The sequence below is a fragment of the Thermomonas beijingensis genome, assembly GCF_020034655.1.
Taxonomy (GTDB): domain Bacteria; phylum Pseudomonadota; class Gammaproteobacteria; order Xanthomonadales; family Xanthomonadaceae; genus Thermomonas; species Thermomonas beijingensis.
Genome location: NZ_JAIQDJ010000001.1, coordinates 115343 through 572991 on the forward strand (window position 1 = coordinate 115343; position 457649 = coordinate 572991).

420 protein-coding genes, 8 tRNA genes, 3 rRNA genes, 1 other RNA gene, 4 pseudogenes and 3 riboswitches (2 of these 439 running past the window's edge) are annotated in these 457649 nt (G+C 61.4%); of the genes and pseudogenes, 268 read left to right on the forward strand and 168 right to left on the reverse strand.

All coding sequences use genetic code 11. The annotated features are described in order from the left end of the window. The 12 genes from purH to K7B09_RS00530 form a co-directional block, all read right to left on the reverse strand. Nucleotides 1–1085 carry the 5' portion of a bifunctional phosphoribosylaminoimidazolecarboxamide formyltransferase/IMP cyclohydrolase gene (gene purH, locus K7B09_RS00475; protein WP_223625458.1) on the reverse strand. It extends 517 nt beyond the left edge of the window, so only the first 1085 of its 1602 coding nucleotides appear in the window; its start codon is at nucleotides 1083–1085; its stop codon lies off the left edge, out of view. 53 nt (nucleotides 1086–1138) lie between these two features. Continuing rightward, a complete protein-coding gene (fis, locus tag K7B09_RS00480; RefSeq protein ID WP_223625461.1) occupies nucleotides 1139–1402 on the reverse strand; it encodes a DNA-binding transcriptional regulator Fis in 264 nt (87 codons plus the stop codon). Between the two features lie 183 nt (nucleotides 1403–1585). Then, nucleotides 1586–2098, reverse strand: coding sequence for a DUF3426 domain-containing protein (locus K7B09_RS00485; RefSeq protein WP_223625464.1), 513 nt, complete (start codon nucleotides 2096–2098; stop codon nucleotides 1586–1588). Next, on the reverse strand, nucleotides 2095–3024 hold the full coding sequence (prmA, locus tag K7B09_RS00490; RefSeq protein WP_223625465.1) for a 50S ribosomal protein L11 methyltransferase: 930 nt from the start codon (nucleotides 3022–3024) through the stop codon (nucleotides 2095–2097). The genes K7B09_RS00485 and prmA overlap by 4 nt, the downstream gene beginning before the upstream one ends. A 60-nt stretch (nucleotides 3025–3084) precedes the next feature. Further along, nucleotides 3085–4395, reverse strand: a complete 1311-nt coding sequence (locus tag K7B09_RS00495; RefSeq protein WP_223625470.1) for a hypothetical protein — start codon at nucleotides 4393–4395, stop codon at nucleotides 3085–3087. A gap of 70 nt (nucleotides 4396–4465) precedes the next feature. Next, nucleotides 4466–5833 (reverse strand): acetyl-CoA carboxylase biotin carboxylase subunit, encoded by a 1368-nt coding sequence (gene accC, locus K7B09_RS00500; protein WP_223625473.1) that lies wholly within the window; start codon nucleotides 5831–5833, stop codon nucleotides 4466–4468. A gap of 93 nt (nucleotides 5834–5926) precedes the next feature. After that, complete coding sequence (accB, locus tag K7B09_RS00505; RefSeq protein ID WP_223625476.1) at nucleotides 5927–6397, reverse strand: acetyl-CoA carboxylase biotin carboxyl carrier protein; 471 nt, start codon at nucleotides 6395–6397, stop codon at nucleotides 5927–5929. Nucleotides 6398–6417: 20 nt separating this feature from the next. Then, nucleotides 6418–6858, reverse strand: coding sequence for a type II 3-dehydroquinate dehydratase (gene aroQ, locus K7B09_RS00510; protein WP_223625479.1), 441 nt, complete (start codon nucleotides 6856–6858; stop codon nucleotides 6418–6420). A 204-nt stretch (nucleotides 6859–7062) separates the two neighbouring features. Continuing rightward, nucleotides 7063–7689: a TlpA family protein disulfide reductase gene (locus tag K7B09_RS00515; protein WP_223625482.1), complete on the reverse strand. Its 627-nt coding sequence runs from the start codon at nucleotides 7687–7689 to the stop codon at nucleotides 7063–7065. Beyond that, complete coding sequence (locus K7B09_RS00520; RefSeq protein ID WP_223625485.1) at nucleotides 7689–9983, reverse strand: protein-disulfide reductase DsbD family protein; 2295 nt, start codon at nucleotides 9981–9983, stop codon at nucleotides 7689–7691. Before K7B09_RS00520 ends, K7B09_RS00515 begins: the two co-directional genes overlap by 1 nt. Before the next feature lie 4 nt (nucleotides 9984–9987). After that, nucleotides 9988–10317, reverse strand: a complete 330-nt coding sequence (gene cutA / locus K7B09_RS00525; RefSeq protein ID WP_223625488.1) for a divalent-cation tolerance protein CutA — start codon at nucleotides 10315–10317, stop codon at nucleotides 9988–9990. A 2-nt stretch (nucleotides 10318–10319) separates the two neighbouring features. Continuing rightward, the gene (locus K7B09_RS00530; protein WP_223625490.1) at nucleotides 10320–11735 is read right to left on the reverse strand and encodes a TIGR00341 family protein; all 1416 of its coding nucleotides are present in this window, start codon (nucleotides 11733–11735) and stop codon (nucleotides 10320–10322) included. 349 nt (nucleotides 11736–12084) lie between these two features. Here K7B09_RS00530 and groES point away from each other — a divergent pair, with 349 nt between their 5' ends. Next, the gene (groES, locus tag K7B09_RS00535; RefSeq protein WP_223625493.1) at nucleotides 12085–12375 is read left to right on the forward strand and encodes a co-chaperone GroES; all 291 of its coding nucleotides are present in this window, start codon (nucleotides 12085–12087) and stop codon (nucleotides 12373–12375) included. Between the two features lie 98 nt (nucleotides 12376–12473). After that, nucleotides 12474–14114 carry a chaperonin GroEL gene (groL, locus tag K7B09_RS00540; protein ID WP_223625496.1) on the forward strand — a complete coding sequence of 547 codons (1641 nt, stop codon included), beginning with the start codon at nucleotides 12474–12476 and terminating at the stop codon, nucleotides 14112–14114. Between the two features lie 123 nt (nucleotides 14115–14237). Here the strand turns inward: groL and K7B09_RS00545 are convergent, their stop codons facing one another. Together K7B09_RS00545 and hemL are read right to left on the reverse strand one after the other, a co-directional pair. Next, complete coding sequence (locus K7B09_RS00545; RefSeq protein ID WP_223625499.1) at nucleotides 14238–15128, reverse strand: ion transporter; 891 nt, start codon at nucleotides 15126–15128, stop codon at nucleotides 14238–14240. A 10-nt stretch (nucleotides 15129–15138) separates the two neighbouring features. After that, entirely contained in the window at nucleotides 15139–16422 is a 1284-nt protein-coding gene (gene hemL / locus K7B09_RS00550; protein WP_223625501.1) for a glutamate-1-semialdehyde 2,1-aminomutase, read from the reverse strand. A gap of 92 nt (nucleotides 16423–16514) precedes the next feature. On the opposite strand from hemL, the gene K7B09_RS00555 reads away from it, so the two are divergent. Further along, nucleotides 16515–16706, forward strand: a complete 192-nt coding sequence (locus tag K7B09_RS00555) for a rubredoxin (RefSeq protein WP_223625504.1) — start codon at nucleotides 16515–16517, stop codon at nucleotides 16704–16706. A 4-nt stretch (nucleotides 16707–16710) separates the two neighbouring features. Here K7B09_RS00555 and K7B09_RS00560 read toward each other — a convergent pair whose 3' ends face one another. Further along, complete coding sequence (locus K7B09_RS00560; RefSeq protein ID WP_223625507.1) at nucleotides 16711–17157, reverse strand: DUF192 domain-containing protein; 447 nt, start codon at nucleotides 17155–17157, stop codon at nucleotides 16711–16713. A gap of 557 nt (nucleotides 17158–17714) precedes the next feature. Here K7B09_RS00560 and K7B09_RS00565 point away from each other — a divergent pair. The 5 genes from K7B09_RS00565 to rrf all read left to right on the forward strand — a co-directional run bounded on the left by K7B09_RS00565 (nucleotide 17715) and on the right by rrf (nucleotide 22919). Then, a 16S ribosomal RNA gene (locus K7B09_RS00565) occupies nucleotides 17715–19259 on the forward strand. 103 nt (nucleotides 19260–19362) lie between these two features. Beyond that, nucleotides 19363–19438, forward strand: a tRNA-Ala gene (locus K7B09_RS00570). A 16-nt stretch (nucleotides 19439–19454) separates the two neighbouring features. Then, nucleotides 19455–19531: transfer RNA gene (locus K7B09_RS00575), tRNA-Ile, on the forward strand. Between the two features lie 223 nt (nucleotides 19532–19754). Beyond that, a 23S ribosomal RNA gene (locus K7B09_RS00580) occupies nucleotides 19755–22616 on the forward strand. Between the two features lie 189 nt (nucleotides 22617–22805). Then, nucleotides 22806–22919, forward strand: a 5S ribosomal RNA gene (gene rrf / locus K7B09_RS00585). Together the 16S, 23S and 5S rRNA genes with 2 tRNA genes alongside form the textbook arrangement of a ribosomal RNA operon. 93 nt (nucleotides 22920–23012) lie before the next feature. On the opposite strand, the gene K7B09_RS00590 is transcribed toward rrf, so the two are convergent. From K7B09_RS00590 to K7B09_RS00600, 3 genes are all read right to left on the reverse strand, one after another. Then, nucleotides 23013–23405, reverse strand: coding sequence for an MAPEG family protein (locus tag K7B09_RS00590; protein WP_223625509.1), 393 nt, complete (start codon nucleotides 23403–23405; stop codon nucleotides 23013–23015). 86 nt (nucleotides 23406–23491) lie between these two features. After that, nucleotides 23492–25213 carry a M28 family metallopeptidase gene (locus K7B09_RS00595; protein ID WP_223625512.1) on the reverse strand — a complete coding sequence of 574 codons (1722 nt, stop codon included), beginning with the start codon at nucleotides 25211–25213 and terminating at the stop codon, nucleotides 23492–23494. Between the two features lie 62 nt (nucleotides 25214–25275). Further along, nucleotides 25276–25977, reverse strand: a complete 702-nt coding sequence (locus K7B09_RS00600; protein ID WP_223625514.1) for a DUF4097 family beta strand repeat-containing protein — start codon at nucleotides 25975–25977, stop codon at nucleotides 25276–25278. A gap of 108 nt (nucleotides 25978–26085) precedes the next feature. Here K7B09_RS00600 and gpmI point away from each other — a divergent pair, with 108 nt between their 5' ends. The 3 genes from gpmI (at nucleotide 26086) to K7B09_RS00615 (ending at nucleotide 30353) form a co-directional block, all read left to right on the forward strand. After that, a complete protein-coding gene (gpmI, locus tag K7B09_RS00605) occupies nucleotides 26086–27630 on the forward strand; it encodes a 2,3-bisphosphoglycerate-independent phosphoglycerate mutase (RefSeq protein WP_223625517.1) in 1545 nt (514 codons plus the stop codon). Further along, nucleotides 27630–28841: a murein hydrolase activator EnvC family protein gene (locus K7B09_RS00610; RefSeq protein ID WP_223625520.1), complete on the forward strand. Its 1212-nt coding sequence runs from the start codon at nucleotides 27630–27632 to the stop codon at nucleotides 28839–28841. Before gpmI ends, K7B09_RS00610 begins: the two co-directional genes overlap by 1 nt. Nucleotides 28842–28949: 108 nt before the next feature. Then, nucleotides 28950–30353 carry a S41 family peptidase gene (locus tag K7B09_RS00615; RefSeq protein WP_223625523.1) on the forward strand — a complete coding sequence of 468 codons (1404 nt, stop codon included), beginning with the start codon at nucleotides 28950–28952 and terminating at the stop codon, nucleotides 30351–30353. Here K7B09_RS00615 and K7B09_RS00620 read toward each other — a convergent pair. Continuing rightward, nucleotides 30350–31042, reverse strand: a complete 693-nt coding sequence (locus K7B09_RS00620) for a rhomboid family intramembrane serine protease (protein ID WP_223625526.1) — start codon at nucleotides 31040–31042, stop codon at nucleotides 30350–30352. The two genes, K7B09_RS00615 and K7B09_RS00620, sit on opposite strands and share 4 nt — an antisense overlap. A 200-nt stretch (nucleotides 31043–31242) precedes the next feature. Here K7B09_RS00620 and K7B09_RS00625 point away from each other — a divergent pair, with 200 nt between their 5' ends. Next, entirely contained in the window at nucleotides 31243–32604 is a 1362-nt protein-coding gene (locus K7B09_RS00625) for an OmpP1/FadL family transporter (RefSeq protein ID WP_223625531.1), read from the forward strand. A gap of 186 nt (nucleotides 32605–32790) precedes the next feature. Here the strand turns inward: K7B09_RS00625 and putA are convergent, their stop codons facing one another. Beyond that, nucleotides 32791–36006: a bifunctional proline dehydrogenase/L-glutamate gamma-semialdehyde dehydrogenase PutA gene (putA, locus tag K7B09_RS00630; protein ID WP_223625535.1), complete on the reverse strand. Its 3216-nt coding sequence runs from the start codon at nucleotides 36004–36006 to the stop codon at nucleotides 32791–32793. Between the two features lie 222 nt (nucleotides 36007–36228). Between putA and coxB the strand changes: the two genes are divergently transcribed. The 5 genes from coxB to K7B09_RS00655 are packed head-to-tail and all read left to right on the forward strand — an operon-like array spanning nucleotide 36229 to nucleotide 40500. After that, complete coding sequence (gene coxB, locus K7B09_RS00635) at nucleotides 36229–37203, forward strand: cytochrome c oxidase subunit II (protein ID WP_223625538.1); 975 nt, start codon at nucleotides 36229–36231, stop codon at nucleotides 37201–37203. 30 nt (nucleotides 37204–37233) lie between these two features. Then, nucleotides 37234–38853, forward strand: coding sequence for a cytochrome c oxidase subunit I (gene ctaD, locus K7B09_RS00640; RefSeq protein WP_223625541.1), 1620 nt, complete (start codon nucleotides 37234–37236; stop codon nucleotides 38851–38853). Further along, a complete protein-coding gene (locus tag K7B09_RS00645; protein ID WP_223625544.1) occupies nucleotides 38840–39004 on the forward strand; it encodes a hypothetical protein in 165 nt (54 codons plus the stop codon). Before ctaD ends, K7B09_RS00645 begins: the two co-directional genes overlap by 14 nt. A 2-nt stretch (nucleotides 39005–39006) precedes the next feature. Further along, on the forward strand, nucleotides 39007–39582 hold the full coding sequence (locus K7B09_RS00650) for a cytochrome c oxidase assembly protein (RefSeq protein ID WP_223625547.1): 576 nt from the start codon (nucleotides 39007–39009) through the stop codon (nucleotides 39580–39582). A 27-nt stretch (nucleotides 39583–39609) separates the two neighbouring features. After that, a complete protein-coding gene (locus K7B09_RS00655) occupies nucleotides 39610–40500 on the forward strand; it encodes a cytochrome c oxidase subunit 3 (protein WP_223625550.1) in 891 nt (296 codons plus the stop codon). An 86-nt stretch (nucleotides 40501–40586) separates the two neighbouring features. On the opposite strand, the gene K7B09_RS00660 is transcribed toward K7B09_RS00655, so the two are convergent. Then, a complete protein-coding gene (locus tag K7B09_RS00660) occupies nucleotides 40587–40814 on the reverse strand; it encodes a twin transmembrane helix small protein (RefSeq protein WP_223625553.1) in 228 nt (75 codons plus the stop codon). A gap of 63 nt (nucleotides 40815–40877) precedes the next feature. Between K7B09_RS00660 and K7B09_RS00665 the strand changes: the two genes are divergently transcribed. From K7B09_RS00665 to ada, 6 genes are read left to right on the forward strand one after another with little or no spacing between them, the layout of a single operon-like run. Beyond that, entirely contained in the window at nucleotides 40878–41633 is a 756-nt protein-coding gene (locus tag K7B09_RS00665; protein WP_263296559.1) for an SURF1 family protein, read from the forward strand. Beyond that, on the forward strand, nucleotides 41630–42217 hold the full coding sequence (locus K7B09_RS00670) for a thioredoxin domain-containing protein (protein WP_223625557.1): 588 nt from the start codon (nucleotides 41630–41632) through the stop codon (nucleotides 42215–42217). The genes K7B09_RS00665 and K7B09_RS00670 overlap by 4 nt, the downstream gene beginning before the upstream one ends. 31 nt (nucleotides 42218–42248) lie before the next feature. Beyond that, nucleotides 42249–43397: a COX15/CtaA family protein gene (locus K7B09_RS00675; protein ID WP_223625561.1), complete on the forward strand. Its 1149-nt coding sequence runs from the start codon at nucleotides 42249–42251 to the stop codon at nucleotides 43395–43397. 2 nt (nucleotides 43398–43399) lie between these two features. Beyond that, nucleotides 43400–44329 (forward strand): heme o synthase, encoded by a 930-nt coding sequence (gene cyoE, locus K7B09_RS00680; RefSeq protein WP_223625565.1) that lies wholly within the window; start codon nucleotides 43400–43402, stop codon nucleotides 44327–44329. Next, on the forward strand, nucleotides 44326–44970 hold the full coding sequence (gene alkB, locus K7B09_RS00685; RefSeq protein ID WP_223625568.1) for a DNA oxidative demethylase AlkB: 645 nt from the start codon (nucleotides 44326–44328) through the stop codon (nucleotides 44968–44970). The genes cyoE and alkB overlap by 4 nt, the downstream gene beginning before the upstream one ends. A gap of 49 nt (nucleotides 44971–45019) precedes the next feature. Continuing rightward, nucleotides 45020–45883: a bifunctional DNA-binding transcriptional regulator/O6-methylguanine-DNA methyltransferase Ada gene (gene ada / locus K7B09_RS00690; RefSeq protein ID WP_223625571.1), complete on the forward strand. Its 864-nt coding sequence runs from the start codon at nucleotides 45020–45022 to the stop codon at nucleotides 45881–45883. 3 nt (nucleotides 45884–45886) lie between these two features. On the opposite strand, the gene dnaG is transcribed toward ada, so the two are convergent. The 4 genes from dnaG to rpsU form a co-directional block, all read right to left on the reverse strand. Next, entirely contained in the window at nucleotides 45887–47611 is a 1725-nt protein-coding gene (gene dnaG, locus K7B09_RS00695; RefSeq protein ID WP_223625576.1) for a DNA primase, read from the reverse strand. A gap of 18 nt (nucleotides 47612–47629) precedes the next feature. After that, a complete protein-coding gene (locus K7B09_RS00700) occupies nucleotides 47630–48127 on the reverse strand; it encodes a GNAT family N-acetyltransferase (RefSeq protein WP_223625580.1) in 498 nt (165 codons plus the stop codon). A gap of 15 nt (nucleotides 48128–48142) precedes the next feature. After that, on the reverse strand, nucleotides 48143–48586 hold the full coding sequence (locus K7B09_RS00705; protein ID WP_223625583.1) for a GatB/YqeY domain-containing protein: 444 nt from the start codon (nucleotides 48584–48586) through the stop codon (nucleotides 48143–48145). A gap of 88 nt (nucleotides 48587–48674) precedes the next feature. Beyond that, a complete protein-coding gene (gene rpsU / locus K7B09_RS00710; RefSeq protein ID WP_115647413.1) occupies nucleotides 48675–48890 on the reverse strand; it encodes a 30S ribosomal protein S21 in 216 nt (71 codons plus the stop codon). Between the two features lie 89 nt (nucleotides 48891–48979). Between rpsU and tsaD the strand changes: the two genes are divergently transcribed. The 7 genes from tsaD to K7B09_RS00745 all read left to right on the forward strand — a co-directional run bounded on the left by tsaD (nucleotide 48980) and on the right by K7B09_RS00745 (nucleotide 54343). After that, entirely contained in the window at nucleotides 48980–50005 is a 1026-nt protein-coding gene (gene tsaD / locus K7B09_RS00715; protein WP_223625588.1) for a tRNA (adenosine(37)-N6)-threonylcarbamoyltransferase complex transferase subunit TsaD, read from the forward strand. Nucleotides 50006–50126: 121 nt separating this feature from the next. Next, the gene (gene folB, locus K7B09_RS00720; protein WP_223625591.1) at nucleotides 50127–50486 is read left to right on the forward strand and encodes a dihydroneopterin aldolase; all 360 of its coding nucleotides are present in this window, start codon (nucleotides 50127–50129) and stop codon (nucleotides 50484–50486) included. Further along, complete coding sequence (locus K7B09_RS00725) at nucleotides 50483–51187, forward strand: SDR family oxidoreductase (protein ID WP_223625594.1); 705 nt, start codon at nucleotides 50483–50485, stop codon at nucleotides 51185–51187. Before folB ends, K7B09_RS00725 begins: the two co-directional genes overlap by 4 nt. Continuing rightward, entirely contained in the window at nucleotides 51184–51678 is a 495-nt protein-coding gene (locus tag K7B09_RS00730) for a 6-pyruvoyl trahydropterin synthase family protein (protein ID WP_223625597.1), read from the forward strand. The genes K7B09_RS00725 and K7B09_RS00730 overlap by 4 nt, the downstream gene beginning before the upstream one ends. Next, nucleotides 51675–52859, forward strand: coding sequence for a class I SAM-dependent methyltransferase (locus K7B09_RS00735; protein WP_223625600.1), 1185 nt, complete (start codon nucleotides 51675–51677; stop codon nucleotides 52857–52859). The genes K7B09_RS00730 and K7B09_RS00735 overlap by 4 nt, the downstream gene beginning before the upstream one ends. Next, nucleotides 52856–53278 carry a VanZ family protein gene (locus K7B09_RS00740; RefSeq protein WP_223625603.1) on the forward strand — a complete coding sequence of 141 codons (423 nt, stop codon included), beginning with the start codon at nucleotides 52856–52858 and terminating at the stop codon, nucleotides 53276–53278. The genes K7B09_RS00735 and K7B09_RS00740 overlap by 4 nt, the downstream gene beginning before the upstream one ends. 15 nt (nucleotides 53279–53293) lie before the next feature. Further along, the gene (locus K7B09_RS00745; protein ID WP_223625607.1) at nucleotides 53294–54343 is read left to right on the forward strand and encodes an acyltransferase family protein; all 1050 of its coding nucleotides are present in this window, start codon (nucleotides 53294–53296) and stop codon (nucleotides 54341–54343) included. On the opposite strand, the gene K7B09_RS00750 is transcribed toward K7B09_RS00745, so the two are convergent. From K7B09_RS00750 to K7B09_RS00780, 7 genes are all read right to left on the reverse strand, one after another. Further along, the gene (locus K7B09_RS00750) at nucleotides 54333–55577 is read right to left on the reverse strand and encodes a multifunctional CCA addition/repair protein (RefSeq protein WP_223625610.1); all 1245 of its coding nucleotides are present in this window, start codon (nucleotides 55575–55577) and stop codon (nucleotides 54333–54335) included. The genes K7B09_RS00745 and K7B09_RS00750 overlap by 11 nt on opposite strands. Nucleotides 55578–55583: 6 nt before the next feature. Then, nucleotides 55584–57659, reverse strand: coding sequence for a lytic transglycosylase domain-containing protein (locus tag K7B09_RS00755; RefSeq protein ID WP_223625613.1), 2076 nt, complete (start codon nucleotides 57657–57659; stop codon nucleotides 55584–55586). Between the two features lie 276 nt (nucleotides 57660–57935). Then, nucleotides 57936–59558, reverse strand: coding sequence for an electron transfer flavoprotein-ubiquinone oxidoreductase (locus tag K7B09_RS00760; RefSeq protein ID WP_223625618.1), 1623 nt, complete (start codon nucleotides 59556–59558; stop codon nucleotides 57936–57938). A 76-nt stretch (nucleotides 59559–59634) separates the two neighbouring features. Beyond that, nucleotides 59635–60285: an ABC-type transport auxiliary lipoprotein family protein gene (locus K7B09_RS00765; protein ID WP_223625621.1), complete on the reverse strand. Its 651-nt coding sequence runs from the start codon at nucleotides 60283–60285 to the stop codon at nucleotides 59635–59637. After that, a complete protein-coding gene (locus K7B09_RS00770) occupies nucleotides 60282–61208 on the reverse strand; it encodes an MlaD family protein (protein ID WP_223625625.1) in 927 nt (308 codons plus the stop codon). The genes K7B09_RS00765 and K7B09_RS00770 overlap by 4 nt, the downstream gene beginning before the upstream one ends. Continuing rightward, a complete protein-coding gene (locus K7B09_RS00775; RefSeq protein WP_223625629.1) occupies nucleotides 61208–62023 on the reverse strand; it encodes an ABC transporter ATP-binding protein in 816 nt (271 codons plus the stop codon). Before K7B09_RS00775 ends, K7B09_RS00770 begins: the two co-directional genes overlap by 1 nt. 2 nt (nucleotides 62024–62025) lie before the next feature. Next, a complete protein-coding gene (locus K7B09_RS00780) occupies nucleotides 62026–63147 on the reverse strand; it encodes an MlaE family ABC transporter permease (RefSeq protein WP_223625632.1) in 1122 nt (373 codons plus the stop codon). 69 nt (nucleotides 63148–63216) lie between these two features. Between K7B09_RS00780 and K7B09_RS00785 the strand changes: the two genes are divergently transcribed. Further along, complete coding sequence (locus K7B09_RS00785; protein WP_223625635.1) at nucleotides 63217–64479, forward strand: threonine/serine exporter family protein; 1263 nt, start codon at nucleotides 63217–63219, stop codon at nucleotides 64477–64479. 74 nt (nucleotides 64480–64553) lie between these two features. On the opposite strand, the gene K7B09_RS00790 is transcribed toward K7B09_RS00785, so the two are convergent. The 4 genes from K7B09_RS00790 to K7B09_RS00805 all read right to left on the reverse strand — a co-directional run bounded on the left by K7B09_RS00790 (nucleotide 64554) and on the right by K7B09_RS00805 (nucleotide 67494). Further along, a complete protein-coding gene (locus tag K7B09_RS00790) occupies nucleotides 64554–64931 on the reverse strand; it encodes an H-NS histone family protein (RefSeq protein ID WP_223625639.1) in 378 nt (125 codons plus the stop codon). A 124-nt stretch (nucleotides 64932–65055) separates the two neighbouring features. After that, nucleotides 65056–66765 (reverse strand): proline--tRNA ligase, encoded by a 1710-nt coding sequence (locus K7B09_RS00795; protein WP_223625643.1) that lies wholly within the window; start codon nucleotides 66763–66765, stop codon nucleotides 65056–65058. 70 nt (nucleotides 66766–66835) lie between these two features. Further along, a complete protein-coding gene (locus K7B09_RS00800) occupies nucleotides 66836–67108 on the reverse strand; it encodes a DUF4124 domain-containing protein (RefSeq protein WP_223625649.1) in 273 nt (90 codons plus the stop codon). After that, complete coding sequence (locus K7B09_RS00805; RefSeq protein WP_223625652.1) at nucleotides 67105–67494, reverse strand: DUF4124 domain-containing protein; 390 nt, start codon at nucleotides 67492–67494, stop codon at nucleotides 67105–67107. The genes K7B09_RS00800 and K7B09_RS00805 overlap by 4 nt, the downstream gene beginning before the upstream one ends. A gap of 73 nt (nucleotides 67495–67567) precedes the next feature. On the opposite strand from K7B09_RS00805, the gene pssA reads away from it, so the two are divergent. From pssA to rimI, 3 genes are read left to right on the forward strand one after another with little or no spacing between them, the layout of a single operon-like run. Then, nucleotides 67568–68350 carry a CDP-diacylglycerol--serine O-phosphatidyltransferase gene (gene pssA / locus K7B09_RS00810; protein WP_223625655.1) on the forward strand — a complete coding sequence of 261 codons (783 nt, stop codon included), beginning with the start codon at nucleotides 67568–67570 and terminating at the stop codon, nucleotides 68348–68350. After that, nucleotides 68347–68625 (forward strand): hypothetical protein, encoded by a 279-nt coding sequence (locus K7B09_RS00815; RefSeq protein WP_223625658.1) that lies wholly within the window; start codon nucleotides 68347–68349, stop codon nucleotides 68623–68625. Before pssA ends, K7B09_RS00815 begins: the two co-directional genes overlap by 4 nt. Beyond that, entirely contained in the window at nucleotides 68622–69107 is a 486-nt protein-coding gene (gene rimI / locus K7B09_RS00820) for a ribosomal protein S18-alanine N-acetyltransferase (protein WP_223625662.1), read from the forward strand. The genes K7B09_RS00815 and rimI overlap by 4 nt, the downstream gene beginning before the upstream one ends. Nucleotides 69108–69141: 34 nt before the next feature. Here the strand turns inward: rimI and K7B09_RS00825 are convergent, their stop codons facing one another. The 4 genes from K7B09_RS00825 to K7B09_RS00840 all read right to left on the reverse strand — a co-directional run bounded on the left by K7B09_RS00825 (nucleotide 69142) and on the right by K7B09_RS00840 (nucleotide 75294). Next, on the reverse strand, nucleotides 69142–70476 hold the full coding sequence (locus K7B09_RS00825; RefSeq protein WP_223625666.1) for a sensor domain-containing diguanylate cyclase: 1335 nt from the start codon (nucleotides 70474–70476) through the stop codon (nucleotides 69142–69144). Nucleotides 70477–70548: 72 nt separating this feature from the next. Further along, complete coding sequence (locus K7B09_RS00830) at nucleotides 70549–73377, reverse strand: valine--tRNA ligase (RefSeq protein WP_223625670.1); 2829 nt, start codon at nucleotides 73375–73377, stop codon at nucleotides 70549–70551. A 7-nt stretch (nucleotides 73378–73384) separates the two neighbouring features. Further along, a complete protein-coding gene (locus tag K7B09_RS00835) occupies nucleotides 73385–73810 on the reverse strand; it encodes a DNA polymerase III subunit chi (protein WP_223625673.1) in 426 nt (141 codons plus the stop codon). Then, nucleotides 73810–75294: a leucyl aminopeptidase gene (locus tag K7B09_RS00840; RefSeq protein WP_223625676.1), complete on the reverse strand. Its 1485-nt coding sequence runs from the start codon at nucleotides 75292–75294 to the stop codon at nucleotides 73810–73812. The genes K7B09_RS00835 and K7B09_RS00840 overlap by 1 nt, the downstream gene beginning before the upstream one ends. A gap of 154 nt (nucleotides 75295–75448) precedes the next feature. Here K7B09_RS00840 and lptF point away from each other — a divergent pair, with 154 nt between their 5' ends. Beyond that, complete coding sequence (lptF, locus tag K7B09_RS00845) at nucleotides 75449–76528, forward strand: LPS export ABC transporter permease LptF (RefSeq protein ID WP_223625680.1); 1080 nt, start codon at nucleotides 75449–75451, stop codon at nucleotides 76526–76528. Beyond that, nucleotides 76525–77622, forward strand: coding sequence for an LPS export ABC transporter permease LptG (gene lptG / locus K7B09_RS00850; RefSeq protein ID WP_223625684.1), 1098 nt, complete (start codon nucleotides 76525–76527; stop codon nucleotides 77620–77622). The genes lptF and lptG overlap by 4 nt, the downstream gene beginning before the upstream one ends. A 3-nt stretch (nucleotides 77623–77625) precedes the next feature. Here the strand turns inward: lptG and K7B09_RS00855 are convergent, their stop codons facing one another. Beyond that, nucleotides 77626–78057, reverse strand: a complete 432-nt coding sequence (locus tag K7B09_RS00855) for an RDD family protein (RefSeq protein ID WP_223625688.1) — start codon at nucleotides 78055–78057, stop codon at nucleotides 77626–77628. Between the two features lie 44 nt (nucleotides 78058–78101). Here K7B09_RS00855 and xerD point away from each other — a divergent pair, with 44 nt between their 5' ends. The 3 genes from xerD (at nucleotide 78102) to purL (ending at nucleotide 83909) form a co-directional block, all read left to right on the forward strand. Continuing rightward, a complete protein-coding gene (gene xerD / locus K7B09_RS00860; protein ID WP_223625691.1) occupies nucleotides 78102–79049 on the forward strand; it encodes a site-specific tyrosine recombinase XerD in 948 nt (315 codons plus the stop codon). A 103-nt stretch (nucleotides 79050–79152) separates the two neighbouring features. After that, complete coding sequence (locus K7B09_RS00865) at nucleotides 79153–79959, forward strand: DsbC family protein (protein WP_223625694.1); 807 nt, start codon at nucleotides 79153–79155, stop codon at nucleotides 79957–79959. A gap of 68 nt (nucleotides 79960–80027) precedes the next feature. Beyond that, nucleotides 80028–83909 (forward strand): phosphoribosylformylglycinamidine synthase, encoded by a 3882-nt coding sequence (gene purL / locus K7B09_RS00870; protein ID WP_223625698.1) that lies wholly within the window; start codon nucleotides 80028–80030, stop codon nucleotides 83907–83909. Nucleotides 83910–84024: 115 nt separating this feature from the next. Here the strand turns inward: purL and K7B09_RS00875 are convergent, their stop codons facing one another. From K7B09_RS00875 to K7B09_RS00900, 6 genes are all read right to left on the reverse strand, one after another. Continuing rightward, nucleotides 84025–84780 (reverse strand): hypothetical protein, encoded by a 756-nt coding sequence (locus K7B09_RS00875; RefSeq protein WP_223625701.1) that lies wholly within the window; start codon nucleotides 84778–84780, stop codon nucleotides 84025–84027. 145 nt (nucleotides 84781–84925) lie between these two features. Then, entirely contained in the window at nucleotides 84926–85804 is an 879-nt protein-coding gene (locus tag K7B09_RS00880; protein WP_223625705.1) for a hypothetical protein, read from the reverse strand. Nucleotides 85805–85964: 160 nt separating this feature from the next. Beyond that, a complete protein-coding gene (locus K7B09_RS00885; RefSeq protein ID WP_223625708.1) occupies nucleotides 85965–86903 on the reverse strand; it encodes a hypothetical protein in 939 nt (312 codons plus the stop codon). 163 nt (nucleotides 86904–87066) lie between these two features. Then, entirely contained in the window at nucleotides 87067–87849 is a 783-nt protein-coding gene (locus K7B09_RS00890; protein WP_223625712.1) for a hypothetical protein, read from the reverse strand. Between the two features lie 70 nt (nucleotides 87850–87919). Further along, nucleotides 87920–89779 (reverse strand): M4 family metallopeptidase, encoded by a 1860-nt coding sequence (locus K7B09_RS00895; RefSeq protein WP_223625716.1) that lies wholly within the window; start codon nucleotides 89777–89779, stop codon nucleotides 87920–87922. Nucleotides 89780–89919: 140 nt separating this feature from the next. Then, nucleotides 89920–90786: a hypothetical protein gene (locus K7B09_RS00900; RefSeq protein ID WP_223625719.1), complete on the reverse strand. Its 867-nt coding sequence runs from the start codon at nucleotides 90784–90786 to the stop codon at nucleotides 89920–89922. A 177-nt stretch (nucleotides 90787–90963) separates the two neighbouring features. On the opposite strand from K7B09_RS00900, the gene gspE reads away from it, so the two are divergent. From gspE to K7B09_RS00965, 13 genes are all read left to right on the forward strand, one after another. Continuing rightward, complete coding sequence (gspE, locus tag K7B09_RS00905; RefSeq protein ID WP_223625723.1) at nucleotides 90964–92670, forward strand: type II secretion system ATPase GspE; 1707 nt, start codon at nucleotides 90964–90966, stop codon at nucleotides 92668–92670. A gap of 4 nt (nucleotides 92671–92674) precedes the next feature. After that, nucleotides 92675–93892, forward strand: coding sequence for a type II secretion system protein XpsF (gene xpsF, locus K7B09_RS00910; protein ID WP_223625726.1), 1218 nt, complete (start codon nucleotides 92675–92677; stop codon nucleotides 93890–93892). Between the two features lie 81 nt (nucleotides 93893–93973). Next, nucleotides 93974–94405, forward strand: a complete 432-nt coding sequence (gene gspG / locus K7B09_RS00915) for a type II secretion system major pseudopilin GspG (RefSeq protein WP_223625729.1) — start codon at nucleotides 93974–93976, stop codon at nucleotides 94403–94405. Nucleotides 94406–94433: 28 nt separating this feature from the next. Continuing rightward, complete coding sequence (xpsH, locus tag K7B09_RS00920; protein WP_223625733.1) at nucleotides 94434–94913, forward strand: type II secretion system protein XpsH; 480 nt, start codon at nucleotides 94434–94436, stop codon at nucleotides 94911–94913. After that, nucleotides 94913–95335 (forward strand): type II secretion system protein XpsI, encoded by a 423-nt coding sequence (gene xpsI, locus K7B09_RS00925; protein ID WP_223627676.1) that lies wholly within the window; start codon nucleotides 94913–94915, stop codon nucleotides 95333–95335. Before xpsH ends, xpsI begins: the two co-directional genes overlap by 1 nt. Then, nucleotides 95332–95970: a prepilin-type N-terminal cleavage/methylation domain-containing protein gene (locus K7B09_RS00930; protein WP_223625738.1), complete on the forward strand. Its 639-nt coding sequence runs from the start codon at nucleotides 95332–95334 to the stop codon at nucleotides 95968–95970. The genes xpsI and K7B09_RS00930 overlap by 4 nt, the downstream gene beginning before the upstream one ends. Next, nucleotides 95970–96806, forward strand: a complete 837-nt coding sequence (locus K7B09_RS00935) for a type II secretion system minor pseudopilin (RefSeq protein ID WP_223625741.1) — start codon at nucleotides 95970–95972, stop codon at nucleotides 96804–96806. Before K7B09_RS00930 ends, K7B09_RS00935 begins: the two co-directional genes overlap by 1 nt. After that, nucleotides 96803–97948, forward strand: coding sequence for a PilN domain-containing protein (locus tag K7B09_RS13225; protein WP_223625744.1), 1146 nt, complete (start codon nucleotides 96803–96805; stop codon nucleotides 97946–97948). Before K7B09_RS00935 ends, K7B09_RS13225 begins: the two co-directional genes overlap by 4 nt. Further along, nucleotides 97945–98562: a type II secretion system protein GspM gene (gspM, locus tag K7B09_RS00945; protein WP_223625747.1), complete on the forward strand. Its 618-nt coding sequence runs from the start codon at nucleotides 97945–97947 to the stop codon at nucleotides 98560–98562. Before K7B09_RS13225 ends, gspM begins: the two co-directional genes overlap by 4 nt. Further along, on the forward strand, nucleotides 98552–99340 hold the full coding sequence (locus K7B09_RS00950) for a hypothetical protein (protein WP_223625751.1): 789 nt from the start codon (nucleotides 98552–98554) through the stop codon (nucleotides 99338–99340). Before gspM ends, K7B09_RS00950 begins: the two co-directional genes overlap by 11 nt. A gap of 35 nt (nucleotides 99341–99375) precedes the next feature. Further along, a complete protein-coding gene (gene gspD / locus K7B09_RS00955) occupies nucleotides 99376–101544 on the forward strand; it encodes a type II secretion system secretin GspD (protein WP_223627678.1) in 2169 nt (722 codons plus the stop codon). Beyond that, nucleotides 101541–102392, forward strand: a complete 852-nt coding sequence (locus K7B09_RS00960) for a glycosyltransferase family 2 protein (protein ID WP_223625755.1) — start codon at nucleotides 101541–101543, stop codon at nucleotides 102390–102392. Before gspD ends, K7B09_RS00960 begins: the two co-directional genes overlap by 4 nt. After that, nucleotides 102389–103234, forward strand: a complete 846-nt coding sequence (locus K7B09_RS00965) for a glycosyltransferase family 2 protein (RefSeq protein WP_223625759.1) — start codon at nucleotides 102389–102391, stop codon at nucleotides 103232–103234. Before K7B09_RS00960 ends, K7B09_RS00965 begins: the two co-directional genes overlap by 4 nt. A gap of 77 nt (nucleotides 103235–103311) precedes the next feature. Here the strand turns inward: K7B09_RS00965 and pyrF are convergent, their stop codons facing one another. The 3 genes from pyrF to K7B09_RS00980 all read right to left on the reverse strand — a co-directional run bounded on the left by pyrF (nucleotide 103312) and on the right by K7B09_RS00980 (nucleotide 107008). Next, on the reverse strand, nucleotides 103312–104127 hold the full coding sequence (gene pyrF, locus K7B09_RS00970) for an orotidine-5'-phosphate decarboxylase (RefSeq protein WP_223625763.1): 816 nt from the start codon (nucleotides 104125–104127) through the stop codon (nucleotides 103312–103314). 53 nt (nucleotides 104128–104180) lie between these two features. Continuing rightward, nucleotides 104181–105845 carry an energy-dependent translational throttle protein EttA gene (gene ettA / locus K7B09_RS00975; protein WP_223625766.1) on the reverse strand — a complete coding sequence of 555 codons (1665 nt, stop codon included), beginning with the start codon at nucleotides 105843–105845 and terminating at the stop codon, nucleotides 104181–104183. A gap of 131 nt (nucleotides 105846–105976) precedes the next feature. Then, nucleotides 105977–107008, reverse strand: coding sequence for a YeiH family protein (locus tag K7B09_RS00980; protein WP_223625770.1), 1032 nt, complete (start codon nucleotides 107006–107008; stop codon nucleotides 105977–105979). Between the two features lie 91 nt (nucleotides 107009–107099). On the opposite strand from K7B09_RS00980, the gene K7B09_RS00985 reads away from it, so the two are divergent. From K7B09_RS00985 to ribD, 4 genes are all read left to right on the forward strand, one after another. Then, complete coding sequence (locus tag K7B09_RS00985; protein ID WP_223625773.1) at nucleotides 107100–108005, forward strand: LysR family transcriptional regulator; 906 nt, start codon at nucleotides 107100–107102, stop codon at nucleotides 108003–108005. A 71-nt stretch (nucleotides 108006–108076) separates the two neighbouring features. Beyond that, nucleotides 108077–109345, forward strand: a complete 1269-nt coding sequence (glyA, locus tag K7B09_RS00990) for a serine hydroxymethyltransferase (protein ID WP_223625778.1) — start codon at nucleotides 108077–108079, stop codon at nucleotides 109343–109345. A 3-nt stretch (nucleotides 109346–109348) separates the two neighbouring features. Next, a complete protein-coding gene (gene nrdR, locus K7B09_RS00995; RefSeq protein WP_223625783.1) occupies nucleotides 109349–109867 on the forward strand; it encodes a transcriptional regulator NrdR in 519 nt (172 codons plus the stop codon). After that, nucleotides 109864–110973 (forward strand): bifunctional diaminohydroxyphosphoribosylaminopyrimidine deaminase/5-amino-6-(5-phosphoribosylamino)uracil reductase RibD, encoded by a 1110-nt coding sequence (gene ribD / locus K7B09_RS01000; protein ID WP_223625786.1) that lies wholly within the window; start codon nucleotides 109864–109866, stop codon nucleotides 110971–110973. The genes nrdR and ribD overlap by 4 nt, the downstream gene beginning before the upstream one ends. A 6-nt stretch (nucleotides 110974–110979) precedes the next feature. Here the strand turns inward: ribD and K7B09_RS01005 are convergent, their stop codons facing one another. Then, nucleotides 110980–112176, reverse strand: coding sequence for a hypothetical protein (locus K7B09_RS01005; protein ID WP_223625789.1), 1197 nt, complete (start codon nucleotides 112174–112176; stop codon nucleotides 110980–110982). A gap of 87 nt (nucleotides 112177–112263) precedes the next feature. Continuing rightward, nucleotides 112264–112416, forward strand: a riboswitch (FMN riboswitch). 71 nt (nucleotides 112417–112487) lie between these two features. On the opposite strand from K7B09_RS01005, the gene K7B09_RS01010 reads away from it, so the two are divergent. The 5 genes and pseudogenes from K7B09_RS01010 to thiL all read left to right on the forward strand — a co-directional run bounded on the left by K7B09_RS01010 (nucleotide 112488) and on the right by thiL (nucleotide 116111). Continuing rightward, the gene (locus K7B09_RS01010; protein ID WP_223625792.1) at nucleotides 112488–113090 is read left to right on the forward strand and encodes a riboflavin synthase; all 603 of its coding nucleotides are present in this window, start codon (nucleotides 112488–112490) and stop codon (nucleotides 113088–113090) included. Continuing rightward, nucleotides 113087–114224 (forward strand): annotated as a pseudogene (gene ribB, locus K7B09_RS01015) (3,4-dihydroxy-2-butanone-4-phosphate synthase); the annotation flags it as partial. The gene K7B09_RS01010 and the pseudogene ribB, both read left to right, overlap by 4 nt. Further along, complete coding sequence (gene ribH, locus K7B09_RS01020) at nucleotides 114224–114700, forward strand: 6,7-dimethyl-8-ribityllumazine synthase (RefSeq protein ID WP_223625799.1); 477 nt, start codon at nucleotides 114224–114226, stop codon at nucleotides 114698–114700. The pseudogene ribB and the gene ribH, both read left to right, overlap by 1 nt. Then, entirely contained in the window at nucleotides 114697–115155 is a 459-nt protein-coding gene (gene nusB / locus K7B09_RS01025; RefSeq protein WP_223625803.1) for a transcription antitermination factor NusB, read from the forward strand. Before ribH ends, nusB begins: the two co-directional genes overlap by 4 nt. A gap of 23 nt (nucleotides 115156–115178) precedes the next feature. Then, entirely contained in the window at nucleotides 115179–116111 is a 933-nt protein-coding gene (gene thiL, locus K7B09_RS01030; protein WP_223625805.1) for a thiamine-phosphate kinase, read from the forward strand. On the opposite strand, the gene K7B09_RS01035 is transcribed toward thiL, so the two are convergent. The 3 genes from K7B09_RS01035 to K7B09_RS01045 are packed head-to-tail and all read right to left on the reverse strand — an operon-like array spanning nucleotide 116096 to nucleotide 119209. Beyond that, nucleotides 116096–117487 carry an FAD-binding oxidoreductase gene (locus tag K7B09_RS01035; protein ID WP_263296565.1) on the reverse strand — a complete coding sequence of 464 codons (1392 nt, stop codon included), beginning with the start codon at nucleotides 117485–117487 and terminating at the stop codon, nucleotides 116096–116098. The genes thiL and K7B09_RS01035 overlap by 16 nt on opposite strands. A gap of 5 nt (nucleotides 117488–117492) precedes the next feature. Beyond that, nucleotides 117493–117876 carry a YraN family protein gene (locus K7B09_RS01040; protein WP_223625808.1) on the reverse strand — a complete coding sequence of 128 codons (384 nt, stop codon included), beginning with the start codon at nucleotides 117874–117876 and terminating at the stop codon, nucleotides 117493–117495. Further along, nucleotides 117866–119209, reverse strand: a complete 1344-nt coding sequence (locus K7B09_RS01045) for a penicillin-binding protein activator (protein ID WP_223625811.1) — start codon at nucleotides 119207–119209, stop codon at nucleotides 117866–117868. The genes K7B09_RS01040 and K7B09_RS01045 overlap by 11 nt, the downstream gene beginning before the upstream one ends. 68 nt (nucleotides 119210–119277) lie before the next feature. Between K7B09_RS01045 and rsmI the strand changes: the two genes are divergently transcribed. Together rsmI and K7B09_RS01055 are read left to right on the forward strand one after the other, a co-directional pair. Then, on the forward strand, nucleotides 119278–120102 hold the full coding sequence (gene rsmI, locus K7B09_RS01050) for a 16S rRNA (cytidine(1402)-2'-O)-methyltransferase (protein WP_223625814.1): 825 nt from the start codon (nucleotides 119278–119280) through the stop codon (nucleotides 120100–120102). Between the two features lie 111 nt (nucleotides 120103–120213). Continuing rightward, entirely contained in the window at nucleotides 120214–120831 is a 618-nt protein-coding gene (locus tag K7B09_RS01055) for a DUF4126 domain-containing protein (protein WP_223625817.1), read from the forward strand. 56 nt (nucleotides 120832–120887) lie between these two features. On the opposite strand, the gene rnpB is transcribed toward K7B09_RS01055, so the two are convergent. Both rnpB and K7B09_RS01065 read right to left on the reverse strand, forming a co-directional pair. After that, nucleotides 120888–121256, reverse strand: an RNA gene (gene rnpB / locus K7B09_RS01060) — RNase P RNA component class A. A 13-nt stretch (nucleotides 121257–121269) separates the two neighbouring features. Further along, nucleotides 121270–122043: an NRDE family protein gene (locus K7B09_RS01065; protein WP_223625820.1), complete on the reverse strand. Its 774-nt coding sequence runs from the start codon at nucleotides 122041–122043 to the stop codon at nucleotides 121270–121272. A gap of 313 nt (nucleotides 122044–122356) precedes the next feature. Here K7B09_RS01065 and mraZ point away from each other — a divergent pair, with 313 nt between their 5' ends. From mraZ to lpxC, 15 genes and pseudogenes are all read left to right on the forward strand, one after another. Further along, entirely contained in the window at nucleotides 122357–122803 is a 447-nt protein-coding gene (gene mraZ / locus K7B09_RS01070; protein WP_223625823.1) for a division/cell wall cluster transcriptional repressor MraZ, read from the forward strand. Then, nucleotides 122800–123732, forward strand: a pseudogene (rsmH, locus tag K7B09_RS01075) (16S rRNA (cytosine(1402)-N(4))-methyltransferase RsmH); the annotation flags it as partial. The gene mraZ and the pseudogene rsmH, both read left to right, overlap by 4 nt. An 11-nt stretch (nucleotides 123733–123743) precedes the next feature. After that, nucleotides 123744–124010: a cell division protein FtsL gene (ftsL, locus tag K7B09_RS01080; RefSeq protein ID WP_263296568.1), complete on the forward strand. Its 267-nt coding sequence runs from the start codon at nucleotides 123744–123746 to the stop codon at nucleotides 124008–124010. After that, nucleotides 124007–125854 (forward strand): peptidoglycan D,D-transpeptidase FtsI family protein, encoded by a 1848-nt coding sequence (locus K7B09_RS01085; RefSeq protein WP_317851742.1) that lies wholly within the window; start codon nucleotides 124007–124009, stop codon nucleotides 125852–125854. Before ftsL ends, K7B09_RS01085 begins: the two co-directional genes overlap by 4 nt. Nucleotides 125855–125862: 8 nt before the next feature. Continuing rightward, complete coding sequence (locus tag K7B09_RS01090; RefSeq protein WP_223627684.1) at nucleotides 125863–127338, forward strand: UDP-N-acetylmuramoyl-L-alanyl-D-glutamate--2,6-diaminopimelate ligase; 1476 nt, start codon at nucleotides 125863–125865, stop codon at nucleotides 127336–127338. Next, nucleotides 127335–128723 carry a UDP-N-acetylmuramoyl-tripeptide--D-alanyl-D-alanine ligase gene (locus K7B09_RS01095; protein ID WP_223625826.1) on the forward strand — a complete coding sequence of 463 codons (1389 nt, stop codon included), beginning with the start codon at nucleotides 127335–127337 and terminating at the stop codon, nucleotides 128721–128723. Before K7B09_RS01090 ends, K7B09_RS01095 begins: the two co-directional genes overlap by 4 nt. Then, a complete protein-coding gene (gene mraY / locus K7B09_RS01100) occupies nucleotides 128713–129798 on the forward strand; it encodes a phospho-N-acetylmuramoyl-pentapeptide-transferase (RefSeq protein ID WP_223625829.1) in 1086 nt (361 codons plus the stop codon). The genes K7B09_RS01095 and mraY overlap by 11 nt, the downstream gene beginning before the upstream one ends. Then, complete coding sequence (ftsW, locus tag K7B09_RS01105) at nucleotides 129798–131141, forward strand: putative lipid II flippase FtsW (RefSeq protein WP_223625833.1); 1344 nt, start codon at nucleotides 129798–129800, stop codon at nucleotides 131139–131141. Before mraY ends, ftsW begins: the two co-directional genes overlap by 1 nt. A 26-nt stretch (nucleotides 131142–131167) precedes the next feature. Next, a complete protein-coding gene (murG, locus tag K7B09_RS01110; protein ID WP_223627687.1) occupies nucleotides 131168–132220 on the forward strand; it encodes an undecaprenyldiphospho-muramoylpentapeptide beta-N-acetylglucosaminyltransferase in 1053 nt (350 codons plus the stop codon). Further along, nucleotides 132220–133662 carry a UDP-N-acetylmuramate--L-alanine ligase gene (murC, locus tag K7B09_RS01115; protein WP_223625836.1) on the forward strand — a complete coding sequence of 481 codons (1443 nt, stop codon included), beginning with the start codon at nucleotides 132220–132222 and terminating at the stop codon, nucleotides 133660–133662. The genes murG and murC overlap by 1 nt, the downstream gene beginning before the upstream one ends. Beyond that, nucleotides 133659–134609 (forward strand): D-alanine--D-alanine ligase, encoded by a 951-nt coding sequence (locus K7B09_RS01120; RefSeq protein WP_223625839.1) that lies wholly within the window; start codon nucleotides 133659–133661, stop codon nucleotides 134607–134609. Before murC ends, K7B09_RS01120 begins: the two co-directional genes overlap by 4 nt. Continuing rightward, nucleotides 134606–135394 (forward strand): cell division protein FtsQ/DivIB, encoded by a 789-nt coding sequence (locus K7B09_RS01125; RefSeq protein WP_223625842.1) that lies wholly within the window; start codon nucleotides 134606–134608, stop codon nucleotides 135392–135394. Before K7B09_RS01120 ends, K7B09_RS01125 begins: the two co-directional genes overlap by 4 nt. After that, nucleotides 135391–136626, forward strand: coding sequence for a cell division protein FtsA (gene ftsA / locus K7B09_RS01130; protein ID WP_223625845.1), 1236 nt, complete (start codon nucleotides 135391–135393; stop codon nucleotides 136624–136626). The genes K7B09_RS01125 and ftsA overlap by 4 nt, the downstream gene beginning before the upstream one ends. Before the next feature lie 100 nt (nucleotides 136627–136726). Continuing rightward, nucleotides 136727–137977: a cell division protein FtsZ gene (gene ftsZ / locus K7B09_RS01135; protein WP_223625848.1), complete on the forward strand. Its 1251-nt coding sequence runs from the start codon at nucleotides 136727–136729 to the stop codon at nucleotides 137975–137977. A gap of 217 nt (nucleotides 137978–138194) precedes the next feature. Beyond that, nucleotides 138195–139109 (forward strand): UDP-3-O-acyl-N-acetylglucosamine deacetylase, encoded by a 915-nt coding sequence (gene lpxC / locus K7B09_RS01140; protein WP_223625851.1) that lies wholly within the window; start codon nucleotides 138195–138197, stop codon nucleotides 139107–139109. 99 nt (nucleotides 139110–139208) lie between these two features. On the opposite strand, the gene K7B09_RS01145 is transcribed toward lpxC, so the two are convergent. Continuing rightward, nucleotides 139209–139697, reverse strand: coding sequence for a DciA family protein (locus tag K7B09_RS01145; protein ID WP_223625854.1), 489 nt, complete (start codon nucleotides 139695–139697; stop codon nucleotides 139209–139211). Nucleotides 139698–139717: 20 nt separating this feature from the next. Here K7B09_RS01145 and K7B09_RS01150 point away from each other — a divergent pair, with 20 nt between their 5' ends. The 3 genes from K7B09_RS01150 to K7B09_RS01160 all read left to right on the forward strand — a co-directional run bounded on the left by K7B09_RS01150 (nucleotide 139718) and on the right by K7B09_RS01160 (nucleotide 143927). Beyond that, nucleotides 139718–140650 carry a peptidoglycan DD-metalloendopeptidase family protein gene (locus K7B09_RS01150; protein ID WP_425507832.1) on the forward strand — a complete coding sequence of 311 codons (933 nt, stop codon included), beginning with the start codon at nucleotides 139718–139720 and terminating at the stop codon, nucleotides 140648–140650. A gap of 142 nt (nucleotides 140651–140792) precedes the next feature. Then, nucleotides 140793–143504, forward strand: a complete 2712-nt coding sequence (gene secA / locus K7B09_RS01155; protein WP_223627689.1) for a preprotein translocase subunit SecA — start codon at nucleotides 140793–140795, stop codon at nucleotides 143502–143504. A gap of 36 nt (nucleotides 143505–143540) precedes the next feature. Continuing rightward, the gene (locus tag K7B09_RS01160; protein WP_223625860.1) at nucleotides 143541–143927 is read left to right on the forward strand and encodes an NUDIX domain-containing protein; all 387 of its coding nucleotides are present in this window, start codon (nucleotides 143541–143543) and stop codon (nucleotides 143925–143927) included. Nucleotides 143928–143931: 4 nt separating this feature from the next. Here K7B09_RS01160 and coaE read toward each other — a convergent pair whose 3' ends face one another. The 25 genes and pseudogenes from coaE to K7B09_RS01285 form a co-directional block, all read right to left on the reverse strand. Continuing rightward, complete coding sequence (gene coaE, locus K7B09_RS01165; protein ID WP_223625863.1) at nucleotides 143932–144543, reverse strand: dephospho-CoA kinase; 612 nt, start codon at nucleotides 144541–144543, stop codon at nucleotides 143932–143934. 118 nt (nucleotides 144544–144661) lie between these two features. Then, on the reverse strand, nucleotides 144662–145525 hold the full coding sequence (locus K7B09_RS01170) for a prepilin peptidase (protein WP_223625866.1): 864 nt from the start codon (nucleotides 145523–145525) through the stop codon (nucleotides 144662–144664). Nucleotides 145526–145540: 15 nt separating this feature from the next. After that, entirely contained in the window at nucleotides 145541–146809 is a 1269-nt protein-coding gene (locus K7B09_RS01175) for a type II secretion system F family protein (protein WP_223625867.1), read from the reverse strand. Nucleotides 146810–146820: 11 nt separating this feature from the next. Beyond that, the gene (pilB, locus tag K7B09_RS01180; protein WP_223625872.1) at nucleotides 146821–148545 is read right to left on the reverse strand and encodes a type IV-A pilus assembly ATPase PilB; all 1725 of its coding nucleotides are present in this window, start codon (nucleotides 148543–148545) and stop codon (nucleotides 146821–146823) included. A gap of 64 nt (nucleotides 148546–148609) precedes the next feature. Beyond that, nucleotides 148610–150508: a hypothetical protein gene (locus tag K7B09_RS01185; protein ID WP_223625875.1), complete on the reverse strand. Its 1899-nt coding sequence runs from the start codon at nucleotides 150506–150508 to the stop codon at nucleotides 148610–148612. Nucleotides 150509–150540: 32 nt separating this feature from the next. Then, nucleotides 150541–152463, reverse strand: a complete 1923-nt coding sequence (locus K7B09_RS01190) for a hypothetical protein (RefSeq protein WP_223625880.1) — start codon at nucleotides 152461–152463, stop codon at nucleotides 150541–150543. A gap of 110 nt (nucleotides 152464–152573) precedes the next feature. Then, nucleotides 152574–153503, reverse strand: a complete 930-nt coding sequence (locus K7B09_RS01195) for a glycosyltransferase family 2 protein (RefSeq protein WP_223625884.1) — start codon at nucleotides 153501–153503, stop codon at nucleotides 152574–152576. After that, entirely contained in the window at nucleotides 153500–153904 is a 405-nt protein-coding gene (locus K7B09_RS01200) for a GtrA family protein (protein WP_223625888.1), read from the reverse strand. The genes K7B09_RS01195 and K7B09_RS01200 overlap by 4 nt, the downstream gene beginning before the upstream one ends. Then, complete coding sequence (locus tag K7B09_RS01205; RefSeq protein WP_223625892.1) at nucleotides 153901–154878, reverse strand: NAD-dependent epimerase/dehydratase family protein; 978 nt, start codon at nucleotides 154876–154878, stop codon at nucleotides 153901–153903. The genes K7B09_RS01200 and K7B09_RS01205 overlap by 4 nt, the downstream gene beginning before the upstream one ends. A 28-nt stretch (nucleotides 154879–154906) precedes the next feature. Further along, a complete protein-coding gene (locus K7B09_RS01210; RefSeq protein WP_223625895.1) occupies nucleotides 154907–155710 on the reverse strand; it encodes an aldolase/citrate lyase family protein in 804 nt (267 codons plus the stop codon). Next, a complete protein-coding gene (locus tag K7B09_RS01215) occupies nucleotides 155707–157491 on the reverse strand; it encodes a thiamine pyrophosphate-binding protein (RefSeq protein WP_223625898.1) in 1785 nt (594 codons plus the stop codon). Before K7B09_RS01215 ends, K7B09_RS01210 begins: the two co-directional genes overlap by 4 nt. Beyond that, a complete protein-coding gene (locus K7B09_RS01220) occupies nucleotides 157481–158575 on the reverse strand; it encodes a 3-dehydroquinate synthase (protein WP_223625900.1) in 1095 nt (364 codons plus the stop codon). Before K7B09_RS01220 ends, K7B09_RS01215 begins: the two co-directional genes overlap by 11 nt. After that, complete coding sequence (locus tag K7B09_RS01225) at nucleotides 158559–159275, reverse strand: SDR family NAD(P)-dependent oxidoreductase (RefSeq protein ID WP_223625902.1); 717 nt, start codon at nucleotides 159273–159275, stop codon at nucleotides 158559–158561. Before K7B09_RS01225 ends, K7B09_RS01220 begins: the two co-directional genes overlap by 17 nt. 8 nt (nucleotides 159276–159283) lie before the next feature. Continuing rightward, nucleotides 159284–160633: a lipopolysaccharide biosynthesis protein RfbH gene (gene rfbH / locus K7B09_RS01230; RefSeq protein WP_223625904.1), complete on the reverse strand. Its 1350-nt coding sequence runs from the start codon at nucleotides 160631–160633 to the stop codon at nucleotides 159284–159286. Further along, entirely contained in the window at nucleotides 160630–161700 is a 1071-nt protein-coding gene (gene rfbG / locus K7B09_RS01235) for a CDP-glucose 4,6-dehydratase (RefSeq protein ID WP_223625907.1), read from the reverse strand. Before rfbG ends, rfbH begins: the two co-directional genes overlap by 4 nt. After that, on the reverse strand, nucleotides 161700–162473 hold the full coding sequence (gene rfbF, locus K7B09_RS01240; protein ID WP_223625910.1) for a glucose-1-phosphate cytidylyltransferase: 774 nt from the start codon (nucleotides 162471–162473) through the stop codon (nucleotides 161700–161702). The genes rfbG and rfbF overlap by 1 nt, the downstream gene beginning before the upstream one ends. Before the next feature lies 1 nt (nucleotide 162474). After that, nucleotides 162475–163488, reverse strand: coding sequence for a 2Fe-2S iron-sulfur cluster-binding protein (locus tag K7B09_RS01245; RefSeq protein ID WP_223625912.1), 1014 nt, complete (start codon nucleotides 163486–163488; stop codon nucleotides 162475–162477). 10 nt (nucleotides 163489–163498) lie between these two features. Beyond that, nucleotides 163499–164983, reverse strand: coding sequence for a hypothetical protein (locus K7B09_RS01250; protein WP_223625914.1), 1485 nt, complete (start codon nucleotides 164981–164983; stop codon nucleotides 163499–163501). Further along, entirely contained in the window at nucleotides 164984–166540 is a 1557-nt protein-coding gene (locus tag K7B09_RS01255; protein WP_223625917.1) for an NAD(P)/FAD-dependent oxidoreductase, read from the reverse strand. Next, nucleotides 166537–166980, reverse strand: a complete 444-nt coding sequence (locus K7B09_RS01260) for a GtrA family protein (protein ID WP_223625919.1) — start codon at nucleotides 166978–166980, stop codon at nucleotides 166537–166539. Before K7B09_RS01260 ends, K7B09_RS01255 begins: the two co-directional genes overlap by 4 nt. Beyond that, nucleotides 166964–168832 carry a hypothetical protein gene (locus tag K7B09_RS01265; RefSeq protein WP_223625921.1) on the reverse strand — a complete coding sequence of 623 codons (1869 nt, stop codon included), beginning with the start codon at nucleotides 168830–168832 and terminating at the stop codon, nucleotides 166964–166966. The genes K7B09_RS01260 and K7B09_RS01265 overlap by 17 nt, the downstream gene beginning before the upstream one ends. Before the next feature lie 171 nt (nucleotides 168833–169003). Then, nucleotides 169004–169336 carry a prepilin-type N-terminal cleavage/methylation domain-containing protein gene (locus K7B09_RS13230; RefSeq protein WP_317851743.1) on the reverse strand — a complete coding sequence of 111 codons (333 nt, stop codon included), beginning with the start codon at nucleotides 169334–169336 and terminating at the stop codon, nucleotides 169004–169006. Nucleotides 169337–169710: 374 nt separating this feature from the next. After that, a pseudogene (locus tag K7B09_RS01275) lies at nucleotides 169711–169809 on the reverse strand (prepilin-type N-terminal cleavage/methylation domain-containing protein); the annotation flags it as partial. 410 nt (nucleotides 169810–170219) lie between these two features. After that, entirely contained in the window at nucleotides 170220–171641 is a 1422-nt protein-coding gene (locus K7B09_RS01280; RefSeq protein ID WP_223625923.1) for a sigma-54-dependent transcriptional regulator, read from the reverse strand. 74 nt (nucleotides 171642–171715) lie between these two features. After that, nucleotides 171716–173323: a sensor histidine kinase gene (locus tag K7B09_RS01285; protein WP_223625925.1), complete on the reverse strand. Its 1608-nt coding sequence runs from the start codon at nucleotides 173321–173323 to the stop codon at nucleotides 171716–171718. 129 nt (nucleotides 173324–173452) lie between these two features. On the opposite strand from K7B09_RS01285, the gene sucC reads away from it, so the two are divergent. Next, nucleotides 173453–174619: an ADP-forming succinate--CoA ligase subunit beta gene (gene sucC, locus K7B09_RS01290; RefSeq protein WP_223625927.1), complete on the forward strand. Its 1167-nt coding sequence runs from the start codon at nucleotides 173453–173455 to the stop codon at nucleotides 174617–174619. 12 nt (nucleotides 174620–174631) lie between these two features. Continuing rightward, a complete protein-coding gene (sucD, locus tag K7B09_RS01295; RefSeq protein ID WP_223625930.1) occupies nucleotides 174632–175507 on the forward strand; it encodes a succinate--CoA ligase subunit alpha in 876 nt (291 codons plus the stop codon). Nucleotides 175508–175580: 73 nt separating this feature from the next. On the opposite strand, the gene K7B09_RS01300 is transcribed toward sucD, so the two are convergent. After that, nucleotides 175581–177785, reverse strand: a complete 2205-nt coding sequence (locus K7B09_RS01300) for a sodium-translocating pyrophosphatase (protein ID WP_223625933.1) — start codon at nucleotides 177783–177785, stop codon at nucleotides 175581–175583. 169 nt (nucleotides 177786–177954) lie between these two features. Between K7B09_RS01300 and K7B09_RS01305 the strand changes: the two genes are divergently transcribed. After that, on the forward strand, nucleotides 177955–178470 hold the full coding sequence (locus K7B09_RS01305) for a hypothetical protein (protein ID WP_223625935.1): 516 nt from the start codon (nucleotides 177955–177957) through the stop codon (nucleotides 178468–178470). An 8-nt stretch (nucleotides 178471–178478) separates the two neighbouring features. Here the strand turns inward: K7B09_RS01305 and K7B09_RS01310 are convergent, their stop codons facing one another. From K7B09_RS01310 to K7B09_RS01320, 3 genes are all read right to left on the reverse strand, one after another. After that, nucleotides 178479–178703, reverse strand: a complete 225-nt coding sequence (locus tag K7B09_RS01310; protein ID WP_223625938.1) for a DUF167 domain-containing protein — start codon at nucleotides 178701–178703, stop codon at nucleotides 178479–178481. Nucleotides 178704–178790: 87 nt separating this feature from the next. Further along, nucleotides 178791–179600, reverse strand: coding sequence for a CsgG/HfaB family protein (locus K7B09_RS01315; protein ID WP_223625941.1), 810 nt, complete (start codon nucleotides 179598–179600; stop codon nucleotides 178791–178793). Nucleotides 179601–179662: 62 nt separating this feature from the next. Continuing rightward, nucleotides 179663–180919, reverse strand: coding sequence for a 6-phosphofructokinase (locus K7B09_RS01320; RefSeq protein ID WP_223625943.1), 1257 nt, complete (start codon nucleotides 180917–180919; stop codon nucleotides 179663–179665). 123 nt (nucleotides 180920–181042) lie between these two features. Here K7B09_RS01320 and K7B09_RS01325 point away from each other — a divergent pair, with 123 nt between their 5' ends. After that, on the forward strand, nucleotides 181043–181621 hold the full coding sequence (locus tag K7B09_RS01325; protein ID WP_223625945.1) for an adenylate kinase: 579 nt from the start codon (nucleotides 181043–181045) through the stop codon (nucleotides 181619–181621). Between the two features lie 89 nt (nucleotides 181622–181710). Next, nucleotides 181711–183075 (forward strand): UDP-N-acetylmuramate:L-alanyl-gamma-D-glutamyl-meso-diaminopimelate ligase, encoded by a 1365-nt coding sequence (gene mpl / locus K7B09_RS01330; RefSeq protein ID WP_223625948.1) that lies wholly within the window; start codon nucleotides 181711–181713, stop codon nucleotides 183073–183075. 15 nt (nucleotides 183076–183090) lie between these two features. On the opposite strand, the gene K7B09_RS01335 is transcribed toward mpl, so the two are convergent. Then, nucleotides 183091–185010 (reverse strand): bifunctional DedA family/phosphatase PAP2 family protein, encoded by a 1920-nt coding sequence (locus K7B09_RS01335; RefSeq protein WP_223625950.1) that lies wholly within the window; start codon nucleotides 185008–185010, stop codon nucleotides 183091–183093. Between the two features lie 58 nt (nucleotides 185011–185068). Between K7B09_RS01335 and K7B09_RS01340 the strand changes: the two genes are divergently transcribed. The 4 genes from K7B09_RS01340 (at nucleotide 185069) to K7B09_RS01355 (ending at nucleotide 188469) form a co-directional block, all read left to right on the forward strand. Then, nucleotides 185069–185890, forward strand: a complete 822-nt coding sequence (locus K7B09_RS01340; protein ID WP_223625953.1) for an SDR family oxidoreductase — start codon at nucleotides 185069–185071, stop codon at nucleotides 185888–185890. Nucleotides 185891–185915: 25 nt separating this feature from the next. Then, entirely contained in the window at nucleotides 185916–186335 is a 420-nt protein-coding gene (locus K7B09_RS01345; protein ID WP_223625955.1) for a VOC family protein, read from the forward strand. A 1-nt stretch (nucleotide 186336) separates the two neighbouring features. Next, nucleotides 186337–187569, forward strand: coding sequence for an acetylornithine transaminase (locus tag K7B09_RS01350; protein ID WP_223625958.1), 1233 nt, complete (start codon nucleotides 186337–186339; stop codon nucleotides 187567–187569). 96 nt (nucleotides 187570–187665) lie between these two features. Continuing rightward, a complete protein-coding gene (locus tag K7B09_RS01355; RefSeq protein WP_223625960.1) occupies nucleotides 187666–188469 on the forward strand; it encodes a sulfite exporter TauE/SafE family protein in 804 nt (267 codons plus the stop codon). Here the strand turns inward: K7B09_RS01355 and K7B09_RS01360 are convergent. From K7B09_RS01360 to K7B09_RS01375, 4 genes and pseudogenes are all read right to left on the reverse strand, one after another. After that, nucleotides 188466–189203, reverse strand: coding sequence for an endonuclease/exonuclease/phosphatase family protein (locus tag K7B09_RS01360; RefSeq protein ID WP_223627691.1), 738 nt, complete (start codon nucleotides 189201–189203; stop codon nucleotides 188466–188468). The two genes, K7B09_RS01355 and K7B09_RS01360, sit on opposite strands and share 4 nt — an antisense overlap. 104 nt (nucleotides 189204–189307) lie before the next feature. Continuing rightward, nucleotides 189308–190090, reverse strand: a pseudogene (locus K7B09_RS01365) (thiol:disulfide interchange protein DsbA/DsbL); the annotation flags it as partial. A 40-nt stretch (nucleotides 190091–190130) separates the two neighbouring features. Beyond that, nucleotides 190131–190859: a thiol:disulfide interchange protein DsbA/DsbL gene (locus K7B09_RS01370; protein WP_223625962.1), complete on the reverse strand. Its 729-nt coding sequence runs from the start codon at nucleotides 190857–190859 to the stop codon at nucleotides 190131–190133. 79 nt (nucleotides 190860–190938) lie between these two features. Next, nucleotides 190939–191706 (reverse strand): c-type cytochrome, encoded by a 768-nt coding sequence (locus tag K7B09_RS01375; protein ID WP_223625964.1) that lies wholly within the window; start codon nucleotides 191704–191706, stop codon nucleotides 190939–190941. A gap of 123 nt (nucleotides 191707–191829) precedes the next feature. Between K7B09_RS01375 and yihA the strand changes: the two genes are divergently transcribed. From yihA to fghA, 5 genes are all read left to right on the forward strand, one after another. After that, entirely contained in the window at nucleotides 191830–192441 is a 612-nt protein-coding gene (gene yihA / locus K7B09_RS01380) for a ribosome biogenesis GTP-binding protein YihA/YsxC (protein WP_223625967.1), read from the forward strand. 102 nt (nucleotides 192442–192543) lie between these two features. After that, the gene (locus K7B09_RS01385) at nucleotides 192544–193923 is read left to right on the forward strand and encodes a glutamate--cysteine ligase (protein WP_223625969.1); all 1380 of its coding nucleotides are present in this window, start codon (nucleotides 192544–192546) and stop codon (nucleotides 193921–193923) included. Between the two features lie 58 nt (nucleotides 193924–193981). Then, a complete protein-coding gene (ppc, locus tag K7B09_RS01390; RefSeq protein ID WP_223625972.1) occupies nucleotides 193982–196690 on the forward strand; it encodes a phosphoenolpyruvate carboxylase in 2709 nt (902 codons plus the stop codon). A gap of 53 nt (nucleotides 196691–196743) precedes the next feature. Beyond that, on the forward strand, nucleotides 196744–197853 hold the full coding sequence (locus tag K7B09_RS01395; protein WP_223625974.1) for an S-(hydroxymethyl)glutathione dehydrogenase/class III alcohol dehydrogenase: 1110 nt from the start codon (nucleotides 196744–196746) through the stop codon (nucleotides 197851–197853). Further along, complete coding sequence (gene fghA / locus K7B09_RS01400; RefSeq protein ID WP_223625976.1) at nucleotides 197853–198686, forward strand: S-formylglutathione hydrolase; 834 nt, start codon at nucleotides 197853–197855, stop codon at nucleotides 198684–198686. Before K7B09_RS01395 ends, fghA begins: the two co-directional genes overlap by 1 nt. Here the strand turns inward: fghA and K7B09_RS01405 are convergent. The 3 genes from K7B09_RS01405 to K7B09_RS01415 are packed head-to-tail and all read right to left on the reverse strand — an operon-like array spanning nucleotide 198659 to nucleotide 200695. Beyond that, entirely contained in the window at nucleotides 198659–199333 is a 675-nt protein-coding gene (locus K7B09_RS01405) for a Dph6-related ATP pyrophosphatase (protein ID WP_223625979.1), read from the reverse strand. The genes fghA and K7B09_RS01405 overlap by 28 nt on opposite strands. A gap of 18 nt (nucleotides 199334–199351) precedes the next feature. Beyond that, a complete protein-coding gene (locus K7B09_RS01410) occupies nucleotides 199352–199696 on the reverse strand; it encodes a hypothetical protein (RefSeq protein WP_223625981.1) in 345 nt (114 codons plus the stop codon). A 57-nt stretch (nucleotides 199697–199753) separates the two neighbouring features. Further along, nucleotides 199754–200695 carry a DegV family protein gene (locus K7B09_RS01415; protein ID WP_223625983.1) on the reverse strand — a complete coding sequence of 314 codons (942 nt, stop codon included), beginning with the start codon at nucleotides 200693–200695 and terminating at the stop codon, nucleotides 199754–199756. A gap of 218 nt (nucleotides 200696–200913) precedes the next feature. Between K7B09_RS01415 and K7B09_RS01420 the strand changes: the two genes are divergently transcribed. Together K7B09_RS01420 and K7B09_RS01425 are read left to right on the forward strand one after the other, a co-directional pair. Next, the gene (locus tag K7B09_RS01420) at nucleotides 200914–201690 is read left to right on the forward strand and encodes an AMP nucleosidase (RefSeq protein WP_223625986.1); all 777 of its coding nucleotides are present in this window, start codon (nucleotides 200914–200916) and stop codon (nucleotides 201688–201690) included. An 8-nt stretch (nucleotides 201691–201698) separates the two neighbouring features. After that, a complete protein-coding gene (locus tag K7B09_RS01425) occupies nucleotides 201699–202229 on the forward strand; it encodes a DUF924 family protein (protein WP_223625988.1) in 531 nt (176 codons plus the stop codon). On the opposite strand, the gene grxD is transcribed toward K7B09_RS01425, so the two are convergent. From grxD to K7B09_RS01440, 3 genes are all read right to left on the reverse strand, one after another. Beyond that, the gene (gene grxD, locus K7B09_RS01430; RefSeq protein ID WP_223625990.1) at nucleotides 202230–203153 is read right to left on the reverse strand and encodes a Grx4 family monothiol glutaredoxin; all 924 of its coding nucleotides are present in this window, start codon (nucleotides 203151–203153) and stop codon (nucleotides 202230–202232) included. It abuts the gene before it with no gap. Nucleotides 203154–203225: 72 nt separating this feature from the next. Next, nucleotides 203226–203846 (reverse strand): SGNH/GDSL hydrolase family protein, encoded by a 621-nt coding sequence (locus K7B09_RS01435; RefSeq protein WP_223625992.1) that lies wholly within the window; start codon nucleotides 203844–203846, stop codon nucleotides 203226–203228. Beyond that, nucleotides 203846–205105, reverse strand: a complete 1260-nt coding sequence (locus K7B09_RS01440; protein WP_223625995.1) for an aminotransferase class I/II-fold pyridoxal phosphate-dependent enzyme — start codon at nucleotides 205103–205105, stop codon at nucleotides 203846–203848. The genes K7B09_RS01435 and K7B09_RS01440 overlap by 1 nt, the downstream gene beginning before the upstream one ends. A 144-nt stretch (nucleotides 205106–205249) precedes the next feature. Between K7B09_RS01440 and rsgA the strand changes: the two genes are divergently transcribed. The 5 genes from rsgA (at nucleotide 205250) to K7B09_RS01465 (ending at nucleotide 211155) form a co-directional block, all read left to right on the forward strand. Then, nucleotides 205250–206350: a ribosome small subunit-dependent GTPase A gene (gene rsgA / locus K7B09_RS01445; RefSeq protein ID WP_425507833.1), complete on the forward strand. Its 1101-nt coding sequence runs from the start codon at nucleotides 205250–205252 to the stop codon at nucleotides 206348–206350. Next, the gene (locus K7B09_RS01450) at nucleotides 206337–207593 is read left to right on the forward strand and encodes a flavohemoglobin expression-modulating QEGLA motif protein (RefSeq protein WP_223625997.1); all 1257 of its coding nucleotides are present in this window, start codon (nucleotides 206337–206339) and stop codon (nucleotides 207591–207593) included. Before rsgA ends, K7B09_RS01450 begins: the two co-directional genes overlap by 14 nt. A gap of 450 nt (nucleotides 207594–208043) precedes the next feature. Continuing rightward, complete coding sequence (locus K7B09_RS01455) at nucleotides 208044–208685, forward strand: ankyrin repeat domain-containing protein (RefSeq protein ID WP_223625999.1); 642 nt, start codon at nucleotides 208044–208046, stop codon at nucleotides 208683–208685. Nucleotides 208686–208774: 89 nt separating this feature from the next. Next, nucleotides 208775–209017 (forward strand): hypothetical protein, encoded by a 243-nt coding sequence (locus tag K7B09_RS01460; RefSeq protein WP_223626001.1) that lies wholly within the window; start codon nucleotides 208775–208777, stop codon nucleotides 209015–209017. Nucleotides 209018–209121: 104 nt separating this feature from the next. Beyond that, on the forward strand, nucleotides 209122–211155 hold the full coding sequence (locus K7B09_RS01465; RefSeq protein WP_223626003.1) for a hypothetical protein: 2034 nt from the start codon (nucleotides 209122–209124) through the stop codon (nucleotides 211153–211155). Nucleotides 211156–211164: 9 nt separating this feature from the next. On the opposite strand, the gene K7B09_RS01470 is transcribed toward K7B09_RS01465, so the two are convergent. Genes K7B09_RS01470 through gltS form a run of 3 tightly spaced genes read right to left on the reverse strand, consistent with a single transcriptional unit; the run spans nucleotide 211165 to nucleotide 214939 of the window. Beyond that, entirely contained in the window at nucleotides 211165–212499 is a 1335-nt protein-coding gene (locus K7B09_RS01470; protein WP_223626005.1) for a hypothetical protein, read from the reverse strand. Next, a complete protein-coding gene (locus K7B09_RS01475) occupies nucleotides 212496–213740 on the reverse strand; it encodes an FAD-dependent oxidoreductase (RefSeq protein ID WP_223626007.1) in 1245 nt (414 codons plus the stop codon). The genes K7B09_RS01470 and K7B09_RS01475 overlap by 4 nt, the downstream gene beginning before the upstream one ends. 2 nt (nucleotides 213741–213742) lie before the next feature. Next, nucleotides 213743–214939, reverse strand: a complete 1197-nt coding sequence (gene gltS, locus K7B09_RS01480; protein WP_223626010.1) for a sodium/glutamate symporter — start codon at nucleotides 214937–214939, stop codon at nucleotides 213743–213745. Between the two features lie 77 nt (nucleotides 214940–215016). Here gltS and K7B09_RS01485 point away from each other — a divergent pair, with 77 nt between their 5' ends. From K7B09_RS01485 to K7B09_RS01505, 5 genes are all read left to right on the forward strand, one after another. Continuing rightward, nucleotides 215017–217311, forward strand: a complete 2295-nt coding sequence (locus tag K7B09_RS01485) for an NADP-dependent malic enzyme (RefSeq protein WP_223626012.1) — start codon at nucleotides 215017–215019, stop codon at nucleotides 217309–217311. A 63-nt stretch (nucleotides 217312–217374) separates the two neighbouring features. Next, entirely contained in the window at nucleotides 217375–218286 is a 912-nt protein-coding gene (gene rimK, locus K7B09_RS01490) for a 30S ribosomal protein S6--L-glutamate ligase (RefSeq protein ID WP_223626014.1), read from the forward strand. 215 nt (nucleotides 218287–218501) lie between these two features. Next, the gene (locus K7B09_RS01495) at nucleotides 218502–219185 is read left to right on the forward strand and encodes a response regulator transcription factor (protein ID WP_223626016.1); all 684 of its coding nucleotides are present in this window, start codon (nucleotides 218502–218504) and stop codon (nucleotides 219183–219185) included. After that, nucleotides 219178–220512, forward strand: coding sequence for a sensor histidine kinase (locus tag K7B09_RS01500; protein WP_223626018.1), 1335 nt, complete (start codon nucleotides 219178–219180; stop codon nucleotides 220510–220512). The genes K7B09_RS01495 and K7B09_RS01500 overlap by 8 nt, the downstream gene beginning before the upstream one ends. 37 nt (nucleotides 220513–220549) lie before the next feature. Then, a complete protein-coding gene (locus tag K7B09_RS01505; protein WP_223626021.1) occupies nucleotides 220550–221650 on the forward strand; it encodes a branched-chain amino acid aminotransferase in 1101 nt (366 codons plus the stop codon). A gap of 39 nt (nucleotides 221651–221689) precedes the next feature. Here the strand turns inward: K7B09_RS01505 and K7B09_RS01510 are convergent, their stop codons facing one another. Continuing rightward, nucleotides 221690–222259, reverse strand: a complete 570-nt coding sequence (locus tag K7B09_RS01510) for a hypothetical protein (protein ID WP_223626023.1) — start codon at nucleotides 222257–222259, stop codon at nucleotides 221690–221692. A gap of 51 nt (nucleotides 222260–222310) precedes the next feature. After that, nucleotides 222311–223135, reverse strand: a complete 825-nt coding sequence (gene metF, locus K7B09_RS01515; protein ID WP_223627694.1) for a methylenetetrahydrofolate reductase [NAD(P)H] — start codon at nucleotides 223133–223135, stop codon at nucleotides 222311–222313. 147 nt (nucleotides 223136–223282) lie between these two features. Here metF and K7B09_RS01520 point away from each other — a divergent pair, with 147 nt between their 5' ends. The 5 genes from K7B09_RS01520 (at nucleotide 223283) to K7B09_RS01540 (ending at nucleotide 227756) form a co-directional block, all read left to right on the forward strand. Beyond that, entirely contained in the window at nucleotides 223283–223939 is a 657-nt protein-coding gene (locus K7B09_RS01520; RefSeq protein WP_223626025.1) for a DUF3348 family protein, read from the forward strand. Next, nucleotides 223936–225990 (forward strand): coiled-coil domain-containing protein, encoded by a 2055-nt coding sequence (locus tag K7B09_RS01525; RefSeq protein ID WP_223626028.1) that lies wholly within the window; start codon nucleotides 223936–223938, stop codon nucleotides 225988–225990. Before K7B09_RS01520 ends, K7B09_RS01525 begins: the two co-directional genes overlap by 4 nt. After that, on the forward strand, nucleotides 225987–226625 hold the full coding sequence (locus K7B09_RS01530) for an OmpA family protein (RefSeq protein WP_223626030.1): 639 nt from the start codon (nucleotides 225987–225989) through the stop codon (nucleotides 226623–226625). The genes K7B09_RS01525 and K7B09_RS01530 overlap by 4 nt, the downstream gene beginning before the upstream one ends. After that, complete coding sequence (locus K7B09_RS01535; RefSeq protein ID WP_223626033.1) at nucleotides 226618–227181, forward strand: DUF2894 domain-containing protein; 564 nt, start codon at nucleotides 226618–226620, stop codon at nucleotides 227179–227181. Before K7B09_RS01530 ends, K7B09_RS01535 begins: the two co-directional genes overlap by 8 nt. Nucleotides 227182–227249: 68 nt before the next feature. After that, on the forward strand, nucleotides 227250–227756 hold the full coding sequence (locus K7B09_RS01540; RefSeq protein WP_223626035.1) for an SRPBCC domain-containing protein: 507 nt from the start codon (nucleotides 227250–227252) through the stop codon (nucleotides 227754–227756). A 58-nt stretch (nucleotides 227757–227814) separates the two neighbouring features. On the opposite strand, the gene ahcY is transcribed toward K7B09_RS01540, so the two are convergent. Further along, nucleotides 227815–229263, reverse strand: coding sequence for an adenosylhomocysteinase (gene ahcY / locus K7B09_RS01545; protein WP_223626038.1), 1449 nt, complete (start codon nucleotides 229261–229263; stop codon nucleotides 227815–227817). A gap of 25 nt (nucleotides 229264–229288) precedes the next feature. Further along, nucleotides 229289–229378: riboswitch (S-adenosyl-L-homocysteine riboswitch) on the reverse strand. 19 nt (nucleotides 229379–229397) lie between these two features. Further along, the gene (locus K7B09_RS01550) at nucleotides 229398–231263 is read right to left on the reverse strand and encodes an ATP-binding cassette domain-containing protein (protein WP_223626041.1); all 1866 of its coding nucleotides are present in this window, start codon (nucleotides 231261–231263) and stop codon (nucleotides 229398–229400) included. 70 nt (nucleotides 231264–231333) lie between these two features. Here K7B09_RS01550 and K7B09_RS01555 point away from each other — a divergent pair, with 70 nt between their 5' ends. Then, on the forward strand, nucleotides 231334–231855 hold the full coding sequence (locus tag K7B09_RS01555) for a redoxin domain-containing protein (RefSeq protein WP_223626042.1): 522 nt from the start codon (nucleotides 231334–231336) through the stop codon (nucleotides 231853–231855). Between the two features lie 155 nt (nucleotides 231856–232010). On the opposite strand, the gene K7B09_RS01560 is transcribed toward K7B09_RS01555, so the two are convergent. Then, nucleotides 232011–233585: an SDR family NAD(P)-dependent oxidoreductase gene (locus tag K7B09_RS01560; RefSeq protein ID WP_223626045.1), complete on the reverse strand. Its 1575-nt coding sequence runs from the start codon at nucleotides 233583–233585 to the stop codon at nucleotides 232011–232013. A 128-nt stretch (nucleotides 233586–233713) separates the two neighbouring features. Continuing rightward, entirely contained in the window at nucleotides 233714–234922 is a 1209-nt protein-coding gene (gene metK / locus K7B09_RS01565; protein ID WP_223626046.1) for a methionine adenosyltransferase, read from the reverse strand. A gap of 126 nt (nucleotides 234923–235048) precedes the next feature. On the opposite strand from metK, the gene K7B09_RS01570 reads away from it, so the two are divergent. After that, entirely contained in the window at nucleotides 235049–236110 is a 1062-nt protein-coding gene (locus K7B09_RS01570; protein WP_223626048.1) for a metal-dependent hydrolase, read from the forward strand. Here K7B09_RS01570 and dusB read toward each other — a convergent pair. The 4 genes from dusB to K7B09_RS01590 all read right to left on the reverse strand — a co-directional run bounded on the left by dusB (nucleotide 236056) and on the right by K7B09_RS01590 (nucleotide 240551). Further along, nucleotides 236056–237054, reverse strand: a complete 999-nt coding sequence (gene dusB, locus K7B09_RS01575) for a tRNA dihydrouridine synthase DusB (protein WP_223626050.1) — start codon at nucleotides 237052–237054, stop codon at nucleotides 236056–236058. The genes K7B09_RS01570 and dusB overlap by 55 nt on opposite strands. A 23-nt stretch (nucleotides 237055–237077) precedes the next feature. Further along, nucleotides 237078–238025: a ribokinase gene (locus tag K7B09_RS01580; RefSeq protein WP_223626053.1), complete on the reverse strand. Its 948-nt coding sequence runs from the start codon at nucleotides 238023–238025 to the stop codon at nucleotides 237078–237080. After that, complete coding sequence (locus tag K7B09_RS01585) at nucleotides 238025–239305, reverse strand: nucleoside permease (protein ID WP_223626055.1); 1281 nt, start codon at nucleotides 239303–239305, stop codon at nucleotides 238025–238027. Before K7B09_RS01585 ends, K7B09_RS01580 begins: the two co-directional genes overlap by 1 nt. Nucleotides 239306–239411: 106 nt before the next feature. Then, on the reverse strand, nucleotides 239412–240551 hold the full coding sequence (locus tag K7B09_RS01590) for a GGDEF domain-containing protein (RefSeq protein WP_223626057.1): 1140 nt from the start codon (nucleotides 240549–240551) through the stop codon (nucleotides 239412–239414). Nucleotides 240552–240664: 113 nt separating this feature from the next. Here K7B09_RS01590 and K7B09_RS01595 point away from each other — a divergent pair, with 113 nt between their 5' ends. The 5 genes from K7B09_RS01595 to K7B09_RS01615 all read left to right on the forward strand — a co-directional run bounded on the left by K7B09_RS01595 (nucleotide 240665) and on the right by K7B09_RS01615 (nucleotide 244952). Beyond that, entirely contained in the window at nucleotides 240665–241609 is a 945-nt protein-coding gene (locus K7B09_RS01595) for an SPFH domain-containing protein (RefSeq protein WP_223626059.1), read from the forward strand. A 3-nt stretch (nucleotides 241610–241612) separates the two neighbouring features. Further along, a complete protein-coding gene (locus K7B09_RS01600) occupies nucleotides 241613–242044 on the forward strand; it encodes an NfeD family protein (protein WP_223626062.1) in 432 nt (143 codons plus the stop codon). Between the two features lie 78 nt (nucleotides 242045–242122). Next, nucleotides 242123–243238, forward strand: coding sequence for a glycine cleavage system aminomethyltransferase GcvT (gcvT, locus tag K7B09_RS01605; RefSeq protein WP_223626065.1), 1116 nt, complete (start codon nucleotides 242123–242125; stop codon nucleotides 243236–243238). Nucleotides 243239–243306: 68 nt separating this feature from the next. Continuing rightward, nucleotides 243307–243702 (forward strand): glycine cleavage system protein GcvH, encoded by a 396-nt coding sequence (gcvH, locus tag K7B09_RS01610; protein WP_223626067.1) that lies wholly within the window; start codon nucleotides 243307–243309, stop codon nucleotides 243700–243702. An 839-nt stretch (nucleotides 243703–244541) separates the two neighbouring features. Further along, the gene (locus K7B09_RS01615; RefSeq protein WP_223626069.1) at nucleotides 244542–244952 is read left to right on the forward strand and encodes a histone H1-like repetitive region-containing protein; all 411 of its coding nucleotides are present in this window, start codon (nucleotides 244542–244544) and stop codon (nucleotides 244950–244952) included. Nucleotides 244953–245084: 132 nt separating this feature from the next. Here the strand turns inward: K7B09_RS01615 and K7B09_RS01620 are convergent, their stop codons facing one another. Beyond that, nucleotides 245085–246452, reverse strand: a complete 1368-nt coding sequence (locus K7B09_RS01620) for a serine hydrolase domain-containing protein (protein ID WP_223626072.1) — start codon at nucleotides 246450–246452, stop codon at nucleotides 245085–245087. Between the two features lie 82 nt (nucleotides 246453–246534). On the opposite strand from K7B09_RS01620, the gene K7B09_RS01625 reads away from it, so the two are divergent. Both K7B09_RS01625 and K7B09_RS01630 read left to right on the forward strand, forming a co-directional pair. Beyond that, complete coding sequence (locus K7B09_RS01625) at nucleotides 246535–247131, forward strand: LemA family protein (protein ID WP_223626074.1); 597 nt, start codon at nucleotides 246535–246537, stop codon at nucleotides 247129–247131. Between the two features lie 20 nt (nucleotides 247132–247151). Continuing rightward, nucleotides 247152–249038, forward strand: a complete 1887-nt coding sequence (locus K7B09_RS01630) for a M48 family metallopeptidase (RefSeq protein ID WP_223626076.1) — start codon at nucleotides 247152–247154, stop codon at nucleotides 249036–249038. 21 nt (nucleotides 249039–249059) lie between these two features. On the opposite strand, the gene K7B09_RS01635 is transcribed toward K7B09_RS01630, so the two are convergent. Continuing rightward, complete coding sequence (locus K7B09_RS01635; protein WP_223626079.1) at nucleotides 249060–250649, reverse strand: GMC family oxidoreductase; 1590 nt, start codon at nucleotides 250647–250649, stop codon at nucleotides 249060–249062. A gap of 123 nt (nucleotides 250650–250772) precedes the next feature. Between K7B09_RS01635 and K7B09_RS01640 the strand changes: the two genes are divergently transcribed. After that, nucleotides 250773–252110: an NTP/NDP exchange transporter gene (locus K7B09_RS01640; RefSeq protein ID WP_223626081.1), complete on the forward strand. Its 1338-nt coding sequence runs from the start codon at nucleotides 250773–250775 to the stop codon at nucleotides 252108–252110. Between the two features lie 53 nt (nucleotides 252111–252163). On the opposite strand, the gene K7B09_RS01645 is transcribed toward K7B09_RS01640, so the two are convergent. Beyond that, nucleotides 252164–254638: an acyl-CoA dehydrogenase gene (locus tag K7B09_RS01645; RefSeq protein ID WP_223626083.1), complete on the reverse strand. Its 2475-nt coding sequence runs from the start codon at nucleotides 254636–254638 to the stop codon at nucleotides 252164–252166. 167 nt (nucleotides 254639–254805) lie between these two features. On the opposite strand from K7B09_RS01645, the gene K7B09_RS01650 reads away from it, so the two are divergent. The 6 genes from K7B09_RS01650 (at nucleotide 254806) to K7B09_RS01675 (ending at nucleotide 262729) form a co-directional block, all read left to right on the forward strand. Then, nucleotides 254806–255381: a TetR/AcrR family transcriptional regulator gene (locus K7B09_RS01650; RefSeq protein WP_223626086.1), complete on the forward strand. Its 576-nt coding sequence runs from the start codon at nucleotides 254806–254808 to the stop codon at nucleotides 255379–255381. 95 nt (nucleotides 255382–255476) lie between these two features. Then, entirely contained in the window at nucleotides 255477–257228 is a 1752-nt protein-coding gene (locus tag K7B09_RS01655; RefSeq protein WP_223626088.1) for a phosphoenolpyruvate carboxykinase (GTP), read from the forward strand. Nucleotides 257229–257493: 265 nt separating this feature from the next. Beyond that, entirely contained in the window at nucleotides 257494–260592 is a 3099-nt protein-coding gene (locus tag K7B09_RS01660; RefSeq protein ID WP_223626090.1) for a TonB-dependent receptor, read from the forward strand. A gap of 124 nt (nucleotides 260593–260716) precedes the next feature. Next, the gene (locus K7B09_RS01665; RefSeq protein WP_374348092.1) at nucleotides 260717–261292 is read left to right on the forward strand and encodes an RNA polymerase sigma factor; all 576 of its coding nucleotides are present in this window, start codon (nucleotides 260717–260719) and stop codon (nucleotides 261290–261292) included. Continuing rightward, the gene (locus tag K7B09_RS01670; protein ID WP_223626094.1) at nucleotides 261289–261825 is read left to right on the forward strand and encodes a hypothetical protein; all 537 of its coding nucleotides are present in this window, start codon (nucleotides 261289–261291) and stop codon (nucleotides 261823–261825) included. Before K7B09_RS01665 ends, K7B09_RS01670 begins: the two co-directional genes overlap by 4 nt. 13 nt (nucleotides 261826–261838) lie before the next feature. Continuing rightward, the gene (locus tag K7B09_RS01675) at nucleotides 261839–262729 is read left to right on the forward strand and encodes a DUF4097 family beta strand repeat-containing protein (protein WP_223626096.1); all 891 of its coding nucleotides are present in this window, start codon (nucleotides 261839–261841) and stop codon (nucleotides 262727–262729) included. Nucleotides 262730–262835: 106 nt separating this feature from the next. Here K7B09_RS01675 and K7B09_RS01680 read toward each other — a convergent pair whose 3' ends face one another. Both K7B09_RS01680 and hslO read right to left on the reverse strand, forming a co-directional pair. Further along, nucleotides 262836–263702 carry an XOO1806 family protein gene (locus K7B09_RS01680; RefSeq protein ID WP_223626099.1) on the reverse strand — a complete coding sequence of 289 codons (867 nt, stop codon included), beginning with the start codon at nucleotides 263700–263702 and terminating at the stop codon, nucleotides 262836–262838. Between the two features lie 119 nt (nucleotides 263703–263821). Then, on the reverse strand, nucleotides 263822–264721 hold the full coding sequence (gene hslO, locus K7B09_RS01685; RefSeq protein WP_317851744.1) for an Hsp33 family molecular chaperone HslO: 900 nt from the start codon (nucleotides 264719–264721) through the stop codon (nucleotides 263822–263824). Nucleotides 264722–264867: 146 nt separating this feature from the next. Between hslO and mtgA the strand changes: the two genes are divergently transcribed. Beyond that, nucleotides 264868–265623: a monofunctional biosynthetic peptidoglycan transglycosylase gene (gene mtgA / locus K7B09_RS01690; protein ID WP_223626101.1), complete on the forward strand. Its 756-nt coding sequence runs from the start codon at nucleotides 264868–264870 to the stop codon at nucleotides 265621–265623. 76 nt (nucleotides 265624–265699) lie between these two features. Then, nucleotides 265700–266128, forward strand: a complete 429-nt coding sequence (locus K7B09_RS01695; protein WP_223626103.1) for a CBS domain-containing protein — start codon at nucleotides 265700–265702, stop codon at nucleotides 266126–266128. Nucleotides 266129–266206: 78 nt separating this feature from the next. On the opposite strand, the gene K7B09_RS01700 is transcribed toward K7B09_RS01695, so the two are convergent. After that, nucleotides 266207–267808, reverse strand: coding sequence for a peptide chain release factor 3 (locus K7B09_RS01700; protein ID WP_223626105.1), 1602 nt, complete (start codon nucleotides 267806–267808; stop codon nucleotides 266207–266209). Nucleotides 267809–267863: 55 nt separating this feature from the next. Between K7B09_RS01700 and K7B09_RS01705 the strand changes: the two genes are divergently transcribed. After that, nucleotides 267864–270287: a serine/threonine-protein kinase gene (locus K7B09_RS01705; RefSeq protein WP_223626108.1), complete on the forward strand. Its 2424-nt coding sequence runs from the start codon at nucleotides 267864–267866 to the stop codon at nucleotides 270285–270287. A gap of 14 nt (nucleotides 270288–270301) precedes the next feature. Here the strand turns inward: K7B09_RS01705 and K7B09_RS01710 are convergent, their stop codons facing one another. After that, nucleotides 270302–271120 carry a M23 family metallopeptidase gene (locus K7B09_RS01710; RefSeq protein ID WP_223626110.1) on the reverse strand — a complete coding sequence of 273 codons (819 nt, stop codon included), beginning with the start codon at nucleotides 271118–271120 and terminating at the stop codon, nucleotides 270302–270304. Nucleotides 271121–271223: 103 nt separating this feature from the next. After that, nucleotides 271224–271345: riboswitch (SAM riboswitch) on the forward strand. A gap of 155 nt (nucleotides 271346–271500) precedes the next feature. Here K7B09_RS01710 and metX point away from each other — a divergent pair. From metX to K7B09_RS01725, 3 genes are read left to right on the forward strand one after another with little or no spacing between them, the layout of a single operon-like run. Then, nucleotides 271501–272514, forward strand: coding sequence for a homoserine O-succinyltransferase MetX (metX, locus tag K7B09_RS01715; RefSeq protein WP_223626112.1), 1014 nt, complete (start codon nucleotides 271501–271503; stop codon nucleotides 272512–272514). Continuing rightward, a complete protein-coding gene (gene metB / locus K7B09_RS01720) occupies nucleotides 272511–273722 on the forward strand; it encodes a cystathionine gamma-synthase (RefSeq protein WP_223626114.1) in 1212 nt (403 codons plus the stop codon). The genes metX and metB overlap by 4 nt, the downstream gene beginning before the upstream one ends. Continuing rightward, nucleotides 273719–274864, forward strand: coding sequence for a homoserine dehydrogenase family protein (locus K7B09_RS01725; RefSeq protein WP_223626116.1), 1146 nt, complete (start codon nucleotides 273719–273721; stop codon nucleotides 274862–274864). Before metB ends, K7B09_RS01725 begins: the two co-directional genes overlap by 4 nt. Here K7B09_RS01725 and K7B09_RS01730 read toward each other — a convergent pair. Then, on the reverse strand, nucleotides 274792–276972 hold the full coding sequence (locus K7B09_RS01730) for a putative bifunctional diguanylate cyclase/phosphodiesterase (RefSeq protein WP_223626118.1): 2181 nt from the start codon (nucleotides 276970–276972) through the stop codon (nucleotides 274792–274794). The genes K7B09_RS01725 and K7B09_RS01730 overlap by 73 nt on opposite strands. Before the next feature lie 203 nt (nucleotides 276973–277175). Next, on the reverse strand, nucleotides 277176–278573 hold the full coding sequence (locus tag K7B09_RS01735) for an L-serine ammonia-lyase (RefSeq protein ID WP_223626121.1): 1398 nt from the start codon (nucleotides 278571–278573) through the stop codon (nucleotides 277176–277178). Nucleotides 278574–278639: 66 nt separating this feature from the next. Between K7B09_RS01735 and K7B09_RS01740 the strand changes: the two genes are divergently transcribed. Then, nucleotides 278640–278870 (forward strand): glutaredoxin family protein, encoded by a 231-nt coding sequence (locus K7B09_RS01740; RefSeq protein ID WP_223626123.1) that lies wholly within the window; start codon nucleotides 278640–278642, stop codon nucleotides 278868–278870. A 6-nt stretch (nucleotides 278871–278876) separates the two neighbouring features. Here the strand turns inward: K7B09_RS01740 and K7B09_RS01745 are convergent, their stop codons facing one another. From K7B09_RS01745 to K7B09_RS01755, 3 genes are read right to left on the reverse strand one after another with little or no spacing between them, the layout of a single operon-like run. Further along, complete coding sequence (locus K7B09_RS01745) at nucleotides 278877–279434, reverse strand: YceI family protein (protein ID WP_223626125.1); 558 nt, start codon at nucleotides 279432–279434, stop codon at nucleotides 278877–278879. After that, complete coding sequence (locus K7B09_RS01750) at nucleotides 279427–280005, reverse strand: cytochrome b (protein ID WP_223626127.1); 579 nt, start codon at nucleotides 280003–280005, stop codon at nucleotides 279427–279429. Before K7B09_RS01750 ends, K7B09_RS01745 begins: the two co-directional genes overlap by 8 nt. Then, a complete protein-coding gene (locus K7B09_RS01755; RefSeq protein ID WP_223626129.1) occupies nucleotides 280005–280694 on the reverse strand; it encodes a YceI family protein in 690 nt (229 codons plus the stop codon). The genes K7B09_RS01750 and K7B09_RS01755 overlap by 1 nt, the downstream gene beginning before the upstream one ends. 97 nt (nucleotides 280695–280791) lie before the next feature. On the opposite strand from K7B09_RS01755, the gene K7B09_RS01760 reads away from it, so the two are divergent. Continuing rightward, nucleotides 280792–284304 (forward strand): sensor histidine kinase, encoded by a 3513-nt coding sequence (locus tag K7B09_RS01760; protein ID WP_223626132.1) that lies wholly within the window; start codon nucleotides 280792–280794, stop codon nucleotides 284302–284304. A 143-nt stretch (nucleotides 284305–284447) separates the two neighbouring features. On the opposite strand, the gene hemE is transcribed toward K7B09_RS01760, so the two are convergent. Both hemE and K7B09_RS01770 read right to left on the reverse strand, forming a co-directional pair. Beyond that, a complete protein-coding gene (hemE, locus tag K7B09_RS01765) occupies nucleotides 284448–285512 on the reverse strand; it encodes a uroporphyrinogen decarboxylase (RefSeq protein WP_223627696.1) in 1065 nt (354 codons plus the stop codon). A gap of 68 nt (nucleotides 285513–285580) precedes the next feature. Further along, the gene (locus K7B09_RS01770; protein ID WP_223626134.1) at nucleotides 285581–285835 is read right to left on the reverse strand and encodes a WGR domain-containing protein; all 255 of its coding nucleotides are present in this window, start codon (nucleotides 285833–285835) and stop codon (nucleotides 285581–285583) included. 83 nt (nucleotides 285836–285918) lie between these two features. Here K7B09_RS01770 and K7B09_RS01775 point away from each other — a divergent pair, with 83 nt between their 5' ends. Together K7B09_RS01775 and K7B09_RS01780 are read left to right on the forward strand one after the other, a co-directional pair. Further along, nucleotides 285919–286779: an ABC transporter ATP-binding protein gene (locus tag K7B09_RS01775; RefSeq protein ID WP_223626136.1), complete on the forward strand. Its 861-nt coding sequence runs from the start codon at nucleotides 285919–285921 to the stop codon at nucleotides 286777–286779. After that, on the forward strand, nucleotides 286776–288563 hold the full coding sequence (locus K7B09_RS01780; protein WP_223626138.1) for a putative ABC exporter domain-containing protein: 1788 nt from the start codon (nucleotides 286776–286778) through the stop codon (nucleotides 288561–288563). Before K7B09_RS01775 ends, K7B09_RS01780 begins: the two co-directional genes overlap by 4 nt. Nucleotides 288564–288607: 44 nt before the next feature. Here K7B09_RS01780 and K7B09_RS01785 read toward each other — a convergent pair whose 3' ends face one another. Next, nucleotides 288608–289813 carry a serine hydrolase domain-containing protein gene (locus K7B09_RS01785; protein ID WP_223626140.1) on the reverse strand — a complete coding sequence of 402 codons (1206 nt, stop codon included), beginning with the start codon at nucleotides 289811–289813 and terminating at the stop codon, nucleotides 288608–288610. A gap of 149 nt (nucleotides 289814–289962) precedes the next feature. Between K7B09_RS01785 and K7B09_RS01790 the strand changes: the two genes are divergently transcribed. Together K7B09_RS01790 and K7B09_RS01795 are read left to right on the forward strand one after the other, a co-directional pair. Continuing rightward, nucleotides 289963–290154 carry a hypothetical protein gene (locus tag K7B09_RS01790; protein ID WP_223626142.1) on the forward strand — a complete coding sequence of 64 codons (192 nt, stop codon included), beginning with the start codon at nucleotides 289963–289965 and terminating at the stop codon, nucleotides 290152–290154. 70 nt (nucleotides 290155–290224) lie between these two features. Beyond that, nucleotides 290225–290566 (forward strand): PDZ domain-containing protein, encoded by a 342-nt coding sequence (locus K7B09_RS01795; protein ID WP_223626144.1) that lies wholly within the window; start codon nucleotides 290225–290227, stop codon nucleotides 290564–290566. Nucleotides 290567–290607: 41 nt separating this feature from the next. On the opposite strand, the gene K7B09_RS01800 is transcribed toward K7B09_RS01795, so the two are convergent. Together K7B09_RS01800 and K7B09_RS01805 are read right to left on the reverse strand one after the other, a co-directional pair. Further along, entirely contained in the window at nucleotides 290608–291381 is a 774-nt protein-coding gene (locus K7B09_RS01800; RefSeq protein WP_223626146.1) for a LytR/AlgR family response regulator transcription factor, read from the reverse strand. After that, nucleotides 291374–292621: a sensor histidine kinase gene (locus tag K7B09_RS01805; RefSeq protein ID WP_223626148.1), complete on the reverse strand. Its 1248-nt coding sequence runs from the start codon at nucleotides 292619–292621 to the stop codon at nucleotides 291374–291376. The genes K7B09_RS01800 and K7B09_RS01805 overlap by 8 nt, the downstream gene beginning before the upstream one ends. A gap of 206 nt (nucleotides 292622–292827) precedes the next feature. Between K7B09_RS01805 and K7B09_RS01810 the strand changes: the two genes are divergently transcribed. Continuing rightward, on the forward strand, nucleotides 292828–293223 hold the full coding sequence (locus K7B09_RS01810) for a VOC family protein (RefSeq protein ID WP_223626150.1): 396 nt from the start codon (nucleotides 292828–292830) through the stop codon (nucleotides 293221–293223). A 58-nt stretch (nucleotides 293224–293281) separates the two neighbouring features. On the opposite strand, the gene K7B09_RS01815 is transcribed toward K7B09_RS01810, so the two are convergent. The 3 genes from K7B09_RS01815 to K7B09_RS01825 all read right to left on the reverse strand — a co-directional run bounded on the left by K7B09_RS01815 (nucleotide 293282) and on the right by K7B09_RS01825 (nucleotide 294550). Further along, nucleotides 293282–293833 carry a DUF3016 domain-containing protein gene (locus K7B09_RS01815; RefSeq protein WP_223626152.1) on the reverse strand — a complete coding sequence of 184 codons (552 nt, stop codon included), beginning with the start codon at nucleotides 293831–293833 and terminating at the stop codon, nucleotides 293282–293284. Nucleotides 293834–293905: 72 nt separating this feature from the next. Continuing rightward, entirely contained in the window at nucleotides 293906–294178 is a 273-nt protein-coding gene (locus tag K7B09_RS01820) for a DUF3297 family protein (protein WP_223626154.1), read from the reverse strand. A gap of 45 nt (nucleotides 294179–294223) precedes the next feature. Beyond that, entirely contained in the window at nucleotides 294224–294550 is a 327-nt protein-coding gene (locus tag K7B09_RS01825) for a hypothetical protein (protein ID WP_223626156.1), read from the reverse strand. Between the two features lie 142 nt (nucleotides 294551–294692). Here K7B09_RS01825 and K7B09_RS01830 point away from each other — a divergent pair, with 142 nt between their 5' ends. From K7B09_RS01830 to K7B09_RS01845, 4 genes are all read left to right on the forward strand, one after another. Beyond that, nucleotides 294693–295259 carry an RNA polymerase sigma factor gene (locus tag K7B09_RS01830; protein WP_223626158.1) on the forward strand — a complete coding sequence of 189 codons (567 nt, stop codon included), beginning with the start codon at nucleotides 294693–294695 and terminating at the stop codon, nucleotides 295257–295259. After that, complete coding sequence (locus K7B09_RS01835) at nucleotides 295256–295699, forward strand: hypothetical protein (RefSeq protein ID WP_223626159.1); 444 nt, start codon at nucleotides 295256–295258, stop codon at nucleotides 295697–295699. The genes K7B09_RS01830 and K7B09_RS01835 overlap by 4 nt, the downstream gene beginning before the upstream one ends. Before the next feature lie 79 nt (nucleotides 295700–295778). Beyond that, nucleotides 295779–296831: a class I SAM-dependent methyltransferase gene (locus K7B09_RS01840; protein WP_223626160.1), complete on the forward strand. Its 1053-nt coding sequence runs from the start codon at nucleotides 295779–295781 to the stop codon at nucleotides 296829–296831. Further along, the gene (locus K7B09_RS01845; RefSeq protein ID WP_223626162.1) at nucleotides 296828–297526 is read left to right on the forward strand and encodes a pseudouridine synthase; all 699 of its coding nucleotides are present in this window, start codon (nucleotides 296828–296830) and stop codon (nucleotides 297524–297526) included. The genes K7B09_RS01840 and K7B09_RS01845 overlap by 4 nt, the downstream gene beginning before the upstream one ends. On the opposite strand, the gene K7B09_RS01850 is transcribed toward K7B09_RS01845, so the two are convergent. Then, nucleotides 297515–298066, reverse strand: coding sequence for a DUF1415 domain-containing protein (locus K7B09_RS01850; protein ID WP_374348137.1), 552 nt, complete (start codon nucleotides 298064–298066; stop codon nucleotides 297515–297517). The genes K7B09_RS01845 and K7B09_RS01850 overlap by 12 nt on opposite strands. An 8-nt stretch (nucleotides 298067–298074) precedes the next feature. Continuing rightward, nucleotides 298075–298557, reverse strand: coding sequence for a YajQ family cyclic di-GMP-binding protein (locus K7B09_RS01855; RefSeq protein ID WP_223626166.1), 483 nt, complete (start codon nucleotides 298555–298557; stop codon nucleotides 298075–298077). A 49-nt stretch (nucleotides 298558–298606) separates the two neighbouring features. Between K7B09_RS01855 and K7B09_RS01860 the strand changes: the two genes are divergently transcribed. From K7B09_RS01860 to K7B09_RS01920, 13 genes are all read left to right on the forward strand, one after another. Next, on the forward strand, nucleotides 298607–299500 hold the full coding sequence (locus K7B09_RS01860; protein WP_223626168.1) for a DMT family transporter: 894 nt from the start codon (nucleotides 298607–298609) through the stop codon (nucleotides 299498–299500). A 172-nt stretch (nucleotides 299501–299672) separates the two neighbouring features. Further along, on the forward strand, nucleotides 299673–301061 hold the full coding sequence (gene aceF / locus K7B09_RS01865; protein ID WP_374348046.1) for a dihydrolipoyllysine-residue acetyltransferase: 1389 nt from the start codon (nucleotides 299673–299675) through the stop codon (nucleotides 301059–301061). Nucleotides 301062–301072: 11 nt separating this feature from the next. Then, complete coding sequence (gene lpdA, locus K7B09_RS01870) at nucleotides 301073–302851, forward strand: dihydrolipoyl dehydrogenase (RefSeq protein WP_223626172.1); 1779 nt, start codon at nucleotides 301073–301075, stop codon at nucleotides 302849–302851. A gap of 247 nt (nucleotides 302852–303098) precedes the next feature. After that, complete coding sequence (locus K7B09_RS01875; protein ID WP_223626175.1) at nucleotides 303099–303494, forward strand: hypothetical protein; 396 nt, start codon at nucleotides 303099–303101, stop codon at nucleotides 303492–303494. Nucleotides 303495–303505: 11 nt separating this feature from the next. Continuing rightward, nucleotides 303506–304345: a F0F1 ATP synthase subunit A gene (atpB, locus tag K7B09_RS01880; protein WP_223627698.1), complete on the forward strand. Its 840-nt coding sequence runs from the start codon at nucleotides 303506–303508 to the stop codon at nucleotides 304343–304345. 98 nt (nucleotides 304346–304443) lie between these two features. Beyond that, on the forward strand, nucleotides 304444–304722 hold the full coding sequence (gene atpE, locus K7B09_RS01885) for a F0F1 ATP synthase subunit C (protein ID WP_223626177.1): 279 nt from the start codon (nucleotides 304444–304446) through the stop codon (nucleotides 304720–304722). Nucleotides 304723–304851: 129 nt separating this feature from the next. Continuing rightward, nucleotides 304852–305322, forward strand: coding sequence for a F0F1 ATP synthase subunit B (locus K7B09_RS01890; protein ID WP_223626179.1), 471 nt, complete (start codon nucleotides 304852–304854; stop codon nucleotides 305320–305322). A gap of 10 nt (nucleotides 305323–305332) precedes the next feature. Beyond that, nucleotides 305333–305860, forward strand: a complete 528-nt coding sequence (locus K7B09_RS01895; protein ID WP_223626181.1) for a F0F1 ATP synthase subunit delta — start codon at nucleotides 305333–305335, stop codon at nucleotides 305858–305860. A gap of 63 nt (nucleotides 305861–305923) precedes the next feature. Beyond that, nucleotides 305924–307474: a F0F1 ATP synthase subunit alpha gene (gene atpA, locus K7B09_RS01900; protein WP_223626183.1), complete on the forward strand. Its 1551-nt coding sequence runs from the start codon at nucleotides 305924–305926 to the stop codon at nucleotides 307472–307474. Nucleotides 307475–307546: 72 nt separating this feature from the next. Continuing rightward, the gene (atpG, locus tag K7B09_RS01905) at nucleotides 307547–308410 is read left to right on the forward strand and encodes a F0F1 ATP synthase subunit gamma (RefSeq protein ID WP_223626185.1); all 864 of its coding nucleotides are present in this window, start codon (nucleotides 307547–307549) and stop codon (nucleotides 308408–308410) included. Between the two features lie 92 nt (nucleotides 308411–308502). After that, complete coding sequence (gene atpD / locus K7B09_RS01910; protein ID WP_223626187.1) at nucleotides 308503–309909, forward strand: F0F1 ATP synthase subunit beta; 1407 nt, start codon at nucleotides 308503–308505, stop codon at nucleotides 309907–309909. Between the two features lie 9 nt (nucleotides 309910–309918). Then, the gene (locus K7B09_RS01915; RefSeq protein WP_223626189.1) at nucleotides 309919–310344 is read left to right on the forward strand and encodes a F0F1 ATP synthase subunit epsilon; all 426 of its coding nucleotides are present in this window, start codon (nucleotides 309919–309921) and stop codon (nucleotides 310342–310344) included. A gap of 140 nt (nucleotides 310345–310484) precedes the next feature. Then, complete coding sequence (locus K7B09_RS01920; RefSeq protein WP_223626191.1) at nucleotides 310485–311069, forward strand: DUF4136 domain-containing protein; 585 nt, start codon at nucleotides 310485–310487, stop codon at nucleotides 311067–311069. Between the two features lie 75 nt (nucleotides 311070–311144). On the opposite strand, the gene ppa is transcribed toward K7B09_RS01920, so the two are convergent. Further along, nucleotides 311145–311693, reverse strand: coding sequence for an inorganic diphosphatase (gene ppa / locus K7B09_RS01925; RefSeq protein ID WP_223627700.1), 549 nt, complete (start codon nucleotides 311691–311693; stop codon nucleotides 311145–311147). A 172-nt stretch (nucleotides 311694–311865) separates the two neighbouring features. Between ppa and K7B09_RS01930 the strand changes: the two genes are divergently transcribed. Genes K7B09_RS01930 through K7B09_RS01940 form a run of 3 tightly spaced genes read left to right on the forward strand, consistent with a single transcriptional unit; the run spans nucleotide 311866 to nucleotide 314092 of the window. Then, nucleotides 311866–312144, forward strand: a complete 279-nt coding sequence (locus K7B09_RS01930; protein WP_223626193.1) for a type II toxin-antitoxin system CcdA family antitoxin — start codon at nucleotides 311866–311868, stop codon at nucleotides 312142–312144. Continuing rightward, a complete protein-coding gene (locus K7B09_RS01935) occupies nucleotides 312141–312455 on the forward strand; it encodes a CcdB family protein (protein WP_223626195.1) in 315 nt (104 codons plus the stop codon). The genes K7B09_RS01930 and K7B09_RS01935 overlap by 4 nt, the downstream gene beginning before the upstream one ends. Then, complete coding sequence (locus K7B09_RS01940) at nucleotides 312452–314092, forward strand: NAD+ synthase (RefSeq protein WP_223626197.1); 1641 nt, start codon at nucleotides 312452–312454, stop codon at nucleotides 314090–314092. The genes K7B09_RS01935 and K7B09_RS01940 overlap by 4 nt, the downstream gene beginning before the upstream one ends. Nucleotides 314093–314153: 61 nt before the next feature. Here K7B09_RS01940 and K7B09_RS01945 read toward each other — a convergent pair whose 3' ends face one another. After that, a complete protein-coding gene (locus K7B09_RS01945) occupies nucleotides 314154–314996 on the reverse strand; it encodes an outer membrane protein assembly factor BamD (protein ID WP_223626199.1) in 843 nt (280 codons plus the stop codon). Nucleotides 314997–315099: 103 nt separating this feature from the next. On the opposite strand from K7B09_RS01945, the gene rluD reads away from it, so the two are divergent. Further along, entirely contained in the window at nucleotides 315100–316080 is a 981-nt protein-coding gene (rluD, locus tag K7B09_RS01950; protein ID WP_223626201.1) for a 23S rRNA pseudouridine(1911/1915/1917) synthase RluD, read from the forward strand. Beyond that, the gene (pgeF, locus tag K7B09_RS01955; RefSeq protein ID WP_223626203.1) at nucleotides 316077–316811 is read left to right on the forward strand and encodes a peptidoglycan editing factor PgeF; all 735 of its coding nucleotides are present in this window, start codon (nucleotides 316077–316079) and stop codon (nucleotides 316809–316811) included. Before rluD ends, pgeF begins: the two co-directional genes overlap by 4 nt. A gap of 6 nt (nucleotides 316812–316817) precedes the next feature. Here pgeF and K7B09_RS01960 read toward each other — a convergent pair whose 3' ends face one another. After that, the gene (locus tag K7B09_RS01960) at nucleotides 316818–318128 is read right to left on the reverse strand and encodes a M20/M25/M40 family metallo-hydrolase (RefSeq protein ID WP_223626206.1); all 1311 of its coding nucleotides are present in this window, start codon (nucleotides 318126–318128) and stop codon (nucleotides 316818–316820) included. A 131-nt stretch (nucleotides 318129–318259) separates the two neighbouring features. On the opposite strand from K7B09_RS01960, the gene clpB reads away from it, so the two are divergent. Next, complete coding sequence (clpB, locus tag K7B09_RS01965; protein ID WP_223626208.1) at nucleotides 318260–320842, forward strand: ATP-dependent chaperone ClpB; 2583 nt, start codon at nucleotides 318260–318262, stop codon at nucleotides 320840–320842. A 42-nt stretch (nucleotides 320843–320884) separates the two neighbouring features. Here clpB and K7B09_RS01970 read toward each other — a convergent pair whose 3' ends face one another. Continuing rightward, complete coding sequence (locus K7B09_RS01970; protein WP_223626211.1) at nucleotides 320885–321481, reverse strand: hypothetical protein; 597 nt, start codon at nucleotides 321479–321481, stop codon at nucleotides 320885–320887. A gap of 128 nt (nucleotides 321482–321609) precedes the next feature. Here K7B09_RS01970 and K7B09_RS01975 point away from each other — a divergent pair, with 128 nt between their 5' ends. Then, a complete protein-coding gene (locus tag K7B09_RS01975) occupies nucleotides 321610–322479 on the forward strand; it encodes an ABC transporter substrate-binding protein (RefSeq protein WP_223626213.1) in 870 nt (289 codons plus the stop codon). Here the strand turns inward: K7B09_RS01975 and K7B09_RS01980 are convergent, their stop codons facing one another. Then, nucleotides 322480–324129: an alpha/beta hydrolase gene (locus tag K7B09_RS01980; RefSeq protein WP_223626215.1), complete on the reverse strand. Its 1650-nt coding sequence runs from the start codon at nucleotides 324127–324129 to the stop codon at nucleotides 322480–322482. A gap of 172 nt (nucleotides 324130–324301) precedes the next feature. Here K7B09_RS01980 and K7B09_RS01985 point away from each other — a divergent pair, with 172 nt between their 5' ends. Both K7B09_RS01985 and K7B09_RS01990 read left to right on the forward strand, forming a co-directional pair. Beyond that, entirely contained in the window at nucleotides 324302–325051 is a 750-nt protein-coding gene (locus K7B09_RS01985) for a polysaccharide deacetylase family protein (RefSeq protein WP_223626217.1), read from the forward strand. Further along, nucleotides 325048–326166: a glycosyltransferase family 4 protein gene (locus K7B09_RS01990; protein ID WP_223626219.1), complete on the forward strand. Its 1119-nt coding sequence runs from the start codon at nucleotides 325048–325050 to the stop codon at nucleotides 326164–326166. Before K7B09_RS01985 ends, K7B09_RS01990 begins: the two co-directional genes overlap by 4 nt. On the opposite strand, the gene ybaL is transcribed toward K7B09_RS01990, so the two are convergent. Continuing rightward, nucleotides 326163–327842 carry a YbaL family putative K(+) efflux transporter gene (gene ybaL, locus K7B09_RS01995; protein WP_223626221.1) on the reverse strand — a complete coding sequence of 560 codons (1680 nt, stop codon included), beginning with the start codon at nucleotides 327840–327842 and terminating at the stop codon, nucleotides 326163–326165. The two genes, K7B09_RS01990 and ybaL, sit on opposite strands and share 4 nt — an antisense overlap. 111 nt (nucleotides 327843–327953) lie before the next feature. Beyond that, the gene (locus K7B09_RS02000) at nucleotides 327954–330344 is read right to left on the reverse strand and encodes a TonB-dependent receptor plug domain-containing protein (protein ID WP_223626223.1); all 2391 of its coding nucleotides are present in this window, start codon (nucleotides 330342–330344) and stop codon (nucleotides 327954–327956) included. A gap of 150 nt (nucleotides 330345–330494) precedes the next feature. On the opposite strand from K7B09_RS02000, the gene K7B09_RS02005 reads away from it, so the two are divergent. The 20 genes from K7B09_RS02005 (at nucleotide 330495) to K7B09_RS02100 (ending at nucleotide 347722) form a co-directional block, all read left to right on the forward strand. After that, complete coding sequence (locus K7B09_RS02005) at nucleotides 330495–332351, forward strand: ABC-F family ATP-binding cassette domain-containing protein (RefSeq protein WP_223626225.1); 1857 nt, start codon at nucleotides 330495–330497, stop codon at nucleotides 332349–332351. Nucleotides 332352–332416: 65 nt separating this feature from the next. Continuing rightward, the gene (locus K7B09_RS02010; protein ID WP_223626227.1) at nucleotides 332417–332740 is read left to right on the forward strand and encodes an FmdB family zinc ribbon protein; all 324 of its coding nucleotides are present in this window, start codon (nucleotides 332417–332419) and stop codon (nucleotides 332738–332740) included. A gap of 58 nt (nucleotides 332741–332798) precedes the next feature. Next, on the forward strand, nucleotides 332799–334565 hold the full coding sequence (gene aspS, locus K7B09_RS02015; protein ID WP_223626229.1) for an aspartate--tRNA ligase: 1767 nt from the start codon (nucleotides 332799–332801) through the stop codon (nucleotides 334563–334565). 121 nt (nucleotides 334566–334686) lie between these two features. Then, complete coding sequence (locus tag K7B09_RS02020) at nucleotides 334687–335208, forward strand: GNAT family N-acetyltransferase (protein ID WP_223626231.1); 522 nt, start codon at nucleotides 334687–334689, stop codon at nucleotides 335206–335208. 2 nt (nucleotides 335209–335210) lie between these two features. Then, entirely contained in the window at nucleotides 335211–335858 is a 648-nt protein-coding gene (locus K7B09_RS02025; protein ID WP_223626233.1) for an esterase/lipase family protein, read from the forward strand. Between the two features lie 34 nt (nucleotides 335859–335892). Beyond that, a complete protein-coding gene (locus K7B09_RS02030; RefSeq protein WP_223626235.1) occupies nucleotides 335893–336618 on the forward strand; it encodes a YebC/PmpR family DNA-binding transcriptional regulator in 726 nt (241 codons plus the stop codon). Between the two features lie 24 nt (nucleotides 336619–336642). Further along, nucleotides 336643–337179 carry a crossover junction endodeoxyribonuclease RuvC gene (gene ruvC, locus K7B09_RS02035; RefSeq protein WP_223626237.1) on the forward strand — a complete coding sequence of 179 codons (537 nt, stop codon included), beginning with the start codon at nucleotides 336643–336645 and terminating at the stop codon, nucleotides 337177–337179. After that, entirely contained in the window at nucleotides 337176–337763 is a 588-nt protein-coding gene (gene ruvA, locus K7B09_RS02040) for a Holliday junction branch migration protein RuvA (RefSeq protein WP_223626239.1), read from the forward strand. The genes ruvC and ruvA overlap by 4 nt, the downstream gene beginning before the upstream one ends. 41 nt (nucleotides 337764–337804) lie before the next feature. Then, nucleotides 337805–339733 carry a potassium transporter Kup gene (locus tag K7B09_RS02045; protein WP_223626241.1) on the forward strand — a complete coding sequence of 643 codons (1929 nt, stop codon included), beginning with the start codon at nucleotides 337805–337807 and terminating at the stop codon, nucleotides 339731–339733. A 96-nt stretch (nucleotides 339734–339829) separates the two neighbouring features. After that, on the forward strand, nucleotides 339830–340855 hold the full coding sequence (gene ruvB / locus K7B09_RS02050) for a Holliday junction branch migration DNA helicase RuvB (protein ID WP_223626243.1): 1026 nt from the start codon (nucleotides 339830–339832) through the stop codon (nucleotides 340853–340855). Continuing rightward, nucleotides 340830–341264 carry a tol-pal system-associated acyl-CoA thioesterase gene (gene ybgC / locus K7B09_RS02055; protein WP_374348001.1) on the forward strand — a complete coding sequence of 145 codons (435 nt, stop codon included), beginning with the start codon at nucleotides 340830–340832 and terminating at the stop codon, nucleotides 341262–341264. Before ruvB ends, ybgC begins: the two co-directional genes overlap by 26 nt. Further along, a complete protein-coding gene (tolQ, locus tag K7B09_RS02060; RefSeq protein ID WP_374347998.1) occupies nucleotides 341264–342055 on the forward strand; it encodes a protein TolQ in 792 nt (263 codons plus the stop codon). The genes ybgC and tolQ overlap by 1 nt, the downstream gene beginning before the upstream one ends. 4 nt (nucleotides 342056–342059) lie before the next feature. Beyond that, nucleotides 342060–342518 (forward strand): protein TolR, encoded by a 459-nt coding sequence (gene tolR, locus K7B09_RS02065; RefSeq protein WP_223626247.1) that lies wholly within the window; start codon nucleotides 342060–342062, stop codon nucleotides 342516–342518. Nucleotides 342519–342528: 10 nt separating this feature from the next. After that, on the forward strand, nucleotides 342529–343413 hold the full coding sequence (locus tag K7B09_RS02070) for a cell envelope integrity TolA family protein (protein WP_223626249.1): 885 nt from the start codon (nucleotides 342529–342531) through the stop codon (nucleotides 343411–343413). A 95-nt stretch (nucleotides 343414–343508) separates the two neighbouring features. Then, on the forward strand, nucleotides 343509–344813 hold the full coding sequence (gene tolB / locus K7B09_RS02075) for a Tol-Pal system beta propeller repeat protein TolB (protein ID WP_223626251.1): 1305 nt from the start codon (nucleotides 343509–343511) through the stop codon (nucleotides 344811–344813). Nucleotides 344814–344916: 103 nt separating this feature from the next. Next, nucleotides 344917–345438 (forward strand): peptidoglycan-associated lipoprotein Pal, encoded by a 522-nt coding sequence (pal, locus tag K7B09_RS02080; RefSeq protein WP_223627719.1) that lies wholly within the window; start codon nucleotides 344917–344919, stop codon nucleotides 345436–345438. Then, entirely contained in the window at nucleotides 345438–346217 is a 780-nt protein-coding gene (gene ybgF / locus K7B09_RS02085; protein WP_223626254.1) for a tol-pal system protein YbgF, read from the forward strand. Before pal ends, ybgF begins: the two co-directional genes overlap by 1 nt. Before the next feature lie 9 nt (nucleotides 346218–346226). Beyond that, nucleotides 346227–346913 (forward strand): 7-carboxy-7-deazaguanine synthase QueE, encoded by a 687-nt coding sequence (gene queE / locus K7B09_RS02090; protein ID WP_223626255.1) that lies wholly within the window; start codon nucleotides 346227–346229, stop codon nucleotides 346911–346913. Beyond that, nucleotides 346910–347605: a 7-cyano-7-deazaguanine synthase QueC gene (queC, locus tag K7B09_RS02095; RefSeq protein WP_223626257.1), complete on the forward strand. Its 696-nt coding sequence runs from the start codon at nucleotides 346910–346912 to the stop codon at nucleotides 347603–347605. Before queE ends, queC begins: the two co-directional genes overlap by 4 nt. A gap of 41 nt (nucleotides 347606–347646) precedes the next feature. After that, nucleotides 347647–347722: transfer RNA gene (locus K7B09_RS02100), tRNA-Lys, on the forward strand. A 288-nt stretch (nucleotides 347723–348010) separates the two neighbouring features. Here the strand turns inward: K7B09_RS02100 and recQ are convergent. Both recQ and K7B09_RS02110 read right to left on the reverse strand, forming a co-directional pair. Continuing rightward, entirely contained in the window at nucleotides 348011–349816 is a 1806-nt protein-coding gene (gene recQ, locus K7B09_RS02105; protein ID WP_223626259.1) for a DNA helicase RecQ, read from the reverse strand. A gap of 84 nt (nucleotides 349817–349900) precedes the next feature. After that, complete coding sequence (locus K7B09_RS02110; RefSeq protein ID WP_223626261.1) at nucleotides 349901–350452, reverse strand: Dps family protein; 552 nt, start codon at nucleotides 350450–350452, stop codon at nucleotides 349901–349903. Nucleotides 350453–350546: 94 nt separating this feature from the next. Between K7B09_RS02110 and hrpA the strand changes: the two genes are divergently transcribed. Continuing rightward, entirely contained in the window at nucleotides 350547–354584 is a 4038-nt protein-coding gene (gene hrpA, locus K7B09_RS02115) for an ATP-dependent RNA helicase HrpA (RefSeq protein WP_223626263.1), read from the forward strand. A 10-nt stretch (nucleotides 354585–354594) separates the two neighbouring features. On the opposite strand, the gene K7B09_RS02120 is transcribed toward hrpA, so the two are convergent. Then, nucleotides 354595–356361 carry a chloride channel protein gene (locus K7B09_RS02120; protein WP_223626265.1) on the reverse strand — a complete coding sequence of 589 codons (1767 nt, stop codon included), beginning with the start codon at nucleotides 356359–356361 and terminating at the stop codon, nucleotides 354595–354597. A gap of 146 nt (nucleotides 356362–356507) precedes the next feature. Between K7B09_RS02120 and K7B09_RS02125 the strand changes: the two genes are divergently transcribed. Together K7B09_RS02125 and K7B09_RS02130 are read left to right on the forward strand one after the other, a co-directional pair. Further along, nucleotides 356508–358667: a RelA/SpoT family protein gene (locus K7B09_RS02125; RefSeq protein WP_223626267.1), complete on the forward strand. Its 2160-nt coding sequence runs from the start codon at nucleotides 356508–356510 to the stop codon at nucleotides 358665–358667. Continuing rightward, nucleotides 358664–360181 (forward strand): hypothetical protein, encoded by a 1518-nt coding sequence (locus K7B09_RS02130; protein WP_223626269.1) that lies wholly within the window; start codon nucleotides 358664–358666, stop codon nucleotides 360179–360181. The genes K7B09_RS02125 and K7B09_RS02130 overlap by 4 nt, the downstream gene beginning before the upstream one ends. Nucleotides 360182–360200: 19 nt before the next feature. Here the strand turns inward: K7B09_RS02130 and K7B09_RS02135 are convergent, their stop codons facing one another. After that, nucleotides 360201–362291, reverse strand: coding sequence for a glycosyltransferase (locus K7B09_RS02135; RefSeq protein WP_223626271.1), 2091 nt, complete (start codon nucleotides 362289–362291; stop codon nucleotides 360201–360203). Between the two features lie 106 nt (nucleotides 362292–362397). Between K7B09_RS02135 and mrcB the strand changes: the two genes are divergently transcribed. After that, the gene (gene mrcB, locus K7B09_RS02140) at nucleotides 362398–364863 is read left to right on the forward strand and encodes a penicillin-binding protein 1B (RefSeq protein ID WP_223626273.1); all 2466 of its coding nucleotides are present in this window, start codon (nucleotides 362398–362400) and stop codon (nucleotides 364861–364863) included. After that, nucleotides 364860–366887 carry a DNA repair helicase YoaA gene (gene yoaA, locus K7B09_RS02145; protein ID WP_223626275.1) on the forward strand — a complete coding sequence of 676 codons (2028 nt, stop codon included), beginning with the start codon at nucleotides 364860–364862 and terminating at the stop codon, nucleotides 366885–366887. The genes mrcB and yoaA overlap by 4 nt, the downstream gene beginning before the upstream one ends. Here yoaA and K7B09_RS02150 read toward each other — a convergent pair. The 3 genes from K7B09_RS02150 to K7B09_RS02160 all read right to left on the reverse strand — a co-directional run bounded on the left by K7B09_RS02150 (nucleotide 366884) and on the right by K7B09_RS02160 (nucleotide 369218). Continuing rightward, nucleotides 366884–367426, reverse strand: a complete 543-nt coding sequence (locus K7B09_RS02150; protein ID WP_223626277.1) for an NUDIX hydrolase — start codon at nucleotides 367424–367426, stop codon at nucleotides 366884–366886. The genes yoaA and K7B09_RS02150 overlap by 4 nt on opposite strands. Nucleotides 367427–367634: 208 nt before the next feature. Next, the gene (locus K7B09_RS02155) at nucleotides 367635–368522 is read right to left on the reverse strand and encodes a 5'-3' exonuclease (protein ID WP_223626280.1); all 888 of its coding nucleotides are present in this window, start codon (nucleotides 368520–368522) and stop codon (nucleotides 367635–367637) included. A 99-nt stretch (nucleotides 368523–368621) separates the two neighbouring features. After that, complete coding sequence (locus K7B09_RS02160; protein WP_223626282.1) at nucleotides 368622–369218, reverse strand: nitroreductase family protein; 597 nt, start codon at nucleotides 369216–369218, stop codon at nucleotides 368622–368624. 74 nt (nucleotides 369219–369292) lie between these two features. Here K7B09_RS02160 and K7B09_RS02165 point away from each other — a divergent pair, with 74 nt between their 5' ends. Further along, nucleotides 369293–370396: an NAD(P) transhydrogenase subunit alpha gene (locus tag K7B09_RS02165; protein ID WP_223626284.1), complete on the forward strand. Its 1104-nt coding sequence runs from the start codon at nucleotides 369293–369295 to the stop codon at nucleotides 370394–370396. Between the two features lie 90 nt (nucleotides 370397–370486). Here the strand turns inward: K7B09_RS02165 and K7B09_RS02170 are convergent, their stop codons facing one another. Genes K7B09_RS02170 through K7B09_RS02180 form a run of 3 tightly spaced genes read right to left on the reverse strand, consistent with a single transcriptional unit; the run spans nucleotide 370487 to nucleotide 371907 of the window. Further along, entirely contained in the window at nucleotides 370487–370948 is a 462-nt protein-coding gene (locus tag K7B09_RS02170) for a DUF3106 domain-containing protein (RefSeq protein WP_223626286.1), read from the reverse strand. Between the two features lie 3 nt (nucleotides 370949–370951). Further along, complete coding sequence (locus K7B09_RS02175; RefSeq protein WP_223626288.1) at nucleotides 370952–371332, reverse strand: hypothetical protein; 381 nt, start codon at nucleotides 371330–371332, stop codon at nucleotides 370952–370954. Then, the gene (locus K7B09_RS02180) at nucleotides 371329–371907 is read right to left on the reverse strand and encodes an RNA polymerase sigma factor (protein WP_223627721.1); all 579 of its coding nucleotides are present in this window, start codon (nucleotides 371905–371907) and stop codon (nucleotides 371329–371331) included. Before K7B09_RS02180 ends, K7B09_RS02175 begins: the two co-directional genes overlap by 4 nt. Nucleotides 371908–372039: 132 nt before the next feature. Between K7B09_RS02180 and K7B09_RS02185 the strand changes: the two genes are divergently transcribed. Both K7B09_RS02185 and K7B09_RS02190 read left to right on the forward strand, forming a co-directional pair. Further along, a complete protein-coding gene (locus tag K7B09_RS02185; protein WP_223626290.1) occupies nucleotides 372040–372336 on the forward strand; it encodes an NAD(P) transhydrogenase subunit alpha part 2 in 297 nt (98 codons plus the stop codon). Then, on the forward strand, nucleotides 372333–373730 hold the full coding sequence (locus K7B09_RS02190) for an NAD(P)(+) transhydrogenase (Re/Si-specific) subunit beta (protein ID WP_223626292.1): 1398 nt from the start codon (nucleotides 372333–372335) through the stop codon (nucleotides 373728–373730). Before K7B09_RS02185 ends, K7B09_RS02190 begins: the two co-directional genes overlap by 4 nt. Here the strand turns inward: K7B09_RS02190 and K7B09_RS02195 are convergent. Further along, complete coding sequence (locus tag K7B09_RS02195; RefSeq protein ID WP_223626294.1) at nucleotides 373696–374142, reverse strand: hypothetical protein; 447 nt, start codon at nucleotides 374140–374142, stop codon at nucleotides 373696–373698. The two genes, K7B09_RS02190 and K7B09_RS02195, sit on opposite strands and share 35 nt — an antisense overlap. 109 nt (nucleotides 374143–374251) lie before the next feature. On the opposite strand from K7B09_RS02195, the gene sufT reads away from it, so the two are divergent. From sufT to K7B09_RS02210, 3 genes are all read left to right on the forward strand, one after another. Next, complete coding sequence (gene sufT, locus K7B09_RS02200; RefSeq protein WP_223626296.1) at nucleotides 374252–374803, forward strand: putative Fe-S cluster assembly protein SufT; 552 nt, start codon at nucleotides 374252–374254, stop codon at nucleotides 374801–374803. A 416-nt stretch (nucleotides 374804–375219) separates the two neighbouring features. Further along, nucleotides 375220–376788 (forward strand): M4 family metallopeptidase, encoded by a 1569-nt coding sequence (locus K7B09_RS02205; RefSeq protein WP_223626299.1) that lies wholly within the window; start codon nucleotides 375220–375222, stop codon nucleotides 376786–376788. 593 nt (nucleotides 376789–377381) lie between these two features. Continuing rightward, nucleotides 377382–379583 carry a M4 family metallopeptidase gene (locus K7B09_RS02210; RefSeq protein ID WP_263296661.1) on the forward strand — a complete coding sequence of 734 codons (2202 nt, stop codon included), beginning with the start codon at nucleotides 377382–377384 and terminating at the stop codon, nucleotides 379581–379583. 129 nt (nucleotides 379584–379712) lie between these two features. Here K7B09_RS02210 and K7B09_RS02215 read toward each other — a convergent pair whose 3' ends face one another. The 4 genes from K7B09_RS02215 to wrbA are packed head-to-tail and all read right to left on the reverse strand — an operon-like array spanning nucleotide 379713 to nucleotide 382736. Next, nucleotides 379713–380201 (reverse strand): asparaginase domain-containing protein, encoded by a 489-nt coding sequence (locus K7B09_RS02215; RefSeq protein WP_223626304.1) that lies wholly within the window; start codon nucleotides 380199–380201, stop codon nucleotides 379713–379715. A gap of 29 nt (nucleotides 380202–380230) precedes the next feature. Further along, nucleotides 380231–381814 carry a tetratricopeptide repeat-containing sulfotransferase family protein gene (locus K7B09_RS02220; RefSeq protein ID WP_223626307.1) on the reverse strand — a complete coding sequence of 528 codons (1584 nt, stop codon included), beginning with the start codon at nucleotides 381812–381814 and terminating at the stop codon, nucleotides 380231–380233. Then, the gene (locus K7B09_RS02225) at nucleotides 381811–382146 is read right to left on the reverse strand and encodes a DUF2069 domain-containing protein (RefSeq protein ID WP_223626309.1); all 336 of its coding nucleotides are present in this window, start codon (nucleotides 382144–382146) and stop codon (nucleotides 381811–381813) included. Before K7B09_RS02225 ends, K7B09_RS02220 begins: the two co-directional genes overlap by 4 nt. Next, a complete protein-coding gene (gene wrbA, locus K7B09_RS02230) occupies nucleotides 382143–382736 on the reverse strand; it encodes an NAD(P)H:quinone oxidoreductase (RefSeq protein WP_223626312.1) in 594 nt (197 codons plus the stop codon). Before wrbA ends, K7B09_RS02225 begins: the two co-directional genes overlap by 4 nt. A gap of 75 nt (nucleotides 382737–382811) precedes the next feature. On the opposite strand from wrbA, the gene K7B09_RS02235 reads away from it, so the two are divergent. The 3 genes from K7B09_RS02235 to K7B09_RS02245 all read left to right on the forward strand — a co-directional run bounded on the left by K7B09_RS02235 (nucleotide 382812) and on the right by K7B09_RS02245 (nucleotide 386577). After that, on the forward strand, nucleotides 382812–384083 hold the full coding sequence (locus K7B09_RS02235; RefSeq protein ID WP_223626314.1) for a YihY family inner membrane protein: 1272 nt from the start codon (nucleotides 382812–382814) through the stop codon (nucleotides 384081–384083). Beyond that, the gene (locus K7B09_RS02240) at nucleotides 384080–384658 is read left to right on the forward strand and encodes a TlpA family protein disulfide reductase (protein ID WP_223626316.1); all 579 of its coding nucleotides are present in this window, start codon (nucleotides 384080–384082) and stop codon (nucleotides 384656–384658) included. The genes K7B09_RS02235 and K7B09_RS02240 overlap by 4 nt, the downstream gene beginning before the upstream one ends. Before the next feature lie 134 nt (nucleotides 384659–384792). Beyond that, entirely contained in the window at nucleotides 384793–386577 is a 1785-nt protein-coding gene (locus K7B09_RS02245; RefSeq protein WP_223626318.1) for a tetratricopeptide repeat protein, read from the forward strand. Here K7B09_RS02245 and ppk2 read toward each other — a convergent pair. From ppk2 to hemA, 5 genes are all read right to left on the reverse strand, one after another. After that, nucleotides 386567–387343 carry a polyphosphate kinase 2 gene (gene ppk2 / locus K7B09_RS02250; RefSeq protein ID WP_223626320.1) on the reverse strand — a complete coding sequence of 259 codons (777 nt, stop codon included), beginning with the start codon at nucleotides 387341–387343 and terminating at the stop codon, nucleotides 386567–386569. The two genes, K7B09_RS02245 and ppk2, sit on opposite strands and share 11 nt — an antisense overlap. Continuing rightward, nucleotides 387340–387711, reverse strand: a complete 372-nt coding sequence (locus tag K7B09_RS02255; protein WP_223626323.1) for a helix-turn-helix domain-containing protein — start codon at nucleotides 387709–387711, stop codon at nucleotides 387340–387342. The genes ppk2 and K7B09_RS02255 overlap by 4 nt, the downstream gene beginning before the upstream one ends. A gap of 77 nt (nucleotides 387712–387788) precedes the next feature. Continuing rightward, on the reverse strand, nucleotides 387789–388250 hold the full coding sequence (locus K7B09_RS02260; protein WP_223626325.1) for a GNAT family N-acetyltransferase: 462 nt from the start codon (nucleotides 388248–388250) through the stop codon (nucleotides 387789–387791). 24 nt (nucleotides 388251–388274) lie between these two features. Next, the gene (gene prfA / locus K7B09_RS02265) at nucleotides 388275–389363 is read right to left on the reverse strand and encodes a peptide chain release factor 1 (RefSeq protein WP_223626328.1); all 1089 of its coding nucleotides are present in this window, start codon (nucleotides 389361–389363) and stop codon (nucleotides 388275–388277) included. Continuing rightward, on the reverse strand, nucleotides 389360–390625 hold the full coding sequence (gene hemA / locus K7B09_RS02270; RefSeq protein ID WP_223626330.1) for a glutamyl-tRNA reductase: 1266 nt from the start codon (nucleotides 390623–390625) through the stop codon (nucleotides 389360–389362). The genes prfA and hemA overlap by 4 nt, the downstream gene beginning before the upstream one ends. Nucleotides 390626–390723: 98 nt before the next feature. Here hemA and K7B09_RS02275 point away from each other — a divergent pair, with 98 nt between their 5' ends. The 25 genes from K7B09_RS02275 to tuf (K7B09_RS02395) all read left to right on the forward strand — a co-directional run bounded on the left by K7B09_RS02275 (nucleotide 390724) and on the right by tuf (K7B09_RS02395) (nucleotide 416695). Next, nucleotides 390724–392403, forward strand: a complete 1680-nt coding sequence (locus K7B09_RS02275) for a tetratricopeptide repeat protein (RefSeq protein WP_223626332.1) — start codon at nucleotides 390724–390726, stop codon at nucleotides 392401–392403. Beyond that, nucleotides 392400–393047 (forward strand): lipoprotein insertase outer membrane protein LolB, encoded by a 648-nt coding sequence (lolB, locus tag K7B09_RS02280; protein ID WP_223626335.1) that lies wholly within the window; start codon nucleotides 392400–392402, stop codon nucleotides 393045–393047. Before K7B09_RS02275 ends, lolB begins: the two co-directional genes overlap by 4 nt. Next, complete coding sequence (gene ispE, locus K7B09_RS02285; protein ID WP_223626337.1) at nucleotides 393044–393916, forward strand: 4-(cytidine 5'-diphospho)-2-C-methyl-D-erythritol kinase; 873 nt, start codon at nucleotides 393044–393046, stop codon at nucleotides 393914–393916. The genes lolB and ispE overlap by 4 nt, the downstream gene beginning before the upstream one ends. Next, nucleotides 393915–393990: transfer RNA gene (locus K7B09_RS02290), tRNA-Gln, on the forward strand. The genes ispE and K7B09_RS02290 overlap by 2 nt, the downstream gene beginning before the upstream one ends. A gap of 30 nt (nucleotides 393991–394020) precedes the next feature. Then, nucleotides 394021–394980, forward strand: coding sequence for a ribose-phosphate diphosphokinase (locus K7B09_RS02295; protein ID WP_223626339.1), 960 nt, complete (start codon nucleotides 394021–394023; stop codon nucleotides 394978–394980). Between the two features lie 118 nt (nucleotides 394981–395098). Next, nucleotides 395099–395755, forward strand: a complete 657-nt coding sequence (locus K7B09_RS02300; RefSeq protein WP_374348127.1) for a 50S ribosomal protein L25/general stress protein Ctc — start codon at nucleotides 395099–395101, stop codon at nucleotides 395753–395755. Nucleotides 395756–395815: 60 nt separating this feature from the next. After that, nucleotides 395816–396400: an aminoacyl-tRNA hydrolase gene (gene pth, locus K7B09_RS02305; RefSeq protein ID WP_223626343.1), complete on the forward strand. Its 585-nt coding sequence runs from the start codon at nucleotides 395816–395818 to the stop codon at nucleotides 396398–396400. 53 nt (nucleotides 396401–396453) lie between these two features. After that, entirely contained in the window at nucleotides 396454–397545 is a 1092-nt protein-coding gene (gene ychF, locus K7B09_RS02310) for a redox-regulated ATPase YchF (RefSeq protein WP_223626345.1), read from the forward strand. A gap of 167 nt (nucleotides 397546–397712) precedes the next feature. Beyond that, nucleotides 397713–397798 (forward strand) — tRNA-Tyr (locus K7B09_RS02315). A gap of 61 nt (nucleotides 397799–397859) precedes the next feature. After that, a tRNA-Gly gene (locus K7B09_RS02320) sits at nucleotides 397860–397933 on the forward strand. A gap of 37 nt (nucleotides 397934–397970) precedes the next feature. Further along, nucleotides 397971–398046 (forward strand) — tRNA-Thr (locus K7B09_RS02325). A 52-nt stretch (nucleotides 398047–398098) separates the two neighbouring features. Beyond that, nucleotides 398099–399289: an elongation factor Tu gene (gene tuf, locus K7B09_RS02330; RefSeq protein WP_223626348.1), complete on the forward strand. Its 1191-nt coding sequence runs from the start codon at nucleotides 398099–398101 to the stop codon at nucleotides 399287–399289. A 209-nt stretch (nucleotides 399290–399498) separates the two neighbouring features. Then, nucleotides 399499–399574, forward strand: a tRNA-Trp gene (locus K7B09_RS02335). A 42-nt stretch (nucleotides 399575–399616) separates the two neighbouring features. Further along, nucleotides 399617–399997, forward strand: a complete 381-nt coding sequence (gene secE / locus K7B09_RS02340; RefSeq protein WP_223626350.1) for a preprotein translocase subunit SecE — start codon at nucleotides 399617–399619, stop codon at nucleotides 399995–399997. Between the two features lie 11 nt (nucleotides 399998–400008). Beyond that, entirely contained in the window at nucleotides 400009–400584 is a 576-nt protein-coding gene (gene nusG / locus K7B09_RS02345; protein ID WP_223626352.1) for a transcription termination/antitermination protein NusG, read from the forward strand. A gap of 194 nt (nucleotides 400585–400778) precedes the next feature. Next, a complete protein-coding gene (rplK, locus tag K7B09_RS02350) occupies nucleotides 400779–401207 on the forward strand; it encodes a 50S ribosomal protein L11 (RefSeq protein WP_223626354.1) in 429 nt (142 codons plus the stop codon). 4 nt (nucleotides 401208–401211) lie between these two features. Continuing rightward, nucleotides 401212–401910, forward strand: a complete 699-nt coding sequence (rplA, locus tag K7B09_RS02355) for a 50S ribosomal protein L1 (RefSeq protein WP_223626356.1) — start codon at nucleotides 401212–401214, stop codon at nucleotides 401908–401910. A 354-nt stretch (nucleotides 401911–402264) separates the two neighbouring features. Next, nucleotides 402265–402804 (forward strand): 50S ribosomal protein L10, encoded by a 540-nt coding sequence (gene rplJ / locus K7B09_RS02360; protein ID WP_223627723.1) that lies wholly within the window; start codon nucleotides 402265–402267, stop codon nucleotides 402802–402804. 59 nt (nucleotides 402805–402863) lie between these two features. After that, nucleotides 402864–403232: a 50S ribosomal protein L7/L12 gene (gene rplL, locus K7B09_RS02365; RefSeq protein WP_223626358.1), complete on the forward strand. Its 369-nt coding sequence runs from the start codon at nucleotides 402864–402866 to the stop codon at nucleotides 403230–403232. Nucleotides 403233–403475: 243 nt separating this feature from the next. Then, complete coding sequence (gene rpoB / locus K7B09_RS02370; protein ID WP_223626360.1) at nucleotides 403476–407636, forward strand: DNA-directed RNA polymerase subunit beta; 4161 nt, start codon at nucleotides 403476–403478, stop codon at nucleotides 407634–407636. A 70-nt stretch (nucleotides 407637–407706) separates the two neighbouring features. Beyond that, on the forward strand, nucleotides 407707–411900 hold the full coding sequence (gene rpoC, locus K7B09_RS02375; protein WP_223626362.1) for a DNA-directed RNA polymerase subunit beta': 4194 nt from the start codon (nucleotides 407707–407709) through the stop codon (nucleotides 411898–411900). Nucleotides 411901–412244: 344 nt separating this feature from the next. Beyond that, nucleotides 412245–412619, forward strand: a complete 375-nt coding sequence (gene rpsL, locus K7B09_RS02380) for a 30S ribosomal protein S12 (protein WP_223626364.1) — start codon at nucleotides 412245–412247, stop codon at nucleotides 412617–412619. Between the two features lie 68 nt (nucleotides 412620–412687). Next, entirely contained in the window at nucleotides 412688–413155 is a 468-nt protein-coding gene (gene rpsG / locus K7B09_RS02385) for a 30S ribosomal protein S7 (protein WP_223626366.1), read from the forward strand. Nucleotides 413156–413295: 140 nt separating this feature from the next. Further along, the gene (gene fusA / locus K7B09_RS02390; protein WP_223626368.1) at nucleotides 413296–415419 is read left to right on the forward strand and encodes an elongation factor G; all 2124 of its coding nucleotides are present in this window, start codon (nucleotides 413296–413298) and stop codon (nucleotides 415417–415419) included. An 85-nt stretch (nucleotides 415420–415504) separates the two neighbouring features. After that, nucleotides 415505–416695, forward strand: coding sequence for an elongation factor Tu (gene tuf, locus K7B09_RS02395; protein ID WP_223626348.1), 1191 nt, complete (start codon nucleotides 415505–415507; stop codon nucleotides 416693–416695). A gap of 27 nt (nucleotides 416696–416722) precedes the next feature. On the opposite strand, the gene K7B09_RS02400 is transcribed toward tuf (K7B09_RS02395), so the two are convergent. Further along, nucleotides 416723–417040 (reverse strand): hypothetical protein, encoded by a 318-nt coding sequence (locus tag K7B09_RS02400; protein ID WP_223626370.1) that lies wholly within the window; start codon nucleotides 417038–417040, stop codon nucleotides 416723–416725. Nucleotides 417041–417155: 115 nt separating this feature from the next. Here K7B09_RS02400 and rpsJ point away from each other — a divergent pair, with 115 nt between their 5' ends. From rpsJ to K7B09_RS02545, 29 genes are all read left to right on the forward strand, one after another. After that, nucleotides 417156–417467: a 30S ribosomal protein S10 gene (gene rpsJ, locus K7B09_RS02405; RefSeq protein WP_223626372.1), complete on the forward strand. Its 312-nt coding sequence runs from the start codon at nucleotides 417156–417158 to the stop codon at nucleotides 417465–417467. Nucleotides 417468–417478: 11 nt separating this feature from the next. Then, nucleotides 417479–418135, forward strand: coding sequence for a 50S ribosomal protein L3 (rplC, locus tag K7B09_RS02410; protein ID WP_223626374.1), 657 nt, complete (start codon nucleotides 417479–417481; stop codon nucleotides 418133–418135). A gap of 2 nt (nucleotides 418136–418137) precedes the next feature. After that, entirely contained in the window at nucleotides 418138–418743 is a 606-nt protein-coding gene (gene rplD, locus K7B09_RS02415; protein ID WP_223626376.1) for a 50S ribosomal protein L4, read from the forward strand. After that, the gene (gene rplW / locus K7B09_RS02420; RefSeq protein ID WP_223626379.1) at nucleotides 418740–419039 is read left to right on the forward strand and encodes a 50S ribosomal protein L23; all 300 of its coding nucleotides are present in this window, start codon (nucleotides 418740–418742) and stop codon (nucleotides 419037–419039) included. The genes rplD and rplW overlap by 4 nt, the downstream gene beginning before the upstream one ends. 11 nt (nucleotides 419040–419050) lie before the next feature. Next, complete coding sequence (gene rplB, locus K7B09_RS02425; protein WP_223626381.1) at nucleotides 419051–419878, forward strand: 50S ribosomal protein L2; 828 nt, start codon at nucleotides 419051–419053, stop codon at nucleotides 419876–419878. Between the two features lie 6 nt (nucleotides 419879–419884). Next, the gene (gene rpsS, locus K7B09_RS02430; protein ID WP_223626383.1) at nucleotides 419885–420154 is read left to right on the forward strand and encodes a 30S ribosomal protein S19; all 270 of its coding nucleotides are present in this window, start codon (nucleotides 419885–419887) and stop codon (nucleotides 420152–420154) included. A 10-nt stretch (nucleotides 420155–420164) separates the two neighbouring features. Then, entirely contained in the window at nucleotides 420165–420500 is a 336-nt protein-coding gene (rplV, locus tag K7B09_RS02435) for a 50S ribosomal protein L22 (RefSeq protein ID WP_223626385.1), read from the forward strand. Nucleotides 420501–420502: 2 nt separating this feature from the next. After that, nucleotides 420503–421261, forward strand: coding sequence for a 30S ribosomal protein S3 (gene rpsC, locus K7B09_RS02440; RefSeq protein ID WP_223626387.1), 759 nt, complete (start codon nucleotides 420503–420505; stop codon nucleotides 421259–421261). 3 nt (nucleotides 421262–421264) lie between these two features. After that, entirely contained in the window at nucleotides 421265–421678 is a 414-nt protein-coding gene (gene rplP, locus K7B09_RS02445) for a 50S ribosomal protein L16 (protein ID WP_223626390.1), read from the forward strand. Beyond that, nucleotides 421678–421869, forward strand: a complete 192-nt coding sequence (rpmC, locus tag K7B09_RS02450) for a 50S ribosomal protein L29 (protein WP_223626392.1) — start codon at nucleotides 421678–421680, stop codon at nucleotides 421867–421869. Before rplP ends, rpmC begins: the two co-directional genes overlap by 1 nt. Nucleotides 421870–421881: 12 nt before the next feature. Beyond that, on the forward strand, nucleotides 421882–422145 hold the full coding sequence (gene rpsQ / locus K7B09_RS02455; RefSeq protein WP_223626394.1) for a 30S ribosomal protein S17: 264 nt from the start codon (nucleotides 421882–421884) through the stop codon (nucleotides 422143–422145). A gap of 15 nt (nucleotides 422146–422160) precedes the next feature. Beyond that, nucleotides 422161–422529, forward strand: a complete 369-nt coding sequence (gene rplN / locus K7B09_RS02460) for a 50S ribosomal protein L14 (RefSeq protein ID WP_028839560.1) — start codon at nucleotides 422161–422163, stop codon at nucleotides 422527–422529. An 18-nt stretch (nucleotides 422530–422547) separates the two neighbouring features. Further along, nucleotides 422548–422862, forward strand: a complete 315-nt coding sequence (rplX, locus tag K7B09_RS02465; RefSeq protein WP_223626396.1) for a 50S ribosomal protein L24 — start codon at nucleotides 422548–422550, stop codon at nucleotides 422860–422862. After that, nucleotides 422863–423405, forward strand: coding sequence for a 50S ribosomal protein L5 (gene rplE, locus K7B09_RS02470; RefSeq protein ID WP_190281751.1), 543 nt, complete (start codon nucleotides 422863–422865; stop codon nucleotides 423403–423405). It abuts the gene before it with no gap. A gap of 9 nt (nucleotides 423406–423414) precedes the next feature. Beyond that, entirely contained in the window at nucleotides 423415–423720 is a 306-nt protein-coding gene (gene rpsN, locus K7B09_RS02475) for a 30S ribosomal protein S14 (protein ID WP_223626398.1), read from the forward strand. Nucleotides 423721–423897: 177 nt separating this feature from the next. After that, nucleotides 423898–424293, forward strand: coding sequence for a 30S ribosomal protein S8 (gene rpsH / locus K7B09_RS02480; protein ID WP_223626401.1), 396 nt, complete (start codon nucleotides 423898–423900; stop codon nucleotides 424291–424293). Nucleotides 424294–424306: 13 nt separating this feature from the next. Next, nucleotides 424307–424834 (forward strand): 50S ribosomal protein L6, encoded by a 528-nt coding sequence (gene rplF, locus K7B09_RS02485; RefSeq protein WP_223626403.1) that lies wholly within the window; start codon nucleotides 424307–424309, stop codon nucleotides 424832–424834. Between the two features lie 84 nt (nucleotides 424835–424918). Further along, nucleotides 424919–425272, forward strand: a complete 354-nt coding sequence (gene rplR, locus K7B09_RS02490; RefSeq protein ID WP_223626405.1) for a 50S ribosomal protein L18 — start codon at nucleotides 424919–424921, stop codon at nucleotides 425270–425272. 156 nt (nucleotides 425273–425428) lie between these two features. Beyond that, nucleotides 425429–425968 carry a 30S ribosomal protein S5 gene (rpsE, locus tag K7B09_RS02495; protein ID WP_223626407.1) on the forward strand — a complete coding sequence of 180 codons (540 nt, stop codon included), beginning with the start codon at nucleotides 425429–425431 and terminating at the stop codon, nucleotides 425966–425968. Then, entirely contained in the window at nucleotides 425961–426149 is a 189-nt protein-coding gene (gene rpmD / locus K7B09_RS02500) for a 50S ribosomal protein L30 (protein WP_223626409.1), read from the forward strand. Before rpsE ends, rpmD begins: the two co-directional genes overlap by 8 nt. Nucleotides 426150–426153: 4 nt before the next feature. Then, entirely contained in the window at nucleotides 426154–426591 is a 438-nt protein-coding gene (gene rplO, locus K7B09_RS02505) for a 50S ribosomal protein L15 (protein WP_223626411.1), read from the forward strand. 28 nt (nucleotides 426592–426619) lie between these two features. Further along, nucleotides 426620–427948, forward strand: a complete 1329-nt coding sequence (secY, locus tag K7B09_RS02510) for a preprotein translocase subunit SecY (RefSeq protein WP_223627725.1) — start codon at nucleotides 426620–426622, stop codon at nucleotides 427946–427948. 341 nt (nucleotides 427949–428289) lie between these two features. Continuing rightward, nucleotides 428290–428646, forward strand: coding sequence for a 30S ribosomal protein S13 (gene rpsM, locus K7B09_RS02515; protein WP_223626414.1), 357 nt, complete (start codon nucleotides 428290–428292; stop codon nucleotides 428644–428646). Nucleotides 428647–428658: 12 nt separating this feature from the next. After that, nucleotides 428659–429051 (forward strand): 30S ribosomal protein S11, encoded by a 393-nt coding sequence (gene rpsK, locus K7B09_RS02520; RefSeq protein WP_223626417.1) that lies wholly within the window; start codon nucleotides 428659–428661, stop codon nucleotides 429049–429051. A 19-nt stretch (nucleotides 429052–429070) separates the two neighbouring features. Continuing rightward, nucleotides 429071–429700 carry a 30S ribosomal protein S4 gene (gene rpsD, locus K7B09_RS02525; protein ID WP_223626419.1) on the forward strand — a complete coding sequence of 210 codons (630 nt, stop codon included), beginning with the start codon at nucleotides 429071–429073 and terminating at the stop codon, nucleotides 429698–429700. A 52-nt stretch (nucleotides 429701–429752) separates the two neighbouring features. Then, complete coding sequence (locus K7B09_RS02530; RefSeq protein WP_223626421.1) at nucleotides 429753–430751, forward strand: DNA-directed RNA polymerase subunit alpha; 999 nt, start codon at nucleotides 429753–429755, stop codon at nucleotides 430749–430751. 286 nt (nucleotides 430752–431037) lie between these two features. Further along, nucleotides 431038–431409 carry a 50S ribosomal protein L17 gene (gene rplQ / locus K7B09_RS02535; protein ID WP_223626423.1) on the forward strand — a complete coding sequence of 124 codons (372 nt, stop codon included), beginning with the start codon at nucleotides 431038–431040 and terminating at the stop codon, nucleotides 431407–431409. 102 nt (nucleotides 431410–431511) lie between these two features. After that, nucleotides 431512–432030 carry a disulfide bond formation protein B gene (locus K7B09_RS02540; RefSeq protein ID WP_223626425.1) on the forward strand — a complete coding sequence of 173 codons (519 nt, stop codon included), beginning with the start codon at nucleotides 431512–431514 and terminating at the stop codon, nucleotides 432028–432030. Nucleotides 432031–432091: 61 nt separating this feature from the next. Beyond that, nucleotides 432092–433492: a class II 3-deoxy-7-phosphoheptulonate synthase gene (locus K7B09_RS02545; protein ID WP_223626427.1), complete on the forward strand. Its 1401-nt coding sequence runs from the start codon at nucleotides 432092–432094 to the stop codon at nucleotides 433490–433492. 15 nt (nucleotides 433493–433507) lie between these two features. Here the strand turns inward: K7B09_RS02545 and K7B09_RS02550 are convergent, their stop codons facing one another. The 3 genes from K7B09_RS02550 to typA form a co-directional block, all read right to left on the reverse strand. Further along, entirely contained in the window at nucleotides 433508–435121 is a 1614-nt protein-coding gene (locus K7B09_RS02550) for an amidase (RefSeq protein WP_263296589.1), read from the reverse strand. Between the two features lie 78 nt (nucleotides 435122–435199). After that, the gene (locus K7B09_RS02555; RefSeq protein ID WP_223626431.1) at nucleotides 435200–435670 is read right to left on the reverse strand and encodes a DUF2127 domain-containing protein; all 471 of its coding nucleotides are present in this window, start codon (nucleotides 435668–435670) and stop codon (nucleotides 435200–435202) included. 99 nt (nucleotides 435671–435769) lie between these two features. Beyond that, nucleotides 435770–437599 (reverse strand): translational GTPase TypA, encoded by a 1830-nt coding sequence (typA, locus tag K7B09_RS02560; protein ID WP_223626434.1) that lies wholly within the window; start codon nucleotides 437597–437599, stop codon nucleotides 435770–435772. Between the two features lie 124 nt (nucleotides 437600–437723). On the opposite strand from typA, the gene K7B09_RS02565 reads away from it, so the two are divergent. The 9 genes from K7B09_RS02565 to prpC all read left to right on the forward strand — a co-directional run bounded on the left by K7B09_RS02565 (nucleotide 437724) and on the right by prpC (nucleotide 448285). Continuing rightward, a complete protein-coding gene (locus K7B09_RS02565; protein WP_223626436.1) occupies nucleotides 437724–438218 on the forward strand; it encodes a peptidylprolyl isomerase in 495 nt (164 codons plus the stop codon). 174 nt (nucleotides 438219–438392) lie between these two features. Further along, on the forward strand, nucleotides 438393–439592 hold the full coding sequence (locus tag K7B09_RS02570; RefSeq protein ID WP_223626439.1) for a pyridoxal phosphate-dependent aminotransferase: 1200 nt from the start codon (nucleotides 438393–438395) through the stop codon (nucleotides 439590–439592). Nucleotides 439593–439652: 60 nt separating this feature from the next. Further along, nucleotides 439653–440636: a malate dehydrogenase gene (locus K7B09_RS02575; protein WP_223626442.1), complete on the forward strand. Its 984-nt coding sequence runs from the start codon at nucleotides 439653–439655 to the stop codon at nucleotides 440634–440636. Between the two features lie 217 nt (nucleotides 440637–440853). Beyond that, nucleotides 440854–442665, forward strand: coding sequence for a tetratricopeptide repeat protein (locus K7B09_RS02580; RefSeq protein WP_223626444.1), 1812 nt, complete (start codon nucleotides 440854–440856; stop codon nucleotides 442663–442665). Next, the gene (locus K7B09_RS13235) at nucleotides 442662–444503 is read left to right on the forward strand and encodes a tetratricopeptide repeat protein (RefSeq protein ID WP_223626447.1); all 1842 of its coding nucleotides are present in this window, start codon (nucleotides 442662–442664) and stop codon (nucleotides 444501–444503) included. The genes K7B09_RS02580 and K7B09_RS13235 overlap by 4 nt, the downstream gene beginning before the upstream one ends. Then, nucleotides 444500–445504 (forward strand): cupin-like domain-containing protein, encoded by a 1005-nt coding sequence (locus tag K7B09_RS02590; RefSeq protein WP_223626450.1) that lies wholly within the window; start codon nucleotides 444500–444502, stop codon nucleotides 445502–445504. Before K7B09_RS13235 ends, K7B09_RS02590 begins: the two co-directional genes overlap by 4 nt. Before the next feature lie 53 nt (nucleotides 445505–445557). Continuing rightward, complete coding sequence (prpB, locus tag K7B09_RS02595) at nucleotides 445558–446445, forward strand: methylisocitrate lyase (protein WP_223626453.1); 888 nt, start codon at nucleotides 445558–445560, stop codon at nucleotides 446443–446445. A 71-nt stretch (nucleotides 446446–446516) separates the two neighbouring features. Continuing rightward, entirely contained in the window at nucleotides 446517–447137 is a 621-nt protein-coding gene (locus tag K7B09_RS02600) for a DUF1003 domain-containing protein (RefSeq protein WP_223626455.1), read from the forward strand. Further along, the gene (gene prpC / locus K7B09_RS02605) at nucleotides 447134–448285 is read left to right on the forward strand and encodes a bifunctional 2-methylcitrate synthase/citrate synthase (protein WP_223626457.1); all 1152 of its coding nucleotides are present in this window, start codon (nucleotides 447134–447136) and stop codon (nucleotides 448283–448285) included. Before K7B09_RS02600 ends, prpC begins: the two co-directional genes overlap by 4 nt. A gap of 75 nt (nucleotides 448286–448360) precedes the next feature. Here prpC and K7B09_RS02610 read toward each other — a convergent pair whose 3' ends face one another. The 3 genes from K7B09_RS02610 to K7B09_RS02620 all read right to left on the reverse strand — a co-directional run bounded on the left by K7B09_RS02610 (nucleotide 448361) and on the right by K7B09_RS02620 (nucleotide 451849). After that, the gene (locus tag K7B09_RS02610) at nucleotides 448361–448972 is read right to left on the reverse strand and encodes a glutathione S-transferase family protein (RefSeq protein ID WP_223626459.1); all 612 of its coding nucleotides are present in this window, start codon (nucleotides 448970–448972) and stop codon (nucleotides 448361–448363) included. 106 nt (nucleotides 448973–449078) lie between these two features. Beyond that, complete coding sequence (locus K7B09_RS02615; protein ID WP_223626462.1) at nucleotides 449079–449540, reverse strand: cell wall hydrolase; 462 nt, start codon at nucleotides 449538–449540, stop codon at nucleotides 449079–449081. A gap of 290 nt (nucleotides 449541–449830) precedes the next feature. Continuing rightward, the gene (locus tag K7B09_RS02620) at nucleotides 449831–451849 is read right to left on the reverse strand and encodes an NADPH-dependent 2,4-dienoyl-CoA reductase (protein WP_223626464.1); all 2019 of its coding nucleotides are present in this window, start codon (nucleotides 451847–451849) and stop codon (nucleotides 449831–449833) included. Between the two features lie 224 nt (nucleotides 451850–452073). Between K7B09_RS02620 and K7B09_RS02625 the strand changes: the two genes are divergently transcribed. From K7B09_RS02625 to K7B09_RS02635, 3 genes are all read left to right on the forward strand, one after another. Next, nucleotides 452074–453159: an OmpA family protein gene (locus K7B09_RS02625; RefSeq protein ID WP_223626466.1), complete on the forward strand. Its 1086-nt coding sequence runs from the start codon at nucleotides 452074–452076 to the stop codon at nucleotides 453157–453159. A gap of 188 nt (nucleotides 453160–453347) precedes the next feature. Then, nucleotides 453348–453818: a hypothetical protein gene (locus K7B09_RS02630; protein ID WP_223627726.1), complete on the forward strand. Its 471-nt coding sequence runs from the start codon at nucleotides 453348–453350 to the stop codon at nucleotides 453816–453818. Nucleotides 453819–453820: 2 nt separating this feature from the next. Beyond that, a complete protein-coding gene (locus K7B09_RS02635) occupies nucleotides 453821–454567 on the forward strand; it encodes a pseudouridine synthase (protein ID WP_223626468.1) in 747 nt (248 codons plus the stop codon). A 4-nt stretch (nucleotides 454568–454571) separates the two neighbouring features. Here K7B09_RS02635 and kbl read toward each other — a convergent pair whose 3' ends face one another. Further along, a complete protein-coding gene (gene kbl, locus K7B09_RS02640) occupies nucleotides 454572–455765 on the reverse strand; it encodes a glycine C-acetyltransferase (protein WP_223626470.1) in 1194 nt (397 codons plus the stop codon). 137 nt (nucleotides 455766–455902) lie between these two features. Further along, nucleotides 455903–456925, reverse strand: a complete 1023-nt coding sequence (gene tdh / locus K7B09_RS02645) for an L-threonine 3-dehydrogenase (RefSeq protein WP_425507838.1) — start codon at nucleotides 456923–456925, stop codon at nucleotides 455903–455905. Nucleotides 456926–457071: 146 nt separating this feature from the next. On the opposite strand from tdh, the gene K7B09_RS02650 reads away from it, so the two are divergent. Beyond that, nucleotides 457072–457649: the 5' portion of a S46 family peptidase gene (locus K7B09_RS02650; RefSeq protein WP_223626474.1), read on the forward strand. 1573 nt of this gene lie beyond the right edge of the window; only the first 578 of its 2151 coding nucleotides appear in the window; it begins with the start codon at nucleotides 457072–457074; the stop codon falls past the right edge of the window.

Below are 457649 nucleotides of genomic sequence, written 5' to 3' on the forward strand. Positions count from 1 at the left end.
TTTTTCGCATAGGCCAGTGCGGCGTCGTCATAGTCGGGCGCAATCAACACTTCAACGAATTGGCGATCCAGAATGGTCTTGCAGGTGGCACCATCGAGCTTGGTATTGAAGGCGAGGATGCCGCCGAATGCGCTGGTGGGGTCGGTGGCGTAAGCGGCTTCGTAGCTGTCACCGCAGCCGCTGCCCACCGCCACGCCGCAGGGGTTGGCGTGCTTGACGATGACGCAGGCCGGCGCATCGAACTGGCGCACGCATTCCCACGCCGCATCGCTATCGGCAATGTTGTTGTAGCTCAGTTCCTTGCCCTGCAATTGGGTGAAGGTCGCCAGCGAACCGGGCGCGGGGGACAGGTCGCGGTAGAACGCGGCTTGTTGGTGCGGGTTTTCGCCATAGCGCAGATCCATCACCTTGATGAAGCTGCCATTGGCTTGTTGCGGGAAGGCGCTGCGCTGCGGCACCGCTTGCGCGGCATCGGTGATGGCGGAGAGATAGCTGCTGATCGCCGCGTCGTATTGCGCCACGCGATTGAACGCGGCCACCGACCATGCAAAGCGCGTCTGCGCGGACAATGCGCCGTCGTGTTCGCTCAGTTCAGCCAGCAACGCCGCGTATTGCGAAGGATCGGTGACGACCGCCACGCGGGCAAAATTCTTGGCGGCACTGCGCAGCATCGCCGGGCCGCCGATGTCGATGTTTTCCACCGCATCGGCCAGTGTGCAATCGGCGCGCGCGGTTACCGCTTCAAACGGATACAGGTTGAGCACCAGCAAGTCGATTTTGCCGATCCCGTGTGCGGCCATCACCGCGTCGTCCAGGCCTGCACGGCCCAGCAAGCCGCCGTGCACCAGCGGGTGCAGGGTCTTGACCCGGCCGTCCATCATTTCCGGAAAACCGGTCACGTCGCTGACGTCTTGCACGGCAAGTCCGGCATCGCGGATGGCGTTGGCGGTGCCGCCGGTGGACAGCAATTCCACGCCGCGCTGCGCCAGCGCCCTGGCGAGTTCGATCAGGCCGGTTTTATCGGAAACGGAGAGCAGGGCGCGGCGCACGGGCACGGCCGAGCCGTCGAAACGGGGGGCAGTCATGGGCAGGCACAACAGTGGGGAAGCCGCAATTATAGCGGGCTGCGGCGCTGGCCTCAGACGGACAGACCGTAGTCCTTGAGTTTCTTGCGCAAGGTGGCGCGGTGCAGGCCGAGCATGGCCGCAGCGCGGCTTTGGTTGCCATCGCAATGCTTCAATACCTCCGCAAACAGCGGAATTTCCAGCTCGCGCAGGGCGATGGTGTACAGATCATCGGTGTCGCAGCCATCCAGATCGCGCAGATAGCGGCGCACGGATGTGGCGACATGCTCGCGCAAGGGTGCGCGGCCGGTGTCCTGGCGTTGGTCTTGAAGGTTCAACGAAACTCCCTCGGTACTGCGCGCATCGGTAACTGGCAGCCGTTGCGGCGGAGGGGAAGTCTAACGCGATGTGCGGGGTGACGGTGTGTGCTGCTGCGCATTCAGTGAAAATAATTTTTGCCGATGCGGTGTCTGCATACGATTGCAGGGATCGCATGCTTGAAATGCCAATGGCAATGCAACTCAATCAAAGCGGAAATCGAAGGCCACCACATCGGGTGCGGGTTCAACAATATCGAATGCGATTTGGCTGGCTTGATTGGGCGCAAGCTGTGCCACATGCGGTGTCTTGCCCAAGTATTCGGTCGGCAGAAAGCGACGGCTGCCCAAGCTGCGGCCATTGACATCGGTCAGACTCAACACCAGGGCTGGCCATGCTTGCGGCCACGCCGCGTCGTTGCGAAAGCTGGCCTGCACGCGCAGCACTCGCGGGTGCTCCGGAAGTGCGATCACATCGCGCGACAGCATGCTGAACGCGGCCGGTTCATGCCAGGCGGGGAGCTGGCAATGCAAGAGCCTGCAAGTTGCTTCCAGCGTCGGCCGCAGGCCAGCATTGGCCGCCAACACATCGCGTTGCAGCCAGCCCAATTGCAGCAGCAAGCCCAATGCCAGTGCGCCCAGCCACAGCCACTCACTGCGTCGCCGCGGGGGTGTCTTCGGGGCATTCCCCAACACGAAACTCGGGGCGTGGTTCATGCGATCACCGGCGTGGAGTTGCGGACACCGTCGATGCGCACCCAGTCGTCATCACGTGCGACGTGCAGGCGATCAAACCACGGCGCAAAGCGCAGCAGCAGCTCATCTTCTTGCCCACTCAAAATGCCCGACATGGCGATGCGGCCGCCGTTGGCGACGCGTGCCGCCAAGGTTTCGGCCAAGGCATCCAATGCAGTGGCGAGGATATTGGCGACGACGATGGGATAGCGCGCAATCGGTTCGTCTTGTGGCAAAAACACATCAATCTGCACGCCGTTGCGCTGTGCATTGTCGCTGGTGGCGATGATGGCCTGGGGGTCGTTGTCCACACCGACGGCACGCGCCGCACCCAGTTTCAGTGCGGCCAAGGCAAGGATGCCGCTGCCGCAACCAAAGTCGAGTACCGGTTGTGCTTGCAATACGCCGCTGGTCGCCAAATCATCCAGCCAGCGCAGGCACAGCGCGGTGGTGGGGTGCGTCCCCGAACCGAATGCCAGGCCGGGATCGAGGCGGATGATGGCGGCGTCGGCGGCGTCTGCACCCTCGGGGAGTGCGTGATTCCACGGCACGATGAAGGTGCGCTGGCCAAACTGCATCGGGTGAAAGGTGTCCAGCCATGCGCGTTCCCAATCCTGATCCGGGATGATTTCAAAGCGCGCCTGCGACCAGTCCAGTTCGGGGTCGAAAGCTTCCAGCGCGGCCAGCAGCAGCAGCGGGTCAACATCGACGGGAAACAGTGCGGTCAGGGTCATGTCATCCCATAGCGGCAACTCGCCCACGCCGGGCTCGAAAATGGCCTGCTCGTCGGCAGCATCCAGATGCGCGTCCTGCAAGGTCACGGCGAGTGCCCCCACATCTTCCAGCGCGCGATCCACGCGCGGGTGCAGGGCTTCGGTACAGGGCAGCGAGAGTTGCAGATAAGGCATGGAAAAATGGGGCGGTGATGGCCGCCCCATTCTCGCAGCTTCAGTGGCCCGCGGGCGAACTCAACCGCCCAAAATGCCTTTCAGCAGGCCTTTCATCCCCGGCCGCTTCTGCGGCTGTTGTGGCTGCTGGCCGTCACCTTGATCTTCCTGCATCTGTTGGCCGCCGAAATTCATCCCCAGCATGGAAAAGGCGGTGGATTTGGCGCGCAGGCGCACGCTCCATTCCGGATTCCATGGCTGTTTGGGGTCGGCCGGCTTGGGCGGATAGGTGATCCAGCTTTCCGGGCCGTAGGCGGTCATCATCAAGATACTGGGAACCGGCTGGCCGCCACCTTGGCTGGCAAAGATGCCTTTGGGAATGGTGCAGTTGGTGGCTGCGGCCGACATCAGGACTTTCTGTTTCTGCCATTTTTCGATCTGGCTGCCGCTGAGATAGGCATGCAGCTCGCTGCCGGCACCGGGCACGTCGGCGCTGCTCCAGATCACCATTTCGATAGAGCTTTGACTCTTCATGTTGGTGTGCACGCCGGTGATGAAATACCCGCGTGCGCGGCTGACCGACGGCCAGCTGAGGTCGATCGCATCGGTCAATTCGCCTTGCGAGCGCAGCATCAACTTGGGCATGAAATCGGCGTCTTGCTGCACCTGGAATTTCATCGACGCCGGAATGCCATCGCCGGTGATTTGGTGATCGCCGGCCAAGCGCGCACCGCTGGGCACTTGCTTGCCGTATTGGCGGTTGGGCCAATACACGTAGCCGGGCTGCAGGTCGATGTCGCGATCGGGCACATACAAGCCCTTGGACAGACTGCCGCTGCTTTGAACTTCAATCCCCTGCATGCCGGCCATGCCAGCCCGCGGGTCGACCGTCTTGTTGCCACCTTTGACCTTGAACGTGGCTACTTTGGGTTGGCCCGGACGCACCGTGGCACTGCAGCCCCAGTATTCGGAAATCTTGACCTCGATATCGGGCACCTTGCCGGGGGTGCTTTCCCCCTTTTCAGAGTGGCTGGGTTCGACTGGAATCAAGGTCAGCGATTTGCCGAGATTCAGGCCGGATGGAATCAGGTCCTGTGCTTCCACCCCCGGTTTGAGCGTGTTGTGCAGGGCGATATCGAGGTATTGCCCGGTCAGGCCTGCATGCCGCGCGGTGGGGTAGGTGGGCTTGCTGGTATCGGCCCCGCCCATGCGGCGCGCCATGAAGCCGCCCAGGCCGCCCAGCATCCCGCCCATGTCCGGCATCCCGGCCATATTGTGGGTGGCCACATCAATGAAGAGATTGGTCGGCGGCGTCTTGCCCTGTTGGCTGGCCGCTGGTAACGCCAGCAGAGTGCAGGACAGGGCTAGGTACAGGGTGTGGCGACGACGCATGACAAACTCCGATCCGGGGACTGATCTTCACTGTAGCGAAAATCAGCCCGCAAACCGGCCATGCTTGCATTTACAGGATCGACAGCGCCTTTTCCTTGCGTTCGGCCAGCCGCTTTTCCAGATAGTGGATGTTCTGCCCGCCTTGGCAGAAGCCGCCATCGGCGAGGATGCGCTGTTGCAGCGGGATATTGGTCTTGATGCCGTCCACCACCATCTCGCTCAGCGCCACCCGCATCCGCGCAATCGCTTGTTCGCGGGTCGCGCCATGCACGATGAGCTTGCCGATCATCGAATCGTAGTTCGGTGGAACCCGGTAGCCTTCGTAAATATGCGAATCCACCCGCACGCCGGGGCCGCCCGGGGCGTGGAAATGCTCGATCAGGCCGGGGCTGGGGAAGAAGGTGTCCGGGTCTTCGGCATTGATCCGGCATTCAATGGCATGGCCGCGCAGCACCACATCCGACTGCCTGATCGACAGCTTGTGGCCGGCGGCAATCAACAGTTGTTCGCGCACCAGATCCATTCCGGTCACCAGCTCGGTCACCGGGTGTTCCACCTGGATGCGGGTGTTCATTTCGATGAAATAAAAGCGCCCGTTTTCGAACAGGAATTCAAATGTGCCCGCGCCGCGATAGCCGATGCGGATGCAGGCCTCCACACAGACCTTGCCGATTTCGGCGCGCTGCGCGTCGGTGATGCCGGGAGCGGGGGCTTCTTCCACCACTTTCTGATGGCGGCGCTGCATCGAACAATCGCGTTCGCCCAGGTGGATGGCGTTGCCTTGACCGTCGGCCAGCACCTGGATTTCCACATGGCGCGGGTTTTCCAGGAATTTTTCCATATAGACCATGTCGTTGCCGAACGCGGCCTTGGCTTCTTGCTTGGTGGTGGCAATGGCGTTCACCAGTGCGGCTTCGGTATGCACCACGCGCATGCCACGACCGCCGCCGCCGCCGGCGGCTTTGACGATCACCGGGTAGCCGATCTCTGCCGCAATTTTCACATTGGTGGCGGCATCGTCGCCCAATGGGCCGCCGCTGCCGGGCACGCAGGGCACGCCGGCGGCTTTCATCGCGCGGATCGCTTCCACCTTGTCGCCCATCAGACGAATGGTGTCGGCCTTGGGGCCAATGAAGATGAAGCCGGATTGCTCCACGCGCTCGGCAAAATTGGCGTTCTCGGAGAGAAAGCCGTAGCCAGGGTGGATGGCTTGGGCGTCGGTGACCTCGGCGGCGGCAATGATCGCCGGCATATTGAGGTAGCTATCGGCCGACGCTGCCGGGCCTATGCACACCGACTCATCGGCCATCGCGACGTGCTTGAGATTGCGGTCGGCGGTGGAATGCACGGCCACGGTGCGGATACCCAGCGCATGGCAAGCGCGCAGGATGCGCAGCGCGATTTCGCCACGGTTGGCGATGACTACTTTTTCGAGCATGGTCGTTGTCTCAGTTTCCAGTCCGTCCGGCCCACCGGCAGGCATGCCGGCGGGCGTTCACAGGCGAGTGCCTGCGGCGCTCGAATCCCCTGCTCACCCAATCACAAACAGCGGCTGGTCAAATTCCACCGGCTGGCCACTTTCGCACTGGATGGCGAGCACGGTACCGGAGACATCGGCCTCGATCGGGTTGAACATTTTCATCGCTTCGATAATGCCCAGCGTTTCGCCGGCCTTGACCGCTTGACCCACGCTGACGAACGCCGGCTTGTCGGGGGCGGGGCTGGTGTAGAACGTGCCTACCATCGGCGCGCGCACCACATGACCGGGCGGCAATTCCGGGCCGGCGGGTTTGTGGCTGCCGCCAGTCGCCGCCTGCACGGGGGATTGCATGGGCATGACGGGTGCGGCCGCGTGCTGCATTACCGGCGCGGGTGCGGCAACTGGGCCGCCTTTGGGCAGCCGCGCCAGGCGCACGGATTCCTCGCCTTCCTTGATTTCGATTTCGGCGAGGTTCGACTCTTCCAGCAGGTCGATCAGTTTTTTGATTTTGCGAAGGTCCATACAGAGAAGTCCTGTTGAAATTAGGCGGCCAGACGCTGCAGGGCAGCATCCAGCGCATAGCGGTAGGAGTCGGCCCCGAAGCCGCAAATCACACCGACCGCTTGGTCACTGAAATAGCTGTGCTGGCGGAAGGGTTCGCGGCGGTGTGGGTTGGACAGGTGAATTTCGATAAAGGGAATGGCCACAGCGGCCAGCGCATCGCGCAGCGCCACCGAGGTATGGGTGAAGGCGGCCGGGTTGATCAGGATAAACGCGGTGCCGTCCACGCGGGCGGCTTGCACGCGGTCCACCAGCACGTGTTCGGCATTGGACTGCAACGCCTCCAGCGCATGCCCGGCGGCCTGTGCACGGGCGGCCAGATCGGCATTGATATCGGCCAGCGTGGTGTGTCCATAGACCTCCGGCTCGCGCGTGCCGAGCAAGTTGAGGTTGGGGCCGTGCAGGAGCAGCAGCTTGGCCATGGGCGTCCTTCCAAAAGCGGCGTGCAGTGTCGCGCAGATGAGCAATGCTGTCCAGTTCGGCGAACTTTTGCCGGATAGCGCAATTTTAAACGGATATTGGAGTGACGGCTCTAAAATGGCATGCCCCTTTGTATTGCCCAGCCTTGAGGGCCGCATCCAGTCATCCACGGCTAAGGTCGCGGGCGCGGGTCATCCATGGCCCGCTCAGCGCAGACCCCGCGTCTCCCAGGGCTGCACCCAGTTTGCAATAGCGGCTTGGTTGGCAAATGGACCGATATGGGTCTTCAGCACGCGACCATCGGCCGCAACCAGTACCGAATAGGGCAACACGCCCGCCGGGTTGCCCAGCCGCACGCCGGCATCGGTGGGGCCGGGGGGATCGACCAAGTTGGGATAGGTGACCCCCAGCCGCGTCAGCAGGGTGCGCGCAGAGGCCACGTCATCCAGCGCAATACCTACCACTTGCACACCGGTAGTGGCGTGTTGTGCGGAGAACGCTTGTAGATCCGGCATTTCTTTCAGGCAAGGCGCGCACCAGCTGGCCCACAGATTGACCAAGGTGGGCGTGCCTGCCCAGGCCTGTGGCACCTCAGCGGGCAGGCCATCGAGCGTGTGCAAGGTGATGGCTGGCACGATGCCGCCACGCTCGGCGATCTTCAGCCCGGCAGGCGGCGCAGGCGCATTGGCGGCCAGCAGATGGCCCAGTGCGCGCTGGCCAAGTTCGGTGCCAGCCAGTTTGTAGGCAACGGTGGGCTGGACATACAGGCTGGCAACCGCACCGGCAACCGCCGCCAGCATGGCTGCCGCGACCACCGTCTTGTTGGATGGCATCAGCGTGCCGCCTCGCGCAGGGCGTCTTCGACAATGCCGGGGGTCAGCAGCACCGGCAGCACCTTGCCCTCGCCGCCGCCACGTGGATAGACCACATACAGCGGCAGGCCCACGGCACCATAGCGGTGCAGGTAGGCGGTGATGGCGGGGTCGATATTGGTGTGATCGCCGATCATGTAGGCGGCATCGGCCGCTTTGAGTGCGGCGCGGAAACGATCGCGGGCGAATACCGCCTTCTCATTGGCTTTGCAGCTGACGCACCAGTCCGCGGTGATATTCACGAACACCACCCGGCCTTGCGTCCGCAGTTCGGCCAGCCGGGGCTCTGTATAGGCAACCGCAAGCTCGCCCTGCACGTGCGTGCTCATCGGTTTGGGCAGGGTGCCGATGGTGTACAGCGGCCATGCGGTCGTCGCCAGTGCCAGTACCGCCAGGACCAATGGCCAGCGCCGGGCATGTTGCCGGGCATGGGTCCACGCCCATGCCGCCAATGCCAACAAAATGGCGGCGCCCATCCAAAGGCCGGCCGCGTCGGCACCGCGCTGTTGCGCCAGCACCCACACCAGCCACGCGGCGGTGGCGTACATCGGGAAGGCCAGCAGTTGTTTCAGGGTTTCCATCCATGCGCCCGGTTTGGGCAACAGGCGGGCGAGGGCGGGGACGAAGGCGATCAACAGGAACGGCAGTGCCAGCCCCAGCCCCAATGTCAAAAACACCAGCATCGCCGCAAGCGTCGGGGCCACGAAGGCATAGGCCAGTGCCGCACCCATGAACGGTGCCGTGCAGGGTGTGGACAGCACCACGGCCAGCACGCCGGTGAAGAAATCGGCGCGCACGCCGCTGCCTTGCGCCAGTGCGCCGGCACGACCGCTGATACGGATACTGGCGTACCACATGCCCGACAAGCTCAGGCCCAGCATGAACATCAGCAGCCCCAGCACCGCGACCATGCGTGGGAACTGCAACTGGAAGCCCCAGCTGATCCAGTTTTCGATACCGCCGCTGCGCAGTGCCAGAATCAGCCCGCCCAAGGCGGCGAAGCTGGCCAGCACACCGGCGGTATAGGCCAGCGCATGCCGTCGCGCGGTCTGCCTGCTTGCCCCGCTTTGTGCCAGCGAGAGCACCTTCAGCGACAGCACCGGCAGCACGCAGGGCATCAAATTGAGGATCAAGCCGCCCAGCAGGGCCAGCAGCAGGGCGGGCAGCAGACTGGGAATGGGGTGTTGCGGGGGGGCGCTGCGGGCGGCATCGGCGGTGGCGAGTGTGGGGGCAATCACGCCCCCTTTCCTGCTGGTGGGGGGCACGGCTGGGGGGAGGGGGGCGGCTGGCGCGGTGTCTCCGGCAAGCGCCTTCGGCACACTGTCCTTCTTCCGCAGAGGAGGATTGATCTCGCCCGCCGGTACATGTACCGCCAGCGTCCGCGTCATCGGCGCATAGCAAATGCCCTCGGTCTGGCAACCTTGCAAGCCGACGATCAGGTTGCCGTTGGCCGCACGCGGGGTGCTGCGGTTGACGACAAGCGGAATTTCGACCTGCGTGAAATACACCTGCACCTGGCCAAAGTGCTCATCCTTGAACGCGCTGGCCTTGGGCATCTGCGCGTGCGCGGGCAGCGCGGCGGATAACCCGTCGGCTGCCACCAAGTTGGCCGAGAGCTTGTCGCGATACAGGTAATAGCCATTGGCGGGCGTGAGCCGCAGCAGCAGGGTGTTGCCATCCAGCGCGATCACTTCGCTGCCGAAGGCCTGCTCCGGCGGCAGCGGCGCGGCGTTCACTGCGCCGGCAGGATCGCCCAGCCCGAACAAGCCGCCGGACTTCTTGGCAAAACCCAAACCGGGTGCAGCGTCATCGGCAGCCGGCAAGGCCACCGTCAGCGTGCGCGTTTGCGGCGGGTAGCACACCCCGGCATCGGCACAGCCTTGATATTTCACGGTCAAGCGCACCGATGTCGCGGTTGCGGCCGGTTGGCCGCTCAGCGTGCCGATCAGTTGCCCGCGGTAGGTTTCGACATCGCCGAAAAACTCGTCGCGGTGCTTGTCGCCGCTTGGCAGCGCCAGCGTTGCGTTGGCAAACCCCGGATCGGTCTTCACCGATGTGCGGTGCCGGTACAGGTAATAGCCCTTGGCGATCTGCCAGCGCACGTCCACGCGATCGTGCGCGGTGGCGCTGGCTGACAGCACGAAGACCTGATCGACCGGCGGCAGATCAACATCGGCGGTGGCAGCGGCCGGCAGGGCCGCCGCCAGGGCCAGTGCGGCCAGCCAGCGGCACGGGCGAAAAGACAGTCGGGTCATCGGATCATTCTACTGGACGGGTCATGTCGGCCACCCAGCGTAGATACGCAGGCAGGCCGTCATTGGATTCGACCGCGACCAGCTCCGGCAGTTCATGCGGATGCAATTGCGGCAGCCTTGCCTGCAGGGCCGGGTAGCGCGCCCGCGTGGTCTTGATCAGCAGCAGCACTTCCCCTGCGTGTTCCACCGCGCCCTGCCAGCGATATACCGAGTGCAGGCCGGGAACGATGTTGACGCAGGCGGCCAGGCGTTCCTCGACCAGCGCCGTGGCGATGCGCTCGGCGCAGGCTGCGTCCGGGCAGGTGGCAAGGCAGAGCAGGATCGCCCCGGCCATGGTCAGCGCTTGCGCTTGCCGCTGGCTTTGGCGGGTGCCGCCACCTCCGGCGTCTGGATGTTGAAGACCACGGCATCGGCCTTGGTGCGGATCTTGAACCAGTCCGCGATCCGTTGCTGTTCGGCCGCAGACAGGTCGGAACGGATGGTGGCATTGAGATACACCACCTGTTGGCGGCTGCCGTCTTCGGCAATCGTCACCCCGTCGCCCACCGTGATCTGGTCCAGGCTCGGGTACAGCTGGCGCAGCTCGCTGGAAATGTCGCCGGTCTGGTTCAGCAGTGCGTTGCGCTTCGCCAGCTCCGCCCTGAGCTTCTGCAGCTGCGATTCGCGCTGCTTGACGGTGTCCTGGCTTTCTCTCAAGAGATCAGACAGCAGCGTTGATTTGAGCGCGGTCACGTCAATCTGGTGGTCGCCGCTCTGGTGCAGGAAGATCTGGGTGCCGGCCAGATTGGCGATGGCCAGATGGGCCTTGATGGTTTCTTGCATGTCCGTGCTGAGCGGCTCGCCGATCAGGGAAATGTCGATGGTGCGTTTGGCCGGGTCGATCTTGGCATCCACGACCTGGCTGTTGCGGAACACGAACTCGCGATTCACGAACTCGCGCGCCGTGGCCCGGTACACCTCCTGGCGCACCAGGTTGATGGCCAGGTAAATGCTGGGCAATGCGGTGGCCAAGGCCAGCGTCCACAGCGCGATCTTGACCCGCCTGGCGATGGCCGGGCTGGCGAAACCGTGCCGTTTGAGCCGCAGCGCGCGGATGCCCAGGATCGTGGCCAGCGTAATGAACACGCAGTTGATCGTGTACAGGTACAGCGCGCCGCCAAAAAAGCTCCATTGCCCGGTGGCAAGCCCGTAGCCTGCCGTGCACACCGGCGGCATCAGCGCGGTGGCGATGGCCACGCCGGGGATGACATTGGACTTCTCCTTGCGGGTCATGCCGATGATGCCGGCAAGCCCGCCAAACAGGGCGATCAGCACGTCCCACAAGGTGGGGCTGGTGCGCGCCAGCAGCTCCGACTGCGCCTGGTGCAGCGGGGTCAGCGAGAAATACGTCCACGACACGACCAGGCTGATCAGCGTGGCGATCAGCAGGTTGGTCAGCGAGCGCTTGACCAGCGCGAAGTCGTACACCGCAACGCCGAAACCGGCGCCCATGATCGGTGCCATCAGTGGCGAGATCAGCATCGCGCCGATGATGACGGCGGTGGAATTGACGTTCAGGCCCACCGACGCCACCAGGATGGCGAACACCAGGATCCACGGCGTCGCCCCGCGCAGTTCGACCGCGTCGCGGATGCGCGCCTCGATTTCCTCGTCGTCGGCCTTGTCGTCGCGCAGGTTGAAGCGTTCGCCGGCAACCTGGCGAAGGCGTTTTCCAAGGGCGGCCTGGGGCTGCGATGTATCGGTCGTCGCCACGTCAGGGGTTCCGCGTCGGGGTTGGTGAGCCGCGCAGCCGCCACGCGCACGGCCATCACGGCGCTGGCGGTGGTGTGGCACGGGGTTGAAGGGGTGGAGTCGCGTCGATTGTGGCATAGGCTGTCGGCGACGTGTTGGGTCACGCGCCAGTCAGCGGCCGGCACGCAGGGCGCCCGCGGGCAGCTTGCCCGATTTCCTCATCGCGGCCCTTGAAAGCCCGCACGGGCGCCCCATCTTCCGACCATCCCGGTTGCGGGACGTTTTCGTCCCAGGATTTGGCACTCGCATGGCGAGACTGCTAAAATCGCCGGGTTTTTCCCCTGTAATCAACCATTTATCGAGGTTGCTCATGTCCAATATCAAGCCGCTGCACGACCGCGTGGTTATCAAGCGTATGGAAGAAGAGAAGTTGTCCGCTGGTGGGATCGTGATCCCGGATTCGGCCACTGAAAAGCCGATCAAGGGTGAAGTCATCGCCGTGGGCACCGGCAAAATGCTGGAAAACGGCCAAGTGCGCGCGCCGCAGGTCAAGGTGGGCGACAAGGTGCTGTTCGGCAAGTACAGCGGCACCGAAGTGAAGCTGGATGGCGTGGAACTGCTGGTGGTCAAGGAAGACGACCTGTTCGCCGTCCTCGGCTGATCCGCGGGCGCGCCCTGCGCGTGACATCAACGATCCAAGGTTGCGGCCAGGGGCCGCTCCTACCGTAGACACATCACAACGATTTCGAGGAACTACTCATGACTGCAAAAGATATCCGTTTTGGTGAAGACGCTCGTTCGCGCATGGTGCGCGGCGTGAACGTGCTCGCCAATGCCGTCAAGGCCACGCTCGGTCCGAAGGGCCGCAACGTCGTGCTGCAAAAGAGCTTCGGTGCTCCCACCATCACCAAGGACGGCGTCTCCGTCGCCAAGGAAATCGAGCTGGCCGACGCCTTCGAGAACATGGGCGCGCAGATGGTCAAGGAAGTCGCCTCCAAGACCTCCGACAACGCCGGTGACGGCACCACCACCGCCACCGTGCTGGCGCAGGCGTTCATCCGCGAAGGCATGAAGGCGGTCGCCGCCGGCATGAACCCGATGGATCTGAAGCGCGGCATCGACCAGGCCGTGAAGGCCGCCGTGGGCGAGCTGAAGGCGCTGTCCAAGCCGTCCTCGACCAGCAAGGAAATTGCCCAGGTCGGCACCATTTCTGCCAACTCCGATGCCAACATCGGTGACCTGATCGCGCAGGCGATGGACAAGGTCGGCAAGGAAGGCGTCATCACCGTTGAAGACGGTTCGGGCCTGGACAATGAACTCGACGTGGTCGAGGGCATGCAGTTCGACCGTGGCTACCTGAGCCCGTACTTCGTCAACAACCAGCAGTCGATGCAGGCTGAATTGGATGACCCGTACATCCTGCTGCATGACAAGAAGATCTCCAACGTGCGTGACCTGCTGCCGGTGCTGGAAGGCGCTGCCAAGGCCGGCAAGCCGCTGCTGATCGTCGCCGAAGAAGTGGAAGGCGAAGCGCTGGCCACCTTGGTGGTCAACACCATCCGTGGCATCGTCAAGGTCTGCGCGGTGAAGGCACCTGGCTTCGGCGATCGTCGCAAGGCGATGCTGGAAGACATGGCCATCCTCACCGGCGGCACCGTGATTTCCGAAGAAGTGGGCTTGTCGCTGGAGAAGGCCACCATCAAGGATCTGGGTCGTGCCAAGAAGATCCAGGTGTCGAAGGAAAACACCACGATTATTGACGGCGCCGGCGAAGGCGCAGGCATCGAAGCCCGCATCAAGCAGATCAAGGCACAGATCGAGGAAACCTCTTCCGACTATGACCGCGAGAAGCTGCAGGAACGCGTGGCCAAGCTGGCCGGTGGCGTGGCGGTGATCAAGGTCGGTGCGGCGACCGAAGTGGAAATGAAGGAAAAGAAGGCACGCGTGGAAGACGCCCTGCACGCCACCCGCGCCGCGGTGGAAGAAGGCATTGTCCCCGGCGGCGGCGTGGCGTTGATTCGCGCCAAGGCTGCGATCAAGGACCTGAAGGGTGCCAACGAAGACCAGAACCACGGTATCGCAATTGCATTGCGTGCGATGGAAGCCCCGCTGCGCGAAATCGTCACCAATGCCGGTGAAGAGCCCAGCGTGGTGCTGAACCGCGTTGCCGAAGGCAAGGGTGCGTTCGGCTACAACGCCGCCAACGGCGAGTTCGGCGACATGATCGAGTTCGGCATCCTGGACCCGACCAAGGTCACCCGCACCGCGCTGCAGAACGCGGCGTCGATCGCCGGCCTGATGATCACCACCGAAGCGATGGTGGCGGATGCACCGAAGAAAGACGAACCGGCCATGCCTGCCGGTGGTGGTATGGGCGGCATGGGCGGCATGGATTTCTGAGCCCTGCCAGTTGCCATCTTCAAGCTTGACCACGAAACCCGGCCCTGCGCCGGGTTTCGTGTTTTTTGGCGTCAAAAATGTGAAGACTGCTGCGGGGCAACTAAATCGGAACTTCGGTGCAACTCAGGCATTGTTGTCCACATGCGGCAGTGCCTCGCCACATTTGCGGCAAAACCAGGCGTCGTCGTCGTGCTCGCCCAAGCTGCACTGCGGGCAGCGCAGCTGCACGCGGCCGCGCGAACGCATCGTGCGCGCCAGTTCGGCGGTGTAGATGCCGGTGGGCACCACGATGATGCTGTAGCCGATGATGATCAGCATGGAGGTCAGGAAGCGCCCCAGCCCGGTGGCAGGCGACAGGTCGCCATAGCCCACCGTCGCCATCGTCACCACCGCCCAGTACATGCCGGTGGGGATGCTGACGAAGCCGTGCTGCGGGCCTTCGACCACGTACATCAGTGCGCCGAAGATCACCGCGATGGTAAGCAGGGTCAGCACGAAGATCAGGATCTTGCGCCGACTGCGGATCAGAGCGTGGGTCAGCAGGCCTGCCTCGTCGGAATACTTCACCAGCTTGAGGATCCGGAAGATCCGTAGCAGGCGGAGGATGCGCACCACCGTCAGCGATGCGCTGGCCGGGAACAGCAGTGACAGGAAGGTCGGCAGGATCGCCAGCAGGTCGACGCTGCCGAGGAAGCTGCGCGCATAGCGCAACGGTTCGCGCACCACCCAGATCCGCAGCGAGTACTCCAGCGCGAACAACAGGGTAAACACCCATTCCGCCAGGTACAGCTGGAAGTGCCAGCGCGCCTTCACCTCCGGGTCGCTATCCAGCAGCACCACCAGTACGCTGGCGACGATGATGGCGATCAGTGCAAGGTCGAAATTGCGCTCGCTGCGGCTTTCGTGGTGGAACATCAGGCGATACAACCGGTAGCGCAAGCCTTCCCGGTTGGCGGGTTGCAGGACGGGGGCGAAGAATTCGCCGCCGCCATCGTTGCCCCGCGTCGGCTTCACATCACCCATGTCAGAGCACTTGGAATGCCGCGCGCGCCGCAGCGATGGTGTCAATAATCACCTCGTCAGTGTGCGCAATGGACATAAATCCAGCCTCGAACGCGGAAGGGGCAAGATACACGCCACGCTCACGCATGGCATGGAAGAAGCGGTTGAATGCGGCGTTGTCGCAGGCCATCGCCTGTGCGTAGGTATCCACTCGCTCACTGCTGAAGAACATGCCGAACATGCCGCCTACGCGTTGGGTGGTGAAGGCGACGCCCGCATCGTGTGCGGCGGCTTCCAAGCCATCACACAGTGCATGCGTTTTTGCTTCCAATGCGTCGTAGAAACCCGGCGCTTGGATGAGCGCCAGCATCGCAAGCCCAGCCGCCATTGCCACCGGATTGCCACTCAGTGTGCCGGCCTGGTAGATCGGGCCGCGCGGTGCGATTTGTTGCATCAAATCGCGGCGCCCGCCGTATGCACCTACCGGCATGCCGCCACCGATGATCTTGCCGAAGGTGGACAGATCCGGCACCACCCCATAGCGCGCCTGCGCGCCGCCGAGTGCAACGCGGAAGCCGGTCATCACTTCGTCGAAGATCAGCAGCGCGCCATGCTGCGTGCACAGTGCGCGCAGGTGTTGCAAGTAGCCATCGCGCGGCGGCAGGCAATTGGCATTACCCACCACCGGTTCGATGATGAGTGCGGCGATGTCGCTGCCGCAGTCGTCAAACAGGTGGGTTGCAGCATCAAAATCGTTGTAGGGCAGCGTCAAGGTCAAGTCGGCCAAGGCCTTGGGGACGCCCGGTGAAGTGGGCACGCCGAAGGTCAATGCACCGCTGCCGGCCTTGACCAAAAACGAATCGCCATGACCGTGATAGCAGCCTTCGAATTTGACGATTTTCATGCGCCCGGTTGCACCACGCGCCAGCCGAATTGCCGACAGTGTGGCCTCGGTACCGGAGTTGACCATGCGCACCATTTCGCAACTGGGAATCAGCTGGGTGATGGTTTCGGCCATCGTCACTTCCAGCGGATTGGGTGTACCAAAGCTCAGGCCATTGCGTGCCGTGTCAATCACCGATTGCAGCACCTTCGGATGATTGTGGCCCACGATCATCGGCCCCCACGAGCCCACGTAATCGATATAGCGATTGCCGTCGACATCGAACAAATACGGCCCCTCCGCGCGCTGCACAAAAAACGGTTCGCCACCTACCGATTTGAACGCGCGCACTGGCGAATTGACGCCCCCCGGCAGCAAGGTTTGGGCGCGAGTGAACAGGGCGTGCGAGTGGTCTAAGTTCATGTGAGTCTGCGGTGACGAAGCGGCTAGAAAAGTGTGCGAAGGCTGCGCGAGGGTGGGACAATCCTCGCAACTATCTTTGGATTATCGCGCCAATGTCTGCTCCCGTCTCCGATGCCCCCTTTCGCAGTTACATGTGCGTGGTTTGCGGTCATGTTTATGACGAGGCGCAAGGGGCACCCGAGGACGGCATTGCCCCCGGGACACGCTGGGAGGATATCCCCGACACGTGGACGTGCCCGGACTGTGGCGTGGGCAAGGACGACTACGAATTGATCGTGGACTGAGCGGTCACTTGGCTTGCGGGATGCCGGGGCCAAATTTCAGCAGGGCACCATCTTGCAGCTTGAGCTTCTCGGCCTGCCCGGCGTTGAGTTCCAGTACATAGCGCGCGGGTGCATTGCTGGGGTAGGGGGGGCAGGCGTCACCCAACGAACAGGGCGGCACGTCGCGCTGTTGTGATACCAGCTTGTGGTCGTTATCGAAGTACAAAATATCCAGCGCAATCTTGGTGTTCTTCATCCAGTACGCTTGGGGTTCTTGCGTGTCGTGGATAAACAGCATGCCGCGGTCGGCGTCCATCGCATCGCGAAACATCAGGCCGCGCGCGCGCGCGGCATCGTCCTGGGCAAGCTCAACGACATAGCGATGTCCGCCGAGTTCTACCCAAGGCTGGCGTGCACCCGCGCAGGCAGACAGTGAGCAGGCAGCAACAAGAAAAAGCAGGTAGCGTCGCATCCAAGTGTCCCGAGGCGTAATCAACAAGCGCGCACCATGCGCGTGATGCCGGCATTTCGTCAACACGTCAAGACTGTTCAAGCATGGAAATCGCAGGCAAGATGCGCCCCCTTGCAGCTGTCCACGAAAGTGCACACGGCAACGTGTGAAGATCTTCGCGGGAAGGTGTTGACTGCAAGGAAAAAGCCGGCATAATGTGCGGCTCGCTTCGGCAAAAGCCTTCGGGTGGTGGTTGAGGCGGTTGGGTCAAGATTCTCGGTGACGGGGTGTTGACAAAGTGGAAAAGCCCGGCATAATGGGCGGCTCACTCGGGGGCTACGGCGCTTGGGTGGAACAGGAGAGGCGCTGAGGCCGATTCTGGAGATCTTTGACAGTGTGCGCAGGTGACTTGTGCGGGCGTCTGGTGATGGATGATTTGTCCATAGCAGACGTTCGATCAACACCATCAATTCAAAAGTATTCATAGGCATCAGCAATGATGTTTAAACGTACAGCGAGTAATGGAGTTGGGCGGACTTTGCATTTTTAAGCATTAGAGGCTTCGGCCTCGAACACTTTAAGTGAAGAGTTTGATCCTGGCTCAGAGTGAACGCTGGCGGCAGGCCTAATACATGCAAGTCGAACGGCAGCACAGTGGAGCTTGCTCCATGGGTGGCGAGTGGCGGACGGGTGAGGAATACATGGGAATCTGCCCAGTCGTGGGGGATAACGTATGGAAACGTACGCTAATACCGCATGCGCCCTTCGGGGGAAAGTCGGGGACCGCAAGGCCTGACGCGATTGGATGAGCCCATGTTCGATTAGCTAGTTGGCGGGGTAACGGCCCACCAAGGCGACGATCGATAGCTGGTCTGAGAGGATGATCAGCCACACTGGAACTGAGACACGGTCCAGACTCCTACGGGAGGCAGCAGTAGGGAATATTGGACAATGGGCGCAAGCCTGATCCAGCCATGCCGCGTGAGTGAAGAAGGCCCTCGGGTTGTAAAGCTCTTTTGTTGGGGAAGAAAAGCAGTTGGTTAATACCCGATTGTTCTGACGGTACCCAAAGAATAAGCACCGGCTAACTTCGTGCCAGCAGCCGCGGTAATACGAAGGGTGCAAGCGTTACTCGGAATTACTGGGCGTAAAGCGTGCGTAGGTGGTTGTTTAAGTCTGATGTGAAAGCCCTGGGCTCAACCTGGGAATGGCATTGGATACTGGATAGCTAGAGTGCGGTAGAGGGTAGTGGAATTCCCGGTGTAGCAGTGAAATGCGTAGAGATCGGGAGGAACATCCGTGGCGAAGGCGACTACCTGGGCCAGCACTGACACTGAGGCACGAAAGCGTGGGGAGCAAACAGGATTAGATACCCTGGTAGTCCACGCCCTAAACGATGCGAACTGGATGTTGGGCTCAACTTGGAGCTCAGTATCGAAGCTAACGCGTTAAGTTCGCCGCCTGGGGAGTACGGTCGCAAGACTGAAACTCAAAGGAATTGACGGGGGCCCGCACAAGCGGTGGAGTATGTGGTTTAATTCGATGCAACGCGAAGAACCTTACCTGGCCTTGACATGCACGGAATCCTTTAGAGATAGAGGAGTGCCTTCGGGAACCGTGACACAGGTGCTGCATGGCTGTCGTCAGCTCGTGTCGTGAGATGTTGGGTTAAGTCCCGCAACGAGCGCAACCCTTGTCCTTAGTTGCCAGCACGTAATGGTGGGAACTCTAAGGAGACCGCCGGTGACAAACCGGAGGAAGGTGGGGATGACGTCAAGTCATCATGGCCCTTACGGCCAGGGCTACACACGTACTACAATGGTGGGGACAGAGGGCTGCAAGCGCGCGAGCGTGAGCCAATCCCAGAAACCCCATCTCAGTCCGGATTGGAGTCTGCAACTCGACTCCATGAAGTCGGAATCGCTAGTAATCGCAGATCAGCATTGCTGCGGTGAATACGTTCCCGGGCCTTGTACACACCGCCCGTCACACCATGGGAGTTTGTTGCACCAGAAGCAGGTAGCTTAACCTTCGGGGGGGCGCTTGCCACGGTGTGGCCGATGACTGGGGTGAAGTCGTAACAAGGTAGCCGTATCGGAAGGTGCGGCTGGATCACCTCCTTTTGAGACATGGCAACAGAAGTTGCCAGGCGTCCGCACAAGTGACCTGCATTCAGAGAACGGCGACCCGCAAGGGGCCGTGTCCCTTAATCTTTTAAGCATTAATGGGGCCTTAGCTCAGCTGGGAGAGCACCTGCTTTGCAAGCAGGGGGTCGTCGGTTCGATCCCGACAGGCTCCACCACTAAGCGCGACACATTGGGTCTGTAGCTCAGGTGGTTAGAGCGCGCCCCTGATAAGGGCGAGGCCGGTGGTTCGAGTCCTCCCAGACCCACCACGATGTAACTCTGAATGATCTGCGCACACACACTTTGAAATGGCTAGGCATTGTGGCCTGGTCATGTTCTTTGAAAATCGGGAAGAAGAGTCAAACGAGCGTTTGAGACGTAAGTCTTACAACGTGTCGAGGCTGAGGCGAGATGGCGTAAGCCATCTTTATCAAGTGATAGTCGTACCATTCGCTGGTATGCGTATCGCCCTGAGGCAACTTGGGGTGATATGGTCAAGCGAATAAGCGCACACGGTGGATGCCTTGGCAGTCAGAGGCGATGAAGGACGTGACAGCCTGCGAAAAGTATCGGGGAGCTGGCAATAAGCTTTGATCCGGTAATGTCCGAATGGGGAAACCCACCCGCAAGGGTATTGCATGGTGAATACATAGCCATGCAAGGCGAACGCGGTGAACTGAAATATCTAAGTAACCGTAGGAAAAGAAATCAACCGAGATTCCGTCAGTAGCGACGAGCGAACGCGGACAAGCCCAAAAGTCGATCTTGTTTTAGCAAAACACTCTGGAAAGGGTGGCCATAGCGGGTGACAGCCCCGTATGCGAAAGGGCCTGATCGATGAAATTGAGTAGGGCGGGGCACGTGAAACCCTGTCTGAACATGGGGGGACCATCCTCCAAGGCTAAATACTCCTGACTGACCGATAGTGAACCAGTACCGTGAGGGAAAGGCGAAAAGAACCCTGGTGAAGGGAGTGAAATAGACCCTGAAACCGTGTGCGTACAAGCAGTCGGAGCCCTTCGGGGTGACGGCGTACCTTTTGTATAATGGGTCAGCGACTTACTGTTCGTGGCGAGCTTAACCGTATAGGGGAGGCGAAGGGAAACCGAGTCTGATAAGGGCGCATAGTCGCGGGCAGTAGACCCGAAACCGGGTGATCTAGTCATGCCCAGGGTGAAGGTACCGTAACAGGTACTGGAGGCCCGAACCCACGCCCGTTGCAAAGGTCGGGGATGAGGTGTGATTAGGAGTGAAAAGCTAATCGAACCCGGAGATAGCTGGTTCTCCTCGAAAGCTATTTAGGTAGCGCCTCATATGAATCCTCTCGGGGGTAGAGCACTGTTATGGCTAGGGGGTCATCGCGACTTACCAAACCATTGCAAACTCCGAATACCGAGACGGACTGTATGGGAGACACACGGCGGGTGCTAACGTTCGTCGTGAAAAGGGAAACAACCCAGACCCACAGCTAAGGTCCCAAATTACTGCTAAGTGGAAAACGATGTGGAAAGGCATAGACAGCCAGGAGGTTGGCTTAGAAGCAGCCATCCTTTAAAGAAAGCGTAATAGCTCACTGGTCGAGTCGGTCTGCGCGGAAGATTTAACGGGGCTAAGCAGTAAACCGAAGCTTGGGGTGTGCATCTTTGATGCACGCGGTAGAGGAGCGTTCCGTAGGCCTGCGAAGGTGGATTGAGAAGTCTGCTGGAGGTATCGGAAGTGCGAATGCTGACATGAGTAACGATAATGCGGGTGAAAAGCCCGCACGCCGAAAGCCCAAGGTTTCCTTGCGCAACGTTAATCGACGCAGGGTGAGTCGGCCCCTAAGGCGAGGCAGAAATGCGTAGTCGATGGGAAGCAGGTTAATATTCCTGCACCTCGCGTAAGTGCGATGGAGGGACGGAGAAGGTTAGGCAGGCCGGGCGTTGGTTGTCCCGGTGAGAGGACTGAGGTGGTGCCCTTAGGTAAATCCGGGGGTGCAACATTGAGGTCAAGGACGAGTCCATTAGGACAGAGCTGCCGATATCACGCTTCCAGGAAAAGCTCCTAAGCTTCAGCTTACGCAGACCGTACCGTAAACCGACACAGGTGGGTAGGATGAGAATTCTCAGGCGCTTGAGAGAACTCGGGTGAAGGAACTAGGCAAAATAGCACCGTAACTTCGGGAGAAGGTGCGCCAACCATGGTTAATAGCTAAGGTTGGCCGAAGTAACCAGGCCGCTGCGACTGTTTATCAAAAACACAGCACTCTGCAAACACGAAAGTGGACGTATAGGGTGTGACGCCTGCCCGGTGCTGGAAGGTTAATTGATGGGGTCAGCCGCAAGGCGAAGCTCTTGATCGAAGCCCCAGTAAACGGCGGCCGTAACTATAACGGTCCTAAGGTAGCGAAATTCCTTGTCGGGTAAGTTCCGACCTGCACGAATGGCGTAACGACAGCGGCGCTGTCTCCACCCGAGACTCAGTGAAATTGAAATCGCTGTGAAGATGCAGCGTTCCCGCGGCAAGACGGAAAGACCCCGTGAACCTTTACTATAGCTTTACACTGAACGTTGAGTTCATCTGTGTAGGATAGGTGGGAGGCTGTGAAGTGTCGGCGCTAGCTGGCATGGAGCCAACCTTGAAATACCACCCTGATGTGCTTGACGTTCTAACCTGGGCCCGTAATCCGGGTCGGGGACCGTGTATGGTGGGTAGTTTGACTGGGGCGGTCTCCTCCCAAAGAGTAACGGAGGAGCTCGAAGGTACGCTCAGCGCGGTCGGACATCGCGCACTGTGTGCAAAGGCATAAGCGTGCTTGACTGCAAGATCGACGGATCAAGCAGGTAGGAAACTAGGACTTAGTGATCCGGTGGTTCTGTATGGAAGGGCCATCGCTCAACGGATAAAAGGTACTCCGGGGATAACAGGCTGATACCGCCCAAGAGTTCATATCGACGGCGGTGTTTGGCACCTCGATGTCGGCTCATCACATCCTGGGGCTGTAGTCGGTCCCAAGGGTATGGCTGTTCGCCATTTAAAGTGGTACGCGAGCTGGGTTCAGAACGTCGTGAGACAGTTCGGTCCCTATCTGTCGTGGGCGTTGGAGATTTGAGAGGGGCTGCTCCTAGTACGAGAGGACCGGAGTGGACGAACCCCTGGTGTTCCGGTTGTCACGCCAGTGGCATTGCCGGGTAGCTATGTTCGGAAGCGATAACCGCTGAAAGCATCTAAGCGGGAAGCGCGCCTCAAGATGAGATCTCCCGGGGCACAAGCCCCCTAAAGGAACCATCAAGACCAGGTGGTTGATAGGCAGGGTGTGTAAGCGCAGTAATGTGTTGAGCTTACCTGTACTAATGATCCGTGTGGCTTGACCATATCACCTCAAGTTGCTTCGTACGCCGAAGCAACCCTTGGCCTCAATACGTTGATGGCTTACCGCAAATGCTCGTTCACTCTTCTTCCCCCCCTTGAGAGCGTGGCGCTACTTGTTGTGCGCATCCCTGCGCAAGAGCCTACACATCCTTGTGCAGACTTCCAAACAAGCAAGCGACCCTCCACCCTCTCCCTGGTGACAACAGCGCTGTGGTCCCACCCGATCCCATCCCGAACTCGGAAGTGAAACACAGCTGCGCCGATGGTAGTGTGGCTTTGCCATGCGAGAGTAGGTCATCGCCAGGGCCTTATCCCAAACCCCGCAGATATCCTCTGCGGGGTTTTTCTTTGGCGAGGCTTGGGATTCTTCTTCAACTGTCGTGCAGAAGAATTGAAACTTCAGCCCCCAACTTTGAACGCGGCGGAAAGCATCAAGGCGATGACGCAGGCAAAGCCGCCCAGCCACGACAGGCTGCGCAATGCCTGTTGCACGCTGAGATAAAAAACCCCATGCAGAATGCGAAATACAATGAAGGCCATCGCCAGCCATGCGACGTGCTGAGGGTTGACTTGTGCAAACTGGGCCATCATGACCGCGGCTGCGAATGCTGGAAACGCTTCAAATGCATTCAAATGGGCGCTATAGGCATTGCGGACGCGGTAGCTTTCCTGCTTGGCGACCCAACCACGTGGATCTTTGTTGTTGTAGCCGGGGGCGCTGGATTTGGCGAGCACTGCCCACACATAGGGCAAGCAGGCAGCAATGACGATGCAGCAGTAAGCAATGAACATGGAGAACTCCGGGCGGTAGGTGCTGGGAGTCTAGCCCGAACCTCGTGGCTCCGGGCTGGCGGCATGTTTTTGCTACTGTAGTGCGGCTATTTCGTGGCGGTGGGTTGCTGTGAAGGGCGCATCGCATCGCGAGCGGCCTTGAAGGGATTGCCTGGATACCAGTTCGGCCATTGGCCGCTATTGGCCAGAAGGTCGCCAACCGAATAGACCGCATCCAGATCCTGCACGATGCCATCCACGTTCCAGGTTGCAGCATCGTACTCATCGCCGGGTTTGTGATAGCGATGGTCGGTGTAGTCTTTGGTGGCTGCATCTCCCGCAGCGTGACCACCGTCCAGCAAATCCGTTCCGCTGGCGATATACAGTGCCGGTACGCCAGCTTTGGCGAAGTTGAAATGATCGGAACGGAAGTAGTAGCCGGCTGCGGTGTTAGACTCATCGACCATGCGTCGCTGCTGTTTGTTCAGCACAACCTTCAACAGATCTTCTAGTTGTGAACTGCCCTTGCCGACAACCGTGAGGTCACGCGCTTTCCCGATCGGTGACAGCGCATCTAAATTGATTACGGCCACTGTACTGTCCAGTGGGATTACCGGATGTGCGACGTAGTATTTGGAGCCGAGCAGGCCGGATTCTTCCAACGTCACAGCAAGAAACAGGATTGAGCGCTTGGGACGGGTGCTGGCTTTGCGAAAGGCTTCGGCGAGTTCCAATATCCCGGCCACCCCGGTGGCGTTATCCACTGCACCGTTATAGGTGTTGTCGCCGGGCTCACCCGCATGTGTGCCCAGGTGATCCCAGTGCGCCATATACACGATGGCTTGGTCGGGGGCTTCGCTGCCGGGTAACAGGCCTAGGACGTTGTGTGAGCGTTTTTCGGTGGTCTTGCTGCTTAAGGTCAAGGCGGCGGTGGCATTGATGGGGACTGCCTTGAATTCGGGTCTATTCGCTGCATCGCGCAGTTTGGCCAAATTCAGGCCACTTGCGTTGAACAACGTGTCTGCTGCCTCACCAGTTAGCCAACCCTGCACCGGCAAACGCGGGGTGGGATCATCCTTTGCGGGCAAGTCGTACTGTGGGCCGGACCACGAATTTTTCACCACATCCCAGCCGTAAGACGCACCGGCAGTATCGTGAATGATCAATGCTGCGGCCGCACCGTGGCGCGCGGCTTCTTCGAATTTGTAGGTCCAGCGCCCGTAATAGCTCATGCGCTTGCCATCGAACAGGCGGGCATCATTGCTATGAAAGCCTGGGTCATTGACCAGCATCACCACGGTTTTGCCCGTGACGTCGATGCCGGCGTAGTCGTTCCAGTTGCGCTCTGGCGCATCGACGCCATAACCCACGAAGACCATTGGGCTGTCTTTCAGGTTGATCTGCGTTTGGCCGGTGCGGGTGCCCACGACCATGTCGCGGCCAAAGATCAAGTCTTGCTGGGTACCTGCCACGTTGAGGTGCAGCACGGCGGACTCATCGGCGGTGGTTTCCATCATGGGCACAGTTTGTAGCCAGCGGTTGCCATTACCTGGTTGCAGGCCGATACGAGAAAATTGCGATTGGATGTAGTCGATGGCTTTGTCTTCGCCGGGCGAGCCTGGGCCACGCCCAGAAAATGCGTCGGAAGATAGGGTGCGCACATGCGCGATGAAGTCCGCGGCATTGATCGTCGGTTGGAACGCGTGATCACCCACGTTGATTGCGGTGCGTGTTGCAGCGGTGGTGACGGGGCCCGATGCCGGCCCCGTTTCGTGCGGACTACAGGCACACAAGAACAACACGGCGACGGATAGCATGGCGATGTGCATCGCGAAACTCCACTCGGGATTCTCGCGATTCTATCCTTCAAAGCTGATGCTCAAATGCGTCGTTACTCTTTCGGTGGCGTGGCACCGTCATACCGCACTGCGGTGGCACCGCTGAGGCTGCCGATGCGCGCGCGCGCATGCACGTACAGCCTCACCTCGCGTTCGAACACCAGTGGGCCTTCGACGACAGCATTGGGGCCAATCACGATGCGTGGAATCTTCGGCTTGCCAAACCAGCCGCCAAGATTGCCATGCTGTTTTTCAACCTTGATACCACCCTTCACGTGCGAGTCTGCGCCAACACTGATATCACCATTTACCGTTTCGATACGGCCGCCGACGTCGGTGCCCACCATGCCGATGCCGCCATTGACAGTACTGATGCCGCCGCGTACCAGACTGCCGCGATCCGTGAAAATGCCGCCGTTTACGGTTTCTAACTTGCCGTCGATGCGTGCCTGTCGGCCAAAGCGAATGCCACCATTGACGGTGGAGACATCGCCGCTATTGACCTCATCGGCTGCCTCAATGCCGCCGTTCACCGTTTCCACGTCTCTGCTATGCGCACCGCGACCGAGTGTGATGCCACCGTTGACGGTGCTGAGATCGCCATAGATTTGACCGGCTTCGGCGGTAATGCCGCCATTGACCTTGTCGATACTGGGTGCGCGCCCCGCCGCATCTTGCGGGCCGGCAGAAGCCGCTAGGCTGGTTGCCAGCACACCTGCCATCAGCAAAGTCGTGCCCATGTGTAAACGCTTCATCCTGGCCTCCCGGCCGTGTGGGGTTAGCAGCTAGGATGCAGAATGCAGGCGCAGGGTTTAGTCGCCGTTACAATCAATGCACTCCCACGCAAATTTCCAGGAATACCCGTGTCCACGTCCATCTTGCCGTCACCCAAGCCCGTTGTCTTGTTGATTCTGGATGGCTGGGGGCATCGCGAGGAAACCGCAGACAATGCGCTGGCCTTGGCTAACTTGCCGAACTGGCACAGCTTGCTTGCGACCTGCCCGCACACGTTGATCCATACCGAAGGTCGCTTTGTGGGCCTGCCGGATGGGCAAATGGGCAATTCCGAAGTGGGGCATATGAATTTGGGAGCCGGCCGTATCGTGTATCAGGATCTGACCCGGGTGGATACCGCGATCGAGGACGGCAGCTTTTTTTCTAATGTGGAATTGGTTGCCGCTTGCGACGCTGCCAAGGCCAGTGGCGGGTGTTTGCACCTGATGGGCTTGCTTTCGCCGGGGGGTGTGCATAGCCATGAACACCATATCTTTGCGATGTTGGAGCTGGCACAGCGGGTGGGCGTGAGCAAGGTGGTTGTGCATGCATTTCTGGATGGACGCGACACGCCACCGCAATCGGCCGAAGCAAGTTTGCGTGCGCTGCAGATGCATTGCGCCGCGTTGGGTAATGCCAGCATCGGCAGCGTATGCGGGCGCTATTACGCGATGGATCGCGACAAACGCTGGGAGCGGTTGTTGCGTGCATGGAATGCCATTGTCGATGCCGATGGTGAGCAGATCGCTCCTGATGCCATGACCGCGTTGCAGATGGCGTATGCACGTGGCGAGAACGATGAATTTGTGGCACCCACCGTGCTGGAAGGCGCTGTCCCGATGCAGGATGGTGATGCCGTGGTGTTCATGAATTTTCGTGCCGACCGCGCCCGCCAGCTCACCGCGGCGTTTGTCGATCCGGCGTTTGACGGCTTCAGCGCACAGCGTCCTCAGCTATCGCGCTTTGTCTGCCTGACCCAATACGATGCCAGCTTGCCGGCTCGGGTGGCGTTTGCGCCCGATGATTTGCGGCAAACCTATGGTCAAGTCCTGGCCGAGGCTGGCAAGACCCAGTTGCGTATCGCGGAAACCGAAAAATACGCGCACGTCACCTTCTTTTTCAGCGGTGGCCGCGAGGCGCTGTTTCCCGGCGAGAAGCGCATCCTGATTCCCAGCCCGCAAGTGGCCACGTATGACTTGCAGCCAGAAATGAGCTGTCCTGAGCTCACCGAAAAACTAGTGGCGGCGATCATCGGGCAACAGTTTGATGCCATCGTCTGCAACATCGCCAACCCGGATATGGTGGGTCACAGCGGCATTCTTGAGGCCGCGATTTTGGCTGCCGAAGCGGTGGATGTGGCAATCGGCAAGATCAGTACTGCGGTACGCAGCGTGGGGGGCTGCATGTTGATTACGGCTGACCACGGAAACCTGGAAATGATGCGTGACCCGGAGACCGGGCAGCCACATACCGCGCATACGGTCGGGCCGGTACCGTTGCTGTATGTGGGGGAGCGCAGCACCAGCTTGCGCAGGGAAGGCGCATTGCGCGATGTGGCCCCAACGTTGCTGGAACTGCTCGATCTGCCGCAGCCGGCAGAGATGAGTGGGCAGAGCTTGTTGCAGCCGACCTGATGCGCGCAAGGATCGCCCTTGTCGTGTGCCTGCTGACGGTGTTGGCAGGTGTGCATGCGCAAGATGCCAAGGATGCCGAGCAGCGTTTGCAAAAAGTGCGCAGTGAATTGCGCGACGTGGCTACGCAGCGCCGCCAATTGGAAGGTCAGCGCGGCGACGCCAGTCGCAAGCTGCGCCAGGCCGATGAACAGGTAGGTGGGTCGCAGCGATCCTTGCAGCAGACTCAAGAGCAACTGCAGCAAAGCGCGGCCGAATTGGCGCGTCTGCAGGCTGAGCGGGCCCGTCACGCGGGAAATTTGCAGACCCGAAAAGCCGAATTGGCGAGCTTGTTGCGGGCCGCCCAGGCGGAAGGAGACGCCCCGGCACTCAAGGCATTGCTGGCGCAAGATCGTGTTGAGGATGCGACGCGTGCGGTGACCTTGGCCAGCTATTTGCAGCGCGCACAAGTGCAACGCATCCGTGCGCTGTCTGCCGAGATCGAACGCATTGAAGCGTTGGAGACCGGCATGACGCAGCAGCAAGCGGCGCTGGATGCTGCCCGCAAGCAACAGGCCACCCAGCTCGCCCAATTGCAGCAAGCCCGGCAGCAGCGTGCCAGCGTGTTGGCCGGAATCGACCAGCAGTATCAAGATCGCAGTGCCCGCGAAAAAGCGCTGGGGCAGGATGCCAAGGCGCTGCAGAATTTGTTGGCGCAGCTGCGGGCTGCAGCTGCGCGTGCCGAGCGTGAAGCAGCACGTGCCAAGGCTGAGACTGAACGGCTGGCCAAGGCGCCAGGCAAGCACACGCCAGCCCGCACGCGCACGCCGCCGGCGGTCGCATCACTGCAGCGCGTGGGTGGCATGAGCTGGCCGGTTGCGGGCAACTTGCTGGCCAGTTTTGGTGGGCGACTGCCGGATGGGCGACGCAGTGATGGGGTGTTGATTGCCGCCGCTGCAGGCACCCCCGTCAAAGCCGTGGCCGATGGCACGGTGGTGTATGCCGACTGGATGACCGGGTACGGCAATATCCTGATTGTCGATCATGGTCAGGGTTACATGAGTCTGTACGCGCACAACGATGGCTTGCTGCGCGAAGCGGGCGACCATGTGCAGCGTGGTCAGTCGGTGGCCACGGTGGGCAGCTCCGGCGGGCAGGACAGCCCGGGCCTGTATTTCGAGCTGCGCCGCAATGGTGCGCCGGTCAATCCGGCCGATTGGTTGAAGCGGCAATAAACCAGTCTTTTGCGGTGCGGGCAATCACAGGCATGATGGTGGCAACTTAAGCCGTGGCTGTCGGTCACACTGCAACCGAGCCCAATACTCGGTTTTCTCGGAGCAAGCATGCGCGTCAAACTTCTTTCGCTTCTTCTGTTGTTAGTGGTGCAGCCGAGCTTGGCCTTGGCGCAGAGTCAGCCAGGACCAGATGCACCGGCGGCGGGTCCGGACGATCTTGCACAGCAAGAGGCTCCACAGGATGAAGACCCCGATGCAATGGATACGGCCTCGGCAAAAGTACCGTTGGATGAAATCCGCCGTTATGTCACCGTCTATAACGCCATCAAACAAGCCTATGTGGATCCGGTGGATGACCACAAGCTGATGCAGTCGGCGGTGCGCGGATTGTTGCTGGATCTGGATCCGCACAGCGCTTATCTGGAAAAAGCCGAGGCCGAAGATTTCGACGAGCAAACGCGCGGCACCTACGATGGCGTTGGCGTGCAATTGCAGCAGTTGCCCGATGGCGCATTGCGGGTGGTGGCACCACTGGATGACAGTCCGGCAGAAAAAGCCGGGTTGCGCAGTGGCGATCGCATCATTGCGATTGATGGCAAGTTGCTGGGCAAAGGCCAAGCCGATGCATCCGCGCCTTTACGCGGCAAGGTGGGCAGCAAAGTCGTGGTCAAAGTGGTGCGTCAGGGCGTGAAAGCACCCTTCGACCTGACCCTCGTGCGCGACACCATCCGTGCCGCCAGCGTGCGCTCGAAACTGTTGGAGCCGGGGTTTGGTTACATTCGCATCAGCAGTTTCCAGGCGTCCACCGCGGCCGATTTCGTCAAGCAACTGGATGCGTTACAAAAAGCTGCGCCGTTGCGCGGCTTGTTGCTCGATCTGCGCAGTAACCCCGGTGGGCTGCTGGTCGGGGCTGTGCAAATTGCCGATGAGTTGCTGGACAAGGGCGAGATTGTCAGCACCAAGGGCCGTGAGTCGATAGGCAATAGCCGTTATGAAGCCACGCCGGGTGACCGTCTGCATGGCGCGCCCTTGATTGTGTTGGTGGATGCCGGGTCTGCCAGTGCGGCCGAAGTGTTGGCGGGCGCTTTGCACGACAACAAGCGTGCACTGGTGTTGGGTAGTCGCACGTTCGGCAAGGGCTCCGTGCAGACCCTGCTGCCGCTGGAAAATGGAGATTCGGTCAAATTGACCACGGCGCGCTACTACACACCGAGCGGGCATTCGATTCAGGCCTTGGGGATCGAGCCGGATGTGGTGCTGCATCCGCAAGCAGGCCAACGGCGACTCACCCCAATCAGTGAGGCCGAATTACCCGGCCATCTCGCCGCTGAACCCGGAGCGATGGAAGGCGACAACGCGGGTGAAGTGCTGCCGGGAACGCAGCCCATCGATGTGGCGTTGCTGGAGTTGAAAAAGCGTGCGGGCGTGAATGTGGAGGTCATTAAACCTGCCAACGCGAAGCCGGCTGCCGCGAAGTCTGCAGCGACGGCAAAGCCGGCCGGGAAGCGTTAATACCCGCGATTGTGGCGCAAGCGCCGCGCAATCGCCGCGCGGGTGAGCAATGCGAACACCACGCCAAACAGGAAGCCGGCAATATGCGCCGGCCACGCCACCGCACCCAATGCCGGCCCGCTGTAGGCAAACAGCAATTGCAGCAGCGCCCACAAGCCAATCAATAGGAATGCCGGCACCCGTACGAATTGCAAAAACAGGCCCAGTGGCAGCACCACGCCCAAGCGAGCACTTGGAAACAGCGCCAAGTAGGCACCTATGACCGATGACACCGCGCCACTGGCGCCGATCACGACACGATCTGGAGCGCCAATCGCGAGTACCGCCGCCAGATTGGAGAATGCGCCACCAAGCAAGAACAACAGCAAAAACCGACGCCCGCCCATGCTGCGCTCTGCGGGCAGTCCAAAGATCAACAAGAACACCAGGTTGCCCAGCAGGTGCAGCCAGTCAGCGTGCAGGAACAGGCCCGAGAACAGGCGCAGCACGCTGCCGTCCGATAGCGCATTGCGCCACGCTTGCACACTGTCCAAACCGCCGGTCAGCACCCCCCAATCCAAGGTGGCGGCGATGCGCCCAGCCGGGGCCACGAGTGCTGCTGCGACGTACGCCACCCAAAGGGTCGCGAACAACAATGGAGTGGCCCACAGCAGACGGCGGTGTTGGCGGGGGGGGATACCGACAAACATGACCAAGCTTCAATTTGCGATTGTGAATGTTAGCGTGTAGTTAAAATTGAGGTATAGTGACATACGGCGACGTATGTGGTGGGGAGCCTGCACTCTTGCAGCAGGAAAATCAGATACGCGCAAGCGCGACCCGTGGTCGGTATCGTTTGCCGGCCTCGAACCAAAACAATTAACGTAGCTCTGTGACCGGAGAACCATCGATGCGCAACACACTCACTCTTCGTACCTCGGCCCTTGCTCTGGCCGTTGTGGGCACTTTGTTCGTGGGCCAGGCGGCCGCTTCCGGCTTCCAGCTGCGCGAGCAGAGCGTCAAGAACCTCGGCAAGTCCAGCGCCGGCAGCATGGTGGGCAAAGATGCCGCCGTTGTTTCGCTGAATCCGGCCGCCATGGTCAATCTGGACAAGAATACCTTCCAGACCGATCTCACCATGATTGATTTGAACGCGAAGTTCACCGGTGGTGGTTCGATCCTTGGCAACCCCGGCGCGCCACTCAGCGGTGGCAACGGTGGTGATCCGGGGGATCCGACGCTGGTGCCGAACATGGCCGCCGTATTCCCGATGCATGGTGGGCTGGAGGGGTTGACCTTGGGTTTTGCGGTTGGTGCACCGTTTGGTCTGGCAACCGATTACGACAAGAACTGGGTAGGCCGATATCGTGCGCTGGAATCCGACGTCAAAACCGTCGATTTGACCCTGTCTGCGGCACTGAAATTGAGTGATGGTGTCTCGATCGGTGCCGGCGTGATCTATGAGCGCGCCACGGCCACCTTGAGCAAGGCGATTGATTTTGGTACCGCGATTTGCGCCGGTTCGGGCAACCCGATGAATTGCTTCAATCCCGCCTATCCGTTCAAGCCGCAAACCATTGATGGCGGCTTCACCGTGAAGGGTAGCAACAACGCCGTTGGCTATGTGGTGGGTATGCAACTTGCGCCAAACGACAAGTTGGCAATTGGTTTCAGCTACCGTTCGGAAATCAATCATGAACTCTCGGGTACGCTGGACTTCGAAGGTGTGCCGGCGCTGCTGGGTGCAGACCCACGCTTCAAGGACGGTGATGGAGGGGCGCGCCTGGTGACCCCGAGTGTGGCCACGGTGAGCATCAAGTACGGTTTCACCGACAACTTCCGCGTGTTGGCGGACTTCCAGCGGACTGGCTGGAGCTCATTGCAGGATGTGACCATCAAGCGCGCCAGCGGTACCGTGGTGGGTAGCGAGCCCTTCCATTGGGGCAATACCAACTTCATGTCGCTGGGTGCCGAATATGACATCTCGCCGGCGTTTACCTTGCGTGGCGGTATCGGCAAGGACAAGACGCCGACCAATGACGTGACCCGTACCCCGCGCTTGCCGGACAACGATCGCACGCTGTATTCGGTCGGTGCCAGCTGGAACGTGAGCGATAGCCTGACGCTGGATGCCGGGTTCCAGCGCATCACCATCAAGAGCCCCACCATCAATCTGCCGGTGGATATCGCTTCGGGCAACACGTCAACCTTGGTCGGTACGTACGCTGGTCATGCCAATCTGTTTGGCGTGTCGATGCAATACCGCTACTGAGCCACGCAACATCGCGCCAACAAAAAGCCCCGCCTTGTGCGGGGTTTTTTGTCGTTGGGCGGTATGCGAGGAGCTCGCTACGTCGCTCGACATGCGGCTGCACCAAGTCACCGGGCAGGGCGGGGATTCACTACGCCGCTCGACATGCGGCTACGCGAATCCCTGCCCTTCCCGGCGGCTTGCGGCTCAGTCGCCCAGCGTCAGCAACGAAGCATTGCCGCCTGCAGCGGTGGTGTTGATGGTGACGGTTTTTTCGGTGGCAAAGCGCGGCAGGTAGTGCGGGCCGCCGGCCTTGGGGCCGGTGCCGGACAGACCTTGGCCGCCGAAAGGTTGCACGCCGACCACCGCGCCAATCTGGTTGCGGTTGACGTAGATATTGCCGACTTTGGCGCGCGACACGATGCGCTGGATGGTGGCATCGATGCGCGAATGGATGCCCAGTGTCAGGCCGTAGCCGGTGGCGTTGATGGTGTCGATCACGGTATCGAGTTCGTCGGCTTTCCAGCGCACCACATGCAGGGCCGGGCCGAATTTTTCGCGATCCAATTGGGCGATGGCGTGTAGTTCCCAGGCAGCCGGCGCGAAGAAGGTGCCGTGCTCGCATGCCTCACCCAGCGTGGCTTTGGCGATAGGCTTGGCCTCCACATCCATGCGCTTGGCGTGCTCCACCAGAATGGCTTTGGCATCCTCGTCGATCACCGGGCCCACATCGGTGGACGGCAGGCCGGGGTCGCCGATGGACAGTTCGGCCATCGCGCCGGCCAACATGCCAATGACCTTGTCGGCGATATCGTCTTGCACCAGCAGCACGCGCGCGGCCGAGCAGCGTTGACCGGCGGAGGTGAAGGCCGAGCCCAGGGCGTCTTTCACCACCTGCTCCGGCAGCGAGGAGCTATCGGCAATCATCGCGTTCTGGCCGCCGGTTTCGGCAATCAGCGTGGCAATCGGGCCGGCATCGCGGCTGGCCAAGGCGCGGTTGATCAGGCGTGCGGTTTCAGTCGAGCCGGTGAAGCAGACACCGGCCACGCGCGGATCGCGGGTCAAGGCCGCGCCCACGCTGGCGCCATCGCCGGGCAGGTACTGCAGCACATCCTGCGGAATGCCGGCTTCGTGCAACAGCTTCACTGCGGCATAGCCAATCAAATTGGTCTGTTCGGCAGGCTTGGCGATCACGCTATTACCAGCGGCCAAGGCGGCCGCGATTTGGCCGAGGAAGATCGCCAGTGGGAAGTTCCACGGACTGATGCAGACAAACACGCCGCGCCCGGCCAATTGCAGCGAATTGGCTTCGCCAGTGGGGCCGGGCAGGGCCATCGGGGCGAAATGCTCGCGTGCTTGCAGGGCGTAGTAGCGCAGGAAATCCACCGCCTCGCGCACTTCGGCGATACCGTCGCTCAAGGTCTTGCCGGCTTCCTTGGTGCACATCGCCATGTAGGCGGGCATGCGCGCTTCCAGCAGGCTGGCGGCATGTTCCAGCAGGGCCGCTCGGGAGGCGGCCGGGGTGGCATCCCAGGCGGGCTGTGCGGCCACCGCATTGGCCAGCGCCTTTTCGACGGTGGCGGCATCGCTGGCCTGCCAGTGGCCCACCACTTCACGGCGGTCGGCTGGATTTGTGACCGCGATTTTTTCGCCCGTGGCCGGTGCGCCCGGCACCAGTGGCGTAGCGGTCCAGCTGCCGGCACCGGCGGTATTGAGGGCAGCGGCAAGGTCACGCAGCTGGTCGTCGTTGGCGAGATTGATACCCATGGAATTGTCTCGATCTTGGTGTTGGCTGCGGTACAGATTGACCGGCAGCGGGATGCGGGGATGGGCGATGTGTTCCAGCGAAGACACGAATTCAACCGGATCGCGCACGAGCTCTTCCACCGGGATGGTTTCGTCGGTGATGCGGTTGACGAAGCTGGAATTGGCACCGTTTTCCAGCAGGCGGCGCACCAGATACGGCAGCAGGTCTTCGTGGCTGCCCACCGGCGCGTACACCCGGCAAGGCACGTCGAGGCGGTTTTCCGGGATCACTTCGGCATACAGGTCATCGCCCATGCCATGCAGTTTTTGGAATTCAAAATCGCGGCGGCTGCGCATCGCCCGCGCCATCCGGTGCACGCTGGCAATCGTTTGCGCATTGTGGGTGGCAAACATCGGGTAGATTGCGTTGCCGTGATCGAGCAGGCGCCGCGCATTGGCCAGGTAGCTGACATCGGTGTTTTGTTTGCGGGTGAACAGCGGATAGCCAGCTTGTCCGTCCATTTGCGCACGTTTGATTTCGGCATCCCAATACGCGCCCTTGACCAGCCGCACGGGGATGCGCCGGTTCAATTGCGCGGCCATCTGCGCGATGTGGTCGATGACGAACGGGGCGCGCTTCTGATAGGCCTGCACCACGATGCCAAAGCCGTTCCAGCCGCTCAGCGAACGCTCGGCCATGACCTGAAAAATCAAGTCCAGCGAGAGCTCCAGCCGGTCGGTTTCTTCGGCATCGATGGTCAGACCGATGCCGTAGCGGCGCGCCAATTGCGTCAGCTCCAGCAGGCGGCCACCCAGCTCGTCGAGTACGCGCGCGCGCTTGGCGTGCTCGTAGCGCGGATGCAGGGCGGAGAGTTTGACCGAGATGCTGGGCGCGGCAAACACATCGCTGCCGGCAAAACTGCCATTGGGGCCGGTCTGGCCGATGGCGTGGATGGCGGACAGGTATGCCTGCTGATAGCGCAGCGCATCTTGCGTGGTCAGTGCGCCTTCGCCGAGCATGTCGAAGGAATAGCGGTAATTGGCGAAGTCGCCCTTGCGCGAACGCGCCAAGGCCTCGTCAATCGTGCGGCCCAGCACGAATTGATGGCCCATGATCTTCATCGCCTGGCGCACCGCCAGCCGGATCATGGGCTCACCGGCGCGTCCCACCAAGCGCTGGAACGCGCCATGCACATCGCGCTTGGTGTCATCGGCCAGATCAACCAGTTTGCCGGTCAGCATCAAGCCCCAGGTAGAGGCATTGACCAGCACCGAATCGGACTGGCCCAGATGTTTCTTCCAGTTGGCATCGGCCAATTTGTCGCGAATCAGCGCGTCGGCGGTGGCTTGGTCGGGAATGCGCAGCAGCGCTTCGGCCACGCACATCAGCAGCACGCCTTCCTCACTGCCGAGGTCGTACTGGCGCATGAAGGCTTCAACCACGCCTTGATTGTTGGCACGCACGCGGACCCGGCGCACCAGATCGGCGGCCACGGCTTGTGCGGCATTGCGGTCGGCGTCGGGCAGGGTGGCCTGCACCAACAATTCGCGCACATGTGCGGCTTCGTCGCGGATCCAGCCGGCAGTAATGGCGGCGCGTGGGGCAGACGCGGGCGGGTTCAGCTCCGGTGCCAGAATCGGCACGGGCGAGGCAGATGGGCTGGCAGGGGTATTCATTGCGCGGGAAAACCGGCATTCCTGAGGGGTAAGCCGCCTAGTTTAGTGCCTGCGGGCAGCGCCGGCATCCAGATAAACCGGGCGTTGTGGCGGTTTTTTGCATGTCCACGGTTGCCGCCTGCGGGCTGCGCCATTACCATCGTATCGGTTAGGTGAGGTTGACTTGGGTCAATTGACGATCTGGGGGCCGCACCGTCATTCAGGCAACGGGGCGCAATAGTGATGACATTCGGTCGTTTCAAACAGCGGGCATTGGCGGCCTTGGCGCTGACCTGCCTGCCGCTGCTGGCAACTGCGCATGCACATTTCTCTGGATCGACCGATCCGCACCCTTGGCAGTTGAACATGCGGGAAGGGGTGACCCCCACCGCGCATGCCGCCTACGACGCCCACATGATCGTGTTGTGGATTTGCGTGGTGATCGGCATCTTGGTGTTCGGCGCGATGGCGGTAGCCATCTTCAAATTCCGCAAGTCCAAGGGCGCGGTACCGGATACCACTTTCGTGCATAGCACCAAGCTGGAAGCCATTTGGACGGCTATCCCCATTCTGATCTTGGTGGGTCTGGCGTTCCCCGCCACCAGCGGTCTGCTGCGCATGTACGATGTGCGCGACGCCGCGATGACGGTCAAGGTGACCGGCTACCAGTGGATGTGGAAATACGACTATCTGGGTGAAGACGTCGGCTTCAGCAGCCGTTTGAACCGCAAACATGACCAGCTGCGCCAGAGTGGCAAAGTGGTCACGGCTGCGGATGACCCGCATTACTTGCTGGATGTGGACAACGTGCTGGTACTGCCGGTGGGCACCAAGATCCGCTTCGTGATTACTGCTGACGACGTGATCCACTCGTGGTGGGTGCCGGATCTGGGCTGGAAGCAGGATGCCGTGCCGGGGATCGTGAATGAGGCATGGGCGCAGATCGACCAGCCCGGTATTTATCGCGGCCAGTGCGCCGAGCTGTGCGGCAAGGATCATGGCTTCATGCCGATCGTGGTCAAGGCCGTGGGCAAGGACGAGTTCGCCAGCTGGCTGGCATCGGAAAAGGCCAAGCATGCACCCCCGGCCGCGCCTGCACCGGCGGCGCCTGCCCCCGCTGCGCCGGCGGCTGAAGACAAGCCTGCTGGCGCTGCTACGGCCACCACCACTTCGCAGACCACCCCGCCTGACGCAGCCACTGCTGCGCAGGCCGGTTGATCCACGTCCGCATTCACGAAGGTCAAATCCATGTCTGCTACGCAACACGACGCCGTCGATCACCACGACGCACACGGTCACCAGCAGGGCTTCATTGAACGCTGGTTGTTCTCCACCAACCACAAAGACATCGGCACCTTGTACTTGGTGTTCGCCTTCGTGATGGTGATTGTGGGGGCCGCGCTGTCAGTGGGCATTCGTACCGAGCTGATGCAGCCGGGCCTGCAGTTCGTCAAACCGGAGTTCTTCAACCAGTTGACCACCATGCACGCGCTGGTGATGATTTTCGGCGCGATCATGCCGGCCTTCGTGGGCTTGGCGAACTGGATGATCCCGTTGCAGATCGGCGCGCCGGACATGGCGTTGCCGCGCATGAACAACTGGTCGTTCTGGATCATGCCGTTCGCGTTCGCGCTGCTGCTGCTGACCTTCTTCCTCCCGGGCGGCGCGCCCGGCGGCGGCTGGACCATGTACCCGCCGCTGTCGCTGCAGGGCGGCAGCAACCTGGCGTTTGCGATCTTCGCCATCCACATGATGGGCATCAGCTCGATCATGGGCGCCATCAACATCATTGCCACGGTGCTCAACATGCGCGCGCCGGGCATGGATCTGCTGAAAATGCCGATCTTCTGCTGGACCTGGCTGATCACCGCGTTCCTGTTGATCGCCGTGATGCCGGTGCTGGCAGGTGCGGTCACCATGCTGCTGACCGATCGCTTCTTTGCCACCAGCTTCTTCAATGCCGCCGGTGGCGGTGACCCGGTGATGTACCAGCACATCTTCTGGTTCTTCGGGCATCCCGAGGTGTACATCATGATTTTGCCGGCGTTCGGCATCGTCAGTGAAATCATCCCCACCTTCAGCCGCAAGCCGCTGTTTGGTTATCAGGCGATGGTGTATGCCACCGCAGCGATTGCCTTCCTGTCGTTCATCGTGTGGGCGCACCACATGTTCGTGGTAGGTATGCCGCTGGGTGGCGAGTTGTACTTCATGTTCGCCACCATGCTGATCTCGATCCCCACCGGGGTGAAGGTATTCAACTGGGTCACCACCATGTGGCGCGGTTCACTCACCTTCGAAACCCCGATGTTGTGGGCGATTTCCTTCGTGGTGCTATTCACGATTGGTGGTTTTTCCGGCTTGATGCTGGCCATCGTGCCGGCCGACTTCCAGTACCACGACACCTATTTCGTGGTGGCGCATTTCCACTACGTGCTCGTCACCGGCGCGCTGTTTGCGATCATCGCCGCGATCTATTACTGGTGGCCGAAGTGGACTGGCCGCATGTACAGCGAAACGCTTGGCAAGATCCATTTCTGGTGGACCATGGTGTTCGTCAATGTGCTGTTCTTCCCGCAGCACTTCCTGGGCCTGGCCGGCATGCCGCGCCGCATCCCGGATTACAACGTGGTGTTTGCGGATTGGAACCTGGTCAGCTCGATCGGTGCGTTTGGCATGTTCGTCACCCCGTTCTTCATGGCCTTCCTGCTGCTGCATTCGAAGAAGCATGGTGCCAAGGCTGAAGCGCGTGCGTGGGAAGGTGCCAAGGGCCTGGAATGGACGGTGCCGTCGCCGGCCCCGCATCACACCTTTGAAAAGCCGCCGGTGATCCGCGACGGCGATCTGGCGCATGGCGATGTCCACCACTGAGACGGCCAGTCTGATGTCACGCGAATCTGCCGCAGCCGACCCCGTCATCGAGGCGCGCCGCAAGCGCGCCAAGCGCACCGCGTTGCTGCTGGGCGGGATTGCACTGCTGGTGTATGTCGGCTTCATCGTGCTGACCGGGATGGGGCGCTGAGCATGGCGGGCATCCGCGAGTTGGGGGTGTGGAAGATGATCGGCGTCGTGCTGCTCGCCTTCGGCTTCACCTTCTCGCTGGTGCCGCTGTACCGCATCGCCTGCGAAAAAGTGTTTGGCATCCGGCTGGAGCAAGGGCCGGTGGCCGCCACCCGTGATCAGGCCGACCCCCATGCACGGTGGGTGACGGTGCAGTTCGATGGCGGCGTGAACTCCAAGCTGCCGTGGAAATTTGCTCCCGAGCAGCGTTCGATGCAGGTGCAAGTGGGGCGGCAGTACCAAGCTCTGTACTTTGCTAGGAACGCAGCCGATCGCGCCATTGTTGGCAGCGCGGTGCCATCCGTGGCGCCGGCGCGGGCATCGGGTTATTTCAACAAGACCGAGTGTTTCTGCTTTACCGCGCAGACCTTGGCGGCCGGTGAATCGCGCGACATGCCAGTACGCTTTATCGTGGATCCATCGTTGCCGGCTGGCGTGAAAACCATCACCTTGTCGTACACCTTCTATAAAAACGAGGCGATGACCGCTGCACTTGCATCGGCACATAGCCAAACCGGAGCGGTTCGCGCCGCGCCCTGACCCTTTTTGAACTTTCGGAAAACCACCATGGCCAATGCACACGCCGCGCACGGCAGCCACGACCAGGACATCTACTTCGTTCCGCACGGCAGCAAATGGCCGGTGTTTGCCTCGGTGGCGTTGTTCACCACCATGGTCGGTTTTGCGTGCTGGTTGAACGAAGTCAGCTGGGGCCGCACGGTGTTCTTCATCGGCATTGCCAGTCTGTTGGCGATTTTGTTCAAGTGGTTTGGCGACGTGATTCGTGAATCACTGGCCGGGCATTACAACAAGCAGGTGGATGTCTCATTCCGGATGGGGATGGTGTGGTTCATCTTTTCGGAAGTGATGTTCTTTGCAGCCTTCTTCGGCGCGTTGTTCTACGCACGTCAGTTTGCGATGCCGTGGCTCAATGGCGAAGGTCACGGGGTTGTCACCCATGAACTGCTGTGGCCGGGCTTTTCCGCCGGTTGGCCCAGCAACGGCCCGGCCGATATCGGCGGGGCTTACCAGACCGTGCCGGCGTGGGGCTTGCCGCTGCTGAACACGCTGATCCTGCTGACATCCGGCGTGACGGTGACGATTGCCCACCATGCACTGAAAGAAGCCAAGCGCGGCGCATTGATGTTGTTCCTGGGGCTGACCGTGCTGCTGGGTTGCCTGTTCCTGTACTTCCAGGCCACCGAATACATCCACGCCTATCACACCCTGAACTTGACCTTGGGCTCGGGGATCTACGGATCCACGTTCTTCATGCTCACCGGTTTCCACGGCGCACACGTGACCTTGGGCACGATCATGTTGGCAGTGATGTGGCTGCGCTGTGCCAAGGGTCATTTCAGCAAGGACAACCACTTTGCGTTTGAAGCGGTGGCCTGGTATTGGCACTTCGTCGACGTGGTCTGGCTGGGCCTGTTCCTGTTCGTTTACGTGCTGTGATCTTCCTGCTCTCCGCGACGCGGGGAGAGGGCGGCACAAAAAGAGGCCGGCGATGCCGGCCTTTGTGCGTCAAGTGATATCAGGGTTCAGCCCGGCGCACGGCCCACGCCATGTGGGGTGATCCAGCCCAGTTTGATGGCCAACACCACAAACAGGATCAGCCCGATACTCAGGGCAATCCGTTTGGTCAGCGAATTGACCGTGCGCTTGGTCTGGCCTTTATCCACCAGCATGTAATACAGGCCAGCACCCAAGTTCCACAGGATGAGGATCAAGAAACCCACGATGAGCAGAATTTTCAGCGATTCGTTCACATCTCTCTCCAAAGCCGGGCAGCCGCGGGCAAGCCGCATTGATGCGGTGGATGATACGGTGCAATGAGCGCAATCATGCGGCGATTGTTGGTGTGGTGGTGGCTGGCACTGCTGCTGGCGGCCGGGTTTGCGTGGTTGGGGCGCTGGCAACTGGCGCGCATGCACGAAAAACAGACAATGCTGGCGCAGGCGCAACAAGCCTTGGATCACAGCCATCCGCAGCCGCTGCTGCTGGCATCGGATTCCAAACGCGCCTCCAATTACGACTGGTCAAGCGGGCAGGGGCGGATTGCCAACGTCACCGTGTGGCTGGACAACCAGCAGCACGCAGGGCGCGCAGGTGTGCGCATGTATTGCGTATTGCTGCCCGATATCGGCAGTCAAGCGGTGTTGCTGGATGCCGGTTGGTGGCCACTGAATGGCACACGCACGCTGCCTGTATTTGGCTGCCCGGCCCACGCGGAGCAAGCGGTGCGTGGTCTATTGGCCGCGCCGCCGGCCGAAGGCTTGCAGTATGGTCAAGCGCTGGCCAGCTTGGGTGAACATCGCTGGTTGGCGGCGCGCATGGATGTGCCTGCGCTGGCCAGGGCATTGCACCTGCCCACCGGCATTGCACCCCGCGTCCTGCGACTGGATCCTGCACATGCACACGGCGATGCCGGCGTGATGTTGGCACCGGGCGAGCGTGATCTGGACATCCTGCCCAACACCCTGACCCCCGAGCGTCATTTAGGCTATGCAGTGCAATGGTTCGGGCTGGCGATCACGGTGTTGGTGGTGGCCTTGGTGCTGACGTTCAAACGAAAGAAGACATCATGAGTGACGCAACTCCCGCAACGTCGGCACTACACCACAATCGCAAGACCTTGCTGATTGTGCTGTTGCTGTTTTTTGGCGTCATGTTGACCGCCGGCGCACTGCGCTTTGCCGGCTGGCGGCCGCACGGAATGAAGAACAAAGGCGAGATGCTGCAACCCTATGGCGATCTGCGCAGTTATTCGCCGACCTTGGCCGATGGCAAGTCCTACCGCTGGCAAGACAGCCCGCGCACGTGGCGCATGGTGACGATGCCGCGTGATTGCGAGGGTGCCCGTCGCGCTGCCTGCCAACACCTGCTGGAAAATCTGGACAAGGTGTGGCGGTTGATGGGGCGCGAGGCTGACCGCGTGCATGTGCTGTGGGCCGGCGCGGCTCCAGTGCCGCTGGATGGGCTGCGCGAGGTGTATCTGCTGCGTGCCGATGCCGGCCTGCGCGCAGGCCTGACGCAGGCAGACGTGGCCACTGGCGATAGCGACCCGGTGTGGCTGGTAGATCCCAACGGATTTGTGGTGCTGCGCTATGCACCCGGCTTCGACCCCGGGGATTTGCGCACCGATCTGGCGCGCTTGCTTAAAATCAATTGAAGCGCTTGCCTAAAACAAAAAGATGATGCTGATGTCTTCCTCCCCGCGTTCCGTGCTGTATCGCCATTTCCACCGCATCGCCTGGCTGGCGGTGGCACTGGCGGCGTGTGTCATCGTGTTTGGCGCGTTTGTGCGGCTGTCCAATGCCGGCCTGAGCTGCCCCGATTGGCCGACCTGCTACGGCCAGGTGGCATGGCCCACCAATGCTGCGCAAGTGACCGACCACGCCGCCACCGCGATCCGCCCGGTGGTGCCGCACAAGGCGTGGCGCGAGCAGTTCCATCGCATGATTGCAGGCTCGCTGGGGGTGCTGGTGCTGGTATTGGCGTTGCTGGCCACGCGCAAGCGCCCGCAGGGCTGGCAGCACGTGATCGGTGCCGCGTTGGCGGTAGCGCTGGCGATTCCGTTGTATATGCGCGGGCAACATGGCGCGGCCTCGGCCCTTGCGGTGTTGGGCGAAGCGTTGCTGTTGCTGGGCGTGGTGCGCTGGTCGAATGTGGATCTGGCGCGCTCGGCCACACTGACGCTGGCCGTCATCATCTTCCAGGCGTTGCTGGGAATGTGGACGGTCACCTGGCTGCTCAAGCCCATTGTGGTGATGGGGCATCTATTGGGCGGCCTGACCACCTTTGCTCTGCTCAGTTGGATGGCATGGCGCGCCACCGACATCCCGCTGATCAGCGGCGACGCGTGCAAGCTGCGGCGCTTGCTGTTGATCGGGCTGGGATTGCTGATGGTGCAAATCGCACTGGGCGGCTGGACATCGGCCAATTACGCAGCATTGGCCTGTGGTGCTGAATTTCCCAAATGTGCCGGCGCGTGGTGGCCGCAACATGATTTCGCCGAAGGCTTTGTGCTGTGGCGCGGGATTGGCGTGGATTATGAAGGCGGGGTGCTGGACAACACTGCGCGGGTGGCGATCCAGTTGGCGCATCGGCTGATGGCGGTGTTGGTGTTCGGTCATTTGCTGGCCGTCGCGGCGCGCCTGCTGCGCAGTCCCGGTTTGCGCGGCTGGGGCGTGTTGCTGGGGCTGCTGCTGTGCACGCAGGTGGGGCTTGGTATTGCCAATGTGATGTTGTCGCTGCCATTGCACATCGCGGTATTGCACAACGCTGGCGCAACCGCATTGCTGTTCGTGCTGGTGACCTTGCTGGCGCGCCTGCGTCCACCGGAGGCTTGAGCATGCGTGGTTCGCTGGCATCGCAATATTGGACGTTGACCAAACCGCGCGTGGTGGCGCTGATCGTGTTCACCGCGATTATCGGCATGCTGCTGGCGATCGGGCCCGGCGATGTGTGGCCGTGGCCGCGCCTGCTGGCCGGGACGTTCGGGATTTGGCTGGCGGCGGCCAGTGCGGCGGCCATCAATCATCTGCTGGATCAACGCATCGACAAGGTGATGGCGCGTACCGCCGAGCGCCCGTTGGCCACCGGCGCGCTGACACCCATGCAGGTGCTGGTGTTCGCCATCGTGCTGGGCGTCGCCTCCATGAGCATCCTGCTGCTGTGGGTCGATGTGGTGTGCGCGGCGCTGACGTTTGCCTCGCTGATTGGCTACGCCATCGTCTATACCGGTTTTCTCAAGCGTGCCACCCCGCAGAACATCGTGATTGGTGGCTTGGCCGGCGCCGCACCGCCGCTGTTGGGCTGGTCGGCTGTCACCGGCATGCAGCAAGCGCACGACTGGGAATACGCGCTGCTATTGGTGCTGATCATCTTCGTGTGGACGCCGCCGCATTTCTGGGCCTTGGCCATTTTCCGCCGCGCCGACTATGCGCGTGCGCTGGTGCCGATGTTGCCGGTCACGCATGGCGTCACCTACACACGCTGGCAGATCCTGCTGTACACAGTGCTGTTGGTGGTGGTGACGGTGCTGCCGTGGGCGGCACGCATGAGCGGCCTGTTTTATCTGGGTGGCGCGCTGGTGCTGGGCGCGGTGTTCTTGTGGTATGCGTGGAAATTGCTGGATCCACCGGATGAGTTTTTTGCGATGCGTACCTTCAAATATTCCATCGTGTACCTGATGGCGTTGTTTGCATTCTTGCTGGCCGATCACTGGCTGCTGCCGTTGTTGCAACCGGCCGCCGCACTGGAGTTTGCACCGGCCTCGTGAGCGATTTATTCGCCGCAGACACCGTCGGCACGCGCACCGAGTTGGCCGCGCAAGCTTGCGTGCTGCATGGGTTTGCATTGGCGTTCAAGGACGCATTGCTGGCGGGTATCGAGACCATCACCGGCAACGCGCCGTTTCGGCATCTGGTGACGCCTGGCGGGCATGTAATGCAAGTGGCAATGACCAATTGCGGGCATTTTGGCTGGGTCAGTGATCGTCGCGGCTATCGCTACGAGGGGCATGATCCGCAAACAGGTCTGCCGTGGCCCGCGTTGCCCGAGGCGTTCCTGCAATTGGCGAACGCAGCAGCGGCGGCGGCCGGTTTTGCGAATTACCGGCCCGATGCCTGCCTGATCAATCGCTATGTGGCGGGCACCCGTCTGTCCCTGCATCAGGACCGTGACGAAGATGACCGCGTGGCGCCGATTGTGTCGGTATCACTGGGGCTGCCTGCCACGTTTCTATTCGGTGGGTTTGCGCGCGGTGATAAAACCGTGCGGGTGCCGCTGCTGCATGGTGATGTGGTGGTGTGGGGCGGCGTAGACCGCATGCGCTTTCATGGCGTGTTGCCGATCCAGCCAGGCCGGCACGCGGTGCTGGGTGAGCAACGCATCAACCTGACCTTTCGTAAGGTGCGCTGATCGCAAGAATCGGAGTGTGCGCCGCGGCGTGCATCGCTAAAGTAAGCCTATGCAAAGTCCCGCTGCCTCACCTGCTGCACTCCATGCCGCCTCCGTGGCGGCGGCCTGTCGTCAAATCGAGACTGCCAGCACGCCGCCTTCGCTGGCGGAGCTGGCAGCGCAAGCGGGCCTCAGTCCCCATCATTTTCATCGGGTGTTCAAGGCGATCACCGGGGTGACGCCCAAGGTCTATGCCTCTGCACAGCGTGCGGCTGCGCTGCGCACGGTGCTTTCCGCGACGCAGACGCGGATCACCGATGCCATGTTGGATGCCGGCTTCAATACCAATAGCCGCTTCTATGCGCAGGCCGATGCCATGCTGGGCATGAAGCCGACGCAATACCGCGATGGTGGCCGTGCGGCACGCATCGAGTTCGCCTTGGCGCAATGTGCCTTGGGTGCGCTGCTGGTGGCGCGCAGTGGCCGCGGGGTGTGCGCCATTGCATTGGGCGATGCACCGGAGCCGCTGCTGCATGAATTGCAGGATCGCTTTCCACACGCCGAACTGGTGGGCGGCGATGCCGCGTTCGAGCAACTGGTAGCGCAGGTGGTGGGGTTTATCGAAGCACCCAATCTTGGTCTGGATTTGCCGTTGGATATCCGCGGCACCGCATTCCAGCAACGGGTGTGGGATGCATTGCGCAAAATTCCGGCGGGCCAAACCGTGAGTTATGCGCAACTGGCGCAACACATTGGAATGCCATCCGCCAGCCGCGCGGTGGCACGCGCTTGCGCCGCCAATACGCTGGCGGTGGCGATCCCCTGCCATCGCGTGGTGCGCAGCGATGGTGCGCTATCTGGCTATCGATGGGGGGTGGAGCGCAAGCGTGCGTTGTTGCAACGTGAGGCCAAGCCACAGGGCGAGGCGCGCTGAGTATCAACGTTGCAGCATCGCCTGCAGCAGCGCACGCAGCTCCTGCTTGCCTGCGTCGCCAAGCGCACCGTCGCGCTGCAGCTGCTGCAGTTCCTCACGGCGCTGTCCAAGGGCTTCAGCATCCAGTCGTTCAATGTTGTCGATAAACACTTGGCGAAGGACATCGTCCTCGCCCGGCAGTTCCAGCACGGCCAGCTTCTGCAGCGCGACGGCTTCCTCACGCTCGGCGAAGTGCTCCAGCAGCAGGCCGGTGGTGATATCCGGGCGCGCGTGCACCAGCAGCACCAGCTCCGAGAGCAACTCGATGCCGGGCTGCCGCAGCGCGGCGAAGCGATAGGGCGGGGTCAGCGCCAGCGCGAAGCCCGGGCGATGCAGCAAATGGGTGATTGCACTGCGGATGAGGCTGGGTTTTTGCGATGGGTTGGCAGGTGCGTGGCGCTGCATGCGCGGCGGCGGTGGCGTGCTGCCGCTGCGCACGCCGATGCCGGTCAGCGTGGTCAGCCGTTGTTGCATCAAATCACCGAAGGCCCCCTCGGGAATCTGTGCCAGCAGCGGTTTGCAGCGTTCGGCCAAGCGCGCCTTGCCGTCCAGGCTGCCCAGATTCACATCGACGGATAGCGATGCATAGAAAAATTCGGAAAGCGGGGTGGCCTGCCGCAGGCGCGCATCAAACCCTGCCACACCTTCTTTGCGCACCAGTGAATCCGGATCTTCGCCATCGGGCAAAAACAGGAACAGCGCCTGCCGGCCGTCTTTCATCCGCGGCAGCACCGACTCCAGTGCCTTCCACGCGGCGGCGCGGCCGGCGCGGTCGCCATCGAAACAGAAAAACACATCCGGTGCGTTGCGAAACAGCAGCTCGGCGTGGTCGGGTGTGGTGGCCGTGCCCAACGTGGCCACGGCCTGCGAGACCCCGTATTGCGCCAGCGCCACCACGTCCATATAGCCTTCCACCACGATCAGGCGGTCGAGTTTCTGGTTGGCTTGCCTGGCTTGCCACAAGCCATACAGTTCGCGGCCTTTGTGGAACAGCGCGGTTTCCGGCGAGTTGAGGTATTTGGGCGAATCCTCGGGGTCGATCACGCGGCCGCCGAAAGCGATCACGCGGCCGCGGCGGTCGTGGATCGGGAACATCAGGCGGTCGCGGAACTTGTCGTACACGTGGCCTTTGTCATTCTTCGAAAACAGCCCGTCGCGTTCCAGCAATTGCATGCGCTGCGGGGAGCTGCCAAGCGCATCGCGCAGCGCATTGAAGCCATCCGGTGCATAGCCAATCGCGTAGCGTTCAAGGATGTCGGCGGCGATACCGCGCTGGGCAACATAGGTCCGCGCTTTGTCGCTGCGCGCCAGTTGCTGGCGGAAAAAATCGGCAGCGTCTGCCATCGCGCCGTAGAGGTCACGGGTTTCCGGATTGGCATTGCGCTGGGCGGTATCGCGCGGCACCTCCATGCCCACCCGGCGCGCCAGTTCTTCCACTGCGTCCAGGAATTCAAGACGGTCGTACTGCATCAAAAACGACAGTGCGGTGCCGTGTGCGCCACAGCCGAAGCAGTGATAAAACTGCTTGGTTTGCGAGACGGTGAAGCTGGCACTGCGCTCGTCGTGGAAGGGGCAGCGCGCTGCGTATTCCTTGCCTTGCCGCTTCAGCGGGACGCGCGCACCGACGATCTCGACGATATCCGAGCGCGCCAAGAGTTCATCGATGAATGCGTCGGGAATGCGGGCCATGCGTTGGGATTATGCGGCTTACAACTCGTCGCGTGCGGCCAGTGCGTGCAGCGCATCACCCTGCAGTCGTTGCACGGTCCATTCGTCCATACCCACCGCGCCGATGCTGCGGTAAAAGCCAATCGACGGCGTGTTCCAGTCCAGCACACTCCATTCAAAACGCCCGCAGCCACGCTGCACCGCCAGCCGCGCCAAGGTGGCCATCAGGCGTTTGCCAAGGCCAGCACCGCGAAATTGCGGGCGCACGAACAGGTCTTCCAGATACAAGCCGCGCTGGCCCAGAAATGTGCTGAAGTTGTGGAAGAACAGCGCAAAGCCGGCCGGTTGCCCATCCACTTCGCCAAGCAAGACTTCTGCCACCGGCTGCGCGCCGAACAGTTGTTCGCGCAACGCCGCATCGGTGGCCACGGCGGCATCGCGCATGCGTTCGTATTCGGCCAATTCCACGATCAGTTGCCGAATCAGCGGCACGTCGTCCGGCGTGGCGGGACGGATGGCGATGAGGGTATCAGTCATGGCGGGACTCGCGGATCAGGACAGTTTCTGCTTCACCAGCTTGCTGACCAAGCCCATGTCGGCTTGCCCGGCAAGCGCCGGCTTCAGTACGCCCATCAGCTTGCCCATGTCGGCGGCAGACGCTGCGCCGGTGACGGCAATGGCCTTGTCGATTTCAGCCACAATCGCGGCTTCGTCGAGCTTCGCCGGCAGATAAGCTTCGATCACGCCCAGCTCAAAGCGCTCGATCGCGGCCAAATCTTCGCGGGCGGCGGCTTCGAACTGGGTGATCGAGTCCTTGCGCTGCTTGACCATTTTTTCGAGCACGGCCAGCACCAGCGGGTCGGTCATGTCGATGCGCTCGTCGACTTCTTTTTGCTTGATCGCGGCGTTGATCAGGCGGATGACGCCCAGGCGGTCTTTCTCGCCAGCTTTCATCGCGGTTTTCATGTCGTTGGTCAGTTGCTGTTTCAGGCTCATGGTGGCCTCCAGTTCAATAATCAAATTGCAGAAACGCGAAAAGCCGGCCACGCTTGCACGTGCCGGCTTTCGCAGACGCCAACCGCGCTTAGTACATGCGCTGGCGCTTGGTGACGTCGCGTGAGCTGCGGCGCGCCTGACGCTTCACGGCGGCAGCGGCTTTACGCTTGCGTTCCTGGGTCGGCTTTTCGTAGAACTCGCGCTTGCGGGTTTCGGCCAGCACGCCTGCCTTTTCGCAGGTGCGCTTGAAGCGGCGCAGGGCAAATTCAAAGGGTTCGTTTTCGCGGACTTTGACGCTGGGCATCGGGGAAATCTCGATTCTGGGAAACCGCCCGTCTGGTGGGCGAGCCGCGCATGATAGCAGTCAAATCATTTCCGGCGCAAGATAGGAGGATGAAAGTCCTTGGCATCGAATCTTCCTGCGACGAAACCGGCGTTGCCGTGTATGACACCCATATTGGCGGCGCGGCGGGCCTGCGCGCGCATGCGGTGTACAGCCAGATCGCCCTGCACGCCGAATACGGCGGGGTGGTGCCGGAGCTGGCCAGCCGCGACCATGTGCGCAAATTGCTGCCGCTGATCCGGCAAACCTTGGCCGAAGCGGGCTTGGGGATGGGCGATATCGACGGTGTGGCCTACACCGCCGGCCCCGGGCTGGTGGGCGCCTTGCTGGTGGGCGCCGGGGTGGCGCGTTCGCTGGCGTGGGCGCTGGACGTGCCCGCCATCGGCGTGCATCACATGGAAGGGCATTTGTTGGCGCCACTGATCGAGGATGACGCGCCGCAGCCGCCGTTCGTGGCCTTGCTGGTCTCGGGCGGGCACACTCAGCTGGTGGCGGTGGACGCCATCGGTCAATACCGGCTGCTGGGCGAAACGCTGGACGATGCCGCCGGCGAGGCCTTCGACAAAACCGCAAAAATGATGGGCCTGCCGTACCCGGGCGGCCCGCAGCTGGCCAAATTGGCCGAATCCGGCACGCCGGGAGTGTTCAAGTTTTCGCGCCCGATGACCGACCGCCCCGGCTTGGATTTTTCCTTCAGCGGCTTGAAAACGCAGGTCTTGCTGGCATGGAAAGGCAGCGACCAGAGCGCGCAAACCCGTGCGGACATTGCGCGCGGGTTTGAGGATGCGGTGGTCGATACGCTGGCGATCAAGTGCGCGCGCGCGCTGGATGCGGCCGGGTGCGGCACGCTGATCGTGGCGGGTGGGGTGGGGGCGAACAAGCGCCTGCGCGCCAAATTGACCGAAATGTGCGAACGCCGCGGCGGCCGCGCCTGCTTCCCACGCCCGGCGTTGTGTACCGACAATGGCGCGATGATTGCGTATGCCGGCGCGCTGCGGCTGGTCGCCGGCCAGCACGAGGACGCCACCATTCGCGCCGTGCCGCGCTGGGATATGGCAGAACTGCCGCTGGTGTGAGCCGGGCAGTGGCAGTCGTCGCGAGATAGCCGGGTATTCGCTGCGCGGCTTGAAATGCCGCTACGCGATTCACCGAACGGTCTCGCCGCCACGGGCAGGGTTCAGCCGGTATCCTGTTTCCATGACCGACATCGTTTTTATCGAAGGCCTGCGCATCGACGCCCTGATTGGGGTGCATGCCCGCGAGCGCCACACGCCGCAGCCGCTGCTATTTGACATCCACATGCGCTTTGACAACCGCATCGCGGCCACTAGTGACACGCTGGCCGATGCGTTGGATTACGAAGCGGTGAGTGCGCGGTTGGCTGGCTACATCGCGCAGACCGATTTCATGCTGGTGGAAACGCTGGCCGAATGCTGCGCCGATTTGATCCTGACCGAGTTCGGGGCCAAGGGTGTGCGCCTGAAACTTGCCAAGCCCGATGCGCTGGCCAATGCGGCGGCGGTGGGCGTGCAGATCGAGCGCGGGAGTTTTTCGTGAGCGTGGTGCTGGTCACCGGCGCGTCGCGCGGGATTGGTCGCGCCATGGTGGCGCGCTTCGCACGCGAAGGCTGCACGGTGATTGCCTGCGCACGCGGGGAAGCCGGCTTGGCGGCATTGCGCGTGGACGTTGCCGGCATTGAAACGCATGCCTGCGATATGCGCGATGCGGCATCGGTCGATGCGTTGGCGAAAGCCGTGTTGGCCCGGCATGGCGCGGTGGATTTGCTGGTCAACAATGCCGGCGCATATCGGCCGGGGCAGATCAGCAATGAAGACGACGATGCCTTGCTGGACATGTTGCAAGCCAATCTGTTTGGCGCGTATCGGCTGAGCAAACGACTGTTGCCGGCGATGATCGAACGGCGCCGCGGAATGGTGCTGAACGTGTGCAGTACCGCGTCGATTGCGGCGTATCCCAATGGAGGTGCCTACAGCATTGCCAAGCACGCGTTGTATGGGTTTTCGCGCAATCTGCGTGAAGAAATGAAGCCGCATGGCGTGCGCGTGGTGGCGCTGTTGCCGGGTGCCACCTTGACCGATTCCTGGGCGGGGGTGCCACTGCCGGACGCGCGTCTGATGCCGGCAGATGATGTCGCTGAGGCGGCGTGGATGGCGTGGGTGATGTCCGCGCGCACGGTGATCGAGGACATCGTGATGCGTCCGCAGTTGGGTGATATCAGCGACAAGGATTTTGCATGAACGAGACGGTGACCATTCGCCTTGCCAAGCAGGCGATGAAATTTTCGGCCGCGCACTTCACCATTTTTTCTGCCAGCGAGCGTGAGCGCCTGCACGGCCACAATTTCCGCGTGGAAGTGGACATCGAAGCGCACATGCTGGGCAATGGCATGTGCTTTGATTATGGCATCTACAAAGACACCGTGATTGCGCTGTGCCGTGAATTGAACGAATGGATGATCCTGCCCACACGCTCGCCATACCTGCAGATTGAGGAGCAGGGCGAGCATGTGATCGCGGTGTTCAATGGCCAGCGCATTCCGTTTTTGCGCGCCGATGTACTGCTGTTGCCGATCGAGAATGTCACGTTGGAAGAATTTGCCGCACATTTTTTGACGCGGCTGACGGCCGATCGCGACGAGCTGCGCCAGCACCGCATTCGTGCGATTGAAGTGCGGGTGTTTTCCGGCCCCGGGCAAAGCGCGGGCCGTCGCCTGCGGGTAGACCCATGAGTCCGCTGGGCGCGCCTTCTGCCGATGCGCAAGCACATAGCGCGCATCTGCGCGAGGTGATCCAGGAGCAGATCATCGCCGCCGGCGGCAGCATCCCATTCTGGAAGTACATGGAGCTGGCGTTGTACACGCCGGGTTTGGGCTATTACAGCGCCGGGGCACATAAATTCGGCAAGGGCGGGGACTTCATTACCGCGCCGGAGCGCTCGCCTTTGTTTTCGGCTGGCGTGGCCACCGCGATTGCCCCTGCCTTGCGGCAGGCAGGCAAAGGCGCGGTGTTCATGGAGTTGGGCGGCGGTAGCGGTGCGTTTGCCGAAAGTTGCCTGCTGGCCTTGCAAGACATCGGCGTGCTGCCAGCGCGCTATGTGATGTTGGAACCCAGCGCCGACCTGCGCCAGCGCCAGCGCGAGCGCTTGCAGGCGCAGCTTCCTGCTGAATTGTTTGCGCGTGTGGAATGGTTGGATGGGCCGATTGCAGAGATTTGGAATGGCGTGTTGTTTGCCAATGAAGTCATAGACGCACTGCCGGTGCCGCGCTTTGTGATTCGCGCGGGCGAGGTCATGGAAGAACACGTCGCGCTGGATGGCGAAGGGCGCTTTGTGCGTACTGAAAAACCCGCCGATGCAATGTTGATTGGCGCGGTGCGCAATATCGAACGCCGCTTGCCAGAACCTCTGCCAGAAGGCTATCGCAGCGAAGCCTTGGCGCAATTGCCGTACTGGATGCAGGCGGTGGTGGGGGGGCTGCAAAACGGCGCGCTGCTGTTGATCGACTACGGTTATGCACGCAGCGAGTTCTACCAGCCCGAACGCAGTGATGGCACCTTGCGCGCCTTCCGCCAGCAGCATGTGACCAACGACGTATTCGCATGGCCGGGCCTGCAGGACATCACCGCGTCGGTGGATTTCACTGCGGTGGCGGAAGCTTGCGTGGGGGCGGGCTTCGAGTTCAGTGGCTATTGCTCGCAATCCAGTTTCTTGCTGGGCAATGGCCTGGAGCGACATCTGCAGGCGGCAGAAGCGCAGGCCGCCGATGAGGTGGCGCGCCACAATCTGCGTCAGCAGGTCAAACACCTGACCTTGCCCAGTGAAATGGGCGAGCGCTTCCAGGCGATTGGCTTCCAGCGCGGTGTGGAGCTGGATGCGGCGTTCTTGCTGGGTGACTTGAGCCACCACTTATGACAACACCGCCGCGCCACTTTGGGCACTCACTCAAGCCTTTCCATTACCCACGTGCATGGATGGTGCTGTGGATATTGGCCATCGCGATTGTGGTTGCCGGTGAGTTGTTGCCGGGCAAGGATTTGCCGTCGCTGTCGATGAGCGACAAAAGCGAGCACTTCATTGCGTATGCGTTGCTGTCGGCCACTGCGGTGCAGTTATTTGCTCGGCGCTTGTCGTGGGCATTTGTGTGCTTGCTGCTCGTGTTGATGGGCATTGCGCTGGAGTTTTTGCAGGGGGCCATGGGGTTGGGCCGCAGCATGGATCGCTATGACGCACTGGCCAATACCATCGGGGTGTTGATCGGTCTTGCTACCGCATTCACGCCGCTGCGGGATCTGTTGCTGTGGGTGGATCGACGCTTGTCATCCAGGAACTGAAAGGAAAGCATCACGATGCAGATAGTGGCCAACACCGCGCCACGGCGTTTTGTTTCGGTGGATGTGCTGCGCGGCTGGGCGGTGGTGGCGATGCTGTTGGTCAACTATCCCGGAAGTTGGGATCATGTCTTTGCACCGCTGGAGCATTCCGAATGGAATGGCTTCACACCCACCGATTTGATCTTTCCCCATTTTCTGTTTGTGGTGGGCGTCTCGATTGCGCTGGGCCTGCGCCCGGGGGGATCGCTATCCAAGCTGTGGTTGCGCGCATTGCGGTTGGTGGTAGTGGGCATGGGTCTGTATCTGGTGGCCATGTGGGGCTACGACAAAGCGCACTTCCGCGTCTGGGGTGTCTTGCAGCGCATCGGCCTGTGCTACGGCGTGGCCGCTACGCTGGCGTTGACGCTGCACCCACGCATGCAATGGGCGGTTATCGGCGGCATTCTGCTGGGCTATTGGGTGCTGCTCGCATGCAATGGCGGCTATGTGCCGTGGGACAACCTGGCCAGCCGCATCGACACTTGGTTGGCGGGCGTGCACAACTATCAATTCGATGCCGCCACCGGCAAAGCGCATGACCCCGAAGGCCTGCTGAGTACCTTGCCCGCGATTGCCACCACCCTGCTTGGCGTGCGCGCAGGTAGCTGGTTGCGTGAGTATGTCGGCAGCCGTTTGTTGCTTGCGGGGCTGGTGATGCTGGCCATCGGCTGGCTGTGGCATCTGCTGATGCCGATCAACAAGAATCTCTGGACGTCGTCATATGTGGTGTACGCCGCCGGCTGGTCGCTATTGCTGCTGGCACTGTTTCATTGGTTGTTTGATCTGCGCGGCGCGTACCCCTTGGGGCGCAGTATGGGCATCAATGCCATCACCGCGTATGCCGGTTCGTGGTTGATGGCCTGTGTCTTCGAAAAGCTGGGCGTATTTGCAGCGGCCTATGCGCAGGCTGCGGCGTTGCTGGATGCAGGCAAACTCGCGTCATTGACCGTGGCGGTGGTGTTCGTCGCGTTTTGGTGGCTGTTGATGTGGGCGATGGAAAAGAAAGGTTGGCGGATCACGATTTAGCCGCCGCAATCGCGGCGCTACGCGCCTTGCGCAACGCCTCGCCAAATGCGGGGCCGCGGATGCCTTGTGCTGCGATGGCATCACTGCGTACCGCCAGCGCCGCCGCATGCAACCGACGCAAGGTGTTGGCCTGCGGGTACGCGGTTTCAGCATGACCCAACCGCCCACGCGCATCGGCTTCGCACACCGTGGCTAGCTGGTCGATGCGAGCCGGTTTGCGAAAGCCATCGCAACGGGCGATCAAGTCGTGCACGGTGCTGGGTTTGAGTTCGTCGATGCGATGCACATTGAGGTGCTCGCGGCAGCACAGCATCGCCAGCTCGCGATATTCGGCGGGCACTTTCAAGCGCTCACTCAAGGCCTGTGCGGGCGCGACGCCGCGATGCTCATGCAGCAAATGGCGTGGCCATTCTGCGGCCGGTGTCAGGGCTTTGCCCAAGTCATGGCAGAGCGCGGCGTAGCCAATGGCATCCTCGCCCGGAGCCAGCTGCGCAGCCATGTCGCAAACCAGTTCCAGATGCGTGCCGGTATCCACTTCCGGGTGATAGTCCACGCGCTGCGGTACGCCGTAGAGGGCGTCCACTTCAGGCAGCACCGCATGCAGGGCATTGACTTGCCGCAGCGTGTGCAAAAATGCCGAAGGCTTGGTGCTGCGCAGGGCTTTGCCCAATTCTTGCCATACGCGCTCCGGCACCAGTGCGTCTAATTCGCCGCTCGCGGCCATTTGCTGCATCAGCGCCAAGGTTTCGGGGGCGATGGTGAAGCCCAGCGACGCAAACCGCGCCAGCAGCCGTGCCGCGCGCAGGATCCGCAATGGGTCCTCGGTGAACGCTTCGCTGACATGGCGCAACACCCGCGCCTGCACGTCGGCCACACCGCCAAATGGATCCACCAAATGGCCATCATCGGCACGCGCAATTGCGTTGATGGTGAAATCACGGCGACGTAAATCGTCATCCAAACACACCGATGGGTCGGCATGCACCACAAACCCGGTATAGCCGCGCCCGGATTTGCGCTCGGTACGCGCCAGCGCGTGTTCCTCACCGGTGTCGGGGTGCAAAAACACGGGGAAATCCCGGCCCACCTGCTTGAAGCCGGCATCCAACATCTGCTGCACGGTTGCGCCCACCACCACATAGTCGCGGTCGCCGGGCGTCAGCCCCAACAAGGCATCGCGCACGGCGCCGCCGACGAGATAGGTTTGGGTGGTGGCTGGAAGTGGCGTGGGCATGTGGGTTTATCGGCGCTTTTGCGGTTTGTTGGCAGGTGGCGATACTGTAGGCGGCGCTGCGGTTTTTACCGCGTCAGGGACTGGGCATTCAAAGCCCTTGCGCGGGCCGGTGGTGATGCCCAAAAGGCGGTCGGACAGGCGCAGGGCATCGCCGTTGAGACGCCAGTCGTAGACGGTGCTGAAGCTGAGCACGCGGGCGACGTATTCGCGGGTTTCCTTGTAGCCGATGGTTTCGATCCAGAGGTCGGGATCGATATCCGGACGTTGACTCACCCAGCGGTTCAGCGGTGCCGGGCCGGCGTTGTAGCCGGCGATGACTTGATAGGGCTTGCCGCCATAGCGGTCCATCAATTGCCGCAGATAGGCACTGCCCAGGGTGATATTGGTGTCGGCATCAAACAGGCTGTCGCCGCCACCCCAGGCCTGCCCAAGTTTGGCGGCCACGCTGGCGCCGGTGCCGGGCAGGACTTGCATCAGGCCACGCGCATCGGCGGCCGAGCGCGCATTGGAATCAAACACCGACTCTGCGCGGATTTCAGCGGCCACCCACGCGGGGTCCAGATGGTTGCGTGTGGCCTCGCGGCGGATGCTGGCCTCGTGATGCAGCGGAAAACGCAGCTGATACAGGCGTTGTTCGTCCGGATAGCGTTTACCGCCCACATTGACCAGCGCGAACACGCCACGGTCGAACCAGCCATTGTCCTGCGCCACTTCCACTGCCAACCGGCGCTGCTCATCGGTAAAGCCGGACAGCGCGTCGTTCCATTCGCGCACTGCCCAGCCTTTACGGTCCAGCATGTACAACTGCAAGGCGCGCACCATGGCCGGACTGCGTGCCACGATGGCTTTGGCGGCGGCGCTGGCATCCAGCTGCCACGGGCAAAGGGCATAGGGCTGGTTCAAACGGTCGGCGGCCAGAAAGCCGTAAAAATCGGTCTTGCGTGCCGCTTGCGCATACAACGCCTTTGCGCTTGCGCTATCACCACCGAGTTCGCTGGTGCGGGCGGCAAAATACAGCCAGCGTGAATCGTTGCGCTGGGCATCGGGCATCTTGCGGATGGCGGCCAGGGCGGCAGGCCAATCGCTGCGGGTCAGTGCCTCACGCACGCGCCATTCGCGCAGGTTGTCATCGAAGGCCGATTCGGGCACCGCGGCCAACCGACGTGCGGACTCCGGCAGATACGAGGCCACTGTCCATAGCGCGATTTGCGCCAGCACGCGGCCATTATCCGGCTCGCCAAACGCCAATGTTTTTGCGGCCGATGGCAGCAACGCTTCGGCGCGATCCGGCGCACTTTTGGCAAGGCGTGCCAACGCCATGGAGGCCACCAAGCGGCTGCGCGGTGTTTTTGGCCAAGTGTCCACCGCGGCATCGGGTTTATCGAAAAACGCCGCATACGCATTGGCCTGCGCGGCATCAGCGGCAGGCAGGCCGCGTGCAATGCTGCGCATCACGGCGGGTTGTGCGTCGCTGACCGCCAAATCAAAACGCTGCCAGCGCAGCGCATCACTCAATTCGCCACGCGCTGCGAGCAGCGCAAACGGGGCATCGCAACTGCCGGGCAGGGATTTGCCGCTGCTGCGCCACAGTGCTTGCGCATCATTCGTCCACGTCTTGTCGATGCGGTTGCTGGCAGCCAAGGCGGTGAGGCGCTGGCAACGCAGGCCGGCATCGTCGATGCTGGCATCCCACAAATTCAAAAAGGTTGGCCACTCATTGCGCTTGGCAATCGCGTTCAGCCATTCGTTGCGAAAGGCATCACCCACGGCCTCGCCTTTATGCGCCGCCAGGAACGCATTGCCGCGCACCAGCGGCAAGCTGTCCAGTTGTTTGCGCAACGAGGCGTACTCCAGCCACGCCGCCAATGGCTGGCTGCTGAAACCGGCCAACGCCAGGTCATTCAAACCGCCACGCGATGCGGCATCAAACGCCGCTTTCAATGCCGGGTCGGGTGCGGCAATCCTGATGGGTGAGCGCTGCAGTAGCGGGCTGGGACGCGGGTTGGCGGTTTGTGCCGCAGCCGTCACACCGCACAGCGCCATTGCCAATATGGCCACCATGGCCGAGGTGAACTTGTGCATGACGTGACTATAGCTGGAGCGCAGCGTTGCGGGGCAGTGGGTATTTAGTGCCATCCAGCAAACCGCAGAGCTGAGCTTGCCCCAAGCCAGGCTGTTTGGACGGGCGTTCGTGGAATGGGGGCAGGATCAATGGGGTTCCCCTTGCCTGCATGACGGCAGCTTGGAGGGTCAGCTCTCGGTTCCGGTGCGGAAATGGAGTGTCCACTGGCGCATAGGCAACTCAGAAAAGCTCACGGTATCGGCTGTTTTGCGCCTGATGTGACGTCATGCAGGGGCTCAAAGATTCTGATAATTCGGCCCGCTGCCGCCTTCCGGGGTGACCCAGTTGATGTTTTCGTAGGGGTCTTTGATGTCGCAGGTTTTGCAATGCACGCAATTGGCGGCGTTGACCTGGAGGCGTTTGCCGGTGGCATCTTCCACCATTTCATAGACACCTGCAGGGCAGAAGCGGGTGCATGGGTTGGCGTATTCTTTGGCGCATTGGCTGACGCAGACGTCGGTGTTGAGCACATGCAGGTGCACCGGCTGGTCTTCGTCGTGCGAGGTGGCGGCGTAATAGACGCTTTGCAGGCGATCACGCGGAATCAGCGTGCGCTCCACATAGTCGCGCTTTGGAGCTTCGAACTGGCCGAGCTTGTGCAGTGATGACCAGTCCGCTTTGTTCTTCAAGGTCCACGGTGAATAACCATTGGTGACGGTTTCCCAAGCGGCGTTGAGCATGCCAAACCACAACCCTTTCTTGAACGCGGGTTTGATATTGCGGACAGTTTTCAATTCCGCCATGGCGTCGGAGGCACGCAACTTGGCGTCAAAGCCGTCTGCTTGTAATGCGCTGCTCACCAAATGTTCGGCGGCCAACATGCCGCTGCGAATGGCCTGGTGAGTGCCTTTGACCTTGGGCACGTTGAGCAACCCTGCGGTATCGCCAATGAGCAATGCGCCGGGCATGTCGCACCTGGGCAAGGATTGATAACCGCCGGTGACAATCGCACGCGCGCCGGCCGACAGGATGTTGCCGCCGTCCAGCAAAGGTTTGACCATCGGGTGATTTTTCCATTGCTGGAATGCTTCCCATGGCTTGTAGTTGGGGTCGGTGTAATCCAGCCCGCTGACATAGCCCAGCGCAATTCGGCCTTGGTCGAGGTGATACAGGAAACTGCCGCCATAGGTGTGGCTATCGGCCGGCCAGCCAAAACTGTGCACGATTTTGCCGGGTGTCACGCGTTCTTCCGCGACCTGCCATAGCTCTTTGATGCCAATCGAATAGCCTTGCGGGTCGCAATCGGCATCCAGTTGGAAGCGTTTGATCAGACGCTTGGTCAAGTGGCCACGTGCGCCTTCGGCCAGCACGGTGACTTTGGCGTGGATATCAATGCCGGCGGTGAAGCCGGGTTTGTGCGCGCCGTCCTTGGCCACACCCATATCGCCGATGCGCACGCCGATGACCTTGCCGGATGCGTCATGCAGGGTTTCGGCTGCCGCAAAGCCGGGGTAGATTTCCACGCCCAATGCTTCTGCCTGCGGTGCCAGCCATGCACACATGGCACCCAAGCTGATGATGACATTGCCGTGATTGGCCATACCTGGCGGCGTTGGCAATTTGTGGCCGCCGGTTTTGGTGAGCAACCAGAACTCATCATGCTTGGCATCGATGCAAATCGGCGGTGGATTGCTGCGCCAATTGGGCAGCAGCGCATCCAGCGGGCCGGTTTCGATCACTGCACCGGACAGGATGTGCGCGCCGATGTTGCTGGCCTTTTCGATCACGCACACGGTGATTTCGGGATTGAGTTGCTTGAGTCGAATGGCAAACGACAGCCCGGCAGGGCCGCCACCAACTGTGACGACGTCGTATTCCATCACGTCGCGTTCGATGGACGCGGTAGCAGGCTGGTTCATGCGGATCTCCTTGGACTCACTGCAATTGTCCGGGCTTTGATTCGAGCCGGCAATCCAGAACCGCAATTTGCACGCATCAGCGCCGCGTTGCGGGGCGATGCGCCGCCTGCTCGTGCGCCTGCCCAGTGGTCAAAGCCCAGCCGGCAATTTGCCCTGCCAAGCGATCCAATGCTTGCCCGAACGCGCTGACCACGCTGGCAACCTCGGTATCGCTGGCAGGTTGCGTCAGTTGAAAATTGCGGCTGCCGACAATCGACAGGTCGTTGGCATACAGGAGTTTGGCATTGATATCGAGACGGGCTGCCGGCACTGCATTGCCGGTGTAGTCGGCGCGAAACTCGCGGACTTCCAGCAGCAAGCGGTAGTCGGCATCCATCCCGCTGTTTTGGCGCGCCACCGCGGCAATCTTGCCGGAAGCCTCCAAGGTGTGCAGCACGCTGTCTTCCACCAACTCACTTGGGCTACGCGCCCACAGTGCGCCTCGATACACCTGCAATTCACCCGGCGTGGGGCTGACCAGGATGCCGGGGCCTTCCAGAATTGGCATGCTGGCACTGCGCGAGGTGGCCAATGACCACACCACTTGCGGCCATGCCGCATTGGCCTGTGGATGCAGCACCGGCGCATAGAGCTTGGGGGTCTCCTTGGGGCCGCCGATCAGGCTGCTGCAGGCGGGGAGCAGACTGATCGCCAGCAGGACGGCGACAAGGCGGGGCAGGCGGCTCATTTGGGATCAAACTCCTTGGGCGTCTCGCGGCCCAGAATGTAGCGTGCGGGGTTGCCTTGCAGGCGGCCACTGAGGGCACGCAAGTCGCGGATCAAGCCGCGCAATTCGACCAGGGTGGGTTCCACTTGCGGTAACCCGTTGCGAGTGAAGTTTTTGATCGCCGGACGATTTTCAGCAAGCAATGCATCGGCATTGCCGGCGGTAGATTCCAGCTTGGTGGCGGCCGCATCCAACTTATCCAGCAAAGCCGGCAGGCGTTGCACCAGATTTTGATCGAGCCCTTGCAGGGTGCCGTTGGCAGTATCCAAGGTGGTCTTCATGCTGGCGGCGGCATCGCGCGCATTGACGATCAATTTGCCAATGTCCTCACGTTGGTTGGCCAGGGTATTGGTGGTTTTTTCCAGGTTATCCAGCGTCGCCGTGATGCGCCGGATGTTGTCATCGCTGAGCAACTGATCGAGGCGTGCCACCAAACGATTGGCGGTATCGGAAATATTTTGCAGGGCCGATGGTTCGGTGCGAATGATGGGCAGGTCTTGTCCCGGCGCAGCCTCCAGTCTGGCTGCGTTGGGGCTGCCGCCGCTGAGCAGGATGAACGGTACACCGGTGATGCCTTGTTGCGAGAGCTTGGCTCGCGTGTCCACCTTGACCGGGGTATTGGATTTCAGTTTGAGAATGGCGATGACTTGGCGAGCGTCGGTATCATTGAGCGCCAGGTTTTCCACGGTACCCACCGCCAGTCCGTTGTATTGCACACTGCCACCTTCAGTCAGGCCAGTGACCGGCTCGCTAAACACCACTTGGTATTGCCGAAAATTGCGCGACGATGAGAAATTGCTGGCCCACAAGGCAAATAGCAGCGCCAGCACCAAGGTGGCCAAGCTGAAGGCACCGATCAGCACGTAATTGGCACGGGTTTCCATCAGGGGTTTCCTTCTGTTACCACCCGCGCAGCACGCCCGCGTGGCCCATTGAAATAGTCTTGCACCCACGGATGGTCGAGCTGTTCCAGCGCGGCCACCGGGGCAGTGGCAATGACCTTGCGGTCAGCCAATACCGCCACACGGTCGCAGATCGTGTACAGGGTGTCGAGGTCGTGGGTGATCAAGAACACGGTAAGGCCCAGCGCATTGCGCAGGGTCAGGATCAACTGGTCGAATGCGGCAGCCCCAATGGGGTCGAGCCCGGCGGTAGGTTCATCCAGGAACAACAGCGGTGGGTCCAAGGCCAGCGCGCGCGACAGGCCGGCGCGCTTGCGCATACCGCCAGACAGTTGTGACGGCAGTTTGTCGATGGCATTGGCGGGAAGCCCGGCCAGCTTGATTTTCAGCAGCGCCAATTCATAACGCAGCGAGCGCGGCAGATCAGGGTAGTACTCCTTCAGCGGCACTTGCACGTTTTCACCTACGGTCAGTGAGGAAAACAGCGCGCCATCCTGAAACAGTACCCCCGTATTGCGCTCGATGTGATGACGCACCGCAGGGTCTTCCGAGGTGGCATCCACACCCAGTAATTGGATGCGCGCAGCATTGGGTTTGCGCAGACCCAGAATCGAGCGCATCAGGACCGATTTGCCTGAACCCGAGCCGCCCACCACGCCAAGAATTTCGCCGCGCTGTACATCCAGATCCACACCATCGTGCACGAGCTGTTCGCCAAAGCGATTGACCAGCCCGCGCACGCGAATCAGTGGGGCCTCACCCAAGACCACGCCGTCAATGGTGTTCGATTGCGGCATCGTCAGTAATCCATCTGCATGAACCACAACGCGGCGAAGGCATCGATGATGATCACCATCGAAATCGCCTGCACCACGCTGGAAGTAGTGCGCTCCCCCAGTGACTGTGCCGTGCCTTCAACTTGCAGGCCTTCCAGGCAGCCAATCAAAGCGATGATCATGGCGAAAAATGGTGCTTTCACCATGCCGACCACGAAATGCCGCAAGTGCAGGGTTTCGTGCATGCGGGCGATGTACGCAGTGGCAGGGATATCGAGGTTGAACGCACCCACCGCCATGCCGCCCAGGATGCCGGCAACCATTGCGATAAATGTCAACAGCGGCAGCATCGCCAACAAGGCCAGCAAGCGCGGAATGACCAACAGATCCACCGGATCCAGGCCCAGCACCCGAATCGCGTCCACTTCCTCGCGGTTGACCATCATGCCGATCTGCGCGGTAAACGCACTTGCAGTGCGCCCCGCCAGCAAAATGGCGGTGAGCAGGACACCAAACTCGCGCAGGAACGCCGCATTGACCAACTCGACGATGTAGATGGTGGCACCAAAATCCTGCAGCACCATCGCACCCAGGAACGCAATCACCGCACCGACCATGAACGACAGCAGTGCTACCAACGGAACGGCATCTAGGCCGACCTGTTCCATGTGGTGCACGGTGGAGGTAAGCCGCAATCGCCACGGTTGCTTGATCAGACGCAAAAGCTTGACCTGCACCTCGCCCATGAAGCTGACCAGGGCAACGATTTCACGGGTGTTGTTGACCAAACCCAGGCCGACACGGCCCAACATCGCCTGCACCCCATATTCTTTCTTGCGTTGCGGGCGATCGTCGTGCACATCTTCGATGGCCGCTACCAGCGCCTGCTGGTCTTCGCGAAACTGCAGGGTGTCAAACGTCATCTTGCGATGTTCAGCAAAGCGCAACAGTTGCAACACGCCCAATGTGTCCAGCCGCTCGCAGCCGCGCGCATCAATCGTGTGCAAATTGTCAGGCACGCATGCCAGGGCCTCGGTGACCTGACTGGCAAAGCGCAAGGTCCAACGGCCACCCAGCCGCAAGGTGCCGGCATCATCATCTGCAAGCCTGGCAACGGGAGGGGAATGTCGGGGGACTTGGCTCATATCCGGGCCAAGCTTACAAAATGCAGACGGGCAGGTGTGAATTGAGTGTCTGCATGCGATCCTGATCGGATGTCAGCCATAGCTCCCGTCAATTTCGCCAATGGTGCCACCACCTATACCGAACGCATCGCGTTTGTGGTGGATTTGGCCTACCACCTGCATGCCTATGGCACCACCTCGCAGCGCCTGGAGGCAGCCATTGAGCTGGTGGCCAAGCGACTGGGATTGGCGTGTGAGCCTTGGTCCAACCCTACCGGGATTATTTTGGCGTTTAGCGACCCAACCCGCCCGGCCGGTGAATCGGATACCACGCGTTTACTGCGCCCGGGGCTGGGCGAGACCAATCTTTACAAATTATGCGAGGCCGACCGTATCGCCGAAGACGTGATCAATGGGCGCATGGATGTGCCGGTTGGTCGTGCTGCACTGCGTGCATTGGACCAGCCATCGGGACTGCGCGGACGAGTCATGCAGGCGCTCGGATTTGCACTCGCCTCTGGCGCAGTGGCCGGGCTGCTGCGACTGCCGTGGTTGGATATTGGCACCGCCACCGTGATTGGTGGATTGATCGGGTTATTGGTATTGGGTGCACAACGGCACCCGCGTCTGCGCGAGGGATTCGAGGCGCTGGCGGGCTTGTTGGCGGGTACGGTTGCGATCCTGGTCAGTATTTTCATTGGCCAATTGAATCTCAATACGGTGATGATCGCTTCGTTGATTGTGTTGCTACCGGGGATGAGCTTGGCGCTGGCCACCAATGAGCTGGCCAGTCGGCATCTGGTCTCCGGCACCGCGCGGTTTGCCGGGGCGCTGATGACCGTAGTCAATTTGACGATTGGTACGGCGATTGCACTAACCTGCGCTCAATTACTCGGGATCGAACCCCACGTCCGCGCTTGGCGACCACAGCCGGATTGGGTGGTGTGGGGTGCGGTGGCAGTGGCGGCATACGCATTTGCGGTACTGTTCCAAGCGCACCGCCGTGATTATGGATTGGTGATGGCGGCGGCGATCAGTGGCTATTTGATTTCCCGCTATGGTGGAGAATGGTTGGACGCACAGGCAGGGGTGTTTCTGGCAGCTTTGGCTACCACAGCCGCTGGGAATGCCTATGCGCGCTGGGCTAACCGGCCTGGGGCGTTGATTCGCCTGCCGGGAATCATCATGCTGGTGCCAGGTAGCGTGGCGCTGCGTGGAGTCATTTCATTGGTGCAGGCGCAAAGCCTGAATGCCGGGCAAGAAGCGGCGATGGCTGCGCTGAATACCTTGATGGCGCTGCTCGCTGGCTTGCTGTTTGGTAACTTGCTGGTCAGTGCACGCCGCAATCTTTGAAACGTGCCAACGGCAAGCCCAATAAAGACGCCGGCAATCGCCGGCGTCTTCAAAGCTGTCCCAATGCGCCTGGATTACTTCCGGATCAGGAACTCGTCCTGCTTGTGACCTGCGGCGATGGCCGAGGACATCCACAGCGGAGCACGCCCGCGACCGCTCCAGGTTTCTTTTTCATTGGCCGGGTTGCAATACTTCGGGGCAACCTTGACGCCCTTGTTCTTGCTGGGGCCACGCGCCTTGCGGGTTTTCTTACCGGCTGGAGCCGGAGTTGCCGCATTGGGTTTGCCAAACAGTTCGTCGAAAGTCCAGCCGGTGGCTTTCAGCGCCTTGGCCACGGCGGCCTTGGCTTGTGCGGCTGGCTTGCGCTTGGCCAGCACCTTCTTGCGTTTGTTGGCGCGAGCGATCAGGGCGGCCAGCTCTTGCGGGCTCAAGCTATCGATATTCATGCTCATGGGTATTGTTCTTCTTGAGAATGGGGATTGATTGAAATCATGATTATCCAATCCGTGGACTACCGGATAATAGCCCCGCACTTTTTGCAAGGCAATGGGGGTAGCTGCGAATGGTTAGGGGAATTCAATCCGAAAGCCGTCGCAACAGTGCGCCATGATCCAGATTTTCCGATTCAGCTGCACGCCGTGCCCGATATTCGAAAGTGCCGGCTTCCAGGCCACGCGCCGACACCACTACCCGGTGTGGAATGCCGATCAATTCGATATCGGCAAACATGGAGCCCGGGCGCAGGCCGCGGTCATCCAGCACGCAGTCATGGCCAGCCGCATTCAATTCCAGATACAAGGCTTCGGCGGCGGTGACCACGGCAGGGTCGTTTTTGGGGTTGATCACGCACACCGCCACTTGCCACGGAGCCATTGCGGGCGGCCAGCAAATGCCGTTGTCGTCATGGTTTTGTTCAATCGCCGCGGCGGCAATGCGCGATACCCCAATGCCATAACAACCCATCGCCGGCGCTACCGCTTTGCCGGCGGCATCCAGCACGCTGGTTTTCATGGCTTCAGAATATTTGCGGCCGAGTGCAAACACGTGGCCTACTTCAATGCCGCGTGCAATCTTCAAATGGCCTTGGCCATCCGGTGCCAGGTCGCCTTCCAATACATTGCGGATATCGGCGATTTCTGGTTCGGGCAGATCGCGCCCCCAGTTCACGCCGGCAATATGAAAGCCGGGCTTGTTGGCGCCCACCACAAAATCGCTCATTGCCGCCACGCTGCGGTCGGCAATGATGCGGATGGGCTTGGCAGCATTGAGCGGGCCGAGGAAGCCGGGTTCACTGCCCAAGTATTCGGCAATTTCCACTTCAGTAGCCAAACGATAGTCGGCCAAGCCCGGCAGTTTTGATAATTTGATTTCATTGACCACATGGTCGCCACGCACCAGCGCCAATACAAATTGAGGTGCATGCTCGGCATCCACACCCATGATGGCCACCGATTTGGCGGTGCGCTGCAACCCAATGCCCAGCAGTTCGGCCACCGCCTCGCAGGTTTTCTGGGTGGGTGTGATCACTTCACGCAGGGCTTCACTGGCGGCGGCGCGTGAACCGGGCGATACCGCTTCGGCCAATTCCACGTTGGCAGCAAAATCGGACGTATCGCAATAGGCCAGCGCGTCTTCGCCGGAATCGGCCAATACATGGAACTCATGCGAAGCGCTGCCGCCAATCGCACCCGTATCGGCAGCGACGGCGCGGAACTTCAGTCCGAGGCGGGTGAAGATGCGGCTGTAGGTCTGATACATGTTGCGATATTCGGCATGCAGCGAATCTTCATCGACATGGAAGGAATAAGCGTCCTTCATGATGAATTCACGCGCCCGCATCACCCCGAAGCGCGGGCGGATCTCATCACGGAATTTGCTGGTGATTTGATAGAAATTGAGCGGCAGCTGCTTGTAGCTGGCCACTTCCTGACGGAAGAAATCGGTGACAGCTTCCTCGGCGGTAGGAGTAAAGCAGTAGTCCTGATCTTTGCGGTCACGGATTTTCAGTAATTGCGGGCCGAACTTGGCCCAACGCCCGGTTTCTTCCCACAGTTCCTTGGGCTGAATCGATGGCATTGCCATCTCGATCGCGCCGGCGCGGTTCATTTCTTCGCGCACCACGGCTTCGATTTTGCGCAGCACGCGCAGCCCCAGCGGTGACCAGGTGTATAACCCTGCGGCCAATTTGCGAACCATGCCGGACTTGAGCATCAGCTTGTGGCTGATGATTTCGGCATCGGCGGGGGTTTCTTTTTCAGTGCGAAGGTGAAATTGCGAAAGGCGCATGGCGTTTGGGCGTGGGGAAAGCCCACATTCTGCCACGCCCGGCGGTCACCCCTGCAGCGATGCTTCAGGATTACGGGCGATCACCATGCACTTGCATGCCCTCTTTCGGGGTACGGCTGATACGTTCGAATTTGCGGCCTTTGGGTGGGTCTTGGGTCACTTGCAGAGTGCCGGCGTCATCGCGCCAGCGGTACAGTGCATTGGCGCGCTGCGCCTGCACGGCCGCCATTTCAGCGGCGACCTGCCGCGCGTGCTGGCGGCGCGGCATTTCCTCGGTAAACCACCACCATGCCGCCACAGCGGCGGCAATGGCGAACAACAGCATGCCGACCTGCTTCATCATTTGGCCGGTGTGCAGAAGGCTTTGACACCGGCTTCGTTCAGCGTCACTTGCGATTTGCGCTCGGCATCGGTCAGGTTGCGGTCGGGCTTGCCATCACCATTGGTGTCAATGCCAACGGCGTTACTGCTTTGCAGGCGAGCCAAGTTGTTGCGGGCATTGGTGCATTGCTCGCTCTCTTCACTTTTGGCTACGGTGGCCCCGGCAGTGGTGCCGGTGCGCACGTCGATATCGCGGGTTTTATGGCTTTCCTTGGGTGCGGTATCGGTGTAGTGGGTCACCCCGCTGCTGTCTTTCCATTGGTAGACGCGTTGCTGCTGCTGAGCCAGCACCGGGACTGCGAGCAGGGTCAGCAGCAGGGTGCAGGTAAGGGAACTGACGATGCGCATGGGCGGCTCCGGGGGGATAGAGTGTTGATTGCAGCACTGCGACGGCTTTGCTGCAACCCCGTACACTGCGCATATGGATCAGAACGAACAACTTCCGCCCCCCCGCCCGCGCTCGCGCAGCATTTATTTGCTGCCCAACCTGTTCACCACCGGGGGGCTGTTTGGCGGTTTTTTCGCCATTATTGCGGCTTCGCAAGGCCGATTTGAGGCCGCATGCATCGCCATTTTCGTGGCGGCGATCTTGGATGGGTTGGATGGTCGGGTGGCGCGGCTGACCAATACGCAAAGCGAGTTTGGCGTGCAGTACGACTCGCTGGCCGACCTCATCAGTTTCGGCATGGCCCCGGCGATGGTGATGTATCACTGGGCGCTGCTGGAGCTGAAGCAAGACAGCCTGACCTTGGGCAAGATCGGGTGGTTAGGTGCGTTTTTATACGCAGCTTGTGCCGCTTTGCGCCTGGCGCGGTTCAATAGTCAGGTCGGGACAGTGGACAAGCGCTGGTTCATTGGCTTGGCCAGCCCGGCAGCGGCAGGTCTGATGGCCAGTTTCGTGTGGGTCTGCCAGGAGTTTGGTTGGTCCGGTGAAGAACTGCGCTACGCTGCCTTGGCGCTCACTGTGGTTGCCGGGTTGTTGATGGTCAGCCGGATTCGTTACAACAGCTTCAAGGGTAGTGGGCATGGGCCGAAGGCAGATCGGGTGCCGTTTTTCACCTTGGTGATTGCGGTGGCCGTGTTGATTGCACTGTGGATCGCGCCTGCGGTGACCCTGCTGACGGCGACCACCGCCTATGCGTTGTCAGGGCCGTTGTTGTGGTTTCGGCGTCGGCACACGCCAGTCCAGGACACCCACGTTTGAGCTGGGATGCCTACCAGCGTGTTGTGCTGCGGGAGTTGGGGCTGGATGTGTATGCCTTGCCGCGCACATCGGCAGCGGCATCCGTCGAGATTGCGCAGCCAATGGCAGGGGATACCGATATGCTGGCACGCATCGCGAAGGCCGCCGGTCTGCAGCCACAGGCGCTGTTGGCACAACTTGATTTGCACACGGTCCTGCCGACGCTGCGTGATAATGCGGCTGCCAAGCGTGCACTGTGGCCACGCTTGCGCACGCTGCGGTGCGCAGCACGATGAGTCAAGTGCGCGCCTGCGATGACGTCACCTCGATCTGCCTGCGGCCAATGCGGGAGTCGGATTTGGATGCGGTGATGGACATCGAACTGCGCGCATATCCGTTTCCGTGGTCGCGCGGCATTTTTCGCGACTGTCTGCATTCGAACTATGCACTGTGGCTGCAAGAACGGGCCGATGGCGCAATTCTCGGCTATGGCGTGCTCAGCATCGCCGCAGACGAAGCGCATGTGCTGAATCTATGCACCACGCCGGGAAGTGAAGGGCGCGGGCTGGGCCAACGGATGTTGCAGGCATTGTTGAAAATTGCGCGGGGCCACGCTGTGCAGCGGGTATTCCTGGAAGTACGACCGTCCAACACCCGTGCCATCGCCTTGTACGAGCGCAGTGGTTTCAACGAAATTGGCCGGCGGCCCCGCTATTACCCCGCCGCCAACAATGGCCGCGAAGATGCCATCGTGATGGCGATGGAACTGCTGAACTGAACACCTGAACTGAACACCGATGGCAACCGAAAATCTATGGGTTGGCCATGCGCACGGGGGCCGGCGAGCCATCCATATGCTGATGACAGCAGCGGTTGCGGCCTTGTTGCTTGGCGGTGTACAGGGCGTGGTCGGCACGCGAGAACAGGATGTCGAAACTGGGCGTGCGCTCTTCCAGTGCGGCAATCCCGAAACTGGCGGTGATGGCCAACTCCGGGTGTTCCGGGCATGGGCGGCAGGCCGCAGTGGCCAAGCGAATACGTTCGGCAATCGCTACCGCGTGCTTCAGATCGGTCTCTGGCAACAAAATGCAAAACTCCTCACCACCGGTTCTGGCGCAGACATCTTCTTCGCGCAGGGCGTGCGCAGCGCATCCGGCAAAATCGCGCAAGACCCGATCGCCCATCGGATGTCCGTAGCGGTCGTTGATGCGCTTGAAATGATCGATGTCGATGGCGATCAGGCTCAGCGGCAAGCGGTGCCGGCGGCTGCGGGCGAATTCGCTTTCCGCATGCTCGAAGAAGCTGCGCCGATTGGCGATGCCGGTCAGGCTATCGGTGCGGATTTGCCGCTGCAGTTCCTCCTGCAATTGATGCAGCTCGGTGATGTCGGTCACCAGCCCGATCAAGGCCGGCATCCCGCCAGCGCCGGCCCACGGCACCACCACGCTCCAGTAGTGACGCTGGCGGCCCTGGTTATCAACCAATGACTCTTCGCCGGTGTAGCGCTGGCCGGTCGCCAGGATGTGTTGATCTTTTTCCCAGAACGCATCGGCCACATCCTTGGGCATCAACTCGCTATCCAGCCTGCCAATGATGTGTTCGATCGGCTGTCCGAACACTTCGGCCAGGTGCCGGTTGGCATACAGGAAGCGGCGGTTGGCCCCTTTCATGTACACCAGCGCATCCACATTGTCGAGCACGACATCCAGCAATTCCTTTTGTTGGCGGAGCTTGTCTTCCAGTCGCTTTTTTTCGGTGATGTCATGGGAGATGCCGATCAGCCCAACGATATTGCCGTCGTTGTCACGCAACGGTTTCTTGACCGACCAGTAGGTGCGGGTTTCGCCGGTGGCGTGGATATGGTTGTCCTCCTCGCGGGCGATGGTTTCGCCATCACGCAGGACGCGTCGATCGGTTTCACGCAGTTTGTCGTCCCCGCCAATATCCACAAAATCGGTGAACGACTTGCCGTATACATCTTCCAGCCGCAGGTTGGGGCCAAGCAGATCCAGCACCAACTGGTTGGCGTAGGTAAACCGACCCTCGCTATCCGTGGTGTAGACAAACGCACCCACCTCATCGAGCAGGAGTCGATAGGGGTCGACAGCAGGCAGCGGCACTTGTGGAACGAGGCCTACATCAATCATTTGCGAAAACTCCCCCTGTGGAGTTTGCGGCAGGTACGGCGAGCCCGCGTAGAACGCAGGCCGTGGATCAGCTTACGCCAAACGGCTGCGTTGTGTGGTCAGGGCGGCGAGCTTGGCGCTCCAGTCAGTCAGACGCGCTTGCTCCTGCTCCACCACTGCCGCGGGGACGCCAGCGCCAAACCTGGCCAGCTTGGTTTCGCTTTTTTCTTTCTCGGCACTGATCCTGGCGATTTCCTTGTCCAGGCGCACGCGCTCGGCGTCGAGGTCGACCAGGCCTTCCAGCGGCACGAACAGCTGCAGCTCGCCCACCACTGCCGGCGCGGCGGCCGGCGGCTCACCCGCCAAGGTCTCGATGCGGTCGAGCCTGCACAGGAAGCGCAGCTGCGCGTCGAAGCGGGCGATGCGTGCGGCATCGTCGGCATTGCCGCCGCGCAGCAGCAGCGAGATGTGTTTGGAGGGTGAAACGCCCAACTCGCTACGGATGCGGCGTACTGCACTGATCATGGCTTTGAGCCATTCGATATCGATATCGGCCTGCGCAAATGCGGTGGTGTCAATGGCGCTGGCCTGCGGGTAAGGCTGCAACATCAGGCTGCCGGTCTTGCCCAGCTTGGGTGCCACCGCTTGCCAGAGTTCTTCGGTGATGAACGGGATGAGTGGATGCAGCAAACGCAGCAGCGCGTCCAGCACGTACAGCAGGGTGTGGCGGGTGCTAGTGGCAGCGGCGGCATCGTCACCGCCCAGCGCCGGTTTGGCCAATTCCACGAACCAGTCGCACACCTGGTTCCAGGTGAACTCGTACAGGCATTGCGCCAGCAGGTCGAAGCGGTAATTGGCGAAGTGCTCGGCCGCTTCCGCGCTGGTGCGCTCGAGCTGGGCGAGGATCCATTGTTCGGCGTCGGTCTTCGCTTGCGGCGCGCCTTCGAAGCGGGCGTCGCCGACGTTCATCAGTGCGAAGCGGGTCGCGTTCCACAACTTGTTGCAGAAATTCTTGTAGCCCTCGGCGCGCGCCAGATCGAACTTGATATCGCGGCCGGGGCCGGCCAGTGCGGCCATGGTGAAGCGCAGCGCGTCGGCGCCGTGGGCATTGATGCCGTTCGGGTAATCCTTGCGGGTCTCTTTTTCGATCTTTTCCGCCATTTTCGGCTGCATCAGGCCGTAGGTGCGTTTGGCAACCAGATCATCGATGCTGATGCCGTCGATGATGTCCAACGGATCGAGCACGTTGCCCTTCGACTTCGACATTTTCTGGCCGTTCTTGTCGCGCACCAGACCAGTCATGTACACGTCGTGGAACGGCACCATGCCGGTGAAGTGGTCGGTCATCATCACCATCCGCGCCACCCAGAAGAAGATGATGTCAAAGCCCGTCACCAGTACGCTGGACGGGATGGTGTGCGCAAAGCCGCGCTCGGCCATCGCGGCCTCCTCCGGCCAACCCTGCGTGGAAAACGGGAACATGGCCGAGGAGAACCAGGTTTCCAGCACGTCGGAATCCTGCCGTAGTGGCACATCGCCCAGGCCGTGCTTGGCGCGCACCTCGGCTTCATCGCGGCCCACGTAGATTTTGCCGGCGTCATCAAACCACGCCGGGATACGGTGGCCCCACCAGAGCTGGCGGCTGATGCACCAGTCCTGGATGTTTTCCATCCAGTGCCGATAGGTGTTGACCCAGTTCGGTGGCACGAATTTGACTGAGCCGTTTTCGACGAGTTCCAGCCCGCGCTGGCCCAGCGTGTCCATTTTCACGAACCACTGATCAGTGAGGTAAGGCTCGATCACCTGCCCGCTGCGGTCGCCGCGCGGCACCATCAATTTGTGCGGTTTGATTTCCACCAATAGGCCGGCGGCGTCGAGGTCGGCGATGATGGCTTTGCGTGCATCGAAGCGGTCCAGGCCGCGGTACTGTGCGGGGATGTCATCGCGATTTTCAATGATCTTTGCGGTACTGCTGAAGATATTGATCAGCGGCAGGTTGTGCCGCTGGCCCACCGCGTAGTCATTGAAATCATGTGCCGGGGTCACCTTCACCACGCCGGTGCCAAAGGCGCGATCCACATAGTCGTCGGTGATGATCGGGATGCGCCGGCCGGTCAGCGGCAAGTCCACACACTTGCCGTGCAGCGCGAGGTAGCGCGGATCGTCCGGGTGCACCATCGCCGCGGTATCGCCGAGCATGGTCTCCGGGCGGGTGGTGGCCACCACCAAATAGTTGCGGGTTTCGCGCAGGGTTTCCACGCCGTCGGCATCGACTTCCACGTGCTCGTAAGACGCGCCATCGGCCAGTGGATAGCGCAGCGACCACAGCGCGCCGTGTTCCTCCTCGCTGACCACTTCGAGGTCCGAAATCGCGGTTTTCAGCACCGGATCCCAATTGACCAGGCGCTGGCCGCGATAGATCAGGCCTTCTTCATGCAGCCGCACGAAGGCTTCGATGATGGCCTTCGATGGCATCGGGTCCATCGTGAACACACTGCGTGACCAGTCGCCGCTGGCGCCCAGCCGGCGCATCTGCCGCTCGATGGTATCGCCGCTGTGCTGCTTCCACTCCCAGACCTTTTCGATGAACTTGTCGCGGCCCAGCGAGTCGCGGGTCTCGCCCTTGCCCTCGATGGCGAGGTTGCGGCCCACCACCATTTCGGTGGCGATGCCGGCGTGGTCGGTGCCCATCTGCCACAAGGTGCGATAGCCGCGCATGCGGTGATAGCGCACCAATGCATCCATCAGCGTGTGCTGGAACGCGTGCCCCATGTGTAAGGTGCCGGTGACATTCGGCGGCGGCAGCAAAATGGTGTAGGCCGGACCGTTTCCGGTGGGCGCAAACGCGCCGCTGCTTTCCCATTGCGCGTACAGACGGGTTTCGAAGGATTGCGGGTTGAAGCCGGAATCGAGGGTGGTCATGGCAGCATCACATGTCGAATTTTTTGAGCTCGAAACCGAGCGTTTGGTAATGCTTCCAGCGCGCACGCAGCGGCTCGCGGGCGGCGGGGTCGGCTGGCACCACTTCCAGCACGCGCTCGAAAGCACCTTGCGGGGCGGCATCGCGCAAGTTGATCAGCAATGGGCGCAGCGGCACATCGGTGTCGGGTGATGCAATCAACACCGGCGCTTCGTCTTCATCGGCATCCATGCCGGCAATTTGGTGCGGCAGGTATTCGTCGGGATCGAACGCCCACAACAGGTCGTCGAGTGCTTCGGCCTGCGCCGGATCGCGCGCCAGAATCAGCGTGGGTACGTTGGCGGCGTAGGCTTTCTTCGCCAGTTCGCAGACCAGCAGCAAGGGCTGCTCGCGAAAGCGCGGCTTGTCGATCAGGTAGAAGTGGGCTTTGGGCATTACGCCGCCGAACGATCCAGTAACCACTGCGACAACATGCCCACCGGGCGGCCGGTGGCCATGCCCAGCTTGCCGTCGTCGCTGGCGGAACCTGCGATATCCAGATGCACCCAGCGCTGGCCGTCGGTGAAGCGCGACAGGAAACAGCCGGCGGTAATTGCACCAGCCCAGCGGCCGCCGATGTTGTAGACATCGGCAAATGCGGAATCCAGCATCGGTTGGTATTCGTCCCACAGCGGCAACTGCCAGCCGCGGTCGAATACCATTTCGCCGGCATCCAGCAATTCGCGCGCAAGGTCGTGGCTGCGCTTGGTCATCACGCCGGTGGCGTATTTGCCCAGCGCCACCATGCAGGCACCGGTGAGGGTGGCCACATCGACCAGCGCGGCCGGCTCAAACCGCTGCGCATAGGTCAGCGCGTCGCACAAAATCAGGCGGCCTTCGGCATCGGTGTTGCCCACTTCGATGGTCTTGCCGGACATCGACGTGATCACATCGGACGGACGATAGGCATCGCCATCGATGGCGTTTTCCACCGCAGCGGCAATGCACACCAGATTGACCGGAAGTTGCATCTTGACCGCCGCCACGAAGGTGCCCAGCACGCTGCCGGCACCGCACATGTCGTACTTCATTTCCTCGATGCCGCCCTGCGTTTTCAGGTTGACGCCACCGGTATCGAAGGTGATGCCCTTGCCGACCAGCACATAGGGTTTGGCATCGCCGCCCTGGCTCCACTTCAGCACGATCAGGCGCGGCCGCTGCGCGCTGCCGCGTGCCACCGCCAGCAGCGAGCCCATGCCCAGCGCTTCCATCGCGGCATCGTCCAGTACCTCGCAGTCGACACCCGTGTGCTGCGCGGCGAAGTCTTGCGCCTGCTGGGCCAGATACGCCGGGTTGCAGATATTCGGCGGCAGGTTGCCCACTTCGCGGGTGAACTGGACGCCTTGCGCAATCGCGATGCCTTGCGCCAGCGCAGTGGTGTCGCTGCCGCTGATTTCGAACCGCACCAGTCCCTTTTCTTCGCGCTTGCTGTTTTTCGCACCCAACGTGGCGGTGTAGCGGTAGCCGGTGTGGTCGGCGGCGATCACGGCTTGGCGGATGTTCCATGCCGCATCGCGATCCTGCACGGCTACGTCGCTCAGAGTGAACAGTACGGAGCCGACCGGGCCGGTCTTCAGCGTGCGCACCGCATCGGCCACGGCCTTCAGGTACTGCGGCACGCCAAACTTGCCGGCGTCGCCCAAGCCAATGACCAGCACGCGCGGTGCGGCGATGCCGGGCAGGTCGTGCAGCAGGGTGGTTTTGCCGGTCTTGCCGGACACATCGCCGCGTGCAACCAGGCTTTGCAGGCGCCCGGCACTGGCGCTGTCCAGCACGCTGGCGGCAGGCGCCAGGGTGCCATCGGCGAACACGCCTACCACGACGCAATCTACGGTGGCAGTGGTGGGGGAAGTCTGGTTCAGGTGGAATTCGAGACTCATCGAACAAGGTATCCAGGCAAAAGTGCAGCGGATCTGCAGGCGCTTGCAGGCAGGGACCTTCGGGCATGCAGGCGGACGTGGCTTACAATACGCGGCTGCGCTTGGCGCAGGCCGTGACCGCAATCAACCCCTAATTCTAAAGCAAGCAGGCCCGATGCCGAAGCTGGACCGCTACCTCGCCGCTGAATTCACCCGCGCCATCGTGGCGTCGTTGGTGATCCTGGGCATGGTCAGCATGGGCGGCGTGTTTGCCGATCTGGTCGGTGAAATGGCACGCGGCAAGCTGCCGCCGGCGTTGTTGTTATCGCAATTGGGCCTGCGCTTGCTTAGTTATTTGCCACTGATTTTGCCGCTGGCGTTGTTATTGGGCTTGCTGTTGGCTACCGGGCGGCTGTACCGCGATTCGGAAATGTATGTGCTGCATGCCATCGGGATTGGTCCGCGTCGGCTACTGCGGCCATTGCTATTGGTGGCGTTGCCGGTGGTGGTGTTGGTGGGGCTGTGTTCATTGCAATTGGGCCCATGGGCCAACCGTCTGGCGCGCGGGATGGTGATCGAAGCCAACAAGAATTTGCTGGTGGCCGGGCTGGAGCCGGGTCGGTTTACCCCGATGGCCAATGGCGGGGTGGCCTATGTGGGCACGATGTCCAACGATGGCACCAAGATTGCGCGGGTATTCATTTATCGCGAACGTGGCGACCGCATGGACGTGGCCACCGCGCAGACCGGGGAGATGTATCGCGACCACGGCGAGCGCGTGCTGGCGTTGCTGGATGGGTTTCGGGTGGAGGGTCCAGCGAGTGGTGCCGATCTGGACTATCGCTTGATGCGCTATGCACGCAACGAACTGCAACTTCCAGCACCGGATGATCCGCGCAATTTGGAAACCCCGGAATACCAGCTTACCCCCGTGCTGCTGCGTAACCCGGCGGCCCCGGCACGCGCCGAATTACATTGGCGCATCGCGCCGCCACTATTGGCACTGGCATTTGCGCTGATGGCCATTCCGCTGGGTCGCAGCTCGCCACGGCAGGCACGTTATGGCTCGGTGTTGTTGGCATTTCTGGCTTATCTGGTCGGCATCTTCCTGATGATGCTGGGCACCAAATGGATTGCGGAAGGCCGCCTGCCCACGACGGCAGGATTGTGGTGGTTGTTGCTGCCGATGCTGGGTCTGGGGATGTGGCTGTACATGCGGGATGGTCGCGTAGCGCGCGCATGGTGGCGGCGATGAAACATTGGCCACGCCTGCATGACAGCTATATCGCGCGCTCGGTCGTCACCAGCGTGTTGCTGGTGTGGGGCGTTGTATTGGGTTTGGATGTAGTACAGGCACTCGCTGGTGAGATGAGCGATGTCGGCAAAGGTGCGTACACCATCAATCACGCGATTGCCGCCACCGGCTTGACCATCCCCAGTCGCGCCTACACCTTGTTTCCCACCGCCGCCGTGATTGGCGTGTTGCTGGGGCTGGGGCAATTGGCGGCCACCTCCGAGCTCACTGTGCTGCGCGCGCTGGGCCTATCACGCAAGCGCTTGAGTGTGTCGGTAGCGTTTTCGCTGCTGCTGCTGACGGCACTCATGGTGGTCAATGGCGAAACCTTGGCACCGTGGGGCGACGAACGTGCGCAGATGATTCGCTCGGTGCGTCACAGTGACATGGTGGTGTCCAAATACAGCGGGCTGTGGGCGCGCGAAGGCGATATGTTCCTCAATGCGCGCACTGGCGAACAGAAGCAACGTGGCAGCGAGCGCTGGCTGGAGTTGCGCGGTGTGCGGCTGTTCGAATTCGCCGCCGATGGCCGCCTGCGCTCGATTTCCAATGTTGAAATTGCCGAACATCGCGCCGGCCAGTGGTTGTTGCGCGGCATTGAACGCACGCGCTTCGATGCCAAGACTGTGCAGCGCAGCAAGGTGATTGAAGAACATTGGAACTCAAAATTGGATGAATCGGCCTTGGCATCCGGCGTGACCAAGCCTGGCAATATGGCCAGCAGTGATCTGAGCACCAGCATTGACTATCGCAAGCGCAACGGTCTGGATTCGAGTGATTTCGAGAACGTGTACTGGAGCCGCTGGTTCTATCCGTTCAACGTGCTGGCACTGTGTCTGGCAGCAATGCCGTTTGCATTTGGCTCGCTGCGCAGTGGTGGTTACGGCAAGCGCGTGTTTATCGGCATTGTGTTTGCGCTGGGGTTCTGGGTTGCCCAGATGATTTTTTCCAGGCTGGCCGGCATCTACCATTTCGATTACCGCATCGCCTACGCCATGCCGCCGCTGTTGATGCTGGGCATTTCCTATCTGATGTTCCGCCGGCGCAGCAGTTGAAGCTCAAGCTTTGGGCAAACGGGTCATGCGGGTGTTGCTGAAGCGATCGTGCAGAGTCAAACCCTCGCGATCCAGCCACGCCCACCAGACCCCCAATCCGAGCGCCAACAACGACACACTACCGATCGCAAAGCGTAGCCAGAGTGCTCGCGTGTGTGCCGGCTGGCCGGCGACATCGCTCACGCGCAGTCGCCATGCCCGCATCCCGATGGTCTGCCCGCCGCGCCGCCAGCTGAGCACCGCATACAAACCGGCAATCAGCCACAGCACCACAAATTCCAGCCAACCTAGCCAACCGCCGCGCACCGCATCGCCATGCGCCAAGGTGAAGATGCCCGCCGCGATAAACCACAGTGCCAGCACCGGGAAAAAATCGTAGAGCAGGGCGAGCAGTCGCCAGCCGATGCGGGTAGGGAAGCGTTGCGGTGAGGTCATCCGCACAGGATACAGGCGCACCCGCTTGCTCTAACCTTGGCCCCATGCCAACCCCCGCTGACCGTCGTCAATTCATTCGCAACCTGCCGCCCTTGGCAGATGCCGATGGTGTGGCGATTGAGCGTTTCCTGGATGCGATCTGGGCCGAGTATGGCTTGGCGCAGGCCACGCTGGCGGCCTATCGCAGCGATTTGCAGGCGTTGGCGCGGCAGCATCCGGGCGTGCTGCTGCTGTCGCGGGAAACCCTGTTTGCGCATCTGGCGCAACGCACGCAGCAAGGCTACAGCCCACGCAGCACGGCCCGCTTGTTGTCGTGCCTGCATGCGTTCTATGCGCATGCCGTGCGCGGTGGCTTGCGCAGCGAAGATCCCAGCGCGTTGCTGCAATCGCCCACGCTGCCACGACTGCTGCCCAAGGCTCTGTCTGAAACCCAGATTGCGGCACTACTGGAAGCACCAGAAACCAGCACGGCCAATGGCTTGCGTGACCGCGCCATGTTGGAGCTGATGTACGCCTGCGGCTTGCGGGTCAGCGAATTGGTGGGGCTTCCCGGCACGGCGGTCAATCTGCGGCAGGGTGTGTTACGGGTGCGCGGCAAGGGCAACAAAGAGCGGCTGGTGCCGTTGGGCGAAGAATCCGGCCATTGGCTAAGCCAGTACCTGAAAGCGGCGCGCCCAATGTTGTTGACGGCGGCGCGCAACCCCGGCGCGGTCACCGCGTTGTTTGTCACCCCCGGCGGTGATGCGTTGAGCCGGCAAGCGTTCTGGGTCTTGGTCAAGCGCTATGCGGTGCTGGCGGGTGTTGCCCCTGCGCAAGTCAGCCCGCACGGCTTGCGCCACAGTTTTGCCACCCATTTGCTCAACCACGGCGCTGACTTGCGCGCCTTGCAAATGCTGTTGGGGCATAGCGCATTGTCAACCACCCAGATCTACACCCTGGTCGCGCGCGAGCGTTTGCAGAGCTTGCATGCCCGCCACCATCCGCGTGGCTGAACGCGCTGCTGGCGCTTGCCGATCGGATGCTGCATCCATGCGACACTAGCGAACTTGTGTCCGCTTCCACGGTCGAAGCGGTGTTGGCTTATTCGGAGTTGTGATGAAGCGTCTGTTGCTTGCCACCTTGTTCGGTTTCAGTTTGTCTGCCTGCGCGCAACCCGCGGAGGCCCCGCAAAAAGTGTCGCCCGGTACCGAGGCTGCACCGCTGAAGGAGCCTTCCTTCGCCGCAGGCACACCAGAGGCTCGCGTGCGCGAGGCACTGACTCGGATCAATCCCAAGATTCAGGTGGAATCAATCAGCCCGGCCCCCATTCCCGGCTTCCGCGAGGTCATCGCCACCGGCCAGGTGGTGTATGTCAGCGATGACGGCAAATACCTGTTCCAGGGCGGTCTGCTGGACATCGTCAATCGCAAGGACATGGGCGAGGTGGCGATGGCCAAAGTGCGCAAACAGGTGCTGGCAACCTTGCCGCAAGCCGACCGCATCGTGTTTGCCCCAACCGGCACGACCAAGCACACCGTAGTGGTGCTGACCGATGTGGAGTGTGGCTATTGCCGCAAGTTCCACACCGATATCGCGCAATACAACAAGCTGGGGATCCGGGTGGAATATCTGGCCTTCCCGCGCGCCGGTTTGGGCAGCCCGGACTACCAGAAGATGGTGGCGGTGTGGTGCGCAGCGGATCGCAAGAAAGCACTGACCGATGCCAAGAACGATCGCCCGGTCGCGCAAGGCCCGTGTGCCAGTACTCCGGTGGATCGCGAATACCGCGCCGGTCAGCGGATGGGCCTGGAAGGCACGCCCATGATCCTGACCGATGATGGCAGGCTGCTGGGCGGTTATCTCCCACCCGATGCCCTGTTGCAGCGATTGGACGCACTGGACAAGAATCCGGACGCCAGCTGAGGCCGGCTCCGGCTTGAGGTCGCGGGCTCGGCTACAATGGCCGGCCCGTTCCTACGGTTGTATCGGACATGATCGTCCTCGAGGGCGCACCCGCCCTGTCGCCGTTTCGTCGCGACCGCTTGCAAACCCGTCTGCAAACCTGCGCCCCCGGCCTGCGCCTGATCGGTGCATGGCATGGCTACTGGATCGATCCCGAGCCCGGCAGCCAGCCCGATGTCACCGCGCTGTGCCGTATCCTGCAAGCTGAAAATGGCTACGCACCGGCCGAAGCCGGTAGCGTCAGCCGCTTTGTGGTGCCGCGTCTGGGCACGTTGTCGCCGTGGGCCAGCAAGGCCACCGAGCTGCTGCGGGGTGCCGGCTTGCCGATCAGGCGGGTAGAACGTGGCACCCGCCTGGACGTGGTCGGCTGGCCGGCCGATGTCGCCACGCAGGCGGCCTTGGCCAAGCTGCTGCATGACCCGATGACGCAATCGCTGCTGGACTCGCGTGAGGCCGGTGCAGCGCTGTTCCCGGCGCAACCGGCGGGCGTCGTGGAGGTGATCCCGCTGGCGCAGTTGGAGGCGGCCAACAAGCGGCTGGGGCTGGCCCTGGCCGAGGATGAAATCGACTACCTGCGTGCGCGCTACGGCGCACTGGGGCGCGACCCGCACGATGTGGAATTGATGATGTTCGCGCAGGCCAATTCCGAGCACTGCCGGCATAAGATTTTCAATGCGTCGTGGACAATTGATGGCCGTGAGCAGCCGCTATCGCTGTTCAAGATGATCAAGCACACCCACGCCAGCACGCCGCAGCACACGCTGTCGGCGTATAGCGATAACGCGGCGGTGGTGGAAGGTTATGCGGCGGCGCGCTGGCGGCCAGACCCGCACACCCGCCAATACCGCAGCGAGCCGGTGACCGAGTCCGCGTTTTGCATCAAGGTGGAAACCCATAACCACCCCACCGCGATTGCGCCGTTCCCCGGCGCATCCACGGGCGCCGGCGGCGAAATCCGTGACGAAGGGGCCACCGGCCGCGGTGGCCGGCCCAAGGCGGGGATGTGCGGGTTCTCGGTGTCGCATCTGCGCATTCCGACGCTGCCACAGCCGTGGGAAGGCCAGCGCAGCCTCAACCCGCGCATGGCCAGCGCGTTTGAAATCATGCGCGACGGGCCGTTGGGTGCCGCCGCGTTCAACAACGAATTCGGCCGGCCCAATCTCACCGGCTATTTCCGCAGTTTTGAACTGTTCGAGGCCGACGGCCTGACCCGCGCCTATGACAAACCCATTATGTTGGCCGGTGGTCTGGGCGCGATGGATCGCACGCAGGTGGAAAAGCTGCGGCTCTCCCCCGGCGATGCGGTGATTGTGCTGGGGGGGCCGGCGATGTTGATCGGGCTGGGCGGCGGCGCGGCATCGTCGGTGGCCTCGGGTGATTCGGCGGAAGACCTCGATTTTGCCTCGGTGCAGCGCGACAACCCGGAAATGGAACGGCGCGCACAGGAAGTCATCGACTGCTGCGTGGCGCTGGGGGCAGACAACCCTATCCTGAGTGCCCACGACGTGGGTGCGGGTGGACTATCCAACGCCATTCCCGAACTGCTGCACGACTCCGGTGTGGGCGGCGTGATCGACTTGGGCAAGATTCCGAAAGACGACCCGTCGCTGTCACCGATGCAGTTGTGGTGCAACGAATCGCAGGAACGCTACGTGCTGGGCATCGCACCATCACGGGTGGCCGAGTTCGAAGCCCTGTGCCTGCGCGAACGCTGCCCGTTTTCGGTGGTGGGTGTGGCCACGGCAGAACAACATCTGCGCGTGGGGTATGCCGGCCAGCCGCCGGCCATCGACCTGCCGATGGATGTGCTGTTTGGCAAAGCGCCGAAAATGCACCGCGACACCGCGCATCCGGCGCCGCCCAAATGGCCGGAAACCGACACAGATACTCTGGATCTACACGAGGCCGGGCTGCGCGTGTTGGCGCACCCGGCGGTGGCCTCCAAATCCTTCCTGATCACCATCGGCGACCGCACGGTCGGCGGTTTGACTGCCCGCGACCAAATGGTGGGGCCGTGGCAAATGCCGGTGGCCGATTGCGCCATCACCTTGTCGGGGTTTGAAGGCTATACCGGCGAAGCGATGGCGGTGGGCGAGCGCACGCCGTTGGCGTTGCTGGATGCCGCTGCCTCCGCACGCATGGCGGTAGGCGAGGCGATTACCAATGTGATGGCCGCACCCGTGGAGACCTTCAGCCGCATCAAATTGTCGGCCAACTGGATGGCCGCCGCCGGCCATGCGGGGGAAGATGCGCGGCTGTTCGATGCGGTCAAAGCGGTGGGCATGGAGCTATGTCCGGAGCTGGAATTGAGTATTCCGGTCGGCAAGGATTCGCTCTCGATGCAGGCGCAGTATCAGGCCGATGGCACAACCCAGAAATCGGTCTCGCCGGTCTCGCTGGTGGTGTCGGCGTTCGCGCCGGTGCTGGATGTGCGCGGCCAGCTCACCCCGCTGTTGCAGCGCGAGGTGGACTCCGAATTGTGGTTGATTGGCTTGGGCGGCGGCCGCCAGCGCATGGGCGGTTCGATCTTGGCGCAGGTGTATCCGAAGGTCGATGGCGGCGCGCTGCCCGCGTTTGGTGGCGATGTGCCGGATCTGGATGACCCGCAACGTCTGCGCGGCTTGTTCGAGTTGGTGCGCGATGCGCGTGAGGCGGGCCTGTTGCTGGCCTATCACGACCGCTCCGATGGTGGTGTGTTTGCCGCGTTGTGCGAAATGGCGTTCACCTCGCATCTGGGGCTGGATATCCGCCTCGACGGCTGGGGCGATGGTCGCACCGGCGACCCGCTGCGGGTGTTGTTCAACGAAGAACTGGGTGCCGTGGTGCAGGTGCCCGTCGACGAACGTGCCGCGTTTGCCGATCTGGTGGCGCAGCACGGTCTGATCGAATGTGCCCAGCGCATAGCCAAGCCCACGACGGCACCCACGGTTCGCATCAGCGATGGCGATGAAGAATTGGTGCAATGGCGTTGGGACGAATTGTTCGATGCATGGTGGGCGGTCACCCATGCGATGCAACAACTGCGCGACCACCCGGATTGTGCCGACAGTGAGCGCGACAGCGTGCGCCGCTTCGATGCGCCGGGCTTGCAGCCGGTGTTGCACTTCGATGCCAGCGAGGATGTGGCCTCACCGTTCATCAATACCGGCGCACGCCCGAAGGTGGCGGTCCTGCGTGAGCAGGGCGTCAACAGCCAGATCGAAACCGCGTATGCCTTCGATCGCGCCGGCTTTGACAGCTTTGATGTGCACATGAGTGACCTGATTGCCGGCCGCGTTGATCTGGCCGATTTCCACGGCTTGGTAGCTTGTGGCGGGTTCAGCTACGGCGACGTGCTGGGTGCGGGGCGCGGCTGGGCCACCTCCATTCTGGAGCGCAGCACGCTGCGCGACATGTTCGGCGCCTTCTTCGCCCGCGACAACAGCTTCTCGCTGGGGATCTGCAACGGTTGCCAAATGCTGGCGCAGTTGCGCGACATCATCCCGGGTGCCGAGCATTGGCCCAGCTTCCAGCGCAATACCAGCGAGCAATACGAAGCGCGGCTGGCACTGCTGGAAGTGGCGCAATCGCCGTCGATTTTCTTGCGCGGCATGGACGGGTCGCGGATCCCGGTGGCAGTGGCGCATGGCGAAGGCCGCGCCGTGTTCGCCAATGGTCTTGACCAGTCCGCCGTGGATGTGGCGTTGCGCTTTGTCGAAGGCGGCCAGACCGCGTTGCATTACCCAGCCAACCCCAACGGCTCGCCGGATGGTATTGCCGGTGTCACCAGCCGCGACGGCCGCGCCACGCTGATGATGCCGCACCCCGAACGGACCCTGCGGCGTGCCAACTTCAGTTGGGCACCGGCCAACTGGCCGGAAGAGTCGCCCTGGCAACGCATGTTCCGCAATGCGCGGGTATTTTTGCGGTAAGCACCCACCAACAAGCTTTGCCATCCCTCGCCAAGCGAAGGATCTGCTTCTCCGCATCCCGACAACAAAGCCGGCTTGCGCCGGCTTTGTTGTGTAACTGCGTGGCTATTCCCGCTTAGACCGGTGGCGGGTTGCCGCCCGCCGCGCAATACGGCAGCTGGCGGTACTGGCGGATCCAGCGATGGATCCAATCATCCAGCGCCTTGCCGGTCAGCCCGCTTTCGCAGATTTTCACGCACCATAGCAGCTGGGTACCGCTGTAGCCGGAGCTGGCGCAGGTGGTGGTGGGGCCGGTATCAATGCCGAATTCAGCGAAAATGAGTCCGTTTGAACTCGATGTCGTAACAGTAATCGACGAGATCGATTCGCCAGCGGTGCTATAGAAGGCGACGCCATTGGCGCTGTCAGGTCCGCCTAGTGCATTGGGGCTTACCGAAATGGGGCCGGAATTGGTGCCTGAATCACTGGTGGCCGTAAAGGTGGATGTGCCCCAAGCGTTAACCAATGTATAAAAGTAAAACGCATGGGTGTTGGGTGGCAATGTGAGTGTGCTGGTGCTGGCCGTTGCATATATCGGCCCGCTGTAGCCTTGCCCCCAAGTTGCACCTAAGGCACTGAAAGGGTATTTGGTGGCTTGTGGGTTGATCCCCAGCACGCCCGCGCCTGGGTTGCCGGGAATAGTGGATATGTTGGAGAAGTCGGGGATTGCATTCTGCGGTGCCAGACTAAACGGCGTCAGCGTGTATCCACCGATGCTGGTGGGGGGCGCAGCCGTCCCTAAGTTCTGGAATACCACCGCAGCATTGGCGCTGAAGCTGGCCGCAGCCAGTGCCAAGGCGCTGAGCGCAAACGTTATTTTGTGTAGTTTCATGGCATTCCCTCACGGATCCGGCACCCCCTGTGGGTACGCTTGGGGTAGCATAGCGCAAACCGAGTCACATAATGAAGCTGTCTATGGGCATACAACAACGCCGGCTTGCGCCGGCGTTGTTGTTGGACTGCGTGGCTATTCCCGCTTAGACCGGTGGCGGGTTGCCGCCCGCCGCGCAATACGGCAGCTGGCGGTACTGGCGGATCCAGCGATGGATCCAATCATCCAGCGCCTTGCCGGTCAGCCCGCTTTCGCAGATTTTCACGCACCATAGCAGCTGGGTACCGCTGTAGCCGGAGCTGGCGCAGGTGGTGGTGGGGCCGCCACCTGCAGCTAAGGCGATTGCATTGACCATGAAGGCATAAATTCCTGGCTGAGCCGGATTGCCGGTACCTGATCCACCAGGGATGTACCAACTCCAAGGGAGTGGGGCGTAGATCACTCTCCCGCTACCATGGCTGTACATCAACGATACGGCTTGGCCAGGATCATCGGTAGTGGTGAGTACTTGAACGCCGTTCGGAACTGACGCAGTAGCTAGAGAGCCGTGAGCGGAGCAGTTGCCGCCATCCATGGAGCCATTGTTTAACGCGCCACCTGGACCATTTGCTGCGGGTGAGCCGAGCGGAAAGTCGATTTGTGAAATGCACCCATAACTGGTGTAGGAAATGGCTGGCGCGCCGGGGAGTTGTGCACCTGTTCCGGTACCGGGTTGCCAGTCTGAAATAACAAGGCCCATACCCGCGTTCACCGCGTTATTGATATCGGCATTAGCGGTATATGCGTTGCATGTTTCTACGACGAGTGCTGAAAGATTTGCCAGAGCAGCAGGCGTGATCGTGCCAACTGCGACAGGGGTATGGCCTGCGGCAGTGATAGCGCTTGTCTTGTCCCCCCCACCACTACAGGTTTGACCCGGGATATACCCCACATTTCCCGCCTGACTGGCAGATGGCATCGCCATCGCCCCCAGCCCGCCCAAGACCGCCAAGGTCAGTGTTGCCATTTGCGTTTTCATGTTCACTTTTGCCCCTGTGCTTGATTCCGCACCCCCTATCGGGCGCGTGTCTTTCAGGATAGCGCTAAATCCGTCACAAAACGAGTGTTTGCTGGCTATGACACAGCAAAGCCGGCTTGCGCCGACTTTGTTGTGTCTGGGTGATCAATACACCTGCGCAGCTGAGTTAGCCCTCCCCTCCCGGCGGCGGCGGTGGCGGGTTGCCATTCACCGCGCAATACGGCAGCTGGCGGAACTGGCGGATCCAGCGATGGATCCAGTCATCCAGTGCCTTGCCGGTCAGCCCGCTTTCGCAAATCTTGACGCACCACAACAACTGCGTACCGGTATAGCCGGAGCTGGCGCAGGTGGTGGCGGGGCCGCTGGCCCAAGAAAGCAAGTTTTTGAAGTAGGTCACCATGCCCGGGATAAACGATTCGCTATTGCCAGCTGCGTACGAGCCAGGCAGTGCAAATGAACTTTGGGTTTCGGTATGGATGACACGCCCAGACCCCACACTCCACGCAAATGCACCCACATGATCGGTGTTGCCAGTGGTAAGCAGAATGACGGCACCTGCCGGCAGTGCGCTGCTTGGGTAGTAATGGGTCATGTTGTAGAGTCCGCCAGAACCTGCCGGGATGCGGTCGAGGCTTGTCGCAGTCAGTGTGCCACCGGGGCCGGTAGTAATCGGTGATCCTGCCGGGATTTCAATGTCATCGGCTTCGGGATATGCCGCTGCAGATGTTGGCGAGTAGTTCGGTGCGCCAGGCAAGTTGAGGCTATTGATGAACGAAGACGAGGCCTCGGCGCTGCAGCCACTCTCCACGATCAACGTCATGCCGTTTTGCACGGCCGTATTCAATGCCGCATTCGGGGCGGAGAGCAGGGGTTGACCTCCGCAAGAGGTCAGCACCAAGGCTTTCAACCCTGTGAGTGAAGCGGTATCCAATGTTGAAATGGGCACCGGCGTGTGGCCCAGCGCGGTAATGGCTGCCGGTACACCAGCCGAATAACCACTTGCATCGTAATAGCCGATATTGGCCGCTGCACTTGCGCCCGGTGCCAACATTGCCCCCACCCCCCCCAGTACCGCCAATGTCAGTGTTGCCATTTGTGTCTTCATCGTGCCCCCATCATTGCTATCCGCACCCCCAGTGGGCGCGCCTGGTTCAATACAACGAAGAATCAGTTACAGAACGGACACTGAGTCTGCGGCCTTGCCACAACAAAGCCGGCTTGCGCCGGCTTTGTCGTGGCTGGGTGATCCCAACACCTGCGCGGCTGAGTTAACCCTCCCCTCCCTGTGGCGGTGGGTTGCCGCCACCCGGCAGAGCACAGTAGGGCAACTGACGGAATTGACGGATCCAACGGTGGATCCAGTCATCGAGTGCCTTGCCGGTCAATCCGCTTTCGCAGATCTTCACGCACCACAACAACTGCGTGCCGGTGTAGCCGGAGCTGGCACAGGTGGTGGTGGGCTTTAGACCGGTGTCCACACCAAATTCAGCCACCGCAAAACCGCCTGCCGCGGGAGCACTGATAGTGATGGTGGCCAAGGTTTCACCAGCGGTGGCGTTGAAGGCAAAGCCTACGGAGCCATCAACTTCCGGGTCGGTCAGCACCGACACCGGACCGGAGCTGGCCCCCGAATCGGTGGTGGCGGTAAAGGTGTTGGTGCCGTAATAATTTCCCTGCGTATAAAAATAAAACGCATGCGTATTGGCTGGCAAAGTCAGCGTGATTTGCTGCTGATTGCTGTAAAAGATGGGGCCGGCATAGCCATGTGCCCACGGACTGCCCCAAGTATCCCCGACGGTGAATTTTTGCACGCCAGGGTTGACACCCAACGTGCCCGGAATGGGGCTGCCTGGGATATTGATGATGCCGGAAGTGAAGTCATCAATTGCCGCTTGCGGCGTGGTATCAAATGCGGTCATCACATACGGGCCCACGGTTGCGGGCGGTGCTGCGGTACCAAGATTGGTGAAGGTAATGCCGGCATTGGCGGCAAAACTGGCGGCAGCCAGTGCAAGCGCACTGATGACCAGCGATAAACGACGTGTTTGCATGGTGTTCCCCTTGTGTAGATCAATTGGAAGCGGAGTCAGAGCAGTGGGCGGGCGCGCCACCCCCAAGCACTTAGTTGGTGGACCACGTCAAGGTAACACCTGAATACGCCGCGTACGCGTTGACTTTGACGTAGTAAGTGGTAGGCGCAGCCGGTTTGAAGGTGCAGACCTCGTTATTGCCGGTCAAATACGGTCGGCAGTTGAACAGGCTCAGGGTAGGGTCACTACCGGCGCGCACATACAAGTCCGCATCGCCGCTACCGCCACTGATGGTGATGGTGACGCGTTTGTTGGTGGCTACGGCGATGGCATAGCTGGATGACCAGGCATTCTGGGCGACGTCGGGCAACAGCATGCTGCCATCGGTCAGGCTACCTGCTGCGGGGCAAGCAACATGGGTACCTGCAAACGCGGCGGTGACATCGGCCTTGCTAAAGCCCAAATCCTGCGCGGCGGTCTCTACGCCGCATGCCCCCTGATTGAATGTGCTGGATGCGGTCCAGTAATCGCGGTTGGCGCGGGCAAAGGCTTTGAACGCCTTGACCACACCCCAGCCTGGGGTTTGCGCAAGGTTGCAGAATGCCTTGTTGTACACACCCGAGCTGTAGTGCACATTCATGCTGGCGGTGTAGTTGTTGGCATTGTCGATCGAGCGCCCATCCAGCGGTGGATTGCACATGTAGCGCAGTGCCCCTGCGGCTTTGAAGATTTCCGCACCCACCAGCCAATCATTGCTGCCACGGTCATAGAACTCTGCCGCTTCGCCGGCCATGTCGGAGTAGGCCTCGTTCATGCCACCGGATTGGCCGAAATACAGCAGGCCGGAATTGTTTTCGGTAAAGCCGTGCGAAATTTCGTGGCTGCTGACATCCAGGCTGACCAAGGGATAGAACGTGCTGGCACCATCGCCAAAGGTCATCGCGGTGCCGTCCCAGAAGGCGTTTTCGTAGTTGGTGCTGTAATGCACCTTCATCACCATTTGGTAATTGAAGGGCCGCATCATGCCCAGGTAATCCTTGTACATGTTGAAAATCACGCGCCCGAAATGATGCGCGTCATTCATCGGCGCATAAGCACCATTGACGGAACGGGTGGTGTTGCGTGGGCAGGTGTAGCTGAATGGTGTGGTACTGGCATTGCTATTGGAGAAGTTCAGGTCCACGGTGCGCACATTGCCGCTGTTCATGGTGCAGGTGCTGCCACTGACTTTGACATCCAGGAACGGCCGGCCACCGCTGCCGTATTCGTACTGCCCGGTCTTGAGATTGCCGCCTGGGCCGGTACCCACCAAGGTGTGTTGCAGGTTTTCCCATTGCTGGATTACCGCGCCGGACTGCGCATCCACGATCACCATCGGCCGTGTCGGGTGACCGCCGGCGGCGGAGTCGGCAAAAAAGCTCACCGCATACGCCAAATGACCACGCCCCCCGTCATCCATGTACACCACCAAATCCGATGACTCGTTGCGGGTGATGCGGCTGATGGCGCTGCGCCCGATGGTGGCTTGTTTGGCGGCAATCAGTGCGGCAGCGCGGTTGAGTTTGGGGGTGGTGGAGGTGATGTCGCGCTCCAGACCACTTATCTGGGTGCCAAACATGGTGCGTACATTGCCCTTGGCATCCTCACTGAGCGCAAGGCCCTGGCCGAAGATCGGGATGCCGCGCCAAGCCTGGTCATAACGATAGTTGTGGACGTCGGGATCTTGCTGGCTGCGGCGCATCAATAAAGTGGAGTCCGCGCCGAGCGCCAAGAACAGTGCATGCCGGCGATTGGTCATGCTGGGCGTGCCGCGGCTGGTCACGATGGTTTGATATTGCGCGCGTAGTTGCTGCACGTCACGCTGATGCAGGTCAGTACGGTCGGCGGCGTGCGCCGTGGTGGCAAGCAGAGCCAGACCGCACAATGGCAGGAGTGAATGAGACGGCTTCATGATGGATCTCCCCAGGTTCGCGACATGCGAATTGTTCAGATGCTGTAACGTGGGGCATGGGAAATGACGGCCAATCGATACTCAATACAACAAAGCCGGCTTGCGCCGGCTTTGTTGTGTGACTGCGTGGCTATTCCCGCTTAGACCGGTGGCGGGTTGCCGCCCGCCGCGCAATACGGCAGCTGGCGGTACTGGCGGATCCAGCGATGGATCCAGTCATCCAGTGCCTTGCCGGTCAGACCGCTTTCGCAGATCTTGACGCACCACAACAATTGCGTGCCGGTGTAGCCGGAGCTGGCGCAGGTGGTGACCATGCCGCCAGGGATGGCCCAAGCGATCAGATTGGTGGCGTAGGCTTGCATGCCGGGACTCGCGGCATTCCCGGAGCAAGGGCCAGCGGCGAAGTAACAGGTGAGTGGAATTGTGGAGAACACCACTTTGCCGGCACCGGTGTTGTAGGCAAAGGTGGTGACATAGCTTGCGGTGTCCTGTGTCGCCAGGATTTGCGAGCCAGCGGGCAGAGACCCTGCATCGACATAGCCGTGATTGGATGAGCTGCCATTATCCAGCGAGGCATTGTTGATCGCGCCACCAGGGCCTGCGGTGATTGGGGAGCCTGACGGGAAATCGATCTGGTATCGATTTCCACCGTTATATGAGTAGGGTACGGTCTGCCCGCCAGGCAAGGATTTGCTGCCTTGGCCGCCCCAGTTGGGGTCATGCCAGATCAGTACCATGCCGCTGTTTACGGCGCTGTCCACCGCCGCATTGGTTGCGAAATAGCAGCCGTTGATGAACAAGCCTTGTAGCCCCGCCAGCGAGGGCGCATCCAGGGATGCGACGGCAACTGGCGTATGGCCAGCCGCGGTGATGATGGAGGCGGGATTGACGTTGTAGCAATTGTCCCCGTAGTACCCCACATTTCCCGCATGGCTGACGGCCGGCATCGCCATTGCCCCCAACCCCCCCAGTACCGCCAACGCCAGTGTTGTCATTTGCGTTTTCATTGTTGGCATCTCTCACTTGGTTAGGCACCCGCATTGGGTGCATCTGTTGTGTAACAGCGCAAAACGGGGAACAAAGCGGACACCGGGATTGGATGTCCGTCCGATGCCCGTGCCCATCGCGTCTCGGCGGTCGCCCTGTTACGCTCTTGCTTGCCGTCCGCTAGCCACCAAGCCCGCATGAATGCTGTTCTGTCCGATCCTACGCCATCTGCCGACGAGCGCGTTGTGGCGCTGCTGTTGCAGCGCGGCAAACTGAAAGACACCGATCTGGCCAGTGCGCGCAAGCTGCAAGACCAAGACGGTGGCGATTTGCTGGTGCTGCTGGGGCGGCTGGGGTTGGTGTCCGAGCGCGACCATGCCGAGGCCTGCGCCGCTGAGCTGGTGCTGCCGCTGCGCAGTGCAAAAGAGGTGCCCGAGTTGCCACCCGAGGAGGTGACGCTGGGCTTCAAGTTCATGAAGCAATTTCATGCAGTGGCGGTGGCTGCCGATGCCGCCGGCGTGGATGTGCTGCTGGCCGACCCGCAAGATGCGTATGTGCAGGACGCGCTGCGTTTGGCGCTGGGGCGGCCACTGCGCCCGGCGGTGGCGTTGCGTTCGGAAATTGATGAGCTGATCGAGCGCTGGTACGGGCAAGGCCGCAGTGCGATGGAAGGCATCGTCGAGCGTGCCGAAGGTGAGGAACATTTCGATGATGTTGAACACCTGCGCGATCTGGCTTCGGAAGCACCGGTCATTCGGTTGGTGAATCTGATCATCCAGCGGGCGGTGGAAATGCGCGCATCCGACATCCATATCGAGCCCTTCGAGACGCGCTTGAAAGTGCGTTACCGCATCGACGGGGTGCTGGAAGAAGGCGAAAGCCCGCCGCTGAACCTGACCGCCGCCATCATCAGCCGCATCAAGATCATGGCCAAGCTCAACATTGCCGAGCGCCGGCTGCCGCAGGACGGGCGCATCATGGCGCGGGTGCAGGGCAAGGAATTGGATCTGCGTGTGTCCAGCATTCCCACTGCGCATGGCGAATCGGTGGTGATGCGGTTGCTGGATCGCGAAACCGTGGTGCTGGATTTTGCCAAACTGGGGTTTGGCGAACACTTCATGCCGCGCTTCCAGAAAGTGCTGGAACAGCCGCACGGCATCTTGCTGGTCACCGGTCCCACGGGTTCCGGCAAAACCACCACGCTGTACACCGCGCTGTCCAAACTCAATACACCCAAGGTCAAAATCATTACGGTCGAAGACCCGGTGGAATACCAGATCGACGGTATCAATCAAATTCAAGCCAAGCCCGCCATTGGACTGGATTTTGCCAACGCTCTGCGCAGCATCGTGCGGCAAGACCCCGATATCATCATGATCGGTGAAATGCGTGATCTGGAAACCGCACGCATCGCCATCCAGTCCGCCCTGACCGGGCATTTGGTGCTGTCCACCTTGCACACCAACAACGCCGCCGGCGGCATCACGCGATTGCTGGATATGGGTGTGGAAGACTATCTGTTGACCTCCACCGTCAACGGCATTCTGGCGCAACGCCTGGTGCGCAGGCTTGAGCCCACCCATGCCGAAAAATATCCGGCATCGCCCGAGGAAATCGAAAAATTCGGCTTGCGCCGATTCCAGCCGCAAGGCGATATTTTCCTGTATCGCGCGGTGCCCTCGCCACTGTCCCCCACTGGCTATCTGGGCCGCACCACCATCATGGAATTGCTGGTGATGGACGACGAAGTGCGGCGTGCGGTGATGCGGCATGCCGGCATGGATGAAATCGAGCGTCTGGCGCGGCAAGGCGGCATGAGCACGATGTACGAAGTGGGCATCGCCAAAGCCCTGCGCGGCGAAACCACCATCGAAGATGTGCTGCGTGTGACTGAGGACGCGTAAGGTCATGGCCCTGTACCGCTACAAAGCCTTCAACGTGCGCGGTGAACTGCTGGATGGCCAGATGGAGGCCGCCAGTGATGCCGAGGTGGCGGCACGCCTGCAAGAGCAGGGCCATCTGCCGGTGGAGGCCGCGCTGGCCAGTGGCAGCGGGGGGGCGTCGGCGTGGCGTGGGTTGTTCAAACCTGCACCATTTGCGGGGCAAAAACTGGTGCAATTCACGCAGCAGTTGGCCACCTTGCTGGGCGCCGGGCAGCCGCTGGATCGGGCTTTGGCAATTTTGCTGGAGCTGCCGGAGGATGCCGCCGCCAAACGTACGATTACCGATATTCGTGATGCGGTGCGCGGTGGCGCATCGTTGTCGGCGGCGCTGGAGCGGCAGCACGGCACGTTTGGGCGGTTGTACGTGAATATGGTGCGTGCAGGCGAAGCCGGTGGCAGTTTGCACGACACCTTGCAGCGCTTGGCCGACTATCTGGAGCGTGCCAGTGCGCTGCGCGGACGGGTGATCAATGCCTTGGTGTATCCGGCCATTTTGTTGTTGATGGTGGGGCTGTCGCTGCTGTTTTTGCTGGGCTATGTGGTGCCGCAATTTGCCGCGATGTATGAAAGCCTGGATGCCAAGTTGCCGTGGTTTTCGCAGGCGGTGCTGGGCTTGGGCATGCTGGTGCGGCATTGGTGGGTGGTGATTTTGGCGCTACCACTGCTCATGCTGTTGTGGCTGGATCGCAAGCGCCGTGATCCGGCATTCATGCTCAAGTGTGATGGTTGGCTGCTGCGGCAAAAATTGGCCGGGCCGTTGGTGGCCAAGCTGGACACCGCACGCTTGGCGCGCACATTGGGCACCTTGTTGCGCAATGGTGTCCCGCTGTTGGCGGCATTGGGCATTGCCCGCAACGTGTTGGACAATCGCGTGCTGGCGGCGGATGTGGATGCAGCGGCGGCTGAGGTCAAAAACGGCATTGGATTGTCGGCAGCACTGAGCAAGGGCAAGCGGTTTCCGCGGTTGGCGCTGCAGATGATGCAAGTGGGCGAAGAGTCCGGCGCGCTGGACAGCATGCTGCTCAAAACCGCAGATACGTTCGAACAGGAAACGTCGGTGGCGATGGATCGTCTGCTGGCGGCTTTGGTGCCGGCAGTGACCTTGGTGTTGGCGGTGGTGGTGGGCGTGGTGATCTTGTCGGTGCTGACGCCCATCTACGATCTCACCAATGTGGTGGGCTGAGGCCGCTAAACTTCAAATTCGTTCGGCATCCATGTCGGATGCTGCTTGGTTACGCAACTTCACATTTCGCGGATTGTTACTATGCGCAAGCGTCAATTTTCAGGATCGATGTCGAAAGCCGCACAGCGCGGATTTTCGCTCATCGAAATCATCGTGGTGGTGGTGCTGATTGGCGGCATCGTGGCGTTTGCCGCCTCACGCATCTTGGGGGGTGGTGATCGTGCCAAGGTCAAATTGACCCAGGCACAATTGCAAACCTTGGCCGAGAAAATTGACCAGTACAAAATGGATACCGGCGCACTGCCGCCCACGCTGGATGCGTTGGTAACCGCACCGGGTGGCACCCAGGGCTGGTTGGGGCCGTATGCCAAAACTGCAGATTTGAACGATGCCTGGATGCATCCGATGCTGTACAAGGTGCCGGGGGAAGGTAGGCCGTTTGATTTGGTCAGCTATGGCGCCGACGGCAAGCCGGGCGGCGATAGCGTGAACGCCGACCTCAAGTTCAACTAAGTCTGCCTGCGCAAGTATGCGAGTGAGCATGCGCCCGCAATTGCCCGTGCCCGGCTTTTCATTGCTGGAAATGCTGCTGGTGCTGGTATTGATTGCCGCTGCCACGCTGCTGGCAATGGCAGCATTCAGTGGCGGCCTGCGCGGTATCGAGTTGCGTTCGGCGGCCAAGGAGGTGGCCGCGCAGATGCGGTTTTCACGTGCCTTGGCGATTGCCAGCGGCCAACCACAGGATGTGATCATCGACCCAACCGCCCGCACCTGGCGCGCGGCCAAGGGCCGGCACGGACAACTGCCCAGTGGCGGCGAGGTCGTATTCACCGGCGCGCGCGCCGCGCAATTGGGGATCACGGACAACCCTGCCGCACCACTCGGTGCGGTGCGGTTTTTTCCGGATGGTGCGGCTACCGGCGGCCGCTTGCGCTTGCAGGCCAACGGCGCAGGCTGGGATGTCGATGTGCGTTGGTTGACCGGCGAAGTGCAGTTGCAACGGGTGGGGTCTGCGCCATGATGCGGCGCGCTCAAACGGGGTTTACCTTGATCGAAATTTTGGTGGCGTTTGCGGTGTTGGCGCTGGGCCTGACGTTGCTATTAGGCACCTTGTCGGGGGCCAGCCGGCAAGTACGTCAAGGTGGCGATGCAGGGCGTGCGGGATTACTGGCGCAGTCGTTGCTGGAGGAGCGGCTGGTGTTGTTGCAGGCGCCACTGCAGCAGCAAGGGGAATTGGAAAACGGGCGCTACCACTGGCAGTTGGCCGTGACCCCTTGGCAAGACCCGCAACCGCGCCCGCGCGCTACCCCGCAAGATCCGTTCGCAGCGCGTTTGCTGCATGTGCAACTGGATATGCAATGGGGTGATGGCGGGCCGCAGCAGCAGCTGCATGTAGCGTCGTTGCGGCTGGTGTTGCCGCCCAAGTTGGAGCCTGGCCAGTGAGCCGGCACGCACATGGCTTTACCTTGCTGGAAGTCCTGCTGGCGGTGACTTTGCTGGCTGCCGCATTGGCCTTGGGGTTTGGTGTGGTGCGCGCCGCCGGGGCGACGGTGGCGCGTGGCGAACTGGTCAGCCAACGCAATGAACGCATGCGTGCGGTGTCCGAGTTCTTGCGGCAGCGCATCGGTGGTGCGCAGGGCATCGTGTTTGCATTCGATCAGCAAAGCGGGCGTTCGCTGCGGTTTGTGGGCGAGGCCAAGGCGGTGCGGTTTGTCGCGGATCTGCCGGATTATTTGGGCCGTGGCGGGCCGCATCTGCACGACTTGCAACTGCGCGATACAGGTAACGGCACGCAAGCATTGGAGGTGCTGTTCCGGTTGGTGCAAGCCGCGCAAGCGCGAGCGCCCACGCGCCCGCCCGAAGCACTGGTCGATGGCCTGACCCGGGTCGAATTTGCCTACAGAAGCTTGGGTGACGATGGCAAGCTGGGGCCGTGGCAGCCACAATGGGAAAACCCGGAAGCACTACCGATGCAGGTGCGTGTGCGGCTTGCTGATGTGCAAGGCGATTGGCCCGAGCTGGTGGTGTCGCTGCCGCAGGCTGGCAGTTATCTGGCCGGTGGTCGGAGCAAATCCTGATGGCCGGACACGCGACGATGCGCGGTGCTGCGCTGTTGATGGTGTTGTGGCTGGTCTTGCTGCTGGCAGGATTGGTGGCTGGGTATGCGCTGACGGCACGGGTGGAGTCCCTGCAGGGCAATGGCGTTGCGCGTACCTTGGTGGCGCGTGAAGCGGCACGGGCGGGGGTGGAATACGCCGCTGCACGCATGTTGGAACAAGACCCTGCACGGCGCTGGGCGGTGGATGGACGTGCGTACAAGATTGATTTTCAAGGCATTCCAGTAACTATTACGGTGCGCGATGAGGCGGCAAAGATCGACCTCAATGGCGCATCACTTGATCTCATCAGTCATTTATTGCAAGTCGTAGGTGAGCCGCGCGAGTCAGCCGACCGGCTGGCGGGTGCGGTGATCGATTGGCGCGATCCGGATAGTTTGACCCAGCCCGGCGGCGGTGCCGAAGACGCTGACTATCTGGGCGCCGGGCTGACCTGGGGGGCCAAAGATGCGCCGTTTGAATCGGTGGCTGAACTGGAACAGGTGTTGGGGATGCGCCCGGCGTTGTATGCCGCTGCGGCGCCGCATTTGACGATTTACACCGGGCAGGCTGCACCGGATGCCAATTTTGCCGATGCGGTGGTGCGCAAGGCGATGGGTCTGCCGGAAAAAGCCGCGCCCATCGACCCGGCAGCGCCCCCGTTACCTGGCAGCGGCACGTATAGTATTGATAGCCGTGCCCGGCTCACCGATGGGCGCAGCGCGCGTCTTTCGGTGGTGCTCAGAATGGGGGGCAGTGGATTGCCGGGTTCGACATACACAACGCTGCACTGGCAGGCGGGGGGAGTCACGCAGTGAGCGCACAACAGGCAAGGGGGGCGCTGCTTGCACAGTCCGGCTCGGGGCTGCGCGGGCTGCTGACTTGGTGGGGGCACAGTCTTGCCGCATGGTTGCCGGCGTCGCTGCGCCGCATCGTGGTGGCCGGTGACGAACGTCTGTGGCTGCAGCCGCAGGGTGATGACGTGCGCCTACTGCTGCAAGGAGACGCGGGTCCACGGGAATTGGCGAGCTTGCCCTTGCCACTCCCAGCCGGAAGCGATCCCTTGCAGCGGGTGTTGCATGAACGTGCGCGTGATCTGCCGCGCTGGCTGCAGTTGCCGGACACTGCCGGGTTGCGGCGAAGCCTGGTGCTACCGGCCGCCGCCCGCGAGCGGTTGCGTGAAGTCTTGAGCTTTGAAATTGAGCGGCAAACGCCGTTCGCAGCGACCGATGTCCTGTTTGCCGGGCGCCTGTTGCAAATTCGGGACGATGGCCAGTTGCACGTTGAGCTGGTGGTGTTGCCACGCACCCAGTTTGAGGCGACCTGCGCGCGCCTGGGCGGCATGGCACAGGGTTTGGCCGGAGTGGATTTAATCACCTCAAATGGGCAGCCATTGGGGGTCAACGTGCTGCCACCGGCATCGCGTGGCAAGCAGCACGACAGCTGGCGTTGGTGGAATCTGGGGCTGGCCGCTGTGGCGTTGTTGGCGATAGTGCTGGGAATGGCGCAATTGCTGGACAACCGGCGCGCCGCTGCCGCCACCTTGAAAACCCAGATGCAAGCGCGCGAGACGCAGGCGCGTGCCATTTCCAGCGAACGTCAACGACTGCTGGATACGGTGGAGGGTGAGACCTATCTGCGTGCCCAGCGCAATGATCGCCCGCCGGTAGTGGAGGTGATGCAGGCACTGGCGCAGCGCCTGCCCGATGGCACTTATTTGGAGAAATTGTCGATCGACGGCGATCAACTCAACGTCATCGGCTTGTCCAGCCAGGCCGCTGCACTGGTAGGCAAGCTGGAAGGCGCGCCGCAATGGACAACGCCAGCACTGAGCGGCGCGCTGCAGCAGGATCCGCGCACGCGCATGGATCGCTTTACGTTGGTGGCGCAGCTGGCCGGGAAACTTCCGGCAGCCGCATCCAGTCCTGCCGCCACATCCACCGCAGGAGAGCCGCGATGAGTCCGCTCATTCCCGCCAGGCGTGATCGTTGGTTGGCACTGGCCTTGTTGCTGGTGGTGTTGGGATTGCTTTGGTTGTTGCTGGTATCGCCGTTGTTTGGCCAGCCGCTGCAGCAAGTCAATGCCGAGCTCACCCAGTTGCAGACCCGCGATGCGCGCCTGCGCAGCCTGCTGGGGCAAAAAAACCTGGTTGAACAACGCTTGGCCGCACTGGCCGCCCGTGGCGGTGGTTCCGGGTTTTTGGTCGAACCCACCGCTGAGCTGGCGACCGCCGGCTTGATCCAGCAATTGGAGCAAGTGGTCAGCGAGACCAGCCCGGGCAGCCGGGGTTGTGCGCTGGTCAACCGCACCCCCTTGGGCGATGAGGCGCAGAGTGGGCGCTACCGTCGAGTCACCGTGCAAGTGCGCCTGCGCTGCGGCAATGCGGAAACCTTGGCGGTGCTGCACGCCTTGCAATCAGCGCGCCCGTATTTGTTCATCGACAGCCTATCGATTACCGCGCAACGCTATTTCGCAGTGCCCGGAAGCGGGCAACCGCAGGAAGGTGGGCTGGATGTGAACTTCAACTTGTACGGCTATCTGCGCCCCGGTCCTGGAGGTGCACATGGCCGTTGAGCAAGGCGGGCTGCAGCGCTTCCTGCGGGCCGGGCCATTGACGTGGGTGCTGACTGCGGTATGCGGCTGGGCGCTGTTGTTTTGGCTGGGAAGCATGCTGGGCTTGGGTGGGCGCACGGGCGAGCTGCCGCCGTTGCCGGCGGAGGCCTTGCCATCACCCGCGGCAATGGTGCCGGATCGGATCGGGCCAATGGCGCAATACGATGAGGCGGCGTCGCGGCCGCTGTTTACCGAAGATCGCAAGCCGCGGGCATTCTTGGCCACCGCCCCCGACGAGGGCGAAGCAGGGGCCAATAGTTCGATGAACTTCATCCTTACCGGGGTATTGATCAGCCCCAGTGTGCAGTTGGCTATCTTGCAGCCCAGCGGCGGCGGCAACTCGCAGCGGGTGCGGGTGGGGAGTGCGCCGGATGGTGCCGCAGGCTGGCGCTTGCAGGAAGTACAGCCACGCCGCGCAATTTTCGAAGGACCGGGCGGGCAAATGACGCTGGATCTGCGCACTTTTGGTGTCGCCGGGACACCGGCAGGTGCAACCAAGGTCGCTGCGGAAGCTGCATCAGCTGCGGCTGATGCCGCGGCGGCCGGCCCGCCGCTGCCGCCACCGACGCCAGATGAATCCCGTCGCATTGATGAAATTCGCAAGCGCATCGAAGCCCGCCGCGCGCAATTGCAACAACACAATCCGGCCCCGCCACCGCGTGCGCCAGCCAACTCCACAACCAGCATTACCCATGCACCTGCCAGTGCCGGCCCGGTACTGCAGGAGGTAAAAGAATGATGCAAACCCATGCCATGACCCGGACGTTTCAGCCCATGACTGCGCGCACGTTAACGATTTCCCTGTTGGTCGGCACATTGGCTGCCTGTGCCAGCGTCCCGCAGCCGCAGTTACACCGCACCCAACGCAGCGCGCAGGCACAAGATGCCAATGCTGGCAGCGGCGATGTCCGCAAGGAAATCTTGCAGGAATTGGGGAGTGACGGCCCGCAGCCAGTGATCCGGCGCGGCAATGGGGGCGTCATCAATCAAAAAGTCGCCAGTGCGCCGCCGCCCTCGCTGGCCAGCAGCGGGCAGGCCAGCTTCAATTTCGAAGGTGAATCGTTGCAGGCGGTGGTCAAAGCCATTCTCGGTGACATGCTCGGCCAGAGCTACAGCATTGCCCCCGGCGTGCAGGGGACGGTGACCGTGGCCACCCAGAAGCCGGTCGGTGCCGCCGGTGCGCTGAGTCTGTTGGATCAGGTATTAGCGCAAAACAACGCGCGCATGGTGTACAGCGATGGCCGCTACAACATCGTGACTGCCGATCAGGCATTGCAAAATGGTGCAGCGCTGCGCACCGGCTCGCCGGCAACCGCGCGCGGTTTTGAATCACGCGTGGTGCCATTGCGTTTTGTCTCGGCTACCGAGATGGAGAAAATTCTCAAGCCGTACGCACGCCAAGGCTCGATCGTCACAGTGGATGGCGCCCGCAACCTGATCACCATTGCCGGTACTCGCGCCGAGCTGGAAAACTACCTGCGCACCATTCAGGTGTTCGATGTGGACTGGATGTCCAGCATGTCGGTGGGTGTGTTTCCCCTGCAGTCGGGCAAAGCCACCGATGTGGTGCAAGACCTGGAGCGCGTGTTCGGTGAACAGGGCAAGACTCCGGTCGCAGGCATGTTCCGGTTCATGCCGCTGGAAGCGACCAATTCGGTGATGGTGATCACTGCGCAGCCCAGTTATCTGGATGAAATCCACCAGTGGATCGACCGCATCGAAGGTGGCAGCGGCGATGGCCGGTTGTTCTCCTACGAATTGAAATACATAAAGGCGCGCGATCTGGCCGATCGCCTGTCGGAAGTGTTTGGTGGCAAAGGGGGATCGCAAAACGAAGATGCAAACGCCTCGCTGATGCCGGGCGTGCAGGGCAGCGAATTGCGCGATGGCAACAGCGACGACCGTTCCGGGTTGTCATCCACTGGTGCCGGTGGGGCTGGGCTTGGCCAAGGCGGCAGCCTGCCGCAGTCGCGTGGCGGCAATGGCCGGGTGACGCTGAAGGTAGGCGGTGCCGAAGTCGGCGTGTCGGCCGTGGAAGACACCAACTCGCTGCTGGTGCGCGCCAGCGCGGCGCAATGGAAGTCGATCCGCGAAGTCATTGATCGCCTCGATGTGATGCCGATGCAAGTGCAGATCGAAGCGCAAGTCATCAGCGTGGCGTTGAAGGGCGATTTGCAATACGGCGTGAGCTGGTTCTTCGATCATGCGGTGAATTCCAATGCCGCCGGCAATCTGCCGTATCCGACCGGGCGTAACAGTTGGGGCAGCTATTCCGGTGGCATCAATCCGATGAGCAATGGCGGTGGCAACTTGCTCAGTTGGACCTTCCTTGGCAAAAATGCTGCCGCCATCGTCAGTGCCTTGGACAGTGTGACCGATGTGCGCACCTTGTCTTCCCCATCGGTATTGGCGCAGAACAATCGCGAGGCCACCCTCAATGTTGGCCAGAGGATTCCGATTGCGTCGGTCAGCTTCAATCCGAGCGGCGGCAACAGCAATGGCACCTATAGTCAAGTGCAATATTTGGACACCGGCATCATCCTCAAGGTGCGCCCGCGGATTACCCGCGATGGCATGGTGTTCCTCGATATCGTGCAGGAAGTCAGCAAGCCGGCTGGCGTTGCGGATATTCAAGGCAATGTGCGCATCGATACCAGCAAGGTCACCACCAGTGCAGTGGCCCCCAGCGGTGACACCATCATGCTGGCCGGTCTGATTGCCGATGGCAGTCAGAAAGGCTCTATGGGTGTGCCAGGGTTGAGCCGGATTCCGATCATCGGTGGCCTGTTCGGCCAGCAGAATAACGGCAAGACACGTGACGAACTGGTGGTGCTGATTACCCCCACCGTGGTGCGCAATCCGCTGGAGGCACGCAACTTGACCGACGAATACGGGCGTCGTTTCCGCGCACTTGATCCAATCTATAACCCGAAGAAAAAGTGAACCAAGCGGGCGCGTCTTGGCCAGTGATCCTGGTGCCGGTCGGCACCAATGAGGACGCGTTGGATGGCTGTTTGGCAGCACTGGATGCCGGCACACCGCACGGTACCCGGGTGTGGCTGGCGGATGATGCGCAAGCCGGCCCACGCGGGCTTGCGTTGATCCGGCATTGGCTGGGCACAACGCGCTTGCAAGCCGCGCATACCCGGCGCAGCCAGCCCTTGGGCGAAGCGGCGCATCTGCAACAAGCCTTGCAGGCCTGTGGCAATGCCGACGTGGTGGTGCTGGCCAGTGATGCACGCCCGGTACCCGGCTGGCTGACGCAATTGGCTGCGTGTTTGGCCAGCGATGCCGCCATCGCCACGGCAACCCCCTGGTGCAATGCCGGCGAAGTCGCGGCGTGGCCACGGATTGGCGAAATCGTAGTGCTACCCGATGCCCTTGGTCGTTTGGCCGACGCCTGCGCCCATCTGCCTGCCGACTACCCGCCGCTGCCCTCGGCGGTGGCGCATGCGGTATTGCTGCGTGGATTGGCGCGCGTTGCAGCCGGCGGTGTGGATGGCGTCAGCTATCAGTCCTGGTATGCGGCGTTGATTGATTTATCGCTGCGCATGGCGGGGCTGGGTGGGCGCAATGTGTTGTGCGATAACGCATTCGTGTTGCGTGATGCCGAGAGTGCGCCGCAGTCCGGCGATCTTGACGCATTGGCTGTGCGCTGGCCGGCATGGCATGCACGGCTGGCCGACTGTCTGATGCACGACCCCTTGCTGCCACAGCGGCAGCGGCTGCAACAAGCATTGCAAGCCGCCGAACGCGTGCCACCGCAACCGGATTTGTTCGTGACGCCATGACCCTGGCTAGCCACGCCGACATTGCCGTCATCGTGGTGGCCTACAACAGCGAAGCCACGATCGAACCCTGCCTGCAGCGGTTGCGGGCCGCAGAAGGGGTTGCCGAGGTGCGCGTGGTTGACAATAACTCCAGTGACAGCACGCTCGACATCGTGCAGCGGCACGCATTGGCCGACCCGCGTCTGCGTTTCATCGCCAACCCCGACAATCCCGGGTTTGCCGTGGCCTGCAACCAAGGTGCCGCCACTAGCCATGCGCCGTGGCTGGCGTTCGTCAACCCGGATTGCTTTGTGGAGGCCGACACCTTGGCGCATTTGCGTGCCGCCGCCAGTGCAGTGGGGGGCGGCTTGGTGGGGGCTGCGTTGTGTGACGAAGACGGCGTGTGGGATGCCGCCGCGCGCCGACGCGATCCGCAATTTGCGGCGATGTTGCGTTCATCGCGCGCACGCAATCTCAGCCTGCCGCGTGATGCAGCACAAGCGTTGCAACCGGTGGATGCCGTGTCCGGCGCATTGATGGTGTTGCCGCGTGTCGTGTTCGAACGGGTGGGTGGGTTTGATGCCGGCTACCGCCTGCACGCAGAAGATCTGGATCTATGCCGGCGCGTGCGTGCAGCCGGCGCGCAGGTGGTTTGCGCCAATGCGGTGCGCGTGGTGCATGTCCGCGGCGTGTCTTCGCGTGCGCGCCCAGTCTTTGTTGAATGGCACAAGCACCGTGGACTGTGGCGTTATTTTTGCAAGTTCGAGGCCAGTCAATGCGGGATGGTGACCCGCATGGCGGTGTTTGCGATGATTTGGGGTCGATTCCCGTTTGCGGTGTTGCGCGCCGCGCTACACCGGTAGGGGCAGCCCATGGCTGCGACTGTCATGCCAAGGACGGTCGCGCGCAGGGCGCGCTCCGGCAGGTTGTGAGAGTACGATCAACGCCAACGATTGATGGTATCGCGCAGCTCGCGCGCGGCGTCAGCGGCTGCTTCGGCATAGCCTTCGCCTTGCGAGGCGTACAGGATGCCGCGTGAGGAATTGATCATCAGCCCGGTACCGTCGGCGGTCTTGCCATTGTTCACCACCGCTTCGACATCACCGCCCTGTGCGCCGATGCCCGGAATCAGCAGTGGCATGTCACCGACGAGGTTGCGAATGACCTTCAGTTCTTGCGGGAAGGTGGCCCCCACCACCAGCGCGCAATTGCCATCGCCGTTCCACTCGTCGGCAATGGTGCGGGCGATGTGCTGGTACAGTGGCTGGCCATCGATCAGCAGTTCCTGGAAATCACGCGCACCGGGGTTGGAGGTGTGACACAGGAACACGCAGCCACGGTCGTTGTAATCCAGAAATGGTTGCGCGGAATCCTTGCCCATGTATGGATTCAGCGTTACCGCATCGGCGCCGAAGCGCTCGAACGCCTCGCAGGCATACTGCTGCGCGGTGCTGCCGATATCGCCGCGCTTGGCGTCCAGGATCACCGGCACATCCGGGTGTTCCGCATTGATATGTGCGATCAAGCGCTGCAATGCCGCCTCGCCATGGTTGTGCGCGGCGAAATACGCAATTTGCGGTTTGAACGCACAAGCGTATTGCGCGGTGGCATCGACAATGTCGCGACAAAACGCGAAAAGCGCGTCGTCGTCATCCACAAAGCAATCCGGGAATTTGGCCGGATCCGGGTCAAGGCCCACGCAGACCAGGGTGTCGGCCTGCTGCCAACGGGTGCGCAGTTTCTGGATAAAGGTCATGGCGGGTTGCTCCTGCATGCAAAGACGCCCACGTTGCCGTGGGCGTCCGGTCATTACTTCAGCGCCTTGAACCGCAAGCGCTTCGGGCCGGCGTCGTCACCCATGCGGCGGCGCTTGTCTTCCTCGTATTCGCGGTAATTGCCCTGGAAGAACTCCACGTGCGAGTCGCCTTCGAAGGCGAGGATGTGGGTGGCGATGCGGTCGAGGAACCAGCGGTCATGCGAAATGACGAAGGTGTTGCCGGGGAATTCCAGCAGCGCATCTTCCAGCGCACGCAGGGTTTCGATGTCCAGATCGTTCGACGGTTCGTCGAGCAGCAGCACATTACCGCCCTGCAACAGGGTCTTGGCCATGTGCAGGCGGCCACGCTCACCCCCGGAGAGCGTGCCGACCAATTTCTGCTGGTCTTGGCCCTTGAAGTTGAAACGGCCGATGTAGGCGCGGGACTGGATTTCCACGCCATTGATATTGAGGATATCGCGCCCGCCCGACACTTCCTGAAACACGGTGTGGTCGCCTTCCAGTGCGCCACGGCTCTGGTCCACATATGCAAGATTGACGGTGGGGCCGATGTTGATCGAGCCCGAATCCGGCTTTTCTTGCCCGGTGATCATCTTGAACAGGGTGGATTTGCCGGCACCGTTGGGGCCGATGATGCCAACGATGGCGCCCGGCGGCACGATCATCGACAAATCATCAATCAACAGGCGGTCACCAAACGTTTTCGACACGCCCTTGAACTCAATCACCGAGTTGCCCAAACGCTCGCCAGGTGGAATGAAGATTTCATTGGTCTCGTTGCGGCGCTGGTAGTCGACGGCTTGCAATTCGTCCAGGCGCGCCAAACGCGCCTTGCCCTTGCTGCGGCCGCCCTTGGCGTTTTGCCGCGCCCATTCCAGTTCTTTTTGAATGGCTTTTTGGCGCGATTTTTCCTGATTGTCTTCCTGCTTCAGGCGCTCGTCTTTCTGGGTCAGCCAGTCGGTGTAATTGCCCTTCCACGGAATGCCACGGCCGCGATCGAGTTCCAGAATCCACTCGGCGGCGTTGTCGAGGAAGTAGCGATCATGGGTGACCGCCACTACGGTGCCGGTATAGCGGTGCAGGAACTGTTCCAGCCATTCGACGGATTCGGCGTCGAGGTGGTTGGTGGGTTCGTCGAGCAGCAGCATGTCGGGTTTTTGCAGCAGCAGGCGGCACAGCGCCACACGGCGTTTTTCACCACCGGACAGCTTGCCAACGATGGCATCCCACGGCGGCAGGCGCAGCGCGTCGGCGGCCACTTCCAGCTGATTTTCCAAGGTGTGTGCATCACCTGCGGCGAGGATGGCTTCCAGGCGTTCCTGCTCCTTGGCCAGCGCGTCGAAATCCGCGCCCTCCTCGGCATAGGCGGCATAGACCTCGTCCAGCCGCGCCTGCGCCTGCAGCACTTCGCCCACGCCTTCCTCGACGGCCTGGCGGACGCTGTGTTCCGGGTTCAACTCCGGCTCCTGCGCCAGATAGCCGACCTTGATGCCGGCCTGCGGGCGCGCCTCGCCTTCGAAATCCTTGTCCACGCCGGCCATGATCCGCAGCACGGTGGACTTGCCGGAGCCGTTCAGGCCCAGCAGGCCGATCTTGGCGCCGGGGAAGAAGCTCAGCGAGATGTCCTTGATGATCTGCCGCTTGGGCGGGACCATCTTGGACACCTTGTTCATGGTGTAGATGTACTGCGATGACATGCGTGCTCCGGGCGTGCGGCGGCGGCCTGCGCGGTGCAGGGCCACAAGGGTGTTCGGAATCCGCAATTATAGCGGTTTGCAGCTCGCAAACCGCTTGTCAGGTGCGGCGGGGCTGTCCCCGCCGGTGAGGTTCAGGTCAGGCCCATCGCCTGCTGTGCAACCAGGCTGGCGACGGTCACCGCAAACCAGGTGCCGAGACCCAGCAGGATCGGACGCGGCCCGGTGGCGCGCATCTGCCTGAGATCGGCCGACAGGCCAATGCCGGCCAGCGCCGCCACGATGCAGAGCTGCGCCGCCCAGTGCAGCCCCTGTAGCACGACCAGAGGCAGCAAGCCGGTGCTGCCGATCGCCGAGGCCGCGACGAAGCCCAGGATGAACCACGGGAAGTTGCTGCGCAGCGAGGCATGGCCCGGGTCGCTGCGGTTGCGCCTCGCCATCCACATTGCCAAGGCCAGCGTGACCGGCACGATCAGGCTGGCGCGGGTGAGTTTGACCACGGTGGCCAGCTCGCCAGCGGCCAGGCTGTACTGGTAGCCGGCGGCCACCACTGAAGAGGTGTCGTTGATCGCGGTGCCTGCCCACAGGCCGAAGCCGTGGTCGCTCAGCCCCAGCAGGTGCCCCAATGGGGGAAACAACAGCGCGCCGGCGACGTTGAACAGGAAGATGGTGGTCATCGACAGCGCGATTTCGTGGTCGCGGGCGCGAATCACCGGGGCAGCGGCGGCGATGGCGGAACCGCCGCAAATGGCGGTGCCGATGCCAATCAATATTGGCAGTGAGCCGCTCAGTCGCAGCAGCCGGCTCAGGCCCCATGCGGTGAGAAAGGCGACTGCCAGCGTCACCAGCGTCAGCGGTAGCGAGTCCAGCCCGGTTTTTGCCACCTGCGTCAATGACAGCCCGAACCCGAGCATCACCACCGATGCGCGCAATAGCGGGCCATGCGCGAAGGCAATGCCGGCCTGATGGCGTGGCTGGGTGATGCCGGTGGCGCCCAGCACCAGCCCCAACAGCAGAGCCGACACCGCGCCGCCCACCACCGGCAGCCACGCGCCGATGAGCATGGCCGGTATGACAACCAGCGTCACCAGCAGCAGCCCGCTGCGGCGTGCGTGCCACAGGGCGGACAGGGTGGATGGGGAAGCGATCTCGGGAGCGGCGGTCATGGCGGGGTGCTGGTTCGATGTACCACCAGTTTGCGCGAGATGGTTACTCAGGAATACTTTTGATTATTTATCTATGCGATAAGATTATTTTATGCATTATGTCAGCCCGCGCCAGCTCGAAGTGTTTGTGCAGACGGTGGCCTGCGGCAGCCTGCGCGGCGTAGCGGAGATGCTGCACCTCAGCCAGCCGGCGGTCAGCATGGCGCTGGCGGAGCTGGAGCGGCTGCTGGGGAGCGAGCTGTTTGATCGCCGCCGAGGGCGGCTGCAGTTGAATGCGCGCGGGCGCGACCTGCTGCCATTGGCGCAGGAGCTGCTGGAGCGGCATCGGGAATTCGCCGGCTTTGATTCGCATGGCATCGCCCCCGGCAGCGAGTTGCGCATTGGTGCCAGCAATACCGTGGGCAACTACCGGATTGGCGAATTGCTGGCGCCCTTCGCGCTTGCACAGCCCGGGGTGCGCCTGCGGCTGCAGGTGGAGAACACCCGCAGCATTGCTGCAGCGGTATTGGATGGCCGCTTGGATATCGGCTGCGTGGAAGGGCCGGTGATGCATGCGGATCTGCAGCGGCAGCATTGGCGCGATGACGTGCTGGTGGTGTGCGCTGCTGCCAATCACCCGCTGGCTGGCCGGCGTGGGCTGCGCCCCGGTGATTTCCATGAGGCGCGCTGGGTGCTGCGCGAGCCGGGTTCCGCCACCCGCGAGATGAGCGAGCGCCTGTTGAGCAAGTTGCCGGCACCGGTGGCATTGCTGGAATTGAACCAGACCGAAGCGGTGAAGCAAGCGGTGGTGGCGGGGCTGGGCCTGGCGTGCCTGCCGGAGGTGGCGTTGACCGATGCCGTGGCCGCCGGGCGTCTTGCAGTGCTGGACACTCCGTTTGCGCAGCTGCGCCGCAGCTTGTCCCTGCTGTGGCCGCGAAATCGCTACCAGGGGGCCGTGCTGCGCGCCTTTCTGGCCGCGCACGCGCCGCCGGACGCAGGCTGCCCGGTGGCGGATTGAGGCCGGTTGAAGCCGCTCAGGGCCGTGCTGCGGGCTACAATTGCAATCCCCCCCCAATCCCGGAGTCCCCCATGTTCTCCCGTGCCGACACGCTTGCCGCTTTTGATCCCGAACTGGCCAAGGCCATTGCCGCAGAAGACCGTCGCCAGGAGGACCACGTCGAGCTGATCGCCTCCGAGAACTACGCCAGCCCGCGGGTGATGGAAGCGCAGGGCAGCCAGATGACCAACAAGTACGCCGAGGGGTATCCGGGCAAGCGTTACTACGGCGGCTGCGAATACGTCGACATCGCCGAGCAGCTGGCCATCGACCGCTGCAAGCAGCTGTTCGGCGCCGACTATGCGAACGTGCAGCCGCATTCCGGCTCGCAGGCGAACCAGGCAGTGTACTTCGCGCTGCTGCAGCCGGGCGACACCATCCTCGGCATGTCGCTGGCGCATGGCGGCCACCTGACCCACGGCGCCAAGGTCAACGCCTCCGGCAAGCTGTTCAACGCGGTGCAGTACGGCGTGAACGAACAGGGTTTGATTGATTACGACGAAGTGGAACGGCTGGCGCTGGAACACAAACCGAAGATGGTGGTGGCGGGCTTCTCCGCCTACTCGCAGGTGGTGGATTGGGCGCGCTTCCGTGCGATTGCCGACAAGGTGGGCGCGTATCTGTTCGTGGACATGGCGCACGTGGCTGGCTTGATTGCGGCGGGCGTGTACCCCAGCCCGGTGCCGCATGCGCATGTGGTGACTTCCACCACCCACAAGACCCTGCGTGGCCCGCGTGGCGGGATCATCGTCGCCAGCCGTGCAGCGATGGGCGATGCCGCCGAGGACATCGAGAAGAAGCTGCAGTCCATCGTGTTCCCCGGCATCCAGGGCGGCCCGCTGATGCACGTGATCGCGGCCAAGGCCGTGGCGTTCAAGGAAGCGCTGGAGCCGGCGTTCAAGGACTACCAGCAGCAGGTGGTGAAGAACGCGCAGGCGATGGCGAAGGTCATCATCGCCCGCGGCTACAAGATCGTTTCCGGCGGCACGCAGAACCACCTGATGTTGGTCGACATGATCGGCAAGGACGTGTCCGGCAAGCAGGCCGAGGAAGCGCTGGGCAAGGCGCATATCACCGTCAACAAGAACTCGGTGCCGAACGATCCGCGCAAGCCCTTCGTCACCTCCGGCCTGCGCATCGGCACGCCGGCGGTCACCACCCGTGGCTACAAGGAAGCCGATTGCGTGGCGCTGGCCGAGTGGATCTGCGATGTGCTGGACAACCCCGGCGACGACAACGTCATCGCCGGCGTGCGTGGCAATGTTGAACTGCAGTGCAAGCAGTTCCCGGTGTACGGCTAAGCCTTGCACTGCCCGTTCTGCCAGCACAGTGATACCCGCGTGATTGATTCGCGGGTGTCCGAAGACGGCGCGACGATTCGCCGCAGGCGCGGTTGCGAGGCCTGTGGCGAGCGTTTTTCCACTTTGGAAATGATCGAGTTGAAATTGCCGGCCATCATCAAATCCGATGGTCGGCGCGAAGCCTTCGATGCGCGCAAGCTGCGGGTGGGGTTTGACCGTGCGCTGCAAAAGCGGGCGGTATCGGAAGAGAAAATTGAGGCGGCGGTGCGCGCAGTGGTGCATCAACTGCGCATGACCGCCGAGCGCGAAATCGAATCGCGCCGGGTTGGCGGCTTTGTGATGGATGAACTGCGCAAGCTCGATCATGTGGGTTATGTGCGGTTTGCCTCGGTGTACCGCAGCTTCGAAGACGTGGCCGATTTCCGCGAAGAGCTTGACCGACTGGAGCGCGAATTGCCGGGTGAGGGGCAATTGCCCTTGCTGGGTGGGGTCGCCGACGGCGGGAAAGGAAAAAAACGATGAGTGCTTTTTCCGCCACCGATCACGCGTTGATGGCGCACGCGCTGCGCTTGGCCGAACGTGGCCTCTACACCACGCGGCCCAACCCGATGGTGGGCTGCGTGCTTGCGCAGGGTGACGCTGTGGTTGGCGAAGGCTGGCACCAGCGCAAAGGCGGGCCACATGCCGAGGTGTTCGCGCTGCAAGCGGCAGGCGCGCAAGCGCGCGGTGCAACGGCATACGTAACGCTGGAGCCCTGCGCACATCACGGCAGCACGCCGCCGTGTGCAGACGCCTTGATCGCCGCCGGCGTCGGCCGTGTGGTGGCAGCGATGCGGGACCCGTTCCCGCAGGTGGATGGGGCTGGTTTTGATGCGCTGCGTGCGGCCGGTATCACGGTGGAATCCGGGCTGATGGAAGCGCAGGCACGCGAGCTCAATCGCGGCTTCCTTGCCCGTATCGAACGTGGCCGGCCGTGGCTGCGGGTGAAGTTGGCCACCAGTTTGGATGGCCGTACCGCGATGGCGTCCGGTGATTCGAAATGGATCAGCGGTGAAGCTTCGCGCCACGATGTGCAGCGCTGGCGTGCGCGCAGCGGTGCACTGCTGACGGGCGCCGGCACGGTATTGGCTGACGACCCGCATTTGACCGTGCGGCTGGAGGATGGCAGCGACGTCGTGCCGCCCCTGCGCGTGGTGCTGGATCCGGGGCTGGCCACCGTGGCGCGTGGGCATGTGCGCGAAGGGGCTGCACCCACGCTGTATATCCACGCACCGGATGCCAAGCTGCCACGTGGCGTGGCGTTTGAGCACGCGGCCGTGCCGGCACAAGGCACGCGTTTCGATCTGGATGCGGTGCTGCGCCTGCTGGCCGCACGTGGCATCAATGAAGTGCAGTTGGAAGCCGGTGCCACGTTGGCTGGTGCGTTTTTATCAGCCGGTTTGGTCGATGAAGTGCTGCTCTATGTTGCTCCGGTGCTGCTGGGCGAACGGGCACGCCCACTGTTTGATGGTCTGCATATCGATGCAATGACGCAGCGCCTGAAACTGCAACGCATCGACAGCGCGGTGGTGGGCGATGATTTTCGGCTGTTGCTGCGGCCGCTGCCGGCGCCGGTGGAGGCTGCTTAGTCCGGCTCAGGGAATCGCATTCCCCAGCGGCCCCGGATGTTTGCGCACCAAGGCCCATGGCACGATCGACCAATCATCGCTGGCCTCGCAGGCGCGTGCCGCGCGCGGGAAGGACGGCCCGAAAAACACACCGGCAGGGGTCAGATGCCAATTGCCGTACTGCCAGAACTCGACATCGTTGTAATTGCATTCGTCTTCGCTGTCCGTCGGCTGCATCAATGTTGGATACAAGCGATTGAATTGCGCCAACAGCCACGGGGCCAGGGTTTTTTCCTGATACGCCGCTAGCGCATCGTTGTCCTGGGCATTGGGCGTTTGTGCAGGATCATCCGCCAGCCCGATCACGTGCAGCGGCTTGCCCTTGCCCAACCACAGCAAATCCTCCAGCGCGATGGGCTTGCCGGTATGGACATCCAGATTGATGCCGGCAGTGCCAAAATCCGGATGCGCGCCGCCGCAGTAATAGTCGGTATGCACCGTCACGCTGATCAGGTGCGGTGTGAATAATTCCGGGGTGACGGTTTGTTCGAAGTCGGCAAGGTCTGTGCCGCGCGCTGACCCCATGCATTCAAAGTAAGCGTCGGTTTCCTGCCACAGACGATTCCGCAGAATGGCATTGATGCGCTGACGTTCGGCCTCGGGGTAGCCATCCGTGATCTCGAACATCGCCAGCTTGGCTGCAGGTTGCTGCCACCACTGCAAGTGATACCCCATGACGGTTTGCTTGCGGCCTGCTTGCAACTTCAAATCGGCCAGCCGCAGGTAGCCATAGGGGTCATCACGATAGAGCTTGTGCAGGTATGGCACGGCATCGCTTGCCGGTGGCGTTGGTGTTGCCGGATGCAATGACAGCGGCAACGTCTTGCCATCCGTGCCGCGCCAGATGCCCTGCCAGCTGCCATTGGCTTGACGATCCAAGGTGATGACGGGGCGTGGCGCGCTTTCATCCACACCTTCAACCAGCTCCAGATGGGTCTTGCCAAGCTTGCCTGCAAACAGCGGGATATCCAGATGATGGCGCTGGTAAAAATACCGCGCCGGTGCATCTTCATCGCTTAACGTGAGCCCCATCACGATGGTCTGTTTGCCCAAGGTGCCGGTATAGACCTGCTCCCCATCGGTGGCATGTGTGTTGCCCAAGGCGACAAGCAGCAGGCCGCCGAGCAGTGCGGCGCAAGGGCGTGGTTGCAGGGATGTGGACATGAGCTCTCCTGAATCGCGGCTGCGCGCAACCGGGCATGTGGATGGCTGCATGATAAAATGCAGCGGCTGGTTTTGAACAAACCAGCAACAGGTCTTCAGGGCGGGGTGCAAGTCCCCACCGGCGGTAGGTATCGGCAATGACGATACAAGCCCGCGAGCGCTTGCGGCGTTGTCGCAAGGTCAGCAGACCCGGTCAAATGCCGGGGCCGACGGTCATAGTCCGGATGCAAGAAGACGGCCGCACACGTCCGAATGGGATGTGCGTGTTTCCGTTCGTCCCGAGGTGATGGGTTTTTTGGGAGAACGATGGCGTGTTTACCGGTTTGATCGAAGGCGTGGGCCGCTTGGCCGCACGCGAGCCGCGTGGCGGTGATGCACGCATGACCATTGACGTTGGGAGCCTGCCGTTTGCCGATGTGCAACTGGGCGAAAGCATTGCGGTCAATGGCTGTTGCCTGACGGTGGTCGAATTCGATGCCGCTTCGTTTGCAATCGATGCCTCGAATGAAACCCTGGCGCTGACCACGCTGGGCCAAATGACGATCGGTACGCCGGTGAATCTGGAACGCGCCATGCGGCCCACCGACCGCTTGGGTGGGCATTTGGTCAGCGGTCATGTGGACGGGCTGGCCACCGCCGTGCAGTGCTGGGACGATGCGCGTGCGGTGCGTTGGCGCTTCGCGTTGGCTAGGCCGCTGCTGCGCTATATCGCGCACAAGGGCTCGGTGTGCGTGGATGGCGTGAGCTTGACGGTGAATGTGGTGGATGACACCGGGTTTGATGTCGCGTTGATCCCGCACACCGTGGCACACACGGCATTTCATGCGCTGCAAGTGGGCACGCAGGTGAATATCGAAGTGGATTTGTTGGCGCGTTATGTGGAGCGCCTAAACGCGACAAAGGATTGGACATGAGCTTTGCAAGCATCCCGGAATTGCTGGACGAACTGCGTGCCGGCCGCATGATCGTGGTGGTGGACGACGAAGACCGCGAGAACGAAGGCGACCTGATCATGGCCGCCGAGTTGGTCAAGCCCTCCGACATCAATTTCATGGTGACCCACGCACGCGGGCTGGTGTGTTTGTCGCTGACCCGCGAGCGCTGCGCCCAGCTGGGGCTGAACCCGATGGTGCGCGACAACACCTCGCCGCACCACACCAACTTCACGGTCAGCATCGAGGCGGCCGAAGGCGTGACCACCGGCATCAGCGCGTACGACCGTGCGCATACGGTGCGCACTGCGGTGCGGCCCGATGCCAAGCCCGCCGATCTCAGTCAGCCCGGCCACATCTTCCCGCTGATGGCGCAGCCGGGCGGGGTGCTGAGTCGCGCCGGGCATACCGAAGCCACGGCGGATCTGGCGCTGCTGGCCGGATTCGAGCCGGCCGGCGTGTTGGTGGAAATCCTCAATCCCGATGGCAGCATGGCGCGCCGCCCGCAGTTGGAAGTGTTTGCGCGCGAACATGGCCTGAAGATTGGCTCGATCGAAGCCCTGATCCGCTATCGGCTGGAAACCGAGCACACGGTGGAGCGCATCGACAGCCGCAGCATCGATACCGACCACGGCAGTTTCACCTTGCACACCTACCGTGACCGTCTCAGTCGCGGGTTGCATTACGCGCTGGTGCGCGGTGAGATGGCGGGAACCGAGCCGGTGCTGGTACGGGTGCAACTGCAAAACCCGTTGGCCGATGCACTACATTGGCGGCGCGATGATTTTGGCCCACTGACCGGCGATGTGCTGGCGCTGCTGGCGGCCAGCGAACGCGGTGTGCTGGTGCTGTTGGGGGATGCGCCGGAGGCCGAGGCCACCTTGGCGCGCATGCGCCAGCAACCGGCAGCGGCGGCCTCGAAAGCCGGCGCGTTGGCGCAATGGCGGCGCAACGGTGCCGGTGCGCAAATCCTGGCCGATCTGGGCGCACGCCACCTGCGCGTGCTGGGCACCCCACGCCGACAAATTGGTTTGGCCGGCTACGGGCTGGAGGTGGTGGAATACGTGGCGCTGCCGGCGCGGTAAACTGCGCAACCGCCCAACCCCATGCCTGCCATGCCGCATTTCGAAGGCGACCTGCGCGTTCATCCCAACGCACGCTTCGCAATCATCGCCAGTCGCTGGAACCCGCGCATCACCGATGCGCTGGTGGATTCGGCGCGCCAGACGTTGGTTGCCAATGGCGTGGCCGAAGCGCAGGTGGATGTGGTGCGGGTGCCGGGCGCATGGGAATTGCCGGTGATCGCCCGCACGCTGGCGCAGGCCGACAGGCACGTCGCCATCGTGGCCTTGGGCTGCGTGGTGCGCGGGGATACCCGCCATTACCAACAAGTGGCCGATGGCGCATCCAACGGCTTGATGCAGGTGGCATTGGAATACGGCGTACCGGTGTTGAACGGCGTGCTGGCGGTCGAAACATTTGAAGACGCGTTGGCGCGTGCCGGCGGCAGTCATGGCAATAAAGGCGAAGAATGCGCATTGGTCGCCATCGAAATGGCTGATTTGCGCCGCAAGTTGCAGGAGCAAGCATGAACAAACAGCATCATCGCCGTCCCGATGGGATCGACCCCGTGGCCCGTTCGCGTTCGCGTCGACGTGCACTGCAAGCCATTTATGCGTGGCAAATCAACCACGCCGACGAGCGCGGCTTGATCGCCCAATTCGCGCACGAGCAAGCGCATGAAGTGGCCGATCTGGAGTACTTCGAAGACCTCGTGCGTGGCGTACTGCGCCATGTCGATGCGTTGGATACGGTGTTGGCGCCGCATCTGGATCGCGGCATCGACGAGGTGGACGCGATCGAGCGCGCGGCGCTGCGCATCGCCGCCTATGAGCTGAGCCATCGCCCGGATGTGCCGTATCGCGTGGTCATCAACGAAGCCATCGACTCCACCAAGCGCTTCGGCTCCGAACACGGCCACACCTACGTCAACGGCGTGCTGGACAAGGCCGCGGTGGCGCTGCGCGGTGTGGAAGTCAGGAAATAAGCACGCTTGCCGCAGCGCCGGTCATGCATGAGTTCGATCTGATCGCCCGCATCCGGGCGCGTGCCGCTCTGCGCGGTGACGTGGTGTTGGGCATTGGTGATGACTGTGCGCTGCTGGCGCCGCCGCCCGGCATGCAGTTGGCGGTGACCATGGACACCCTCAACGCCGGCGTGCATTTCCCCCCGGAAACGGCGCCGGCCGACATCGGCTGGAAGGCGCTGGCAGTGAACCTGTCCGACCTCGCGGCAATGGGCGCGGACCCTGCCTGGTGCACGCTGTCATTGTCGTTGCCCGAAGCAAGTGAAGACTTTATCGACGGGTTTTCCGATGGTTTTTTGAGCTTGGCGCAGCAACATGACGTCGCCTTGATCGGTGGCGACACCACACGCGGCCCGCTGTCGATTTCCGTCACGGCACACGGTTTGATCGAGCCCGACAGCGCGTTGCGGCGTGCGGGTGCGCAAGTAGGCGATGCGATTTGGGTCAGCGGCACGCTGGGCGATGCTGCCGGCGCACTGCGGCAATGGCAGGCCGGCGCGCCAATGGCGCCTGCCCTGCAGGCAAGGCTGGACCGGCCCACGCCGCGGGTGGCGCTGGGCCGCGCCTTGCGCGGGATCGCCAGCAGCGCCATCGACATCAGTGACGGCCTGTTGGCCGATCTGGCCCACGTCTGCCGCGCGAGTGGTGTGGGCGCACGGCTTGACGCACGGGCATTGCCGTCGAGTGCGGCGCTGCGTCAAGCGTTTGATGCCGCGACATGCTTGGCCCTGCAAGCCAGCGGCGGTGACGATTACGAACTGTGCTTTACCGCGCCGGCCGCGCAGCGGGATGTGATCCATGCGCTGTCGCAGACGTTGAATTTGCCGCTCACCCACATCGGTGAAATCGTGACGGGCACAGGCGTGTGTTGCGAGGATGTGGACGTGGCGGCAGCGGGTTATCAGCACTTCGCCTGACAGTCTTCCGGGAGTACTTTTCCCGGGTTCAAAATGCCATCCGGATCCAGTGCGTGTTTGATCGCCTGCATCGTGGCCAAGGTGGCGGCATCGAATGCCTGCGGCATGAAGTCGCGCTTGGCCAGTCCAATCCCGTGCTCACCGGACAACGCACCGCCCAGCGAAAGCGCCAGCTTGAAAATTTCCGGCAATGCGTTGTTGGCGCGTGCGGTCTCGCCGGGATCGTCCGGGTGGTACAGGATGTTGACGTGCAAGTTGCCATTGCCGGCATGGCCGAAGCAGACGATGGGCAGGGCGTAGTCTGCGGACAGCTGCTCGACGCCGGCCACCAGATCGGGGATGCGCGAGACCGGCACCACCACATCTTCATTGAGTTTGCCCGGTGCAATCGTGCGCAGCGCAGGTGACAGTGCACGCCGCGCCGCCCAGAGTGTGTCGCGGGCGATGCCGTCCTGTGCCACATCCATATCGATCAAGCCATCGCCTTCCGCGGCCGCGCCGAGTGCGGCAAGGGTGTCGGGCAATCCATCGACACTGCCATCGGCCTCGATCAGCAACATCGCGCCGGCATCGGGCACCGCGCTGCCGTTGTGGCGCAGCAGTGCAAGGCTGCGCTTGTCCATGAATTCCAGCATGGCCGGTTGCACCGGCTGCGCCATCAGCCGCGAGACGGCGGCGGCGGCCGCGCTGGCATCGCGATAGAACGCACGCAAGCCGGCCTGCGCGTGTGGGTGTGGTACAAGTTTCAGCGTGGCTTCCACGATCAAGGCCAGCGTGCCTTCGCTGCCAATCAACAGATGCGTGAGGTCATAGCCCGACGAACACTTGGTGTATGCGCCGCCAGCGCGGATCAGTTCGCCCGCACCGGTGACGGCGACCACGCCCAACACGTTGTCGCGGGTGGCTCCGTATTTCACCGCGCGTGGGCCACCGGCATTGGTGGCCAGGTTGCCGCCCACGGTGCAGCTTTCGAAACTGGACGGATCCGGCGGCCAGAACACGCCGTGCGCGTGCAGTGCGGCTTGCAGATCGCCATTGCGCACACCCGGTTCCACCACCACGCAGCGATCTTCGGGGCGGATGTCGAGAATGCGATTCATGCGTGAAAACGACAGCGCAATCCCGCCGCTGACCGGCACCGCAGCGCCGGTGGTGGCGGTACCCGCACCCCGCGCCACGATGGGGATGTGGTGCGCACGACACGCACGCACAATGGCTTGCACCTGTTCGCGGGTACTCGGCAAGGCGACCGCTTCGGGCGGTTGATGGCCACGCGAATCATCGCTGGCATGCGCTTCACGGGTGGCGGGATCCACGCGCCAGCCGTCGCCCAGCAGGGCAGAGAGTTCAGCGATAAAAGCGGCAGGCAGCGGCATCGGTATCAACACTCATCGGCGCGAAACGCATCGCGCAACCAGTCCAGTTGTGGTGCGGCCGGGTCGCCGCTGGCGGCGACCACATCGAACCGGCAGGGGGCATTGGCGTGTTGTGGATGTCGCAACAACCACAGCTGCGCGGCGTGTACCAGTTTGCGCCGCTTGCTGGCATCCACCGACATCGCACTGCCGCCGAACCCGGCGCTGGCGCGGTAGCGTACTTCCACAAACACCACGCTGCTGGCATCGTGCATCACCAAATCCAGTTCACCGCCGCGGCTTTGCGCATTGCGCGCCAGCAGTTGCAGCCCGTGGGCTTGCAGGTGCTGCAGCGCTGCGGTTTCCACCGCATCGCCCCGCGCACGTCGATCAAGCGACTCAGCGGGCACCGTCAGCCAATGGCACGGCAATGCCACCCGAAAAGCGCGACCACGCCGGCCGCCGCAGCACATTGCCAAAGCCGTCCAGGCTCAGTTGCCCGGTGGCGCCGCGAATGCTGGCATTGGGTTGCTGCGCAAGGTGCTCCAGATAGGCGGTGAGCCGCCACGCATCCACGCCAAACGCAAACAAGCGTGCGGCCGGGCCTTTGGCCGTATCCACCTGGCTGGCCACGCTGGCTTGCGAAGGCAGGCCTTGCACGTTGCGGATCAACCACGGTTCGGTGGGGAAGATGGTGCCATCCAGCGCCATATCGTCGGCCGGCTTGCCGGTGCCCGAGGTGATTTGCGAGCTGGCATAGCGCGGCAATTGCAGCAGATTGGCCAGCGCCAACTGCGGGATCGCGCTGCGCGCCTGCGGGCCTTTCAGCACCAGCAGCACCGCATCCGGTGCGTGGGTTTGCGCCAGTTGCGCCAAGGCATCGCTCATCTGCGCGCTGTAGCCAAGACTGGCGATTACCTTGACGCCACGGCGTTCCAGTTGCGCCTTGGCGGCGTCACGGGTACGCCGCTGCGAATCTTCATTGCCGGCAATCAGCAACACGTGCTGGCTGCCACGCTCGATCAAGGCCTGCGCCAAGCTGATGCCCTCATCTTCGGGCGACAGCGAAAACGCGGCGCTGCCGGCTGCCGGTGCGTGCGTGCCGCGATTGAGCGCCAGCAGTGGCAGCGGCGGCTCATCGGCAAATACGGCATCCACCTCGTCGCGCCCCAACGGGCCCACGGCAGCGTCATTGCCATCGGTCGCGGCGCGCGCCAGCGCCGCTTTCACACCCGCAGCGGTGTCGTAGAAGCGCAGGCTTGGGCGACGCCGGGATTCGCCGTAATAGCCGGCCAAATAGCCATCGCGCACGGCGTCCGCCACGGCGGCCTGATTGCCGGACAGCGGCAATAGCACCGCCACCTTCAGCGGCGGGCGGTAGCCATCGTTATCGGCGGCAGGACGATTGGCCTGGCCAAACGAAGTGCCACCACGTTCGAATGGATGCGGCAACGGCAAGCCGCGCCGCAGCAGCACGCGCCCGGCAAAGGTGTACAGCGGATCGCCCGCCGGCAATTTGGCGGCATCCCGGGCCAAGGTGGCATCGTCCAATTGCGCCAGCAATTGTTCGATCGCCTCGTTGTTGTCGCGCTTGGCCTTCCCCGTCAAGCTGGCGTGGCCGGCGGCCAAGGCCTGCGCTTGCAGCGTGGCAGCGGCGAAGGCGGGTGGTGGAGGCGCTTTCGGCGGCGCACTTGCGCAACCGGCCAACACCAACAACAAGACAAGCAATAGAGGACGCATCATGGCCACAGGCTTGGGGGCGCGTTGGGGAACCGGCTACGATTCTACCTGCGCCCACGCCAAAGACAGCCATGCACGTCTCCGGAACCCTCTTCGTTGTTGCCACCCCCATCGGTAATTTGGGCGATATCAGCCCGCGTGCGCTGGAAACCTTGAAGACAGTGGCGGCAATCTGCGCCGAAGACACCCGCCATACCCGCCAGTTGTTGGCGCATTTCGGCATGGAGCGGCCCTTGATTGCGCTGCATGACCATAACGAAGATGGCCAATCCGCGCAGTTGGTGGCGCGCTTGCAGGCCGGTGACAGCTTGGCCCTGGTGTCCGATGCCGGCACACCCTTGGTGTCGGATCCTGGGTTCCGGCTGGTGCGCGCCGCGCGCGAGGCCGGCATCAAGGTCAGCCCGGTGCCCGGTGCCAGCGCCCTGATCGCTGCGCTCAGCGTGGCCGGCCTGCCCAGTGATCGCTTCGTGTTCGAAGGTTTTTTGCCGGCCAAGCCCAAGGCCCGCCGCGAACATTTGGCCAGCTTGGCATCGGAAACACGCACGTTGATTTTTTATGAGTCGTCGCACCGCATCGAAGACACCCTGATCGATGCGGTTGCCGCGTTTGGTGGCGAACGCCGCGTGGTGCTGGCGCGTGAGCTCACCAAACTGTTTGAAACCGTGCTGGACGGCAGCATGCTTGCCGTGCAGGCGCAGGTGGCCGCCGACCCCAACCAGCGCAAAGGCGAGTTTGTGCTGCTGGTGCAAGGCACCAGTGAGGATGCCGATGCCAGCATCACCGAAGGCCGCCGTCTGTACGCCAAACTCAGCGAGCACCTGCCGCCGTCTACCGCCGCCAAACTGGCCGCAGAACTGTCCGGCGCGCCGCGCAAGGCGTTGTATGGGGCGGAGTGAGAGCGCGTTTGATCGGCGTCGCGTGCAAGCAGGCCGGGGTGGGGTGACCGCATTCCGCACTTGCCACTGGTGAAGCCCCAACCGGGCGGTTGTTTCTGCTACAACACGCACATGAACGAAGCGCATCTGTTCGTGATTGGTCTGTTGCTGGCGTGGTTGTCCGGGATTCGTGCGTATTTGACCGTGTTCGGGGTAGGTCTGGCGGGCGTGCTGGGTTGGGTAGAGCTGCCGTCGGCACTGCAGGCTACGCAGTCGCCGTGGGTGTTAGGCACCTGCGGTGCGTTGGCGGTGGTGGAGTTCTTTGCCGACAAAATTCCGGGTGTGGATTCGGTTTGGGACCTGCTGCAGACATTGGCACGGATTCCGGCGGGTGCCTTTCTCGCAGCTGCTACCCTTTCACCGGACGGGCATCTGGGTGCGGGCGTGCTGGCGCTGGGGGGCGGTGCGGCCTTGCTCAGTCATGGCCTGAAGTCGGGTGTGCGGGCGATGCTCAACACCTCTCCCGAGCCATTCAGTAATGGGGTGGTGTCGCTGGTCGAGGACGGGCTGGTGGTGGGTACGCTGTCGCTGGCCGTTGCGCATCCGTGGCTGGCGCTGGGGCTTGGGGTGGGAGTGAGCCTGCTGCTGGCCGTGTGCGTGTGGCTGCTGTGGCACTGGGCATGGCGAGGGCTACGCTGGTTGGGCCGAGCGGCAACCAGCACACCGGGCAATCAGCCGCCGTTGCGCTGACGGTTGCCGAAAATCCTGAGTCACTTGGCCGGGGCGTGCCTTGATTGGAAATCAGTTGGCGGAGCCGGCCGATAAGCCGGGTTCTGTTCGACGCTTGCGCGCCGCGGCAGTCATTCCTCTAGGCGCATGGTCACCCATACGCTCAAGCAACCTACCCGGAGGCTCTGCGGGTCGCATCAACGCCTCCCTATTTGGTCTTGCTCCCGGTGGGGTTTGCCGTGCCGGTCTGTTGCCAGACTCGCGGTGCGCTCTTACCGCACCATTTCACCCTTGCCACGCACATCTTGCGATGCCGTTCGGCGGTATCTTTCTGTTGCACTGTCCGTCGGCTTATGCCGCCCAGGCGTTACCTGGCACCGTACCCTGTGGAGCCCGGACTTTCCTCGGCATCGGTTACCCGATGACGCGACTGCCTGGCCGACTCCGCCAGTGGCCATTCTACGTGCTGGCAAGCGTGCTGTCGTGCAGTACGGTTTCGCCGGCGAACACGCCGCCCGGTCCGAAGCGGCGCTCGAAGATGCTGCCGTGTCCGGCGTGATCGACCAGGATCACGGTGCAGGCGCGGGTGCCATAGTCGGTGCCACGTACAAATGCGGCGGACAGCCGCCGTTCCAGCGCAAGGTCAATCCCGGTGTGCGGCAAGTCGGCATCGTCGGCAATGCGCTCATCGGCCAATGCCTGCCACAGGGGCTGTAAATCGGTTTGCGCGCTGCGTGCCCAGTCTTCCAGCACGGTGCATAGGCGGCGAGTCTTCGGCCACGGCGCGTCCAATGGGCCGTTGGAGATGCCGTGCACGCCGTCGGTGAGTTGGGTGGCGCGGCCCGATGCTGGGGGGCCAATATGTGCGCAGGTGTGGGTATCGGCCACGATTAGGTTGAAGGGGGCGTACTGGTCGGCAATCTGCGCAACGGCTTGTGCGTGGCTGAGTGCATCGGTGTTGCCGGTCAGGAATTGGATGGGCAGGTCACCGCGTGATGGGCCAGTGAACGGCTGTGCCGAGCCATCACGCAAGTTGGTGACTACCGCCACACGGCCGTTTCGGCCCAGCCCCATCCAGGTGCCGCCGGCACGCAGGTCACGCCCGGCCAGCACCGGTGCATCGGGCCATGCAGCCAGTGCGGCGGTGGGGCGCGGGTGGAATTCGTCGCGATTGCCGACCATGACCAGCCGCCAGCGGGGGTGACGATTGCAGGCGAAGGCGACCAGGCACATTGGCGCATTGTGCCCGCACTTTGGCTATTCATTTTTTGCAATGCAGCATCGGCATCGTCAACGCCTATCCGCGAATCGGAAGTGAGACGGAGTGTGTGAAATCTTAAAAATTGAGACGAAACAGTTGCTTGTGGAAAAAGCTTGAACAACTTCTTGAAGTTTGCTGCAAGTCATTGACCGCGCTTGAGAAATTTCCTGCCAGCGAGTGTTGACACCCGGTGATTGCCTGCTAAGGTGGCGCTTCGTGGGAAAACCGGGGAAATTGTGGTTTTCTCGGGTTGAACGCCGTAGCAGTCGGGGCAAATAGACGGGCATGTTCCAAGGCGAAACCGCCATCACGATCGACGATAAGGGCCGGCTGGCAATCCCGACGGCTTATCGGGATCTGATTGCGCGCGAATCGGGGAATCGCCTGGTCGTTGCATACAACATCTTCGATGCCGGATGCCTGTGGATTCTGCAGCACGCCAAGTGGGAGGCGTTGCGCGACCAGCTCAACGCCAAAGGCATGAAGACCGCGCAAGCGCGTACCTTGCGCCGCAAATTGGTGGCGGCTGCGGCCATCGTTGAGCCGGATGGGAATGGCCGGATTTCGATTCCGGCCAGTCTGCGCGCCACCGCCGGGATCGAGCGCAAGGCGGTGTTGCTGGGCAATGGCGACAGTTTCGAGTTGTGGAGCGAGCAGGCTTATCAGGAACAGATGCGGCAGTCGTTGGGTGATGCCGATTTGGATGACGACCTGCTGGATCTTCCGTTGTGAGCGGGGTGGGCGCGGGCAACGCCGCCGCCCATCTCCCGGTGTTGTTTGCCGAGGTCATGGATGGGCTGGCAGTGAGGGCCGATGGAACCTATCTGGATGGCACGTTTGGGCGGGGTGGGCACGCCCGTGGAGTGTTGCAGCGGCTGGGGCCGCAAGGACAGTTGTTGGTGATGGACAAGGATCCGGAGGCGATTGCGGTGGCCATGCAGTTGGCCACCGTGGATGCGCGCCTGCACTGGCGGCGCGGCAGTTTTGCCGAGCTGGCGCAGTGGTCCGCCACCGCCAGGGGGTTGGATGGGATATTGCTGGATCTGGGGGTGTCGTCACCGCAATTGGATGTGGCCGCGCGCGGGTTCTCGTTCGGCAAGGACGGCCCGTTGGACATGCGCATGGATCCGGAGACCGGTGAAAGCGCGGCGCAGTGGTTGGCGCATGCTTCGGAAAAAGACATTGCGGATGTGTTGTGGGTTCATGGCGAAGAGCGCCAGAGCCGACGAATTGCACGAGCGATCGTGGCACGGCGTGCGCAGGAGCCGCTGCTGCGCACCGCGCAGCTGGCTGATCTGATCGCAAGCGTGATGCCGCGTGGCGATAGCAAGACGCACCCGGCGACTCGCAGCTTCCAGGCCATTCGCATTCACATCAACCGCGAGTTGTCTGATCTTGAAGCGGGGCTGGACGCCGCGCTGCAGCAACTCAAGCCCGGTGGGCGGCTGGCGGTGATCAGTTTTCATTCGCTGGAAGACCGCATCGCCAAGCAATTCCTGTTGCGGCATGCCAAAGCGCCGCCGGCCAATCGGCGGATGCCGGTGGAGGTCGCCTTCACGCCCACGCTCAAGCTGGTGGGGGGCGCACAGAAGGCCAGCGCAGCCGAGCTTGCGACTAACCCGCGTGCGCGCAGTGCGGTGCTGCGGGTGGCCGAAAAATTGCAGGTGGCGGCATGATTCGCGGCCTGCTGCTGACCGTGCTGGTGCTGGCCAATATCGCCACGGCGCTGTTGATCGTACGCAACCGGCATGAACATCGACAGGCCTTCGTGGCCTTGACCCGGTTGGAAAAGGCGCGGGACACCTTGAACATCGAATTCGGGCGCTTGCAGTTGGAGCAGGCCACGTGGGCGGAAAGTAATCGCGTTGATCAAGTGGCGCGTGTGCAACTGGGCATGGTGTTCCCGCGCACCGAAGATACCGTGGTGCTGCGTCGATGAAACGTGTTGATAAACGCCCGCGTTGGTTTGCTTGGGGCGCACGCCGCGAGCGCGGGAATGCGCAATCTGATTTGCGCAAACGCTTGCTGTTGGTGTGCAGCTTTCTGGGTCTGGCTTCGGTCGGCTTGTTGGCGCGCGCGCTGAACCTGCAGGTCATCAACCATGCGTTCTACCAAGAGCAGGGTGATGCGCGTTTCTTGCGTGATCTGCCAATCGCCACCTCGCGCGGGATGATCACCGACCGCAATGGCGAGCCGCTGGCAATTTCTTCGCCGGTGGAATCCATTTGGGCCAACCCCAGGGAATTGCTGAAATCACCGGCGCGCCTGCCGGCGTTGGCGCAAGCATTGGGGATGCCGCAAGACGAGTTGGCGCAGCGTTTGAGTACGCGCGCCGGCAAAGAGTTCGTATATCTCAAGCGGCGCATTAATCCGGATGAGGCCGCGCGCATTCTGGCGCTGGAGATTCCCGGCGTGGCCAGCCAGCGCGAATACCGTCGCTTTTATCCACAGGGTGAAATGCTGGCGCAGGTGCTGGGCTTCACCAGTATTGACGATCGTGGCCAGGAAGGGCTGGAGCTGGCGTTTGACGATTGGCTCAGCGGTACGCCGGGGGTCAAACGTGTGATTCGCGACAACAAGGGGCGCATCGTTGAAAACGTGGATCTGGTGCGTGCCGCGCAACCGGGCCGCGAATTGACCCTGAGCATTGATCGCCGCATCCAGTATTTGACCCACCGCGAGCTGCGCAATGCGATCAGCGAAACCGGTGCGGCCAGTGGCTCGGCCGTGGTGCTGGATGTGGCCACCGGCGAGGTGTTGGCGATGACCAATTTCCCCACCTTCAACCCCAATGCAGTGGGCAGCAGTCCACGCGATGCGCACCGCAATCGTGCCGTGACCGATTTGCTGGAACCGGGTTCGACCATGAAGCCGATCACGGTAGCCGCCGGGTTGGAAGCCGGGGTGATTACGCCGCAAACCCTGTTCAACACCAGTCCTGGCTGGATTGCCAACGGCAAATACCGCACCACAGACACCCATAACTATGGCGTGTTGGACACCACCGGCATCATTCGCAAAAGCTCGAACGTGGGTGCATCGCTGGTAGCCAAGCGCTTGACCGATGCGCAATTCAACAACTTCCTGCGCCGCTTCGGCTATGGCAGCTCCACGCATAGCGGGTTCCCAGGCGAAGCCGCAGGTTTGTTTCCGCAGCCGGATCGTTGGAGCGGCACCAGCAAGCAAACCATGAGCTATGGCTATGGTCTGAGCGTGACCCCGTTGCAGATTGCCACTGCTTACGCGGCATTGGGCAATGGCGGATTGCTGCACCAGCCGAGCTTCGTGAAGGATCAACACAATCCGCCCAAGCGCGTATTGGACGAGAACATCGCGCATGAAGTGTTGCGGATGATGCAGACCGTGACCGAGCCGGGCGGCACCGCCACCCAAGCGGCGATTCTGGGCTATCACGTGGCGGGCAAAACCGGTACTTCGCGCAAGGCCAGCGCGGGCGGTTATTCGCGGCGCTACATCGGGTATTTCGCCGGCTTGGTGCCGGTCGATCATCCGCGCTTTGCGATGGTGGTGGCGGTCAACGATCCCGACCCGTCGCGCAAGGGTTACTACGGCGGCGTGGTGGCAGGCCCGGTGTTTCGGAGCACGATGGAAGGCGCGCTGCGCTTGATGGATGTGGCTCCCGACAATCTGGATGCATGGTTGGCGGTGCAAGATGCCGCCGAGGCCAAACGTGCCAAGGCGGCAGGTCATGCGGCACCGCAGTTGGCCAGTGTCGCCCCGGCTGCCACGAGCAAGCTGCCAGCACCTGGGGGTGTGCAATGACTCACAGCATGTTGCTGCGCGAATTGCTGCCTGAACTGGAAAGCCTGTCGGCCGATCTTGCGATCACCGGGCTGGTGCAAGATAGCCGTGAAGTGCAGCCAGGCAATGCCTTTGTGGCGATTGCCGGTTTTGGTGCGCACGGCCTGAATTTTGTCGATGCAGCGCGTGCCGCCGGTGCCAGCGCGGTGTTGTTCGAACCGCCGGCACCAGAGGCGCTGCCGGCACCGGCCGATGCGATTGCGGTGCCTGGCTTGCGTGCACGCATGGGCGCGATGGCCGATCACTTTCACGGTCATCCCAGCGCCGAGATGACCACGGTGGGTGTCACCGGCACCAATGGCAAAACGTCCACCGTGCAATTGCTGGCGCAGGCATGGACGTTGCGCGGGCAATCGGTAGGCACCCTGGGCACCTTGGGCAGCGGCATTTGGCCAAAGACCGTGCCGACCGGTTTCACCACGCCGTTGGTGCTGCGCCTGCATGCACTGCTCGCCGAGTTGCGTGATGAGGGCGCGTCGGCGGTGGCGATGGAAGTGTCCTCGCATGCGCTGGATCAAGGCCGCGTGGATGGTGTGCATTTCGATGTCGCGGTGTTCACCAATCTCACCCGCGACCATCTGGACTATCACGGCGACATGGCCAACTACGGTGCAGCCAAGCGCAAATTGCTGGAATGGCCGGGGCTGCGTGCGGCGACGGTCAATCTGGATGATGCGTTTGGCCGTGAATTGCACGCAGCGGTCAGTGGCAAGGTGCGCGTCTTCGGGTTTTCCTCACGCGGGGCTGCCGGTGCCAGTGTGCGCGCGGAGGATGTGGTGTTGGACGCTAGCGGCATCCGCTGCATGCTGCATGCGGGTGGTCAGGCGCATCCGGTGCGCTCGCCGCTGCTGGGCCGTTTCAATGTCGATAATCTGCTGGGTGTTGCCGCCACCTTGTATGCGCTGGACATGGCACCGGCATTGATTGCCGAAACCCTGTCGCAATTGCTGCCGGTGGATGGACGCATGAATCGCCTTGGCGGTGATGTGTCCGAGTCCGGTGCGGCATTGCCCCTAGTGGTGGTGGACTACGCGCACACCCCCGACGCACTGGAGCAGGCGCTGGCATCGCTGCGTGCGCATGTCGAAGGTCGGCTCATCTGCGTATTCGGGTGTGGCGGTGAGCGTGATACCGGCAAGCGTCCGCAAATGGCTGCGATTGCCGAGCGTTTGGCCGATGTGGTGATCGTTACCGACGACAACCCGCGGCATGAGGATGGTGATGGGATTGTGGCCGACATCCTGGCCGGCTTTGCGCAGACTGCACAGGTGATGGTGCTGCGCGATCGCGCTGCCGCTATCACCCAGGCACTCGGACACGCCGGTGCTGGCGATGTTGTACTGATTGCCGGCAAGGGCCACGAGTCCTACCAGGATGTGGCTGGTGTGAAACATCCGTTTGACGACGCGCAGGTCGCGCGCGCACTGCTGCGGAGGCGTGCATGAAGCCGCGCGCGCTGGGGTGGATCGCCGCGGTCACTGGCGGCAGCTTGCAAGGTGCCGATGGTTGGGTGGATGCAGTGGCCATCGATACACGTGCATTGCCATCGCAAGGGCAGCCCTTGTTTGTCGCATTGAAAGGGGAAAATTTCGATGGCCATGCGCATCTGCAGGCGGCGGCCAATGGTGGTTGCGTAGCGGCATTAGTCGCCCATCCAGTGGATGCCAACATTACGCAAATCATCGTGCCCAATACCGAGCGTGCACTGGCCGATCTTGCCGCGGCAGCACAGCGCGAACGCAGCACCAAGGTGCTGGCCGTGACCGGCAGCAACGGCAAGACATCGGTCAAGACCTTGCTGCTGTCGATCCTGAATCAGCTGGGCGGCGCATATGCCAACCCGGGCAACCGCAACAACGAAATCGGGTTGCCACTGGCGGTGCTGGATGCCCCCGAAGATGCCCGTTTTGCGGTGTACGAAATGGGGGCAGGCAAGCCTGGCGACATTGCTTATCTCACCGCGATTGCGCGCCCCGACGTGGCTTTGGTCAACAACATCGCTCCGGCACATCTGGAGCGCATGGGTAGCTTGCTGGGCGTAGCGCAGACCAAGGGTGCGATTTACACCGCATTGGCCGACGATGGTGTGGCCGTGGTCAATGCCGATGATGCGTTCGCACTGCATTTCCTGGAAGGCTTGCACGGCAAGCGGGTGCTGAAATTCGGCTTGGATACGGTGGCCGATGTCAGTGCGCGTGATGTGCGCAGCACGCCCCAGGGCTCGCAGTTCGTGCTGACTACAGGTGCGGGTGAAATTGCCATCACGCTGCCCATGCCCGGTCGCCATAACGTGCGCAACGCGTTGGCGGCAGCCGCGATGGCGCTGGCGGCAGGTGCCACGCTGGCGCAGGTGCAGGCCGGATTGCAGGCCGTGCAGCCGGTGGCAGGACGCTTGATTGCACATCGGCTCAGCACCGGTGCGATGCTGGTGGACGACAGCTACAACGCCAACCCAGGCTCCGTCGCTGCGGCTATCGATACCTTGGTCAGCGGTGATGGCGAAGCGTGGTTGGTGCTGGGTGATATGCGTGAATTGGGCGCCGATGCGCTGTTGCTGCATGCGCAAGCGGGGCAGCAGGCGAAAGCCGCCGGCATTGCCCGGCTGTTCACGCTGGGGCCACTGAGCGCACATGCCGCCAACGCGTTCGGCGCAGATGCGCAGCAGTTTGACAGCCATGCCGCATTGACGGCTGCACTAGGCAGTGCATTGCATGCAGGGGTGACGGTGCTGGTGAAAGGCTCGCGTGGCAGCGCGATGGACAAGATTGTGACCGCGCTGTTGGCGCGTGATGCCGAAAGCGGCAAGGAGAACACCACCGATGCTGCTTGAACTCACACGCTGGCTGGAGCAGTTGCACGGCCATTTCAACCTGTTCAACTACCTGACGTTCCGCGCCATTCTGGCGGCGCTGACCTCGCTGGCGTTTTCGCTGTGGTGGGGGCCGCGGATGATTCGCTATCTGGCCACGCTCAAGGGTGGCCAGCCGATTCGCAAGGATGGCCCGCAGTCGCATTTCTCCAAAGCCGGCACGCCCACCATGGGTGGCGCGCTGATTCTGTCTTCGATCACCGCCACCGTGCTGCTGTGGGGTGATCTGCGCAACAAATATGTGTGGGTGGTGCTGGTGGTGATGTTGGGCTTCGGCGCCATTGGTTGGGCCGATGACTGGATCAAGATCGTCAAGCGCGACCCCAATGGCATGCGCTCGCGCACCAAGTACGCATTGCAATCGGTGCTGGGTTTGGCGGCCGGGATCTATTTGTTCGCGTTCGCCGATGTGCCGGCGGCGACCACCTTCTATGTGCCGTTATTCAAATCCATTGCACTGCCGATGGCGGGTATCGGGTTTGTGGCGATTGCCTATTTCTGGATTGTCGGGTTTTCCAACGCGGTCAACCTGACCGATGGCCTGGATGGCCTGGCGATCATGCCCACCGTGCTGGTGGCCTGCGCGCTGGGCGTGTTCGCGTACGCCTCGGGCAACGCCACCTTCGCCCAATACCTGCAAATCCCGCGGGTGCCGGGTGCGGGTGAGCTGATCATTATCTGCACCGCGATTGCCGGTGCCGGGCTTGGGTTCTTGTGGTTCAACACCTATCCGGCAATGGTGTTCATGGGCGATATCGGCGCGCTGGCGCTGGGCGCCGTGCTGGGCACCATCGCGGTGATCGTGCGCCAGGAATTGGTCTTGGTGCTGATGGGCGGGATTTTCGTGATCGAAACCCTGTCGGTGATGATCCAGGTGGCCAGCTTCAAGCTCACCGGCAAGCGCGTGTTCCGGATGGCACCGATCCATCACCACTTCGAACTGAAAGGCTGGCCGGAGCCACGCGTGATCGTGCGCTTCTGGATCATCAGCGTGGTGCTGGTATTGATCGGGCTTGCCACGTTGAAGGTGCGCTGATGAACGCTGTCGGGATGGACAACGTGCGACAGGCCACGCGCCACGATGAAATCAGTGGCCGCTTTGACCCGTGGCTGATGGCGGCGATGGTGATGCTGGCCAGTTTGGGCTTGGTAATGGTGGGCTCGGCGGCGATTGCCGGAGGCGGCCAAAACGCAGGGCCGTGGTACTTCCTGAGCCGGCACGTCGTGTTCATGAGTTGCGGGTTGATCACAGCGCTGCTGGTGATGCGCGTGGAGCTGAAGACCGTCGAAAAATACAGCCAATGGCTGCTGCTGGGCTGCTTTCTGGTGCTGGCAATGGTGTGGTTGCCGTTTGTGGGCAAATCCGTCAATGGCGCACGCCGTTGGATCTATCTGGGGCCCGCCGGCTTTCAAGCGGTTGAAATGGTGAAAGTGTTTTACATCATCTGGCTGGCCAGCTATTTGAAGCGCTACAACGAAGACGTGGCGGTGAAGTGGTACGGCATGTTGAAGCCGGCGGGCGTGGTGGTGCTGTTGGTGGGGATGTTGCTGATCCAGCCCGACTTTGGTTCATCGGTGCTGCTGCTGGGCATCACTGCCTGCATGCTGGTGCTGGGTGGCGCGCCAATCAAGCGCCTGATCGCGCCAGTGACCGTTTTGCTGCCGATCTTGGCAGCGCTGGTGTATTTCGAGCCGTATCGCATGCGCCGCGTGACGTCGTTCATGGACCCGTGGCAAGACCAATTGGGTGCGGGCTATCAGCTCAGCAATGCACTGATGGCGATTGGTCGCGGCGAATGGTTCGGTGTGGGCCTGGGCGCATCGGTGCAAAAGCTGTCGTACCTGCCGGAAGCGCATACCGACTTCATTTTTTCGGTGACCGCCGAAGAACTGGGGTTGGTCGGCGTGTGCGCGGTGATTGGCTTGTACGTGCTGTTGGCCGGGCGTGCGTTTTGGTTGGGCCTGAAATGCGTGGAGATGAAGCGGCATTTTTCCGGCTATCTGGCATTTGGCATTGCGCTGTGGATGGCGCTGCAAAGTCTGGTGTCGATGGGCGTCAATCTGGGCGTGTTGCCGACCAAGGGGCTGACCTTGCCGCTGGTGTCGTACGGTGGCTCCAGTGTGTTGATGACCTGTGCCGCGATGGGCCTGCTATTGCGCGTGTCCTATGAGTACGATCGTGCCGCACGACAGGTAGCCATTCGTCGTGGGGTGTCGAATGCGGCATCGGTGGGCGTACCGCCACTGGTTGCGCAGCCGCTGACATCGGCGCAGGACAATGCTCGCGCAGCCTCGCGCTTGCGCCAGCGGATCGAGCCCATGGTGGGCAAGCCCTCAGTTGAATCGGCGGCGATGGCCGCAATGCGGAGGGCGCGTTGAGCGCGCATGCACCCCTGATTCTGGTGATGGCCGGTGGGACTGGCGGCCATATTTTCCCGGGCCTTGCGGTCGCGCAGGCGTTGCGTGCGCGGGGTGCGCAAGTGCACTGGCTGGGGGCCGATGGCGGCATGGAAACGCGCTTGGTGCCACCGCAGGACATCGCCATCGACACCATTGCGGTGAAAGGTGTGCGCGGGAAAGGTCTGTTGACCATGTTGGGTGCGCCGCTGCGCGTACTCAGTGCGGTGCGTGCGGCAGCGCGTGTACTGAAACTGCGCAAGCCCGATGCGGTGATCAGCTTCGGCGGCTATGCCGCAGGCCCCGGTGGTTTGGCGGCCCGCTTGGCCGGAATTCCGCTGCTGGTGCATGAACAAAATCGTGCTGCCGGCATGACCAATAAAACATTGGCGAAATTCGCACGGCAGGTCTTGGTGGGATTTCCGCAAACCTTCGCCAGGGAAACATTGGTGGGGAATCCGGTCCGCACCGCGATTGCCCAAGTCGATCCGCCCGAGCAGCGCGACTTCGCGCACGCGGGTGCATTGCGCTTGCTGGTGCTGGGTGGCAGCCAAGGTGCACGGGCCTTGAATACGGCGGTGCCACAAGCCGTGGCTGCATTGGGGCTGCCGGTGCAGGTGGTGCATCAAGCCGGGGAAAAGATGCTGGACGATGCCCGCAATGCGTATGCCGATGCTGGCGTGGCAGCGCATGTCGAGCCGTTTATCGCCGACATGGCCGGTGCCTATGCGTGGGCAGATCTGGTGGTGTGTCGCGCCGGTGCGCTGACACTGGCGGAGTTGTGTGCGGTGGGTGTCGGCAGTGTGTTGGTGCCGTTCCCGCAGGCGGTGGATGACCACCAAACCCGCAATGCCGAATATCTTGTGGAGCGCGGTGCTGCACTGCTGCTACCGCAGTCCGCGCAACTGTCGGCGCAACTGCAGGCGGTATTGGCCGAGCTGTGCGCCGATCCGCAAAAACGTCTTTCGATGGCATGCGCTGCGCGTGCGTTGGCACGCCCCGATGCCGCCGACCGCGTGGCCGATGCCGTGCTTGCAACCCTGATCAAGGAGGCCGCGTGATGGCCGTCAATCGCCTGCATCTGCAAGGCATCAATGCGCCTGCGCAGGCCTTCCCGCAGGTGCACTTCGTCGGCATCGGCGGGGTGGGCATGAGCGGCATTGCCGAGGTCATGTGCACGCTGGGCTATCAAGTCAGCGGCTCCGACAATGCCGACAATGCAGTCACCAAGCGGCTGGCCTCGCTTGGTATCGTCATCTATCAAGGCCATGCGTCGGCCAATGTACTGGACGCCGATTGCGTGGTGGTGTCCAGCGCGATCAAGCCAGACAATCCGGAATTGCTGGAAGCGCGCGCGCAACGCATCCCGGTGGTGCCGCGTGCGGAAATGCTGGCCGAATTGATGCGCTTCAAGCGTGGAGTGGCAGTGGCCGGCACCCACGGCAAGACCACCACCACCTCACTGACCGCCAGCGTGCTGGCCGAAGGCGAGCTCGATCCCACCTTCGTGATCGGGGGCAAGTTGCTTGCCGCCGGTGCCAATGCGCGGTTGGGCAAAGGTGATTGGTTGGTGGCCGAAGCCGACGAGAGCGACGGCAGCTTCCTGCGCCTGAATCCGGTGGTCGCGGTCATCACCAATATCGATGCCGACCATCTGGAAAATTACGGTGGCGATTTCGAGCGGGTCAAGCAGGCGTTTGCCGAGTTCCTGCATCGCCTGCCGTTTTATGGGTTGGCCGTGCTGTGCATCGACGATGACGAAGTGGCGCAGCTGGCCCACGCTACGCCACGCCATATCGTTACCTATGGCTTCTCGCACGAGGCCGACGTGCGTGCTGCCGACATCCGGCAACAAGGCGCGCGCATGCACTTCACCCTGTGCCTGCCGGATGGTTCGCGCACGGCTTGCACGTTGGCGTTGCCGGGCCGCCACAACGTGCAGAACGCATTGGCCGCCGCAGCAATCGGTTGGCAGCTGGGCGTGCCGAATGCGGCGATTGCACGCGCATTCGAAAAATTCGAAGGCATTGGCCGCCGCTTCAACCAACTGGCCAAGTTGACGTTGGCACAAGGTGGCGAAGTGGCATTGGTTGATGACTACGGCCATCACCCGAAAGAATTGGCCGCAGTGTTTGCCGCCGCGCGTGGCGGCTGGCCGGATAAGCGTTTGGTGGTGGCGTTTCAACCGCATCGCTATTCGCGTACACGGGACTTGTTCGATGAATTCGCCGCTGTGTTGTCGAGTGTCGATGCGCTGGTGTTGACCGAGGTGTATCCCGCCGGCGAAGCACCGATTGCGGGTGCCGATGCGAAGTCGTTGGCGCGTTCCATCCGTACCCGCGGACGGGTCGATCCGGTGGTGGTGAGCGCGGCCAGCGAATTGCGCACGGTATTGCCGGGCGTCTTGCACGATGGCGACCTGTTGTTGCTGATGGGCGCCGGTGACATTGGCGCTGCTGCGCAGTTGATTGCGCGCGAAGGTTTGCAAGGAGCGGGGGCATGACCGTTACCCACAGCCATCGTCCACGCGGGAATGACCCGCAGGTATTTGGCCGCGTTGCAGTGTTGATGGGCGGCAGCAGCAGCGAGCGCGAAGTGTCGCTGGATTCTGGCCGCAACGTGCTGGACGCATTGCGTGCACGCGGTGTCGATGCGCATCCGGTGGATGGCATTCCGGCCTTGCTGGATGCCTTGGTGCATGGCCAATTTGATCGCGTGTTCAACATCCTGCACGGCAACAAGGGTGGTGGTGAAGACGGCGTGTTGCAAGGTTTGTTGCAAGGCTTCGAAGTGCCGTATACCGGTTCTGGCGTGCTGGGTAGTGCGCTGACCATGGACAAGATCCGCACCAAGCAAGTGTGGCTGAGTGCCGGCTTGCCCACGCCGCGGTATCGGCGTTTGCAAGCAGGTGCCGATTTGCGTGCGGCGGCGTTGGCACTGGGCTTGCCGGTGTTCGTCAAGCCATCCAGCGAAGGCTCCAGTGTGGGTGTGGCGCGGGTAGAAACGCTGGACGATATCGATGCCGCCATCGCGGTTGCACGCGGCTACGGCGGTGAGATGTTGATGGAACAAATGGTCATCGGTGATGAACTGACCGTAGGCATTTTGGGCGCGCAAGCACTGCCCTCAATCCGCATCGTACCCAAGGGGGGTTGGTACGACTACAACGCCAAATACATCGCCGAAGACACCCAGTACCTGTGTCCTGGGCTGGACGTCGCAGAAGAAATCGCGATTGGTCAGTTGGCAGTGGATGCATTCCTTGCCGCAGGTTGCAGTGGCTGGGGACGAGTGGATGTGATGCGTGACCGCAGCAGCGGCAAGTTGCTGTTGCTTGAGGTCAACACCGCGCCGGGCATGACCAGTCACTCGCTGGTACCAAAGGCCGCCCGTCAACTCGGCATCAGTTTTGAAGACCTGTGTTGGATGATCCTGGAGCAGACCTTGTGAAAGCTTTGCTGCGCCCCTTGGCTTGGCTGCTGGCGGTAGCGCTGATCGCGCTGCCGGTGGTGGCTGTGGTCGAAGGGTGGATGGGCGCGGCGCATTGGCCGCTGCGCACCTTGCGGGTGACCGGGCCGCTGCAACGGGTGGATCGTGTGCAACTGCAGGCGGTGGTGATGCCACTGGCGCAGCGCGGTTTTTTTGCGGTGGAGTTGGGCCAGGTGCAGCAAGCGGTCAATCGCCTGCCGTGGGTAGAGCAGGCGGAAGTTCGCAAGCACTGGCCGGATGTGCTGGAAGTGCGGATTCGCGAATTCAAACCGGTCGCACGCTGGGGCGCTACACGCCTGTTATCCGAGAATGGACGCTTGTTCCCGGCCGGGAAATTGCAGCTGCCCGCAGGTTTGCCGCTGTTGGATGGTCCGGAAGCCCGGGTGCCGGAAGTAGTGGCGTTGTATCACCAGGCGCAACAGCAACTGGTCAATGCGGGCGGGGTGCTGGGCGTGGCGCTGGATCGGCGCGGCAGTTGGTCAGTCACCCTGCACGATGGTACCCAACTGGTGTTGGGCCGCAATGATGCACAGTTGCGCATGGAGCGCTTTGCTGCGCTGTTGCCGAACTTGCTTGCGCAAAACAACATGCGCCGTTTGCAGCGCGCCGACCTGCGTTACACCAACGGCTTTGCACTCACTTGGGCTGTGCCCGAGACACTCCATCCCAGCCGCAGTGGCGCAGCCGGCACCCAATCGCCGCGCAGCGCACCCTCATCCACATCTCATCACGGCTCCAACACATGAATCGCAAGGGCGACAAATCGCTGATCGTCGGGCTCGACATCGGCACCTCCAAGGTCACCGCACTGGTCGGCGAATACGCACCGGGTGAGCCGATCGAGGTGATCGGTATCGGCTCGCATGAATCGCGCGGGCTGCGCCGTGGGGTGGTAGTGGATATCGACTCCACCGTGCAATCCATCCAGCGCGCAGTGGAAGAGGCCGAGCTCATGGCCGGCTGCGAAGTCAGCAGTGTGTATGCCTCGATTTCAGGTAACCACGTGCAGTGCAAAAATTCGCCAGGGATCGTGCCGATTCGCGATGGCGAAGTCACCCACGCCGATCTTGAGCGCGTGCTGGAGGCAGCCAAGGCCGTCGCCATCCCGGCCGATCAGAAAATCCTGCACGCCATTCCCCGCGAGTATGTGCTGGATGATTCGCAGGAAGGCATCCGCAATCCCGTGGGCATGACCGGCGTGCGCCTGGAAGTGCACGCGCATTTGGTCACTTGTGCGCAGTCGGCGGCGCAGAACATCAGCAAGTGTGTGCAGCGTTGCGACTTGCAGGTGGATGAGCTGGTGTTGTCTTCACTGGCCTCCAGCACGGCAGTGTTGACCAGTGATGAAAAAGAGCTGGGCGTGGTGATGGTGGACATGGGCGCGGGTACCACCGACATCGCCGTGTTCATGCAAGGCGCGATCTGCCATACCGCGAATTTGGCGATGGCCGGCGACAAAGTCACCGAAGACATCGCGCATATGTTGCGCACGCCAACACCGCATGCCGAAGACATCAAGGTCAAATACGCCTGCGCGCTGGTGCAGTATGCGCGCGCCGAAGAGAGCATCCAGGTGGAAAGCGTGGGCGACCGGCCGCCGCGCCGGATGCCGCGGCAAGCCCTGGCGCAGGCGGTACAGGCACGTTACGAAGAAATTTTCGAAATGGTGCAGGCGGAGTTGCGGCGCAGTGGTTTCGAGCAACGCGTACGTGCAGGCATGGTGCTGACCGGCGGCGCAGCCAAGATGGAAGGGGTGGTGGAGTTGGCCGAAGAGATGTTGCAAATGCCGGTGCGCATCGGCATTCCGCAGCACGTGACCGGCTTGGGTGAAGTGGTGGGCAACCCGGTGCATGCCACCGGCGTGGGCTTGTTGCTGATGGGCGCGCAGATGGAACACCCCAAGCGCCCGACCCTTCCCACCGGCAAGGTTGGTGGCTTGATCGGCAAGGCATTGAAGTGGTTCCGCGGCGAGTTTTGACATGCGATGAAGTCGAGCGGTGAAGGCGTGCAGTGAAGACGAATAAGTAACGAATTTGTGGTTTCACAACAACACATCAAAACAACAATAGGACACGGACATGGCACATTTTGAATTGGTCAACCAGGTGGCACCCAATGCGGTCATCAAAGTCATCGGCGTCGGCGGCGGCGGCGGTAATGCGGTGGCGCACATGGTCAACAGCAATGTGATTGGGGTGGAGTTCATCACCGCCAACACCGACTCGCAAGCGATCAAGAACTGCGGCGCGAATGTGCAGCTCACCCTCGGTTGCAACGTCACCAAGGGCCTGGGCGCGGGTGCCAACCCGGAAGTGGGCCGGCAGGCTGCGCTGGAAGATCGCGAAGCAATCATGGATGCGCTGCAGGGTGCCGACATGGTGTTCATCACCGCCGGCATGGGTGGCGGCACGGGCACCGGCGCTGCACCGGTGGTGGCGCAGTTGGCCAAGGAAATGGGCATCCTGACGGTGGCTGTAGTCACCAAGCCGTTCCCGTTTGAAGGCCCGCGCCGCATGCAGGCTGCGCAAAAGGGCATTGAAGAATTGAGTCAGCATTGCGATTCGCTGATCACCATTCCGAATGAAAAACTGATCACCGTGCTGGGTCGCAATGCCACCATGATCCAGGCATTCCGCGCCGCCAATGAAGTATTGCAAGGCGCGGTGCAAGGCATTGCCGATTTGATCGTCAGCCCCGGCTTGATCAATGTCGACTTTGCCGACGTGCGCACCGTGATGAGCGAAATGGGTCTGGCGATGATGGGCACCGGCGTGGCGCGTGGCGATGATCGTGCGCAAGCTGCGGCCGAAGCGGCAATCAAAAATCCGCTGCTGGACGATGTGAATCTGCACGGTGCCAATGGCGTATTGGTCAACATCACCTCGGGTTCGGATTTGACCATGTCCGAGTTCGATGAAATCGGCCGCGTGGTCAGCGACTTTGCCAGTGAAGATGCGACTGTCATCATCGGCACCTCGCTGGATCCGAATATGCAAGACGAAGTGAAGGTGACCGTGGTGGCCACCGGCCTGAGCCGTGCGGCAACGGGTGTGCGCGTACCAGTGACCGAAACCACCCGCGGGGTACGGTTCGAGCCGGTGCAAGAACCGTCGCGCCGTCCGCAAGTCGAGTTGGTGCGCTCGCAGATCAAACGCGATGGCACTACAGGCTTGCCGATCGACGCGGTCACCGACAGCTTTGTGCCGCCGATGCCGTCCAGCTTCTCCAGTGCACTGCGTCGCAATGTGGATGCCACCCCGCAGGCTGCTGAACTGCCCAGGGACGACTATCTGGATATCCCGTCGTTCCTGCGTCGTCAGGCCGACTGATGCGGTAACCCGCATCTCTGTCCTGCGGCCGGGGGTGCGATGCGGTGCTTGTGTCCCCGGCCTGTGGGCGGCCTGCCCACGGGTTTTGCGGTCGATCGGCGTTGCCGGTCGGCCGGTTTTCCAGCTTCGTGCAAGGCGCTTGCGCGGCGTTGTTTTGACAGCTGTTTTGGCGGCAGTTTTGGCGAGTATTCAGCTTCACGCGTGGTAATCTTCCACGATGCTGCGCCAACGTACACTCAAAAACCTTATCCGTGCCACCGGCGTGGGCTTGCATGGCGGGGAAAAAGTCTTTCTCACCATCCGCCCGGCCCCGGTCAATAGCGGCATCGTGTTTCGTCGCACCGACCTCGATCCGGTGGTCGAAATGCCGGCCGCCGCAGCCTTGGTGACTGAAACCACGCTGTGTACCGGGCTCAGCTGCAACGGTGCCAAGGTGCAGACGGTGGAACACTTGATGTCGGCGCTGGCCGGGTTGGGCATCGACAATGCGTATATCGACCTCACTGCGCCGGAAGTGCCGATCATGGACGGCTCGGCCGGGCCATTTGTATTCCTGCTGGAATCGGCCGGAATTGTCGAGCAGTCGGTGGCCAAACGCTTTATCCGCATTCTGAAGCCGGTGGCAGTGAGCGATGGCGACAAGTACGCCAAATTCGAGCCTTACAACGGCTTCCGCCTGGATTTCACGGTGCGGTTCGACCATCCGGCGATTCCGGATGCGCTGTCGCGGGTGGAGTTCAACTTTTCCACCGATGCCTATATCAAGCAAGTCAGCCGTGCGCGCACCTTCGGTTTCATGCGCGATCTGGAATTCATGCGCGATCGCAACCTTGGGTTGGGCGGGTCGATGGACAACGCCATTGTGCTGGATGAGTTCCGCGTGCTGAACGAAGACGGCCTGCGCTACGCCGATGAATTCGTACGCCACAAGATTCTGGACGCGATCGGTGATCTGTATTTGGCGGGGCATCCGATCTTGGGGGCTTATACCGGCTACAAGTCCGGCCATGCCCTGAACAACCACTTGGTGCGCACCTTGTTGGCCGACCAAGCAACCTGGGAAGTGGTCAGTTTTGACGATCCGGCGCAACTGCCGGAGCTGGGGTACGGTGCCGCGCAGCCGGCGTTGTAAGCGGCGCAGTTTTGCGATCGGCTTGGCAGTCCTGCGCGCGTTGTTTCGCCTTTCTTAACAAAATCAATGATGTATCCCGTTAGGATGCGCGCTGACCGCTCAGCTGCGGGGTGCTCGCACCCCCGCTGTTGCGGTGTTGTGCAGGCTGTCGGCGTCTTCCGCCGCGGGTGCGCGCAATAACGCCAAGGCCGCCGCCAGACCTTTCTGGCTGGCTGCCGATGGGGGAATGCGGGGCGTGATGGTCGCAGGGTGCGGCTGCCAAGGCCGCGTGGCCAGCTTGATGGTCACGGCATCCACCTCCAGCCCGATGGAGCGGGCAGCGGCGATCAACTCGGGTGTGGCCAGCCGTAATTTGGCGTGCCAGACCGGGGCATCGGCGATGAATACCAAGGTTTTGCCGCGCAGATTGGCCAAACGCGCATGCGCGTTGACCCCTGCCGGCAATGCAGGACGTAGCAACTGATCCACTGCGTCGAGCCAGCGGGCGCGGCGCAGAGTTCCACCGGCTTTGCCGGCGAGCAGCGTATCCAGCGCCGCGCGCGGGCCAGCAGGCGGGGCAGCCTGGTTCGGGGGCGTGGATCGCGACATAGGCATGGGCAATGATTGAAGTGAACAATTCACACAATACCCGTCAGCGCGCCGTCGCGCAGGCCCAGCGTTTGCGCTGGTGGGCGCTGCGGCACCCATGGGCAGCATTGGCGCTGCTGCTGGGGGCTGGCATGCTGTGCGGCGCGGCGATGCGCAGCGTGATTGGCATGGCGCAGGTGGAAGCCTTGCAGACCTCGGATGCCAGTCGGCAGGCCGAATTGGAGCAGGTGCGCCGGGATGCCCAGCGTGAGGTCAATGCACTGGCGGCGCGGCTGGCGGAATTGCAGGCGCAGGCCAATCGGTTGAATGCGTTGGGCGCTCGCCTGACGCAATCCAGCCAGCTGCAAGACGGCGAATTCAATTTCGAAAACCCCGTCGGCCAAGGCGGGGGTGGGGCCACGCGGGACATGCCTGTCCATGAGCTGCAATCGCGACTGCATGCGCTGGAAGGTGATTATCAACACGCCGATACCCAGCTGTCCGTGCTGGAGAGCTTGCTATTTAATCGCCAGCTGGAGCGCAGCAGCCTGCCCTCGCGCGAGCCGATCGCGGGAAGTTTCGTCACCTCGGGTTTCGGTGGTCGCGCCGACCCCTTCGGTGGCGGTTTCCAGTTCCACAAAGGTATTGATTTCCAAGCCAATATCGGTGATCCGGTGCTGGCGGTAGCCGACGGCGTGGTGAGCTTTGCCGGCGTGCGCAGTGGCTACGGCAACACCATCGAAGTGGATCACGGCAATGGCCTGGTCACCCGCTATGCGCACAACTCGCAGCTGGATCGGCAGGTCGGCGATCTGGTGCGGGCCGGGCAAGACATTGCCAAGGCCGGCTCCAGCGGGCGCTCCACGGGTGCGCATGTGCATTTCGAGGTGTGGCAGGACGGCGTGGTGGTCAATCCCCGCAAGTTCCTTGGCCATAACAACGCCCTGGCACGGCATGGGCCGCAGAACGGCTGATTGCGACGGGCTTGCATACGCGGCGGCCCGCCTCCAGCTAAACTAGCGGATTCCCGCACGCGCGCCTGCGTTCGGGGCTACGTTGCCTCTATTTTTCGATGCCGCGCCATTGGCGCGCATCCCGCCAGGGATTGCCATTCTCATGCTCAACAGTTTGCTTACCAGTGTTTTCGGCAGCCGCAACGAGCGCCTGCTCAAGCAGTACGGCGCCATCGTCAAGAAGATCAATGCGCTGGAAGCGCAGACCAAGGCGCTATCGGATGACGCGCTGAAAGCCAAGACCGACGAGTTCCGCGCCCGTATCGGCAAAGGCGAATCGCTGGACAAGTTGCTGCCGGAAGCATTTGCGGTCTGCCGCGAAGCCTCGGTGCGCGTGTTCGGCATGCGCCATTTCGATGTGCAGCTGATCGGCGGCATGGTGCTGCATTCGGGCAAGATCGCGGAAATGCGCACCGGCGAAGGCAAGACGCTGACCGCCACCTGCGCGGTGTACCTCAATGCGCTGGAAGGCAAGGGCGTGCATGTGGTCACCGTCAATGACTACCTGGCACGCCGCGACGCCGCGCAAATGGGCAAGTTGTACAACTGGCTGGGGCTGTCGGTCGGTGTGATTTATCCCGGCATGAACCATACCGATAAAGGCCCGGCCTACGCCTGCGACATCACTTACGGCACCAATAACGAATTCGGCTTCGATTACCTGCGCGACAACATGGCGCTGGCCAAGGAAGATCGCTTCCAGCGCGGGCTGAACTTCGGCATCGTGGACGAAGTGGACTCGATCCTGATCGACGAAGCGCGTACCCCGTTGATCATCTCCGGCCCCGCCGACGAATCCCCCGAGCTCTACCTGCGGGTCAATGCGGTGGTGCCATCGCTGATCCGCCAGAAGGAAGAAGAGGGTGAGGGTGATTTTTGGGTGGATGAAAAGCAGAAACAGGTGCACTTGTCCGAAGTCGGGCAAGAACACGCCGAACAACTGCTGCGGGACGCGGGCGTGTTGGGTGCCGATGAAAGCCTGTACGCCGCGCAGAACATCCATGTGGTGCATCACTTGAATGCGGCGATGCGCGCGCATGCGATCTATCAGGCCGATGTGGACTACATCGTGCGCGATGGCGAGGTCATCATCGTCGATGAATTCACCGGCCGCACACTCCCGGGGCGGCGCTGGTCCGATGGCTTGCATCAGGCGGTGGAAGCCAAGGAAGGCGTGCAAGTGCAGCGCGAAAACCAGACGCTGGCCTCGGTGACTTTCCAGAATTTGTTCCGCATGTACAAGAAATTGTCGGGCATGACCGGCACCGCGGATACCGAAGCCTACGAATTCCAGAATATCTACGGGCTGGAAGTGGTGGTGATCCCCACCCATCGGCCGATGGTGCGCAAGGATCATTCCGATCTGGTGTTCCTCAATCGCGCCGGCAAATACCGCGCCGTGGTCAAGGACATTCTGGAATGCTCGGCACGCCAGCAACCGGTGCTGGTGGGTACCACCTCGATCGAAGTGTCCGAGCTGCTCAGCAACGAGCTGAATGCTGCCGGGATCGCGCATGAAGTACTCAACGCCAAACAGCACGAACGCGAAGCGCATATCGTGGCCAATGCCGGCGCACCGGGCGCGGTGACGATTGCCACCAATATGGCTGGTCGCGGTACCGATATCGTGCTGGGCGGTTCGCTGGAGGCGGCATTGGCGGCACTGGGCGAGGGCGCCAGTGACGCCGAGATCGAGCGCACCAAGGCCGAGTGGAAGCAGCGGCACGAAGCCGTGAAAGCGGCTGGCGGGCTGCATATCCTCGGCACTGAACGGCACGAATCGCGGCGTATCGATAACCAGCTGCGTGGCCGTTCCGGCCGTCAGGGCGACCCCGGTTCCAGCCGCTTCTATCTGTCGCTGGAAGACAACCTGATGCGCATCTTTGCCGCCGGCTGGGTGCAGACGGTGATGGCCAAGATGGGGCTGAAGGAAGACGACATCATCGAAAGCCCGTTGGTTACCCGCCAGATTGCCAATGCGCAGCGCAAGGTGGAAGCCCACAACTTCGACATCCGCAAGAATTTGCTGGACTTTGACGATGTGAATAACGACCAGCGCAAGGTGATCTACCAGCAGCGTAACGAATTGCTGGAAGCGGCCAGCGTCAAGGACAATATCGACGGCATCCGCAACGATGTCATTGCCGATATGGTGCAGCGCTTCGTGCCGGCCGACTCGGTGGACGAGCAATGGGATCTGCCGGGTCTGGAAGCCGAGCTTGCGGCCGAGTTTGGCGTGCAGCTGGATCTGGTTGGCCTGCACAAGACGCAGGAAGAATTGGATGCCGCACAAATCCGGGCGCACGTGCAGGCCGACATTCTGGCGCTGTTCGAAGGCAAGGAAGCGCAGACCGGTGCCGATACCATGCGCATGCTGGAAAAGCACGTCATGTTGAATGTATTGGATCAAAACTGGAAGGAACACCTGGCGCGCATGGACTACCTGCGCCAGGGCATCCACCTGCGCGGCTATGCGCAAAAGCAGCCCAAGCAGGAATACAAGAAAGAAGCCTTCGAGCTGTTCTCCGAGCTGCTGGAAAAGGTCAAGCGCGAAGTGATCTCGCTGTTGGCACGCGTGCGTATCCGCAGCGAAGAAGAAGTGGCCGCTGCCGAAGCACAAGAGCGCGCACGCGCCGAGTCGATCAACCGGCAGATGCAGTTCCAACACCCCGATATGGGTGGCATGGGTGCCGACGAAGAAGCCGCAGACGTGCGTGTGCAGCAAGCGCTGGCATCCGGCCAAGTAGGCCGCAACGATCCGTGCCCCTGTGGCAGCGGCAAGAAATTCAAGCATTGCCACGGGCAGCTTGCGTAAAGGGGGTGCCCCGGATCGGGGCGCATTTTGGCGCGGATGAAACAGCTTCACGTTGTCGCCGCCATCTTGCGTGATGCAGATGGCCGCGTGTTACTGGCCCAACGCACCGACGCGGAACATGCGGGCTTGTGGGAATTCCCCGGTGGCAAGGTCGAGCCGGGGGAGACCCCGGAGGTGGCGCTGGTACGTGAATTGCGTGAAGAGTTGGGGATCGACGCGGTTGTCGGTAACGCGATCATCCGTGTACATATGCAGCAACCTGAAAAGCACTTGCTGCTGGATGTGCGCGAAGTCAGTTTTGTCGGTGCACCACAAGGCCTGGAGGGACAGGCACTGGCGTGGGCCGCACCGGACACACTACGCGACTACCCGATGCCGCCAGCGGATCTTCCTGTGGTGGACACATTGCTGCGCGGCAATTGAGACCTCAAGCGGCGGCCAAGCGACGATATAACTGATCGAGTGCCAAGACTTGTGCGTCCAGAACAGCTAATGCGCCATCATTGACCAGCACGTCATCGGCAATCGCCAAGCGCTCCTGGCGCGTGGCTTGCGCGGCGATCATGCGCTGCGCCAAGGCAGCATCACTACCGTCGCGCTGCTGCAGGCGCGCCAATTGCACAGTGACGGCCGCGTCCACCACCAAGATGCGATCCAGCCACGGATAGGCACTACGACCACCACTTTCGGCAAGCAACGGGATGGACGCGATAGCATAGGTCGAACTCGCCATCTGGCAGGCATCAGCCAATGCGGTGCGTACGCGCGGATGGACAATCGCCTCCAGGGTCTTGCGCGCCGGACTCTCTGCAAACACGCGTTGTCGCATCGCCGCACGATTCAGACTGCCATCCGCGGTCAAGATGCCGCTGCCAAACGCAGCCACCACTTCGGCCAAGCCATCGCTACCTGCAGCCACAGCTTCTCGTGCAGCGGCATCAGCATCGGCGACGACGATATCCAGTGCACGAAATCGCGCTTCGACCGTACTTTTGCCGGAGGCGACACCGCCGGTAAGGCCGATGATGTATTCGCTCATGCGTGCATTATGTGGTGGATTCCATTCGCATGGCGTGCTCCTGCGGTTGTGGATGCGCTGCCGAGTCTGCACAAGCGCGGCCGCCAAGCCAGGGCACGTTCCCGCTGGGCTGCGCTTGCTACGCCAAGCCGGCGAGCCGCATGTACCAGCCCACTAGGTCGTGCCCCCAAAAGAAACTGATCCAGCCAGCAAGCGCCAGATACGGACCAAACGGAATGGGAGTGGCCTTGTCGCGGCCTTTGACCGCCAGCCAGATCGAGCCGACGACGGCCCCGATGAACGACGACAGCAAGATGGTGGGCAGCACCCCTGCCAAGCCCGTCCACGCGCCCAGCGCAGCCAGCAGTTTGAAATCGCCGTGCCCCATGCCTTCCTTGCCGGTGAGCTGCTTGAATACCCAGTACACCGACCACAGGCTGAGGTAGCCCGCCATCACCCCCAGCATCGCGGATTTCTGCCCGACGTACAGGTTTTCCACGGCCGCAATCATGCCTAGCCATAACAGGGGCAAGGTCAACTGGTCAGGCAATAGTTTGGTGCGGAAGTCGATCCCGGACAGCGCAATCAGATAGCCGGTCAACAGCATGGCGCCAAAGCCCTTCCAGCCAAACCCAAATTGCCAGACACAGGCCAGAAACAATACGCCGGTCAGCAGCTCCACCAGTGGATACTGGATCGAAATCGGAGTCTTGCAGCCCCGACATTTGCCACCTTGCAGCACCCAACTCAGCAGCGGGATATTCTCGTACCAGTGCAGCGGCTTTTTGCATTTTGGGCAGTGCGAGCCCTCCACCACGATGCCGGGTGGCGGGGGGTCGTACAGTTCGGGTTCGTCCAGGATCTCGCGGGCGTCGCGCTTCCACTGCCATTCCAGGCGTGCGGGCAGGCGCAAGATCACCACATTGAGGAAACTACCCACCAGCAAACCAAGCCCGGCTGCGGCGGGATAGCCGAAGCCGGGGTGCGCATCAAGGAAGGCCATCGCGTCGCAAGTCCCTTACATCACCGTCATCGCGATCTTGAAGATCGGCAGGTACATGGCCACCACGATCGAGCCGACCAAGCCACCAATGATCACCATCACCATCGGTTCGATCAGGCTGGACAGCGCATCCACCGTATTGCTGACCTCTTCCTCATAGAACTCGGCGACCTTGTACAGCATGGTGTCGAGTGCGCCGGCCTCTTCGCCGATCGCGGTCATCTGCACCACCATATGCGGGAACAAGTTGACCTGTTTCATCGCGACATTGACCGGGTAACCCACCGCAACGTCGTCCTTCATCTTCATGACGGCCTGTTCATACACCATGCTGCCGGTGGCACCGGCCACACTGTCCAGCGCCTCCACCAGCGGTACACCGGCCTTGAAGGTGACCGCCAAGGTACGTGCAAAGCGGGCAATGGCCGATTCGTGCAGCACCTTGCCAATCACCGGCAACTTCAACATCATTCGATCCACGGTGTGCTGCAATTTGGCCGAGCGCTTGTAGCTGTAAATGAAGAAGCCGATACCGCCGGCAGCGATGATGCCAATCAGCCAGAACCACTTGACGAAGATGTCTGATATGCCGAACACCAAACTTGTAAATGCAGGCAACTCAGCCCCGTAGCTGCTGAATGTTTCCTTGAAGATCGGCACCACATAGACCATCAACACCGCGCAGACCAGGATGGCAACCGCGATCACCGCAGTTGGATAAAACAGTGCTTTCTTGATCTTGCCTTTGATGCTTTCCAGATTTTCTTTGTAAGTAGCAATGGTTTCCAGCACCGTTTCCAGCACGCCGGAGGCTTCGCCGGCGCGCACCAGATTGCGGTACAGCTCGTCGAATTGCACCGGGTATTGACTCATCGCTTCGTAGATCGACGCGCCGCCCTCGATATCACTACGCAGACTGTTGACCATTTTTTTCATGGTCGGGTTCTTGCTGCCACCACCGATGATTTCCAGTGAGTTCACGATCGGGACGCCGGATTTCATCATGGTCGCCAGCTGGCGGCTGAACACGGCGATATCGCGTGCCGACACCTTTTTGCCAGAGCCACCAAACAATGGCTTGGACTTGGGTTTGACTACGGTGGGGTTGATGCCCTGCTTGCGCAGCTCGGCACGCAGCAGATTGGCGGTGCGTGCCAACTGCTCGCCTTTCATTTCCTTGCCACGCTTGTCACGGCCCTGCCAGACAAATTCTTCCAACGGGTTCAAACGGCGGGCTTCGGCTTTATCCCTGGCCTTGCTGATCGCGGCTCTACGAGCGGACATGGGGCTCCCCTTCAATCCTTGGTGACGCGGTTGATCTCAATGAGGCTGGTGACCCCCTGTCTCACCTTGTCCAACGCAGAACGCCGCAAATCGCGGACGCCGCTGAGCAGGGACGCCTCGGTAATCTGTTGCACATTACCACCGGCCAGCACGATTTGCTGAATTTGCTCGGTCATCGGCATCACTTGGTAGATGCCGGCGCGACCTTTGTAGCCCTCGGTGCAGTCCTCACAGCCCACGGCCTCATACACGGTGATGCCTGCGTGCACTTCATCGGCGGTGAAGCCTTCCGCCAGCAGCGCATGTTCCGGCAGATGCACCGCGCGCTTGCAGTCATGCAGGCGGCGCACCAAGCGCTGGGCAATGACCAGGCTGACCGAGCTGGTGATGTTGTACGGGGCGATGCCCATGTTCATCAGGCGGGCAATCGTCTGCGGGGCATCGTTGGTATGCAGGGTGGAGAGCACCATGTGGCCGGTCTGCGCGGCCTTGACCGCGATTTCTGCGGTTTCCAGGTCGCGAATTTCACCCACCATGATCACGTCCGGATCTTGGCGCAGGAAGCTACGCAGAGCGGCGGCGAAGGTCATGCCGCGCTTGACGTTCTGCTGCACCTGGTTGACGCCGGGCAGCCGAATTTCCACCGGATCTTCCACCGTGCTGATGTTGCGCGTTTCATCGTTCAGGATTCCAAGCCCGGTGTACAGGCTGACGGTCTTGCCGGAACCGGTGGGGCCAGTGACCAGCACCATGCCATAGGGCTTGTGGATGGCGTCCAAAAACAATTTTTGTTGCACTGGCTCGTAGCCCAGCTTGTCGATGCCCATCTTGGCGGCGCTGCCGTCAAGGATACGCAGCACGATCTTCTCGCCAAACAGCGTCGGCAGGGTGCTGACGCGGAAGTCGATTTGCTTGGTCTTGCTGAGATTGAGCTTGATGCGACCGTCCTGCGGAACACGCTTCTCGGCAATGTCCAGTTGCGACATCACCTTCAGCCGGGCGGCGATGCGCGCATGCAGCTTCACCGGCACTTTCTTTGCAGTCTTCAGGATGCCATCGATGCGAAAACGCACCCGATATTCGGTTTCATAGGGCTCAAAATGGATGTCCGAGGCCCCTTTGCGAATCGCGTCCACGAGCGCTTTGTTGATGAATTTGACGGTTGGGGTGTCCTCGCCACTGGCATCGACCCCGGAGTCATTGGAAAAATCATCATCCCCCCCGCTGACCTCCAGTCCTTCCAGACCGTCGGCATCGTCCATGTCGGCAGCCAGCGCTTCGGCGGCTTCCAACCAAAGATCCAGGCAGCGCTTGATGCGGTCGGCATCCACCAAAATAGGCTCTACTGCCAGATTGGTATGGAACTTGAGTTCTTCCAGCGCCTGATTGTTGGTCGGGTCTGAGGTGCCCACGAACAGCCGATTGCCGCGCTTGTACAGCGGCAATACCTGATGCTTGCGCAGTAGATCTTCCTTGACCAACGTAATTGCGGACTGGGCCGGATCCAGTGCCAGTGCATCGACGATCGGCATGCCGAACTCCACCGAATTGGCTGCCGCCAACGCTGCCGGCGAGGCCAGCCGGTGCTGTACCAGATACGCTGCCAGTGGCGACTTCTCGGCAGTGGCGGCGTCCATTGCCTTGCGCGCCACCGCCTCATCCAGCGCGCCGTCCATGACCAAGCGCCGGGCGATGCCGGTGATACCCATCAGATTGGCGGCGGTGGCAGTGCTCATTGGTGCGGATCTCCCCGGGAACGGATGTGACTGTATCGCAAACCTGCGCCGCCGCGAACCATCATCACTTAGCTGCAAGTGGTGCAACGAGGTCAGTGCATCGGTACAAGAAGAGCTTCGAGTCCGGCTGCAGGCCAGCCGGATCCACAAGCCTCCAAGTACCAATGGGTGCTTGAGTTTGTTGATAAGGCAGAACCAAGTAGTCCGGCGGCGGCACAGCGCCGGGTTCGCAGGCAATTCGAAGATTGCGGGGACTGATTGCGCATTCCCGATGGTAGGTGCCTGCAAGTCGCGCCTGGTCACAGCCAAGGCCTTGCTCGATCAATGGGCGCAGCTTTTCGATGCGAGACCTAGCATCAATGGCAGTTTCGCGGTTGAAAATTTCGCCGGCAACTTGCCCCGGGCTGAAATAATTGGTGCGTTGCAATACTAGCCAAGGCCCCATGATGGAGCCTGGGTACCAAAACACCTGAGCGTGCTCCGGGATCCTGATCCCGAATATCGAAGGATTGAAAACATTATTTTCAAACACCCGGTTGGCAAGGCCGCGGGAATCCCAGCACCAGCAGCTGAGCATGGTTAGGGGGATCAGGCAAGTCAGGAACACAATTTTCTGGCCACTTCCAGTTAAACGATTCCAAAGCAACACACAGAGCAGGGGCAATCCAAATCCTATTGCAGGGAATGCCAAAAGCAGCCGGTCAAGGGGGAACAGGTCCAGTTGATAACCAGCATTTTCAAAGCCCGCAAGTTGTAATGAGACGTGCTCAACTGCCAGAAGCAACACTAAGCCGCCAGGCAGGGTGCCAATCAGCTTGGCAACGTTGGAGGGCAAACGGTGATCAAGTAGTGGCCAGATGGCATACAGCATCGCAAATGCGCCCCACTCCCAGGTGCCCTCTCCCCAGGCAAAGATTGCAGCAAGCAGCAGTAGCAAAGTGCGGGAGAAATTATTGGTGTGAATGCCGTAAAAACACAGCGCGCCGATAGCGGCGATACCAAGCCAATGAGCTAGCCAATGAACACGCCACAGTTGGAGTGCGGAGGGGAGGGCAAGGTGAAGCGAATCCACCAACAGGGCTGTAACCGCAATGCCAAGCACTAACCCGAAGAGAGCGGCACGACACCAGCGCGCAAAGTCCAGCGGCAGGATTCGTTGTGCGATGGTTAGTAAAAAAATATCAAATAAGAGATTGTTGAAGTCGGCCAGGCTCCACTTCGACAAAAATAGCTGAGGGGTTGCGTCGTATAAGTTGTAAAGCCAAGTTGGGTCGATGCGGACATACAAATCAGGAAATGGTTTGACTCCGAGATAAGCAAGAAACAAAACCGGAATACCTAGCCAGCAGGCGTGTAGCCAGCGTCTATCCTGCATCACCAGCCAGGGCCAAATGATCAGGCTGGCAGCCAGCATCTGTAGCGGATGCAGAATGCATGCAAGTGCCAAAAAAAAGAAAGCAAGCCGGGTGCGCTTGCGGGTAAAAAATGCAATGGAAACCAAGCATAGAGCTTCGGAAAATGGCCTGGGTGTAAGAAATTTTTCGCCATAACTGAATAGCTGGGTCATGCCATATACAGGTGGCAGGCAAATTGTAGCTAACCATGCCCGGTACCGTAGATCGGGCGGCAATAACACACGGAGGCAGTACCAGCCAGCGAAGAAAAACCCCAAGAGACCAACTGCGGATCCCCAAAGAAAAAGCACTGGCGGGTTGATGCTTCCGACTGCTTCTGAAAGCAGCCAAGGAGCTATCGAGTAACGATCCTGACTGCCGTGCACGAAAAAAAGATCCTGGCCAAATATTTGCGGCCAGCGCCGCGCAAGCGCTTGTCCCAAGTACAAGATGGAATCGTGATTAATGCCGACATAACGGTGAAGCAACAACACCATCACGATGCCAAACAGACCACCTGCGATCGGTGTACGCCAGCGGCCAATGGGAGCGTGGCTGCTAGTAGACACTGAGTCGTGTCCATGCAACGCCATCCGGCTACTCACCGGCGAACCGGCGGGCTGCTACTACCGCCTCTAAAATTGAGAATATCGTCGCAACGGTAGAGACGAAAGGTAATTGCAGGAGTCTTTGATACCGGATCAGGGATCGCCCACTGCCCAACGTATGGCTGTGGCTGTGGATAAGACAGCACCATGTAATCAGGGCGCTTGCCTCCATTTAGAGAGCACGCTTGTTTCATGCTGCGATCGCTGATATGGCAACGTACACGTTCAGTGACATTCAGTTTTTCATCTTGACACCCAAGACTCTCACGCATCAGTGGCATCATTCTGTTTTCACGCTGCAGACCGTCTTCAGCAGTGTCACGGCTAAACATCTGCCCGGCCAGTTGGCCTGGGCTGAAGTAGCTCGCACGATGGAGTACAAGCCATACTCCAACTAAAGATTCTGGCTCCCAATAGATTTGGGCATGTTCTGGAATCGAGGTGCCAAATATATCAGGTTGAAATGCCGCATCTTCCATGATGTGTTGTGTGCTGTCGCGAGCATCCCACAGGTACAGTGTTGCTGCCACTGCAGGCACCAGGAAACCGGCAAGCAAAAGCTTCTTTCCGATTGATCCGCATCGCTCCCATAGCAATAGCCCGAAAAGTGGTAGGCCAAATGACAATGCCGGGAAAACTAGTAAACGGCGGTCAAACGGATACAGATCGATTCGAAAATGTGCCTCTTTGAACCAATGATATTCATTGCTGGCGTGGTTATAGAACAGCAGTACAGTCGACATGCCAAAGATCCAACAGAGCAAACGGCCAAGCCGTTGGCGGGAGTCGTGTGGAGCAAACTGCCAGCCGACGTACATTGCAGCAAGCAATAGCCAGCCCCAATCGGTCTCGCCCCAGGCCAAGAGTGCGGTGAGCGTCAGCAGCAGTGCTGAAACGGAGTCCTTTGCACGCAAATGAAATAGCAGGAGTGCACCAATGGCCGCCAATGAGAAGAAGTGTGCCAGCCAATGAACGCGCCAAAGTTGTAGGCCAATAGGCAGAACCAAGTGCAGGTGATCAACCAAGAGCAAACTGGCAAGAATGCCAATCGTGCAGCCGATCAACGATGCCAAGCACCATCCACCAAACCGGCCCCGTAACCAGTGCCACGCACTCAGCAAAACCACAACATCAAAGCCAAGATTCTTGAAGTCATTGACACTCCAGAGCGTGACGAACACTTGGCGAGAATAGGTCAGCTCCTTGAACCAGCCGGCATCTGCGCGCTGCAGCAGCCCATTGAACGGGGTTATCCCGATGTATGCCAGCGCGCTGACTGGAAATATCAACCATAGCGCATGCAGCCAGCGGCGATCCTGGCCAACAGCCCACACCCAGATGATTGCCGCACCTGCAATCGCTTGCAGCGGGTGAAATAGTCCGGCTAGCAAAAGACTGGCGGCAGCAAGTAGCCATTTTTCGCGGATGAGCCAGCCAATGCCAAGCAAACAGAATGATTCTGCTAGTGGACGGGATGTCAAGAATGGTTCGTTGTAGCTAAATATGTGGACTACGCCATAGATAGAGGGCAAGCACAGCGCACCCAGCCAGGCCCAATAACGCTGCTGCGTCGGCAACAGAGCCTTCAATGCAAACCAGGCAGATGCCGCAAACAGTAGCATGCTGATGAATGCACCCATCAACATGACTAACGGGGGCGATGCAAAGGAAAACGCTTTACCCAAGATCCACGGCATGATGGTGTAGCTGGCCTGGCTGCCATGTGCAAAAAACAAGTCTTGCCCATAAATCTGCGGCCAACGCTGCATCAAGCCTTGACCCATATACAGAATCGAGTCGTGAAAAATGCCGGGGTAGCGGCGCAACAAGAGCATCATGGTAATGCCGAGTGCGCCGCCTGCGAGCAATTTTATTTTCGAACAAATTTCCGGTGAGTCGAGCTTGATTTCTTTCATGAAGTCAGCGCAACAATTGAAATATTTGACTGGTGGTCGCGTCCAAGAAAAGTGCGTATGCCGGCATAGATGGTCACATGGTTTTATGTTGCGTTGGCTAGGCTTTGTTCTTAAAAATTGATCCGCTCTGATTCTACTACTAGTGGCAGTTTTCGTACTTGGGTTTGAATGGATGCGATATATTCACCCAGCATTCCAAGAAATAGCATCTGGATAGCGCCGAATAAAAACATTCCAATTAGAATGGGTGCAGTTCCGAATTGGAACTTGTCCCAAAAAAGAAGTTTGGCAAGTAGATAGCCGAATGCTGCCAACAGGCTAACAATTGCCAACGCAAAGCCAAGCATCGCCATGAGCCGTAGGGGCAGTTTGGAGTGCTTGGTGATGCCAAGCATGGCGATGTCGTACAACGTGTAAAAATTTTGACTGGTGACACCACGTGTGCGGCGTGGCTGCTTGAATGGCACTGTCGCAATGGGGTAGCCAATTTCACACACCAAGCCTCGCGTATAGGGGTAGGGGTCGGCGATGCTGCGTAATATTTCGATCACATCACGATCGAACAAGCCGGCACCAGTTGCGTTGTCGATCAGGGGGACTTCCGAGATGCGGTTGATTATCTTGTAATATATCTTGCGGACAAAAAATATCAACGAAGACTCTTCGCTTTCCGGTTTTACCGCCATTACTGTCTTGAAGCCGTCTTCCCATTTTTTGATGAACTCTGGGATCATCTCCGGCGGGTCTTGTAGATCGCCTGCAATCACCACTACGGCATCGCCGGCAGCTTGCAGCAGTGCATGATATGGAGAGCGGATATGTCCAAAATTGCGAGCATTGACAATGACTTTTAGTTTGGGGTCGCGTGCAGCGCGAGCGCGGAGTAAGGCAACAGTGCGGTCTTTTGAGCAATTATCGATACAAAGATGTTCATAGTCGTAGGGCAAAGATGCCATTACCGCTGCAATCCGGGAGCATAGATCATCGACGTTTTCTTCTTCGTTGAAGAGTGGAGTGACGATGCTGATGAGTTTGGTCATGTTCGGAATACAAAGCGGCTATTGAGGAAGTAAGAGAGCATGGCGCATGGTAGAATCAACAGCAGTCCACCTAGCCAAGGCGGAATCTTCGCCATTGATAACAGCGATAGCCCAAGCACATTTACGAGATACACAACAACATACACGCCTAAAAATAATGGCAGGTGGCGATAGTTGGTGCTACTGAATACTAGCTTGCCCGTGCTATGGAAGTTGAACAATACACCCAATATCGTAGCTGCGGCAGCAGCTATTGCGTAGTGCATCCCCAGCCATAGACAGGCAACAAACGCAGCATAGCCGAACGCGGTGTTGATGCCGCCAACCAACAGGAAACGGAAGAAGCGGCGCCTGGACCGGATGCGTTCGGGTAGTTGCCGGGTAATACGCTCGAAACTCACACGCTTCCCGATTCGATTTGTGCGATGAAATCGGCGGTGTCGTTGATCTGGCGTGCTAGCGGGTGTTCATCGATACCGTGCAGGGCCAGCAGTTGGCGGTAGCGAGCACCATCGCCAACGTAGCGGTCTGCTGGTTCCGCCAGCATGGGGAGGCGCGCGATGGCGGCATCTGGTGCCACGAACTCTCGCACCATCTGTGCTAGGTCACCTACTTCAACCTCGCATTCACCGGTGGTTTCCACGCAGAGGAAGGGATCGGCCTCGGTGGTCAATAGTTGGCCCATAGCGACGCCCAACAGATTGGCCGCGCTTGTGTAGGAACGCACCACAGGATGGCGTGCGTGAATCTGGATGCGTCCTTGGCGTGCCTGCCGGATGAATGAGGCAAGTGCATAGGAATTCAGCTTGTTGATGTACGGGCCGCTGAGGTTGAACAAGCGCGCAATGAAGGTGCGTCGCTCAGGTGCTGCTTGGACGAAAGTCTTGAACAGGGCTTCGTCCTCCAGCTTCAGTCGTCCGTAAAACAGGTTTGGATCTTCATCATCAGGCTTCGCCATTGCTGCATTTACGGCACCGGAGGAGGTAACAAAAACGCGCTCTACACCGACGCTGGCCCCGCCTTCAGCTGCCAAGCGCGACAGCATACGGTTGGTATTGATGTACGCATCGGCGGACATCGTTGAAGCTTTTTCACGCGTCAAATAGGCGAAATGAAGCAGCAGTGAAGGCGAGTGCGGTAATGCGGGTAATTCAGTTAACGGCCGCTGGCTGACTACCGTGCCGTCACGTAGCGACCAAGTGCGTGCCTGGCTTCCAAATGCAGATACACGGGTGTGCCACCGACTACCCAGTGTATTGGATAGAAGTTCCAGAGTCGCCTGCCCGAGCCAGCCGCTGGCACCAGTGACGAGAATGCGCCAGTGGCTGCGACGCAACTGCTCGATGAGTGTATATGGTAACACTAGTTGAGTCATGGACGGCTGCGAGTAACTAGTGAGACCGTCATTGTTCGCTCGATAAGACCTTCCAGCGGCTCTCCAACATCTCGATTCTGCGATCATCTTCTGCGGTGATCAGTGCGTAGTAGTCGCGCTTATTCAATAGCCACAGCAACTCGAAATGAACTGCCTGCAGCAGAGCCTTGTCAATATTTTCTTTGGCGAGGGCTTCATTGCCAAAAATTACTTTACGCGTCTCGAATCGAGTCAGATAGTTGTCATTGATTCGTTTAAGCATAGGTAATGCATCCATAGAGACCCCGCCGCCGACCACTAGGTCAATATCAAATTCCTTACAGATGTTGCCGGTTTTAATGCAATATTCGGTCACAGGATCGGTATTGATGGCGTTGCGATCCCATCCCATGGAGCCAGAAAAGTCCACTCGACCAAAAACCATTCCGTCTGTTCCATTTGGCGCAGCGGCAAGTCTTGCCATTTCGTTAATATTATTGAAGGCGGTAATCGTCTCGATATTAAATAAGAAGTCAGTGTATTCCTGCTCGTCTTTGGTGTAGATCTTGTTCTTTGCGTCGATGAACTTGGACAGTGCATATGGAGTTTCCACCATCGGTGCGATGATGTACTCAACGCCAAATTGCTTGCTTTCGATCAGGTCACGCACAGCCTCGCAGCCACCAATCTTGAGGCCAACATCAAGGTCCGCCTTGCGGGCGATTTCCATCAGGCGTAGTAATTCATCAACACGGGTACCTTCGGCCTCAAACTCAGCTTTCACTGCGACGGCACCAAATTCATTCCGCAGTAGGCTGAGGATATCGAGCATCTTTTTTTCGTGCTTGTTCATGGGATTTCTCCGCCTTGCTTGGGTAGGTATCTGAGAACTGAATCGAAGATATCGGCATCGAGTTCCGGCGTCATCAGGTGGAGCGGGTTGGATTCCATCGTCCCGGAATCGGTGATCCGGCTGGTGATCTTCGGGAAGTATGTCTGATCCGGGTCAAGCTTGACCACGAACGCAGCCATGCCAGGCTGGTTGAAACTGGCGGAGAATTCGGCACAGCCCATGTTGCTGGCTTCCAGTGTCATCACCGGGACCGACCATGCTGCGAACAGTTTTTCCCAGTCCGGTAGGCCCAGTCCGGTGCTGCGATCGCAGCCAACATAGCGGCCCTTGAAATAGTTGCGCTGGGTCGCACGGATCGAGGCGTAGCCGCCGTCGTCGAACAAAAATATCTTCAGGTTCAGGCCGTTGATTCGGGCGGTGCCGATTTCCTGCAGGTTTTGGGCGAAGCCGCCGTCACCCTCCACCAACACCACCCGTCCGTCGGGGTTGGCGAATGCAGCCCCGATGGCACCCGACAGGCCGTAACCCATTGATGCCAGTCCCTTGTTGGTGATCATGATCTGGCCAGCTTTCTGGCGGAAGGCCTGCATCATCACGGTGAAAGCGCCGCCGCTGCTGCAGGGTATGATGGTGTCCTGCGGGTGGCAGAGCGTGGAGATGTGCTCGACGAAGCAGTAGGGCGAGATATAGCCGTCTGCGGTGTTGTTGATCGCCTCGACAGTAGGCAGGGTGTCACGGACGTGGCGCGCGTATGCCAACCATTCGGCGTGGTCGCCCAGCTCCATTCGTGCGAGCCTAGCTAGCATGTCGTTGGCATCGATGCATAGGCCTTGGGCGATGCGGGGGTGCCCCTTCTCCAGTTCGGTGCGATCCAAGTCAACCTGGATCACTTCGCCGCTTGGAACGAACTGGTGCCAGTTGAAACCGGTCTGCTGCATCCCGAGCCGGCTTCCGAGCGCGACTAGGAGATCTGCCTGCTGCAGCACTATGTTGGCGCTGCGCTGCCCCCAGGTATTGGGCCTGCCCACGTAGACCGGATGGTCGGCATCAATGCGGTCGGCAGCATTCCAAGTGGTCGCCAAAGGGATCCCCAGTTCGCCGAAGCGTACCCACAGACCGGCGGCTGTCGCACGGTCGATGCCGCCGCCGAGCAGCAGCACGGGCCGCGTGGCATGCCGGATGCGGTCGGCGACTTCGGCCAGCACCTGGTCAGTGATGTGTGGCAAAGGGCGCGGTGTGATGGCTGCTTCATCTGCCGTCACAGGCTCGACCTGCCTCGCCTGTACGTCCAGAGGAATCTCGATGAAGACCGGGCCCTTTCGTCCGTGCCGCGAGGCCTGCACGAGGTCGACGAATGCTTTCATCCCCAGCGGTTCTTCTAGCAGTACGGACTCGACCGTGATCGGGCGGGTGATGGATACCCCGTCAATTTCCTGAATGCCGCGCTGCCGCAGTGTGCCGTGCGCTAGGTCGGCGGTCTTGACCTGACCTCCGATCACCAGCAATTCCCGGCTTTCCAGAAAAGCGCCCGCGATCGCTGTCATGATATTGGTGAGCCCTGGACCTGCGGTCACTAGGGCGAGTGCCTTCGCGCCACCGCGGCTCGCCTCGTTGAAGTATTCGGCTGCGATGCCAGCGGCAACTTCATTGATGACGGGGTGACAGTCGAGGCGTAGGCTAAGACTCTCAATCAGGTGCATGATGTTGCCACCGCCCACGTAGAAGCAATGGGTGTAGCCCAGCGCCAAAAGCCAGTCTCCGATCTGGTCGCTATATTTCATCTAATTCTCTTTCCATCGCGGCGAAGGCATGGTGCAGTGTCCTTTCGATCGCCGCCGTACGTGGTGTCAAGTGGCGGACTAGGGCACCGTCCGCATCGTAGGCGATGACGACATAGTGTTCCGCCGTGTGTTTCTTGTCGGAGTCGAAGTGTCGCAGTAGGTCGTCAGCGGGGATCCTTGCCAGTTCGGCATCCAACCCCGGTACCTGCGCAAGCAACCAGCGTAAATGTGCACGTAGCTTGGAGGCGCGCGCGCAGGATCGGTCGACCAGCCCCTGTGCTTCGGAGAATGAAAAGCTGGCCAGCATGCCGAGACCCACCGCGATGCCGTGGCTGATACGGTAGCCGCTCGCACCTTCAAGCGCATGCCCGAAGGTGTGGCCGAAGTTGAGCAGCAGGCGGATGCCGGTATCGAATTCGTCTTCCTCAATGAAAACCTTCTTGGTGGCGAGGGTCAGGGCGATGACTTTTACTACGTGGGCAGGGTCACGCAGCAGGTCCCCGGCGTCGGCGAGAGCAAGGTATCTGTCGAAGGCATTGTCGGTGCTGGCGTAGCAGATCTTCACCGCTTCGCAGAGGCCTTCAATCATCTGTGCAGAGGACAGCGTTGAGCAGAAATCCGTGTCCACCCAGATCGTGTCCGGAGGATAGAAATTGCCGGCGATGTTCTTGTAGGAGCCGACGTTGATCGAGGACTTGCCGCCGACACACGAGTCGACCATCCCGAGCAGAGTGGTCGGTACGTAATCCCAGCCGATCCCACGCATGTAGCAGGACGCTGCGAATGTGGCGACGTCCTGGATGATTCCGCCACCGACCGCGATGACCCGCGCGGAGCGTGTGGTGCCACGCTTGCGCAACTGCTCGATCAGCACGCCGATAGTATCAAGCGTCTTGAACTCTTCGCGTGCCTGGATGAGGATGCTGGCCTCGCGCTCAAGCCAAGGGTAATAGGTCGGCAGGACTTCGTCACAAATCAGTATCGCGCGGGAGCCCTCCACATGTGGGCGCACGATTCCGGTGCCGGCCAAGACGTGGTATGACTTCGCGCTAGAGTGAATGTCGAACTCAAATGATCCTGACATGCGTGTAACCGAGGTCGACGTTGAGGAATTGACCAGTAGTACCGGTATTGCGGAACGAGGCTAGGCCATAAACGGCTGCAGCGACATCATCAAGGGTGGCGAGGCGACCGAAGCGGGTGGAGGCCTCCACATTGCGAATCTGGCTCTCGCTCAGGTTTGCCCGGGTCATCGGGGTTTCGAGAACCCCAGGCAGAACCGCATTGACAAGATGACCGTCGCGGCCTAGATCGTTGGCAAGGGAGAGAATCAGGCCTTGGACCGCAGCCTTACTGACGCAATAGGACAGCTTGTCCTGACGCGCTTGGTTCTGCCAGATTGAGCTGATGACGCAAAGACGCGAAGGCTTTGTCAGTGCGTCCCGGGTCAGCAGGTGATTGAGCGATACCAGGATTGACAGGACATTGGCCCGATAAATCGATTGGTGGGTGCTGGCATTGAACTGGAAAATGTTGTCGTTACAGTTCGCTCCGTGTGCCCAGCATACGGCATCGAAGGGACCGGCTGCAGCGACCGCAGCCTCGCCGGCGGGATCGTCATCTAGCGGATTCCATGCCAAGAATGAGCCAGAAGGTGCGTAGTTTGTGTCGCGGGTGATACGCACAACCTGCCACCCTTGCTCAGCATAATGTCTGTCGACCGCACCCCCGATGGCACCGGATGCGCCGAACAACAGCAATCGTCCAGTGCCTGCCGAATCCATTGTCGCCATTAGAAACCCAGCCCCAAGAATTCTTCCAGCTTGCCTGCAACATAATCGAGCTGTGCTTCCCCAAGCCCCGGATATACGCCAAGCCAGAATGTTTGTTCCATCACAATATCGGTGTTGACCAAATCCCCACTTACGCGGTAGTTGCGGCCGGCCATATAGGGCTGGCGGGTCAGGTTGCCGGCAAACAGCAGTCGTGTGCCGATGTTGTGCTGGTTGAGGTAGTTAAGCAGGTCAACGCGCCGGATGCCGGAGTTGGGGCGCAGCGTCACCGGGAAGCCGAACCAGGAAGGATTAGAGTTGAACGTTGCTTCCGGCAGCATCAAGAACTCGGAGCAATTTTGCAGGCGATCATGCAGATAGGCAAAGTTGGCGCGACGGCTAGCGATAAACCCTTCCAGTCGATCCATTTGCGCCAGCGCACATGCAGCCTGCATGTCGGTGATCTTGAGGTTGTAGCCCAGATGGCTATAGGTGTATTTGTGATCGTAGCCATCGGGTAGGCTCCCGCCGAGTTCACGACAGCTCCAGCCAAAACGCTTGCAGCAGGTGTTGTCCTTGCCTGGCGCGCAATAGCAATCGCGGCCCCAGTCACGAAAGGATTCAGCGATGAGCTTGAGTTCAGGATTGTTGGTAAAGACCGCACCACCTTCACCCATGGTGATGTGGTGGGCCGGATAAAAACTTAGGGTGGCAATATCGCCGAATGTGCCCACCATCTGGTCGTTGTATGAGGCCCCCAGTGCATCACAACAGTCTTCGATCAGCCATAGTCCATGCTTCTTGCATAACGCCGTGACGGCATCCAAATTGAATGGATTACCCAGGGTGTGCGCCAGCATCACGGCTTTGGTTTTTGGTGAAATGGCCGCTTCCAGCTGGCTGGCATCTACATTATGGGTGGCAAGATCAACATCCACGAATACAGGGACAGCGCCGAATTGCACGATGGGATTGACCGTGGTCGGGAAGCCGGCAGCCACGCCAATGACTTCATCGCCAGGTTTGATCGCACGTTCACCGAGGCGCGGACTGGTCAATGTGGAAAACGCAACAAGGTTGGCGGAAGAGCCGGAATTCACGGTGATTGCGTGTTTTACGCCTAGATAGTTGGCTAGGCATTCTTCGAACTGGGTATTGAAACGCCCGGTGGTCAGCCAGCCATCCAATGATGCCTCCACCATCAATTGCAATTCTTTTCCACCAATGACCTTGCCCGACACCGGCACGGCACTAAGCCCAGGGATGAAGGGTTTTGGTGTATGGGCGATGTCAGCATAGCGAGCCACCAGCGCAAGGATCTGGTCACGTAGCTGCTCTGCAGAGGAGGGGGTAGAAAGATCAGTGGTCATGGTGGGTGACGATAGCCAGAGATTTGCTGCATGCACAGAATGCGCATGTTTTCGCCATTGCGCCATGCTTTATGCCAATGAACTACATGGGCAAGCGCTTCTTGCAGTGACCAGCGGGGCTGCCAGCCCAATTGTTGCCGCGCTTTGGAGATGTCCAACTTCAAGAAACTGGCTTCGTGTGGGTGTTCGCCGGGTTGCATCTGCCAGTTGGCATCCCCCCCCCAGGTTGCGCATAGTTGCTCCACGATCCACTGCACTGGGCGGGCATCGTCATCATTGGGGCCAAAGTTCCAGCCTTCTGCATAGGGTTGCCCTTGGGTGTACAAGCGTTCTGCCAATTGCAAATAGCCACTGAGCGGTTCCAGTACATGCTGCCAGGGACGAATGGCGTGCGGGTTGCGGATAAGTACGGCAGTTCCGTGCTCTAGCGCCCGTAAGATGTCTGGCAGCAGACGATCCTGGGCCCAGTCACCACCACCGATGACATTGCCGGCACGGGCGGTGGCCAGTGCAATACCGGCTTCCTTCAAGAACGAGTTGCGATAAGCACTACTGACCAGTTCCGCGCAACCCTTGCTGCTGGAGTATGGATCATGCCCACCCATCGGGTCTGATTCACGGTAGCCCCACACCCACTCTTGGTTTTCGTAGCACTTGTCGGTGGTGATGTTGACGATGGCACGTACCGAGCCTGCCTGACGTGCAGCTTCCAACACATGCACCGTGCCCATCACATTGGTTGCGTAGGTCTCCAACGGTTGCTGGTAGGAGGCGCGGACCAGTGGTTGTGCCGCCAAATGAAACACGATTTGCGGTTGAAGCTGCGCAAACAATGGCGCGATGGATGCGTAGTCCCGAATGTCGGCGATGTGGTGCGACATGCCTTGTCCAACATCGGCGACATTGAATAACGATGGCGCGCTGGGTGGTGGCAGGGCTATGCCAGCAACATCTGCCCCCATGGATTGCAACCACAGGCTCAACCATCCGCCTTTGAAGCCGGTATGCCCTGTCAACAGAACGCGCTTATCCCTCCAGAAATCGGGTGAGATGTTGGATGTACCCATCACGGCCAACGCTTCCAGGGGGCATTGCCGCTGGCCCAGAGCTCTTCCAGATTCGCTTTGTCGCGCAGTGTGTCCATGGGTTGCCAGAAGCCATGGTGTTCGAAGGCCATGAGCTCGCCTTCATTCGCCAATGTTTGCAGCGGTGCTTGCTCCCAGATTGTGCCGTCATCTTGCAGATAGTCCAGCACACGTGGCGAGAGCACGAAGAAGCCGCCATTGATCATGCCACCATCACCGCGCGGTTTTTCTTGAAAGCTATCGACTCGACCGTCCTGCATGGACAGTGCGCCAAACCGGCCGGGTGGAATGGTGGCGGTCACCGTGGCGGCTTTGCCATGCGCCTTGTGGAACGCGATGCAGGCACCGATGTCGATATCGCCCACACCGTCGCCATAGGTCAAACAAAACGCATCATCGTCCCTCAGATAGTCCGCTACGCGCCGCAGGCGACCACCGGTTTGCGAGTGATCCCCGGTATCCACGAGCGTTACCTTCCACGGCTCTGAGCGACGCTCATGGACGTGCATGCTGTTGGCTTGCATGTCGAAGGTGACATCCGACATATGCAGAAAATAATTGGCGAAGTATTCCTTGATGATGTAGCCCTTGTAGCCGCAGCAGATAATGAACTCATTGATGCCGTGACTGGAGTAGATCTTCATGATATGCCAGAGGATTGGCATGCCGCCGATCTCCACCATGGGTTTGGGGCGCACGGTAGTTTCTTCACTCAAGCGCGTGCCCAACCCACCTGCGAGAATCACTGCTTTCATGTCATTTGGCCTCGCTGGGGGTTGGTGCGGCGGAGCACACAAAGGCATCCGAATAAAACTGATCGGCAGGAAGCCCCGCACGCAGCAGCGCTGCCTTGGCAGTATGGATCATCGCGTCGGAGCCGCAAGCATAGACAGCAGCATTGGTGAAATCAGGTTGCATCGCCAACAGGACATCCTGTACATGGCCGCGTGCGCCTTGCCAAGCATCGTCAGCGCGCGAGAGTACGGGGATAAATCGAGCGGTGGGTATCAAGGCATGTACATCGAAATAAAGATCTTCTTGCCTACGCCCCCCCCATAGCACCGTGACAGATTCTGGCTGTTGCTCTGAAGGTAGAGTTGTCAAAGCTACAAGCATTGCCTTGACTGGAGCAATTCCGGTGCCGGTGGCAAGGAAAAATAGCTGCATACCACTACAGGCGCGCAAGATGAACGTGCCCAAAGGGCCGTGTAAGCGCAAAACGTCCTCCGGTTTTGCATCTGCAAACCAATATCGCGTCATTTCTCCGTCTTGCATGGCGCGAACATGCAGTTCTAGCGTGTTGTTTGGCAAACGGGGATTGGCAATCGAATAGCTGCGGCGTAGACCATGCTTGCCGATGACGTCGATGTATTGCCCAGGCAAGAACTCGAAGGCGCTGCTGGGAGGTAGTCGCAGTTGGATGCCAACAACATCGGGGGCTAAACGCTGCAGTGAGTTGATTTTACAGGGCAGTGTGCGCGGAGGAGGAAGTGTGAGATCACCTAGGTCAAGTACTCCGATGCGCAGATCAGTGTCCGCAGTGCGTGCACAGCTAAGAATCCACCCGTCTGCTTTTTCTTGCTCGGTTAGAGCCAGCTCGGGAAGTAGGGCGTGCGTGCTGCCCGTCATTACTTTGCACCGGCACGTGCCGCAGCGGCCAGTCTTGCAGCTGTATGGGAGTTGCAGGGATGCGGTATTGGCGGCGTCAAGCAAGGTAATGCCGGTGTTGGCATCAAAGCGAAAATTTGTAGTGGTGGTAATAACCGGCATATGATCAACTTCAGTAGGGCTTTTCCTTAGAAACATCTAAGGCTTTTGGCTGTCGCATCAATGCCATCAGAATGGTTGAGTCTTCGTGTGCAAAATAATGCGCCGGGAAGAGAGATCCCGCTTCCGGATGCTCTCGACGAACTGAAGCCGGAATTGTTTTCCCCAGCGGCTTCCACGCAGGTTCAATGAATGCACGTTCGGGTTCCTGAGCGGCGCTCAATCCACCTACCAGCAATGTTACGACAAGTAGGCCGTGCCAAAGTGTGCGTCCTTGCTGCTGCGCCAATGGTCTGATCGTAGCCAGGGCGAGTACACATAGTGCTGGGACTGATGCGCGCATCGCAAGGTCATTGCCAATGCCAAGATAGTAAAAGGGCAACAGACACAATGTCGCTACTGCGATTTGCATGGGGCGATTGAAATGGGTGATACGCGCCAAAATCAGTGCCAAAAAGCCGAATTCCAGCAAGCAAAACAGCACGTAACGATAGGCAAACAGATCCCATGTGCCCCACATTTCCGCCATCCAGCCGTGCGGGACTTCTGCGGCATCCATGCCTAGATACTTCATGGTGAGCAATGCAATGGGTATGAACGCGAAGCAAGACCAGGGGGAGAACAGGATTTTGCGGTCGCGTCGCCATGCCAGCCCGAACAAAAAAAATGGAAATAAACCAATAGCCGCCAAAGGTGACCAAAGAGGCACGGCAGTTGCGAGCAGTGGCGTGATGCGCGCGAGGGAGGGCTGCTGCCAGTGGCGCAGAATCAACACAATGCCAAGCCATGCTGGCAACGCATGGTTAGGTACCCAGAATAGCAAGGTGGTATTGGCTGAGTACTGGATGGATGGCATCCACCACTCGATGTGCTGCCCTGGCACGGCAATTTCTCGATATGCCCATGCATGACCGAGCAAATCCATTCCGCCAAACAGGGTCAACACCAACAAGCAGAGGATGCGTTCGCGCAGGGTATCGAATAGGCGGCAGGCAGCCAATAAAAACAGCCACCAGCCCAATACCGTCCATAAATAGATTGCGAAATTGGCGGCATCGGGGCCAAATAAATAACCGACAGCTGCAGAGGGTAAAAAATAGCCTACAGGCGCACGTAGAATCAGGTGTGAAGCATCAGCGAGCAGGTAGGTTGGCGGCCAGCCACTGACGGATAGGTCATGCAGGACAGCATCGCGAGTAAGCCAGTCCGAATTGGAGTAGAAAAAATGACCAACGCCGGCAACTGCAGTCCATCCTAGCGATAGCGCAAAAACACTTAAAATGAATTTTGTGTTTAATCCCGTTGATCCTGTCGATGGGCCACGCAATGCTTGCCATGAGGCGAAGCTTGTCAATACCAGCAAGATAGCTGTTGCTAGTGGGATAAACCACAGGCAGAACAGAAGGATTGGGAGAATGAGATAGATGGCGATGGATTGGTCGATCCAATCTAAGCTAGTTGCCGGCGAAGACGCTGTCGCTGCACGAGGGATGAGCACTTATTTTTTCTCCTCGTGATACTCATCATCCACATTGATGCCCCAGATTGCCGCCTTATCCACCACGCCCGCAGCAATCTGCCGCGCCGCTTCCTTGGCAGTGAGCATGGAGTGATCTTGGTTGTTGTAGCGATGCATACCGTTGCGACCGATCAGGAACAGGTTGGGTACCGCATCCAGTGCGGTCTGTAGTTCGTCAAAGCGCGTATAGGCTTCGCCGAAATAGCCGGGATACGCTTTGGGAACATGCAGCACCACCGCATCCAGCGGCGCATCGGCGCGCACCAGCCCGATCTGCACCATTTCCTTGTGGGCCATGGCTTTCATCGAGGCCTCGTCCATGTTCCAGAGTGCATCTTCTTCCTTGCAGAAGAACTCCAGTCCCATCCATAGCGTAGTGGGGTCGGCCACCATATAGGGGCTCCAGTTATTGAACACCTGCACGCGACCTACATTGACCCCGGGTTCTTGGATGTAGATCCAGTTATCGTCCAGTTGGCGTGGGATGGCGCTGCGCGGGTAGAGCAGGCCCACGGTGATGAAATCGCGGTAGGAGAGTTGGCTGGCGATGCTGCGAACCTCCTGCGGGAAGCCACTGCCAGCAGCCTGTACCAAATCCTTGATGGGCATGGTGGAAAGCAGGTGACTGCAAGACAGCAAATGTGTCGAGCCCTGTGCATCACGGTAGGTGATGCCTTGCACGTGGCCGCCGTGCATATGGATGCCCTCCACGCGGCTTTGCATCAGCAGCATGCCGCCCTGCGCCACAAACCGTTGCGCGGCGGTTTCCCACATTTGGCCGGGGCCGTACTTGGGGTACAGGAAGCTTTCAATCAGCGAAGTCTGTTCGGCCTTGCCGCCCAGCCCCAGTACTTTCTTCAGGGCATGGGTAATGGCTTTGACAATGGATAGGCTCTTGATGCGCTGCGCGCCCCACGCGGCGCTGATTTCACCGCAGGGCACGCCCCAGACTTTTTCGGTGTACTCCTTGAAGAATTGCAGGTACAGCTTGCGACCGAAGCGGTTGACCAGGAAGTCTTCCAGCGAATGTTCAGGTTTGCGTGGATGGATCTTGGCCCAAACATAGCTGAGGCCAAAAGTGAAGGTCTTCCACGGTCCCAGCTTGAGCAGGGTGTCGGGGTTGAGCTTGAGCGGGTAGTCGAAGAACTGCTTGTTGAAGTAGATGCGCGAGAGTCGGCTGCGCACCAGCAGTACGCCTTCATCAGATTCCTTGGCATTGCTGGCAGGGACGTTGGCGCTGGCGCCTTGATAGCGCAGTTCGCGCCCGCTGCTTGTGTCGGCAGGTGCGGCGACTGGCATCAACTTGCGCCACCAGTCCATTACCCAGTCGGACTTGGAAAAGAACCGATGCCCGCCGATGTCGATGCGGTTGCCGTGATGCTCCACGGTGCGAGAGATTCCGCCCACTTGCGTGTCCGCTTCCAGCACGGTGATGTTGTCAATGCCAGCGGCCTGTAGTTCAAGTGCAGCGGTCAGGCCGGCAGGACCCGCACCGACGATGACGATGGCATGTTCTGTTGAATTGGAATTGCTCAAACCACATTCCCCGAGGCGGCGCGACTGCGGCGCGATGTAGCAAAGAGTAGCGTTTTACGGGCGATGTAGTTGAAGGCAAACGTCACCACAGCGGCGGCCAGCTTCACTGCTTCTGGCAGTAGGCCCAGTTCTGTGACGCCGATCCACAACACCAGCTGGGTGATCGCCAGGCCTGCCACACCAATGCCAACAAAGGTCAGGAATTCGAGTGCGGGTGCATTGCCGAACGCGCGCGCCCTAAACACCCAGCGGATGCTGAGGACATACGCCACAATCGCACCGGTGATGAAGCCCAGTGTTGCCGACCATGCCAAGCTCAGGTGCAGTAACCGCAGACACATCGAGAGCGTGCCGGTATCCACTAACAGCGCCAGCAGAGAGGCGGCGAAGTAGCGGATGAGGTCATGCTGCAAAAGTCTGGCGTTAAGGTGCTGGCGCATGCGGTGTTGGCTGTGCTGATGATTGGATTGTGATGCCGGTATTTGCCAGCTCGCGACAAGCGTACAAGTAATACGTCGATTCGGCACCGTTGTCAGGTGCCCAGATACCTGCTGCTGGGTAATTCAATGGGTAGTACAGGACGACATAGGTGAGCTTGTTCCGAGAATTCTCGCAAGCCTGACGCACGGCAGCAGCATCAGGCTTGCATGCGATGAAAGGCTCTTTGGGGAAGACCACGATGCGGCAATCCTTGCCTTGCGCATCCTTCACATGCAGGAGTTCTTTCCGTCGATAACCTTCGATGGATGTGGCGCGATTGAACACGATGCCGGACAACTGCTGTTGCTGGATGTAATGCGAGCGATGCAATACGCTCCAGGCCGGCAACAGGTTACCTAGCCATAACACTTGCGCATCGGGAGCGATGTTGATCCCGAAGGGTTGCGCATCATGCATCGGATCTGTGAACGCACGCTGCAGTGCAGAGCGCTGATCCCATTGGTATCCAGAAAATAGTGCGGCAAAGAAGAGGGCTGGAAGCGCAATCCAATACAAGCGGGCTGTGGCGTAGCGCTGCCAAAACCATAGGGTTGCCAACACTGTCGGCAATGACAGAGCGGCTGGCAGGCGTGGCTGCATCAGTGCATCTACCCAACGCATAGTGCCAAGCGGTGCGCCCCAGGGAGTCAGGGCTAGCGTATTGGGTAGCACGTAAATCATTGCGACGCCAAGGCACAGCACCACCAGAGTGCGCTGCAGTGGCATGCCAACGCGTTGACTCAGCCAAGGCCAAACCCAATACAGCAGTGCCGCAATCATAAACATCGGGTGCGCGGCGGATGGCATCAACCCCAAGACCACGGCGCAGACAAACACCAGCAACCGGAGCTTGTCATGGGCAGGCTGTCGCCAAAGGCGTACGCAGAGCCAAGGCAACATTGCGGTGGCTGTCCAGTGCAGCAACCAATGCACACGCCACAGTTGCAGTCCTGCCCCCCAAGCCAGATGCAAGCCATCGGCCAAGAGCAATCCAAGGGCAAATAGCATCACTGATGCACCGAGAACAGAGTGCAAATACCGGCGCAAAGCCGGGGCTGCATGGCGGGCGGCGACTGCAGCTACGAACAGATCCTTCACTAAATAGTTCCAATCGCCAACGCCTGACTGCGAATAGAACACCACCAAATTTCGATCCCACACTTGCTGGAACCAGAGTGCATCCATGCGGGCAGTCAGAAAACTCAACTGCGGCAAAGCAAAACACGCTGCCGCCGCGAGTGTCGGCAGCCATAGCAAATGCAGCCAGCGGCGATCTTGCTGGGCAAGCCACAACCAGCCGATAACGAATGCAGGTCCCGCTTGCAAGGGGTGCAATGCGAGCGCGGCAAGCCCAAGCAGGCCGGCCAAGGTGCGGCGTTGTGCCACCAGCGCTGCAAGTGCTGCCAAGCACAAGGGCTCGGCAAAACTGCGCCCGGTAAGGAAGGGTTCGGCGTAGGACAAAATACCCCAAGCACCGTAGCTTGCCGGCAGCAGAAGCAGTGCCAGCAAGGCGGGAAAACGTGATGACTCTGGCAGCAGTTGATGCAGTAGCCCCCAGCTGGCAATGACAAATGCCAGCAGCCCGGCCAGCGTCAGCCACAAGAACGCGTTGCCAAGACCCAGCGTCTGAACCAGGTGCGCCACTAGGCTTGGGAACAAACTGAATTGCGCTTGGCTGCCGTAGGCAAAAAACAGATCGTGTGCAAATGGCGCCGGATCGAGTAGCGCAAGCACTTGGCCTGCGTAGATCGTGCTGTCGTGCAAAATGCCGTGATAGGGATGGAACAGCAACAGCAGGACAACAGCAAGCAAGCTTGCAGCCAGTGTTGTGGCGAATCCAGATTCGAGCCTTGGCTGTTTGGGGGGGCTTTGCTCTGTTGTAAGGAAGCCGGCGTTCAACCCGATACTCTCGACGCTTGGTTCAGCCGGGTATCTTGCACCAGCAAGCAACTAGGCGAGCGGCGATGCGTGCAACGCCTGCACTCAAGTTGCCAAGACGCAGTTGGCAGTTTCCATATCGCAGGTTGTTGTCTTGACGCCAGGATCCTGTGGGGTGCCAGTAATGGGCGCACTCATTACGGTAGCGGTGGTTGCTGTTTTGCAGGCCCTAGCAGGGGGCGCGCTTGGCGTGGTCTTGGTGTAGATGGCCGCCAGCGAAAAATTCGCGTAATTTTTCATCTCCATCTGGCAGGCCCCCTCTGCCGAGCGGATGCGGTAATTGTTGTACGCCGGCAGGGCGATGGCAGCCAAGATGGCGATAATCGCAACAACGATCATCAGCTCAATCAGGGTGAAACCGGATGTGCTGCGGTTCATGGTCGGTGCTCATGGAGATGACTCAACAGACCACTGAGCAAGAATCGGGCCAATGCAGTTGATTTCAGCTGAGTGGCCCCAAAAAAAAGAGGGGCCGAAGCCCCTCTATTGGTACTACCAACTGTTGGCGGCTTGGATCAGGTGGCCAGCGTGCAGGTGCCGATATCGTTTTCGCAGGTGGTTGCCTTGTCGCCAGGGCTTGCCGGGTTGAAAACGGTGGTGCCGCTGATCGTGGTCACCGCCGTGGTCGGGCCACTGCAAGCCTTGGCCTTCGGGGTCGGGGCGGACATGCCCGGGGTCATGTTGGCGGCCACGGCGGAGTTGATGTAAGCCTTGGCTTCGGCTTGGCATGCGCCATTGGCCGAACGGATACGGTAGTTGTTGTACGCCGGCAGCGCGATGGCGGCCAGGATGGCGATGATCGCGACCACGATCATCAGTTCGATCAGGGTAAAGCCTTGTTGGTTCTTCATGGGTAGATCCCCTAGGGTTTTGGGTGGGTATTCACGTGCCGCAGTGCTCGCTGATCCAGTCCTTCGGCAGCCGTGCGTGTGGCACGTGCGGAAGGTAACATGCAGGATGCGTGCCAACATGCATTTTTGCGGTGTATTTTGCGTATTCCATCGCACTCTGGGGACAAACCTGTTTGGAATGATGAATTGGGTGGGTGACGCACGGGGACGATTTGTGACATATCGCGTCACAAATTGAAGCTGGGTTCAGGTGTTTGGCTTGGATTGCAGGGAGCTTCAGGCCTTGCCGGTGACTGCGGCGTCCATAATCAATATGGATCTTGGCCACGGACAGGGCATAGGCCTGGCCGTCGATGCAGTGAAGCGTACAACTCCCGGGCGCGGCAGTCTTCAACGCGGACGATAGGGGGTCAATCGATCCCCAACTTTTTCAGCTTGTAGCGCAGGGCGCGGTAGGTGATGCCCAGTTGCGCGGCGGTGCGGGTTTTGTTGAAGCGGTTTTCGGCCAGTGCCAGTTCGATGGTCTTGCGCTCGACTTCTTCGATGAAGCTGGGCAGGGCACTGGTGGAGGATTCGCGCGGGTCGATTTTGCTGGGGTCCAAGCTGATTGCCGCTGGCGGAGTGGCGTGGGCGGGGCGGTGCAGATCCGGCAGGCGCAGGTCGGCGGCGCGGATGCCGTCGTCGTCGGCCAGGGCAAAGGCGCGCTCCAAGATGTTTTCCAGCTCGCGCACATTGCCGGGGAAGCTGTAATGGGCCAGTGCTTCGATGGCGCCGGCGTGCAGTACCGGCTGCGGGCGGCCTTGCGCGGTGGCCAGCCGGGTGAGGATGGCGTCGGCCAACAGGGTCAAGTCCTGCCGGCGTTCGCGCAGCGGCGGCACGCGCAGTTCGATCACATTGATGCGGTAGTACAGGTCGTGCCGGAAGCGGCCTTCATCGACCAAGGCGGCCAGATTTTTGTGGGTGGCCGAAAGAATGCGCACATCGACGGCGACTTCGGCATTGGCACCCACCGGGCGTACTGATTTTTCCTGGATGGCGCGCAGCAGTTTGACCTGCATGGGCATCGGCAATTCGGCGATTTCATCCAAAAATAAGGTGCCACCCTCGGCGGCCTGAAACAGCCCGGTCTTGTCGGCATGGGCACCGGTGAAGCTGCCTTTTTTGTGGCCGAAAAACTCGCTTTCCATCAGTTCGGCCGGGATCGCGCCGCAGTTGACCGGCACAAACGGGCCGGAGGCGCGCGCGCCTTCGTCGTGGATGGTGCGTGCCACCAATTCTTTGCCCACGCCAGACTCGCCGGCGATATACACGGGGGCTTGGCTGCGGGCGACCTTGGCCAAGGTGGTGCGCAGGTCGGTCATGGCCGGCGACTGGCCCAGCAGGCGTGCGGCCATGCCGCCTGCGGCCGGCGAGGGTCTGCCGGTGTCGTTGGCTGTACGCGGTTGCGAGCCCAGTTTCAATGCGTGCTGCACCAGCCCGCGCAGCACGGTGAGGTCCACCGGCTTGCTGACAAAATCGAAGGCACCGGCTTTCAGTGCGCCAACCGCGGCTTCTTGATTGCCGAAGGCGGTGATCATCGCCACCGGGGTGTGCGGGTACAGTTGGGTGATTTCCTGCACCAACTCGATACCGGAACCGTCGGCCAGGCGCATGTCGGTCAGGCATAGTGCGTATTGGTTGTGGCGCAGCAGGGCGCGGGCGTCGTGCAGGGACGAGGCGGTATCACTCTTCAGCCCCATCCGGCCCAGGGTGAGCACCAACAGTTCACGGATGTCGCGTTCGTCATCGACGATGAGGACGCTGTTGGACGTACTGCGCGCGAGTGTATTCATTAGGTTGAAAGATACCCGGTTGCCGCGCTGCGTCCAAGTGCGACGTTTTGTGGCAGTGTGCGCAGGGGTACGGTTCAGCCGGTGCTGATCGCACGGACGCCGGTCAACCGGATCCGAAAGCAGGTGCCGCCGGCTGGCAAGGGGATGTGTTGCAGCTCGGCCTGGTTGGCTTGGCACATCTCCTGGGCGAGGTAGAGCCCCAGCCCGGTGCCGTGGCTGGAGGTGGTAAAGAATGGGCGAAACATCTGTGCCGCCACGGTTTCCGGGATGCCGGGGCCGCGATCTTGCACATCCAGCACCGGCGCGCCTTTGTCATCGCGGTACACATGCACGCTGACGTGTGCCGGTGCGCCGGGCATGCGCCCGTACACCAGTGCGTTGTGCACCAGCACCGTCACGATTTGCTGCAATTGGCGGCGATCTGCCAAGCAGGGGAACGCGCCGGGTGCGACTTTGATGTCCAAGGTGTCGTTGTCCAGCGGGTGGTTTTGCAGATATTCGGCGACAAACTGACGCGCAAATTCGCCCAAATCCAGATGCTCGTGCTGGGCGCGTTCGCGCCGGGCCAGCCCCAGCACGCTTTCCACGATGCCATTCATGCGGCGGGTCTGCTGGTAGATGATTTCCAGCAGGCGGCGGTCGGAGGCGTTGATGTCTTGCGACTCTTCCAGCAACTGGGTGGCGTAGCTGATGGCCGCCAACGGATTGCGAATTTCGTGCGCCAAACTGGCAGAAAACCGGCCCAAGGTGGCCAAGGTCAGGCTCTCGGCGCGGCGTGACGCCAGCTCGGCATCGTCCAGAAACACCAATACCTGATCACCTTCGGCCAGCATGCGTGCAAAGCGCGGCAGGATTTCTGGCAAATCCTGTGCCAATTGCAGGGGGGTAGTGTCTTGTGTGCCATCGCGCTCCCACAAGCGCAGCCGCGCATACAGCGCGGGCGCGGCGGTGGCCAGCATGCGCCGGCCCTCGCCGGCGGCACCCAGATGCAGCAACGCGGCTTCATTGGCCAGCCGGATCTCGCCATCCCCATCCACCAGCAACACGCCGGTGCGCATGCGGCGGATGATCAACTCGTTCACTTCGGCCAGATTGGCGGCTTGGCTGCCGCGATGTTCGGCCAGAGCGGCGGTGGCGCGCAATTGTTGGCCCAGCAAACTGGTCAATGTTGCAATTGCCAGATAGCTGAGCGCGAACATCGGAATTTCGATCAGCGGGCGGTTGATGGCCTCTTGGGTCAGGTAGCTCCAGGCCAGTTGCAGCGCCAGCGCCACGCTGGCGATGGCGGCCAGCATCAGCCCCTTGCGCAACGGCAGGAACAACGCGGCCGCGCCGATGTTGAACAACAACATCATCGCAATGCCCGAGCCCACATTCGGCAGTGCGTTGGTGGCCAGCGTGCTGGCCAGGATGTCAAGACTGATGCCGGTCCATACTTGGGTGTTGACTTGGCCACGACGGCCACTGAAGAACAAGGCAATGGCGGCAATCAGGTAAACAATAGCGATGCCCGCAGCCAAGTGCGGGTGCCGCGGCTGGCCAAAAATCATGCCAACTGGGGCGAACACGGTCAAACACAGCAGCGCCGCTTCCAGCAGCCGATACAGGGTGAACGAGTACAGCTCGCGGCGAATCGCGACCTGCAGTGACTGGGTGTCGGAAGGAAGATAGGCCTGCAACATGAGGCGAGTATGCGGGAACCGTGCGGGCTGGCAACGCATGACGCGCCGCAACACGCTAAAATGGGGTTCCATCCGGGCCGGACTGGTTACTCCAGCAGCACGGATGTCCGTCCTCTCCCCGGGTGATCCATGAATTTTCACGAGTACCAGGCAAAGCAATTGTTTGCCGATTACGGCATTGCAGTTCCGACCGGGCGCGTTGCGCGCACGCCGGAGGAGGCCGTTGATGCGGCCAAAACCATCCCAGGTGACCTGTGGGTCATCAAGGCGCAGATCCACGCTGGCGGCCGCGGCAAAGCCGGTGGTGTGAAGCTGGCCAAGACCTTGGACGAAGTGCGTGAGTATGCCAAGGGCATGCTGGGCACCAGGATGGCGACGTATCAGACCGCCGGCGTTGAATTGCCGGTGGATTCGGTGTTGGTGTGCGAAGGCACCGACATCGCAAAGGAGCTCTATCTGTCGGTGTTGGTGGACCGCGATACCAAGTCGATCACCTTCATCGCCTCCGCCGAAGGCGGTATGGATATCGAGCAGGTGGCGCACGAGAAGCCCGAAGCCATCAAGACCCTGCACGTCAATTACGTGCAAGGCTTGCAGCCGTTCGAGTGCCGCGACCTCGGTTTCGCGCTGGGCTTGACCGCCAAGCAAGTGGGCCAGCTGACCAAGATCATGTTGGGCCTGTATCGCCTGTTCAACGAAAAAGATTTGGCATTGGTCGAATTGAACCCGCTGGCCATCCTCACCGATGGCAATCTCGCGGTGCTGGACGGCAAGATCAATTCCGATGACAACGCCAGCTTCCGCCACGCCGATTTGACCGCGATGCGCGATATTCGTCAGGAAGACGAAACCGAAGTGCGCGCCAGCCAGTACGACCTGAACTACGTCACGATGGACGGCAATATCGGCTGCATGGTCAATGGTGCGGGCCTGGCGATGGCCACCATGGACGTGATCAAGCTGGAAGGCGGCGCGCCTGCCAACTTCCTGGATGTCGGCGGTGGTGCGAATAAAGAACGCGTGACCGAGGCGTTCAAGCTGATCCTGTCGTCGGACAAGGTGAAGGCGATCTTCGTCAACATCTTCGGTGGCATCGTGCGTTGCGACATGATCGCCGAAGGCATCATCGCGGCGGTCAAGGACGTGGGCGTGCAGATCCCGGTGATCGTGCGGCTGGAAGGCACCAATGTGGAAGCGGGCAAGGACCTGCTGAAGAACTCCGGCTTGGCCATTATTCCGGCCGACGACATCAACGATGGCGCGAAGAAGGCGGTTGCCGCCGTCGCTGGCCAGTAAAAGGATCCCCTCATGTCCGTTTTGATCAACAAGAACACCAAGGTGCTGGTGCAGGGCTTTACCGGCTCGCAAGGCAGCTTCCACGCCCAGCAGATGCTGGATTACGGCACGCAGGTTGTGGGCGGTGTGACACCCGGCAAGGGCGGCAGCACCCACCTGGGTCTGCCCGTGTTCGACACCGTGGCGCAGTGCGTGCAGGCCACCGGTGCCGATGCCTCGGTCATCTACGTGCCACCGCCGTTTGCCGCTGACGCGATCATGGAAGCGGCGGCTGCTGGCATCAAAGTCATCGTGTGCATCACCGAAGGCATCCCGGTGCTGGACATGCTGCGCGTCAAGAACGTACTGAAGGGCACTCCGGACGTCGTGCTGGTCGGCCCCAACTGCCCCGGCGTGATCACTCCCGGCGAATGCAAGATCGGCATCATGCCCGGTCACATCCATTTGCCCGGCAAGATTGGTATCGTCTCGCGCAGCGGCACGCTGACCTATGAAGCGGTCAAGCAAACCACCGACGTGGGTCTGGGCCAGAGCACCTGCATCGGCATCGGCGGCGACCCGATCAACGGCACCAACTTCATCGACGCGTTGAAGTTGTTCCAGGCCGACCCGCAGACCGAGGGCATCATCATGGTCGGCGAAATCGGCGGCAGTGCCGAGGAAGAGGCCGCCGAGTTCATTGCCAAGCATGTGACGAAGCCGGTGGTGGGCTTTATCGCCGGTGCGTCGGCACCGAAGGGCAAGCGCATGGGGCATGCCGGTGCGATTGCCTCGGGTGGCTCGGGCACCGCCGAAGGCAAGTTTGCCGCGATGGAAAAGGCCGGCATCACCACCGTGCGTAGCCCTGGTGATCTGGGCGCGGCGATTGCCAAGCGGTTGGCGAAGTAAGTCAGGCGCACAATGCTCAAACAAAAACGGCGGCCTTGCGGTCGCCGTTTTTGTTGCTGCGTGTTGATGAAACTTACTGCGCCGGTTTGGCCGCATCGGCAGCGGGTGCTGTTTCCGCTGCAGGGGGGGGGGCAGTGTCTTCCGCCACCGGCGTGGCTTGCATCTGCTCCATGGCCGGTGCGCTCACCGCTACCGGCGGTTTGGCGGCTTCGGTGTGTTGGGTGTTCACCGGCAGCAGCGGCACGATCAGCAACGCCACGATGTTGATGATCTTGATCAGCGGGTTCACGGCGGGGCCTGCGGTGTCCTTGTAGGGGTCACCCACGGTGTCGCCGGTGACGGCAGCCTTGTGTGCCTCACTGCCCTTGCCGCCGAAGTGGCCGTCCTCGATGTACTTCTTGGCGTTGTCCCATGCGCCGCCGCCGGTGGTCATCGAAATGGCCACGAAGATGCCCGTCACAATCGTGCCGATCAGCAACCCGCCCAGCGCCTGCGGGCCCAGCGCCAGACCCACGATCACCGGTACCGCGACCGGCAGCAGCGACGGCACGATCATTTCCTTGATCGCCGACTTGGTCAGCATGTCCACGGCCTTGTCGTACTGCGGCTTGCCGCTGCCATCCATGATGCCCTTGATGTCGCGGAACTGGCGACGCACTTCCTCCACCACCGCACCGGCGGCGCGGCCCACGGCTTCCATCGCCATCGCGCCGAACAGATAGGGAATCAGGCCGCCGATCAGCAGGCCGACGATCACCATGTGGTTGGACAGGTCGAAGGTGAACTGCACGTCCGGATGCGCGGTTTGCAGGTTGTGGGTGTAGTCGGCGAACAGCACCAGCGCGGCCAGTGCCGCAGAACCAATGGCATAGCCCTTGGTGACGGCCTTGGTGGTATTGCCCACGGCGTCCAGCGGATCGGTCACGTTGCGCACTTCCGGCGGCAGCTCGGCCATTTCTGCGATACCGCCGGCGTTGTCGGTAATCGGGCCGTAGGCGTCCAGCGCCACGATCATGCCGGCCATCGACAGCATGGCGGTCGCGGCGATCGCGATGCCGTACAGGCCACCCAGTTTGTGTGCCACCAGGATCGAGGCGCACACCGCCAGCACCGGCAGTGCGGTGGACTTCATCGACACGCCCAAGCCGGCGATGATGTTGGTGCCGTGGCCGGTGGTGGAGGCCTGTGCGACGTGCTTCACCGGCGCGTACTGGGTGCCGGTGTAGTACTCGGTGATCCACACGATCACGCCGGTCAGCACCAGCCCAACCAGGCCGCAATAGAAAATGTTGGTTGACGAAATCACCAGGCTGCCGTCGAGCGACGTCAAGCCGTTCGGGAACAGATCCGCGGTGACGAACCAGAACGCCACCGCCGACAGCAGCGCCGACACGAGCACGCCCTTGTACAGCGCGCCCATGATCGAGCCGCCTGCCTTTACCTTGACGAAGAACGCGCCAATGATCGAGGCGATGATCGACACCCCGCCCAGCAGCAGCGGATACAGCACCGCATGCGAGTTCACGGCGAACATCAGCCCGCCCAGCAGCATCGTGGCGATGATGGTCACCGCATAGGTTTCGAACAGGTCGGCCGCCATCCCCGCGCAGTCGCCGACGTTGTCGCCGACGTTGTCGGCGATCACCGCCGGGTTGCGCGGGTCATCCTCGGGGATGCCGGCTTCGACCTTGCCCACCAGATCGGCGCCGACGTCGGCACCCTTGGTGAAGATGCCGCCACCCAGGCGCGCGAAGATCGAGATCAGCGAGCTGCCGAACGCAAGTCCGACCAGTGCGTGCAGCACTTTTTCCTGCGGCAGGCCCAGTTTGCCCAGCACGAAGTAGTACCCGGCCACACCCAGCAGGCCCAGCCCCACCACCAGCATGCCGGTGATCGCGCCACCACGGAACGCCACATCCATCGCAGCACTCATGCCCTTGCGCGCAGCCTCCGCCGTGCGCACGTTGGCGCGCACCGAGACGTTCATGCCGATATAGCCGGCCGCGCCTGAGAGCACCGCACCAATGGCAAAGCCAATTGCGGTATGGATATTCAAAAACACACCGATCAACACCAGCAGCACCACCCCCGCGATGGCAATGGTGGAGTACTGGCGATTGAGATAGGCACGCGCGCCTTCCTGGATGGCCCCGGCAATTTCCTGCATGCGTTCATTGCCTGCAGGTTGCTTGTTGATCCAGGCGGCGGCCCATAGGCCATAGATAATTGCAACGACGGCGCAGACCAGCGCCAGTACCAAACCATATTGCTCCAGCATGAATCCCCTCCCCGGGTGTTCGAAATGGAAAACGGCAGGTTGATGTGCCTACTCCAAATGGTAGGCGACGCCTGACTATCGCATACCTCGGCGGGAATTGGAGCGCCGCACGCAGGATTCAGCTTGGACGTGCGAATCTGCCTGCATGGTGATGAAAACGGAGTGTTCGATGCTGCGACTGCACATGTTTCTGGCTGGCCTGTTACTTGCCTTGGCGATGGCAGCCGCTGCGGCGCAAAGTCCGGAAATCCAGCGCGGGCCGATCCCCGCGCAGGTACCGGGTGTGCTGCACACGCTGCGCACCATCCCCGAGGCGTGTACCCGCCTGGAAGGACGGTTCACCAAGGCCAAGGAAGCGTCACCTTACGCACTTACCCAAGTGCGGACCAGCACACGCTGTCAGGCCCGCGCGCGGTTGCTGGATGCGCGCAAAGCGCAGGCATCGGCAGCCAATGGCTGGATTTTGAATGATGTATTGCGTGTCCCCAATGCCAGTTGCAGCGGCCAATCTGCGGTCATCCGGATCTGGCGCAAGGACGCTGCCAGCGCCACCCCTAAACTCGATGCGCAAGGGCGGGTGCGGGTCTATCTCAAGGACGGTTTGGATGCCGCAGCACAGGGCCAGCTGGGGGCGGTGCCGCAGTTTGCGGTGGCGCTGGGCGTGGAAGGACGCGGCTGCGACTGAGGTCGAGTTCAGTCAGGCACGGTCACCAACTTGATGCGCCCACCCGCACCCAATTTGATCTGCACATCGGCTTTGCGGCAGCCGAACTGTTTGGCGATCAACCCGATAAGTTCGGCATTGGCCTTGCCATCGATCGGTGCGGATTTGAGGTGTGCCAGCCACGTACCGTCCTCCTGCAACGTCAGTGCACAGACGCGGGAATTGGGTTTGGCTTTGACTTGCAAGACGGGCATCCGCGCAGCATCGCATGTGCGTGCGTGGCTGCAAACGCAAGCGCCCGGCAATACCGGGCGTTTGCGTCATCACTGCAATCGGTGGGCTTAGTCACCGACTTTGAGCTTGCCGCCCTTGCCCAGCCCGCCTTCCACTTCTTGCGGCCGGTAGTCGCGCATCGCGCGCACCAAGTTGTTGTAGGCATTGGCGAACGCAGCCGCCAATGCCTTGCCTTCGGGAGTGTTGGTGTAGCCGCCCAGCCCGCCGAAACCAGAACCGCCGCCGCCGAGGAAGCCCAAGCCGAAATCGGTCTTGGTGGCATTCCCCTGCGCCACACCGATCTGTACGCCGGAGCGGTTGTCGATCATGGTCAGCATGGTTTCCGCTTTCTTGAACTTCAGGCTGCCGGCAATCGCACCCACGGCGCCCCACTTGCCACCAAACGAGCCAATGACGCCGCCAATGCCGCCGGCATTGCTTTGCGAGAAATTGATGCTGGGGTTCATGGTGTAGTCGGCTGCCACCATCTGGCCTTTGCCGAAGTTGCTGCCTTCGCGCAGTTCGCCGCTATCCATCAGCGCACGTTCCTGCATCATGTTCTTCATGGCACGGCCGCGTTCCACCACCACAAAGCAGTTGGATTGCTGGATCAACATGCGGATCACTGGAATGGTGGACGGCAAACGCAAATCCGAGGTCAGGTAGCGGTACCAGTCACCGTCCTGTTCTTCCACCACTGCAATCGTGCCCATCGATTGATCACAATGCTCAAGATTGAGGCCGGCGCCTTGCGAATTGGCACTCGCAGCCGCACCTTGCGGGTCATTTTTTTTCTTGCTGAACTGGGCTTGGGCCGGCGTACTGGCAACTGCCAGTGCCAGGGCCAACGAGGAGAGCGCAATTGCGGTCTTGATCATGGAGGTGTCCTGAAGCGAGAGTTTGGGGATTCGAGTTGGGCGCAGTGTATGCCAGCTTCGCCTCAGCCGTTCCAGGCGGGCAAGCGGCGACGTACCAGCGTCATCTTGGGGACAACGTAATTGGGTAGTCCATCCCGGACATACGGGGGATAGGCTTCCCCTTCGATCAGTGGCAATAGGTAGTGACGGGCAGCGGTGGTGATGCCATAGCCGTCCTTGCGAATAAAACCCTTGGGCATGGTTTTTTCATGATTGGCAATGCGTGACAGTGGGGCGATGTCGATATGCCAGTGGTACGGCGCATCGGCATCGCGCACGATCACCGGCATCACCGCGTTTTGCCCGTTCAGGGCGCACTCCACTGCCGCCCGGCCTACCGCCATCGCCTGTTCCAGATCGGTCTTGCTGGCCAGATGCCGCGCCGAGCGCTGCAGGTAGTCGGGTAGCGCCCAGTGCACCTTGTGGCCCAGCACGTCTTTCACCCGGCCGGCCAAATGCGAGGCCACGCCGCCCAATTGGGTATGCCCGAAACTGTCCTTGCCGCCGCCGGCATCGGCCACGAAACGGCCATCGGCGGTGCGGATACCCTCGCTGGCCACCACCACGCAATAGCCCACGCGTTTGACGATGGCGGCCACCTTCGCCATGAAATCGGCTTCATCAAACACGCGCTCGGGGAACAGAATCAGATGCGGGGCATCGTCTTTGCCAGTGCCTGCCAGGCCTGCCGCTGCCGCCAGCCAACCGGCGTGGCGACCCATGGCTTCATACACAAACACCTTGGTTGAGGTTTCCGCCATCGCCGCCACATCCAGCGCGCATTCGCGCACCGACACAGCGGTGTATTTGGCAGCTGAGCCAAATCCCGGGCAGCAATCGGTGACGGCCAAATCGTTGTCCACGGTCTTGGGCACGCCCACGCAGGTCAGTGGGTAGTCAAATTCGGCGGCCAGTTGCGAGACTTTCAGTGCGGTATCGGCCGAATCATTACCGCCGTTGTACAAGAACCAGCGGATATCGTGCGCTTTGAAAACGTCCAGCAGGCGCGCGTACTTGGCACGGTCTTCGGTCAGCGATTTCAGTTTCAAGCGGCAACTGCCGAATGTGCCACCCGGCGTGTGCGCCAGGCCTTTGATCTCGGCGCTGGTCAAGGCGGATGTGTCGAACAATTCCTCGCCCAGCGCACCCAGGATGCCGTTGCGCGCGGCCAATACGCGTACTTTTCTGGTGCGCGCCGTGTGCAGTACGGCGGAGGCGGTGGCGTTGATGACGGCGGTGACGCCGCCGCTTTGGGCATACAGCAAATTGCCTGCGGGCATGAAGGTTCCTTGGCACTGGCACCAGCAACAGGTGTCAAATGCAGTAAGCTGGCCGGGGTTGGCGCAAAATGCAGTCTAGCGCCGTATGACAAGACAATTCACGAGACATTTTGGAGCGATTCGATGCGATTGGTTCTGTTGGGGGCACCCGGATCCGGCAAGGGCACCCAGGCAACGCGACTGAAGGAGCACCTGCAGGTGCCGCATATTTCCACCGGCGATTTGTTGCGCGCCGAAGTGGCCGCGGGCACTCCGTTGGGCCTGCAAGCCAAGGAAGTGATGGCGCGTGGCGATTTGGTCAGCGATGACATCCTGCTGGGGATGCTGAAAGACCGCCTCTCACGCGAGGACACCAGGGCCGGCTTTATCCTTGATGGCTATCCGCGCAATCTTGAGCAGGCCGCGGCGCTGGATGCCTTGCTGGCAGGTCTTGGTCAAAAGTTTGATGCCGCTGTGCAATTGGTGGTGGATAACGAGCAGATCATCGCGCGTCTGGCTGGCCGCGCCAAGGCCGAAGGTCGTTCTGACGATAGCCCCGAATCGGTACGGCATCGCTTGAATGTCTATGACGAAAAAACCGCACCGGTGGTGGATTTTTATCGCCAGCATGGCCAGCTCACCGTGGTGGATGGGGTGGGTACGCTGGACGAGGTGTTCACCCGGATTGTGGAAGCCATCCAACGCGGGCATGAGGTTGGCTGAGTAGTGCGGGGTGGGTGGCGAGTCGGTGTGAGGCTTGCCTCGCACCGATTCACCTCTGAATTCCGTTGGGATCGACTCAGGAACAACTTGTGAAACTCCATATCCTCGGCATCGCCGGCACCTTCATGGGCGGCGTGGCCGCGTTGGCGCGTGAACTTGGCCACGCGGTGGAAGGCAGCGACCAAAATATCTACCCGCCAATGTCCACCCAGCTGGAGCAGTTGGGCATCACATTGCAGCAGGGCTATCAGCCGCAAAACATCAGCGCCGATTGCGCTGCGGTCATCATTGGCAACGCGCTGTCGCGCGGCAATGCAGCGGTTGAACATGTGCTGGATGCCGGCATGCGCTACACCTCCGGTGCGCAGTGGTTATCCGAACAGGTGTTGCCGGGCCGCGATGTGTTGGCGGTGGCCGGCACCCACGGCAAGACCACCACCACCACGATCTTGAGTTTTTTGCTGGATGCGGCAAGGCGCGATCCGGGCTTTTTGATTGGTGGCGTGGCGGAAGATTTTGGCGTGTCGGCGCGCTTGGGGGCTGGGCGTGAATTCGTGGTGGAGGCCGACGAATACGACACTGCGTTTTTCGACAAACGCAGCAAATTCGTGCACTACCGCCCGCTGGTGGCCATCCTCAATAATCTGGAATACGACCACGCCGATATTTTCCCGGATGTGGCCGCGATCCAGCGTCAATTTCATCATCTGGTGCGCACCGTGCCACAGCGTGGGCGGCTGATCGTCAATGGTCACGATGCGCAGTTGGCCGAAGTCTTGGCGATGGGCTGCTGGACGCCGGTGGAGCGTTTTGGCTTCGATGAGAACTTCGAATGGAGTGCGCGTAAATTGCGCGACGATGGCAGCAGGTTTGCGGTACTGCGTGCGGGCCAGGAATGTGGTGTGGTCGAGTGGTCACTGCTGGGCGACCACAATGTGTTGAATGGGTTGGCCGCGTTGGCTGCGTGTGCCGCGCAGGGCGTGGCGCTGGCGCAGGTTATCCCTTCGCTTGCACGGTTTCATAGCGTCAAACGGCGCATGGAAGTGATCGGGCAACACGCGGGCATCACCGTGTACGACGACTTCGCCCATCACCCCACCGCGATTCACACCACGCTGGCAGGGTTGCGCGCCAAGGTGGGCGATGCACGCATCGTGGTGGCGATCGAGCCGCGCAGCAATTCGATGCGCCTGGGTGCGCACGCCGATGCGCTGGCACCCTCGCTGGATATTGCCGATGCAGTGATTTTTCTGGCGCGTCCGGAATTGCCCTGGGATGCCAGCAACGTCATCAACACCGTGCGCGGTCACGCACAAGCGGTCACTGATGTGGATGCGTTATTGGCCGCACTGCACACGCAGGTGTGCAGTGGCGACCATGTGGTGTTCATGTCCAACGGTGGGTTTGATGGTGCGCCGCGGCGGTTTTTTGCGGGCATGCAAGCGCGCGCATAAGCCACCTCTCATGTGTCAACGCGGATGCACCCGCACCTGTAGCGGCGCGGCATCAGGCAGGGCTTGCAGGTCTTCCGGCAGCACATGTGCCGGCGGGTCGGGTGTCCACAATGACAGCAGGCGCAATCGATGGTGCAATTGCATCCGTTCGTAGCGGGCCACCCATAGCGGCGTGCCATCGGCCAGGCGCACCGGTGCAGGCCACACGCGCAAGACTTCGATGCGTGCAGGATCGCTGCTCGTGCGGCGCAGCAACAGGCGCTCTGGATGCGCGCTCAAGGCAACCGGCAGCACCGGGCGCTCGGCTGCGGGGGTACTGTCATCCAGTAGCCGCAGCGCCGTGACCCAATCGGCGGCGGTCTGCGCGCGCCAGCCATGCTTGAGCAGCGTTCCTTGCAGGGTTGCCAAATCACCGGCTACTTCCAGATCAAAACGCACGCTGGCGTTGGCCATGCCTTGCGCTTGCCAGTTGCGCATGGTGATCGTTTCGCTGGGCGGTGGGGGTTCAAACTGAGCCAGTGTGTGCGGTGCGCTGCGTGGTGCATACCAACAGGCGGCAAGTACGAATACGCCATAAAAACTCCAGCTGAGCGGGCGCATCCAGTACGAACGCTCGCTGTGACGCCGGTAGGCAATCCCGATCACCAGCACCCACGCTGCGCCAAGTAGCACCCCGCCAATGATGTCAGACAACCAGTGCGCACCCAGATACAAGCGCGCAAAGCCCACCAATGCGGTGGCCACGCCGGTCAACAAATATGGCCATACCCGCTGCCGGCCCGGCAGTTCGCGGGCGATCAATACCGCAAAAAAACCGAACACCACCGTGGTCATGGTGACCGCCACCGATGGGAAGCCAAAACCTGCCGCAGCAAAGGGGGGGCGTGGCATATCGATCACCGCGTCCAGGGCTTCAGTCAGGCCCAGCCCAATGGCAATGGCGGCCAGCCAATGCAGTGCTGCTTTCCAGCGCCTGCGCCACAACAGCCATGCCAGTGCCGCGGCTGATGCCAACCCCAGCACCGGCGCGCTGCCAATGCCGGCCAAGGTGGCCATGGCCCGGTCTGCCAACGGGTTGCGCAGTGAAAACATCAGCGCATACACCTCGTGGTCCAACCGCAGTGGGCCGCCCTCGGCGAGCAGGGAAACACTGAACCACGTCCACAACCATGCCACCGCAAACAGGCAAAGCGCGAGCAATACCAAGGGAGCGGTTTCCGGCCGTCGGCGATCAATCAAGGCCCCCACATGGCGGCGCAAACGGGGATGTGCGTGAATCCAGCGCAACGTACGTGCCAGCAAGCTGTCGGCATTCAGCGCAAACCAGCGCCATGTGTACAGCACCACGGCCCATGCCAAGGCCAGGGCCGCGAGTAAACCCAATAGCACCAACAGCAGTTTGTCGGCCACCGCTGCCACCGCATCGTAAGCTTGGCCCAAGGCCCAGCCCGGCAGCAAGAACAGGATCGCCCACGAGACACAGGCTAGGCCACTGGCTTTGAAATAGGGCAGCAGCGGCATCTTCGCCATGCCGGCAATGGCCGGCACAAATGGACGCACCGCACCCACGTAGCGGGCAATGAAAATACTTTTGAACGCATTGCGGCGGAACAGATTTTCGCCGCGATCCAGTAGGCCAGGGTGGCGACTGAACGGCCAGACCCCGCGTAGCGATTCGCCCCAGCGGCGGCCTATCCAATAGCTCAAACCATCGCCCAGGAACGCACCCAGCGCCGCGCAGCTGACCGCATACGGGCCGGATAATTCGCCCATGCCAATCAACACGCCAATCGCGATCATCAGCGGTAGCGCAGGCACAATCGCACCGATGATGATGATGGCATCGCAAAACGCGATCAAGAACACCAGCACGCCCGCGGCCAGCGGGTGGGCGCTGATCCAGGCGAGGGTGGCGTCGAACCAGGCACTGTGCATCGGCGAATTATAGGCGGCGGGCTTACACTTCCACGCTGATTTCAGACAGGACACAGGCATGAGCACGCTGGCTGGCAAGACTCTGTTCATCACCGGGGCTTCCCGCGGGATCGGTTTGGCGATTGCGTTGCGCGCGGCGCGTGATGGCGCAAACGTGGCTATTGCCGCCAAATCCGATGTCGCCAACCCCAAATTGCCGGGCACGATCCATAGCGCCGCACAGGCGGTGGAGGATGCCGGTGGCCGCGCGCTGGCACTCAAATGCGATATTCGTGAAGAAGACCAGGTGCGCGCCGCAGTCGCGGCGACGCTGGATACGTTTGGCGGCATCGACATCCTCGTCAACAACGCCAGCGCGATTTATTTGCGCGGCACACTGGATACCCCGATGAAGCGTTTTGATCTGATGCAGCAGGTCAATAGCCGTGGCAGTTTTCTTTGCGCGCAGGCGTGCTTGCCGCATCTGTTGCAAGCGCCCAATCCGCACATCCTCACCTTGTGCCCGCCGCCCACGCTTGACCCCAAATGGTGGGGCCCGCACACCGGCTACACCCTTGCAAAAATGGGGATGAGCTTTGTCACCTTGGGCTTGGCAGCCGAGTTTGGCGCGCAGGGTGTGGCGATCAATGCGCTGTGGCCGCGCACCTTGATTGCCACCGATGCGCTGAACATGATCCCCGGTGTGGATGCCGGCAACGGGCGCTCGCCTGCAATCATGGGGGATGCCGCGCACGTGATATTGACGCGCAAAGCCGCTGGTTTTTCCGGCAATTTCCTGATTGATGATGACGTACTGCACGCGGCCGGCATCACCGACCTGTCGCACTATGCGGTGGATCCAACCCAGCCGTTGCTGCCGGATTTGTATCTGGACGCGTGATGGCAATGATTTCCGAGGATGTGAAATGAAATATCTGCACACGATGGTGCGCGTGCGCGATGTGGATGCATCGCTGCGGTTTTATTGCCAAGGGTTGGGCCTGCGCGAAACGCGGCGCATGGACAACCCGCAAGGCAAGTTCACCCTGATTTTTCTGGCCGCAGAGGCTACCCCGGAGGCCGAAATCGAGCTGACCCATAACTGGGGTTCCGACGAGGACTACGGCAGTGCGCGCAACTTCGGTCACTTGGCCTTTCGCGTTGAAAATATTTACGCCACCTGTCAGCGCTTGCTGGACATGGGCTACACCATCCATCGCCCACCACGTGATGGGCATATGGCGTTTGTGCGTTCGCCCGACCTGATCTCGGTTGAGCTGTTGCAAGACGGGTACCTGCCGCCGCAAGAGCCGTGGTTGTCGATGCCCAATACAGGAGTGTGGTGAGATGCAGCAAGCGGCAAACAGCAGTGCGTTATTGGCACTGGGGCGTGAGGTGTTGCTGCCGGTATACCGCCAGCGCGAGTTGATTTTGCAGCGCGGCAAAGGTGCACGCCTGTGGGACAACGAAGGCCGTGACTACGTGGACTTTGGCGCAGGAATCGCGGTGTGCAGCCTGGGCCATTGCAATCCAGAGTTGAATGCTGCGCTGATCGAACAAGCCGGCAAACTCTGGCATACCAGCAATGTGTTTTACAGCGAACCGCCGCTGCGGCTGGCGCAGGAATTGGTGGCGGCCTCGCGTTTTGCCGAGCGCGCATTTCTGTGCAACTCCGGTGCCGAAGCCAACGAGGCGGCGATCAAATTGGTGCGCAAATGGGCCAGCGCGCAAGGCCGAGCGCCGGAGCAGCGCACCATCATCACTTTCCACGGCAGCTTCCATGGCCGCACCCTGGCCACTGTCACCGCTACCGCGCAGCCCAAATATCAGTACGGCTACGAGCCGCTGCCGGGGGGCTTTCGCTATGTCGATTTCAACGACATCCCGGCGCTGGATGCGGCAATGGCGGCAGGCGATGTGGCCGCCGTCATGCTGGAGCCGGTACAGGGCGAAAGCGGGGTCATTCCCGCCGCCGCGGGCTATCTGCAAGCCGTGCGCGCGCTGTGTGATCGGCATGCTGCGCTTTTGGTGCTGGATGAAATCCAGGCGGGCATGGGCCGCACCGGCAGCTTGTTTGCGCATTGGCAAGATGCCGTCGTGCCCGATATCGTCACTCTGGCCAAGGCACTCGGCGGCGGCTTCCCGACCGGCGCACTGCTGGCCGGCCCCAAGGTCGCGCAGGTCATGCAGTTTGGCGCACACGGCACCACGTTTGGCGGCAATCCGCTGGCCGCCGCCGTCGCCCGCGTCGCCCTGCGCACACTGGCTTCCGATGACATTGTCGCCAACGTACAGCGCCAGGCGCACGCCTTGCGTGAAGGCCTTGCCGCCATCAACGCAGACCTTGGACTATTTTCCGAAGTGCGTGGGCGCGGCCTGATGTTGGGCGCGGTGTTGACGCCAGACTACGCCGGCAAGGCCAGTGCCATGCTGGATCACGCAGCGGAACACGGCTTGCTGCTGCTGCAAGCCGGCCCCGACGTCCTGCGCTTCGTGCCTGCACTGAATATCAGCGATGCCGAAGTCGCCGATGGTTTGGCGCGGCTGCGGGTAGCGCTTGCGGCGTTTGTTGCAAGTTAGCCGGCCTGCCTTGGTGCTTGGCGGTCTTGGTCTTTGGCGAACATCACTACCCGACCCGGCTCTGGTTCGGGTGGCGATCAACATGTTGCTGGCGCGATGAGTTTCTTGCTGATCTATGTGGCACTGGGTGCCTGCGTGGGTGTGCTGGCCGGCTTGTTGGGGATTGGTGGCGGCTTGGTGCTGGTGGGCGCGTTGGCGTGGTTGCTGCCGATGCAGGGCGTGCCGGCGGACGCGGCGATGCATGCGGCCCTAGCCAGTTCGTTGGCCAGCATTGTCCTGACGGCAGCGGCTTCGGCGCGTGCGCATCACCGGCGAGGCAGTGTGTTGTGGCCGACGGTGGCGTGGATGGTGCCGGGGGTGCTGTTGGGGGGCTGGCTGGGCAGTCGCTTTGCGATTGCGCTGGACGATGGTGTGCTGCGCTGGTGCGTGGCGGGCTACTGCTGGGTGATTGCTGCGCAGATGTGGTTATCAACCCCCCCCGCCACTGGCCACGCCGATGTGCTGCCGCGTGGGCCGGGTTATACCGCTGCAGGCGGCGGCATCGGCATCGTCTCGGCGATCATTGGCATTGGTGGCGGCAGTTTGACCGTGCCGTTGTTGGTGTGGCGTGGAGTTGCACCGGTGCGTGCGGTGGGCACGTCGTCGGCCTGCGGTATCTTTATCGGGTTGGGCAGTGCGCTGGGCTATGCGCTGCAAGCCCCGGCAGGCGCGCTGCCGTTGGCCGGATCGGTGGGTTATGTGTATGTGCCCGCAGCGATTGCGGTGGCCGCCACTTCGGCACTCGCCGCGCCGTATGGCACGCGCTTGGCACACGCGCTGAGCGGGCCGGTACTCAAGCGGATATTTGCAATATTCCTGCTGCTGGTGGGCAGTGCGTTTGCGTATGGCGCGCTGCATTAGCGCAGTGCGGCATCGGGCACATCCAATTCCACCGACAGTGCCAGATGATCCGACTGCGCGGCGGGCAGGGCTTGCATCGTGGCCAGATGCAAACCGGGGGTGACCAGCATGTGGTCGATGGCGCGTTGCGGCCGCCACGAGGGAAACGTGGGCACGCATTGCGGCGGCGGTTGCAGGCCGGTACGGCGGTACAGCGCCTGCATTTCCGGGCGATCTGGGTCGCAATTGAAGTCACCCATCAGCACCGCATGCGGCAGATCGCTGAGTAATTCGGCGATGAAATCCAGCTGGTTGCGGCGCGACTGGCTACCCAGCGAGAGGTGGGCGATCGCAATCGTCAGCGCATCGCGGCCATCGCCAAATCGTGCGGTGAGTACACCGCGGCCCTTGACCCGGCCCGGTAGCGGGTGGTCTTCCACCAGCCGCGGTTCCAACCGACTGAGCAGGCCATTGGCGCTGGAGGCCACGCCGCCCACGTTGCGGTTGGGCTGGTGGCTCCAGTAGGCAAAGCCGGCGCGCTGGGCCAAGTAGTGGGTCTGGTTGGTGAAGCCGGAACGCAGGCTGCCGGGGTCAGCCTCTTGCAGGCCCACGATGTCGTGGCGGCCGGCAAGTTCGGCGATGGTGTCCAACGCGCCGCGTTTGTTGCCCGCCGGCAGCACATGCGACCAGCTGCGCGTCACATAGTCGCCGTAGCCGCGCGTGCTGGAGCCGGCCTGGATATTGGCGCTGAGCAGGCGCAACCGGCGAGTGGACATGGCAGCTCAGGCGCACATCAGGGCTTGGCCGCCTCGTTGGCCGCTGGCGCGGCAGGGGCCGCTGCAGTGGCGGGCACCGTATTGGCCAGTTTGGCGCGTTCGGCCACCACCAATTGGTTGATGATGCGGAACATGTCGTCAATGGTCTTGCCTTTGACGCGGTACTTGCCGTCGATCAGGAAGGTCGGTGTACCCATCTGGTCGCCATTGGCAAATGCGGCGGTCATGTACTGCCGCGCGCGGTTGATTTTGGCGGCCACTGCAAAGCTCTGCATACTGCTCAGGAACTGGCCCGGATCGGCACCATAATTCTTATAGAACGCAGCGATGTCTTCCGGGGTATCCATGCCGCGCTCGCCTTTCAGCGTCTGATCGACGTGGATTGCACGAAACATCGCATCATGCGTCTTGTCGTGTAGCCCCATTGCTTCTGCGGCATAGAAAGCCTTGGCGTAGTTGTCCCACGGCCCGCCAAATGCGGCCGGCACTTCGACAAAATGCACATCCGGCGGCAGCTTGGCCTTCATCGCTGACACCGTCGGCTGCACCGCTGCGCAGAACGGGCAGACATAGCCGAAAAATTCCACGATCTCGATCTTGCCGGGCGCGGTATCAAACGGCTGGCCATTGGGAATGCTGACAAAATCGGTGCCTTCCACCGGCGGCGGGGCCTTGGCGGCGGCCTCGGCGGCGGCTTTGACATTGGCCTCAGCCGCCGCTGCGCGTTGCGGATCCTCGGCGCTGGCGGCCTTGGTTTGCGCCTGCGCGGTGGCTGCCGCCGGGTCGGCGTTCACCGCAGCCGGAGCCTTGTCCTTGCAGGCCGCCAACGGCAGCAGGGCGAGCAGTAGCAGAGCGTGGCGCATCATCGTCATGGCATCAACTTCCAATGGTCTAGAGCAGCAAAGGTCAGGAACGGGCGGGGGCAGACTTGGCCGCTGCGGCTTTCGTGGCGGGTTTGCCTGCAGGCTTGGGTGCAAGTTTGGCCGGCGCGGCGGATTTGGGTGCCAAGGCGTTGACCACCGCGAGTGCATTGGCCAGCAGGCCCTCGTAGCTGTCACCTTTGATCCGGTAGCGGCCAGCAACAATGATCGACGGAGTGCCTGGAATTTCACTGCGCGCAGCAAATTCATAGGCGGATTTGAGCTTGGGAAGCAAGCTGGCATTGTCCAGCATCGCAGCCTTGAACGCGGCCGCATTGACGCCTTGCACCTTGCTGGCGAACGCCATGATTTGCGCGCTGTCGGCATTGCGTGGCAGGTCGCCGGTTTCATGGATGGCAGCGAACAGACGCGGGTGCAGCACATTCAAGGATTTGCTGCTCTGCGCGGCGAAGAATGCACGCGACCACGGGTCATCGCGGTCAAACACTCCCGGTACCAGCACCAGTTTGGCGTGTGCCGGCAGTTGTCTGGACCATGCGTCCAGCATCGGAGCAAAGTGGGCGCAATGGGGGCAGGTATAGGCGAATACTTCCGCCACTTCGACCATGCCCGGCGGCAATTGCTGATAGGGCTGCCCGGCATCGATCAAATCATATTGCACACCTGCAGTCAGCCCCGGCAGGGCCTGCTGGGCATGGGCTGGCAACAGCGTGGTGGACAGTAACAGGGCAAAGGTCAGCAGCAGGGAGCGCATCGCATCAGTCTCCAGCGATCAGGGTGGCCGAGCAACAAGCATGCACGGGACAAAACGAACGCATGGTGAAGCGGCATCCTCAGCGGGCGATGCTTTCCTTGGTGGTGCCGGGTGTGCGGGTGTGCAAGCCCTGCACATAGCTGGCCAGTGACTTGATTTCCTCATCGCTCAGCGACTTGGTGACATCCGCCATCAGCTTGAAATGCGCCGGGTTGGTGTAAGTCGTGGCGCCGGTGCGGTATTCCTCCAGACGACGTGCCACATAGGTGGCATCTTGACCATGCAGGGCCGGATAGGCGGGGCCGGGGTTGCCCGCACCCGAAGGGCCGTGGCAGGCCATGCAGGCGGGGATGTTGCGGCCGGCATCACCATTGCGGAACAAGATTTCACCCAATTGATAGAACTTCTTGCCTTGGTTCGGCCCGGTGGCGATGACGGTATCGTCGGCCACACCTGCGCCGGCCGACTGTTTGGCAAACCACGCGCCAACATCACGCATGTCCTGCGCGCTGAGCATGCTGGCAAACGGCACCATCACCCCCGCCAAGCCACTGGTGCGCTGGCTGGTTTTGAACAAATGCAGCTGCTCGGCGATATAGCGCTCGGGCATGCCTGCGATGCGCGGTGCGCTTTGCTGCATGGCATTGCCATCCAGCCCGTGACAGGCGGCGCAAGCGCCGGCCTTGCTTTGGCCTACTTGCGGGTCGCCCCAAGTCGCAGGTTTTTCCTGCAATGGTGCAGCTTGTACGGGGGCATTGTCGGGTGCGGCTATCGCCGTGCTCTGGGCATAGGCCACCGCAGCTAAGGCAAGACAGGCAACACCGGCAAGGGCATGGACAGGACGCATGCAGAACTCCACTGACACGAAAGGATGCAATCCTGAGGATTGCTCAACCGGCAAATTATGGTGGCCACGCGGGAAGCGGTCAAACGGCTCCGATTCCTCCCCCAAGCATGCCATGCTATGCAGATGGCTGCTCCCAATCCTTTTGCACGCGCCCAGTACCTGCTGGCCGCCCATAATTACCGGCAATTACCCACCGATGGCGGGTTTGAAGTTGCTTTCGCCGGGCGCTCCAATGCCGGCAAATCCTCCGCCCTGAACGCGCTGTGTCAGCAAAATGCACTGGCAAGGGTGTCCAAAACCCCAGGACGCACCCAGCAATTGGTGTTTTTCGGGTTGCCGCCGCACGAAAACAAATATCTGGTCGATCTGCCCGGCTACGGCTACGCCAAGGTGCCGCAGGAGTTGCAGGCACATTGGCAGGCGTTTCTGGATGGCTATTTCGGCAGTCGCGATGCCCTGCGCGGGTTGGTGGTGGTGATGGATGTGCGCCACCCATTGAAAGACTACGATCGCCAGATGCTGGGCTACGCGATGCGCCGTGCCCTGCCTGCGCATGTGATTTTGACCAAAGCCGACAAACTCAGCCGTGGCGCCGCCGGCAATACCTTGCAGGCAGTGCGGATGGAGCTTTCGCGCGCCTATGCCGATAGCGTCAGCGTGCAATTGTTCTCCGGCGAGTCCAGGCAAGGCGTGGACGAATTGCGCAGCGTGGTCGCGGGCTGGTTGGCGCTGTAAGTCGATTACTTGCGTTGGCGGAACACTGCAGGCGTGCTGCCCCGACTTTGTTGCAAGGCTGCACGGGATTAAGCTGGCGGGACTTTCCGATAGATCACGTCGATGTCTGGACCCAGCAGCGCCAGTGACACCCCCATCACCGATCCCCGCGAATTGGCCGCTGTATTGGCCTCGGGCGAGAAGCCGCGCACGGATTGGCGGATCGGTACCGAGCACGAAAAATTCGGCTTCCGGTTGGATGACCTGCGCCCGCCGACGTTCGATGGCGAGCGCGGCATCGAGGCGCTGCTCAATGGCCTGACCCGCTTCGGCTGGCAGCCGTATCAGGAAAGCGTGGACGGGCAGCCGCCGCGCACGATTGCACTGACCCGGGATAGCGCCTCGGTGACGCTGGAGCCGGCCGGGCAACTGGAATTGTCGGGTGCGCCACTTGCCACCCTGCATGAGACCTGCAAGGAAGTGGGCAGCCATCTGCGCGAGGTGCGCGAAGTCGCCGACGAACTGCAATTGGGTTTCCTGGGTATGGGTTTTCAACCCAAATGGCGACGCGACGAGATGCCGTGGATGCCCAAGGGCCGCTACCGGATCATGCGCGACTACATGCCCAAGGTCGGCAATCTGGGGCTGGACATGATGACCCGCACCTGCACCGTGCAGGTGAATCTGGATTACGCCTCCGAAGCCGACATGGTGAAAAAGTTCCGCGTCTCGCTGGCGCTGCAACCGATTGCCACTGCGCTGTTTGCCGATTCGCCATTCACCGAAGGCCAGCCTAATGGCTACCTGAGCTACCGTTCGCACATCTGGACCGACACCGACCCCGACCGCACCGGCATGCTGGATTTCGTGTTCGAAGACGGTTTCGGCTACGAGCGCTACGTGGATTACTTGCTGGATGTGCCGATGTATTTCTCGCATCGGAATGATGTGTATGTGGATGCCAGCGGCAAATCGTTCCGCAAGTTTTTACGCGGTGAGCTGGATGTGTTGCCCGGCGCGCTGCCTACCTTGCGCGACTGGAACGACCACATGACTACCGCCTTCCCGGAAGTGCGGCTGAAAAAATTCCTGGAAATGCGCGGTGCCGACAGCGGCCCGTGGGGGCGTATCTGTGCCTTGCCGGCGTTTTGGGTGGGTCTGCTGTACGACGCTACGGCGCTGGATGCAGCCTGGGATCTGGTCAAGGATTTTTCGATGGCCGAGCGCCACGCGCTGCGTGACGGCGTGCCGAAATATGCGCTGCGCTTGCCGTTCCGCAACGGCACGGTGCGTGATTTGGCGCGCGAGGCCGTGAAGATCGCGGTAGCCGGCCTGCAACGTCGCGCCATGCGCAATCGTGATGGCGTGGATGAGTCGCGCTTTCTCGATGAATTGATCGAGATTGCCGAATCCGGCAAAACGCCTGCCGAGCGCAAGCTTGCGCTGTTTCATGGCGAATGGCACGGCAGCGTGGATCCGGTGTTTTGCGAGTTTGCGTACTGAAGAAAGTCACATCCGCAACGATTGCTGCATTGCACCAAAAATGGGGTAGCCTGCAGGGATGACCCCATCCAATTCCCCGCTGCGCGAACAGCTTGTTTTCGCCAAATCCGATGCTTTGCTGCGTGACGATGTGCGCCGGCTGGGCGCGATGGTGGGGCAGATGTTGGCCGAACAGGTCTCGCCTGGTTTTCTGGAACAGGTGGATAGCCTGCGCCGCAGCGCGATTGCGCGGCGCGAACAGGCCGCGCCGGTGGCCGAGTTGGCGGGCCAATTGGCGCAGGTGCCATTGGAAGAAGCGGAAGGATTGGTGCGCGCATTTTCGGCGTATTTCAGCGCCACCAATGTGGCCGAGCGCGTGCATCGCATTCGCCGTCGGCGCGACTACCAACGGCAGGCCAGTGCGCCGCAGCCAGGTGGGTTGGAAGAGGTGTTGCGCGACCTGCGCGATGCCGGTGTGGGCTTGCCGGAATTGCAGGACATGCTTGCGCGCACCTGCATCGAACCGGTGTTCACCGCACACCCCACCGAAGCGGTGCGGCGTGCGCTGTTGCTGAAAGAAAAAACGATAGTGGAACGCCTGGTGGCCGATATCGACCGCACCCGCACGCCACCCGAGCGCGGCGCGGACGATGCGCTTATCCGGCAATCGCTGACCACTGCGTGGCAGACCAACGAAGCGCCGCCGCTGCGCCCCAGCGTGACCGATGAAATCGAGCATATCGGCTTCTACCTCACGCAATCGCTGTACCGCGTGTTGCCGGTATTTTTTGAAGTACTGAGTGCGGCGGTGGAATCGGTGTATGGGCAGCGCATCGAGCTACCGCCACTGCTGCGCTTCGGCACGTGGGTGGGTGGTGACATGGATGGCAACCCCAATGTGGGCGCGGCCACCATCCACGCCGCGCTGGCCTATCAGCGGGCGCAGGCGCTGAGTTGCTATCAAACCGATTTGCGCAAGTTGGGCGACATCCTCACCCAAAGTCATGGCCACGCCGAGGTGGATGCCGCCATCGACGCCCGCGCCGCCGCCCATCGCGCATTGTTTCCCAAAGGCGCGGTGCGTAGCCGCCCGCGCTTGGCTGACATGCCCTATCGGCAACTGCTGTGGGCGATGCGCGCGCGCTTGCAGGCGACCGGGGACGGCACGCCGGGTGCGTATCCGGATGCGGCGGCGTTTATTGACGATCTGGAATTGATGGATGCCAGTTTGGCGCGCCATCGCGGCGAGCATGCCGGTCGTTTTGCGTTGCGCCGGATTCTGTGGCGGGCACGCAGTTTTGGCTTTCATTTGGCCGCGCTGGATTTGCGCCAGGACTCGGCGGTGCACGATGACGCATTGGCAGCGCTGTTGGCGGATACCGAATGGGCGGCGCGCAGGCTGGATCAGCGTGTGGCGCAATTGCATGCGTTGATCGAAGGGCAGGTGGCTGTGCAGCCGGATGCCGCCGCGTTGACCCTGGATGTGTTCCGCGCCGTGCAGTCGCTGCGTGGAAGCTTGGGCAAGAATGCATTTGGGCCTTACATCATCAGCATGGCGCGTACCGCTGCCGATGCGTTGGCGGTGCTGGCGTTGGCGCGCATTGCCGGGTGCACAGACGCCGGTGAAGTGCCGCTGGATGTGGCCCCGTTGTTTGAAACGGTGGCTGATTTGGAAGCGGCGCCCGAGGTGATGCGGATGTTGTTTGAAGACCCGTTGTATCGGCGTCATTTGGCCGCGCGCGGGGATCGCCAGATCGTGATGGTGGGCTATAGCGACAGCGCAAAAGACGGTGGCGTGCTGGCCTCGCGTTGGGCCTTGCAGCGGGCACAGGTCGAGTTGCTGGATGTGGCGCAAGTGGCCGGCGTGCAGTTGGTGTTTTTCCATGGCCGTGGTGGTTCGGTCAGCCGCGGCGGCGGCAAAACCGAGCGCGCCATCATTGCCGCACCCCGTGGCAGTGTGGGTGGCCGCCTGCGCATGACCGAGCAAGGTGAAGTCATTCATCGCAAATATGCCATCCGCGCATTGGCGCTGCGCAATCTGGAGCAAATGACGGGTGCGGTGTTGCGCGCATCGTTACGTCCACGGCCAGCGGAGCCACGCGAAGATGGCTGGCGTGCAATCGCGGCCGAATTGGCGCAGCTCTCGCGCACGCATTACCGCGCACTGGTGCACGAGCATCCCGATTTTCCCACCTACTTCCGCGACGCCACGCCGGTAGATGTGATCGAGCGCCTGCACATCAGCTCGCGCCCTTCGCGCCGCCGTGATGGTGGCATTGCCAATCTGCGCGCCATTCCGTGGGTGTTTGCGTGGTCGCAAAACCGTTCCGGCCTGACCGGTTGGTATGGCTTGGGCACCGCGCTGCAATCAGGTATCAATACCCATGGTTTGTCAGCCATGCAAAGCATGGCGCGCGACTGGCCATTCTTCACCGCAATGATCGGCGATGTGGAAATGTTGCTGGCCAAATCCGATATCGACATCTTCGAATGCTATTCGCAACTGGCGGGGGACTTGCATCACGCCCTGTTCCCGCAGATTGCCGAAGAGTTTGCACGCACGCGTGAGGCCATCCTTGCGATCAAGCAAAGCGACGGCTTGCTGGCCGATGATTACCGCCTGCGCTTGTCGATCCGCTTGCGCAATCCGTATGTCGACCCGATCAGCCTGCTGCAAGTGGAGCTGCTGCGGCGTTGGCGTGAGGGTGGGCGCACCGATGAGGCGCTGTTGCGTACGTTGGTGTCCACTGTCAACGGCATTTCGGCGGGGATCCAGAATACCGGTTGAGTGAAAGCGACAGGTATCATCGCGGTGATGACCCTTGTTCTGGAGTTTGCAGCATGAAATCCCGCGCCGCCGTTGCCTTCGCCGCAGGCGAACCCCTCAAGATTGTCGAGATCGACGTTGCGCCGCCCAAAGCGGGCGAAGTATTGGTGAAGATCACCCACACCGGTGTCTGTCATACCGATGCGTTCACGCTGTCCGGCGAGGATCCGGAAGGCTTGTTTCCGGTGGTGCTGGGACATGAAGGCGCGGGTGTTGTGATCGAGGTGGGTGAAGGTGTGACGAGTGTTGCGCCGGGTGATCATGTGATTCCGTTGTACACCGCAGAATGTGGCGAATGCCTGTTTTGCAAATCGGGCAAGACCAACCTGTGTACTTCGGTACGCGCCACGCAGGGCAAGGGCGTGATGCCTGATGGTACTTCACGGTTTTCCTATAACGGCCAGCCGCTGTATCACTACATGGGGTGCAGCACGTTTTCCGAATACACCGTGGTGGCCGAGGTCTCGCTGGCCAAGATCAACCCCGCGGCAAACCCGGAGCATGTGTGCTTGTTGGGTTGTGGCGTCACCACCGGCATTGGCGCCGTGCATAACACCGCCAAGGTGCAGGCGGGCGATTCGGTTGCGGTCTTCGGGCTGGGTGGCATTGGTTTGGCGGTAATCCAAGGTGCGCGGCAAGCCAAGGCGGGGCGCATCATTGCCGTGGATACCAATCCGGCGAAGTTCGACATGGCGCGTGAATTCGGGGCGACCGATTGCGTCAACCCGAAGGAGTTCGACAAGCCCATTCAACAAGTCATCGTGGAGATGACCGGCTGGGGCGTGGACCACTCGTTTGAATGCATCGGTAATGTCAACGTGATGCGCGCCGCACTGGAATGCGCGCACCGTGGCTGGGGCCAGAGCGTGATCATCGGCGTGGCCGGTGCCGGCCAGGAAATCTCCACCCGCCCGTTCCAGCTGGTCACCGGGCGCAAGTGGATGGGCACTGCGTTTGGCGGAGTGAAGGGGCGCAGCCAATTGCCGGGTATGGTGGAAGACGCGATGCGTGGCGACATCCAGCTGGCACCCTTCGTCACGCATACGATGGGCTTGGAGGCGATCAATGAGGCGTTTGACTTGATGCATGCAGGCAAGTCGATTCGCAGCGTGGTGCACTTTTGATGGAGCGTGTTGAACACCGCGCATGCTTCGGTGGCTGGCAGGACGTGTATCAACACGCATCAGCAACACTGGGCTGCGTGATGCGCTTTGCCATCTACCTGCCGCCACAAGCCGGGCACACCAAGGTGCCGGTGCTGTACTGGCTCTCGGGCCTGACCTGCAGCGAGCAGAACTTCATCACCAAAGCCGGTGCGCAGCGGTATGCGGCCGAACACGGTATCGCGATTGTTTGCCCGGACACCAGTCCGCGTGGTGATGCGGTGGCCGATGCCGAAGGTTATGACCTTGGCAAGGGTGCCGGGTTTTATGTCAACGCCACGCAAGCACCGTGGGCAGCGCACTACCAGATGCACGACTATGTGGCACATGAGTTGCCGGCGGTGATTGAAGCCAATTTCGCCGTGACCAGCGCACGCGCCATCAGCGGGCATTCGATGGGCGGGCATGGTGCGCTCACGCTCGCGCTGCGCAACCCGGGGCTTTATCGCAGCGTGTCGGCGTTTTCGCCGATCGTGGCTCCGATGCAGGTGCCATGGGGGCAGAAGGCATTTGCCGCGTATCTGGGCGATGACGTTACGACGTGGGCGCAATACGACGCGTGCGCGCTGATCAAGGCGGCAGCGGAAAAATTACCGATCTTGATTGATCAGGGCGAGGCCGACGAATTTCTCGATGGCCAGTTGAAACCATGGCTGCTGAAGGGCGCGGCCGACGCGTCGGGTTATCCGGTGTGCCTGCGCATGCAGCCTGGCCATGACCACAGCTACTACTTCATCGCCAGTTTCATCGGCGAGCACATCGCCCATCACGCATTCAATTTGAAATCGGTATAGGCAAAGCGTCCATCGCGCAGCACGCTGTCGCCGCGTGCGATGGCGATGGGGTGATTGAACATCGGCCCGGCAAACACACAGGTGTGAAACTCACCGTGTTCGCCGCAGGGGTCAATGTGCTGGGGTAGGTCGCGCAGGAATGCGGTATCGAACACACGCCCTGCAAATGCAGCGTCCAGTTGGGTGGTGTCCACACAGCACAGCTGCGCGCGCAGGCCACCGGCAATCATCGTGCGCGCCAGGTGTGCGGTGTCGCTGCCAAACACAGGGAACTGCGGCGTGATACCCAGTGATGCGCACAGGGTTTCGCGCCAGGCACGAATGTCGGGCAGGAATAAATCGCCATAGGCGATATGCGCAAGCTCCGGCCAGCGCGCTTGTGCGTGCCCAACGGCGTCGCTGAAACTGGCGATGTAGGCGGCGTTATCGGCCGCCTGCGGGATCCAGGCTTCGATCACCGGCAGGCCCGCCGCCTGTGCTTGTGCGTGCAGCAGCTCACGGCGAATACCTTGCATCGAAATGCGGTCGAAGCCTTCGGTCAGCGTGGTGAGCAGGCCCACCACGTCGAATTCGCCACGCTGGCGCAGCGCATGCAACGCCCACGCAGCATCCTTGCCGCCGCTCCATGAAAGCAGGGTGGGTGTCATGCGGATGGTGCGCAAAAATCAGGCGGCGGCAACGTCGCGTAATTGCCAGCCGTGGCCGGCCAACAGCGCCATGCGCTGGCGCAGCAGCGCGGACGGCAGGTGGGTGACCACTTCCAGCTCCACATGCAGGTCGTTTTGATGCCCGAGCACTTGCGCACCGGGATCGGTAGCACCCAGTGCGGGATCCACATCATCGGGATCGCTCTGCTTTGCACTCCAGCGTTCGAACAGTGTGCTGGTGCGCAATGCTTGCTGCAGCTCATCGGCAAAGCCATCGGCACCTTGCGAGTGGAAGCTTAGATCGGCGTCGCCGCCGCGGGCCATGGCGGGATCAGGCAGGCGGATGTAATAACGGGTAGGCATGAAGGATCCGATTGCGAGGGGGTGTGGAGATGCAAGCTGACATCCTGGCAGCCGTGCTTAATCGAACTTGCGCGGCTCGGCAGCAAACGCCAGCACGATGGCCCCCTTGCCCACGTTCACCAGTCCGCTCAGGCCCATGAAGCTTTCGAACACCTCTACATTGTGTTCGGTACATGTGGCACGCAAACGGTCGTAGCCGGGTAGTTTGCGCATATCGTTCAAGTCGCCGCCGTAACTCAGGCTCATGGTGGGGGTCAGCAGGCCCGCACGCACTTGTTTACAGGCGAAATCGAACATTTTTTCGGTGGCGGCGTTGAACCCCTTGACCTTGGCTACCGGGCCGGTGTCACCCTTGTTGCAATGCAGGATGGGCTTGATGTCCAACGCCGTGCCCAGCGCCGCGCTGAAGAAGCTGACGCTCTTGTCACCACGCTTCTTGATCCGGTTGCGCAGGTAATGCAAATCCGGCGGCACCATGTAGCCTTGAATATTGCTGGCCAAGCTTTCCAGGTGAGCACGAATCTTGGGCGGTGTTTCACCCGCTGCACGCATGCGTGCGGCCTCAACCACCAGCACGCCGACCGCCGCAAATACGTTTTGACTATCAATCACACGCAATGCAAACGGGGTGGTGTTGCCGCTTGCTGCGCGCACCGGTTTGTAATCGTTGAGGATGGTGTAACTGGCCTGCACCGCGTTGTCGTGAATACCGCTGCGCGTGCGGGTGGTGGTGATGCAAAACACGTAATCGTAGTCATGCACCAATTTACCCAGGAACAAGTCGTGTACTTGCTGCACGGTGTAGGGCGTAGTTTCGGCCTCGAATGCGCGTTCGGCGGTTTCGCCGGTGAGAAAGCTCATGGTGGCTTCCTCATTGCGGGTATCGGCTAGGATCGCCTGCCCGATCTGGATTGTCACCGGCAAGATCACGATCTGTTCGCGATCGATAAAATCATTTGGAAGATCGCAGGCCGAATCAGTGATGATGCCGATACGCATTTCACACCCCTTGAAATTTAAGACCATCCACTGATCAACGTACCGTAAATGTGCGCGTTTTGCACCGATCGGCATCACGTTTCGATGTTGCGATGCCGCAAACCTTCACCTGCAATGAACACTAGTGGCATGCTGAACGCCGTAGCCCCGCATCCACTTGGACGATGCGCCGGCAAGAGGGCCATTCCGTAGGCCGACAGGAGACCAAAAGAACACGCATGAAAAGCAAACAAGACATTGTCGGCAATTGGCTGCCTCGCTATACCGGGGTGCCGCTGGACGGCTTCGGCCAGCATATTTTGTTGACCAATTTCGGCGGTTATCTGGCGCATTTTTCCAAGATGACTGGCGCGCCGATTGTGGGGTTGGACCGGCCAATGCCCAGTGCCACCATCGACGGCATCACCTTGATCAATTTCGGCATGGGTAGCCCGAATGCGGCCACGGTGATGGACCTGCTCTCGGCGATCTGCCCGAAGGCGGTGTTGTTTCTGGGCAAATGCGGCGGTTTGAAGCGGAAAAACCAATTGGGTGATCTGGTGCTGCCGATTGCCGCGATCCGTGGCGAAGGCACCAGCGACGACTACCTGCCACCACAAGTACCGGCGTTGCCTGCGTTTGCGATGCAGCGCGTGATTTCGACCAGCATCCGCGACCTAGAGCTGGATTACTGGACCGGCACCGTGTTCACCACCAACCGCAGGGTGTGGGAGCATGACGATGAGTTCAAGGAAAAGCTGCGCGCGATGCGTTGCATGGCGATTGATATGGAAACCGCCACCATCTTCGCGGCCGGCTTTGCCAACCGGATTCCGTGTGGCGCGCTGCTCCTGGTGTCCGATCAGCCGATGATTCCGGAAGGGGTGAAGACTGAAGCCTCCGATGCCAAGGTGTCCGCCGAGTTCGTGCAAAACCACATCAAGGTTGGTATCGAAGCACTCAAGCTGATTCGCCGCAATGGCAAGTCGGTACGGCATTTGAGGTTCGACGAGTGAACCCGGATATGGCGAAGGGTTTACTGGCGTTCTGGCGCGAAGCCGGCATGGGGAAATGGTTTCGTGGTGGCGCGGCATTTGACGCCGAATGTCGCGAGCGCTGGCAGGAGGCACATTTTTCCGCCGCCCGTCGTGAATGTGATGCTTGGATGCAGGCGGCCGACAGTGCGCTGGCACTGGTGGTGTTGCTGGATCAGATTCCGCGCAATATTTTTCGTGGCAGTGGCCATGCCTTTGCCACCGATCCGCTGGCTTTGCTGCATGCCAATCATGCAATCGCCGCGGGCTTTGATGCGCAGGTGGATCCTGCGCTGCAGATGTTCTTTTACCTGCCGTTTGAACATTCGGAGGTGTTGGCCGACCAGCAACGGGCGGTGGCGCTGTTCACCGCGCTGGATAATCCCGATTTGCTGGGCTATGCGGTGGCGCACCGCGACGTGATTGCGCAGTTCGGCCGTTTCCCGCATCGCAATGCTGCGCTCGGGCGCACCAACACGCCCGACGAGCAGGCGTGGTTGGATGCCGGTGGCGGGTTTTGATCAGTAGCGCGGCACCGATGAATCCAGCTCTGCCCACGCCACAATCCCGCCGGTCACGTTGTAAAGCTCCTTGAAGCCCAATGCACGGAAGTGCTCGGCCGCTTGCTGGCTGCGTGCGCCGGCTTGGCACAGGAAGGCCAGTGCGGTGTCCTTCGGCAGTGCTTCAATTTCTTCCACGCCGTCATCGAAGGTGCGGTGCGCGACCGGTACCTGCGCCAGTGCGCGTTCCTCGGCGGGGCGCACATCGACCAAGGTCAACGTGCCGGCCTGCACCCGTTCACGCACTTGCGCCGGGGTCAGTGGCTTGACCTTGGCGGGAGCGTTGGGGTTGTCGATGATCAAGCCTTTGCCACGTGCATCGTCGGCCCAATCAATGGTCAGGCCGCGTGCGCGTTGGGCGCTGACTAGATCGAACTGGGCGCGGATACCGGCGGCCTCCGTGGCGATGGCCGTGCTATCCACCGGGGCCAGTTGCAGGCGTGCATTGAAGCCTTGATCGACCTCGATTTGCAGTGCATAGCCCTCGCCGGCATTGGCAAGTGCTTGCTTCAGCATCTCGGCGGCGGCATCAGTAATCGTGATCTGCGGTGGCGTGCGGTCGGGTGCCGGCAGCCCCAGCGCCGCGTGCAATTCACCGCTGGCAGCCATCTGGGTGACGATGTCACAGCCCCCGACCAGCTCGCCATGGATGTACAGCTGCGGGATGGTTGGCCAGTCGCCGTAAATTTTGATGCCGTCGCGGATGTCCGGATCGGCCAGCACGTTGACATGGGCATAGGTCGCGCCGGTGGCATCCATCGCCGCGGCGGTCTTCGCCGAAAACCCGCATTGCGGGGCCTCCGGCGTGCCCTTCAAGAACAGCACCACCGGGTTGGCAGACAGAACGGATTCAATGCGGGCGCGCAGGGCGGGGTCGAGCGACATGGGGCAAGTCCAAACGCAATAAGGAGAGTTTGCAATTCTACGCCGCCAACGCTGGCGGCAGGCTGACCGGGATCAAGAGGCAGCAAGCAAGCCTTTTGCGACCGGCAGCACCGCATCGACCCAGCGGGTGTACTGCGCCAGCGAGGGGTGCAGCCTGTCTTCCACCAGCATTTGCAATGTGTTGCCGGCATCACGGCTGATGCCGGTGATATCGACAAAAGCCACGTTGTGGGTGGCACACACGGTCTGTGCAGCGGCGTTGTAGGTATCGATTTCCTGCGCGATACGGCGTGGGCTACGCAATTCTTGTCGTGCGAACGGGGTGACCCCCCAATCAGGGATCGACAGCACCAGCACGCGCTCTGCGTGCCCACCCGCCAGCGCGATGGCGCGTTGTAGCAGGCCAGTGAATTCGTCGATGTAATTGACCAGTGCACGCCCGCGGTATTGGTTGTTGACGCCAATCAGCAGGCTCACGAAGTTCCACTCGCCCAGCGGCTCGGCCGCGTCCATCGCCGCAGCCAATGCGTCGGTGGTCCAGCCGGTTTGGGCGATGATGCGTGGCTCGGCAACAGGGATACCGGCTGCGTGCAGGCGTGCAGCCAGTTGCATTGGCCAACGGTCTGTGCCGTCGACCCCTTCGCCAATGGTGTAGGAATCGCCCAGCGCAAGGTAGGCGAGGCGGCGCGACATCACGCCACCGCGCTTTGCCGCTGCGTGCGTTCGGCGCGGCGGGTCAGCACGCGGTCGATGCGAGTGAATACTTCACGCAGCATCGGTGCTTCGGGCAGCAATGTCACCCGGAAGTGGTCGCGATACGGCACGTTGAAGCTGGTGCCGGGCACGATCAGCACGTCTTCCTGCTCCAGCATTTCCAGCGCAAATTCGTGGTCGTCAAAGCCTTGCGCGGCCGCACCTACCACGCGTGGGAAGCCGTACAGCGCGCCTGCCGGCGGCACCAGCGACAGGTGCGGACTGGCCGCGCAGCTTTCGATCAAGGCCTTGCGGGTGTCATGCAGGCGGCCACCGGGGCGCACCAGCGCGCCAATGGTATCGGTGCCGTGCAAGGCTTGCTCAATTGCGAACTGTCCCGGCACGTTGGCGCACAGGCGCAGCGCGCCGAGCAGATCCAGTGCGTGGTGGAAGTCACCGCAGGCCAGCGGGTCGCCGCTCAGTACCGCCCAGCCCACCCGCCAGCCGCAGGCACGGTGCACCTTCGACAATCCGCCGAAGCTCATGCACGGCAGGTCGCCGGCCAGCGGCGCCACCGGTTGGAACACGGCATCGTCGTACAGGATGCCGTCGTAGATTTCATCGACCAGCAGCAACAGGCGATAACGGCGGGCGATTTCGACGATGCGCTCCAGCAGTGCGCGCGGGTAATTTGCGCCGGTCGGGTTGTTGGGGTTGATCAAGACAATGGCGCGGGTACGTGAGGACACCAGTGACTCGATCTGCTCGGGATCGGGCAGGAAACCGTTGTCGCGGTCGCATTTGTAATAGACCGGGCGACCATCGTTGAGGATGGTGGCCGCCGACCACAGCGGGTAGTCGGGCGAGGGTACCAACACTTCTTCGCCGGGGTTGAGCAGGGCGCGCAGCGAGATGTCGATCAGTTCCGACACGCCATTGCCGACGAACACGCGCTCCGGCGAGGCATTGGGCGTGCCGCGCTGCTTGTGAAACGCAGCAATCGCCTCGCGCGCTTCCGGCAGGCCTTGCTGATGGGTGTAGGGGTCGGTGCGGGCGATGCCGCCGGCGATGGCGGCTTGCAGATGTTCAGGCGCACGGAACCCGAACGCGCCGGGGTTGCCGATGTTCAGTTTGATGAGCTTGCGGCCCTGGCCTTCCAACTCCCGCGCTCGCCGTGCCAATTCCCCCCGGATTTCATAGCGAACTTCGGTCAAACGGGTACGGGTGGCGATCTTGTTGCGGGGGTTGAAGGTGGACATCGCGGCAAACAGAGCGGAAGTGGGAGGCTAAGCCTAACGGAAATAGGGCGGAAGGCGGGATAAACACCGCGACAAGTACGGTTGCTGCCGGGCGCAAACACCGTTCAAGGCTAGAATCCGCCGGATGCACGCAATTTTTCTTCCATGACACCCCTGTCTGCCATCGGCTGGCACTGGACACCAGCAACGCTGCCGCCAGCTTGGGCCGCGTTGGGTGCCGCGCATCCGCAGGCGCGGCCGGCGCGGGTGGTGGAGCAGCATCGCAGTGGCTATCGGGTTTCTGAGGTCATCGACGTCGTGCATCCGGCGGAATCGTTGCCCGAATGGCAGCGCGCCGGCAGTTATCGCAAAGGCGAGATCAACCCCGAGGCGCGACCGGCGGTGGGCGACTGGGTGTTGGTGGAGGGCAGTGCGCCCAAATCACTGCGCATCGTGGCTTTGTTGCCACGGTTTTCGGCGATCAAGCGCGGCGCCGCCGGCGAGCATTACCGCCAGCAAGTGATCGCGGCGAATATCGATACCGTGTTTGTGGTGTGCGGTCTGGATGGTGATTTCAATCCGCGCCGGATCGAACGCTACCTGTTGTTGGTGGGCGGCAGCGGGGTGCAGCCGGTCATCGTGCTGACCAAATCCGACAAGCCCGAGGCCGAAGTGGAGGCAGCCTTGGCGGCGCTGCGCACGCTGGACGTGCCGGTGCTGGCGTTGAATGCAAAAGACCCCGCCAGTGCCAGTGCGCTGGCGCCGTGGCTGGCGGCGGGGCAAAGTATTGTGCTGGTGGGGAGCTCCGGCGCGGGTAAATCCACCCTGACCAATACCTTGCTTGGCAATGAAAAAATGAAAACCGGCGCAGTGCGCGAGCGCGATGCACGCGGCCGGCACACCACCACCCATCGCGCCTTGATGGCCTTGGCATCTGGCGCATGTTTGATCGACACCCCCGGCATGCGCGAGCTCAAACCCACCGGCGAAGAAGATGTGGCAGAGAGCTTTGCCGACATCGAAGCCTTGGCGCAGCAATGCAGGTTCCGCGATTGCAAACACACCAACGAGCCCGGCTGCGCAGTGCGCGTGGCGATTGCATCTGGCGTGTTGGAGGCGGGCCGCGTGGACAACTTTTTAAAGCTGGATGCAGAAGTCACCGGAGCAGCCAACCAACTGGCCACGCGGTTGGCGCAGAAGGCGCAGGCGCGGGTGCAGGGCAAGGCGCTACACAAACGGCTGGATGCAAAATATGACCGCCATTGATCCCATCGCCCACCACGCCGCGCTGGACCTGCGCATGGCCAAAGCCGCCAAAGGCATTCGCCTGCTGAGTCTGGTCAGTTGGCCGGCCAGCGAGCAGCAAACTTTTCTGGCCGACTACGCGCAAGGCCGCGCCACGTTGCCGGTGTATCAATATCCCAAGCATGATTTTTCCGATGCGCGCCGCGAGTTGGTGGCGATTGCCGCCGCCGCCGATCCGGCGCATCCACTGGGCATTTATTTGATCGAGTCGGCGCACAGCTGGCAGCAAGCGGCAGCACTGTTGGAGCAATTGGGCACACCGAAGGTGGCAGAATTGTCGGTGGCGTTATTCGGCACTCCCGATCACACGCTGCCGGGCGGGGTGACCACGCGCGAGGCCGCGCAGCATTTTTTGTCGGTAGCTGGCGAGCTGGACAGCGAATTGTTATCGCCTGCCGAGCAGGTGGAAATTTCCGCCACCGCGCTGGCATTGCGCTTGCAAGCACAGCTGGATGATTTTTTTGATGCGCGGGTGATCGAGGTGGAGCTGGATCCGGATTTGATTGCCAAGGCTGCCGCGGGCTCGCGCAAAATTCGTATTCGCGCTGGCGCCGCGTTTTCCGATTACGACATGCAGCAGCTGTTGCAGCACGAAGCATTTGTGCATTCATTGACCGCATTGAACGGGCAGCAACAAAGCGTATTGCCCAGCATGGCGCTGTCCTCGCCGCGCAGCACCGCCACCCAGGAAGGTTTGGCGGTGTTTGCCGAGTTGATCACCGGCAGCATTGATATCGAGCGCATGAAGCGAGTCAGCCTGCGCATCGAAGCGGTGGCAATGGCGATGGAAGGTGCGGACTTCATGCAGGTGTTCCGCTATTTCCTGGATGCCGGACAAAACCCGGTGGACAGCTTCACCTCGGCACAGCGGGTGTTTCGTGGCGTGCCCACCAGTGGCGGCATGGCGTTCACCAAAGACACCGTGTATTTGCGCGGTTTGATTGGCGTGCACACGTTTTTCCGTTGGTCGCTCAAACACGGTAATTTGCGCCAATGTCGGCGCTTGTTTGCCGGCAAAATGACCTTGGCCGATGTGCAGCGGTTTCAACCCTTGTTCGACGACGGCAGCTTGCAAGAACCGCGCTGGCTGCCGGCGTGGGCAGCACGCGCCAATGGTTTGGCGGGCATGTTGGCGTTTTCGCTGTTTGCCAACAAGATTCGCTTGGATCAAGCGATGAATGCCGAAACGGTGAGTGATTTTTAGCGCGTCGCCACAGCCGGCCGACGCGCCCATGCCACGTTGGTAAGCCGTGCGGTTTCCCTAATCTTTTGCTTTACAGCGTGCAATGGCCTGCGTAGAGGCCGCGCCACTTTCGGAACGACCGCCGTCGGTTCGATGCTGGCCACACGGCAGGCCATCGTTCCCATCGCGTTGAAAGGCACAAATGCAAGGCGTGGCCTGCCTCGCAAGAATGCAGGCGTCTCAGCCCGTGCGACAGGTCTTTGCCAAGCTGTCGATCAAGGGGAAAGTGAGGCACCAATCGAGGCGCGTGCTCCGATTCCAACTCACCAGCCCAAAGACGGCACTCAAATTTTTGGCGAAGCCTGCGCGAACTGGCGGACTACTTCAACGGGTAGTGCAGGCCGACCTGTTTCCTCCGGCCTCGATAAGTAAGTGCAAGGTCACGCCGAATAACAGTGGGGGGTATGAGAAGTGAGCACAATACAAACTCAGGTCACGCAACAGTTGGTCGCTGCAATCAAAGCGCAATCATTAGATGGCGTGCGCTTGGCTCTCAATGCTGGTGCCAATCCGAATGCCTATGTCGGTGCCGATTCCATGCTGGGCTTGCATAGCGATGCCACGTGGCGAACCACGGACCATTATTCCGAAACATGGCTAGGTATCTTGCGTGCATTGCTGGAGAGCGGCGCGAATCCGAATCAATCGCTGGTCTCCTACCGAGGCGAACCCGAGTTCATGTTGCACGCGCTTTCGCAGTTTGGCGTTGCCCCGGGGATCAGGTTGATGCTGGAATTCGGCGCGCATCCGGACTTGCTGCAGGACAGCGATACAGCGCTCGATATTCAGTCCTTCGAGCAACGCTTTACCGAGGTCTGCCAATTACCCGATGAGTACAAGGGACGCGTACTACCGGAATATCCACTGCCAATAACGGATGAGTGCGACGAGCATAAGGGACCGGTCTACCAACGCTGGCTGATGCCGCAACACCAGCGCGCCCACGGCGTTCTTCGCAAGGCGGGCGCGTTGCATGCGTGGGAATTGAAGTCCCTCTCAATGAAACGCTATGCCTATACCCCGACACCGCAGGCGGCCTGTTCACACAGGTAGGAAGGCCGGATGCCGTATTCCATGCGCGTATTGGCAGCACACTGCGTGTACGGATTGCCAAATGGGCGGCGTGCTACATCGATCCTGACGTGGCTGGATATGACTCGCCCGAGGTTCGACGGTTCGACTACGCCGCCGCTTTGCGGGAAGCACAAGCCATCGGGGAAGCCTTGGCGCCGTTCATTGCTGACAACGTGAAAATCGCAACGTATATGCCGACACGCGACAGCATCGCAGCCGGTTGCACGCGTGGCGATGGCTACCAATGGAACCGTGTCACCCGGCAATGGGACAAGGCCAGCTGCTGGGAAGGAACGCGCGTCCAATCCTGAAATCAGGAGACGACAAATGCATGAGGCGCCGCACCATCTCAGGTTTTGCGACGACCCGAAGGCAATCTTGCGGGAATCGAAAACGAAAATCACGAGGCAAGGCCATGGAAATCTCGCAAATCGAAGCACGCCAGCTGCTGGAGTTGAGCGCGCTCTGGCCACGTGCCGTGTGCGTGCCAGGCACGCAACGCGTGGGCATCGTTCGTGGGCTGGCCGAACGCTTGGCGGCGCTGATGCCGGGCTGGTTGGACGAGATCGCCGCCAAACCGATCCGCATCGAGGACGATGGCACGTCGCGCCGTGTGCATTTCGTTGCGGGCTTCCGCTACGGCTACAGCCGGGCGACCAGGGAATTTTCCGCCGCATTCCTGCAGAACAACGGTTGTTGGGCCTTGGCGGACATCGAACACGATGACGGTCGCGCCAATTTCGACCCGCTGATCCCCAGCCCCACATGGAACCGCCGGATCGGTTACGCGCTGCTGGACAAGGCGCGCAAGGTACTGGTGGATGCCGTCATCGCGCAGGTGGGTGCGGAATGCAATGAAGATAACGCCGTGGCCATTCGCGGGACTGTCGATTTCATCGCGTGGCAGGCATGGCGCATCGCGGGGTTGGCCCGGCAGGTCCCTGCGCACTTTCCAACGAAACCCATGCGTGCGCTGCTGGCACAAGCACTGGCCATCGAACCTGCCTTGCTGGCGCTGGCCCGCAAATGCCGCATCAGCGTGCATCGCCATCCCATCACCAACCGTTTCCTGACCTTCGTGTGGCGCCACCGGGAGGCGTTGGAGCGTATTGAACGGCAAACGCCACAACTACTGTCGTTCGTGGCCGAATACATGTTCACGCACGGCGTTCCCGACGCCGACCCCACGCAGGCCGCAAAGGCATGGCTGCGTGCGCATGGCGTGACCCGGCAGGCAAGTCTGCTGCTGGACACGCAGGGCGTGCGGCCATTGCGCGGCTTTGTGGAGTCCTTTGCCGGCGACGAGCAGTTGGCCGCGCTGGCGTTGGCGTTGCGGTTGGCCCAAACCGGGCATGGTGTGCAGCGACCGTCACGCGCCGCTTACCGCGTGCTGTCGCAGGTCTGGCGTCACACCAGCGCCGACGGGATCCGGCAGTGGTTCGCCAAGCTTCCGCAGCAAGTGGCGGTGCAGTGCGTGCGGCGGGCGGAGTGCGCGCAACATCCTGCTGCGGTTGCCGTGGCCCGTGACGAAATTCGCCGTGTGGTGGCGTGGTGGTTGCGCATTGCAGATGCGCCTCCAGCAGGTGCGGTCACTGGCAGTTGGCAGCGCTGGCTGCAACTGGTCAAAGCTGCCCAAACCCGCAAGCGGCTGGCATTGCAAGCCGTCAGTTGGCACAGCCCAGTCAACGAGCTGGTGCATCACAGTGGCAAGGCGCGTGCATTGACCAATGGCTTGGCCTTGTACGACGAGGGTGAGACGATGCGGCACTGTATCGATGGCTACCGTGATGATTGCATCAACGGTACGTTCTTGGCCTTTCATGTCGAGTTCGAAAGGGATGGCAAGCCCCGCCAGGCGACGGTTGGCTTGGTGAAGCGTGAACACCGCTTTTTCAAATGGCAGGTCAGCGATGTCTGCGGTGTTGCCAATGCCAGATTTGGCCGGGAATGGCCCGAAATTGCCAAGCAATTGGAGGGGCTTTGCAATGTGCGCGAAATGGTGCGAGCGCGCCGCGAGGCCGCGCGTCGCGCAGCGATGATGCAAGGGGTGACGTGGATGTGTGTGGCGTTGCCAAGCTTCAAGGATTGGCGCGGCAAGGCAACTGCGATCACCAGCACGCAGGCGCTTGTCGATTACGGCAAGACCCTGTGGTGCGACATCCAGCACTACGCCGAGGAATGCGCCAGCGGGCAGGCGCAGGCGTATCGCGTCGTCATCGAAAACCGATACGCATGGAAAACCTATGGTCTAGATCGCTACGAGCACTTCGTTGTGCTGCTACGGAAACATGCAGCGGGCTGGGCGGTTGCCGATGTGCGCACCACCCACGGCATGCGCTACCAGCATTCGCCGATCGAACCGTTTGCCCTAAAACTGGCCGCAGCCTGCAACCACACAGATCGCGTCAACGATGGCATTACGCAAGCAGCGCAGTTGCGAGTGGCGTGAGTGCGCGCGCTAGCGCAGCTCCTGCAACGTTCCATCGGCGTGGATGCGGTAATCGGCGGGTGCGTTGGCGTTCACGATGCGCACGCGGTTGCCTATTGCAACGCCTTGGTAGCTTGGGATGCTGTGGGTGAGGCGCACGAAGATCCAGTCTTTGGCGTCGGGTGCCAGTTGCAGGGTGATGCCGGTTGGGTGGGTGCGCAGGGCGTGCGCCAGTGCGGGTGAAAACACGGCCTGGATGCGCCCAACGTGCTGTATTCGCCACATCACGGTGCCGCCGTGGAGAGCGGTGAGGGCGGCAAATACGAGGATGACGCCGCGGCCTAGGTGGCTTGCTTGCGGCCATGCCCCGGCGATGATCATCGCGGTGATGGCGGCAAAGCCGTAGCCGTAATGATTCCAGCTACTACCCAACGGCAGCACTGGAAGTAGCGCCGCAATTCCACCAAGCAGGAAGAGTGTGCACAGCTTGGGCGACGCACGCCATAACGCGATCAACATGCCTGACCACAGCAGGCCTGCCAGCAGCACTGGGCCGCTGCGACGAAGGGTGGTGGAGATTTCCAGCAAGGGCGGAATCGGGGCAAAGATTTGATATTCAAACCAACGCTGCGGCAGGTTGAGCACACTTAATGTGTATTGCGAACCTTCGCGCGGTGCATGCAGCAGTACATCCAAGCGCAAGCCCAGATACACCGCGCAGACCGCGCCTGTGGCCAGCATACTTGTCCACCATCGGGATTTTCTCGCCGCATCATCATCCAGCCACCACGCCAGTGCCAGCAGCGGAGGGATGGCGAAGGCAGCTTCTTTGCCGAGTAGGGCCAGCGTAGTCAGCGTGGCGCTGCTGATGGCCGCCATCCATTGCGCGCGCGCGCGCTGTACCAGCAACGCGATGCCCAGTGCGCAACTTAGCCAGATCAAATCGGCCATGCAGCCTACCCAGCCGTGGGTATAGGCGGCATACGGGGTCAGCACAAACCCCAATGCACCGAACACGGCGGGCCAGCGCGACATGCCAAAGCTACGCCCGATCCAGTGCAGCGCCACTGCATTGAGTGCGCCCCACAGCACCAGTACGGCATGAAACAGCATCGGCGTATCGAATAACGCCCGCGACAGCGCCATCCACAATGAAAAGGTCAGCGGCCGATATTGGAATGCGGAGGTTTCCAGCCATGGCGATGGAGTGCTGGCATTGGCCAACGCCGCCCATTGCAGTTCGTCGTGACTAAAGTAGCCGGGATTGAGAATCAGCGGCAGTTGCAGTAGCAAGGCCGCCAGCAAGACGCAGGCTGCTATGCCTTTGTTGGATAGCGTCTGGTGGCTAGGTGATAGCGGATTCATGGCGCGTGCAGTACCAGTCGCGCGGCGCGTTCGCCGCTACCCATCGCCAAGGTCCAACCCAACATGCCGTGGCCGATATTGAGCACCAGTCCTGGTTGGGCCCGCGCAATCACTGGGCTGGAGTGGGGCGTGACCGGGCGTAACCCCGCCCATGGTGAAGCAACCTGCGCGTACTCGGCTGCTTGTGGCAGCGAGGCCTGCGCCATTGCCAACAATTGCGCAAAACGCTGCGGGTCTGGTGTGGAATCCCAATGGTTGAGGTCGGCCAAGCCGGCCACGCGAATGGAGTTCCCCAGTTTGCAGAACACCAGTTTGCGGGCGGTATCGGTGATGCTGGCGGCGGGTGCTTGCGCGCCGCAGGGGGCGGTGAACGAATAGCCTTTGACCGCCATCAAGGGCGAGCGGATGCCGAGTTGTCGCAGCAAGCCGTGGCTGTCGATGCCGGCACAGAGTGCGATTTTTTTGGCGCGCAGATGCAGACCGTTGGCAGCTTGCAGGTGCCAGCCTTCGGGAGTGCGATGCAGGCCGTGCACGGCAACATCGAAGTACGGCTCCACGCCATACTCGGCGCACAGCAGGTGCAGCAATTGGCTGCTGAATTTGAACGGGTCACCCACTTCTTCTTCAGGCGAATGCACCACGAAGGCCATGTCGCGCGCGGCGATCAGTGCTGGCTCGATGGCGATCGCTTGTGCAGGTGTCAGTACGTTTTGCCGCACGCCGAATTGGTACTTGGCGGCGATCATCGCGCGTGCTTTGGGCAGTGCGGCTGCGTCGTAATAGACATGCAGTTTGCCTGGGGCAGTGTGGTCAAATGCAATCGGGTGGCGCGCCAAGAGTTCGGCCATGGCGGCGCGTGATTCCAATGCCAGCGCCAACGTTGCCAATGTGTTGCGTTCAAGCCGGTGTGCAGTGGCGTTACGCAAAAATGCCAAGCCCCAGCGCCAGTAGTGCGGGTCTGCCGAGGCGCGGGTACGGAACGCCGCATCGCGGCCCAGCAACATGCCTGGCAGTTGCTTCCACAGTGCTGGCGCGGCCATGGCATCGGTGTAGGCATAACTCAGTTGAGCGCCATTGGCGAATGATGCGCCCAGTGCGGGCCCCTGCCCACGTTCGATCAGTGCCACCTGCCTCCCGCGTCGAGCCAGGGCGTAGGCAGTGCTGATGCCGACCACACCGGCACCAAGCACGGCAACATCGACAATACGTTCCGGGTCGGTTGTGGGGTTGGCGGTGGGCATGCTCAATGCGGCCAGAAATTGATGAAGCCGGTAATGATCAGGGCGTTGGTGAAGTCGATGAAGAATGCGCCCACCAGCGGGGCCACCAAAAATGCACGCGGGGCCACGCCATAGCGCTCCACCAGGGTGCGCATCACTGCCATTGCATTGGCGGTAGTGCCCAGCATGAACCCGATGAAGCCGCCGCCCATCACGGCGGCGTCATAGTCGCGGCCCATCACCCGAAATACCACCCCGCAGAACACCGCAACCAATGCCGATTGCAATGCCAAATTGAGCAGCAGCGGGGCCGCCAGGCCGGCCAGTTCCCATAGTTTCAAATTCATCAGCGCAACCGCCAGAAACAGCGACAGGCAGACATTGCCGATCAGTTCGAGTGTGGCCACCGACAGGCCGAGCCAGCCGCGGCTATCGTCCAGATTCCGCAGCAGGGCCCCTGCCAGCATCGCGCCCACATAGGCCGGCAACGTCACCCCGGTGCTGGTGATCAGCTTGCTCACCCACGCCCCCAGCCACATCGCGACCAGCAAAATGACGATGCTTTTGAGCGCGGTGTATTCGCGCTGGCTTTCCGTGGCGACCTCCACTGCAACCGCTTCATCGGGTGCGTGGTGGTCACTGGGGCGCACCGAGGTCAGGCCATTGCGACGAATGAACCAGGTCGCCACCGGCCCGCCCAGCAAGCCGCCACAGACAATCCCGGCCATTGCCGAGGCCACCGCGATCGAGGCCGCACCACTCACGCCGGCGCGTTCAAACAGCGGGGCAAATGCCAGCCCAGTGGCAGGGCCGCCGGTCAAGGTGGTGGAGCCGGCCAGCACCCCAAATAGCGGATGCAGACCAAAGCCGATTGCTACTGCCATTCCCAGCAAGTTTTGCAATACCGCAAAGCCGCTGGCCAGCAGCAAGAACAGGGCGACTTGGCGGCCGCTGATCTTCAGCAAACGCGCACTGGCGTTGAAGCCAATGCTGGTAAAGAACGCGATCATCAAGGCTGGTTGCAAACTGGTATCCAGTGCCACCCAAGTGGTGCCGCGCGCATGCGCTGCCCACGCAATCAGCGCAAACACCAGACCGCCAATCACCGGCGGGGGCAGGTTGTAGCGGCTCAGCAGCGGAATCACGCGGCACAGTGCGTAGCCAAGGAACAGGGCGATGCCGGCAAGCGCCAACGTGTGCACGGCGTTCAGTTCAAGCATCGGATAGGGGTTCCTGGGTAGGGCCGTAGCCGGGTAGAGTCGGTATCATCCCTTATCCGCACCTGGAACACGCAGCGATGTCTGATACCCCCGCCAATGACGACCTGAAGCAAGCGGCACTGGATTACCACCGGCTGGAACCCAAGGGCAAGATCAAGGTGACGGCCACCAAGCCCATGGTGACCCAGCGTGATCTGGCATTGGCGTATTCGCCCGGGGTGGCCTTTGCCTGCGAAGAAATTGCCGCGGACCCGGCCAAAGCCAGCGAATACACCGCGCGCGGCAATTTGGTTGCGGTCATTTCCAATGGCACTGCGGTGCTGGGGCTGGGCGATATCGGCCCACTGGCGGGCAAGCCGGTGATGGAAGGCAAGGGTGTGCTGTTCCAGAAATTTGCCGGCATCGATGTATTCGATCTGGAAGTCAACGAGCGTGACCCCGACAAGCTGGTGGACATCATCGCCAGCCTGGAGCCGACCTTCGGTGGCATCAATCTGGAAGACATCAAGGCGCCGGAATGTTTCATCGTGGAGCGCAAACTGCGCGAGCGGATGCAGATTCCGGTGTTCCATGACGACCAGCACGGCACCGCGATCATTGTGGGTGCGGCGGTGCTCAATGCGTTGGAAGTCGCCGGCAAGGACATCGCTCAGGTCAAGCTGGCCACTACCGGTGCCGGCGCGGCCGGGATTGCCTGCCTCGACATGTTGGTGGCGCTGGGCGTCAACCCGCAAAACATCCTCGCCTTCGACCGCGAGGGTGTGATTCACAGTGGCCGTGCCAATCTTGATCCCGACAAGGCCCGCTACGCGCGGGATACCGGCAAGCGCACGCTGGCAGAGATCGTGGACGGTGCAGATGTGTTCCTTGGCTTGTCCGCAGGCGGCATCCTGAAGCCGGAAATGGTCGCCACGATGGCGAACAAGCCCATTATTCTGGCGCTGGCCAACCCGTACCCGGAAATTCTGCCGGAAGACGCCAAGAAGGTGCGCCCGGACGCCATCATCGCCACCGGCCGCTCGGACTACCCTAACCAAGTCAATAACGCGGTGTGCTTTCCTTATATTTTCCGCGGCGCGCTGGATGTGGGTGCCACCAGCATCAACGAGGCGATGAAGCTGGCTTGCGTGCACGCGATCGCCGATCTGGCGCGCAAGGAAGCCTCGGATCTGGGTAGCGCCTATGGCGGTGATGTACCGAAATTCGGTTGCGAATACCTGATTCCGCGCCCATTCGACCCGCGCCTGTTGACCAGCTTGGCACCGGCGGTGGCGCAGGCGGCGATGGATTCGGGGATTGCCCTGCGCCCGATCCGGGATTTGCCTGCCTATCGCGAAAAACTGGGTCAGTTCATTCACCGCACCAGCCTGATGATGAAGCCGGTGTACGACCGTGCGCGCATGCATCGCAAGCGCGTGGTGTATGCCGAGGGCGAAGAATACGTGGTGCTGCAAGCGGTGCAGGCGGTGATCGACGATGGCTTGGCGTTCCCGGTGCTGATCGGGCGGCCGGAGGTGATTGAATCGCGCATCGAAAAACTTGGCTTGCGCATGCGCGCCGGCGTGGATTTCGAGCTCACCAATATCAACGACGACCCGCGTTTCGATGACTATTGGCGGCAGTACCACGCGCTGACCGAGCGCCGTGGCGTGACCCCAGACGCTGCCAAAAACCTGCTGCGTTCACGTCCCACGCTGATTGCTGCGCTGATGGTGGAGCGTGGCGAAGCTGATGCCCTGATCACCGGTATCGTGGGCCGTTATCACAAGAAGTTGGGCTATCTGCGCAGCGTGTTCAATTTTGATGCCGGCGTCAGTGGCACCGCCGCGATGACGGCGGTCATCAACGATGCCGGTGCGTGGTTCTTCGTCGATACCCATGTGCAGTTGGATCCCTCTGCCGAACAGATCGCCGAGGCCACCTTGCAGGCGGCCTACCGCTTGAAACTGCTTGGCATCGAACCCAAGATCGGGTTGTTGTCGCATTCCAATTACGGCAGTCACCAAGACCCCAGCGCAGCGAAAATGCGCCGTGCGTACGAGATCGTGCGGCAGCGCCAACCCAAACTGGAAATTGATGGCGAAATGATGGGCGATACCGCGTGGGATGAAGTCCTGCGCCGACGCATTTTCCCCAATACCACCTTGAGTGGCAGCGCCAATTTGCTGGTGTTTCCGAATCTGGATGCGGCCAACATCGCCTACAACCTGATTCGCGTGGCCACCGGCGGCGTGGCCATCGGCCCGATCCTGATGGGGCTGGACAAGACCGCACACATCCTCACCCCGGCCTCGTCCTCGCGCCGCATCGTCAATATGACCGCGATTGCTGCGGTGGAGGCGCATATCCGTGCGGAGCTGCGGGCGCGATAAGCGCGGCGTTTCGATGATTTGACCGGCGTCAACCGCTAACGGCATCCGCACGGAGGGCATGCCATGAAGTTCGCCATCTTGTCGCGCAATGGCAAGCTGTATTCCACCCGCCGATTGGTGGAGGCCGCGCGCGAGCGTGGCCACAGCGTGCGCGTGTTGGATCCGCTGCGCTGCTACATGCGGATCAGCAGTGCCGGTTTTGATATGCGCTACAAGGGCAAGCCGCTGGCCGGTTACGCGGCGGTGGTGCCACGCATCGGTGCGTCGATCACCCGTTACGGCTGCGCAGTGCTGCGCCAGTTTGAATTGATGGGCAGCTATTCGCCTAATAGCGCGTCGGCGATTGCGCGCGCGCGCGACAAACTGCGTTGTCATCAGGTATTGGCGGCGCAGGGAATTGGCCTGCCGATCACCGTGTTTGGCGATAATCCGGATGACACCGGCGACCTGTTGGCCATGCTCGGTCCGCCACCGCATGTGATCAAGCTCAACGAGGGCACCCAAGGTGCCGGCGTGATGTTGACCGAAAAGCCGTCTGCGTCGCGCGCCACCATCGAAACCCTGCGCGGGCTGTATGCCAATTTCCTGGTGCAAGAATTCATTGCCGAAGCCAAGGGTGCCGATCTGCGCTGTTTCGTGGTGGGCGACACAGTGGTTGCGGCCATGCGTCGGTTGGCCCCGCAGGGGGATTTTCGTTCCAATTTGCATCGCGGTGGCACCGCCAAGCCGGTGCGCCCCACCCGTGCTGAAGTGGCCACCGCCGTGCATGCGGCGCAAATCCTAGGCTTGGGTGTGGCTGGCGTGGATTTGATTCGCAGCAAGCGCGGGCCACTGGTGCTGGAAGTGAATTCCTCACCGGGACTGGAAGGAATAGAAGCCGCCACCGGGGTTGACGTGGCGGGTGCGGTGATCGAACACACCGCCGCTGCCGCGCTGAAACAACACACTTCAAACACCAATTTGACGGATTCTTAATCGCATCTACGGCAACATCCCCTCACCGCTGATCTTCCCCCCAGCGGTCATGCAGGGCATAAGTGACGTTTCGGCCCGGACGCTCCCACGTCCGGGCCTTTATTTGCCTGCAGTTCTGAATGGCCGCACCCGGCACTGCGAGCTGTGCCAGAATCGGGGAACCGACGCACGCGGCACCGGTCTATCCTGCCAAGCCGCTCTCTTGGAACTTACGCATGCGCATCCTCGTCATTGAAGACAATTCCGATATCGCCGCCAACTTGGGCGACTATTTGGAGGACTGCGGGCATACCGTGGATTTCGCCGCCGATGGCATCACCGGCTTGCATCTGGCGGTGGTACACGACTTCGATGCGATCGTGCTGGATTTGAACCTGCCGGGCATGGATGGCTTGGAAGTCTGCCGCAAACTACGCAATGAAGCACGCAAACAAACCCCGGTACTGATGCTGACCGCGCGCGACTCGCTGGATAACAAATTGGCGGGCTTCGATTCTGGTGCTGACGACTATTTGATCAAACCGTTTGCGCTGCAGGAAGTGAACGTGCGCTTGAATGCATTGGTCCGGCGTGGGCGGGGCTTGCCGGCGCGGGTGCTGAATGTGGGTGAGCTGGAATTCAACCTAGAAACCTTGGAAGTGCACCGCGCAGGCAAGGCCATCCAACTCAACCCTACCGCACTGAAGATTCTGCAGGCCTTGATGGAAGCCTCACCGGCGGTGGTGACCCGGCAAGATCTGGAAGCTCGCGTATGGGGTGAAGAATTGCCTGATTCGGACTCCCTGCGTGTACATATCCACGGCTTGCGCGCCTTGGTGGATAAACCCTTTGCCAGCGCCATGATCCAGACCCGACATGGCATCGGTTATCGCATTGCCGCAGCGGAAGCCGATGGCTGAGTCACCCGCGTCGCGCAGCGCAACGCCTGCCCGGCGGCGGCTGCGCACCCGCATCATCGTTTCGTTTGCACTGTTGGGCTTTGGCCTGACCGCGCTGTTTGCGGTCGCGATGTTGCATCTGCGCAATCGACTGGAAAACCAGTTGATTGAAAAAACCCTGCAGCGCGAAGTGGCCAGTCTGGTGCAACAAGTGGAAACACAGCCCGACAAGCAGCCGTATTTCCTGATGTTCGACGCACGCACCTTCAGCGATGACAATGCGTTCAAAATCAATCCGCTGTATCGGTATCTGACACCCGGTATGCATGAGGTGCGTGAGCATGATGGCAACGGGGTCATGCTGGTTTACAAAGTGGCCGTTCGGCGTGGGCTGAGCCAGCAGGGCAAGCCGTTCACCAGCTTGGTGCGCTACAACGTCACCGACGCGGCGGCAACCTCGGATTTGCTGACGCGTTGGCTGCTCGGTGCCGTATTGGCGTTCAGTGTGTTTGCCTTGTTGCTGGGTTGGTGGTCGGCATCAAAGGTGATGGCCCCGGTGTCCGATTTGGCGCAACGCTTGCGCCGCTCCGGCAACAGCGCCGAGCCTGAAGCGCTGGCGGCCAGCTTTCCAGATGACGAAGTGGGCGAGTTGGCCAAGGCGCTGGATGATTACGCTGCGCGCTTGACCGAGGTGGTGCAGCGCGACCGTGAGTTCAATGCCGATGTCAGTCATGAGTTGCGCACGCCATTGGCGGTGATCCGGGGTGCCGTGGAATTGCTGTTGGCGCGCACCGAGCTGGACGAGCGTACGCGCACCCGGTTGGCCCGCATCCAGCGGGCCGAGCAGCAATGCACCGACTTGATCAGCGCCCTGTTGCTGCTCTCTCGCAATGAACGTGCGGTGGGCCAATGCAATGTCGCGAAAGTGGCGCAGCAGCAATTGGATAGCCACCGGGCGCAGCTCGCCGGCAAGCCGGTGGAATTGCGGTTGGAAGGCGATACCCGCCTGCAACTGGATGTGCCGGATTCGGCGCTGGCGGTGGCGTTGGGCAATTTGATCGGCAACGCGGTGAAGTACACGCCCGGCGGCGAAGTGGTGGTGCGGGTGTTGCAGGATTCGGTGGAGGTGGTTGATTCCGGCCCCGGCCTGAGCGCCGAAGATGCCGCCAAATTGTTTACCCGTGGCTATCGCGGCACCCATGCCGGGCATTCGCAGGGCGGTGGGATTGGCCTGTCGATCGTGCGCCGCCTGTGCACCCTGTATGGCTGGGACGTGCGCGTGCGGCCGGGTGCGGACAAGGGGGTCGTGGCCACCTTGACCTTTGGTCAGGGGCAGGAGCGGGCTTAGGCCGCATAATAGGCGGATATCTTTCCAGGATTTCCGCATGAACGCCCCCGCATCGCTGGCCTTTCAAGTCATCCCCTCCGAGCACGCCCGCAGCGCCGAGCAGCGTGACGCCATTTTGGCCAGCGAGCTGGGTTTTGGTAAGCACTTTACCGACCACATGGTGGCGATCCAGTGGAATAAAGCGCAGGGTTGGCACGCTGCCAAGGTATGCGCCTATGGCCCGTTGTCGCTGGATCCGGCGGCGTCGGTGCTGCATTACGGGCAGGAGATTTTTGAAGGGATCAAAGCCTATCGGCATGCCGATGGTTCGATCTGGACCTTCCGCCCCGAGGCCAATGGTGCACGCTTGCAGCGTTCTGCCGCGCGTTTGGCGTTGCCGCAATTGCCGGTCGCCGAGTTCACCGAATCACTGCGCCAGTTGGTGGCCATCGACCATGCATGGGTGCCCTCGGCACCGGAAAGCAGCCTGTATTTTCGCCCCTTCATGATCGCCACCGAGGCCTTCCTCGGCGTGCGTGCCGCGCAAGCCGCAGGCTATTACGTGATTGCCAGCCCGGCCGGTGCGTATTTCGCCAAGGGTGTGGCCCCCGTGTCGATCTGGTTGTCGGAAGACTTTGCGCGTGCGGCCAAGGGCGGCACCGGCGCCGCCAAGTGTGGTGGCAACTACGCCGCCTCATTGCTTCCGCAACAAGAAGCCTATGCGCAGGGGTGCTCGCAGGTGTTGTTCCTGGATCCGGTCGAGGGTAAGTATCTGGAAGAGCTCGGTGGCATGAACGTGTTCCTGGTGTACAAGGACGGCCGCATCGTCACCCCGGAACTGTCCGGCAGCATTTTGGAAGGCATCACCCGTTCCAGCATCCTGCAATTGGCACGCGATCGCGGGCTCAAGGTCGAGGAACGCAAAGTGTCCATCGACGAATGGAAGACCGGCGTGGCCTCGGGCGAAATCACCGAAGTCTTCGCCTGCGGTACCGCAGCGGTGGTGACCCCGATTGGCGAGCTCAAGGGCAAGGATTTTGCGGTGGGTGACATCAACGCACCCGCCGGCGAAGTGACGATGTCGCTTCGTCAGGAATTGACCGACATTCAATATGGCCGCCTGCCCGACCGCCACGGTTGGTTGGTCAGGCTGCGCTAAGCCTTGTGCCGGGTGGTGCCGCAAGTGTCACGGCACCACTCACGGTTGCAGCCACCAGCAATCCATGCGCCGATGCATGCCAAAGCGTGTGTTGATCGGCGTATAGCCGTTCTTCTGCACTTGGCTCAGTTGCAGTCCCAGGATACGCGAGGGACGCGGTGCCGGGGTCAGCAGCTGACCGCTGGTTTCATCGAACCGTTGCGGTGTGTCTGCATCGGAATCGGCCGAGCGCGAGCGCAGCACTTGCACGTCCACCAAACCGCGATCGGCAATCGCTTGCAGGCGATCCATCACCGCATTGGCGGTGTGACTGCCCATCCCGGTCCAGTCATACAGCGCGGCGATGCGGTTGGCATCGCCAGACTGTACCGCCGCAGCCAAGCCATCGGCCAATTCCTGCGGACTGCGGGCACACAGCATCCGGCGTTGATAGGTACCATCGGCAGGCAGTACGGGGGGCAAGCGTTCGCGCGCGCCAATGGCTTCACATTGACGATCGGTGTAGATCAGGCTGCCATCAGGCAGGCTGCAACGTCTGACCTGTGCCGGTGCCGGCGGCATCCAGCCAATAGCCGGCAGCAAACACATGGCGAGTAGGAAAGACCGCATCGATGCAGGGTACGCGGTGACCTGCCTGGGTGGAAGCCCGGGGCGTCGGCATCACCCCAAGCGCTGCAAAATCGCCTGCGTGGGTTTGGCCAGATTCAACGTGTAAAAATGCAGGCCGGGCGCACCTCCTGCAATCAGCCGTTCACACAGTTGCGCCACCACATCTGCAGCAAAATCGCGGATCGCTTCGGCATCATCACCCAATGCGCGCAAGCGTTGCACGATCCAGCGTGGAATTTCCGCGCCGCAAGCTTCAGAGAAGCGCCGCAATTGGTTGAAGTTGGCAATCGGCATGATCCCCGGGATGATCGGAATATCCATCCCCAAGGCGCGGACATCGTCCACAAACCGAAAATAGGCATCGGTGTTGTAGAAATATTGGGTAATCGCGCTGCTGGCACCGGCATCCACTTTCAGCTTGAAATGGCGCAGATCCGCCTGCGCATGTTCGGCTTGCGGATGCGTTTCCGGGTAGGCGGCCACTTCGATGTGGAAATAGTCATCATGCTCTTGCCGAATCAATGCCACCAATTCATTGGCGTAACGCAAATCACCACTGCGCGCCATGCCCGACGGCAAATCACCACGCAGCGCCACGATACGGTTGCAGCCCAAGGCACGATAGAGCTTGAGCAAATGCCGGATTTCCTCGCGACTGCCGCCCACGCAGGTCAGATGCGGCACACCCACCATGCCGTGACTCCCCCGCAAGTGCTGCACGGTTTCCGGTGTGTGGCTCAAGGTTGAGCCGCCGGCACCAAACGTGACGGACATGAATTCCGGCGCGTAAGCCTTGAGCTTGCGCACGCTGCGGTCCAGTTGTTCGCGTTGTTCGTCGGTCTTCGGGGGATAGAACTCGAAGCTGATGGGCAGCATTGCGATGGTCACGTGCAAAGTTGCACCAATTATATATCTCTTGTTCGCGATAAAGCGATATATGGATAATGAGCGGGGGGCGTGAGGTCAACCAATCTGAAGACGGCAACCCTGTAAAATAGACGGTTTTCCGCAAGCCCCCCCTGCATGCAACCCCTCCCACAGGCGCCCGCACCGGTGCCAACTTTCGTGCGCCTGTTGACCGAGGTGCTGGACGCCCAAGCCAATCAGCCGCCACGTGCGTTCTATCAAGCGCTGGAACAATGGCTGGATTGGACGCGCGCGGTGCGTTTGTCGCGGGTGTTGGATGCCGCGCCAGCGGCTGACGGGGGGGCGATCAGTTGGCGCAAACAAGAACTGGCTGCTGCATGCGAGCGTGCGCGCCAGCGCCTGCGTGAGCAGGTGATCGCAGCACCGGTGCGGGATGCGGTGATGGATACACAGGCGCAAGCAGCCGAGGCCGCATTTGCACCTGTGCGCCAGCACTACGTGGCGTTTCAGCACGCAGTGCAAGTCAGTACCGGGCAATTACGCGGGCAATTGCGCGACGCACTGGCGCAAGGCGATGTCGGATGCGTGCGTTTGGCCGAACTTGACGCGGTGATGGAGGCGGTGCTGAGCCCACGCGAACACGCACTGTTCACGGCGCTGCCCGAACTGCTGGGCAAACGCTTTGAACAGCGCCACTCACAGAACGCTGCACAAGATTGGCGTGGATTTCAACGTGAGGTACGCAACCTGCAATTGGCAGAACTCGATGCCCGCTTTCTGCCGATCGATGGCTTGCAGGCGGCGCTGCAATGACCCTGATGGAAGACTCGATGCACAACCAGACGCAGCCCCAGAAACCATTCCGGGCGCATACGCTCGCCGCTTGGCAAACGTTCCTGTACGGTTTGTCTGGCACCGCTCTGTTCATGCTGGGCTTGGTTGTGGTGGCCTGGGTGGCCGCAGTGCATGCCAGCAATAATCCGATGGTGCTGGGGGTGTGCCTGCTGATTGCCGTGGTGTACCTGATTGGTGGCGCCGAGTTGCAGCGTTATCGCAAGGCTACGGCGGGTTTGCAGACGGCGCTGGATACCTTGCAGGACACCCCGGCGGAACTTGCGCATTGGCTGCACACATTGGATGTCTCGTTGCGCGCTGCGGTGGGTCTGCGTGTGGCCGGCGAGCGCGTGGCGTTGCCGGCCCCCACCTTGCCGGCGTATCTGTCCGGGGTGTTGGTACTGCTGGGCATGTTGGGCACGCTGTTGGGGATGATGGTCACCTTGCGCGGCACCGGCATCGCGTTGGAAAGCGCCAGCGATTTGCAGGCGATCCGTGATTCGCTGGCCGCGCCGGTGAAAGGTTTGGGCTACGCCTTCGGCACCTCGATCGCAGGGATTGCCAGTTCCGCAGTATTGGGCGTGCTGACGACGCTGTGCCGCCGCCAGCGTTTGTTCGCTGCGCGTGCCCTGGATACCGCCATCGCCGGCCCGTTGCAGGTATTCACCCGCGATCATCGGCAGGAAGGCACCTGGCAGTTGCTGCACAATCAAAGTGCATTGCTGCCCACCTTGGTGGAGCGTTTGCAGACATTGGCCGATGCGATTGAACGCCGCGACGCAGTTGCGCATGCGCAACAGGCCGAACGCCAGCAGACGTTCCTGGATCGCAACGAAGCCGCATACCTGCAATTGGCCGAACGTGTGCAACGGTCATTGCAAGATGGCGTGGCGAAAGGGGCCGATGCGGCCAGCCGCGCCTTGCAACCTGTCGTGCAGGCCACCATGGCCGAAATCGCCAGCAGTGCACACAGCGTGCACGAACGCGTGGCGCAAACGATGCAAACCCAAGTGCAAGCCAGTCACGACAGTTTGCAGACGGCTACCGGCCAGATTGCCGTGCATTGGCAGCAGGCCATGCAGGCGCAATCTGCGGCCCAGGCAACGGCGTGGGATGCCGCAATGTTGCGGCAGCAAGCCGCGCAAGCAGCGTTGGTGGAGGCACAACAGCAGGTGCTGTCGAATACGGTCGGCCACTTCCAGCAGCAGGCGGAAGCCTTGCTGGCGCAGCTTGCGGTCACCCAGCGGGATGCACAAACCGAACTGGCTGCGCAGGACAGTCAGCGTCTGGATGCATGGCGCACGGCCATGGTCGAACACGGCGAGGTGCTGTGCGCAGCGTGGGCGCAGCTGGGCGAGTCCAGTGCGCAACGCCAGCAGCAGATGTGCGACGCCTTGCAGGCCAGTGCCGAGGCGATTGCCACCAATGGCCGCCAGCAGGCCAATGCCACCCTCACCGAAATTGGCACACTGATGCAGGCCGCCGCCGAAGCACCGCGGGTCGCCGCGGAGGTCATCGGCGAGCTGCGGCAATCGCTGGCCGACAGCATGCAGCGCGATACCGCGATGCTGGCCGAGCGCAATCAATTGCTGGATACCTTGGGTGCCTTGCTGGACGCGGTCAATCGCGCCTCCGGTGAGCAGGCACGTGCCATCGAAACCCTGGTGGGCACTTCGTCGCAATTGCTGGAAACCGTAGGTGCGCGCTTCGATGCACGGATCGAAGCCGATGCGCAAAAACTGGATGCGGCGGCCACCCGCGCCAGTGCCAGCGCACTGGAAATTGCCAGTCTTGGCGATGCGTTTGCAGCGGCAGTGGATGCGTTTGGCGCCAACAATACGCAGATGGCAGAGCGCCTGCAGACGATTGAACGTGCGCTGGAAAAATCCCTGCTGCGCAGTGACGAGCAGCTGGCCTATTACGTGGCACAAGCCCGCGAAGTGGTGGATTTGAGCCTGCTGGCGCAGCGCCAGATTGTGGACGACTTGCGCCAGTTGGAAGTACAGCGCGGTGCGTTGAGCGTGGCATGAGTATGGAATTGGACGACGACGCGCTGGAGCAAGGGCCACCGATCTGGGCTGCCTTCGGTGATTTGATGGCGGTGTTGCTGGGTGTGTTCGTGCTGATTCTGGTCGGCGTGATCGGCGTGCAATTGCATTTGGAAACCCGCCTGCGCGATGAAATCCAGCAGCGCACCTTGGCCGACCAACGCCGACGCGCGCTGGAGCAGGCACTGGCCGCACCGTTGGCGGAAGGCCGCATCACGCTGGTGGATGGGCGCATCGGCATTCGTGGCAGCGTGCTGTTTGCACGCAACTCCGATGCTCTGCAGCCGGAAGGGCTGGCCGTTCTGACCAGCTTGGCCGGGCCGTTGACCGACTACCTGCATGCACGCAGTGAAATCCTGATGGTCAGTGGCTTCACCGATGACCAGCCGGTGCACGCCGACAATCGCCACTTTGCCGATAACTGGGAACTGTCCGCACAACGTTCACTCACTGTCACGCGTGCGCTGATTGCCGCAGGTGTGCCGGCACAATCGATTTTCTCCGCAGCCTTTGGCGCGCAACAGCCGGTGGCATCGAATGCCGATGCAGCGGGACGAACCCGCAATCGGCGTGTGGAAATCGCACCGATGCCGCGCCCGCAGACCACGCATGACTGAGTGTGCGCAATCCACCTTGTTGCGGCTTCGCGCGCAGGCGTTGGTGCAGCGCATGCAAGGGCAAGATGCCGCAGTGCGCGGGTTGTTGGAATCACGTCTGCATGCGTTGCTTGCATCCTGCAATCAGCTTCCCGAAGCCAGGCCTGCAGCAGAGCAGAGTGGGACGGGAGTGAGTCCATTGGCGATGTTGCTGCAGCAGTGGCCGGGTGCCGATGCGTGCAGCGACGCATGGCCTGCTGAACGCGTGACTCCGGACGCTGCACCAGTGATTCCGATGCTGGAAGATGCACGCCGCACCTGGCGTACGGTACGCGCCCGCAGCCAATTGCGGCAATCGCTCGCGCAGCCGCAAGAACATGCCGGGCCGCTCAATTCCGGGCGTCTGGTGCTGCGCATGCTGGATGCGATGCAGGCGGCCTCCCCGGCGTATCTGGAGTGCCTGCTCACCTATCTGGAGGTATTGGTGGCGCTGGAACCCATGGTTTCGGCCACGCTATCCAGTGCTGCGGTGGCAACGTCACGTCGCGCCCCACGGGTACGCAAGCGCCGCGACTGACGTGCATCAAGGCAGTGCGTGTGCGGATGCGGCTAAATCCAGCTATCTCATCGCAACAGGTTTGCCGCGTGGAAACACAACTAGCATCACTGGGCCGCATCGTGCGGGGTCAAGCCGGGCTTGAAGGCCGCTTGCAGCGCGTGTTTGCGCACAGCACCGCTGCCGTATGGACAATGCTCACCGATTCGGCCGCGATGGCGCAGTGGTTGGCCCCCGGCAGCATCGTGCAGCAGCCAGGTGGCGCGGTACGGATCGATTTTGCCGACAGCGGCATCACCATCGACAGCAACCTGTCCGCGTTCGCGGCCGGCCGTTTGCTGGAATATTCGTGGAGCAGCGGCCAGCAACCGCAGCGCCCGCTGCGCTGGGAGCTGCAGGATGTGCGTGCCGGCACGCAGTTGCAGTTGTCGATGCGCGTGCCGGAAGGCGAAGACCTTGCCAAAGCCTGCGCCGGCTTCGATGCCCATCTGGAGATGCTGGCAGCCGCTCTGGAAGGCGTCTCCATCAAGTTCCCGTTCGATGTGTTCGTACAAGCGCGCAAAGCCTATGCCGAGCAGGTGGCGGCATTGGGGTAATGCCAAACAAAACGGGCACCTTGCGGTGCCCGTGGGTGTGCAACCTGCGCAACTGCAATCAGTAGCGGTAATGCTCCGGCTTGTATGGCCCGGTCACCGCCACGCCAAGGTAGTCGGCTTGCTCGGCAGTCAGCGTGGTCAGCTTCACGCCGATTTTTTCCAGATGCAGGCGCGCCACTTCCTCGTCCAGTTTCTTCGGCAGGATATAGACCTTGGATTCGTAGACATCCTTGTTTGCCCACAAGTCGATCTGCGCCAACGTCTGGTTGGCGAACGAATTGCTCATCACGAAACTGGGGTGGCCGGTGGCGCAGCCAAGGTTGACCAAGCGGCCTTCGGCCAGCAGGAAGATGCTGTTGCCATTGGCCAACGTGTACTTGTCCACCTGCGGCTTGATGTTGGTGTGGATCAGGCCAGGCAAGGCTTTCAGCGCGTCCACTTGGATTTCGTTGTCGAAGTGACCGATGTTGCAGACGATGGCTTGGTCCTTCATCGCCTGCATGTGTTCCACGCGGATGATGTCCTTGTTGCCGGTGGTGGTGACATAGATGTCGGCACGGCCCAAGGTGGATTCCACGGTGTTGACCTCGAACCCTTCCATCGCTGCCTGCAAGGCGCAGATCGGGTCGATTTCAGTCACCACCACGCGCGCGCCGTAAGCACGCAGGGAATGCGCGCTGCCCTTGCCCACATCGCCATAGCCGCACACCACTGCCACTTTGCCGGCCAGCATCACGTCCATCGCCCGCTTCAGGCCATCGGCCAGTGATTCGCGGCAGCCGTACAGGTTGTCGAACTTGGATTTCGTCACCGAGTCATTGACGTTGATCGCCGGCACCAGCAGCTTGCCCACTTCCGCCAGTTGATACAGACGATGCACGCCGGTGGTGGTTTCTTCCGATACGCCCTTCCAGTCGGCAACGACGCGGGTCCAGTAGCCGGGGCGCTCGCCGTGCACACGCTTGAGCAGGTTCTTGATCACCTGTTCTTCATGGCTGCCCGATGCGGAATTCACCCAGCTGCCATCGCCCTGTTCCAGCTCATAACCCTTGTGGATCAGCAGGGTGACGTCGCCGCCGTCATCCACGACCAGTTGCGGGCCAAGGTAGCCGCCGTTGCCGTCGGGGAAACTCAGCGCATCCAGCGTGCAATCCCAATATTCCTCCAGGGTCTCGCCTTTCCATGCAAATACCGGGGTGCCGGTGGCGGCAATCGCGGCGGCGGCGTGGTCTTGCGTGCTGAAAATATTGCACGAGGCCCAGCGCACATCGGCGCCGATATCCTTCAAGGTTTCGATCAGCGCCGCGGTCTGGATGGTCATGTGCAGACTGCCGGTGACACGCACGCCTTGCAGTGGCGCTTGCGGTGCGTATTTGCGGCGAATCGACATCAGGCCCGGCATTTCGTGCTCGGCGATATCCAATTCCTTGCGGCCCCAATCGGCCAAGGCAATATCGGCGACTTTGTAGTCGCCTTCTTGGGAGAAGGTTTTGATGTGTGCTTTCATGTTGGCTCCGTGAGTGCAGTGGTTGCGGTCACGGGCGCCGTTGTGCAGGACGGTTGCCGAGCCTGGCCGTGCAGCTATCGATGACAGCGACACGATCGCAGCGCCCCTCGGCGGGGTCGGATTATATCAGTGACTTATCCGTCCAGCGCCTCCCAGCGCGCAAACGCGGCCTCCAATTCAGCTTGTTGCGCGACCAGTTCGGTGTTGGCGCGCTGCTGGCTCGCGGCATCCTGCTTGTAGAACGCAGCGTCTTGCATCGCCGCGCTGCGCCTGGCGATATCGGTTTCCAGTTGCTCGATCCTGGCCGGCAACAGTTCCAGTTCGCGCTGATCCTTGAAACTGAGTTTTTTCTTCGCGACGGCGGCAGTGTGTACCGCCGGAGCTGCAGGTGCTGCCGTCGGTTTTTCGATGGCAGCAGTCCTTGCAACAGGCCGCTGCCGCAACCAATCGCTGTAGCCGCCCACGTATTCGCCAAGCTTGCCTTCGCCTTCCAGCGCCAGCGTGCTGGTGACCACGTTGTCGAGAAAGTCACGGTCGTGGCTGACCAGCAGCAGGGTGCCTTTGTAGTCCAGCAGCAATTCTTCCAGCAGCTCCAGCGTTTCCACGTCGAGGTCGTTGGTGGGTTCGTCCATCACCAGCAAATTCGATGGCTGCGCAAACAGCCGTGCCAGCAGCAGACGGTTGCGCTCACCACCCGACAGCCGGGTGATCGGCGCACGCGCACGTTCCGGCGAAAACAAAAAATCCTGCAGGTAGCCGATGATGTGTTTGCGGCTGCCGTTGATCTCCACAAAATCCGCGCCGCCGGCCACATTCTCAATCGCGTTGCGGCTCTCATCCAGTTGGCTGCGATGCTGGTCGAAATAGGCAATCTGCAACTGCGTGCCTTGCTCCACCGTGCCGGCATCGGGCGTGAGCTCACCCAGCAGGATTTTCAGCAGGGTGGATTTTCCGGAACCATTCGGGCCGATGATGCCGATCTTGTCGCCGCGCAAAATCACCGTGCTGGCATCGCGCAAAATGAGCTTGTTGCCAAACGCCTGCGCCACCTGGGTGAGTTCGATGACTTTCTTGCCGGAGGCCTGTGCGGCTGCGCTTTCCATCCGCACCTTGCCGGTCAGCTCGCGCCGTTCGGCACGTTCGTTGCGCATCGCTTTCAGCGCACGCACGCGGCCTTCGTTGCGGGTGCGGCGGGCCTTGATGCCTTGCCGAATCCACACTTCTTCCTGTGCCAGCAATTTGTCGAAGCGGGCATTTTCCTGCGCCTGCGCATGCAGGCGTTCTTCGCGACGGCGCAAATAATTGTCGTAATCACCGGGCCAACTGGTCACCTGGCCGCGATCAATTTCGAAAATACGGGTGGCCAGCGCACGCAAGAAGCTGCGGTCGTGGGTGACGAAGATCAGGCTGCCATTGAACGATTTCAGGAAGCCTTCCAGCCAGTCGATGGCCTCGATGTCCAGATGATTGGTGGGCTCATCCAGCAACAGCACATCCGGGTTGCGCACCAGGGCTTGCGCCAGCAACACGCGCCGCTTCATGCCGCCGGATAGCGAGGAAAAATCCACGTCTTCCGGCAATTCCAATTTCTCCAACACCTGCGACACGCGGCGGTCCAGATCCCAACCGTGCTGCGCCTCGATTTGCGTCTGCGCATCGGCCATCGCGTCCATGTCGCCGTCGTGCACCGCGTGGTGATAGCGCGCCAGCAGCGCGCCCAGATCGCCCAGTCCCAGTGCCACCACGTCAAACACGCTGCCATGGGTGTCCTGCGGCACTTCCTGCGCCATCCGCGCCACCACCACGCCCCCCTGCACGCGGATTTCGCCATCGTCGGGTTTGATCTCGCCGCAAATCAGGCGCATCAAGGTGGACTTGCCCGCACCGTTGCGGCCCACGATGCACACGCGCTCGCCGGGTTCAATGGTCAGGTTGACCTGCTCAAGCAGGAGCGGACCGCCGACGCTGTAGTCGACATTCTGGAGTTGGAGTAAAGGCATCCGCCTAGTTTACCGCGCAAGGTGCACAATCCCTTGAGGAATGGTGCACGGGAGCAGGACGATGGACAGCATGGCAATGGCCCCAGAGCTGCAATGCACGCAGTGGTTCAACACCGAAGTACCGGTAACGCTGGCCGCATTGCGCGGCAAAGTGGTGGTGATTGAAGCCTTTCAGATGTTGTGCCCAGGTTGCGTGTCGCATGGCTTGCCGCAAGTGCAAAAAATGCGCCATGTGTTTCCCGAAGATCGTGTTGCGGTGCTGGGCCTGCATACCGTATTCGAGCACCACACCGCGATGGCGCCGGTGGCGCTGCAGGCTTTTCTGCATGAATACCGGATCCAATTCCCGGTGGGTGTGGATATGCCCGCGGACACCGGCCCCATTCCGCGCACCATGGCCGCCTATGGCATGCGCGGTACGCCCACGCTGCTGATCATCGACCGCGCCGGCCGCCTGCGGCACCAGCACTTCGGGCAAATGGAAGACATGGCGCTGGGCGCGCAAGTGGCATTGTTGATGGGCGAGGCGATGGGTGCCGATGCAGCTGCTGACGCGGGCGAGGCTTGCAGCATGGGAGGGACATGCGGCTGATCAGTTTGCATCGGCATTGGTAAACCAGAGGACATCCGGACAACGGAATCTTGCAGGCTGGGAAAGCCGCACCCGAGTGCTGGATGGATATGAATGTGGTGTGTACGGCATCCCGGACCGCGCCCGCGCTGGGCAGGCTGGTGCTCAGCGTGCCATCACCAGGCGGTGGGTTTGTAGTCCTTCAGGAATTGCCCCCACACGTGTTCGCCGGTGTTGATGCCGTGGATGATGGGGTCGACGATGCGGGCGGCGCCGTCGACGATGTCCAGTGGCGGGTGGAAGCGTTCCTCCACGACCTTGCGTGCGGCGAGTTCGGCGGGATCCTCGTCGGTAATCCAGCCGGTGTCCACACTGTTCATGTGGATGCCGTCGCCGTGGTAATCGGCGGCGGCGGTGCGCGTCATCATGTTCAGCGCGGCCTTGGCCATGTTGGTATGCGGGTGCCGGGTAGTCTTGAAGTTGCGGTAGAACTGCCCCTCCATCGCCGACACATTGACGATGTGTTTGTCGCGGCTGTGTTCGGTGCCGGCGGGTGTACGCAGCAGCAAGGGCTTGAGGCGCGCGTTGATGATGAACGGTGCGATGGCGTTGACCAACTGGGTCTCCAGCAATTCCACCGAGGGCACTTCATGCAGCAGCAGCCGCCATGAGTTGCGCCCGCGCAGGTCGATCTGCTGCAAGTCTTGGTCCAGCCTGCCCTGCGGGAACAGGTGCTTTTGCCCCAGCAATTCTTCGGCCAACAGCGGCACCTGCGAGAGCTCTGCCGAGCGGGTGAGCCCCGCGTTTTCGCTGCTGCCACCGATCGTCACCTGCATCGCTGCGGCATTGGCATCCGGCAACATGTTGTAGCTGCGCAGACCTTCGTAACTGCCCAGCAGCTTGCGCACGTCCTGTGGGATGTCGTGCAGTGCGGCGGTTTCCGCTTCCATCATGTGCGCGTAGAACTCCGGTGGGCGGCGCACGGTCTGGCAGGCGTTGTTGATGATGAAGTCGAGCCGCGGCAGCTTGCCCAGGAGCTCATGACAGAACGCCTCGACGCTGGGCGTGTGACGCAGATCCAGACCGAACACCTCCAGGCGATGGCCCCATTCTGCGAAGTCCGGCTCCTGCGCGTAACGCGCGGCGGAGTCGCGCGGGAAGCGGGTGGTGACGATCAGTTGCGCACCGGCACGCAGCAGTTTCAGGCCGGCCTGATAGCCGATCTTGACCCGTCCACCGGTCAGCAAGGCAACGCGTCCGTGCAGGTCGGCAAGTTCGTTGCGTTTGGCGAAATTGAAGTCTGCACACGCCGGGCACAACTGGTCGTAGAAGTGATGCAGCAGCGTGTATTTCTGCTTGCAAACGTAGCAGTGCAACAGCTCGCTGGATTCCTGCGGCGCGACTTCCGGCGCGGCCAAGGCGGGCGAGGGTAAAGCCGGCGGGAAATAATTTGGCGTGGTGAATACCGGCTTGCGGCGCAGTTCACGAATGCCGGTCTGATTGAGCACGGCTTCGGCGCGGCGCACGGCTTCGGCATTGCGTTCGCGTTCGCGCACCTTGGCCTGCTTGCGGCGCAGCTTGGGCTCCGGGTGATAGATCGAGGCGATGGCTTGGTGCAGGCGCGCGCGTTCCTTGCTTGGCCACGCATCAAGCATGGCGCGGTCGGCGGCGATGGCTTCAAGCAGTTCGAGTACCAGGTGTTGGCCCGAAGCTGCGCCGGCCTCGCTGGAGGGTGGGGTGTTGGTGGTCATGGTGTGGGTCTTGCGCTATGGGGTGATTGAGACACGTGGCTGCGTTGCAAAAAAAGAACGGGCCGCATTGCTGCGACCCGTTCGCTGTATTGCTTGGGTTGCTGTCCGGTGGCGGGCAGGGCCCACTCTTACAGCTTTGCGGCTTTGCGCAGGGCTTCGGCCTTGTCGGTCTTTTCCCAGCTGAAGGCGGTGGCTTTTTGCTTCTTGCCGGCGCCGTCGGTGTAGCTGATCTCCTTCGGCTTGCGGCCGAAGTGGCCGTAGCTGGCGGTGGGCTGGTAGATCGGGTGCTCCAGGTCCAGCATGCGGGTGATGGCATACGGGCGCAGGTCGAAATGGGCGCGGATCAGTTTTTCGATCACATCATCGCCCACCTTGCCGGTGCCGAAGGTCGTCACGGAAATGGAGGTCGGCAGCGCCACGCCGATGGCGTAGCTGACCTGCACTTCGCACTTGTCGGCCAGACCCGCGGCGACAATATTCTTGGCCACATAACGCGCCGCGTAAGCAGCCGAGCGATCCACCTTCGACGGATCTTTGCCCGAGAACGCACCGCCGCCGTGGCGGGCCATGCCGCCGTAGGTATCGACGATGATCTTGCGTCCGGTCAGGCCGCAGTCACCCACCGGCCCGCCAATCACGAATTTGCCGGTCGGGTTGATGTGCACCTTGTTCTTCGGCAGCGCGTCCAGCCATTTTTTCGGCAGCACCGGGGCGAGGATGTGCGTGCGCACCGCCTCGATCAGGTCCTTCTGCTTGATGTCCGGATCATGCTGGGTGGACAGCACCACCGCATCGAGGCCCAGCACGGTGTTGCCGTCGTAGCGCAGGGTGACCTGCGACTTGGCGTCCGGGCGCAGCCACTTCAGCTTGCCGCTCTTGCGCACCTTCGCCTGCTGCTCGACCAGGCGGTGGCTGTAGTACAGCGGGGCCGGCATGAATTCCGGCGCCTCGTTGCAGGCGTAGCCGAACATCAGGCCCTGGTCGCCCGCGCCCTGGTCTTCCGGCTTCTTGCGGTCCACGCCCTGGTTGATGTCGGGCGACTGCTTGCCGAGCATGTTGATGATGGCGCAGGTGTGGCCATCGAAGCCGACATTGGAATTGTCGTAGCCGATATCGTTGATGACCTTGCGTGCCAAGGCTTCGATATCCACCCACGCGCTGGTCGTCACTTCGCCGGCAACGATGGCAGCACCCGTCTTGACCAGCGTTTCGCAGGCCACGCGGGCGTGCTTGTCCTGGGCGATGATCGCGTCCAGCACTGCATCGGAGATCTGGTCGGCGATCTTGTCCGGATGGCCTTCAGAGACCGATTCTGACGTGAACAGGTAGCTGGACATTGCTTATATCCTTGTATTCGGATGGAAAGATGGGTGCGCATGATAGCGCGATGTTGACCACCGTGCATCATGCACCCGATGCCGATGCCCTGCGTTCAGACTTTGCGCTTGCTCTAGGATGCTGCGATGGACTCGATTACACATTTGTTTTATGGCGGCGTCATTGCCGCCGCCATCGCCCCCAAAGCCGATCGCCGCGCCGCACTGTTGGCGGGGGCTGCATTGAATACCGTGCCGGATCTGGATGTATTTCCGCTGCTGCTGAGCGACAACCCGGTGCTGCGGATGACGTGCCATCGCGCCGCCACCCATTCGTGGCTGGTCCTGCCGCTGATCGCGTGGGCGATCTGGTGGTGCTTCAAGCGCCGTGGCGGGCGGGTGACCGCGGCACCCGCGCGTTGGTGGTGGGCGATCTTCATATGCCTGATGGCGCACCCGCTGCTGGACAGCTTCACCGTGTACGGCACGCAACTGCTGTGGCCGATCCCGCTGCCGCCGCTGATGTGGAGCACGCTGTTCATCGTCGATCCCTTGTTCACCTTGCCGTGGCTGCTGGCCTGCATCGTGGCGTGGTGGGCGTGGAACAAGCCGCTGGGGCAACGGGCATTGCTGGCGGGGCTGGTACTGGGCGTGGGCTATCTGGGTTGGTCGCTGTTGGCAAAGGCGCTGGTGACGCGTGTTGCAGACCGCGAGTTGGCGGGGCTCGGTCATGCCGATGCACCACGGTTTTCCGTACCAATGCCGCTCAACACCCTGTTATGGCGTGAGGTGGTGATGGTGCCCGGCGGGTATCTGGAAGGCTACCGCTCGCTGGCCGCCGATCGCGGGCCGATGCGGTTTGTATTTCATCCGTCGAATACCGCTGCGCTGCAAGCCGCCAGTAATGTGCCCACCGTGCAGCGTTTGACGTGGTTCACCAACGGGTTTGTGGGGGCGCGGGTGGTCGATGGTGCACTGGTGCTGGATGATCTGCGCATGGGCAGTGCACCAGACTATTTCTTCAGCTTTCGGGTGGCGCAGCACGACGCTGGAACTTGGAAAGCAGTTGCGCCGACGCAGGTGCACACCCTGCGTATCGCTCCCGGCGCGATGTGGGATAGCGTATGGCAGCGGATCTGGAATGCCCCCGTGGCTCAGGCAGCAACGGGTAATTCGGGCGACACGCCTGCAATCAGCGCATCGAAATAATCGCAGGTCAGCTGCAATTGCGCATCGGCAGTTTGTGCGCGGTTGACCACGGCGCGGAATGCGGCATTCTCGGGCCGGTCTTTGGCATACCAACCCAGATGCTTGCGTGCAATGCGCACGCCCATCTCTTCACCGTAGTGGGCGTGCAGCGCGTGCAGGTGTGCGATGAGCGTGTCGCGCACGCTGGGCAGCGCGGGGTCTGGCAAGGCCTCGCCGGTCTTCAGATAGTGCGCGATCTGGCCCAGCAGCCACGGCCGTCCCTGCGCGGCGCGGCCCACCATCACCGCATCGGCCGCGGTGTGCTGCAACACGAACGCGGCTTTCTGCGGCGAGTCGATGTCGCCATTGGCGATCACCGGAATGCGCAGTGCCGCCTTGACTTGTGCAATCGTGGCGTACTCGGCGCTGCCCGCGTAGTGCTGGTCGCGGGTGCGGCCGTGGATGGCCAGCGCCTGGATGCCGGCATCTTCGGCAATGCGCGCAATCTGCAGTGCATTTATATGCTCGGCATCCCAGCCGGTACGGATTTTCAGCGTCACCGGCACGCTTGCTGCTGCCACCACCGCCGACACAATTCGCGCCACCAATTGCGGGTCGCGCATCAGCGCGCTGCCGGCCAGCACGTTGCACACTTTCTTGGCCGGACAGCCCATATTGATGTCGATGATTTGCGCCCCGTGATCCACATTGAAGCGCGCCGCGTCGGCCAACGCGGCAGGGTCGGTGCCGGCGATCTGCACGCTGACCGGATCCGGCTCACCAGCATGATCCATCCGCGTGCGCGATTTTGTGGTGTTCCAGAATCGCGGGTCGGAAATCGTCATTTCCGACACTGCCAAGCCCGCCCCCATGCGCTTGCACAGCAGCCGGAAGGGTTTATCGGTGACCCCCGCCATCGGCGCAAGCATCACGTTCGGGGCGATGGTGTAGGGGCCGATGCGCATCGGCGTAGTGTACCGGCAGCGGTTTAAGCAACCGGCAGTTTCGGCATCGCCAATGCAGCACCAGCGTGCTCGGTGGAGCGCGCCGCATAGCGGCCAGCAAAACGGACGTGTTCGATAAACGCACGCTGTGGGCGTTGCGCCAGGGATGCCGCCAGTGCGCCATTGAAGGCGTCGCCGGCACCGGTGGTATCGACCACGTGTGCGGGTTCGGCGGAGATGCGGTAGCAGGCGTGCTCATCACCGCGCAGGTGGCTGTTGGCATGCGACACAAAACAGCCGCTGGCACCCAGCGTGATGATGACGCTGCCTTCCGGCAACAGCGTGCGGCAGAGTGCGTGCAGGCGCGGTTGATCGAGGCCAGCTACCGCGTCGGCGTCGACGCGTTCACCCACATGACGGTTCAGCAAGGCCACGAATTCGGTTTCGTTGGGGGTCAGGATGTGCACGTGATCGAGCAAGATTTGGCTGATCGCCACATTGGCCGGTGCCGGGTTGAGGATGCAGACAGCCCCGGCCGCAGCGCCGCTGGCCAATGCTTGCGCCACCGCATCCAGCGGGGATTCCAACTGGGCCAGCACGACATCGTCAGCGATCAGCGCAGGCAGATGTGCACTGACCCAGGCCGGTGCCAGCTCGGCATTGGCGCCAGCACCAATCACGATGCAATTACGGCCTTCGGCATCCACATAAATCCCGGCGGTGCCGGTAGGTGCGGCACTGGCTGCTGCATGGAGGTCGATGCCGTCATTCGCGCACAGCTCGCGTGCCAACCGGGCGCCGGCGTCATCGCCCAACGCACAGATAAAGCGCGTATCGGCACCCGCACGTGCTGCTGCGATCGCCTGATTGAAGCCTTTGCCGCCGGGGCCGGTGGCATACCTGCCGGCCAAGGTTGCCCCTGCCTGCGGCAGTGCAGGCACGCGCCAGACATGGTCGAGGTTGAACGAGCCGATGACACACACGCGGGCCATCAGGGGTTGCCCACATCCGCCGCGCCATGCGCGGGAATGACCTTGTGGGGGGTATGCCGGTGTTTGAACAGCGGCACGAAGGCCACCGCCATCGCCAGCGCATACAGCGCAAACGTCACCCAGATGCCGTGCCAGTCTTTTGCGCCGCCGGCATCGGTAAACCAGTGATCAATCACGAACCCGGCTACCAGGCTGCCCAGCACCGCGCCGATGCCATTGGTCATCAACATGTACAGGCCCTGTGCCGAGGCGCGGATCTTGGGGTCGGCCTGCTGTTCGACAAACAAGCTGCCGGAAATGTTGAAGAAATCAAAGGCCATCCCGTAGACGATGCAGCTCATCACGATCATCCACAGGCCCGGCCCCGGGTTGCCGTAGGCGAACAGGCCAAAACGCAGGAACCACGCCAGCATGCTGATCGTCATCACCGTCTTGATGCCGAAGCGGCGCAGGAAGAACGGGATGGTGAGGATGAACAGGGTTTCGCTGATCTGCGAGATGGACATGATGATGGCGGGGTAGCGCACCGCCAGCGTGTCCTTGTAGGCATCGACATTGGCAAAATCGTGCAGGAAGGTGTCGCCATAAGCGTTGGTCAGCTGCAGCGCCGCGCCCAGCAGCATCGCGAACACGAAGAACACCGCCATGTTGCGATCCTTGAACAGGCGGAACGAGGACAGCCCCAGCACGTCCACCAGCGAGCGATTGCCGCCCCCTTGGCCCAGCGTTGGCGGACAGGGTGGCAGGGTGAAGGCGTACAGACCCAGCACCAGCGATGCAGCCGATGCGATATAGAACTGGCCTGGCGAGGTTTCCAGCTTGAGCAAGCTGGTGGTCCACAATGCGGCGATAAACCCAACGGTGCCCCACACCCGGATCGGCGGGTAATCACGCACGACATCCAGCCCTTCACGCTTGATCGCGTTGTAGGCCACCGCAATCGCCAGCGAGATGGTGGGCATGTAGCAAATCATCGTCGCCAACATCACCCAGAACATGGTGTGCGGGTCATTGACCTGCGGCACATAGAAGAGTGTCAGCGCGCCACCGATATGCAGCAAGCCATAGAGTTTTTGCGCACTGATCCACTTGTCGGCCACCACGCCCATCAACGCTGGCATGAACAGGGCGCTGATACCCATGGTCGAAAAAATCGCGCCGAAGCTGGTGCCGGACCATTGCTTGTTCTGGAACCAATACGCGCCGATGGTGATCAGCCACGCCCCCCAGATGAAAAACTGGAGAAAATTCATTACGGTCAGGCGCAGCTTCAGATTCACACAGGCTCCCATGCCAGGCGCTACGGCGCGCCTGCTTGGCGCAGGGTAGGGCAGCGCGGGCGTGATCGGCAAGACGCGGTGCACATCGCGGCGGACACCGTTGGCATCAACTTTCGCGCGCGACCACTCGGTTGCGGCCTTCCAGTTTGGCCTGACGCAGGCGCAGGTCGGCGCGCCGCAACAGTTGCGACAGATCCACGCCATCCTGCGGCCAGCTGGCAATGCCGGCACTGAAGGTCAACCGGATGGGGTCAGCATCGAGCTCGGGCACGAATGGCTGGGTCGCCATGTTGCGGCGCAACGTTTCCAGGCGTTCCCAACTGCGCCCGGTGGGCAGCGCCATCACCAGCACAAACTCTTCACCGCCCAAGCGCACCAGCCAATCGCCAGCTTCCAGACCGTTGCGCAATACACCCGCCGCATGGCGCAGGGCGCGATCGCCAATCATGTGGCCTTCTTCATCATTGATTCGGCGGAAATAATCCAGATCGATCAGGCAGACGGAAAGCGAGCACCCGGTGTCGCGCGCATCATCCATCAAGCTTGGGAAACGGTGGACAAGCAGGGTGCGATTGGGCAAGCCGGTCAGCCCATCGTTGCCGGACAATTCCACCAAGCGCTGCATACGGTAGGTCACCGCTGCCGTGATCGTGGTCATGATGCCAAGCAACAAAAGGCGTTGCAGAATATTCGATACCCGCACCGTGCCGTATTCGACCGACATCAATTGCTCGGGCGAATGCACAGACCAAAACACTGCAACCGCAATCGCGGCGTACTGCAGCATGGCTAAGCCACCAACAAACAAGGTCAGGCGACCATCGTTGCGCAGCGCAGTCATGGTGATCGCAATCAAATAGAACGCCCACACCACCATGCTGTTCATGCCGGTGGCAGGTGATGATAAGGCCAGCAGCACCAGCACCAGCGAGGTCAGGCTGATGTCGTAGCTTGATGTGGCCCAGGGCAACCAACGCAAACGTTTCGGCTGGCGCGCCAAGACCAGCCAGACCTGTGACAAGGCAATCGCGGCGATGACGCCCAGCATGCCGGCCACGCCTTCAGTCGGGGTGAACTCACCGGTCACCAGATTCATTAATGGCAACAGCAGCAAGGCGAGCGACAAGCCGGCGCGCAATTGCGCTACCAATAACTCGCCGCCGGCGCCCAATTCCAGCATCAACGCATCCGGCGGCGAGCGTAATTGGTGCCAGAACTCGCGCAGCCCAGTTCCGATGATGTTCAAGCCTGTCCCCTTGCGTGTCAGGCACGCTTGCGTGCCGTGGCAGCTTAGGGTGTTGTGCGGTTGGGCTCAACGTGCGGGCCTATACTGCGGGGAACTTGGATGGAGTGGACGCGATGACACAGTTTCTTGCCTTGATTTTATTGTTGGCCGGGATCATTGGTGTGGCCAAGACCGTGCGGATGGTGCCGCAGGGCTACGAATGGACGGTGGAGCGCTTTGGTCGGTATACCCACACGATGACGCCGGGTCTGCATTTTCTGGTGCCGATCATGTACAGCGTGGGGCGCAAGATCAACATGATGGAGCAGGTGATGGACGTGCCCAGTCAGGACGTGATTACCAAGGACAACGCGGTGGTCAAAGTCGATGGCGTGGTCTATTTCCAAGTGCTGGATGCGGCCAAGGCTGCGTATGAAGTGGCGCAGTTGGAAGTGGCCATCCTCAATCTGGTGATGACCAATATCCGCACCGCGATTGGTTCGCTGGATCTGGATGAGTCGTTGTCCAAGCGCGACGAGATCAATACCAAGGTGTTGCATGCGGTGGATCAAGCCACCCATCCGTGGGGCCTGAAGGTCAACCGCATCGAACTTAAAGACATCCAGCCGCCGCGCGACCTGGTCGATTCGATGGCGCGGCAGATGAAGGCCGAGCGCGAAAAACGCGCCAACATCCTGGAAGCCGAGGGTTTCCGCCAAGCGGCAATCCTCAAGGCCGAGGGCGAAAAACAATCCACGATTCTGGAAGCCGAAGGCCAAAAGGAATCCGCGTTCCGGCAAGCCGAAGCGCGCGAGCGTCTGGCCGAAGCCGAAGCCAAGGCCACCCAGCTGGTGTCCGACGCGATCGCCGGCGGCAATGTGCAGGCGATCAACTATTTCGTCGCGCAGAAATACATCGAGGCGTTCAAGGCGCTGGCCGAAGCGCCCAATCAGAAGTTCGTGATGATGCCGATGGAGTCGGCCGGCATCATCGGTTCGATTGGCGGGATTGCCGAGTTAGCCAAAGAAGCCATGACCAAGCAGGCCTCTGGCAAGGCGGTTACTAGGGCGGAGGGCTGAGGCATGCGTTGGGACATGTTCGCGTGGGCGGCGTTCGCACTGGTGTTGATCGCCGCCGAAGTGCTGGCACCGGGGGCGTTCATGCTGTGGATGGGCCTGGCCGCAGGCGTGGTGTTTCTGGCGGTGTGGCTGTTGCCCGGTATTCCGCTGCTGGCGCAAGTGGCCGGGTTTGTGGTCTTGAGTTTTATTTCCATCCAGGTCTATCGCACCTGGTTTCGCAAGCGCGAGCCGGACAGTGATCAGCCGGCACTGAACAAGCGTACGGCGGCCTTGGTGGGGCGGGTGGTACTGTTGGATCGCGCCATCGTCAATGGCCGTGGCCGTGTGCAGATTGCCGATGCGTATTGGGATGTAACCGGGCCTGATCTGCCGGCAGGGGCCGAAGTGCGCATCATCGGCGGCGATGCCATGAGCTTGCAGGTGCAGGCGGTCTGATTTGGCCACAGATCCGCACGCAGGGCACGCAAAGCTTTGGGATAATGGTGCTCCCCACACGCAAGACAGGCTTCCGCCATGACGCAAAAGACCATCCTCAACGACACCCATCGCGCGCTTGGCGCCAAGATGGTCGATTTCGGCGGTTGGGACATGCCGATCCACTACGGTTCGCAGATCGACGAGCACCATCAGGTGCGCCGCGATGCCGGCATGTTCGATGTGTCGCACATGACCGTGGTGGATTTGAATGGTGCGCGGGTGCGTGAATTCCTGCGCCACTTGGTCGCCAATTCGGTGGACAAGCTGCAAAAATCCGGCAAGGCGCTGTACACCGCCATGCTCAACCCGCAGGGTGGGGTGATTGACGATCTCATCATCTACTTCATGGATGAGTCGTGGTTCCGGCTGGTGGTCAATGCGGCCACTCGCGACAAGGATCTGGCATGGATCAGCGCGCAGGCGAAAGCATTTGAGGTGATTGTCAGCGAGCGCCCCGAATTCGGCATGGTCGCCGTGCAAGGCCCGAATGCGCGCGCCAAGGTGATTGGCCTGCTGCGCGAAGAAGACCAGGCCCCGGTGTCGAAGTTGGTGCGATTCTCCGCACGCGCCGCCAAAACCGTCGATGGCGTTGAGGTGTTTGTGGCACGCACCGGCTATACCGGTGAAGACGGCTTTGAAGTGATCGTGCCGGAAGCGCAGACCGTGGCGTTCTGGAATGCACTGCTTGCCGCCGGGGTGAAGCCTGCGGGCTTGGGCGCGCGCGACACTCTGCGTTTGGAAGCCGGCATGAATTTGTACGGACAGGACATGGACGACACCGTCTCGCCATTCGAGGCTGCACTGGCGTGGACGGTAGTGCTGGATGACGGCCGCGACTTCATCGGCCGCAGCGCGCTGGAAGCGCAGCAAGCCGCAGGCAGCGCCCGCCAGATGATTGGCTTGGTGATGGATGACAAGGGCGTGTTGCGGCACGGCCAGAAAGTGCTGACCGCGCATGGCGAGGGTGAAATCCTGTCCGGCACGTTCTCGCCCAGCATCGGCAAGGCCATTGCGTTTGCCCGTGTGCCGGCTGGCGACATCCCGCTGGGTGCGGCTGGCAACGTGCGCGTGGATATCCGTGGCAAGGAAATCCCGGTGCGGGTGGTCAAGTTCCCGTTCGTGCGTGACAACACCATCCAGCCCGGCATCTGAACTTTCGCGTCATCCTTGGTTAGACTTTCCCCATTCCCCCCACGCACCGCGCAACAGGAGCCACCCCAATGAGCGAGATCCCAGGCGACCTCAAATTCCTCAAATCCCACGAATGGGTGCGTGCCGAAGACAACGGCAAAGCTACCATCGGCATTTCCGATCACGCACAGGGCCTGTTGGGCGACTTGGTGTATGTCGAGTTGCCGAATGTGGGTGATCAGATCCAAGCCGGCAATGCCTGCGCGGTTGTCGAGTCGGTGAAAGCCGCTTCCGACGTGTATGCGCCAGTGTCCGGCAAGGTTGTCGAAGTCAACACTGCACTGGCTGACAAGCCGGAAACCATCAACGAGGATGCCTATGGTGATGGCTGGTTGTTCGTGATTGAGCTGGACGATGCTGATCAACTGGGCGAGTTGTTGGCACCCGACGATTACGCTGAACTGCTCGATAGCGACGAGCACTGACCGTAACCTGCGGCGTCGAACCACACAGACCCGCGCCGGCAACGGTGCGGGTTTTTCTTGGGCGAACTTTGTGCGCAGATAATCGCAACGATGCATGTGTGCTGTGCGCATGCATTGAAACTCCAGACGATTTTGTCGCAAGCAGTGCGGGAAGTTTGCGCAAAGTTCGCGCAAACAGGTTTGTGCGACGCGAAAACGCGACATGCAATGCGAATTTTTTTGGTTGCTTGTTGCCTGCGGTTTTCTGCGTGGATGCCATATGCGGCGCGTGCATCTCGGTGCTGCGCGTTGATGTTGCGTGCGCGCTGAAGTCCGCATCATTGCTTGCGATACGCAATGTATTGCGGTTCATGCATGTAGCCTTGAAGGCTGTGCTTGAACAGGATTCTTGACGTTGTCGGTGCCGTGCTTTCCGATGTGTCGCGTGCATGCCGCAAAAAACTTTGCGCAAGATTGTTGACACTGGAAAAAAGCGTGACTAGCTTTCGCCCAAGCAGACGTCTCCTGCGGAATCAAGTGAGCAAGCACATCGCAACAGTCGACAGCACGTCACCCGACTTCACCGCAGGCGATTGCCGGTGGATGCAGTGGCCCCGTCTTCTCCGCGGATGCCGCACATTTTTTTCGCAAACGTCCACGGTTGAACCTGCAGTGCTTCGCGCCGCAGGTTTTTTCATGGACACCAGGACGTCAATCACCGATGCCGCGAAGCTTGCGTGCATGGGTACCGCATCCGTTCCGGCGCGCTTGGCGCGCCGGCGGTCGATCGCAGGTCCGATACCTGCGGCGTCTTGTGTGACTGGGCTTTACCGAAATACCCATTGACGAGGAGCCATACCATGGCCGTGAAAAAAGCTGCGAAAAAAGTTGCTGCCAAGAAACCGGCGGCGAAGAAAGTTGCAAAAAAGGCTGTCGCTAAGAAGCCGGCCGCCAAGAAGGCGGTGAAGAAGGCTGTCGCCAAGAAGCCGGCGGCGAAGAAGGCCGTTGCCAAGAAGCCGGCGGCGAAGAAAGCGGTTGCCAAGAAGCCTGCTGCGAAGAAGGCCGTTGCCAAGAAGCCGGCGGCGAAGAAAGCGGTTGCCAAGAAGCCTGCTGCGAAGAAGGCTGCGGCCAAGAAGCCGGCAGTGAAGAAAGCGGTTGCCAAGAAGCCGGCAGCGAAGAAGGCTGCGGCCAAGAAGCCGGCAGCGAAGAAGGCTGTCGCCAAGAAGGCCGCTGCAATGCCGGCTAGTCCGGCAATGACGCCCACGATGTAAGTGTTTCACCGTGCCGGGATTCCCGGCGCGGGTTGTTCCACCTCATTACAGGCCCTTCCCGTTGCCCAGGCGGGGAGGGTTTCTTTTTGCACGATCACACACCTGCGTCATATGCAATGACGCAGATGCCAGTCAGGGTGGCGAGGCTTTGGCTTTGCTGCTGCTGATACCGGCAGGGACACCAGCGCGCTCCGCGTACAGCAAGTCTTCCGAGCCATCCACGGTGTCGTCATCCAGCCATTGGCCGCCATTGAGCCCCAAGGCACTGTCCAGAATCGTTGGCAACAGGCCGCTGGGCAGCGGGCTTTCGCTATTCCACAAAATGACTACACCCAAATCCTGCTCGGGCAGCATCGCCATCATGCCGCGGTAGCCCTGCACCGCACCACCATGGAACACCACGTTGTGGCCGGAATAGTTGTAATCACGCCAACCCAACGCATAACTGGCGGAGGTCAATCGAGCACGCCGCCAACCGTTACCGTGAATTTCCGTGGGCGTGGTCACCAATGGTGCGTGCAACGTGGCAAGTAGCGGTGCCGGCAGTACATCGGGGCGGTGCCCGGTGTGGGCAATCAACCATTGCGCCATGTCACTGATGCTGGCATTGACACCTGCGGCCGGCGCAACCCGGTAGTAATTGGGTTTGGGCATCAGTGGCACCCAACCGCCGCGCCCACGCACATGCGGCTTGGCCCAGCGTGCGCTGGCTTCGATACCTTCCAGACCGTAGCTGGCATCGTGCATGCCAAGGGGTTTGAAAATGCGGCTGGCCACGCTTTCGCTGTAGAACTTGCCAGTGGTCGCGAACACGATGTCGCCAATCAGGCTGAACGCGACGTTTTGATAGGCGTAACACTGCCCCGGTGCACACGTCATCGGTGCATTGGCCAATCGCAGGGTTAGGCTGTGGTAATCCTCATTGCCTTCCAAGTCACGGTCGAATGCATTGCGGGTCAGGCCGATGCGATGGCTGAGCAGGTCGGCCACGGTAACTTCCTGCGCTGCGCCCGGTTGCGAGAGTTGGAACGATGGCACGTAGTCAATCAGGTGGCTGTCCCAACGCAGCACGCCATCGTTGACCAAAATACCGGTCATGGTGGCGGCAAATGATTTTGACAGCGATGCCAACCGGAACACGGTATGTGCATCAATGGGTTGCGGGTTGCGCAGATCGGTCACGCCATAGCCGCGCGCGCTGAGAATCTTGCCATCCTTGATGATTGCCATCGCCATACCGGGGATGCGGCCATTGGCCACCAGCGCCGAGGCAATCGCTTCAAAGCGCGGCACATCGAGTGGTGCGCCGCTGGTTACCGTGGTTGTTGAGGCAACAGGAGTGGAGTCAGTGATTGCTGCAGGCAGCGCGGCGGCGGCTTGTGCACGAGCAATTGCGCCGTGCAATGGACCTGCGGTCTGTGCGGTGGAGCCCAGTGCTAGGGGCAGCAAGGTGGCGAGCAAGGTACTGCGGAGGGTGACCTTGAAGGTGCGCTCTTTCATCGGGTTGGCCCCCTGCGTATGCTGCAACGATGGCCCGATTCTAGCGCCTGCTGCCACAAATGCATGAACAAGGAGAACTTTGATGGTTGGCTTTCTGATTTTCATCGCGGTTTTGGTTGTGATCGGGCTGTGGGTAGCGGGTATCTACAACGGGCTGGTCATCTCGCGGAATGCCTACAAAAACGCATTCGCGCAGATCGATGTGCAGTTGCAACGACGGTTTGACCTGATCCCCAATCTGGTGGAAGTGGCCAGGAAGTACATGGCCCACGAACGCGAAACGCTCGAGGCAGTAATCGCGGCACGTTCGGCGGCGCAATCGGGGCTGTCTGCGGCCAAGGCCAATCCGGGGGATCCGGCGGCCATGGCGCAACTGGCCGCCGCGCAAGGTCAACTCAATGCGGGCTTGGGCCGATTGCTGGCGGTGGCCGAGGCGTATCCGGAGTTGAAAGCCAATGAAAACATGCTGCAGCTCACCGAAGAGCTGACCAGCACCGAGAACAAAGTCGCGTTTGCACGGCAAGCGTTCAACGACGCGGTGATGGCCTACAACAACAAGCGTGAAGTGTTTCCCAGCGCCATCTTCGCCGGCATCTTCGGGTTCCTCGCCGCCACCTTGCTCGACATTCCGGCAGACAAGCAGGCGCAGGTGCGTGAAGCCCCCAAGGTGCAGTTCTGATCGGGACTTGAGTGCTGCGCATGAATTTTTTCGAACACCAGGCAGCAGCGCGCCGGGATAGCACGCGGTTGATCGTCCTGTTGGTGCTGGCAGTGGCCTGCATCGTTGGTGCGGTGGATGCGGTGATGTGGGCGGTCACCCATTCGTGGCGGATGCTGGCCTTCACCAGCGGCGTCACCGTGGTCACGATTGTGTTTGGTTCGCTGTATCGCATCGCCAGCCTGAGTGGTGGTGGCGAAGCAGTGGCGCAGCAGATGGGTGGCAGTGGGGTGCCGCCCGACACCACCGACCCGGCGCTGCGGCGGTTGCGCAATGTGGTGGAAGAAATTTCGATTGCCTCCGGCGTGCCAGTACCCAAGCTCTACGTGCTGGAGAACGAAGCTGCCATCAATGCCTTTGCGGCGGGGTTCACGCCATCGGATGCGGTGGTGGCGGTGACCCGGGGCGCGCTGGACAGGCTCAATCGGGATGAGTTGCAGGGCGTGATCGCGCATGAGTTCAGTCATATTCTCAATGGCGACATGCGCTTGAACATCCGCTTGATCGGGGTGTTGTTCGGCATCCTGATGGTGGGCTTGATCGGGCGCAAAATTCTGGAATACGGCCGCTTCGGCAGTGGTCGCAATCGCAATGCCGGTGGCTTGTTGATTGCCGCCTTGATCGCGCTGGTGATTGGCTACGTGGGCCTGTTCTTCGGCCGCATGATCAAGGCCGGGATCAGCCGCACGCGCGAGCGGCTGGCCGACGCCAGCGCCGTGCAGTTCACCCGCCAAACCGCAGGGCTGGCCGGCGCGCTGAAAAAAATCGCCGGCCTGGAAGACGGCTCGCGCTTGCAGGATCGTGGCAATACCGAGGAAGTCAGCCACATGTTGTTTGGCGATGGGATTGGCTTTTCCGGCTTGTTTGCCACCCATCCGCCGTTGATGGAGCGTATCCGCGCGCTGGAGCCTAGCTTTGTGGATGCACGTCTGGCGCAACTGCAAGCGCAGTGGCGCGCAGCGCCCCCCGATGGCCTGCAGGAAGACCTCGCGCTGGGGTTGAGTGACACGGGTCATGCGCAGCTGCCGCACCCGGCAAGCAGCGTGCAAGTGGCCCCACTGCAAGTGTCGGCACAAGTGGCAACGCCGGCCACCGATGATTACCGACGCGCCAATGCGATTGCTGCCTCGATGCCCGAGGCGCTGCGTGATCTGGCGCGTGGCCGCGACACGGTGATGCCGCTCCTGCTGGCCATGTTGCTGGCCGAGGATGAACCCCTGCAGGCCGCGCAGCAGCAGATCATGCAGTCAGCGCTGGGTGGCGATGTTGCCGAACAGGCGCTGCGCATCCACCAGCAACTCACCGTGGATCTGCACCCGATGTTGCGCCTGCCGCTGGCGTCGCTGGCCTTCCCGGTGCTGCGCTTGCGCCCGCGCCCGCAGTTGAATGGGTTCTTGCAGACCGTGCAAGCAGTGATTCACGCCGATGCGCAGGTTTCACTGTTTGATTATTGCCTGGGCAAGCTGCTCGATGTGCAAGTACGCGAAGCTCTGGATCCGGCACGCTACGCCCGCTTTGGCCGCAGCAAGCCCGGCAATGTGCGTAATGAATTTGCCACCTTGCTGGCGGTGGTGGCGCACTACGGCAACAACGATGCGACAGCCGCCAAACGCGCTTATCTGGCCGGCTTGCAGCGCGTGTTGCCGCGTGACCACGTGCCGTACGCCCCACCCGCACAAGGCGTGCAGGCGTTGGAAGCCGTATGGGCACCGTTGGATGCACTGGATCCCTTGGCCAAGCAGGTGATGGTGGAAGCCATCACCGAGGCCATCAGCAGCGACGGCTGCGTCAACGTGGCCGAAGCCGAACTCGTGCGCACGATCTGCGGCGTGCTGCATTGCCCACTGCCGGTGATGTTGGGGGAGTGAACGTGGCGATCTTGGGCAGGTTCAGCCGGCCTTGATCAAATCCGCCGCGCGCTCCGCGATCATGATCGTCGGCGCGTTGGTGTTGCCGCTGGGCAGGCAGGGCATCACCGAGGCGTCCACTACGCGCAGGCCGTCCACGCCGCGCACGCGCAGTTGCGGATCCACCACGGCGGTTGCGTCATTGCCCATGCGACAGGTGCCAATCGGGTGGTACACGGTTTCGGCGCGCTGGCGCACGTAGTCGATGTAATCGGCTTCGCTGCGCGGAGGTTGGGCCGGGTAGATGGGCGCACCGCGATACGGGGTGAAGGCGCGTTGCGAAAGGATGTCCTGGCTGAGCTTGGCGCATTCCACCAACATTTTCAGGTCGAAGCCTTCGGGGTCGCCCAGGTAGTTGGGGTCGATGATCGGCGCATCTGCTGCGCGGTTGCTGGCCAGCCGCAGCGTGCCACGGCTGTGTGGCCGCAAGAAGCACGCATGCATGGTGTAGCCATCGCCGGGCAGGCGGTTGCGGCCGTGGTCGTCGATCATCGCCGGGATGAAATGCAACTGGATATCGCAGCGCTCATCACTGGCCAGCGATGAGCGGAAGAAGCCGGCACCCTCGGCCACATTGCTGGTGCCGGGGCCTTGATGGCCGCCCAGGAAATAGTGCAGCGCGGTTTTCACTTCGCTGATGCGGTCGTAGCTGATCGGCTTGCTGCAATGCTGCAGGGTGGTGACATCCAGATGGTCTTGCAGATTGGCGCCCACGCCGGGGGCATCCAGCACCACGTCAATCCCGAGCTTGCGCAGAGCATCGGCTGGGCCAATCCCCGAGAGCATCAACAGTTGCGGCGAATTGATCGCACCGCCACTCAAGATCACTTCGCGACTGGCGACAAAATGATGGCCTTGCCCATTGACGCTGCAGGTGATGCCGGTAGCGCGGCCGTGCTCGAAGGTGATTCGGCTGGCGGTGGCATGGGTGCGCAGGCTCAGGTTGGGGCGCGACTTGACCGGGTTGAGATAGGCCACCGCGGCCGAGCAGCGTGCGCCGTCGCGTTGGGTCACTTGATACAAGCCCACGCCGTCCTGGCGCGCACCGTTGAAGTCATCATTGAGGGTCAGCCCGGCTTGATGGCCGGCTTCGATGAACACCCGCGTCAACGGGTTGACGTGGCGCAGGTCGCTGACCGACAGCGGGCCATTGCCGCCATGCCAGGCGTCGCTACCACGGCTATTGCCTTCGGCACGTTTGAAGTAGGGCAACACATTGTCCCAGTGCCAGCCGTCGGCACCGCCTGCGGCCCAGCCGTCGTAGTCGCCCGCCACGCCACGGATGTAGCACATCGCATTGATCGAGCTGGAGCCGCCCAGCAGCTTGCCGCGTGGGCACCACAGCACGCGCCCACCCAACTGCGGCTGCGGGGTGGTGGTGTAGTTCCAGTTGATCGAGGTCAGCCCGGCGATTTTGGCCAGCCCGGCCGGCATGTGCACAAATGGGTGCCAGTCGCGGCCGCCGGCTTCCAGCAGCAGCACCTTGACGGTAGGGTCTTCGCTGAGGCGGTTGGCCAGCACGCAGCCGGCAGAACCGGCACCGATGATGATGTAGTCGTATGTGCTGTCCAACGGTCGCCGCCCTGATTGACTTCAAGCTTTGACGCTATGCGCCAGCGCTAGAGTAAATGCTCGGTGGCGTATTGCCGCGTCTGCGGGTACCGTTGCGCATCCACGCCTTATCCATCGGCCCGCATGACCGACACCGCTGTCGCTTCCAGCCGATTGGGCCACTTCAAGGCCGCACTGCGGCAATCACCGCCGCTGCTGTGGTCGTTTTTGTATTTCTTCTGCCTGTTGTGTGGCTATTACGTGCTGCGCCCGGTACGTGAAGCGATGGGCGCATCCAGCGACGTCAATGCCCTGTTTCCACCGGCGATGATTGGCTGGTTTGCCAGGCACGGCGTCGCACTCAAGGAATTGCAGCTGCAAGTGTTATTCACCTGCACCTTCCTGATCATGCTGGTATTGCAGCCGGTGTATGGCTGGGTGGTCAGCCGCTGGCCACGGCGGGTCTTCCTGCCGGCGGTGTACGGGTTTTTCATCGTCACCCTGCTGGGGTTTTATGCCCTGTTCGATAGTGGCGTTGCCGGGCGCGGGATGGCGTTCTTCCTGTGGATTACGGTGTTCAACCTGTTTGCGGTCGCGGTGTTCTGGAGCTTCATGGCCGATGTGTGGTCAGACACCGAAGCGCGCAGCTATTACGGTTATATCGGCGCGGCTGGCACCGTGGGCGCCATCCTCGGGCCAATCCTGACCCGCGCATTGGTGGAGCGCATCGGCATCGCGCATTTGATGCTGGTGTCGGCGGGATTTTTGGCGCTGTGCATTGGCTGCCTGCTGCGCTTGCGGCGTTATGCCGTGCAGCGGGAAACCCAGCGCAAATGGGTCAGTGGCGAAGTGCCGATGGGAGGCACGGTGTTTGCTGGCTTGAAGCTGGTGCTGCAAGAGCCGTTGCTGCGCTGGATGGCGGTGCTGTGCATCTTCGGGGTGGGCGTGGGCACCTTGTTGTACAACGAACAAGCCGCGATCGTGCGCCAGTTCTACCCGGATCCGAAAGCCGCCACCGCCTATTACGCCACGATTGATCTGGCGGTGAATATCCTGACCTTGCTGATCCAGCTCTTTGTGACGCGCCGCCTGCTGTCGCGGTTCGGGATTGCGCCGGCACTGTTGATTCCCGCCGGCGCGATTGTGCTTGGCTACGCCGCGTTGGCTGCGTCGCCATTACCGCTGCTAGTGGCGGTGGTGCAGGTGATCACCCGCAGTAGCGAGTTTTCCTTGAACAAACCCGCACGCGAAACCATCTACACCCGGGTCGCGCGCGAGTGGCGCTACAAGGCTGGTGCGGCGATTGACACCGTGATCTATCGCGGCGGTGACCTCACCTTCGTGTGGGTGCACAAGCTGCTGTCGGGCTTCGGTTCCACGGCGGTGTTTGGCGCGGGCACAGTGGTTGCGGCAGCGTTCGCGTTGGGCGCATGGAAAGTGGTGGGTGAGGCGAAGAAGCTGCCAGAAGCAAGAAGCCGCTAAGAGGATACAAAAACGGCGAGCCTAAGCCCGCCGTTGGTTGAACTCCGATGTCCTCATGCCACCGCGCGCGTACCAGGTTGCGCATGGCCATCGTAATAACTGGCTGCGCGTAATTCGTGCGCATCAAAATCATCCACGCTGATGGTGTCGATGGTCAGCTCACGCAGCTCTTCCAACTGCTTGCGTTCGTCCTGCGTGATCCAGCCTTCGCGCACGCCTTCGTCCAATTGCGAGGCAAAATCCAGCGCTTCGATATCCTTGGTTTTGAGCGCCTTCAAGAATTTGCGCTCCACCGGTTCGGCCAGGATGGCGCGGGTCAGATAGCTGTTGATGCGGCCGCCGGGGTTGTGTGCACCCGGGGTCAAAAACACCCCGTGAGCCAAGCGGTCGCGTGCCTCGTTCGGGTTCATCAGCAAGCTGGCTACACGATGCGACAGGCGGTCACCGGGTGCCACGGCGCGGCGGCCCCACGGGAAGACCACCGGCCACAACAACCAGCCCAGCGGTTTGATCGGGAAGTTGCGCAGCGCCTGCGACAGTGCCAATTCGATTTCATAGGCGCTGTTGTGGAAGGCCCATGCCAGCAATGGTTTGTCGGCCTCGGGGCAACCTTCGTCATGATGCCGCTTGAGCACCGCACCCATCATGTACAGATGGCTGAGCACATCACCCAAACGGCCCGACAGCGACTCCTTGAACTTCAGGCGTCCGCCCAGCGCACCCAGCGACACGTCGGTCAGCAGCGCCAGATTGGCAGCATAGCGGTTGAGTTTGCGGAAGAACTTCCTGGTGTAGGCATCACCTGCGGTGACCTGCAGGCGCGAACCGGTCAGGCCAAACCAGAACGAGCGCGTGGCATTGGACATCGCGCCGCCAATATGCGCATACAGCGCACCATCCAGCGCCTCCAGCCCGGCCTTGCCGTCCGGGTCTTGCGCGGCCTTCATTTCCTTGAGGATATAGGGGTGACACAGGATCGAGCCCTGCCCGAAGATCAGCAGGCTGCGGGTCATGATGTTGGCACCTTCCACCGTGATCGCAATCGGCGCGGCCTGCCATGAGCGCCCGGCAAAGTTGCGTGGGCCCAAGATGATGCCCTTGCCGCCGATCACGTCCATGATGTCCTTGGCGATGTCGCGGCCGGCATTGGTGCAGTGATATTTGGCAATCGCCGACGGCACCGACGGTACATCACCGCGATCCACCGCCGCCGCCGTGGCTTGCGACAACGCGCTGATCGCATAGGCCTTGCCGCCAATCCGTGCCAGTGCTTCTTCCACGCCTTCAAAGCGGCCTACCGATAGCCCGAACTGCTTGCGAATCCGCGCATACGCGCCGGTCACCACTGCGCCAGCTTTGGCACCGCCGCTGGCGGTGGAGGGCAGGGTGATCGAGCGCCCCACCGCCAGACATTCGTTGAGCATGTTCCAGCCTTTGCCGGCCATGTCCACGCCACCAATCAGCTGGCTCAAGGGAATGAACACCTCGCGGCCGTGGATCGGGCCATTCTGGAACGGCGAGTTCAGCGGGAAGTGGCGACGCCCCACTTCCACCCCGGGGGTTTCCCGCGGCAGCAGCGCCAAGGTGATGCCGATATCGCGGGTATCGCCCAGCAGTGCGTCCGGGTCATACATGCGGAACGCCAGCCCGATCAGGGTGGAGACCGGGGCCAGGGTGATATAGCGCTTGTCGAACGTGAGCTTGATGCCCAGCACATTGGCACCATTCCACTCGCCTTTGCAGACAATGCCGAAGTCCGGGATCGAAGTAGCATCGGAGCCGGCAAACGGCCCGGTCAGGCCAAAGCAGGGCACCTCGATGCCGCTGGCTAGGCGTGGCAGGTAATAGTCTTTCTGTTCCTGCGTGCCGTAATGGTTGATCAGCTCGCCCGGGCCCAGCGAATTGGGCACGCCCACGGTGGCACTGACCACACTGGAGATCGAGGCAAGCTTCTGGATCACCTTATGGTGCGCCAGCGCGGAAAACCCCAGCCCGCCGTATTGCTTGGGGATGATCATCCCGAAGAATTTGTGTTGCTTGATGAAATCCCACAGCGGCGGCGGCAGATCGGCATGCACATGGGTGATCTCCCAGTCATTGATTTGCTTGCACAACGCTTCCACCGGACCATCGAGAAAGGCTTGTTCCTCGGCGCTGAGCTGCGGCTTGGGGTAGGCCAACAGCTTGCTCCAATCGGGTTTGCCACTGAACAAATCACCCTCGAACCCCACCGAACCGGTTTCCAGTGCAATGCGCTCGGTCTGCGACAGGGGCGGCAGTGCTTTGCGCAAAAAGCCCAGCGCCGGGGCCGTGATCAGCGGCTTGCGGATGACTGGAATCAGCAGCAACACCGCCACCGCGGCAGTCAGGGCGGCCAGCGCAATGACCGTGGTGTGGTTGGCTCCCAGCAGGTGGCAGGCGACCAGCAAGCAGGCTGCAAGTGCAGCCCATACCGCCAGCCGCAGGCGGTGATAGGCGGCAAAGGCGCTGGCAACCAGCAGGGCGAGGATGGGCAGGAAGATGCTCATAACGGGGCTCTCTTGGCGCAGTCAATCGGAAGGGCAGAGGTTGCGATGGCATCCGGCAATCTCTACCATACGCCCTAGTATGGGCATTGCGCGTTAGCTGTCAACGCGCAAAAAAGAGTGAAAACTCAGCATACTGGTACCGACGCAGGCGTATGGAAGTATCACTGATGACTGAAACCGCACTTCGCAACAAGCGCTTGAGTGCCGACGATTGGACTCGAGAGGCGCTTGCGCAGATGGCCGAATTGGGGGTGGCTGCAGTGGCCGTTGAACCCATCGCGCGCCGATTGAAAGTCACCAAGGGCAGCTTCTACTGGCACTTCCCGTCACGCGATGCGCTATTGCAGGCAGCACTGGAGCGCTGGGAACGCGATGAACAAGCTGCCTACGGCGCACTGCAGTCGATCCAAGACCCTGGCGAGCGCTTGCGGGCACTGTTTCAATTGATCACCCAGCACAACAAAACCCACATCATCTACTCCGAACTGCTCAAGGGTGCCGAGCATCCCGCAGTGCAGACGGTATTGGAACATGTGCTGGAACGCCGCATCGGCTTTCTGTTTTCCTCCTTTCGGCAGGCCGGGCTCAATCAGAAAGATGCGCTGCATCGTGCGCGCATGACGTATGCCGTGTATGTCGGGTTCTTGCAGTTGGAACAGGCCAACATTCGCAACCGCAAACCAGTAGACGGCGCGGAGGGCTATATCTCGCACATGATGGCGACTTTGATTCCTTCCACCTGAAGCCACACCTTGCGCACCAAGGGCGCGCTCGGCATTTTTCTGCAAACGATTTCAATCCAATAAACGAGCCCGCAAAGGGCCGGGAACCTACGCCAATGACCAGCAAGCTTGAATCCCTGAACCAATGGGTGGCCGATGTCGCCCAGCTGACCCAGCCCGATGCCATCCACTGGTGCGATGGCAGCGATGCCGAAAGCGCCGCGCTCAAGGCACACATGCTGGCTGACGGTACCCTGATCGAACTCAATCAGCACACCCATCCGGGCAGCACCTTGCATCGCTCCCATCCCGACGATGTGGCGCGCGTGGAGCATCTCACCTTCGTCTGCACGCCCGAGCGCGAAGACGCCGGCCCCAACAATCATTGGATGGCCCCGAGTGAAGCGCACGCCAAGATCGATGCACTGTTTGACGGCTGCATGCGTGGCCGCACGCTGTATGTCATTCCCTATTGCATGGGCCCGATTGATTCGCCCTTGTCGCGCTGCGGTGTGGAAATCACCGATTCGCCCTACGTGGTGGCCAATATGCGGATCATGACCCGCATGGGCGCGCCGGCACTGGCGCGCATCGAGCGCGAAGGTCACTTCGTGAAGGGCTTGCATTCCACCGGCGAGCTGGACCCCAACCGCCGCTTCATCATGCACTTCCCGCAAGAGCTCACCATCAAGTCCTTCGGTTCCGGCTATGGCGGCAATGCGTTGCTGGGCAAGAAGTGCCACGCCCTGCGCATCGCCAGTCATCAGGCGCGTCAAGAAGGCTGGTTGGCCGAACACATGCTGATTCTTGGCATCGAAAACCCGCAAGGCGACACCCACTACATCGCCGCTGCGTTTCCATCGGCCTGTGGCAAGACCAATCTTGCGATGTTGATTCCGCCGGAAGGCTATTTAAAGGACGGCTGGAAAGTCTGGACCATTGGCGATGACATCTGCTGGATGCGCCCCGGCCCCGACGGCCGCCTGTATGCCATCAACCCCGAAGCCGGCTTCTTCGGTGTGGCCCCCGGTACCTCGAAAAAATCCAACCCCAACGCGCTGGCCTCGATCCAGTCCAACACCATCTTCACCAATGTCGGCGTGACGGCCGACAACCAGCCGTGGTGGGAAGGCATCGACAACGGGCAAGCCCCGATGACCGATTGGCAGGGCCAGCCGTATAACCCGGCGGTGCGTCCGGCCGCGCATCCCAATTCGCGCTTCACGGTCAGTGCCAAGCAATGCCCCAGCTATTCGGACATGGCCGAAGACCCGCACGGCGTGCCGATTTCCGCGATCGTGTTTGGCGGCCGCCGCGCCTCGCTGGTGCCGCTGGTGTTCGAGGCCCGCGACTGGACGCATGGCGTGCTGGTCGGTGCCGCGATGGGTTCGGAAACCACGGCGGCGGCTACCGGCGCGGTGGGCGTGATGCGGCGCGACCCGATGGCGATGAAGCCGTTCTGCGGCTACAACTTCGCCGACTACTTCGGTCACTGGCTATCGTTCGACCAGCCGGGCGCGCAGCTGCCCAAGGTCTTCCACGTCAACTGGTTCCGCAAGGGCGACGATGGCAAGTTCCTGTGGCCGGGCTTCGGCGACAACCTGCGCGTGCTGGAGTGGATGATCAATCGCGTCGATGGCAAGGTGGGTGTGCAAGCGACCCCGATTGGCAACCTCCCCATCGAGGCCGACCTCAACCTCGACGGCGTGACCCTCAGCGACGAAGCCCACGCCAAATTGTTCGGCATCGACCACGCCGGTTGGCAAGCCGAATTCGCCAGCATTGGTGATTACCTCGCCGAATACGGCCCGCGTCTGCCGCAGGCGCTGAAAGACGAACAGCAGCGGATTGCGCAGGCGTTGGGGTGACTTGCCCCGCAGCTGTGTTGCGTTCACCCAAGCCCCGGCGCGCAAGCCCGGGGCTTGGTATTTCTGGCGGGTAAGCGGCCTTGGCCCAGGCGGGGTTCCGCGGGGTGGTTGCGAGCGAAACTGAATACGCCTTTAGTCACATGAATGCGCACTGAGGGGCTTGTTAAAGAATTGTTGACTGGTCTATAGTCAGCGGGTCAGGCCCATTGAGGCCAGGCGACCTTGTACTTTTTTAGTCACTTCGTCCCAATGGGGGTTACACACAATGGCTTCTAATTACCTTGCCAAAGGCCTGAAGCGCAGCGCACTCACGATTGCGCTGGGTCTTTGCTTCGCCGGCGGCGTGCAGGCGCAGAGCACCAGTGGTGCCATTTCAGGCTCCGCTCCGGCTGGCTCCACCGTCACCATTTCCAATAACAGCGGTTTGAGTCGCACCATCACGGTTGATGCAAGCGGCCGCTTCAACGCGGGCAACCTGCCGGTTGGCAACTACACCGTAACCTCGGGCAGCAACAAGCGTGAAGCGCTTGTGACGGTCGGCGGTAACTCGTCGGTCTCGTTCGAAGGCGGCGAAAAAACGTTGGACACCGTGACCGTGACGGGTTCGTCCATTGCTGCAATCGACGTCACCGCAACCGATACCCGCTCGGTGTTGACCGCGCAACAGATCGAGCGTCTGCCGCTGGCACGTTCGGCTGAGTCCATCGCCCTGCTGGCCCCGGGTGCAGTGTCCGGTGCGGCTGGTTTCTTCGGTGGCCTCGTGTCGTTTGGCGGTGCCGGCGTTTCTGAAAACGCCTATTACGTCAACGGTTACTTCACCGGTGAGCCGCTGTCTAACCTGGGTGGTTTCTCGCTGCCGTTCGGCGCAGTCGAACAGCAGGAAACCTTCATTGGTGGCTATAGCGCCAAGTACGGTCGTTCCGATGGTGGTGTGATCAACCAGATTGGTAAGCGCGGCACCAATGAATGGCACTTCGGTGGTCAAGTGACCTACACCCCGAAGGGTCTGCGTGGTTATAACGATGATTTGTACCTGCCGAATGTGGACTTCTCGGGTGCCAACGCAAATACCGCATTGCCGCATACCTGCGGTGATTCCGGGACTGCTCTTTGCCAATACCAGTACGAGGATCCGACGAAGGCCGGGAAGTTGTATTCGCGTGGCGATCAATCGAATGCCTGGCGTCATTCCTACAACCTGTATGCAGGTGGCCCGATCGTGAAAGATCGGTTGTTCTTCTATGTCGCCGGTGAGTGGACAAAGAATGAATCCATCAGCTCGCCGAACGCACTTTCGGCAGCGTACAAGCCGGGCCATACCCGCCAGACCGCCAGCACCACGGATACGCCGAAGTTCTACGCCAAGTTGGATTGGAGCATTACCGACAATCACTTCCTGGAACTGACCTACCTGCAGCAGAAGACGGATACGACCGGCTACTTCAACGACTATGTGTTTGACACGGGCACTGCAGGGGACCGTATTCCCAACGCTGCGCCAGACAGCTCATGGCAGAAGAACCAGTACGCCATCTTGAAGTACACCGGCTATCTGACGGACTCGCTGACGCTGAGTGCAACGTATGGCCAGGGCAAGATGCAAACACTGAACCAGCCCTTCCTGATTCCCGGCATGGCGCTGATTGGCAGCGTGAACAATCAGAACCCGGCGGTTCCCGGGTATGTGACCGGTGGTGTGGGCAACCCGATTGCAGGTTATAACGGCCGTGACGCAGTCGATAAGACGCATGGCCTGCGTGCAGACTTGGAATGGGTGCTGGGCGCGCATACCTTGACCGCTGGTATCGACAATATCAAGTTCGAGGCCGAGAACGAAGGTACCACGCAGTTCATTGATCGCTTCATTTACGGTCGCAGCTCTGCTTCCAATATCGTCAGCGGCCATGTGGGCTCGGCGGTGTCGGTTTCCAATCCGAGGGGCTATTACGTTTACAAGTACTATCTGAACACGGCGACTGCGATGTCGTTGGATCAGAAGGCTTGGTACCTCGAAGATCGCTGGCAGATCGCCGACAACTTCCTGCTGTCGATCGGTGTGCGTAACGACCAGTTCACCAATGCCAACAACGTTGGTGCCAAGTATCTGGACGCCAAGAATCAATGGGCACCGCGTCTTGGCTTTGCCTGGGACGTCAATGGCGATGGTTCGCTGAAGCTGTTCGGCAATGCCGGTCGTTACTTCCTGGCGATGCCGAATAACGTCGCTATCCGTGGTGCATCGGCGTCCACGTTTACCCGTGACTACTACACCTATACCGGTATCGACGCCAATGGTGCGCCGACAGGCTTGACCCCGATTCCGCGTGTGGACGGCGGTACGGGCCCGTACTCCGCGAATGGTGAATACGGCCAGCCGGTTGATGTGCTGAGTTTCGCGCCGAAGGATCTCAAGAACATGTATCAGGATGAATACCTGATCGGCATGGAAAAGATGCTGACGCCGAAGTGGATGTTGGGCATGAAGCTGACCCGCCGTAGCCTGAAGTCGGCGATGGATGATATTTGTGACCCGGGCCGCATGGAAGCCAAGTTGGAGTCCATCCAGGCAGGGCTTTCGAGCAAGGTCGTGGTTCCGGGTTGCTTCATGTTCAATCCGGGTGGCACCAATACCTTCAGCTTGGCTAATGTGACTGGTGGTGGGCGCACCGAAGTGGTCATGACGGCTGCCGATTGGGGCTTTACCGACAGCATGAAGCGTAACTACTCCGGTCTGGATCTGTATCTGGAGCATCCGTTTGATGGCAAGTGGGAACTGCGCGTCGATTACACGCTCAGCAAGAGCTCCGGCAACATGGAAGGTCAGGTGAAGTCCGAGTTTGGTCAGGACAACATCTCCAAAACCCAGGACTGGGATGCTGCCGAGATCATGGCCTACGCAAATGGCTACTTGGCAAACGATCGTCGCCATCAGTTGAAGGTACGCGGCAGCTACCAGATCACCGACGAACTGTCGGTGGGTGCCAACTTCCGGATCAACTCGGGCTCACCGTTCAGCTGCTTGGGTTACTTCAACCCGGATAACCGCGATGAAAATGGCGGTTCGGCTGACCCGATCGGTTACGGCGCCAGCTATCACACCTGCTTTGGTCAAGTGGCAACACCTGGCTCCAAGCGCAACCCGTGGACCCGTACACTGGATCTGGGCTTGTCCTACGCGCCCAACTTCCTTGATAAGAAGTTGAAGCTGGGTATGCAGGTTCTCAATGTGTTCAATGCCAACGGTGTGCTGCAGGCGGGCGTGACGTCGGAAACCAACCCGTACACCGTCTCGAACACCTTCATGTTGCCGCAGGGTCGTCAGACTCCTCGGACCGTGGTGTTCACGGCTTCGTACGACTGGTAAGTGCTGAAACCCGGAGTGATCACTGGATCACTCCGCAGTTGCAGTAAATTGAGCCGGCCCTTGCAAGAGGGCCGGTTTTTTTTGTGGTTTAAACCCATCGAGGCTTACAGGCATCCCACTCACCATGCTGATGCAGATACACCCGATGCACCCCATGCCCGATGCCGTGATCGACGAAGACGCGGTGCTGGTGCGGCGTGCGGCGAGTGCGGATGTGGCGGCGTTCGAGCAGCTCTATCGACGCCACCATCGGCGTGTGTATGCGGTGATCGTGCGCTTGGTGGGGCAGGCGGGTGCGCGGGCGGAGGACTTGACGCAAGAGGCCTTCGTGCGGGCATGGCAGGCGCTTCCGGCATTTCGCTTTGAGAGCACGGTCGCCACATGGTTGCACCGTCTTGCAGTGACCACCGCGTTGATGGAGCTGCGTGCACGCCGTAGCCGACCGTGGCAGGACGACGATACGGAGCTGGAGCAGGTCGCCGCCACCGATATGGTAGGCCGTGCCATGTTGGGGCGCGACTTGGAGCAGGCGGTGGCAAGCTTGCCACCGCGCGCGCGCGCGGTGCTGGTGTTGCATGACGTGGAAGGTTGGACGCACGAGGAAATTGCCACTGAGTTAGGTATGGCGGTGGGTAGTTCGAAGGCGCAGCTGCATCGTGCGCGTGGGCTGCTGCGGGAGCGATTGGGAGCAATGGCATGAACGACATCAACGATTGCACGCACATGGGGGATGCCCAGTTGCAGCTTGCATTGCGCGGCCTGCGCCGTGACATCGAGCCCGCTCGGGATGTATGGCCGGGTATTGCGGCCAGGCTATCGCCACAATTTCCGCATGTGCCAGTTCAATCATCGGGCGCATCGGCGAAAGTCACCCCGATCTGGCCGTGGGCATTGGCGGCGTCATTGCTGTTGGCCCTTGGGGTGTTTGTGCAACCAGGCCCGCAGGCGGCGCGCCCGCTGGCGGTTGCTGATACGTCCAGCAATCCATCCAATACGGCTGAATTGCCTGTGCAAGCGCAAGTAATGGGGTTGCACTATCAGGCGGCCTTGCGCGAATTGAACACCACTGGCTTGCCGGCAAGTTGGCAGCCGGGCCTGCAGGCGCTCGACCATAGCGCTGCACAGATCCAGGCAGCGCTACGCAAAAATCCCGATTCGCCTTGGCTGATGGGGCAGTTGCGGCAAATCTATCTTCGCAAGATCGCGCTGTCGCGGCGCGCATTGTTGGCTTGAAAGGAGTAACTCCATGCAACTGCAAATCAAATTACTGTCCATGTTGTTGCTGGCTGCAGTTGCGCAGCCGGCCATCGCGGCCACCCCGATCAACCAAACCCGCCCGCTGGATCCGCGTGGTCGGGTTGAAGTTGACAATGTGAAAGGTCGCGTCGAAGTGGTGGCGTGGAACCGGCCGGAGGTGCAGCTTTCCGGCAGTCTGGGCAGTGGCGTTGAAAAGCTGTCGGTGGAAGGTGATAGCAAGGTGTTGCGCATCAAAGTGCACTACCCCGCACGCGGACGCAACGCCGAACCCAGCCGGTTGGTGTTGCAAGTGCCGCTGCTGGCGGATCTGGAAGTGGATACGGTGTCTGCTGATATTTCGGTGAGTGGTGTTGCCTCGCGTGAGCTTGAGTTGCAGTCGGTCAGTGGCGGCATCGCCGCAAACGGCGCACCCGGCCGCGGCAAGATCAGTACCGTGAGCGGTGATATCCAGTTGGCGATGAACACCCCTCGACTGCGGGTGGAAACAGTGAGTGGGAAAGTGGTCACCCAAGGCCGGTTGAATGGTGAAATCGCATTGGAAAGCGTGTCCGGGGACGTGCGCTTGAACACTCTGGGCGAGCGGGTGCGCAAATTGTCGACCAACACCGTGTCTGGTGACATGGTGCTAGAGTTGGCGCTGGCAGAAGACGGTGAAATCCGGATGGAAAGTGTAAGTGGCGATCTTCGCCTGCAGCTGCCGGCAGACTTGTCAGCGCAAGTGTCGGGTGAAAGCTTCAGTGGTGACCTAAGTGCGCCGGGCGCGAAAATCCGCAAGGAAGAATTCGGCCCTGGATCCAGCTTTCGGGTGCGTTATGGTGCGGGCAAAGGCGATATCCGGATGCAGACGTTTTCCGGTGATGCGCGGTTGACCTTGCCCTGATGGCGTGCTGACAGGCGTTTCAATCAGAGCAACCAAAGGGCCGCATCTGCAATGCGGCCTTTCGTTTGGTTGGATGTGATGGATCAGCGCGCGGCGCTGGCGCGAATCAAAGATCCTGCTGGTAGCGCACATAAGGGACGGTGCCCTCGTCGTTCTCTGCGCCTTTCAGTGAGAATGGGTTTCTGCCACGGGTGACCACATTATCGGCGCCCACGCTGAGTTGACCATTCCACGGGGTGCGCCAGGTCAGGCCCAGCCCCAGGCCTTTCCACACCGCACTTTCGCCAGGCACATTGACTACGCGGCCGACGATATTGGCACCGAAGTTGCCATAACCGCCGCCAAAACTCAGGCTGCGAGTGTTCCACTGGTCGGCGATCTGCGGAACGTCTGCTGCCGGCACCAAGCGTGCGCGGGCCACGGTACCGCCGACACTGACGAAGCCTTCGCCGCCCACGTTCTTTTCTGCGAACAGCGAAAAATCATTTTGCGTGTAGCGTGCACCGCCCAGTTGGCCGGGGGCCAGCCATGCCGGCAATACATCACGCCCTTTGCCTGCGGTGATGCCGATTTTGCCGCCATCACGCGACAGTGCCATGCCGGCACTGGCATGCCGGCTGATGTTGCCAGGCTTGTCTTCCAATGATGCCAACACGCAGTTGCTGGCCAGTTGGCCGATGGCAGGTGCCATGCCACTGCGCCGATCACATAGCAATGCGAGTGAATCGCCCGACTGCAGGCCGTAGGTGGCTTCCAGTGTGGTGTTGCCGAACCGCCAACGCGCCCCTGTACCGCTGGCAGTGGTCGCGGGTTCCAACATCAGCACGGCTTCCAGCTTGCCGCTGTCCTTGTTCAACACCGGCACCATCTTGGGGTCGCTGCGTTTGCCGGCTTTTGTCTGCGCGTGTGCGTTGCCGCTGGCAAAGGCCAGGGCAAAGACGGCAGCAGCAATGGGTAGCAGGCGCAGCTTCATGGACGAGGTTCGACCAAATGGAATCAAAAGAGTTCCCGCATCTGCGGGGTATTCAGCTTAACAAATTTATGTTTATTTAACAATACGGCGAAAGCAGGGGTCAGGCCGGGCCTTGAAGGTCACTGTACGCCAGCTGCGGCGGAATGTGCACTGTCTGCAAGGGCGAACAGGCGGGAGATTTGCACCGCATCGAAGTGGTGGGCTTGCCCGCAAAATTCGCATTGCACATGGGCCTGCCCGTGACCTGCCGCCACCGCGGCATCGGCTTCCTCGCGGCCCAGTGAGACCAGCATGGCCTCCACCCGCTCACGCGAGCAGGAGCAGGCAAACGTCAGTGCCTGCTCGCCCAGCAGTTGTGGGCTTTCTTCGTGGAACAGGCGATGGATGACTTCGGCCGGCGGCAGCGCCAACAATTCCTCGCGGCCCAGCGTGTCAAACAGCGCACTGGCACGACGAAAGCCGTCTTCATCGACTTCCTCGCCGGGCAGTTTCTGCAACAGCAGGCCGGCTGCACGCTGGCCATCGCAGGCCAGCAGCAGGCGGCTGAGGAGCTGTTCGGATTGCTCGAAATAGGCTTCGAAGGCTTGATCCAGGGCGGCTGAATCCAGTGCCACCAGACCTTGATAGCGCATCGGGTCGGCATTGCCCAGCGACGGATTTTCAATCGTGATGGCCAGTACGGCATCCTTGCCCAGATCGCGCAAATCACGTGTGGGCTCGCCGGCATCGTCGCGCAACCGCACGATGCCGCGCAGGGTGCCAGTCGCGGTGCATTCGGCAAACAGGGTGCTGATGGGGCCTTGGCTGCGCAATTGCACCGACAAACGGCCGGCTACCTTGGTATGGCCGGTGAACAGAGCCACCGCCGCGGTGGCTTCGCCCAGCAGTTGTGCCGCAGTGTCCGGGTAGGCGGCGCGTTCGGCAATGGTCTGCCAGCTGGCATCCAGATGTACGGCCACCCCGCGCACGCCGGCGGCAGGCAGCAAAAAACGCAATTGGGTATCGTGAACTTGGGGCATGGGGGTTACCGTGAAATGAGGGTGTGCGCAGATAATGTGCGGCAGGACTGCGGCAAAGCATGCCGGGCAACATCTGGCAGCAACCGGGGAGGACGAATGCAGAAGGTAAATGGGGTGCCATCACCACAATCGCAAGGTGAGCGCGCATGAGCGCAGGCCAGTGGCGTGGCCGCCTGCGCGGCTGGTGGTGGAAACTGCCGTTGCTGTTTGTCGTATTCAGTGTGTTGCAAGTGCTGACGTTGCGCTTTGTGGATCCCATTGGCTCGCCGTTCATGCTGGCGCGCTGGGTGGATGCGGCACTGGCCGGTAACCCCGGGTTTCGCATCCACTACGACTTCCGCAGCTTGCGCAGCATCTCTGCCAACCTGCCATTGGCGGTGGTGGCATCGGAAGACCAGAATTTTGCCACCCATCATGGGTTTGATTTCAACGCCATCGAAAAAGCGCAGGCGCACAACGAGAAAATGATTGCGCGTGCGGAACAGCGCGGCACGCCGGTCAAGCGCTTGCGTGGGGCCAGCACCATCAGCCAGCAGACCGCCAAAAACCTGTTTTTGTGGCAAGGCACCGGGCCTACGCGCTGGCTGCGCAAGGGGCTGGAGGTTTGGTACACGGCATTGATCGAGACCCTGTGGCCGAAGCGGCGCATTCTGGAGATGTATGTGAATGTCGCTGAATTTGGCGATGGCGTGTACGGCGCGCAGGCGGCGGCACGGCGATTCTTCGGCAAGGATGCGTCTGCCCTGAGTGTTGCCGAAGCGGCGCGACTGGCGGCGGTGTTGCCCAGCCCGAAACGCTATAGCGCGACCCGCCCCGGTGCCTATGTGCAGCGGCGTGCGCAGGCGATCCAGCGGCAGATGGGTGCGGTTGGCGGCGCGGCGTATTTGCAGGTGCTGGAATGAGTGATATGGCTTGGTGCAGTGGAGTCAAATCGGAAGTATGCTCAGGCCAGCATGACCAATCACAGAGGAGACTGCCATGCGCACGGTACGCCAGCTTCTGGATACGAAATCGGCTGAGATCATTGCGATCGGGCCGGATGCACCGGTGTATGACGCCATCCGCCTGATGGGGGAACGCGGTGTGGGCGCGCTGCTGGTGATGGAAGGGCCGAAGTTGGTGGGCATCCTGTCCGAGCGTGATTACGCCCGCAAGATCGTGTTGAAGGGACGTTCTTCGCGGGATACCCCGATCCGCGACATCATGACCGCGGATGTCAAAACGGTGGCCCCCGGCGACAGCACCGAGCACTGCATGCAATTGGTGACCGACAGCCGCATCCGGCATTTGCCGGTGTTGGAGGGACAACAGGTGATCGGTGTATTGTCGATTGGCGATCTGGTCAAGGCGGTGATCGAAATGCAGCGGCAGGATATCGACCAGTTGCAGCGCTATATCGCCTCGTAAACGACTGCAAACGCGCACTCGCTTCGCCACGCACCCGCCTCCGGCACACTCTCGCCGTTGGCAGGGCAAGGGCAAGGCTTACTCCGCCAATGCGTGTGCATGCTCACGCGTGGCCAGGAACTCCACCGCCGGGGCGCGTTCTTGCGCCAGTTGCAGGTTGACGCGGGTGGGTGCCAGATACACCAGCGCGCCGGAGGCATCTACCGACAGGTTCAGCGCATTCTTCTCGCGGAACTCTTCCAGTTTTTTCGCATCGTCGCAGCGGATCCAGCGGGCGGTGGCCACTTGCACCGGCTCGAAGCTGGCTTCCACGCCGTATTCGTCCTTCAGCCGATAGGCGGCCACGTCGAACTGCAACACGCCCACCGCGCCCAGAATCAGGTCATTGCTCATCATCGGTTTGAAGAACTGGGTGGCGCCTTCTTCGGACAACTGCGCCAAGCCTTTTTGCAATTGCTTGAGTTTGAGCGGATCACGCAGACGTGCGCGGCGGAACAGCTCCGGTGCGAAACTGGGGATGCCGGTGAAACTCAGTACTTCGCCTTCGCTGAAGGTATCGCCAATCGAGATGGTGCCGTGGTTGTGGATGCCGATCACGTCACCGGGAAAGGCGCTCTCGGCAATTTCACGATCCGAGGCCATGAAGGTCAGCGCATTGGCCAGCTTGACCTCCTTGCCGGTGCGGACATGGAAGGTTTTCATGCCAGCGCTGAACTTGCCCGAGCACACCCGCATGAAGGCCACCCGGTCGCGGTGCATCGGATCCATATTGGCCTGGATCTTGAACACGAAGCCGGTCAGCTTGTTTTCGCTCGCGGCCACGTCGCGCGTGGTGGTGGCGCGCGCGCGCGGCGCCGGTGCGTGCTCGACGAAGAAGTCCAGCAGCGGCTGCACGCCGAAGTTGTTGACGCCCGAGCCGAAGAACACCGGCGACTGCTTGCCGGCCAGGTAGGCGGTCTGGTCGAACGGGTGCGACGCGCCCTGCACCAGTTCCAGCTGGTCGCGCACTTCGGCCAGCAGCTGCGGGCCGATGGCCGCGGCCACGCCCGGATCCTCCAGCGACGGGAAGATGGTGGAATCCTGGCGGGTGAAATTGCGGCCCGGTTCGTACAGATGCACTTCGCCACTGACCAGATGCACCACGCCCTTCAGGCGCTGGCCCATACCAATCGGCCACGTCACCGGCGCACACTGGATGCCCAGTACGGATTCGATTTCGTCCAGCAAATCAATCGGGTCCTTGCCCTCGCGGTCGAGCTTGTTGACGAAGGTCATGATCGGGGTGTCGCGCAGGCGGCAGACTTCCATCAACTTGATGGTGCGTTCTTCCACGCCCTTGGCGACGTCGATCACCATCAGCGCCGAATCCACTGCGGTGAGCACGCGATAGGTGTCCTCGCCGAAGTCGGCGTGGCCGGGGGTGTCCAGCAGGTTGACGATGCGGCCCTCGTAGGGGAACTGCATCACCGAACTGGTGACCGAAATCCCACGCTCCTTCTCCAGTGCCATCCAGTCGGATGTCGCGTGGCGGGCGGCCTTGCGGCCCTTCACCGAACCGGCCATCTGGATGGCGCCACCGAACAGGAGGAGCTTCTCCGTGAGCGTGGTCTTGCCGGCGTCCGGGTGGGAGATGATGGCGAAAGTGCGGCGGCGCGCAGCTTCTGAGGCGACTTCTGACATTGCGCAATTATACCGGCGCGGGCAGGATGGCCGCAGCCTGACAGAATAGCGCCGGATGGACGAGCACCCGACCCACGCACTGGACGAAGACCAGCAAATTGCCGCCAGCCTGCCTGCCGTCATTGGCCCGTACCGCATTCTGGGGGTGTTGGGTGAAGGCGCGATGGGGCGCGTGTATCTGGCGCGTGAAACCCATCCGCCGCGCGAAGTGGCCTTGAAAGTCATGCGCGGGCTGTCACGTACGGCCTGGGAGCGCTTTCATCGCGAAATTGATTTGTTGGGGCAACTTGAACACCCCGGCATCGTGCGGTTGTACGCCGCGGGCGAGGATGTGGTGGGCGGCCTGGTCGCGCCGTGGTTTGCGCTGGAAGTGGTGCGCGGCCCCGATTTGCATGGCTATTTGCAGCGCGATCAGCCCGATCTGCGCGCCCGCATCACATTGCTTGCCAAATTGGCGCGGGCGGTCGATTACGCGCATCGACGCGGGATCGTGCATCGCGATCTCAAGCCTTCCAATGTGCTGGTCGATGAGCACGGCCAACCGAAAATCCTGGACTTCGGCATCGCCCGTTTGCATGGTGATGAGGGTGGCCAGATGACCCAAGCCGGACAGGTAATGGGCACCTTGCCGTACATGAGTCCGGAGCAGTTGGCGGGCAACACCCGCGATGTGGATGCGCGCAGCGATGTGTATGCGCTAGGTGCGATCGGCTATGAATTGTTGTCCGGGCAGTTGCCGCACCCGCGCTTGTCCACATCCACGCTGTTCGAAGCCCTGGACATCGTGCGGCGTGGCAACCCGGAACCGTTGGAGCGAGTCAATAAACAAGCGCGTGGCGATATCAATCTGGTGGTGATGAAGGCGCTGGCGGGTGAGCCGGCCCAGCGTTATGACAGCGCCGCAGGATTCGCTGAAGATTTGGAAGCGATACTGGAGTCGCGCCCGATCCGCGCGCGTGCACCCAGTTGGACGTATCGCAGCGGGCGTTTCATTCGCCGTAATCGCACGTTGAGTGCGGCAGTGGCCGTGGTCTTCGTGGCGCTGGTGACAGCCACCATCATCAGCAGCTTGGCAGCGCAGCGTGCGCGAGTGGCGTTGGCGCAGGCGCAGGCGCGGGCAAACGAGCTGAGTGCCGTCAACGGCTTTATGGAGCGCATGTTGACGGCGGCCGATCCCGAGCAAGCGCAAGGTCGCGATTTGCGCGTGCGCGACATTCTGGATGTGGCGGCGGCCGATCTGGACGGCGCGCAGCTACCGGCCAGCGCCGTAGCCAGACTGCAACAAATCCTGGGTGTGACGTGGCTGGGCTTGGGCGATGGCACACGCGCCGGTGCGGTGTTTACGGCGGCTCTGGCGCATGCTGATTTGCCGGCAGCACAGCGCGATGAATTGCTGCTGGGGCGCGCGCGAAGCGCGATTATTGCTGGCGACTACGCCAGTGGCGAGCAGCAGCTTGGGCAATTGCGGACGCGTCGCGCCACACTGGCACCGGCACTGCAAATTGCGATGGACGAATCCGCCGCCGAATTGCTGCGCGAAAGTGGCAAGCAAAAGCAGGCCATTGCGGTGCTGCGCCAATTGCTGCCACAAGCGCGCCAACAGCTGGGTGCCAATTCACAGCGCAGTCTGGGTCTGCAATTGCAATTGTCATCGGCACTGCAACTGGATGGCGACTATGCCGGCGCGCTGGAGGTCATCCGCGACGCCGCCGCCCGCCATGAACGCGTGCTGGGTGCCAAGCATCCGCAAACCTTGTATGCATGGAACCAGCTGGGCATCGTGGAAAACAAAGTGGGCCATGCCGATGCCGCCGAGGCGGCGTTTCGGCGTGCTGCACAAGGCAGGCTGGCGGTGCTGGGCGAGAGTCATCCGGCAACGGTCATGAGTCAGTTCAATTTGGGCTCCTTCTTGATCGAGCACGGCAATGCCAAAGACGGTGCGCCGATGGTGCAACGGGCCAGTACCTGGTTTGATGCCAATCGCCCCGACGGCGATAGCAAGGCGCTGGTGGCGCGCAGTGTGTTGGCGTATGCGCTGGAAGACTTGGGTGATCTGGATGGCGCTGAACGTCTGCTGCGCGGCTTGCTGGGTACCCAGGAACGCCTGGGTGGGCCAGGTGCGCCGGACACCTATGCGCCGCGCAATAATTTGGGCATGTTGTTGATGAAGCGTGGCCGCTACGCCGATGCGCTGGCCGAGTTCGATACGTTGTCGCAGCAAGTTCGACAACGGCTGGGTGCCGAGCATCCGTTTGCCGCTATCTTTGCCAGCAATCGCGGTGAATGTTTGGCCAAGCTGGGGCGTTTGGACGATGCGCGCCGCGTGCTGGAAGACAGCCACGCCCGGTTGTTGAAACGCTTTGGTGCCGAGCACGCGCGTACTCGCACCGCCGCGCAGCGCTTGGCCGAGGTGTATGCACGGCTGGGGATGAGCGCGCAAGCGCAGGCCTTGCAGATGCCGGCATCGAAAACAGACTAGGCGTTACGGCATTTTCAGGGCTGCTTGGCCAGGCGAAACGGAATGGAGGTCAGCTGCATGCTGCGGTTGACCTGCACCGCAAAATGCAAGTGCGGTGCGGTGCTGTAGCCGGTATTGCCGGATAGGCCAATGCGCTGACCTGTTTCGACATGTTGGCCTTGGTGTACCAGTGCGCCGTTTTCGGCCAGATGCGCATACAGTGCCATGCTGCCGTCGACATGCAGGATACGGATGAAGTTGGCGCGGCCGGCATCGTGCGCATAGTCCAATCCATGGCCGTGAAACTGCACTTGGACTTGCATCACCACGCCTTCGCGTGCGGCCAAGACCGGTGTGCCGACCGGCACGGCAAAATCCAGTGCATAGCGGTTTTCGAGATCCTGATGGCTGAACTCGCCTTCAAACCCCTGCTCGATCGGTGCATCGGTTTGCGCCAACGGGCGCAAATACAGCACATCCTGTGGGCGTGCATTGGAGCTGCCGGGGGTGGCCGTCAGGCGCAGCGCCAGCTTGCCGCTGCGGCCTGCAGGTGTGCTCAGTGCGGCCAATAGGCTACTGCCTTGCGCAGCCACGCTGGCGCGCGCTGGCAAGCCGGGTTGACTGACCGGCGCGGGGTTGGCCAGCGACTCCAGGCGGACTTCAATCGGCCCGTCCAAGCGGTTATCGGCCCATGCCAGATAACCGCCCGAGGTGGCTTCCAGCCGCAGTGTGGCAAGCGCATCCACCTGCTCCTGGCGGGTACTGGTCACCGCAGAGCTGGGTTGTGTGGCGGTAGCCATGCTGGCCGCAAGCGCACACAAGCAGGCCAGTGGGTGAGTGAGGAAGCCACGCATCGGTGCAGTATGCCGAACCTTGTAGGCATGATGTTTGGTTATTTAAATCGCTTCATCCGAATAGAGCGATTGACATGACCCATTGGAATGCCCACACTGCGCGTATCCATCGAGACCGGCGGAGGGACAGGCCCTTTGATGCCGGGGCAACCAGACGGCGTGCGCAAGCACGTTGGCGAGGTGCCAAATCCTGCGGGGACCTGAGCGTCTGCCGGAAGATGGTTGCGCAGCCGAATCGGCTGCGTAACACCAACCCTGTTGGCCTTCCCGCACTCCCTGCATGACTTCGATGGCGACCTTTTTGCCGGAGTCTTGCCGTGAACCTTGCCGAATGTAGTCTTCCCGTCAGTTCCGCTCCGCGGACAGTGCCAACTTGGTCTATGCCACGGCCACCGGCACACGCCAGTCGTGACGGTGTGCAGCGCGGCAGTATTGATGCGGTGCTGCGCACGCGCTATGCAGGTACGCGCAAGCTGCGCCTGAATTACGAGCTGGTGGGAGCAGCCATGGCACCGGTAGTGTTGGTGGCCGGCGGTATTTCGGCGCACCGGCATGTGGCCGCAAATGCAGTGGATCCCAGCGCAGGTTGGGCGCAAGGTTTGCTGGATGCAGGGCGCACCCTGGATCCGGCCAAGCTGCGGGTTCTGGCGTTTGATTATGTAGGGGCTGATGGCAGCATCGATGCGCCCATCGATACCGCCGATCAGGCCGATGCGATTGCCTTGTTGCTGGATGCGCTCGGAGTCGACGTGTTGGCAGGCTATGTCGGCTACTCGTATGGCGCATTGGTGGGCCTGCAGTTGGCGGTACACCACCCGCAGCGCCTGCGCAAGCTGGTGGCGGTCAGTGGCGTACATCGCCCGCACCCGTATGCGGCCGCGTGGCGCGCGCTGCAACGCAAAGCGGTGGCATTGGGCCGGTTGCAGTGTGCCGACGAGCAAGGCCTGTCTCTGGCGCGGCAGTTTGCGATGTTGAGCTACCGCACTCCGGAAGAGTTCGCCGAACGCTTTGATGCCGCGCCGGAGGTGTGCAATGGGCAGGTGCGGGTGGCCGCCGAAGATTATTTGGACGCCGCCGGTGCCAAATTTGTGGCGCGGGTGTCGGCCACCGCATGGTTGCGCTTGTCCGAATCGATTGATTTGCATCGGGTGGATCCGGCGCAGGTGGGCGTGCCGGTGTCGGTGATCGCGGTGGAGGGCGATCGCTTGGTGCCGATGGATGATGCGGTGGCCTTGATCGAGGGCTTGGCGGGGCGTGGCCGCTTGCGTGTGCTGCGCTCGCCGTATGGGCACGATGCCTTCCTCAAGGAAACCGACCGCATCAATGCGTTGCTGGCCAGCGAGCTGTTTGCCGGCAGCGCAGTCACTGGGCCTGCCATTGGAGTCTCGGCATGAGCACAGGGAACACCCCAGACACACGCCGGCCAGCAACCCGCGCCGTGCGTGCGGGTATTGATCGCGACAGCGCATTTGGTGCGGTGACCCCCCCCTTGGTGCTGTCCTCCAATTTCAGTTTTGCCGGCTTCAATCAGAAGCGTGCCTATGATTACTCGCGCAGTGGCAATCCCACCCGTGATTTATTGGGTGGGGCGCTGGCGGATATGGAGGGTGGCGCCGGCGGGGTGGTCACCGCCAGCGGCATGGGCGCGGTAACCTTGTTGCTGCATGCGTTGTTGCAGCCGGGCGATCTGCTGGTGGTGCCGCATGATTGCTATGGCGGCAGCTGGCGGCTGTTCAATGCGTTGGCCAACAAAGGTGCGTTCGAGTTGGTCACCTGCAACCTGACCGACCCACAGGCACTTGCGACAGCCTTGGCGCAGCAGCCGAAGCTTGTCTGGATTGAAACGCCATCCAATCCATTGCTGCGCATCACGGATTTGCAAGCGGTGATTACCGCCGCGCATCAAGTGGATGCGTTAGCGGTGGTTGACAACACGTTTTTGTCGCCGGCACTGCAGCGCCCGATTGCCGATTTCGGTGCTGATTTTGTGTTGCATTCCACCACCAAGTACATCAATGGGCATAGCGACGTGGTGGGCGGTGCGGTGGTGGCCAAGGATGCGGAGCAGCATCAACAGTTGACATGGTGGGCCAATTGTCTGGGCCTGACTGGCTCGCCGTTTGACAGTTTTCTGACCCTGCGCGGGCTACGCACCCTGGATGCCCGCCTGCGGGTCCATCAGGACAACGCCGCCGCGTTGGTGGCATTGCTGGACGGGCATCCTGCGGTCAGTGCGCTGCACTACCCCGGGCTGCCCACGCATCCGGGACACGCACTGGCGGCGCGCCAGCAATATGGATTTGGCGCAATGTTGAGCGTTGAACTCGTCGGTGGCGAACCCGCGGTACGCGCGTTTGTGGATGACTTGCAGGTGTTCACCTTGGCCGAATCACTGGGTGGGGTGGAAACCTTGGTTGCCCATCCTGCCAGCATGACCCATGCGGCGATGAGCCCGGAAGCACGCGCACTGGCCGGGATTACCGATGGCATGTTGCGATTCTCGGTGGGTATCGAGCATGTGGATGACTTGCTCGCCGATTTGGCAGCAGCGTTGGCGCGCGCTCAGGCGGCCTGCGTTGCGCTTGAAATCACCACGTCATGAGTGCAACGCCCGCCATGATGCATGGCCAGCACACGCCACCGGCACGCTTGGCACTGTTGGGCACCGGCACCGTAGGCAGTGCGGTCTGGGCGCGCCTGATGCAGTGGCAGGGCAGTGCATTGGGCGAGCGGCTGCGTTTGGTGTATGCGGCGAACTCGCGCTTTGCCTTGGGCAACCCAGCGGGGCTGCCGAGTGCGGCCACGGATGTGTTGCTTCAGCAGGCACCGCAAGCCAGCAGTTTGGAGGCGGTGGATGTTGCGCTGGCAGGCGACGGCGTGCGTATTGTGGTCGATGCCACGGCTTCGGCGCAGGTGGCCGACCAACACGCGCATTGGTTGGCACGCGGCATCCATGTGGTGACCGCCTGCAAACTGGGGCAGGGTACGGATTTGGCGCGCTGGCACGCCATCCAGGCCGCGTGCGAAGCCGGCAATACCGAGTATGGTGACAGCGCGACTGTGGGTGCCGGTTTGCCGGTGTTACGCACGATTCGGGCTTTGCAGGCGGGGGGCGACCGCATCCATGCCATCGCTGGGGTGTTGTCCGGTTCGCTGGCGTGGCTGTTCAATCATTACGATGGCATGCAGGCGTTTTCCGGCTTTGTTCGGCAGGCGCGTGAGGCAGGTTTTACCGAGCCGGACCCGCGTGAAGATTTATCGGGCGAAGACGTGCGGCGCAAGTTGCTGATTCTGGCGCGGGCGTCTGGCTACCGGCTGGAAGACAACGCGGTACAGGTGGACTCCCTGGTGCCGGCAGCGCTGGCAGGTTTGCCCCGTGAGGCACTGGATGCGGCCTTGCCCATGCTGGATGCTGCACTGCGCGAGCGTTACGCGGCAGCCTACAAAAATGGCGCGAAGTTACGTTTTGTTGCACGCCTGCAAGCCGATGGATTGGCCACCGTGGGGCTGGAGGCATTGCCTGCCGAGCATGCGCTGGCAGGTGGTGGTGGCACCGATAATCGGGTTGCGATCTGGTCGGATCGCTATGCCAAACAACCTTTGCTGATTCAGGGGCCAGGTGCCGGTGCCGAGGTGACTGCGGCGGCGATGTTGGATGATGCCTTGCGTATTCAAGTGGAGGCATCGAAGGCGAAAGTGCTGCCGGGACGGGCAAAAAACTCTTCTATGGGCAACGGGCGCTGAAATAGATAGCCCTGCGCGAAGTCGACCCGCAAGTCGCGCAGGCAAGCCAGTTGCGCATCATTTTCCACCTGTTCGGCTACCGCACGCATACCCAGCAGGTGGGCGATTTCGGTGATCGAGCGCACGATCGCTTCCGACAGCGGCGACTGATCCACATCGCGCACGAAACTGCCGTCGATCTTCAAATAATCAACCTGCAAATCACGCAGGTAGCTGAACGAACAAAAGCCAGTGCCGAAGTCGTCCAACGCGAAACGGCAGCCCATCTCGCGCATGCGCTGGATAAAGTGCCGGGTACGCCCCAAGTCCCGCACCACGCTGGTTTCGGTAATTTCCAGACACAGCTGTTCCGGCAGCAGGTTGCTGCGTTGCAGCCGGGTTGCGAAATAGTCGCCAAACTCGTCATCGGCCAATGTCGCTGCGCCCAGATTGAGGTTGCATTGGCGGATCAAGGGCAACGTTTGCGGGTGCGCTTCCAGCCAGTTCAAAAGGGCGCTCAACACATAGCGATCCAATCGTGGGCCCAGCCGAAAGCGTTCTGCCGCGGCAATCAGGCTGGCAGGTGGGTGCAGGTGGTCTTGCGCATCGCGCCAGCGCAGCAAGATCTCGAAATGGGCGCGGCCATCGCCTGCTGCGCGCAGATCCACTACCGGTTGGCACCACAATGCGAATTGGCGCTGATCCAGGGCCTCGCGCACATTCAGTGCGCTTTGCATCATGCGATTACGGGTATCCAGGCGTTCTTCATTCAGGCCGGCGACCAGCAACCGGTTGCCACCCAGCTCCTTGGCCTCATGGCAGGCGGCATCCACCTGCGACAGCAGTTCATCAAAACTGGCCTGCGGTGCGGTGCAGGTGACGATGCCAATGCTGGCAGTGGTGCGCAGATTACTGCCTTGCCATGCCACACGCATGTTCTCAATCGCGGCCAACAGGCGGCGGCCGGGAACGGTGGCCGCCGCTGCAGTTTGCTTGCATAACACCGTGAACTCGTCGCCACCGCTGTGTGCCAGCCACGCATCGTCGCCGAATTCGGCTTTCACCAGGCGGGCGACATGCCGCAACATTTCGTCGCCGGCGGCGTGACTTGCGGCATCGTTGATCAGTTTGAAATTGTCCAGATCGATATACAGCAGGCTGACATCGCCGTTGTGACTTGCCAGTACGAGGCGGGCTTGTTCTTCGAACGCATCGCGATTGAGCAGACCTGTCAATGGGTCGCGGGTGGCGCGCACATGCAACGCGGCCATCACCACATGACGCTCGTAGAAGGATGCTGCCAATAAAATCGGGATGGTCGAAATCACCACCAAAGTGGCCATCAACATGCTGGTGTCGGCCAGGGTTTCCGGACGCCGAAAGCCATCGATGCCCAAGCCCAGAATCATGGCCAAGGTAAACGTGGCGACGCTGGTGGCCAGTGCGGTGAACAGCGGTGGGAATCGAATCGCTGACCATAGCAATAGCACCACCGGGACGATGACCCCCGCCAGCGGGTACAGGCCGCCCTGATATGCGATGGGGATGATGACCAACAGGCCCACGCCCATGATCACGACCCAGCTCAAATATTCGCGCAGGCGCACGCGGTTGACGCCCGAGTGCAATTTGCGCAATTGCTTGCGGGTGATGAGCAACAACACGCTGGGAGTGAGCGCCGAGATTCCCAGCAAATCCCCCAGTGCCCACTGCAGATACACCCGCGGGACATCGCTGGAGGGAATCATCTTGGCCACCAGCATCCCGGTGCTGCCGATGCCGGCGCTGATCACGCATAGCAGCAGTGCGCCGCGCAGCAATAACAACCCGTCATCGGTGCGCAACTGCAGGGTTTTGCGGCGAGACCTCACATACAGGCATGCCACAACCGTGGCCAGCGCATTGCTGCAAATCGAAAAGCCAACAAACACGGGCGGTGCCGGTACTAACAGCAGATGCAGCAGGGCCTGTGCCATGGCGATGGCGAAGGCGTAGCGCAGACCAAACAGCAGCACCATGGCATACGCCAGACCGGCCGCGGGCCAGAACAACGTGACATCGGCGGGAGTACGCAGGAACCAGATGGTGATTGCCGCGCCACCAAAATACAGGGCGGTGAGCAGGATCATCCGTGATGCTGTGGCCAGCGCACCGTGCATAGCGTCAATCCCCGGCGAAGCAGAGCATCGGAGCAAGCCCCGCCCAACAGGGGTGGGCAGGCAGGTGAAGGAAGTGACTGGCTTGCACCATAGTGGTTGCACCGGTGGCTAAGTCAGTACCAGATTAACCCGAAACCGTGACGCAACAATCAGCCAGATTGACTAGCCCAACCTCAGCATTCGATGACGTTGACCGCCAGCCCACCACGGCTGGTTTCCTTGTACTTGTCCTGCATGTCGCGGCCGGTATCACGCATGGTTTTGATCACCTTATCCAACGACACCTTGTGCTGGCCGTCACCACGCAGGGCCATTCGGCTGGCATTGATCGCCTTCACCGAGCCCATCGCATTGCGTTCGATACAGGGGATTTGCACCAGCCCACCGATTGGATCACAGGTCAGGCCCAGGTTATGTTCCATGCCGATTTCGGCAGCATTCTCGATTTGCCCCAAGCTGCCACCCAGCGCGGCGGTCAAACCTGCGGCAGCCATCGAGCAGGCCACGCCCACTTCGCCTTGGCAGCCCACTTCGGCACCGCTGATACTGGCGTTTTCCTTGTACAAAATCCCCACCGCAGCGGCGGTCAGCAGATACGTGAAAATGCCAGCCTCGCGCACGCCAGCATCTTTTTCACTGGCGCAAAAGCGCTCGTAATAATGCGCAACTGCAGGCAGGATGCCGGCAGCACCATTGGTGGGCGCGGTCACCACGCGACCGCCGGCGGCGTTTTCTTCATTGACTGCCAGTGCATACAAATTCACCCAGTCCAACACCGTCAATGGGTCGCGCATCGCCGCTTCCGGGCGGCTAGCCAGTTCATGATGCAGGGCCGGTGCGCGGCGGGTGACGTGCAGACCGCCGGGGAGTGTGCCTTCTGCGCGAATGCCGCGTGCGACGCAAGATTGCATGGCCTGCCAGATTTCGCGCAGGCCGGCGCGAATGTCGTCCTCGCTGCGCCAGACTTTTTCGTTTTCAAACATTAATTGCGCAATCGTCAGGCCGCTGCGCTGGCACTGCGCGAGCAGTTCGTTGCCACTGGCAAACGGGTATGGCAACGGTGTGGTGTCGGCCACGATGCGGTCTTCGGCGGCCTCGTCCTGATTGACTACAAAGCCGCCCCCCACCGAGTAATAGTCGCGGGTGGCGATTTCATTGCCATCAACATCAAACGCAGAAAAGCGCATGCCATTGGTGTGGAACGGGAGCTTCTGGCGCTTGTTCATCACCAAATCACGCTTTTCATCAAACGCAATATCGCGCTGCCCAAGCAAATGAATTTTTTTGTCTTTGCGGATACGTTCCAATGCAGCGGGAATGATGTCGGGGTTGATTTCATTCGGCCAATGGCCTTCCAACCCCATCAACACGGCTTTGTCGGTGCCATGGCCACGGCCAGTCAGTGCCAGCGAGCCGAACACTTCGGCGCGGATGCGGGTGGTGCGTGACAACGTGTCGCTTTCAGCCAGCCAATGGCTAACGAAGCGGGCTGCGGCACGCATCGGCCCCACCGTATGCGAAGAGCTGGGGCCGATACCAATTTTGTACAGGTCGAAGGTGGAGACGGCCATGGGGGCTGCCAGTGTGGGGGAACGCTATTCTAGGCAGACTAGGCGCCGAACTGCGGATTTCCACTGATGTCCCTGACCTTGTTTCAGCGTGACAATTGCCATTTATGCGAGCTGGCTCTGGATGTGCTGGCACAAGCACGCGCCCCCGAATTTGAGACCGTGTTCATTGATGACGATACGGCGCTGGAGGCCCGCTACGGCTTGCGTGTGCCGGTGCTGTGCGATGCGGTCAGTGGTGCCGAATTGGACTGGCCGTTCGATGCCCAGCGCGTGCGTACATTTTGCGGCACCCGGTAGTCGCCACTATGGAGCGGGTTTGAACACGACCTTGGTGCTGATGGCAATGGTGTTGGGGATGAGCTTGGTATCGGCCCATTGCCCACCGCCCACACCGAAGTCCAACCGCTGCACGTTGGCGTGGCCTGTCAGCACCGGAGTTGCGCCGGGTGTCCAGGCAAAGGTGAGGGTGACCGGCTTGTTGATGCCGTGCAGGCTGAGTTGGCCATCGGCGGCGTAGCGGTTGCCGCCCAAGCTGCGGAACTTGGTGGCGGTGAAGCTGGCCTGCGGGAATTTGCCTGAATCGAAAAACGCCGCGCCACGCAGCTCATTGTCGTAGCTGCTGTTGCTGGTGACGGCGGTGGCCAGCGGGATCTTCACGGCCAACCTGGCATTGGCCAGTTGTTTGGGGTCAAAACTGAGGCGGCTGGTAAAGCCCGGAAACGTGCCGGTAAATACCTCGCCCTGGTACTTCCCGGAAAATGCCAAGCTCGAGCCTTGGGCTTGCACGTAGTCGGCGGCAAGTGCCGGCATGGATAGCGTAAGCGCGAGCGCCAGTGACGCGAACACAGGTCCATTACGCATCGGGAGTCTCCGGTTGGGCCGCCCGCAACCAGCCACGCGGCAGCATGCGGGCAAGCGTGGCATCGCCCATAAACAAATGGTGGTAAAACGCAGCCGCCGCATGCAGCAGCACCAAGGCGACCAGCGTCCAGAACAATGTTTCGTGGGTCTGTACGGCAAGCGCATGCAACGCGTCGTTATGGCCGGTCAACGCCGGCAGATTGAATAAACCGAACCACTGCAAGGGGAAGCCGGCAGCGGAGTTGAGCAGCCAACCACTCAGCGGCATTGCCAGCAACAGTACATACAATGCGATGTGGGTCAGCTGAGCAATGCGGTGTTGCCAATGCGGGCTGTCGGTCAGTGGCGTGGGGCTTCCGGCAAATAGGCGCCAGCCGATGCGCAGGAGAACGATTGCCAGCACGCAAAGGCCGATGGATTTGTGCAACGCATAGGTGGCTATTTTGTCCGGCCCATTGGGCAACGCACCCATGCGCAGACCAATCCACGCCAGCAACAGCAACAACACAAGCGTGAGCCAGTGCAGGCATTGGCTGATGGCACCCCAGCGGATGGTGTTTTTCAGCGGCATCACGGGTTCTCGGTGGAAGGTTGCGCAGGCCTTGCGGGAGCGTTTGGCGGGTTGTCCGGCACAGGTTCGAGTGCTGCAGGTGGCGCGGTCTCGCCACGTTGGCGATAGAGTTCGGCCTCGATGCGCAACTCGACGTTGTCACCTACTAACGCCTGCCAGTGGGTCATGCCGAAGTCGCTACGCTTGAGCGTGGTACTGGCCGAGAACCCCAGTGTCTGGCGGAACGGCGGCATTGGGTGGCGTGCAGCGCGATTAAGTGTCAATGCCATGCATAACGGGCGGGTAACCCCGTGCAAGGTCAGTGCGCCACAGGCGGTGCCGTGGCTGTCGTCGGTGCGGGTCAGTTGATCCACCACCCAACGCGCCTGCGGGTAGTGGGCGGTATCCAAAAAGTGGGGCGCTAATACCGATGTGGTCCAGCCAGCATCGCCCATGTCCAGCCGCTGCATGGGTACGACTACCTCCATGCGTGTGCCTTGCCAGCTGTCGGCATCGAAATACAACTGCCCTTGCGCCCCGGAGACGGTGCCGATGGCTTGCGAGAAGCCGGCATGGTCAACGCCGAACATCACCCGCGTATGTACCGGATCAAATGCATAGCGCGCCGGCCCTGCAGCCAGAGATGGCAGGCTGCATGCCAGCAGCAGGGGCATGGCAAACAGCAAATGGGGCGGCAGGCGGCAAGACATGATCGGGATTCTATGCGCAGCGGCATGCGGGCGGTGTGCTTGCAAGTGCAACGAAGCGTTGCCAGCATTGTGGCCGGCGAGGGGATGGGGAATCACTATGCGGCGACAAGTCGCGTGCGTGTTGCTGTTGTTGCTGGCCTGCGCGTGCGTGTGTGCGGCAGTGCCCGAGCGCCCGCGGTTTCGCATTATCGGGAGTAGCCAAGGCCTGCCATCGACCGATATCAAGGCTTTGGTGCGTGATCAGGATGGCTACCTGTGGATTGGTACTGCCGATGGTTTGGCGCGCCATGATGGCGTGGGGATGCGGGTCTGGCGGCATGATCCAGACGCCCAGCAGGGACTGCCCGGCAACAATGTGCAGGCGTTGCTGGTGGATGCGCGTGATCGCATTTGGGTAGCAGTAGAAGGCGAAGGGGTGAGCGTGCTGGACGCCAGCCGCCAGCACTTCATCCGCTATCGCAAGACCAGTCACCCAGCGCTCGAAAGCGATGATGTGTGGGCGATGGCAAGACAGGGCAGTGCGGTTTGGTTGGGTACGTTTGGGGGCGGCTTGACGCGGATTGATGCCGATGGAGGGCAGCGGCATTTCAACAAACAGCACAATGGCCTGCCCGCAGACACCGTGTTGTCGCTGGCGGTGGATGCACAGGGCGTGCTGTGGGTGGGCACCACCAAAGGCTTGGCCCGCTTGCAAGGCGAGATCTTTGAAACCGTGGAATTGCCCGCTGCCGAAGGCCCGCAGATGATTTATTCGCTGGCCGCCCAATCCGATGGGTTGTGGGTAGGCGGCGCGCAGGGCATTTGGCGGCGTACCGGCGGGCAATGGGCGCAACCGGCGTGGTCACCGATGTTTCAACGGCCCAACGCGCTGTTGGCTATTGTCACCGATACCCGCGGTGATCATTGGATCGGAAGCCAACGTGGACTATGGCATCAGGACGGAGCAACCCCGCCGGTGCCGGTGCCGATGGGCGGTCCGGACATTGCACGGGCGATCGGCAGTTTGCTGCTGGAGCACGGCCAGGCGCTGTGGGCTCCGGTGCAAGGTCGGGGGCTGGGCTACCTGCGCGCCGACTGGCGTCAGCAGGTGCAATTCCAGGGGACAGAAGACGGCCTGCATGGCGCGATGTACAGGGCCTTGGGCAAGGCCGGGGATGGCGGCATTTGGCTGGGCGACATGGGCGGTATGATTGAGCACATGGATGCGCAGGGGCGCATTGCGATGCTGGACCCGGCGTCGCTTGATCAGCTGCACAACATCAAACCAGTGGTGATTACCGAAGACCGGCAGCGTCGGCTATGGCTTGGGCATCGCGGTGGGCTGGTGCGTATCAGCCGCAATGGCGGTGTCGAGCAATGGGCCAGCGACGCTGCCAGCGATCCGGTGCCTAGTGGGCAAATCGGGTGGTTATTGCATCCTGCCGACGGCAGTCAATGGTTGGCTGCTCCTGGTGGGGGTGTGCAGCAACGTGACCCCGACAGCGGCAAGCTGCTGCGCGATTTACCGGCGGGGATTGCCAGCGGATTGGGTGAAGCCGATATCGAAAGCATGGTGCTGGCCGCGGACGGCAGCCCGTGGATCGCATGCAGCACCGGGATTTTGCAGTTCGACGCCAGCAGCGGGCGGTTCCAGCCGGTGGCGTCGATGGGCAGCGAGCGGGTGTATGCGTTGGCGTTCGATGGGGCCGATACGCTGTGGTTGCAGCGATTGTCTGGTTTGGAGCAATACCAACGGCACGGTGCGGTATGGCGGCAACACACACGCATCGACACCCGCCATGGGATGCCGGCGGTTGCCGCCGCGGCATTGTTGGTGGACGCGCAGCATCGGCCATGGATCACCACCTCACGCGGGTTGTATCGCTGGGATCCGCAGCGTCGCAATTTGCGCCACGTCAGCATGCAGGACGCTGCCAGCAGTGAGGAGTTTTTGGAGCGCGCCGCACTGCTGCGCGATGATGGCTTGCTGGTGGCGGCTACCGCCGATGGTGGTTTGCGGCTGGTCGATACCAGGCTGGCCGACGCCGCACCGGTGCAACCGGTACTGCGCTTTGACGGCATCGACGTGCGCCGCGATGGCGGCTGGCAAGCCCTGCCCACTCAACGCGCTGTGCGCCTGGGCGCGAACGATCGCGAGGTGCGGATTCGCGCACGGTTACTGATGTTCGATGACCCCGCCGGCAATCGCTACTGGTCGCATCTAGATGGGTTTGACCGTACATGGGTGGCGCTAGGCAATAGTGGCGAGCGCGTGTTCACCGGGTTGGCACCGGGGCGCTACGTGGTGCGCATGCGGGCCCAAGATGCCGCCGGCAATGCCGCACCCGAGCAGGTGCTGCACTTCGATGTGCCCCCGCCGTGGTGGCGCAGTGGGTGGGCGCAGGCGCTGTATGTGCTGGCCGTACTGGGTCTCATCGGCCTGTTGGCGTGGTGGTATCGGGCGCGCTTGCAGCGGCGTCATGCATGGGAGTTGGCCGAGCACAAGCGCGCACTGGCAGAGCAAGCATCGGAAGCCAAATCACGGTTTCTGGCCACCCTTGGGCATGAGGTGCGTACGCCCATGACTGGCGTGTTGGGGATGAGCGAATTGCTGCAAGGCAGCACACTGGATGCGAGACAGCGCTCGCAAGTGGATGCCATTCGGCGCGCCGGCGAACATCTGTTGCGGCTGGTCAATGACGCGCTGGATCTGGCCAGGATTGAGGCAGGCAAATTGCAGTTGGCAAATACCGATTTTCCGCTGCGCCCCTTGCTGGACGAAGTCGCGGCTTTGATGGCGCCGGTGGCTGAGCGCAAGGGTTTGGTATTCGTGGATGGCATTGCGCCCAGCGCACCATTGACGGTGCATGGTGACCGCACCCGCGTGCAGCAGATTTTGCTGAACCTGATTGGCAATGCGGTGAAATTCACCGAGACTGGCCACGTTGCGCTGGAGACATTTGCGCTGCATTCGGACGGCGTGTGCTTTGTGGTTGCCGACACCGGCCCCGGGCTCAATGCCGAGCACAAGACCCGCCTGTTTCGACGCTTTGAACAGGCTGAAGGTGTGCGCACCACCTCGCGTTATGGTGGCAGCGGGCTGGGGCTGGCGATCAGCCAGGAGCTGGCAGCGGCGATGGGTGGTCGCATTCGCGTGGAAAGCGAGCCAGGCAAGGGCACCCGCTTCATCGTCGAGCTGCCGTTGCCAACGGTTGCGCCTGCCCGCAACACCCTGCCACTACCGAAGATCACAACGCCGGCCGCGGCACTATCGCTGCTCCTGGTCGAAGACGACCCCATCGTGGCCGAGGTGATGCAAGGCTTGTTGCGCGCACAAGGGCACCATGTGATGCACGCTGCGCACGGACTGGCCGCGTTGGGCGAAACCACCCGGCACACCTTCGATGCCGCGTTGCTGGATCTGGATTTACCCGGCATGGACGGGCTGAGTTTGGCCAAATTACTGCGCGCCCGCGGCTTCAATGCACCACTGCTGGCAGTCACCGCCCGTTCTGATGCCGATGCCGAAGCACACGCCCGCGCCGCCGGCTTCGACGGCTTTTTGCGCAAACCCGTCACTGGCGAATTGTTGGCGCAGGCGTTGGAGTCGCTGCAGGCGGCAGTGGTTTAGCGCGTTCGAGGTTCGCTTCGTTGTGACAGCGCACCCGGCGCGACCGGGGCAGCGCAAGTCGCTCCCCGATACTCGCTTGGTTGCGCTGCCCCGGTCGCGCCGGGTGCTTGTCGCGCTTTGGGGCGCTGATGGTTCCGGGTGCGTCAGCGCGCGCTGTAGCAGTGCACCTCGTCCACCAGCGCGGCGACGTGCTCGGGATTCATGTCGGGCGACATGCCGTGGCCAAGGTTGAATACATGGCCTTCGCGGGAGCCGCCGTTGCCGTCGCGGTAGCTGTCCAGCACTGCGCGCACTTGCGCGCGCACTGCGTCGGGGCTGCCGTACAGCATGGCCGGGTCCAAGTTGCCTTGCAGCGCCACCGAGCCACCGATGCGGCGGGCGGCATCTTCCAGCGTGACGGTCCAGTCCATGCCCACGCCTTGCGCGCCGCTGGCGGCCAGTGCTTCCAGATGCGCGGCATTGCCCTTGCCGAACAGGATCAGCGGGGTGTCGCCGCGTTGGAGTTCGCGGGCAATGCGGGTCAGATACGGCAGCGAGAATGCGCGGTACATCGCCGGCGACAGCGTGCCGCCCCAGGTGTCGAATACCTGCAATGCCTGCGCCCCGGCGGCGTGCTGCGCGGACAGGTAGGCGATCACCGCATCGGTGACCACATTCAGCAATTTGTGCATCAGCGCCGGTTCGTTCAGCGCCAGCGCCTTGATGCGGCCAAAGTCCTTGCTGCCGCCGCCTTCCACCATGTAGCAGGCCAGCGTCCACGGGCTGCCGGAAAACCCGATCAGCGGGATCGCGGCATCCAGCTCGCGCCGGATCAAGCTGACCGCATCCATCACGTAGCGCAGGGAACTGCCCATGTCCGGCACCGCGAGCTTGTCGATGTCGGCGGCGCTGCGCACCGGACGCTCGAACTTCGGGCCTTCACCATCAACGAAGTACAGGCCAAGCCCCATTGCATCGGGCACGGTAAGAATGTCGGAAAACAAGATTGCGGCATCCAGCGGAAACCGGCGCAGCGGTTGCAGCGTCACTTCGCAGGCGATCTCCGGATACTTCGCCATACCCAGAAAACTGCCGGCCGCAGCGCGGGTGGCGCGGTATTCCGGCAAGTAGCGGCCGGCTTGGCGCATCAACCAGACCGGTGTGCAATCCACCGGCTCGCGGCGCAGAGCGCGCAGGAATCTGCTGTTGAAAGCCGGGTCATTGTGCATGGCGTTGGACACGTTGAAGTCTCGTTGGTGTGCCCGCACTGCGTACAGCAGCGGGCAGGGGAAGGGCGCTACTTCGGCGCATCGGCGCCTTGCGCGAACATCAGTTGAAAGCCTTTTTTCAGTTGCGCATCGCGTTCTTTTTGCAATGCCAACAGCGCACTGGCTTGATCGGCAAACAGCGATTTACGCAGCGTGCTGCGGCCACCGGTGTGGCCGCTTTCACGCAGCAACGTCCAGCCACCCAATAAATCAGGCTGGAGCTGGAGTTGCACAAAGCGCGGAGCTTCGTGGCCATCGGGACGTTGTTGTAACAAGAGGCGCATGTGGCAATTGTAACGAACCGGGGTAACGGGGTTAACGGTAACGGGGTCAGGTTCACATACCTTCCACTTGTCCGGTTGCAGGCATGATCTGGCCGGGCGATGCCCTGCCCTCACCCCAGGCCGCGTCAGAAGTGAACCTGACACCATTTGGTGCGCGCTACACTCGCCGCCATCCCACCGGCAGCGCGGCACACATGATTGAAGTTCAGGGCTTGGGCAAGTGTTACGGCGACTTCACCGCAGTGGAGGCGGTGTCCTTCCAGGTGGCCGCCGGCCAAATCATGGGTTTGGTGGGCCCCAATGGCGCGGGCAAAACCACCACGCTGCGGTGTTTGGCCGGGATTATCCCTGCCACCACCGGGCATGCGCGCATCGGCGGGGTGGACATTGCTGCCGACCCGGTGGCAGCCAAACGCCAGTTGGCTTTCATTCCCGATGAACCCCGCTTGTTCGAGCACCTCACGGTAGAGCAGCACCTGAATTTTGTCGCACGTCTGTATGGCGTGGCCGATTGGCAGCAACGGGCGCAACCGCTATTGTCTGAATTGGAAATGGACGACAAGCGTCGCCTGTTGCCGTCCGAATTGTCACGCGGGATGAAGCAGAAACTGGCGATTGCCTGTGGCTTGCTGCACGCGCCACGGGCGGTGATTCTGGATGAGCCACTGACCGGACTGGATCCATACGGCATTCGGCGCATGAAAAACAGCATGCGACGACTGTCGAGTGAAGGCGTGGCGATCATCCTCAGCTCGCATTTGCTGGACCTGGTGGAAGAGGTGTGCACCCATTTGCTGATTTTGAAAGACGGGCACAAGCTGGCCGATGGGTCGGTGGCGGAGGTGCGTGCCCGCTACATGGCGGATGGCGAAACCCGTCTGGAGGATGTATTTTTCCGCGCCACCGGCGAGTCCGAGTCGCCGTCAGAGGATGCGCGCGCATGAGTACGCTGGCAGCGTCCAACCGCTTTACCGCGGTCGCCGGGGCGTTTTTCTATCTGCAAATCACTTCGCTGTACAACAACCTGCGGCGTCGCTTGCTGCGCCTGCGGCAACCCAAATATCTGCTGGGTGCGCTGGCCGGTGCGGCGTACATGTATGCCTTCGTGTTTCGGCACTTGCTGCGTAGCGATACCGCCCGGACCACTTCGCTGCAGGCGATGCCGTCTGCGTTATTGAGCGATTTGCCGGTGTTGGCGGCTTTGGTGTTGCTGTTGATCGTGTGGCTGGATTGGCTGTTTGCCGGCGAGGGAGTGGAGCTTGGGTTTTCCGAAACCGAAATCGCCTTTTTGTTTCCCGCACCGCTAACCCGCACGGCATTGATTCAATACAGCTTGCTGCGCTCGCAATTGGCGATCTTTTTTTCCTCATTCTTGTTGGGTCTCCTGTTGCGACGTGGCGCGGCGTTCGGCGGGCATCCACTGCAATACGCCACCGGCTTGTGGCTGTTGCTGTCGATGGGGCGGCTGCATTTGCTGGCGGCTGCGTTTACGCGCGAGCGGCTGGCACAACGCGGTCTGGGCATTTGGCCGCGACGTGCGCTGGTGCTGTTGGTGGGCGTGGTGCTGGCGGCCGTGTGCTTGTGGCCGGTACACGCCCAGTTGGCGCTGCCACCGATGGATACGTGGAAGGATGCTGCGGTGTTGCATGCGTGGTTTGTACACATCGTGACCAGTACCCCGCTGGTCTGGTTGTTACTGCCATTGCAGTGGGCGGTGGCGCCGTTATTCGCGGCCGATACCGCCAGTTTTCTGCATGCCTTGCTCCCGGCGCTGGGCCTGTTGGGGCTGCATTACTGGTGGGCGGTGCGGGTGCAGGTGAGCTTCGAGGAAGCCACGATTGCGCATGCGCGCCGGCAGGCACTGCGGCAGTCCGCCCGCCGCGAAGGGCGTCTGCGTGAGCGCGCGCCCAGCAAGCCGCGCAGTGCGCCCTTTGTACTGGCCGCCAATGGTGTTCCTGCGCTTGCCTTCCTGTGGAAAGGGTTGCTGGCGTTGGGGCCGATGTATCGCTTGCGCAGTTGGTTGCTGGCCTGTGTGCTGGCCTTCATCGGGGTGCAGTGGGTCGCCGCGCAGCCATGGGCGAAGCCGGCGTTGCTGGCGAGCGGTGCAGGATTTTTGATGCTCGGTGGCTGGGGGTTGTTGTTCGGGCCGATGTTCATGCAACGCAGCGTGCAGCGCTTGCTGGAGTATCTGGACATCCTCAAGTCCACCCCATTGGGCGGGCGGCAGATTGCCTTGGGGGAATTGGCAACCCCGGTTGCGTTGATGAGCTTCCTGCTCTGGTTATTGCTGTGGATCACCGCACTGTGCTTCGTGATGGCCGGTGGGCGGGGTGTGTTTACGCCGATGGTGATCACGATGACGGCGGTGGGGGTTGCGCTGCTGGTGCCACCCCTGAGTGCGTTGATGCTGTGCCTGCCGTTTGCCGGCACCTTGTATTTCCCGGCATGGATCGCACCGGCAAAAGGCGGTGGCCGTGGGGTGGAGGTGATGGGCCAGCGCATGATTTTCATGGCCGGCTATTGGCTGACATTGTTGCTTGCCCTGCTGCCGGCAACGCTGCTGGCCGGGGTGATGTTTTTGCTGGTGAACTGGCTGCTTGGGCTGCTGCTGGCCACGCTACTGGCGGCAGTGGCCGCCTGTGCGGTCTTGCTGTTGGAACTGCACGCGGTGCTGGGCGTGTTGGGCCGCCGCATTGATGACTTCGATGTGTCGCAGGAGCTGCGCTAATCGTGCGGTAGCGCTGCGGCGTGCTGTGCCGGGCGCGGGATCAGTTACCAGCCGGCGGCACCTTGTTCTTCGGTGGCGCTGAAGTTGGAATGGGTGCCGCTGGAATCATTGGCCGCGCCGGTCGAAAAATACGCCACGCCGGTGCCGGCGGCACGGTCGATCCACAGCCCTGAGAGCAGGCCGTAGGCATTGCCGCTGTGGCCGATGCGTGGGCGGCCATCGCCAAACAAATCATCGCGGCACTGCTTGCCATCACCCCGTGCCAAATACTGCACGGCCAGCCCGTAGGCGCAGAAGAATCCGCCGCGATTGGGCTCGTCCTCTTCACCAATCACGCCATTGTTGCCGTTGTATTGCCATACCGGCGTCGCCAGCAAGGCGACCGACGTCGGCTGCAAAATACGCACACCATCCAGCTCGCCATCGTTGAGCAACATGCGACCAATACGGGCCAGATCGCGAGCGGAAATACGCAAGCCGCCTTGCGGCGAGAACAAGGTGCCGTTCTCGCCTGGCCGCCAACGCGATAAATTGCAACTGCCGTCGCGCGCGGCAATCACAGCACAGGCAGGAGCCTTGCCATGCAAATCGTCTTTCTGCGGCGCGCTTTTTTCATCGTACAAAACCACCGCACGGGCGAGCGCAGCTTGGCTGCAACCTGACCAATTGAAACATGCGTCCAGCTGCATCGGGAACAACACCAGTCGGCGCATCAAGCGGTCGAAGCGCTCGCCACTGGCGCGCTCCATGGTTTGTGCCACCAGTGGGAAGTTGAGGTTGGTGTATCGAAAGAATGTGCCGGGTGGGTGCTGGCTGTCCCATGCCTCGGGCTGGATGGTGAGAATGCGGATGTCGTCACCCAGCGGCACATTCCAGTAGCCGGCGCGGTCGGTCAGGCTGGAGGTGTGCGAAAGCAACATGCGCAAGGTGATGGGCACCTGTGGGAATGCCGGGTTGCGCAGCGAAAAACCGAGCAAGCCAGAAACATCTGCGTCCAGATTCAATTGGCCCGCTTCCACCAGACGCATCGCACCGATCGTGGTGACCAGCTTGCTGATCGAGGCAATCCGCGCCGGGTCATCGGCGCTCAAAGCGCGCTGGGCACCGATGTCAGCCAGACCTTCTGTATGCACGCTGGTTTCGCCATGACGATCGAAGCTGACACGCACCCGTGCCACCGGGTCACCCGCATGTGCGCAGCCGACAGCCAGCAGCAGGGCAAGGGTGGCAAATCGTATGAGCAAGGACATCGCAGTAATTCCAGACAGTGCGCCAGCGGGCGCAATCAGTGCAGGGTAGCTGAACCGTGGCTATCCAGAGCAAGGGGCATGACTTCCTGCCCATGTGCGCTGGGTGATAGGTGTACTACTATACCAACACACCAAGACAGGAGAGATTCATGTTCACCTTCAAAGCTCCACGCAATCCCAACCGCCCCGACCGCCGCCAAGTGCCGCGTCATCTGGAAGATCGTGGTTTCGAGCCGCATGCACGTGAGCGCGAATTCGGTATCGGGTATGGCCGTAGCAGTGGTTATGCCCGCGTGCGCAGCTATGTCAGCACGCAGCCGATGTTGTTCCGCTGCCGTTGAGCCGACGCGTTTGATCTATTCTTTTCGCACTCGCGGTTCACTCTTGACCTACCCCTATGGAAGCTCGTCCATGAAGATCCCGGCTCTTGCGGCATGCCTCTTGACCCTGCTTATCCTGCCACTCGCCAGCCAAGCGGGAAACTGCAAGCTGGATATCAATCCTGTCACCAGTGGATTTTTCCTCAACCCCACCTTGGACAGGCTGATGGTGCAATCCATGACATCGGTGAAGCCTGGATTTGACTGCAAGTTGCAGAAGGGTGATGAGATCGTGCAGATCAACACCCAGCTGGTGAAGGGGCAGAAGGCAAGGGTGGTGCAGGCCTATTGGAAGGGGTTAAAGCAAGATGCACCCGTCACATTCAAAGTGATGCGTGGTGGCAAGCCAATGACATTGATGCTGGAAGACTAACAAGCCGCTGCCCTGCAGCCGTCCTCAAGCACGGCACGCGCTCACATATGTTTGAACAAGGTCATGAACGGCTGACTGACGAGCAGCGTTTCCGGACGCTGCTTCAGCCGTACCGTGCCGCGCCCGCTATCGTCGCGGGTAATGCCGGCAATGGCTTTCAGATTGACAATCGTGGCGCGGTGGATCTGCTTGAAGGTGTTGCTATCCAGCCGTGGCAGCAACTCGCGCAACGAGCTGCGCAGCAGCGCCTCGCCTTCGGCGGTCATCACCGTGGTGTATTTCTGGTCGGCGCGGAAATACAGCACGTCATCGATTAGGATCAAGCGGGTTTCACGGCCGGCGCTGGCGGTGAGCCAGGTCAGCGGCTGCACCGCGCTGGCGGGTTGTGGCAGCGCGCCCAGTTTTTCCAGCAGGGCGGCCATCTGGGCCGCGTCCGGCACGGCGTCGCGGGCTTGCAAGCGGGCCACGGTGGCATCCAGCCGTTCGGGTTTTACGGGTTTGAGCAGGTAATCCATCGCGCCACGTTCGAAGGCATCGATGGCGTATTGGTTGTAGGCGGTGACAAACACAATCTGGGTGCGCGGGCTGGCATCGGCGGCGGCGGCGGCGACCTCAAGCCCGGTCAGGCCGGGCATGCGGATATCGAGGAAGGCGACACTGGGTAGATGTTCGGCCAGGGCCTCCACCGCGCTGGCACCGTCTTCGCATTCTGCAACGATGCGCAGCGCCGGCCATGCGCGTGCCAATTCAGTCACCAGCGCTTGCCGCAACAGGGTTTCGTCTTCGGCGACGATGCAGGTGGGGGCATCAGACATTGGGCGTGACTCCGCTGGCGGGCACGGTGAGGGTTGCAGCCACGCCGCTGGGGAAGTTGGCGATCACCGACAGATTGGCCGCGCCGGCATAGCGCAAGCGCAGGCGTTCCCGCACGTTTTTCAGGCCGATGCCGGTCCCGCTGGTCTTGCTGTTGAAGCCTTCGCCATCGTCGGCCACCGTCACCGCCACCAGGCCGTCATCGCGGTGGGCGCGAATCCAAATCGTGCCGCCACCGGTGCGGGGTTCCAGTCCGTGCTTGATCGCGTTTTCAACCAGGGTCTGCAACATCATCGCGGGCAGCGGTGTGGCGCGCAGTGCTTCGGGGACTGCAACCTGTACGGCAAGGCGGTCACCCATGCGGATCTTCAGGATTTCAAGATAAGCCAGCGCCCGTTCCAATTCCGCACCCACGCTGGACATCTCGTCCTCGGCACTGGGCAGCGAGCGCCGCAAGTACTGGATCAAATGCCCCAGCATCGCCTCGGCGCGAGCGGGGTCGCTGCGCGTCAGCAGTTGCGCGCTGGCCAGCGTGTTGTACAGGAAATGCGGCTCCACCTGTGCATGCAGCAAATGCAGCTTGGCCTCGGTCAATTCCTTTTCAGTGGCCGTTTGCGCCACGCTGGCTTGTTCACTGCGCCGGCGCTCGCCAATACGGCGGGTGATCGCACGTGCAATGGCTTCGGCATTTTCGAAATTGATACCGTCATCGACCAAAAACCAATCGCTCCACGCCGGACTTTCGGGTTCGCAAATGAGCGTCACCCGGCCGCTGTCACCGGCGGGGGTGACAGTGGCCTGCAACAGGTTGTGCGAGGGAGCGAACCACAGCAACGGGTTCCAACGCCGCAGTGGCGGCTCGCCATACAAATGCGGCCGCGCCACCTTGGCTTTCACCTGCAAACTGTCCCGCGCGCTGCGCACAGCGTCCACCCCGGGTAGCTCGCGGATCGCGGCATCCACCAGGTCAAATGCTTCGCCGGCTTCCAGTGGAATTTCGATCAAGCGTTTCTGGCGGTTGTCCAAGGTCTCGTTGTCGATGCGCCCGGCAATCATGCGCACCCGATGCAGGTGCGAAAACGCACCGGCAATCACCAGCCCCAACGTGCCGAATGCAAACAGCAGTATCGGTGCGGAGAAGTCGCCAATCAGTGGCAAGCTGGAGTACAGCGCCACCACCAACATCACCGCCATGCCCCAGGTGGTGGCAAGCCGCAGAATGAAAAACAGACGTTTGAACATGAGTGTTGGCAGGGTTGTCAGGTTGCGGGTGAGGATAGGGACGAGCGTTCGCTTGTGAAGTGTGGCTGCGATGAAACGCCGCCAGCTGCCGATGGATGGGACCTGGATCGGCTTGAATGTGTGTCAGAGTTTGCGCTGCTGCTGCCCCGCATTGTTCCGATGATGCAAGCTTGGCAGTGAAACCACCACAACGCATGAGGCGAACCATGTCCCGAAATCTCTATGTCACCCTGCCGGTGAAAGATGTGCAACGGAGTGTCCACTTCTTTGCCGCACTCGGCTTTGCATTCAATCCGAAATTCGCCAGTGACAATGGCGCGGCACTGATCATCAACGACACTACAACCGTCATGCTGGCAAGTGAAGCCTTCTTTTCCACGCTGACCAAAGTGCCGATCACGGATGCCCGCCAAGCCACGGAGGCGCTGTTCTCGCTCTCCCTGGATAGCCGTGCGGACGTGGATGATCTGATCCGCAAGGCCGTGGCTGCGGGTGCGGAAGAGGGGCACGATCCAGAGGACTACGGCTTCATGTACCAGCGCGCCTTTATTGATCTGGATGGTCACCAGTGGGGCGTGTTCCAGATGAACGCGGAAGAGTGACTGGCGCAAACAACAAAGCCACCCGCAGGTGGCTTTGTGCAAGCACTATCGGGTCAACTCAACGTGCGGCGGTGCGGTTGAAGTCGCGGCGCAGCCAGCTGTCGATCATGCGTTTCTCGTAGCGCAGCGGGTCGCTGTCGTTGATCATGCCGGAATTGACCATGAACGCCATGTCGGTGAGTTTGCGCTCGCCTTCCGCCACTACCGCGCCGCTGGCATCGGTTTCGCGGTATTTCACCGTCATCCGCGGCGGGTAGATGTCGCGGATCATGCGGATATTCTGGCGATCCAGCCCATGCCAAGGTTCATAGCGGCCGGCGCGCTGGATATCGACGATGGTCAATTCCAGTTTGTTGCCGGGTGCCAGTTGCTTGTCGGCTTGCTTGCGCATGTATTTGGCGAGCTGAATCAGCCAGTCACCCTGCGCCGATTCAAAGCGGTTGCCGCTGGCTTTGAGCTCGGTGAAGGTGGCTGGGTCGGCCCACGCCACGCTGACCGGGCCGTTGTCGGGCAGGGCACGCGGCGCATCCTTGGACAGCAGGGTGTTGCCGGCAACGGCGCTTCCGGCCATCGCCAACGTCAATCCAAGTGCGAGCAATTTGGTATTCATGTGCACTCTCCGTTGGGGGGATAAGGCCAGTGTGCCGCGTTGCACGGGCAGTGGCGAGGACCCCCGCAAAGGTCAGTCAGCCGGCGTTGCGTCTTGCGTTTCACTGTCCTGGAACCAGGCTTCCACCGTGCCACGCAGCTTCAAGGTCATCGGCATGCCACGGCGATCCAGTGAGCGCCCCGCCTGCACGCGAATCCAGCCTTCGCTGATGCAGTACTCCTCGACATTGGTGCGTTCGCTGCCGTTGAAACGGATGCCCACGCCGCGCTCCAGCAACGCGGCATCGTGAAATTTGCTGCGCGCGTCATTGGACAGGCGATCGGGCGGGGTATTGGTATTGGACATGGCCATGCTGCCGGCGTTCGGGGCCGACAGCATACAAGGTACCGCTCAGCGCAGCTTGCGCGACACCGCGAAGAAGACCAGATTGCCCAGCCCCAGCGCGCCCACCAGCACTGCGATCACGCCGGGGGTGATTTCCTGCCAGCCGCGCAGGTCCACGATACCAAACCCCAGTGCCAGCGCCACCAAGGTGATGCCCCAGCGCAGCGATGCCAAGCGACGAGCGGTTTCATCGCCTTCCAGAATGCCGCGCACCAACGCCGGATCCCCGTTGCTGGCGACCAGTTGCTTGCGCACGCGGGCATCCACAACGGCTTTGATCGCATAGGTGATGCAGAGGAACAAGGTGATTGGAATGAGTAATGCGAAATCCATGATGGTCTCCTGTGAGGGGTCGGCGGCCGCAGTGGCCGTTCGCTGCAAGAGATACGGCCGGGCCGCAGCCGGTTGCAGCGATGTGCGGCATTGTTTGGAAACCGATTGCAACCAAACCCGCCTTCGGCGTATCCAGTGATGGATGGAAGCCGATCGCGCCCTCGTCGAAGCCGTCCTCGCCCGCCGCCCCGGTGCGTTCGAGCAATTGGTGCGCGACTACCAGGGACTGTGTTGGCACGTGATCCAACGCATGGTGCAGCACCCGGAAGACACCCGCGAGCTGTGCCAGGACGCTTTCCTGCGCGTGCATCGCTACTTGCACCAATACCGTTTCGATAGCCCACTGAAATCGTGGATCGGGCAGGTGGCCTATGCGGTGGCCAAGCGCCATCTGGAGCGCAAGCGGATCCTGCTGGCCGAACCGGCCGGCGATGACGATGGGCTGTCTTTGCTCGACAACATCGGCGATGGGTTCGATCTTGTCGCCACCTTCGCCGGTGCCGAAGCCGAGCGCGAACTGCATGCCGCGATCGAGCGCCTGCCGCCGCTGCAGCGCACACTCTTGACCCTGTATCACCTGGAAGAACTGCCGATCAGCGAGATTGCCCTGATCACAAGCCTGGCCGAAGGGACAATCAAGAGCCATCTGTTTCGCAGCCGCAATCAATTGCGCAAATTACTGGTTGAACACATGGGAGTTGCCGCATGAACATCCACGACCACACGCCAGCCCACTCGCACGGCCGCAACGTGGACGGTATCGATGCACAGCGCTGGCAAGCACAGGAAGCCGCACGCCGGGGCGATCCCGCCGCCGATGCCGGCGACCTGCGCATCGCCAGTGCCTTGCGCCATGCACCGCCAGTGGACTTGCCTGTCGATTTTGCGGTGCAGATGGCGGGGCTGGCACACGCCCAGCAGCAAGCCTCCAGCGTGCTGGAACAACGCTTGCTGCGTGCACTGGTGCTGGTGTTTGCGCTGTCGGCAGCGGCGGTGGTGGCTTGGTATGGCCGTGGCTGGGTAGCCGGCCTGAGCGTTGCATTACCCGGTGGTGGTGACGCACTGGGCTGGTGCGCGGCGGCGGCGCTATGCCTGTTGTGCAATTGGGCGCTGGGTGGGCTGCGGCGGCGCGGGTTGCCGGTGGGCTGATTGCGCAGAGGGGTTCCTTCCGTGTGCGTGGAAGGCAGCAGAAGACGCGGTACGCGCGCACCTGCCGTAAACTTCGGGCATGTCATCTCCGCACGATTCCGTCCTGGACGCTCTTCTGTACCCGTTTGCAGAAGGCCTGCTGCACTGGCCGCAAGCCGCGCCGGTGTTGTTCCTGCGTGGCCGTGAAGGTGCGGCGCTGCATGGGTTGCCCCACGCGGCACTGGTGGCCACCCAGTCGTTCAAACCGGAAGCCGCACGGCTGGAGCGCATCGGCATCACACTGCTCGATGAAGAGGCCTTGCCTGCACACCACTACCCGCTGGTGTTGGTATTGCCGCCGCGGCAGCGCGAGGAAGCGCGCGCGTTGTTGGCGAAGGCGTGCCGGGCGGTTGCCGCCGATGGCGTGGTGGTGGCCGCAGTCAGTAATGACGAGGGCGCGAAGTCACGCGAGGCCGATCTCAAGCACTTGGCAGGCAATGTCAGCACACTCAGCAAGTATCACTGCCGGGTGTTCTGGACGCGCCCGCAGGCCGCTTGGGAGGCCGCGCACATCGCGCAATGGGCGCAGGCCGATGCACCGCGTCGCCAGCCGTGCGCAGAGCTGCCGGCAGGCGCGTTCCACACGCGGCCGGGGGTGTTCGCTTGGGATCGCGTGGATGCCGCGTCGCGCATGCTGGCCAACGTGCTGCCGGCCACGCTGCGCGGCCGGGTGGCCGATTTGGGGGCGGGCTGGGGGTATCTGTCGATGCAGGTGTTGGCGCGCTGCCCGCACATCACCGCGTTGGATGTGTATGAAGCCGATGCCCGTGCGCTGGCCTTGGCGCAGCGCAACCTGGCCGATGCCCGCGTGCCGGTGCATTGCCATTGGCAGGATGTCGAACGCGGCGTGAGCGAGCGTTTCGATGCCATCGTCTGCAATCCACCTTTTCATGCCTTGGGGCGCGGTGATCGTCCCGACATCGGCCGTGCATTCATCGCTGCGGCCAGCGCAGCGCTCAAATCCGGTGGCCGCTTGTGGCTGGTCGCCAACCGCCACCTTCCCTACGAGGATGCGCTGGGCAGCGGCTTTGCGCAGGTGCGCAGCGTGGCGCAAGACGGCGGGTTCAAGATCATCGAAGCGGTGAAGGCATGAAGCTGGTCAAGCACCTTGCCAACCTCGGTTATGGCAGCCGCAGGGACGTGCAGTGGCTGTTTCGCGAAGGCCGCATCACCGACGCCGATGGCGACGTGCTGTACGCCGATGATCCGGTCGATCACGCCAGCATTCGCATTGACGGCGAAGTGCTGGATCCGCCGTGCGGCATGTTGTTGATGCTCAATAAACCCACCGGCGTCACCTGTTCGACCAAGGATGCGGGGCGGGTGGTGTTCGATTTGTTTCCACCACGCTACCGCCAGCGTAGCCCGGCGCTGTCCACCGTGGGACGGCTGGATCGCGACACCTCGGGCCTGTTGTTGTTGACCGATGACGGGCAGCTGCTGCACCGGATCATTGCGCCCAAATCCAAATTGTCGAAGGTCTATCTGGCCACGCTGGCGCAAGACTTGCGCGGCGATGAAGCCGCGTTGTTCGCCAGCGGCACGTTGCTGCTCGAAGGCGAAAGAACACCGCTGCTGCCGGCGGCGCTTGACGTGCTGGATGCCCGCACTGCCCGGCTGACCTTGCACGAAGGCCGCTACCATCAGGTGCGGCGGATGTTCGCGGCGGTGGGCAATCACGTGGTGGCGTTGCATCGCGAACGAGTGGGTGGATTGACGCTAGGCGCGTTAGCGCAGGGCGAGTGGCGGATGTTGGGCGATGCGGAGCGCGCCGCGCTATTTGTTTAGCAAGGCGGCAAACCCTTCCGCACCCAATGCCTGCATCGTCTTGATATTGCGCTCGATAATGCTATCCGGTTCCGGGTAGGCCGCTACCGCACGTGCCACGCTGTCTTCGCGCAGCAGATGCAAACACGGGTAGGGCGCACGATTGGTCAGGTTTTCGGCATCGTCGGGCGCGGTGCCGGCGAACTGATAGTCGGGATGAAAACTTGCCACTTGCAGCACGCCTTCAAGCTGCAAGGCTTCGACCAAGGCATCGGCAGTGTCGAGAAAATCGTTGTAATCCAGAAAATCGCCCAGCACCTGCGGATGCACCAATAGCGTAGTGTCGGTTTGCGTGGCTGGGGTGTCGCGCAGCAGGACGAGTTCTTCGCCCAATTGCTCCAGCAAGGCGGATGCCGTGCTGGCATCGCTGATCACGATGCGCACCTGCTCTTTGGCGTACACCGCTTTGGCAAATGGGCATAGATTCAGCCCGATCACCGCCCGCTCCAGCCAGCGGCGGATGTCTGCTTCGACCTGTGCGTCTGTCGGTGTGGCGGCGATGTGCATGCTCAATCGCGGAAGTTGTCGAACTGCAACGGCAGCTCAAATTCCTGCCCTCGCAGCAGCGCCATCGCCGCCTGCAAGTCGTCGCGCTTCTTGCCGGTCACGCGTAGCTTGTCGCCATTGATTTGCGAATCGACTTTCAGTTTGGCGTCCTTGAGCGCGGCCTGGATTTTCTTCGCCAATTCGCGTTCGATGCCTTGCTTCACGGTGATCTTCTGGCGTGCGCCGGCAAGGTTGGTGTCAATGTCGCCAAACTCCAGGCAACGCACGTCGATTTTTCGCGCAATCAAGCGTGCACGCAGGATGTCGGTCATCTGCTGCAATTGGAAATCACTGGGCGCGGACTGGGTGATGACGTTGTCCTCGCGCAGGAATTTGGCATCCACGCCTTTGAAGTCAAAGCGCGTGGTCAGCTCGCGGCTGGCTTGATCCACCGCATTGGTGAGCTCGTGGGTATCTACTTCAGAAATGATGTCAAAGGAAGGCATGGCATTGGACAGGGGTGACGAAACCGGAAGGGTACCGCATGCTGACGGCATGACCGAGCCCAACCATGCACCCCATTCCCGCGCCGTTTGGCTGATGCTGGCGGCGGTGGGCCTGTTTGCGTTGATGGATGCCGGCTTGAAATTGCTGTCGGCGCATTACCTGCCGTTCCAAGTGGCGACATTGCGCGGGGTGGCCTCGCTGCCGTTGGTGCTGGTGTGGGCGTTGTTCACGCAGGGATGGCGGCCGCTGCTGCGGGTGCGTTGGCCCTTGCATCTGCTGCGCGGGGTGCTGGGCGTGGGCATGATGGCCAGCTTTGTGTATGCGCTGAAGCGGCTGCCGCTGTCCACGGCGTATTCCATCTTTTTTGTCGCGCCGCTGCTGATCGCCGCGCTGTCAGTGCCGTTTTTGGGTGAAAAAGTCGGCCCGCGCCGCTGGGCGGCGATTGCCGTGGGCCTGCTGGGCGTGTTGGTGGTGCTGCGGCCGACCGGCGCCGGGATGATGTCCTTGGCCGGGTTGGCGGTGTTGTTGGCGGCGGTGGGGTATGCGGTGTCGGCGATCACCGTGCGGGTGCTGGCGCGCACGGATTCCAATCAGGCTATGGTGGTCTGGCTCTTGGCCTTGATGGCGCTGGGGGCGGGCAGTTTGGCGTGGCCCGGCTGGCAGCCATTGCAGGCCGAGCATACATGGATCGTGGCCGGCATCGGCGTGGTGGGCACGCTGGGCCAATACGCCATTACCGAGGCCTTCCGCCATGGTGAGGCCTCGCTGATTGCGCCGCTGGAATATTCCGCACTGGTCTGGGGCGTGGCGCTGGATCTGGCGCTGTGGGGTGTATTGCCGGATGGCGTGACGTGGCTGGGGGCCGCCATCATCATTGGCAGCGGCCTGTATTTGCTGCATCGCGAAAAGGGCAAGCCGCATCTGGAAGCCGAGCACCCCTGATTAATACAGGGTAAAAACAAGCTTATACTTCAAGATGGATGCCGGGTTGGCAAAAAATTTCCTCGACACACAAAATATCCGGGTAAAATAAAACAATCGCAACACGATGATTTGTTCCTGTCATCTGGATGTGGCAACGTGGCGGCTTCACCCTAGAACACCGGAGCCGGCCATGGCCGAATTGAAGGAAGCCCGCGTCCCCGATATCGGCGGACACGGCGATGTCCCCGTCATCGAATTGCTGGTCAAGCCCGGCGATACCGTCGGCAAAGATCAGGGCTTGGTGACGTTGGAATCGGACAAGGCGACCATGGAGGTGCCATCCCCCTTTGCTGGCGTGATCAAGGAGCTCAAGGTCAAGCTGGGCGATAATGTGTCCGAGGGTGGCTTGGTGGCGATCATCGAGGTGGCTGCAGATGCCGCAGATGCCGCAGCGCCGGCAGCGGCCCCCGCTGCAGTTGCAGCGCCCGTCCCAGCGCCATCGAAGCCCGCGGTGGCTGCCGCACCGGCGCCGGTGGCGGTTGTGGAAAGTGGCGCGCCAGTGCCCGCACGTGCGCCCGTCGCTGAACCCGGCCAGCCGGGCATTCCGCCGATGCGCTTTGAGGCCGACGCCGTGTTGCCGGCCAAGGTGCCGTATGCCAGCCCAGCCGTGCGCTTGTATGCGCGCGAGCTGGGTGTGGATTTATTGCAGGTCAGTGGGCGTGGCCGAAATGGCCGCATCAGCCGAGAAGATGTCCAGCACCATGTGAAAGCGGTGATGTCCGGTGCGCTGCAGGACCTTGCCCCGGCAGTGCCGGTGGCAGCGGGTGGTGGGCTCAGCTTGCTGCCGTGGCCAAAGGTTGATTTCGCCAAATTTGGCGCAATTGAAAGCAAGCCGCTGTCACGGATCCAGAAAATTTCCGGCGCCAATCTTGCGCGCAATTGGGCAATGATCCCGCACGTCACCCAGTTCGACGAGGCCGATATCACCGCACTGGAAGAGCTGCGCGTGAGCTTCAACAACGAAAATGCAAAAGCGATTGCGGCAGGCAAGGGCAGCAAGCTGACCATGCTGGCTTTCCTGATTAAGGCGTGCGTGGCGGTGTTGCAGAAATACCCCACCTTCAATGCCTCGCTGGATGGCGACAATCTCGTGCTCAAACAGTATTTCCACATCGGGTTTGCGGCGGACACGCCGAATGGCTTGGTGGTGCCGGTGCTGCGCGATGCCGATCAAAAAGGCGTGGCGCAGATCGCCAGGGAAATGGGCGAGCTGGCGGCGCTGGCACGCGATGGCAAGCTCAAGCCCGAGCAAATGCAGGGGGGCTGTTTCACGATCAGCTCACTGGGCGGCATCGGTGGCACCAAGTTCACTCCGATCATCAATGCGCCGGAAGTGGCCATCTTGGGGGTATCGAAGTCTGAAATTAAGCCGGTGTGGGATGGCAAGGCGTTCCAGCCCAAGCTTATGCTGCCGTTGTCGCTGAGCTACGACCATCGCGTGATCGACGGCGCTGCCGCCGCACGCTTCACCAGCTACCTGGGACAACTGCTGGCCGACTTGCGTCGGGCCATGCTGTAAGGAGAAGGTGCATGGCAGACATTGAAAGCAAAGTGCCCGATATCGGCAGTCACGGTGGCGTACCGGTGATCGAGTTGTTGGTCGCAGTCGGCGATACGGTGAAGAAAGACCAGGGCTTGGTGACGTTGGAATCGGACAAGGCCACCATGGAAGTGCCGGCGGTAGCCGATGGCGTGATCAAGGCGCTGAAGGTGAAGCTGGGCGATAGCGTGTCGGAAGGTGCGGTGATTGCGGTGATTGAGCGTGCGGCGAGCGAAGTTGCACCGCAGGCAGCAGCGTCCGCGCCGGTATCGGCCAAGGCAGCGGCGTCAGTACCGGCTGCTGCGCAGGCAACTTCCGCTCCGCAAGCCGCCACCGCCTCCGGCCGCAAAGCCGATATCGAATGCGCGATGGTGGTGATTGGCGCCGGCCCGGGCGGCTATACCGCCGCGTTCCGTAGCGCCGATCTGGGGCTGGATACCGTGCTCATCGAACGCTATGCCAACTTGGGTGGCGTCTGCCTCAACGTGGGGTGCATTCCCTCGAAAGCCTTGCTGCATGCCGCCGATGTGATCGAGCAGGCCAGTCATGCCAGCGATTACGGCGTGGACTTTGGCAAGCCCAAGCTCAACATCGACAAGCTACGCAGCTACAAGGACAGCGTGGTGGGCCAGCTGACCAAGGGCCTGGCCGGCATGGCCAAGCAGCGCAAAGTGCGGATGGTGCAGGGCACGGCCAGGTTCGTGTCGGCCAATGAGCTGGAAGTCACCACTGCCGATGGTGCAACCCAATTGCTGCGTTTCGAGCAATGCATCATTGCCGCCGGCAGCCAGCCGGTGAAACTGCCGGCGTTCCCGTGGGACGACCCGCGCATCATGGATTCCACCGACGCACTGAATCTGGCCGAGGTGCCCAAGAAGCTGCTGGTGGTGGGCGGCGGCATTATTGGTTTGGAAATGGCCACGGTCTATCGTGCGCTGGGCAGCGACGTCACCGTGGTCGAATTCATGTCGCAGTTGATGCCGGGCGCGGATGCCGACTTGGTCAAACCGCTGGCCGAGCGCTTGAAAAAGCAGGGCGTGGCGGTGCATCTGAAGACCAAAGTGGTGGATGCCAAGGCGCAGAAAAACGGCATCAGTTGCAATTTCGAAGGTGAGTCCATTCCCGCCGGCAAGCTGTTCGATCGCGTACTGGTATCGGTGGGGCGCAGCGCCAACGGCGGCAAACTCGACGCCGACAAGGCCGGTGTCGCGGTGGGCGAGCGCGGGCTCATTCCCGTGGATGCGCAGATGCGCACCAATGTGCCGCATATCTTCGCCATTGGTGATTTGGTTGGCCAGCCGATGCTGGCGCACAAAGCCACCCACGAGGGCAAATTGGCGGCAGAAGTGGCCGCCGGCGAGAAGAAAGAATGGGTGGCGCGGGTCATCCCCAGCGTGGCCTACACCGACCCGGAAATTGCATGGGTGGGTGTGACGGAAACCGAGGCCAAGACCAAGGGCTTGAAGGTGGGCGTAGGCAAGTTCCCGTGGGCGGCCTCGGGTCGCGCGATTGGGCTGTCGCGTACCGAAGGTTTCACCAAACTGATTTTCGATGAGGACAGCCATCGCGTGATTGGTGGCGGCATTGTCGGCGTGCATGCCGGTGAGCTGATTTCCGAAGTCGCGTTGGCGATCGAAATGGGCTGCGAAGGCCACGATATCGGCCACACCATCCATCCGCACCCCACGCTGGGTGAATCGGTGGGAATGGCGGCCGAGGTCTATGACGGCAGCATCACCGACTTGTATATCCCGAAGAAACGCGGTTGATGCAAAGCGAAGCCCCGGCCGGGGATGGGCCGGGGCTTCGGGGGCACCCGCTGGGAATCGGACGAGGAAGGAGCGGGCGCGAGGGGTAAGACCGACGGTCACGGATGGAGTTCCAACAAATTTTGGCAGCTTATGGCGGTTGCCGTGGGCAAAGCGCGGCTGCTATAATTCGGGGGCTTCGCGGGGTGGTTTTTTGTAATGCTCCTGTGAATAGCGCTAAACTTTTGTTTTTGCTTGGAATGTTCGCGTGCAGAACTCCACCGGCGCGGGCTGGCGGATGGCGCTGCGGGTGGTGGCGGTTCAAGCCATTGCCGTGCTGGCGGCCTCCGTGGTCTGCTTGATCAATAGCCCCAGTGCTGCTTTGGCGGCACTGGCCGGTGGCGGGGCGCTGACACTGGGTAGCCTGGTGGCTGCCTGGGGGGCATTTGCAGGTGGCGTGGCAGGTGCTGGGACAGCGCTGGGGCGCTTGTTGCTGGGGATGCTCGCAAAGTGGTTGGTGGTCATCGTGGGTTTGTATCTGACGATGGCGGTGTGGCGGTTGCCGGCGGTGCCGGCGCTGGCCGGGGCAGCAATCGCTGCGGCGGCCATGGTGGTTTCGATGAGATTCGTGGCACAGCGCAGTACGACGAGGATGAACGCGTGATCTTGGAAGCAATGGGGTTGGCACCCGAAGGTGGCGAAGGTGGCGATGGCCTGACCGGCTATATCGTTCACCATTTGACCCACAACACCAAGCAGTTTGCGTTCGGCACGGTGCATATGGACTCGTGGATCGTAGCGCTGGCGCTGGGTCTGCTGTCCTGCCTGTGGCTGTGGTACTACGCCCGCAAGGCGACCTCGGGCGTGCCCGGCAAGGGGCAGGCCTTTGTCGAGCTGGTGGTCGAGTTTGTCGATTCGCAAGTCAAGGACACCTTCCATGGCGACCGCCGCTTCATCGCGCCGCTGGCGCTGACCATCTTCGTGTGGGTGGTGTTCATGAACACCATGGACTTGTTGCCGCTGGATATCCCCAGTGCCGCCGTGCAGGCCGTGGCGGGCACGGAAGTGATGCATCACACCTATCTGCGTTGGGTGCCCACTGCTGACGTCAACACCACGTTTGCGATGTCGATCACCGTGTTCTTGCTGATCATTTATTACTCGATCAAGGCCAAGGGCGGTTGGGGCTTCACCAAAGAGCTGTTTACCGCCCCATTCCACGCCGAGGGCACGGTCGCCAAAATCGTGCTGGCCATCCCCAACTTGTTCCTGAACCTGGTCGAATACCTGTCCAAGCCGGTCAGCTTGGGGATGCGACTGTTCGGCAATATGTACGCTGGCGAGCTGGTGTTCATGCTGATTGCAGGCCTGTTTGCCTCGTGGGTCACCTTTATCCCGGGCGTCATTTTTAACTCGGTGTGGGCGATCTTCCACATCCTGATCATCCTGTTGCAGGCCTTCATCTTCATGGTACTCACCGTTGTCTATCTGGCGATGGCGCATGAGCATCATTGATTGACCGCCTCGCTGATTAACGCACCACCGTTTTCGCTACACACATTTCATCGCGTCATCCTTTCTTTTCACCACAAGCAAGAAACCGGAGATTCACCATGGAAGCACTCGCCAACGTTCAGGCCTTCACCGCCGTTGCTATCGGCATCATCGTCGGCCTGGGTGCGCTCGGCGCCGCCCTTGGCATTGGCATCATGGGCAGCAAGTTCCTTGAAGCCGCTGCGCGTCAGCCAGAATTGGTGCCGATGCTGCAGGGCCGCATGTTCCTGCTGGCCGGCCTGATCGACGCTGCGTTCCTGATCGGCGTGGGCGTGGCCATGATGTTCGCGTTCGCCAACCCGCTGCTGGCCGCCGTCAAGGCCGCTGCTGGCGCCTGATCGCGCTGCACCAACACTGTTGGCGGCCAAAGGCTGCCGGCAGTGGCAACAAGGCGCCGCGGCATGTCGCCGTGGCGCAGCCTTTGAAAAGTCCACGCGAATGGGCTTGTTCAATCCGCAGGTCATGACATGAATCCGAATATCACCCTGCTGGGCCAGATGATCAGCTTTGCGTTTCTCATCTGGTTCACCGTCAAGTTCATTTGGCCGCCGCTGATGCAGGCGATCGAAGAGCGTCAGCAGAAAATCGCCGAAGGGTTGGCGGCTGCCGACAATGCGCAGAAAAATCTGGCGCAAGCGCAAGACAAGGTTGCCGAAGAACTCAAGGCTGCGCGTGGCAAGGCCAACGAGATCATCGAGCAGGCCCATCAGCGTGCAAACCAGTTGATCGACGCCGCCAAGGCCGACGCGATTGCCGAAGGCAGCCGCCAGAAAGCACTGGCCGAGGCCGAGATCGAGGCTGCCGCCAACCGCGCCAAGGAAGACCTGCGCAAGCAAGTGTCTGCACTGGCCGTGTCTGGTGCCGAAAAACTGCTGATGCGCGAAATCGACGCCAACGCCCACAAGGCGCTGATCGACGATCTGGCTGCGCAGCTGTAAGGGCCGACCCATGAGCCAGGCCCTGACCCTTGCCCGTCCCTACGCTCGCGCCGCGTTTGCCATTGCGCGCGAGGCGGGCGCACTGCCTGCATGGTCAAGCGCGTTGGCGTTTGCCGCGCGTGTTGCCGCCGACCCGCAGATCGCAGGTTTACTGGGTAATCCCAAGCTGACGCGCGCGGACACTGTGACTTTGCTGGCACCGGAGGGTGCAAGTGAGGTGTTTGGCGATTTCCTCGCCCTGCTGTTCGACAATCGTCGACTGCCGCTGCTGCCTGAAATTGCAGGCTTGTTTGATGAGCTGCGGTTCGAGGCGGAACGTACCGTGAAGGCATTGGTCACCTCGGCGGTCGTACTGCCGGCGGCCGAGCTGGAGACGATCAAGAGCGCACTCAAGCGCCGTTTCGGGCGCGAAGTTGAAGTCGAAACTGCCGTGGATGCCAGCTTGATTGGTGGTGCGGTGATCGACGCTGGCGACATCGTCATCGATGGTTCGCTGAAGGGCAAGCTGGGCCGCCTGCAAGCGGCGCTGGCGCACTAAATTTCGTTAGCAAATTTTTTATTGAATGTGGTTCGCGGCGACGCGAACACCAAGGAAACCAAGATGGCCACCACCACGCTCAACCCGTCCGAAATCAGCGAACTGATCAAGACCCGCATCGAGAAGGTCAAGCTCGCCGCCGAAGCGCGTAACGAAGGCACCGTGACCTCGGTGTCCGACGGCATCGTGCGCATCCACGGCTTGGCCGATGTGATGCAGGGCGAAATGATCGAGCTACCCAACAGCACTTTCGCGCTGGCGCTGAACCTGGAGCGCGACTCGGTGGGCGCGGTGGTATTGGGTGATTACGAACACCTGCGTGAAGGCGATGTAGCCAAAACTACCGGCCAGATCCTCTCGGTGCCGACCGGCCCGGAGCTGCTGGGTCGCGTGGTCAATGCGTTGGGTGAAGCCATCGATGGCAAGGGCCCGATTGATGCCAAGACCTCGGCCCCGGTGGAATGCATCGCACCCGGCGTGATCTGGCGCAAGTCGGTCAGCCAGCCGGTGCAGACCGGCTACAAGTCGGTGGACAGCATGATCCCGATCGGCCGTGGCCAGCGCGAGCTGATCATCGGTGACCGTCAGACCGGCAAGACCGCGATGGCGATCGACGCGATCATCAACCAGAAAAATTCTGGCATCAAGTGCATTTACGTGGCGATTGGTCAGAAGAATTCGACGATTGCCAACATCGTACGCAAGTTGGAGCAGTACGGTGCAATGGCCTACACCACGGTGGTGGCGGCCTCGGCGTCGGAATCGGCGGCAATGCAGTACATCAGCGCCTACTCTGGCTGCACCATGGGTGAGTACTTCCGTGACCGTGGCGAAGACGCGCTGATCATCTACGACGATCTGTCCAAGCAAGCCGTGGCCTACCGTCAAATCTCGCTGCTGCTGCGTCGCCCACCGGGCCGCGAAGCGTATCCGGGCGATGTGTTCTACCTGCATAGCCGTCTGCTGGAACGCGCCGCGCGCGTGTCCGAAGACTACGTCGAGAAGTTCACCAACGGCGAAGTCAAGGGCAAGACCGGTTCGTTGACCGCGCTGCCGATCATCGAAACCCAGGCCGGCGACGTGTCCGCATTCGTGCCGACCAACGTGATCTCGATCACCGACGGCCAGATCTTTCTGGAAACCGATCTGTTCAACGCTGGTATCCGCCCGGCCGTCAACGCCGGTATCTCGGTGTCGCGCGTGGGTGGTGCAGCGCAGACCAAGATCATGAAGAAGCTGTCCGGCGGCATTCGTATCGCGCTGGCGCAATACCGTGAGCTGGCCGCGTTCGCGCAGTTCGCCTCCGACCTCGACGATGCCACCCGCAAGCAGTTGGAGCGTGGCCAGCGCGTGACCGAGCTGATGAAGCAGAAGCAGTACGCGCCGATGTCGGTGGCCGAACAGGCACTGTCGATCTATGCGGTGGACAAGGGCTATATGGATGATGTGCCGGTGGCCAAGATCGGCGCGTTTGAAGATGCCCTGCACGCACACTTCGCCAACACTGCGTCTGAATTGATGCAGAACGTGGCCACCAGTGGCGACTGGAACGACGACATCGAAGCCGCTTACAAGAAGGGCATCGAAGAGTTCGTGGCAACGGGTACCTGGTAACTGGTAGGAGCGCCCCAAGGGCGCGACTCAGATCGCGGCCACAGGCCGCTCCTACACGAAGCGAGATTGAGCATGGCCGGCGGCAGAGAAATCAAAACCAAGATCAAGAGCGTGCAAAACACCCGCAAGGTGACGCGCGCGCTGGAAATGGTCTCGGCTTCCAAAATCCGCAAGGCACAAGAGCGGATGAAGCAGTCGCGTCCGTATGCGCGGGCGATGAAGCAGTTGATCGGGCATTTGGCGCAGGCCAATTCCGAATACCGGCACCCGTACTTGATCGAGCGTGGCCAGATCAAGCGCGTCGGTTACATCATCGTGTCGTCGGATCGCGGCCTGGCCGGCGGTCTCAACAACAACATGTTCCGCAAGTTGTTAGTGGAGTTCCGCCAGTGGCAAGAAAAGGGCGTGGACATCGATGTGGTGACCATCGGCCAGAAGGCGTCGGTGTTCTTCCGGCGGATCAAAGTGGACATGCTGGCGTCGGTGACCCATCTAGGCGATACCCCGAAGGTCGAGCAGCTGGTGGGTGTGATCAAGGTGATGCTGGATGCCTACACCGCCGGTACGGTGGATAAGGTGTTCTTGTCGTACAACGACTTCATCAACACCATGACCCAAAAGGCCACCTTCGACCAATTGTTGCCGTTGCCGGCTGCCGAGACGCAAGTGGCCAAGCACGATTGGGATTACCTGTACGAGCCCGATGCGGAAACCGTGCTGGATCATGTGCTGACCCGCTACGTTGAATCCTTGGTGTATCAGGCGGTGATGGAAAACGTCGCCTCTGAACATGCTGCGCGCATGGTGGCGATGAAGGCTGCAAGCGATAACGCAACCAAGATGATCGATACCTTGAATCTGGTTTATAACAAGGCCCGTCAAGCGGCGATCACGCAAGAAATTTCGGAAATCGTCGGCGGCGCTGCGGCGGTGTAACAGCTTCTGTAGGAGCGGCCCCTGGCCGCGACCTGCGAATCGCGCGCACGGCGCGCTCCTACAATAGATATCGAGATTCAGAGGAAATAACCATGAGCAACCAGGGCAAAGTCGTACAGATCATCGGCGCGGTCGTTGACGTCGAGTTCCCGCGCGAGAGCGTGCCGAAGGTGTATGACGCGCTGAAGGTGCAAAACACCAGCATCACGCTGGAAGTGCAGCAACAGCTGGGCGATGGCGTGGTGCGCTGCATTGCGCTGGGCTCCACCGATGGCTTGAAGCGCAACCTGCTGGCCGACAACACCGGCCGTGCGATTTCGGTGCCGGTGGGTATCGGCACGCTGGGCCGCATCATGGACGTGCTGGGCAACCCGATTGACGAGGCCGGCCCGGTCGCCGCCGACACCACATGGGAAATCCATCGCGCAGCGCCTTCGTATGAAGACCAGGCATCGACCACCGAGCTGCTGGAAACCGGCATCAAGGTGATCGACCTGATGTGCCCGTTCGCCAAGGGCGGCAAGGTTGGCCTGTTCGGCGGCGCCGGCGTGGGCAAGACCGTGAACATGATGGAGCTCATCAACAATATCGCGACCGAGCATAGCGGTCTGTCGGTGTTTGCCGGTGTGGGTGAACGTACCCGCGAAGGCAACGACTTCTATCACGAAATGCAGGAATCGGGCGTCGTCAACGTGCAGGAGCACGCCAAGTCCAAGGTGGCGATGGTGTACGGCCAGATGAACGAGCCGCCGGGCAACCGCCTGCGCGTGGCGCTGACCGGCCTGACCATGGCCGAGTACTTCCGCGACGAAGGCCGCGACGTGCTGCTGTTCGTGGACAACATCTACCGCTACACCCTGGCCGGTACCGAAGTGTCGGCGCTGCTGGGCCGCATGCCGTCGGCGGTGGGCTACCAGCCGACCCTGGCCGAGGAAATGGGCGTCCTGCAGGAGCGCATCACCTCCACCAAGACCGGTTCGATCACCTCGATCCAGGCCGTGTACGTGCCCGCGGACGACCTGACCGACCCGTCGCCGGCGACCACCTTCGCCCACCTCGACGCCACCGTCGTGCTGTCGCGCAACATCGCCTCGCTGGGCATCTACCCGGCGGTCGATCCGCTGGACTCGACCTCGCGCCAGCTGGACCCGAACGTGATCGGCAACGAGCACTACGACACCGCCCGCCGCGTGCAGTCCACCTTGCAAAAGTACAAGGAACTGAAGGACATCATCGCGATCCTCGGCATGGACGAGCTGTCGGAAGAAGACAAGCAAGCGGTGGCGCGTGCACGCAAGATCGAGCGCTTCTTCAGCCAGCCGTTCACCGTGGCCGAAGTGTTCACCGGCTCGAAGGGCAAGTACGTGCCGCTGAAGGAGACCATCCGCGGCTTCAAGGGCATTGTGGACGGCGACTACGACCACCTGCCGGAACAGGCGTTCTACATGGTGGGTTCGATCGACGAGGCTGTCGAAAAAGCCAAGAAGCTGGCGGCGTAAGGAATCATCATGGCATCCACCTTCCGTTGCGACATCGTCAGTGCCGAAGCCGAGATTTTCCACGGCGAGGCCGAGCTGGTTGTGGCGACCGGTGAACTCGGCGAGCTGGGCATCGCGCCCAAGCATGCGCCGCTGATCACCCGCCTGAAGCCGGGCAAGGTTGTGGTGACCTTGGCCGGCGGCGAGAAATTGGACTTCGCCATTTCCGGCGGCATTCTGGAAGTGCAGCCGACGGTGGTGACGGTACTGGCCGATACTGCGGTGCGCGCCGATGAAATCGACGAAGCCGCGGTGCGCACAGCCAAGGAAGAAGCCGAACGCATCCTTGCCCGGCGTGGTGAAGCGATGGAAATTGCCGAAGCGCAGCAACGTCTGGCCGAAGTCACCGCGCAGTTGCAGGCGCTGGAGCGTCTGCGCAAGAATCTCAAGCACTGATCACCGGTCACGGCGGTGGACGGGTTTTGCAAAGCGCCGGCACTCGCCGGTGTTTTTTATGCGCCACATCGTGGTTTGTTCAGCCAGGGTATGTTTGGTGGTGCGATGATTCCAACCATCGCCTGATGAGGAGAGTCACCATGTTGCGCCCCTTGCGTCTGCTCGCTGCAACGATATTGATGACATCCCTGTTGGGTTTGACAGCCTGTGCCAGTGGTCCTGCCGTGCGTACCGACCATGACCCCACTGCCAATTTCGGCCAGTACCAGACATGGGGTTTCTATCAGCCAATTGCGATGGAGCAGTCTGGCTATTCCAGCTGGATTTCCGAGCGTATCCGCGCCGATGTACAAAAAGAAATGGAAGCACGCGGTTATCGCTTTGCCACGAGCGGGGCCGACCTGCTGGTGAATTTCCAAGGCGTGGTGGAAGACAAAACCGCCGTATGGACGGTGCCGCGCAGCGACACCGAGTGGTTCTACAGCTATCGTCACAAAGCCTATGTCGCGGTACCGATTTGGTATGACGAAACCCAAGTGTCGCGCTACAAGGAAGGCACGTTGACCGTGGATTTGGTGGACGGTAAACGCAATCGCATGGTGTGGACGGGCTCGGCCAGCAATCCGGTACGATCCAAACAAAAGCCAGAACAGAAATTGAGTGAAATCGATGCGGCCATCACTGGCATCTTTGCCAAGTATCCGCATAAAGCGAGTGGGATGTAAGCGTGGCGCATGCCTGGCAAAACAAAAAACCACCGGCTTGCTGCCGGCGGTTTTTGTTGCAACAGCAATGCCATATTAAAATTTCGGCTTGTCGTCGCTCGCGTTGTAGCGCTCGATCGCCTCGATAATGATCTTACGCGCCTCGGCAACGCCGTCCCAACCATCCAGTTTCACCCACTTGCCGTCTTCCAGATCCTTGTAGTGCTCGAAGAAGTGGCCGATGCGCTGTAGCCAGTGCTTGCTGACTTTGGCGATATCGTCGATGTGGCTGTAGCCGTTGAACACTTTGTCCACCGGTACGGCGAGGATTTTTTCGTCGCTGCCGGCCTCATCGCTCATTTTCAGCACACCCACCGGGCGGCAACGAATCACCGAGCCGGGCACCAGCGGCAGCGGCAGGATCACCAGCACATCGGCCGGATCGCCATCGCCACACACGGTGTACGGCACATAGCCGTAATTGCACGGGTAGCGCATCGGCGTGGACAGGATGCGATCCACGAAGATCGCGCCCGAGGCTTTATCCACCTCGTACTTGACCGGCTCGGCATCCTTCGGGATTTCGATGACTACATTGATTTCATCCGGCGGGTTGTTGCCGGTGGGGACAAGATCCAGACCCATTGCGTCGTGCTCCAGCGTGCGTGCCGCGCCCGGTTGGGCGCGGCGATGATTGAGGGGGAGTGAGTACATTTTAGCGGAGCGCGGCGGCGAAAGATGACGCTGGGCGAACCGGCTGGCTTGACGGGCACAGTTGAAGTGCGCATGATTAATGCGCATACAAGGGAGTCATGTCATGCGCATTCGAGAGCGTTACGCCGGTTACGGCAAGCGTGCCACCAATGTCAGTATCAATCAGGGCTTGCTGGAAGACGCCAAGGCGCTGGAGATCAACTTGTCTGCCACGCTGGAACGTGCGCTGGATGCCGAAGTGCGTGCACGCAAACGTGCCAAGTGGCTGGAAGAAAATCGCGAGGCGATCGCCGCCTACAACGCACGTATCGAGCGGGATGGGCTTGCCGGTGATCATGTGCGTGCGTTCAAGGCTGCACTCAAGGCGTCGTCTGCTGCATGAATCAATTTTGCGCGTATGTGAATGCGGATGCCGCATCCAAGCGCACCATTCCATACTGGCTGATCGTGCAAAGTGATTTGATCGATGCCACCCAGTCGCGCGTGGTTGTACCCTTGATTGCACCGCAACTGGCGGGGCCTTTGGTGGCAAGGCTGATGCCGGTGCTGATGGTTGCAGGCAAGCGGCTGGTGATGGATGCAGCGCAGATCACCAATGTGCCGATGCAGATGCTTGGCAGGCATGAGGCGGATTTGTCGGCCGAACGCCTGACCATCCTTGCGGCTCTCGACATGCTGATCTCGGGGATATGACCGTGGCCAATACGCTGCGCATCGCAATGGCGCAATTTGATTTTCCGGTGGGCGATGTGGCCGGCAATGCCGCACGCATTCTCGATGGGATCACCACTGCACGCGACGAGTACGGCGCGGATGTGGTGCTGTTTCCGGAGTTGGCGCTGTCGGGTTATCCGCCCGAGGATTTGTTGTATCGCCCAAGTTTTCTGCGCGAATGCGAGCAGGCCATCCAGCGCATTGCTGCCAGCGTGCAGGGGATCACCGCAGTGGTGGGTTGGCCGCAGCCTGCGGGTGCGGTGGTGTATAACGCCGCCAGCGTGCTGCGCGATGGCGTCATCGAGCAGACCTACCGCAAGCGCGAGTTGCCCAACTATGCGGTGTTTGATGAGCGCCGTTATTTCGATGTCGATCCGGACCGCGAGGATTGCGTATTCCAAATCAACGGCATTGATGTCGGCGTGGTGATTTGCGAAGACCTGTGGTTTGCCGAACCCATCGCCAGTACCGTCGCCAAGGGCGCGCAACTGGTGCTGGTGCCCAATGCCTCGCCGTATGAGCACGACAAGCATGCCCAGCGCGATGCGTTGCTGGTGCAGCGCGCGCGCGAGACTGGTGCCGGGATTGCCTACCTCAATGTGGTGGGTGGGCAGGATGCCTTGGTCTTCGATGGCGCATCGGTGGTGTGCGATGGCGACGGCAGCGTGCATCCGGCGGCGGTGGCATTTGAAGAGCAGTGGCTGGTGGTGGAGTTTGATGCCGAAGCAAAGCGTTTTGCGCCCCTGCAATGGACGGTGGACGGCGATGAAAGCCGCGATGCGCTGGCGTGGCGGGCGGTGGTGCGCGGCACCCGCGATTACTGCGCAAAGAACGGCTTCAAGCAAGCGTGGGTGGGGCTGTCGGGTGGCATTGATTCTTCGGTCGTGCTGGCCATTGCGGTGGATGCACTGGGCGCGGAGAACGTGACAGCCGTGCGCATGCCCTCACGCTTTACGGCGGGGCTGTCCAATGATCTGGCGCAGGAACAATGTGATGCGATGGGCGTGAAGTTGCTGGCGCTGCCCATCGAAACCCCATTCCAAGGCTATTTGAATGCGCTGGCCGAGGTGTTTGCCGGCAAGCCTGCTGATGTCACCGAAGAAAACCTGCAATCGCGTACGCGTGGTGCCTTGCTGATGGCGCTGTCCAACAAGTTTGGCGGTCTGCTGCTGACCACCGGCAACAAGAGTGAGTACGCGGTGGGTTACGCCACGATTTATGGCGATATGTGCGGCGGCTATGCGCCGATCAAGGATCTGTACAAGACTGAAGTCTTTGCCTTGGCGCGTTGGCGCAACACGGTGGGCGACCGGGTGATTCCGCAGGCCGTGATCGACCGCCCACCCTCGGCGGAGTTGCGTGAAAACCAGTTGGACCAAGACTCGCTGCCGCCATATGACGTGCTGGATGCAATCTTGTTGCGGCATGTGGATCAAGAACAGGGCCATGCCGAGATCGTTGCGGCGGGCTTTGCTGCAACCATCGTGGATAAAGTGCTGCGGCTGGTGCGGATTGGTGAATGGAAGCGCCATCAAGCCGCGCCAGGCCCGAAAGTCAGCCGGCGCGCGTTTGGGCGCGAGCGGCGCTACCCAATCAGCAATGGCTGGCGTGATTGAGTCAAGCGGGTAGCACAAAAAATGGCTCAAGAAAAAGGGGCCGCTGCGGCCCCTTTTCAACTCAACGCGCGTCGCCGGTAAACGGATTCAAGCGGCTGATGATTCCACGGTCATTGGGCCATTTGCCATGCAGCCACGGGTGCTGCGGTGCATTTTGCTCCAGCACGCGCTTGGCATCGGCGGCCAAGGCCGTATTGCCCATGCGTGTATAGGCTTCGGCCAGCAAGGCCACGGCATCGTATTGGTATTCGCTCTGCGGATAGGTTTCCAGCAGATAGGTGGCGCGATCAGCAGCCGACACCCAAGCACTGCGGCGCAGGTAATACAAACCGGTGTTCAGCTCAAAGCGGGCGAACTCGTTGCGCAAATACACCATGCGTTGGCGAGCATCGCCGGCGTAGCGGCTGTTGGGATAACGAGTAGAGACGGTGTTGAAGTCGTTGTAGGCCTGCTGGGGGGCTTCCAAGTCGCGGGTGCTGGTATCCAGCTTGAACGTGCGCGCCATGAACACCGTATTGCGCGCCATGTTGGACAGACCACGCAGATAGTAGAAATAGGCGATGTTCTTGTGCGTCGGGTAGGTGCGGATGAAGCGGTCAATCGAGGAGATCGCATCCTCGTGCTTGCCTGCTTTGAACTGCGCGTAAGCCTGCTCCATCATCGCCTGTTCGGTATAGGCACCGTAAGGATATTGGGCAATCAAGCGACCCCACGTCTCGTTAGCATTGCTCCAGTTGCCATGCTCCATTTGGTCATGAGCCTTGTCGAACAAGGTGGCAACCGGGACGCCTTCGTTCTTGTCTTTGTCCTTCTTGAACAGGCCTTTGACCCCCGAACAACCGGTGGCGGCAACGACCAATGCAAGCACGAGGGTGGTGCGAATCAAGGGGGAACGCGAAATCATGGGCATCGAACGGGCGCCGGGGGCATGAAGGCTGGATAATACCAGTCCCAAGCTTTAACCACGCCAGAATGCGCGCCTTTTCGTGAGGCGCCCGCCGATTCCCATGAATGAACACGCCTTGCGTATTGCCCAAGTCCCCGATTCCGTTGCCGGCCGTCGGTTGGACGCCGTCGTCGCGGAACTATTTCCGGAATATTCCCGCTCGCGATTATCCGCCTGGATCAAGTCTGGCGACCTCACTGTGGATGGCGCGCCGGCGCGCCCGCGCGACCCCGTGCGGGGTGGCGAGACCATCACCCTGAATGTGGTGGAGGAAGTGCAAACCCACGCCGTGGCCGAAGACATCCCTCTGTCGATCTTGTATGAAGACGAACACGTGTTTGTCCTCGATAAACCAGCCGGCTTGGTGGTGCACCCGGGTGCCGGCAACCCGGCCGGTACCTTGGTCAACGCTTTGCTGCATCGCGACCCGGCGCTGGACAAGTTGCCGCGCGCCGGTATCGTGCATCGGTTGGACAAAGACACCAGCGGGGTGATGGTGGTGGCACGCACCCTGGTGGCCCAGACTGCATTGGTCGCGCAGCTATCGGCGCGCGACGTGCATCGGCAATACCTCGCGGTGGTATTGGGGGCGCTGGTGGCCGGCGGCACCGCCAACGCCGCCATCGACCGTCACCCGCGCGACCGCCTGCGTATGGCGGTGCGCGAGGATGGCAAAGACGCCATTACCCATTACCGTTTGCGTGAGCGTTTTCGCAGCCATACCGCGCTGGAATGCCGCTTGGAAACGGGGCGTACCCACCAGATCCGCGTGCATTTGGCGCATCTGAAGTATCCCATCATCGGCGACCCGCTGTATGGCGGCTCCTTGCGGCTGCCCAAGGGCGCGTCGGAGGAATTGATCGCTTGCCTGCGCGGCTTCAAGCGCCAAGCCTTGCATGCCGAAGTACTGGAATTCATGCACCCGGTCAGCGGTGCGCCAGTGCGTTGCGAAGCGCCGTTGCCAGCGGATATGCAGCAGCTCATGCACCAGCTGCGTGCGGATGCCGCCAGCCACGCCGCTATCGAGCGGGCGCGCCGATGAGCGCGTTTTTGCATGCCGATTGGCCGGCACCGCCCGGCGTGCATGCGTTGACCAGCTTGCGGCATGGCTTGGGCGTATCCACGGCACCCTTCGACCATTTCAATCTGGGCTCGCGCTGCGGTGATGACGTGGATGCGGTGATTGAAAACCGCCGCCAGTTGCAAGCCGCCTTGCACTTGCCGTCGTCGCCGCGTTGGCTGCGCCAGGTGCATGGTGTTGCTGTTGCAGTGGAGCCGGGCTTCGATGAGCCCGAAGCTGACGCCGCGGTGACAGCAACGCCCGGCAGGGTGCTGGCCATTCTTACCGCCGACTGCTTGCCAGTGGTGCTTGCATCGAGAGCCGGTGATGACATTGGCGCGGCGCATGCCGGTTGGCGCGGGTTGTGCGCGGGGGTGCTGGAGGCTACGGTGGGCGCGATGCGCACCCCGGCGCAGCAATTGATGGCGTGGTTGGGTCCCGCTGCCGGCCCGCAAGCGTACGAAATCGGTGAAGACGTCTTTGCTGCATTTGTGCAGCGCGATCCCGCGGCGGTAGCAACGTTTGTGGCCACCCGCCCGGGGCATTGGAAGGTGGACCTGTACGCCTTGGCGCGCCAGCGTTTGCAGGCGGTGGGGGTGACGGCGGTATTTGGGGGCGAGCAGTGCACGATTTCGGATCCGGCACGGTTTTTCTCGCACCGCCGTGATCAGCGCGGCGGTCGCATCGCTACGCTGGTGTGGATGCAGGCCTGAACTGACTCAGCGCGGTGTTTGCGAGAGCCGATAAATCAGCAGTGCAGCGCGCTTGGCTTGGCGCGGAAGGGAGTCCAGCTCGATATATTCGCCAGGACCGTGGCTGTCGCCACCGGACGCGCCCATCCCCACCAGGCCATCCACATCGCGGGCCACAAACGCGATATCCCCCGCGCCGCGGCTTAGCGGGTCAATCTCGCCGAGTTCGGGCAAACCCAGATCCCGATTGATGCTGTTGAGTTTTGCCAGCAACGCACGGTTGCCAGCGGTGGGGGCCATCGGTGGGTAGTGTTCTTCAATCGTGATATTCGCGCTGGTCAATGGCAGGTGACGACTGACAATCGTGCGCATTTTTTCGCTGACGCGTGCGGTTTGCTCGGGGCTGAGCGTGCGGAAGTCGCCACGCGCAAGCGCAATGCCGGGCACGATATTGTCCTTGCCGCTGGCACTGAGCCGGGTCTTGTTGGCATCGAACGTGGCCTGCTCGCCGCTGCCCAGCAACCCCACATTGAAGGTCAAATTGGGTTCTGGAAGTTCAGTGCGAAATGCGGCCAGAATCCGTGCCAGCTCAAACGCTGCACCATCGCCCATGGCTTTGGAAAAAATACCGGAGCTGTGGCCGGATTCGCCATGCACGGTGAGTGTCCATTCGTTGGACGAGCGCCGTGCCACCGCACCCATTTCGCGTCCGTTCTGGTGCGAGATATTTTCGAAATCCAGCGCCGCATCGGCGCGTTTGCCGGCGGCGATCAAATCGGCGCGGGCAAGGGCGACTGGCATCCCTACTTCTTCCTCATCACCGGTCAGCACCACCTCGATATCGGCATCTTGCAGTGTGCCGGCATCGCGCAAAGCACGCAGTGCGGACAGGATGACCACCACGCCGCCCTTGTCGTCGCCTACGCCGGGGCCGAAGGCGCGCTTGCCTTCGATGCGAAAGCCGGTAAACGGATTGTCCGGCTCGAACACCGTATCCAGATGTCCAATCAGCAGCACCCGCTTGCCCTTGCCGTTGCCGTGGTGGATCGCAATCAAATGTCCGGCGCGCCCGCTGTCCGGCATGGGTTTGAAGTCCACCTGGAAGCCAAGTGCTTCGAATTCCGGGCGCAGCATGTTTGCCACCGCTGTCACTCCCGCGGTGTTGAAGGTGCCACTGTTTTGCGCCACCAATCGCTTGAGCAGGGCGGTGCTGCGGGCTTGGCTGGCGTCGGCGGCGCGGCTGATGCGCAGCTCGGTGGGCGCAAGCGCGGCACCGGCGGGTGTGGCAAGGGCAACACTCAGCAGCAGCGCGCTGGCAATGGGGGCAAGATGGGGCATGGGGGAGGCTCGAAGTTGATGCCAAACCATACCGCAGCCAACCCTTGTTCGGGATTTGACTTGAATCACGGCAGCCCGCCCGCATGTGCAGGACAGTGGCCTCTTGTGGCCTTCTCATTTAGGAATTACCGATGCGCATGGACAAACTTACATCGCGCTTCCAGCAGGCTTTGAGCGACGCGCAGTCGCTGGCCGTGGGTCGCGATCACAATCTGATTGAGCCTGCTCACCTGTTGCTGGCCTTGCTGGATCAACAAGGTGGCGGCACCCGCCCATTGCTGGCGCAGGCCGGTGTGAATGCGGCCGATCTGCGGCTGCGCCTGGCCGAGGCGCTGGACAAGTTGCCGAAAGTCTCCGGGCAGGCCGGCACGGTCAGTGTGGGCAACGATTTGTCGCGCCTGCTCAATGTGACGGACAAACTGGCGCAGCAACGCGGCGATGCCTTTATCGCCAGCGAATTGTTCTTGCTGGCTGCAATTGACGATAGCGGCGATACCGGCAAAGTGTTGAAGGCTGCGGGTGCGAACAAGCAGAAACTTGAGGCGGCGATCGAGAAATTGCGTGGGGGCGAGAAAGTGACCGACGAAAACGCCGAAGAGGCGCGTCAGGCGCTGGAGAAATACACCATCGACCTGACTGCCCGCGCCGAGTCCGGCAAGTTGGATCCGGTAGTGGGCCGCGACGAAGAAATCCGCCGCACCATTCAAGTCTTGCAGCGGCGCACCAAGAACAATCCGGTGCTGATCGGCGAACCTGGCGTGGGCAAGACCGCGATTGTGGAAGGGCTTGCCCAGCGTATCGTCAACAACGAGGTGCCCGAAGGCCTGCGCGGCAAGCGCTTGTTGTCGCTGGATATGGGCGCGTTGATTGCGGGCGCGAAGTTCCGTGGTGAGTTCGAGGAACGCCTGAAGGCGGTGCTCAACGATCTGTCGAAGAACGAAGGCCAGATCATTCTGTTTATCGACGAGCTGCACACGATGGTCGGCGCGGGCAAGGCCGAAGGCAGTATGGATGCCGGCAACATGCTGAAACCGGCGCTGGCGCGCGGCGAGCTGCACTGCATCGGCGCCACCACCCTGGACGAATACCGCAAGTACGTGGAGAAGGATGCTGCGCTGGAGCGCCGCTTCCAGAAGGTGTTCGTCGGGGAGCCCACGGTGGAGGACACCATTGCCATTTTGCGCGGCCTGAAAGAACGCTACGCGGTGCATCACGGGGTGGAAATCACCGATCCTGCGATCGTTGCCGCCGCCACGCTCTCCAACCGCTACATCGCGGATCGCCAATTGCCGGACAAGGCCATCGACTTGATGGACGAAGCGGCCTCGCGCATCCGCATGGAGATCGACTCCAAGCCGGAAGAAATGGACCGCAAGGAACGTCGCCTGATTCAGCTGAAAATCCAGCGTGAGGCACTGAAAAAAGAGAAAGACGCCGAATCCAAACAGCGCTTGGCTGATCTGGAAGCCGAGATCAATACGCTGGAGCGCGAGTTCAACGACCTGGAGGAAATCTGGAAGGCCGAGAAGGCCACCTTGCAAGGGGCCACCAAGGTCAAGGAACAGATCGAAGCCGCACGGCTGGAACTGGAAGCCGCACAGCGCCGGCAGGATTACGCGCGCATGAGCGAAATTCAGTATGGGCAGATTCCGCAATTGGAAAAGCAGCTTGCCGCCGCGCAGGAAGCCGAGACCCGTGGCTTCACCCTGCTGCAAGACAAAGTGACCGCCGAGGAAATTGCGCAAGTGGTGGCGCGCTGGACCGGCATTCCAGTGTCCAAGATGCTGGAAGGCGAGCGCGAAAAACTCCTGCAGATGGAAGCACAGCTGCACACCCGCGTGGTCGGGCAGGAGGAAGCGATCAAAGCGGTGTCGGATGCGGTGCGCCGTTCGCGCGCAGGGCTGTCTGATCCTGATCGCCCCAGCGGCTCATTCCTGTTCCTCGGCCCGACCGGCGTGGGCAAGACCGAGCTGTGCAAGGCGTTGGCCGACTTCCTGTTCGACTCCAGCGATGCGATGGTGCGCATCGACATGAGCGAGTTCATGGAAAAGCACAGCGTCAGCCGGCTGATCGGCGCGCCGCCCGGCTATGTGGGTTATGAAGAAGGCGGCTATCTGACCGAGGCCGTGCGCCGCCGCCCGTATAGCGTGATCTTGCTGGACGAAGTGGAGAAAGCGCATCCGGATGTGTTCAACATCCTGCTGCAAGTGCTCGACGATGGCCGCCTCACCGATGGTCAAGGCCGCACCGTGGATTTCCGCAACGCGGTCATCGTGATGACCAGCAACCTTGGCAGCCATCAGATTCAGGAGCTGGCCGGCGACGATTCAGCCGAGGCTTACCTCCAGATGAAGGCCGCGGTGATGGGGGTGGTGCAAGCGCATTTTCGTCCCGAGTTCATCAACCGGCTGGATGACATCGTGGTGTTCCACCCGCTGGACAAGGCGCAGATCAAACAGATTGCGCGCATCCAATTGCGCAGTCTGGAAAAGCGTCTGGGCGAACGCGGCATTCGCATCGAACTATCCGATGCGGCGTTCGACCTGCTCGGGAATGTCGGCTTTGATCCGGTCTACGGCGCCCGTCCGCTCAAGCGCGCCATCCAGCAACAACTGGAAAACCCGCTGGCGCAGCAAATCCTGTCCGGCCAGTTCGGCAATGGCGACGTGGTCAAGGTGGACGCTGAGGGTGGCAGGCTGGTGTTCGTCAAGTGATGCCATGCCCCGGCGCGGATACCGGCCGGGGCGATGCCCGTTTTACCTGGCAACAAATTTGAGCGGGCCTTTGTAGTCTGGCCAACGGATGGACGTTGGCAGCCGCTGGTTGAGGGCGATCTCTGGCGATGCGCTGTCGCCGTTGGTCGACAGGCTTGCCATCAGGGTGGGCATCCAGAAGTTCACCGCAAACGTCGCGTCCTTGTAGATGACCGGCTTGATATGCAGCGTGGTGGTTTGGCCTGGCTCGATGCGGAATGCCACCACGTCTTCGTTCACATACGCACCCTTGTCGAGGATCTTTTGCACGCTGAAGGCGGTCGTCATTTCCAGCCCGATGCCGGTAATTCGATAGTCACCGGCGGGAAGTTCGATCGTCTCGGATTGGCCGTAGCGGGTCATGTGATTGATTGGATAGTCGATGAACTGCTTGGCCACCATGGTGAATACCAACAGACCATCCTTCACGCCCCATTCGATGCCGCCACTACGCAGCTGCTTGTCGACTTTCTTTGGCAGCGTCTGTTCGCTGGTGAATGGTGACACGTCAACCACAAGCTGGCCTGCTTGCTGTGCGAAAGCGCTGCGACTGAACAACATCGAGAGCACCAGTGTGGCGGCAAGCCAGAATTTCAACATGCGAATCTCCGTGATCGTGGTGAGTTTGCTAGCGTGCGTATGATAGCGGCCGCAATTGTGCGGCAATGCGCGGGGAGTTCGGATGGTATTCAAGTACGGGAGCGAACACGGCCAAGCCGGGCATTCCGATGCGGGTCGCACTGGAGTGTGGCGGTGACGTGCGGGCCAGGGCTGGTGCGGTTGTCTGCGCCAGTTCGATCGTGACCGTGATGCGGGTGTTTTCGCATACCTGCTCGAATACCGAAATTGTCTGCGCGTTGGGCTGCGCGCAGATGCTGGTCGGGGTGGACAGTGATTCGGACTATCCCCCCGATGTGGTGGCCGCGCTGCCTAAGACGGGGCGCGATCTGGACTTGAATATCGACGCGGTGCTGGCGCTCAAGCCCGAGTTGGTACTGACGTCGCTGACGGTGCCGGGGCATGAGAAGGTAGTACACGCATTGCGCGATGCGGGTCTTGCGGTGCTGGTGTGTGATCCGCAATCACTGCAAGATGTGTATGCCGATATTCAAGCCATTGCCGATGCGCTGGGCGTGCCCGCACGTGGCGTGGCACTGGTGGCGCAGATGGAGGCTTTGATGCCGGCTGTGGCAGTGGCAGGTGATCGGCCCAAGGTGTTGGTGGAGTGGTGGCCAAAACCGGTGATTGCGCCCGCCAGGTTCTCGTGGGTCACGGATCTGATCGAGCGCGCCGGTGGCTGCAACCCATGGGCCGATGAAGACGCGAAGAGTTTGCCGCTGGACCATCCGCGCGTGCTGGCTGCCGCCCCCGACGTGGTGGTGATGAGCTGGTGCGGGGTGAAAGAGGAGAACTATCGCGCCGAGATTGTCATTCGGCGCGACGGCTGGGCGGCCCTGCCTGCGCTGCAGCATGGACGCATCCATGCCATTTCCGAAGCCTATCTGGGCCGCCCCGGGCCGCGTCTGGTGGAGGGCTATCGCCGGTTGCGTGCCTGCATTGCAGAGTTGCAGGAACAGGGCACGCATTCTGCGATTTGACTACTCGGCATGGGCTGCCAGTTTGCCCGTCGGTTTCCTTGCGGGCCGTTTGGCGCCGGGCCGAGCGATGGCATACATCTGCCACGCGATATCTTTCATCAGTGCTTGGCGGTCGCTGCCCTCCACATACAGGTCAAAGTGGGTGCGGCCGGGCACAAAACGGAAATCCGACTTGGCGCCCAAGCCGTCCAGTACCGCCTTGAGCTTGTAGGCAGCGCCGTCCAGATAGAACGTATCGGCGGTGCCTACATAGAGGTGCAGTTTGCCGTCGAGGTCGGGTTCGAGTTGCGGCCATTGCGTGCGCAGGATGCGGCCGATGTCGTAATGCGCGCCCCAGTACGCCACGACCTGCGGATCCACCTTGCCGGTGCCACGATCGAACATCGGGGTTGGACGACCATCGGTGCCGCGTGGCGAGAAGACCCACTCAAACGACGCCAGTTGCCCGCCTATCGGGCCGGTCGTTTCTTCCATCCGGGCGAATTGTTCGAAGCTGGCTTGTACCTTGCCTTTGTCACGCATGATGGGGTACGGGCTGCCATCCGGTTTGCGATAGACATTGGCATTGGCGGCGTACAAGTCGATACCGCAGAAGTCATCGAATACGCTGGAGTCGGGCGAGGTGGACCATGTACCGCCAAACAGTTTCGGATAGCGCACTTGCAGCCACAGTGTGGCCCAGCCACCGGAGGAATGGCCGTTGAGGAAGCGGCCGGAGGCTTTGCCATCCATCCGATAGGTGCTTTCCAGATGGGGGATCAATTCTTCCGTCAATGCTTGCCCCCACGGGCCGTTATTGACCGAATCGGCAAACTCGTGGGTACCGGTGGCGCTGGATTCGTCCAGCAAGACCCAGATCATCGGTGGCAATTCACCCGACTGCATGCCGGTATAGGCATTGACGGCGGTGCCAATCAAGCCGCGTTGGTTGCCGCCAAAGCCGTGGGTGAAATACAGCACCGGGTAGCGCGCCGGTGCGGCACCGTCGTAGCCGGGGGGCAGGACCACCCAACCGTGCATATGGATGGGGCGCCCCCAGAATGCACTGAGCGCGGGGCTGATGAAATCAATTTCACGGGTGGCCGCTTTTGCCGCGGGTGCCGCCTTGCGAATGGCCTCGGAAAAGCGAGGAGGCAATTGCCACGGGTCCCCCGCTGCCGGCAGCCGTTGATCCAGTACCAAGGTGGTGGGTGTGGCGGCCTTGCCCAGCGTCACTTTGACTGGCGCGCTCAAGATGTCATCGGCACCGCGTCCGCCGTAATTGTCATCGCCGGCCACATCCAGCACCGCTTGCACGTAATACTCGCCATCGGCCAATTTCGAAAACGACGTTGGCCACGCGAGCGTGTCGGTATCTACCGCAAGCGATTGCCCGGGGGCCAAGCGTGCAATATCCATCGCGGCCATGCTGGCGTCGTCGGCACCGCCAAACGGGCTGGCATTGACCTCCAACACGTTGCCATCCTTCGCCTTGGCCAGTGCCTGCGCGGCAGGTTCCGCAAACAGCAGCAAGCGACCAGCGGCACTGGCCGTGGCGGCGGCGGGCAGTTGCACGCGCAGTGGCGCGGAGGTGTCGGCCTGCGCGCACGCACACAGGGCCAATAGCAGGGCAGCCAAGGATGAACGATGCAGGAATAGCGCATGGCGCATGGGGCGCTCCAGTGGCGGCGATGAAGGACGCAGTGTGCGCTGTCCTGCAGTCAGTTGAAAGTTGGACGAGCCTGCCTGAGAGGGATGTTCCAGGCACCGGGCAACGACAGTGCGATGCAGGTCATTGCATGCTGCATACGTTAATATGGCGTGAATTGGTGATACCCAGACGTTGAATACCTTTATGGCGGCCAAGGCGATGTACGGTAACGGGTTGCGCATCTTTACCTATCACAGCATCGACCGCGCACCGGCGGGGACCCCACTGCCCAAGCTGCATGTCAGCCCGGATATGTTTGAGCGCCAGTGTCGCTGGTTGGCCCGATTGGGCATGCGTGGCGTGTCCATGAGCGAGGGTTATCGCGCTTTACGCGCGGGCAACGCCGGGAAGCTGGTTGCCATCACGCTGGATGATGGCTATCAGGACAATGTGCGAAACGCTGCCCCGATTCTGAAACGCCATGGTTTTGGCGCGACGTGCTATGTGGTCACCGACACTATCGGTGGCAACAATGCATGGGATGCCGTGTTAGGTGTGCCGCGAGCGATGATGAGTGAGGGCGAGTTACGCACATGGCACCAGCAAGGTTTGGAGATCGGCTCGCATACCCGGACCCACCCGCATCTGGATCGGTTGGATCCGGCCGCCCTGGTCGCAGAATTGAGTGAGAGCCGGCAACGCTTGCAAGCGTTGACAGGGGCACCGGTTGAGCACTTTTGCTACCCATATGGCGACCACAATGCAGCGGTTGTCGAGGCGGCGCGGCAGGCCGGTTATGTCACTGCCACCACCACCCGCAAAGGTATTGCACGGCCAAGTGACGACCCACTGCAGTTGCCGCGCATCTCCATCAATGGTGGGCGCGGGATTTCCAAGTTCGTGCTGTATGCGGCCACACCCTATGCCGAGTTGCGCAGATGAATTTCGTGTTCGTGGATGCCAGCCGCAAGTTGTGGGGCACCGAGCAGGCTTTTCTGGAGCTTGCGCGTGGGTGCGCCAGTGCGGGTCATGGGGTGATTGCGGTGGTGCGTGCGGACAGTGAAATGGCGGTCGCGATGCGGCAAGTGCCCGGCATCCAGCTGAGGGAAACCCGCTTTCGCGGCGGTGAAGACCCGCGTGCATTTCGCAAGGTGCTGCAGGCGGTACGCACGCTGCATGCCGACTGGTTGGTGGCAGCACATGGCAAGCATCATTGGCCGTTGCTGTTCGCTTCGCTGTTCACCGGGACGCCGCTGGCTGCGTTTCGTCATCTGACGTATATCCGCAGCCGGGTCACCCGTTATTGGATGCCACGCTTGGCCAAACGCTATTTCGTAGTGTCCGAGTTTGCGCGCCAACGGTTGATCAACGATGGCGTGCCTGCGCGCTGTCTGCACATCGTGCATAACCCGATTGATATGCGTCGCTTTCATCCATCGGCTGCAGCTCGCGCAACATTGCGCCGCGAGTTGTGCATTGCGGACGATGTGGTGCTGGCGGGGTTTGTTGGCAGGCATACCACCGGCAAAGGAGTTGCCCCATTGCGACAAGCGATGATCGAGGTGATGCAAGAGCGTGCTGGTACGGCGATGTTGTGGCTGGGCGAAGGTGCCGAACTTGCGGCCACGCGCGCTGTTGTGGATGCGGTCGGGCAGGCGGCGCGCCATCACTTCATTCCCTGGTGCGATGACACCGCGGCGGTGTACCCGGCGCTGGATTTGCTAGTGTGCCCTTCCGAGGAAGAGGAAACCTTTGGGCGGGTGGTGGCCGAGGCGCAAGCCTGCGGTGTGCCGGTCATTGCGCGTGATCGCGGTGGTCTGCCTGAAGCGATGATCGCCGGCGAGACTGGTTTGCTGTGGCGTGGCGATGCCCCCCATGATTTGGCTGACTTGATTGGTCGCCTGATCGATGACAGCCCTCGCCGGCAGGCGATGGCGGCGGCGGCCCCCGCCAGTGCTGCGCGGTTCAGTACCGATCTTGTGGTCAACAAATTCATCGCGCAGCTCACTACGTCAACTGCCGACCGGGCGCGCCCGATCCCCGGGCGAGTGCGTTAAACAGCCGCCTTGCTGGGGACACGCCATGGCGGTGAGGCCATCACCATATCCGCCAGCGAGTAGGCCAATTCGCGTTCTGCCAAAACGGCCGCATCGGCACCGTGTTCGAGTAAATACCTGACCTGGGTTTCGCTGTGCGCACGCGCCAGGACGCTGATGGCGGGATTAAGCGCTTTCAAGCGCTGGATGGTTTCGCCAGCTTCCAGGGCTTGCGGAATCGCGAATACGGCAAGCTTTGCGCGTACCGGTGCAGCTTCCTGCAAGACGCGTTGGTTTGCAGCATTGCCGCGCACGGTGGGTAGGCCATTGGCGCGTGCTTGTGCCACCAAATCGGAATCATCTTCGATGATGACCAAGGGCACGCCACGTTCACGCAGCAGATGGGCAAGCTGGCTGCCCACGCGGCCGTAACCCACCACGATGGCGTGGTTGCAAATATCCACCGGTACCACCTCGGGTTCTGGTTCGGCATTGGCGGCGTTGCGTGCGTCCTCTCGTGCCTGCCAGCGATCCAGCCCCATGAACAGGATCGGGTTGAGCATGATCGAAATCAGTGCGCCGGCCAGCACCAGATCATGGCCTTCCTTCGGCAGGATTTTAAGTGACAAGCCAAGCCCGGCGATGATGAAAGCGAATTCGCCAATTTGGGCCAGACTGGTGGAAATGGTCAGCGCCGTGGAATTGGGATGCCCGAATGCCCGCACGATCAGGTAGGCGGCGGCCGATTTTCCAAACACGATGATGAGCGTGGTAGCCAGCACTTGCCACGGATGCTCGACCAGAATATTGGGATTGAACAGCATGCCCACCGACACAAAAAACAGCACTGCGAACGCATCGCGCATCGGCAGTGAATCTTGTGCGGCCTGATGGCTGAACTCGGATTCGTTGAGCAGCATGCCGGCGAAGAATGCGCCCAGTGCGAAGCTCACACCGAACATCGCTGCCGAGCCAAACGCCACGCCCATCGCGATGGACAGCACTGCCAATGTGAACAATTCACGCGAGCCGGTGCCTGCAATGCGTTCGAGTATCCACGGGATTGCCTTGCGGCCGACGATCAGCATGAAGGCGACGAAGGCGGCGACCTTGCCAAAGGTGATGGCCAGCGCTTTGAGAATGCCGCCGATGCCTACCGCTTCGCTGCCACCCAGCGCGCCGGCCAGTGCCGGAATCAACACCAGTGCGATGACGCAGGCCAGATCTTCTACGATCAGCCAACCCACCGCGATTTTGCCGCGCCGTGTATCCAGCAAGCGACGCTCTTCCATCGCCCGCAGCAGCACCACGGTGCTGGCGGTGGCCAGCGAAAACCCGAACACCAACCCTTCAAGATGCGACCAGCCCATCAATTCGGCCAAACCCAAGCCCAATAGGGTGGCGACGGAGATTTGCGCCACCGCGCCGGGGATCGCGATGTTTCTCACCGACATCAGATCGCGTAGCGAGAAGTGCAGGCCGACGCCGAACATCAGCAGGATCACACCAATCTCGGCCAGCTGGGGTGCCAACTCCGCATCACCCACGAAGCCCGGCGTGAACGGCCCAACGATGATGCCCGCAACCAGGTAGCCAACCAGCGGTGACAGTCGCAGCCGATTGGCTAGTGCGCCCAGAATAAAGGCCAGCACGAAGCCATACACCAAAATCGCGATCAGGGGGGTGTGATGTGGCATGTGTACTCCGCAAGGTCGATGCCACGATCATCGCATGTGCGGGTAACACTTCGAACAAAAAACGCCCCGGATGACCGGGGCGCGAAGGTGGAAATGAATAAGGTGTTCAGCTCACCACTTGTAGCTGACCTTGCCGTAGTAATACGCACCATTGAAGCCATACGGCGAGTACAGGCTGTAAGGTATCAGGCCGAATGTGGAGTTGGCGTAGGTATTTTGTTCGGGGTATTGGTTCAACGCATTGTCAGCACCCGCTGTAATCGTCCAGTGCTGGTTGGGACGGAAGTTGACGGATAGATCAAGCGTCCATTTGGCCCCGAAGGTCTGGTCTTGTAGCGGGTTGCTGGCGTTCCGCGCGGTGAACTGGCCATAGCGAGTGGCTCCGGCATTGATCTCCCAATGTTGCAGGGCCCAGTTTGCGTTCACTGCGAACTTGTCGCGTGGTGCGCCTTCTTCGATGCGGCCACGTTCATCGCGCCCCATCCGTTCCAAATTGGCCCCCAATGCTGTCAACGCGGCAGGGTTGGGGGCAATGCGTGTGACTTTGGATTTGTTGTAGTTGTAGCTGCCGGTCAGGTTAAGGCTACTGGCCGCCAGCGGCACATTCCAAGTGCCCACCACGTCGATGCCCTGCGTACGGGTATCAATCGCATTGTTGAAATAACGCGCACTGGTGACATTGGTGATGCCGAGACTGGCCAACAGTGCCTGTGCCGCCGCATTGTTGGCGATATTCAGATTGGATGAGAGCACGATGCGGTCATCGACGTTGATCTGGTAGGCATCGATCGTCAGATACACGCGCTCCAACGGTTGCAACACCAGACCCAAGCTGTAAGACCGTGAGGTCTCCGGCTTGAGCTGCTCTGCACCAAGCGCTTGTGCGGCTGCGCCGGAGGCCGGGAAGGTTCCGGTTTCAAAGGCCACACCATTATTGATGTTGGTGGTCACCGCCTGATAGTGCTGCTGTGCCAACGAAGGCGCACGAAAGCCGGTGGCGGCGGTGCCACGCAAGGCCACCTTGTCGGTAAAGGCGTAGCGCAGTGACAACTTGCCGGAGAATTGACTGCCGAAGTCGGAATAGTCTTCGTACCGCCCGGCGATACCGCCCGAGAATTTGTCGGACACATCAGCTTCCAGGCCCGCGTACAGCGCATAGTTGTGCCGGTTGTAACTGCCGGCGTTGCGTGGTGTGAATCCGCCAAAGCCCTGTGCACCGGAACCGAAATACGAATTGGCCTCACCCGCACGCTGCGCCCAGTCTTCGGTGCGATATTCCGCACCGAAGGAGAGGGTGGCTGGATACGCCAATCCAATCCCGATGGGCTTGGAGAAGTCGGCGTTCAACACTTGCTGGGTGTATTGCAGCGAGCCGTCATAGAAGCTGAGTGGGCTGCTCACACCCAAGGCATAGTTGATGGTGTTCTGGGTGCGAAAGCCCAGCAGACTGTCGCCGAAGTTGTAGCTGAAGTCCCAGTTCAGGCCATTGTCGGCAGTGCCCTTGGCGCCCAGCACCACGCTACGGTCGTGCGCATCTTGATTGATTTCAGGTACATAGCCGTTCGGGTAAACCTGCGCCAGCAGTGCGCCTTGCCCGCTGTGGTTTTTGGAGCGATAGAACGCGAACGATGTGATGTCGCGGTTGCTGGCCATGGCGGTGACATACAGGCTGGCGTGATCGCCAATGGCCAGATTGGCATTCAATGCCAGTGCTGTCTGATCCACATCCGGGTCGCCCAGCTTGAATGCTGTTTCGCCCACGCCCGGGAAATTGCCGGTGTTGGGCGCTGTGCCTTGATAGGTACCGGAGCGATTGGTCATGTCTTGGTGGCCGGTTTGTGCCGCCAAATGGATGGTGCCGCCGCCGCCCAGGGTCAGGCCTGCATCACCAGACAGTTGCCACTGCTGGCCATCGCCCTTGGAATACTGGCCGCCTCCCAGTGCAATACTGCCTCCAGTGCCGGCGCCCTTGAGCACGATATTGATGACGCCGCCGATGGCATCAGACCCATATTGTGCAGATGCACCATCACGCAGGACTTCCACGCGTTCGATAGCGGCGACGGGGATCGCGTTCAGATCAACTGCAGACGAGCCACGACCGATCGTGCCATTCACATTCACCAGCGCCGAAATATGGCGGCGCTTGCCATTGACGAGCACCAGCGCCTGATCCGGTGACAACCCGCGCAGTTGCGCCGGACGCACACCGCTGGTGCCGTCGGCCATGCCGGGGCGCGGGAAATTCAGTGAGGGCAGTGCGCGCGCCAAGGCGGTGGCCAGCTCGGTGGTGCCGGTGGCCTCCAGTGTTTCCGGGGTGATGATGTCGATGGGCGATTGCGATTCTGCCACTGTGCGGTCAGCCACATGGGTGCCGGTGACGATCAGCGTGTCGAGGGTACGGGCATCTTTACTGGCCGGCGCAGAGGCCTGCTGCGCCAATACCGGGCCGGCGATCAGTAATGAAGACAGCGCCAGAGCAAGGGGGGTCATGCGGGGCATGTTCAACTCCAATGGAGGGTAAGTCTTGGATCTGTTTAACACTGAATTAACACGATCGCAAACGCTTCAATGGCATAGGGCTATGCCATCGGTTGCAATGCGTGTGTCGGGAAGGCCGGGTGCTGGCTTAGGCGTTACAATGGCGAGCTCATGATTTCTTTCCGAAATTTCGCCCTGCGTCGCGGCGAACGCCTGCTGCTGTCCAATGTTGACCTGACCCTGCACGCCGGCTGGCGGGTGGGTGTGATCGGGCGCAATGGCGCTGGCAAGTCGTCGCTGTTTGGTGCCCTGATGGGCGAACACGAGCCCGACAAGGGCGATCTGGACCTGCCCGGTAAGGCGCGGATTGCGTCGGTGGCGCAGGAAACTCCGCATCTGCCGGACCCGGCGATCGATTTCGTGCTGTCGGGCGATAGCGCCGTGCACGCGGCCATCCAGATGGAGGCCAATGCGTTTGCCAATGAGGATTGGGAAGCGGTGGCCGTGGCGCATCAGTTGCTGGAAGAAGTGAACGGCTACGATGGCACGGCGCGTGCCGGCCGGCTGCTGCATGGGCTGGGGTTTCCGGCCGAGGTGCATGAAAAGGCGGTCTCGGATTTCTCCGGTGGCTGGCGCGTGCGCCTGAACGTGGCGCGTGCGCTGATGACGCCATCCGATTTGCTGTTGCTCGATGAACCGACCAACCATTTGGATCTGGATGCGGTGGTCTGGCTGGAAGAATGGCTCAAGCGCTATGACGGCACCTTACTGGTGATTTCGCACGACCGCGAATTTCTCGACAACGTCACCACCCACATCTTGCATCTGCACGACGGCACCGCGAAGCTGTATTCGGGCAATTACACCGATTTCGAGCGCCAGCGCGCCGAACATTTGCGGCTGCAGCAGATCACCCATCTGAAGGAGCAGGCCGAGCGCGCCCACCTGCAATCCTTCATCGACCGTTTCAAGGCCAAGGCCAGCAAGGCCAAGCAGGCGCAGTCGCGGATGAAGCGGCTGGCCAAACTGGCCGGCACCGAAGCGGTACGCGCCGAGCGCGCGCTGCATATCGATTTCCCCGAACCGCTGCGGCTGCCCAACTCGCTGCTATCGCTACACGATTGCGATTGTGGCTATGGCGTCGACGCCAAAATCCTGCATAACGCCAGCTTCGGCCTGGAAGCCGGCGACCGCATCGGCCTGCTGGGCCCCAATGGCGCGGGCAAATCGACCTTGGTGAAAACCCTGGTGGGCGAGCTGGCGCCGATGACCGGCGAGCGTAAGGCGCATCCGGATTTGCGCATCGGCTACTTCGCCCAGCACACGGTGGAGTCACTGGTGGCCGGCACCTCGCCGCTGGATCACTTGCGCAAGCTCGATCCGGATTCGGCCAATCAGGTACTGCGTGATTTCCTCGGCAAATGGAATTTCCCCGGCGACCGTGCGTTTGAAGTCATCGACACCTTCAGCGGTGGCGAAAAAGCGCGATTGGCGCTGGCACTGATCGCCTATCGCCGGCCCAACGTATTGCTGCTTGATGAGCCCACCAACCACCTTGACCTGGACATGCGCGAAGCGCTGGCCGAAGCGCTGAGTGATTTCGATGGCGCCATCGTGATGGTCAGCCATGACCGCCATTTGATCGGTCTGGTCTGCGACAGCTATTGGCGCGTGGCTGGCGGCAAGGTCGAGCCGTTCGATGGTGATCTGGACGAATACGCCGCGTGGCTGCGTACTCGCCCGGGCAGTGACAACCCCAAAACACCGGTACCCAAGCAAGAGCCCAAGCGGGTCGTACCCGCACCGGCACCTGCCGCGCCGAAAGCCAGAATCAACCCGCACAAGCTGCAAAAAGCCGAAGAGCGCGTGGCGCGCCTGGAAGGCAAACTGGCCGAGTGCGATGCCCAGCTGGCCGACCCGGCGGTGTATGTCGATGCTGGCAAAGTGGCTGATTTGGGGCGCACGCAGTTGCAACTGCGCAGCGAGCTGGAGCAGGCCGAGGCCGAGTTGCTGGGGTTGTACGAATAAGCTTCGCCTTGAAATCGCGGCTGCGTGCCGCATGTGTTCTTACTCACCCTGTTCTTGGTAGCGCCATGCCCATCTACGCCTTCGCCTGCGAATTCTGCGGGCATCACTTCGATAAATTGCAGAAACTCTCCGACGTCGACCCCAGTGTCTGCCCGCAGTGCGGCAAAGACGGCGGCATCCACCGGCAATTGACCGCGCCACAATTCCGGCTGGCCGGTGGTGGCTGGTACGAAACCGATTTCAAGAAAGACGGCGAAAAGAAAAGCAATCTGGCCGGCGATGCGGCCAAGCCTGCCGAAGCCAAAGCCGAGCCAGCAGCCAATGCCAGTGCCAAGTCAGAGAGCCCCAAGCCGGAAGCCGCCAAATCCGCCACCAAGTCGGCCGACTGAACCCGTTAAAATGATTGGCTTGCCGGTGCCCGCCGGCCCGAACCTCCCCGGAGTCTCCATGCGTACCCATTTCTGCGGCCTGATCGACCAAACGTTGATCGGCCAAACCGTCACCCTGTGCGGCTGGGCCGATGTGGCCCGCAATATGGGCCAGATCGTGTTCATCGACCTGCGCGACCATGAAGGCATCGTGCAAATCGTCGCCGAGCCGGCCGACGGCGATGGCAACGCCGCGATGCTGGCCGTTGCCGCGGCGGTAGGCTACGAGGACTGCCTGCGCATCACCGGCACGGTGCGCCGCCGCCAGTCGGTGAACGACAAGCTCAAGACCGGCCAGGTCGAGGTGGTGGCCGAGACGATCGAGCTGCTGAATAAGGCCGAGCCGCTGCCGTTCCACCACCACGAGAACCCGGGCGAGGACATCCGCCTGAAGTACCGCTACCTCGACCTGCGCAGCCCCGAGATGCAGCGCAAGCTGCGGACACGCACCAAGCTGGTGTCGGCGCTGCGGCATTACCTGGATGCGCGTGGTTTCCAGGACATCGAAACTCCCATCCTGACCAAGGCCACGCCGGAAGGTGCGCGTGATTTTTTGGTGCCGGCGCGCATGCACCCCGGCGAGTTCTACGCGCTGCCGCAAAGCCCGCAGTTGTTCAAGCAGATTTTGATGATGGCCGGTTTCGATCGCTATTACCAAATCGCCCGCTGCTTCCGCGACGAAGCGTTGCGCGCCGACCGCCAGTTGGAATTCACCCAGCTCGACATGGAATTTGCGTGGGTGTCCGAGCGCGATGTGCAAGACCTGACCGAAGACATGGTGCGGCATGTGTTCCGCGACGTGGTCGGGGTGGAATTGGCCGCGCAGTTCCCGCGCATGACGTACGCCGAGGCGATGCGCCGCTACGGTTCCGACAAGCCCGATCTGCGCATCGATCTGGAATTGGTCGACGTGGCCGATCTGGTCAAGCAATGCGAGTTTGCGGTGTTCACCGCTGCCGCCAATGATGCCGATGGCCGCGTGGCCGCGTTGCGCATTCCCGGCGGCGCGGCATTGTCACGCAAGCAGATTGACGAATACGCCGCGCACGCCACCAAATTCGGCGCGAAGGGCTTGGCCTACGCCAAGATCGACGAGGCTGGCGGGGTCAATTCGCCGGTGGCCAAATTCTTTGCCGAAGGCGTGTTCGAGGCGCTGCTGGCGCACGTGGGCGCAGGCAACGGCGACATCGTGTTTTTCGGTGCCGGCGCCTACGGCAAAGTGTCCGATTTCATGGGCGCGGTGCGCCTGAAAGCCGGCAAGGACTTCAACTTGATCAGCGAGGGCTGGGCACCGCTGTGGGTGACCGACTTCCCGATGTTCGAATGGGATGACGAGGCGCAGCGCTACGTCGCCCTGCATCACCCGTTCACCGCGCCGGCGGTGGATTCCATCGACGATCTGCGTGCCCACGCCAAGACCGCGGTGAGCCGTGGTTACGACATGGTGCTGAACGGCAACGAGATTGGCGGTGGCTCGATCCGCATCCACAATTCAAAGCTGCAAAGCGCGGTGTTTGAATTGCTGGGCATTGGCGAAGAAGAACAGCGCGGCAAGTTCGGCTTCCTGCTGGATGCACTGAAATACGGCGCACCGCCACATGGCGGCATTGCGTTTGGCATCGACCGCATCGCCGCGCTGATGGCCGGCAGCGACTCCATTCGTGACGTGATCGCCTTCCCCAAAACCACCGGCGCCCAGTGTCTGATGACCGATGCGCCGTCACCCATCGCCGATGCGCAGTTGGCCGAGGTGCATGTGGCGGTTCGGACGCGCGAATCAGTGTGATGGGTGATATGGCGTCACTGCGTAAAGTGCGCCATGGATGGCGCACGGCGGCGCGTCGAACAGGATGTTCGCCCGCGCCGGGGAGCAGTGATGCCATGTCGCCCGCGCCAGGAGTGCCATCGTGCAGGCTTTGATTCGCCGAGCCACCCCCGCCGACGCCGCCACCTTGGCCGCGCTGGGCACGTTTACCTTCATCGAAACCTTCGGCCATCTGTACACGCCGGAAGATTTGCAGGCGTTTCTCGACGCAAGCCACAGCGAGGCCGCCTACGCCGCGCTATTGTCCGCCGATTCCCCGTATGCGCTGTGGCTGGCCGAACGCGACGGTCAGGCCATTGGCTACGCGCAGGCCGGCCCCTGCGGGTTGCCGCACGCCGACGTGCGCGCTGAGGATGGCGAAATCAAGCGCCTGTACCTGCGCGGCGATGCGCAAAACAGTGGTGCCGGGCGCGCACTGATGGACGCGATGCTGGCGTGGCTGCTGGCCGATGGCCCACGGATCTTATGGTTATCGGTGTGGTCGGAAAACTACGGCGCGCAGCGTTTCTACGCCCGCTATGGATTCGAATTTGCCGGCGAATACCACTTTATCGTGGGTGAGCAGCGCGACCGCGAGTTCATGTATCGGCGCTTGGCCCGCTGATCATGCAGCCCCGTGTGCTGTTGGTGCATGGCCTGCTCAACGCTTCGTGGTGGTTGCTGCCGCTGGCCTTGCGCTTGCGCAAGCAGGGGTTTGCCACCGAACTTTTTGACTATTCAAGCGTATGGGAAGGGCCGGAGTTTGCGTTGCCACGCTTGCGGAAGCGGCTCTTGGCGCAGCCACCCGATGCCTTGGTAGGGCATAGCCTGGGCGGGCTGATTGCACTCACTGCATTGCAGCAAGCAGAACATCCCCGCGTGCAGCGTGTGGTGTGCCTTGGATCGCCTCTGCGTGGCAGCGAAACGGCGCGATGCGTGGCGGCGTTGCCGTGGGCGCGCCCGCTGCTGGGCCGAAGTGCCGGTCTGTTGCAAACGGGTGTGGCGGAGTGGCGCGGTACTGCCGAGGTAGGTGTGGTGGCAGGCATCGCACCGCGTGGGATGGGTTGCCTGTTTGCGCACTTCAAGGAGCGTTCGGATGGCACCGTGGCTTTGGAGGAAACCCGGCTCCCGTGGTTGGCTGACCATGTCGCGCTGCCTTGCAGCCATTCCGGGCTGGTGTTATCGCACAGCGCGGCAAGGCAAACCGGCCATTTTTTACATCACGGCCAGTTTGCGCCCACTTCCGAGCACACCAGTCGAGCAGCAGACGTATAATTCGCGGCTTCGCCTTTCGGCCGGAAGTACATCTATGGGACGTGGCCCCTCCATCGAAGCCCGCAAGAACGCAGTGGATGCGAAGCGCGGCAAGATTTTCACCAAGATCATCCGTGAAATTTCAGTCGCTGCGCGCAGCGGCGGGGGCGACCCGCATGGCAACCCGCGCTTGCGTGCGGCGATCGACAAGGGCCTTGACGTCAACATGACCAAGGACGTGATCGAGCGCGCCATCAAGAAAGCCACCGGCGAGCTGGAAGGCGTGTCCTACGAGGAAATCCGCTACGAAGGCTATGGCGCGGGCGGGGTGGCGGTGATTGTGGACTGCCTGACCGACAATCGTGTGCGCACGGTGGCCGATGTACGACATGCATTTGGCAAGTTTGGCGGCAATATGGGCAACGAAGGCTCGGTAGCCTTCATGTTCAAGAAGCTGGGCGTGCTCAGCTATGACGCCGGTGCCAATGAGGACGCTATCACCGAGGCGGCGATTGAAGCCGGTGCCGACGATATCGTGGTGTACCCGGAAGATGGCGCCATCGACGTATTGACCTCGCCCGATGCATTTGCATCGGTCAAGGCGGCGATGGAGGCCGCCGGGCTTGCGCCGGGCTACGCTGAAATCACCATGCGTGCCGACAACGACAGTCCGGTGGAAGGCGAAGTGGCCGAGCAAGTGCAGAAGCTGCTGCGGTGGCTGGAAGATATGGATGACGTGCAAAACGTCTATGCCAACGCCGATTTCGGCGGCGCTGCGTAACACGGCAATCGGTCAACCTGCGTCGTGACTCGCATCCTTGGAATCGACCCCGGTTCGCAGCGCACTGGCGTGGGCATCATTGATGTTGATGCCACTGGCAAGGTGAGCCATGTGCATCATCAGCCGCTGGTATTGCTGGATGCGGAAACGTTTCCGCTGCGCCTGCGATTATTACTGGATGGCTTGTGGGCCTTGATCGAGGAATACACGCCCGATGAAGTGGCCGTGGAGCAGGTGTTCCTGTCCAACAATGCCATGAGTGCACTCAAACTGGGGCAGGCGCGCGGTGCGGCGGTGGCCGCTTGCGTGGCGCGTGATTTGCCAGTGAGCGAATACGCCGCAAAAGAGATCAAACTGGGGCTGGTGGGCAGTGGCGCGGCCGACAAGCAACAGGTGCAACATATGGTGGCGGTGATGCTGGGCTTGTCCGGCAAGTTGCAGGCCGATGCGGCCGACGCGCTGGCAGTGGCGATTACGCATGCGCATGTGCGCGCCAGTGCACAGCGCTTGGGCGTGGTCGCACGCACGGCATGGGCACGCAAGGGTAGGGGTCGGCGATGATTGGACGATTGAAAGGCATCCTGATCCACAAGGCGCCGCCGTGGCTGGTGGTGGACGTGCACGGCGTTGGCTATGAGTTGGAGGCGCCGATGAGCACGTTCTACGACTTGCCGGAGTTGGGGCGCGAGGTGTTTTTGTTCACCCACTACGCGCAAAAGGAAGACAGCGTGTCGCTGTACGGCTTCCTGCGCGAGGCCGAGCGCCGCCTGTTCCGCGACGTGCAGAAGGTCACCGGCATCGGCGCGAAGATCGCGCTGGCGGTGCTGTCGGGGACGTCGGTGGACGAGTTCGCACGGCTGGTGCAGACCGGCGACGTGACCGCGCTGACCCGCATCCCCGGCATCGGGAAGAAGACCGCCGAGCGCATGGTGGTGGAGCTGCGCGACCGCGCGGCCGACCTGGTCGGCGGGCCGGTCGCCGCCAGTGCCGGGTTGCCCGGCGATCCGCTGGGCGAAGCCATCACTGCGCTGCAGGCGCTGGGCTACAAGCCGGCGGAAGCCGAGCGCATGGCCAAGAAGGCCGCCGCCGACGGCGACAGTGCCGAAGCCATCATCCGAAAAGCGTTACAGTCCGCCCTGCGTTGAACGGGCACGCGGCCATGCGCCGCTCCCGAACAGGAAATTCCATGGTCACGCCTTCTTCTTCCACCCCTCCCCATGCCGCCGCCTCCGGGCAGCACGGCCACGGCAAGGCCAGCCTCGCCGGGCTGGTGGTCGGCGCTATCGGCGTGGTGTTCGGCGACATCGGCACCAGCCCGCTGTACACCTTGAAAGAAGCGTTCTCGCCGCATTTCGGCCTGACCGCCAACCACGACACGGTGCTGGGCATCCTGTCGATGGTGTTCTGGGCGCTGATGGTGACGGTGACCGCCAAGTACGTGACCATCATCATGCGCGCCGACAACGACGGCGAGGGCGGCATCATGGCCCTGATGGCGCTGGCCCAGCGCACGCTGAAAAAAGGCTCGCGCGCGGCTTACTACGTCGGCATCCTCGGCATCTTCGGCGCCTCGCTGTTCTTCGGTGACGGCGTGATCACGCCGGCCATCTCGGTACTGTCGGCCATCGAGGGCCTGGAGGTGGTGGCGCCCAGCCTGCACCAGTGGATCGTCCCGCTGACCGTGCTGGTGCTGCTGTGCCTGTTCGCCACCCAGCGCCACGGCACGGAGAAAGTGGGCAAGGTGTTCGGGCCGATCACCATCGTCTGGTTCGCCTCGCTCGCGGCGATCGGCGTGCTGAACCTGTTCCATGCGCCCGAGGTGCTGAAGGCGTTCAACCCGTGGTGGGCGGCGCGGTTCTTCCTCGAGCACCACTTCCACGGCATCTTCATCCTCGGCGCGGTGGTGCTGGCGGTGACCGGCGGCGAGGCGCTGTATGCCGACATGGGCCATTTCGGCGCGCGGCCGATCCGCCTGGCCTGGTATTTCTTCGTGCTGCCGGCGCTGATGCTCAACTACCTGGGCCAGGGCGCCCTGGTGCTGCAGGATCCGCTGGCCATTCGCAACCCGTTCTACATCGGCGTGCCCGACTGGGCGCGCTGGCCGATGATCCTGCTGGCCACCGCGGCCACCGTCATCGCCTCGCAGGCGGTCATCACCGGCGCGTTCTCGGTGGCGCGCCAGGCCATGCAGCTGGGCTACATCCCGCGCATGCGCATCAAGCACACGTCCAGCGACACCATCGGCCAGATCTACGTGCCGGGCATCAACTGGACGCTGGCGGTGCTGGTGGTGTCGCTGGTGCTGGCCTTCCGCACCTCCACCGCGCTGGCCACCGCCTACGGCATCTCGGTGTCCCTGACGATGCTGATCGACACCCTGCTGCTGGCGATGGTGGCCTACGCCCTGTGGCCGCGCTGGCGGCGCTGGGTGCTGCCGCTGTGCCTGGTGTTCGCCGTGGTCGAGGCGGCATTCGTCATCGCCAACGGCGCCAAGATCCCCGACGGCGGCTGGTTCCCGCTGGTGCTCGGGATGCTGTTGTTCACGATGCTGCGGACCTGGCGGCGCGGGCGCGAGCTCCTCAACGCCGAGGTACGCAAGGAAGGCATCCAGCTGGACACGTTCCTGCCCGGCCTGATGCTGGCGCCGCCGGTGCGCGTGCCGGGCACCGCGGTGTTCCTCACCGCCAGCCCGGACGTCGTGCCGCACGCGCTGCTGCACAACCTGAAGCACAACAAGGTGCTGCATGAACGCAACGTCTTCCTGACCGTGGAGACGCTGGACGTGCCGTACGCCCCGAAGGAGCGCCGGATGCGCATCGAGCCCATCGCCGGGCCCGACTTCCATCGCGTGATCGTCCGCTACGGCTTCATGGAGACCCCGGACGTGCCAGTGGCCCTGATGCGCAGCTGCGACCAGTGCGACCTCACCTTCAATCCGATGGATACCACCTACTTCGTCAGCCGCGAGAGCATCGTCGCCGGCCATCGCCGGGGCATGCCGACCTGGCGCGACAAGCTGTTCGCGTTCATGCACCGCAATGCGGCGCCCGCCACCGCCTTCTTCCGGATCCCGGGCAACCGCCTGGTGGAGCTGGGCGCGCAGGTCGAGATCTGACGGCCGGGCGCGCATGTAAGGGGCCTTGGCGCGCGGTGCGCCGGTGCCGCCACCGCAGGATCGGTAAAAGCGGCCGCATCGCGCGATAATCGGGGCATGACCGATCCCCGCCTCATCGCCCCCGCCGCCACCCGCGAAGATGACGCGGTCGACGCCAGCATCCGTCCGCGCCGGCTGGACGAGTACCTCGGCCAGCAGCCGGTGCGCGAGCAGATGCAGATCTACATCGAGGCCGCCAAGGGCCGCGGCGAAGCGCTGGACCACGTGCTGATCTTCGGTCCGCCGGGCCTCGGCAAGACCACGCTGAGCCACGTCATCGCCAACGAGCTGGGCGTGAACCTGCGGGTGACGTCCGGCCCGGTGATCGAGAAAGCCGGCGACCTGGCCGCGCTGCTGACCAACCTGCAGCCGCACGACGTGCTGTTCGTGGACGAGATCCACCGCCTGTCGCCGGTGGTCGAGGAGATCCTCTACCCGGCGATGGAGGACTGCCAGATCGACATCATGATCGGCGAAGGCCCGGCGGCACGTTCGATCAAATTGGACTTGCCGCCGTTCACCCTGATTGGTGCCACCACCCGCGCGGGTCTGCTCACTGCACCGCTGCGCGATCGGTTTGGCATCGTGCAGCGGCTGGAATTTTATTCGCCGGAAGAATTGACCCGCATCGTGCGGCGCTCGGCGCAGATTCTGGGAATTGCCTGCGATGCCGGCGGTGCCGCCGAAGTGGCGCGGCGCGCACGCGGGACCCCGCGGATTGCCAACCGTCTGCTGCGACGGGTGCGCGATTTCGCGCAGGTGAAGGGCAACGGCATGATTGATGCAGCCAGTGCGCGTGCTGCCATGGACATGCTGAAAGTCGATCCGGAAGGCTTTGATGAGCTCGACCGGCGCATGCTGGGCATCATCATCGACGCCTTCGATGGCGGCCCGGTGGGGGTGGAGTCGCTGGCGGCGGCGCTGTCGGAAGAACGCGGCACGCTGGAGGATGTGATCGAGCCCTACCTGATCCAGCAGGGTTTCCTGATGCGCACCGCGCGCGGGCGCATGGCCACGCCGAAGGCGTACCGGCATTTGGGCTTCAAGCCGAAAGCCGATGCGGCGGAGTTGTTCGATGGCTGAGCCGTTTGTGTGGCCAATACGGGTGTATTGGGAAGACACCGATGCCGGTGGGGTGGTCTATCACGCGCAATATCTGGCGTTCATGGAGCGTGCCCGCAGTGAATGGCTGCGCAGCGTGGGCGTGCATCAGGACGTCTTGAAGCGCGATGCCGATCTGGTGTTCGTGGTGCGTGCGCTGCAAACCGATTTTCGTGCGCCGGCGCGGCTGGACGATCAGCTTTCGGTCAGCGTGGCTCTGCTTGAATGTCGCGGTGCCAGTTTTGTGCTGGCGCAGCGGATTGAACGCAATGGCGCGCTGTTGGTCGAAGCGACCGTGAAAATCGCAAGTTTGTGCGCATCCACCTTTCGACCCAGTCCAATCCCGGGTTTTCTGTTGTCGCAATTGCACCTTTTGCCGGAGGCTTCCTGATGCCCGTTTCAACCATGCTGCAATCCCTGCCGCAGGCGCTGCCAGACAATGGCGCTACCCAGACAGTGGAGCTGGCCGGCAACGGCGCACAGGCGGCCTCGGCTGCACCGGTGGATCATGGCCTGAACATCTTGCAGTTGGTGTTGCACGCCAGTATCCCGGTGCAGTTGGTGATGCTGCTGCTGTTGGCGGCATCCTTGGCTTCGTGGGTGATTATCTTGCGCAAAAAGCGCGTGCTGGATCGCGCCGAAAATGAAGCCGATCGCTTCGAGGAAACCTTTTGGTCGGGTATCGAGCTGCCCAAACTCTACGCCACCGCCACCGAGCGCCATCGCAGTATTGAAGGCCTGGAAGCGATCTTCGAAGGCGGCATGCGCGAGTTCAACCGCATTCGGCAGCGCCGTGGTGTCGACGCACGCATGCAGCTGGAAGGCGCGCAGCGGGCGATGCGGGCCACCACCTCGCGTGAACTGGACGGGCTCGAGCGCAATCTGGAATTTCTTGCCAACGTGGGCTCGATCAGCCCGTATGTGGGCCTGTTCGGCACCGTATGGGGGATCATGATTTCGTTCCAGGGCTTGGCCTCGATGAAGGAAGCCACCATTGCCACGGTGGCGCCGGGGATCTCGGAGGCGCTGGTTGCCACCGCGATGGGCCTATTCGCGGCGATCCCGGCGGTGTGGGCGTACAACCGCTTCGCCACCCGCGCCGAGCGCATGGCGGTGCGCTACGAGACCTTCGGCGAAGAATTCGCGTCGATCCTGCAGCGTCAGACCCATTCGGACGACTGAGCGCATGGCCGCGACCTCCAATCGCCGTGCGCGCAAGCGCAAACTCAAGGCCGAAATCAACGTCGTGCCTTACATCGACGTGATGCTGGTACTGCTGATCATCTTCATGGTCACTGCGCCCTTGCTCAATGTCGGCGTGGACGTGAACCTGCCGCAGGCCAATGCCAAATCACTTGAACAAAAGAAAAAACAGCCACTGGTGGTGCAAGTGTTCAGTGATGGCAAATTGGGGCTGATGTACGAAGGCCTCAACCGCCCGCAAGCAATGGACGAAGCCGCACTGCTGATCAAAGTAGCCGCCTTTGTCCATGCCGACCCGGATGTATCGGTGTATGTGGCGGGCGATGGCGACGTGCGCTATCAGGTGGTGTATGCGCTGATGGGCAAGTTGCAAAGCGATGCCAAAGTGTCACGGGTCAGCCTGATGGGCGCGCCACCGGCAACGGCCAAACCGGGCAAGTGATAGGCGATTTGTGAAGCAGACCCGCGCCGATACCAGCATTGCTCTCATGCAGGCCATTGGCTTGCATGTGCTGCTGTTTGCGCTGCTGTTTGTCGGGCTGAAGCTGTCGCGGGAGGTGCCGATGCAAGCGGCGCAAGGTGACCCGATCGAGGCTGATTTGGCCACCGCCAGTGACCTCAGTGCGCAAATGCAGCGCGCCTTGCAACGCAAGCCGGTGGAGCAGGCACTTGCCCCGGTGCCAGTGCCGGAGCCGCTGCCAACACCGATTGAAGAGCAGCCCACGCCGCCAAAATTGACCGAACTGCCGCCACCGGTGCCTGACCCTGCGCCGGTCGAACAGGAAAAAGTGCAGCGCGATGCGGTAACGCCAGCGACCACCAAGGTGCTGCAAGAGCAAGAAGAAAAGCGCAGGAAACCTGAGCAGGCCGAGCTGGACTCACAAAAACAGGAATTGTCTGCACGCGAAAAGCTGTTGCAGGAAATCCGCAAACAACGGGAGTTGGCCGCACGCGATCGCACGATGGCCGAGCAGCGCGCTCAGCAATTGGCCGATGCCCGCACCAGTGCCGCGCCACCCAGCCGGCCGCCACCGGGCGACCCCAATAGCCGGCTGCGCAAAAGTGCCAGCTACCAAGTGGCACTGATGAATGCGATTTTGCGGCAGTGGACACGCCCGGATTCGGTCAAGCTGGGGCAGACCTGCGAGGTCCTGATCAAGCAGATTCCGGGTGGCGAGGTGGTCTCGGTGCAGGTGTCGCCAGGCTGCCCGTACGACGATCTGGGCCGGCGCTCGGTGGAAGCGGCGGTGATGAAGGCCTCGCCGTTGCCGTATGCCGGCTTCGAGGACGTGTTCGTGCGTGACCCGGTGTTGAAGTTCCGCGCCGAAGACCTGTGATTGGTGTGAAAACCGTGGCTTGGTCCGCAACTGTTCACCCTATCGCAGCGCAAATAGGCGATCCTGTTCATCTTGCTGACCGATTGTGAAGCCGCATGCACAAGATCGCCCGCCGATTGCTATTGCCGTTGTTATTGCTGCCCTGCTGTGCCGCGCTGGCGCAGTCACGCGGTGGCTTGGAAATCGATATCGTCGGCGGTAATGCCGCAGCGCTGCCGATTGCGGTGGTGCCGTTTGGCGGCGATTGTGGGCAAACCGATGTTGGCGGCGTGGTGCGCGCTGATCTGGGCCGGTCCGGCCAGTTCCGCACGCTGGATCCGGCGGCCCTGCCCGAGCGCCCCACCGAGGGTAGCGAAGTCGCGTATCCCACCTGGCGCATGCTCAAACAGGATTTTTTGCTGGTGGGCCGTTGCGTTCCCAATGGCGGCGATTACCGTACCGAGTATGAATTGTTCGATGTCGCCAAGCAGCAGCGTCTGCTGGGCTTTGCATTGACCGCGCCGGGCGCTGCGCAGCGCGATGTGGCGCACCAGATCAGCGATGCGGTGTACGAAAAAATCCTCGGCGTGCGGGGCGCATTCTGGACGCGCATTGCCTATGTCACATCCACCGGTTTGGGCCGCGAGGCCAAATATTCTCTGGTGGTGGCCGATGCCGATGGCTTCAATCCGCGTACCGTGGTCAATTCCAGCGAGCCGTTGCTGTCACCGTCGTGGAGCCCGGATGGGCATAAGCTGGCGTATGTCAGTTTTGAAGGCGGCAATTCCGGCATCTGGATTCAAGATATCGCCACCGGTAGCCGCGAAAAAATCACCAACTTCCGTGGCATTAATGGCGCGCCAAGTTTCTCGCCAGACGGCACCCGCATGGCGATGACCCTCTCGAAGGGTGGCAACCCCGACATCTACGTGATGGACTTGGCCAGCAAACACCTGACCCAGATCACCAATCAATTCAGCATCGACACCGAAGCCACTTGGAGCCCGGACGGCAGCAGCCTGTACTTCACCTCCGATCGTGGCGGGCGACCGCAGGTGTACCAAGTCTCCGCCAATGGTGGCAGCGCCAGCCGCGTGACGTTTGACGGTAGTTATAACGCCAGCCCGTCGCTGTCGTTTGATGGCAAGAAGCTGGCCACCGCGCAAGGGGCTGGCAATGTCTATCGCATCGCCCTGATGGACCGCAGCACCGGCAGCCCGCGTTGGAGCATGCTCTCGCCCGGCTCGCTGGACGAATCCCCCAGTTTTGCCCCGAATGGCGCGATGGTGCTGTATGCCGCGCGCGAAGGCCAACGTGGTGTGCTGTATGCAGTGTCGGCCGATGGTCGCGTGCGGCAACGCTTGGTCCTGGCCAGCGGCGACGTGCGCGAACCGGCGTGGTCGCCGTTCCGACAGAAATAAGCGCGAGATGCCGGCATAGGACCGCCGTATTCACATCGCAATGACTACACTGCTGCAACTCACCCCGAACTCACGAACAGAGGTATCCACCATGAAGGCTTCCATCCCCCAGATCGCCCGTATCCTGACCATTGCCGGCCTGACTGCATTCGTTGCCGTGGGTTGCGCCAAGAAGGTCAAGGAAACGCCGCCGCCGACCAATGCGGTGGACACCACCACCACCGCACCGATCACCGAGACCCCGCGCGCCGGTGTGTACACCCCCGCCGACCTCGATAGCGATGCCTGCCTGCGTCAGCGCGTGGTGTACTTCGATCTGGATCAGGATGCGTTGAAGCCGGAATTCCAGGCCATCATGAATTGCCACGCCAAGTACCTGCGCGACCGCCCGAGTGCGCGTCTGCGCCTGGAAGGCAATGCCGACGAGCGCGGCAGCCGCGAATACAACCTGGGTCTGGGGGAACGCCGTGGCAATGCGGTGTCCTCCGCACTGCAAGCCAATGGCGGCGGCAGCAGCCAGCTATCGGTGATCAGCTACGGCGAAGAGCGTCCAGTCTGCACCGAATCCAACGAGGCTTGCTGGAGCAAGAATCGTCGCGTTGAACTGGTGTACAGCGCCAAGTAATGCGTACCTTCGCATCCATTGGCGTACTTGCGGCGGCACTGATCGTGTCGCCGCAAGTAATGGCCCAGCGTGCCAGTTTGGCCGATCGGGTGGCGGTGCTGGAGCAGCGTGCTGCCGGTGAACAAAACGGCACCGAGCTGGTCAATCAGATCAGCCAATTGCGCAGCGAAGTGCAGGAGCTGCGTGGCCAGCTGGAGCAACTGCAGCAGCAGCAAGAGCAAGCCAAGCAAAGCCAGCGTGCGCAATATCTGGACCTGAGCGGGCGCCTGGATCGCTTGGAAAATGGCAGCACTGCGCCAGCCGGTACCGTGGCGGTACCGCCACCCGTCTCGACATCTGCAACCGCCACTGCGCCAACCGCAGCGGCGGCTGGCAGCGGGCTGGCCGGCAAGGACGAGCAAACCGCCTATGGATATGCATTTGATGCCCTGAAGAGTGGCGACTACGTGGAATCGGCGCGCCGCCTGCGGGACTTTCTGGCTGCATTTCCGGGCGGCCAGCTGGCCCCCAATGCCTTGTATTGGTTGGGTGAAAGTTATTACGTCACCCAGAACTATGCGATGGCAGGCGATCAGTTTCGTGCCCTGCTGGATCGTTACCCCAGCCACGACAAAGCGCCGGGAGCCTTGCTCAAACTGGGGCTGACCCAATACGGGCAGAAACAATATCCGCAGGCCGAAGCCACCTTGCGGCAGGTGTTGCAGCGTTACCCCGGTACCGACGTGGCACGCACCGCGCAGGATCGGTTGCGTTCCATGCAGATCGCCGGCAACCGCTAAACTGTACCGATGAACGACGTCGCCGATGCGGCCGCCGCAGCGGCGGCCCTCCAGCCCGAGCGCCTCAAGCTCACCGAAATCTTCCTGTCTCTGCAGGGCGAAGCCCGCGATGCGGGTTGGCCCACGGTGTTCGTGCGGTTGACCGGCTGCCCCCTGCGCTGCACCTATTGCGACACCACCTATTCGTTTTACGGTGGGCAGTGGTGGGAGATCGACGCTATTCTGGCGGAGGTGGCCAAACACGGCGTGCGCCATGTGTGCGTCACCGGCGGTGAGCCGTTATCGCAAAAACGCTGCCTGACCTTGCTGGAAAAGTTGTGCGATGCCGGTTATGTGGTGTCGCTGGAAACCTCGGGCGCTATTGCCATCGACGGTGTGGATACGCGGGTGTCGCGGGTGCTGGATATCAAAACCCCGGGTTCGGGCGAAGTGGCGCGCAACCTGTGGAGCAACCTGCCGCTGCTGACCGCGCACGACCAGGTCAAGGCAGTGATTTGCTCGCGTGAAGATTTCGATTGGGCCAAACAAATCGTGCTGCAACATCGCTTGTTCGAGGTGTGCGACGTGCTGTTTTCGCCCAGCGCCGGCCAGATCACGCCGCGTATGTTGGCAGACTGGATCATCGAAGAAAAATTACCGGTGCGCTTTCAGATGCAATTACACAAAGTGTTGTGGGGCGAGGAGCCGGGCCGATGAAACCTGCAGTGGTACTGGTGTCCGGGGGCATGGATTCGGCGGTGGTGCTGGCCATTGCCCGTGAGCAGGGATTTGCGGCACATGCGCTCAGCGTGCGCTACGGCCAGCGTCACACCTCGGAATTGGATGCCGCCGCACGCGTGGCCATCGCCCTTGGCGCGGTGGCACACAAGACCGTGAATGTGGATCTGCGCAGCATTGGCGGTTCGGCATTGACCGACGATATTGCGGTGCCCACCGACACCGATGGCCACATCATCGGGCAGGGCATCCCGTCCACCTATGTGCCGGCGCGCAACACCATCATGCTTTCGGTGGCGCTGGGCTGGGCCGAAGTGTTGGGCGCCACCGACCTGTTTTGCGGGGTCAACGCGGTGGATTATTCCGGCTACCCGGACTGCCGCCCGGCGTTCATCGCCGGCTTCGAAGCGCTGGCCAATCTGGCCACCAAGGCAGGCGTGGAGGGCAGCCACTTCCGGGTGCACGCGCCACTGATGCGCATGAGCAAAGCCGAGATCGCGCGTGAGGGCCTGCGCCTGGGCGTGGACTTCGCGCAGACCGTAAGCTGCTATCAGGCCGATGCCGATGGTCGCGCCTGCGGCCATTGCGATGCCTGTCATTTGCGTGCACAAGGCTTCAATGAAGCCGGAATTTTGGACCCAACCCGCTACATGGCGGCGCGATTCGGTTAGAATGCGCACCCCGATGCAATGTCGGGCATCGTTTTCCCTGTGGGCCGTTAGCTCAGTCGGTAGAGCAGAAGACTTTTAATCTTTTGGTCGATGGTTCGAATCCATCACGGCCCACCATCGAATTCACAAAGAACCCAGGCTGGATTGCCAGCCACGCGCTTGCATGCGCGTGGCGTTTGCACAGGCCGCGAACCGGTGGTTCGCAAGCGGCCTGTGCGCACCCATCACGGCCCACCATCGAATTCACAAAGAACCCAGGCTGGATTGCCAGCCACGCGCTTGCATGCGCGTGGCGTTTGCACAGGCCGCGAACCGGTGGTTCGCAAGCGGCCTGCGCGCACCCATCACGGCCCACCATCGAATTCACAAAGAACCCAGGCTGGATTGCCAGCCACGCGCCCGTGCTTAGTCTCTTTGCAGCACATCCAACACCGCCTCGCCATAGCGTTCCAGCTTGCCGGCACCCACGCCGCTGATGGCGGCCAGCGCAGTGAGGGTGTGCGGGTGGTGTTGGGCAATGCTGCGCAAGGTGGCGTCGTGAAAGATCACGTAGGCGGGCACGTTTTGCTCGCGTGCGGTGCTGCTGCGCCAGTTGCGCAGGGTATCGAAGCGCGCTTCGGCGTCAGGGGAGAGTGCACGGTTGATGCTGGCGGTGGTGTCATTGCGACGGCGCGTGCGCTCGCGCTTGTTGGGGTCTTCACGCAGGTGAAGCTGGTGTTCGCCGCGCAGCAGCGGGGTGGCGGCTTGGGTCAGGCGCAATGCGCCAAAGCTGTCGAAGTCGGCCTCCAGCAAGCCGGCGGCCACCAGTTGCCGGAACACGCTGCGCCAGCGCGATGCGTCCAGTTCGCTGCCGATGCCGTAGGTGCTGACCGTGTGGTGGCCGAATTGGCGCACTTTGGCGTTGTCGGCACCGCGCAAGACGTCGATCAGATGTGCCGCGCCAAAGCGCTGCCCGGTGCGATAGGCGCACGACAGCGCTTTGCGTGCAGCCTCGGTGGCATCCCAGACGCGTGGCGGGAGCAAGCAGTTGTCGCAATGGCCGCAGCCACCACCGTGGGCTTCGCCAAAATAGGCCAGCAGGCTTTGCCGGCGGCAGCCGGTGGACTCGCAATAGCCGATCAGTGCATCCAGTTTGGCGTTTTCCAGGCGCTTGCGTTCCTCGCTGGCCTCGCCCTCGGCAATCATCTTGCGCAGCAGCACGGCATCACCCAGACCATAGGCCAGCCATGCTTCCGAGGCTTCACCATCGCGGCCGGCGCGGCCGGTTTCCTGATAATAGCCTTCCAGTGATTTTGGCAGGTCCAAATGCGCAACAAAGCGCACATCGGGCTTGTCGATGCCCATGCCAAACGCAATCGTGGCCACCATCACGATGCCGTCTTCGTGCAGAAAACGGCGCTGATGGGTGGCGCGTGTGGCCGCATCCAGCCCGGCGTGATACGGCAGCGCGTTGACACCTTGCTCGACCAGCAGCTCCGCAGTGGCCTCGACCTTGCGCCGCGACAGGCAATAGACGATGCCGCTTGCGTTGGCATGGCCCTCCAGAAAATCCAACAGCTGGCGGCGGCTGTTGTGCTTGGCGGCAACGTTGTAGCGGATGTTGGGGCGATCAAACGAGCTGACAAATTGGCGTGCGTCTTCCAGCGCCAGACGCTCCACGATTTCCCGCCGGGTGGGCGCGTCGGCGGTGGCAGTCAGTGCGATGCGCGGTACCTGCGGCCAGCGTTCGTGCAGCAAGGTGAGCTGGCGATACTCGGGGCGGAAATCATGGCCCCATTGCGACACGCAATGCGCTTCATCGATGGCGAACAGGGCAATCTGCGTGCGTTCCAGCAGCGCCAGAAAGCGCGCTGTCAGCAGGCGTTCGGGGGCGACGTAGAGCAGGTCCAGCCCGTCATCGACAAGTTGCTGTTCCACTTGCGCGGCGCTGCGGGCATCCAGACTGGAATTGAGGAAGGCGGCGCGCACGCCCAGCTGACGCAAGGCCTCCACTTGGTCTTGCATCAGCGCAATCAGCGGCGACACCACAATCGCGGTACCGGCGCGCAGCAACGCCGGCAGTTGGTAGCACAGCGATTTGCCGCCGCCGGTAGGCATCAGCACCAGCGCATCACCGCCGCCAGTGACGTGCTCGACAATCTGGCCTTGCTCGCCGCGGAAGCGGTCGTATCCAAAGACGTGGCGAAGTGTATCGAGTGCGGCGGAAGGCATCCGCCTAGAGTAGCAAGCGTTGCTGTTCGCCCGATACGCGCACCATGCAGCCCCTCCCATCGCGCCGGGAGGGGCGGGGTACGCTCACTCCAGCAGCGAACGCAGCATCCATGCGTATTTTTCGTGGGTCTGCAGGCGTGTGGTGAGCAGGTCAACGCTGGGGTCGTCGCCGGCGCTATCGGCAGCTTTCAGTACTTTGCGCGCGGTGCGGCAAAAGGCTTCGTTGCCACTGACCAGTTGTTGCACCATGTCATGCCACGCCAGCGTGCCGGTTTGGCCGGGCGTTTCCTTGATCGACGAGAGCTGCGCGAATTCGGTGTAGCTACCGGGGGCATTGAAGCCCAATGCGCGGATGCGTTCGGCGATTTCGTCAAGCGCGGTCCATTGTTCGCTGTATTGGGTTTCGAACATGGTGTGCAGGGCATTGAACATCGGCCCCGTCACATTCCAGTGGAAGTTGTGGGTTTTCAGGTACAGCGTGTAAGCATCGGCGAGCACATGCGATAGGCCATCGGCAATCTCGGCGCGATCACCGCCGCTGATGCCGATATCAATGGTGGCTGTTGTGGCGGAAGCCTTGCCGGGCTTCTCGCTATGCTTGTTGCTGGATTTAGCGCTGGGCTTGCTCTTGGCCATGACCGACTCCTGCAGGTGTGAAAAAGCGGGCTTGCGGCGACAATACGCGGGTTTTGCGACAACTTGAAATTCAACATATCACTGTCATTCATAGATGCGCGCTATCGATACTCAATTCAAGCCAGGGGCCGTGCAAACACCGCGCCAGGCAAGGGCGTGGATCAGCGCCGCGTTGACGCGTGACCGTGGGCGTTTGCTGGGGCTGCTGTCGAAATGGCAGGCCAACCCTGCAGATGCCGCACTGCGCGCCGCAATGGTTGAAGCGTTGCAAGTCTCGGTGGCCGCCTGTGCGCAGCGCGCCACGCAGCTTCCCGGCGCAACCATCGATGACAGCTTGCCGATTGCCGCCCACGCCGACGACATCATCGAATTGATCCGCCGTCACCAGGTGGTGGTGATTGCCGGTGAAACCGGCAGCGGCAAGACCACGCAACTGCCCAAGCTGTGCCTGTTGGCCGGGCGCGGCGCGGCCGGGGTGATTGGTTGCACCCAGCCGCGCCGGATTGCGGCGCGTTCGGTGGCGCGGCGGGTGGCTGAAGAATTGCAGGTGCCCATCGGCGGTGCGGTGGGGTTTCAGGTGCGCTTCAACGATGCGGTGAGCGAGCAAACCGCGATCAAGTTCATGACCGACGGTATCTTGCTGGCGGAAATCCAGACCGACCGTTGGTTGTCGAAGTACGACACGCTGATCATCGACGAAGCGCACGAGCGCAGTCTCAATATTGATTTCCTGCTGGGCTATCTGAAGCAACTGCTGCCGCGGCGACCCGACCTGAAGCTGCTTGTCACCTCGGCCACGATTGATACCGGGCGTTTCTCCGCACACTTCGGGGGTGCGCCCGTGGTGAGTGTCGAGGGGCGCGGCTATCCGGTGGAGATGCGCTATCGGGACATGGGGTCAGAGTCGCTGTCTGATGCAACCCAATCGGGAAGCAAGCAGGCGTTGGCAAGAAGTGATCCTGACCCTGTTTCCGGCATCGTCGCCGCCTGCGATGAAATCCAGCGCGAGAAATCCATTGGCGATGTGCTGATTTTCTTGCCCGGTGAGCGCGAAATTCGCGATGTGCACCAAGCACTGGAACGGCGCAAATATCGGCATACCGAAGTACTGCCGCTGTATGCGCGGTTATCGGCCAAAGACCAGGATCGTGTGTTCCACCCCGGTCCGCAGCGACGCATCGTGTTGGCCACCAATGTGGCGGAAACCTCGTTGACGGTGCCACGCATCCACTTCGTCATCGACCCCGGCGTGGCGCGAGTGAAGCGTTACAGCCCGCGCCAGAAGTTGGATCGCCTGCATATCGAAGCGGTGTCGCAAGCCAGCGCCAATCAGCGTGCTGGCCGCTGCGGGCGGATTGCGCCGGGTGTGTGTTTTCGCTTGTATTCCGAAGCGGAATTTTCAGCACGCCCCGAATTTACCGATCCGGAAATCCGCCGCGCCGCATTGGGTGGCGTGATTTTGCGGATGCTGTCGCTGGGGTTGGGTGACATCGAGCAGTTTCCATTTTTGGAGCCACCCGATCCGCGTGCGATTGCCGATGGTTGGCAGCAGTTGTCCGAGTTGGGTGCCGTCGATCCGCAGCGCAAGCTCACTGCGATTGGCAAGCAGATGGCCAAACTGCCGGTGGACGTCAAGCTCTCGCGCATGTTGGTGGCCGCACGCACGCATGGCGTGCTGCACGACATGCTGGTAATTGCCAGTTTCCTGGGCATCCAAGACCCACGCGAGCGCCCTGCCGATGCGCGCGGTGCAGCCGATGCCGCGCATGCGGAATTTGTCGATGGCAAGTCCGAGTTTGTGGGTATTTTGAAGCTGTGGCAGGCCTACCGCACGGCGCATGAAGAGCTCACCCAATCGCAATTACGCAAATGGGCCGACAAACATTTCCTTGGCTTTTTGCGCTTGCGCGAATGGTGGGAACTGCATCGGCAATTGAAGTTGCAGTGCGAGGAGCTTTGGGCGAAAACGGGGTCAGAGAACAGGTCCCGGCAACCGAAGTCGGGCGTGGATGAATCCCGCAAGGAAATGTTGCCGGGAACAGTGCCAAAAGCGGATGCGAGCACTCTTTCCAATGGGGGGGCAGCGCAGTTCTGCGCCCTCCACCGTGCACTGATCGCCGGCCTGCCCACGCAGATTGGCCATCGCAGTGACAAAGGCGTGTTCGATGGCCCACGTGGGCGCAAATTTGCCTTGTTCCCCGGTTCGAAATTGGCATCCAAGCCGCCGCCATGGGTGCTTTCGGCCAACCTGCTGGATACCGAAAAAGTGTGGGCGCTGACCAATGCCGGGATCGAGCCGGATTGGGTGATCGCCGAATTGCCGCATTTGTTGGCGCGCCGCCAGCACGACCCGCATTGGTCGCGCGCGCAGGGCCGCGTATTGGGCAGCGAGCAGATCAGCTTGTTCGGTTTGGTATTGGCGCCGAAAAAACCCATTCACTATGGCGCGCTGTTTCCCGAAGAGAGCCGCGCCATCTTTGTGCGCGATGCGCTGTTGACCGGCGAGATCAACATGCGCAGCAGCTTTGTTGCGCGCAATTTGCGCACCTTGGAATTAGCGCAGCAGGAAGAAGCCAAGCAGCGGCGTGTGGGACTGGTGGTGGATGAAGACTGGCAGGCGCGTTGGTATCTGGATCGCTTGCCGGTGCACATCCACAACACGCAGGCATTGGAAGCATGGTTCGGGACATTGTCGAAAGAGCAGAAAGCGGCGCTGGAGTGGAGCCGCGACGAACTCTTGGTGGCTGACCAGAGCGATGCAGCGCGCTTCCCTGCGTATCTGCCATTGGGCGATGCGCGGCTGGCGGTGCACTACCGCTTCGAGCCGGGCGCGGTGGACGGCGGCATGACGGTGGTGGTGCCGCTGCATCTGTTGAATGCGCTGGATGCGGCGCGCTTGTCGTGGCTGGCGCCTGGGTTTGTGGAAGACAAGGCGGCGGCGTTGATCAAGACATTGCCGAAAGTCATTCGCCGCAATGTCGTGCCGGCCCCCGAATTTGCGCGGGCCTTCGCGGATGCGTTTCCGCAACCGGATGCCGATGCCATCGACGGTGCATTGGCGCGCTTCCTGAAAAAACTTTCCGGCGTGGAGATCGGTGCGATGGACTTCGATGCCGCCGCGTTGGAGCCGCATCTGCACGCCAATCTGCGCCTGTTGGAGGGCAACCATGTGCTGGCCGAATCCCGCAATCTGGACGACTTGCGGGCACGCTTTGGCAAGCGCGCGGCCGATGCGTTTGCGCAACATGCCGCACAAGGCATGACTACGGAAGGCATGACCCAGTTTCCGCTGCAACCGGTACCGCACACCGTGCCCGGCGTGGGGGGGGTGCCGGCGTACCCGGCCTTGCAGGACGATGGCGCAACGGTGTCGCTGCAGGTGCATGCGCAGCGCGAAATGGCCGAGCGTCTGCACCCACAGGGGGTGCGCCGGTTGCTGGCGATTGCACTGGCCGATAAATGCAAACAGGCGCGCAAGCAATTGCCGGTGCAGCCGAAGATTTCACTGCTGTATGCGGCGATCGAGTCGGCTGCGCCACGCAAGGATGGCTTGAAGGATAGCGATCGCTTGCGCGCCGATTTGGTCGATGGCGCGTTTGCTGCGTTGAGTGCCGATGGCTTGCTGGACGTGCGCGATGCCACTGCCTTCGGCCAGTGCTGCGATGTCATCGGCAAAGGCGTGTTTGCAGAAGCGATGCAGCGGCTGAAACAGGCCGATGCGATTCTGACCCTGGTGGCCGAGGTACGCGGCAAATTGGAATCAACGTTGATGGGCTGGGCCAGCGCCAACCTGGATGACATGCGTGGCCAGTTGGAAGCGCTGACGCCGCCCGGCTTTTTGCGCGATACGCCGGCGCAAGCCTTGGCCGAATACCCGCGCTGGTTGAAAGCGCTCTCGCTGCGCGGCGAACGCGCCCAGCGCGACCCGGTGCGCGATCAGGCGCGGCTGCTGGAACTCAAGCCATTTGCCGATGCGCTGGCAAGCGCGAATCCCGCCGACCCCGAAACGCAGGCGTTGCGCTGGGAGCTGGAAGAACTGCGCGTGCAATTATTTGCACAGGAATTGGGCGTGAAAGGCGGGGTGTCACCGAAACGTCTGGCCGCACGCGTGCAGCGCTTGCAGCGTCATTGAACGACGTGCTTCAAGTAGGGTCATCCACGCGCTCACCCAGCAATTCGCGCTGCTGGCGTTCCAATTCTTCGGCATAACGCTTGCGGACGAAGCGTTCCGATAGCACCCCAAGCACGTGCCGCTGTTCATCCAGCACTGCAAGTTCGTCGCTTTGGCTGCTATCAAATTGCCGCATCACTGCAAGTGCATCAGCATCGGCGGCCAAGGCATTGGCGCGGCTTTGCGCGTAGTCCTGCACGGGGGCCTGCAGCTTGACGCCGTCGGCATAGAGATCGGCCAGCACCACAATCCCGACGTAATGCGCCTGCGCATCCACCAATACGATGCGGGTAGTGGCACCCAACGGTAATTTTTGCCGCGCTTGCGCCACCGTCATCGACGCCAACATGGTTTCTGGGCCGCGCCGCATCATCTTGCCGGCGGTGAGTGCGCTGACCCAGCCCACGTCACGTGCGCTACGGATTTCAGCGCCGCGCAGATGGAAGCGCCAAGTCGAGAACGAGAACCCGAAGATCCGGCGGGTCATCGAACTGGACACCAGTACCGCTGCGATTGCGCCGCTGGTGAGTGCGAAATCGTGGGTACTCTCCAGTACCAGCATGGCCATGGTCATGGGCGCGCCCACAATCGCCGCCGACAGTGCCGCCATCCCAATCAGTGCCGCACCGGTTTCATCCAGCGGCGGGTGCCCGAACGCCAGCGCCAGCAGTTTGGCGAATACCGCGCCGAGTAGGGTGCCGGTGAACAGGGAGGCGAAAAATAATCCGCCGCGAAAGCCAAAACCCAGTGAGATGGCCGAAGCCAGGCACTTCAGTGCCAGCAGCAGTGCCAGCCATTGCAACGGCTGCTGGACGGTCAGGTCCACATGCTGCGCACCGTGGCCGGACGAGAGTACCTGCGGGGTCCACATGGCCAGCGGGATCAGCAGGAAACCGCCCATCATGGGCCGCAGCCAACGTGGCAGGCGGGTACGTTCAACCCCCTGTTCAATCAACGTCACCAGTCGCATGATCGCAATACCTACCAGCGCACTGGCCACGCCCAGCAGGATGTAGAGCGCGTAGTCGCGAAACTCCAGACCGATGTCGGCAGGGGCAGGCAGCATCGGCAATTGCACTCCAGCGGCGGCGCGCACGGCCACCGCACCCAGCACCGCCACGGCAACCGGCGCCAGTGCAGCCGGTGTGTAGGCACCGATGACTACTTCGAAGCCATAAAACGCGCCGGCCAGCGGGGCGTCGAATGCGGCGGCAATAGCGGCAGCGGCGCCGGTGCCGACGAGAGTACGGATGTCGGCACGCCGCAGGCGCAATACGCGGCCCAGTTGCGAGCCGACCCCCGCGCCCATCTGCGCGTAAGCAGCTTCCAGCCCTACCGAGGCGCCGCAGCCGTTGGAGAGGATGGTTTGGGTTGCCACGATCAGGTTGTCGCGCATCGACATGCGGCCGCCATGCAGGGCATTGGCTTCCACCGCATCCACCAACTGGCGCTTGCGGGCGCGGGCAAACAGGCTGATCAGACCAATGGGGATGCCAAACAGCGGCAGCGCCAACAGCTTCCACGCGTTTAGGTGCGTCAGTGCACTTAGCCGGTCCCCGTCACCCGGCAGGCCATACCACCAGGCTTGCAGCGCGTGGGCCAGCGCGCCTTGCAGCAGTGACAATGCGCCCGCGAGCAGGCCGACCAGCAAGGCCAGCAACAGGAAGGCGTCGTCGCGGGTACGAAAACTCTCGCGTAGCAACGATGCCAGCGAGCGCACATGCCGGCGCGCAGACATTCGATCGGCGTCAAGCTGCATGCAGGGCGGGCAAAGCGTCAGAGGGAGGGGGCGGGTAGTCTAGAGCAAGCGCGCTACACGTCGTGTGATGCCATGAACGGCCCGGAATGCTGGCCGCTGTCGCAGCGGGCCGCTACTGTAGGCAGATGTCGAAAGCAATCCTGACCCCATCGTATGCCAATGCGCTGGCGCACCTGCCAAAGGATGCGCTGCCTGCGGCATTGGCCGGTTTCTGGTTGGCGCAAGCCGACGCTGGCGTGCCGATGCGTGACCGCGCCGATGTGCTGGCGGATACATTGACCGTCCTGGCCGGACTGAATGCAGATGCCGAAGTGCTGGCGGCCACCTTGCTGGACGCGCTGGTCGATGTGGAAGTGCTTGCCAAACAGGCTGCGGTGGAAATCCCGGAGCGCTTGCATGTTTTGCTGGAAGGCCAGCGCGCTGCCAGCCGGGTGTGGGCCTTGCATCGCAGCCACGGTGGCGGCCGCAATCCGGAGGGGATGCGGCGGCTATTGCTGGCGCTGGTGCGCGATTTGCGGGTGATCCCGATTGTGTTGTCGCGCCAACTCTCACGCATGCGTGCAGCGTGGCGCTTGCCGCTGGAGGAGCAGCGCGCACTGGCGAAAATGACCCGCGATATTCATGCGCCGCTGGCCAACCGGCTGGGTATCTGGCAACTCAAGTGGGAGCTGGAGGATCTGGCGTTTCGCGTCTTGCAGGCCGATGACTATCTGCGCATTGCGCAATCGCTGGACGATAACCGCAGCGGCCGCGAGCGCTATATCGAACTGGTCAAGGCACAATTGCGGGACAGCGTGGCCGAGCAAGGCATCCACGCCGATGTGGCTGGCCGGCCCAAGCACATCTACAGCATCTGGAAAAAAATGCAGCGCAAGGCGCTGCCGATAGAAGAGCTGTACGACCTACGTGCACTGCGCGTATTGGTGGATGACCTGCCCACCTGCTATGCGGTATTGGGGTTGGTGCATGCCTTGTGGGTGCCGATCCCCAGCGAGTTTGATGATTACATCGCACGCCCAAAACCCAATGGCTATCGCTCCTTGCATACCGCCGTGATTGGCCCTGAAGGCAAAACGGTGGAGGTGCAAATCCGCACCCGTGAGATGCATGCGCAGTCGGAGCTGGGCGTGGCCGCGCACTGGCGCTACAAGGAAGGCAGCAGCGCCGGCGGGGCGGCGATGGACAAGCGCATTGCATGGATGCGCAACATGCTGGAGCAGGCTGCAGATGCCGCCGGTGAAGGGGATGCGGTGCCGCTGCAAGGCATCGACAGCGACCTGATCGAAGATCGTGTGTACGCGTTGACACCCAAAGGCGAGGTGCTGGATCTGCCGCAAGGTGGGACCGTGCTCGACTTCGCCTATGCCATCCACAGCATGGTGGGCCACCGCTGCCGGGGTGCAAAAGTGGATGGCCGCATCGTGCCGCTGACCCATGCGCTGCGCACCGGTGAGCGCGTGGAAATCCTGACTGGCAAAGTGGCGGAGCCGCGCCGCGACTGGCTGCAGCAAAGCGCCGGCTTTCTGGCCAGCAGCCGTTCGCGCGACAAAGTACGGGCCTGGTTCAACAAGCTGGACCGCGCCCGCAATCTGCAAGCCGGGCGCGAATTGCTGGACCGTGATTTGCGCCGGATGGGCCTGCTGCACGCGGAGTTGACGCCGGTGCTGGCGCGCTTCAACGCGCAGACCGAGGACGACCTGCTGGTGCTGGTGGCACTGGGCGACGTGGGGCCCAACCAGGTGGGTCGGGCCCTGCTGGATTTGGAAAAAGCCGCACAAGAGCCCGAACCCGGCATTCCTTTACTGCCAAGCAAGCCCGCGCCACCGGCCACGCCTGGCAGTGGTGCCGTCACCGTACAAGGCGTGGACAACTTGCTGGTGCAGGTGGCGCGCTGTTGCCAGCCGCTGCCGGGGGAGGCCATCGTGGGCTATCTGACCCGCACCCGCGGCATCAGTGTGCATCGCCCGGAGTGTGCCGCATTCCTGCGGCTGGCCGGCAAGGAGCCGGCGCGGGTGTTGCCGGTGGAGTGGGGCACGCGCCGCAGCGGGCAAGAGGTCAGCGTGAACATCGAAGCCATCGACCGCAAATGGCTGCTCAAGGACATCACCACACTGGTGGCGCAAATCGGCGTGCACGTCACCGGGCTCAATACCGAACACCTGCGCGGCAACCAGGGCCGGGTGCGCGTGCAGTTGCGGGCACGGGTCAATGATTTCGAACAGTTGGGGCTGCTGCTGGCGCGGCTGGAATCGTTGCCCGGCATCGAGTCTGCGCAGCGCGCATGAGCGCAGCGCGCCCGGGTGCAGACTGGCGCAAGCAATGGCGGGCGCTGCCGCAGCGCTGGCGGCAACTGCTGCTGGTCTTGGCGGCCAGCGTGCTGCTGGCAGTGCTGGCGGCACTGCTGTTCCACAATGCGCTGGGACGTTGGCTATGGCCGGATCCGCGCTATGACGCACTGCGCCAGCGCGCAGAGCTGGCCTTGCAGGCCGGCAGGTTAAGCGCTGCCGATGGCAGCGGTGCGCGTGAATTGTTTGAGGCGGCGCTGGCACTGCAACCGGATCAATTGGAAGCGCGCGAAGGCCTGGAGCGCGTGGCGCAAGCCGCAATGGCGCGTGCCGATGCGCAGATTCGCGCAGGCCACACCGCACAAGCGCAAGCCTCGCTGCAGTTGGCCCAGACATTGCAAGCCCCGCTGGCGCGTATCAATGCGCTGCAGGCGCGGCTATCGGAGATTCCTACCCGGGCAGACAGCATCGAGCTGCTGCTACAGCGTGCGCAATCTGCATTGATGCAAGGGCATTTGGACGATGGCCCTGACGCGGCATTGGCGTTGTATCAGCAGGTATTGCTGCGACAACCGCGCAATCAACGTGCGTTGGATGGGCGCGAAGATGCGTTGGATGCGCTGACACAGCCTGCTGCAAAGGTATTGGCTGGGGGGGATTTGGCACAGATCGCTGCATTGTTGCAGCGGGTCGAGGCCGCCGATCCGGGGCACCCGGTGCTGCCGGCATTGCATGCAGGACTCACTCAGGCGCAAACACGCCGCAATCAGCAGCTGCAACGCATGTTGCACCACCAGCAATGGGAGGCCGCGGTGCAGCTCTGCCAACCTTTATCGGCTGTGCCAGGCGTGCCATTGCCAGAGCTGTGTGCCACCGGGTTGGACGATGCACTGCTGCATGCCGCCAACGTGGCGATTGCGGCATCGCGCTTTGATCAAGCCCGGCGTTTGTTGGAGCTTGCCGAACAGGCCGGTGTTGCCACTGACCGCCGTCAGCAAGTTCAACGCAGCCTGCAGGCGGCCAGCCGCATCCAGCCGCAACGCCCGCAGGTGGTGACTATGCAAGGGCGTGCGAAAGTGGCCAAGTTGCTAACCCAGGCCCAGCACGCGCAGGCGCGGGGTCATTGGTTGACGCCACCTGGAGAGAGCGCTTGGGATCGCCTGCGCGAGGCACGTGCATTGGCCCCCAACGATCCGCGTGTGCAACATGCGCTGCAGGAAATGCAGTTGGCGGCACACACTTGTCATACCACGGCAATGCGCGATAACAACTTGGGGCGCGCACGCGAATGCCTGGATGCATGGCGGCAATTGGCCCCCAATGAACCTGCCTTGTTGTCTGCGCAGCGGCGCTTGGCGGAGCGCTGGTTGGCGGTGGGTGATGAGCGCTTGCGTGCAGGCGATGTCCGCGGCGCACGCACTGCACTGGAGCGCGCGCAGCAAGTGGATGCGGATGTGCCCGGTAGCGAGGCATTGACGCATCGTTTGCAACGGATCGGGTCGGCATTGAAGTAGCCGGTATCCGCCAACAACCTCAGTCCAAGAACAGGTGGCGCAGCGTAGGTCTGGCGGACTCGAGCGAAAAATGCTGCGCCACATTGGCACGACCATTCGCGGCCAGTTGTTCCCACAGTGCGGTGTCGTCGTGCAAGCGAATTACCGCTTGCGCGAAGGCGTTGGCATCGCTGGCTACCAGCACATCGCTGCCATCCTGCAGATGCATGCCTTCCACCGCACAGTGCGTGGCGACCACCGGCAAGCCATGCGCCATCGCCTGATTGATCTTGCCTTTGACTCCCGCGCCAAAGCGCAACGGGGCGACCGACACCAGGCAGGCATCCAGCCATCGCTGCAAATCCGGGACATGGCCATGGATGCGTACACCCGCCGTGCCAGACAATGCGGCAATACTGTCAGGCACATCCGCACCAATGCAGTGCAGCGCAATGTCAGGGCGTCGGGCATGGATCAAAGGAAGTACATCAGCCACGAACCAATGCACCGCATCCACATTCGGTGGATGCCTGAACCCGCCAACAAACAATAAATCGGCTCGTTCCGCCCGGCCCGGCCCGGCAGGCGCTGGTGCATGCACATTGGACAATACTTGCACTTGGGCGTTCGGCAGTTCTTGTACCAGCAATGCGCGTTCGATATGGCTGACCACCACACTGACATCCGCCCGTGCAATCAAGCCTAGCTCGGCTTTGCGGGTGAGCTCGGCAGCGCGCAAGCCAGCGGCATCGCCACGTAATTGCGCTGCCCGCTGTTCACGCAAGTAATGCAGATCCACGGTGTCGAAAATCAACCGTGCCTGCGGCGCAAATTTGCGCAGTAGCGGGAATAGTTCGCTGGCCACGTAATGCCGGCACGTCATCACCGCATGCAGGCGCGGACCGTGCTCGCGTAGCCATGCAGGCCAACGTGGCATCGACGGGGCATACCAAACTTCCACGCCCATCGCTTGCAATGCGCGGGTGTAGTCGCCATTGGCACTACGATTGGCAGGCACGAATAGCACATGCGCACCTTCTTCGATCAGGACTTGGATGATGTTGCGCAGCCGTAGCGAACCGGAGTCGCGATCGGGTTGCGGGGTCAGCGCATCGATGATCAGGACTTGCCGCTGCTGGCGATGCAACAACCCGGGCGTGGGGATGCTGCCGGCCGCTGGCTGCGTGGCTAACGCGGCCTGCCACTTGCCGGCAAACACCGCACGATTGCGTACCTGCGCCGCTTTGGGCCCGCAGCTGAGATCGGTTCCGGCACTGCTGCCTTCGTCATGCACCACGACTGCGGCGGGCTGATACAACACACGCTTGCCGGCGGCGCGCACCGCGAAGGCCAGGTCGGTGTCTTCGTAATAGGCCGGCGCATAGCGCGTATCAAACCCGCCCAGTTGTTCAAACAATGCATGCGGGATGGCGATGGCGGCACCGCTGAGGTAATCGGCATCACGCAAATAATTGTATTGGCAGCGCGCCGGGTCATCCAGGCGTCCGTAGTTCCAGGCACTGCCATCGGCAAATACCACTGCTCCCGCTTCTTGCAAGCGACCATTCGGGTACACCAATTGCGCGCCCACCAAGCCCGCCTCCGGGTGCTGGGCGAAGGTTGCCAACAGTGCATCCAGCCAACCCGGTTGCGGCACCGTATCGTTGTTGAGGAACACCAGATGTTCGCCTTGGGCCAGCCCTGCACCATCGTTGCAGGCGGCGATAAAGCCACCATTTTCGCTGCGCGCATGCACTCTTATGCCTTCAATTTGCCGCAGGAGCTGCAAAGAGTCATCCGGTGAGGCGTCATCTACCACGATGACCTCAAACGGTATCAGGGGTGGGTGCTCGGCTAGCGCGCGCAGGCAGGCCAGGGTATGGGCCCAAGCGCCGTAGACCGGAATAATCAGGCTGACCTGCGGCTGCGCTGCACTGGCCATGTGGAATGGCGCAAATGGAGTTGACTGGGGTGCATACAGTGCACGGACACTGGGCGTTGGATGATGCAAATGCAGTGCAAGCCGTTGTGCACTGGCCGCCAGCCCGCGTGTGCGCAGGCTGGTTACACCGCGTCGCCACAATCCCTGTGCGCGCTGCCACCAAAAGCGCGCTTCAATCAGGATCGGCATGTGGCTGAACTCCTGCACAAGAATGGGGGGAAACCGCACATGTAGGCAGCGATGGCTGCGCTAGACTCATCGTTCATTGTCGCATCCCGCGACCGAATACCCGCCAATGCCCCGTATCCACGACGAAGACGACGACCTGAACGATGCAACTCCCGCAGCCGATGCCGCCGACGGAACCAGTTGGCGGCGGCGATTGCTGATTGGAGGGCTTGCGGCCACGGCGCTGGTGCTGGGCTTTCTGATCCCCTATCTGCTGTATCTCAATCATGAAGTGGGCGAGCGATTCGGTCAGTTGCGTTGGCAGATTCCTACCCGCGTCTATGCGCGCCCGCTGTTGTTGCGACAGGGTTTGGCGATGGACGCGCCTACCTTGAAGGCCGAGCTGGATGCCGCCGGTTATCGGCCGGGCGATGGTCGCCGTGCAGGGAGTTATGCGCACAACGGCGCAACTTGGGCAATTTCCAGCCGGGGCTATGACGATGTTGATGGCCGGGTGGCGCCGATGGCGTTGACGGTAGTGCTGCAAGGCGATCAGGTCACGTCCATTCGCGACAGTGGCGGGCGCCGTAACCTGCGCAGCGCACGTTTGGATCCGGCGCGGATTGCAACGCTGTATGGCCAAAATCAGGAAGAGCGCCGGCTGGTACGGATTGAGGAAGTGCCCGAGCTATTGGTCACTGGACTGCAGGCGGTCGAAGACCGTGACTTCAATCATCACATCGGGATTGATGTGGGCGGCATGTTGCGTGCCGTTTTCGTCAATGTGAAATCTGGTGGCGACACCAAGCAGGGTGCCAGCACCTTGACCCAGCAGCTGGCGCGCAGCGGGTTATTGGGGATCGGCAAAGAGCAAACCTATAGCCGCAAGTTCAAGGAAATCTTGTACGCCTTGCTGCTGGATGCGCGCTACGACAAGCGCACCATTCTGGAGGCGTATTTCAATCAAGTGGATTTGGGCCAGCGTGGCTCACAATCGATTCGTGGCGTTGCTGCAGCATCCGAATTCTGGTTCGGCAAGGAGTTGCGCGATTTGTCCACCGAACAAATCGCGCTGATGATTGGCATGGTCAAGGGGCCGTCTTGGTACAACCCGCGGCGCAACCCGGAGCGCGCCACCGAGCGGCGTAATTTCGTGCTGGGTGAAATGCGCGAAACCGGGCTGATCAACGATGCCGAATACCAGCGCGCCAGCAAAGCGCCACTGGGCGTGACGCCCAACGCCGGCAATCTGGCCGCCAATCGCTTCCCGGCGTATGTCGATTTGGTGCGCAAACAATTGGCGCGCGATTACCCGGCCGATCAACTGTCCGGGGCCGGCCTGTCGGTGATGACCGGGATGGCACCGTCTGCACAGGGCTATGCCGAAGCGGCGGTAGCGCGCACGCTGAAATCGTTGAGTGTCAAAGGTCGCCCAACCCTGCAATCCGGGCTGGTGGTCACCGATGTGCATAACGGCGACGTGCTGGCAGTGGTCGGCAGCCGTGAATTCACCGAGGCTGGCTTCAACCGTGCGGTGGATGCGCGTCGGCCGGTGGGTTCGCTGCTCAAGCCGTTCGTGTACCTGTTGGCGTTGGCGCAACCGGACCAATGGTCGTTGGCCAGCCCGATCAGCGATGCCCCCATCAGTGTGGGTCTGGGCAGGGGCCGCAACTGGACACCCGGCAATTCCGATGGCCGCAGCCATGGCAGCGTGGCCTTGATGAGCGCGTTGGCGCAAAGTTACAACCAAGCTACCGTGCGCTTGGGGATGCAAGTGCAACCGCAGCGTTTGGCCAGCCTGATTCGGACTTTGGCCGGGATTGAAGCGCCTCCGCAGCCTTCCTTGATTCTGGGTGCGGTGGATCAAAGCCCGTATGCCATGGCGCAGCTGTATCAATTTCTTGCCTCTGGCGGTGAAATCCAGCCGCTGCATGCGGTGCGCGGTGTATTGGATGCACAAGGTCGCGCCATCAAACGCTATGACAGCGATGCTCCACCGGCACAAAAGGGCGATGCGGTCGCGGCAAGGCTGGTAGGCAATGCGCTGCAATACGTTGTCACCTCCGGCACGGCGCATGCACTGATGCGGGATGGCCTGGGTCGGTTGGCACCGGCCGGCAAGACCGGCACCAGCAATGACGGTCGCGATAGTTGGTATGCCGGCTACACCGGCGACCAATTGGCGGTGGTGTGGGTGGGTAACGATCAAAATCTGGCCACCGGGCTGTATGGCGCCACCGGTGGAATGCGGGTGTGGTCGGAGATTTTCCAACACCTGCCAAGCGCGCCGTTACGGTTGTCCGATGACGGCATTGATTGGCGCTGGATTCAGGACGGGCAGAGCACCGACCCCGGCTGCCCGAATGCGCGCCGCTTTCCATTCGTGGCAGGTTTTGCGCCGGCTTACCAGCCCTGCCAGTACGCGCCACCGGTGGAAGTGGACGAATTCGGCAATCCGATCACGCCTGCGCCCGACGATGGTAGTAGCAACCCACTGGAGCGTGCGGGTGAGGCGATCCGCAATTTCTTTGGCGGCGGCGACCCAGCCAAGCGGCCTTCACCGGCAGACACGCCACCCCGGCCCACGCAATGACGTCGGTCCCACCATCCCGTATTGCCACCAATCACGCAGGCAGTTCCCGATTGGGGCGCGCCAGCTTTTCGGCGCTAGCTGCCGAGTCAGCATTGGCACAGGCATTGCCAGGCTTTCACCCGCGCCCCGCCCAACAGCGCTTGGCAGTGGCCGTAGCGGATGCCTTCGAAGGGCGTCAATTGCTGCTGGCCGAAGCGGGGACTGGTACCGGCAAGACCTTTGCCTATCTGGTGCCGGCGCTGTTGTCTGGGATGAAAACGATCATCAGCACCGGCACCCGCGCGCTGCAAGACCAGCTCTATCAGCGTGATCTGCCGCGTGTGCGCGATGCCTTGGGGGTCGGCCTGAAATCGGCACTGCTGAAAGGCCGCGCCAACTATTTGTGCCGCTATCGGATGGAGCAGGCCAAGGGTGAATCACGTTTTCAAAGCCGTGAACAGGTTTCGCAATTCCAGCGCATCGTAGCCTGGAGTGGACGCACCCACAGTGGCGATCTGGCGGAAATGGACTCATTACCGGAAGATTCGCCATTGTTGCCGATGGTGACCTCCACTACCGATAACTGCTTGGGCACCGACTGCCCATTCTGGGGCGACTGTTTCGTGGTGCAGGCACGCCAACGCGCGCAAGCCGCTGATGTGGTGGTGGTCAACCATCATCTGCTGCTGGCCGATCTGGCGTTGAAGCAGGAGGGCTTTGGCGAAATCCTGCCGGGCGCACAGGCCTTTGTGATCGATGAGGCGCACCAGCTGCCAGAACTGGCCGCCCAGTTTTTTGGCGAAGGCATTGGCGCGCGCCCCTTGGTGGAATTGGCGCGGGATGCCATTGGCGAATGCAAAGACGTGCCCGGTGCGCTGGCTGCGGTGCAGGCCCCCGCGCAGGCATTGGAAGTGGCTACCCGCGCCCTGCGTGCGGCGATGGATAACTTGCCGGTGCGTGGCACAGCGTGGCGTGCGTTGGATGAGGTGGATGTCGAGCCGGCACTCGGCATGCTGCTGGACGCATTGGTGCATCTGCAAGCGGCGCTGGACCCTTTGCGGCAAGCGGCACCGGGGCTGGATGCTTGCCATGTGCGCGCACATGGCCACGCATTGCGGTTGCGGCGCTGGTTGGGTGATGGAGGAGAAAGAGGCTCAGGTTCAGTGCCCGTGCCGGGAACTGAACCTGAGCCTCTTTCCCGCCTTTCTGTGCATTGGTACGAACTCACCCCGCGCGGGTTTCGATTGCAGCGCACGCCGCTGGATGTTTCGGCCCCATTGCGCACGCATCGCGAGCAATCCAACGCGGCGTGGGTGTTCACCTCGGCCACACTCGCGGTGGAGGGGAGGTTTCATCACATGGCGCAGCGGCTGGGGATCGAACAGGCGCAAGAGTTGATCGAGCCCAGCCCCTTTGATTGGGATCGGCAAACGTTGTGCTATTTGCCTACCCACTTGCCGGAGCCTGCAATGCGCGACTACGGGCAGGCCATGCTGGCGGCGGTACGGCCGGTATTGCAGGCATCGGCTGGGCGTGCGTTCTTGCTGTTCGCCTCGCATCGCGCACTACGTGAAGCTGCCGAAGCGCTCAAGGATGCTCCGTGGCCGTTGTTCGTGCAGGGCAGTGAGCCGCGCCATGTGCTGTTGCAACGGTTTCGCGAGTCGGGTAATGGTGTGCTGCTGGGCACCGCCAGTTTCCGTGAAGGCGTGGATGTGGCCGGCGATGCCTTGAGTGTGGTGGTGATCGACAAGCTGCCGTTTGCCGCGCCCGACGACCCCGTGTTTGAAGCGCGCCTGGATGCCATCCGGCGTGCTGGCGGCAACCCGTTCCGCGACGAGCAATTGCCGCAAGCGGTCATTGCGCTCAAGCAGGGCGCGGGTCGCTTGATCCGCACCGAAACCGACCGCGGGGTGTTGGTGCTGTGCGACCCGAGGCTCACCCAGAAGTCGTATGGCCGGGTGTTTTTGGAGTCTCTACCGCCGCTGCCCATCACGCGTGCATTGGCGGATATTCAAGCCTTCTTCGCCACGCCCCCGCAGGCTTAGCCTGCCGGCGAGCCATCCGGGTTGTGGTCGATCATCCACAGCCCGGCCCATAATTTCAGGTCCAGCTCGAAACCTTCCGCTTGCTTGCGCATCAGCCACGCCGGCGCTTCGCAGCGCGGCACCGCATGCACGATGATGTCCTCGCCATCCACCCCGCCGCCATCGCCCACCCGCACCAGTTCAAGGGCACGCACGAAGGCGATGCGTTCGTTGCTCATGCCCGAGGACGTGGGGCCAATCAGCAGCACGTCCACCTTGCCCGGTGACCAGCCGGTTTCCTCGATCAACTCGCGGCGAGCGGCATCCATCAAGGTGTCTTGCGCGTGGTCATCGCCGACCAGGCCGGCTGGCATTTCAATGGTGCGTGCGCCCAGCGGAATGCGGTATTGCTCGACAAACAGCACCTCATCGGCCGGCGTCACCGCAATCACGATCACCGCCATACCTTGCCCGTGGGTGCGCTCGCAGGATTCCCAATGGCCAATCCGCACCAGCCGCAGCCATTGGCCTTCGTACAGGGTTTGTTTGAGGTTGCTCATGTCTCGATGCTAACGCAGGCGTGTGGCGGTGTGGCGTTCGAGCGCGCCATGGGCGAGCAACCGCTGCCTGCGCAGCATGCTGCGCGTGGTTGCGAACGCCCGGCACCGTGTGCCGGGCCGGACCGCGCAGCGGGCGCGTGGCCGTGCGTCGAAGCGGGATGTGCAGCCCAAGCGGCGAGCGCCACACCGCCGCACGCCCGCGTTGCAACTACAACGATGCCGCTTCGTACAAGCGCTTGCGCGTCATCGGGCCGAACTTCACCCAGTCGGCCAGAGCGTCGAGTTCTTCGGCATCGCCGCTGCCACGCGCAAAGTCGCCCTCGGGTAGCGGCGCATGCAGGGCAATCGTGGTCAGTTGCCGCCACAGCAGGGCATGTTCGCGCTGCTCGCGCAGCCGCAGGGCCAACCCCGCCGCGCCGCGCAGGCGCAGGAACGGGATTTCATCAATGCGCGCCAGCAGCGCATCCAGGTTGCCAAAATGCGCCAGCAGCACCGCGGCCGATTTCGGGCCGATACCGGTGACACCGGGAATGTTGTCCACCGCATCGCCGGTCAGCGCCAGATAGTCGGCCATCTGCTGCGCATGCACGCCGTGCCGGGCCTTCACCCCGGCAGCGCCCCAGCGTTCGCGCTTAGCATAGTCGTATTGCTCATCACCATCGCCCAACAGTTGCGATAAATCCTTGTCGGCCGACACGATGACACTGCGAAACCCTTGGCTGCGTGCGCGATGCACCGCGCTGCCGATCAAATCATCGGCCTCGAAGTCGGTATGCGCCAAGGTGGTCAGCCCCAAGCCCTCGCACAGCGCCTTGCACCACGCAAATTGTCGGCGCAGCTCCGCCGGGGCAGGGTCGCGGTTGGCTTTGTAGGCGGGATACAAGGCATTGCGAAAACAACTGTCCAGCGCTTCATCGAAGGCGATGGCGATGTGTTGCGGGTGCTCGCGTTCCAGCAAATCCAATAGAAAACGCGCAAACCCGTGCACCGCATTGGTGGGCCAGCCATCGGCATCGTGAAATTCATCCGGCATCGAGTGCCAGGCGCGGAATACGTACAGCGAGGCATCGACAAGGTGCAAGGTGCGAGAGGACATGGTGAAAAACCCGTAAGCGCAGCAAGCTGGCGGGAGCGTCGGGAGATTCGCGTAGCCGCATTGCAGCGGCGGAGCGAACACCCGGCGTCAGGCGCCAGCTCAGGAATGCTCGAAGCGATGGTTGGCGTGTGCGGTCCAATCGGCAAGCAACGCCGCGGCATCCGGTCGCTCGCGCTCAGGTACCGCCACCAGCGCGGTGCCGATCGCAATGCTGCCCAGCAATTGCTCGTCGGCAGTCAATCCAAGTGTTTGTTCCAGCAGTGGCCGGTCATACGCTGGCCAGCCGGTCAACCACTGCGCGCCAAAGCCTTCGGCTTGCGCGGCCAGCAACAGTTGGAAGCACACGCAGGCGGCACTGGAAAACCGTTCGGATGCCGGGATTTTTTCGTCCTCGCCCAACCTGGCAATCACCGCGATCGTGAGCGGTGGCATGGTGAAGCGACTGCGCAGTTTTTCGATGACGGCAGCACCCGCCTCCGGCTCAAGCTGCAGCAGCCGTGCTTGCGCCGCATCGGCCAATTGGGTGCGGGCATCGCCCGTGATCCGCAAAAACCGGAACGGTACCCGCTTGCCGTGGTCGGGCACATGCACCGCGGTTTGCAGCATTGCCAGCAGCTGCGCATCGCTGGGGCCGGGCGCGGCCAGTTGGCGGGTGGGCGTGGACACGCGGCTTAGAAGGGCGTTATGGGTCAGCATCAGCAAACATCATTGCGGGGAAGTGCCATGGTAGCGGTAGGATGCAGGGATCGAGACAAGTTGGGGGATACGCAATGGCGGTGATCGTGGGCGTGGCACGGGAAACAGCAACCGGCGAGCGCCGGGTGGCCTTGAGTCCGGAAACCTGCAAGAAACTGGTGGCCGCCGGTTGCGCGGTGCGCATCCAGCCGGGTATTGGCGCCGGAGCGTACTTTACTGACGCGGCTTATATCGATGTGGGCGCGCAGTTGGCCGAGGATGCCACCGCCGCCGCCGATCTGGTGCTGTGCGTGCAGCCGCCGGAGCCTGCCGCCATCGCCGGGTTGAAGCACGGCACGGTACTGGTGGGCAGCCTGCATCCCCAGGCCGATGCGGCGCGGAGCGCGGCCCTCCAGTCCGCGGGCGTGGTTGCGTTTCCACTGGAGCGCCTGCCGCGGACCACCCGCGCCCAGGCGATGGACGTGCTCAGTTCGCAGGCCGGCATGGCTGGCTACAAAGCAGTATTGATTGCCGCGCAACTGGCCCCGCGCTTTTTCCCGATGCTCACCACTGCGGCCGGCACCATTCGCCCCTCCAAGGTGCTGATTGTGGGTGCGGGCGTGGCCGGCTTGCAGGCGATTGCCACCGCCAAGCGGCTGGGTGCGGCGGTGGAAGGCTTCGACGTGCGCCCGGAAACCCGCGAGCAGATTGAATCGCTGGGCGGCAAATTCCTGGACTTGGGCGTGTCTGCCGCCGGCGAAGGCGGCTATGCACGCCAACTCACCGACGAAGAACGCGCCCTGCAGCAGCAGCGGCTGGCCGATCACCTGAAAGGCATCGACGTGGTGGTGTGCACCGCCGCTGTGCCGGGCCGGCCTGCGCCGAAAATCATTACCGAGGCGATGGTGGCCGGCATGAAGCCGGGCAGTGTGGTGGTGGATCTGGCTGCCGAAACCGGCGGCAATTGCGCCCTGACCCAGCCCGGGCAAACCATCGAATCCGCTGGTGTCACCGTCGCCGGGCCGCTGAATCTGGCCTCGATGGGTGCCCAGCACGCCAGCGAAATGTACGCCCGCAACGTCTTCAACTTCGTCAGCCTGCTGCTCAAGGACGGCGCGCTGCACTTCGATTGGGGCGATGAGCTGCTGGCTAGGAGCGTGTGGCCGGAACGGGTGGAGGCGGGCGTGACGAAGGCGTAAATGTCTTCGGGATAGTTTGGTGGATAGGCGTGCAGGAACAGCGACGGATGGATTCGGGTTGCTGCTGACTCACGCAGCGTATTGCCATCATCACGGTTTGGATGGCGGCATCGGGGCCGGTGGTGCCGGGTGCGCCTTGACCCATTCGTTGCGTTGCGGTGGGGTCATTTGCTGCCATTTGCCCATAAAGGCGCGGCGGTCTTCCTTGCTCATGCCATGCACGAAATTGAACACGGCGCGGGCGTGTTCGCGCTGTTCCGGGGTCATGGCTTCCCAACGTTCCATGCCGCGACGGGCGTGGTCGCGCTGCGGCGGGGGCATGTCTTTCCAGCGCTTGGCGTATTCCATGAATTGCGGGCGGCGCTCGGGTTCGCGGTTCCAGCGGTCACGCACCGGGGCGATCAGCAGTTCGCGCTGGGCCGGACTGAGTTGCTCCCAGGCCGGCATGGCCTCTGTCGGCGGTGGCGCGGGTTTGGCGTCTTGTGCATGGGTTGCAAAAGGGGCGAGCGCCAAGCCGGCGAGCAGGACAAGGGTATTGATGCGAGTGGTCATGACTTACTCCATTGCCAGTTGGCGGGTTTCCGAAGCACCCAGCCAAGCGTAGAAATCGGGGTCTTCTTCCAATGCGGCGTTGCCACGGGCTGTTGCGGATGCGGTGGTGGCTTGCGTGGTGATGGCCACCGACGCAGTGACGGCAGGCGACAACGCCGGCTGCGACTGCGGGAAAAACTGCACGCCGACCGCCAAAGCACACACCGAGGCGAATGCGGCTGCCGCCAAACGCAGGCGGTGGCCTGACTTGGCGATGCCGCTACCACGCAGTGCCGCATTCCGGCGCTGCGCCAGTTGCGCCTGCACCTGCGGGGACAGCTGCGCCAACGCGGCAGCATGGTGGATGCGCAGGTGGATATCGAAGTTGTCTGTGTTCCCGTTCATCGGAACGCCTCCAGTTGTTTCTGCAATGCCTCGCGTGCGCGTGACAAATGGGTTTTCACCGAGCCTTCGCTGCAGCCCATCACGCGGGCGGTCGCGGCGACATCCAATTCTTCCAGCACACGCAAGGTGAAAGCTTCGCGCTGGCGCGCCGGCAGACTGCGCAGCGCGTTGCTGATTTCCTGCCACGCCTCGCGGCTGTCATGGCTGCGCGACGGGTCGGGTGTGTCATCGGCCCAGTCCACCGCATCGCCGTCCTTGCCGGTGCTGCCCGGCAACAACCAACGCAGGCGAAACAGGCTGCGCCGCTGCATATCGGTGATCTTGTTGCGCAAGATGCTCCAAAACAGCGGGCTCCATTCGGTTGCCGGATGATCGCGGTAGGCCAGCATTTTCAGCATCGCCTCCTGTACCGCATCCAGCGCATCCTCGCGATGACGCAGGCCCAATTCGGCAAAGCGGAAGGCGCGTGCATCAATCCCGCGCAAAAACGCTTCCAGCGTTGTTGGCAGGTCAGTCTCGGCTGCGGGCGGTGCGGTCTTCACCGACCCAAGCTTAGCGGGGGACAGCAGCAACATGCGGATCCACGGTGGCTGACCGGGCGGAATTGCCACAGTCATGCTGCAAACGCATGGGCTGCCATCCGGTTGACATGGCATCTGATCGCTCGCCGTGTTTATGATGCAGACAGACAATCGGGGAGGTGGGCTGTGGGCGATGGCTTCGTGGCGTTGTATATCTTTATGCTGGCAGGCATCGCCGGGCACGTGATCATTTCGCGGGTACCGGTGATCCTGCATACCCCGTTGATGTCGGGCTCCAACTTCATCCACGGCATCGTGTTGATTGGTGCAATGGTCATGCTGGGTGAGGCGAAAACCCCGCTGGAGCAGGCGCTGGGCTTTGTGGCGGTGCTGCTGGGCGCAGGCAATGCGGCCGGTGGCTATGTGGTCACCGAGCGCATGCTGGACATGTTCAAGGCCAGCAAGAAAGGGGATGCCAAGTGAGCGAAGCGAGCATTCTGACCTTGGTCAAACTGAGTTATTTTATCGCCGCCACTTTGTTTTTGCTGGGCCTGCAACGCATGGCCAGCCCGAAGACGGCGCGCAGCGGCATCCAGTGGGCGGGCGTGGGCATGTTGCTGGCTACCGTCGTCACCTTGTTCCTGCCCGGGCTGCACAACATTGCGCTGATGCTGGTGGCGATCGTGATTGGCGTGGGCCTGAACTGGGTCTGGGGCAAGAAAGTTGCGATCACCGATATGCCGCAGATGGTGGCGCTGTTCAACGGCATGGGGGGGGGGTCGGCGGCGGCGATCGGCGCGGTGGAGCTGGTGAAGTTTTCCGGCGGTGCGCCGGTACCCTCGCAGTTGGGCCTGGTGTTGGCGGTGGTGGGCGCGCTGATTGGTGCGGTGTCGCTGACCGGCTCGATCATCGCCTGGGCCAAGCTCGATGGGCGCATGGACAAGCGTTACACCTTCCCCGGTCAGCAATATTTCAATGCCCTGGTGGCGCTGGCGGCGGTGGTATGCGGGGTGATGGCGGTGACCACGCTGGCGATGCCGTGGATCATCGCCTTCTTCCTGCTGGCGCTGGGCCTGGGCAAGTTGATGACCCTGCCGATTGGCGGCGCCGACATGCCAGTGGTGATCTCGCTATACAACGCGTTCACCGGGCTGGCGGTAGCGTTTGAAGGCTATGTGCTGGGCAACGAGGCGCTGATCATCGCCGGCACCATGGTCGGTGCGGCCGGCATGCTGCTGACCCGGCTGATGGCCAAGGCGATGAACCGCAAGATCAGCAATGTGCTGTTCTCCAACTTCGGTGGCAGCTCGGCGGCGATGCAAGAAATCGGGGGTTCGATGAAACCCATCGAAGCGGCCGACGTGGCGGCGATGATGGCGTTTGCCGAGCGTGTGGTGATCGTGCCCGGCTACGGCATGGCGGTGGCGCAGGCGCAGCACAAGATATGGGAGCTGAGCCAGCGTTTGATCGAGCGCGGGGTGAAGGTAAAATTCGCCATCCACCCGGTGGCCGGGCGCATGCCCGGCCATATGAACGTGCTATTGGCCGAAGCCGGCGTGCCGTATGACCTGATTGCCGACATGGACGACATCAATCCCGAGTTCGTGCAAACCGATGTCTCGCTGGTGATCGGCGCCAATGACGTGGTCAACCCGGTGGCCAAGACCGACCCGGCCAGCCCGATCTACGGCATGCCGATTCTGGATGTGGTGAACTCCAGGAACACCATCGTCATCAAGCGCGGCAAGGGCACGGGCTTTGCCGGAATTGAAAATGCGCTGTTCTATGCGGATAACACCCGCATGTTGTATGGCGATGGGGCTGAAGTGGCCAGCGCCTTGGTCAGCGAGTTGAAGGCGTTGGACGGCGGCCACTGACAACACCTGACCACGCCGCCAGTGCCAAGCTGGCGGCGTACAGCGCAACGTCTACGCGGTCGGTGGCCAGTTGCACCAACAGCCACGCATAGTCCGGGCCGATTTTCAGCACCGCTTCCCACGGCCGCATCCCCAGCGATTTGCCGATCTGGCCGCCGGCAATCAAGCCATTGGCCAATCCAATCACGCCGGCAGTGGATACCAGTGCCAGCAGCATGCGGGAGGCATCTGCAGGCCAGCGGCTTAGCCGCAGCAGCAGCACCATATCCATCGCGGCGAGCAGAGCCAGCCAACTGCAGGTGCGATCCAACCTTAATGCCAGCAGCATCCAGCCGGCCGCAAATCCACTGGCGCCGAGCAGCAGCAAGGGCAGGGCGTACCAGCGTGGACCGGACTCCGGTTGTGGGGGCATTGGTTGGCTGATCGAAGTCAAAGGAATGGGGAATGATCCCATTGCGACGGCTGACGGGCAATTGGATTGGGACTAGAATGGTACGGATTCGATTCCCAGCCTCCTCTCTATGTACTCCCGCAGTAGCGAACCCGTCCGTTTTGAGCGCGATTGCGCCGCCGTTCTCGTCCCGCAGGGCGATGCAGTGACTTTGCCCGCCGGTACTGTGGGCTATATCACCCAAGCCCTGGGTGGCAGCTGGACGGTGTTTGTGGAAGGTAATTTGATGCGAATTGCCGGTGAGGATGGCGATGCTATTGGCAAGCAGCCGGCCGAGCCTCTGGAGTTGCCGGAAGGGGCCACCGACGAGGACGTGGAGCGGGTGGTGTGGGAGCAGTTGCGCACCTGCTTTGACCCGGAAATCCCGGTCAATATCGTGGATCTTGGCTTGGTCTATCTGGCTGAGTTGTACCATCCGGAAAGTGGCGAGCGCGGCGTGCGGGTGCGCATGACCCTTACCGCGCCAGGTTGCGGCATGGGTGACATCCTGATCGACGATGTACGCAGCAAACTGGAAAAAATCCCGACCGTGGCTGACACCGATATCGAGCTGGTGTTTGATCCGCCGTGGAATCAAAGCCTGATGTCGGATGTGGCCAGGCTGGAAACCGGGATGTTCTGACGCTACGGCGGTGTGTTGGCAAGGGCGCAGGTCGCGAAATGACCTATTGGGTCAGCGCCGAAGACTTGTGCAATGCAAGAAATTCATGTCATTTGAGGTCGTGTACAGCATGTTTTGCTGCATTGCACGATTGCTGCATCCCCGTGGATCGCCAATGCCGATGCGAGGCATGCCTTCTTTATTCCATATTTTCATGTGCGAATAACAAATGGTTTTTGACCAAATCCCTGGGCTGCGCGTGAAGATCCCGCATCGCTTCCGGATGTGGGGTCTGTCAGCGATAACAACACGTTGCCACGCAGCGGGGCACTGCAGGGGAGCTTTGGCATTTGCCGGCTGCGCAGCGTTCGATGCATGTCGATGTCTCGCCTTGCCGCGTCTGCGGCAAGCCACACGTACCCTAGGGGAAATTTTGAATGAACCGTTTTTGCTCGCTCAACACGCTGGCCGCCGCAATCGCACTGTCGCTCACGGCGGCAGGTGCACAAGCTGCAACGCGTACCGATCTTCAACAGCGCGATCTCGCCCAGATGCGCCAGCAATACCAGTCGCTGCTGGCCAGTCAGGGGCAGGTCGGCAGCGAGATGGCCAACCGTCGTCACGCCGCGCTGATGGGGGCCGGCGGAAGTACCCATCTGCTGATGCGTGTCAACCGGCAGGTTGAAAATGGCGAGCGTAACTATCGCTACGACCAGACATGGCGCGGGATTCCGATCTTTGGCGAGAACTTGGTCGTTGCCGAGGATGCGCAGGGGAATGTGCGCACCATGTTCGGCAACCTGATCTCCGGTTTGGATCAGGACATCGTCAGCACGCGACCGGCGATTACTGCGGCGCAGGCGCTGGTTGCGGGCAAGCGCGCAGGGTTGGGCAATGGCATCGCCGGGATGCTGACCAGCAATGAAAGTAGCGATGTCGTGGTATTTATCGATGATGCCGGGGGCGGGCATCTTGCGTACAAGGTCAGCTACTTTGCCGATGCGCAGGCGGCCGGGCGCGCAACGCGCCCCACCGTCATGGTGGATGCGCGCAGCGGAAAAGTGCTCAAGCAGTGGGAAAACCTGCAGACCGGCTCCTTGATCGGCACCGGCCCCGGGGGCAATGCCAAGACCGGCAAGTATGAATACGGCAGCAACACCACCACCCACCCGTATCTGGATGTCACCAAGAGCGGCACCACATGTTCGCTTAGCAATACCCAGGTCAAGACCGTCAACCTCAATGGCGGCACTGCCGGCAGCACCGCGTTTTCGTTTGCCTGCCCGCGTAATACCGTGAAGTCGATCAATGGTGCCTATTCACCGATGAATGACGCGCATCGTTTTGGCAGTGTCATTTTCGGCATGTACAACGCCTATATGGGACAGAAGCCGCTGACCATCCAGCTGGTGATGAAGGTGCATTACAAGACCAGCTACGAAAATGCGTTTTGGAACGGTACCGCGATGTACTTTGGTGATGGTGCCAGCACGTTCTATCCACTGGTCAGCCTGGATGTGACATCGCATGAGGTCTCGCACGGATTCACCGAACAAAATTCGGGGTTGACCTATTCGGGCATGTCGGGTGGCATGAACGAAGCCTTCTCGGATATGGCTGGCGAGGCTGCCGAGTACTACGACCACGGCAGCAATGACTGGTTGGTGGGCGCGCAGATCTTCAAGAGCACGGGTGCGCTGCGCTATATGTGCAACCCGCCGCAGGACGGTGGCTCGATCGATAACGCCTCCAAGTACAAGAGCACGATGGACGTGCACTACACCTCCGGCGTTTACAACAAGGCATTCTGCCTGCTCGCCAAGACCTCGGGCTGGACCACCAAGAAAGCGTTCCAAGTCTTTGCGCGTGCCAATCGCGATTATTGGACGTCTGGCAGTACCTTCAACCAAGGCGCGTGTGGGGTCGAAAAGGCCGCTACGGCGTTGGGTTACACCAAGGCCAGCGTGACTGCGGCATTTACTGCAGTGGGTGTGAAGTGCGCCTGATCTGATCCGTGCTTGAGCAAAACAGGGCAGCTCGATCGTGGGCCCGCCAGCAATAACAAACCCCGACAAGCGTCGGGGTTTGTTGCTTCATGGCAGAACAACGCGGGGCGTAAAGCCGATTGCCTGAGCGATTTTGGTGATTCGCTGAGCAGTGGCAGAGCATGAACGCACTCTTGCTGCTGTGACCAATTTCCCGGGCGCGAATTGTCACAAGCTGACAAATTTCGGCAGCGCACATTGATGTTGCGGTGCAGCATCCGAGTCCGATGTGACCCAGTTCACTTTTGTGATGGCGTCTTAATAACAGAAAAATAGTTGCTTTAGTGACTGATTTACAAGTGATTTCTGCATTTAATAACTTTTGGTTATTGTGACATAACGCATGGTTCTTGACTTTGCCGTCAATGCGTCGGAATGTCCGCCATCGCTTTCGACACCGTTCAGGTTCAGGGCGCTGTCTGATGTGCAAAACATGGCGATTCACGCTAGGGGCACGCAGGCTAGATGTCGTTGTTTCGTTCGAAACCGCAGATGCGGAAACTCAACCAACAACCCAGGGGTAATGCCAAGTGAATCGCTTTCGTAGCACCAGCATGCTAAGTGCCGCCATCCTGCTCTCGCTTTCCGCAGTCGGTGCCCAAGCTGCCAACCGTTCAGATCTACATCAGCGCAATCTCAATCAGTTGCAGCAGCAATACCGGTCGTTGTCGGCCACTCAAGGTATTGCCGCAACTGCGCACCGCCGCCATGAGCAGTTCATGGGTGCTGATGCCAGCAACACCCTGTTGATGCGCAGCACGCGTGCCGATCGCGGTGTGCGCAACTATCGCTATGACCAAGCATGGCGTGGCATTCCGGTCTACGGCCAAGGGGTGGCCGTCAGTGAAGATGGCGCGGGCAATGTCCGCGGCATGTTCGGCAGTTATGTGTCCGGATTGGAGCGCGATATCAGTACCACCAAGCCGGCCTTCAACAGTGCCGCAGCCTTGGTTGCCGGCAAGCGCGCTGCGCTGGGGAACGGCATTGCCGGGATGCAGAGCCGCAACGAGAAGTCTGATCTGGTCATCTTCATTGATGACGCTGGCAAGGGTCACCTGGCCTATGCCGTCACCTTCTACGCCGATTCATTGGCCGGTGGCAACCCGACCCGCCCGATCGTGATCATCGATGCCCTCAGCGGCCAAGTGATCAAGAAGTGGGAAAACCTGCAGCACACGCTGGTGGGTACCGGCCCCGGCGGCAACCAGAAGACCGGCCAGTACGAATACGGCACCAACTACGGCTATCTGGACGTCACCCAGAGCGGCAGCACCTGCACCATGAACAATGCGCAGGTCAAGACCGTCAACCTCAACAACTCCACCAGCAACGCCAGCACCACCGCGTTCTCCTATACCTGCCCGCGCAACACGGTGAAGGCCATCAACGGTGCCTACTCGCCGCTGAATGACGCACACTACTTCGGTGGCGTGATCTTCAACATGTACAACGCGTACATGGGCATGAACCCGCTGACCTTCCAGCTGGTGATGAAAGTGCACTACAAGACCGGCTACGAGAATGCGTACTGGGACGGCACCGCGATGACCTACGGTGACGGCGCCAGCACGTTCTATCCGTTGGTCAGCCTGGATGTCTCGGGCCATGAAATCTCGCACGGCTTCACCGAGCAGCATTCCAATCTGACCTACTCGGGTCAGTCGGGTGGCATGAACGAAGCGTTCTCGGATATGGCCGGCGAAGCCGCCGAGTTCTACAGCCGCGGCAGCAACGACTTCCTGGTGGGTTCCGAAATCTTCAAGGGCACTGGCGCGCTGCGTTACATGTGCAACCCGACCCAGGACGGCAGCTCGATCGACAATGCCGCCAACTACACCAGCAGCATGGACGTGCACTACACCTCCGGTGTCTATAACAAGGCGTTCTGCACCCTGGCCAAGAAGTCCGGCTGGGATACCAAGAAGGCCTTCCAGGTGTTTGCCCGTGCCAATGCCAACTACTGGACGGCCAGCAGCACCTTCAACCAGGGCGCATGCGGCGTGGAAACGGCGGCCACCGACTTGGGTTACACCAAGGCCGATGTCACCAGCGCGTTCAGCGCGGTGGGGGTGTCCTGCTCGGGCGGCGGCGGTGGCGGCGGTGGCGGCGGTGGTGGCACCACCACCGGTGGCCCGCTGACCAAGGGCACCACGGTGTCCGGCATCAGCGCGGCAACCGGCAGCGATGTGGTCTACACGCTGGCCGTGCCGGCGGGTGCCACCAACCTGACCTTCAACATGTCGGGCGGCACTGGTGATGCCGACATGTATGTCAAGGCGGGCAGCACCCCGACCGACAGCAGCTACGACTGCCGTCCGTACAAGTCCGGCAATGCCGAGAGCTGCACCATCGCCAGCCCCACGGCCGGCACCTACTACGTGCGGTTGAAGGCCTACTCGGCATTCTCCGGTGTCAGCCTGGTGGGTGACTACACCGCCGGCAGTGGTGGCGGCGGCGGTGGCAGCTCCTCGGTCAACCTGCCGACCGTCAGCACCGGCAACTGGTCTTCGACCTACACCGAGGCCGTGGCTGCCGGGCAAACCGTGACGATCTCGATCGCCGGCGGCACCGGTGACGCCGACCTGTACGTGCGCGCGGGTTCCGCGCCGACGACCTCCAGCTACACCTGCCGTCCGTACAAGACCGGCAACAGCGAGACCTGCACCCTGACCCCGAGCACCGCCACCACCTACTACATCAAGGTGCGCGCGTATTCGACCTTCTCGGGCGTGGTGCTGTCTTCGGGCACCAACTGATCCAATTCTCAAGCAAACGTGTTGATCTTCAACCCCGGCTTCGGCCGGGGTTCTTTTTTGGGCGTATGCCGCGTGCAGTCACTGAATGATCCCGCCAGTTGGCGGGATCATGTGTTGCGGCAGCGGTGCTTAGCCCAATGCTTCGAAACGGTTGGCGTCCACATTCTTGCGCACGTTCAGTGGATCCCAGATGCGCCCGTTCATGGCGATATACACGCCACGGGGAAGTGATTGCACGGCGCCAATCGCGCAGCCGATGTTGAACTCGGCATCTGACCCGCGAAAGCGCGCCGGGCTGAGTGCACCGGTCATCACGATGGTCTTGTCGGGAATGCTTTGCAGCACTTTGCCGGTGGCCACCATCGAATCGGTACCGTGGGTCACCAACACATGCCGGGTGGGTTGCGCGGCAATCGTGGCGCGGATCAGTTCGCGGTCGGCATCGGTGATGTGCAGCGAATCCTTGCGCAGGATCGGGATGACGCTGAAGCGGAAGGTGACGCCCAGTTCACGCAGGATCATGCCGATTTGCGGGTCACCAATCTGGTAGTCCGACTTGTCGTCGAAATAGATCTTGTCGATGGTACCGCCGGTGGTGACGATCAGTAGGTTGTCCATAGGCTCATTTTCCGACAAAACAGCTGCGCTTACAGCATTGGCGAAGTCATCTCCAGCAGTGTCAATAACGGATTGAGCAATGCGCCATAGGCCAGCGCACGGGCCGCAGTGGCGCGCAGGGGCTGCCGCACTTGCGCGGCGCTGGCCGTGCGGACGCTGCGCGGGCTTTGATGGAAGGCAAGGCAAACGGGGTCGAATGCCAGCCCGCAATGCGCCAACAGTGCGCGGATCTGCGGTTCCGGCGTATCCAGCAGGGCTTCGTAATGATGCAAATGGATGCGTGCCGGGTCGCGTTCGCGAAAGCGCTCCATCGCACGCTGGCAGCGTTGCATGTAGGTTGCGATATCGGCCAGGGTGTTGGCGAAATGTGGCTGGCTGTAGAACTGTTGCTTGAAGCACGACCACGCGGTTTCCAGCGGGTCGCGGCGTGTCTCGATCACCGTGGCACCGGGGAGCATGGCACGCAGGATGCCGGCGTGCTTCCAGTTGTCCGGTTGCTTGTCGGTCATGCGCGGGCGGTGTTTGCGCCAGCGTGCAGTGCGCTGCAGGTAGGCCTGGCCAAGGCGCTGCCAATCCTGCGCACTGGCTTGCGGCACCCATTGTGGGTACGGCATGCCGCGCCGCTGTGATTCTTGTTGCAGCACGATGCCTAAATCCGGCAGTTCACTGGCCCCTTCCACATCAGGGTGTGCAGCGAGGATTTGCTCGAACAAGGTCGAGCCCGAGCGGGGTAGCCCGACGATGAAAATGACCTCCTCGCCCAAGCGCGGATCCACCGGTGCGGGCAGCTGTTGGCTGACGGCCAAGGCCTGCTCCACAAAGTGCGTGAAGGCGCCTGCGCTCCACGGTGTCAGCCGATGTTGCAGCGCGTTCGCCGCAGAAAATGCGGCCAGTGCGGCGCTGTGCTGGCCACGGTCTTCTTCCAATTTACCCAGCGCATGCCCCATCGCAACCTTGTCGGTATCGGCACTCTCACGCCGCTGCAATTGCGTGCGCAGGGCGCTGGCATCGGTCTCGGTCAGTGCCACGGTCTTGATGTTGGACAGCCCCCGCCACGCATCGCCACAGGCCGGATGCAAAGCCAGCGCGGCACGATAGTGCTGTGCCGCCTCGTCAAAGCGGCCAGCATGCACCAATGCATCGCCCAGCAAAATCCTGGGCGGCAGGGCTTGCGGGGCCAGTGCAACGCCTTGGCTGAGGGCGGCAATCGCGGCGTTTGTATCGCCCAGTTGCTGATGATTGCGGCCCAGGTTGAACCACGCCATTGCGTGTTTGGGATCCAGGGTAGTGGCGTGTTGCCAACTGGCCAGGGCGGCATCGATATCGCCCAATGCTGCCTGCGCGCTCCCCAGGTCGCTATGCAATTGGGCATCGTCGGGGCGGATATGGAGTGCCTGCTGCAGGCTGGCTTGGGCCAGCGCCGGGCGACGCGTCTGCAATTGCACGATGGCCAGATAGCGCAGCGGCTCGGGATGGTTTGCCGCCTGTTGGCAGGCTTGCAGCAGCAGGGATTCGGCACGGCGCGGGTCGCCATCACGCAAGGCACGTGCACCGGCATGCACCGTGGCGATGATGGCCTGTGGCAGGCCTGCCATGCGCGGGTCGATAGTCACGGCGCAGCCTGCTTGGCGCGACGGGCACGGTAGCCAGGCAGACAGGCGGCATGGATCACCAGCAGCGCCAGCAAGGTTTCAGCCGCGGCCCAGCCACGGCTGGCGGAGTCGGCCCATAGCAACATCACGCCGTGACTGAACCACAACAGTGCAAACACTGCGGCGATAAAGGCAATGCGCGGCCACTGGCGCAGGGCCCCCAGTGCAAGCAAGACCGGTGGTGTGGCAAATGCCAGTAGCCCCGCCAGCGGTTGCGCATGTTGCAGTGACCACACGACGTACATCGCCGCCAACGCCAGTAGTGCGGTGGCCAGATAGCGTGCGCTGGTCATGGCTGCAACCGCTTGGCCAGCGCGGCCACCCGGCGCCCCAGTGCGCGCGCAAGCTGGGCTTCGTCTTCACTCAGCTCGGGGGTGTCTGCTACCCCCGCCACATGGCTGGCGCCATACGGCGTGCCGCCGCTGCGGGTGGTATTGAGCGCGCTTTCGGTAAACGGAATGCCGGCAATCACGCAGCCGTGGTGCAGCAAGGGCACCAGCATGGTCAGCAAGGTCGATTCCTGCCCGCCGTGCATCGTCGCGGTGGAGGTGAACACCGCAGCGGGCTTGCCTACCAGGGCGCCACTGGCCCATTCGGCACCCAGCGTATCCACAAAATATTTGACCGGCGCGGCCATATTGCCAAACCGGGTCGGGCTGCCCAGTAGCAGGCCGGCGCATTCGGCCAAATCATGTTTGTCCACATACGGCGCGCCGCCTTCGGGTTCCGGTGGGGCGGCGGTTTGGGTGATTGGCGCGACCGGCGGCAAGCTGCGCAGGCGTGCTTGCATGCCGCTCACTTCGCCAACGCCGCGTGCAATCTGGCGCGCCAGCCGTGCCACCGAGCCACCGCGGCTGTAATACAACACCAAAATTTCGGGCATGGGCATGCGCTTGAGTGGGCAAGTGCGCAGGATAGGGCATGCGGTGCCATCGTGGCATCGGTTAGTCTTGCGCGAATGGAACCTCTTGATTCCCTGTATCGATGGAGCGAGCGCCTGCGCGACCCGGCGCGGGCCAGCAGTTTTGGCCGATTCGTGCTCAAACGGTTTTTGGGCGATCGCCTGTTCGAGGCATCCGGCGCGCTGTCGTACACCACCGCCTTTGCATTGGCACCGTTGGCGATGGTGGTGTTTGGTGTGCTGTCGGCGTTCCCGGTTTTCGATGCCTGGAGTGTCAAGCTCAGTGACTATATTTTGGCCAACTTCGTGCCGCGCGCGGCGCAGGCGATTTCCGGCTATCTGACTGATTTTTCTGCCAATACCAGCAAATTGACCACCGCGGGCGCACTGGCCCTGATCATCTCGTTGCTGGTCACGTTGAACAGTGTGGAGTCAATTTTCAACCGTATCTGGCGGGTGCCCACGGTGCGCCCGAAAATCGGCCGGTTCCTGGTGTATTGGACGGTACTGACCTTGGGGACCCTGGTGGCAGCCACCAGTTTGGCGCTATCCACACGGTTGTTTGCACTGGCCATTTTTGAAACCTTGGCAGGGCGTTGGTTGGAAGCGCTGATGCTGCGGCTGGCGCCGATGGCGATTGAGCTGCTGGCATTTGCTGCGGTGTTCAAGTTGGTGCCGCACCGCACCGTACTCTGGCGGCATGCGTTGGCGGGCGGCATGTTGTCGATGCTGTTGTTCGAATGCGTGAAATCCGGGTTGGGGTTGTATCTGGACAGCTTCGATTCCTATCAGAAGATTTATGGCGCGGTGGCGCTGATTCCCATCGTCATGCTGTGGATCTTCCTGAGTTGGGTGTCGATCCTGTTTGGTGCGTCGTTTGCGTCGTCGATGTCGGCGTTTCGCTATCAACCCAAAGAGCTGCGCCTGCCGCATGGTCATGAACTGTTCGGTTTGCTGCGAATGCTGGGCCGGTTTCAGCAAGCACGTGCCAGTGGCAAAGGGTTATCGGGGGAGCAGTTGCGCGAATTGGAACCCAGCCTGACCGACAGCATGGTGCAGGAACTTTTAGGCAATATGGCTCTGATCCATGTGCTGCAGCGCACCGAAAGTGGTCACTGGTTGCTGGCGCGCGACCTGCAGGATGTCAAATTGGCGGAGTTGTACGAAGCCGCGCAATTGCGCGTGCCGTTGTCCGAAGCGGCGGTTGCGCACACCGGAGATGCCCTGGGGAATGCAGTGGCAATGACCTTGGCGAATTTGCGTACGCCTTTGCAGGACGTGTTGCAGCAAAGTGTTTCCAGCGTGTACGAAGGGGTTTGGGAAGAATGAAGATGGCCTGCTTGTATGGCTTTGGGGCTGCATTGCTGTTGAGTTTGGCGGCCTGTCAGCCGCAACAAAGCGGCTCTACCCAAAGTGCGACTGCGGCAACCCGGCCTAAGCCTGCCGCCGTTACTGCGCCGGTGGCGAAACCGGCCATTGCAAATGCACAACACCCGGCGTTGCGCGTCACCACGTTGAGCGGCGCAGCGTGGGACCTGGGTCAACAGCGTGGCAAATGGGTCATCGTCAATTACTGGGCCACCTGGTGCGGGCCGTGCCTGCAGGAAATGCCGGAGCTGTCTGCGCTGGCGGCGATGCGCCCGCATATTGCAGTGATTGGACTGGCTTACGAAGACAACACCGCCGATGATTTGCGGGCCTTCATGCAAGCCCATCCAACAACCTATCCCATCGCGCTGATTGATGTGTACAGCCCGCCCAAGGATTTCGGCGCACCACGCGGCTTGCCCACAAGTTGGCTGATTGCACCCGATGGCAAGCTGATGCGCAAATATACCGGGCCAGTGACCGCCAGCATGCTGGAACAGGACATCGCCAGTTTCGGTGGCCCCAACGCCGACTGAGCTGCACCGGGCGTGGCCTGCAAATGACGCGGTCTCCGTTGAACTCGGTTGACGGGTAAGGTTGTTGGCCATTGGGACGGGTTTTGCCGGTCTGATGTGGAACAATCACCGCAGGGGACGGATCCGGATATCGCATGGTCGGCAAGTTCATCGGAGAGTTAAAGCGTCGCAACGTATTGCGTGCGGTGGTCTTGTACGTCGGTGCGGTGTGGGCCTTGGCCCAAGGAATTGCCCAGCTCGGCCCAGAATTGGGTGCGCCGGCAGCGGCGACCCGCTGGTTCTTGATCGCCAGCGCCATTGGCTTCCCGCTGTGGGTTTCGTTTTCATGGTTTTTCGAACTCACCTCTGAAGGCATCAAGCGCGAAAGCGACATCGAACCGGAGGCACGCGCCAATCAATCGCATCGCAAGATCGATTTAATCATCATCGGTGTGCTGGCCATCGCGGTAGTGCTGTTGCTGACCGACCGACTGGTGGATCACAAGGCCGAACGGCCGACGCAAGCAGCAGCGGTTGCCACCGACAACTCCATCGCGGTGTTGCCATTCGATAATGAAAGCGGCGACAACGACCAGCAGTATTTTTCCGATGGTCTATCGGAGGGGTTCATCATCGCGCTGACGCGCTTGCAAGGCATGCGCGTGATTGGGCGCAATTCCTCGTTCCAGTTCCGTGACAGTAAAGACGACAGCCAGGCCATCGCCCTCAAATTGGGTGTGTCATATTTGTTGGAGGGCAGCGTGCGGCGTTCCGGCAACACCGTGCGCATCAGTGCCAGTCTGATCAAAGCCGCCGATGGCAGTACCGTATGGGCAGACAGTTTCGATCGCCCTTACAAGGATTTATTTGCGCTGCAAGATCAAATCGTGGGGCAAGTGGCGCAAGCGCTGCAGGCCAAATTGCAGCCTCCGCTGCCTGTGCAAGTGCAGCAGGGCGACCGCCCGCCCAGCGGCAATCTGGATGCCTACAACACCTACCTGAAAGCGCATTCCAGTACCAGTGCGGAAGAGGCACTGAAGCTGTACGACCACGCCATCGAATTGGATCCAAACTATGGTCTGGCCTATGCGATGAAGGCGCGTACCTTGATCGATAACGTATCGGGCGGTCTGACCGGCAAACAGGCCAGCGATGCATTTGCCGATGCTGATGTCGCCACCACCAAGGCCTTGCAATTGGCCCCCGGCTTGGCGGCACCACATGTGGCACGCGGCTGGCTGTTGATGCTGCGCGATTTCAACTGGAAAGATGGCGAGGCCGAGTTGCGCAAAGCGGTGGCGCTGGCACCGGAAGATGGCGACGCGCTGTATCAACTTGGGGTGGCACGTGCCAGCCAGGGCGATTTGACGCAGGCGGTGGAGCTAACCCGTAGGGCGCTGAAGCTGGATCCACGGAATGCCAACTGGTACCGCTGGCTAGTGGCCTATTTAATGCCACTGGGGCGTTTGGACGAGGCCAAACAAGCCATCGGCAAGGCGGTCGAGCTGGAGCCGCGCGCCATCTATAACCACCATCTGCTGACCATCATCGAAGTGCAGCGGCGTGACTTTGCGGCGGCACAGAAAGCCGCCGAAGCCGAACCTGCCGGCCCGTGGCAAGATTTCGCCTTGGCGCTGGCGGCACAAATTGGCAGCAACCGTGCCGATGCCGATGCGCGGCTGCAGGCGTGCATCCACGACCATGCCGAAGGCTGGGCGTTCCAGGTTGCGCAGGTGTATGCGGTGCGCGGTGAACCGGATGCAATGTTCGAATGGTTGGCGCGCGCATGGCAAGCGCGTGATCCGGGCATGCAAGCGCTGCTGTACGACGCCTTGTTGCTGCGCTATCGCAACGACCCGCGTTATGCCGCGTTGGCCAAGCAAGTGGGTTTGCCGTGGCCGCCAGTCGCCGCCATGCCTGTGGCTGCCGTCAAACCTTGAACGCAGGGATCGGCTCCAGCGCGCCGTAGTGTTCGCACGCAGGGTGGCTGGCCAGCGGCGGAAAGGTGATGGCAGGGGCATCGATGCGGGTGTCGGGCAGGCGATCCAGCAGGTCGCGAATCAGGCTGAGCCGGCCCAGTTTCTGATCGTTGAAATCCACCAGCGTCCACGGTGCGTGGCGGGTATGCGTGGCATCCAGCATCGCCTCACGCGCCTCGGTATAGGCACGGTAGCGGCTGCGTGCTTCCAAGTCGATCGGCGATAACTTCCAACCTTTGAGCGGATCATGCAGGCGGTCAGTGAAACGTTTTTCCTGTTTTTCCTGATCGCAGCACAGCCAGTATTTGAACAACAGGATGCCGTCATCGACCAACTGCTTTTCAAACAGTGGCGCGGCTTTCAGGAACGCGGTCACCTGCGTGTCGCTGGCAAACCCCATCACCTTTTCCACCCCGGCGCGGTTGTACCAACTGCGGTCAAACAGGACGATCTCACCTGCGGCCGGGAGTTGCTCCACATAGCGCTGGAAATACCACTGCCCGGCCTCGCGTTCGCTGGGTTTGGGCAGTGCGACCACGCGGCATTGGCGCGGGTTGATGTGCTCGTGGATGGCCTGGATGGCCCCCCCCTTGCCGGCGGTATCGCGGCCTTCAAACACCACCACCAATCGTCTGCCGGTGTGTTGCAGCCAGCGCGCCGCATTCGCCAATTCCACCTGCATGGGCTCCAGCAGGGCTTGATACTGCTCGCGTTTGAGCTTGCTCATGCTTGCTTGCGCCGCGGTGTGGCTGGCTTGCGCCGTGGTGTGGCTGGCGGTGCCGGCTGCATGCTGCGCGCCACTTCCAGCAGCGCACCTTGTTGGCGCGTATTGAGGCTGCGATAGGCGGCCAGCAGCGCGTGCTCGCCCTTGCTGCGCGCAGGATCCAACGTGGTGGCGATCTCCGCCAGCAACGCGCCGGCGGGGACGCCGAAGGTACGCGCCAATGCGTCGATTTGTTCCTTGCCCGGAATCTTGTCGCCTTTCAGCCACGCATTGACCGTACTGATGCCGGCCCGAGGAATAGTGGTAGCAAGGTCGGTGACGGTAATGCCGCTGGCTTTGCTGAGCAGTCGCAGGGTGGCGTCGATCGACATCCGGAGAATCCTTGTACGGCCGGGGATGATCGAGTGTAGATCGCTGCGTGCCGCTGTGCACGCGGGCTAGGGATGCCTCAATGCAGGCCCGGCTCAAAGCTCAGCGAGTACCACTGGGTGGCATCTTCGCGCCAACCGGCGGCGCGGTACAGGGCGCGTGCGGCGACATTGTCGCTGGCGGTTTCCAGTGCAATCCCGGTGGCACCGTCGGTTTTGGCAAAGTCGGCGGCGGCTTGCAGCAATTGCCGGGCGATACCCTTGCGGCGCGCACTGGCATCCACATACAAATCATTCAAAATCCACGTCTTCGCCGTGCGCACCGAGGAAAACATCGGGTAGAGCTGGGCGAAGCCCACCAGCGCGTTGCCGCGGCGTGCCAACAGCACCATCGACTCGCCAAAGCGCAGGCGTTCGCGCAGCCATTTGCGGCCACGCTCGACATCGCTGGGTTGACCATAGAACTGGCGGTAGGTATCAAACAAGGTGGCGAGTGCATCCAGATCGGCCGGGCCTGCGCGGGTAATGGTGGTCGTTGTCATGGTTATGCTCGGCGTGGGGGGCGATCAGGCTTCGCGGGCCAGCTGCGCCAGTGCTTCGGCTTGCTGTTCTTGCTGCAAGCGAAGGATCAGCGGCTCCAGCGCACCTTCGATGATCGCGGGCAGGTCATACAGGGTGAGGCCTTCCACGCGGTGGTCGGTGATGCGCCCCTGCGGGAAGTTGTAAGTGCGGATGCGCTGGCTACGGTCGCCACTGCCGACCTGCAATTTGCGCTCGGCCGCGGTGGCGGCGGTGCGTTTTTCGATCTCGGCTTCCACCAGCATTGCCTGCAGGCGTTTCATCGCTTTGTCGCGGTTGGCGTGCTGGCTGCGCTCGGTTTGCGATTCCACCACCACGCCGGTGGGGACGTGGGTGATGCGAATGGCCGACTCGGTTTTGTTGACGTGCTGCCCGCCGGCACCGGACGAACGGAAGGTGTCCACCTTCAAATCCGCAGGGTTGATCACCATGGTGCTGTCCTCGCCGGCCTCCAGCGCAATGATGGCTACCGTGGCGGCGGAGGTGTGGATGCGGCCTTGCGATTCGGTGGCCGGCACGCGCTGCACGCGGTGGGTGCCGGATTCGTATTTCAATTTGGCATACGCACCCGCGCCTTCCACCCGCGCCACGACTTCCTTGTAGCCGCCGTGTTCGCCGGGGTTGGCTGATTCCACCTCGACCCGCCAGCCTTGGGTTTCGGCATAGCGGGTGTACATGCGGAACAAGTCGCCGGCGAAAATCGCCGCTTCATCACCGCCAATGCCGGCGCGGACCTCCAAATACAAACCGCCATCGTCGCGCGCATCTTTCGGAATCAATTGCGCCAGTAGCTCGCCTTCCAGTTGCTGCAGGCGGGTGTTGGCGGTGTCGATTTCATCGGCAGCCAATTCGCGCAGTTCAGGGTCATCACGCAGTGCAAGCGCTGCGGCCAGGTCGGCACGCGCTTGCGCCTCGGCGGCCAAGGCATCGGCAACCGGCTGCAAGCTGGCAAATTCACGCGAAAGATTGCGAAAATGCGTTTGCTCGGCGGCCACGGCCGGGTCGGCCAATAAACGTTCTACTTCCTCGCGCCGCTCCAGCAGCGCTTCCAGTTTGCGGCGCAGGGCAGGGGTCATGCGTCGCGGCTGCCGGTGTCGGGGCCAGGGAATAATTTTTCCACCGCGCGGCTGAGCTCGGCATCGCCGCTGCGGGCGGCGTCGCGCAGGGCCACGGTGGGTGCGTGCAGCAGGCGATTGGTCAAGGTGTGCGCCAATAATTCCAGTGCTTGCTCGGCAGGCAGGCCGGCGGCCAGTTGTTGCTTGGCTTTGGCCAGTGCGTCGTTGCGTGCGTTTTCGCCATGCGCCCGCAATTGCAGCAACGGTTGTTGCTGGCTGCTGGCGCGCCATTGCTCAATGAAGCGGGCGGTTTGCAATTCGATGATGGCTTCGGCTTGCTCTGCGGCTTCGCGGCGGCTGCGGCGGTTGTCTTCGATCGAGCGTTCCAGATCATCGACGGTGTACAAAAACACATCGCGCAGGCCCGACACATCGCTGGCGATATCGCGCGGCACTGCCAAATCCAATAGCAACATCGGCCGGTGTTTGCGCTGCCGCAGCGCATGTTCCACCTGCTGCCGGTGCAGGATCGGGGTGCGCGCGGCGGTGGCGGAAATCACCACGTCGGCTTCGGCCAAGTGCTTGTCCATCTCATTCAGTGGCAAGGCAATACCGCCGTGGCGGCTGGCCAATTCTTGCGCATGCGCCAAGGTGCGGTTGGCGATCAATAGCCGCTGCACCTTGGCATCTGTCAGATGGCGTGCCGCCAGTTCGATGGTTTCGCCGGCGCCAATCAGCAGCACGCTGGATTGATCCAGCCGCGCGAAATTTTCTTGTGCCAAGCGTACTGCGATCGACGCCACCGACACCGGGTTGGCACCGATGCGGGTATCGGTACGGGCGCGCTTGGCGGTGGCAAAGGCCTGCTGAAACAACCGGTCCAACTGCCCGCCCAGCGCGCCCGCCTCACGCGAGGCGGCCCATGCCTGTTTCACTTGGCCCAGGATCTGCGGCTCGCCCAGTACCAGCGAATCCAGACCACTGGCTACCCGGAACAAGTGACGCACCGCATCCGCATCGCGGTGCCGGTACAGATACGCATGCACATCGTTGCCGGCATCCGGATGCGCCGCCAGCCAGTCGGCCAGGACCTGCCCATCACCGTCGGTATGGGCATACAGCTCGGTGCGGTTGCAGGTGGATAACAACACGGCTTCGTGCACATCCGCCAAGCCGCGCAGCGACGCCAGTGCTGGGGCCAGTGATTCGCTGGCAAACGCCACCTTTTCACGCAGGGCAACCGGCGCGGTTTGGTGGTTGATGCCAAGGACGTACAAGCTCATAAGCGGGAATGCTGTGGACCACGACAGGGAGTTGGCGAATTTGTTCAGGCGGCTGCGTTAAGCTGCGGGCCCGACCCGCCATTGTACCGGCCGCCTTCATGTCCAACCTGTATTGCTGTGGTTTGCGTGTGTCTTTACTGCTGCTGTTGTTGACTTGCTCGGCAGCGGCGCTGGCCGGCAAGCCGGCGCAGCCATTGGCGAAGGTGGATCCGCTGGAGGCCAGTTTGGCGGGTGAATTCGCCCTGCAAAGCGGTCATTTGCCGGAAGCGGCGCGGCATTATCTGGATGCCGCCAAGGCGGTGCAGGACCCGGTCCTGGCCGAGCGCGCTACCCGCATTGCGCTGTTGGCTGACCAAGATGCGCTGGCTGGCCAAGCGTTGCAGCTTTGGTATGCATTGGCGCCCGGACGCAGTCAGTCCGAGCGCATGGTAGCCACCAGCTTGGCCCTGCGCGCCGGGCAAAAGCGGCAAGCACAGCGCGAATTGGCGGCCCTCATGGCAGAGCCGAAGGGTTGGCGCGCCGGCTTGACCGCGCTGACTGGTGCAGTGGGTAAGCAGCCGGCGTTGGTCGTCACGATGCTGAACGACATCATTCGACAGGGGAGTTTGCCCAATGACCTGCAAGCATGGCTGAGTTTTGGCGGCCTGGCACAACGGCTGGAACAGCCCAAATTGGTGGATGCCATCATCGGGCAGGTAGTGACGCGATTCCCGGCGGAGCCCAAGGTGGCGCTGTTGCGCGCCCAACTGCTGCGCGAAGCCGGCAAAACCGAACAGGCGCGTGAAGTGCTGGCCGGGTTGGAGCCTGCTGCGCAGCAATCCTCGCCGTTGCGCTGGGCGCTGGCAGGTGAGTTTGCGGCGTTGGGCGAGCCTGGCAAAGCTGCTCAAGTGCTGGCACAGGGTGCACAAGACGACGCCAGCTACGCGCAGCGTGCGGCGTTGTTGGATACGGCCAAGGACAAGGCCGGGCTGGCTGCGTTGTACGCCGAAGTGAAGCAAGGGGCCACCGAGCCCAGCCCGTCGCGCCGATTGCTGCTGGGGCAGCTGGCCGAATCGCTGGAGCACTACGACGACGCACTGCGTTGGTACGCCAATGTGCCGGGACAACAGGCGCAGGGTGTGGCGCGCATGCGCACGGCCAATGTGTTGCATGCGATGCAGCGCCCTCAGCAGGCATTTGATGCACTGCATGCCATTCAGGCCGATGCCGGGTTGCGTGACGACGATCGTCGCGATGGTTATCTGCTGGAAGCCGAGCTACGCCTAAAAGACAAGGATGCCAGCGCCGAGCGCGATGCCTTTGCGCGGGGCCTTGCGGCGTTTCCGGACAATCTGGAGCTGCTGTACGCGCGTGCACTGATGTGGGAGCGGCAAGACCAGATCGACAAAGCCGAGGCCGACCTGCGCCGTGTGTTGGTGATCGCGCCGGACAATGTGGCGGCGCTCAATGCGCTGGGCTACACCTTGGCCGACCGCACCCAGCGCTATCGCGAGGCCCTGGAGTTGATCGACCGCGCACGCGTGGCCGACCCCGGTAATGCCGCCATCATCGACAGCTACGGCTGGGTGCTGTTCAAGCTGGGCAAGTCGCGTGAAGCGCTGGACTATTTGAGGCGTGCCTATACGCAGCAGAAAGACCCTGATATCGCCAGCCATCTTGGGCAAGTGTTATGGGTGCTTGGGCAGAAAGACGAGGCGCGCAAGTATTTCGATGAAGCACGCAAGCTGGAGCCGGACAACCGTGCGCTGCAACGTGCATTGCGCGAGGTGGGTGCGTGAGAGGGTGTGTCGGGGGTGTCCTGCTGATGGTTTTGCTGGGCGGTTGCCAGACCCTGCCGCACACAACATCGCCTCGCGCTGCGCCGGATGTTGTGGATGCGCGGGCCGCGCAACAGCAACGCACGCAAGCCTTGGGCCTGGCGTCGGGGGATTGCCTGCAGCCGGGTTGGGCGATGGCGGGTCGGATGGCGATCAGCAACGGCAAGGACGCGGGTGCTGCGCGTTTTGAATGGACGCAAGGCGAGGGTCGTTTGCAGCTGAAACTGACCGCGCCCATCACCGCGCAAACTTGGGTATTACAGTCCGATACGCAAGGCGCGCAGCTGCAAGGCATGCCGCAGGGATCGCAACATGGCGCGGATGCCGCGACTTTGCTGCGCACGGCCACTGGTTGGGATATCCCGATACAGGCACTAGGTTGTTGGATGCGTGCAGTAGCCGCCAGTGAGTTCGGTTTGGGGGCGGCGCAAATCCACTTCGATGGGCAGTTGTTGCCACGGCAGATCGAGCAGGGTGGCTGGAAAATTGAGTACAGCCGTTGGCAGCTCGACCCATCCAGCGGTTTGCAGATGCCTTCACGTATCGACGCCCAGCGTGGCAAGAGCCGGGTGAAGCTTGCGATTGATCGTTGGGGGCTGGAGTGACTGGGTTTGCAGCGGATGCTGGATGGAGTGCCTGGCCGGCCCCGGCCAAGCTGAACTTGTTCTTGCGCATCACCGGTCGCCGTGATGACGGTTATCACGACTTGCAAACCGTATTCCGCCTCCTGGAATGGGGCGATACGGTGTATCTGCGGGCGCGCAACGACGGCATTATCCGCCGCGTTGGACCGGGTGCAGATGGGGTGACTGAGGCAGACGATCTCCTGATTCGTGCCGCAAAATACTTGCAATCATCGGCTAAATGCGCGCAAGGTGCGCATATCGGCATCGAAAAATGCATTCCGATGGGCGGCGGCTTCGGGGGTGGTTCGTCCGATGCAGCGACCGTGTTGGTGGCGCTGAATCAGCTGTGGCAGCTTCATCTTGGCGTGGATCGGCTGGCCGAATTGGGCCTTGCGCTGGGTGCCGATGTGCCGGTGTTTGTGCGCGGACACAATGCGTGGGCCGAAGGTGTGGGGGAACAGCTCACCGTCATGTCGCTGCCGCCTGCGTGGTATGTGTTGGTCAATCCGGGGGTGCATGCCGCCACCGCCAGCCTTTTTCAATCACCGGATTTGACGCGAGACGCCAGACCCGCGACAATAGCGGGCTTCCTGTCAGGGAACGTGCTCGATAACGCGTTCGAGCCAGTGCTGCGCCGCTGTGAACCCGCCATTGAGGCGATGTTTGCGGCGCTTTCCAGCATCGGCACGCCGCGCTTGACCGGCTCGGGCAGTGCATGTTTTGTCGAATTCGCCACCCGCGAAGCCGCTGAAGCTGCACTTGCCGCGTTGCCATCAAGCCTGCATGCGTGGCTTGTGCGCGGTGCAGACAGGTCGCCACTGCTGGATGCAGTGGGGCAATTTCGCTAGGGGCGTCGCCAAGCGGTTAAGGCACCAGGTTTTGATCCTGGCATGCGTAGGTTCGAATCCTTCCGCCCCTGCCATCTCATCCAGTTCTCCATTCGGCCATCGACATGCAAGACGACTCGAATTTTTTGGTTTTCTCCGGGAATGCCAATCGTCCGCTGGCCGATGCTGTCTGCCGCGAGTTGGGCGTGCGGCCGGGCAAGGCGCTCATCAGCCGTTTTTCCGATGGCGAAGTGCAAGTCGAGATTGAAGAAAGCGTGCGCCGGCAAGAGGTGTACGTGATCCAGCCTACCAATGCGCCGTCGGCTGAAAATTTCATGGAATTGCTGGTGCTGATCGATGCACTCAAGCGCGCCTCGGCGGCCAGCGTGACGGCGGTGGTGCCGTATTTCGGCTATGCCCGCCAAGACCGTCGCCCGCGCTCGGCGCGTGTGCCGATTACCGCCAAAGTGGCGGCCAAAATGTTCAGCGCGGTGGATACCGACCGCGTGCTCACCGTGGATTTGCATGCCGATCAGATCCAAGGGTTCTTCGATGTGCCGGTGGACAATGTCTATGCCTCGCCGTTGCTGCTGGCCGATATCTGGCGCACGCATGGCACCGACAACGTGATTGTGGTGTCGCCCGACGTGGGCGGTGTGGTGCGCGCGCGCGCGATTGCCAAGCGCCTCGACGATGCGGAACTGGCCATCATCGACAAGCGTCGCCCGAAGGCCAATGTGGCCACCGTGATGAACATCATCGGTGATGTTGCGGGCAAAACCTGCGTGCTGGTGGATGACATCGTGGATACCGCTGGCACCCTGTGCGCCGCCGCCAACGCGCTGAAAGAGCGCGGCGCATTGAAGGTGGTGGCGTACTGCGTGCATCCCGTGCTGTCGGGTGCAGCCATCGACAACTTGAACAAGTCCTTGCTGGATGAGTTGGTGGTCACCGACACCATCCCGTTGTCGCCAGCGGCCAAAGCCTGTGGCAAGGTGCGGCAGCTCAGCGTGGCCGAATTGCTGGCCGAAACCATTCGCCGCATGACCTTCGGTGAATCTGTCAGCTCGCTCTACGTCGACTGACGTTGCGGCCTTGGAATCCCGCGTTGCCGGTTTGCCGGCAGCGCACCCCACTCATCTGGTCGCGGATGAGTGTTATCGCCGCCGCGAGGCGGCTTCATTGCAATAAAAGTGAGTCATCATCATGTCTGAACACACCATCAAGGCCGCGAGCCGCAATGCCGAGGGGAAGGGTGCGAGCCGCCGCCTGCGTCATGCCGCTCAGCTGCCGGCCATCGTCTACGGCGGCAGCGCCGCCCCGCAATCCATCCAGATCGAGCACGAAGCCATTTGGCTGGCCAGCCAGCACGAGTGGTTCTACTCGTCGTTGCTGAACCTCGACATCGATGGCAAGGTCGAGCAAGTGCTGCTGCGTGATATGCAGCGCCACCCGTACAAGCAGCTGATCATGCATCTGGATTTCCAGCGCGTGGACGCCAACCAGGCCCTGCGCACCAAGGTGCAGTTGCACTTCCTGAACCAAGACAGCTCGCCGGCCGGCAAGACCGGTGGCGTGGTCATCATGCACGAGCTGACCGAAGTGGAAATCAGCTGCTTGCCGAAGGATCTGCCCAGCGCCCTTGAAGTGGATCTGGCCAACCTGGCCGTGGGCGGCGTGGTGCATTTGTCCGACCTGACGCTGCCGGCCGGTGTGGAATTGCCGGCGCTGAAGTTGGGCAAGGAGCACGACGTGGCCGTGGTTGTGGCCAAGCACGGCAAGGAAGAAGCCGTGGACAGCGCGGCACCGGCTACCGCCGAAGTGCCGGCCACCAAAGCGTCCAAGAAGGACGCCAAGTAATCGTTCCCGCTCATCCTGCTTGCAGTCGCGGGCAGGATGGGAAGGATCGATTCACCTGTCATGGCAGGGATTCGTCTCATCGTCGGGCTGGGTAATCCCGGTGCCGAATACACCCGAACCCGGCACAACGCCGGGTTCTGGTTTATTGACGCGCTGGCATTGGGTGCTGGCCTGCGCTTTGGGCTGGAGAGCAAGCTGTTTGGCGAGACTGCCAAAATCAGTATTGGCGGACAAACGGTCTGGCTGCTGCGGCCGGCAACGTTCATGAATGCCAGCGGCAAGTCGATCACTGCAGCATTGCGCTACTGGAAGATCGAGCCGGAAGAGATGCTGGTAGTGCACGATGAGCTGGACCTGCCGCCGGGTACGGCGCGGCTCAAGTTCGATGGTGGCCATGGCGGGCAAAACGGCCTGCGCGACACCATCCGGCTGCTCGGGCACGGCAAGTTCCACCGCCTGCGGATCGGCATTGGCCATCCGGGGCACAAAGATCATGTGACACCGTGGGTACTGGGGCGTCCGGGCGCCGCCGATGAGGCGATGATCCTGCGCGCCATTGGCGATGCAGCCGACGTACTGCCGCAAGTGGTGTCAGGTAGTTTTGCAGATGCGATGACGCGGCTGCATACGCCGCGCACGCCTTAAATTTCATCATCGCGCCGGCTTGCTGCCGGCGTGGCAACGGAGCAATACGCATCATGGGTATCAAATGCGGCATCGTCGGTCTGCCCAACGTCGGCAAGTCCACCCTGTTCAACGCGCTGACCAAGGCCGGGATTGCGGCTGCCAATTTCCCGTTCTGCACGATCGAGCCGAACGTGGGCGTGGTGCCGGTACCGGATCCGCGCCTTGCCGCATTGGCCGAGATCGTCAAACCGCAGAAGTGCATCCCCACCGCAGTGGAATTTGTCGACATCGCAGGCCTTGTGGCCGGCGCAGCCAGCGGCGAAGGTCTTGGCAACAAGTTCCTGGCGCACATCCGTGAAGTGGATGCGATTACGCATGTGGTGCGTTGTTTCGATAACGATGACGTGATTCACGTCAACAACAAGGTCGATCCGCTGGCCGACATCGACACCATCGACACCGAATTGGCGCTGGCCGATCTGGAATCGGTCGATAAGGCCATCAACCGCTATGAGCGCGTGGCCAAGGGGGGCGACAAGGACGCCAAAGCCAAGATCGCGGTGCTGGGCAAACTGCGCGCCGCACTGGATGAGGGCAAGGCCGCCCGCACAGTGGCGCTGGACGACGAGGAAAAGCTGGCCATTCGCGAGTTGTTCCTGCTCACCATGAAGCCGGTGATGTACGTGGCCAACGTGATGGAAGATGGGTTCGAAAACAACCCGCATCTGGATGCTGTGCGCGCACGTGCGCAGACCGAAGGCGCAAAAGTGGTGCCGGTGTGTGCCGCCATCGAAGAAGAGTTGAGCCAGCTCGACGATGTCGACCGCGATGCCTTCCTGACCGATTTGGGGCTGGAAGAGCCTGGCTTGAACCGCGTGATTCGGGCTGCTTACGAATTGTTGGGCTTGCAGACCTACTTCACCGCGGGTGTGAAGGAAGTGCGCGCGTGGACGGTCAAGGTCGGTTCCACGGCGCCGCAGGCCGCAGCAGTCATCCATACCGATTTCGAGAAAGGCTTCATTCGCGCCGAAACGATTGGCTATGACGATTTCATCAAATACCGCGGCGAAGCCGGCGCACGTGATGTGGGCCGGTTGCGTTTGGAAGGCAAGGAATATCGCGTCCAGGAAGGCGATGTGTTGCACTTCCGTTTCAACGTCTGAGCCGCGCATCAGGTTGGTTGCTGCAGCAGTGACTCGCACGGGCTGGGCCGGGACTTGCGCCGCACGCGCAGGAATCTTTGAAATTTTCGAGTTCCCCCGTTGACAGGGCGCAATCCGCCCGCCAAAATAACGGGCTGTTTGAGGGGGTTCATTCCTTCAGCAAACTCGGAGGGATACCCAAGCGGCCAACGGGGGCAGACTGTAAATCTGCTGGCTTACGCCTTCGGTGGTTCGAATCCACCTCCCTCCACCAGCTTCATGTTTCAAATCGTCGGCCTTACCAGCCGGCGGCGCAACAAGGCAGGTCTCCCGGTGCGGGAGTAGTTCAATGGTAGAACTGTAGCCTTCCAAGCTACTAGCGCGGGTTCGATTCCCGTCTCCCGCTCCACCATTGCATTACAGCGCACGACCTGCTTCGAAAATCTGCTCACGTAGCTCAGTCGGTAGAGCACCTCCTTGGTAAGGAGGAGGTCGAAGGTTCGATTCCTTTCGTGAGCACCATCTTCAGTAATTCCACGCTTGCTTCGGCAGGCAACTCCAGCGAGACGCAGCCATGGCAAAGGGTAAGTTCGAACGCACCAAGCCCCACGTGAACGTGGGCACGATCGGTCACGTGGACCACGGCAAGACGACGCTGACGGCGGCGCTGACCAAGGTGGGCGCAGAGCGTTTCGGTGGCGAGTTCAAGGACTACGGTGCAATCGATGCGGCGCCGGAAGAAAAGGCGCGCGGGATCACGATCTCGACGGCGCACGTGGAATACGAAAGCCCGAACCGTCACTACGCGCACGTGGACTGCCCGGGCCACGCCGACTATGTGAAGAACATGATCACCGGTGCGGCGCAGATGGACGGCGCGATTCTGGTGTGCTCGGCCGCGGATGGCCCGATGCCGCAGACCCGCGAGCACATCCTGCTGTCGCGTCAGGTGGGCGTGCCGTACATCGTCGTGTTCCTGAACAAGGCTGACATGGTGGACGATGCCGAGCTGCTGGAACTGGTGGAAATGGAAGTACGCGAGCTGCTGAGCAAGTACGACTTCCCGGGCGACGACACCCCGATCATCGCCGGTTCTGCGCGCATGGCGCTGGAAGGCGACCAGAGCGAGATTGGCGTGCCGGCGATCATCAAGCTGGTGGATGCGCTGGACACCTGGATCCCGGAGCCGGAGCGTGCGATCGACAAGCCGTTCCTGATGCCGGTGGAAGACGTGTTCTCGATCTCGGGCCGCGGCACCGTGGTGACCGGTCGCATCGAGCGCGGCGTGATCAAGGTGGGCGAGGAAATCGAAATTGTCGGTATCCGTCCGACCCAGAAGACCACCGTGACCGGCGTGGAAATGTTCCGCAAGTTGCTGGATCAGGGTCAGGCGGGCGACAACGCGGGTCTGCTGCTGCGTGGCACCAAGCGTGACGACGTGGAGCGCGGCCAGGTGCTGTGCAAGCCGGGTTCGATCACCCCGCACACCGAGTTTGAAGCCGAGGTGTACGTGCTGAGCAAGGATGAAGGTGGCCGGCATACCCCGTTCTTCAAGGGCTACCGTCCGCAGTTCTACTTCCGCACCACCGACATCACCGGTGCTGTCACCTTGCCGGAAGGCGTGGAGATGGTGATGCCGGGCGACAACATCAAGATGGTGGTGACGCTGATCAACCCGGTGGCGATGGACGAAGGCCTGCGCTTTGCGATCCGCGAAGGTGGCCGTACCGTCGGCGCCGGCGTGGTGGCGAAGATCATCAAGTGATATCCGCCCGTGCGCGCCTGGCGCGCACGACTGCGGCGGGTGCATCATCCCCGAGCGAGCTGGTCGGGGATTCGGTTCTGGAATTAAAATGCATCATCCCCAAGGCAAGACCGGGGAGCTGGTTTCGACAAGCCGCCAAGCATGTCGGAACTTCGGCAGGCGGCGCAAGCCGCCGTTGCTGTTTTCGGAAGTTGTAATGTTTTATCGATACGCCAGTAGCTCAATTGGCAGAGCAGCGGTCTCCAAAACCGCAGGTTGGGGGTTCGAGTCCCTCCTGGCGTGCCATCCGGCGAGGTGCCGGTTTGGCTTTTGCAGAGAGATCATGCCTTGACCAGCAATACGCTGCCCAACCCATCCGCAAACTCAGCGGATATCGTGAAGTACGCACTGGCCTTGTTGTTGGTGGCGGCAGGAATTGCCGGCTACTACTACTTCGACGGGCAGTGGCCCGGTATCGTGCGCACACTCATGGTGGTGGTTGCTGTGGTGTTGGCTGCCGTCGTATTCATCGGTACTGCCAAGGGCGTACAGGCGCGCGAGTTTCTCAAGGAGTCTCGCTTCGAGCTGCGCAAAGTGGTGTGGCCGACCCGCCAAGAGGCCAGCAAAACCATGTGGGTGGTGATTGCGGCCGTGATCGTGATCAGCCTCATTTTGGCGGCGATGGACTGGATCATCCAGCTCAGCGTGCAAGCGCTGCTTGGTTCCTGATGGAGAATTCAGTGAGTAATTCCGAAGTTATCAAGCGCTGGTATGTCGTTCACGCCTACTCCGGCTTTGAAAAGCCGGTAGCTCAGGCGCTGCGTGATCGTATTGCGCGGATGGAGATGCAAGACCGCTTCGGCGATGTCTTGGTTCCCACCGAGGAAATCATCGAGATGCGCGCTGGCCAGAAGCGCCGTTCCGAACGCAAATTTTTCCCTGGCTACGTCCTGGTGCAAATTGCTACCCATCTGGAAGATGGCATTCCGCGCATGGACAGCGAGTCTTGGCATCTGGTGAAAGAAACCCCGAAGGTGATGGGATTCATTGGCGGCACGGCGGATCGCCCGTTGCCGATCCGCGATGAAGAGGCTGATGCCATCTTGCAGCGCGTGCAGGATGGCGTGGAAAAGCCAAAGCCGAAGGTGTTGTTCGAGCCGGGTCAGATGGTGCGCGTGATCGATGGCCCGTTCAACGACTTCAATGGCGTGGTCGAAGAAATCAATTACGAAAAGAGCCGCCTGCGCGTTGCGGTGCTGATCTTTGGTCGTTCCACGCCCGTGGAGTTGGAGTTCGCTCAGGTCGAAAAGGCCTAAGCCCCACTACCGGGTCAAAACCTGTTACAGTAGCCGGCTCCCTTCCAGGGGTTGGAAAGCCTCGGCCGCCATGCGCGGCCGTCGCCATGAAAGACAACGTGGTGCGTGATACCGGGACGCGCGCCACGGAGACATTGATGTTCCCGGTCCGATGGGGAGCCTGAAAGCAGGCGTTTGCACCCGGAGACAGAGTCATGGCAAAGAAAGTCGTAGGTTATATCAAGCTGCAGGTGAAGGCCGGCCAGGCCAACCCCTCGCCGCCCGTGGGCCCTGCGCTGGGTCAACGCGGCCTGAACATCATGGAGTTCTGCAAGGCGTTCAATGCCGCAACCTCCAAGCTGGAACCGGGTCTGCCGACACCGGTCATCATCACCGCCTATTCCGACCGTACCTTCACCTTCGTTACCAAAAGCACGCCAGCTACGGTGCTGTTGAAGAAGGCTGTGGGGATCACGTCTGGCTCCAAGCGTCCGAACACCGACAAGGTGGGCAAAGTGACGCGCGCGCAGCTGGAAGGCATCGCCAAGGCGAAGGAAGCGGATTTGACTGCGGCCGATCTGGACGCGGCAGTGCGCACGATTGCGGGCTCGGCCCGTTCCATGGGTCTGGTAGTAGAGGGCTAAGACGATGGCACTGAACAAGCGACAGAAGGCGATCCTTGCCGCAACCGTTCCGGGCAAGGCGTATGCCATTGAAGAAGCCCTGAAGATTTTGAAAGACAACAGCAAGGCCAAGTTCGTCGAGGCGATCGACGTGGCCGTGCGTCTTGGCGTGGATGCCAAGAAGTCCGACCAGCAGGTGCGCGGTTCCACCGTGCTGCCGGCCGGTACCGGCAAATCGGTGCGCGTGGCGGTGTTCTGCCCGGCTGGCGCGAAGGCTGACGAAGCCTTGGCCGCAGGTGCCGACGTGGTGGGCATGGATGATCTGGCCGAGCGCATGCTGGGTGGCGAGCTGAATTACGACGTAGTCATCGCGACCCCGGACGCAATGCGCGTGGTGGGCAAGCTGGGCCAGGTGCTGGGCCCGCGCGGCTTGATGCCGAATCCGAAGGTGGGCACGGTGTCGCCGGATGCGGCGGGCGCGGTGCGCAATGCCAAGGCAGGTCAGGTGCGCTACCGCACCGACAAGGCTGGCATCATCCACTGCACCATTGGCAAGGCCAACTTCGACAACGATGCGCTGAAGGGCAACCTGCAGGCGCTGTTGGTGGACTTGGTGAAGGCCAAGCCGGCAACGTCGAAGGGTCAATACCTGCAGAAGATTTCGCTCAGCTCCACGATGGGCCCCGGCGTGACCGTGGACCAGAGCTCGTTGAGCCTGAAGTAATCGCTTTTCCTTCTTCCGCTTGCGGGAGAAGGTCAGGCAATCCGAATTTTGAAGGCCCCGCATCCATGAAACGATGCGGAAGCCGTCAAAGACCGCAGGTGCGGTCTGCGCGTGGCAACGACGGGCAAGGATGCTCACACGGCATGGATTCGCCGTTGCCAAAGGCGGGCTCGCTTAATCGGTATCCGCATGGATGCTGGCCTGCGTAGATGGTGATGCCCTTCTGGAATGTTCATTTAGACAGCTCTCAGATGGTCACCGCCGGGATGCGCCGCATCCCCGATGTCAAGGATCGACATCGCCCAGGACCGCCCGCGGCTGGAGTCGCAGGCGGCGTTCAACGAAGGAGTGACTATGGCTCTCAATCTGTCCCAGAAAAAGGACGTTGTCGCAGAAGTGGCGGAAATCGCCGCTTCGGCACACTCCCTGATCGCGGCCGAGTATGCCGGTACCACCGTGTCGCAGATGACCGCGATGCGCAAGCAAGCCCGTGAAACCGGCGTGTTCTTGAAAGTTGTCAAGAACACCCTGGCTGCACGTGCTGTGTCCGGCACTGAGTATGAAGTAGCAAAAGACTCGATGGTGGGTCCGCTGCTGTACGCATTCTCGACCGAGGAACCCGGTGCTGCCGGGCGCCTGATCAAGGAATTTGCCAAGGGCAACGACAAGCTGCAACCGAAGATCGTTGTTGTGGGTGGCCAGCAGTATCCGGCCAGCCACGTCGAAGTGTTGGCATCCTTGCCGACCCGCGATCAGGCACTGGCCATGCTGGCCCGCGTGCTGGCCGAACCGGCGGCGATGTTCGCCCGTGCGGTCAAGGCCGTGGCCGATCTGCAAGGCGGTGGCGACGAAGCCCCGGCGGAAGACGCCGAGGTACAGGCCGAACCGGCCTGATTCGCACACTGATCTGACAACGTTCCCATTCAAACGAAACATATCCAGAGGTAATTGAAATGTCCCTGACCAACGAGCAAATCGTCGATGCGATCGCCGCCAAGTCGCTGATGGAAGTGATGGACCTGGTGAAGGCCATCGAAGAGAAGTTTGGCGTTTCCGCTGCGGCTCCGGTGATGGCTGCCGGCCCGGCTGCGGCCGCTGCTGTTGTCGAAGAGCAGACCGAGTTCAACGTCATCCTGAAGTCCGCTGGCGACAAGAAGGTTGAAGTGATCAAGGCGGTGCGCGCGATCACCGGCCTCGGCCTGAAGGAAGCCAAGGACCTCACCGAGGCCGGCGGCACCGTGAAGGAAGGCGTGTCGAAGGACGACGCTGCGAAGATGAAGAAGGATCTTGAAGCCGCCGGCGCGACCGTCGAAGTCAAGTAATCCTGATTTGCGTCGCCTGGCTAACTTGCTGGCGACCACCGAAGGCTGGGGACGAAAGTCCCCGGCCTTTGGCCGTTGTTAGAGAACTGCTGCAGTTTGAGTTGAGTTGACAGTCGGAAGTAGCGGGAGAAGGCGTGCTGGTGCCGGCAATACCAGCAACTTCCAACTGTCAGTTCCTGTCGCAAACCCGTATTCCCCCGCTGGCCGCATGCATGTGGCCACCAATGACGAGGCGCACGCTCCATGACTACCGCCAAACACTATTCGTTCACCGAAAAAAAGCGCATCCGCAAGGACTTCGGCAAGCGCCGCTCGATCCTTGAAGTGCCGTTCCTGCTCGCCATCCAGGTCGACTCCTATCGCGAGTTTCTGCAAGAAAATACCGAAGCCGCCAAGCGCGAAGATCGTGGCCTGCATGCCGCGTTGAAGTCGGTGTTTCCGATTTCCAGCTACAGCGGCAACGCTGCACTGGAATATGTGGGTTACCGCTTGGGCGAGCCGGCGTTCGACGAACGTGAGTGCCGCACCCGTGGCCTGTCCTACGGCGCACCCTTGAAGGTGACCGTGCGGTTGGTGATTTACGACCGTGAGTCGTCCACCAAGGCCATCAAGTATGTGAAGGAGCAGGAAGTCTACATGGGCGAAATTCCGCTCATGACCGGCAACGGCACCTTCATTGTCAACGGTACCGAACGCGTCATTGTGTCGCAGCTGCACCGTTCGCCCGGCGTGTTCTTCGACCACGATCGTGGCAAGACCCACAGCTCCGGCAAGTTGCTGTTCTCGGCCCGCGTGATCCCGTATCGCGGCTCGTGGTTGGATTTCGAATTCGATCCGAAAGACGCGCTGTTCACCCGTATCGACCGCCGCCGCAAGTTGCCGGTGTCGGTGCTGTTACGCGCATTGGGTTACAACAACGAAGAGATGTTGAACGAGTTTTTCGACATCAACGTGTTCCATATCGAAGCCGAAGGCGTGCAGCTGGAGCTGGTGCCGGAGCGGCTGCGTGGCGAAACCCTGGACTTTGATCTGGCCGATGGTGACAAGGTCATCGTGGAAGCCGGCAAACGCATCACTGCGCGTCATGTGAAGCAACTGGAAGCCGCTGGCATTGCCGCGCTCGCAGTGCCGGACGATTACATTGCCGGCCGTATCCTGTCGCACGACGTGATTGATCCGGCCACCGGTGAGTTGCTGGCCACGGCCAATGACGAAATCACCTTCGACAGCCTGGAAAAGCTGCGCAAGGCTGGCATTCAGTCGGTAGGCACGTTGTGGATCAATGACCTGGATCGTGGCGCGTATCTGTCCAACACTTTGCGGATTGATTCGACCAAGACCCAGCTTGATGCTTTGGTCGAAATCTATCGGATGATGCGTCCGGGCGAACCGCCGACCAAGGACGCCGCGCAGAACCTGTTCCACAACTTGTTCTTCACCTTCGAGCGCTACGACCTGTCGAGTGTTGGCCGGATGAAGTTCAACCGCCGCCTGGGCCGCAAGGAAGTCACCGGCGCTTCGATCCTGTACGATGCCAAGTACTTCGCCGATCGCAAGGACGAGGAGTCCGTGCGCCTGCGCAAGGAATGCGGCCAAGGTTCCGACATCCTGGACGTGATGAAGGTGCTGTGCGAAATCCGCAACGGCCGTGGCGTGGTGGATGACATCGACCATCTGGGTAACCGCCGCGTGCGTTCGGTCGGTGAAATGGCGGAGAACGTGTTCCGTGTTGGCTTGGTGCGCGTGGAGCGTGCGGTCAAGGAACGCCTGTCGATGGCCGAAGCCGATGGCCTGTCGCCGCAGGATTTGATCAATGCCAAGCCAGTGGCGGCGGCAATCAAGGAATTCTTCGGCTCCTCGCAGCTGTCGCAATTCATGGATCAAAATAATCCGTTGTCGGAAGTGACCCACAAGCGTCGTGTCTCGGCGCTCGGCCCGGGTGGTCTGACCCGCGAACGCGCCGGCTTCGAAGTGCGCGACGTGCACCCCACCCATTACGGCCGCGTGTGCACCATCGAAACACCGGAAGGCCCGAACATCGGCCTGATCAATTCACTGGCGGTGTTCGCGCGCACCAACTCGTACGGCTTCCTGGAAACCCCATACCGCAAGGTGGTGGATGGCCACGTCACCGACGACATTGAATTCCTGTCGGCGATCGAAGAAAACGAATATGTGATTGCGCAGGCCAATGCGCAGCGCGATGCCAAGGGCACGATTACCGCGCAGTTCGTGGCTTGCCGCTTCCAGGGCGAAAACCTGTTGAAGCCGCCGAGCGAGATCCACTACATGGATGTGTCGCCGATGCAGACTGTGTCGGTGGCGGCGGCGCTGGTGCCGTTCCTGGAGCACGATGACGCCAATCGCGCATTGATGGGTGCCAACATGCAGCGGCAGGCGGTGCCGACCTTGCGTGCGCAAAAGCCGCTGGTCGGCACCGGTATCGAGCGCGCGGTGGCGCGTGACTCGGGCGTGACCGTGAACGCGCGGCGTGGTGGCGTGGTCGAGCAGATCGATGCCGGCCGTATTGTGGTCAAGATCAACGAGAACGAAATCTCCAGTGAAGCCGATGCTGGCGTGGATATCTATTCGCTGATCAAATACACCCGTTCCAACCAGAACACCTGCATCAACCAGCGTCCGTTGGTGGTGGTGGGGGACGTGGTGGCGCGTGGTGACGTGTTGGCCGACGGCCCTTCCACCGACATCGGTGAACTGGCACTGGGTCAGAACATGTTGATCGCGTTCATGCCGTGGAATGGTTACAACTTCGAAGACTCGATCCTGCTTTCCGAGCGCGTGGTCGAAGAGGATCGTTACACCACGATTCACATCGAAGAACTCACCGTGCAAGCGCGTGACACCAAGTTGGGGCCGGAAGAAATCTCTGCCGATATTCCCAACGTCAGCGAAAACGCGCTGAACCGACTGGATGAATCCGGTGTTGTGTATATCGGCGCAGAGGTGCGTGCCGGCGACATTCTGGTGGGTAAGGTCACGCCGAAGGGCGAGAGCCAGCTGACCCCGGAAGAAAAACTGCTGCGCGCGATCTTTGGCGAGAAGGCCTCGGACGTGAAGGACAGCTCGTTGCGCGTGCCGCCGGGCATGGATGGCGTGGTCATCGACGTGCAGGTGTTCACCCGCGACGGTATCGAAAAAGACAAGCGCGCACGCCAGATCGAAGAAAGCGAAATCCGTCGCGTGAAGAAGGATTTCGACGACCAGTTCCGCATCTTGGAAGCGGCAATCTATGCCCGTCTGCGTGAGCAGCTGCTGGGCAAGGTAGCCAATGGTGGCCCGGGCGTGAAGAAGGGCGACACCGTGTCTTCGCTGGTGCTGGATGGCATCCGCAAAGCGGATTGGTTGCAGCTGCGAATGAAGGATGAAGTCGCAGCCGAAGCCATCGAACGTGCTGCCAAGCAGCTCGAAGCACATCAGCAGGAGTTCGATAAGCGGTTCACCGACAAGCGCAGCAAAATTACCCAAGGTGACGATTTGGCACCGGGCGTGCTGAAAATGGTCAAGGTATTCCTGGCGGTGAAGCGCCGCATCCAACCGGGTGACAAGATGGCTGGCCGTCACGGCAACAAGGGTGTGGTGTCGAAGATCGTGCCGGTCGAGGACATGCCCTACATGGCCGATGGCCAGACCGTGGACATCGTGTTGAACCCGCTGGGCGTGCCCTCGCGTATGAACATCGGGCAGGTGCTCGAAGTTCACCTAGGCCTTGCGGCCAAGGGCTTGGGCCAGAAGATCCAGCGCATGCTGGACGCGCAGGCCAAGGTCGCCGAGCTGCGCAAGTTCCTCGACGAGATCTACAACCACGATCGCAAGACCCACCTGGAGCGCGTGGACCTCACCCAGTTCAGCGATGCCGAATTGCTGGCGCTGGCGAAGAACCTCACCGATGGCGTGCCGATGGCCACCCCGGTGTTCGACGGTGCCAGCGAAGCCGAAATCAAGGCGATGCTGAAACTGGCCGACTTGCCCGAATCCGGCCAGACCCAGCTGTTCGATGGGCGCACCGGCGAAGCGTTTGATCGCCAGACCACGGTGGGCTACATGCACATGCTGAAGTTGAATCACTTGGTCGACGACAAGATGCATGCGCGTTCGACTGGCCCGTACTCGCTGGTCACCCAGCAGCCGCTGGGCGGCAAGGCGCAGTTCGGCGGCCAGCGCTTCGGTGAAATGGAAGTCTGGGCGCTGGAAGCCTACGGCGCGGCCTACACCCTGCAGGAAATGCTGACGGTGAAGTCCGACGACGTGCAGGGCCGTAACCAGATGTACAAGAACATCGTCGATGGTGAATACGAGATGGTCGCCGGCATGCCGGAATCCTTCAACGTGTTGGTGAAGGAAATCCGCAGTCTGGCCATCAATATGGAGCTTGAGGAGAACTGAGTATCGCAACGGCGCGGCCACACGGTCGCGCCAGTTCGAATGTTCATACCCCTCGATCCGGAGAATTCAAATGAAAGACTTGCTTAATCTGTTCAACCAGCAGCGCCAGACGCTGGATTTCGATGCCATCAAGATCGCGCTGGCTTCACCCGACTTGATCCGTTCGTGGTCTTACGGCGAAGTCAAAAAGCCGGAAACGATCAACTACCGCACCTTCAAGCCGGAGCGAGATGGCCTGTTCTGCGCGGCCATCTTCGGCCCGATCAAGGACTACGAGTGCCTGTGCGGCAAGTACAAGCGCATGAAGCACCGCGGCGTGGTCTGCGAAAAGTGCGGCACCGAAGTGACCTTGGCCAAGGTCCGCCGCGAGCGTATGGGCCACATTGATTTGGCCTCACCGGTTGCGCATATCTGGTTCCTCAAGTCGCTGCCGTCGCGGATTGGCTTGATGCTGGACATGACCCTGCGTGACATCGAACGCATCCTGTATTTCGAAGCGTTCGTGGTGACCGAGCCGGGCTTGACGCCGATGGAACGCGGTCAGCTGCTGACCGAAGAACAGTACATGACCGCACGCTCCGAGCACGGCGAGGATTTCGACGCCGCGATGGGTGCCGAAGCTGTGTACGACCTGCTGCGCACGATCGACCTGCAAAGCGAGATGGTGCAGCTGAAGGAGGAAATTGCGTCCACCGGTAGCGAAACCAAGCTCAAGCGCCTGACCAAGCGGATCAAGCTGGTTGAGGCGTTCCTGGAATCGGGCAACCGTCCCGAGTGGATGGTGATGACCGTGCTGCCGGTGCTGCCGCCGGATCTGCGCCCGCTGGTGCCGTTGGATGGTGGTCGTTTTGCGACCTCGGATCTGAACGATCTGTACCGGCGCGTCATCAACCGCAACAACCGTTTGCGCCGGCTGCTGGAACTCAATGCACCGGACATCATCGTGCGCAACGAGAAGCGTATGCTGCAGGAGTCGGTGGACGCGCTGATGGACAACGGCCGCCGCGGCCGCGCCATCACCGGCACCAACAAGCGTCCGCTGAAATCCTTGGCCGACATGATCAAGGGCAAGCAGGGTCGCTTCCGCCAGAACCTGCTCGGCAAGCGCGTGGACTACTCCGGTCGCTCGGTCATCGTGGTCGGTCCGTACCTCAAGCTGCACCAGTGCGGCCTGCCCAAGAAAATGGCGCTGGAACTGTTCAAGCCCTTCATCTTTGCCAAGCTGCAAGTGCGTGGCCTCGCCACCACCATCAAGGCGGCCAAGAAGCTGGTCGAGCGTGAAGAAGCGGAAGTGTGGGACATCCTCGAAGAGGTGATCCGCGAACATCCGGTGCTGCTGAACCGCGCCCCGACCCTGCATCGTTTGGGTATCCAGGCGTTCGAGCCGGTGCTGATCGAAGGCAAGGCGATCCAGTTGCACCCGCTGGTGTGTACCGCGTTCAACGCCGACTTCGACGGTGACCAGATGGCCGTGCACGTGCCGCTGTCGCTGGAAGCGCAGCTGGAAGCGCGCGCACTGATGATGGCGTCCAACAACATCCTGTCGCCGGCCAACGGCGAGCCGATCATCGTGCCGTCGCAGGACGTGGTGTTGGGCTTGTACTACATGACCCGTGCGCTGGAAAACAAGGCGGGCGAGGGCATGGTGTTTGCCAATATCGCCGAAGTGAAGCGTGCCTACGACAACCGCGTGGTGCAATTGCACGCCAAGTGCAAGGTGCGCATCAGCGAAAAGGTGAAGAACGAGGATGGCAGCTTCGAGCAGAAGACCTCCATCGTCGACACCACCGTCGGTCGCGCGCTGCTGCGCGAGATCCTGCCGGAAGGCTTGCCGTTCGCACTGGCCAACACCGAATTGACTAAGAAGAACATCAGCCGCCTGATCAACAGCTGCTACCGCATGCTGGGTCTGAAGGACACGGTGGTGTTCGCCGACAAGCTGATGTACACCGGTTTCGCCTACGCCACCCGCGCCGGCGTGTCGATCGGCATCGACGACATGATCATCCCGAACGAAAAGAAGGGCATTCTCGACGAGGCCGAAGCCGAGGTGCTGGAAATCCAGCAGCAGTACCAAAGCGGCTTGGTCACCGGTGGCGAGCGTTACAACAAGGTGGTGGACATCTGGTCGCGCACCAATGAACGCGTGGCCAAGGCGATGATGGACACCATCGGCACCGAGAAGGTGGTCAATGCCAAGGGCGAGATCATCGATCAGAAGTCGATGAACTCGATCTACATCATGGCTGACTCCGGTGCGCGCGGTTCGCAGGCGCAGATTCGCCAGCTGGCCGGTATGCGCGGCTTGATGGCCAAGCCGGATGGCTCGATCATCGAGACCCCGATTACTTCCAACTTCCGCGAAGGCCTGAACGTCCAGCAGTACTTCATCTCCACCCACGGCGCCCGCAAGGGCTTGGCCGATACCGCGCTGAAGACCGCGAACTCGGGTTACCTGACCCGTCGCCTGGTCGATGTGGCGCAGGACGTGGTGATCACCAGCTCCGATTGCGGTACCCTGACTGGCCTGACCATGACCCCGATCGTGGAAGGCGGCGACGTGGTCGAGCCGCTGAAGGATCGCGTGCTGGGTCGCGTGGTGGCCGAAGATGTGTACCTGCCGGGCAATGACGAAGACCCGTTCGTCACCCGCAACACCCTGCTCGACGAACAGTGGGTCGCCAAGCTGGAAGATGCTGGCGTGCAGTCGATCAAGGTGCGCAGCACGATTACCTGTGAAGCCAGCTTCGGCGTGTGCGCGCATTGCTATGGTCGTGACCTGGGCCGTGGACATCTGGTCAACCACGGTGAAGCCGTGGGTGTGGTGGCAGCGCAGTCGATCGGTGAGCCGGGTACCCAGCTCACCATGCGTACCTTCCATATCGGTGGTGCCGCGTCGCGTGCGGCGGCGATCGATAACGTGACGGTGAAGACCACGGGCTCGGTGAAGTTCAACAACCTGAAGTTCGTCAAGCACGCCGATGGCCACCTGGTGGCAGTGTCGCGCTCCGGTGAACTCTCGGTGCTGGACAACCACGGCCGCGAGCGCGAGCGCTACAAGCTGCCCTACGGTGCCACCTTGCAGGTACAGGATGGTGGTAGCGTCAAGGCGGGCCAGGAAGTGTCGCGCTGGGATCCGCATAACCACCCGATCGTCTCTGAAGTGGCCGGTTTTGTGCGCTTCATTGACTTCGTCGATGGCGTCACCGTGATCGAAAAGACCGACGAGCTGACCGGTTTGGCTTCGCGTGAAATCACCGATCCCAAGCGTCGCGGCTCGCAGGGCAAGGATCTGCGTCCGGTGGTGCGTATCGTCGACAAGGACGGCAAGGATCTGAACATTCCTGGTACCGACTTGCCAGCGCAATACATGCTGCCGCCGCGCTCGGTGGTGAACCTGCAGCACGGTGCCGCTGTGGGTGTGGGCGACGTGGTCGCCAAGATCCCGCAGGAAGCCTCCAAGACCCGCGACATCACCGGCGGTCTGCCACGCGTGGCGGACTTGTTTGAAGCGCGCAAGCCGAAGGATCCGGCGATCCTTGCCGAAATCTCCGGCATGATCAGTTTCGGCAAGGAGACCAAGGGCAAGCAGCGTTTGATCTTGAAGAACGCCGATGGCACCGAGCACGAAGAGCTGATTCCGAAGTATCGCCAGATCATCGTGTTCGAAGGCGAGCACGTGGAGAAAGGCGAAACCGTGGTGGACGGCGAGCCCAGCCCGCAGGACATCCTGCGCCTGAAGGGCGTCGAGGAGCTGGCGGCGTACTTGGTGAAGGAAATCCAGGACGTGTATCGCCTGCAAGGCGTGAAGATCAACGACAAGCACATCGAAGTGATCATTCGCCAGATGCTGCGCAAGGTCGAAGTGGTGGATCAGGGGGATTCCAAGTACCTCAATGGCGAGCAAGTCGAGCGCCAGCGTGCGATCGAGGAAAACCAACGCCTGGCCCGCAACAACGAAATTCTGGTCAAGGTGGATCCGGTGTTGCTGGGGATCACCAAGGCCTCGCTGGCCACCGAATCCTTCATTTCCTCGGCATCGTTCCAGGAAACCACCCGCGTATTGACCGAGGCGGCCGTACGCGGCACCCGCGATACCTTGCGCGGCTTGAAGGAAAACGTGATCGTTGGTCGCTTGATTCCGGCGGGCACCGGTTTGGCTTATCACAGCCAGCGTCGCAAGAGAGCGTCTGGCTTGACCGAAGCAGAAATGGCGACCTTGGCGGGTGAGCCGGCAGCGGCAGAAGGCACTTCCGTAGAGTAATGTGGCACTGGATCTGCTTGACGGCAGCGTCAGGCAGGTGCGGCAAACACAAGTGCTTGCATTACAGCAAGCACTTGTCTACAATACGCGGGTTTTCGATGGCGTAAGCCATCCAGATCACCAAATGAGGTCGCAGGACGCGCCTCGTATTGGGCCTACGGATAGGCGGGATCGCAGATAAGTCATGGTTGCTCGCAGTGCGGGCGGCGTGATTTTTCGGTATGGCGGCGTGTGGCTGAAGAGTCGGACGCGGGCTATACTTTTTCGTCTTGTCGACTGGATTGCGTCTGATCCGGTCGGCTTTCGTTTTCAAATGGGCTTCGGCCCACCTACTGAGCCCCGAAATGGCAACGATCAACCAGCTGGTGCGCAAGCCGCGCAGCCCGGAAACCTACAAGAGCACATCGCCTGCGCTGGCTAACTGCCCGCAGCGCCGTGGCGTGTGCACCCGTGTTTACACCACCACCCCGAAGAAGCCGAACTCGGCGCTGCGCAAGGTGGCCAAGGTGCGTCTGACCAATGGTTACGAGGTCATCTCGTACATCGGCGGCGAAGGCCACAATCTGCAAGAGCACAGCGTGGTGCTGATCCGCGGCGGCCGCGTCAAGGATCTGCCGGGTGTGCGTTACCACACCGTGCGCGGTTCGTTGGATGCCGCAGGTGTCGCCAAGCGTAAGCAGGCGCGCTCCAAGTACGGCGCCAAGCGTCCGAAGAAGTAATGTCGGCCGGGTTTTGACCCGCCATCGCAGAAAACGGCGGCTCAAGTCCGCCCTACGAGAATAAGCATATGTCGCGTAAAGGTAATACCCCGCAGCGTTCGGTGCTGCCGGATCCGAAGCACGGAAGCGAAACCATCGCCCGCTTCATCAACATGGTCATGCAGAGCGGCAAGAAGTCGATTGCCGAGAAAATCGTGTATGGCGCGATGGAAGTGATTGGCGAAAAGAATGCCAACCCGCTGGAGCTGGTCGAAAAAGCACTGGGTAATGTGTCGCCATCGGTCGAAGTGAAGTCGCGCCGCGTCGGCGGTGCCACCTATCAAGTGCCGGTGGAAGTGCGCTCCTCGCGTCGTATGGCGCTGGCCATGCGCTGGCTGATCGAATCGGCCCGCAAGCGCGGTGAAAACTCGATGCCGCGCAAGTTGGCTGGCGAGTTGCTGGACGCCTCCGAAAATCGCGGTGGCGCCATCAAGAAGCGTGAAGAAACCCACCGCATGGCTGACGCCAACAAGGCGTTTGCACACTACCGCTGGTGAGTTTGACGGCCCTGCGGGGCCAGTGGCGGCGCACTTGATGTTGTGCCGCCACACGACCCCATCCGGGGCGCACCACTCCGAAGGCCGCCGACAGGCGGCATTCGGCCATTCCGAAATCCGAATTTATTGAGAGGCTCCCCGTGGCCCGTTCCACTCCCATCGAGCGTTACCGCAATTTCGGCATCATGGCGCACATTGATGCTGGCAAGACCACCACGTCCGAGCGCATCCTGTTCTACACCGGCAAGAGCCACAAGATCGGTGAAGTGCACGACGGTGCCGCCACCATGGACTGGATGGAGCAGGAGCAGGAGCGTGGTATCACGATCCAGTCTGCTGCTACCACCGCGTTCTGGAAAGGCATGGACAAGTCCTTGCCGGAACACCGCTTCAACATCATCGACACCCCCGGCCACGTGGACTTCACCATCGAAGTGGAGCGCAGCTTGCGCGTGCTCGATGGTGCAGTGTTCGTGCTGTGCGCGGTCGGTGGCGTGCAGCCGCAGTCGGAAACCGTGTGGCGCCAGGCCAACAAGTACCACGTGCCGCGCATCGCGTTTGTCAACAAGATGGATCGCACCGGTGCCAACTTCTACAAGGTGCGCGACCAGCTGAAGGCGCGTCTGGGTGCTGTCGCGGTTCCGATGCAGGTGCCGATCGGTGCCGAAGATGGCTTCGAAGGCGTGATTGATCTGCTGAAGATGAAGGCCATCCATTGGGATACCGCATCGCAGGGGTTGAACTTCGAATACCGCGACATTCCGGCCGAGCTGCAAGCGAAGGCGGATGAAGAGCGTGCATTCATGGTGGAGTCTGCCGCCGAAGCCACCGAAGAACTGATGGACAAGTACCTCAATGAGGGGGAATTGACCGAAGCCGAAATCGTCGAAGGTTTGCGCCAGCGCACCCTGAAGACCGAAATCGTGCCGATGTTCTGCGGTACCGCGTTCAAGAACAAGGGCGTGCAGGCCATGCTGGACGGCGTGATCAACCTGCTGCCGTCGCCGGTTGACGTGCCCGCCATCAAGGGTGTGGACGTGGATGACGAAACCGTCGAAATGACGCGTGAGTCCAGCGACAAGGCCCCGTTCTCGGCGCTGGCGTTCAAGATCATGACCGACCCGTTCGTGGGTTCGCTGACCTTCTTCCGCGTCTATTCGGGCATGCTCAATGCGGGTGACCAGGTGTTGAACTCGGTCAAGGGCAAGAAAGAGCGCATCGGACGTCTGCTGCAGATGCATTCCAACAACCGCGAAGAAATCAAGGAAGTGCTGGCCGGTGACATCGCCGCTGCCGTGGGTCTGAAGGATGTCACCACCGGTGACACCCTGTGCTCGCTGGATGCACCGATCGTGCTGGAGCGCATGACCTTCCCGGAACCGGTGATTTCGATGGCGGTCGAGCCGAAGACCAAGTCCGACCAGGAAAAGATGGGCAATGCCCTGAGCCGTTTGGCGCAGGAGGATCCATCGTTCCGCGTGCGTACCGACGAAGAATCCGGGCAGACCATCATCGCCGGCATGGGTGAGCTGCATCTGGACATCATCGTTGATCGCATGAAGCGCGAGTTCAACGTCGAGGCCAATGTCGGCAAGCCGCAGGTGGCCTACCGCGAAACCATCCGCAAGTCGGATGTGAAGAGCGACTACAAGCACGCCAAGCAGTCGGGTGGTAAGGGGCAGTACGGTCACGTGGTGATCGAGTTGTCACCGATGACGGCGGAAGACAGGGCGAACCCGGATGTCAAGAACGATTTCCTGTTCATCAACGACATCACCGGCGGCGTGATTCCGAAGGAATTCATCCCCGCAGTTGAAAAGGGTATGCGCGAAACCATCACCAGCGGCCCGCTGGCCGGCTATCCGGTGGTGGGTGTGAAGGTCAAGTTGGTGTTCGGTTCCTACCATGATGTCGACTCGTCGGAAATGGCGTTCAAGTTGGCCGCGTCGATGGCGTTCAAGGAAGGTTTCCGCAAGGCCAGCCCGGTGTTGCTGGAGCCGGTGATGAAGGTCGAAATCGTCAGCCCGGAAGATTATCTGGGTGACGTGATGGGCGACGTCAGCCGTCGTCGTGGCGTGCTGCAAGGTCAGGATGACAGTCCGTCCGGCAAGATCATCAATGCGATGATCCCGTTGGGTGAAATGTTCGGCTACGCCACTTCGCTGCGTTCGATGTCGCAAGGCCGCGCCACCTTCTCGATGGAATTTGACCATTACGAAGAAGCGCCGACCAACATCGCCGAATCGGTCATGAAGAAAGCGTAATACAGGCTCTGGTTGCGGGCGCAGATGAGACGCCGCCCGCACTCAGGCTCACCACTTTTCAAACTAATTTTCTGGAGTTATCAACATGGCAAAGGGTAAGTTCGAACGCACCAAGCCCCACGTGAACGTGGGTACGATCGGTCACGTGGACCACGGCAAGACGACGCTGACGGCGGCGCTGACCAAGGTGGGCGCAGAGCGTTTCGGTGGCGAGTTCAAGGACTACGGTGCAATCGACGCGGCGCCGGAAGAAAAGGCGCGCGGGATCACGATCTCGACGGCGCACGTGGAATACGAAAGCCCGAACCGTCACTACGCGCACGTGGACTGCCCGGGCCACGCCGACTATGTGAAGAACATGATCACCGGTGCGGCGCAGATGGACGGCGCGATTCTGGTGTGCTCGGCCGCGGATGGCCCGATGCCGCAGACCCGCGAGCACATCCTGCTGTCGCGTCAGGTGGGCGTGCCGTACATCGTCGTGTTCCTGAACAAGGCTGACATGGTGGACGATGCCGAGCTGCTGGAACTGGTGGAAATGGAAGTACGCGAGCTGCTGAGCAAGTACGACTTCCCGGGCGACGACACCCCGATCATCGCCGGTTCTGCGCGCATGGCGCTGGAAGGCGACCAGAGCGAGATTGGCGTGCCGGCGATCATCAAGCTGGTGGATGCGCTGGACACCTGGATCCCGGAGCCGGAGCGTGCGATCGACAAGCCGTTCCTGATGCCGGTGGAAGACGTGTTCTCGATTTCGGGCCGCGGCACCGTGGTGACCGGCCGCATCGAGCGCGGCGTGATCAAGGTGGGCGAGGAAATCGAGATCGTCGGTATCCGCCCGACCCAGAAGACCACGGTGACCGGCGTGGAAATGTTCCGCAAGCTGCTGGATCAGGGTCAGGCGGGCGACAACGCGGGTCTGCTGCTGCGTGGCACCAAGCGTGACGACGTGGAGCGCGGCCAGGTGCTGTGCAAGCCGGGTTCGATCACCCCGCACACCGAGTTTGAAGCCGAGGTGTACGTGCTGAGCAAGGATGAAGGTGGCCGGCATACCCCGTTCTTCAAGGGCTACCGTCCACAGTTCTACTTCCGCACCACCGACATCACCGGTGCTGTCACCTTGCCGGAAGGCGTGGAGATGGTGATGCCGGGCGACAACATCAAGATGGTGGTGACGCTGATCAACCCGGTGGCGATGGACGAAGGCCTGCGCTTTGCGATCCGCGAAGGTGGCCGTACCGTCGGTGCCGGCGTGGTGGCGAAGATCATCAAGTGATATCCGCCTGAGCTTGCGGGACGTGCCTCATGCGCGTCCCGCAAGGCGGATGTCGGTGCGGCAGGACGCCCATCGTTGCCTTGCTTCCGGCATGAATGCCGGGGAATTGGGGCGATTTGCAAAAACTGCTTGCAAAGCAAGGATCAAATCCGTTAGAATGCAAGACCCCTGCGGAAATGTGAGTTTCTGCAGGGTAGCGAAAAGAGGTGCAGGAAGCGCCTCGTGTTCGCCAGACAGGGAGATGTCGCGTGGCAAGGCCTCGTCCGTTCCGGAAATGTCCGGAGCATATCGGCGGGGCCTTTCGGCGCGTTTATTGATCCTGACTTCTGGCAGCCGGGTGTTCATCGCCTGATCCGCTGGTTTTGAGGTAATTGTTTGACTGCAGTACCCGTTGTTTTCACGGGGTGTGGCGCACCTAGCCGCCATGCCTGTCGCTCTTTAGATATGAGGTATTCCTCCCATGGCGGACCAAAAGATTCGCATCCGGCTGAAGGCGTTCGATCATCGTCTGATCGACCGTTCGGCCAGCGAGATCGTTGAGACGGCCAAGCGGACCGGCGCGCAAGTGCGCGGCCCGATTCCGCTGCCGACCAAGATCGAACGTTACACCGTACAGACCTCGCCCCACGTCGATAAAGACGCGCGCGACCAGTACGAAACCCGCACGCATAAGCGCGTGCTTGACATTGTTGACCCCAACGACAAGACCGTGGACGCGCTGATGAAGCTCGAACTGGCTGCTGGCGTCGACGTGCAGATCAAGCTGACCTGAGGACGACACTGATGAGCGCGAAGAAGTATTCGCTCGGCATCGTCGGTCGCAAGGCCGGCATGAGCCGCATGTTCACCGAAGACGGCAAGTCCGTGCCGGTGACTCTGATTGAAGCAACTCCGAACCGTATCGCCCAGATCAAGACCCTTGAGGTTGATGGTTACACGGCGTTGCAGGTGACGGCGGGCGTGAAGCGCGCCTCGCTGCTGACCAAGCCGCAGACCGGTCACTTGGCCAAGGCCAAGGTGGAAGCGGGTCGTGGTTTGTGGGAGTTGCGTGTGGAGGCTGACCAGATTGGTGGCTATGAAGTGGGCGGCGAAATCAAGGCCGACATCTTCAGCGAAGGCCAGGTCGTCGATGTCCAAGGTGTCACCAAGGGCAAGGGCTTCCAGGGCACCATCAAGCGTTGGAACTTCACCATGGGTGATGCTACCCACGGTAACTCGTTGTCGCATCGCTCGCCGGGCTCGATCGGTCAGCGTCAGACGCCGGGCCGTGTGTTTCCGGGCAAGAAGATGGCTGGCCATATGGGCCACGTGACCCAGACCACGCAAGGTCTGCAGGTGGTCAAGGTCGATGCCGAACGTGGCTTGATTGCCGTGCGCGGTGCTGTGCCGGGTGCGCCGGGTGGCGATGTGATCGTGCGCCCGACGAGCAAGGGAGTCTGATCATGGAATTGAATATCAACGGTAGCGCCAGCAAGCTGGCCGTGTCCGACGCGGTGTTCGGCCGTGACTTCAGCGAAGACCTGGTGCACCAGGTGGTCGTTGCTTACCGCAACGCCGGTCGTGCCGGTACCAAGGCGCAGAAGACCCGTTCGGAAGTCAATGGCACCACCAAAAAGTCGAAGAAGCAGAAGGGTGGCGGCGCGCGTCATGGCGCGTTGACGGCTCCGATCTTCGTCGGCGGCGGCGTCACCTTCGCGGCCAAGCCGCGCAGCTTTGCGCAGAAGGTCAACCGCAAGATGTATCGCGCCGCAATCGCGACCATCCTGTCCGAGCTGAACCGCCAGGGACGCATCACTGTGGTCGAATCGTTCGAGGTGGACGCCCCGAAGACCTCCGGTCTGGTGGCCAAGCTGGCGGGCTTGAATGTGGGTCAGCGCCCGCTGATCGTGACCGAAGATGCCACCGACAATCTGTACCTGTCTGCCCGCAATCTGCCTTATGTGCAGGTGCGTGATGTGCAGGGTCTGGATCCGGTCTCGCTGGTCGGTGCCGACACCGTGGTGGTGACCACTGATGCGGTGAAGAAGATCGAGGAGTGGCTGGCATGAGCGCCGCAAACCTGTACGAAGTAATCCGTGCGCCGCGCGTGTCCGAAAAGACCGCGCGCCTGCAGGAAGTCTCCAACCAATACGTCTTTGAAATTGCGAAGACCGCCACCAAGGCCGATGTGAAGGCTGCGGTGGAGAAAATCTTCGCCGTCAAGGTCGAGGCAGTGAACGTGGTGAACGTGAAGGGCAAGTCCAAGACCTTCAAGTTCCGCCAGGGGCGCCGCAGCGATTGGCGCAAGGCGTACGTCACGCTGGCCGATGGTCAGTCGATCGACGTCATGACCACGTCGGCCTGAGGAAATAATTCATGGCACTGATGACATTCAAGCCCACCTCGCCCGGCCGCCGTTCGGCGGTTCGCGTGGTGTCGCCCGAGCTGCACAAAGGCGCACCGCATGCAGCGTTGCTGGAAAAGCAAAGCAAGAGTGGTGGCCGCAACCACCACGGCCGCATCACCACCCGCCATATCGGCGGCGGTCATAAGCAGCATTACCGCATCATCGATTTCAAGCGCGACAAAGAGGGCATCCCGGCCCGTGTGGAGCGCATCGAATACGATCCCAACCGCACCGCGCATATCGCCTTGTTGTGCTATGCCGACGGCGAACGCCGCTACATCATCGCCCCCAAGGGCTTGAAGGCGGGCGATCAGGTGATCGCAGGTCGTGATGCGCCGATCAAGGCGGGCAACACTTTGCCGCTGCGCAATATCCCGGTCGGTTCCACCGTGCATTGCATCGAAATGAAGCCCGGCAAGGGCGCGCAGATTGCGCGTGCTGCGGGTGCCGGCGTCCAGCTGGTTGCACGTGAGGGCGTGTACGCCACCTTGCGTCTGCGTTCGGGTGAAATGCGTCGTGTGCCGGCGGAATGCCGCGCGACCATCGGCGAAGTCGGTAACGATGAGCATACGCTGGAGAAGCTGGGTAAAGCGGGTGCAGCACGCTGGCGCGGCGTCAAGCCGACCGTGCGCGGTGCCGCCATGAACCCGGTGGATCACCCGCACGGCGGTGGTGAAGCCAAGGCTGGCCAGGGTAATCCGCATCCGGTCACCCCGTGGGGTGTACCCACCAAGGGGTACAAGACGCGCCATAACAAGCGCACTCAACAGTTCATCGTGCGCGATCGCAGGAGCTAATTGGCAATGGCACGTTCACTTAAAAAAGGCCCGTTCATCGACCACCACCTGCAAAAGAAGGTGGAGGCCGCGGGTAGCAGCAAGAGGCCGATCAAGACCTGGTCGCGCCGCTCCACGATTCTGCCGGAAATGATTGGCGTCACCATTGCTGTGCATAACGGCAAGAGCCATGTTCCGGTAATGATCAACGAGAACATGATTGGCCACAAGCTTGGCGAGTTTGCCGTGACCCGTACGTTCAAGGGGCATGGCGGCGACAAGAAGGGTGGGAAGTAAGGAGATGACTATGGAAGCGAAAGCCATCCTGCGCAGTGCGCGCATCTCCGCCCAAAAGGTCCGTTTGGTCGCTGATCAGGTGCGTGGCCTGCCGGTTGCCCGTGCATTGGATCTGTTGAAGTTCTCGGACAAGAAAGCCGCAGTCATGGTCTACAAGGTCGTGTTCTCTGCTGCTTCCAATGCCGAAAACAACAACGGCGCTGACGCCGATTTGTTGAAAGTCAAGACCATCATGGTCGATGAAGGTCCCTCGCTGAAGCGCTTCATGGCGCGAGCGAAGGGTCGTGGCACGCGCATCACCAAGCGCACCAGCCACATCACCGTGGTCGTGGGCGAGGGCAACTAATCATGGGTCACAAAGTCAATCCTATCGGCATCCGCTTGGGCATCGCCAAAGACTGGAACTCCAAGTGGTACGCCGGCAAGAAGCAATTCGCCGAATATCTGTCGGGCGACCTCAAGGTCCGCGACATGCTGCGCAAGAAGCTGGCTCAGGCCGGTATCAGCAAGATCCTGATCGAGCGTCCGGCAAATAACGCCCGCGTGACCATTCATACCGCCCGTCCGGGCGTGGTGATCGGCAAGCGTGGTGAGGACATCGAGAAGCTGCGTAAAGAAGTGTCGGATGTGCTCGGCGTGCCGGCGCATATCAACGTCACAGAAGTGCGCAAGCCGGAACTCGACGCGCAGCTGGTGGCCGAGTCGATTGCGCAGCAGTTGGAGCGCCGCATCATGTTCCGCCGCGCCATGAAGCGTGCGGTGGGCAATGCGATGCGTCTGGGAGCATTGGGTATCAAGGTCAATGTCGGTGGTCGCTTGAACGGCGCAGAAATCGCCCGTTCCGAGTGGTACCGGGAAGGCCGCGTGCCGCTGCATACTCTGCGTGCCGACATCGACTACGGCTTTGCCGAAGCGAAGACCACCTACGGCATCATCGGTATCAAAGTGTGGGTCTACAAGGGTGAAATCTTTGATTTCAGCCAAGTGGGTCAGGAAAAGCAGGACGACAGCCCGGCACCGCGTGGTGACCGCGGTGATCGTGAACGCCCGCGCGGCCCGCGCCGCGACCGTGGTGACCGCGCCGAGCGCGGCGAAGCGAGGGACTAAACCATGTTGCAACCTAAGCGAACCAAATATCGCAAAGTCCATAAAGGCCGTAATGAAGGCCTGAGCTGGAGCGGTAATGCTGTCAGCTTCGGCGAGTTCGGCCTGAAGGCAACTGCCCACGGCCAGCTGACTGCTCGCCAGATCGAGGCTGCGCGTCGTTCCATCAGCCGTTACGTCAAGCGTGGCGGCAAGATGTGGATCCGCGTATTCCCCGATAAACCGATCACCAAAAAGCCAATCGAAGTCCGCATGGGCTCCGGTAAGGGTAATGTGGAGTACTGGGTCGCTCAGATCCAGCCGGGCCGCATGATCTATGAAATCGAAGGCGTCACCGAGGACGTGGCACGCGAAGCGTTCCGTTTGGCCTCGGCCAAGCTTTCGGTCACCACCACTTTTGTGACTCGGACGGTGCGCTGATGGAACTCAAGCAATTGCGTCAAAAGTCGGCGGACGAACTGAAGGCCCATCTGGTCGAACTGCAGAAAGAGCGCTTTGCGCTGCGGATGCAGAAGGCCACGGGCCAACTGCCTCCGTCCAAGGCCAATGAGCCCCGCCGCGTGCGCCGCGAGATTGCTCGCGTCAACACGCTGCTTGGCCAGCAGAACTAAGGAACGGGCGTCATGACCGAACAAACCAAGAAGCTGCACACGGTTGAAGGCCGCGTGGTCAGCAACAAGATGGACAAGACCGTGACGGTGCTCGTTGAGCGCCAGGTCAAGCACGCGCTGTACGGCAAGTACATCCGTCGCTCGACCAAGCTGCATGCCCACGATGCCAACAATGCCTGTAATGAAGGTGATGTGGTGCGTGTGGCCGAATGCGCACCGATGTCCAAGACCAAGAACTGGCGGGTGGTGGAAATCCTCACCCGTTCCGCCGAGTAAGCAGGAGAGATAGCCATGATCCAGATGCAGAGCTTTCTCGACGTTGCCGACAACTCGGGTGCCAAGGAACTGATGTGCATCAAGGTGCTGGGTGGTTCCAAGCGCCGTTATGCAGGCATCGGCGACATCATCAAAGTGTCGGTGAAGGAAGCGATTCCGCGCGGCAAGGTGAAGAAGGGCGATGTGTACGACGCCGTGGTTGTGCGTACCCGCAAGGGTGTGCGCCGCGCCGACGGTTCGTTGATCCGCTTCGATGGTAACGCCGCCGTGTTGTTGAACAACAAGCAGGAGCCGATCGGCACCCGCATCTTCGGGCCGGTCACGCGCGAGCTGCGTACCGAGAAGTTCATGAAGATCGTTTCGCTCGCCCCCGAAGTGCTGTGAGCGTAGAGGACTAATCACATGAACCGTATCAAAAAGGGCGACCAAGTCGTCGTCACCACCGGCAACAAGACCATCAAGGGTCAGACTGGCGAAGTGCTGCGCGTCGATGGCGAGCGCGTCTTCGTTTCCAATCTGAACTTGGTCAAGCGCCACACCAAGCCCAATCCGCAGGCCGGTCAGGCCGGTGGCATTGTGCAGCGTGAAGCGTCGATCCATATTTCCAACGTGATGCTGCTCAACCCGGTAACGGGCAAGGGCGAGCGCGTTGCCACCAAGGTGCTCGAGAATGGAAAGCGCATCCGCGTGTTCCGCTCCAGCGGTGAGGCTATCTAAATGACCACTCGTCTCGAAAAGTTCTACAAGGAAGAAGTGGTGCCGAAGCTGATGCAGCAATTCGGTTACACCAATCCGATGCAGGTTCCCAAGCTGGTCAAGGTCACGCTGAACATGGGCGTGGGCGAGGCAGCCACCAACAAGAAGGTGCTGGAGAACGCAGTTGCCGACATGACCAAGATTTCCGGCCAAAAGCCGGTGGTCACCAAGTCGCGCGTTTCGGTAGCATCGTTCAAGATTCGTGACGGCTGGCCGATCGGTTGCAAGGTCACCTTGCGCCGTGCCCAGATGTTCGAGTTCCTGGATCGCCTGATCAATATCTCGCTGCCACGCGTGCGTGACTTTCGCGGGGTGTCGGGGCGTTCCTTCGATGGCCGTGGTAATTACAACATGGGCGTGAAAGAACAGATCATCTTCCCGGAAATCGATTTCGATGCCGTTGACGCAATGCGCGGCATGGATATCGCCATCACCACCACAGCGAAGACCGACGCAGAGGCCAAGGCCCTGCTCGAAGCCTTCCGCTTCCCGTTCCGCAACTAAGGACACGTCATGGCCAAGACTTCCATGATCAACCGCGAGACCAAGCGCGCCAAGCTGGCCAAGCAGCACGCTGGCAAGCGCGAAGCGCTGAAGAAGATCATCTCCAGCCAGGACGCGTCCTATGAGGACAAGATGGCGGCCGCAACCAAGCTGCAAAAGCTGCCGCGTGACTCCTCACCTTCGCGTCAAACCACCCGTTGCGTGTTGACTGGCCGTCCACGCGCCGTGTACAGCAAGTTCGGCCTGGGTCGCAACGCCCTGCGTCAAGCCACCATGCGTGGCGACGTGCCGGGCTTGCGTAAGGCAAGCTGGTAAAAACCTGCTATACTTCGCGGCTTCCTGTCGATTCGTTGGCGGGGATTGGCAGATCAGCCTCGCAGCGATGCGGGGCTGGTGCCGCAACAGCGTTGCGACTTTTCAAGGTCACAGCGTCCACAATCCGACAGATTTTCGCGAAAGCGGATATCGGTGCTACTCATCAGGTGAATCTACATGAGCATGACTGATCCCATCGCCGACATGCTGGTGCGCATGAAAAATGCGGCCGCAGTTGGCAAGCAGGCGGTAAGAATGCCGTCCTCCAAGATCAAGGTTGCAATTGCCAAAGTCCTCAAGGACGAAGGCTACATCGCTGACGCTCGCGTCACCCAGAACGGCGCCAAGGCCGAGCTGGAAATTGCCTTGAAGTATTTCGAGGGCAAGCCGGTTATCGAAACCATCAAGCGCGTGTCGCGCTCGGGTTTGCGTCAGTACCGTGGCAAGGATGAATTGCCGAAGGTGCTCGCCGGCCTTGGTATTTCGATTATCTCCACCTCCAAAGGCATCATGACCGACGCGCAGGCACGCCAGCTGGGTGTCGGTGGTGAAGTCTTGTGCATCGTGGCTTAAGGGAGTAACGCACATGTCCCGAGTTGCCAAGAAGCCGGTTGCCCTTGCCAAGGGTGTCGAACTCAACGTTCAGTCGGATGCGATCAGCGTCAAGGGCCCGAAGGGTACCTTGAGTATCGCCAAGCCCGCCGGTATCGAAATCAAGATTGAAGATGGCAATGCATTGCTGTTGCCCAATGATGCCTCGCTGGTGCCGTTGACCGGTACCCTGCGCGCCATTGTTGCCAACATGGTGCACGGCGTCAGTACCGGTTTCGAGCGCAAGCTTGAGCTGGTTGGTGTGGGTTACCGTGCTGCCATGCAGGGCAAGGATCTGAGCCTGTCGTTGGGGTTCTCGCATCCGGTGGTGTACGCAGCGCCAGAGGGCATCACCATCACCACGCCGACCCAGACCGAAATTCTGGTGGCCGGTGCCGACAAGCAGTTGGTCGGTGAAGTGGCAGCCAAGATTCGCGGTTACCGCCCGCCGGAGCCCTACAAGGGCAAGGGCGTGAAGTATTCCGACGAAACCATCATCCGCAAGGAAGCCAAGAAGGCCTAATCGCGAATCCTGCGCAAAGGCCCGCACGGCACTGTGCGGACTTTTTTGGAAACGCCAAGCTTTCAGCTTTCGGAGAAGAGAACCATGGAAAAGAAAATCGCTCGTCTGCGTCGTGCCAAGTCGACCCGCGCACACATCCGCGAACTCGGTGTGCCGCGCCTGTCGGTGCTGCGTACCGGTCAGCATTTGTACGCGCAGCTGTTCACCGCCGACGGCGCCAAAGTGTTGGCATCGGCTTCGACTGTTCAGTCCGATGTCAAGGCTGGTCTGACCAGTGGCAAGAACAAGGACGCCGCAGCCAAAGTGGGTCAGTTGATTGCCGAGCGCGCCAAGGCGGCCGGTATCGAAAAAATCGCATTTGACCGTTCTGGTTACCGCTATCACGGTCGCATCAAAGTGTTGGCCGAAGCTGCGCGTGAGGGTGGTCTGCAGTTCTGAGTATTGAAGGCATGTGGCTTGGGCCCCATGCCTTGTCGTCGATGCGACTGGCATCGGGCATTGCAGCTGATTGCAGCTGCAATGGTGTAACCGCCGTACATCACAACTATAAGCGGCCACGCCGCAAATCCTCTTAATTACTATCGAGATATTGATATGGCAGAGCAACGCGAATCCCGCGGCCGCGATCGCGGTCCCCGCGAGGAAAAAGTCGATGACGGCATGATTGAAAAGCTGGTCGCGGTCAACCGTGTCAGCAAGACGGTCAAGGGCGGTCGTCAATTCACCTTTACCGCATTGACGGTGGTGGGTGATGGAGCAGGCAAGGTCGGCTTCGGGTATGGCAAGGCCCGCGAAGTGCCGGTGGCCATCCAGAAGTCGATGGAAGGTGCCCGCAAGAATATGAAGGTTGTGCAGCTTAATGGCGGCACCCTGCATCACGCAGTGAAGGCCGGCCACGGCGCGGCACGCGTGTTCATGCAGCCGGCCTCGGAAGGTACGGGCGTGATCGCCGGTGGTGCGATGCGTGCGGTGCTGGAAGCCGTGGGCGTGAAGAACGTGCTGGCCAAGGCAGTAGGTTCGCGCAACCCGATCAATCTGGTGCGTGCGACGGTCAAGGGTCTGGAAGCGATGCATTCGCCGGCCAAGATCGCGGCCAAGCGCGGCAAGAAGGTGGAGGATCTGAACCATGTCTAATGAAGTCAAGACCGTCACGGTTCGTTTGGTCAAGGGCCTGCGTGGCACACAGTCGCGCCACCGTTTGTCGGTGAAGGCGTTGGGTCTCGGTAAGGTCAACAGCGTGCGTGTGTTGAAGGATAGCCCGCAAGTGCGTGGTCTGATCTCTCAGCTGCACTACCTGGTCAAGGTTGAGGATTGATTCCATGAAGATGAATACTTTGAGCCCCGCTGAGGGTGCACGTCAGGTTCCCAAGCGCGTCGGTCGCGGTATTGGCTCCGGCTTGGGCAAGACCTGCGGTCGCGGCCACAAGGGTTCGTTCGCACGTTCCGGCAAGGGCAAGATCAAGGCCGGCTTCGAAGGCGGTCAGTCGCCCATGCAGCGTCGCTTGCCCAAGATTGGCTTCCATTCGAAGCTGGCGCTGGATTGCGCGGAAGTGCTGCTGTACAAGCTGGACTCGCTGCCGGCTGGCGATGTGGATTTCGCCGCGCTGCAAGCAGCCAAGCTGGTGCCAAATACCGCCAAAAGCGCGAAGATCGTGGCCAAGGGCGACGTCACCAAGGCGTATGTCCTGAAGGGAATCGCTGCAACTGCGGGTGCCAAGGCCGCGATCATCGCTGCCGGCGGCAGTTTGGCGGAGTAATCGGCGCATGTCGCGAACTGCGGATGCAATGTCGGGCCTGATGGGCGCGGGCAAGTTCACTGAACTTCGTTCGCGCCTGATGTTCGTCATCGGCGCATTGATCGTCTATCGCATCGGGTGCTACATCCCGGTGCCGGGCGTCAATCCCGAGGCGATGCTGTCGCTGATGAATTCGCAAAAGGGCACCGTGGTGGACATGTTCAACATGTTCTCCGGTGGTGCGCTTTCGCGGTTCAGTTTGTTTGCGCTGAACGTGATGCCGTATATTTCGGCGTCCATTGTCATGCAGCTGATGGTGCAGATTCTGCCCAGCCTGAAGGCAATGCAGAAAGAAGGTGAGTCCGGGCGTCGCAAGATCACCCAGTATTCGCGTATCGGTTCGGTGTTCTTGGCCGTGTTTCAGGCGGCCGGTATCGCCATTGCATTGCAACATCAAGGTGCAGGAACCGGGGTGCCGGTGGTGTACAACCCGGGGCCTGGATTTGTGCTAACCGCGGTGGTCTCGTTGACTGCTGGCACCGTGTTCCTGATGTGGTTGGGCGAGCAGGTGACCGAGCGTGGCATCGGCAACGGTGTTTCGCTGATCATTTTCGCCGGTATCGTGGCGGGCTTGCCGGGTGCTGTATTGCACACCTTGCAGCAGGCTAATGCCGGTGAAATGCAGTGGATCACGGTATTTGTGATTCTGGCAATCGTACTTGCGGTGACTTGGTTTGTGGTGTTCATGGAAAGTGGTCAACGCCGCATCACCGTGAATTACGCCCGTCGCCAGGGGGCACGTGGTGGTTATCAGAACCAGAGTTCGTTCTTGCCGCTCAAGCTGAACATGTCGGGCGTGATTCCGCCAATCTTCGCATCGTCGATTATCATGTTCCCGGCCACCGCCTCGACCTGGTTTGGCCAGTCTGGCAACCCGGCAACGGTGTGGCTGCAAAAGGTCAGCCAGATGTTGTCGCCCGGCGAGCCGCTGCATATGATTCTGCTTGCAGCGCTGATCATCGGCTTTGCGTTCTTCTACACAGCGTTGGTGTTCAACTCGCAGGAAACCGCCGACAACCTGAAGAAGTCGGGTGCGCTGATTCCAGGTATCCGCCCGGGCAAGGCGACCGGTGAGTATATCGACGGTGTGTTGACACGCTTGACCGGTGCGGGTGCGTTGTATCTGGTGCTGGTGTGCTTGCTGCCGGAAGTGATGCGCACCAAGCTGGGAACCTCGTTCTACTTCGGTGGCACCTCGCTGTTGATCGTGGTGGTGGTCGTGATGGACTTCATTGCGCAAATTCAAGCGCATTTGATGTCGCATCAGTACGAAAGCCTGCTGAAGAAGGCAAATTTGAAAGGGCGCGGCGCCCGCTGAGCCGGGCTCCGCACCCAAGCGTCGCGGGATTGGGCGCAACCTGACAATCGTCAACTCGACCCACGTCCGAGTTGACAAATGGGCGACCCACGCGACATTCCCGCGTGTGGGTGGCAACGAACCGATCCGCGCGCCGGAGTAGCGCGCGGGCAGGCTCAGACGCAAGTTTGAGTGCTGCCAGTTCGCCGCCATCGCCGGAGCATGGGCACACTCCCCATGCCGGGTATCACTGCTGTTTCGGAGTGGTGCTTCCAGATTACTCGGGAGTTGTATATAATTTCTTGTTCCCTGCGTCGGGCTGCTTTGGCTTGACGTCAATTCGTATATTCGGAGATCGCCTTATGGCGCGTATTGCAGGCGTCAATTTGCCTGCCCAGAAGCATGTCTGGGTCGGGCTGCAGAGCATTTACGGCATCGGTCGTACTCGTTCCAAGCAGGTATGTGAATCGGCTGGCGTGAAGTCGTCGACCAAGATTCGTGAGTTATCGGAGCCGGAAGTGGAGCGCCTGCGCGCCGAAGTCGGCAAATTCGTGGTCGAAGGTGACCTGCGTCGTGAAGTGGGTATGGCGATCAAGCGTCTGATGGATCTGGGCTGCTATCGCGGCCTGCGTCATCGTCGCGGCCTGCCCCTGCGTGGCCAGCGCACCCGTACCAACGCACGCACCCGCAAGGGTCCGCGCAAGGCCATCAAGAAGTAAGGAATCCAGACTATGGCCAAGCCAGCTGCTGCGAAAACAAAGAAGAAGATCAAGCGCGTCGTCACCGACGGCATTGCCCACGTGCACGCGTCCTTCAACAACACCATCATCACCATCACCGACCGCCAGGGCAATGCACTGAGCTGGGCAACTTCGGGTGGCGCGGGTTTCCGCGGCTCACGCAAGTCCACGCCGTTCGCCGCCCAGGTTGCCGCCGAGAAGGCTGGCAAGGCTGCGTTGGATTACGGCGTCAAGGCGCTGGAAGTCCATATCAAGGGCCCAGGTCCGGGACGTGAATCAGCCGTGCGTTCGTTGAACAATGTCGGCTACAAGATCCTCAACATCATCGACGTGACGCCTATCCCGCACAACGGGTGCCGTCCGCCGAAGAAGCGTCGCGTTTGACGCCCGGGAGCAATAGAAAATGGCTCGTTATATCGGTCCCACCTGTAAGCTCGCCCGTCGCGAAGGCGCCGACCTCTCGCTGAAGTCGCCGGCGCGCGCGCTCGATTCCAAATGCAAGCTGGAGCAAAAGCCCGGCCAGCACGGCGCTACTGCCCGCAAGGGCAAGCTGTCCGACTACGCCACCCAGCTGCGTGAAAAGCAGAAGGTCAAGCGTATCTATGGCTTGCTGGAGCGCCAGTTCCGCAACTACTACAAGAAAGCCGCGACCAAGAAGGGCAATACCGGCGAGAACCTCCTGCAGATGCTGGAAACCCGTCTGGATAACGTCATCTACCGCATGGGTTTTGCCGTCACCCGGCCGGCCGCACGCCAACTGGTCAGCCATCGTGGCGTCACCGTCAATGGCAAGCCAGTCAATCTGCCGTCCTACGCCGTCAAGGCGGGTGACGCGATTGCGCTGTCCGAGAAGGCGCAGAAGCAAATGCGCGTCAAGGAATCGCTGACCGTTGCCGAGCAGATGAACTTGTCGCCGTCTTGGGTCGAAGTGGATTCGGCCAAGTTTGCAGGCGTGTTCAAGGCTGTGCCGGATCGTGCCGATCTGCCCAGCGACATCAACGAAGCGCTGATCGTCGAGCTGTACTCGAAGTAAGCCATTGCCACCGACCAGCGCCGAGCGCGCTGGTCTGCAGGAGACACCACGAATGACGGTTACCGCCACCCAAGTCCTGCGCCCGCGCGGGCCGCAGATCGAGCGCATTACCGACCATCGCGCCAAAGTCGTGATCGAGCCATTAGAGCGCGGTTACGGCCATACGCTGGGCAATGCCCTGCGTCGCGTGCTGCTGTCTTCGATTCCTGGCTTCGCAATTACCGAAGTCGAAATCGACGGCGTGCTGCATGAATACACCACGGTCGAAGGTTTGCAGGAAGATGTGCTTGAAGTGTTGTTGAACCTCAAGGACGTTGCCCTTCGCATGCACAACGGCGACACCGACACCCTCGAGCTGAAGAAGCAGGGTCCGGGTGTTGTCACCGCAGGCGATATCAAGACCACGCACAACGTCGAGGTGCTGAACCCCGATCATGTGATTGCAACCTTGACCAAAGATGTCGCGCTGAACATGCGCCTGACGATCTCGCGTGGTTTTGGCTATCAGCCGGCCGCAGCACGTCGTCGCCCGGATGAAGAGGCCCGCACCATCGGCCGTTTGATGCTGGATGCGTCGTTCTCGCCGGTGCGCCGCGTGGCGTATGCGGTGGAAGCCGCACGCGTTGAGCAGCGTACCGACCTGGACAAGTTGGTGCTGGATATTGAAACCGATGGCACCATTGATGCCGAGGAGGCGGTGCGTACTGCGGCCGATATCCTGACTGATCAGCTGTCGGTGTTCGGTGATTTCACCCATCGCGAACGTGGTGCCAAGCAAGCCGCTACCGCCGGTGTTGATCCTCTGTTGCTGCGCCCGATCGACGACCTTGAATTGACCGTACGTTCGGCCAATTGCCTGAAGGCTGAGAGCATCTACTACATCGGTGATCTGATCCAGAAGACCGAAGTGGAATTGCTCAAGACCCCGAATCTGGGCAAGAAGTCGCTCACCGAGATCAAGGAAGTGCTGGCACAGCGCGGTTTGTCGCTGGGCATGAAGTTGGAAAACTGGCCGCCAGCCGGTGCCGCCGCACACGGCATGCTGGGGTGAGTCGCCGCATTTGCGAACTGCCTTGACGGCAGTTCGCGCGGCGATGAACGCCCGAGCGCTATGCGCGAGGGCCAGGGGGGGCAATCGCGGCGCGAGCCGCCGGGCTCGCTCTGTTTGAGATCTTCTCGAAAGTAGCAACAACGCCGACGAACCCACGTTCGCGGCAGCACCGGCAAGGGATGCCGGTACGGACCAACCGCAGTCCATTTGCTCGCCATAGAGCACAACGCCAGGACGGTGACAGCGATCTTCAATAGTTGCACTCTTTACCTAAGGAAACATTCCCATGCGTCACCAGAAATCCGGTCGTAAATTCAGCCGCACCAGCGCCCATCGTGGCGCGATGTTCCAGAACATGGCGGCTTCGCTGATCAAGAACGAACTCATCCGCACCACTCTGCCGAAGGCCAAGGAATTGCGCCGTGTCGCCGAGCCGCTGATCACCTTGGCCAAGGTCGATGGCGTGGCCAATCGCCGCCTTGCGTTTGCACGTCTGCGCGACAAGGAGGCCGTGGGTACGTTGTTCACCGTGCTCGGCCCGCGTTATGCGCAGCGTCCGGGTGGCTACCTGCGTATCCTCAAGTGCGGCTTCCGCGCGGGTGACAATGCGCCGATGGCCTACGTTGAGTTGGTGGATCGTCCGCAAGCCGCTGAATAAGCGGAAAGCGCTGCAGACCGTCTGAAAGACCCCGGCATTGCCGGGGTTTTTCGTTTTGGGCGGTTTGCCGCATAATTGGAAAGCCCCCCGCAAGGTATATGCATGAATCCGTTCGCTTGGCCGTTCCGTGCGCAATTCCTGTTTGGCTTTGCCTGTTGCGCGGCCCTGCTTGGCTATGCGCTTTTTGTACAATTTCAATTGGGCATTCAGCCCTGCCCATTTTGTATTTTTCAGCGCATTTGTTTTGTGGTGCTGGGTTTGGTATTCCTGCTGGGTGGCCTGCATGCGCCGCGTTCGACCGCTGGCCGCAAAGCGTGGGGAATCACAGCATTGCTGGCTGCATCGGTGGGTGTGGGCTACGCCGGCCGGCATAGCTGGGTGCAGTTGTACCCGCCGCCAATGCCCAGCTGTGGGCCTGGCCTGAACTTTATCGTCGAACAATATTCGTGGTTGGGTGCGGCCAAGCGCGTGCTGCAAGCGACTGGTGATTGCAGCAATATCGATTGGCAATTCCTTGGGCTTTCGATGCCGATGTGGGCGTTATTGTGGTTTGCAGGCTTGGGGCTTGGCGGGCTATATGCCGGTTTCAAGGCGCGTCATGTCTATCTGTTCCGCAAGTAACGGTTGCAGGGCGTGGCTCGAGGCGAGATGATGCGATGCAACACAAACCAGCAGCCCGTCCATGTCCAGTGTTCAAGCCGTCGTAGCGCCCTTCACTCCTTCATCCGTCACTAGCGCGAAAGATTCATGGTCACCCGCTAGCTGGCGGGATCGCCCTGCGCTACAACTGCCCACCTATCCGGATTCGGCTGCGCTGTCGGCTGCACAGGAAGAGCTGCGTTCGCTACCGCCACTGGTGACCTCACGCGAAATCCTTGCGCTTAAACAGCAATTGGCCGAGGCGCAGGAAGGCAAGCGCTTTTTGTTGCAAGGCGGCGATTGCGCGGAAACGTTTGCCGAATGCAATTCTGAAGTGATCACCAACCGGCTCAAGGTGCTGTTGCAGATGAGTTTGGTGTTGGTGCATGGGTTGAAGGTGCCGGTGGTGCGGGTGGGCCGGTTTGCCGGTCAGTACGCCAAGCCGCGTTCGGCCGATAGTGAGACCCGCGACGGCGTTACCTTGCCCAGTTATCGCGGCGATATCGTCAATGGTCCGGACTTCACCGCGCAGGCGCGGGTGCCGGATCCGCGCCGTATGATCAAGGCGCATGCGCGCTCGGCGATGACGATGAACTTCGTGCGTTCGCTGATTGATGGCGGCTTCGCCGACTTGCATCACCCCGAATATTGGGGCTTGGGCTGGGTGGGCCAGTCGCCGCATGCCGCCGAGTACCAAAACATGGTGGCCGGCATCGGTGATGCCGTGCGCTTCATGGAAACACTGGCAGGGCGCAAGATGCAGAGCCTGAGCCGGGTGAATTTTTACACCTCGCACGAAGCGTTGCTGTTGCCTTACGAAGAAGCGCAGACGCGGCGGGTGCCGCGTGCAGATGGCTGGTTCAATCTGTCCACCCATTTCCCGTGGATCGGTATGCGTACCGCCGCGCTGGACGGGGCGCATATCGAATATTTCCGCGGCATCAGCAACCCTGTGGCGGTGAAGGTGGGGCCATCCGTCACCCCCGATCAGTTGCTGCGGGTGATCGATGTCTTGAACCCGCACGATGAACCAGGCCGGCTGGGCCTGATCCACCGCATGGGTGCGGAGCACATCGCCACCAAGCTGCCGACGCTGCTGGATGCGGTGAAGCGCGAGGGGCGCCGGGTGCTATGGATTTGTGATGCGATGCACGGCAATACCGAGTCCACCAGCAATGGCTACAAGACGCGGCGGTTTGAAAATATTCGTGGCGAAATCGAGCAGGCCTTCGATATCCATGAAGCCGCCGGAACGCGGCTGGGCGGTGTGCATCTGGAAATGACCGGTGAAAATGTCACCGAATGCTTGGGCGGCGCGCGCGATTTGACCGAGCTGGATTTGCAGCGTGCATATCGCACCACCGTGGATCCGCGCCTGAACTACGAGCAGGCGCTGGAGATTGCGATGTTGATCGTGAAAAAGCGCGGTGCGATTGCGGCTTGATCCAACCGCCCACGATCAGTTGCGGTCGGGTTGCACAACCGTGGGCAGAAACTGCGGCGGCTTGCGCGCATGCGTGGCTTGTTCGAACGCATACCCCAGTTCGATCAAGCGCGGCTCGCTCCACGCGGTACCCATGAAAACGATACCGACTGGCAGGCCCTGCACTTGGCCCATCGGTACGGTCAGGCTGGGATAGCGTGCGGCGGCGGCGGGGCCGTAACCCGCACCGATGAACTTGTCACCATGGGCCAGGTCGATGGGCCAGGCAGTGGTCATCGCGGGGGCGACCAAAGCATCCAGCTGTTGTGCTTTCAGGGCTGCATCAATGCCTTCTGGACCTGCCAAGCGCCGGGTTTTATCGCGGGCATTGATGTATGCGGTTTCGTTCAGTGCACCTTTGGCCTGCGATTGCTCGAATAACTCTTGCGCAAAATGTGGCATCTCGGTGTTGGCGTGTTGCTGGTTGTAGGCAATCAGTTCAGCAAGCGAGTGGATAGGTGTGGCGTTGCGCGCCAAATAGGTGTTGAGCCCAGGTTTGAACTCGTATTTCAACACCTCAGATTCGGCATCATCCCATTGCCCAAGTGTCGGAATCTGTGCATCCACCACAGTCGCACCTGCGGCTTTGAGAGCGGCAATTGCCTGCTCCATCACCGCATCGGTGGCGGGCTCAAAGCCCATCAGTTTACGCACGACACCAATGCGTGCACCCTTCAGGGCTTCCGCGTTCAAATGGCTGATGTAATCAATTGGAGCCCGCGTGGGGCGCTCATTGGAGGCCGCATCGCTGGTGTCGGGCCCATCGAGTGCCGTCAATAGTGCCGCAGCATCCGCCACGCTACGTGTCATCGGGCCGGCGGTGTCTTGCGAGAAGGAAATCGGGATGATGCCGTCACGGCTTATCAACCCCACCGTGGGTTTGATGCCCACCAGACCGGCCACTGCGGCAGGGCAAATGATGCTGCCGTCGGTTTCCGTGCCAATACCCACCGTGGCCAAATTGGCGGCAATCGCACTGCCGGTGCCGGCACTGGAGCCGCAAGGGCTACGATCGAGTACGTAAGGGTTTTTGGTTTGCCCGCCGCGCCCGCTCCAGCCGGAACTGGAATGGGTGGAGCGGAAATTGGCCCATTCCGACAGGTTGGTTTTGCCAAGAATCACCGCGCCTGCCGCACGCAATTTGCGCACCAAATAGGCATCGTTTTTGGGGTGATGATTGGCCAGTGCCAGCGAGCCCGCGGAATTGACCATCGGGAAGGCGTCGATATTGTCTTTCAGCAATACCGGAATGCCATGCAGCGGGCCGCGCACTTTGCCTGCTTTGCGCTCGCCATCCAAGCGGTCGGCCTCTTTCAAGGCATCGGGGTTGCGTTCGATTACGGCATTGAGGTGGGGGCCTGCAGAATCAATTGCCGCGATGCGATCCAGATAGGCTTGCACCAGCGCATGGCTGGTCAATGTACCTGCACTCATCTTGCGTTGCAGGTCGAGTACGGTGGCCTCTTCGAGTGCCGATGCGGGCAGCGTGCTGGCTGCAGTTGTCATGTTCGAAGTTGCCGGGGATCGGGTATCCGGCTGACAGGCACTTAATAGCACGGTAACAGCAAGGGCAAGTGGTAGGTAACGCATCGAGCAACTCCCAAAGGCGATGGGCAAGTCTGCCCCGGCTCGCGTGTGGTGTGCAAATGCAGGGCGATGCGGGATGCGTCAGCGGCGACGCTTGAGCAAGTCGCGCGCCAGTACCCACAGCACCGCCACATTGATCGCCACCACCACCAGCGAGAGCCAGCCGGGATGTTTGAACAGTGCAAACACATCAAACGGAAGGTAGAGCGAAACCGTCACGCAGCCCAGCCATGAAGCCCACGCTTTCGCCCGCCACAGGCCCCAGCCTTCAAGCAAGTGCATGATCCCGTACAGCGCGGCGATCAGCGCTGCCAGATGGATCCCGCCGGGGTTGATGGCACCGATCAGCCAGGCGATGACGCCGTGATGTGGATCAAGTTGGAAGCGGACAATCAGTTCGTGCACCCAGCGTTGCAGTGGGGCCGGGCCGATCAATTCCAAGCCACTGGCGGCCAGCAGTGCCAGTGCGCCCTTCACGGCCTCGACCAGCGCGATGATGTGCAACCCCGGATGCGCGTGCGGATCCGGGTTGTAGTGATGCGGTTGACTCATGCCGGGCTCATGCCTGCGCACGCGGATATGGTGCGCAGACAATGGGGGCAGGTCGGCGCCAGATCAAGCCGACCAACACGCCACCGGGCACACACGGGCTCACGCAGAGCGGCTGGCGCGCTTGCGGTCGTTCTCGGTCAGGTGCTTCTTGCGCAGACGGATTTCCTTGGGGGTGATTTCCACCAACTCATCGTCGTCGATGAAGTCCAGTGCCTGTTCCAAGGTGAACTTGGTGGCAGGAGTCAGCTGGATGGCATCGTCCTTGCCGGAGGCGCGCATATTGGTCAGCGGCTTGGTCTTGATTGCATTGACGGTCAAGTCATTGTCCTTGCTGTGGATGCCGACCAACTGGCCTTCATACACCTGATCGCCTTCGGCAGCGAACAACTTGCCGCGCTCTTGCAGCGGGCCCAGCGAATAGGCCGGGGTAGCACCCGGTGCATTGGCGATCATCACCCCGTTCAGGCGCTTGGCAATCGGGCCGGTTTCCTTCGGGCCGTAGTGGTCAAACACATGGAACAGCAGGCCGGAACCTTGGGTCAGGGTCTTGAATTCGTTCTGGAAGCCGATCAGGCCGCGCGCCGGGATTTCATAGTCGAGGCGCACGCGACCCTTGCCGTCGGGCTCCATGTTCTTCAATTGGGCCTTGCGGGTACCCAGCTTTTCCATCACGCCGCCCTGATGCACTTCTTCCACGTCCACCACCAATTGCTCGATGGGTTCCATCAGTTGGCCATCGATTTCCTTGATGATGACTTCCGGACGCGATACCGCCAACTCGAAGCCTTCGCGGCGCATGTTTTCGATCAGCACCGACAGGTGCAATTCGCCGCGGCCGCTGACCAGGAACTTGTCGGCATCTTCCAATTGCTCGACCTTAAGCGCCACGTTGTGCACGGTCTCGCGCTCCAGCCGGTCTTTCAGCTGGCGGCTGGTCAGGAACTTGCCACCCGACAGGTCTTTGCTGCCAGCGAACGGCGAGTTATTGACCTGGAAGGTCATCGAGATGGTGGGTTCGTCCACGGTCAGCGCGGGCAGCGCTTCCGGTGCATCAATGGCGCACACGGTGTCGGAAATGGTCAGCTCGGAAATGCCGGAAATGGCCACGATATCGCCAGCTTCCGCGCTGTCTTGTTCGATGCGCTCCAAGCCCATGAAGCCCAGCACTTGCAGCACCTTGCCTTGGCGCTTCTTGCCTTCACGGTCGATCACCGTCACCGGCATGTTCTTCTTCAAGGTGCCGCGCTGGATGCGGCCGATGCCAATCACGCCCACGAAATTGTTGTAGTCCAGCTGCGAAATGCGCATCTGGAACGGGCCATCGGCCGCCACATCCGGTGCCGGAACATGCTGCATGATGGCCTCGTACAGCGGGGTCATGTCGCCTTCGCGCGCCGCATCGTCCAAGCTGGCATAGCCGTGCAGGGCCGAGGCGTACACGATCGGGAAGTCCAATTGCTCATTGGTGGCGCCGAGCTTGTCGAACAAGTCAAACACCTGATCAATCACCCAATCCGGGCGTGCGCCGGGGCGGTCGATTTTGTTGACCACCACAATCGGCTTGAAGCCCATCGCAAAGGCTTTCTGGGTCACGAAGCGGGTTTGCGGCATCGGGCCGTCCATCGCATCGACCAGAATCAGCACCGAATCCACCATCGACAGCACGCGCTCGACTTCGCCGCCGAAGTCGGCGTGGCCGGGGGTATCGACGATGTTGATGCGGTTGCCCTGCCAGGTGATCGCGGTGTTCTTGGCCAGAATGGTGATGCCGCGTTCCTTTTCCTGGTCGTTGCTGTCCATCACACGCTCGGCCAGCACCGTGCGTTCGTTCAGGGTGCCGGACTGCTTCAGCAGGCAGTCGACGAGGGTGGTCTTGCCATGGTCAACGTGGGCGACGATGGCGATATTGCGGAGGCGTTCGACGGACATTTGCTTTGGGGCTCGTTGAAGCCGCACCGCTACCAAATGGGCAGGCAGGGCGCGGGTTGAAATGAGGGGAGCCGGCTATTATATCGGGTTCACGCGCCCATCCGGGCATCTGGAGATGAACAAAATGAGTCTGATCGCCAATTTCGACACCGACCGCGGCACCATCAAGGTCGAGCTGGCCGCCGACAAGGCCCCGCTGACGGTGGCCAATTTCGTCAATTTGGCCCAGCGCGGCTTCTATGACGGACTGAATTTCCACCGTGTCATCAATGATTTCATGGTGCAGGGCGGCTGCCCGGAAGGCAGTGGCCGTGGCGGCCCCGGCTACCGTTTCGAGGATGAAACCAGCAACGGGCTGGGCCATGAGCGCGGTGTGTTGTCGATGGCCAATGCCGGCCCCAGCACCAACGGCAGTCAGTTCTTCATCACCCACGTGCCCTGCGGCTGGCTGGACGGCAAGCACACCGTGTTTGGCAAGGTGACCGAGGGCATGGACGTGGTGGATGCGGTCAAGCAAGGCGACAAGATCAAGTCGATCAAGATCGAAGGCAATGCCGAAGCCGCGTTGGCCGCCAAGGCCGACCGCGTGGCGGAGTGGAACAAGATTCTGGCCGCTTGATCCGGCCCATCATCACCCACTGATGGGGGACGTTTGCCTCCATCGTGGGTGAGATTGGTTTGCGGAATTGGCTTGCGCGGCGGCAAGGCTGTTGCAGGACAGCATGCTAGAATTGGAAGGCTTTATCTAAAGTCCCGGCCGCAGATAAGCGGCCCCTCAACGAGGTCCCCCACGATGCCTCAGCTCGCCCGGCGTGTTGGTCGCGCCAAGCCCAGCGTCATCATGCAAGTTGCCGAAAAAGCCAAGCGCCTGAAGGCCGAAGGCCGCGACATCATCAGTTTCTCCATTGGCGTTCCCAACTTCCTGCCCGGTGAGCATGTGTATGCCGCTGCGCGCGAAGCACTGGCCAAAGACAGCGGTCAGTACGGTAGCAACCGCGGCACCGATGCACTGCTGGATGCGTTTATCGCACATATGGAAGCGTTGGGCCTGAGCGGCTATGGCCGTGCCAATTGCTCCACCGGTATTGGCGCCAAGCACGTGATCTACAACCTGGCCGAGGCGCTGTTGGACGAAGGCGACACCATCGTCTTCCCCACGCCGTACTGGACCAGTTACATGGACATCGCGGAAATCGTGAATGCCAAGGTCGATTTGCTGGCTTGCCCGGCTTCGCAGGATTACAAAGTGACGCCAGCACAATTGGACACGGCCTTGGCAAAGAAGCCGAAGGTTTTTCTGTTCAATAACCCGTCCAACCCCACCGGCATGGTCTATACCCGCGATGAAATCGTGGCATTGGCCGATGTGCTGGTGAAGTACCCGGACACCTGGATCATCACCGACGATATCTACAACAGGATGTTGTTTGACGGCTTGGAGTACGCGAACTTCATGCAGGTCCACCCGCAACTGCGCGAGCGCACCATCTTTATCGACTCGCTGTCCAAGACCTACGGCATGCCGGGTTGGCGGGTCGGCTTCATGGCGGGGCCGGAATCGGTGGCCAAGGCGATTACCACGCTCAATTCCAACCACATCACCAATCTTCCGGAAATCGTCACCGCTGCTGCAATTGCCGCGCTGACGGGTCCGCAGGATGTGCCCACCGAAAAGTGCGCGGAGTTCCAAGCCAAGCGCGATCAGGTGATGGCGGTGATGAATGCCATTCCCGGCGTGGTTTGCCCGCGGCCACAGGGTGCGTTCTATGTGTTCCCGGATATCAGCTGCGCATTTGGCAAAACGCATGGCGGCGTCAAGATTGGCAACGATGTGGACTTCTGCAATGTGCTGCTGGATGCCAAGGGCGTGGCCTGCGTGCCGGGTTCGGCATTCGGTGAGCCCAATGCACTGCGCATCAGCTACACCTGCCCCACGCCGCAACTGGTGCCCGGCTTGACCCGCATCCAGGAATTCTTTGCCGAATTGGTTTGATCCTTGCTGCACACACCGATGCGGCGCTTGCGCCGCATCGCCATTTTGAGGAGTTGAATGATGAAAGCCCCCGTACGAGTTGCAGTCACCGGCGCCGCCGGCCAGATTGGTTATGCCCTGTTGTTCCGGATCGCTTCCGGCGAAATGCTGGGCAAGGACCAGCCGGTCATCCTGCAGATGCTGGAGCTGCCGCTGGACAAGGCCCAGGCCGCCCTGCGTGGCGTGATGATGGAGCTGGAGGACTGCGCGTTCCCGCTGCTGGCCGGGATGGTCGGCACCGATGACCCGGAAGTCGCGTTCAAGGACGCCGACTACGCCCTGCTGGTCGGCGCGCGTCCGCGCGGCCCGGGCATGGAGCGCAAGGACCTGCTGCTGGAGAACGCCAAGATCTTCACCGCGCAGGGCGCGGCGCTGAACAAGGTCGCCAGCCGCAACGTCAAGGTGCTGGTGGTCGGCAACCCGGCCAATACCAATGCCTACATCGCGATGAAGTCCGCGCCGGACCTGCCGGCGAAGAACTTCACCGCGATGCTGCGCCTGGACCACAACCGCGCGCTGTCGCAGCTGGCCAACAAGGCCGGCGTGGCCGTGGCGGACATCGAGAAGCTGGTGGTGTGGGGCAACCACAGCCCGACCATGTACCCGGACTACCGCTTCGCCACCATCAATGGCGAATCGCTGAAGGACAGGATCAACGACGCCGACTGGAACGCCAACACCTTCATCCCGACCGTCGGCAAGCGCGGCGCCGCCATCATCGAGGCGCGCGGCCTGTCGTCGGCGGCCTCGGCGGCCAACGCGGCCATCGACCATATGCACGACTGGGCACTGGGCACCGATGGCAAGTGGGTGACCATGGGCGTGCCGTCCGACGGCAGCTACGGCATCCCGGAGGGCGTGATGTACGGCGTGCCGGTGACCTGCGCCAACGGCGAATACACCCGCGTGGAAGGCCTACCGGTGGATGACTTCAGCCGTGCGGCAATGGACAAGACCTTGGCTGAGTTGGAAGAGGAGCGCGCCGGCGTGGCGCATTTGCTGTAAGTACACGCCGCCGTTTCATTTGCAGTACCTCAAAGGGCTGGCCATGTGCCGGCCCTTTTTGCGTGTATTTTGACAGGAAAGCATGGTGTAACTCCGGAAGCCGACGTGGGGCACTCAATCTAGATACATGGAGGGGGGCGATGGCGCTGCAAATGCGATCCCTGTCCGCACATCACCGGCGGCCAGCTTGGGTGCGGCGTACGCGCGGTGCTGGCTGGTGAATCTGATCGCCGAACTCAGGCGCCGCAATGTGCTGCGTGCCGCCACGTTTTATGCGGCAGCAGCGTGGTTGCTGATGCAAGTGGCAACCCAAGTGCTACCGTATTTCGGCATTGATACTGCGGTGTTGCGCTGGTTCGTGCTGGCGTTGGTGGCGGGATTTCCGCTGGCGATGCTGGTGGCCTGGTTCTACGAATGGACACCAGACGGCCTCAAGCGTGAACACGAGGTTGCACCAGAGGACTCGATCACCGTTGAGACCGGGCGGAAGTTGAACACCTGGATCATCGGAGTGCTGAGCTTGATCGTGGTCTTCTTGCTGGTGGACACCTTCATGCCGCGTGGGGATGCTGATGCAGGGATGGATAAATCAATTGCGGTGCTGCCGTTCATTGATAGTGACAACGATGGCAAGGAACAGTATTTCTCTGATGGGCTGAGCGAGAACCTGATCATTGCATTGACCCAATTCAGTGGCCTGAAGGTGATCAGCCGCAACTCCTCGTTCCAGTTTCGCGGTAATCGCCCCGATAGCGCTGCCATCGGCCGCAAATTGGGTGTGGCGTACTTGTTGGAGGGCAGCGTACGCAGGGCTGGCGGGCAGGTGAGTATCAATATCGAGCTGATCAAGGCCCGCGATGGCGACACGCTGTGGTCGCAGCGCTATCAACGACCGTATCTCGGATTGTTTGCCTTGCAAGAAGAAATCACCACCGCCGTAGCCACAGCGCTGCAAGCGGAGCTGGTCAGCATCCCCGGCGCGGTACCGCAAAGTGACCACCCGCCGAGCGGAAATCTTGGGGCGTACAACGCCTATTTGCAGGGCGAATTCTATTTTCAGCGTCGCAGCGAGGCCGACTATCGCAAGGCGATTGATGCGTACGAGGCGGCGGTTCGGCTGGATCCAAACTACGCGCTGGCATATGCCGGCCTGACCCGTGCGCAGACGGACTTGGCAGGTTACTACCAGTCCGGAAATGCAGCGCTGGTGGCCTATGCCAAGGCCAGAACTGCCTCGGCGACCGCCTTGCGCTTGGGGCCGCAGTTGGCACGTGTGCATGCTGCGCGCGGCTATCTTGTGTTGAATGCCGATATGGATTTCGCGACCGCGGAAACAGAATTGCGCAAAGCGTTGGCGCTGGCCCCCAACAGCAGCGATGTGCAATCCCAGTTGGGCTTGCTGTTGGCAACGCTGGGTCATTTGAACCAGGCGATCGCGTTGACCAGGCGTTCGATCGAAAGCGATCCGCTGTATTCGGAGGGCTACACATTGTTGGCGGCCTTCCAGTCCGGTCTTGGCCAGTTGGACGCGGCAGAGCAGGCCATTCGCAAGTCGATTGAATTACAGCCGGGGGCTGGCTTCGAGCGCGTGCAGTTGGCGATGATCGCGATTCAGCGGGATGACGAAGTTGCGGCGACAGCTGCAGTCAATCAAGTCAATGACGAAGGCGGTTGGCTGCAGATCGCGCAAGCCTTCGTCACTCAAATCGGCCACGATCGGAATGCCGCCGATGCCGCCTTGCAACACTTGATCGACACCCAGGCCGACATCTCCGCCTTCCAAATTGCCGAGACCTATGCGTTGCGGCAACAGCCGGACAAAGTATTTGAATGGCTAAATACCGCGTATGCCAACCGGGATCCTGGCATCAACCGGATCTGGTTTGATCCTTTCATCCTGCGCTACAAGGCGGATCCGCGTTTCATTGCATTTTGCCGCAAGGTTGGACTGCCGGAGACGGGAGAGGGGGTGATGGTGGCGTCGTTGGGGGGGCGGCCTGCAGCCGTTGGCAAGGCGGTGGCTCCGTGAACAGGCGCGCATCGTTCATCAGTGAATTACGACGGCGCAATGTGTTTCGTGCGGCGACGTTTTACGCGGCGTCTGCGTGGCTGCTGGTCGAGGTGGTTACCCAGTTGTCTTCGCTATTTGACGTGCCGAACTGGGCGGTGCGCTGGATCGTCATTGCGGCCGTGGTGGGGTTTCCGTTTGCGATGACCTTTGCGTGGTTGTATGAGTGGACGCCCAGCGGAATCAAGCGCGAGAGCGATATCGCAGCGGGCGATTCGGTCACCCATTTGACCGGCAAGCAACTGGATCGACTCATCATTCTGGTGCTGGCGCTTGCCACGTTGGTGCTGCTGGCCAACAAGTTCGTGCTGCACCCGCGCATGCTGGCATTGCAAGATCACTCGATTGCCGTGCTGCCGCTGGTCAATGCCAATCGTGATGCGCAGGAGCAATATTTTTCCGATGGTCTGTCAGAGGATTTGATTGCGGCGTTGTCGCGGTTTCATGGCTTGAAAGTGATCAACCGCAACTCGACGTTCAAGTTTCGTGACAGCCATGAAGACAGCAACAGCATCGGCAAGCAGCTGGGTGCCGCACATTTGTTGGGTGGCAGTGTGCGGCGGCAGGGCGGGCGCATCGAAGTCATGCTGGAATTGATTCGGGCACAGGACGGCAGCACGCTGTGGTCGCAGCGTTATGAGCGGCCGTACGCCGATTTGTTTGTGTTGCAGGATGAAATCAGCGCATCTGTCGTGCACGCGCTGCAAGCAAGACTGGTGCCGGGCTCGCGCCGCGCAACTACCGGAGATCGTCCTGCGAGCGGTGATTTGGATGCGTACAATGCATTTCTGCAGGGCAGTTTCTACGAGGCACGCGGCAGCGAAGCAGACTATCGCAAGGCGATTGACTACTACACGCAGGCCTGCAAGATCGACCCCGGTTACGCGAATGCGCACGCCGCACAGTCATTGGTCGCCACCCGCTTGGCCGGTCGTTTTTTAGAGGGTGATGCAATGCGTGATGCCTATGCCATCGCACGCAAAGAAGCGGCGCAGGCATTAGCGCTGGCACCCGATTCGGCGCTGGCCTATCTTGCGCGTGGCCGCTTGCGGGTTTGGGCCGATTTCGATTGGCGGCGCGGCGAGGCGGACTTTCAGCGCGCACTGCAACTGGACCCCAGCAATGACGCCGCCAGGATTGCGTTAGGGGAGGTAGAGGCCACCCTGGGGCGGCCTGCCGTTGCGGCCCGGTTGACCGAACAGGCATTGGTCAACGATAGTCTCAACGCGCGTGCGTGGCATGCACTTGGCACCTACTTGATGTCACTGCAACGGCTCGACGAGGCCGCCGCCAAGTTTCACAAAGCTGCCGAATTGCAACCGGGGATGTTTGGCAATCAAGAGCAGTTGGCCATCATTGCAATCTTGCGCGGCGATGCGGCTGCAGCAATGCATGAAGCGCAGTTGGAGCATGCAGGGGATTGGCGCAATGCGGCACTGGCGCGCAGCTTGCAGATTGGCCAGGACCGCAAGGCTGCCGACGCCGCCTTGGCCGACTTGATCGCGCATCAGGCCGGCAAAGCCGCCTACCAAATCGCGCAGGTGCAAGCGCTGCGTGGCGAGGCTGACCAAGCTTTCTTTTGGCTGGACCGGGCATGGGCGAATCGTGATGCCGGGATCAGTCTGTTGCTGTTTGATCCGCTGATGGTGAACTTGCGCACGGATCCTCGATTTGTGCAGTTCTGTGCCAAGGCGGGGCTGCCGGCGGCTCCCATCTCACCTGCGCATCCGGCCACGGCGATGGCTATGCGCCACTTTTCATTCACTCCTGCAAGCGCAATCGAAAATGCAATCGTATGAGTAGCCAGATCGAGGAATACGGCAACGGCCAGTGCGTTGATTCGCAGGCATTCGAGCTTGCCGATGTTGTCGCTGCGGGTCAGCCACGCGTACTGCGCGGCTTGTGTCGGGACTGGCCATTGGTGCAAGCGGCGTATCAATCACACAGTGCATTCGCGCAAGCGCTGGCAGCGCTGGATAGTGGCGCAGCAGTGGATGTGCTGCACTTGCCGCCCGAGGCCAATGGCGTGGTGGGCTACAACGCTGTCGGTGATGGTTTCAACTATCAACACTTCAAGGTTAGCCTGACGGATGTCCTGACGCGCTTGGCGGCGTTTAGTCGCAGCCAGGGCGCCGTGCCGGGGGTGGCGCTGCAAAGTGCATTGATCACCGAGTGCATGCCTGCATTTGTTGCCAATCATCGGATGCCTTGCCTGCCGGCAGCGGTGTTGCCGCGGTTATGGGTCGGCAACCGGGTGACCACCCCGGCGCATTTTGATGTCTCGCACAATATTGCCGTGGCCGTTTGTGGGCAACGCCGATTCACGTTGTTTCCCACCGGGCAGGTGGCCAACCTTTATATCGGGCCACTGGATTTTGCGCCAACGGGCGCGGCGATCACTCTGGCGCGCCCAGACCAGCCAGACTTTGATCGTCACCCACGCTTACGCGAAGCGTTGGACAACGCCGTGGTGGCCGTGTTGGAGCCTGGCGATGCACTGTACGTACCCCCGTTGTGGTGGCACCAGGTTGAATCATTGGATGTGCTCAACGGCTTGATCAACTATTGGTGGATGCCGCCGCCTCCGGCATCGGGCATGGATGCACTATTGCTTGCCCGACTGGCGTTGCACAGTCTGCCTGCGCCGTTGCGGGAAAACTGGCGTGCGCTGTTTGAGCACTATGTGTTTGGTGACAGTGATGCAGTCGCACATATCCCCAAACAGCAGCGGGGCGTGTTGGGTGAACAGGACTCACAGGGCGCGGCAACGCTGCGCGAGCGGATCCGATCTGCGCTGTAGCAGGCGTGGCTGGTGGTCCCGCGCTAAAATGGAGGCTTCGCAAGGAGCCCCGCATGTCTTCGATGTCCGCAGGCGCACGTTTTCGTAGCGCGATCCAGCAAGAATCTCCGTTGCAGGTGATGGGTGCCATCACCGCATATGCCGGCTTGATGGCCCAGCGTGTGGGCTATCGTGCGCTGTATCTGTCGGGAGGCGGTGTGGCGGCCAATTCGCTGGGCGTGCCCGACCTTGGCATCAGTACCATGGAAGATGTGCTCACCGACGCGCGCCGGATTGTTGATGCCACCGGCATGCCGTTGCTGGTGGATATCGATACCGGTTGGGGTGGGGCGTTCAACATCGGTCGCACCATCCGCAGCTTCGAGCGCATTGGCGTGGCGGCGGTGCATATGGAAGATCAGGTGGGTCAAAAACGCTGCGGCCATCGTCCCGGCAAGGAAGTGGTGACGAAGGACGAGATGATTGATCGCGTGAAGGCGGCAGTGGATGCGCGCAGCGATGCCGCTTTCGTGATCATGGCACGCACCGATGCCGCGGCGGTAGAGGGCATTGATAGCGCGATCGAACGTGCGGTGGCTTATGTCGAGGCCGGTGCCGACATGATCTTCCCCGAGGCGATGACGTCGCTTGACGACTATCGCAAGTTCAAGGCGGCGGTGCAGGTGCCGATCCTGGCCAACCTCACCGAGTTCGGCAGCACGCCGTTCTACACCACCGACGAATTACGCGATGCTGGTGTCGACATTGCCCTGTACTGCTGTGGCGCTTACCGTGCGATGAACAAGGCCGCCCTGCATTTCTATGAAACCGTGCGCCGAGAAGGCACGCAGAAGGCCATTATCGACACCCTACAAACCCGTGCCGAGTTGTATGACTTCCTGGGCTACCACGCCTACGAAGACAAGCTTGATGCGCTATTTGCGCAACACAACGCGGGCTGATGGCGCAGGTTGGGCATGTGTATGCGGCATGCCCCTTTGCATGAGGATGTGCATCTCAACCGAGTGCGGCAATGATCAATCCATTTTCTACAACCCGCGCTGACCGCCGCAGCACCGCACAACGGTTGTTGCATAAAGAGCTTGAGCAGCTGCCCGACGATGAACGGCAAGTGGTCGAGCGTTTTATCGAGCGCGGTAGCGTGGCACGCAATATCCAGCGTGAGGTTCTTCAGTCGCGCAGTTTGGGCGAGCGCGTGGCCGATCGCGTGGCGAAAATCGGTGGTAGTTGGTCGTTCATCCTCACCTTCCTGTTCGGATTGGTGGTCTGGATGGTGGTCAATACATTTTTCCTGCTCAACGCCTTCGACCCATACCCCTACATCCTGCTGAATCTGGTGTTGTCATGCCTTGCTGCGATCCAGGCACCGATCATCATGATGAGCCAGAATCGCCAAGCCGATGTGGATCGCCTGCAAGCGCAGCACGACTACGAAGTGAACATCAAGTCGGAACTGGAAATCATGCAAGTGCACGAAAAGCTAGACCACTTGCGTGAGCAAGATTGGGCGATGTTGGTGGCGTTGCAAAATCAACAAATCGAATTGCTCAACTGTCTGCTCGAGCGCGTCACTCGCAACGATACTGCGGCACGCAATCACCACAATGCACACACCACCGGAGGCACCTCATGACCGAACCCAGCATTCCCGGCTTCAAGCCCAAGAAATCCGTCGCGCTGTCTGGCACTGCTGCCGGCAACACCGCGTTGTGCACGGTGGGCCGTTCCGGCAATGATTTGCATTATCGCGGCTATGACATTTTGGATCTGGCCGATGTGTGCGAGTTCGAGGAAATCGCGCATTTGCTGGTGCATGGCAAGTTGCCGAACAAGGCAGAGTTGGCGGGTTACAAAGCCAAGCTGAAGGCGCTGCGCGGGATTCCTGCGGCAGTCAAGGCGGCCTTGGAAGAACTGCCGCCGTCAGCGCATCCGATGGATGTGATGCGTACCGGCGTGTCGGTGCTGGGTTGCGTATCGCCAGAGAAAGACGACCACAATCATCCTGGTGCGCGCGATATTGCCGACAAGCTGATGGCCAGTTTTGGTTCGATGTTGTTGTACTGGTACCACTACAGTCACAACGGTCGTGTCATTGACGTGGAGACCGATGACGATTCCATCGGTGGTCATTTCCTGCATCTTTTGCATGGCGAGCCACCGCCGCAGTCGTGGGTACGCGCGATGCATACCTCGCTGATTTTGTACGCCGAGCACGAATTCAACGCATCCACCTTTACCTGCCGAGTCATTGCCGGCACCGGCAGTGACATGCATTCCTGCATTGCCGGCGGCATCGGCGCACTGCGCGGGCCCAAGCACGGCGGTGCAAACGAAGTCGCATTTGAAATCCAGAAGCGTTACGACACCCCGGACGAGGCCGAGGCCGACATTCGCGCACGGGTCGAGCGCAAGGAAGTGGTGATTGGCTTCGGCCACCCTGTGTACACGGTGTCCGACCCGCGTAACAAGGTAATCAAAGAGGTGGCCCGCGAACTGTCCGACGAGCAGGGCAATATGAAAATGTATGCCATTGCCGAGCGTTTGGAGTCGGTGATGTGGGACATCAAAAAAATGTTCCCAAACTTGGATTGGTTCAGCGCGGTCAGCTATCACATGATGGGCGTGCCCACCGCGATGTTCACCCCGTTGTTTGTATTGGCGCGTACCGCGGGTTGGAGCGCGCACATCATCGAACAGCGTATCGACGGCAAGATCATTCGTCCGTCGGCCAATTACGTGGGCCCGGAAGACCAAGTGTTTGTGCCGATCGCACAGCGCTAGTTCGGTCTGCGGCCAAACAAGAAGCCACGCATTGCGTGGCTTCTTGTTGCAGCTGTGTCTGCCGGGATTTCCGGATTAGATCAAGCCTTCGGCTTTCATGGCAGCCTGCACGCCGGCGTCATTGGCCATGTGTGCATCGAAGCGGGCAAGGTTGTCCAACCCGCTCAAATCCACGCCGGTTTTCTTCGCCCATTGCAGGGTGATGAACAGGTATGGGTCGGCAATCGAGCGGCTACCGGTGATCCAGTCCTTGCCTTCCAGTTGCGCGTCGGCGTTTGCGAACAATCCACGCAGCTGGGCACGCGCATTGGCGTGCGACTTGTCGATGGCGGCCTGATCTTCCAGATAGTGGGTGGCACCAAATAGTGGTTTGAACGCCGGGTGCACATCGGCATTGACGAAGGCCAGCCAGCGGTTGACCTCGGCGCGGCTTTGCGCGCCGCCATCGCCGCACAGGCCGGCTTCGGGAAAGCGGTCCGTCAGGTAATGCAGGATCGCGGAGTTCTGGGTCAGCACCCAGTCGCCCACTTGCAGCGCGGGCACTGCGCCGGAAGGATTGATGGCGCGGTACTCGGGGGTTGCGCGTTGCTCGCGGGTGACAATCTGGAATTCGTAGGGCTGGCCGAGCCACTGCAGCACGATATGGTCGGCAGTGGAGCAGGCACCGGGGGAGGTATAGAGCTTCATGGTGTGACACCGGTTTGGGGATGCGTCACTATCCACGATGGCGGGTGTTCTGGCGATGAAGATGCGCGCAACGCTGTGTTGCTGGCAACGCCAGCGATGGCTGCCATCAACTGCCGCGGCGTGGGCGCAGGCTTTGTACCCGATAGAACGTGTGGTCGCCAATTGTGGCCACTTGATCGGCGCTGTTCCAGCTGGGGCTGGCGATCGCGGTGGCGGCGAAATGGCTGGCACCCGGAACCACCAGCTTGCGCTGGCTGCGCGGAAGCGCCCAATTGCGCTCGGAGGCAAACGCTACCGAGACTGCTTCGGTCCACGCCTCGATATTGGACAGGCGCGTTTGTGGCGACAGCAGCGTCGGCGCAAATTGCTTGCGTGCGGTCACCACTTGGCACAGGTTGCGCCCCCACAGGCCACTGTCGCGGCGACGTAGGGCCACTTCCGCCACCGCCTGTTGGCCCAGCGCGGATTGATCGCGGGCCTCCAGATACACGGTGGTGGACAGGCACAGCGAATCAGCAGCAGGCTGCGGCAGGACATGCGACAGCCAGAGAATCCAAGCCAGTTTCATAGATGAGACTCCTTGCTCCGTTGCGGCGCTGGGAACCGCATCGAAATGCGAACCACAGGCGTCATGGCGTACTGGGGAGGGCGGCAGCTCTATGGCGGCCTTTGCCCGGGCGCGCCGTCCCGGATCAGGGTGCGGGTGGCGTGCCGGTGAACCTGAATGAGGGATGCCGCGGGGGCGGTCTTCAGGCGGAAAGTTGGCGCACGGTAGGGGGTGTTCCCCTAACGTCAGCTGAATGGTTGGGATGGAACTTCCTGATTGGATTGGAATTTTTGTTCTGCATTAACGTCATTCTAAAGAGCTGCGCCCAGCCGACTGCCTTCGTCGATGGCGCGTTTGGCATCCAGTTCCGAGGCGAGTTTTGCGCCGCCGATCAGATGCGGGTTGCGGCCTTGCACGAGCAGGGCATCGAACAGTTCGCGGCGCGGCAATTGGCCCGCACACAGCACCACGTGATCCACGGCCAGCAGTTGCTCGCTGCCGTCCACACGGATCCGCAAGCCATCATCGTCAATGCCCAGATAGTCCACCCCACCCAGCATCTTGACCGTCTTGGCCTTGAGTGTGGCGCGATGGATCCAGCCGGTGGTTTTGCCCAACTTCGCGCCAAGCTTGCCTGGCGTGCGCTGCAGCAACCAGACCTGGCGCGCTGCCGGCTCTGGCTGCGGAGCAACCAGTCCACCGGCTGCCTCGAAGTCGGCGTCAACGCCCCATTCGGCCATCCAGCGGCTGCGGTCCAGCGTGGGCGAACCATCGGCCTGCACCAGATATTCGGCCACATCAAATCCGATCCCGCCGGCACCGATGATGGCGACCTTGTTACCGATCACGACGCGGCCTTCCAGGACATCCAGGTAACTCACCGCCTTGGCATGGTCATGGCCGGGCAGGTCGATTGCCCGCGGCGTCACACCGGTGGCGATTACTACCTCGTCAAACCCTTGCACGGCGTTCGCATCGACCCACGTATCGAGCCGTAAGTTGACGCCGGTCTCGATGATGCGTTGGCCGAAATAGCGCAGGGTCTCAAAGAACTCCTCCTTGCCCGGGATGCGCTTAGCCAGATTGAATTGGCCACCAATCGCGGTTGCCGCATCGAACAAGGTCACGCTGTGCCCGCGCGCGGCAGCCACCGTGGCGCAGGCAAGGCCTGCGGGGCCAGCCCCGATCACGGCAACGGTTTTCGGCGTATTGGTGTTGCCGTAGTTCAACTCGGTTTCAGCGCCAGCGCGCGGGTTGACCAAACAGCTGGCGCGCTTGTTTTCGAACACATGATCCAGGCAGGCTTGATTGCAGGCGATGCAGGTGTTGATGCGATGGGCTTCGCCACGCTGGGCTTTGTTGACCCACTGCGGGTCGGCCAGCAGCGGGCGCGCCATCGATACCATGTCGGCGCCACCGGCGGCCAGGACCGCTTCGGCCACCTCCGGCATGTTGATGCGGTTGCTGGCCACGACCGGGATGCCCACGTGTGGCTTGAGTTTGGCGGTAACACCAGTGAATGCGGCGCGTGGCACCGAGGTGGCAATGGTGGGGATGCGCGCCTCGTGCCAGCCGATCCCGCTGTTGAGGATGGTTGCACCAGCCGCTTGCACGGCATGCGCTTGCGCAACGATGTCGCCCCAGCCGTTGCCACCTTCGACCAGATCCAGCAAGGACAAGCGGTAGATCAGGATGAAATCCGGGCCGCAGGCTTCGCGCACTTGGCGCACGATCTCCACCGCAAAGCGCATCCGTTGGTGGGCATCACCGCCCCACGCATCCTTGCGCCGATTGGCGCGGGCGGTGGTGAATTCGTTCAGCAGATAGCCTTCCGAGCCCATGATCTCCACCCCGTCGTAGCCGGCGTCGCGTGCCAGTGCAGCGGCGGTGGCGAAGTCACGGATCTGCCGGTCGATGCCGCGTGCACTCAGTGCGTGCGGAGTGAACGGGTTGATCGGCGATTTCAATTTCGACGGCGCCACCGATAACGGGTGGTAGGCATAGCGCCCGGCATGCAGCAATTGCAGGCAAATCTTGCCGCTGTGGTCATGCACGGCTGCGGTCACTTGCCGATGCCGGCGCACATGCCAAGGCATCGACATCCGGCTGGCGAAGGGCTTGAGCCAGCCACGGATATTCGGGGCAAAACCGCCGGTCACCATTAGCCCCACGCCGCCCTCGGCGCGTTCGGCAAAGTACGCCGCCAGCTTGGGGAAGTCGGCGGCGCGGTCTTCCAGCCCGGTGTGCATCGAGCCCATCAGCACGCGATTGCGCAGAGTGGTGAAGCCCAAGTCGAGTGGGGCCAAGAGGTGTGGGTAGGGCGTTGTCATGCCTGTAGCATACCGATGCGTACGGTTGGCTGCATGCAGTAAGGACAGGCCATGCATTTTGTCGAAAAGTAAGGTTGCAAATCTTGACTGTTATGTTAGTGTTAACGGGGTTTCGCGTGTCCGTTCGATGCTCGGATGGGCTTGCAGCTGGACTCAAGATGTCCGAAGCGCCAATATTTTTTACGCTGCGTCGTGGTTTCTTTAACTGAATCAAGGAGCTGAATATGAATAAGAAACTCCTCTGTGCTGCCCTGCTGGGTGGCTTGGGTCTGGCGCAGGCTGCGTCTGCCCAGGAGTTCGATGATCGCTGGTATGTGTCGGGTTCGACCGGCGTGAATTTCCAAGACAGCAATCGCAATACCGAAGACACTCTCGCGTTGACTCTGGGCTTTGGCAAGTTCCTCACCCCGCGCTTCTCGCTGGAAACCGAGTTGAACTATCAAAACCCGGGCAAGACCGCCAACCCCAATCTCCTGTGGAGCCAGTACGGCGTGTCGTTGGATGGCCGTTACCACTTCCGTAACGCTGATTCCAAGTGGTGGCCCTACTTGCGCGGCGGCCTCGGCTGGCAGCGCCATGAAGAAGAGTTCATCGTTCCGCTGCCGACCTCGCCGTGGAAGCACAAGGATTCGAATCTTGCCGTCAACTTGGGTGCCGGCCTGCAGTTCGACTTCGGCCGCATGAATCTGCGTACCGAAGTGGGCACCCGCGTTGATTTTGACGATCAGCAAGCCAATAACGGCAAGCAATACAACCAGTTCACTGATTTGCTGGCATCGGTCGGCATGACCTTGGCCCTCGGCCCAGAGCCGGTGGCTCCGGTTGCCCCGGCCCCGGCCGCCCCGCAGCAGACCTGTGCAGATATGGATGACGACGGTGACGGCGTCAATAACTGCAACGACAAGTGCCCGGGCTCGCAGGCCGGTCAGACCATCGGTCCGGACGGTTGCCCGGTGCCGGTGTCGATCGATCTGAAGGGCGTGAACTTCGACTTCGACAAGGCGACTTTGCGTCCGGACGCCGTGGCGATCCTGAACGAAGCCACCGAAATCCTGAAGCGCTACCCGGAGCTGAAGGTCGAAGTGGCCGGTCACACCGACCAATGCGGCAAGGAAGGCTACAACCAGAAGCTGTCTGAGCGTCGCGCCAAGACCGTGTATGACTTCCTGACCAGCAATGGTGTGGATGCCTCGCGTCTGGCCGGTCCGAATGGCTACGGCTTCAGCCGTCCGCTGGAAGACAAGGGCACCAACAAGCTGCCGCAGTGCAAGAGCGAAATCAACCGCCGTACCGAGCTGAACAGCAAGTAATTTCTGCTGGCAGTGTGTGATCCGCGAAACCCGGCCGAGTGCCGGGTTTCGTTTTTTGTGATCACGGAGCCCGTTGGCGTCACGGTGTGAGTGACGGTGTTTTTTTCCACGATGCTTTTGCGTTGCAGCAAGATGCTTTCACCGCCTACACTGGCGGCATTCTTCGGGGAGCAGTGTTCATGATGTCGATCCAACGCGCAGTATGTGCAGCTGTCCTTGCCAGTGCGCCGTTGCTGGCGCATGCCGGTGGTGATGCCTGTCAAACCGATAGATTGACCGCAACACCTGTGCGCCCAACCTTGCTATCGCCGGTCGCCATTGAATTTGCCCCCGGCACCACACAGCTGGGTGGCGCCAATGGTGTGCTGGTGCAGTCGTTTGACGAAGCGTTGTCGGTAGATAATGTGTTGGTGCGAATTCGTGCAGATGGTTGCCGTGCGATGGCCAAGACCTTGACTCCGGCGAGTGCTGTCGGCAATGACGCGGCTGCCTACAAGCCGCAGACCGCGTTCGACAATACGCCGTGGCGCTTCAACATGACCCAGAATGGCAAACGCATGACTGCTGATGAATTTGATGCGTGGATGAAGGCACGCGGCGTGCGCGTGGTGGGCAAGAAAGATCCTGCAGCCGAGCCTGCCACAGCCCCAGGCAAGTAAGTTTGGTGGGCAAGCGCCTCTTGGTAACACCCCGCTTTGGGCTGGCGCGCGTATTGTCCAAGCGCGGCCTGTGTTCGCGTACGGAAGCGCAGCGGCTGATCCGTGCCGGTCTGGTACGCCTGGATGGTCGTGTCATTGACGACCCTGAATTTCCGGTGCGCGATATGCACACTGCGCGGATCGACATCGAAAACAGCCGTGCGGTGGCCGCAACGTCGCGCTACCTGATGCTCAACAAGCCGCGTGGCCTGGTGACCACCACCCGCGATGAGCAGGGGCGCGACACCGTGTACCGCTGCTTTGAAGGTGCGCAGCTGGGCTGGATTGCGCCCGTAGGTCGATTGGACAAGGCCAGCGAAGGGCTGCTGTTGTTTACCAATGCCCCGGCTTGGGCGGCTCAAATCACTGACCCTGCCAATGGCCCCGACAAAACCTATCACGTGCAAGTGGATGCCATTCCCGATGCGCCTGTGTTGGCGGCGATGCAGGCAGGTGTGGTTGAGGGGGGCGAGTTTCTGCGCGCCAAGTCAGTGTTGCTGTTGCGTGCGGGTGAGAAGCACGCATGGCTTGAAATCGTGCTGGACGAAGGCCGCAACCGGCAGATTCGCAGGCTATTGACCGCGTTGAATTTGAATGTGCTGCGGTTGGTACGTGTGGCAATCGGACCACTGGCCTTGGGCGATTTGCCGAAGGGCCAGTGGCGCGAATTGTCCGTGCAAGAGGTCGCCGTGCTGGGTGGCGACGACTGAAGTCTTAGTTTTTCAGTACCCCAAGCTCATGCCCGATGCGGATAAACGCATCAATCGCGTGATCCAGTTGTGCGCGGGTATGCGCGGCACTCATCTGGGTGCGGATGCGCGCCTGGCCCTTGGCCACCACCGGGAAGAAGAAGCCGATCGCGTAGATACCTTCTTCCAGCAGCCGCTCGGCAAAGCGTTGCGCCAGCGGCGCGTCGTACAGCATCACTGGGCTGATCGGGTGCACGCCGGGGCGAATATCGAAGCCGGCCGCCGTCATGCGTTCGCGGAAGTAGGCGGTGTTCTCGCGCAGGCGCTCGCGTAGCTCGCCGGCAGACGACAGCATCTCGAAGGCTTTGATCCCGGCGGCTGCAACGTGCGGCGGCAGTGAGTTGGAAAACAGGTACGGACGCGAGCGTTGCCGCAGTAGTTCGATGACTTCTTGTTTCGCGCTGGTGAACCCACCCAGTGCACCGCCCATGGCTTTGCCCAAGGTGCCGGTGATGATGTCGATCTTGTCCAGCACGCCCTTGACCTCGGCGCTGCCACGGCCGTTCTCACCCAGAAAGCCGGTGGCGTGACATTCGTCGATATGCACCAGCGCGCCGTACTTTGCCGCCAATGTGGTGATTTCGTCCAATGGCGCAATGAAGCCGTCCATCGAAAACACACCATCGGTGGTGATCAGAATCGTGCGCGCACCGTCGGCCTTGGCCTGCTTGAGCTGTACTTCCAGGTCGGTCATGTCGCAGTTGGCGTAGCGGTAGCGTTTGGCCTTGCACAGACGCACGCCGTCGATGATCGATGCGTGGTTGAGCGCGTCGCTGATAACGGCATCGTTCTCGTCAAGTAGCGGTTCGAACAGGCCGCCGTTGGCATCGAAACAGGCCGCGTAAAGAATCGTGTCGTCCTTGCCGAAGAAGCTGGAAATCGTGCGCTCCAGCTGCTTGTGCAAGTCTTGCGTGCCGCAGATGAAACGCACGCTGGCCATACCGAAACCATGGCTGTCCAGCGCGGTCTTGGCGGCGGCGATGATGTCTGGGTGATCGGCCAAGCCAAGATAGTTATTGGCGCAGAAGTTCAGCACCTTGCAGCCATCAGCCAAGGTGATTTCGGCCGACTGCGGGCTGGTGATGATGCGTTCGGACTTGAACAAGCCGGCGGCGCGGATTTCATCCAGCGTGTCGGCGTAGCGTTGGGTCAGGGACATGGCGATTCCGGAATCGGGAGAGGCAGGCGGGACTGCCAGTGAGCGACCATCGGCGGCATGGATGCCGCCGATGAGCCTACAGGGATGTATTCACGGCGTGTCGCGCACTGGCAGTCCCGCCTGCCTCACGCGAGCAATCAATTCCAGCTCAGCACTACTTTGCCGGCCTTGCCTGCTTCCATCAGGTCAAAGCCTTTCTGGAAGTCGTCAATCGGCAGCTGGTGGGTCAGTACCTTGCCCAGCGGGAAGCCACTCAGCACCAATTGGGTCATCTTGTACCAGGTTTCGAACATCTTGCGGCCGTAGATGCCTTGCACGGTCAGGCCCTTGAAGATGATCTTGTCCCAGTCGCAGCCTGCGCCTTTGGGCATGATGCCGAGCATCGCGATCTTGCCGCCGTGGTACATGCAGTCCAGCATGTCGTTGAACGCGCGCGGGTTGCCGCTCATCTCAAGGCCCACGTCGAAGCCTTCCATGTGCAGGTCGGCCATTACGTCTTTCAGTGATGTGTTAGCGACGTTCACCACGCGGGTGGCACCCATGTCGGCGGCCAGCTTCAAACGAAAATCGTTGACGTCCGTCACCACCACGTTGCGTGCACCGATGTGCTTGCAGATACCGGCGGCGATGATCCCGATCGGGCCGGCACCGGTGATGAGCACGTCTTCGCCGATGACATCGAACTCCAGCGCGCAGTGCGCGGCGTTGCCGTAGGGGTCGAAGAAGGCGGCCAGCTCGGATGGAATCTGGTCGGGGATCGGCCACAGATTCGACGCCGGCATCGTCATGTATTCGGCAAATGCGCCGTTGCGGTTGACGCCAATGCCCACTGTATTCGGGCACAGGTGCGGGCGCCCGCCGCGGCAGTTGCGGCAATGCCCGCAGACGATATGGCCCTCCGCCGACACCCGCTGACCGATTTCGTAGCCAGATACCGCCGAACCCAGTGCGGCGATGCGGCCAACGAATTCATGGCCGATGGTCAGCCCGGGCTGGATGGTGCGCTGGCTCCAATCATCCCAGAGATAGATATGCAGGTCGGTGCCGCAGATCGCGGTTTTTTCCAGTTTGACCAGCACTTCGTTGGGGCCGGGGGTGGGCACCGGCACCTGTTCCATCCAGATGCCTTTGCCGGCTTCGCGCTTGACCAAGGCTTTCATTGTTGCCTGTGACATGGACATGACTCGTGGGGTGGCAGTGGCGTATTTTACGCCTGCTGGATTTGCCTCGCGCCTGACCCAGGTCACAGGTGTTGCAGAGGCGGCAGTGGTCTAATACGGCATCTTGATGCCGATGAGCCGAGCCTATGCGCAAGCAATCCATTGCCGCAACTTTCGCAATCACCTTGGCCGCCAGTGCGGCGCATGCCGATGAAGGCATGTGGATGCCCAGCCAATTGCCGCAGCTGGCGGCGCAATTGAAGGCGGCCGGGTTTGCCGGCGATCCTGCGCAATTGGCGGATGTCACGCGCCCGCCGTTGGCGGCGGTGGTCTCGCTGGGGGGCTGTACCGCCAGCTTTGTCTCCAGGCAAGGCTTGGTGGTGACCAATCATCACTGTGCGATGGGCGCAATTCAGCTCAATTCCACTCCGGACAACAACCTGATCGAAAACGGGTTCATCGCCCACACACCCGCTGAAGAAGTCTCGGCCGGGCCGGCGGCACGGATCTTCGTGACCGTGGGGTTTGACAACATCACCGACCGCATTCTTGCGGGTGCGCGTGGCAAGACGGGGCGTCCGTATTTCGATGCCGTGGACATGGCGAAGAAGGCCGCGGTTGCGCAGTGCGAGGCCGATGCCGGCCATCGTTGCAGCGTGGCCGATATGTATTACGGCAGCGAGTTCTACCTGATCAAGCAGTTGGAGCTCAAGGACATCCGTTT

Excerpts from the sequence above, each read along its gene's own strand:
- K7B09_RS00485 (WP_223625464.1), bottom strand. The coding sequence starts at position 2,098 with ATGAACCACGCCCCGAGTTTCGTGTTGGGGAATGCCCCGAAGACACCC.
- prmA (WP_223625465.1), bottom strand. The coding sequence starts at position 3,024 with ATGCCTTATCTGCAACTCTCGCTGCCCTGTACCGAAGCCCTGCACCCG.
- K7B09_RS00495 (WP_223625470.1), bottom strand. The coding sequence starts at position 4,395 with ATGCGTCGTCGCCACACCCTGTACCTAGCCCTGTCCTGCACTCTGCTG.
- accC (WP_223625473.1), bottom strand. The coding sequence starts at position 5,833 with ATGCTCGAAAAAGTAGTCATCGCCAACCGTGGCGAAATCGCGCTGCGC.
- accB (WP_223625476.1), bottom strand. The coding sequence starts at position 6,397 with ATGGACCTTCGCAAAATCAAAAAACTGATCGACCTGCTGGAAGAGTCG.
- aroQ (WP_223625479.1), bottom strand. The coding sequence starts at position 6,858 with ATGGCCAAGCTGCTGCTCCTGCACGGCCCCAACCTCAACTTGCTCGGC.
- K7B09_RS00515 (WP_223625482.1), bottom strand. The coding sequence starts at position 7,689 with ATGCCATCCAACAAGACGGTGGTCGCGGCAGCCATGCTGGCGGCGGTT.
- K7B09_RS00520 (WP_223625485.1), bottom strand. The coding sequence starts at position 9,983 with ATGACCCGACTGTCTTTTCGCCCGTGCCGCTGGCTGGCCGCACTGGCC.
- cutA (WP_223625488.1), bottom strand. The coding sequence starts at position 10,317 with ATGGCCGGGGCGATCCTGCTCTGCCTTGCCACCTGCCCGGACGCAGCC.
- groES (WP_223625493.1), top strand. The coding sequence starts at position 12,085 with ATGTCCAATATCAAGCCGCTGCACGACCGCGTGGTTATCAAGCGTATG.
- groL (WP_223625496.1), top strand. The coding sequence starts at position 12,474 with ATGACTGCAAAAGATATCCGTTTTGGTGAAGACGCTCGTTCGCGCATG.
- hemL (WP_223625501.1), bottom strand. The coding sequence starts at position 16,422 with ATGAACTTAGACCACTCGCACGCCCTGTTCACTCGCGCCCAAACCTTG.
- K7B09_RS00555 (WP_223625504.1), top strand. The coding sequence starts at position 16,515 with ATGTCTGCTCCCGTCTCCGATGCCCCCTTTCGCAGTTACATGTGCGTG.
- K7B09_RS00560 (WP_223625507.1), bottom strand. The coding sequence starts at position 17,157 with ATGCGACGCTACCTGCTTTTTCTTGTTGCTGCCTGCTCACTGTCTGCC.
- K7B09_RS00590 (WP_223625509.1), bottom strand. The coding sequence starts at position 23,405 with ATGTTCATTGCTTACTGCTGCATCGTCATTGCTGCCTGCTTGCCCTAT.
- K7B09_RS00595 (WP_223625512.1), bottom strand. The coding sequence starts at position 25,213 with ATGCACATCGCCATGCTATCCGTCGCCGTGTTGTTCTTGTGTGCCTGT.
- K7B09_RS00600 (WP_223625514.1), bottom strand. The coding sequence starts at position 25,977 with ATGAAGCGTTTACACATGGGCACGACTTTGCTGATGGCAGGTGTGCTG.
- K7B09_RS00610 (WP_223625520.1), top strand. The coding sequence starts at position 27,630 with ATGCGCGCAAGGATCGCCCTTGTCGTGTGCCTGCTGACGGTGTTGGCA.
- K7B09_RS00615 (WP_223625523.1), top strand. The coding sequence starts at position 28,950 with ATGCGCGTCAAACTTCTTTCGCTTCTTCTGTTGTTAGTGGTGCAGCCG.
- K7B09_RS00620 (WP_223625526.1), bottom strand. The coding sequence starts at position 31,042 with ATGTTTGTCGGTATCCCCCCCCGCCAACACCGCCGTCTGCTGTGGGCC.
- K7B09_RS00625 (WP_223625531.1), top strand. The coding sequence starts at position 31,243 with ATGCGCAACACACTCACTCTTCGTACCTCGGCCCTTGCTCTGGCCGTT.
- putA (WP_223625535.1), bottom strand. The coding sequence starts at position 36,006 with ATGAATACCCCTGCCAGCCCATCTGCCTCGCCCGTGCCGATTCTGGCA.
- coxB (WP_223625538.1), top strand. The coding sequence starts at position 36,229 with ATGACATTCGGTCGTTTCAAACAGCGGGCATTGGCGGCCTTGGCGCTG.
- ctaD (WP_223625541.1), top strand. The coding sequence starts at position 37,234 with ATGTCTGCTACGCAACACGACGCCGTCGATCACCACGACGCACACGGT.
- K7B09_RS00645 (WP_223625544.1), top strand. The coding sequence starts at position 38,840 with ATGTCCACCACTGAGACGGCCAGTCTGATGTCACGCGAATCTGCCGCA.
- K7B09_RS00650 (WP_223625547.1), top strand. The coding sequence starts at position 39,007 with ATGGCGGGCATCCGCGAGTTGGGGGTGTGGAAGATGATCGGCGTCGTG.
- K7B09_RS00655 (WP_223625550.1), top strand. The coding sequence starts at position 39,610 with ATGGCCAATGCACACGCCGCGCACGGCAGCCACGACCAGGACATCTAC.
- K7B09_RS00665 (WP_263296559.1), top strand. The coding sequence starts at position 40,878 with ATGAGCGCAATCATGCGGCGATTGTTGGTGTGGTGGTGGCTGGCACTG.
- K7B09_RS00670 (WP_223625557.1), top strand. The coding sequence starts at position 41,630 with ATGAGTGACGCAACTCCCGCAACGTCGGCACTACACCACAATCGCAAG.
- K7B09_RS00675 (WP_223625561.1), top strand. The coding sequence starts at position 42,249 with ATGTCTTCCTCCCCGCGTTCCGTGCTGTATCGCCATTTCCACCGCATC.
- cyoE (WP_223625565.1), top strand. The coding sequence starts at position 43,400 with ATGCGTGGTTCGCTGGCATCGCAATATTGGACGTTGACCAAACCGCGC.
- ada (WP_223625571.1), top strand. The coding sequence starts at position 45,020 with ATGCAAAGTCCCGCTGCCTCACCTGCTGCACTCCATGCCGCCTCCGTG.
- dnaG (WP_223625576.1), bottom strand. The coding sequence starts at position 47,611 with ATGGCCCGCATTCCCGACGCATTCATCGATGAACTCTTGGCGCGCTCG.
- K7B09_RS00700 (WP_223625580.1), bottom strand. The coding sequence starts at position 48,127 with ATGACTGATACCCTCATCGCCATCCGTCCCGCCACGCCGGACGACGTG.
- K7B09_RS00705 (WP_223625583.1), bottom strand. The coding sequence starts at position 48,586 with ATGAGCCTGAAACAGCAACTGACCAACGACATGAAAACCGCGATGAAA.
- rpsU (WP_115647413.1), bottom strand. The coding sequence starts at position 48,890 with ATGCCCAGCGTCAAAGTCCGCGAAAACGAACCCTTTGAATTTGCCCTG.
- tsaD (WP_223625588.1), top strand. The coding sequence starts at position 48,980 with ATGAAAGTCCTTGGCATCGAATCTTCCTGCGACGAAACCGGCGTTGCC.
- folB (WP_223625591.1), top strand. The coding sequence starts at position 50,127 with ATGACCGACATCGTTTTTATCGAAGGCCTGCGCATCGACGCCCTGATT.
- K7B09_RS00730 (WP_223625597.1), top strand. The coding sequence starts at position 51,184 with ATGAACGAGACGGTGACCATTCGCCTTGCCAAGCAGGCGATGAAATTT.
- K7B09_RS00735 (WP_223625600.1), top strand. The coding sequence starts at position 51,675 with ATGAGTCCGCTGGGCGCGCCTTCTGCCGATGCGCAAGCACATAGCGCG.
- K7B09_RS00740 (WP_223625603.1), top strand. The coding sequence starts at position 52,856 with ATGACAACACCGCCGCGCCACTTTGGGCACTCACTCAAGCCTTTCCAT.
- K7B09_RS00745 (WP_223625607.1), top strand. The coding sequence starts at position 53,294 with ATGCAGATAGTGGCCAACACCGCGCCACGGCGTTTTGTTTCGGTGGAT.
- K7B09_RS00750 (WP_223625610.1), bottom strand. The coding sequence starts at position 55,577 with ATGCCCACGCCACTTCCAGCCACCACCCAAACCTATCTCGTCGGCGGC.
- K7B09_RS00755 (WP_223625613.1), bottom strand. The coding sequence starts at position 57,659 with ATGCACAAGTTCACCTCGGCCATGGTGGCCATATTGGCAATGGCGCTG.
- K7B09_RS00760 (WP_223625618.1), bottom strand. The coding sequence starts at position 59,558 with ATGAACCAGCCTGCTACCGCGTCCATCGAACGCGACGTGATGGAATAC.
- K7B09_RS00765 (WP_223625621.1), bottom strand. The coding sequence starts at position 60,285 with ATGAGCCGCCTGCCCCGCCTTGTCGCCGTCCTGCTGGCGATCAGTCTG.
- K7B09_RS00770 (WP_223625625.1), bottom strand. The coding sequence starts at position 61,208 with ATGGAAACCCGTGCCAATTACGTGCTGATCGGTGCCTTCAGCTTGGCC.
- K7B09_RS00775 (WP_223625629.1), bottom strand. The coding sequence starts at position 62,023 with ATGCCGCAATCGAACACCATTGACGGCGTGGTCTTGGGTGAGGCCCCA.
- K7B09_RS00780 (WP_223625632.1), bottom strand. The coding sequence starts at position 63,147 with ATGAGCCAAGTCCCCCGACATTCCCCTCCCGTTGCCAGGCTTGCAGAT.
- K7B09_RS00785 (WP_223625635.1), top strand. The coding sequence starts at position 63,217 with ATGTCAGCCATAGCTCCCGTCAATTTCGCCAATGGTGCCACCACCTAT.
- K7B09_RS00790 (WP_223625639.1), bottom strand. The coding sequence starts at position 64,931 with ATGAGCATGAATATCGATAGCTTGAGCCCGCAAGAGCTGGCCGCCCTG.
- K7B09_RS00795 (WP_223625643.1), bottom strand. The coding sequence starts at position 66,765 with ATGCGCCTTTCGCAATTTCACCTTCGCACTGAAAAAGAAACCCCCGCC.
- K7B09_RS00800 (WP_223625649.1), bottom strand. The coding sequence starts at position 67,108 with ATGATGAAGCAGGTCGGCATGCTGTTGTTCGCCATTGCCGCCGCTGTG.
- K7B09_RS00805 (WP_223625652.1), bottom strand. The coding sequence starts at position 67,494 with ATGCGCATCGTCAGTTCCCTTACCTGCACCCTGCTGCTGACCCTGCTC.
- pssA (WP_223625655.1), top strand. The coding sequence starts at position 67,568 with ATGGATCAGAACGAACAACTTCCGCCCCCCCGCCCGCGCTCGCGCAGC.
- rimI (WP_223625662.1), top strand. The coding sequence starts at position 68,622 with ATGAGTCAAGTGCGCGCCTGCGATGACGTCACCTCGATCTGCCTGCGG.
- K7B09_RS00825 (WP_223625666.1), bottom strand. The coding sequence starts at position 70,476 with ATGATTGATGTAGGCCTCGTTCCACAAGTGCCGCTGCCTGCTGTCGAC.
- K7B09_RS00830 (WP_223625670.1), bottom strand. The coding sequence starts at position 73,377 with ATGACCACCCTCGATTCCGGCTTCAACCCGCAATCCTTCGAAACCCGT.
- K7B09_RS00835 (WP_223625673.1), bottom strand. The coding sequence starts at position 73,810 with ATGCCCAAAGCCCACTTCTACCTGATCGACAAGCCGCGCTTTCGCGAG.
- K7B09_RS00840 (WP_223625676.1), bottom strand. The coding sequence starts at position 75,294 with ATGAGTCTCGAATTCCACCTGAACCAGACTTCCCCCACCACTGCCACC.
- lptF (WP_223625680.1), top strand. The coding sequence starts at position 75,449 with ATGCCGAAGCTGGACCGCTACCTCGCCGCTGAATTCACCCGCGCCATC.
- lptG (WP_223625684.1), top strand. The coding sequence starts at position 76,525 with ATGAAACATTGGCCACGCCTGCATGACAGCTATATCGCGCGCTCGGTC.
- K7B09_RS00855 (WP_223625688.1), bottom strand. The coding sequence starts at position 78,057 with ATGACCTCACCGCAACGCTTCCCTACCCGCATCGGCTGGCGACTGCTC.
- xerD (WP_223625691.1), top strand. The coding sequence starts at position 78,102 with ATGCCAACCCCCGCTGACCGTCGTCAATTCATTCGCAACCTGCCGCCC.
- K7B09_RS00865 (WP_223625694.1), top strand. The coding sequence starts at position 79,153 with ATGAAGCGTCTGTTGCTTGCCACCTTGTTCGGTTTCAGTTTGTCTGCC.
- purL (WP_223625698.1), top strand. The coding sequence starts at position 80,028 with ATGATCGTCCTCGAGGGCGCACCCGCCCTGTCGCCGTTTCGTCGCGAC.
- K7B09_RS00875 (WP_223625701.1), bottom strand. The coding sequence starts at position 84,780 with ATGAAACTACACAAAATAACGTTTGCGCTCAGCGCCTTGGCACTGGCT.
- K7B09_RS00885 (WP_223625708.1), bottom strand. The coding sequence starts at position 86,903 with ATGAAGACACAAATGGCAACACTGACATTGGCGGTACTGGGGGGGGTG.
- K7B09_RS00890 (WP_223625712.1), bottom strand. The coding sequence starts at position 87,849 with ATGCAAACACGTCGTTTATCGCTGGTCATCAGTGCGCTTGCACTGGCT.
- K7B09_RS00895 (WP_223625716.1), bottom strand. The coding sequence starts at position 89,779 with ATGAAGCCGTCTCATTCACTCCTGCCATTGTGCGGTCTGGCTCTGCTT.
- K7B09_RS00900 (WP_223625719.1), bottom strand. The coding sequence starts at position 90,786 with ATGAAAACGCAAATGACAACACTGGCGTTGGCGGTACTGGGGGGGTTG.
- gspE (WP_223625723.1), top strand. The coding sequence starts at position 90,964 with ATGAATGCTGTTCTGTCCGATCCTACGCCATCTGCCGACGAGCGCGTT.
- xpsF (WP_223625726.1), top strand. The coding sequence starts at position 92,675 with ATGGCCCTGTACCGCTACAAAGCCTTCAACGTGCGCGGTGAACTGCTG.
- gspG (WP_223625729.1), top strand. The coding sequence starts at position 93,974 with ATGCGCAAGCGTCAATTTTCAGGATCGATGTCGAAAGCCGCACAGCGC.
- xpsH (WP_223625733.1), top strand. The coding sequence starts at position 94,434 with ATGCGCCCGCAATTGCCCGTGCCCGGCTTTTCATTGCTGGAAATGCTG.
- xpsI (WP_223627676.1), top strand. The coding sequence starts at position 94,913 with ATGCGGCGCGCTCAAACGGGGTTTACCTTGATCGAAATTTTGGTGGCG.
- K7B09_RS00935 (WP_223625741.1), top strand. The coding sequence starts at position 95,970 with ATGGCCGGACACGCGACGATGCGCGGTGCTGCGCTGTTGATGGTGTTG.
- gspM (WP_223625747.1), top strand. The coding sequence starts at position 97,945 with ATGAGTCCGCTCATTCCCGCCAGGCGTGATCGTTGGTTGGCACTGGCC.
- K7B09_RS00950 (WP_223625751.1), top strand. The coding sequence starts at position 98,552 with ATGGCCGTTGAGCAAGGCGGGCTGCAGCGCTTCCTGCGGGCCGGGCCA.
- gspD (WP_223627678.1), top strand. The coding sequence starts at position 99,376 with ATGACTGCGCGCACGTTAACGATTTCCCTGTTGGTCGGCACATTGGCT.
- K7B09_RS00965 (WP_223625759.1), top strand. The coding sequence starts at position 102,389 with ATGACCCTGGCTAGCCACGCCGACATTGCCGTCATCGTGGTGGCCTAC.
- pyrF (WP_223625763.1), bottom strand. The coding sequence starts at position 104,127 with ATGACCTTTATCCAGAAACTGCGCACCCGTTGGCAGCAGGCCGACACC.
- ettA (WP_223625766.1), bottom strand. The coding sequence starts at position 105,845 with ATGTCATCGCAGTACATCTACACCATGAACAAGGTGTCCAAGATGGTC.
- K7B09_RS00980 (WP_223625770.1), bottom strand. The coding sequence starts at position 107,008 with ATGACCGCCGCTCCCGAGATCGCTTCCCCATCCACCCTGTCCGCCCTG.
- K7B09_RS00985 (WP_223625773.1), top strand. The coding sequence starts at position 107,100 with ATGCATTATGTCAGCCCGCGCCAGCTCGAAGTGTTTGTGCAGACGGTG.
- glyA (WP_223625778.1), top strand. The coding sequence starts at position 108,077 with ATGTTCTCCCGTGCCGACACGCTTGCCGCTTTTGATCCCGAACTGGCC.
- ribD (WP_223625786.1), top strand. The coding sequence starts at position 109,864 with ATGAGTGCTTTTTCCGCCACCGATCACGCGTTGATGGCGCACGCGCTG.
- K7B09_RS01005 (WP_223625789.1), bottom strand. The coding sequence starts at position 112,176 with ATGTCCACATCCCTGCAACCACGCCCTTGCGCCGCACTGCTCGGCGGC.
- ribH (WP_223625799.1), top strand. The coding sequence starts at position 114,224 with ATGCCGCATTTCGAAGGCGACCTGCGCGTTCATCCCAACGCACGCTTC.
- nusB (WP_223625803.1), top strand. The coding sequence starts at position 114,697 with ATGAACAAACAGCATCATCGCCGTCCCGATGGGATCGACCCCGTGGCC.
- thiL (WP_223625805.1), top strand. The coding sequence starts at position 115,179 with ATGCATGAGTTCGATCTGATCGCCCGCATCCGGGCGCGTGCCGCTCTG.
- K7B09_RS01035 (WP_263296565.1), bottom strand. The coding sequence starts at position 117,487 with ATGCCGCTGCCTGCCGCTTTTATCGCTGAACTCTCTGCCCTGCTGGGC.
- K7B09_RS01045 (WP_223625811.1), bottom strand. The coding sequence starts at position 119,209 with ATGATGCGTCCTCTATTGCTTGTCTTGTTGTTGGTGTTGGCCGGTTGC.
- rsmI (WP_223625814.1), top strand. The coding sequence starts at position 119,278 with ATGCACGTCTCCGGAACCCTCTTCGTTGTTGCCACCCCCATCGGTAAT.
- K7B09_RS01055 (WP_223625817.1), top strand. The coding sequence starts at position 120,214 with ATGAACGAAGCGCATCTGTTCGTGATTGGTCTGTTGCTGGCGTGGTTG.
- K7B09_RS01065 (WP_223625820.1), bottom strand. The coding sequence starts at position 122,043 with ATGTGCCTGGTCGCCTTCGCCTGCAATCGTCACCCCCGCTGGCGGCTG.
- mraZ (WP_223625823.1), top strand. The coding sequence starts at position 122,357 with ATGTTCCAAGGCGAAACCGCCATCACGATCGACGATAAGGGCCGGCTG.
- ftsL (WP_263296568.1), top strand. The coding sequence starts at position 123,744 with ATGATTCGCGGCCTGCTGCTGACCGTGCTGGTGCTGGCCAATATCGCC.
- K7B09_RS01085 (WP_317851742.1), top strand. The coding sequence starts at position 124,007 with ATGAAACGTGTTGATAAACGCCCGCGTTGGTTTGCTTGGGGCGCACGC.
- K7B09_RS01090 (WP_223627684.1), top strand. The coding sequence starts at position 125,863 with ATGTTGCTGCGCGAATTGCTGCCTGAACTGGAAAGCCTGTCGGCCGAT.
- K7B09_RS01095 (WP_223625826.1), top strand. The coding sequence starts at position 127,335 with ATGAAGCCGCGCGCGCTGGGGTGGATCGCCGCGGTCACTGGCGGCAGC.
- mraY (WP_223625829.1), top strand. The coding sequence starts at position 128,713 with ATGCTGCTTGAACTCACACGCTGGCTGGAGCAGTTGCACGGCCATTTC.
- ftsW (WP_223625833.1), top strand. The coding sequence starts at position 129,798 with ATGAACGCTGTCGGGATGGACAACGTGCGACAGGCCACGCGCCACGAT.
- murG (WP_223627687.1), top strand. The coding sequence starts at position 131,168 with ATGGCCGGTGGGACTGGCGGCCATATTTTCCCGGGCCTTGCGGTCGCG.
- murC (WP_223625836.1), top strand. The coding sequence starts at position 132,220 with ATGGCCGTCAATCGCCTGCATCTGCAAGGCATCAATGCGCCTGCGCAG.
- K7B09_RS01120 (WP_223625839.1), top strand. The coding sequence starts at position 133,659 with ATGACCGTTACCCACAGCCATCGTCCACGCGGGAATGACCCGCAGGTA.
- ftsA (WP_223625845.1), top strand. The coding sequence starts at position 135,391 with ATGAATCGCAAGGGCGACAAATCGCTGATCGTCGGGCTCGACATCGGC.
- ftsZ (WP_223625848.1), top strand. The coding sequence starts at position 136,727 with ATGGCACATTTTGAATTGGTCAACCAGGTGGCACCCAATGCGGTCATC.
- lpxC (WP_223625851.1), top strand. The coding sequence starts at position 138,195 with ATGCTGCGCCAACGTACACTCAAAAACCTTATCCGTGCCACCGGCGTG.
- K7B09_RS01145 (WP_223625854.1), bottom strand. The coding sequence starts at position 139,697 with ATGTCGCGATCCACGCCCCCGAACCAGGCTGCCCCGCCTGCTGGCCCG.
- secA (WP_223627689.1), top strand. The coding sequence starts at position 140,793 with ATGCTCAACAGTTTGCTTACCAGTGTTTTCGGCAGCCGCAACGAGCGC.
- K7B09_RS01160 (WP_223625860.1), top strand. The coding sequence starts at position 143,541 with ATGAAACAGCTTCACGTTGTCGCCGCCATCTTGCGTGATGCAGATGGC.
- coaE (WP_223625863.1), bottom strand. The coding sequence starts at position 144,543 with ATGAGCGAATACATCATCGGCCTTACCGGCGGTGTCGCCTCCGGCAAA.
- K7B09_RS01170 (WP_223625866.1), bottom strand. The coding sequence starts at position 145,525 with ATGGCCTTCCTTGATGCGCACCCCGGCTTCGGCTATCCCGCCGCAGCC.
- K7B09_RS01175 (WP_223625867.1), bottom strand. The coding sequence starts at position 146,809 with ATGTCCGCTCGTAGAGCCGCGATCAGCAAGGCCAGGGATAAAGCCGAA.
- pilB (WP_223625872.1), bottom strand. The coding sequence starts at position 148,545 with ATGAGCACTGCCACCGCCGCCAATCTGATGGGTATCACCGGCATCGCC.
- K7B09_RS01190 (WP_223625880.1), bottom strand. The coding sequence starts at position 152,463 with ATGAAAGAAATCAAGCTCGACTCACCGGAAATTTGTTCGAAAATAAAA.
- K7B09_RS01195 (WP_223625884.1), bottom strand. The coding sequence starts at position 153,503 with ATGACCAAACTCATCAGCATCGTCACTCCACTCTTCAACGAAGAAGAA.
- K7B09_RS01205 (WP_223625892.1), bottom strand. The coding sequence starts at position 154,878 with ATGACTCAACTAGTGTTACCATATACACTCATCGAGCAGTTGCGTCGC.
- K7B09_RS01210 (WP_223625895.1), bottom strand. The coding sequence starts at position 155,710 with ATGAACAAGCACGAAAAAAAGATGCTCGATATCCTCAGCCTACTGCGG.
- K7B09_RS01215 (WP_223625898.1), bottom strand. The coding sequence starts at position 157,491 with ATGAAATATAGCGACCAGATCGGAGACTGGCTTTTGGCGCTGGGCTAC.
- K7B09_RS01220 (WP_223625900.1), bottom strand. The coding sequence starts at position 158,575 with ATGTCAGGATCATTTGAGTTCGACATTCACTCTAGCGCGAAGTCATAC.
- K7B09_RS01225 (WP_223625902.1), bottom strand. The coding sequence starts at position 159,275 with ATGGATTCGGCAGGCACTGGACGATTGCTGTTGTTCGGCGCATCCGGT.
- rfbH (WP_223625904.1), bottom strand. The coding sequence starts at position 160,633 with ATGACCACTGATCTTTCTACCCCCTCCTCTGCAGAGCAGCTACGTGAC.
- rfbG (WP_223625907.1), bottom strand. The coding sequence starts at position 161,700 with ATGGGTACATCCAACATCTCACCCGATTTCTGGAGGGATAAGCGCGTT.
- rfbF (WP_223625910.1), bottom strand. The coding sequence starts at position 162,473 with ATGAAAGCAGTGATTCTCGCAGGTGGGTTGGGCACGCGCTTGAGTGAA.
- K7B09_RS01245 (WP_223625912.1), bottom strand. The coding sequence starts at position 163,488 with ATGCCGGTTATTACCACCACTACAAATTTTCGCTTTGATGCCAACACC.
- K7B09_RS01260 (WP_223625919.1), bottom strand. The coding sequence starts at position 166,980 with ATGCGCCAGCACCTTAACGCCAGACTTTTGCAGCATGACCTCATCCGC.
- K7B09_RS13230 (WP_317851743.1), bottom strand. The coding sequence starts at position 169,336 with ATGAACCGCAGCACATCCGGTTTCACCCTGATTGAGCTGATGATCGTT.
- K7B09_RS01280 (WP_223625923.1), bottom strand. The coding sequence starts at position 171,641 with ATGAATACACTCGCGCGCAGTACGTCCAACAGCGTCCTCATCGTCGAT.
- K7B09_RS01285 (WP_223625925.1), bottom strand. The coding sequence starts at position 173,323 with ATGTTGCAGGCCTATCTTCCTTCCGACACCCAGTCACTGCAGGTCGCG.
- sucC (WP_223625927.1), top strand. The coding sequence starts at position 173,453 with ATGAATTTTCACGAGTACCAGGCAAAGCAATTGTTTGCCGATTACGGC.
- sucD (WP_223625930.1), top strand. The coding sequence starts at position 174,632 with ATGTCCGTTTTGATCAACAAGAACACCAAGGTGCTGGTGCAGGGCTTT.
- K7B09_RS01300 (WP_223625933.1), bottom strand. The coding sequence starts at position 177,785 with ATGCTGGAGCAATATGGTTTGGTACTGGCGCTGGTCTGCGCCGTCGTT.
- K7B09_RS01305 (WP_223625935.1), top strand. The coding sequence starts at position 177,955 with ATGCTGCGACTGCACATGTTTCTGGCTGGCCTGTTACTTGCCTTGGCG.
- K7B09_RS01310 (WP_223625938.1), bottom strand. The coding sequence starts at position 178,703 with ATGCCCGTCTTGCAAGTCAAAGCCAAACCCAATTCCCGCGTCTGTGCA.
- K7B09_RS01315 (WP_223625941.1), bottom strand. The coding sequence starts at position 179,600 with ATGATCAAGACCGCAATTGCGCTCTCCTCGTTGGCCCTGGCACTGGCA.
- K7B09_RS01320 (WP_223625943.1), bottom strand. The coding sequence starts at position 180,919 with ATGCCCGCAGGCAATTTGCTGTATGCCCAAAGCGGCGGCGTCACCGCC.
- K7B09_RS01325 (WP_223625945.1), top strand. The coding sequence starts at position 181,043 with ATGCGATTGGTTCTGTTGGGGGCACCCGGATCCGGCAAGGGCACCCAG.
- K7B09_RS01335 (WP_223625950.1), bottom strand. The coding sequence starts at position 185,010 with ATGCACAGTGCCTGGTTCGACGCCACCCTCGCCTGGATCAGCGCCCAC.
- K7B09_RS01340 (WP_223625953.1), top strand. The coding sequence starts at position 185,069 with ATGAGCACGCTGGCTGGCAAGACTCTGTTCATCACCGGGGCTTCCCGC.
- K7B09_RS01345 (WP_223625955.1), top strand. The coding sequence starts at position 185,916 with ATGAAATATCTGCACACGATGGTGCGCGTGCGCGATGTGGATGCATCG.
- K7B09_RS01350 (WP_223625958.1), top strand. The coding sequence starts at position 186,337 with ATGCAGCAAGCGGCAAACAGCAGTGCGTTATTGGCACTGGGGCGTGAG.
- K7B09_RS01355 (WP_223625960.1), top strand. The coding sequence starts at position 187,666 with ATGAGTTTCTTGCTGATCTATGTGGCACTGGGTGCCTGCGTGGGTGTG.
- K7B09_RS01370 (WP_223625962.1), bottom strand. The coding sequence starts at position 190,859 with ATGCGCTCCCTGCTGCTGACCTTTGCCCTGTTACTGTCCACCACGCTG.
- K7B09_RS01375 (WP_223625964.1), bottom strand. The coding sequence starts at position 191,706 with ATGCGTCCTGTCCATGCCCTTGCCGGTGTTGCCTGTCTTGCCTTAGCT.
- yihA (WP_223625967.1), top strand. The coding sequence starts at position 191,830 with ATGGCTGCTCCCAATCCTTTTGCACGCGCCCAGTACCTGCTGGCCGCC.
- K7B09_RS01385 (WP_223625969.1), top strand. The coding sequence starts at position 192,544 with ATGTCTGGACCCAGCAGCGCCAGTGACACCCCCATCACCGATCCCCGC.
- ppc (WP_223625972.1), top strand. The coding sequence starts at position 193,982 with ATGACCCCATCCAATTCCCCGCTGCGCGAACAGCTTGTTTTCGCCAAA.
- K7B09_RS01395 (WP_223625974.1), top strand. The coding sequence starts at position 196,744 with ATGAAATCCCGCGCCGCCGTTGCCTTCGCCGCAGGCGAACCCCTCAAG.
- fghA (WP_223625976.1), top strand. The coding sequence starts at position 197,853 with ATGGAGCGTGTTGAACACCGCGCATGCTTCGGTGGCTGGCAGGACGTG.
- K7B09_RS01405 (WP_223625979.1), bottom strand. The coding sequence starts at position 199,333 with ATGACACCCACCCTGCTTTCATGGAGCGGCGGCAAGGATGCTGCGTGG.
- K7B09_RS01410 (WP_223625981.1), bottom strand. The coding sequence starts at position 199,696 with ATGCCTACCCGTTATTACATCCGCCTGCCTGATCCCGCCATGGCCCGC.
- K7B09_RS01415 (WP_223625983.1), bottom strand. The coding sequence starts at position 200,695 with ATGCGTATCGGCATCATCACTGATTCGGCCTGCGATCTTCCAAATGAT.
- K7B09_RS01420 (WP_223625986.1), top strand. The coding sequence starts at position 200,914 with ATGAAAAGCAAACAAGACATTGTCGGCAATTGGCTGCCTCGCTATACC.
- K7B09_RS01425 (WP_223625988.1), top strand. The coding sequence starts at position 201,699 with ATGGCGAAGGGTTTACTGGCGTTCTGGCGCGAAGCCGGCATGGGGAAA.
- grxD (WP_223625990.1), bottom strand. The coding sequence starts at position 203,153 with ATGTCGCTCGACCCCGCCCTGCGCGCCCGCATTGAATCCGTTCTGTCT.
- K7B09_RS01435 (WP_223625992.1), bottom strand. The coding sequence starts at position 203,846 with ATGTCGCGCCGCCTCGCCTACCTTGCGCTGGGCGATTCCTACACCATT.
- K7B09_RS01440 (WP_223625995.1), bottom strand. The coding sequence starts at position 205,105 with ATGTCCACCTTCAACCCCCGCAACAAGATCGCCACCCGTACCCGTTTG.
- rsgA (WP_425507833.1), top strand. The coding sequence starts at position 205,250 with ATGACACCCCTGTCTGCCATCGGCTGGCACTGGACACCAGCAACGCTG.
- K7B09_RS01450 (WP_223625997.1), top strand. The coding sequence starts at position 206,337 with ATGACCGCCATTGATCCCATCGCCCACCACGCCGCGCTGGACCTGCGC.
- K7B09_RS01465 (WP_223626003.1), top strand. The coding sequence starts at position 209,122 with ATGGAAATCTCGCAAATCGAAGCACGCCAGCTGCTGGAGTTGAGCGCG.
- K7B09_RS01470 (WP_223626005.1), bottom strand. The coding sequence starts at position 212,499 with ATGAATCCGCTATCACCTAGCCACCAGACGCTATCCAACAAAGGCATA.
- K7B09_RS01475 (WP_223626007.1), bottom strand. The coding sequence starts at position 213,740 with ATGCCCACCGCCAACCCCACAACCGACCCGGAACGTATTGTCGATGTT.
- gltS (WP_223626010.1), bottom strand. The coding sequence starts at position 214,939 with ATGCTTGAACTGAACGCCGTGCACACGTTGGCGCTTGCCGGCATCGCC.
- K7B09_RS01485 (WP_223626012.1), top strand. The coding sequence starts at position 215,017 with ATGTCTGATACCCCCGCCAATGACGACCTGAAGCAAGCGGCACTGGAT.
- rimK (WP_223626014.1), top strand. The coding sequence starts at position 217,375 with ATGAAGTTCGCCATCTTGTCGCGCAATGGCAAGCTGTATTCCACCCGC.
- K7B09_RS01495 (WP_223626016.1), top strand. The coding sequence starts at position 218,502 with ATGCGCATCCTCGTCATTGAAGACAATTCCGATATCGCCGCCAACTTG.
- K7B09_RS01500 (WP_223626018.1), top strand. The coding sequence starts at position 219,178 with ATGGCTGAGTCACCCGCGTCGCGCAGCGCAACGCCTGCCCGGCGGCGG.
- K7B09_RS01505 (WP_223626021.1), top strand. The coding sequence starts at position 220,550 with ATGAACGCCCCCGCATCGCTGGCCTTTCAAGTCATCCCCTCCGAGCAC.
- K7B09_RS01510 (WP_223626023.1), bottom strand. The coding sequence starts at position 222,259 with ATGCGGTCTTTCCTACTCGCCATGTGTTTGCTGCCGGCTATTGGCTGG.
- metF (WP_223627694.1), bottom strand. The coding sequence starts at position 223,135 with ATGCTGCCCATCAGCTTCGAGTTCTATCCCCCGAAGACCGACGAACAA.
- K7B09_RS01520 (WP_223626025.1), top strand. The coding sequence starts at position 223,283 with ATGCAACCCCTCCCACAGGCGCCCGCACCGGTGCCAACTTTCGTGCGC.
- K7B09_RS01525 (WP_223626028.1), top strand. The coding sequence starts at position 223,936 with ATGACCCTGATGGAAGACTCGATGCACAACCAGACGCAGCCCCAGAAA.
- K7B09_RS01530 (WP_223626030.1), top strand. The coding sequence starts at position 225,987 with ATGAGTATGGAATTGGACGACGACGCGCTGGAGCAAGGGCCACCGATC.
- K7B09_RS01535 (WP_223626033.1), top strand. The coding sequence starts at position 226,618 with ATGACTGAGTGTGCGCAATCCACCTTGTTGCGGCTTCGCGCGCAGGCG.
- ahcY (WP_223626038.1), bottom strand. The coding sequence starts at position 229,263 with ATGAAAGCACACATCAAAACCTTCTCCCAAGAAGGCGACTACAAAGTC.
- K7B09_RS01550 (WP_223626041.1), bottom strand. The coding sequence starts at position 231,263 with ATGCCTTTACTCCAACTCCAGAATGTCGACTACAGCGTCGGCGGTCCG.
- K7B09_RS01555 (WP_223626042.1), top strand. The coding sequence starts at position 231,334 with ATGGCAATGGCCCCAGAGCTGCAATGCACGCAGTGGTTCAACACCGAA.
- K7B09_RS01560 (WP_223626045.1), bottom strand. The coding sequence starts at position 233,585 with ATGACCACCAACACCCCACCCTCCAGCGAGGCCGGCGCAGCTTCGGGC.
- metK (WP_223626046.1), bottom strand. The coding sequence starts at position 234,922 with ATGTCCAGCTACCTGTTCACGTCAGAATCGGTCTCTGAAGGCCATCCG.
- K7B09_RS01570 (WP_223626048.1), top strand. The coding sequence starts at position 235,049 with ATGGACTCGATTACACATTTGTTTTATGGCGGCGTCATTGCCGCCGCC.
- dusB (WP_223626050.1), bottom strand. The coding sequence starts at position 237,054 with ATGCGCATCGGCCCCTACACCATCGCCCCGAACGTGATGCTTGCGCCG.
- K7B09_RS01580 (WP_223626053.1), bottom strand. The coding sequence starts at position 238,025 with ATGGCCCGCGTGTGTGTCATCGGCTCGTTCAACCTCGACCATGTCTGG.
- K7B09_RS01595 (WP_223626059.1), top strand. The coding sequence starts at position 240,665 with ATGACACAGTTTCTTGCCTTGATTTTATTGTTGGCCGGGATCATTGGT.
- K7B09_RS01600 (WP_223626062.1), top strand. The coding sequence starts at position 241,613 with ATGCGTTGGGACATGTTCGCGTGGGCGGCGTTCGCACTGGTGTTGATC.
- gcvT (WP_223626065.1), top strand. The coding sequence starts at position 242,123 with ATGACGCAAAAGACCATCCTCAACGACACCCATCGCGCGCTTGGCGCC.
- gcvH (WP_223626067.1), top strand. The coding sequence starts at position 243,307 with ATGAGCGAGATCCCAGGCGACCTCAAATTCCTCAAATCCCACGAATGG.
- K7B09_RS01615 (WP_223626069.1), top strand. The coding sequence starts at position 244,542 with ATGGCCGTGAAAAAAGCTGCGAAAAAAGTTGCTGCCAAGAAACCGGCG.
- K7B09_RS01620 (WP_223626072.1), bottom strand. The coding sequence starts at position 246,452 with ATGAAAGAGCGCACCTTCAAGGTCACCCTCCGCAGTACCTTGCTCGCC.
- K7B09_RS01625 (WP_223626074.1), top strand. The coding sequence starts at position 246,535 with ATGGTTGGCTTTCTGATTTTCATCGCGGTTTTGGTTGTGATCGGGCTG.
- K7B09_RS01630 (WP_223626076.1), top strand. The coding sequence starts at position 247,152 with ATGAATTTTTTCGAACACCAGGCAGCAGCGCGCCGGGATAGCACGCGG.
- K7B09_RS01640 (WP_223626081.1), top strand. The coding sequence starts at position 250,773 with ATGACCGACACCGCTGTCGCTTCCAGCCGATTGGGCCACTTCAAGGCC.
- K7B09_RS01645 (WP_223626083.1), bottom strand. The coding sequence starts at position 254,638 with ATGAGCATCTTCCTGCCCATCCTCGCCCTGCTGGTTGCCAGCGCCTTT.
- K7B09_RS01650 (WP_223626086.1), top strand. The coding sequence starts at position 254,806 with ATGACTGAAACCGCACTTCGCAACAAGCGCTTGAGTGCCGACGATTGG.
- K7B09_RS01655 (WP_223626088.1), top strand. The coding sequence starts at position 255,477 with ATGACCAGCAAGCTTGAATCCCTGAACCAATGGGTGGCCGATGTCGCC.
- K7B09_RS01660 (WP_223626090.1), top strand. The coding sequence starts at position 257,494 with ATGGCTTCTAATTACCTTGCCAAAGGCCTGAAGCGCAGCGCACTCACG.
- K7B09_RS01665 (WP_374348092.1), top strand. The coding sequence starts at position 260,717 with ATGCTGATGCAGATACACCCGATGCACCCCATGCCCGATGCCGTGATC.
- K7B09_RS01670 (WP_223626094.1), top strand. The coding sequence starts at position 261,289 with ATGAACGACATCAACGATTGCACGCACATGGGGGATGCCCAGTTGCAG.
- K7B09_RS01675 (WP_223626096.1), top strand. The coding sequence starts at position 261,839 with ATGCAACTGCAAATCAAATTACTGTCCATGTTGTTGCTGGCTGCAGTT.
- K7B09_RS01680 (WP_223626099.1), bottom strand. The coding sequence starts at position 263,702 with ATGAAGCTGCGCCTGCTACCCATTGCTGCTGCCGTCTTTGCCCTGGCC.
- hslO (WP_317851744.1), bottom strand. The coding sequence starts at position 264,721 with ATGCCCCAAGTTCACGATACCCAATTGCGTTTTTTGCTGCCTGCCGCC.
- mtgA (WP_223626101.1), top strand. The coding sequence starts at position 264,868 with ATGAGCGCAGGCCAGTGGCGTGGCCGCCTGCGCGGCTGGTGGTGGAAA.
- K7B09_RS01695 (WP_223626103.1), top strand. The coding sequence starts at position 265,700 with ATGCGCACGGTACGCCAGCTTCTGGATACGAAATCGGCTGAGATCATT.
- K7B09_RS01700 (WP_223626105.1), bottom strand. The coding sequence starts at position 267,808 with ATGTCAGAAGTCGCCTCAGAAGCTGCGCGCCGCCGCACTTTCGCCATC.
- K7B09_RS01705 (WP_223626108.1), top strand. The coding sequence starts at position 267,864 with ATGGACGAGCACCCGACCCACGCACTGGACGAAGACCAGCAAATTGCC.
- K7B09_RS01710 (WP_223626110.1), bottom strand. The coding sequence starts at position 271,120 with ATGCGTGGCTTCCTCACTCACCCACTGGCCTGCTTGTGTGCGCTTGCG.
- metX (WP_223626112.1), top strand. The coding sequence starts at position 271,501 with ATGCCACGGCCACCGGCACACGCCAGTCGTGACGGTGTGCAGCGCGGC.
- metB (WP_223626114.1), top strand. The coding sequence starts at position 272,511 with ATGAGCACAGGGAACACCCCAGACACACGCCGGCCAGCAACCCGCGCC.
- K7B09_RS01725 (WP_223626116.1), top strand. The coding sequence starts at position 273,719 with ATGAGTGCAACGCCCGCCATGATGCATGGCCAGCACACGCCACCGGCA.
- K7B09_RS01730 (WP_223626118.1), bottom strand. The coding sequence starts at position 276,972 with ATGATCCTGCTCACCGCCCTGTATTTTGGTGGCGCGGCAATCACCATC.
- K7B09_RS01735 (WP_223626121.1), bottom strand. The coding sequence starts at position 278,573 with ATGGCCGTCTCCACCTTCGACCTGTACAAAATTGGTATCGGCCCCAGC.
- K7B09_RS01740 (WP_223626123.1), top strand. The coding sequence starts at position 278,640 with ATGTCCCTGACCTTGTTTCAGCGTGACAATTGCCATTTATGCGAGCTG.
- K7B09_RS01745 (WP_223626125.1), bottom strand. The coding sequence starts at position 279,434 with ATGCGTAATGGACCTGTGTTCGCGTCACTGGCGCTCGCGCTTACGCTA.
- K7B09_RS01750 (WP_223626127.1), bottom strand. The coding sequence starts at position 280,005 with ATGCCGCTGAAAAACACCATCCGCTGGGGTGCCATCAGCCAATGCCTG.
- K7B09_RS01755 (WP_223626129.1), bottom strand. The coding sequence starts at position 280,694 with ATGTCTTGCCGCCTGCCGCCCCATTTGCTGTTTGCCATGCCCCTGCTG.
- K7B09_RS01760 (WP_223626132.1), top strand. The coding sequence starts at position 280,792 with ATGCGGCGACAAGTCGCGTGCGTGTTGCTGTTGTTGCTGGCCTGCGCG.
- hemE (WP_223627696.1), bottom strand. The coding sequence starts at position 285,512 with ATGCACAATGACCCGGCTTTCAACAGCAGATTCCTGCGCGCTCTGCGC.
- K7B09_RS01770 (WP_223626134.1), bottom strand. The coding sequence starts at position 285,835 with ATGCGCCTCTTGTTACAACAACGTCCCGATGGCCACGAAGCTCCGCGC.
- K7B09_RS01775 (WP_223626136.1), top strand. The coding sequence starts at position 285,919 with ATGATCTGGCCGGGCGATGCCCTGCCCTCACCCCAGGCCGCGTCAGAA.
- K7B09_RS01780 (WP_223626138.1), top strand. The coding sequence starts at position 286,776 with ATGAGTACGCTGGCAGCGTCCAACCGCTTTACCGCGGTCGCCGGGGCG.
- K7B09_RS01785 (WP_223626140.1), bottom strand. The coding sequence starts at position 289,813 with ATGTCCTTGCTCATACGATTTGCCACCCTTGCCCTGCTGCTGGCTGTC.
- K7B09_RS01790 (WP_223626142.1), top strand. The coding sequence starts at position 289,963 with ATGTTCACCTTCAAAGCTCCACGCAATCCCAACCGCCCCGACCGCCGC.
- K7B09_RS01795 (WP_223626144.1), top strand. The coding sequence starts at position 290,225 with ATGAAGATCCCGGCTCTTGCGGCATGCCTCTTGACCCTGCTTATCCTG.
- K7B09_RS01800 (WP_223626146.1), bottom strand. The coding sequence starts at position 291,381 with ATGTCTGATGCCCCCACCTGCATCGTCGCCGAAGACGAAACCCTGTTG.
- K7B09_RS01805 (WP_223626148.1), bottom strand. The coding sequence starts at position 292,621 with ATGTTCAAACGTCTGTTTTTCATTCTGCGGCTTGCCACCACCTGGGGC.
- K7B09_RS01810 (WP_223626150.1), top strand. The coding sequence starts at position 292,828 with ATGTCCCGAAATCTCTATGTCACCCTGCCGGTGAAAGATGTGCAACGG.
- K7B09_RS01815 (WP_223626152.1), bottom strand. The coding sequence starts at position 293,833 with ATGAATACCAAATTGCTCGCACTTGGATTGACGTTGGCGATGGCCGGA.
- K7B09_RS01820 (WP_223626154.1), bottom strand. The coding sequence starts at position 294,178 with ATGTCCAATACCAATACCCCGCCCGATCGCCTGTCCAATGACGCGCGC.
- K7B09_RS01825 (WP_223626156.1), bottom strand. The coding sequence starts at position 294,550 with ATGGATTTCGCATTACTCATTCCAATCACCTTGTTCCTCTGCATCACC.
- K7B09_RS01830 (WP_223626158.1), top strand. The coding sequence starts at position 294,693 with ATGGAAGCCGATCGCGCCCTCGTCGAAGCCGTCCTCGCCCGCCGCCCC.
- K7B09_RS01835 (WP_223626159.1), top strand. The coding sequence starts at position 295,256 with ATGAACATCCACGACCACACGCCAGCCCACTCGCACGGCCGCAACGTG.
- K7B09_RS01840 (WP_223626160.1), top strand. The coding sequence starts at position 295,779 with ATGTCATCTCCGCACGATTCCGTCCTGGACGCTCTTCTGTACCCGTTT.
- K7B09_RS01845 (WP_223626162.1), top strand. The coding sequence starts at position 296,828 with ATGAAGCTGGTCAAGCACCTTGCCAACCTCGGTTATGGCAGCCGCAGG.
- K7B09_RS01855 (WP_223626166.1), bottom strand. The coding sequence starts at position 298,557 with ATGCCTTCCTTTGACATCATTTCTGAAGTAGATACCCACGAGCTCACC.
- K7B09_RS01860 (WP_223626168.1), top strand. The coding sequence starts at position 298,607 with ATGACCGAGCCCAACCATGCACCCCATTCCCGCGCCGTTTGGCTGATG.
- aceF (WP_374348046.1), top strand. The coding sequence starts at position 299,673 with ATGGCCGAATTGAAGGAAGCCCGCGTCCCCGATATCGGCGGACACGGC.
- lpdA (WP_223626172.1), top strand. The coding sequence starts at position 301,073 with ATGGCAGACATTGAAAGCAAAGTGCCCGATATCGGCAGTCACGGTGGC.
- atpB (WP_223627698.1), top strand. The coding sequence starts at position 303,506 with ATGGGGTTGGCACCCGAAGGTGGCGAAGGTGGCGATGGCCTGACCGGC.
- atpE (WP_223626177.1), top strand. The coding sequence starts at position 304,444 with ATGGAAGCACTCGCCAACGTTCAGGCCTTCACCGCCGTTGCTATCGGC.
- K7B09_RS01890 (WP_223626179.1), top strand. The coding sequence starts at position 304,852 with ATGAATCCGAATATCACCCTGCTGGGCCAGATGATCAGCTTTGCGTTT.
- K7B09_RS01895 (WP_223626181.1), top strand. The coding sequence starts at position 305,333 with ATGAGCCAGGCCCTGACCCTTGCCCGTCCCTACGCTCGCGCCGCGTTT.
- atpA (WP_223626183.1), top strand. The coding sequence starts at position 305,924 with ATGGCCACCACCACGCTCAACCCGTCCGAAATCAGCGAACTGATCAAG.
- atpG (WP_223626185.1), top strand. The coding sequence starts at position 307,547 with ATGGCCGGCGGCAGAGAAATCAAAACCAAGATCAAGAGCGTGCAAAAC.
- atpD (WP_223626187.1), top strand. The coding sequence starts at position 308,503 with ATGAGCAACCAGGGCAAAGTCGTACAGATCATCGGCGCGGTCGTTGAC.
- K7B09_RS01915 (WP_223626189.1), top strand. The coding sequence starts at position 309,919 with ATGGCATCCACCTTCCGTTGCGACATCGTCAGTGCCGAAGCCGAGATT.
- K7B09_RS01920 (WP_223626191.1), top strand. The coding sequence starts at position 310,485 with ATGTTGCGCCCCTTGCGTCTGCTCGCTGCAACGATATTGATGACATCC.
- ppa (WP_223627700.1), bottom strand. The coding sequence starts at position 311,693 with ATGGGTCTGGATCTTGTCCCCACCGGCAACAACCCGCCGGATGAAATC.
- K7B09_RS01930 (WP_223626193.1), top strand. The coding sequence starts at position 311,866 with ATGCGCATTCGAGAGCGTTACGCCGGTTACGGCAAGCGTGCCACCAAT.
- K7B09_RS01935 (WP_223626195.1), top strand. The coding sequence starts at position 312,141 with ATGAATCAATTTTGCGCGTATGTGAATGCGGATGCCGCATCCAAGCGC.
- K7B09_RS01940 (WP_223626197.1), top strand. The coding sequence starts at position 312,452 with ATGACCGTGGCCAATACGCTGCGCATCGCAATGGCGCAATTTGATTTT.
- K7B09_RS01945 (WP_223626199.1), bottom strand. The coding sequence starts at position 314,996 with ATGATTTCGCGTTCCCCCTTGATTCGCACCACCCTCGTGCTTGCATTG.
- rluD (WP_223626201.1), top strand. The coding sequence starts at position 315,100 with ATGAATGAACACGCCTTGCGTATTGCCCAAGTCCCCGATTCCGTTGCC.
- pgeF (WP_223626203.1), top strand. The coding sequence starts at position 316,077 with ATGAGCGCGTTTTTGCATGCCGATTGGCCGGCACCGCCCGGCGTGCAT.
- K7B09_RS01960 (WP_223626206.1), bottom strand. The coding sequence starts at position 318,128 with ATGCCCCATCTTGCCCCCATTGCCAGCGCGCTGCTGCTGAGTGTTGCC.
- clpB (WP_223626208.1), top strand. The coding sequence starts at position 318,260 with ATGCGCATGGACAAACTTACATCGCGCTTCCAGCAGGCTTTGAGCGAC.
- K7B09_RS01970 (WP_223626211.1), bottom strand. The coding sequence starts at position 321,481 with ATGTTGAAATTCTGGCTTGCCGCCACACTGGTGCTCTCGATGTTGTTC.
- K7B09_RS01975 (WP_223626213.1), top strand. The coding sequence starts at position 321,610 with ATGCGGGTCGCACTGGAGTGTGGCGGTGACGTGCGGGCCAGGGCTGGT.
- K7B09_RS01980 (WP_223626215.1), bottom strand. The coding sequence starts at position 324,129 with ATGCGCCATGCGCTATTCCTGCATCGTTCATCCTTGGCTGCCCTGCTA.
- K7B09_RS01990 (WP_223626219.1), top strand. The coding sequence starts at position 325,048 with ATGAATTTCGTGTTCGTGGATGCCAGCCGCAAGTTGTGGGGCACCGAG.
- ybaL (WP_223626221.1), bottom strand. The coding sequence starts at position 327,842 with ATGCCACATCACACCCCCCTGATCGCGATTTTGGTGTATGGCTTCGTG.
- K7B09_RS02000 (WP_223626223.1), bottom strand. The coding sequence starts at position 330,344 with ATGCCCCGCATGACCCCCCTTGCTCTGGCGCTGTCTTCATTACTGATC.
- K7B09_RS02005 (WP_223626225.1), top strand. The coding sequence starts at position 330,495 with ATGATTTCTTTCCGAAATTTCGCCCTGCGTCGCGGCGAACGCCTGCTG.
- K7B09_RS02010 (WP_223626227.1), top strand. The coding sequence starts at position 332,417 with ATGCCCATCTACGCCTTCGCCTGCGAATTCTGCGGGCATCACTTCGAT.
- aspS (WP_223626229.1), top strand. The coding sequence starts at position 332,799 with ATGCGTACCCATTTCTGCGGCCTGATCGACCAAACGTTGATCGGCCAA.
- K7B09_RS02025 (WP_223626233.1), top strand. The coding sequence starts at position 335,211 with ATGCAGCCCCGTGTGCTGTTGGTGCATGGCCTGCTCAACGCTTCGTGG.
- K7B09_RS02030 (WP_223626235.1), top strand. The coding sequence starts at position 335,893 with ATGGGACGTGGCCCCTCCATCGAAGCCCGCAAGAACGCAGTGGATGCG.
- ruvA (WP_223626239.1), top strand. The coding sequence starts at position 337,176 with ATGATTGGACGATTGAAAGGCATCCTGATCCACAAGGCGCCGCCGTGG.
- K7B09_RS02045 (WP_223626241.1), top strand. The coding sequence starts at position 337,805 with ATGGTCACGCCTTCTTCTTCCACCCCTCCCCATGCCGCCGCCTCCGGG.
- ruvB (WP_223626243.1), top strand. The coding sequence starts at position 339,830 with ATGACCGATCCCCGCCTCATCGCCCCCGCCGCCACCCGCGAAGATGAC.
- ybgC (WP_374348001.1), top strand. The coding sequence starts at position 340,830 with ATGCGGCGGAGTTGTTCGATGGCTGAGCCGTTTGTGTGGCCAATACGG.
- tolQ (WP_374347998.1), top strand. The coding sequence starts at position 341,264 with ATGCCCGTTTCAACCATGCTGCAATCCCTGCCGCAGGCGCTGCCAGAC.
- tolR (WP_223626247.1), top strand. The coding sequence starts at position 342,060 with ATGGCCGCGACCTCCAATCGCCGTGCGCGCAAGCGCAAACTCAAGGCC.
- tolB (WP_223626251.1), top strand. The coding sequence starts at position 343,509 with ATGCACAAGATCGCCCGCCGATTGCTATTGCCGTTGTTATTGCTGCCC.
- ybgF (WP_223626254.1), top strand. The coding sequence starts at position 345,438 with ATGCGTACCTTCGCATCCATTGGCGTACTTGCGGCGGCACTGATCGTG.
- queE (WP_223626255.1), top strand. The coding sequence starts at position 346,227 with ATGAACGACGTCGCCGATGCGGCCGCCGCAGCGGCGGCCCTCCAGCCC.
- queC (WP_223626257.1), top strand. The coding sequence starts at position 346,910 with ATGAAACCTGCAGTGGTACTGGTGTCCGGGGGCATGGATTCGGCGGTG.
- recQ (WP_223626259.1), bottom strand. The coding sequence starts at position 349,816 with ATGCCTTCCGCCGCACTCGATACACTTCGCCACGTCTTTGGATACGAC.
- K7B09_RS02110 (WP_223626261.1), bottom strand. The coding sequence starts at position 350,452 with ATGGCCAAGAGCAAGCCCAGCGCTAAATCCAGCAACAAGCATAGCGAG.
- hrpA (WP_223626263.1), top strand. The coding sequence starts at position 350,547 with ATGCGCGCTATCGATACTCAATTCAAGCCAGGGGCCGTGCAAACACCG.
- K7B09_RS02120 (WP_223626265.1), bottom strand. The coding sequence starts at position 356,361 with ATGTCTGCGCGCCGGCATGTGCGCTCGCTGGCATCGTTGCTACGCGAG.
- K7B09_RS02125 (WP_223626267.1), top strand. The coding sequence starts at position 356,508 with ATGTCGAAAGCAATCCTGACCCCATCGTATGCCAATGCGCTGGCGCAC.
- K7B09_RS02130 (WP_223626269.1), top strand. The coding sequence starts at position 358,664 with ATGAGCGCAGCGCGCCCGGGTGCAGACTGGCGCAAGCAATGGCGGGCG.
- K7B09_RS02135 (WP_223626271.1), bottom strand. The coding sequence starts at position 362,291 with ATGCCGATCCTGATTGAAGCGCGCTTTTGGTGGCAGCGCGCACAGGGA.
- mrcB (WP_223626273.1), top strand. The coding sequence starts at position 362,398 with ATGCCCCGTATCCACGACGAAGACGACGACCTGAACGATGCAACTCCC.
- yoaA (WP_223626275.1), top strand. The coding sequence starts at position 364,860 with ATGACGTCGGTCCCACCATCCCGTATTGCCACCAATCACGCAGGCAGT.
- K7B09_RS02150 (WP_223626277.1), bottom strand. The coding sequence starts at position 367,426 with ATGAGCAACCTCAAACAAACCCTGTACGAAGGCCAATGGCTGCGGCTG.
- K7B09_RS02155 (WP_223626280.1), bottom strand. The coding sequence starts at position 368,522 with ATGTCCTCTCGCACCTTGCACCTTGTCGATGCCTCGCTGTACGTATTC.
- K7B09_RS02160 (WP_223626282.1), bottom strand. The coding sequence starts at position 369,218 with ATGCTGACCCATAACGCCCTTCTAAGCCGCGTGTCCACGCCCACCCGC.
- K7B09_RS02165 (WP_223626284.1), top strand. The coding sequence starts at position 369,293 with ATGGCGGTGATCGTGGGCGTGGCACGGGAAACAGCAACCGGCGAGCGC.
- K7B09_RS02170 (WP_223626286.1), bottom strand. The coding sequence starts at position 370,948 with ATGACCACTCGCATCAATACCCTTGTCCTGCTCGCCGGCTTGGCGCTC.
- K7B09_RS02175 (WP_223626288.1), bottom strand. The coding sequence starts at position 371,332 with ATGAACGGGAACACAGACAACTTCGATATCCACCTGCGCATCCACCAT.
- K7B09_RS02180 (WP_223627721.1), bottom strand. The coding sequence starts at position 371,907 with ATGTTGCTGCTGTCCCCCGCTAAGCTTGGGTCGGTGAAGACCGCACCG.
- K7B09_RS02195 (WP_223626294.1), bottom strand. The coding sequence starts at position 374,142 with ATGCCCCCACAACCGGAGTCCGGTCCACGCTGGTACGCCCTGCCCTTG.
- sufT (WP_223626296.1), top strand. The coding sequence starts at position 374,252 with ATGTACTCCCGCAGTAGCGAACCCGTCCGTTTTGAGCGCGATTGCGCC.
- K7B09_RS02205 (WP_223626299.1), top strand. The coding sequence starts at position 375,220 with ATGAACCGTTTTTGCTCGCTCAACACGCTGGCCGCCGCAATCGCACTG.
- K7B09_RS02210 (WP_263296661.1), top strand. The coding sequence starts at position 377,382 with ATGCTAAGTGCCGCCATCCTGCTCTCGCTTTCCGCAGTCGGTGCCCAA.
- K7B09_RS02215 (WP_223626304.1), bottom strand. The coding sequence starts at position 380,201 with ATGGACAACCTACTGATCGTCACCACCGGCGGTACCATCGACAAGATC.
- K7B09_RS02225 (WP_223626309.1), bottom strand. The coding sequence starts at position 382,146 with ATGACCAGCGCACGCTATCTGGCCACCGCACTACTGGCGTTGGCGGCG.
- wrbA (WP_223626312.1), bottom strand. The coding sequence starts at position 382,736 with ATGCCCGAAATTTTGGTGTTGTATTACAGCCGCGGTGGCTCGGTGGCA.
- K7B09_RS02235 (WP_223626314.1), top strand. The coding sequence starts at position 382,812 with ATGGAACCTCTTGATTCCCTGTATCGATGGAGCGAGCGCCTGCGCGAC.
- K7B09_RS02240 (WP_223626316.1), top strand. The coding sequence starts at position 384,080 with ATGAAGATGGCCTGCTTGTATGGCTTTGGGGCTGCATTGCTGTTGAGT.
- K7B09_RS02245 (WP_223626318.1), top strand. The coding sequence starts at position 384,793 with ATGGTCGGCAAGTTCATCGGAGAGTTAAAGCGTCGCAACGTATTGCGT.
- ppk2 (WP_223626320.1), bottom strand. The coding sequence starts at position 387,343 with ATGAGCAAGCTCAAACGCGAGCAGTATCAAGCCCTGCTGGAGCCCATG.
- K7B09_RS02255 (WP_223626323.1), bottom strand. The coding sequence starts at position 387,711 with ATGTCGATCGACGCCACCCTGCGACTGCTCAGCAAAGCCAGCGGCATT.
- K7B09_RS02260 (WP_223626325.1), bottom strand. The coding sequence starts at position 388,250 with ATGACAACGACCACCATTACCCGCGCAGGCCCGGCCGATCTGGATGCA.
- prfA (WP_223626328.1), bottom strand. The coding sequence starts at position 389,363 with ATGACCCCTGCCCTGCGCCGCAAACTGGAAGCGCTGCTGGAGCGGCGC.
- hemA (WP_223626330.1), bottom strand. The coding sequence starts at position 390,625 with ATGAGCTTGTACGTCCTTGGCATCAACCACCAAACCGCGCCGGTTGCC.
- K7B09_RS02275 (WP_223626332.1), top strand. The coding sequence starts at position 390,724 with ATGTCCAACCTGTATTGCTGTGGTTTGCGTGTGTCTTTACTGCTGCTG.
- K7B09_RS02295 (WP_223626339.1), top strand. The coding sequence starts at position 394,021 with ATGCAAGACGACTCGAATTTTTTGGTTTTCTCCGGGAATGCCAATCGT.
- pth (WP_223626343.1), top strand. The coding sequence starts at position 395,816 with ATGGCAGGGATTCGTCTCATCGTCGGGCTGGGTAATCCCGGTGCCGAA.
- ychF (WP_223626345.1), top strand. The coding sequence starts at position 396,454 with ATGGGTATCAAATGCGGCATCGTCGGTCTGCCCAACGTCGGCAAGTCC.
- tuf (WP_223626348.1), top strand. The coding sequence starts at position 398,099 with ATGGCAAAGGGTAAGTTCGAACGCACCAAGCCCCACGTGAACGTGGGC.
- rplK (WP_223626354.1), top strand. The coding sequence starts at position 400,779 with ATGGCAAAGAAAGTCGTAGGTTATATCAAGCTGCAGGTGAAGGCCGGC.
- rplA (WP_223626356.1), top strand. The coding sequence starts at position 401,212 with ATGGCACTGAACAAGCGACAGAAGGCGATCCTTGCCGCAACCGTTCCG.
- rplJ (WP_223627723.1), top strand. The coding sequence starts at position 402,265 with ATGGCTCTCAATCTGTCCCAGAAAAAGGACGTTGTCGCAGAAGTGGCG.
- rplL (WP_223626358.1), top strand. The coding sequence starts at position 402,864 with ATGTCCCTGACCAACGAGCAAATCGTCGATGCGATCGCCGCCAAGTCG.
- rpoB (WP_223626360.1), top strand. The coding sequence starts at position 403,476 with ATGACTACCGCCAAACACTATTCGTTCACCGAAAAAAAGCGCATCCGC.
- rpoC (WP_223626362.1), top strand. The coding sequence starts at position 407,707 with ATGAAAGACTTGCTTAATCTGTTCAACCAGCAGCGCCAGACGCTGGAT.
- rpsL (WP_223626364.1), top strand. The coding sequence starts at position 412,245 with ATGGCAACGATCAACCAGCTGGTGCGCAAGCCGCGCAGCCCGGAAACC.
- rpsG (WP_223626366.1), top strand. The coding sequence starts at position 412,688 with ATGTCGCGTAAAGGTAATACCCCGCAGCGTTCGGTGCTGCCGGATCCG.
- tuf (WP_223626348.1), top strand. The coding sequence starts at position 415,505 with ATGGCAAAGGGTAAGTTCGAACGCACCAAGCCCCACGTGAACGTGGGT.
- K7B09_RS02400 (WP_223626370.1), bottom strand. The coding sequence starts at position 417,040 with ATGAACACCCGGCTGCCAGAAGTCAGGATCAATAAACGCGCCGAAAGG.
- rpsJ (WP_223626372.1), top strand. The coding sequence starts at position 417,156 with ATGGCGGACCAAAAGATTCGCATCCGGCTGAAGGCGTTCGATCATCGT.
- rplC (WP_223626374.1), top strand. The coding sequence starts at position 417,479 with ATGAGCGCGAAGAAGTATTCGCTCGGCATCGTCGGTCGCAAGGCCGGC.
- rplD (WP_223626376.1), top strand. The coding sequence starts at position 418,138 with ATGGAATTGAATATCAACGGTAGCGCCAGCAAGCTGGCCGTGTCCGAC.
- rplW (WP_223626379.1), top strand. The coding sequence starts at position 418,740 with ATGAGCGCCGCAAACCTGTACGAAGTAATCCGTGCGCCGCGCGTGTCC.
- rplB (WP_223626381.1), top strand. The coding sequence starts at position 419,051 with ATGGCACTGATGACATTCAAGCCCACCTCGCCCGGCCGCCGTTCGGCG.
- rpsS (WP_223626383.1), top strand. The coding sequence starts at position 419,885 with ATGGCACGTTCACTTAAAAAAGGCCCGTTCATCGACCACCACCTGCAA.
- rplV (WP_223626385.1), top strand. The coding sequence starts at position 420,165 with ATGGAAGCGAAAGCCATCCTGCGCAGTGCGCGCATCTCCGCCCAAAAG.
- rpsC (WP_223626387.1), top strand. The coding sequence starts at position 420,503 with ATGGGTCACAAAGTCAATCCTATCGGCATCCGCTTGGGCATCGCCAAA.
- rplP (WP_223626390.1), top strand. The coding sequence starts at position 421,265 with ATGTTGCAACCTAAGCGAACCAAATATCGCAAAGTCCATAAAGGCCGT.
- rpmC (WP_223626392.1), top strand. The coding sequence starts at position 421,678 with ATGGAACTCAAGCAATTGCGTCAAAAGTCGGCGGACGAACTGAAGGCC.
- rpsQ (WP_223626394.1), top strand. The coding sequence starts at position 421,882 with ATGACCGAACAAACCAAGAAGCTGCACACGGTTGAAGGCCGCGTGGTC.
- rplN (WP_028839560.1), top strand. The coding sequence starts at position 422,161 with ATGATCCAGATGCAGAGCTTTCTCGACGTTGCCGACAACTCGGGTGCC.
- rplX (WP_223626396.1), top strand. The coding sequence starts at position 422,548 with ATGAACCGTATCAAAAAGGGCGACCAAGTCGTCGTCACCACCGGCAAC.
- rplE (WP_190281751.1), top strand. The coding sequence starts at position 422,863 with ATGACCACTCGTCTCGAAAAGTTCTACAAGGAAGAAGTGGTGCCGAAG.
- rpsN (WP_223626398.1), top strand. The coding sequence starts at position 423,415 with ATGGCCAAGACTTCCATGATCAACCGCGAGACCAAGCGCGCCAAGCTG.
- rpsH (WP_223626401.1), top strand. The coding sequence starts at position 423,898 with ATGAGCATGACTGATCCCATCGCCGACATGCTGGTGCGCATGAAAAAT.
- rplF (WP_223626403.1), top strand. The coding sequence starts at position 424,307 with ATGTCCCGAGTTGCCAAGAAGCCGGTTGCCCTTGCCAAGGGTGTCGAA.
- rplR (WP_223626405.1), top strand. The coding sequence starts at position 424,919 with ATGGAAAAGAAAATCGCTCGTCTGCGTCGTGCCAAGTCGACCCGCGCA.
- rpsE (WP_223626407.1), top strand. The coding sequence starts at position 425,429 with ATGGCAGAGCAACGCGAATCCCGCGGCCGCGATCGCGGTCCCCGCGAG.
- rpmD (WP_223626409.1), top strand. The coding sequence starts at position 425,961 with ATGTCTAATGAAGTCAAGACCGTCACGGTTCGTTTGGTCAAGGGCCTG.
- rplO (WP_223626411.1), top strand. The coding sequence starts at position 426,154 with ATGAAGATGAATACTTTGAGCCCCGCTGAGGGTGCACGTCAGGTTCCC.
- secY (WP_223627725.1), top strand. The coding sequence starts at position 426,620 with ATGTCGGGCCTGATGGGCGCGGGCAAGTTCACTGAACTTCGTTCGCGC.
- rpsM (WP_223626414.1), top strand. The coding sequence starts at position 428,290 with ATGGCGCGTATTGCAGGCGTCAATTTGCCTGCCCAGAAGCATGTCTGG.
- rpsK (WP_223626417.1), top strand. The coding sequence starts at position 428,659 with ATGGCCAAGCCAGCTGCTGCGAAAACAAAGAAGAAGATCAAGCGCGTC.
- rpsD (WP_223626419.1), top strand. The coding sequence starts at position 429,071 with ATGGCTCGTTATATCGGTCCCACCTGTAAGCTCGCCCGTCGCGAAGGC.
- K7B09_RS02530 (WP_223626421.1), top strand. The coding sequence starts at position 429,753 with ATGACGGTTACCGCCACCCAAGTCCTGCGCCCGCGCGGGCCGCAGATC.
- rplQ (WP_223626423.1), top strand. The coding sequence starts at position 431,038 with ATGCGTCACCAGAAATCCGGTCGTAAATTCAGCCGCACCAGCGCCCAT.
- K7B09_RS02540 (WP_223626425.1), top strand. The coding sequence starts at position 431,512 with ATGAATCCGTTCGCTTGGCCGTTCCGTGCGCAATTCCTGTTTGGCTTT.
- K7B09_RS02545 (WP_223626427.1), top strand. The coding sequence starts at position 432,092 with ATGTCCAGTGTTCAAGCCGTCGTAGCGCCCTTCACTCCTTCATCCGTC.
- K7B09_RS02550 (WP_263296589.1), bottom strand. The coding sequence starts at position 435,121 with ATGCGTTACCTACCACTTGCCCTTGCTGTTACCGTGCTATTAAGTGCC.
- K7B09_RS02555 (WP_223626431.1), bottom strand. The coding sequence starts at position 435,670 with ATGAGTCAACCGCATCACTACAACCCGGATCCGCACGCGCATCCGGGG.
- typA (WP_223626434.1), bottom strand. The coding sequence starts at position 437,599 with ATGTCCGTCGAACGCCTCCGCAATATCGCCATCGTCGCCCACGTTGAC.
- K7B09_RS02565 (WP_223626436.1), top strand. The coding sequence starts at position 437,724 with ATGAGTCTGATCGCCAATTTCGACACCGACCGCGGCACCATCAAGGTC.
- K7B09_RS02570 (WP_223626439.1), top strand. The coding sequence starts at position 438,393 with ATGCCTCAGCTCGCCCGGCGTGTTGGTCGCGCCAAGCCCAGCGTCATC.
- K7B09_RS02575 (WP_223626442.1), top strand. The coding sequence starts at position 439,653 with ATGAAAGCCCCCGTACGAGTTGCAGTCACCGGCGCCGCCGGCCAGATT.
- K7B09_RS02590 (WP_223626450.1), top strand. The coding sequence starts at position 444,500 with ATGAGTAGCCAGATCGAGGAATACGGCAACGGCCAGTGCGTTGATTCG.
- prpB (WP_223626453.1), top strand. The coding sequence starts at position 445,558 with ATGTCTTCGATGTCCGCAGGCGCACGTTTTCGTAGCGCGATCCAGCAA.
- K7B09_RS02600 (WP_223626455.1), top strand. The coding sequence starts at position 446,517 with ATGATCAATCCATTTTCTACAACCCGCGCTGACCGCCGCAGCACCGCA.
- prpC (WP_223626457.1), top strand. The coding sequence starts at position 447,134 with ATGACCGAACCCAGCATTCCCGGCTTCAAGCCCAAGAAATCCGTCGCG.
- K7B09_RS02610 (WP_223626459.1), bottom strand. The coding sequence starts at position 448,972 with ATGAAGCTCTATACCTCCCCCGGTGCCTGCTCCACTGCCGACCATATC.
- K7B09_RS02615 (WP_223626462.1), bottom strand. The coding sequence starts at position 449,540 with ATGAAACTGGCTTGGATTCTCTGGCTGTCGCATGTCCTGCCGCAGCCT.
- K7B09_RS02620 (WP_223626464.1), bottom strand. The coding sequence starts at position 451,849 with ATGACAACGCCCTACCCACACCTCTTGGCCCCACTCGACTTGGGCTTC.
- K7B09_RS02625 (WP_223626466.1), top strand. The coding sequence starts at position 452,074 with ATGAATAAGAAACTCCTCTGTGCTGCCCTGCTGGGTGGCTTGGGTCTG.
- kbl (WP_223626470.1), bottom strand. The coding sequence starts at position 455,765 with ATGTCCCTGACCCAACGCTACGCCGACACGCTGGATGAAATCCGCGCC.
- tdh (WP_425507838.1), bottom strand. The coding sequence starts at position 456,925 with ATGAAAGCCTTGGTCAAGCGCGAAGCCGGCAAAGGCATCTGGATGGAA.